At 63.8% G+C, this 344,186-nt stretch carries 313 protein-coding genes, 2 tRNA genes, 4 pseudogenes and 2 riboswitches (1 of these 321 running past the window's edge); of the genes and pseudogenes, 138 read left to right on the top strand and 181 right to left on the bottom strand.

The annotated features are described in order from the left end of the window. Positions 1-181, top strand: a 181-nt coding sequence (locus ACIQWO_RS11985; RefSeq protein WP_402823662.1) for a hypothetical protein, incomplete at its 5' end; no start/stop codon positions are given. A gap of 531 nt (positions 182-712) precedes the next feature. Then, positions 713-958: a hypothetical protein gene (locus ACIQWO_RS11980; RefSeq protein ID WP_150575275.1), complete on the top strand. Its 246-nt coding sequence runs from the start codon at positions 713-715 to the stop codon at positions 956-958. A gap of 25 nt (positions 959-983) precedes the next feature. Here ACIQWO_RS11980 and ACIQWO_RS11975 read toward each other — a convergent pair whose 3' ends face one another. Continuing rightward, positions 984-2,246 carry a diguanylate cyclase gene (locus tag ACIQWO_RS11975; protein WP_402823659.1) on the bottom strand — a complete coding sequence of 421 codons (1,263 nt, stop codon included), beginning with the start codon at positions 2,244-2,246 and terminating at the stop codon, positions 984-986. 358 nt (positions 2,247-2,604) lie between these two features. Between ACIQWO_RS11975 and ACIQWO_RS11970 the strand changes: the two genes are divergently transcribed. The 3 genes from ACIQWO_RS11970 (at position 2,605) to ACIQWO_RS11960 (ending at position 5,395) form a co-directional block, all read left to right on the top strand. Next, a complete protein-coding gene (locus tag ACIQWO_RS11970) occupies positions 2,605-3,528 on the top strand; it encodes a DMT family transporter (RefSeq protein ID WP_402823656.1) in 924 nt (307 codons plus the stop codon). A 128-nt stretch (positions 3,529-3,656) separates the two neighbouring features. After that, positions 3,657-4,394, top strand: a complete 738-nt coding sequence (locus ACIQWO_RS11965; RefSeq protein WP_402823653.1) for a helix-turn-helix domain-containing protein — start codon at positions 3,657-3,659, stop codon at positions 4,392-4,394. A gap of 617 nt (positions 4,395-5,011) precedes the next feature. Continuing rightward, complete coding sequence (locus tag ACIQWO_RS11960) at positions 5,012-5,395, top strand: helix-turn-helix domain-containing protein (protein WP_402823650.1); 384 nt, start codon at positions 5,012-5,014, stop codon at positions 5,393-5,395. Positions 5,396-5,492: 97 nt separating this feature from the next. Here the strand turns inward: ACIQWO_RS11960 and ACIQWO_RS11955 are convergent, their stop codons facing one another. Beyond that, complete coding sequence (locus ACIQWO_RS11955) at positions 5,493-6,329, bottom strand: alpha/beta fold hydrolase (RefSeq protein ID WP_039395148.1); 837 nt, start codon at positions 6,327-6,329, stop codon at positions 5,493-5,495. A 157-nt stretch (positions 6,330-6,486) separates the two neighbouring features. Here ACIQWO_RS11955 and ACIQWO_RS11950 point away from each other — a divergent pair, with 157 nt between their 5' ends. The 14 genes from ACIQWO_RS11950 (at position 6,487) to ACIQWO_RS11885 (ending at position 24,535) form a co-directional block, all read left to right on the top strand. Further along, positions 6,487-7,038 carry a YaeQ family protein gene (locus tag ACIQWO_RS11950; RefSeq protein ID WP_402823646.1) on the top strand — a complete coding sequence of 184 codons (552 nt, stop codon included), beginning with the start codon at positions 6,487-6,489 and terminating at the stop codon, positions 7,036-7,038. Positions 7,039-7,167: 129 nt separating this feature from the next. After that, positions 7,168-8,121 (top strand): 2-hydroxyacid dehydrogenase, encoded by a 954-nt coding sequence (locus ACIQWO_RS11945; protein ID WP_402823643.1) that lies wholly within the window; start codon positions 7,168-7,170, stop codon positions 8,119-8,121. Positions 8,122-8,214: 93 nt separating this feature from the next. Next, the gene (locus ACIQWO_RS11940) at positions 8,215-9,150 is read left to right on the top strand and encodes a hydroxymethylglutaryl-CoA lyase (protein WP_402823641.1); all 936 of its coding nucleotides are present in this window, start codon (positions 8,215-8,217) and stop codon (positions 9,148-9,150) included. Between the two features lie 37 nt (positions 9,151-9,187). Then, positions 9,188-9,706, top strand: a complete 519-nt coding sequence (locus ACIQWO_RS11935; protein ID WP_150736537.1) for a YbaK/EbsC family protein — start codon at positions 9,188-9,190, stop codon at positions 9,704-9,706. Between the two features lie 51 nt (positions 9,707-9,757). Then, a complete protein-coding gene (locus ACIQWO_RS11930) occupies positions 9,758-10,195 on the top strand; it encodes a thioesterase family protein (protein ID WP_150575266.1) in 438 nt (145 codons plus the stop codon). A gap of 83 nt (positions 10,196-10,278) precedes the next feature. Then, positions 10,279-10,470 (top strand): DUF1289 domain-containing protein, encoded by a 192-nt coding sequence (locus ACIQWO_RS11925; RefSeq protein WP_402823636.1) that lies wholly within the window; start codon positions 10,279-10,281, stop codon positions 10,468-10,470. Positions 10,471-10,538: 68 nt separating this feature from the next. Continuing rightward, complete coding sequence (locus ACIQWO_RS11920) at positions 10,539-10,970, top strand: MaoC family dehydratase (protein WP_402823633.1); 432 nt, start codon at positions 10,539-10,541, stop codon at positions 10,968-10,970. 50 nt (positions 10,971-11,020) lie between these two features. After that, entirely contained in the window at positions 11,021-11,944 is a 924-nt protein-coding gene (locus ACIQWO_RS11915; protein WP_402823630.1) for an MBL fold metallo-hydrolase, read from the top strand. A 402-nt stretch (positions 11,945-12,346) separates the two neighbouring features. Further along, positions 12,347-13,294, top strand: a complete 948-nt coding sequence (locus ACIQWO_RS11910; RefSeq protein ID WP_150664043.1) for a nitronate monooxygenase family protein — start codon at positions 12,347-12,349, stop codon at positions 13,292-13,294. Positions 13,295-13,702: 408 nt separating this feature from the next. Beyond that, the gene (locus ACIQWO_RS11905; protein WP_402823627.1) at positions 13,703-15,580 is read left to right on the top strand and encodes a hypothetical protein; all 1,878 of its coding nucleotides are present in this window, start codon (positions 13,703-13,705) and stop codon (positions 15,578-15,580) included. A 213-nt stretch (positions 15,581-15,793) separates the two neighbouring features. Beyond that, on the top strand, positions 15,794-17,881 hold the full coding sequence (locus ACIQWO_RS11900; protein ID WP_402823624.1) for a hypothetical protein: 2,088 nt from the start codon (positions 15,794-15,796) through the stop codon (positions 17,879-17,881). A gap of 475 nt (positions 17,882-18,356) precedes the next feature. After that, a complete protein-coding gene (locus ACIQWO_RS11895; protein WP_402823621.1) occupies positions 18,357-20,135 on the top strand; it encodes a hypothetical protein in 1,779 nt (592 codons plus the stop codon). A 523-nt stretch (positions 20,136-20,658) separates the two neighbouring features. Beyond that, positions 20,659-22,257, top strand: a complete 1,599-nt coding sequence (locus tag ACIQWO_RS11890; protein ID WP_402823618.1) for a hypothetical protein — start codon at positions 20,659-20,661, stop codon at positions 22,255-22,257. A gap of 40 nt (positions 22,258-22,297) precedes the next feature. Continuing rightward, positions 22,298-24,535 (top strand): hypothetical protein, encoded by a 2,238-nt coding sequence (locus ACIQWO_RS11885; RefSeq protein WP_402823615.1) that lies wholly within the window; start codon positions 22,298-22,300, stop codon positions 24,533-24,535. Positions 24,536-24,601: 66 nt separating this feature from the next. Here ACIQWO_RS11885 and ACIQWO_RS11880 read toward each other — a convergent pair whose 3' ends face one another. From ACIQWO_RS11880 to ACIQWO_RS11865, 4 genes are all read right to left on the bottom strand, one after another. After that, on the bottom strand, positions 24,602-25,450 hold the full coding sequence (locus ACIQWO_RS11880; RefSeq protein WP_402823612.1) for a 3-hydroxybutyryl-CoA dehydrogenase: 849 nt from the start codon (positions 25,448-25,450) through the stop codon (positions 24,602-24,604). Between the two features lie 240 nt (positions 25,451-25,690). Continuing rightward, the gene (locus ACIQWO_RS11875) at positions 25,691-26,740 is read right to left on the bottom strand and encodes a porin (RefSeq protein WP_402823609.1); all 1,050 of its coding nucleotides are present in this window, start codon (positions 26,738-26,740) and stop codon (positions 25,691-25,693) included. Positions 26,741-27,138: 398 nt separating this feature from the next. Next, positions 27,139-27,330: a hypothetical protein gene (locus ACIQWO_RS11870; RefSeq protein ID WP_402823606.1), complete on the bottom strand. Its 192-nt coding sequence runs from the start codon at positions 27,328-27,330 to the stop codon at positions 27,139-27,141. Between the two features lie 343 nt (positions 27,331-27,673). Continuing rightward, positions 27,674-28,192: a hypothetical protein gene (locus tag ACIQWO_RS11865; protein ID WP_233326907.1), complete on the bottom strand. Its 519-nt coding sequence runs from the start codon at positions 28,190-28,192 to the stop codon at positions 27,674-27,676. 565 nt (positions 28,193-28,757) lie between these two features. On the opposite strand from ACIQWO_RS11865, the gene ACIQWO_RS11860 reads away from it, so the two are divergent. The 7 genes from ACIQWO_RS11860 to ACIQWO_RS11830 all read left to right on the top strand — a co-directional run bounded on the left by ACIQWO_RS11860 (position 28,758) and on the right by ACIQWO_RS11830 (position 34,425). After that, positions 28,758-29,159 carry a hypothetical protein gene (locus ACIQWO_RS11860; protein ID WP_402823602.1) on the top strand — a complete coding sequence of 134 codons (402 nt, stop codon included), beginning with the start codon at positions 28,758-28,760 and terminating at the stop codon, positions 29,157-29,159. A gap of 208 nt (positions 29,160-29,367) precedes the next feature. After that, positions 29,368-29,772, top strand: a complete 405-nt coding sequence (locus tag ACIQWO_RS11855; RefSeq protein ID WP_402823599.1) for a hypothetical protein — start codon at positions 29,368-29,370, stop codon at positions 29,770-29,772. Positions 29,773-29,868: 96 nt separating this feature from the next. Continuing rightward, on the top strand, positions 29,869-30,351 hold the full coding sequence (locus ACIQWO_RS11850; RefSeq protein WP_402823596.1) for a hypothetical protein: 483 nt from the start codon (positions 29,869-29,871) through the stop codon (positions 30,349-30,351). A 252-nt stretch (positions 30,352-30,603) separates the two neighbouring features. Next, complete coding sequence (locus ACIQWO_RS11845; protein ID WP_402823593.1) at positions 30,604-31,020, top strand: hypothetical protein; 417 nt, start codon at positions 30,604-30,606, stop codon at positions 31,018-31,020. Beyond that, on the top strand, positions 31,017-32,567 hold the full coding sequence (locus ACIQWO_RS11840; RefSeq protein WP_402823590.1) for a TolC family protein: 1,551 nt from the start codon (positions 31,017-31,019) through the stop codon (positions 32,565-32,567). Before ACIQWO_RS11845 ends, ACIQWO_RS11840 begins: the two co-directional genes overlap by 4 nt. Further along, positions 32,564-33,910 (top strand): multicopper oxidase family protein, encoded by a 1,347-nt coding sequence (locus ACIQWO_RS11835; RefSeq protein WP_402823587.1) that lies wholly within the window; start codon positions 32,564-32,566, stop codon positions 33,908-33,910. Before ACIQWO_RS11840 ends, ACIQWO_RS11835 begins: the two co-directional genes overlap by 4 nt. 89 nt (positions 33,911-33,999) lie before the next feature. Beyond that, a complete protein-coding gene (locus tag ACIQWO_RS11830) occupies positions 34,000-34,425 on the top strand; it encodes a plastocyanin/azurin family copper-binding protein (protein WP_402823954.1) in 426 nt (141 codons plus the stop codon). A gap of 42 nt (positions 34,426-34,467) precedes the next feature. Here the strand turns inward: ACIQWO_RS11830 and ACIQWO_RS11825 are convergent, their stop codons facing one another. Both ACIQWO_RS11825 and ACIQWO_RS11820 read right to left on the bottom strand, forming a co-directional pair. After that, complete coding sequence (locus tag ACIQWO_RS11825) at positions 34,468-35,052, bottom strand: IMPACT family protein (protein ID WP_402823584.1); 585 nt, start codon at positions 35,050-35,052, stop codon at positions 34,468-34,470. A 15-nt stretch (positions 35,053-35,067) separates the two neighbouring features. Beyond that, complete coding sequence (locus ACIQWO_RS11820) at positions 35,068-35,937, bottom strand: PhzF family phenazine biosynthesis protein (protein WP_402823581.1); 870 nt, start codon at positions 35,935-35,937, stop codon at positions 35,068-35,070. Between the two features lie 379 nt (positions 35,938-36,316). Here ACIQWO_RS11820 and ACIQWO_RS11815 point away from each other — a divergent pair, with 379 nt between their 5' ends. Further along, positions 36,317-37,036 carry a pirin family protein gene (locus tag ACIQWO_RS11815; RefSeq protein ID WP_046290521.1) on the top strand — a complete coding sequence of 240 codons (720 nt, stop codon included), beginning with the start codon at positions 36,317-36,319 and terminating at the stop codon, positions 37,034-37,036. A gap of 176 nt (positions 37,037-37,212) precedes the next feature. Here ACIQWO_RS11815 and ACIQWO_RS11810 read toward each other — a convergent pair whose 3' ends face one another. Together ACIQWO_RS11810 and ACIQWO_RS11805 are read right to left on the bottom strand one after the other, a co-directional pair. After that, positions 37,213-37,707 (bottom strand): 6-pyruvoyl trahydropterin synthase family protein, encoded by a 495-nt coding sequence (locus ACIQWO_RS11810; RefSeq protein WP_402823577.1) that lies wholly within the window; start codon positions 37,705-37,707, stop codon positions 37,213-37,215. Between the two features lie 4 nt (positions 37,708-37,711). Then, positions 37,712-38,977 carry a GTP-binding protein gene (locus tag ACIQWO_RS11805; protein WP_402823575.1) on the bottom strand — a complete coding sequence of 422 codons (1,266 nt, stop codon included), beginning with the start codon at positions 38,975-38,977 and terminating at the stop codon, positions 37,712-37,714. Between the two features lie 377 nt (positions 38,978-39,354). Between ACIQWO_RS11805 and ACIQWO_RS11800 the strand changes: the two genes are divergently transcribed. From ACIQWO_RS11800 to alkB, 5 genes are all read left to right on the top strand, one after another. Then, on the top strand, positions 39,355-39,963 hold the full coding sequence (locus tag ACIQWO_RS11800) for a copper resistance protein CopC (RefSeq protein ID WP_402823573.1): 609 nt from the start codon (positions 39,355-39,357) through the stop codon (positions 39,961-39,963). Next, positions 39,963-40,952: a copper resistance D family protein gene (locus ACIQWO_RS11795; protein WP_402823571.1), complete on the top strand. Its 990-nt coding sequence runs from the start codon at positions 39,963-39,965 to the stop codon at positions 40,950-40,952. The genes ACIQWO_RS11800 and ACIQWO_RS11795 overlap by 1 nt, the downstream gene beginning before the upstream one ends. Positions 40,953-41,049: 97 nt before the next feature. Next, positions 41,050-42,258: a bifunctional DNA-binding transcriptional regulator/O6-methylguanine-DNA methyltransferase Ada gene (gene ada / locus ACIQWO_RS11790; protein WP_402823569.1), complete on the top strand. Its 1,209-nt coding sequence runs from the start codon at positions 41,050-41,052 to the stop codon at positions 42,256-42,258. Next, positions 42,255-42,986: a 2OG-Fe(II) oxygenase gene (locus ACIQWO_RS11785; RefSeq protein ID WP_402823566.1), complete on the top strand. Its 732-nt coding sequence runs from the start codon at positions 42,255-42,257 to the stop codon at positions 42,984-42,986. The genes ada and ACIQWO_RS11785 overlap by 4 nt, the downstream gene beginning before the upstream one ends. Before the next feature lie 26 nt (positions 42,987-43,012). Continuing rightward, positions 43,013-43,672: a DNA oxidative demethylase AlkB gene (gene alkB / locus ACIQWO_RS11780; protein WP_402823563.1), complete on the top strand. Its 660-nt coding sequence runs from the start codon at positions 43,013-43,015 to the stop codon at positions 43,670-43,672. 36 nt (positions 43,673-43,708) lie between these two features. Here alkB and ACIQWO_RS11775 read toward each other — a convergent pair whose 3' ends face one another. Both ACIQWO_RS11775 and ACIQWO_RS11770 read right to left on the bottom strand, forming a co-directional pair. Further along, positions 43,709-44,329, bottom strand: a complete 621-nt coding sequence (locus ACIQWO_RS11775) for an NAD(P)-dependent oxidoreductase (RefSeq protein ID WP_402823560.1) — start codon at positions 44,327-44,329, stop codon at positions 43,709-43,711. A 51-nt stretch (positions 44,330-44,380) separates the two neighbouring features. Continuing rightward, complete coding sequence (locus ACIQWO_RS11770; protein WP_402823557.1) at positions 44,381-45,115, bottom strand: DsbA family protein; 735 nt, start codon at positions 45,113-45,115, stop codon at positions 44,381-44,383. Positions 45,116-45,249: 134 nt separating this feature from the next. Between ACIQWO_RS11770 and ACIQWO_RS11765 the strand changes: the two genes are divergently transcribed. Both ACIQWO_RS11765 and ACIQWO_RS11760 read left to right on the top strand, forming a co-directional pair. Next, positions 45,250-46,170, top strand: coding sequence for a LysR family transcriptional regulator (locus ACIQWO_RS11765; RefSeq protein WP_150660970.1), 921 nt, complete (start codon positions 45,250-45,252; stop codon positions 46,168-46,170). A gap of 312 nt (positions 46,171-46,482) precedes the next feature. Next, positions 46,483-48,195 carry an acid phosphatase gene (locus ACIQWO_RS11760; RefSeq protein ID WP_402823553.1) on the top strand — a complete coding sequence of 571 codons (1,713 nt, stop codon included), beginning with the start codon at positions 46,483-46,485 and terminating at the stop codon, positions 48,193-48,195. 88 nt (positions 48,196-48,283) lie between these two features. Here ACIQWO_RS11760 and ACIQWO_RS11755 read toward each other — a convergent pair whose 3' ends face one another. Continuing rightward, on the bottom strand, positions 48,284-48,739 hold the full coding sequence (locus tag ACIQWO_RS11755; protein WP_402823550.1) for a MarR family winged helix-turn-helix transcriptional regulator: 456 nt from the start codon (positions 48,737-48,739) through the stop codon (positions 48,284-48,286). A 195-nt stretch (positions 48,740-48,934) separates the two neighbouring features. Between ACIQWO_RS11755 and ACIQWO_RS11750 the strand changes: the two genes are divergently transcribed. The 6 genes from ACIQWO_RS11750 to ACIQWO_RS11725 all read left to right on the top strand — a co-directional run bounded on the left by ACIQWO_RS11750 (position 48,935) and on the right by ACIQWO_RS11725 (position 53,937). Beyond that, positions 48,935-50,620, top strand: coding sequence for an FAD-dependent monooxygenase (locus ACIQWO_RS11750; protein WP_402823547.1), 1,686 nt, complete (start codon positions 48,935-48,937; stop codon positions 50,618-50,620). A 27-nt stretch (positions 50,621-50,647) separates the two neighbouring features. Then, complete coding sequence (locus ACIQWO_RS11745) at positions 50,648-50,851, top strand: DUF2783 domain-containing protein (protein WP_402823544.1); 204 nt, start codon at positions 50,648-50,650, stop codon at positions 50,849-50,851. Between the two features lie 131 nt (positions 50,852-50,982). Further along, a complete protein-coding gene (locus ACIQWO_RS11740; protein ID WP_402823541.1) occupies positions 50,983-52,392 on the top strand; it encodes an MFS transporter in 1,410 nt (469 codons plus the stop codon). A gap of 107 nt (positions 52,393-52,499) precedes the next feature. Then, positions 52,500-53,300, top strand: a complete 801-nt coding sequence (locus tag ACIQWO_RS11735) for an NYN domain-containing protein (RefSeq protein WP_402823538.1) — start codon at positions 52,500-52,502, stop codon at positions 53,298-53,300. Positions 53,301-53,393: 93 nt separating this feature from the next. Further along, positions 53,394-53,470 (top strand) — tRNA-Val (locus tag ACIQWO_RS11730). 230 nt (positions 53,471-53,700) lie between these two features. Then, positions 53,701-53,937 (top strand): hypothetical protein, encoded by a 237-nt coding sequence (locus tag ACIQWO_RS11725; protein ID WP_402823535.1) that lies wholly within the window; start codon positions 53,701-53,703, stop codon positions 53,935-53,937. A 136-nt stretch (positions 53,938-54,073) separates the two neighbouring features. Here ACIQWO_RS11725 and ACIQWO_RS11720 read toward each other — a convergent pair whose 3' ends face one another. Then, positions 54,074-54,973, bottom strand: a complete 900-nt coding sequence (locus tag ACIQWO_RS11720) for a LysR family transcriptional regulator (protein WP_402823951.1) — start codon at positions 54,971-54,973, stop codon at positions 54,074-54,076. 144 nt (positions 54,974-55,117) lie between these two features. On the opposite strand from ACIQWO_RS11720, the gene ACIQWO_RS11715 reads away from it, so the two are divergent. The 8 genes from ACIQWO_RS11715 (at position 55,118) to ACIQWO_RS11680 (ending at position 63,671) form a co-directional block, all read left to right on the top strand. Then, positions 55,118-55,804: a glutathione S-transferase family protein gene (locus ACIQWO_RS11715; RefSeq protein ID WP_402823532.1), complete on the top strand. Its 687-nt coding sequence runs from the start codon at positions 55,118-55,120 to the stop codon at positions 55,802-55,804. Positions 55,805-55,885: 81 nt separating this feature from the next. Continuing rightward, positions 55,886-56,863, top strand: a complete 978-nt coding sequence (locus ACIQWO_RS11710; protein ID WP_402823529.1) for a pyridoxamine 5'-phosphate oxidase family protein — start codon at positions 55,886-55,888, stop codon at positions 56,861-56,863. Positions 56,864-56,984: 121 nt separating this feature from the next. Next, positions 56,985-57,155, top strand: coding sequence for a hypothetical protein (locus ACIQWO_RS11705; RefSeq protein ID WP_402823526.1), 171 nt, complete (start codon positions 56,985-56,987; stop codon positions 57,153-57,155). Positions 57,156-57,335: 180 nt separating this feature from the next. Next, positions 57,336-58,184 (top strand): DMT family transporter, encoded by an 849-nt coding sequence (locus ACIQWO_RS11700; protein ID WP_402823523.1) that lies wholly within the window; start codon positions 57,336-57,338, stop codon positions 58,182-58,184. Positions 58,185-58,299: 115 nt separating this feature from the next. Next, positions 58,300-59,196, top strand: a complete 897-nt coding sequence (locus ACIQWO_RS11695; protein ID WP_402823520.1) for a LysR substrate-binding domain-containing protein — start codon at positions 58,300-58,302, stop codon at positions 59,194-59,196. Positions 59,197-59,371: 175 nt separating this feature from the next. Next, positions 59,372-60,706, top strand: coding sequence for an argininosuccinate synthase (argG, locus tag ACIQWO_RS11690; protein WP_150575224.1), 1,335 nt, complete (start codon positions 59,372-59,374; stop codon positions 60,704-60,706). A 242-nt stretch (positions 60,707-60,948) separates the two neighbouring features. Then, complete coding sequence (locus tag ACIQWO_RS11685) at positions 60,949-62,358, top strand: HdeD family acid-resistance protein (RefSeq protein ID WP_402823516.1); 1,410 nt, start codon at positions 60,949-60,951, stop codon at positions 62,356-62,358. Positions 62,359-62,498: 140 nt separating this feature from the next. Next, entirely contained in the window at positions 62,499-63,671 is a 1,173-nt protein-coding gene (locus ACIQWO_RS11680; protein WP_402823513.1) for an alpha/beta fold hydrolase, read from the top strand. 266 nt (positions 63,672-63,937) lie between these two features. On the opposite strand, the gene ACIQWO_RS11675 is transcribed toward ACIQWO_RS11680, so the two are convergent. The 5 genes from ACIQWO_RS11675 to ACIQWO_RS11655 form a co-directional block, all read right to left on the bottom strand. Next, positions 63,938-64,108, bottom strand: coding sequence for a DUF6726 family protein (locus ACIQWO_RS11675; RefSeq protein ID WP_370855714.1), 171 nt, complete (start codon positions 64,106-64,108; stop codon positions 63,938-63,940). Positions 64,109-64,397: 289 nt separating this feature from the next. Then, positions 64,398-64,679 carry a DUF1653 domain-containing protein gene (locus ACIQWO_RS11670; RefSeq protein ID WP_402823510.1) on the bottom strand — a complete coding sequence of 94 codons (282 nt, stop codon included), beginning with the start codon at positions 64,677-64,679 and terminating at the stop codon, positions 64,398-64,400. 117 nt (positions 64,680-64,796) lie between these two features. Beyond that, a complete protein-coding gene (locus ACIQWO_RS11665; RefSeq protein ID WP_402823507.1) occupies positions 64,797-65,588 on the bottom strand; it encodes a hypothetical protein in 792 nt (263 codons plus the stop codon). Between the two features lie 220 nt (positions 65,589-65,808). Then, positions 65,809-66,306 (bottom strand): GNAT family N-acetyltransferase, encoded by a 498-nt coding sequence (locus ACIQWO_RS11660; protein ID WP_402823504.1) that lies wholly within the window; start codon positions 66,304-66,306, stop codon positions 65,809-65,811. After that, on the bottom strand, positions 66,293-68,377 hold the full coding sequence (locus ACIQWO_RS11655; RefSeq protein WP_402823501.1) for an ATP-dependent helicase: 2,085 nt from the start codon (positions 68,375-68,377) through the stop codon (positions 66,293-66,295). The genes ACIQWO_RS11660 and ACIQWO_RS11655 overlap by 14 nt, the downstream gene beginning before the upstream one ends. Before the next feature lie 166 nt (positions 68,378-68,543). Between ACIQWO_RS11655 and ACIQWO_RS11650 the strand changes: the two genes are divergently transcribed. After that, complete coding sequence (locus ACIQWO_RS11650; RefSeq protein ID WP_402823498.1) at positions 68,544-69,485, top strand: DUF72 domain-containing protein; 942 nt, start codon at positions 68,544-68,546, stop codon at positions 69,483-69,485. Here the strand turns inward: ACIQWO_RS11650 and ACIQWO_RS11645 are convergent. Beyond that, positions 69,482-70,795, bottom strand: a complete 1,314-nt coding sequence (locus ACIQWO_RS11645) for a voltage-gated chloride channel family protein (protein ID WP_402823947.1) — start codon at positions 70,793-70,795, stop codon at positions 69,482-69,484. The genes ACIQWO_RS11650 and ACIQWO_RS11645 overlap by 4 nt on opposite strands. Before the next feature lie 167 nt (positions 70,796-70,962). Further along, a riboswitch (Fluoride riboswitch) is annotated at positions 70,963-71,041 on the bottom strand. 274 nt (positions 71,042-71,315) lie between these two features. On the opposite strand from ACIQWO_RS11645, the gene ACIQWO_RS11640 reads away from it, so the two are divergent. Then, positions 71,316-71,909 (top strand): hypothetical protein, encoded by a 594-nt coding sequence (locus ACIQWO_RS11640; protein ID WP_402823495.1) that lies wholly within the window; start codon positions 71,316-71,318, stop codon positions 71,907-71,909. Between the two features lie 40 nt (positions 71,910-71,949). On the opposite strand, the gene ACIQWO_RS11635 is transcribed toward ACIQWO_RS11640, so the two are convergent. From ACIQWO_RS11635 to ACIQWO_RS11625, 3 genes are all read right to left on the bottom strand, one after another. After that, positions 71,950-73,419: a catalase gene (locus tag ACIQWO_RS11635; RefSeq protein ID WP_402823492.1), complete on the bottom strand. Its 1,470-nt coding sequence runs from the start codon at positions 73,417-73,419 to the stop codon at positions 71,950-71,952. A 201-nt stretch (positions 73,420-73,620) separates the two neighbouring features. After that, positions 73,621-74,367: an SDR family oxidoreductase gene (locus ACIQWO_RS11630; RefSeq protein WP_402823489.1), complete on the bottom strand. Its 747-nt coding sequence runs from the start codon at positions 74,365-74,367 to the stop codon at positions 73,621-73,623. A 20-nt stretch (positions 74,368-74,387) separates the two neighbouring features. Further along, a complete protein-coding gene (locus ACIQWO_RS11625; RefSeq protein ID WP_402823486.1) occupies positions 74,388-75,164 on the bottom strand; it encodes an SDR family NAD(P)-dependent oxidoreductase in 777 nt (258 codons plus the stop codon). A gap of 167 nt (positions 75,165-75,331) precedes the next feature. Here ACIQWO_RS11625 and gcvA point away from each other — a divergent pair, with 167 nt between their 5' ends. Beyond that, positions 75,332-76,360: a transcriptional regulator GcvA gene (gene gcvA / locus ACIQWO_RS11620; RefSeq protein ID WP_402823483.1), complete on the top strand. Its 1,029-nt coding sequence runs from the start codon at positions 75,332-75,334 to the stop codon at positions 76,358-76,360. Here gcvA and ACIQWO_RS11615 read toward each other — a convergent pair. The 3 genes and pseudogenes from ACIQWO_RS11615 to ACIQWO_RS11605 form a co-directional block, all read right to left on the bottom strand. Next, positions 76,284-77,441, bottom strand: a pseudogene (locus tag ACIQWO_RS11615) (cysteine desulfurase family protein); the annotation flags it as partial. The gene gcvA and the pseudogene ACIQWO_RS11615 sit on opposite strands and share 77 nt — an antisense overlap. Positions 77,442-77,583: 142 nt before the next feature. Beyond that, the gene (locus ACIQWO_RS11610; RefSeq protein WP_402823480.1) at positions 77,584-79,092 is read right to left on the bottom strand and encodes a sensor histidine kinase N-terminal domain-containing protein; all 1,509 of its coding nucleotides are present in this window, start codon (positions 79,090-79,092) and stop codon (positions 77,584-77,586) included. Positions 79,093-79,113: 21 nt separating this feature from the next. After that, complete coding sequence (locus tag ACIQWO_RS11605) at positions 79,114-79,812, bottom strand: response regulator (protein ID WP_402823477.1); 699 nt, start codon at positions 79,810-79,812, stop codon at positions 79,114-79,116. A gap of 180 nt (positions 79,813-79,992) precedes the next feature. On the opposite strand from ACIQWO_RS11605, the gene ACIQWO_RS11600 reads away from it, so the two are divergent. The 4 genes from ACIQWO_RS11600 (at position 79,993) to ACIQWO_RS11585 (ending at position 85,206) form a co-directional block, all read left to right on the top strand. Further along, complete coding sequence (locus ACIQWO_RS11600; RefSeq protein ID WP_402823944.1) at positions 79,993-81,072, top strand: ABC transporter substrate-binding protein; 1,080 nt, start codon at positions 79,993-79,995, stop codon at positions 81,070-81,072. Between the two features lie 151 nt (positions 81,073-81,223). Continuing rightward, a complete protein-coding gene (locus ACIQWO_RS11595; protein WP_402823474.1) occupies positions 81,224-82,987 on the top strand; it encodes an ABC transporter permease in 1,764 nt (587 codons plus the stop codon). Continuing rightward, the gene (locus ACIQWO_RS11590) at positions 82,980-84,050 is read left to right on the top strand and encodes an ABC transporter ATP-binding protein (RefSeq protein WP_402823471.1); all 1,071 of its coding nucleotides are present in this window, start codon (positions 82,980-82,982) and stop codon (positions 84,048-84,050) included. The genes ACIQWO_RS11595 and ACIQWO_RS11590 overlap by 8 nt, the downstream gene beginning before the upstream one ends. Before the next feature lie 82 nt (positions 84,051-84,132). Continuing rightward, positions 84,133-85,206, top strand: a complete 1,074-nt coding sequence (locus ACIQWO_RS11585) for a porin (protein ID WP_402823468.1) — start codon at positions 84,133-84,135, stop codon at positions 85,204-85,206. Between the two features lie 172 nt (positions 85,207-85,378). On the opposite strand, the gene ACIQWO_RS11580 is transcribed toward ACIQWO_RS11585, so the two are convergent. Next, complete coding sequence (locus ACIQWO_RS11580) at positions 85,379-86,476, bottom strand: saccharopine dehydrogenase C-terminal domain-containing protein (RefSeq protein WP_402823465.1); 1,098 nt, start codon at positions 86,474-86,476, stop codon at positions 85,379-85,381. Between the two features lie 349 nt (positions 86,477-86,825). On the opposite strand from ACIQWO_RS11580, the gene ACIQWO_RS11575 reads away from it, so the two are divergent. Beyond that, positions 86,826-87,251, top strand: coding sequence for a transglycosylase SLT domain-containing protein (locus ACIQWO_RS11575; RefSeq protein WP_402823462.1), 426 nt, complete (start codon positions 86,826-86,828; stop codon positions 87,249-87,251). A gap of 262 nt (positions 87,252-87,513) precedes the next feature. Beyond that, positions 87,514-88,668 carry a porin gene (locus tag ACIQWO_RS11570; RefSeq protein WP_402823459.1) on the top strand — a complete coding sequence of 385 codons (1,155 nt, stop codon included), beginning with the start codon at positions 87,514-87,516 and terminating at the stop codon, positions 88,666-88,668. Between the two features lie 318 nt (positions 88,669-88,986). On the opposite strand, the gene ACIQWO_RS11565 is transcribed toward ACIQWO_RS11570, so the two are convergent. Continuing rightward, complete coding sequence (locus ACIQWO_RS11565) at positions 88,987-89,640, bottom strand: hypothetical protein (RefSeq protein ID WP_402823456.1); 654 nt, start codon at positions 89,638-89,640, stop codon at positions 88,987-88,989. A gap of 168 nt (positions 89,641-89,808) precedes the next feature. Here ACIQWO_RS11565 and ACIQWO_RS11560 point away from each other — a divergent pair, with 168 nt between their 5' ends. Beyond that, positions 89,809-90,234, top strand: coding sequence for a DUF3224 domain-containing protein (locus ACIQWO_RS11560; RefSeq protein ID WP_402823453.1), 426 nt, complete (start codon positions 89,809-89,811; stop codon positions 90,232-90,234). Beyond that, a complete protein-coding gene (locus ACIQWO_RS11555) occupies positions 90,231-90,587 on the top strand; it encodes a VOC family protein (protein WP_402823450.1) in 357 nt (118 codons plus the stop codon). Before ACIQWO_RS11560 ends, ACIQWO_RS11555 begins: the two co-directional genes overlap by 4 nt. A 123-nt stretch (positions 90,588-90,710) precedes the next feature. On the opposite strand, the gene glmS is transcribed toward ACIQWO_RS11555, so the two are convergent. The 5 genes from glmS to ACIQWO_RS11530 form a co-directional block, all read right to left on the bottom strand. Further along, complete coding sequence (gene glmS, locus ACIQWO_RS11550; protein ID WP_402823447.1) at positions 90,711-92,540, bottom strand: glutamine--fructose-6-phosphate transaminase (isomerizing); 1,830 nt, start codon at positions 92,538-92,540, stop codon at positions 90,711-90,713. A 108-nt stretch (positions 92,541-92,648) separates the two neighbouring features. Further along, on the bottom strand, positions 92,649-94,010 hold the full coding sequence (glmU, locus tag ACIQWO_RS11545) for a bifunctional UDP-N-acetylglucosamine diphosphorylase/glucosamine-1-phosphate N-acetyltransferase GlmU (protein ID WP_402823444.1): 1,362 nt from the start codon (positions 94,008-94,010) through the stop codon (positions 92,649-92,651). A gap of 166 nt (positions 94,011-94,176) precedes the next feature. Continuing rightward, positions 94,177-95,130 (bottom strand): tRNA 2-thiocytidine(32) synthetase TtcA, encoded by a 954-nt coding sequence (gene ttcA, locus ACIQWO_RS11540; protein WP_402823941.1) that lies wholly within the window; start codon positions 95,128-95,130, stop codon positions 94,177-94,179. Positions 95,131-95,143: 13 nt separating this feature from the next. Beyond that, complete coding sequence (locus tag ACIQWO_RS11535) at positions 95,144-95,539, bottom strand: dihydroneopterin aldolase (RefSeq protein WP_039394985.1); 396 nt, start codon at positions 95,537-95,539, stop codon at positions 95,144-95,146. Positions 95,540-95,560: 21 nt separating this feature from the next. Further along, entirely contained in the window at positions 95,561-96,421 is an 861-nt protein-coding gene (locus tag ACIQWO_RS11530) for an SDR family oxidoreductase (protein ID WP_402823440.1), read from the bottom strand. A 256-nt stretch (positions 96,422-96,677) separates the two neighbouring features. Between ACIQWO_RS11530 and ACIQWO_RS11525 the strand changes: the two genes are divergently transcribed. From ACIQWO_RS11525 to ACIQWO_RS11515, 3 genes are all read left to right on the top strand, one after another. Continuing rightward, on the top strand, positions 96,678-97,892 hold the full coding sequence (locus ACIQWO_RS11525) for a class I SAM-dependent methyltransferase (RefSeq protein WP_402823437.1): 1,215 nt from the start codon (positions 96,678-96,680) through the stop codon (positions 97,890-97,892). A 26-nt stretch (positions 97,893-97,918) separates the two neighbouring features. Beyond that, complete coding sequence (locus tag ACIQWO_RS11520; RefSeq protein ID WP_044453465.1) at positions 97,919-98,113, top strand: DUF2905 domain-containing protein; 195 nt, start codon at positions 97,919-97,921, stop codon at positions 98,111-98,113. Between the two features lie 242 nt (positions 98,114-98,355). Further along, on the top strand, positions 98,356-99,267 hold the full coding sequence (locus tag ACIQWO_RS11515) for a glutamate/aspartate ABC transporter substrate-binding protein (protein ID WP_402823432.1): 912 nt from the start codon (positions 98,356-98,358) through the stop codon (positions 99,265-99,267). Between the two features lie 86 nt (positions 99,268-99,353). Here the strand turns inward: ACIQWO_RS11515 and ACIQWO_RS11510 are convergent, their stop codons facing one another. The 4 genes from ACIQWO_RS11510 to ACIQWO_RS11495 all read right to left on the bottom strand — a co-directional run bounded on the left by ACIQWO_RS11510 (position 99,354) and on the right by ACIQWO_RS11495 (position 104,362). Continuing rightward, positions 99,354-100,604, bottom strand: a complete 1,251-nt coding sequence (locus tag ACIQWO_RS11510) for a multifunctional CCA addition/repair protein (protein WP_402823429.1) — start codon at positions 100,602-100,604, stop codon at positions 99,354-99,356. Next, the gene (locus ACIQWO_RS11505; RefSeq protein ID WP_402823426.1) at positions 100,601-101,245 is read right to left on the bottom strand and encodes a glutathione S-transferase family protein; all 645 of its coding nucleotides are present in this window, start codon (positions 101,243-101,245) and stop codon (positions 100,601-100,603) included. Before ACIQWO_RS11505 ends, ACIQWO_RS11510 begins: the two co-directional genes overlap by 4 nt. A gap of 92 nt (positions 101,246-101,337) precedes the next feature. Then, entirely contained in the window at positions 101,338-102,288 is a 951-nt protein-coding gene (locus ACIQWO_RS11500) for a complex I NDUFA9 subunit family protein (RefSeq protein ID WP_402823423.1), read from the bottom strand. 67 nt (positions 102,289-102,355) lie between these two features. Next, the gene (locus ACIQWO_RS11495; RefSeq protein WP_402823420.1) at positions 102,356-104,362 is read right to left on the bottom strand and encodes a transglycosylase SLT domain-containing protein; all 2,007 of its coding nucleotides are present in this window, start codon (positions 104,360-104,362) and stop codon (positions 102,356-102,358) included. A gap of 122 nt (positions 104,363-104,484) precedes the next feature. On the opposite strand from ACIQWO_RS11495, the gene ACIQWO_RS11490 reads away from it, so the two are divergent. From ACIQWO_RS11490 to pxpA, 4 genes are read left to right on the top strand one after another with little or no spacing between them, the layout of a single operon-like run. Continuing rightward, positions 104,485-105,048 (top strand): 5-formyltetrahydrofolate cyclo-ligase, encoded by a 564-nt coding sequence (locus ACIQWO_RS11490; protein WP_402823938.1) that lies wholly within the window; start codon positions 104,485-104,487, stop codon positions 105,046-105,048. A gap of 3 nt (positions 105,049-105,051) precedes the next feature. Continuing rightward, a complete protein-coding gene (gene pxpB, locus ACIQWO_RS11485) occupies positions 105,052-105,714 on the top strand; it encodes a 5-oxoprolinase subunit PxpB (RefSeq protein WP_402823417.1) in 663 nt (220 codons plus the stop codon). Then, positions 105,711-106,724, top strand: a complete 1,014-nt coding sequence (locus tag ACIQWO_RS11480) for a biotin-dependent carboxyltransferase family protein (protein WP_402823414.1) — start codon at positions 105,711-105,713, stop codon at positions 106,722-106,724. The genes pxpB and ACIQWO_RS11480 overlap by 4 nt, the downstream gene beginning before the upstream one ends. Before the next feature lie 51 nt (positions 106,725-106,775). Next, positions 106,776-107,516, top strand: coding sequence for a 5-oxoprolinase subunit PxpA (gene pxpA / locus ACIQWO_RS11475; RefSeq protein WP_402823935.1), 741 nt, complete (start codon positions 106,776-106,778; stop codon positions 107,514-107,516). Between the two features lie 87 nt (positions 107,517-107,603). On the opposite strand, the gene ACIQWO_RS11470 is transcribed toward pxpA, so the two are convergent. After that, positions 107,604-109,130 carry a CoA-acylating methylmalonate-semialdehyde dehydrogenase gene (locus tag ACIQWO_RS11470; protein WP_402823411.1) on the bottom strand — a complete coding sequence of 509 codons (1,527 nt, stop codon included), beginning with the start codon at positions 109,128-109,130 and terminating at the stop codon, positions 107,604-107,606. Positions 109,131-109,180: 50 nt separating this feature from the next. Next, a complete protein-coding gene (locus ACIQWO_RS11465) occupies positions 109,181-110,509 on the bottom strand; it encodes an aspartate aminotransferase family protein (RefSeq protein WP_150663971.1) in 1,329 nt (442 codons plus the stop codon). 340 nt (positions 110,510-110,849) lie between these two features. Between ACIQWO_RS11465 and ACIQWO_RS11460 the strand changes: the two genes are divergently transcribed. Next, complete coding sequence (locus tag ACIQWO_RS11460; protein ID WP_402823408.1) at positions 110,850-112,298, top strand: PLP-dependent aminotransferase family protein; 1,449 nt, start codon at positions 110,850-110,852, stop codon at positions 112,296-112,298. On the opposite strand, the gene ACIQWO_RS11455 is transcribed toward ACIQWO_RS11460, so the two are convergent. From ACIQWO_RS11455 to ACIQWO_RS11445, 3 genes are all read right to left on the bottom strand, one after another. Then, a complete protein-coding gene (locus ACIQWO_RS11455) occupies positions 112,222-113,253 on the bottom strand; it encodes a hypothetical protein (RefSeq protein ID WP_402823405.1) in 1,032 nt (343 codons plus the stop codon). The genes ACIQWO_RS11460 and ACIQWO_RS11455 overlap by 77 nt on opposite strands. A gap of 148 nt (positions 113,254-113,401) precedes the next feature. Then, a complete protein-coding gene (locus tag ACIQWO_RS11450) occupies positions 113,402-114,388 on the bottom strand; it encodes a GlxA family transcriptional regulator (protein WP_402823402.1) in 987 nt (328 codons plus the stop codon). Positions 114,389-114,407: 19 nt separating this feature from the next. After that, positions 114,408-115,679: an MFS transporter gene (locus ACIQWO_RS11445; protein ID WP_402823399.1), complete on the bottom strand. Its 1,272-nt coding sequence runs from the start codon at positions 115,677-115,679 to the stop codon at positions 114,408-114,410. Between the two features lie 300 nt (positions 115,680-115,979). Between ACIQWO_RS11445 and ACIQWO_RS11440 the strand changes: the two genes are divergently transcribed. The 17 genes and pseudogenes from ACIQWO_RS11440 (at position 115,980) to ureG (ending at position 130,744) form a co-directional block, all read left to right on the top strand. Further along, complete coding sequence (locus ACIQWO_RS11440; protein WP_402823396.1) at positions 115,980-116,192, top strand: DUF1059 domain-containing protein; 213 nt, start codon at positions 115,980-115,982, stop codon at positions 116,190-116,192. Between the two features lie 310 nt (positions 116,193-116,502). Continuing rightward, complete coding sequence (gene urtA / locus ACIQWO_RS11435; RefSeq protein ID WP_402823932.1) at positions 116,503-117,699, top strand: urea ABC transporter substrate-binding protein; 1,197 nt, start codon at positions 116,503-116,505, stop codon at positions 117,697-117,699. A gap of 63 nt (positions 117,700-117,762) precedes the next feature. Beyond that, positions 117,763-119,385: an urea ABC transporter permease subunit UrtB gene (gene urtB / locus ACIQWO_RS11430; protein ID WP_402823393.1), complete on the top strand. Its 1,623-nt coding sequence runs from the start codon at positions 117,763-117,765 to the stop codon at positions 119,383-119,385. After that, positions 119,386-120,588 (top strand): urea ABC transporter permease subunit UrtC, encoded by a 1,203-nt coding sequence (gene urtC, locus ACIQWO_RS11425; protein WP_402823390.1) that lies wholly within the window; start codon positions 119,386-119,388, stop codon positions 120,586-120,588. It begins immediately after the preceding gene. Continuing rightward, a complete protein-coding gene (gene urtD / locus ACIQWO_RS11420; RefSeq protein WP_402823388.1) occupies positions 120,585-121,451 on the top strand; it encodes an urea ABC transporter ATP-binding protein UrtD in 867 nt (288 codons plus the stop codon). The genes urtC and urtD overlap by 4 nt, the downstream gene beginning before the upstream one ends. 2 nt (positions 121,452-121,453) lie before the next feature. Continuing rightward, positions 121,454-122,155 (top strand): urea ABC transporter ATP-binding subunit UrtE, encoded by a 702-nt coding sequence (gene urtE / locus ACIQWO_RS11415; protein ID WP_402823385.1) that lies wholly within the window; start codon positions 121,454-121,456, stop codon positions 122,153-122,155. After that, positions 122,155-122,997 (top strand): urease accessory protein UreD, encoded by an 843-nt coding sequence (locus tag ACIQWO_RS11410; RefSeq protein WP_402823382.1) that lies wholly within the window; start codon positions 122,155-122,157, stop codon positions 122,995-122,997. The genes urtE and ACIQWO_RS11410 overlap by 1 nt, the downstream gene beginning before the upstream one ends. A 318-nt stretch (positions 122,998-123,315) precedes the next feature. Beyond that, positions 123,316-123,996, top strand: coding sequence for an amino acid ABC transporter permease (locus ACIQWO_RS11405; RefSeq protein WP_402823379.1), 681 nt, complete (start codon positions 123,316-123,318; stop codon positions 123,994-123,996). Continuing rightward, positions 123,993-124,643 carry an amino acid ABC transporter permease gene (locus ACIQWO_RS11400; RefSeq protein WP_402823376.1) on the top strand — a complete coding sequence of 217 codons (651 nt, stop codon included), beginning with the start codon at positions 123,993-123,995 and terminating at the stop codon, positions 124,641-124,643. Before ACIQWO_RS11405 ends, ACIQWO_RS11400 begins: the two co-directional genes overlap by 4 nt. Beyond that, positions 124,630-125,352, top strand: a complete 723-nt coding sequence (locus ACIQWO_RS11395) for an amino acid ABC transporter ATP-binding protein (RefSeq protein WP_150575161.1) — start codon at positions 124,630-124,632, stop codon at positions 125,350-125,352. The genes ACIQWO_RS11400 and ACIQWO_RS11395 overlap by 14 nt, the downstream gene beginning before the upstream one ends. A gap of 46 nt (positions 125,353-125,398) precedes the next feature. Beyond that, complete coding sequence (locus ACIQWO_RS11390) at positions 125,399-125,701, top strand: urease subunit gamma (RefSeq protein ID WP_039394912.1); 303 nt, start codon at positions 125,399-125,401, stop codon at positions 125,699-125,701. A 90-nt stretch (positions 125,702-125,791) separates the two neighbouring features. Next, positions 125,792-126,430, top strand: a complete 639-nt coding sequence (locus tag ACIQWO_RS11385) for a HupE/UreJ family protein (protein WP_402823371.1) — start codon at positions 125,792-125,794, stop codon at positions 126,428-126,430. Positions 126,431-126,458: 28 nt separating this feature from the next. Continuing rightward, entirely contained in the window at positions 126,459-126,764 is a 306-nt protein-coding gene (locus tag ACIQWO_RS11380) for an urease subunit beta (RefSeq protein WP_402823368.1), read from the top strand. Next, complete coding sequence (gene ureC, locus ACIQWO_RS11375) at positions 126,761-128,461, top strand: urease subunit alpha (RefSeq protein ID WP_402823365.1); 1,701 nt, start codon at positions 126,761-126,763, stop codon at positions 128,459-128,461. Before ACIQWO_RS11380 ends, ureC begins: the two co-directional genes overlap by 4 nt. Before the next feature lie 69 nt (positions 128,462-128,530). Next, a pseudogene (gene ureE, locus ACIQWO_RS11370) lies at positions 128,531-129,202 on the top strand (urease accessory protein UreE); the annotation flags it as partial. Between the two features lie 103 nt (positions 129,203-129,305). Further along, positions 129,306-130,031 (top strand): urease accessory protein UreF, encoded by a 726-nt coding sequence (locus tag ACIQWO_RS11365; protein ID WP_402823362.1) that lies wholly within the window; start codon positions 129,306-129,308, stop codon positions 130,029-130,031. A gap of 74 nt (positions 130,032-130,105) precedes the next feature. Next, positions 130,106-130,744 carry an urease accessory protein UreG gene (gene ureG / locus ACIQWO_RS11360; RefSeq protein WP_046290442.1) on the top strand — a complete coding sequence of 213 codons (639 nt, stop codon included), beginning with the start codon at positions 130,106-130,108 and terminating at the stop codon, positions 130,742-130,744. Positions 130,745-130,770: 26 nt separating this feature from the next. Here ureG and ACIQWO_RS11355 read toward each other — a convergent pair. From ACIQWO_RS11355 to ACIQWO_RS11290, 14 genes and pseudogenes are all read right to left on the bottom strand, one after another. Continuing rightward, positions 130,771-130,938, bottom strand: a pseudogene (locus tag ACIQWO_RS11355) (type II toxin-antitoxin system RelE/ParE family toxin); the annotation flags it as partial. Positions 130,939-131,074: 136 nt separating this feature from the next. Next, positions 131,075-131,266: a hypothetical protein gene (locus tag ACIQWO_RS11350; protein WP_402823358.1), complete on the bottom strand. Its 192-nt coding sequence runs from the start codon at positions 131,264-131,266 to the stop codon at positions 131,075-131,077. Positions 131,267-131,413: 147 nt separating this feature from the next. Then, the gene (locus ACIQWO_RS11345; RefSeq protein WP_402823355.1) at positions 131,414-132,493 is read right to left on the bottom strand and encodes a TraB/GumN family protein; all 1,080 of its coding nucleotides are present in this window, start codon (positions 132,491-132,493) and stop codon (positions 131,414-131,416) included. Continuing rightward, positions 132,412-133,440, bottom strand: a complete 1,029-nt coding sequence (locus tag ACIQWO_RS11340) for a peptide ABC transporter ATP-binding protein (RefSeq protein ID WP_402823352.1) — start codon at positions 133,438-133,440, stop codon at positions 132,412-132,414. Before ACIQWO_RS11340 ends, ACIQWO_RS11345 begins: the two co-directional genes overlap by 82 nt. Continuing rightward, positions 133,437-134,450: an ABC transporter ATP-binding protein gene (locus ACIQWO_RS11335; protein ID WP_402823349.1), complete on the bottom strand. Its 1,014-nt coding sequence runs from the start codon at positions 134,448-134,450 to the stop codon at positions 133,437-133,439. The genes ACIQWO_RS11340 and ACIQWO_RS11335 overlap by 4 nt, the downstream gene beginning before the upstream one ends. Next, positions 134,447-135,367 carry an ABC transporter permease subunit gene (locus ACIQWO_RS11330; protein WP_402823346.1) on the bottom strand — a complete coding sequence of 307 codons (921 nt, stop codon included), beginning with the start codon at positions 135,365-135,367 and terminating at the stop codon, positions 134,447-134,449. Before ACIQWO_RS11330 ends, ACIQWO_RS11335 begins: the two co-directional genes overlap by 4 nt. Before the next feature lie 12 nt (positions 135,368-135,379). Further along, complete coding sequence (locus ACIQWO_RS11325) at positions 135,380-136,384, bottom strand: ABC transporter permease subunit (RefSeq protein ID WP_402823343.1); 1,005 nt, start codon at positions 136,382-136,384, stop codon at positions 135,380-135,382. 189 nt (positions 136,385-136,573) lie between these two features. Next, entirely contained in the window at positions 136,574-138,214 is a 1,641-nt protein-coding gene (locus tag ACIQWO_RS11320; protein WP_402823340.1) for an ABC transporter substrate-binding protein, read from the bottom strand. A 219-nt stretch (positions 138,215-138,433) separates the two neighbouring features. Continuing rightward, on the bottom strand, positions 138,434-139,264 hold the full coding sequence (gene metF / locus ACIQWO_RS11315; RefSeq protein ID WP_402823337.1) for a methylenetetrahydrofolate reductase [NAD(P)H]: 831 nt from the start codon (positions 139,262-139,264) through the stop codon (positions 138,434-138,436). A gap of 26 nt (positions 139,265-139,290) precedes the next feature. After that, positions 139,291-140,106: a TlyA family RNA methyltransferase gene (locus tag ACIQWO_RS11310; RefSeq protein WP_402823332.1), complete on the bottom strand. Its 816-nt coding sequence runs from the start codon at positions 140,104-140,106 to the stop codon at positions 139,291-139,293. A 47-nt stretch (positions 140,107-140,153) separates the two neighbouring features. Then, the gene (locus tag ACIQWO_RS11305; RefSeq protein WP_039394882.1) at positions 140,154-140,510 is read right to left on the bottom strand and encodes a phage holin family protein; all 357 of its coding nucleotides are present in this window, start codon (positions 140,508-140,510) and stop codon (positions 140,154-140,156) included. A 202-nt stretch (positions 140,511-140,712) separates the two neighbouring features. Further along, positions 140,713-142,128 (bottom strand): adenosylhomocysteinase, encoded by a 1,416-nt coding sequence (ahcY, locus tag ACIQWO_RS11300; RefSeq protein WP_402823328.1) that lies wholly within the window; start codon positions 142,126-142,128, stop codon positions 140,713-140,715. Between the two features lie 32 nt (positions 142,129-142,160). After that, a riboswitch (S-adenosyl-L-homocysteine riboswitch) is annotated at positions 142,161-142,287 on the bottom strand. A gap of 65 nt (positions 142,288-142,352) precedes the next feature. Next, entirely contained in the window at positions 142,353-143,036 is a 684-nt protein-coding gene (locus ACIQWO_RS11295) for an LrgB family protein (protein WP_052252431.1), read from the bottom strand. Positions 143,037-143,100: 64 nt separating this feature from the next. Beyond that, on the bottom strand, positions 143,101-143,556 hold the full coding sequence (locus ACIQWO_RS11290) for a CidA/LrgA family protein (protein ID WP_402823323.1): 456 nt from the start codon (positions 143,554-143,556) through the stop codon (positions 143,101-143,103). A 198-nt stretch (positions 143,557-143,754) separates the two neighbouring features. Between ACIQWO_RS11290 and ACIQWO_RS11285 the strand changes: the two genes are divergently transcribed. The 3 genes from ACIQWO_RS11285 (at position 143,755) to ACIQWO_RS11275 (ending at position 146,417) form a co-directional block, all read left to right on the top strand. Next, positions 143,755-144,699 (top strand): LysR family transcriptional regulator, encoded by a 945-nt coding sequence (locus ACIQWO_RS11285; protein WP_257959058.1) that lies wholly within the window; start codon positions 143,755-143,757, stop codon positions 144,697-144,699. A 103-nt stretch (positions 144,700-144,802) separates the two neighbouring features. Next, a complete protein-coding gene (locus ACIQWO_RS11280) occupies positions 144,803-145,576 on the top strand; it encodes an exodeoxyribonuclease III (protein WP_402823318.1) in 774 nt (257 codons plus the stop codon). Positions 145,577-145,679: 103 nt separating this feature from the next. After that, positions 145,680-146,417: a hypothetical protein gene (locus ACIQWO_RS11275; RefSeq protein WP_402823315.1), complete on the top strand. Its 738-nt coding sequence runs from the start codon at positions 145,680-145,682 to the stop codon at positions 146,415-146,417. A gap of 24 nt (positions 146,418-146,441) precedes the next feature. Here the strand turns inward: ACIQWO_RS11275 and ACIQWO_RS11270 are convergent, their stop codons facing one another. The 20 genes from ACIQWO_RS11270 to ACIQWO_RS11175 form a co-directional block, all read right to left on the bottom strand. Beyond that, a complete protein-coding gene (locus ACIQWO_RS11270) occupies positions 146,442-147,737 on the bottom strand; it encodes an AmpG family muropeptide MFS transporter (protein WP_402823312.1) in 1,296 nt (431 codons plus the stop codon). 106 nt (positions 147,738-147,843) lie between these two features. Beyond that, entirely contained in the window at positions 147,844-148,506 is a 663-nt protein-coding gene (gene metW / locus ACIQWO_RS11265) for a methionine biosynthesis protein MetW (RefSeq protein ID WP_402823309.1), read from the bottom strand. After that, positions 148,503-149,747: a homoserine O-acetyltransferase gene (locus tag ACIQWO_RS11260; RefSeq protein ID WP_402823306.1), complete on the bottom strand. Its 1,245-nt coding sequence runs from the start codon at positions 149,745-149,747 to the stop codon at positions 148,503-148,505. Before ACIQWO_RS11260 ends, metW begins: the two co-directional genes overlap by 4 nt. A gap of 338 nt (positions 149,748-150,085) precedes the next feature. Beyond that, entirely contained in the window at positions 150,086-150,748 is a 663-nt protein-coding gene (slmA, locus tag ACIQWO_RS11255; protein ID WP_039394856.1) for a nucleoid occlusion factor SlmA, read from the bottom strand. An 85-nt stretch (positions 150,749-150,833) separates the two neighbouring features. Continuing rightward, complete coding sequence (locus ACIQWO_RS11250; protein WP_402823302.1) at positions 150,834-151,613, bottom strand: HAD-IA family hydrolase; 780 nt, start codon at positions 151,611-151,613, stop codon at positions 150,834-150,836. Between the two features lie 146 nt (positions 151,614-151,759). Next, a complete protein-coding gene (locus ACIQWO_RS11245) occupies positions 151,760-153,145 on the bottom strand; it encodes an MFS transporter (RefSeq protein WP_402823299.1) in 1,386 nt (461 codons plus the stop codon). Between the two features lie 306 nt (positions 153,146-153,451). Further along, a complete protein-coding gene (locus tag ACIQWO_RS11240) occupies positions 153,452-154,531 on the bottom strand; it encodes a porin (protein WP_402823296.1) in 1,080 nt (359 codons plus the stop codon). Positions 154,532-154,756: 225 nt separating this feature from the next. Then, complete coding sequence (locus ACIQWO_RS11235) at positions 154,757-155,239, bottom strand: nuclear transport factor 2 family protein (RefSeq protein ID WP_402823293.1); 483 nt, start codon at positions 155,237-155,239, stop codon at positions 154,757-154,759. Next, positions 155,236-155,976, bottom strand: a complete 741-nt coding sequence (locus ACIQWO_RS11230; protein WP_402823290.1) for an alpha/beta fold hydrolase — start codon at positions 155,974-155,976, stop codon at positions 155,236-155,238. Before ACIQWO_RS11230 ends, ACIQWO_RS11235 begins: the two co-directional genes overlap by 4 nt. Then, positions 155,973-157,100 (bottom strand): 4-oxalomesaconate tautomerase, encoded by a 1,128-nt coding sequence (locus ACIQWO_RS11225; protein ID WP_402823287.1) that lies wholly within the window; start codon positions 157,098-157,100, stop codon positions 155,973-155,975. The genes ACIQWO_RS11230 and ACIQWO_RS11225 overlap by 4 nt, the downstream gene beginning before the upstream one ends. Before the next feature lie 10 nt (positions 157,101-157,110). Beyond that, positions 157,111-157,815, bottom strand: coding sequence for a 4-carboxy-4-hydroxy-2-oxoadipate aldolase/oxaloacetate decarboxylase (locus ACIQWO_RS11220; protein WP_402823284.1), 705 nt, complete (start codon positions 157,813-157,815; stop codon positions 157,111-157,113). Continuing rightward, complete coding sequence (locus tag ACIQWO_RS11215) at positions 157,812-158,567, bottom strand: PIG-L deacetylase family protein (RefSeq protein ID WP_150663938.1); 756 nt, start codon at positions 158,565-158,567, stop codon at positions 157,812-157,814. Before ACIQWO_RS11215 ends, ACIQWO_RS11220 begins: the two co-directional genes overlap by 4 nt. Before the next feature lie 43 nt (positions 158,568-158,610). Further along, the gene (locus ACIQWO_RS11210; RefSeq protein WP_402823280.1) at positions 158,611-159,348 is read right to left on the bottom strand and encodes an ABC transporter ATP-binding protein; all 738 of its coding nucleotides are present in this window, start codon (positions 159,346-159,348) and stop codon (positions 158,611-158,613) included. Beyond that, on the bottom strand, positions 159,341-160,093 hold the full coding sequence (locus ACIQWO_RS11205) for an ABC transporter ATP-binding protein (protein ID WP_402823277.1): 753 nt from the start codon (positions 160,091-160,093) through the stop codon (positions 159,341-159,343). Before ACIQWO_RS11205 ends, ACIQWO_RS11210 begins: the two co-directional genes overlap by 8 nt. Next, positions 160,090-161,169, bottom strand: coding sequence for a branched-chain amino acid ABC transporter permease (locus ACIQWO_RS11200; protein WP_402823274.1), 1,080 nt, complete (start codon positions 161,167-161,169; stop codon positions 160,090-160,092). Before ACIQWO_RS11200 ends, ACIQWO_RS11205 begins: the two co-directional genes overlap by 4 nt. Before the next feature lie 13 nt (positions 161,170-161,182). After that, on the bottom strand, positions 161,183-162,055 hold the full coding sequence (locus tag ACIQWO_RS11195) for a branched-chain amino acid ABC transporter permease (protein WP_402823271.1): 873 nt from the start codon (positions 162,053-162,055) through the stop codon (positions 161,183-161,185). Between the two features lie 54 nt (positions 162,056-162,109). Then, a complete protein-coding gene (locus ACIQWO_RS11190; protein ID WP_402823268.1) occupies positions 162,110-163,309 on the bottom strand; it encodes an ABC transporter substrate-binding protein in 1,200 nt (399 codons plus the stop codon). Positions 163,310-163,703: 394 nt separating this feature from the next. Beyond that, complete coding sequence (locus tag ACIQWO_RS11185) at positions 163,704-165,044, bottom strand: LysR family transcriptional regulator (protein WP_233326999.1); 1,341 nt, start codon at positions 165,042-165,044, stop codon at positions 163,704-163,706. Between the two features lies 1 nt (position 165,045). Further along, complete coding sequence (locus ACIQWO_RS11180) at positions 165,046-165,405, bottom strand: protocatechuate 3,4-dioxygenase (protein ID WP_402823263.1); 360 nt, start codon at positions 165,403-165,405, stop codon at positions 165,046-165,048. Next, a complete protein-coding gene (locus ACIQWO_RS11175; protein WP_402823260.1) occupies positions 165,402-166,244 on the bottom strand; it encodes a gallate dioxygenase in 843 nt (280 codons plus the stop codon). The genes ACIQWO_RS11180 and ACIQWO_RS11175 overlap by 4 nt, the downstream gene beginning before the upstream one ends. Before the next feature lie 214 nt (positions 166,245-166,458). On the opposite strand from ACIQWO_RS11175, the gene ACIQWO_RS11170 reads away from it, so the two are divergent. The 3 genes from ACIQWO_RS11170 to ACIQWO_RS11160 all read left to right on the top strand — a co-directional run bounded on the left by ACIQWO_RS11170 (position 166,459) and on the right by ACIQWO_RS11160 (position 169,235). Beyond that, positions 166,459-167,127, top strand: coding sequence for a GntR family transcriptional regulator (locus tag ACIQWO_RS11170; RefSeq protein WP_039394814.1), 669 nt, complete (start codon positions 166,459-166,461; stop codon positions 167,125-167,127). A gap of 99 nt (positions 167,128-167,226) precedes the next feature. Continuing rightward, positions 167,227-168,288 (top strand): Rieske 2Fe-2S domain-containing protein, encoded by a 1,062-nt coding sequence (locus ACIQWO_RS11165; RefSeq protein WP_402823256.1) that lies wholly within the window; start codon positions 167,227-167,229, stop codon positions 168,286-168,288. Next, complete coding sequence (locus ACIQWO_RS11160; protein ID WP_402823253.1) at positions 168,285-169,235, top strand: PDR/VanB family oxidoreductase; 951 nt, start codon at positions 168,285-168,287, stop codon at positions 169,233-169,235. The genes ACIQWO_RS11165 and ACIQWO_RS11160 overlap by 4 nt, the downstream gene beginning before the upstream one ends. Before the next feature lie 82 nt (positions 169,236-169,317). Here the strand turns inward: ACIQWO_RS11160 and ACIQWO_RS11155 are convergent, their stop codons facing one another. From ACIQWO_RS11155 to mdlC, 3 genes are all read right to left on the bottom strand, one after another. Next, positions 169,318-170,691, bottom strand: coding sequence for an MFS transporter (locus ACIQWO_RS11155; protein WP_402823250.1), 1,374 nt, complete (start codon positions 170,689-170,691; stop codon positions 169,318-169,320). A 65-nt stretch (positions 170,692-170,756) separates the two neighbouring features. Further along, on the bottom strand, positions 170,757-172,226 hold the full coding sequence (locus tag ACIQWO_RS11150; RefSeq protein WP_402823247.1) for an aldehyde dehydrogenase: 1,470 nt from the start codon (positions 172,224-172,226) through the stop codon (positions 170,757-170,759). A gap of 70 nt (positions 172,227-172,296) precedes the next feature. Beyond that, complete coding sequence (gene mdlC / locus ACIQWO_RS11145) at positions 172,297-173,925, bottom strand: benzoylformate decarboxylase (RefSeq protein ID WP_402823244.1); 1,629 nt, start codon at positions 173,923-173,925, stop codon at positions 172,297-172,299. A 243-nt stretch (positions 173,926-174,168) separates the two neighbouring features. Here mdlC and ACIQWO_RS11140 point away from each other — a divergent pair, with 243 nt between their 5' ends. Beyond that, a complete protein-coding gene (locus ACIQWO_RS11140) occupies positions 174,169-175,074 on the top strand; it encodes a LysR family transcriptional regulator (protein ID WP_402823241.1) in 906 nt (301 codons plus the stop codon). A 10-nt stretch (positions 175,075-175,084) separates the two neighbouring features. On the opposite strand, the gene ACIQWO_RS11135 is transcribed toward ACIQWO_RS11140, so the two are convergent. Together ACIQWO_RS11135 and argB are read right to left on the bottom strand one after the other, a co-directional pair. Continuing rightward, complete coding sequence (locus ACIQWO_RS11135; RefSeq protein WP_402823238.1) at positions 175,085-175,783, bottom strand: diphthine--ammonia ligase; 699 nt, start codon at positions 175,781-175,783, stop codon at positions 175,085-175,087. A gap of 112 nt (positions 175,784-175,895) precedes the next feature. Beyond that, positions 175,896-176,801, bottom strand: a complete 906-nt coding sequence (gene argB, locus ACIQWO_RS11130) for an acetylglutamate kinase (protein ID WP_150663922.1) — start codon at positions 176,799-176,801, stop codon at positions 175,896-175,898. A 456-nt stretch (positions 176,802-177,257) separates the two neighbouring features. Here argB and ACIQWO_RS11125 point away from each other — a divergent pair, with 456 nt between their 5' ends. Next, a complete protein-coding gene (locus ACIQWO_RS11125; RefSeq protein ID WP_402823234.1) occupies positions 177,258-177,536 on the top strand; it encodes a hypothetical protein in 279 nt (92 codons plus the stop codon). An 11-nt stretch (positions 177,537-177,547) separates the two neighbouring features. On the opposite strand, the gene ACIQWO_RS11120 is transcribed toward ACIQWO_RS11125, so the two are convergent. Beyond that, entirely contained in the window at positions 177,548-178,048 is a 501-nt protein-coding gene (locus tag ACIQWO_RS11120; RefSeq protein ID WP_402823231.1) for a copper chaperone PCu(A)C, read from the bottom strand. A 268-nt stretch (positions 178,049-178,316) separates the two neighbouring features. Here ACIQWO_RS11120 and ACIQWO_RS11115 point away from each other — a divergent pair, with 268 nt between their 5' ends. Next, entirely contained in the window at positions 178,317-179,585 is a 1,269-nt protein-coding gene (locus ACIQWO_RS11115) for an ATP-binding protein (protein ID WP_402823228.1), read from the top strand. After that, on the top strand, positions 179,582-180,124 hold the full coding sequence (locus tag ACIQWO_RS11110; protein ID WP_039394779.1) for a response regulator transcription factor: 543 nt from the start codon (positions 179,582-179,584) through the stop codon (positions 180,122-180,124). The genes ACIQWO_RS11115 and ACIQWO_RS11110 overlap by 4 nt, the downstream gene beginning before the upstream one ends. A 64-nt stretch (positions 180,125-180,188) precedes the next feature. Here the strand turns inward: ACIQWO_RS11110 and hslU are convergent, their stop codons facing one another. The 7 genes from hslU to ACIQWO_RS11075 all read right to left on the bottom strand — a co-directional run bounded on the left by hslU (position 180,189) and on the right by ACIQWO_RS11075 (position 188,093). Then, positions 180,189-181,547 carry an ATP-dependent protease ATPase subunit HslU gene (gene hslU, locus ACIQWO_RS11105; protein WP_402823224.1) on the bottom strand — a complete coding sequence of 453 codons (1,359 nt, stop codon included), beginning with the start codon at positions 181,545-181,547 and terminating at the stop codon, positions 180,189-180,191. Between the two features lie 131 nt (positions 181,548-181,678). Beyond that, positions 181,679-182,230, bottom strand: a complete 552-nt coding sequence (gene hslV / locus ACIQWO_RS11100) for an ATP-dependent protease subunit HslV (protein ID WP_039394773.1) — start codon at positions 182,228-182,230, stop codon at positions 181,679-181,681. Between the two features lie 328 nt (positions 182,231-182,558). Beyond that, on the bottom strand, positions 182,559-184,739 hold the full coding sequence (locus ACIQWO_RS11095; protein ID WP_402823221.1) for a TonB-dependent receptor: 2,181 nt from the start codon (positions 184,737-184,739) through the stop codon (positions 182,559-182,561). A 211-nt stretch (positions 184,740-184,950) separates the two neighbouring features. Further along, positions 184,951-185,409 (bottom strand): hypothetical protein, encoded by a 459-nt coding sequence (locus tag ACIQWO_RS11090; RefSeq protein ID WP_402823218.1) that lies wholly within the window; start codon positions 185,407-185,409, stop codon positions 184,951-184,953. A 238-nt stretch (positions 185,410-185,647) separates the two neighbouring features. Further along, entirely contained in the window at positions 185,648-186,067 is a 420-nt protein-coding gene (dksA, locus tag ACIQWO_RS11085) for an RNA polymerase-binding protein DksA (protein WP_039401961.1), read from the bottom strand. A 390-nt stretch (positions 186,068-186,457) separates the two neighbouring features. Further along, positions 186,458-187,537, bottom strand: coding sequence for a CobW family GTP-binding protein (locus ACIQWO_RS11080; protein WP_402823215.1), 1,080 nt, complete (start codon positions 187,535-187,537; stop codon positions 186,458-186,460). A 61-nt stretch (positions 187,538-187,598) separates the two neighbouring features. Then, a complete protein-coding gene (locus ACIQWO_RS11075; RefSeq protein WP_046290399.1) occupies positions 187,599-188,093 on the bottom strand; it encodes a Fur family transcriptional regulator in 495 nt (164 codons plus the stop codon). A 189-nt stretch (positions 188,094-188,282) separates the two neighbouring features. Here ACIQWO_RS11075 and ACIQWO_RS11070 point away from each other — a divergent pair, with 189 nt between their 5' ends. After that, the gene (locus ACIQWO_RS11070; RefSeq protein ID WP_402823211.1) at positions 188,283-189,155 is read left to right on the top strand and encodes a DMT family transporter; all 873 of its coding nucleotides are present in this window, start codon (positions 188,283-188,285) and stop codon (positions 189,153-189,155) included. A gap of 36 nt (positions 189,156-189,191) precedes the next feature. On the opposite strand, the gene ACIQWO_RS11065 is transcribed toward ACIQWO_RS11070, so the two are convergent. The 5 genes from ACIQWO_RS11065 to ACIQWO_RS11045 form a co-directional block, all read right to left on the bottom strand. Further along, positions 189,192-190,406, bottom strand: coding sequence for a class I SAM-dependent rRNA methyltransferase (locus ACIQWO_RS11065; RefSeq protein ID WP_402823208.1), 1,215 nt, complete (start codon positions 190,404-190,406; stop codon positions 189,192-189,194). 228 nt (positions 190,407-190,634) lie between these two features. Continuing rightward, complete coding sequence (gene xerC, locus ACIQWO_RS11060; protein ID WP_402823205.1) at positions 190,635-191,651, bottom strand: tyrosine recombinase XerC; 1,017 nt, start codon at positions 191,649-191,651, stop codon at positions 190,635-190,637. Between the two features lies 1 nt (position 191,652). Further along, complete coding sequence (locus ACIQWO_RS11055) at positions 191,653-192,321, bottom strand: DUF484 family protein (protein WP_039394754.1); 669 nt, start codon at positions 192,319-192,321, stop codon at positions 191,653-191,655. Between the two features lie 147 nt (positions 192,322-192,468). Continuing rightward, positions 192,469-193,320, bottom strand: a complete 852-nt coding sequence (gene dapF / locus ACIQWO_RS11050) for a diaminopimelate epimerase (RefSeq protein ID WP_402823202.1) — start codon at positions 193,318-193,320, stop codon at positions 192,469-192,471. 43 nt (positions 193,321-193,363) lie between these two features. Next, positions 193,364-194,260 carry a lipid A biosynthesis lauroyl acyltransferase gene (locus tag ACIQWO_RS11045; protein ID WP_402823199.1) on the bottom strand — a complete coding sequence of 299 codons (897 nt, stop codon included), beginning with the start codon at positions 194,258-194,260 and terminating at the stop codon, positions 193,364-193,366. A 187-nt stretch (positions 194,261-194,447) separates the two neighbouring features. Here ACIQWO_RS11045 and metK point away from each other — a divergent pair, with 187 nt between their 5' ends. Next, positions 194,448-195,626 carry a methionine adenosyltransferase gene (gene metK, locus ACIQWO_RS11040; protein WP_150575112.1) on the top strand — a complete coding sequence of 393 codons (1,179 nt, stop codon included), beginning with the start codon at positions 194,448-194,450 and terminating at the stop codon, positions 195,624-195,626. 118 nt (positions 195,627-195,744) lie between these two features. On the opposite strand, the gene ACIQWO_RS11035 is transcribed toward metK, so the two are convergent. Further along, positions 195,745-197,109 carry a coniferyl aldehyde dehydrogenase gene (locus ACIQWO_RS11035; RefSeq protein WP_402823927.1) on the bottom strand — a complete coding sequence of 455 codons (1,365 nt, stop codon included), beginning with the start codon at positions 197,107-197,109 and terminating at the stop codon, positions 195,745-195,747. Between the two features lie 214 nt (positions 197,110-197,323). Next, positions 197,324-198,988: an isovaleryl-CoA dehydrogenase gene (locus ACIQWO_RS11030; protein WP_402823195.1), complete on the bottom strand. Its 1,665-nt coding sequence runs from the start codon at positions 198,986-198,988 to the stop codon at positions 197,324-197,326. 311 nt (positions 198,989-199,299) lie between these two features. On the opposite strand from ACIQWO_RS11030, the gene ACIQWO_RS11025 reads away from it, so the two are divergent. Next, on the top strand, positions 199,300-201,027 hold the full coding sequence (locus ACIQWO_RS11025) for a GMC family oxidoreductase (protein WP_402823192.1): 1,728 nt from the start codon (positions 199,300-199,302) through the stop codon (positions 201,025-201,027). On the opposite strand, the gene ACIQWO_RS11020 is transcribed toward ACIQWO_RS11025, so the two are convergent. From ACIQWO_RS11020 to gatC, 15 genes are all read right to left on the bottom strand, one after another. Continuing rightward, positions 200,998-201,888 carry a prepilin peptidase gene (locus tag ACIQWO_RS11020; RefSeq protein WP_402823189.1) on the bottom strand — a complete coding sequence of 297 codons (891 nt, stop codon included), beginning with the start codon at positions 201,886-201,888 and terminating at the stop codon, positions 200,998-201,000. The genes ACIQWO_RS11025 and ACIQWO_RS11020 overlap by 30 nt on opposite strands. Positions 201,889-201,890: 2 nt before the next feature. Beyond that, complete coding sequence (locus ACIQWO_RS11015) at positions 201,891-202,982, bottom strand: hypothetical protein (RefSeq protein WP_402823186.1); 1,092 nt, start codon at positions 202,980-202,982, stop codon at positions 201,891-201,893. A gap of 61 nt (positions 202,983-203,043) precedes the next feature. Next, positions 203,044-204,777, bottom strand: coding sequence for a GspE/PulE family protein (locus ACIQWO_RS11010; RefSeq protein WP_402823183.1), 1,734 nt, complete (start codon positions 204,775-204,777; stop codon positions 203,044-203,046). Continuing rightward, on the bottom strand, positions 204,761-205,231 hold the full coding sequence (locus ACIQWO_RS11005) for a hypothetical protein (protein ID WP_402823180.1): 471 nt from the start codon (positions 205,229-205,231) through the stop codon (positions 204,761-204,763). Before ACIQWO_RS11005 ends, ACIQWO_RS11010 begins: the two co-directional genes overlap by 17 nt. Then, positions 205,221-206,591 carry a type 4b pilus protein PilO2 gene (gene pilO2 / locus ACIQWO_RS11000; RefSeq protein WP_402823177.1) on the bottom strand — a complete coding sequence of 457 codons (1,371 nt, stop codon included), beginning with the start codon at positions 206,589-206,591 and terminating at the stop codon, positions 205,221-205,223. The genes ACIQWO_RS11005 and pilO2 overlap by 11 nt, the downstream gene beginning before the upstream one ends. A 1-nt stretch (position 206,592) precedes the next feature. Further along, the gene (locus ACIQWO_RS10995; protein ID WP_402823175.1) at positions 206,593-208,359 is read right to left on the bottom strand and encodes a secretin N-terminal domain-containing protein; all 1,767 of its coding nucleotides are present in this window, start codon (positions 208,357-208,359) and stop codon (positions 206,593-206,595) included. Between the two features lie 48 nt (positions 208,360-208,407). After that, complete coding sequence (locus ACIQWO_RS10990) at positions 208,408-208,962, bottom strand: toxin co-regulated pilus biosynthesis Q family protein (RefSeq protein WP_402823172.1); 555 nt, start codon at positions 208,960-208,962, stop codon at positions 208,408-208,410. 45 nt (positions 208,963-209,007) lie between these two features. Beyond that, positions 209,008-209,619 carry a Tfp pilus assembly protein FimT/FimU gene (locus ACIQWO_RS10985; RefSeq protein ID WP_402823169.1) on the bottom strand — a complete coding sequence of 204 codons (612 nt, stop codon included), beginning with the start codon at positions 209,617-209,619 and terminating at the stop codon, positions 209,008-209,010. Between the two features lie 489 nt (positions 209,620-210,108). After that, positions 210,109-213,258 (bottom strand): efflux RND transporter permease subunit, encoded by a 3,150-nt coding sequence (locus tag ACIQWO_RS10980; protein WP_402823166.1) that lies wholly within the window; start codon positions 213,256-213,258, stop codon positions 210,109-210,111. Then, the gene (locus ACIQWO_RS10975; RefSeq protein WP_402823163.1) at positions 213,255-214,508 is read right to left on the bottom strand and encodes an efflux RND transporter periplasmic adaptor subunit; all 1,254 of its coding nucleotides are present in this window, start codon (positions 214,506-214,508) and stop codon (positions 213,255-213,257) included. Before ACIQWO_RS10975 ends, ACIQWO_RS10980 begins: the two co-directional genes overlap by 4 nt. 158 nt (positions 214,509-214,666) lie before the next feature. Then, positions 214,667-215,473, bottom strand: a complete 807-nt coding sequence (locus ACIQWO_RS10970) for a polyphosphate kinase 2 family protein (protein ID WP_402823160.1) — start codon at positions 215,471-215,473, stop codon at positions 214,667-214,669. A 117-nt stretch (positions 215,474-215,590) separates the two neighbouring features. Beyond that, positions 215,591-217,063, bottom strand: a complete 1,473-nt coding sequence (gene gatB, locus ACIQWO_RS10965) for an Asp-tRNA(Asn)/Glu-tRNA(Gln) amidotransferase subunit GatB (protein WP_402823924.1) — start codon at positions 217,061-217,063, stop codon at positions 215,591-215,593. A gap of 135 nt (positions 217,064-217,198) precedes the next feature. Beyond that, positions 217,199-217,627: a hypothetical protein gene (locus ACIQWO_RS10960; protein ID WP_224786757.1), complete on the bottom strand. Its 429-nt coding sequence runs from the start codon at positions 217,625-217,627 to the stop codon at positions 217,199-217,201. An 86-nt stretch (positions 217,628-217,713) separates the two neighbouring features. After that, positions 217,714-219,204 (bottom strand): Asp-tRNA(Asn)/Glu-tRNA(Gln) amidotransferase subunit GatA, encoded by a 1,491-nt coding sequence (gene gatA, locus ACIQWO_RS10955; protein WP_402823157.1) that lies wholly within the window; start codon positions 219,202-219,204, stop codon positions 217,714-217,716. 121 nt (positions 219,205-219,325) lie between these two features. After that, complete coding sequence (gene gatC / locus ACIQWO_RS10950) at positions 219,326-219,625, bottom strand: Asp-tRNA(Asn)/Glu-tRNA(Gln) amidotransferase subunit GatC (RefSeq protein ID WP_039394713.1); 300 nt, start codon at positions 219,623-219,625, stop codon at positions 219,326-219,328. Between the two features lie 550 nt (positions 219,626-220,175). Between gatC and ACIQWO_RS10945 the strand changes: the two genes are divergently transcribed. The 11 genes from ACIQWO_RS10945 to ACIQWO_RS10895 all read left to right on the top strand — a co-directional run bounded on the left by ACIQWO_RS10945 (position 220,176) and on the right by ACIQWO_RS10895 (position 231,769). Continuing rightward, complete coding sequence (locus tag ACIQWO_RS10945) at positions 220,176-221,219, top strand: rod shape-determining protein (protein ID WP_010805637.1); 1,044 nt, start codon at positions 220,176-220,178, stop codon at positions 221,217-221,219. A gap of 196 nt (positions 221,220-221,415) precedes the next feature. Then, entirely contained in the window at positions 221,416-222,384 is a 969-nt protein-coding gene (mreC, locus tag ACIQWO_RS10940) for a rod shape-determining protein MreC (protein WP_150663897.1), read from the top strand. Positions 222,385-222,393: 9 nt separating this feature from the next. Then, positions 222,394-222,906: a rod shape-determining protein MreD gene (gene mreD / locus ACIQWO_RS10935; RefSeq protein ID WP_039394706.1), complete on the top strand. Its 513-nt coding sequence runs from the start codon at positions 222,394-222,396 to the stop codon at positions 222,904-222,906. 48 nt (positions 222,907-222,954) lie between these two features. Beyond that, positions 222,955-225,219 carry a penicillin-binding protein 2 gene (mrdA, locus tag ACIQWO_RS10930; RefSeq protein WP_402823150.1) on the top strand — a complete coding sequence of 755 codons (2,265 nt, stop codon included), beginning with the start codon at positions 222,955-222,957 and terminating at the stop codon, positions 225,217-225,219. Further along, complete coding sequence (rodA, locus tag ACIQWO_RS10925) at positions 225,219-226,367, top strand: rod shape-determining protein RodA (RefSeq protein WP_039401937.1); 1,149 nt, start codon at positions 225,219-225,221, stop codon at positions 226,365-226,367. Before mrdA ends, rodA begins: the two co-directional genes overlap by 1 nt. A gap of 246 nt (positions 226,368-226,613) precedes the next feature. Beyond that, positions 226,614-227,300 (top strand): hypothetical protein, encoded by a 687-nt coding sequence (locus ACIQWO_RS10920; RefSeq protein WP_402823147.1) that lies wholly within the window; start codon positions 226,614-226,616, stop codon positions 227,298-227,300. A gap of 27 nt (positions 227,301-227,327) precedes the next feature. Beyond that, the gene (locus tag ACIQWO_RS10915; protein WP_402823144.1) at positions 227,328-228,197 is read left to right on the top strand and encodes a hypothetical protein; all 870 of its coding nucleotides are present in this window, start codon (positions 227,328-227,330) and stop codon (positions 228,195-228,197) included. 171 nt (positions 228,198-228,368) lie between these two features. Next, complete coding sequence (locus ACIQWO_RS10910; RefSeq protein WP_402823141.1) at positions 228,369-229,667, top strand: hypothetical protein; 1,299 nt, start codon at positions 228,369-228,371, stop codon at positions 229,665-229,667. 133 nt (positions 229,668-229,800) lie between these two features. Then, positions 229,801-230,748, top strand: coding sequence for a hypothetical protein (locus tag ACIQWO_RS10905; protein WP_402823138.1), 948 nt, complete (start codon positions 229,801-229,803; stop codon positions 230,746-230,748). Then, complete coding sequence (locus ACIQWO_RS10900) at positions 230,711-231,094, top strand: CesT family type III secretion system chaperone (protein WP_402823136.1); 384 nt, start codon at positions 230,711-230,713, stop codon at positions 231,092-231,094. The genes ACIQWO_RS10905 and ACIQWO_RS10900 overlap by 38 nt, the downstream gene beginning before the upstream one ends. A gap of 24 nt (positions 231,095-231,118) precedes the next feature. Further along, positions 231,119-231,769 (top strand): hypothetical protein, encoded by a 651-nt coding sequence (locus tag ACIQWO_RS10895; protein WP_402823133.1) that lies wholly within the window; start codon positions 231,119-231,121, stop codon positions 231,767-231,769. A gap of 68 nt (positions 231,770-231,837) precedes the next feature. Here ACIQWO_RS10895 and ACIQWO_RS10890 read toward each other — a convergent pair whose 3' ends face one another. The 3 genes from ACIQWO_RS10890 to ACIQWO_RS10880 form a co-directional block, all read right to left on the bottom strand. Then, the gene (locus ACIQWO_RS10890; RefSeq protein WP_402823130.1) at positions 231,838-234,210 is read right to left on the bottom strand and encodes a hypothetical protein; all 2,373 of its coding nucleotides are present in this window, start codon (positions 234,208-234,210) and stop codon (positions 231,838-231,840) included. A gap of 67 nt (positions 234,211-234,277) precedes the next feature. Beyond that, positions 234,278-234,607: a hypothetical protein gene (locus ACIQWO_RS10885; protein WP_402823127.1), complete on the bottom strand. Its 330-nt coding sequence runs from the start codon at positions 234,605-234,607 to the stop codon at positions 234,278-234,280. Beyond that, entirely contained in the window at positions 234,604-235,062 is a 459-nt protein-coding gene (locus ACIQWO_RS10880) for a hypothetical protein (RefSeq protein ID WP_402823124.1), read from the bottom strand. The genes ACIQWO_RS10885 and ACIQWO_RS10880 overlap by 4 nt, the downstream gene beginning before the upstream one ends. A 341-nt stretch (positions 235,063-235,403) precedes the next feature. Between ACIQWO_RS10880 and ACIQWO_RS10875 the strand changes: the two genes are divergently transcribed. Then, entirely contained in the window at positions 235,404-237,062 is a 1,659-nt protein-coding gene (locus tag ACIQWO_RS10875) for a winged helix-turn-helix domain-containing protein (protein ID WP_402823121.1), read from the top strand. A 99-nt stretch (positions 237,063-237,161) separates the two neighbouring features. On the opposite strand, the gene ACIQWO_RS10870 is transcribed toward ACIQWO_RS10875, so the two are convergent. The 39 genes and pseudogenes from ACIQWO_RS10870 to def form a co-directional block, all read right to left on the bottom strand. After that, a complete protein-coding gene (locus tag ACIQWO_RS10870; RefSeq protein ID WP_402823118.1) occupies positions 237,162-237,881 on the bottom strand; it encodes an IpaD/SipD/SspD family type III secretion system needle tip protein in 720 nt (239 codons plus the stop codon). Beyond that, positions 237,865-238,287, bottom strand: coding sequence for a hypothetical protein (locus tag ACIQWO_RS10865; RefSeq protein ID WP_402823115.1), 423 nt, complete (start codon positions 238,285-238,287; stop codon positions 237,865-237,867). The genes ACIQWO_RS10870 and ACIQWO_RS10865 overlap by 17 nt, the downstream gene beginning before the upstream one ends. Positions 238,288-238,312: 25 nt before the next feature. Further along, positions 238,313-239,398, bottom strand: a complete 1,086-nt coding sequence (locus ACIQWO_RS10860; protein WP_402823112.1) for an IpaC/SipC family type III secretion system effector — start codon at positions 239,396-239,398, stop codon at positions 238,313-238,315. Positions 239,399-239,414: 16 nt separating this feature from the next. Next, positions 239,415-241,166 carry a type III secretion system translocon subunit SctE gene (gene sctE, locus ACIQWO_RS10855; RefSeq protein WP_402823109.1) on the bottom strand — a complete coding sequence of 584 codons (1,752 nt, stop codon included), beginning with the start codon at positions 241,164-241,166 and terminating at the stop codon, positions 239,415-239,417. Further along, positions 241,163-242,428, bottom strand: coding sequence for a type III secretion system translocator chaperone SicA (gene sicA / locus ACIQWO_RS10850; protein ID WP_402823106.1), 1,266 nt, complete (start codon positions 242,426-242,428; stop codon positions 241,163-241,165). The genes sctE and sicA overlap by 4 nt, the downstream gene beginning before the upstream one ends. A gap of 121 nt (positions 242,429-242,549) precedes the next feature. Then, positions 242,550-243,680: an EscU/YscU/HrcU family type III secretion system export apparatus switch protein gene (locus tag ACIQWO_RS10845; protein ID WP_402823103.1), complete on the bottom strand. Its 1,131-nt coding sequence runs from the start codon at positions 243,678-243,680 to the stop codon at positions 242,550-242,552. Between the two features lie 13 nt (positions 243,681-243,693). Further along, on the bottom strand, positions 243,694-244,470 hold the full coding sequence (sctT, locus tag ACIQWO_RS10840; protein ID WP_402823100.1) for a type III secretion system export apparatus subunit SctT: 777 nt from the start codon (positions 244,468-244,470) through the stop codon (positions 243,694-243,696). A 1-nt stretch (position 244,471) separates the two neighbouring features. Next, a complete protein-coding gene (locus ACIQWO_RS10835; RefSeq protein WP_402823097.1) occupies positions 244,472-244,735 on the bottom strand; it encodes an EscS/YscS/HrcS family type III secretion system export apparatus protein in 264 nt (87 codons plus the stop codon). A 10-nt stretch (positions 244,736-244,745) separates the two neighbouring features. Further along, positions 244,746-245,390, bottom strand: coding sequence for an EscR/YscR/HrcR family type III secretion system export apparatus protein (locus ACIQWO_RS10830; RefSeq protein WP_402823094.1), 645 nt, complete (start codon positions 245,388-245,390; stop codon positions 244,746-244,748). Further along, positions 245,380-246,351, bottom strand: a complete 972-nt coding sequence (locus ACIQWO_RS10825; RefSeq protein ID WP_402823091.1) for a YscQ/HrcQ family type III secretion apparatus protein — start codon at positions 246,349-246,351, stop codon at positions 245,380-245,382. The genes ACIQWO_RS10830 and ACIQWO_RS10825 overlap by 11 nt, the downstream gene beginning before the upstream one ends. Continuing rightward, a complete protein-coding gene (locus ACIQWO_RS10820; RefSeq protein ID WP_402823088.1) occupies positions 246,345-247,427 on the bottom strand; it encodes a hypothetical protein in 1,083 nt (360 codons plus the stop codon). Before ACIQWO_RS10820 ends, ACIQWO_RS10825 begins: the two co-directional genes overlap by 7 nt. Continuing rightward, positions 247,415-247,870, bottom strand: a complete 456-nt coding sequence (locus ACIQWO_RS10815; protein ID WP_402823085.1) for a hypothetical protein — start codon at positions 247,868-247,870, stop codon at positions 247,415-247,417. Before ACIQWO_RS10815 ends, ACIQWO_RS10820 begins: the two co-directional genes overlap by 13 nt. After that, positions 247,854-249,185, bottom strand: coding sequence for a FliI/YscN family ATPase (locus tag ACIQWO_RS10810; RefSeq protein ID WP_402823082.1), 1,332 nt, complete (start codon positions 249,183-249,185; stop codon positions 247,854-247,856). The genes ACIQWO_RS10815 and ACIQWO_RS10810 overlap by 17 nt, the downstream gene beginning before the upstream one ends. Before the next feature lie 17 nt (positions 249,186-249,202). Continuing rightward, complete coding sequence (locus ACIQWO_RS10805; RefSeq protein ID WP_402823079.1) at positions 249,203-251,314, bottom strand: EscV/YscV/HrcV family type III secretion system export apparatus protein; 2,112 nt, start codon at positions 251,312-251,314, stop codon at positions 249,203-249,205. Beyond that, positions 251,314-252,459 carry an HrpJ domain-containing protein gene (locus tag ACIQWO_RS10800; protein ID WP_402823076.1) on the bottom strand — a complete coding sequence of 382 codons (1,146 nt, stop codon included), beginning with the start codon at positions 252,457-252,459 and terminating at the stop codon, positions 251,314-251,316. The genes ACIQWO_RS10805 and ACIQWO_RS10800 overlap by 1 nt, the downstream gene beginning before the upstream one ends. Next, complete coding sequence (sctC, locus tag ACIQWO_RS10795; protein WP_402823073.1) at positions 252,446-254,530, bottom strand: type III secretion system outer membrane ring subunit SctC; 2,085 nt, start codon at positions 254,528-254,530, stop codon at positions 252,446-252,448. The genes ACIQWO_RS10800 and sctC overlap by 14 nt, the downstream gene beginning before the upstream one ends. After that, a complete protein-coding gene (locus ACIQWO_RS10790) occupies positions 254,527-255,309 on the bottom strand; it encodes a helix-turn-helix domain-containing protein (RefSeq protein ID WP_402823070.1) in 783 nt (260 codons plus the stop codon). Before ACIQWO_RS10790 ends, sctC begins: the two co-directional genes overlap by 4 nt. Before the next feature lie 82 nt (positions 255,310-255,391). Next, the gene (locus ACIQWO_RS10785) at positions 255,392-255,676 is read right to left on the bottom strand and encodes a hypothetical protein (RefSeq protein ID WP_402823067.1); all 285 of its coding nucleotides are present in this window, start codon (positions 255,674-255,676) and stop codon (positions 255,392-255,394) included. Beyond that, on the bottom strand, positions 255,663-256,415 hold the full coding sequence (locus ACIQWO_RS10780) for a hypothetical protein (protein ID WP_402823064.1): 753 nt from the start codon (positions 256,413-256,415) through the stop codon (positions 255,663-255,665). Before ACIQWO_RS10780 ends, ACIQWO_RS10785 begins: the two co-directional genes overlap by 14 nt. 10 nt (positions 256,416-256,425) lie before the next feature. Then, complete coding sequence (locus ACIQWO_RS10775) at positions 256,426-257,040, bottom strand: type III secretion apparatus protein OrgA/MxiK (RefSeq protein ID WP_402823061.1); 615 nt, start codon at positions 257,038-257,040, stop codon at positions 256,426-256,428. Next, entirely contained in the window at positions 257,037-257,786 is a 750-nt protein-coding gene (locus ACIQWO_RS10770; RefSeq protein WP_402823058.1) for an EscJ/YscJ/HrcJ family type III secretion inner membrane ring protein, read from the bottom strand. Before ACIQWO_RS10770 ends, ACIQWO_RS10775 begins: the two co-directional genes overlap by 4 nt. After that, complete coding sequence (gene sctI, locus ACIQWO_RS10765) at positions 257,786-258,088, bottom strand: type III secretion system inner rod subunit SctI (protein WP_402823055.1); 303 nt, start codon at positions 258,086-258,088, stop codon at positions 257,786-257,788. Before sctI ends, ACIQWO_RS10770 begins: the two co-directional genes overlap by 1 nt. A gap of 63 nt (positions 258,089-258,151) precedes the next feature. Continuing rightward, positions 258,152-258,406: a type III secretion system needle filament subunit SctF gene (sctF, locus tag ACIQWO_RS10760; protein ID WP_402823052.1), complete on the bottom strand. Its 255-nt coding sequence runs from the start codon at positions 258,404-258,406 to the stop codon at positions 258,152-258,154. A gap of 31 nt (positions 258,407-258,437) precedes the next feature. After that, complete coding sequence (locus tag ACIQWO_RS10755) at positions 258,438-259,649, bottom strand: PrgH/EprH family type III secretion apparatus protein (RefSeq protein WP_402823049.1); 1,212 nt, start codon at positions 259,647-259,649, stop codon at positions 258,438-258,440. A 175-nt stretch (positions 259,650-259,824) separates the two neighbouring features. Continuing rightward, the gene (locus tag ACIQWO_RS10750; protein WP_402823046.1) at positions 259,825-260,571 is read right to left on the bottom strand and encodes a tetratricopeptide repeat protein; all 747 of its coding nucleotides are present in this window, start codon (positions 260,569-260,571) and stop codon (positions 259,825-259,827) included. 116 nt (positions 260,572-260,687) lie between these two features. Continuing rightward, positions 260,688-261,110 carry a DsrE family protein gene (locus ACIQWO_RS10745; protein WP_150664193.1) on the bottom strand — a complete coding sequence of 141 codons (423 nt, stop codon included), beginning with the start codon at positions 261,108-261,110 and terminating at the stop codon, positions 260,688-260,690. 118 nt (positions 261,111-261,228) lie between these two features. Beyond that, positions 261,229-261,804 carry a hypothetical protein gene (locus ACIQWO_RS10740; RefSeq protein WP_402823043.1) on the bottom strand — a complete coding sequence of 192 codons (576 nt, stop codon included), beginning with the start codon at positions 261,802-261,804 and terminating at the stop codon, positions 261,229-261,231. A 165-nt stretch (positions 261,805-261,969) separates the two neighbouring features. After that, a complete protein-coding gene (queD, locus tag ACIQWO_RS10735; protein ID WP_039394613.1) occupies positions 261,970-262,413 on the bottom strand; it encodes a 6-carboxytetrahydropterin synthase QueD in 444 nt (147 codons plus the stop codon). Positions 262,414-262,422: 9 nt separating this feature from the next. Continuing rightward, positions 262,423-263,058 carry a 7-carboxy-7-deazaguanine synthase gene (gene queE / locus ACIQWO_RS10730; RefSeq protein ID WP_402823039.1) on the bottom strand — a complete coding sequence of 212 codons (636 nt, stop codon included), beginning with the start codon at positions 263,056-263,058 and terminating at the stop codon, positions 262,423-262,425. A 26-nt stretch (positions 263,059-263,084) separates the two neighbouring features. Continuing rightward, positions 263,085-263,825 carry a 7-cyano-7-deazaguanine synthase QueC gene (queC, locus tag ACIQWO_RS10725; protein WP_402823036.1) on the bottom strand — a complete coding sequence of 247 codons (741 nt, stop codon included), beginning with the start codon at positions 263,823-263,825 and terminating at the stop codon, positions 263,085-263,087. 291 nt (positions 263,826-264,116) lie between these two features. Then, positions 264,117-264,192 (bottom strand) — tRNA-Phe (locus ACIQWO_RS10720). Between the two features lie 111 nt (positions 264,193-264,303). Then, positions 264,304-265,044: a response regulator gene (locus tag ACIQWO_RS10715; protein WP_402823034.1), complete on the bottom strand. Its 741-nt coding sequence runs from the start codon at positions 265,042-265,044 to the stop codon at positions 264,304-264,306. Further along, positions 265,045-267,423: an ATP-binding protein gene (locus ACIQWO_RS10710; RefSeq protein ID WP_402823031.1), complete on the bottom strand. Its 2,379-nt coding sequence runs from the start codon at positions 267,421-267,423 to the stop codon at positions 265,045-265,047. Positions 267,424-267,658: 235 nt separating this feature from the next. After that, positions 267,659-268,255, bottom strand: a pseudogene (locus ACIQWO_RS10705) (DUF4390 domain-containing protein); the annotation flags it as partial. Then, positions 268,252-269,586, bottom strand: a complete 1,335-nt coding sequence (rsmB, locus tag ACIQWO_RS10700; RefSeq protein WP_402823028.1) for a 16S rRNA (cytosine(967)-C(5))-methyltransferase RsmB — start codon at positions 269,584-269,586, stop codon at positions 268,252-268,254. The pseudogene ACIQWO_RS10705 and the gene rsmB, both read right to left, overlap by 4 nt. Before the next feature lie 56 nt (positions 269,587-269,642). Beyond that, positions 269,643-270,503 (bottom strand): zinc metalloprotease HtpX, encoded by an 861-nt coding sequence (htpX, locus tag ACIQWO_RS10695; RefSeq protein WP_039394597.1) that lies wholly within the window; start codon positions 270,501-270,503, stop codon positions 269,643-269,645. A gap of 232 nt (positions 270,504-270,735) precedes the next feature. Next, the gene (gene fmt, locus ACIQWO_RS10690; RefSeq protein ID WP_402823024.1) at positions 270,736-271,713 is read right to left on the bottom strand and encodes a methionyl-tRNA formyltransferase; all 978 of its coding nucleotides are present in this window, start codon (positions 271,711-271,713) and stop codon (positions 270,736-270,738) included. Between the two features lie 74 nt (positions 271,714-271,787). Continuing rightward, a complete protein-coding gene (locus ACIQWO_RS10685) occupies positions 271,788-273,656 on the bottom strand; it encodes an ArnT family glycosyltransferase (RefSeq protein ID WP_402823021.1) in 1,869 nt (622 codons plus the stop codon). 83 nt (positions 273,657-273,739) lie between these two features. Continuing rightward, entirely contained in the window at positions 273,740-274,243 is a 504-nt protein-coding gene (def, locus tag ACIQWO_RS10680; RefSeq protein ID WP_039394591.1) for a peptide deformylase, read from the bottom strand. Between the two features lie 129 nt (positions 274,244-274,372). Between def and dprA the strand changes: the two genes are divergently transcribed. The 3 genes from dprA to ACIQWO_RS10665 all read left to right on the top strand — a co-directional run bounded on the left by dprA (position 274,373) and on the right by ACIQWO_RS10665 (position 279,188). Then, positions 274,373-275,827, top strand: coding sequence for a DNA-processing protein DprA (gene dprA / locus ACIQWO_RS10675; protein WP_402823016.1), 1,455 nt, complete (start codon positions 274,373-274,375; stop codon positions 275,825-275,827). Between the two features lie 89 nt (positions 275,828-275,916). Further along, positions 275,917-276,306: a thioredoxin family protein gene (locus ACIQWO_RS10670; RefSeq protein ID WP_402823013.1), complete on the top strand. Its 390-nt coding sequence runs from the start codon at positions 275,917-275,919 to the stop codon at positions 276,304-276,306. 161 nt (positions 276,307-276,467) lie between these two features. Continuing rightward, positions 276,468-279,188: a DNA topoisomerase III gene (locus ACIQWO_RS10665; RefSeq protein ID WP_402823010.1), complete on the top strand. Its 2,721-nt coding sequence runs from the start codon at positions 276,468-276,470 to the stop codon at positions 279,186-279,188. A gap of 134 nt (positions 279,189-279,322) precedes the next feature. Here ACIQWO_RS10665 and ACIQWO_RS10660 read toward each other — a convergent pair whose 3' ends face one another. Next, positions 279,323-280,285 carry a LysR family transcriptional regulator gene (locus ACIQWO_RS10660; RefSeq protein ID WP_150739254.1) on the bottom strand — a complete coding sequence of 321 codons (963 nt, stop codon included), beginning with the start codon at positions 280,283-280,285 and terminating at the stop codon, positions 279,323-279,325. 550 nt (positions 280,286-280,835) lie between these two features. Between ACIQWO_RS10660 and hemN the strand changes: the two genes are divergently transcribed. After that, a complete protein-coding gene (hemN, locus tag ACIQWO_RS10655; protein WP_402823006.1) occupies positions 280,836-282,275 on the top strand; it encodes an oxygen-independent coproporphyrinogen III oxidase in 1,440 nt (479 codons plus the stop codon). A gap of 137 nt (positions 282,276-282,412) precedes the next feature. Here the strand turns inward: hemN and ACIQWO_RS10650 are convergent, their stop codons facing one another. Together ACIQWO_RS10650 and ACIQWO_RS10645 are read right to left on the bottom strand one after the other, a co-directional pair. After that, the gene (locus ACIQWO_RS10650) at positions 282,413-282,610 is read right to left on the bottom strand and encodes a YbdD/YjiX family protein (protein WP_039394580.1); all 198 of its coding nucleotides are present in this window, start codon (positions 282,608-282,610) and stop codon (positions 282,413-282,415) included. 38 nt (positions 282,611-282,648) lie between these two features. Next, on the bottom strand, positions 282,649-284,715 hold the full coding sequence (locus ACIQWO_RS10645) for a carbon starvation CstA family protein (protein WP_402823002.1): 2,067 nt from the start codon (positions 284,713-284,715) through the stop codon (positions 282,649-282,651). 432 nt (positions 284,716-285,147) lie between these two features. Here ACIQWO_RS10645 and ACIQWO_RS10640 point away from each other — a divergent pair, with 432 nt between their 5' ends. Together ACIQWO_RS10640 and ACIQWO_RS10635 are read left to right on the top strand one after the other, a co-directional pair. Then, positions 285,148-286,536: a cache domain-containing protein gene (locus tag ACIQWO_RS10640; protein WP_150663850.1), complete on the top strand. Its 1,389-nt coding sequence runs from the start codon at positions 285,148-285,150 to the stop codon at positions 286,534-286,536. Continuing rightward, positions 286,533-287,165, top strand: a complete 633-nt coding sequence (locus ACIQWO_RS10635) for a response regulator (protein WP_402822998.1) — start codon at positions 286,533-286,535, stop codon at positions 287,163-287,165. The genes ACIQWO_RS10640 and ACIQWO_RS10635 overlap by 4 nt, the downstream gene beginning before the upstream one ends. A 23-nt stretch (positions 287,166-287,188) precedes the next feature. On the opposite strand, the gene ACIQWO_RS10630 is transcribed toward ACIQWO_RS10635, so the two are convergent. The 3 genes from ACIQWO_RS10630 to ACIQWO_RS10620 form a co-directional block, all read right to left on the bottom strand. Beyond that, entirely contained in the window at positions 287,189-287,608 is a 420-nt protein-coding gene (locus ACIQWO_RS10630; protein WP_402822995.1) for a type II toxin-antitoxin system VapC family toxin, read from the bottom strand. Between the two features lie 14 nt (positions 287,609-287,622). Continuing rightward, on the bottom strand, positions 287,623-287,823 hold the full coding sequence (locus ACIQWO_RS10625) for a DNA-binding protein (protein WP_150660872.1): 201 nt from the start codon (positions 287,821-287,823) through the stop codon (positions 287,623-287,625). Positions 287,824-288,087: 264 nt separating this feature from the next. After that, on the bottom strand, positions 288,088-289,974 hold the full coding sequence (locus ACIQWO_RS10620; protein WP_224796428.1) for a phosphoenolpyruvate carboxykinase (GTP): 1,887 nt from the start codon (positions 289,972-289,974) through the stop codon (positions 288,088-288,090). A 453-nt stretch (positions 289,975-290,427) separates the two neighbouring features. Between ACIQWO_RS10620 and ACIQWO_RS10615 the strand changes: the two genes are divergently transcribed. Continuing rightward, complete coding sequence (locus ACIQWO_RS10615; RefSeq protein ID WP_402822989.1) at positions 290,428-291,438, top strand: D-2-hydroxyacid dehydrogenase family protein; 1,011 nt, start codon at positions 290,428-290,430, stop codon at positions 291,436-291,438. A 66-nt stretch (positions 291,439-291,504) separates the two neighbouring features. Here ACIQWO_RS10615 and ACIQWO_RS10610 read toward each other — a convergent pair whose 3' ends face one another. The 3 genes from ACIQWO_RS10610 to ACIQWO_RS10600 form a co-directional block, all read right to left on the bottom strand. Further along, positions 291,505-292,350, bottom strand: coding sequence for a patatin-like phospholipase family protein (locus ACIQWO_RS10610; protein WP_150663847.1), 846 nt, complete (start codon positions 292,348-292,350; stop codon positions 291,505-291,507). A 44-nt stretch (positions 292,351-292,394) separates the two neighbouring features. Further along, a complete protein-coding gene (locus ACIQWO_RS10605) occupies positions 292,395-292,796 on the bottom strand; it encodes a PaaI family thioesterase (protein ID WP_039394559.1) in 402 nt (133 codons plus the stop codon). 152 nt (positions 292,797-292,948) lie between these two features. Next, positions 292,949-293,536 carry a hypothetical protein gene (locus ACIQWO_RS10600; RefSeq protein WP_402822984.1) on the bottom strand — a complete coding sequence of 196 codons (588 nt, stop codon included), beginning with the start codon at positions 293,534-293,536 and terminating at the stop codon, positions 292,949-292,951. 378 nt (positions 293,537-293,914) lie between these two features. Between ACIQWO_RS10600 and ACIQWO_RS10595 the strand changes: the two genes are divergently transcribed. Both ACIQWO_RS10595 and ACIQWO_RS10590 read left to right on the top strand, forming a co-directional pair. After that, the gene (locus ACIQWO_RS10595) at positions 293,915-294,322 is read left to right on the top strand and encodes a DoxX family protein (protein ID WP_402822981.1); all 408 of its coding nucleotides are present in this window, start codon (positions 293,915-293,917) and stop codon (positions 294,320-294,322) included. A gap of 251 nt (positions 294,323-294,573) precedes the next feature. Next, positions 294,574-295,143: a periplasmic heavy metal sensor gene (locus ACIQWO_RS10590; RefSeq protein WP_150663844.1), complete on the top strand. Its 570-nt coding sequence runs from the start codon at positions 294,574-294,576 to the stop codon at positions 295,141-295,143. A 97-nt stretch (positions 295,144-295,240) separates the two neighbouring features. On the opposite strand, the gene ACIQWO_RS10585 is transcribed toward ACIQWO_RS10590, so the two are convergent. After that, positions 295,241-295,927: a Fe2+-dependent dioxygenase gene (locus ACIQWO_RS10585; protein WP_402822977.1), complete on the bottom strand. Its 687-nt coding sequence runs from the start codon at positions 295,925-295,927 to the stop codon at positions 295,241-295,243. Positions 295,928-296,088: 161 nt separating this feature from the next. Then, entirely contained in the window at positions 296,089-298,341 is a 2,253-nt protein-coding gene (locus ACIQWO_RS10580; protein WP_402822974.1) for a TonB-dependent receptor, read from the bottom strand. A gap of 729 nt (positions 298,342-299,070) precedes the next feature. Here ACIQWO_RS10580 and ACIQWO_RS10575 point away from each other — a divergent pair. The 4 genes from ACIQWO_RS10575 (at position 299,071) to ACIQWO_RS10560 (ending at position 305,991) form a co-directional block, all read left to right on the top strand. Beyond that, on the top strand, positions 299,071-300,036 hold the full coding sequence (locus ACIQWO_RS10575; protein ID WP_402823919.1) for an aliphatic sulfonate ABC transporter substrate-binding protein: 966 nt from the start codon (positions 299,071-299,073) through the stop codon (positions 300,034-300,036). 330 nt (positions 300,037-300,366) lie between these two features. Further along, positions 300,367-304,074 carry a BTAD domain-containing putative transcriptional regulator gene (locus ACIQWO_RS10570; RefSeq protein ID WP_402822971.1) on the top strand — a complete coding sequence of 1,236 codons (3,708 nt, stop codon included), beginning with the start codon at positions 300,367-300,369 and terminating at the stop codon, positions 304,072-304,074. A 200-nt stretch (positions 304,075-304,274) separates the two neighbouring features. Then, positions 304,275-304,844, top strand: coding sequence for a molybdopterin-dependent oxidoreductase (locus ACIQWO_RS10565; protein ID WP_402822968.1), 570 nt, complete (start codon positions 304,275-304,277; stop codon positions 304,842-304,844). Positions 304,845-304,908: 64 nt separating this feature from the next. Further along, positions 304,909-305,991 carry an agmatine/peptidylarginine deiminase gene (locus tag ACIQWO_RS10560; protein WP_402822965.1) on the top strand — a complete coding sequence of 361 codons (1,083 nt, stop codon included), beginning with the start codon at positions 304,909-304,911 and terminating at the stop codon, positions 305,989-305,991. 4 nt (positions 305,992-305,995) lie between these two features. Here the strand turns inward: ACIQWO_RS10560 and ACIQWO_RS10555 are convergent, their stop codons facing one another. Beyond that, entirely contained in the window at positions 305,996-306,961 is a 966-nt protein-coding gene (locus ACIQWO_RS10555; RefSeq protein WP_402822962.1) for a FadR/GntR family transcriptional regulator, read from the bottom strand. A 225-nt stretch (positions 306,962-307,186) separates the two neighbouring features. Between ACIQWO_RS10555 and ACIQWO_RS10550 the strand changes: the two genes are divergently transcribed. The 8 genes from ACIQWO_RS10550 to ACIQWO_RS10515 all read left to right on the top strand — a co-directional run bounded on the left by ACIQWO_RS10550 (position 307,187) and on the right by ACIQWO_RS10515 (position 316,057). Beyond that, entirely contained in the window at positions 307,187-308,392 is a 1,206-nt protein-coding gene (locus ACIQWO_RS10550; protein WP_402822959.1) for an ABC transporter substrate-binding protein, read from the top strand. 184 nt (positions 308,393-308,576) lie between these two features. Continuing rightward, positions 308,577-309,434, top strand: a complete 858-nt coding sequence (locus tag ACIQWO_RS10545) for a branched-chain amino acid ABC transporter permease (RefSeq protein ID WP_402822956.1) — start codon at positions 308,577-308,579, stop codon at positions 309,432-309,434. Further along, positions 309,434-310,432: a branched-chain amino acid ABC transporter permease gene (locus ACIQWO_RS10540; protein WP_402823916.1), complete on the top strand. Its 999-nt coding sequence runs from the start codon at positions 309,434-309,436 to the stop codon at positions 310,430-310,432. The genes ACIQWO_RS10545 and ACIQWO_RS10540 overlap by 1 nt, the downstream gene beginning before the upstream one ends. After that, positions 310,429-311,196: an ABC transporter ATP-binding protein gene (locus ACIQWO_RS10535; RefSeq protein ID WP_402822953.1), complete on the top strand. Its 768-nt coding sequence runs from the start codon at positions 310,429-310,431 to the stop codon at positions 311,194-311,196. The genes ACIQWO_RS10540 and ACIQWO_RS10535 overlap by 4 nt, the downstream gene beginning before the upstream one ends. After that, a complete protein-coding gene (locus ACIQWO_RS10530; protein WP_150575063.1) occupies positions 311,193-311,894 on the top strand; it encodes an ABC transporter ATP-binding protein in 702 nt (233 codons plus the stop codon). Before ACIQWO_RS10535 ends, ACIQWO_RS10530 begins: the two co-directional genes overlap by 4 nt. Before the next feature lie 45 nt (positions 311,895-311,939). Next, the gene (locus ACIQWO_RS10525) at positions 311,940-313,202 is read left to right on the top strand and encodes a Zn-dependent hydrolase (RefSeq protein ID WP_402822949.1); all 1,263 of its coding nucleotides are present in this window, start codon (positions 311,940-311,942) and stop codon (positions 313,200-313,202) included. Further along, complete coding sequence (locus ACIQWO_RS10520) at positions 313,199-314,698, top strand: M81 family metallopeptidase (RefSeq protein WP_402822946.1); 1,500 nt, start codon at positions 313,199-313,201, stop codon at positions 314,696-314,698. Before ACIQWO_RS10525 ends, ACIQWO_RS10520 begins: the two co-directional genes overlap by 4 nt. Positions 314,699-314,872: 174 nt before the next feature. Continuing rightward, positions 314,873-316,057 (top strand): acetyl-CoA C-acyltransferase, encoded by a 1,185-nt coding sequence (locus ACIQWO_RS10515; RefSeq protein WP_402822943.1) that lies wholly within the window; start codon positions 314,873-314,875, stop codon positions 316,055-316,057. An 83-nt stretch (positions 316,058-316,140) separates the two neighbouring features. Here ACIQWO_RS10515 and ACIQWO_RS10510 read toward each other — a convergent pair whose 3' ends face one another. Both ACIQWO_RS10510 and ACIQWO_RS10505 read right to left on the bottom strand, forming a co-directional pair. Beyond that, a complete protein-coding gene (locus ACIQWO_RS10510) occupies positions 316,141-317,466 on the bottom strand; it encodes an MFS transporter (protein ID WP_402822940.1) in 1,326 nt (441 codons plus the stop codon). After that, entirely contained in the window at positions 317,463-318,653 is a 1,191-nt protein-coding gene (locus ACIQWO_RS10505) for a M20 aminoacylase family protein (RefSeq protein WP_150739233.1), read from the bottom strand. The genes ACIQWO_RS10510 and ACIQWO_RS10505 overlap by 4 nt, the downstream gene beginning before the upstream one ends. Before the next feature lie 267 nt (positions 318,654-318,920). Between ACIQWO_RS10505 and ACIQWO_RS10500 the strand changes: the two genes are divergently transcribed. The 3 genes from ACIQWO_RS10500 (at position 318,921) to ACIQWO_RS10490 (ending at position 322,147) form a co-directional block, all read left to right on the top strand. Continuing rightward, a complete protein-coding gene (locus tag ACIQWO_RS10500) occupies positions 318,921-319,841 on the top strand; it encodes a LysR family transcriptional regulator (RefSeq protein ID WP_402822935.1) in 921 nt (306 codons plus the stop codon). A 117-nt stretch (positions 319,842-319,958) separates the two neighbouring features. Beyond that, positions 319,959-321,377 carry a TAXI family TRAP transporter solute-binding subunit gene (locus ACIQWO_RS10495; RefSeq protein WP_402822932.1) on the top strand — a complete coding sequence of 473 codons (1,419 nt, stop codon included), beginning with the start codon at positions 319,959-319,961 and terminating at the stop codon, positions 321,375-321,377. 137 nt (positions 321,378-321,514) lie between these two features. Further along, positions 321,515-322,147 (top strand): GNAT family N-acetyltransferase, encoded by a 633-nt coding sequence (locus tag ACIQWO_RS10490; RefSeq protein ID WP_402822929.1) that lies wholly within the window; start codon positions 321,515-321,517, stop codon positions 322,145-322,147. 19 nt (positions 322,148-322,166) lie between these two features. On the opposite strand, the gene ACIQWO_RS10485 is transcribed toward ACIQWO_RS10490, so the two are convergent. The 10 genes from ACIQWO_RS10485 to ACIQWO_RS10440 form a co-directional block, all read right to left on the bottom strand. Further along, positions 322,167-322,916, bottom strand: coding sequence for a glutathione S-transferase (locus ACIQWO_RS10485; protein ID WP_402822926.1), 750 nt, complete (start codon positions 322,914-322,916; stop codon positions 322,167-322,169). Positions 322,917-322,931: 15 nt separating this feature from the next. Beyond that, the gene (locus tag ACIQWO_RS10480; protein ID WP_402822923.1) at positions 322,932-323,975 is read right to left on the bottom strand and encodes a diguanylate cyclase; all 1,044 of its coding nucleotides are present in this window, start codon (positions 323,973-323,975) and stop codon (positions 322,932-322,934) included. A gap of 31 nt (positions 323,976-324,006) precedes the next feature. Beyond that, positions 324,007-325,014: a chemotaxis response regulator protein-glutamate methylesterase gene (locus tag ACIQWO_RS10475; protein ID WP_402822920.1), complete on the bottom strand. Its 1,008-nt coding sequence runs from the start codon at positions 325,012-325,014 to the stop codon at positions 324,007-324,009. Further along, the gene (locus tag ACIQWO_RS10470; protein WP_402822918.1) at positions 325,011-327,488 is read right to left on the bottom strand and encodes a hybrid sensor histidine kinase/response regulator; all 2,478 of its coding nucleotides are present in this window, start codon (positions 327,486-327,488) and stop codon (positions 325,011-325,013) included. Before ACIQWO_RS10470 ends, ACIQWO_RS10475 begins: the two co-directional genes overlap by 4 nt. After that, entirely contained in the window at positions 327,485-328,171 is a 687-nt protein-coding gene (locus tag ACIQWO_RS10465) for a chemotaxis protein CheW (protein ID WP_402822915.1), read from the bottom strand. The genes ACIQWO_RS10470 and ACIQWO_RS10465 overlap by 4 nt, the downstream gene beginning before the upstream one ends. Beyond that, entirely contained in the window at positions 328,168-329,682 is a 1,515-nt protein-coding gene (locus ACIQWO_RS10460) for a CheR family methyltransferase (protein ID WP_402822912.1), read from the bottom strand. The genes ACIQWO_RS10465 and ACIQWO_RS10460 overlap by 4 nt, the downstream gene beginning before the upstream one ends. Then, positions 329,679-330,212 (bottom strand): chemotaxis protein CheW, encoded by a 534-nt coding sequence (locus ACIQWO_RS10455; protein WP_402822909.1) that lies wholly within the window; start codon positions 330,210-330,212, stop codon positions 329,679-329,681. Before ACIQWO_RS10455 ends, ACIQWO_RS10460 begins: the two co-directional genes overlap by 4 nt. A gap of 25 nt (positions 330,213-330,237) precedes the next feature. After that, positions 330,238-331,887, bottom strand: a complete 1,650-nt coding sequence (locus tag ACIQWO_RS10450) for a methyl-accepting chemotaxis protein (RefSeq protein ID WP_402822906.1) — start codon at positions 331,885-331,887, stop codon at positions 330,238-330,240. A gap of 205 nt (positions 331,888-332,092) precedes the next feature. Then, a complete protein-coding gene (locus ACIQWO_RS10445) occupies positions 332,093-332,935 on the bottom strand; it encodes a 3-keto-5-aminohexanoate cleavage protein (RefSeq protein WP_402822903.1) in 843 nt (280 codons plus the stop codon). Continuing rightward, positions 332,932-334,275 carry an aspartate aminotransferase family protein gene (locus ACIQWO_RS10440; RefSeq protein WP_402822900.1) on the bottom strand — a complete coding sequence of 448 codons (1,344 nt, stop codon included), beginning with the start codon at positions 334,273-334,275 and terminating at the stop codon, positions 332,932-332,934. The genes ACIQWO_RS10445 and ACIQWO_RS10440 overlap by 4 nt, the downstream gene beginning before the upstream one ends. Positions 334,276-334,552: 277 nt before the next feature. Here ACIQWO_RS10440 and ACIQWO_RS10435 point away from each other — a divergent pair, with 277 nt between their 5' ends. After that, entirely contained in the window at positions 334,553-335,491 is a 939-nt protein-coding gene (locus tag ACIQWO_RS10435; protein WP_402822897.1) for a MurR/RpiR family transcriptional regulator, read from the top strand. On the opposite strand, the gene ACIQWO_RS10430 is transcribed toward ACIQWO_RS10435, so the two are convergent. Then, positions 335,475-336,659, bottom strand: coding sequence for an MFS transporter (locus tag ACIQWO_RS10430; protein WP_402822894.1), 1,185 nt, complete (start codon positions 336,657-336,659; stop codon positions 335,475-335,477). The two genes, ACIQWO_RS10435 and ACIQWO_RS10430, sit on opposite strands and share 17 nt — an antisense overlap. 115 nt (positions 336,660-336,774) lie before the next feature. On the opposite strand from ACIQWO_RS10430, the gene ACIQWO_RS10425 reads away from it, so the two are divergent. Further along, the gene (locus tag ACIQWO_RS10425) at positions 336,775-338,148 is read left to right on the top strand and encodes a PLP-dependent aminotransferase family protein (protein WP_402822891.1); all 1,374 of its coding nucleotides are present in this window, start codon (positions 336,775-336,777) and stop codon (positions 338,146-338,148) included. 152 nt (positions 338,149-338,300) lie between these two features. Continuing rightward, the gene (locus tag ACIQWO_RS10420) at positions 338,301-338,714 is read left to right on the top strand and encodes a hypothetical protein (RefSeq protein ID WP_039394491.1); all 414 of its coding nucleotides are present in this window, start codon (positions 338,301-338,303) and stop codon (positions 338,712-338,714) included. A gap of 138 nt (positions 338,715-338,852) precedes the next feature. On the opposite strand, the gene ACIQWO_RS10415 is transcribed toward ACIQWO_RS10420, so the two are convergent. Then, entirely contained in the window at positions 338,853-340,088 is a 1,236-nt protein-coding gene (locus ACIQWO_RS10415; RefSeq protein ID WP_402822887.1) for an MFS transporter, read from the bottom strand. A 443-nt stretch (positions 340,089-340,531) separates the two neighbouring features. Between ACIQWO_RS10415 and ACIQWO_RS10410 the strand changes: the two genes are divergently transcribed. Further along, on the top strand, positions 340,532-342,145 hold the full coding sequence (locus ACIQWO_RS10410) for an EAL domain-containing protein (RefSeq protein WP_402822884.1): 1,614 nt from the start codon (positions 340,532-340,534) through the stop codon (positions 342,143-342,145). A gap of 95 nt (positions 342,146-342,240) precedes the next feature. Here the strand turns inward: ACIQWO_RS10410 and ACIQWO_RS10405 are convergent, their stop codons facing one another. Beyond that, positions 342,241-342,513 (bottom strand): hypothetical protein, encoded by a 273-nt coding sequence (locus ACIQWO_RS10405; protein ID WP_402822881.1) that lies wholly within the window; start codon positions 342,511-342,513, stop codon positions 342,241-342,243. 273 nt (positions 342,514-342,786) lie between these two features. Between ACIQWO_RS10405 and ACIQWO_RS10400 the strand changes: the two genes are divergently transcribed. After that, a complete protein-coding gene (locus ACIQWO_RS10400; RefSeq protein ID WP_402822878.1) occupies positions 342,787-343,638 on the top strand; it encodes a TOBE domain-containing protein in 852 nt (283 codons plus the stop codon). Between the two features lie 54 nt (positions 343,639-343,692). On the opposite strand, the gene ACIQWO_RS10395 is transcribed toward ACIQWO_RS10400, so the two are convergent. Next, on the bottom strand, positions 343,693-344,186 hold the 3' portion of the coding sequence (locus ACIQWO_RS10395) for an MFS transporter (protein WP_402822875.1). 700 nt of this gene lie beyond the right edge of the window; only the last 494 of its 1,194 coding nucleotides appear in the window; its start codon lies beyond the right edge, outside the window — the gene reads right to left on this strand; its stop codon occupies positions 343,693-343,695.

The raw sequence follows: 344,186 nt of genomic DNA, 5'->3' as shown, positions 1-344,186 counted from the left end.
AGTAGCAGTAGCAGTAGCAGTAGCAGTAGCAGTAGCAGTAGCAGTAGCAGTAGCAGTAGCAGTAGCAGTAGCAGTAGCAGTAGCAGTAGCAGTAGCAGTAGCAGTTCGGAAGTCTTGTAGTTCTCGTTGTTCCGCTTTATCCGCAGTAGCAGTTCAGCAAGTCGCAGTATCTGTAGTTTGAAGTCTGCATCGCTGTACACGCATCAACCGCAGTCCTGTAGTTCAGAAGGTCTCGCATCACCGCAGTACCCTGCAATATCCAAGCAATAGTCAAGCAGCATCAAAGCAATACCCAAGCAATACCGCAGTTGCAGTTCGTAGTCCCGCAGTACTCATGCTGTATTCCGGCGCTTGTGCGATGGCCGGATGGAGAGTCAGCCCTCCCTGCTGTTACGAGGCATCGCTCTCACGCGTTAGTGCCGTACCGCCGCCTACGCAGCACTCAGGCGGCGGATTGCGCGCCCACAGCCTCGTATTGCCCACGCGTTACTTAAAACAACCCGACGCCACGATCAGACATCGCGTGCATCGGCGGACCGAAATCGTCTTTACCCTGACGACGTTTCGTTCGCTCGACGTGTCCGCCATGTACGCCATACAGGCCCGATCCCACGCAGTCGGATCCGGCTCGCCTGCGTTATCGCGTGGGCGTTTGGCATGCGCCTACCCGCGCGTCATGCCCGATGTATTGAAAAAGAGAAAATTGAAAGTCATGAACACCGACCCAGAGCGCATTACCCTCACCATCAGTCTGCATCCGAACGACCTGAAGCAACTCGATCACGCGTGCCAACGTGTGGGCATGCGCCGTGAAGATTTCTGTGTACTGGCCACGCATCTGGAAGGCGCGCGCGTGCTTAATGGAGAGGGTCTGGCCGCACTGGCCCGTCCGTTCAATTTCGCCGCCGGTCTGCCTGCGGCGCTGCGCGGTGCGTTCGCGCGTCTTTGCACGCGTTGAGTCGCTGAGCCTGAGTCGCTGGACGTCAGGCGCTATACGTTTTATCTGTACCGCCGGTAGCGTCGTCGCGATCCGGCGCAGCCCCTGCGCCGGACAGGCCGAACGCACCGGCTTCAAGCACCACCATTCCGTCGCGCCCCTGACGTTTGGCCCGATACAACGCGCGATCGGCCTGCTGAAGCCAGGCCTGCGGGGTATCGAAAGCGCTCGAAAACGGCACCAGTCCGATGCTCACCGTGCACTCCGTGAGCGACACGCGAAGCGCTTCGTCTTGCTGCATTTGCGCTTCTGCCTGCGCCACGCGGGCGCGCAAATCGGCGAGCAGCCGGTGCATCAGATCGCGCCCTGCGACTTCGCCAGTGTTGACCAGCACGGCACCGAACTCTTCCCCGCCATATCGCCCGACCGCATCGATCTCTCGCAGACGCTGGCGCAGTAATCCGGCAAAACGTCGCAGCGCCGAGTCGCCTGCTGCGTGGCCGAGCGTGTCGTTGATGCGCTTGAAGTGATCCAGATCCATCAGCACCAGACACGCCGGTTGCCCCGTGCGTGCGCAATGCTCGTGAACGTCGGCCAGCCGCTGCTCCCACGCCCGTCGGTTGAGCAGACCTGTCAGGCCATCGTGTCGCGACAGATACTCCATTTCCCGCGACCGCTGCGACAGCTTCTGCGCGACGTCATACGTCACTTTGCCGAGTGCGATGGGATACAGAACCAACATCGGCAAACTCGTGATGACGTTGAAGGTATCGGACGCCGGTGCCCAGAAGAATCCAAGCAAGGCGATCCCGATCAGTCCGCCAACGACATTGGCCAGCAGCCCCTGAAGGAAAAGCCGTACGCCGCCCGCGCCGATGTTGTCCATCGACATCATCGCGAGGACGACGACGCTCGGCAGCAGATTGAACTGCATCGCGGCGACCCAGAAGCCACCGAATGCCGCATCGATCATCAGATTCGTGCGCTCGGCGCGGTAAGGGATCGGACGCGACAGCGCGAGGACACAGGCCAGGTGCGGCCAGACGAAACCGTGGAAGATCACCATCGCCCACAGCCACAGCGGCGTGGGCGGATCGAGTCGATAGAAGACGCCTGCGACACAGAAGAATCCGATACCGAGACCGATGGTCCGTAGACGGTAGATGCGTCGTACGAAACGCTTGCCCTTGCCTGCGATGGCGGGATCGATACCGGCAGCGGCAGACGCCGAAGCGGCGGCCTCCGTCCCTCGGCGTTGTGGCGTGCCGTCGGCGCGCGCGTTGCTGTCTTGCTGACTCACTGACACCATGCTGCTCCGATCGACACTCACGAACCACGGACCACGAATCAAGAACGACGGACTACGAAATGCGCGCACGATGCTTTTCGCATCGTGGGGCCGGGCGTTGTGCTTCGTGTGTGCGAAGACTTCGGCAGACGCTCGTCGCCAAGGCCCGGAGGCGCCATTCTACCTGCGGGCAACGTCGGTGAGCGATTCCGAAGCGCATGGCGTTGCGAGGGGTGGCTGTGGACTCAGACGTCACGTCCGAAATCCCTTATCGTTTGTCTGAAATTCACTATGCGACGGATACCTTTAGGGCGGACAATTTGCCTCAGTTCGCAGGTCACCCGCCGGTCGGCCACCCGACCGGCACATCGCATACATCATGGCTAATTTCATTCTGCCGCTGACCGCAGTGCTTATCTGGTCGGCCAACGTGATCGTCAACAAGCTCGCCGTCGGTCACATCTTCCCTGCCGAAATCGCCTTCCTGCGCTGGTTCGCCGCCGCGTTGCTGCTCACGCCGCTTGCATTGCCCGCGTTGTGGCGCGCCCGCCGTCAATTTGTGCCGCATATGGCGCAGTACGCCACCCTCGGCGTGCTCGGCATGGCGATCTATCAGGGGCTCGCTTATTCGGCGGCGCATTACACGAGTGCCACCAATATGGGGATCATTCTGGCGCTGCTGCCCCTCACGACGCTCGCGCTGGCGGTCATGCTGCTGGGCGATGCGCTTACTGCCGGTGCGCTGGCCGGTGGCTTGCTGTCGATCGGTGGCGTGCTGCTGGTCGTCGGGCACGGCTCGCTGCTGCATCTCGCCGATCAAGGCATCGGTGTGGGCGACGCCATGATGGTCGCCGCCATGCTCGCCTACGCCGTCTACTGCGTGCTGCTGCGCAAATGGCATCTGCCGCTTGCGCCGCTGCCGTCGCTGTACGCCCAGATCATGTTCGCGGTCGTTGCACTTCTGCCGTTCTATCTGATCTCGGAGAAGGCAGGCGTTTCGATGGACAACCTGCCGGAGCTGGCCTTCGCGACGATTCCGGTGTCCATCGCTGCCCCGTTTATCTGGATGATCGGCGTCGCACGCATCGGCCCGCGTCGCGCGACGGTCGTCATCAATCTGGTGCCGATCTTCACGGCGCTGATCGCGGCCTTCGGTCTCGGAGAGCATCTCGCCGGTTACCACCTCTTTGGCGGCGCGCTGATTCTCGCGGGGGTGGCACTCGGAGAGAACTGGCATCTGCCGATTCGTAAAGCGCGTGAACCGATGCCCGTTGTGACGGATGAATTGGGAAGCGTCCGATAAATTCTGCGCTTTTAGCGTCACCGACTCTTTATAGAGGCCCGCCCGTCACGCATGGGGAGGAGAGCGATATAACGTCGCAGGGCGCGGGGGGATTGATTACGCTGTGTGACTCGTCAACGGAGTTCGCCATGCAAACCAATCCACTCGCCCTGTTCGGAGACCATCTGGCCCGCTTGCGTAAGGCGCGCGGCTGGTCGCAGGAGAAGCTTGCCCTCGAGAGCGGTCTGGCACGCTCGTATGTCAGCGGTATCGAACGGGGCAGACGCAATGTCGCCCTCGTCAACATCTGCGTGTTGGCCGACACGCTGGGCGTGCCAACGTCCGAAATGCTGCGTTTTGCTCAAGCCGCCGCAGGCAATGCAGAAGATGCAGCGATGGCCTCCGAGCGCACGCCGCTGCCGCAGATCAGCCGATCACTGTGCAAGCTGGAGAACCGCGATCAGGTCTGGCTCGCTGAAATCATCCGCAGTCTCAGCTCACGCCTGAGTCACGCGGCCCCGCCGTCCGCCACAGGCGCCTACGCGCAGTCTTCCCACGGCACGGCGTCCGCCGGAGCGCATGCGGGTGCATTCGACGATGACACGCCCGACAACGGTGGGGACATGGACGCCGGATTTCCCGTCCGCCATCAAACGCCCTCCACCTCGCCCACCCACTACCCCGTAATTTCGAAAGCGTCTTCAGACGCCAATGTGACGCATGCCGACGCGCACGCAAGCGAAGTCCCTCACCGCATCGGCGATCCGGACCGTCGGCAGGACGGTGAAATGGATCGATCGCCTCGCGCGGCCGCAGCGCCAAGCACGAACGCCGTGGCGCAAGAGGACCCACTGCGCTGGCCTGCCAGCAGAGAAGAACGCGAGTGAGGACGCGAATGAGGGCTCGAACGAGCGATGGTCGAAAGCTTGCGCCATCGCCACGTCATTAGTGCTTAGGACATCGCGCAAAGTCCCCCGGCCACACGGAGGGCGTTGCGCGATGATTCGTCTCGTAAAAGTGACTGATTAACCTATTAAAAATAGCCGCTCTTGCGCGGACCGCGTCGTCACCGGACGAAGAGAACGTGGCGACGTGTGCGTCAACGACGACAGGAGCGACAGCGCGTCGACGCCTACCGCAATTCCACGAGGCCCGACACAATATCCGGCTCGGCTCGTCATCATCGAGTGACATCCCAACGCGGAACCTTTCAGAATCCCCGCTCTACTTCTACCGGTCAGACCAGTGTCACACTGCGCGGCGCTGGTTGACGGGAGGGCGACACGGCGCCGCGCAGCGCGTCGGTGCAGTACGGCGGTACGCGAACTAGCGCCACCACCACCGTCGCAACGACTGCATTCGTTGTGCCTTCTCCGAAAGTCCGCAAAAAATCTGCGCGACGCTCCCGGTAGTTCGTGCCTCACAAACGAGGGACACCCGAGGCACCGTCCCCGATGCCGGATTTTTGTTCCAATCTTCTCGTCCCGAACAAGGAAACTTTTTTATGGACACCAATTTATTTCGATTCGGCAGACATCTCGCCGGTTTGCGCAAGAAGTACAACTGGGCGCAAGACAAGCTTGCGCTGGAGAGCGGTCTCGCACGTTCCTATCTGAGTGGTGTCGAGCGCGGCAAACGCAATATCTCGCTGCGCAACATCTGCATTCTTGCCGACACGCTGGGGCTGCCGCCGCATGAGTTGCTGGCGTTCGACTCGTCCAACGGCATGGCGGCCGATATCGGCGCGAGCGTGTCGGTCCCTTGCGATCCGTATCCGTCGCTCAATCGTGCCATGCAGAAGTTGTCCGACCGCGATCAGGCGTGGATGGCCGACCTGGTCCGCACCCTGAGCCTGCGACTAGGCCACGGGTTGTTGCGTGACGAATGAGCGGGAAAGACGCGCCCGGCAGCGAGCGCATATGACAGGCGAGGCGCGGGCGGCAACGTCTGGGGAGGACGCCGGGCCCGACGCTGCGCTCGCCGGATCAGTCGGTGCCGAGGAAGGCGTCGACCGCGCGGTGAAAGGCGATCGGATTGGCGAGGTTCATGCCGTGCGACGCGTCCTGAATCACCATGCGACGGGCTTCGGGCATCGCGTACGCCAGCGCGTTGAGCACGTCTGGATACGGCGCGGGACTCTCCGCTCCGCCCATCAGCAACACCGGCGCGTGGAGTGCGCCGAGGGCGTCGATCGGCAGCGGCGTGCGCGGCTCGGCGACTTGTCCGATCAGGGTGCGCGCATTGTCGCGCACCATCTGTTTGAACCACGGCACCATGCGACGCCACGTGTCCGGACCGCTCACCGTATCGATAAAGAGTGCGAGACCGCCGTCGATATCGCCCGCTTCGATGGCTTTCAAGGCCGCTTCACGGAAATTGCCGCGCTCGCTGTCGAGCGGAATCTGCACCGGGCCACCGCTGATCTCCACACCCGGGTCGGCGAGGATCAGCGAGCGGACGGTGTCGGGTGCGAGCAACGCGGTGCGCAGCGCGACATAGCCGCCGCGCGAATGGCCGAGCACATGGACAGGGCCGACACCGAGTGCCGTGATGAAGGCCGCGAGGTCTTCGGCGTGTTGCTCACCGGAGAACTCACCGTCGTGGCCATTCCAGGCTTCGGGAAAATAGTGACGCAGGCTGACCGAGATGACGCGTCGACGTTGCCCCAGCGGGGCCATGTTCGGCTTGAAGTATCGGTAGTCGCAGAGCGAACCGTGAACCAGCACTAGCGGCGCGCCGACAGCATCGGCGGGGGCAGGGGTTTCGACGTAGGCCATCGGGTAGCCGTTGACGTCGATCGTTTGCGGTGCAGGAACCGGCATGGGGATACATCAGGTAAGACGAAGGCGTCAGTATACCGAGCTTGCAGCCCCTTTGCTGCGCCGCACCACGGGCCTGGCGGGCTTGAGGGGGCTGACACGAGACGCCGCACCGCCTGGTGTATGCTTGCGACTTTCTTCAATCCTGCGGTTTCCCGGCATGGCGCTCAAAGCCACTATCTATAAGGCCGAGGTGCAAATCACCGACCTCGACCGTCACTACTACGCATCCCACAACCTCACGATTGCGCGTCATCCGTCGGAAACCGACGAGCGCATGATGGTGCGCGTGCTCGCGTTCATGTTGTACGCGCACGAGCGTCTCTCGTTCGGCAAGGGCATCTCCACGGCCGACGAGCCGGACCTGTGGGAGCACGATTTCGGCGGCGATATCGTTCGCTGGATCGATGTCGGCCAGCCGGACGCCCGTCGTCTGGTCAAAGCGGCCGGCCGCGCCGAGCATGTCGACGTGATCGCCTACGGCGGCAAGCCTGCCGCCGTGTGGTGGCAGACGACCGAGAAGGAAATCAACCGTCTGTCGAACCTCACCGTGCGGATGCTCGACGACGAATCCGCCGAAGCCCTGACGGCACTGGCGTCGCGCACGATGCGCCTGCAATGCACGATTCAGGACGGCGAAGTCTGGGTCGCAGACGACAGCCACAATTTCGCGGTGAAGCTCGAAACGCTGCGCGCGGCCACCCGCGCCTGAGCCCCCCGGGCTCAGGCCTCGCCCCAATACATGGGCGAGCCTAAGCTGCGTTACACTTGACGTTAACGTAAATCGAGTGAACGCAGCTGTTGCGACGGCACGCGTCCACCCACGCCTGCCGCGCACCTCATGGACATCCTGATCTTCTCTCCGGACGGCAAGACTGCCGCCTATGAAACCGGCCTCGCCGAGCATCTGCCGCAGGCCAACATCCGTGGCTGGCAGCCGGGCGACACCGCTCCCGCCGACTACATCGTGTTGTGGAAGCCGAACGCCGAAGTCCTGCAACCCCGTGAGCGTCTGAAGGCGATCTTCAACATGGGGGCGGGCGTCGACGGCGTGCTTGGCGCGCACGGCGAGAGCGCGCACCGTCTGCCACCGGGCGTTCCGCTCGTGCGCCTCGAAGATGCGGGCATGGCCGACCAGATGGCGCAATACGTCAGCGCCGCCGCGCTGCGCTACTTCCGCCGCCTCGACGACTTCCAGATCCAGCAAACCGAAGGCCAGTGGAAATTCCAGAAGCCGAACCGGCTCGCCGACTTCCCCGTCGCGGTGCTGGGTTACGGCACGCTCGGCGCGCACGTGGCCAAAGCGCTGAAGACCTTCGGGTTTCCGGTGCGCGCGTGGAGCCGCAGCGAGCGTCACGACGACACAGGCATCACCCTCTATCACGGCGCGCATGGCGATTTGGGCTTCGACGCCTGCGTGTCGGGCGCACGCATTCTCGTCAACCTGCTGCCGCTCACGCCGCAAACGGTGGACGTGCTGAACGCCGACCTGTTCGCGAAACTCGCGCAGGGCGCGTACCTGATCAACGTGGCACGCGGCGCGCATCTGGTCGACGACGACCTGCTGGCCGCCCTCGACTGCGGCCAGATCGCCGGTGCCACGCTCGACGTGTTCCGCACCGAGCCGTTACCGGCCGAGCATCCGTTCTGGCGCGCCCCGAAGGTCACCGTCACGCCGCACATCTCGGCGCTGACGCTTCGTGACGAGACCGTCGCGCAGATCGCAGGAAAGATTGCCGCGATGTCACGCGGCGAAGCCATTACCGGCATCGTCGACCTGACGCGCGGCTACTGAGCGTACGGACGAGCGAACCCACAAACGACTGAGCCGCCACCCGAACGCGTCGCGGCCGATCCCCACCAGACGAATTAGAGGAGACCGATCCCCATGTCCGCATCTCATCTGCCGCAACGTGTGAAAGTGGTTGAAGTCGGCCCGCGCGACGGCCTGCAAAACGAAAAGCAGCCCGTCGCGACGGACATCAAGATCGCGCTGATCGACCGTCTCTCGGCCGCTGGCTTCGCCAACATCGAGGCGACGTCGTTCGTCTCGCCGAAGTGGGTGCCGCAGATGGCCGACGGGGCCGAAGTCATGGCGGGCATCGCGCGTCGTCCGGGCACGATCTATTCGGTGCTCACCCCGAACATGCGCGGCTTCGAAGGCGCTGTCGCCGCAAAGGCGGACGAAGTGGTGATCTTCGCCGCCGCGAGCGAAGCCTTCTCGCAACGCAACATCAACTGCTCCATCGAAGAGAGCATCACGCGATTCGAGCCGGTTGCCCGTGCGGCCAAGGACGCCGGTCTGCGTCTGCGCGGCAGCATCTCGTGCGCACTCGGCTGCCCGTATCAGGGTGAGGTGCCTGTCGCAAGCGTGGTCGACGTCGTCAAGCGACTCGCCGCACTCGGTTGCGACGAGATCGACATTGCCGACACCATCGGCGTCGGCACGCCCACCCGCACGCGCGAAGTCATGGACGCCTGCGCGAAGGTGTTCCCCATCGAGCGTCTGTCGGGACACTTCCACGACACGTACGGTCAGGCGACGGCCAACATCTACGCCGCACTGCTCTCCGGCATCTCGATCTTCCATTCGTCCGTCGCCGGTCTCGGCGGCTGTCCGTACGCCAAGGGTGCGACCGGCAACGTGGCGACGGAAGACGTGCTGTATCTGCTGCAAGGGTTGGGCATCGAGACGGGCATCGATCTCGAAGCGGTCGTGCACACGGGCGACTTCATTTCGCAAGCCATCGGCCGCCCGAACGCCTCGCGCGTGGGCCGCGCCATGCTCGCGAAGCTGAAAGACGCTGCTGCCTCGACTAATTAACGCCTGACACGCCCCCACGGCCCCGACCGACCCGACCATGAGCGACACGCCACAGATTCCCGAATCCGCCGACGAACATCAACTGCCCGAAGGGGCGCGCCACGTTGCGCGGCTGCTCGCTGGCATGGGCCACGACCAGCCGATCGTGCTGCTACCCGCCACCGGCAAGACATCGGCGGAAGCGGCCGCAGGCCTGGGCTGCGAAGTCGCGCAGATCGCCAAGTCGATCATCTTCCGTCGCGCGGCCGACGACACGCCGGTGCTCGTCATTGCCAGCGGCATCAACCGCGTGGATGAGAAGAAGGTCGCCGCACAAGTGGGCGAACTCGCCCGCGCCGACGCCCGCTTCGTCAAGGAAAAGACCGGCTATTCGATTGGCGGCGTGAGCCCGATCGGGCATGTCGTCTCGCCCGTCACGCTGATCGACGAAGACTTGCTGAAGCTCGCGAGCCTGTGGGCCGCCGCCGGGCACCCGCACGCCGTGTTCAACCTCACGCCGCAGCAGTTGGTGGCGATGACGGGCGCACCGGTCGTCGACGTCGCGCTGCGTAGCTGACGACGCGCGGTCGACGCACCGTCACCACTCACAAGAACAAGGAGACCTGCCATGCCGAGCCCCGAACTTGTGCCGGGCCTGACATTCGAGTGGACGTATCGCGTGCCGAAGAAGGCCGTCGTCCCCGAACTCTACGACGATGTCGAACTCTGCCGCGACATGCCTGCGGTGCTCGCCACAGGCTATCTCGCGGGCATTCTCGAGTGCGCGTGTCTTCAGGCGATCCGTCCGTATCTGGACTGGCCGCGCGAGCAGTCGCTCGGCACGCTCGTCTCCTTCACGCATCTGGCGGCGACACCGGCAGGCGACACGTTGCGCATCCGCGGCAAGCTGATCGACGTCGACGGACGCACGCTGCGCTTCGAAGTCGCCGCGTGGGACGGTCTCGACAAGGTCAGTTCGGGCACGCACGAGCGTGTCATCGTCGATCAGGAACGCTTTCACGGCAAATTGCGCGAGAAAGCGGCCAAGCTCGGCCTGCCGATCTGAAACCGACACCCCACGCGCTCGCCCCCACGCTTATGACCTCGTTCGACTCCCCTGTCCCGTCGCCCTGCACCAACATCTGCCGCATGAATCCTGCGACGGGCTGGTGCTCGGGCTGCTGGCGAACCCTCGACGAGATCGCCGCATGGTCGACGATGGCAGACGACGCCAAACGCCTCGTCTGGTCGCTGCTGCCCGAGCGCCGTGCGGAGCATGAAGCGCCGCCCGAGATGCATCGTCGCGTGGTCGTGAACAAGCCAGGCGCCAGCGACGCGTAGCCCTTTTCGCGACACGCGCCACCACGCACGCCACTCACGCAATTTCTGCCCAACTATCGTCATTACTCATGGGAAAAATCGTTGCCGTCGGCGAGACGTTCTCCGCCAGCCATCACTTCTCGCCGGATTCGATCCGCGAGTTCTCCACGCTCGCGCACGACTTCAATCCGCTGCATCTCGACGCCGAGTACGCCGCGGCCGATCCGCGTTTCGGGGGGCTGATCTCGTCGGGTACGCAGCAGATGTCGTATCTCGCAGCACTCCTCGCCACGCACTACTCGAAAACAGCGCAACCGCTCGGCCTGGAGTTCGACATGAAGCTGCGCCGCGCCGTGCATGCGGGCGACGACATCACCGTACGCTGGACGGTCACCGACAGCTTGTGGAAGGAGAAGCTGGCAGGCGACATCGTGTCGCTCGATGGCGAGGCCGTGAATCAGAACGGCGAGACGGTGATTGCGGCCACGGCCAAGATCCTCGTGTGCGCCAAGCCCGCCTGATCGCTGAAGCAGGCTAAAGAACATCCCCATCGCCTAACGAGATACGCCCAATGACCTCGCTTACCCTGCCCGCCGGGTTGCGCGTGTTCGAGCGCGGCTGGCTCTCATCGAACAATGTGCTGTTCCTCGGCGACGAGCCCGCGCTCGTCGACAGCGGCTACGTCAGCCATTCGGAACAAACGCTGGCCCTCGTGGCGCACGCGCTGCCCGAAGGCCGGACCCTCGCCCGCCTCATCAACACACACCTGCATTCCGACCACTGCGGCGGCAACGCGGCCTTGCAGGCCCGCTACGGCTGCCGCACGTGGGTGCCCGCCGCCGAGGCCGATCCCGTGCGTCATTGGGACGAACGCCGTCTGTCGTTCGACGCGACCGGCCAGCAATGCGCGCGCTTTACGTTCGACGACACGCTCTCGCCCGGCGACACCGTGCCGCTCGGCGAACACGAATGGCTGGTGCTCGGCGCGCCGGGACACGATCCGCACGCGTTGATGCTCTACAACGCCGCCGACGGCATTCTCATCTCCGGCGATGCACTCTGGGAGCGCGGCTTCGGTGTGATCTTCCCGGAACTCGACGGCGAGTCGGGATTCATCGAGCAGGCCGCCGTGCTCGACCTCATCGAGCAGTTCGACGTCTCAGTGGTGATTCCCGGACACGGCAAGCCGTTCGACGACATCGATGGGGCACTCGCCGCCGCGCGCGGACGCCTCGACTATCTGCAAAGCGATCCCGCCCGCAACGCTCGCAATGCGCTGAAGGTGCTCATCGTGTTCAAGTTGATGGCTGAGGGACAGATGACCGGCGCAACGCTCAAGGCGACGCTCGACACGGCGCGCGCCTGGCGCAATGCGGCGGCGATGCTCGCCCCGCCGTCCGGGTGGCCTGCGTTGCTAGACACGCTCGTCGCGGAACTGGCCAAGGCCGGTGCGGTGCGCTACGACGCCGAGACGGACACGTTGCACGCGGTGTGAGCCGGTGCGTGTCTGCGTGAAACGGCATCGCACGTCCACCTTCGTGGGCAAAAAAATAACGCCGCTCGCCAGTGACGGCAAGCGGCGTTTGAGGACGTGACGTGCCGGACGAACGCTGCGGTCGCTAACGCGGCGCTCGTCCTGCGACACCGGCTACCGGTGTCCCCTGGCACGCGTCTTTATCGTAGTCAGCACCGAGCGTCGACCCAAGAGGACTTTCCCTGATACGGCGACGATGAGCACATCGGAACCGAAGCTTTCTTCGAGTGACCGCTCACCGGGCGACGTCCGAATCCCCCTATAATCGAACGACCGTTCGCGAAATAGCAGTGACAGCCATGCCATGCCCCGACTATCACGTCCCGGCGAGCGCGCACCGAACGTCCTGCCTCAGGAGACTTCATGGCCCTTCCCAAGATTCTGCAAAACCTGGCGTTGCCTGTCGTGGCGTCGCCGATGTTCATCGTGAGCTACCCGGAATTGGTGCTCGCGCAATGCAAGGCCGGTATCGTCGGCTCGTTCCCGGCGCTCAACGCGCGCGAGCCGCAGATTCTCGAAGACTGGCTGTCGCGCATCACCGAAGAGCTCGCGTCGTACAAAGCCGCGAACCCGGATGCCGTCGTCGGCCCGCTCGCCGTCAACCAGATCGTGCATCAGTCGAACCAGCGGCTTGAACACGACGTGCGCGTGTGCGTCGAGCATCGCGTACCGATCTTCATCACGAGCCTGCGTGCGCCGCCCAAGGAAGTGCTCGACGCCGTGCACAGCTACGGCGGCATCGTGCTGCACGACGTCATCAACCTGCGTCACGCCAACAAGGCGCTCGAAGCCGGTGTGGACGGCCTGATTCTCGTGGCCGCCGGTGCGGGCGGTCACGCGGGTATGCTCTCGCCGTTCGCGCTCGTGGGCGAAGTGCGCAAGATCTTCGATGGTCCCATCGTGCTCTCCGGCTCGATTGCGAACGGCGGTTCGATTCTCGCTGCGCAGGCGATGGGCGCAGACCTTGCCTACATCGGCACGCGCTTCATCGCGTCCACCGAGGCGAACGCGAGCGACACCTACAAGCAGGCCATCGTCGACGCCAGCGCCAACGACATCGTCTACACGAACCTCTTTACCGGCGTGTCGGGCAACTACATCCGCCAGAGCATTCTGAATGCGGGTCTCGATCCCGAAAACCTGCCCACGGCAGACAAGACCGCGATGAACTTCTCCAAGGCGAAAGCGTGGAAGGACATCTGGGGCGCTGGGCAAGGCGTGGGGTTGATGGACGACGTGCGTCCGGCAGCGGACATCGTTGCGCGCCTGAAGCAGGAGTACGACGACACGCGCAAGCGTCTGGCAGGCTGACGTATCTCGGCGCGAGGCGGCTTTCGTCTCGCGCCGCATAACAACCTCGACACCCCCTCGCAAATTCGCAGAACCGACAGCGCGATCCTGCGAAACGCAAGCATTCGCGCGCATGCCAGTGGCAATCTCCTCCCCCGGGCTGGCGCATGACACTGTCGTCGACGACACATGCACGGCCCGCCTTAAGTGCTCTACGGAGGCCTTCCCATGTCGCATGTGCCACACCATCGCGCGATCGGTTCCGCGCCCTGCTACAGACTCTCCCCTACCGCCAACCGTCGCCAGAGCAGTCGCTTCGGCGCACATGAGTTTCCGCGTCATTTTCGCGGGACGCATGCCTCGCCCCGTGCTCACGTCACGGCGGCAAACAGTCCGTGCCGAAGCACCCCGCGCAAAGCATCGTCTGCTTTGCACTGGCAGACGGTGTTCGCGCTGACGGTCGTCGCCAATCTCGTGCCTCGCGCGCTGGCGGGACCGAGGCTCCCGCGCTTGCGAGACAAGCAACCTCCGGGCGACCACATCGGGGACGACACCGCACTCCATGCCCCCGGTACCTCCGCAGGCACGGTAGATGACGTGCAGCGTGCGCCCGCACCGCGTTCCGCCCTTAAGTCCGACTACTCCATGCCTGAACTGATGCACGCGTTCGGCACATCGAGCGCACCGTTCCAGAACCTTGCGCGGGTGATCAACGAGATGAACGTCCTCGTCGCCGGTGAAGAACTCGACCGGGAAACGCTGGAGACCGTGAAAGACGTCGGCGCCTTCATCGACATGGTCACGGCGTTGATTCCATCGGTCCAAAGCGCGCGTCTCGGCGGTCACGTGGCAGAGGTTGCCGCCGATGCGTCGGAGGGCAAACCCACGAATGCCGAGCGCATCGGCGCATTGATCCAGATGAGCGACCCACGCGCGCTAGGTGCGTCGGTGCCCATGCAGGCCGGTGAACCGTCAGCGGATCTTGTGCCTTCGACGTGGTTACCCGCTGAGCGCCCTGCCCCGGGTCATGACGTTCGCGACGTCGAGCACACCGAAAACGGCTTTGACGTCGAACCCAAGGCGGAAAGCGACGTCATGTCCGCAGCACCCGCCGACGCGCCCGAACCGTTGCGAAGCGGCCATCCGGCGAGTCTCTCCGAACATCGCATTGACGGCGAAAGCGATCATCTCCGGGGGTACGAACAAGCGCTCCCGCCGGGGGCGCGCACCGATGCATCGCATCCGCAGTTGTTCGTCATCGACGCCCGACACTATCTCGGCGGAGAGGCCGGGTTCTATCGCGTGAGCGCGTCACCACAGGCGAATCACTGGTTGGTCGACGCCCCGCGCGGTACCCGCGCTCAAGTACCGGTGACGTACGACCCAGAGACCGGGAGATGGCAGGCGCAAGCACCGTTGCGGCTCTGCGGCGGCGGTTGCGGTCCAAGCCGGGAGTCGACGCCCGACAGCGTTGCGATGAGCCAGAACCAGATCGCAGACGCCATCCGTCACATCCCCGACCGCGACGTACGTGACTCGATTCAGCTCGCCTACCGCGATCTGAGTCAGTTGCATCTGATGCGTACCAATCGCGAAGATCTGCGCTCGCTACGCGACAACTCCATCGTCGAGCACCGTCAGATTCTGGTGCCGCAGCTCATGCGTCTCGACCCCTATGCCACGCTTTTCGAGCAACAGCGCGAAGCGGCCGAGATCACGGCCATTCACTACGACGCGTACATCGATACCGGCGTGTACGACCTCAGTCCGGAAGCGTTCTGTCAGGAGAACGCCGAGATTCTGTTCCACTACCTACTCGCTCGCGGTGTCCCGAGTCATCACATCCGCATCATGACGGTGCAACCCAAGAGCCAGCCTGCGCATGTGATGGTGATCTATACCGAGTCGGATCATTTCATCGATCTACTCGATCTGTCGACGCCCCAGCCGCCCATCGAAGGCAGCGTCGACGGCATCAGCTCGGAGCGCTTCACCGCCGCGCTGTTCCTCACACGCGACTCCACCGTTCTGCTCGACCCGTGGAGTCGGGTCAAGGCGTCTTCGTTCGCCGATACGGACAGCATCGAGGAACTGATGGCCGACCTGGATGTAGCGCTTGCCGATACGGGACACCGTACCGGCAAGCCGTTCAGGGTGTCGCTCACGCGCCCATACCCGGCACCTCGCGATCGCGCACTCGCTGCGCGGTCGAGTCCGAGCGGCTCTCGTGACTCTCGTGGCTCGCGGGGTTCGCAAGGCTCCGGCGGTTCCGGCAGCAGCGGGAGTCAGGCGTCGACGGCGACGTGAAGCGGCTGACTTCTCCGGATGAAACGCTTCGCGGGTATCCGGCATTTACATCGCCATCCGAAATAACGATCATCCAAAATCGACAGATGCTCTGACCGATGCGCAAGCCTCGCGCATCGGTGCGGTGGCAGTCTTCATCTCCCGGGCCACCGAAACCTCATGGTGCTGCACTTGCGCCATAACCGGTGGCCCACCACTTCGGGAGAGGACGCCATGCCGCACGCTTTGCATCACGGTCCCCGGCACTTCACACCCCACTACGGGCTGTCACCCGCACGTCAGCATCGCGAGTCGTCCGTCGGCGGGTCCGACGGCTTTCATGTCACCTTCCGTCAGGCGCGATATGCACGTCGTGCAGCCCACCACACACACGATGTCTCGCAAGCGCACTGCGCGTCGAAAGTCGCACAGCGTGCGCCCGGCATCTGGCCGTCGGCATTCGCCTTGTTGTTCGTGGCCAATCTTGTGTCGCCGGTCGCTGGCGCCATTCCGCGTCGACATCTCGTCGCCGACACGAACGCCAACCACTTATTTCTTTCGCAGCACGCATCAGACCCGGCTTTCGCACCGCAGACCGACGCGTCAGCGAACGGTACGTTCACGCCTGACGACGTCGACACCCGTCCCGTCGAGCGCACCTACCTCAAGACCGACTATACGTTGCTGGACTTGCTCAGGATCATCGCCGCATCGCGCGCGCCGTTCGAGGAATTTGGCGCTTCGCTGGGCGACGCGTACGAAGTCTTCGCCGACGAATCGGTCTCACCCGAAACACGCAAGTCCGTCACGCGCGGCGGCAAGGTGCTGGACTTGTCCACGGGACTGATTCCTCAGGTGCGCCTTAGCCGCCTACCTGGCGACGTTTCGTATGTCGCCGCCCAGCAGATCGAAGGCAAGCCGCCCGTTGGAGACGACATGGTGATGTTGATGCGTGTGCTCGATCCGCGTGCGTGGCGAGGCGAGCCAAAGACGGAAGTCGCAGTGCCTCGCATCGCCGCTTCGGACGCCGGGAAGCTTCACACGCCCATCCAACCGAAGCCGCGGGCAGCGCATGCGCCGAATGTCGACGGTCTTGGACACGAAGCGGACACCTTGTCGGAGGCACCCGTCGAAGCACCGGCCTCATCCACGACGATTGCGGGCGAACGTGAGCACCTTGCGGGATACGAGCAGGCCATCACCGCAGACCGTCTGCCGCCCGGCGAATCCACGCGTGTGATGCTGATCGACGGCCACCACTATCTCTCGGGCGACAACGGCTATTACCGCGTGACGAAGGGGGCACACGAGAACGTCTGGTTCGTCGATGCCCCACGTCACGACAAGGCGCAGGTCCCGGTGACGCTCGACCCCGAGACCGGCACATGGCGCGCCGATGCGCCGTTGCGGTTGTGCGGCGGCGGGTGCGGGCAAAGCAAGCGCCTGCCAGGATCCGACAGCATCGTGGACGAATGGATGACCATCGCGTCGGCCATCTCGCATCTGCGCGAACTCGACACGCAGGACGCCATTCACGCCGCCTTCGGCAGTCTGAGCAGCCTGCAACTGTTGCGCGGCAATCGGGCCGACCTGCGTGCTGCACGCGACTATTCGATCGTCGGACACCGCGCCGCGCTGCGCAAAGCGATGCGCAACATCGACCGTGAAGCACCGTTGCTGCAACAGCAGCGGGAGACGGCGGCCGCTACGGCCATGTACTACTCCGACAATCCCCACGCCGAGGCCTTCTGTCAGGAGAACGCCGAGATCCTCTTCCATCTGCTGATCGAAAGCGGTGTACCCGAAGAGAGGATTCGCATGATCACCCTCAATCCGATGAACCGCGCCTCGCACGTCGTCGTGCTTTACACGGAAGCGGAAGCGCTCATCGACATGCTGCATCTGGCTACCCCGCAACCGGCGATATATGGCCGTCCGGATGGTATCGGCAGACGCGTGTTCGCTCGCGCAGTCCTGCTTACCCGCGACTCCACACTCATCCTCGACCCCTGGGGCCGAGCCAAGGCCACGGGGTTCATCGAATCGGACACCGACCTCGACATTCAGCGCCAACTGGATGAAGTCCTCGCGACGATGGGGCACGGCGAAGGTCATCCCTTCACCGTCTCGATCACGCGTCCTCTGACGGGGTCGCAGCAGGGCTCGCGGCCGCGCAGCGCTGCCAGCGGTAGTAGCGGTAGTAGCGGCAACAGCCCGATGAGTTTGGGCAGTGAGAGCAACAGCATCCTTAACGTGCTGATACCTCCTGACACGCCCTCCTCGCCTGACGAAGCGCCGGTAGATCGCGAAACGGAACGCTGAATGAGAACGCCTGTACCGTCGCTCGACGCAGGCCGTTGGATGATCCCTTTCATGCTCGTCGTGCGTTGTGATCGGACGCACCTTCGGAGACGTTGCCATGTCCTACGTATTCCATTGCCGTACCGCCGGGACCGTCCCCTGCTACGGACTGCGTCGCTCCCATCCGCCTTCGCCAACACGGGGCGCGCCCGGCAACCCGCTCGCAAGAACATTTCGCCATGCCCATACGGCCTGCGCCCTGCACACCGGTCGTGCAGACCGCCCCCGGATATCGCGCAGCGCTCCCCATCACGCGGCCTCGGCGGCCAGCGGCGCATGGCCCGCAGCGTTCGCCATCCTCTTCGTCGCCAATCTGACGGTACCTGCAAGGAGCGCAGTCCCCTGGGGCGCGATGCACAAGTCGCCACCGGCGGAACCCGGCACGCAAGGCGGTTCGCTCCAGGTTGTCGCAGGGGGGTCTACGGGTGAATTACCCATGCATAGCCAAGCGCCGGATGTCGTGGCCCTTCAGCCCGTAGAGACGCCCGCGATAAAGTCGAACTACACCTTGTCGGAATTCCTGTACGCCGTTGCAGCGTCGAGCGAGCCCTTCCGACACACGGGTGAGTCGCTGCTTCAGATGTACACGCTTGTCACTGGCGAGGAGGTCTGCATCGACACGCGCAAGTCGATCAGTCAATGGACCGAGGCACTCGACCTCGCGACCGGACTGGTGCCGGATGTCGGGATATCGCGCCTCCCGGGCGATGCAGCAGGCATTGTCGCCGATTCGATAGAGGGACGCCCGATAGCCCCGGATCGGTTGATCAACATGATTCAGGCGTCCGACTCGCGCAATCTGGCAAGCCGCGGCGTCGTCCGGAAGTCACCGGACTTTTCAATGATCGAAGCGAAATGGCGACAAACGTCCAAAGGCAAAGCGCACGCCGATGCATCACGCCGCTCGGCGCTCGCGCGAGCGGAAGCCATCGCACGTCGCCGAAACGAAGCGCAGATCGACGCGCAGAGAGATCGCATTGCATCGGTCCTGGAAGAGGACATGCGGCTCGCCGCGATTTCTCCCGACGACACCCCGGCGCACCACAAGCCGTCCTTACCGCAGGAATGGCGCATCGAAGGCGAGGACACGCATCTGGACGGCTATGTGCAGTCTCTGGCACCCGACAAACTGCCGACCGATCAACAGCGTCGGATCGTCATGATCGACGGGTATCTCCACCTTCGCGGCGCAACCGGCTACTACCGTGCGACCCGTGGCCGGAGCCTCGACCACTGGCTTGTCTCGGCACCGCGCGGCAGCGGCCACGCGGCGCCCGTGCCGGTGCATTTCGACGTAGCCACCGGACGCTGGTACGCAGAAGCGCCGCTGCGGCTTTGCGGCGGCGGCTGCGGGCCCAGCCGGGAGGCCACCCCGGACAGCATCTCGCTCGACCGGGAGAAAGTCCGGGATGCGGTCGCTCATCTGCACAACGAGGCGCTACGCGATGCAATCGTCTTCGCGTTCGACGATCTCGCCGCCCTGCACCTGTCTCGCAGTAATCGTCCCGACCTTCAGACGACGCGCGACAACTCGATCGTCGATCATCGGACGGCATTGCGGGCATCGATGAAGCGAATCAAGCGCAACCTTCCGTTGGTCAGGCAGCAAGAAGAAGCGGCGATGATCACCGCAATGCATTATCACTGGAACCCCTACGCCGAGGCGTTCTGTCAGGAAAACGCGGAGATCCTTTTCCACTTCCTGCGGGTGAACGGCGTTCCGCTCGAAAACCTTCGCCTCATTACGGTCAAGCCCAAGAACCGGCCGCCGCATGTGCTGGTGCTTTACACAGAGTCGGAACGCCTGATCGGCCTGCTCGAAGAAGCGACACCGCATCCGCCACTCAACGTGGGGCCGGATGGCCTCATCGACATGCTCTTCGCGCGCGAAGCCTATGAAGCCCGCGATTCCACGGTGTTGCTCGATCCTTGGAGCCGCTCGCGCGCCACATCGTTCGCGCATGCCACGCATGCGGTCGCGATGGTCGACACGCTCGACGACGCCTTCGCCGAGATCGGACACCGGCCGGGAAGCCTGTACTGGGTCTCTATTACCCGGCCTCTGGGGCAACGTCGAGGCAGCTCGAGCAGTCTTGGGAGTGCGGGCAGCGGTGGCTCGTCCGGCGGTTCCGGGAGTTCGGTCAGCGGCTCGATGGTGTCGGTTCGTACGTCAGGAACAGGTGGCTCCGCTGGGGCCGCAGGGAGCGCGGTATAGCGCAAATCGTCGATATCGAGAACGTCATTAACGCAGCATTTCCTTCGGAGATCTCGCCGTGTCGTTGACAACCCACCAGCGCAGCATCGGCACAACGCCGTGCTATGGCCCATCGCTAGCCGTGATGCGAAAACAGGATGCTGCCGGTTTCTCCCGTGCCTTTCGTCGCGCGCGCACCGCACAGGCATCCAACCACACTGCCGCGTCTCTCGGAACTTCGCGCCAATCCGGTAGCACGCCGTGGTCTGCCGCGCTTGCGATTCTTTTGGTGACGAACTTCGTGACGTCCGCGTCGGCATCTGCCTCTGCATCTGCGTCCGCGTCGCTTCCGCGAGAATTCCGTAACCCCTCGGAGCGGGCGCTGTCACCGGACGGCCACGACGACCTCCACGGAGCGCCATCGCCGGACGAGGTCGTCGCCGAGCCCGTACCGCAGGTTCAGATCAAGTCTCAGTACTCGTCGGTCGATGTACTCAGAGCCGTCGCTGCCGCGCGATCGCCGTTCGCCAGCACGGGAGAATCGATGACCGACGTCTATTCGCTCATGACCGGCCGCGATGTCCCGCACGAAACACGCGAAACGGTCAAAGCGTGGGGCACGGCCATCGACATCACCTCCGGCCTTATTCCCGAAGTGCAAATGTTGCGGCTACCCGCGGAGGTCTCCGATATGGCCGTGGACGGCATCGACGGCAAACCGCCGTCGATAGATCGGATCATCGGACTGGCACAGTTCGCGTCCCCTCGCGGTAGCGGCTCACCTGCCGCGCCAGAACGCGCACCGCCGAGACCTGCCCCGAAGGCCAGTGCCCCTCGTCCGCCGAAGTCCCCCCTGTGGCTGGCCCCGAAGGACGAACGCATCGGGGTTGTCGAGTTGCCGGACAATCTGGCCGCAGAAGCGCCGACGAGCCGCTTCGCCATCCGGGGCGAGTTCGACCATCTCGACGGCTACGTGCAAACGTTCACTCAGGCCGAGTTGCCCACCGACAAAGCGACACGTCTTATCTTCGTCGGTGGCCATCGCTATCTACGCGGCGAAGCGGGTTACTACCGCATCTCGCAAGGCCTCAGCGGCGATCACTGGCTCATCGATGCACCTCATCAAACCCGGGCACAGGTGCCCGTGACTTACGATCCGGTCACCGATCAGTGGCGTGCCCACGAGCCGCTGCGCGTATGCGGTGGCGGGTGCGGACCGAGCCGACCGATCAGCCCCGACAGCATCGCCACGAGTTTCGATAGCATCTTCTCGGCCACCATGCACGTGACCGACGAAGGTGCACAGGAAGCCATTCACAACGCCTTTGCGGATCTGAGCCGCCTGCATCTGGTGCGCTCCAATCGCCCCGATTTGCGCGCGTTGCGAGACAACTCGATCATCGATCACCGTGCCGCCCTGCGCAGGGCGATGCGCGACATCGACCCGCAATCGTCGCTCGTCAGACAACAGTTTCTGGCCGCCGAAGCGACAGCGCGGTACTACTATTCGCATCCGTTCGCCGAGGCGTTCTGTCAGGAAAACGCCGAAATTCTCTTTCACTTCCTGCTTCAGGACGGCGTGAGCAGCGACCAGCTTCGTATGATCACCGTCCAGCCGAAGAATCGTTCTCCTCACGTGATGGTGCTCTTCACGGAGTCGCACCGCTTCATCGACATGCTCGATGCGTCGACGCCGCGTCTTCGCGAGAGCCTTCGTCCGGACGGTCTCTCGTCGGGACAGTTTGCCTGGGCCGCGTACATGACGCGAGACACAACGCTGCTGCTCGATCCGTGGAGCCGCAACAAGGCCATCTCCTTCGTGTGGGCCGAAGAACCGCAGGACGTCGTCGACATTCTGGAAGTGGCCTTCGCCGATATCGGTCATCGCACCGGCAGTCCGTACACGGTGTCGATCACGCGTCCGCTAGCTTCGCGACGAGGCTCGCCCGGCAGTCTTTCCAGCCTGGGGAGTTCCGGCAGCTCCGGGGCGAGTTCGGGCACGTCGCGCAGTTCGCTGTCGTCCACGAGCCCTCGCCTGAGCGCCTCGGTCCGGCCTGCCCCGGGACAGCGTCGCGCGTCCGTACCGTGGGATCTCGAGCCCCCGGGAAGTGAATCGTCGGAACCCGCATCGCAAGCCGACTGACACATCGCTCGCATCATCACCCTCACTCGGAGACGTTGCCATGCCTTATGCCTCGTATCGTCGCGCCACCTCCGTCGCGCCCGCGGTTGCTCCCACCTATTCGCTCTCGCACGCCGTGCAGCATCGTGGGGCGTCGGCGCGCACCGACGCCGGTGTGCATGTGCACGCGAAACGACACTTCAGCACCGCGTTCGCGCAGGCACGTCTCGCGCCGCAATCGCATGCTTCGCACACATCGCAAACCCATTCGCCACTGATGCAAGGCCGCTCCCGACGCAACGCCACAAGCTCGTCCGCGCCGCCCGTCTGGCCTGCCGCTTTCGCGCTCATGCTCGTCGCGAACCTGATCGCGCCTGTCGCCTCCGACGGTCCCATCTCCGCCTTTGTGCCGAAAGCGCCACGTCGCTGCCACGGCAATGTTGACGCGGAGAGCGACGCGCCGGGCTGCGCGCCGCAGGCACCGCCGGATCAGGTGCCACCCATGCCGGGCGCCGTCGACGTCGCCGTTCGCGCCGAACCGGTCGATCCACTGATGACGCTCAAAGATCAGTACTCCCCGCAGGATCTGCTCAGATCGATTGGCACCGGCAGCGCGCCGTTCCGGAATTTCGGCGATTCTGTCGCGGACATGTATGTCTTGCTGACGGGCAACCCCGTCAGTCAGCAAATGCGCGAAGAGATACAGCAGCGCGCCGATTTCGTGGACTTGGCCACTGGCCTGATTCCCAAAGTCGCGATGTCGCGTGTTCCCTCGGAGGTGGCAAAAGCTGCGGCCGACAGCGTCGACGGCAAGCCCATTACAGCAGATCGCATCATCTCCATCGTGCAGAACGCGGATCCTCGCGTGCTGGCGCGTCCGCTTGCCAGTGCCCTGCGACCAGCGCGGGTGAGCGCCGTGCGTAGGAAGGTAGCGCAGGCGACGTTGGACAAGCTCGGGGCACCGTCGCCCTCAGTGCGCATCGAACCGCCCGGGAAGGCCTGGAAGGATATCGAGAAGAAAGTCGCGTCGACCGACATGGAGCGCGTCGTCGACGAGGCGGGGAGAGATGCCCCCGTGCCGGACGTTTCACCCGGCAATGCGTCCGACGAGATGCCCGACTTGTTCATCGCAGGTGAGCAAACGTATTTGCAGGGATACGCGCAGCAAATCCCGAAGCACCGTCTCCCGTCCGGTCGCGCCACGCGATTGGTGATCGTCGACGCTCAGCAGTACCTGCGCGGCGAGCACGGCTTCTACCTCGCGAGTCCGGCGTCGAACGCCGATCATTGGCTCGTGGACGCGCCGCGTCGCACGAAGGCGCAGGTGCCGGTCACGTACGACCCGGAACTGGATCTGTGGGTCGCGCACGAGGCGCTGCGATTGTGCGGCGGTGGTTGCGGGAACAGCCGTGTCACGACGCCCGACAGCATCGCCTTGAATCGCCACGAGGTCGACGCGGTCCTCAGTCATCTGCGCGACGACGACGCGCAGAACGCGATTCTCTCGGCCTACAACGACGTGGCGCGGATGAAGCTGCTGCGCTCCAACCGGCCGGATCTCCGGCAATATCGCGACTATTCGATCATCCCGAATCGAGAGGCCATTCGCACCGCCCTCGAACACATTCCACCCGACACGCCGCTCTACGAACAGCAACGACTCGCCGCCGTCGTCACAGCGAGTCACTACCGCCTGAATCTGGGCACGGAAGCGTTTTGTCAGGAGAACGCCGAAATTCTTTTTCACTTCCTGATCGAAAACGGCGTTCCGGGCGATTGCATCCGCATGATTACCGTTCATCCGAAGGGACGCGCACCGCATGCCTTGGTTATTTATACGGAATCCGAAGAATTGATCGATTCCCTCGAACTCGCAACGCCTGTCGAATACGAAGGTCCTGGCCCCGACGGCATCTCCGGCAACCATTTCGCCGGGCTCATCATGAATGCGCACGACACGACGCTTCTACTCGATCCCTGGAGTCGGGTGAAGGCCGTCGGCTTTGCCATGTCGAAAGACCCGCAGGAAACACGCCGCGTGCTCGACGCGGCCTTTGTCGACGTCGGGCACCGCCCGGGCGAGCCCTACCGCGTCTCGCTCACGCGCCCGCTCGGGCCGCGCCGCACCGGGACAAGCCGACGCGGAAGTCTGGCCAGTCAGGGAAGTGCCGGATCGGTGTCGAGAACGTCAAGTACGGGTGGATCGTCAGGGGCACCGAGTTCGTCAAGCGGGCGGACGTCTCTCGACGCGCCCAAATTGCCGCTCGCGAATCTGAACGAAGGCGCGGACGGCGCTTGAGCGCCGCCCATCCTTCACATCGGTCACGACCTCCGGCGCGCCTTGCACGCGCCGGATTCAAGCGACTCAGTACGTGTAGACGCCACGTCCCGTCTTGCGTCCCAGATAGCCTGCCGCGACCATCTCCTTGAGCAACGGGCACGGACGATACTTCGAGTCCGCGAACTCCTCGAAGTAGACGTTCATCACCGACAGGCAGACGTCCAGACCGATCATGTCGGCCAATGCGAGCGGGCCGATCGGATGATTGCAACCCAGCTTCATGCCTTCGTCGATTTCTTCCGGCGACGCGAGATTCTCCGCGAGCACGAAGAACGCTTCGTTGATCATCGGCACCAGAATGCGGTTGACGACGAAGCCCGGCGCGTTCTTCACCGTGATCGGCGACTTGCCCAGCTGACGCGCCAGTGCGTCGACGCGCGCATGCGTCTCGTCGCTCGTTTGCAGTCCGCGAATGAGCTCCACGAGGGTCATGAGCGGCACCGGATTGAAGAAGTGCATGCCGATAAATTGGTCGGGATTTGCGACGACGGCCGCCAGCTTCGTGATCGAGATCGACGACGTATTCGACGCGAGGATCGCGCCCTCCTTCACTGCCCCTTCAAGCTGCTTGAGAATCTTCACCTTCAGGTCGAAGTTCTCGGTGGCCGCTTCGATCACGATGTCGGCCGTGCCCAGCGCAGCGTAGTCGGTGGACGTCGTGATGCGCGCGAGCGCAGCGTCCTTGTCGGCAGCAGTGAGCTTGTCCTTCTTGATGAGGCGGTCGAGGCTACCGGCAATCGTCGCCACGCCCTTTTGCACGGCTGCGTCGCTGATGTCGACCATCGTCACCGGCAGTCCGGCCACCGCACAGGCCTGTGCGATGCCGTTACCCATCGTGCCAGCGCCAATGATGCCTACGTGTTGAATCGTCATGTCGTCTCTGCTCCGTTTGTGCTTGAAAGGTGGCGGGGGATACCGTCTTGCGCGGTGCACAAATCATAGCGCGGACACGTCGAATCGGTGACACATGAAACCGCTGTGCGGAATGGCAGATGCGATTGGCCGGGGGCTTCTCGCAGGTCGCCGTCGCCCAAAGAAAAAGGGGCAGACCCCGCGGTCTGCCCCTTCATTGATTCCACCGTCACGCGCATCGGATGCGCGCGCGCCGTGGCATCAGAACTTCATGCGAACGCCGCCACCGAAGGTGTCGCCACCCGACATCGTGCTGACCTTGTCGTTCATGTACGCGGCGTAGATATCGGTACGCTTGGACAGGCTGTAGTCATAGCCAAGCGCCCAGGTCTTGCGGTTGACGTTGCTCGCGCCCGAGCTCTTCGTGTACGCGTACGAAGCGAGCACCTTGCCGTTGCCCAGCGGCACCGACACGCCGAGCTGACCGCCGTTCTCCGACACACCGCCACCGGTGATGTTGTTGCGGATGTACTGGTACTGGCCGAAGAACTTCACGACTTGCAGGTCGTACGTCGCGCCCAGTTGCAGCGCTTGCTGGCTGCGGAAGCCCGTGATGCCAGCCATGTCGTCCGGCACCGAGTCGAACTTGACCTGCTGGTAAGCGACGGTGGCCGCGAACGGGCCGTTGAAGTACAGCGCGGAGGCGCTCCACTTGTTCTGGCCGGTTTCACCCGCCTTGTTGCCGAAGGCGTACGAGACAGCGCCCGTCAGACCCTTGAAGTTCGGCGTGGTGTACATCACGGCGTTGCTCCAGCCGGAATCACCCACGACGCCCTGACCGGCCTGGCCGATGAAGGTGTGGAACACCATCGGGCTGAAGGTATACGAATCGACGAACGGGTTGAACAGAATCGTCGAGACGAAGTACGACGTGGTCAGACGACCGATCGTGACGGTACCGGCCGTGTCCGACTGCAAGCCGACGTAGGCGTTGCGCGAGAACATCGAGTCGCCCTGGAAGCGGCCGTACTGGCCGGTCTGCGGACGGAAGAAGTCTTCCAGCACAAAGACAGCCTTCAGGCCGCCGCCGAGGTCTTCGTTACCCTTCATGCCCCAGTACGACGTCGACATACCGCCGCCGCCCTGCGTCCATGCCCGGTCGCCGCCCGGGTTCTTGACCGCGCCCACCCAGGCGTCGACCTGACCGTAAAGCGTGACGTTCGATTGTGCGAGTGCCGGTGCGCTCACCGCGCCCATGCACGCGCCCAGAACGATTGCCCCACCCATGCCCTTGGCCATACTGCGCTTCATTGACTTCTCCTTGGTTTATGTATTTTGTGTGCCTGCTCCCGCCCTGCACGGGACCCTGCTGGCGCCCTTTCGAGAAGCGCCTCCCTGATAAACGGCCGTGATTCTCGCACAGCCCCGCCGTGCGCAGAAAGACCGGAACGACAAGGAAAAATGCACCACACGAAGTGGCTGAGAAATGGTGGGGAGACAAAATTCGGACGACCATCCGCGCCACAATTAATCCCGGTATAACGGGATCGATATAAGGCGTATATTTCGGGGTTAGCAACCGCTCACATTCGCCGTGTGATGCGCGAATCATGGACGTCGCTCAAGGGCGACTCACGGATGTCTTTGGGGAGGGGGGAACGCATCCAATGTTGCACATGTGCAACATTCGGTGCAGATCGGGGGTGGCCTTAGAAGCCGCGCCCCCGGCGTGCGCCGCCTTCATTGCCGCGCTGGCCGCGCGGCTCGCCTTGCGGTGTGTACTGACGCTCGCGGGGCTCGGCGGGCGACGCCCAGTTCGGGTAAGCCGACTGCCCACGCCCCCGGTCCGCGTTGAAACGGCTGATGTCTTCGCGCAGCGACGCCTTGTTCACGTCCAGCATTTCGCGCCCACGCCCGCCATCGGCCCAGGCAGGGTAGGCACATACCAGCAGTAACAGGAAACAACAGCGAAGTCGCGCACTCATTTGGGTTCAGCCACATCTCCCGACCGCTACGGTGGGGCCGGTTGCACGAGGCGCGTCCCGCATCGGCGGGTTGCCAATGCGCCATACACCTCATGAATGACTTTACCGGGACAGTCAAATGAGCGTCGACTGAAAAAATGTTAATACGCGATGCGGTCTGCAACCGTTTGTAACCGGGCGACGAACGCGATTCGGACTTGCCGGATGAATCGGCGCAAACCCAAGCCCGGTGGGGCTGAACGGGCGACAGCCGTTCGAATTACTTGTCGCCGATCTGCTTCTCTACCGACAACGAAATCTCACGCATGCGGTCGCCACGCGGCGTGACGAGGTCCTGCGCCGTGATGGTGAAATTGACCGGACGCGCGTACTTCCGGCTCGCGCTCTGCCATTCGGCGGGCAGCCCGGCCGGGTTCGTCGTGGTGGTGCGCATCGTCGTCACGCCGCGCGTGCAGCGCGCCATGTCGGTCGCGAACTTCTGCGCCTGATTGCGCAGATCCATCGGCGTGATCTTCTGGTAATCCCAGATGCACTCGTAGGTCGGGGCGAGTCCGGTCGCGCGGAACACCTTGCAATCGCCGCCGGGCACCGAATACGTCGCCTGATAGCTCTCGCCGCGCTCGTTTTTGGCCACCAGTGGCCCGGAGACGTCTTCAAAGCCGGTTTGAGCGCTCTTGGCCAGCATCAGAATGCCTTCGCACTGGTCGGCGGCAAAGGCCGACTGTGCGGCGCACAGGCATGCCAGTAAAGCCCATCGTTGAAAAGAATTCGTTGCCATTATTGGAATGTTTGACTGGGGTACGGCGCGTTAGTGGTGTTCGGCGGTGGCCGGATCGTGCGGGCGCGGACCACTTTCGATATCGCCTGGAATGGTGACATTAGAACGCAAAGTGCGCGCGGACGAAACCACGGTCACAAGGGAAAACTTGCGCCATTTCGAGTCCGGAAGTGCCTGATAGTTCGCATCGTGGGTTGACGGCGCGCTCATCCAAAAAGCCGATTGGCGCGCGGCGCACGCGACCTATACTCAAAGCGCAGTCAAACTGCATAGGCACGGCCGGGGACCGATGGTGGTCCAAAGCATGACGGCAATGCCCCTCGGTGCCAAGTCTCCTTGGCCCATACCACGCCGCGCCGGTACACGCGGCTGGCGATGCCCCGATGGGGCCTCAACCGGCGGCTTAGCCCGCCGGTTTCCATTTGTACCGACACCTCTGCGCTGACACTCATGCCGACGGACTAAGCGAAAGTGCGGATTTCGCCGCGCGTGCCGGTCTGCAACTATCGAATCACAAGACCAATATTTACCGGGCACTCACCTTCGGGAAGTCAACGGAGCGTTTGTGTACACCAATGGTTACGGCACGCCACGCCTGATCGACTTCGTTCGCGGTCATGGTGGCACGCTCGCGCACGTGCTCGGTGCGCTCGGTAAATTTCGCCACCGTCACGGCCATTGGCCGTCGCGTCTGTTTCTCTATCCCGAAACGCTTGCTGCGCTGGTGCAGGACCTCACGCCGCTCGGCTTCTACCGTGTTCAACAGCGGCTCGACGTCATTGCCGATCTGGAGCGCGATCTGTTTTGCGGGGACGATTGCGGCAACGTCGCGATCTACCGCGTCCAGGTGGCGTCGGATCCGGCCGAAGTCGACGCTGCGGCCATCTGGCTGGGTCTGATGCTCCCCGAGGCGCTGCAAACGGACGGTCGACCTCGCCCCTCCGCCACGCCCGCACCGCCGCGCTGACGACGGCACTCGCGTTGTCGGCCGCTGTCACAGGAATATCGTGATTCGCGGCTAGTCTGGCCTGCCGCCGGTGACCGATTCATGACACCGACGGGATGTCGGCCCGCTGTTTCAGCGCTTTTTCAAATGACTCAGACGATTTGACTGCGTGGGGCGTTTAGCCTGCGCGCCTCTGTACCTCCGCACTCTTTTACGCCGGAGAGATGTCATGAACCGACTCGCGATCGTTCTGGATGGACTGATGCTGCTCTACCTGGCGGCGGCAACCGTTGTAGGCGTGCAATCGAGCGCCGCCGACGGGCATGAACTGCTCACCAGCGTGCTGGGCGTGCTGCTCGCCCTCTGCGTGCTCGCCGTCATTGCGGCCCCGTTTTACGTCTCGCTGGTTGTGCTCGTCGCACAGTCCGAGCGGCACTTGAAGCTCGCGGCGTGGCTGCATCGTGTGCTGCTGACGCTCATGGTCGCGCTCACGCTCATCTCGCTGCTCGCGCGCGACACCATCGAGGTCTCGGCGCCGTTGTTCGTGCTCGTCGCGCTGGTGTGCATCGTCAACCTCGTCGCGCTGTCGAGACGACGCACGCACTTCGAGACGTTCCATCTGTTCGAGCATTGAGACGGACGGCGTGGCAGTCGACGAACGTCGCCGCGCACGATGATGCGCCGCACGTCGATTTGCGAGCGACGCGCGGGCGATGCTAGACTGCGCGGCATGAATCGCTGGCGCAAACTCCTCGTGCTGTTGCTGTTATGCGTGACCATGCCGCTACAGGCCATGGCCGCGCTGCGCACGCATTGCGCGGCGGGATCGCCTGCGGCTTCGATGCAGAGCGAGTCCGTTGCGACGGTCGACGCCATGCCAACCATGGCAATGCATCACGCAGCGATGTCGGGTGAAGCCATGTCCGGCATGCATCATCACAGCGACGAAAACGCGACGGCGGTCACAGCCAGCGACACGGGCGACGCCACGCATGCGTCATTGCTGACTCCGCAAACACCACAGACATCGCACAATCAACACGCCAGTTGCTCGGCCTGCGCAGCGTGCGTCGTCTGCACCGCTCTGCCGCAAAGCGTCGTAATACGCGTGCCGGACGCACAGCCGTCCGCCGCCATTCCGTTCCTTCGCACGTCGGCCGCCAGCGCCATCGTCGCCGTCCTCGAACGTCCTCCCAAAGCCCTCGCCCTCTGACGGCTTCGCATTGCGACCTGTGTCGCTGCGGCATCGCCTGATGCCTGCACGCGCCTACGGTCGATGCCCAGCCGTCTCCGTTCCCCCGTCAGACTGATTTTCGAACAACCTCGTGACCGGCACGGCTACGTCCGCCGCTTCACGTGCGTCGCAAATCGGTCTGCCCGATGAACATGCGGTGCCGTGCCGTGCGCGCAGCCTTCCCAGGCGCGTGTCGCCACGCCCGACATCGCCAGATCGACGAGTCTTTCGATGACGTTTCTCTCCTTACGACGGCACGCCTGGTGTGTGCCCGTCGCGCTATCTCTGTGGGGCGTGAGTTCGCTACCCGCCGTCGCCGCTGAACCGGCGACAACAACAGCCGTCTCCGACGATCCCGCGTCTCCCGATGCCCCTGCCGGACCGCAATCCGCCGCCGTACTAAGCGACTTCACCCGGCCCGCGCTGTCTGTTGCGACAAGCGACTGGCGCATGGTGAACGCCAGCGTTTCGGGTATGTCCGGGATGTCCGATTCGGGACATGACATGACCAGCCACAGCGGGCATGCAATGAGTCCACCCGCCAAGTCAGGCCACGAAGGCATGGGGCACACGATGCCCATGACGTCGCCTCCCGGCACGTCTGGCGATCCTCACGCCGGTCATGGCGGAAAGGGAGGCCCGCAATGACGAGCGCTCATTGGTCATCCACGACAGCGACGGCTCCCACACGTCGAACGCCGTTGGCCGCCGTCGCGATGGCCGCGATAGCCACACTGGTGCTGTCCGGTTGCGCAACGTTCAGCGACGACGGCGGTTTCACGCCGGTCGCCGATGCCACACAACAACGTCTCGGCAAATCGGCCGTCTGGGCACGCGACGACGCCGCAGCACAAGCGCTCGCCAAACAGCGCGACGACTTACTCGCACACCCGCTCGATATCGACACCGCCGTCCAGCTCACGCTGCTGAACCATCGAGGCTTGCAGGCGACGTACGCAGAACTCGGCATTGCCGAAGCCTCGCTCGTTCAGGCGGGACGTCTACCCAATCCCCGCTTCTCCTTTCAGCGCGTGCAAGGCGGTGGCGACGTCAGCATCGAACGCACGTGGGGCATCGACTTTGTCCGTGTCCTGACGATGCCGCTCGCCTCACGTGTCGAAGCGCGCCGGTTCGCACAGGTGCAGGCGCAGGTCACGCAAGCCATTGTCGAGCAGGCGACGCTCACACGCCGCGCATGGATCGACGCCGTTGCCGCACAGGAACGCGTGCAGATCCTTGAGCAGACGAGCCTCGCCACGCAAGCTGCCAGCGAACTCGCCGACGGCATGGCGCGTGCAGGCAACTTCAGCGCCATGCGGCGCACGCAGGAGAACCTCGTCTACGCAGATACGGCCGCGCGTCTCGCACGCGCCCGCGAGCAGGCGAACGCAGCACGCGAACAACTCGCACGGCAAATGGGCCTCTGGGGTCAGCAACTGAGCTTCACGTTGCCGCATCGTCTGCCCGCCTTACCCGCGAGCCGCCCCGCTTGGCCCTACGCCGAAGCGCAAGCCATCCGCGAACGTGCCGACGTGCGCGCCGCACGCGCTGCGCTCGATGCCACCACGAGCGACCTCGGTCTGACCCGCGTCACGCGTTTCGTCAACGTGCTGGACACGGCGTATCGCAACAACAGCGCCACCGGTTCACCCAGCGAGCGCGGCTACGAGATCTCGCTGGAAGTGCCGCTGTTCGACTGGGGTTCGACGCGCGTCGCCGGGGCCGAAGCGCGCTATCGCCAGAGCGTCGACCGTCTCGCCGACACAGCCGTTGCCGCACGCGCGGACGTTCGCACACGTCGCGCGCAGACGCTCGCTGCGTGGGACATCGCCGAGCACTACCGCACGACCATTTTGCCGATGCGTCAGCGGGTGTCCGACGAGTGGCTACTGCGCTACAACGGCATGCTCGCCAGCGTCTTCGACTTGCTGACGGACGCACGCGAGCAACGCGACACGGTCCTTGGCTACATCGACGCGACGTCCGATTACTGGCTCGCCGATGCGGCGTTTCGCGAGAGCCTTGGCGGCGGGACGCCTGAATCGTCTGCATCGAGTTCGCAGACGGAGGCGCCCACGCCAGTCGCTTCACCCTCGTCTGCTGCGACATCTGCGCAATCGGCACCCGCCACACCACCTGCCTCCGCGCAGCCTGCTTCATCTCACCAGTCTCACCAACACGGAGGTGGAGAATGACTTCGCGCCGACGATTCCTGCGTGACGCCAGCCTCGCCGTCGTGGGCGCAGCCGCCGTCGAACGCACCAGCCTCGCAGCGCTGCCGGATGCCGCCACCCGCAGCGACGCCAGCACCGCCAAACCGCTAGCCCCGCCCAACGGACGCCCCTACCGCCCCGTCGTCACGCTCAACGGCTGGACGCTCCCGTGGCGCATGCGCAACGGCGTCAAGGAATTCCACCTGGTCGCCGAACCCGTGGTGCGTGAAATCGCGCCCGGCATGCAGGCCAACCTCTGGGGTTACAACGGCCAGAGTCCGGGGCCGACCATCGAGGTCGTCGAGGGCGATCGCGTGCGTCTGTACGTGACGAACCGGTTGCCCGAGGCCACGAGCGTGCACTGGCACGGCCAGCGTCTGCCCAACGGCATGGACGGGGTAGCCGGTCTCAACCAGCGCGCCATCGCGCCTGGCCAGACGTACGTCTACGAGTTCGAAGCGAAGCGTCCCGGCACATTCATGTACCACCCGCACGCCGACGAGATGATGCAGATGGCGATGGGCCTCATGGGCTTCTGGGTCACGCATCCGAAAGACCCGTCGTTCATGCCGGTCGATCGCGATTACGTGTTTCTCATCAATGCCTACGCCATCGACCCGGGCACGCGCACGCCGCGTGTGAACGAGATGACGGACTTCAATCTCTGGACGTGGAACAGCCGTGCGTTTCCGGGCATCGATCCGCTGGTGGCGCGTCAGGGGGACAGAGTGCGTATCCGCATCGGCAACCTCACGATGACGAATCACCCGATTCATCTGCACGGTCACGAGTTCAAGGTCACGGGCACCGACGGCGGCTGGGTGCCCCCCACCGCGCAATGGCCGGAAGTCACCACGGATGTTGCCGTCGGACAGATGCGCGCCATCGAGTTCGACGCCACCGAGCCCGGCGACTGGGCCTTCCACTGTCACAAGTCGCACCACACGATGAACCCGATGGGTCACGACGTGCCGACCATGCTCGGCGTGAATCAGCGCGAGATCGCAAAAAAGATCACGCGCATCATTCCCGACTACATGGCGATGGGCGAAACCGGCGCATCGATGAACGGTATGGAAATGCCCATTCCCGAAAACACGCTGCCGATGATGACGGGCACCGGCCCCTACGGCCCCATCGAAATGGGCGGCATGTTCACCACCCTCAAAGTGCGGCAAGACCAGCCGCGCGACAGCTATCGCGATCCCGGCTGGTATCGCGCGCCACGCGGCACTGTCGCAAGTCCGTGGCAAGGCAGCACTTCAGCGTTACCCTCTACCCATCGCCCGCCCGCAAGCGCAGGCAAAACCGGAGTCAAATCATGATTGGTCCGCACTTCACATCGTTGTTCAACCGCTCGGTCACCGCCCCTCTCGTCCTGGGTGCCGCCACGCTTGTGCTCAGTCTGCCCGCGATGGCCGACGACCCGCACGCCATGCACATGCAGCACGGCCACAGCAGCGAGGCTGCCGCGATCGGTGAGCCCGGCGACGACGCGCAGGCCACCCGCACGGTCGACGTCGACATGCGCGACACCATGCGCTTCTCACCGGCCACACTGACCGTGAAGCGTGGCGACACGGTGCGCTTCGTCGTCACTAACAACGGCAAGATCCGTCACGAACTGACGCTGGGCACGGCGGCGTCGCTCGCTGAGCACGCAAAGATGATGCAGCAGATGCCGGGCATGACCCACGCCGAGCCGAATGCAGTGACGGTCGAGCCCGGTCAGCGCAAGACGCTGGTGTGGCACTTCACGCAAGCCGGAACGGTGGAGTTCGCGTGTCTTGAGCCGGGGCACTTCGAAGCGGGCATGCGAGGGGTTGTGAACGTTCGCTGATGCACGATGAGCAGCGACGATGGGCGATGACGAGTCGCCTCGTCAGTCGTCGCTTCGCACGAGGCCGCCGCTGAGCGCTTCGGTGGCGTCGGCCTCGAACGCTTCGACATCGCGCACCTTGAGCCGCAGACGCAGGGTGACGGCGTCGTCATAGGCGGCGTCGAGCACCTCTGCGGCGTGACGCTCCGCTATTCGGCGCAGCGTCGCCTCGTGAGCAAACGAACAGCGGTAACGGGGTTCCACCGTCGGTTCGACGGCGGTGAGCGTTGCGAGCTTTAGCGCTTCGCTCACCGCTTGTCCGTACGCGCGCGTCAGCCCACCCGCGCCCAACTTGATCCCGCCGTAGTAGCGCACCACGACCGCGAACACGTTCGCCAGCCCCTTGTGCATGAGGACGTTGTACATCGGCTTGGCGGCGGTGCCTCCCGGCTCGCCGTCGTCGTCGAATCCCGATGCTCCCTCGCACAACAGCACCCAGCAGTAATGCGTGGCGTTCGGATAGCGCACCCGCAGTGCATCCAGTTCGCGCATGGCCGCTTCGCGCGACGCCACAGGCATGACGATGCCGATAAACCGGCTCTTTCTGATCTCCAGCTCGGTCTCGACCGGTGCTGCCAAAGCGTACATACGACGGTATTCCTCTTACAGCGTGACCTCGCCACGCGCGATTTCGATCACGTTGCCGCCCACACGAATCTCGCGATCCGCGGTGACTTCGAGCGTCAGACGGCACGCACGCTCGATGGCGTCGCCCTGCGACACGCGCGCACGCACAGGCAACGGATAGCCCTGCCCGATCAGCCAGCCGCCCAGATTGGCGCATGCCGACCCCGTGCCCGGATCTTCGCTGACACCGCCACCCTGCGTGGTGAAGAAGTAACGCGCCGTGACCTGCAACTCGTTGCCTTGTCGGTCGTCGATGGAGAACACGTAGCCCGTCTTGCGCTCAAGGCTCGAGAGCGGCCAGCGTTCCAGCTTGGCGCTATCGGGCTGAGCGCGGGCGACGGCGTCGGCATCGCGCACGGGAATCAGCAACTGATCGGCCCCGGTATCGACCCACTGCGGCGATTGCGCCAGATCGTCACGGCTCAGGCGCACGAGCGCTGCGATATCCGAATCCGCTTCGGTGGCTTTCTGAATCTTCGGCTCGCCCGACGACGGTGCGGTCAGCGTCCAGTGGTCGCCCTGTGCCTGCACCGGCACCAGACCGGCGGCGAACTGCAGCGTGACGTTATCGCCCAGGCCGCGCAAGGAACGCAGCACGTGCGCGGTACCTAGCGTCGGATGGCCCGCGAAGCGCATTTCGTAGCCGGGGGTGAAGATACGTACATGAGCGTCGGCCGTCTCCGAAGGAAGAATGAACGTCGTCTCGGACAGGTTGAACTGACGGGCCAGCAATCGCATCTCGTCGTCGCTCATGCCGCGGGCGTCCTCAAACACGCACAGCGGATTGCCGCCGAACGTGGATTCGGCGAAGACGTTGACGATACGGAATGCGTAACTGCGACTCATGGCGATGCTCCAGTAAGAGGTGGATCGTGACGGAATCGAACATTTGCACGGCCGCCCATGCTTCGTGAGCGCAGGCTGCCGCCGGTTGGCCGGTCGTCTGGCCTTTCGAAAGAAGGCTCGTAGTCTCGCACATCGCGCCGCAGCACGGGCGTCCTGCGGGGCGCTCACGCCCACTTTCGGTGTTTTGTACCCCGTTCGATCGGAATCGTCCGATGTCCGAGCGGAAAACACGCCGAATCGGCTGCCACCAATTGACAACCATAACGAGACAATAATTCGCAAATCAGACGGATTGCGGTTCTCGATGGGGACTCTAAAATGTCATTCATCGAGGCCAACACAGCCTCCTAACCAAACGATGAAGTGACAGGAGCCCATCATGCTGGACATCAGAAAAGCTGCAGACCGAGGCGTTGCCAACCATGGCTGGCTGAACTCGCACCACACGTTCTCGTTCGCGAATTACTACGATCCGAAGCAAGTCGGCTTCTCCGATCTGCTGGTGATCAACGACGACCGCGTGGCGCCGGCACAGGGCTTCGGCAAGCACCCGCACCGCGACATGGAGATCTTTTCGTACGTGCTCGAAGGCGCGCTCGAACACAAGGACACCATGGGCACGGGTTCCGTGATCGAGCCGGGCGACGTCCAATTGATGAGCGCAGGCCGTGGCGTGGCGCACAGCGAGTTCAACCACTCGAAGACCGATTCGGTGCACTTCCTGCAAATCTGGATCGTGCCGAACCAGACGGGCATCGCGCCGGAGTATCAGCAACAACGCTTCACGGCGGAAGAAAAGCGCGGCCAGCTGCGCAAGATCATCTCGCCGGACGGCAGCGACAACTCGCTGCACATCCATCAGGATGCGCGCGTGTATGCCGGGCTGTTCGACGGTGACGAATCGGCCACGCTGACGCTCGCGCCGAACCGCTACGCCTACGTGCACGTTGCACGCGGCAGTGTGAGCGTAAACGGTGTGGCGCTGGGTGAAGGGGATGGTGTGCGAGTGCGCGATGAGACGGCACTCACGCTGTCCGGTGGCAACGACGCTGAAGTGCTTGTGTTCGACCTGCGTCCGGTGGAAACGCCTGATTTCTAAGGTGCAGTCCGGCCTGGTCGGCAACGGTGGTCGTGGCGTACGGGCAGCTTCCCGCCGTGCGCCACACCTCGGGCACCGCCTTCCCTCGGTGCCCACGCGGCCGGTACCTCACGGTGCCGGTCGCATCTTTTTCTAATGTCGACGAATGCGAACGCGCGTCGACAAGCACGCGCGCTTCATGCCTCACGCATGGAGAGCGAGCAGGCGTCTCCGCGCGCATCGCGACTGACGGTGACGCGCGACAGCCCCACAAGATGCGGTGCGAGTGCGCGCCAGATGAACGCGCAGAGATTCTCCAGCGTCGCAGGACCGAGCCCGGCGACATCGTCCAGAAGACGATGGTCGAGGCGCTCGCTCACGCGCGTGAGGGCCGCGTCGAGCTGCGCCAGATCGAGCACCATGCCCGACTCACCCATCGGCGCGCCCGTGACTTCCACCGTCGCGCGATAGCTGTGCCCGTGGATGCGACGACTCGCATCCATGCTCGGCGGATCGATGTCGCGGCGGTTCAGCGTGTGCGCCGCCTCGAACACAAAGCTGCGCGACAACGTGAACTGGGCCCGTGTCTCGGTGGTGACGTGTGCGCGCGCACCCCGTTCTGACGGTTCAGGCGTCCGCTTTAACGCGCGCTCGCGTGCCGCTACGGGCTTCTCCGCATGGGTACGACTCATGCGTTCACGCCTCGTCGGCCATTTCCAGCGGCAGCGCGTGCTCGTCGTCACGCCACGCTTTATCGCCTTGCGCAAGTTCGACGGCGCTCAGGCGGCAATCCCGGAATGCCTTTTCGATGGACTCACGATCCAGATCGCGTCCGATGAACACGACTTCGTTGATGCGGTCGCCCCACGGCGCTTCCCAGTTCGATTCGATGGCCGTGCGTTGCGGGTCGCCGACAGGCGGCCACAAGTCCGGATCGGCCGCGGCCCACCATTGGCCGACCGACTCCAGCGTCGCCGTATTGCCCGCACGCGAATACGCGAGCGCCCATGCCGGACGATTTGCCGCCCAGACATAGCCCTTCGCGCGAATCAGCCCGTCGAACGGCATCGACATGAACGCCGCGAAACGCGCCGGGTGCATCGGCTCGCGCTGACGCAGCACGAAGCTCGTCACACCATAGGTATCCATTTCGGAATCGTGTTCGCCCACGAGCGCCTGTGCCCAACCGGCCATCTGCTCCGCGCGCACGGGGTCGAACAAGCCAGTGCCCAGCACTTCGTTAAGCGGCACCTGACCGCGTTCGCCCAGCACGATTTTGGCCGACGGATTGAGGCCGGTGATCAATGCTTTGACGGCGTCGAGTTGCAACGCATCGACGCAATCCACCTTGCTCACCACGACCACGTCGGCGAACTCGATCTGCTCGGTCAGCAGCTCTGCGAGACGGCGCTCGTCCTCGTCGCCTGCAACTTCACCGCGTTGCGCCAGCGTGTCCAGCCCGTTGAAGTCCTTCAGCACGTGCAGAGCGTCGACGACGGTCACCATCGTGTCCAGACGCGCGATGTCGGCAAGCGACTGTCCCGCTTCGTCGCGGAATTCGAACGTGGCGGCCACCGGCATCGGCTCGGCAATGCCCGTCGATTCGATCAGCAGATAGTCGAAGCGACCGTCCTGCGCGAGTTCACGTACGGCGATCAGCAAGTCCTCGCGCAACGTGCAGCAGATGCAGCCGTTGCTCATCTCGACGAGGCGCTCTTCCGTACGTGAGAGCGCCGCTCCGGCGTTGCTTGCGCCACGCTCGACGAACGACGCATCGATGTTGACTTCGCTCATGTCGTTGACGAGGACCGCCACGCGCAAGCCTTCGCGATTGCGCAGCACATGGTTGAGCAGCGTGGTTTTACCGGCGCCGAGGAATCCGGAAAGGACGGTGACGGGCAAACGGCGATCAGTACCGGCGACAGCGCTGACAGCGCCGGTTTGGGAGAGAGGGTGAGTCATGACAACAAAGTCCTGTGGTCTTGTGGGGCAGGCGTTCGCCCGAAGGATGCGCGCCGACGTCGCCCCACTGGAGGCGGGTGTCACCGCACCGGTGCCTGGGTTGACCGGTACGGCGAAGCGTGACGCCGCTGGCGCGCGCCGTCGGGGGGACCGGCGCAGCGTCACGCCGTCGCAGGCGCGTCGGCGCGCATTCGTGGCGATGCCAGCCATACACCGGACATCGCGTGGCCAATTCAGTAGCCGATTAAATGCAACAGAGTTGCAATATGGCGCGATGATACGGCGAGTGACCCCGTTTTGCAACTCAGTTGCACATAACCCACAGATTTCCGTGGAGACGTCGGTCTGGACAACACCCCGGGCAAGGGCCCGACACGATGCCGCGCAACGCGTCCGGCGGTGGAACCGGCGGGCTGCTGCGCCTGTCTGCAAGGTCTGCGATACTGCGCGAGCGGCGCGCTTCACGCGCCATTGCCCCTGACGGTTGGCTCATGCAGTTCGACACGCCTCGCGTGCCGCCGCTGCCGGATGGCCGCAATGTTCCCGTCTCTTTAGCCAAATTCGATATGCGCACTTCCAAAATCGCTTCCTCCGCTGTTCAGGCCTGTCGCGCAACCGGTGCGCTGCGTCGCGCGACGCGGGGTCTCACCGTTGCGGTCGCCATCGGGCTGGCCAGCCTGTCGCAGGGGGTCTGGGCGCACGCGCACATCGCGTCGAGCGAACCTGCTGCGCAGACCACCGTCGAGGCGCCCAAGGCGGTGCGCGTGACGTTCGACTCGGCGCTCGAAGGCGCGCTCTCGAAGCTCACCGTTGTCGACGCCAAGGGCAACGCCGTCACGCAGGCCAAGCCCGAACTCGACGCCGCCCGCAAGACCCTCACGCTCGCCGTCCCGACACTTGCCGCCGGGGAATATCAGGCGAACTGGGTGGCCGTGGCGAGCGACGGTCACCGCACCCAAGGCAGCTTCAAGTTCACCGTGAAGTGATGCCAGCGGAACTGGCCGCAGGCACCTGGCAGCCCGCCACGGCGGGCTTGCTGAATCTCGCGCTGGCGCTGGCCCTCGGCGTGTTGCTGCTGCGCAGCCCGCACGCGGTGCGCAGTGGCCTCACGCGGCGCGTGCTGCCTGCGTTCGCGGCCGGTTTGGCTGTGCTCGCGTGGATCGCCTATGTGCTGGCAAGCACCGAGGCGATGACGGGAGGCGACTGGGAAGATTCGTCGGCGATGTTCAGCGATGTGTGGGTCGTGCTCACGCAGACGCATTTCGGTCGCGCGCAATGGGTGGCCGCAATCGGTGCCGCGCTGCTGTGTGCGGGCGCGTGGGCATGGTACGAAGCGCGGCGGCGTCTGCGCGCCGTCATGCCGATTGCCGACGATCCGCGCGACCGGCATCACCGTCGCGAACATCTTCAGGAACGTTATGGCCGGTGGGTCTATGCCGCCGGTGCCGTGATTCTTGCGCTAGCGCGCGCGAGCACGGGGCATGCCGCAGATGCGTCGATGCCGTGGCTTGCCATCGGCGTGCATACGCTGCACGTGGCAGCGGCGGCGTCGTGGACGGGCGTGGTGCTAGTGGCCGGATGTGTGATCCCGGGCTGGCGTCACTGGCCCGTCGGGGCACGCGCCGCCTACGGTGAGCGATTGTCGTCGGTCGCCACGCTGGCGATGCTCGTCGCACTCGTCACCGGCGCGTTCAACGCGTGGCGCACGCTTGGTGAGAATGCGTCGCTCTGGTTCAGCGCGCAGAATGCCCCGTATACGGCGTGGCTGATCACGAAGCTGGTCCTCGTCGCGTGCGCGGCGTTGCTGGGCGCGTGGAACCGCTGGCACTTTCTGCCGCGTCTGGCGCTCGACACCGGCGACACGGCGCTCGATACGAGCGCGTTCGCACGCGTGGTCGCGATCGAGGCGCTCGTGCTGGTGATGGTGATGAGTTTCGCCGCGAAGCTCGGCACGACCATGCCACCGGGCGTCTGACGAAGGACTTCGAATTCGATAGCAAGAAACGGAGCGCAGCATCGCGACCGTCTCCCTAGACTGAAAGCCAGTCATCAGCCCTCGGGAGATCCTTGTGATGCACTTCTATCCTATGACCGCCAAACGTCCGTCACCCAAGCACCGCGACCCGCACGACAACGACGCCTCGCACAAAGAGTCGTCGGATGCGCGCACGGGTCCGGCGACATCTCGCTATGCCACCGACGACGCCAAATGGGCCGCCGTCGTGGCGCGCGACAAGCAGGCGGACGGCGAATTCTTCTACTCCGTGCGCACGACCGGCGTGTTTTGCCGTCCGTCGTGCGGCGCGCGACTGGCTCGCCGCGAGAACGTCGCGTTCCACACGGATATGGCAGCGGCCGAGCGTGCAGGCTTTCGTCCCTGCAAACGCTGCAAGCCCGATCAGGGCGCGCTCGACGCGCGTCATGCCGCGCTGGTGACGGCCGCCTGCCGCCGCATCGAGGCCGCCGAGGTGCCGCCGTCGCTCGAAACGCTCGCGGCTGAAGCCGGACTCAGCCAGCACTACTTTCACCGACTGTTTCGCTCGGTGACGGGGGTGACACCACGTGGCTATGCGAACGCTCGCCGCGCAGAACGCGTGCGCGATGCGTTGCCCGACGCGGAGAGCGTCACGTCGGCCTTCTACGACGCTGGCTTCAACTCCAACGGCCGCTTTTACGCCAGTGCCGACGCCCTGCTCGGCATGAAACCAGCGGCCTTCCGCGCAGGCGGCAAAGCTGAGTCGATCCGCTTTGCCGTGGCGCAATGCTCGCTGGGTGCACTGCTCGTGGCCGCAACTTCGCGCGGTCTATGCGCAATTTCGCTGGGCGACGATCCGGACGCGCTCGTGCGCGAATTGCAAGATCGCTTCCCCAAGGCGGAACTCGTCGGCGCAGATGCCGAATTCGAGCGCTGGGTCGCGCAGGTGGTCGGCTTCGTCGAATCGCCGCACATCGGCCTGTCGTTGCCGCTCGACGTGCGCGGCACCGCGTTCCAGCAGCGCGTGTGGCAAGCGTTGCGTGACGTGCCTGCGGGCGAAACGGCGAGCTACGCCCACATCGCCGAGCGCATCGGCTCGCCGCGTGCCGTGCGCGCTGTAGCGCAGGCGTGTGCATCCAACACGCTCGCCGTGGCGATTCCGTGTCACCGCATCGTTCGTAACGACGGTGCGTTGTCGGGCTACCGCTGGGGCGTGGAGCGCAAACGCGCGTTGCTCGTGCACGAGCATGAGGAGCGTGGCGAGCGACACGACAGCGACCATCGCTCTGCCAAGGTGAAGCTGTGAGCGCTCGCATCACGTCGCTCGACTGGGCCGCGCTGGAAGTCGAACTGAACGCTTTCGGCGCGGCGCGTATTCCGAATCTACTCAATGCCGACGAGTGCGCAGCGCTGTGCGAAATGTACGGAGAGACGAACGGACGTACCGGCACCACACCGACGTCCGAACGCTTTCGCAGCCGGATCGTGATGGCGCGTCACGGCTTCGGGCAAGGCGAGTACCAGTACTTCGCCTACCCGCTGCCGTCGCTCGTCGCCGAATTGCGCGAAGCGTTCTACGCGCCGCTGCGCGACATTGCGCACCGCTGGTACAAGGTGATGGGCATCGACACGCACTATCCGCCGACGCATCGCGCCTATCTCACGCAATGCCACGACGCCGATCAGCGCCGCCCGACACCCTTGCTTTTGCGTTACGAAGCGGGCGACTACAATTGCCTGCATCAGGATCTCTACGGGGAGCATGTCTTCCCGTTGCAAGTAGCGATTCTGCTGTCGCAGCCCGGCGAGGACTTCACCGGTGGCGAGTTCGTGCTGACCGAGCAACGTCCGCGCATGCAGTCGCGTGCTGAAGTGGTGCCACTCACGCGCGGCGACGCCGTCGTCTTCGCGGTGCATCACCGGCCGGTGAACGGTACACGCGGCGTGTATCGCGTGAACATGCGGCACGGCGTGAGCCGTGTGCGCAGCGGCCATCGCCACACGCTCGGTGTGATCTTGCACGACGCTACCTGACATCCTCCGGCCCTCATGACATCGCCATGACGCTCGACCTCTTCGGCAACGATGCCGACGACGACACTACCCACGCCCCGCAAACCGACGAACTCGGCCCGGGCGCGTTTGTGCTGCGCGGCTTTGCGCGTTCGCGTCTCACAACGCTGCAAGCGGATATCGATTCGGTGATTGCGCAGGCGCCGTTGCGTCACTGGCTGACGCCGGGCGGCAAGCGGATGTCGGTCGCCATGACCAATTGCGGGGACGTAGGGTGGATCAGCGACAAGATGGGCTATCGGTACGGCACGCACGATCCGCTCTCGAAGCAACCGTGGCCCGCGATGCCTGCGTCGTTCGTCGCGCTCGCAAGCGATGCGTCCGAAGCGGCCGGGTATCGCGATTTCTCGCCCGACGCGTGCCTCATCAACCGCTATACGCTCGACGCGCGACTGACGTTGCATCAGGATCGCGACGAGCGCGAGTTGGGCGCGCCTATCGTGTCCGTCTCGCTGGGCTTGCCCGCTGTCTTTCTGTGGGGCGGCCTGCAACGGGGAGACCGCACACGGCGCGTGCGGCTGGAGCCAGGCGACGTCGTCGTGTGGGGCGGTCCCTCGCGACTCGTCTATCACGGCATTGCGAGCGTCGAAGGCAGCTTCGACGCGCAAGCCGTGCGTTACAACCTCACTTTCCGGCAGGCGCGCTGATCGACATGAGCGTCAGCGTCACCTGCCTTCCGCATTTCAATAACCGACCGTGAAACGCGCACGCGGGTGCTGGTTCTTCTCAAGCTCGTCGACCAGCGCAATCGCGTAGTCTTCCATCGAGATCCAGCTCTTGCCGTTCGCATCGACGAGCAGTCCGTCGCCGCCGATGCGGAACTTGCCCGTGCGCTCGCCCGGCTCGAACAGTGCCGACGGCGACAGGAACGTCCAGTTCAGCGACGAATCCTTCGGCTCGGCGCGCAGCACTTCCAGGAACACACGACCGGCGCTTGCTTCGGGCTTGTAGGCGTCCGGGAATTCCGGCGTATCGATGAGCGCCTTGCCCGGTGCGATCTCGAGGCTACCCGCACCGCCGACCACCAGCAGGCGCGGCACACCCGCACGCTTCACGGCGTCGACGAGTTTGGCGGCGTCCATCGAGACGAAGCGACCGGCGCTGATCACGGCGTCGTGACCGGCGAGCAGCGGCGCGAGCGACGACGGATCGGACGCGTCGCCCTTGACCACGGTGAGACCTTTCTCAGCTTCGACGCGCTCCGGATTCCGGGCGATGCCCGTGACCGTGTGACCACGTTGCAGCAGTTCTTCGGCAACGCGCGTTCCGACGCGGCCAGTGATACCAATCAATGCGACTTTCATCAGGATGCTCCTGCGGATGAGGGGGTGACTTGCGGGTGAAATTCGGGAAATTCAGATTGCGCAGCCGTCGGGGCCGCACTGGGGCAATGCGCCAGCGTCGCCAATGGCGGTGGGCTGCACCGCCAGCAGGCGCTCGCGAAGCGCGTCGCGCCACGCGTCCGGCTGACCGAGATAGCGGCCGGGTTCGAGCCGTTCCAGTTGGCCGTCGATCTCCAGCGCGAACGTCGGGAAGCCGCTGCCGCCCATGCGCGTGAGCCATGCGCGGCTGTCACGGAAGTGCTGCATGAGCGCGTTGGCGTCCTGGGCGTTGAGTGCTTTGCCGAAAGCATCGCGATCCAGCCCGAGGTCCGCCGCGAGATCGATCAGCACGTCGCGATCGGCAATGCGTTTGCCGTCGACGTAATGGGCGCGCTGCACGGCGGCGAACATGTCGAGGCCGCGTCCCGCAAGCGCTTCGGCTGCCAGCACGGCTGCCGTGGGCGGGGCGGAATCGAACACGGCGGTGCCGTCACGCAGCAGGCCTTCGAAATAAGCGTCACCGAACGGCTGGCCGGTCAGGGCTGCGATCCGGTGATCGTGCGGCATGACATAGTTGCGCAACTGCGGCGTGACGGGCTGGGCGTTCGGACCGGCCATCATGCCGCCACCGTGAAACGCGACGTCAAGACCGGCCAAGTCGCGCGCGGCACGCACGAGCGGCGCGGCGGCGTAGCACCAGCCGCACAGCGGGTCGGCGATGTAATGCAACGTGGCTTGAGGGGCGGTTTGCGGCGTGGCTGAGGTCATAACGAGGTTCCTGTGTGTTGCAGCGCGAACGTTCAGGACGATTTCGCGCTTTCCATGATTGCCATCGTAGTCGCGCCACTCGCGCAAAAAAAGCCCATAATGACGATCACTTTGTTGCATCGATCGAGCAAATCATGGACCGTCTGACGGCGATGCGGGTCTTTACGGAAGTGGCCGAGCGCGGCTCGCTGACGGCGGCGGCGCAGCGGCTCGATATGTCGCGGGCGATGGTCTCGCGCTACCTCGCCGAACTCGAAGCGTGGCTCGGCACCCGCTTGCTGCATCGGACGACCCGCGCCGTGAGCCTCACCGACGCCGGTAACGACGCCCTGCCGCGTTGTCGCGAAATGCTCGGCATCGCCGACGATCTGGCATGCGCGTCGAACGCCGACAGCACGCCGCGTGGCTTGTTGCGCGTTGCGTGCAGCACGTCGCTCGGTCAGGCGTTTCTTGCTGCGGCGGTCACGCGCTTCATCGTGAAGCATCCGGGTGTCGCGATCGATCTCGTGGTCGCGGACCGCACCGTCGATCTGGTGGACGAGCGCATCGACCTCGCCATTCGCGTGACGACCGAGCCGTCGCCCGGTCTCATCGCCCGCAAGCTGGCGACGTGCCATTCCGTCATCTGCGCCGCGCCGTCCTATCTGCAACGTCACGGCACACCGACGCGCGCCGAAGACCTCGCGCTCCACAACTGTCTGACGTACACCTACTTCGGCAAGAGCCTCTGGCAATTCACGCATGACGGCGTGCCGCTCGGCGTCCCCGTGGGCGGCAATCTGTCGGCCAATGAAGTGAACGTGGTGTTCGCCGCAACGCTCGCGGGCGCAGGCATCTCAATGCAGCCGGTCTACTCGGCCCTGCCGCATCTGCGCGACGGTTCGCTCGTCGCGCTGCTGCCCGACTACGTGCCGCGCGAAATGACCGTCTATGGCGTGTACATCTCGCGCAAGCAGATGCCCAGCGCCCTGCGCGCGCTGCTCGACGATCTGGTGGAGCAATTCCAGACCGGACTCTTTCAGGACACGGGCTATCCGGGACGTCGGGCGGCCTAGTCGATCCGAACGCGCCGCTTTTTGCCCGTCGTCACGTTCATCGTCTCATTAAGGTTCAGCACGTCACGTCCCCGCCGAACCGGCGCGATCTGCAAACGCGCCGACCCCGACCTGTTTCACATTGCGTGACGCCTCGGCGATGTCACCGAAATGTCACATTCCCCGCGTAAAACCGTCGCTTGCCTCGCCCGCCCGGGCAAGCCGACACGTTAAGGGTCCTGAGTTACCTGCGGACCCTGCCCGTCAGTCCTTGCCGACCGGTCGCGGGCGCTCACGCGCGCCCCACTGCCCGACACGTCAAACAAGGACATCATGACGCACGACACCACGCCCCAGCCGCACGATCCGGCACTCGACGCCGACCTCTCGCACGACGACGATCCGACGAACCCGCAGCGTCGCCGCATTCTGCAAGGTCTGGCCGCCATTGGCGCCGCCGGTGCCGCTGGCGCGTCGCTGAGCGGCTGCGCGACCGAAGGCGGTGCCGGTGCACCGACCGCCGTCGCCGCAGGCGGCACGTTCGACGCTCAGCTCAAGGCCAATGTGAAGACGGTCGTCGTGATCTATCTCGAGAACCGCAGCTTCAACAACCTGTTCGCCGACTTCCCCGGCATCGAGAAGCCGCTCTCGAAGGTGGCCGCATCGAGCTACACGCAGCTCGATCGCGACGGCAAGACGCCGATGTCGCTGCTGCCGCCCGTGTTCGACGGTCTGGTGCCGCGCTCGCAGATGATCGGCGGCAAGAAGTACCACATCACCGAGAAGGACATTGCGCGCCAGCCGAACGCACCGTTCATGCTCAAGGACACCGAGGGCAAGCTGCTGCCGGAGTCGGTCATCACGCGCGACCTGTGGCACCTGTTCTGGCAGAACCAGATGCAGATCAACGACGGCGCGAACAACGAGTTCGCCGCCTGGGCGGACTCGGGCGGTCTGGTGATGGGCTACTACGGCGACACGGCCAAGACGCTCGACATGTACAAGATCGCGCAGCAGTACACGATGTGCGACAACTTCTTCATGGCGGCCTTCGGCGGCTCGTTCCTGAACCACCAGTTCCTTGTGACGGCGCGCCCGCCGATGTATCCGAACGCCGCGCAGAGCCCGGCCAAGGACAAGGTCGCCGTGCTGGCCGACGGTCCGCAGGGTGTGCGTCTCGCGGTTGCGCCGGACTCGCCCGCGTCGGCGGCCGACGGCAAGCCGAAGTTCGTGCGCGACGGTGCGATCACACCGGACAACTTCGCCGTGAACACGATGATGCCTGCGTATCAGCCGTCGCCGATCAAGCCCGCCGCATCGGGCGACAAGCATCTCGCCGACCCCTCGAACCCGGCCACGCTGCCGCCGCAGAACTACGCCACCATCGGTGACCTGCTGTCGACGAAGGGTGTGTCGTGGGCCTGGTATGCGGGCGCATGGCAATCGGCGCTCGACCACAAGGGCGGCGCGGACAAGCCGAACTTCCAGTACCACCACCAGCCGTTCAATTACTTCGCCCAGTTCGCACCGGGCACGGCAGCACGCGAGGAACACCTGCGCGATGGCGGTGAAGGCGACAGCCCGATCTCGAACAAATTCATCGCCGACGCGATTGCAGGCAAGCTGCCTGCCGTCACGTTCTACAAGCCGCAGGGCAACCTGAATCAGCACGCCGGTTATTCGGACGTGGAGTCCGGCGACCAGCACGTGGCGAACGTGCTTGCGCACCTGATGAAGTCGCCGCAGTGGAACAACATGGTGGTCGTGATCACGTATGACGAGAACGGCGGCTGGTGGGATCACGTGGCGCCGCCGAAGGGCGACCGCTGGGGTCCGGGCTCGCGCATTCCGGCCATCGTGGTGTCGCCGTTCGCCAAGCGCGGCAACGTCGATCACACGTTCTACGACACCACGTCGGTCCTGCGCTTCGTCACGCGTCTGCACGACCTGCCGACGCTCGAGGGCATCGCGTATCGCAACGCTGCCTTCGCAGCGCGCGGCACGAACCCGCCGGGCGATCTGACGAAGACGCTGAACTTTGCGTAATCGGGTTAGACCTCAGCGATAAAAAAAGGGCACCTTCGGGTGCCCTTCTTCATGGTGCCGACGCGCGCGGCGTGGTTGTGGTGCCAAGTCACTCCAGCTCATCAAGTTCATCCGAACGCAGCAGCAGCTTGTCCAGCAGAAGTTCGTACACGCGCATCTCGTCGTCACTCAGCGCTTCGAACAGTCGTTCGTAATGCGTGCGTGCGGCGTCGATCACCACGCGCCAGACACGCTCGCCCTCCGGCGTGAGCGTCACTTTCACAGCGCGGCCGTCGTGTTCGTCCGGGGCACGGCGCACCAACCCGCGCGTGACCAGCCCGTCCGCCCCACGGCTCGCCTGGCTCTTGTCCAGATTCGCCCGGCGCGCCAGCTCCGAGTTCGACAACGCCCCGGCCGTGCCCACCGCCGCCAGCACGCGCGATTCCGCCAGACTCAACTGCGCACCGTCCGCGTACGACTGCGCAATGCGCCTGTCGTGCTGCTTCATCAGGCGGTGCATCTTGTACGTCAGGAACTGGTCGAGCGATTTGTGGGATGGCCGCATTTCAGTGTTTTCCCCTAGACGAAATGGGTCGATATTTGGTTGCGAACGCAACCTTAGCACACTAGAATTGTTGCGTTAGCAACTAAATGCTCGATGACGTTCCTCGTCATTTGCGCGCCGTGCCTGCGCCGCCTCCCCGCTGACAAGAGGCCTCGCCCCACACGCGCCGAGCGGCTTTTCGGGTGCCGCATCACCATGCATAAACCAGAAACCACCCCGCGCGCGTCGCTGTATCACACGTATCGCGTCTATCCCCATTTTGCGCCGCAGAGCGACGCCCCGGCCGTGCCCGTCACCATCGTGGGCGGCGGTCCGATCGGCATGGTCACGGCGTTGGCGTTGGCGCGTCACGGTGTGCGCTGCGTCGTGCTGCAAGCCGAACAGCAAGTCTCCGAAGGCAGCCGCGCGATTGTCTTCACGCGTCGCTCGCAGGAGATTCTGCAAGCGGTCGGCGTGGCCGACGCCGTCGTCGCCAACGGTCTGCCGTGGACGAGCGGCAACTCGTACTATCGCGGCCAGCGCGTGTTTCGCATGGAGTCGCCCGTCGATGACGACGACCGCTTCGCACCGCTCATCAACCTCCAGCAAAACGTGCTCGAGAGTTATCTGGTCGACGCCATCGAGCGCGAGCCGCTCGTCGAGATTCGCTGGGGCAACAAGCTCACCGGACTGACGCAGGACGACGACGGTGTCGCGCTGCAAATCGACACGCCCGAGGGCGAGTACACGCAGCGCACGAGTTGGCTCGTCGCCGCCGACGGCGCGCGCTCGACAGTACGCACGACGCTCGGCCTGCGCTTCGAAGGCGCGAGCTATGAGGGCCGCTTCGTCATCGCCGACATTCGCATCGATCTCGATCTGCCGACCGAGCGTCTTGCCTTCTTCGCCCCCGACTGGAACCCGGGCAACACCGTGCTGATGCATCGTGAGCCGGGCGAGATCTGGCGAGTGGACTATCAGTTGCCAGTCGATGAGACGTCCGAACACGCGCTGCAACCGGAGACGATTCGCGCGCGCATCAACGCACAACTCGACATGATGGGTCTCGGCGGCAAGCCGTGGGAACTCGACTGGTGCTCGGTGTACTCGGCGCGCGCGCTAACGCTGCCCGACTATGTGCATGGGCGCGTGCTCTTCGCCGGTGACGCGGCCCACTTGCTGCCGATCTTCGGCGTGCGCGGGGCCAACACCGGTTTTCAGGACGCCATCGATCTGTCGTGGAAACTCGCGGCTGTCGTCAAGGGCGCGGCCCCGACGCCGTTGCTGGCGTCGTACACGCACGACCGCGTGGGCGCTGCACGCGAGATCATTTCGGAAGCGGGCAAGAGTACGCGCTTCATGACGCCGCCGTCACATGGATTCCGCGTGCTGCGCGACGCCGTGCTCGATCTCTCGCTCGATCATGAATTCGTGCGTCCGCTGTTCCACTGGCGTACGTCGCGCGCGCACGACTATCGTCACTCGCCGCTCAACAGTCCGAACGACGACAACGCGACGATGACCGCAGGCCCGAGCGTCGGCGCACCGACACCGAACGTGAAGCTCGCTGAGAACGACTATCTCTACGACCACCTCGGCGCGGCGTTCCATCTCGTGACGTTCGGCGATGCGCCGCTCGACGACGCGCTGCGTCAGGCCATCGTGACGTGGCGCGAGCGTGGCGTGCCCGTCAAGGTCATCGCCTTCGCGCTGTCCGAAAACACCGTGGCGGGTGCCGACCTCACATTGCCCGACCCGACAGGCCACGCCGCCGCCAAGTACGGCGCGGCCGATGGCACGGCGTACCTCGTACGCCCCGATCACCATATCTGCGCCCGTTGGTTGCAGCTCGACGCCTCGCGTCTGGCCAGCGCCCTTGCGCAGGCGACGGCGCTCGCCTGAACGCCCCGCTCTCCAAGGAAGCTCGTCATGACCGCTCAACAAACCGCCATCGCAGGCCTCGAAGACATCTACGACACACTCGCGCTGGCCATCGACGCCGCCCCGGCGGACAAGCGCGAGTTGCTGCTCGCCAAAGTCGTGCTGCTGCTCGCCAACGAGATCCGCTATCCGCAACGCGTGATCGATCTCATCACGCAGGCTGAGAGCAGCACGCAGTTGCAAGCCGCCTGACGGCGGTACGCGACGCCCAATCGTTCATATCGTTCGTTCAGTTCCTTTCGGCGTCCGCCCCCGATGGCGGACCCCATCTCAAAACACCGCCACATCAAACAAGGCGGGGAGCGCTGGAGAAGACACCCATCATGAGTCGTATCACGCCCGCCGCCGGTCTTACCGGCGGTATTGCCGCATCCGTACCCGACGCCCGCATTCCTGCAGACGCCCCGGTTCATCGCGTCGCCAGCGAAGCGATGGAGCGCGCCGTCGTGCGCAAGATCTCGCGGCGTTTGCTCGGCTTTCTGTTCGTCCTGTTCCTGTTCTCGTTCCTCGACCGCATCAACGTCGGCTTCGCAGCACTCACGATGAGTCAGGACCTCGGGCTCACGAGCACGATGTTCGGCATGGCCTCGACGGTTTTCTATCTGACGTACGTGCTGTGCGGCGTACCGAGCAACCTGATGCTCGTGAAGTTCGGCGCGCGTCGCTGGATCGGCGCGATTCTGATCGCGTGGGGCCTGGCATCGAGCGCGACGATGTTTGCGCATGACGCCACCAGCCTCTATCTGATTCGCGCCATCGTCGGCATTACCGAAGCAGGCTTCCTGCCGGGCATGCTGCTGTACATGGGCGACTGGTTCCCGTCTGCGGCACGCGCACGCGCCAACGCGTGGTTCATGATCGCGATGCCGGTGACGTCGGCGCTCGGTGCTGCTGCATCGGGCTATCTGCTGCGTCTGGACGGCGTGGCCGGACTCGCTGGCTGGCAATGGCTGTTCGTGCTCGAAGGCCTGCCAACGGTACTGCTCGGCCTCGTCACCTGGTGGTATCTCGACGACAAGCCGTCCGACGCGCGCTGGCTGAGCGCCACCGAGAAGCAGACGCTCGGCGCGATGATCGAACGTGATCGTGCCGAAGCGACGGCACGACAAGCGAGCGCGACGTCCGGTACGTCGGGCGCCAACACCAGCATGTGGCGTGCGATCTGCACGCCGAGCGTTGCGAAGTTTGCGCTCGGGTACTTCTGTCTCGTCAACACGCTCTCGCTGGCGTCGCTGTGGATTCCGCAGATCGTGAAGAGCTTCGGCACGACGAGCAGCAACGTCACCATCGGTCTGCTCGCCGCCATCCCGTCCGTGTGCACCATTGCGGGCATGATCTGGTGGGGACGCCGCTCCGACCGTCTGCAAGAGCGACGCTGGCACCTCGTGTTGCCGATGCTGTTCTCCGCTGCGGGCTGGGTCGTCACGTGCTTCGCACCGGAACCGTCGCTGCGTCTCGCGGGGGTGGCGATGGCGTCGACCGGCGCGTACACGGCGATGGCGATCTTCTGGACGGTGCCGGACCGCAGCCTCGCGCCGCACACCCGCGCGCTGGGGTTGGCCGTCATCAATGCGGTCGGCAACCTCGGTTCTGCTTTGAGCCCCATCGTGGTCGGCGTGCTCAAGGACTGGACGCACTCGTTCACCTCGGGGCTGATGTTCGCGGCGGTGAGCCTGCTCGTCGGCATCGGCGTGTTGTGGTTCGCGCCGCTGGGGCAGCGAGGCACGCGTTAGCCTCTCCCAAGCATATGAGGCATGGCGGTCACAGTTCCGGGTCATAATGCAAAGCGTCCGACCGATCCGAAAGATCCGACACATCTTTGCGTCCAAGGAACCCCGCCATGACCGTGACAACACCGGTGGCCGCTCAAGGCCCCACGCTCGTCGTGCTCATCGACGCCGATAACGCCGCACCCGCCATCGTCGAAGGTCTGCTCACCGAAGTCGCCAAGTACGGCGTCGCCAGCGTGAAGCGGATCTACGGCGATTGGACCAAACCGAATCTCGACGGCTGGAAGAAGTGCCTGCTCGAGTACTCGATCCAGCCCATCCAGCAATTCCGTTACACGGTCGGCAAGAACGCCACCGACAGCGCCATGATCATCGACGCGATGGATCTGCTCTACACCGGGCGCTTCGACGGCTTCTGCCTCGTCTCCAGCGATAGCGACTTCACGCGGCTCGCATCGCGCATTCGCGAGCAGGGCCTGATCGTGTACGGCTTCGGTGAGCGCAAAACACCGCAGCCCTTCGTCACCGCGTGCGACAAGTTCATCTACACCGAATTGCTGCGCCAGGACGATGAGCCGGACGACGACGAAGCGCCCACGCCGCGCAAGCGTCGCAGCGCCGCCGAACTCAAACGCGACGCACGGCTTGTTCGGCTGTTGCGCAACGCCGTGACCGGCGTGTCGGACGAAGACGGCTGGGCCAGCCTCGGCGCGATGGGCAGTCACATCGCGAAGCAAGCGCCCGACTTCGACGCACGTAACTATGGCTTCGGCAAACTGAGCGATCTGGTCGCGACCATCGGGCTGTTCGACGTGGAGCAACGCTCGGGCAGCGGCGGCAACAAGGGCATCTGGGTGCGCATCAAGCCGAAGCGGGGCGCTTCGGGGGCCGCCACCAAGCGAGGAGAATGAGCACGCGACGGTGCATCCACGCGCGTTTCGTTAAGATTTTTTCGCAAAACGCTTGCCAGCTTCAGAAATACCCCATATACTCGCGGTCTTTCTAGGCTCGTAGCTCAGTTGGTTAGAGCACCACCTTGACATGGTGGGGGTCGTTGGTTCGAATCCAATCGAGCCTACCAACGATTAAATGCAAAAGGCGTCACGCGAATTTCGTGTGACGCCTTTTGTGTTTTCTGCGCCCGATTTTTTCGTCGACGCCGCCTCGTCCATCGGCGTTACAAAACGACACATCCCCAACACACTCGTTGCACCTGCTACGCGAGGCCATCGCTAGACTGGCTTCAACGGTTTCAACAACGTGGCCAACGCCACTACCGAATCAACAAAAGCAGGACTCATGGAGGACACCATGAAACGCATTCTGATCATCGCTGCCCTTGGCGCTGCTGCCACCGTCGCTTCCACCGCCGCCTCGGCGCGCGTGGACGTCGGCCTCTATCTCGGCATGCCCGCACCGGTCGTTGTGGCGCCGCAGCCGGTCGTGTACTACGGTCGCGACCGCTATGACGACTGGCGCGAGCGCCGCTGGGAAGAACGTCGTCACGATCGCGGCTGGCACCGTGGCTGGCGCGAAGACCGTGACTGATCGTCGCCTGAACTGACAAAAGAACGAAGCGGCCCGCCGGTTGGCGTCGGCGGGCTTTTTTAGCGGGAAGCGGCTCCGTCGCTTTCCGCGTTCTTTTATCTGACGTCCGCTCGTCGACCGGTTCGACGCGACTTCTTCAACGCCACCGCGTCGCCACGTCAGGCAACTCCCGCTTCATCCACTCCACAAACGCACGCGTGCGCGACGGCAACAGGCGCGCATGCGGATAGACGATATTCACCGGTCGCGCCGGTCCTTCGTAATCCTTCAATACGCGCACGAGCCGCCCCTCGTCCATCGCCTGCGCTACCTGATACGACAGAAAGCAACCGTAGCCCATGCCGTCGGCACAGGCCTCGACGGCCGTCATGCCGTGACTGATTTCAAGGTTGCCGTCGACGGGCACGACGAACTCCCTCCCCCCTTCCCAGAAACGCCATTGGCCGTAACCGCCGCCATGCGAGAGGATGCAGTTCTTGCCCAGCAGATCGCGCGGATGCGTCACCTCGCCCTGCTCCGCGATGCACGCGGGACTCGCGACCACCACGCGGCGAATCGCCCCGATGCCCTGCGCGACAAGCGTGGAGTCGTCGAGCGGCGAAATCCGGATGCCGACGTCGATGCCCTCCTCCCACAGATTCACCACACGGTCGTTGAGCAGGAGCCTGCATTTGACGTTCGGGTACGCGCGCAGGAACCGGCACATCGCCGGGGCGACGTGCATCTGCCCGAACAGCACCGGTGCGGTGACGACCAGCGTGCCGCTAGGCGCTTCGTGACGCGCCGCCAGCCGCGCCTCGGCCTCGTGTAGCTCGCTGAGGATCTGACGGCAGGTGTCGAGGTAGGTGCGCCCCTCTTCGGTGAGGGCGATGCGGCGCGTCGTACGATTGAGCAACCGTACTTCCAGGGAAGTTTCCAGCGCCGCCAGCGTCCGCACCACGGCGGGCAGCGACGAATCGAGCGCGCGTGCCGCCGCACTCAGGCTGCCCTGATCGACGATGGCCACGAACGTCTGCATTGCGCGAAGTTTGTCCATGCGGCGCATGATTACTCCGATTTATGGAGTAGTCAAATCAGGCTCACGCCATTTATCCGAAAATCGACCGGATGGACAATTCACGTATTGCGTGACGGTTCCGACTCCGGGGCTGCCGCATCCAGTCACCCACGGAGATGCCCGATGACCCGCCCCACCGACATTCACGCCTACGTTCCCGCCCGCCCTGCGCGTCCGATCAGGCTCTACCGTTTCGCGCTCTCTGGCCACTGCCATCGCATCGAGCTGATGCTCAATCTGCTCGACTTGCCGTACGAAGCCATCGACGTCGATCTGGCGACCGGCGAGAACAAGCAGCCTGCGTACCTCGCCATCAACCCGTTCGGTCAGGTGCCCGCCATCGACGACGACGGCGTGATCCTCTCCGATTCGAACGCGATCCTCGTCTACCTCGCGACCCGCTACGACGCGCAACAAGCCTGGCTGCCGCACGACGCCGTGGCCGCCGCCCACGTGCAACGCTGGCTGTCGGTCGCCGCTGGCGATCTCGCGTTCGGCGCAGCGGCGGCGCGTGTGGCTGTCGTGTTCAATCGTGGCGTCGATACGACCGCGATGGTCGAACGTGGCGTGTTGCTGCTCACGCGTCTCGAAGCGCATCTCACCGCACCGAACGCCACGCCGTTCGTCACGGCCGCCACGCCGACGATTGCCGACGTCGCGCTGTACTCGTACCTGGCGCATGCGCCCGAAGGCAACGTGTCGCTGCAACCGTACCCGGCCGTGCGCGCGTGGCTTGCGCGCATCGAAGCGCTGCCGCGTTTCGTAGCGATGCCGTCGACGGCGTGTGGTCTGAACGCTGTTGCCGCATGAAGGTTGAATGAAGGCCGCTCGGGTCACCGGTGCATCGTGTGATGCGTTGGCCGAGCGCCGCCCGAACCGAAGGAGAGCATCATGAACGCCCCCGCCCCGTCACCGCTTCAACTGGAATCGCTCTTTCACGCGGGCGAAATGTACGTGCAGACGCTTGCGGGCTCCCGTGAGCAGATGGCGGAGGTGGGGTCGCGCGTGATTCGTCTCGCGATGCCCGATCAGCACCGTCAGTTCTTCGAGCAGTTGCCGTTTCTCGTCATGGGCGGGCTGGATGCCGAGGATCAGCCGTGGGCCACGCTGCTGAGCGGCACGCCCGGCTTCGCGCAATCACCCGATCCAACGCTGCTGCGCGTGAACGCCTTTCCGCCGCCGACCGATCCGCTCTACGGCGCGGTGACGGTGGGCGCGCCGATCGGCTTGCTGGGGATCGAGCCTTCGACGCGGCGTCGCAATCGCGTCAACGGTCCCATCGGCGAAGTCGATGCGCAGGGATTCACCCTGCAAGTCGCCCAGAGTTTCGGCAATTGCCCGCAGTACATCCGCAAGCGCGAAGCGACGTCGCAAGCACACGACGTACCGCCCGTGGCCGAACCGTCACAAACCTCACTCGACGACGACGCTCAGTGGCAAATTGCGAGCGCCGACACGTTCTTCGTCGCTACGCATTACGCAGGAGATGGCGCGACGGCGCGCAGTGCAGGCACCGACGTCTCGCATCGCGGCGGCAAACCGGGGTTCGTACGCGTGGAAGACGCCAACACGCTGGTGTGGCCCGACTTTCGCGGCAATTCGTTCTACAACACGCTCGGCAATCTGCACGCCAACCCGCGCGCCGGGCTGGTGTTCGTCGACTTCGCGTCGGGTGACTTCCTGCATGTCGCGGGCGACGCAGAAGTCCTTTGGCACGACGAAACGCAAAGCGGCTTCGAAGGGGCGCTGCGACTGGTGCGTCTGCACGTGCGCGAAGTCCGACGCGTACGAGGTGCGCTACCGGCCGCCTGGCGCGACGGCGAGGCATCGCCCAGCGTCGAGCGTACGGGTGCCTGGCCGACCGTCTGACGTACGTGACGTTGAGCGCTTGCCCGCTCCAATGCCTCCGTGTAAAGTGTGTTCACGCTCGTCGAGTGACGGGCGTGATTCGACACTCGAATCAACACCCATTCGATCCCTGCATCGATCCATGACTGCTTACGCATCCGTCCACCTCGCCGTAGCATCGATTTCGCCGCCGCAACGCGGTGTCGGTGCTCGACTGCGCGGACGTTTTGCAGCCGTCGCACCTCCCCCGCCGTCCGGCGTGGCACCGCCCGTCGTGGTGGTCGCCGACGTGGTCGTAGCCTTCGTGGCCTGACGCCACGCACGGCTCGCTGGGTGTCCATCACCCGGCTCAACACCTTTTCATTCGAATTTCAGCGGGTTCCAGTGGTCTGCGCGCGTTGCGCCAGCCGAGATGACTTTGCGTCGATGTCTCGATGACGTCGCGACGCAAACATCGCACGACACACGGGACACGCTGCTCAGGGGAAGATCGATGCAACTCGATGGTCTTGCATTGCGCCGACATGGCGCGACGCTCTTGTTTGTTCTGTTGTGGAGCGGCGGCGCACTGGCCGCCAAATGGGGGCTGGCGCACGCGTCGGCGTTTGCGTTTCTCGTCATTCGGTTGGGGGTCGCGTTCGCGGCGCTCACGCTGATCGCGCTGACACGTCGCCAATGGTGGCCCGCAGCGGGTACCGGCTGGCAGGTGGCGGGCACTGGCGTGCTACTCATCGGTGGCTATCAGGCGTCGTATCTGCTGGCGCTCGCCAGCGGCATCACCCCGGGGGCGCTGGCGACAGTGCTCGGCGTCCAGCCGATCCTTACACTCGTGGCACTGGAGCGTCGTCATAGTGCGCGACGTTTGCTGGGGCTGGCGGTCGCGCTGGTCGGGCTGGCACTCGTCGTCGCACAAAGTCTGATGTCGGCACGGCTATCGGCGGCGGGGTCCATATGGGCGCTCACCGCGCTCGCCTGTATGACGCTCGGCACGCTCGCGCAAAAGGGGTCACGACAAACGCCCCTCGACGTGCTGCCGCTGCAATACGCAGTCGGACTGGCGCTGGCCTTGCTTGTCGCCCCGACGCAGCCGTGGCACTTCGACGGCACCTTAGGCTTCTGGCTGCCGCTGCTCTACATGGGCCTCGTGATTTCGGTCGGCGCGACGCTGCTGCTCTACCGAATGATCGCGTCCGGCAATCTGGTGACGGTGACGAGCCTGTTCTATCTGGTGCCCGTGGTGACCGCGCTGCTCGACTGGGGCATCTTCGGGCATCGGCCGACGGCGCTGGCCGTCGCGGGCACTGCGGCGATTCTGATGGGCTTGCGTCTGGCGCTCAGGTAGCTTCAGTCGCAAACGCCGTCGGCATCTCGGCTAAGATTGTCTTTCTCAGGGTGACAATGCGCATTGAAGTACGCTCGTTGTCACCCGTGATTTATTGAAGACGGAAACATTGCCGATGGACCTGCTCGACGACATGCGCATCTTCGTCAGCGCCGTGGACGCCATGAGTTTTACCGGCGCGGCGGCGAAACTCGGACTGTCGAAGCAGTTCGTGAGTCGCCGCATCTCTTCGCTGGAGCAATCGCTCGGGGTACGTCTGCTGCTGCGTACGACCCGGCGCCTGGCCGTGACCGACCTCGGCCGGGTCTATTACGAGCGCGCCCGACGCATCCTTGAAGACGTGGAAGCTGCGAATCTGGCCGTGAGCAGTCAGGGTGAGCGTCCGCGCGGCAACTTGCGGGTGTCCGCCCCGATGTCGTTCGGGACGATGTTCCTCAACTCGGCGATTCCGTCGTTTCTCACGACGTATCCCGACGTCACCATCGAACTCGAACTGAACGACCGCACGGTGGACATCATCGGCGAAGGCTACGACGTGGCGGTGCGCATCGGCGCGCTGGCCGACTCGTCGCTGATCGCCCGCACCGTTGCGCCCATGCGCATGGTCACGTGCGTCAGTCCGCGCTATCTCGAAACCCACGGTGCGCCGCAGACACCCGAAGATCTGAGCAATCACACGTTGCTGCCCTACGGTCACAGCCAGCGCGTGAGCTGGCATTACTCGCGCGACGGGCAGCCGCTCGAGATTCCGGTGTCCGGACGGCTTCGCGTGAACAACGGCGAGCTGGCGCGCGATGCTGCGGTCGCCGGGCTGGGCGTGACTTGGCTGCCGGTGTTTATCGTCGCCCCCGCCTTACTGGGCGGCCGTCTCGTGACGGTACTCGACGACTTCGAGCCACCACCGTCGTCGATTTATGTCGTCTACCCGCAGCATCGGCAGGCATCGCTCGTGATCCGGGCGTTTTCGGACTTTCTGGCGGCTGCGTGCGGCGTCGCGGGCACGCAGTGGTGAACGACGAGGGATGACAGCGTGGGAATGTCATCCCGGCGTGCGGGAATCCGGCCGTAGTCACGGACAAATGCTGGAGAAAACATGATCGAATCGCGCCCAAAAGGCCATCAGACTTGACCATCCATAGCCCGGACGGGGATACTTGACAGGTTAAAAACCCAGCTTTTTCACGCCGATGACCACGATTCTGCAACACATCCCCACGGGACAACGGGTCGGCATCGCCTTTTCGGGCGGTCTCGACACCAGCGCTGCGCTGCTTTGGATGCGCCAAAAGGGCGCGATTCCCTACGCTTACACGGCCAATCTGGGTCAGCCGGACGAACCCGACTACGAAGAAATCCCGCGCCGCGCGATGGGTTACGGCGCCGAGAACGCCCGCCTGGTCGACTGCCGTGCGCAACTCGTGGCCGAAGGCATCGCCGCCCTGCAATCGGGCGCGTTCCACATCTCGACGGCCGGTGTCACGTACTTCAACACCACGCCGATCGGCCGCGCCGTCACGGGCACGATGCTCGTGGCTGCCATGAAGGAAGATGGCGTCAATATCTGGGGTGATGGCAGCACGTACAAGGGCAATGACATCGAGCGCTTCTATCGCTACGGTCTCTTGACCAACCCGGGCCTGCAAATCTACAAGCCGTGGCTGGACCAGACGTTCATCGACGAACTCGGTGGCCGCAAGGAAATGTCGGAATTCCTGATCGCCAACGGCTTCGATTACAAGATGTCGGTCGAGAAGGCCTATTCGACGGACTCGAACATGCTTGGCGCGACGCACGAAGCCAAGGATCTGGAACACCTGAACTCGGGCATCAAGATCGTTCAGCCGATCATGGGCGTGCCGTTCTGGCGCGACGATTGCGCGATCAAGGCCGAAGAAGTCACCGTGCGCTTCGAAGAAGGTCAGCCGGTGGCACTCAACGGCAAGACGTTTGCCAACGCCGTCGAACTGTTCGAAGAAGCCAACCGCATCGGCGGCCGTCACGGCCTGGGCATGAGCGACCAGATCGAGAACCGCATCATCGAAGCCAAGAGCCGCGGCATCTACGAAGCTCCGGGCCTCGCGCTGCTGTTCATCGCTTACGAGCGCCTCGTGACCGGCATCCATAACGAAGACACCATCGAGCAGTACCGCGAGAACGGTCGCCGTCTGGGCCGTCTGCTGTATCAGGGCCGCTGGTTCGACCCGCAAGCGATCATGCTGCGCGAGACGGCCCAACGCTGGGTGGCCCGCGCCGTGACCGGCGAAGTGACCATCGAACTGCGTCGCGGCAACGACTACTCGCTGCTGAACACGACGTCGCCGAACCTGACGTACAAGCCCGAGCGCCTGACGATGGAAAAGGGCGACTCGGTCTTCACGCCGCTCGACCGTATCGGTCAGCTCACGATGCGTACGCTCGACATCGTCGACACGCGCGAGAAGCTGATGACGTACGCCAAGGCCGGTCTGCTGACGTCGACCAGTGACGACGCACTGCCGCAGCTCGAAGGCAAGAAGGACTAAGCGGTCATCCGGCGCATCGCTCGCGAGAGCGGTGCGCCACGTGTTACCTGCTGCAACAGGCGGCGCGCCCCGAAAGGAGCGCGCCGCCTTTGTTTTTGGCCTGTCACGTTTGACGCGATAAGATACGAACCAAAATGCGAACAAAAATAGGCCGCATCCCAAATTAATCGAAACCCTCCCCGCAATCGGGGTGCGCGTCGGCCCCGGACACCGGGACGCGCGCATGCGTCGGAGACCCTGCGTTGGTACGTCTGATTCTGTTATTGCTTGGCGTGAATTATTTGCGTCGCCGGGCCCGGGCGCTGATCTGGATCGGCGCGATCTTCTTCGCCTTCGGCATGGCGTTGATCGTCGACGCGCTCGACGGTGTCGTGCACTTCCCACTCAAGGTCTTCGCGTGGCTGCTGCTACTCGAAGGGCTGGCGACGCTTGCCATCGCCACCATCGGCGTGGGCGGTCAGCGTCTCGTGCGGGGGCTGAAGGGGGGCACCTTTACCGTTGCGGCACTGCTGGTCCTGCTGTTCGATCAACACAACGGCAACTTCTGGTTGTCGATGCTCTTCGGCACGCTGTTCCTCGCCGATGGTCTGCTGCAATGCGTGGCCGCGTACGTGGTGCGCTACCCGCGCTGGGCGTGGGCCATTGCTGGGGGTACGCTGGAAATCGTCGTCGCGATCTTCTTCTATCAACCCTACCCGACGCACTACAAGGGCACGCTGCCGTACGCCATCGGACTCGGACTCGTCTTTACCGGGTGGAATGTGCTCGTGCTGGCCATGCGGGCGCGTCGCATGCGCGGCGATTTCCGCGTCGAACAGATTCTCGGCAGCCCGGAAGACAAGCGCCGCCTGTGGAGCGAGCGTCCCCGTGCGCCGCGCTGGGACGGCCCGCCCGCCGACTCCGAGCCAGCACTCACGGTGCACGTGTGGACGCCTTCGGGATCGTCCAAGGCACCGGCACGCCGTCATCCGGTGATCGATCGCTACATTGCGGCTGTCGACAAGAACGGCGTGATTTCGACGGGACACGCCGCGCTGGAGAGTCACGAAGGCGTGTACGTGAGTCTCTACCCCGCCAAGGAAATCGACCGATCGCCGGACCAATTCGGACAGTTGCTGCGCGCAACGCGCGAAAACGACGTGCCCGGCACCTTCCAGCCGAACTACGCCACGGAGTCGAAGGCGTGGTGCCCGTCGACAGTCAAGGTGCGCATTCGCAACTACAGCCCGCAACAATTGAGCGCTTTCTGGCAGACCTATCAGCAGAACGCCACCTATAACCTCACGCACCGTAACTGCTCAAGCAGTGTGGCCAAGGCGCTCGAAGCCGCGATCGAGGGCCGTGTGGGGCAGTTGCACGACGGCGGCGACGCTGGCTGGTGGACGTTCGTTCGCCTGTGGCTCACGCCCGAACTGTGGGTGGCCGCACAACTGCGCAAGCGTGCGAAGACGATGGCCTGGACACCGGGTCTGGTGCTCGATTACGCGCGTGCGGTGAGCATGCTGGTGGATCCGCGCCCGTTCGGCTGGATTACGATGACCTCGCTGGCGTTGCGTCGCATGCGTCGCTCGCGCCGCGCATGGCGCGAGGCCGAGCAGGCCGCCTCGCAAGCGCAGAACGCAACGCACGCATCTCACGCATCGCACGGCTGACGTCGGATCGAGACTTTCCCGGGGGGACGGTGTAACGTCACCCGTATTGGCACACGCAAGAGCAGCAGGCACCCGGGCAACGCGCAAGCGCTGCCCGCCCCGAGCTTCAGACGCATTACCCAATACTAGGACAGTTCAACATGCTCAATCGCCTGTGGCGCTATGTCAGTGCCGCCCTGTTCGCCAGTCTGGTCATCGGCCGCGCCGCACACGCGATCACGCCCGAGGCCGCGCCCGTCACCATTCCACACGGCGCGATTGTCGAGCGGCAACCGCTGAAAGCCGACTTCGGACTTCCGGAAGCGGGTGAGCAATTCAGCATCCGTTACAGCTCTATCGATGGCGTCGGCGGCATCGAGGCGCGCGAAGACACCGGTGCCGTGTTCCTGCCCAAAGGACCGACACCGCCCGGCGGCTGGCCGGTCGTGGTCTGGGCACATGGCACCGTCGGCATTGCCAGCGCTTGCGCGCCGTCGCTCAACGTGCGTAGCGCACGCGACATTCAGTATCTCGGCACCTGGCTGTCGCTCGGCTTTGCCGTCGTCGCCCCCGACTACGCGGGTCTTGGCTCGCAAGGGCTGCATCACTACCTGAACGCCCGCGCCGAAGCCTATAGCGTGCTGGACAGCCTGCTCGCCGCCCGCAGCGTCTTTCCGTTGCAGAACCGTGTGATCTTCGTCGGGCAATCGCAAGGCGCCCATGCAGCGTTCGCCGCAGCGGGCTTTCAGCCGGTGTACGCCCCGGACGTGAAGGTGATCGCCACCGTTCTCACCGGCACGCCGTATTTCAACGCACAGACGTCCGCTGCCACCCTCTTTGCGGGGCAGCCCGATCCGGGCGCACCGGACCCGAAGATTCCGTACGCGATGTACATCTTCCTGTCGGCCGCCGACCGGGATCCGTCGTTGAATCCCGCGAAGTACTTCTCTCCGCAGGCGTTACCGGTGCTCAATGAGGCCCGCACGCTGTGCATCGATACTTTGACCGATCATTCGACGGCCGCCGGTCTGAACGCCGGGAACAGCATGCAACCGAGTATTCAGAAGCTGCTGGACAGCCAAACGCCGTCGCTGCGCTATCCGACGCTCAGCATCAAGCATCCGGTGTTCATCGGCATGGGAATGGAGGACATCGACGTGCCGGTCATCATGCAAAAGGCATTCGCGCGGGATGTTACCAAGGCGGGCACAAAGACCACCGTGCGCATGTATGAAGGGCTCGATCACGATGCGACGGTCAACCCGTCCCTACGCGACTCGGTACCGTTCATCCTGCAACTGATGTCGACGAAAAGGCGTGCACCCGCACAATAACTAGAGGGATGACTCGGAAGGCTACGGCGCGCGACGACAGCTTGTCGTTGACGAACAACGTCACAAGTTATTGATTTTTATGTTATTTGTTTTTCGTTGCGCCTACGCAACATGGAGGCACTTACGTAAAAGTACATATGGTGCGATGCAACACGTCGTCCTATACTGAATTCGTCTCCTCCATGTCTCCTCCTGATATGGATTAAGCCCGCAACGCGCGGGCTTTCTTTTTTTCTGCGACCGCTTTCTGCGCTCAGCCTCTGCGATCAGTCGATCGCTGCCGCGCACGCATCCGTCGGCGTCGCCAGCGCGCCCCCTACCCCCGGAATGATCTTCAGCCCCGCCGAGGCCACGCGGCAGGGTGCCGCCAACAAGCCACATCCCGCCACCGACGTCACGAACGGCAGAATCGCAAATAGCGCCCACCAACGACGCAAATTGCGCGGTGCGGGCTTCGATGCCCGCCGACCACCGAGGTCCGAATCGTCCGAACCCACCAAACGGTGAGGCTGGCGGAGGGCGGATGCATCGCTCGCCTCAATCGTGCGGGCCGTATGGGCGTGGGGGGTCGCGATGGCCTTTCGGCTCATCGTATGAAACGTCGTCATGGGGCGCGTCCTGAGAAGGGCTATGTGCCGGAAATACCGGCGGTTCGGGTGAGTTCTGTCAGTTCGAAGGTCGGGCAATCGCCATACGGTCTTTGACGGGGCGCAGCGAGCGAATACGTCACACGGGCGGCGTCGTGTGCCCGATGTACGTGAAACGGGCCACCGGGCCGTTCTCCGTCATCACCGGTTCGTTCCAAATACGCAGCAGTCGCGTGCTCATCGGCAAGCCTTCACGCGGGTAGAGCCGTGTGTAGACGACCACCGGTTCGTCCGTCTCGTCGGCACGGGCAATGCCGAGCGCGAGATAGCAATTCCCTTTGTAGTGACGGTAGACACCGGGGCGAAACGCCTCGATTTCGGGCGTCGATTCCGCCGACGCCGCTGGCACATTCGAAAACATCGTTCTCTTCTCCCGCATTCCTGCATTCCTGCATACGACTGCCACGCGCAGCCGCGCATGAGACTCCCTGCGCGAGCGTCGAGTTCCGACGCCTCAGGGCCTCAGCGCTTCAGCAACTCAGCGCGGCACCACGATTCCCACCGACTTCGCCAATGGCGCGGGCGAAATACCCGAGGCACCACGAAACGGTTCATCCAGATTCACGATGAGTGCGATCACCATTCCGATCGCGCCCATGTGAATCGCAATGATGAGATTGCTCTTCCACGTCCCCGGATAACGGCCGTTCATCGCCATCGCCGCGAGCATGAATAACGAGATGACCCACCAGAACACGCCCGGCACTGTCTTCGTCGCGTTTTCAAACCGCCCCTGTCTCGCCTCTTCGAGACGATCCAGCAACGTACGTATCGAACTCGCGCTGTCTTCGTGCCGCGCAATGACGCGCCGCGTGGCACCGACGAACGCCGTCAGCGCAGATTCGGTGTCCGGTGAGAGATCGGGATCGGCGGTACTCAGCGTTTTCCATTCGTCCGTGACGGCGGAGGTCACATAGCCGCGCAGCAGCACACGTGCCGACTGCGCGTCGGCGTCGCCCACTGCTTTCAACTCACGATCGAGGCGTCGCACCACCGACGCTTCGTGCAACGCCTGATCGTCGGCATGACCAAGATTGGCCCGCACATCGGTCAGCACATGAGCGAGCACGAAGACGATGAATGCCAGCAGGCTTCCGTGGACCACGTCGGCCACCGTGCCGCGCACCTCCGTCGGGTCTGCGAGACGGTCGAACAGGACGACGCGCGCGAGCCAGGCCACGCCAACGGCAACCACCGCCGTAACGAGCGCCATGCCGACGAGTAATGGCCCCATCGGTAGCAACGTCATCTGATCCACCATCCATTGCATCCCTGTCTCCCGCCATCTGCATTGTCGCGACGACAAACCCACGACAATCCCGTGGCAACCCATTTCTTCGGTATTCCGGGCAGCGTGAGCGCAATGCTCCGCCGCCGATGCGGCGACTATACCTGATGCACGGAAGACGGCAACTTTAGAAAATTTCCGCGCCTGACAGCGGAAACGTGACGAAAGATTTCACGACGCCGCGCGACGCGGAAGACCGCGCCTAAAGCGCTTTCGTCAACAGTACCGTGGTGAAGCCGCTGCCCCACTCCTCGTCGGGATAGGTGGCCACCTCCCGATACCCGTTGCGGACATAAAACGCGCGGCTCTGTACGTTGAACGTGTCGGTCTCGAGTCGTGCGAGCGGGTGGCCGAGCGACCGCACTTTCGCTTCCGCATGCGCGAGCAGCAACGCACCGACACCACGTCGCTGCTGCGAAGGCGTCACGTGCAGGGCATCGATGAAATCGCCCACCACGTGCACCATGCCGACGACCTCGTCATCCGACGCAATCGGGACAGCCACCACAAATTCAGGCCAATGTGCCTGTACATAGGCTCGCGTGCGTTCACCGGAGGCGAATGCCGCCGCCACCTCCGGACGCAGCATCGGAGCCCATGTCATGCGATACGTCTGCATGAGAAGGTGCGTCACCGCATCGATATCGGACGCACGCGCTTCGCGCAGCACGATGTCGGGACTCCGTTCAGGACCAGGCATTGCGAAGCTTCCTTGCGACGTCGATGTGCACCGTGACGTCGCCGACCGGCCCGCGCGGCACATCATCCTCGCGCGGCTTAGGGAAAATGTCGTACAGCGGCAGCATCTTGTCGGACACGAAACGGCTGCGCGTGCCGTACACATGGCGATCGCCCAGTCCGGTTTGCTGATGGACGTAGAACCGCTGCGGCACGACAAGTTGCAGCGACTCCTTTGCACGCGTCATCGCCACATAGAGCAGACGCCGCTCTTCCTCGATGTCTTCGTCGTCACCGGTGCTCATATCGGAGGGGATACAGCCATCGACCACGTTGAGCACGTACACCGAATGCCACTCCTGCCCCTTGGCACTGTGAATCGTCGAGAGGATCAGGTAGTCCTCGTCGAGGAGCGGCGGACCGGATTGCGCGCTCGTGGCATCGGGTGGATCGAGCGTCAGCTCGGTGAGGAATTGCTCGCGCGAGCCGTACGTGTTGGCGATGCGCGCGAGTTGTTCGAGATCGGCCTGACGCACGGCGGCATCGTCGAAACGTTGCGTGAGCAGCGGTGCGTACCAGCGCAGCGCCAGGTCGACGTCTGCTGGCCACGCCAGCCGCGTGTCGTGCAGCGTCATGAAGACTTCGACAAACGCCTTCCACTCCGTGGCGGCACCGGACGGTGGCTTGAACTCGGCCAGCACCTGCGCGGGTGTCGCGGACTGCGCCATCGCATCGAGCAACCGCGTGGCGCTTACAGGCCCGATGCCGGGGATCAACTGCGCAACGCGAAAACCCGACAGACGGCTCGCCGGGTTATGCGCCCATCGCAAGATCGACAGCATGTCCTTCACATGGGCCGCTTCAAGAAACTTCAATCCACCGAACTTCACGAAGGGAATATTGCGACGCGTGAGCTCCAGCTCCAGCGCCGCGCTGTGACTGCCCGTGCGAAACAGCACCGCCTGTTGCGTGAGTCGCGTGCCGGTCTCACGTTGCGCCAGCACCTGATCGGCGACCCAACGCGCCTGCCCCGATTCGTCGCTCACATTGACGAGTTGCGGCAACCGGTCCGATGCCCGGTCCGTCCACAGCGCCTTCGCGTAGCGCTCGTTCGATTCTGCGATCACGGCGTTGGATGCATCCAGAATCGGCTGCGTCGACCGGTAATTGCGCTCCAGCGTCACCACGTGCGCAGGCTCGGAAAATTGGCCCGGGAAATCGAGGATGTTGCGGATCGTCGCCGCGCGAAACGCATAGATCGATTGCGCGTCGTCGCCTACGACCGTCAGGCCGCGCCCGTCCGGTTTCATCGAGAGCAGAATCTGGGCCTGCAAGCGATTGGTGTCCTGATACTCGTCGACGAGTACATGATCGAAACGGGCGTCGAGTTCGCGAGCCAGTTCCGGCGCGCCCATCGTCTCCGCCCAGTACAACAGCAGGTCGTCGTAGTCGAGCACGTGCTGCGCTTGTTTGGCGTCGACATAACCGCCGAAAAGCTGCTTGAGTTGCGCCTCCCATTGCGCGCACCACGGGAAATGCTTCGCGAGCACTTCGGCCAGCGGTGCCTGACTGTTCACCACGCGCGAGTAGATCGACAGACACGTGCCTTTGAGCGGGAAACGCGACTGCGTAGCGGAAAAACCCAGATCGTGCCGCACCAGCCCGAGCAGATCCTCGGCGTCGCTGCGGTCATGGATGGTGAACGCTTCCGACAGCCCGATACGCGGCGCGAAATCGCGCAGCAACCGTGCACCGATGGCGTGGAACGTACCCGCCCACGGCAACGACGGCGGTTGTGTCGACGACAGCCCCAGCACCTTCTGCAACACGGCCCCCACGCGACGCTCCATTTCGCCAGCGGCACGACGCGAGAAGGTGAGCAGCAGGATGCGATTGGGGTCTGCGCCACGCACGATCAGATTCGCGACCCGGTGCGCGAGCGTACTCGTCTTGCCGGACCCTGCCCCGGCAATCACGAGCAACGGTCCACCGGGCGCGCCATCGTCGCCCACACCGAAGTCGACGGCTTCACGCTGACGGTCGTTGAGTTCGGCCCATGGATCGCGGGCGGCGGCGGACGGCTGTTCTGACATGCGAGTTGGCGGATGAACGACAGGAAAACGGGTTAGGTACGCTCAAAGAGTACTGTATATTTATACATTATAACGATGGGTTTTACGCCCATCGAGCCCCTTGCGAAATTCGGATGAATCCTCGCTGTCACCCGCCTAGACAGCCCACCCCCCGCCTACGGCCCTTATGACCATCCGCACCGGCACGTCGTCCTGGACCGACCCCACGCTCATCGCGTGCGGACGGTTCTACCCGCCGGGCGTCGATACACCGGCCGCGCGCCTGCGCCATTACGCGTCGAAGTTCGATCTGGTCGAGGTCGACAGCAGTTACTACCGGTTGCCCGATGCCGACATCGCCTGGCGATGGACGCAGCGCACGCCCCCCGCCTTTCGCTTTCACATCAAGGCGTTTCGCGCCTTCACCGGGCACAACACGCCGCTCGCCGCGTTGCCATCCGATATCGCGCAGGCATTACCGTCACATGAAGCGCAGCACCACCGCGCGTCGTCGGAAAGCGCGCAAATTGCCGCCACCGACATACCGGTCGAGTTGCGTGACGAGTTGTGGCGACGCTATCTCGAAGCCGTCGAGCCGTTGCGCCAAAGCGGGCAACTGACGGCCATCCACTTCCAGTTCTCACCAAGAGTGCAGAACGACCGCGCCGGACGTGCCCTCGTCTTCGAGACCGCGCGACGTCTGGACGGGGAGCGTCACGCCATCGAATTTCGTCACCGTAGCTGGTTCGATACGCCCTCGCGCGAGGCAGCCACGCTAGCCATGCTGCGCGAGACAGGGGCAGCGCACACCATCGTCGACTCCCCGGCCGGATTCGACAACTGCGTGCCCGCCGTGTGGGCCACGACGCGCGACGACCTGTGCGTCGTGCGTCTGCACGGGCGCAATGCCGCCGCGTGGAACCGCCGGGGCATCACAGCGTCATCGGGTCGCTTCGTCTACGAGTACAGCGCGAGTGAGCTGATCGACATTTCCGCACGCGTCGAACGGATCGCCGCGCTCGCCGACGACACGCACGTGCTCTTCAATACCAATCACGAAGATCAGGGGATGAAAAACGCATCAGCGTTTCAACGTGCCCTCGCCGATCTGGCTCGCCTGCATACTTAAGGACGACGTGCCTTGCCAGACGATGAAGGATTCGCTCTGAATGCCTTGCGCCACACCGGAAGATCCGCGAGCCGCATGCCTTGGGGCACTTCTCCATGTTTGCTGTGGCCCACACGCTGTGCACGATAGATGCCCGTGTGCCCGGAACACAGATACGCAAGCACACAAGCGATAGCTGCGTAGCCTCCGATCTCCGGACCGAAAATCTCGATCGCCATCAACGTCGACGCAATGGGCGTATTCGCCGCCCCCGCGAATACCGCGACGAAGCCGATGCCTGCGAGTACTGCCGCTGGGAGCAGCAGCACATGGGACAGCGCATTGCCCATCGTCGCGCCGATATAGAACAGCGGCGTCACCTCACCGCCCTTGAATCCTGTTCCGAGCGTGATTACCGTGAAGATCGTCTTGCCGAGAAAGTCGTACCACGGCAGCGACGTATGGAAGGCGTCAACGATGGTTGGGATACCGAGGCCGAGGTACTGCGGCGTCCCTAGCAACGTGGCCGCCACAGCCACCAGCAGACCGCCTGCAAACGGACGCAGTGGCGCGTACGCGATACGCCCCTTCATGAAGGCTGACGTGGCATGCGTCGCCTGTGCGAATGCCATGCCGACCAGTCCGCAAAGCACACCGGCCGCGGCGGCACTGAAGGCACCTGCGAGCGTGATCGAAGGCGCGAACGCCGCCGACGCAATCGTGTAGACGGTATGGTGTACGCCCCACGCGCGGGTCACCGCGTCGCCGACGAGGGCAGCGACGAGGCACGGGAGCAGAGCGTCGTAACGTAATCGACCGATGGCGAGCACTTCGAGACCGAATACCGCGCCCGCGAGGGGCGTACCGAACACCGACGCGAACCCTGCGGCGATCCCAGACATCAACAACACACGGCGTTGCTCGCCTGACAAACGGAAGACATGCGTCAACTGATCGGCAAGCGCGCCGCCCATTTGCACGGCCGTGCCTTCGCGTCCCGCTGAGCCACCGAAGAGGTGGGTCACCACGGTACCGAACAGCACGAGCGGCGCCATGCGCAACGGCACGACCCGCTGCGGATCGTGAATCTCGTCGATCAGCAGGTTGTTGCCTGCTTCGACGCTCGCGCCGAGCCGCAGATAGAGCCAGCCGACCGCGAATCCGGCGACTGGCAGCAGCCAGAGCAGCCAGGGGTGTACGAGGCGCGTATTCGTCGCGAGATCCAGCACGACAAGGAACAGCGCAGATGCGCTGCCCGCCATCACGCCGACGAGTGCTGCGAGCGCACTCGCATGGGCAGCACGCGGCAATACGCCGAACAGATCGCGCAGGGAAGACCACAAAGGAGAATCGCGGAACATCTTCACAGGTTCAAACAGGGACGAACAACGTCGTCGACACATGGCCTGCACGCGAAGGGGAACGGTCTGCGGAATGCGACTTCAGAGGAACGAGAAAAACGCTCGTTCGCATAGCCCGCAACCTCCCGGCACGCCAGGATCTTGCAGGCATCATCAGCCCCATTGCGGGGCGGTTTGCGAAACGAACGCCGGAGGAATGCCATCTCCGTGCAGCAGTTGTGATGCTATCAGGAACCGCGCCCACTCACAATAAGTGACATTTTTTGGGACGAAATGCCGAACCCGATCGGCGGATTCCGATAAATCGACCGCTTGCCGCTTTTCCCCCGCCCTCGCCCCTAGAATCGGCCAACCATTCTCTGCCGGACCGGCGACGACATTGAATATTGCATAAGCCAGCGAGATTTCGCGCAGGGACTCAAACGCAAATACCGCGCATGCATGGAGGAAGGCGCACATTGCATGAGCTGCGCAGACTAAGGAGATTCATATGGAAATTCGCAGCATCATTTGTCCGAACAACGACGCGATTGCTTTTCTTCAGGCGTGGATGCCCGAAGCGCTTGTCGAATCGTCACAATTTTATTGCCCAAGTGCACTGAGCGACGTCCCTTCGATGGCGCGCGACATCATTTATCGACGACAGCTTCAAACGCTCGTGATTCACAATGTTCATTCGACACACCCGAACGTGTTTGACGATCAGGAGGATCGCATTCGAGACGTGCTGACGCTTAACGCGGCGGAGGAACAATTCGAGGTCGTCATCGCCGCCCCGACCGTCTTCATCATGCTCTTCGAAACGCAGGAGATATTTAGAGCGGTCTTTGGCAACCAAGCCACTGAGTATCTGAGTCTGATGGGGAGCTATGACCCGGAACGAGCCATGCGAGAAGGCGGGACTTGTGCGGCAGAGATTATCGGCAACATCGACAGCACGATGCGCGAACGTCTGCGAAATACACCGACTGCGCGCCGGATTCTGGAGGGCATTACTACGCTGGACGTGAAACCTTTCACGCATGAAAACGGCGGGCACTTTGCAGAGCATCGTCGCCCGCCGCAAATGCGTCATTGGGATTAGCGCGCCGACGTCTCGCGCCAATCCACGCGCTTACTCGAGCTTACTTCTTCGCAGCCTTCACCGCCTTCTCAATGCGTGCACCGACATCCGGATCGACCTGCTTCCAGTAGTCGAACGCGCGCTCCAGTACCGGACTGCGGACACCGCCGAGCAGGGCGCCGGAGACGGTTTCGACGAGACGCGTACGGGACGCTTCGTCGAATACGTTGCGTACGAGATCGCCCGGTTGCGAGAAGTCGTCATCGTCCTTGTGCAGTGTGTAGGCACTGCGGACCATAGCGCCGTCGGATTCCCAGCCGTCTTCGGCCGGACCGGTCTGATCGGCATACGGACGTCCACCGCTGTTGGGCACATACACCGGGGCGTTGCCGCTATGCTCAAAAGCCATGTGACCGTCGAACATATACGTCTTCACCGGCACCTTCGGACGGTTCACCGGCAGTTGGTGGAAGTTGGTACCGATGCGATTGCGCTGGGCGTCGTTGTACGCGAACGCACGGCCGAGCAGCATCTTGTCCGGGGACAGACCGATACCCGGCACGGTGTTACCCGGCGAGAACGCCGCTTGCTCGATTTGCGCGAAGAAGTTCTCCGGATTGCGGTTGAGCGTCATCTTGCCCACCTTGATCAGCGGATAGTCCTTGTGCGACCACGTCTTCGTCAGATCGAACGGATTGAAGCGGTACTGCTTCGCGTCCGCGTACGGCATGACCTGCACCGACAGGATCCAGCTCGGGTTTTCGCCACGCGCAATGGCGTCGAACAGATCGCGACGGTGGAAATCGGCGTCCTGACCGGACATGGTCGCTGCTTCGGCGTTGGAGAAGAACTCCATGCCCTGCTGCGTGTGGAAGTGGTACTTGACCCAGAATTTCTCGCCGCTGGCGTTGACCCACATGTAGGTATGCGAACCATATCCGTTCATGTGACGCCAGGTGCGCGGCAAACCACGGTCGCCCATCAGATAGGTCACCTGATGCGCGGACTCCGGATTGTTCGTCCAGAAATCCCACTGCATATGGTTGTCGCGCAGGCCCGAGTCCGGCAGACGCTTCTGGCTGCGAATGAAGTGAGGAAACTTCATCGGGTCGCGGACAAAGAAGACCGGGGTGTTGTTGCCAACGAGGTCGTAATTGCCTTCGTCGGTATAGAACCTGAGGGAGAAACCGCGCACATCGCGCCAGGTATCGGGACTACCGGCTTCGCCCGCGACCGTGGAGAAACGCGCGAGCATGTCGACCTTCGCGCCCTTCTTGAACAGCGACGCCTTGGTGTAACGGCTCACATCTTCCGTGGTTTCGAAAATGCCGAAGGCACCTGCGCCCTTGGCGTGCGGCTGGCGCTCGGGGACCTTCTCCCGATTGAAGTGCGCCATCTGTTCGAGGAAATGAACGTCGTGCAACAGAAGCGGGCCATCCGCTCCGACCGAAAGCGTGTTTCGGTCGCTTGCCGCCGGTGCACCGGCGCCGGTCGTCGAGCCGGTGTCCAGACGGTCTTTCTCTTTGCTCATAATTACCTCCGACATGAAGGTGGGTGGGGAGAGGGAGAGAATAAGAGTCAGCAATATCGCAAGTCGTTCAAAGCATAATACAAGACGGCGAAATGCACTCCCCGGATCCCATGCGTTGAATATTCGTCAACTTGCGATGGATCAAGCTTCCTTGCCTCCTTCCCTGCCTCTCCTCGCCCCCCAACCTGCCTGTCGCAAGGTCTACAGCGTCGAGAATCCGCCGTCCACCACGATTTCGGCACCCAGCATGTAGCGCGAATCGTCGCTCGCCAGAAACAGCGCCGCCCGGGCGATATCTTCCGGTGCGCCAAGATGGCCCACGGGAATACGCGATGCAATCTTCTGCTTTGCCTGCGCGACCTGTTCCGCCGAGGCACCCGCGCGCGCGTGAATCGGCGTATCCGTCGCACCGGGACTCACAGCGTTCACCCGAATCCTTCGCGACAGCAGTTCGCTCGACCATGTCCGCGCCAACGACCGCACGGCCGCCTTCGACGCCGAGAGCAACGACAAGCCCGGCGTGCCGACCCGATTCAGCCATGATGTGTTCAGAATCACCGACGCACCATCGCGCAATACGGGCGTCACCGCCTGCATCGAGAGGAAGACGCCTTTCACGTTGATGTCCATGAGCGTGTCGTACTGCGCAGGCGTCGTGCCATCGAGCGGTGTCGAGAAAGCGACGCCCGCGTTGGCAAAGAAGACGTCCAGCGCACCGAACGTCTGTTTGACGACATCCTGCATGCGCTGAAGATCGTCGACGTTGCGCACATCCGCCTGAATCGCGACGATACGCTCGCCGAGTTCGGCGCGAACGGCGTCGAGCTTGGCGGCGTCGCGTCCCACGATGGCAACGTGCGCGCCCTCCTCCACGAACAACCGCGCCGTCGCGAGACCGATGCCACTGGTTGCGCCGGTGATCAGCGCCGTTTTGCCTTCGAGCTTCATTGCCATCCTCCTGACGATAGTTACGCGTGACGACCGGCCATCACGCCGCCGTCCACCGGCAGCACCGTGCCAGTGATCCATGACGCCGCGTCGGAAGCGAGAAACAGGATGGCTTCCGCCACATCGCGCGGCTGTCCGTTGCGGCCGAGCGGATGAAACGCGTTGAACGCGGGCAGGGTCGCCTTCACTTCGTCGTCGCTCATGAAGGTGTTATAGACCGGCGTTTCGACAACGCCGGGCGCGACCGTATTGATGCGGATGCTCAACGGCGCAAGCTCGATGGCGAGGTTGCGCGTGAGCGCATGCACCCCGGCGTTCGCGGCCGAGTAGGCCGAGGACGGTGTCGCACCGATCGCCTGCAACGCCCACAGCGACCCCGTCTGCACGATCGCGCCGCCACCCCGCACCGACATGGCTTTGGCCGCCGCCTGTGCCATGAAGAACTTGCCTTTGAGGATGATGTCGAGGAAGCCGTCGTAATCGGCTTCGGTCAGAGAGAGGAACGCCTTTGGGCGGAATACGCCAGCGTTGTTCACGAGAATGTCCACACCGCCGAAGGCCGACGCAGCCAGACCCACCAGCGCCTGAGCCGTCTCCGGACGCGCGATGTCGCCCGCCAGATAGCGCACGTTCGCACCACTCGCATCGATCTGAGCAGCGGCCGACTTGAGCTTGGCTTCGTCGCGCCCGCCGATGACGACCTTCGCACCGGCAGCGACGAGTCGCGTCGCCACTTCCTTACCGATGCCCGAACCGCCACCCGTCACGATGGCAACCTTGGAAGAAAAACTATGCATTTGCTGACTCCGGAGAAACGTTGAGGTGTCGCCGGACGGTTGCGTAATCCACATCGTGTGCGAACAATGCCGTCCTTCGATGACTGCATTGTTCGCCTCGGGCAACCGCTTCACAAATCAGTTATTCTGCGTCGCATCGAAAGAAAATCTTTCTCATAGGGACTCGCATGAAAGCGCCCGTATTCCTGAACGCCTTGCGCGCGTTCGAAGCCAGCGCGCGGCACCAGAGCTTTTCCGCCGCTGCGGGCGAACTGAACGTGACGCCAGCGGCCGTCGGCCAGATGGTCCGCAGTCTCGAAGCGTGGCTCGGCGTGCCGCTCTTCGAGCGCAGCGCGTCGGGGCGTGCGCGACTGGTGCCGACACAGGCCGCTCAGCGCGCGTTGCCCGATCTGCGCGACGGCTTCGACCGTCTGAATCTGGGATTCGCCAAGTTGCGCGAAGGCTCGACCGTCGGCGTGCCGACCGTTGCGGTCAGCCCAGCCTTCGCTGCGAAGTGGCTCTTGCCTCGCATCGACCGGTTCCAGACCGCCTGGCCCGACACCGACGTGCGACTCGACACCAACCTCAAGCCGGTGGATTTCGTCGCACAAGGCATCGATATCGGCGTGCGCTACGGACTCGGCCATTGGCCGGGACTCGTAGCGGAGAAGTTGATGGACGAGGCGGTGTTTCCGGTCTGCGCACCATCGCTATTGTGTGCGCATCCGGCGTTGAAGACGCCTGAGGGACTGAAGGGAATGACGCTGATTCACGACCTATCCGTCGACCGGAGTACCGGCTACGTGACATGGCCGACGTGGTTTGAGCGTGCAGGACTCCCCTCGCTGGAGACGCGCGCCGGACTGAAGATCAACAACTCGGCGGCCGTATTGCAAGCGGCGGTCGACGGGCACGGCGTTGCGCTCGCGCGCAGCGTGCTCGTGCGCGACGACCTGATGGCGAATCGTCTGGTACGACTCTACCCCGAGGTCGATTGTTCGTCGCCGCTCGCGTATTACGTGGTGTATCGCGCAGAGTGCGCCACGCTACCGCGTCTCGCGGCGTTTCGCGAATGGTTGCAGCAGGAAGTTGCCGCGCTGGGCACCGACGGCGCTGACCGCGATGCCCCCAAAGATGTTACGCCGCCAGCGCACGGCACTGGCAAACCACGCGCTCGAAGCACGCAATCGCAAAATCGACGGACGCCTCGGAAGTAAACCGCCCAAGACTCAGACGCACGGTGCGGCTCGCCGCTTCGCTGTCCAGCCCGATCGCGCTCAGCACGTGCGACGGTTGCCCCGAGGCCGAATTGCACGCCGACGTCGACGACACCGCGAGATTGCCGTTGAGCATGAACGTGAAGAATCCAGGGTGGCGAATCGTCAGACTGAGCGTATGGGGAATGCGACGAGCGTTCGCGGCGTTGAGCACCACGCCATCGAGCACCCGCACACCGTCGAGCAGACGCTGGCTAAGCGCTTCGATACGATGGGTGTCGACCGTCATGTTTTGCATCGCCAACTCGCACGCCGTGCCCATGCCAACGATCTGATGCGTCGCCAGCGTGCCGGAGCGAAGGCCGCGCTCGTGGCCGCCACCATGCATCTGCGGCGCGATGCGCGACATCGCGTCTTTGCTCACATACAGGGCACCGATGCCCTTCGGGCCATACACCTTGTGGGCCGACATCGACAGCATGTCGATGCCCATAGCCTTCACGTCGATGGGGGTCTTGCCGAGCGCCTGCGCGGCGTCCACGTGGAACAGCGCGCCTGCGGCATGCACGACCTTCGCGATGGATGCAACGTCGGTCAGCGTCCCCAGTTCGTTGTTCACGAGCATGACCGATACCAGCCCCGTATCCGGACGCAGCGCCGCCGCCACGATGTCGGCGGTGATCTCGCCGGTCGCCGAGGGCTTCACATAGGTGACGGGCACACCGCGCTTTTCCAGACACGCCATCGTATCGAGAATGGCCTTGTGCTCCAGTACGCTGGTGATCAGATGCGGACGCGCCTGCCCCAACTCGGCATAGCCCTTGAGCGCGAGATTGTTCGACTCGGTCGCGCCGGACGTCCAGACGATCTCGGCCGCATCCGCGCCGATCAGCGACGCGACCTGCGAACGCGAGCGTTCCACGAGACGGCGGGCGCTCACCCCTGCGGAATGGGAACTGGACGCTGGATTACCGAAAACGCCGTCGATGCCCAGACAGTCGGCCATCGCCGCGATGACGGAGGCGTCCGCTGGCGTTGTCGCAGCGTAATCGAAGTAGTGAAGTGTGTCGTTCTCGCGCATGATCGGCCCCCGCCAAAAAAGAGTGCATCGATCGTACGCGCGAGAACGGGGAAAAGGCTTGCAGAATTACCCGTCGTTATGCAGTTTCATGGAATATCCTTCCCACAAAAATGCATAACGAGGAAACTTCATCCTTCGACAGCTAGACAGCCTCGTTTGCCGGGAACCTGACGGTGACTTCCAGACCGCCCCCCGGGGCTTCGCCAAGCGTCACGACGGCATGATGTTTGCGCGCGATTTCCTTGACGATGGCAAGCCCGAGACCGGAGCCATCGGCGGTGGATTGGGTGAGCGCTGCGGACTCGCGACGATAGAAGCGCTCGAACACGGCGTCGCGCTCGTGCGCCGGAATGCCGGGTCCGTTGTCGACCACTTGAAGCATCGGCCCGTCGAGGTTGTCGTGCGCGCCATTCGTCGCGTCCGCAACGATTGCGACGTCCGCACCGTCCACGCGGCCCGTCTGCCCGCCGCGCCGCGTACGCACGGTGATCATCGCGCCGTCCCCGGCATAGCGAATGGCGTTGTCGATCAGGTTGCCGCACAACTCGCCGAGCAACTCACGTTGCGCCAGTACCGTCACTGCGCCATCGTGCTCGAAGCCGAGATCGATCCCGCGCGAGCGCGCCACAGGTGACCAGTCAAGCGTCACGCTGCGTGCCGCCTCGTCGAGCCGGGTCGGCACCATCGCCACGGGTGGGCCGTCCTCCGCCTCCAGACGCGACAGCGAGAGCAACTGCCGCACACTCTTCGCCGCCTGCTTCACCGCCTGGTTGAGGCGCTCGACGCGCTCACGCGCCTGTGCACTCAACGATTCGCGCAGCGTCAGCTCGGACTCTGCCTGGATGATCGCCAGCGGCGTCTTCAACTGATGGGCGGCGTCCGCAAAGAAACGCTGACGCGACGCCTGCATCCGCCCCACCCGTCCCACGTACTGGTTGATGGACTCGACGAGCGGCTTGACCTCGGTCGGCAGATCGACGTTCTCGAGCGGCGTCGTGTCGTCCTCCCCACGCGCGGCGACCTTGGCCGAGAGCCGGTTGAGCGGACGCAGGCCGCGCGTCACCCCGAGCCACACAATCGCGAGCGCCAGCACTACCAGCAGCACTTCCTGCTGAAGCGCACCGGTCAGAATCTGGCGGGCAAGCTCGTGACGCGCCTCGGTCGTCTCGCCGACGACGATCCACACAACGCGCGTCTTCGCGTTCGGCACGTCGTGCACCGGCAACTGAAGGGCCCCCATGCGCAGCGTCTCACCGCGGTACGTCGCGTCGTAGAAGGCTGTGTGATAAGGCTCCGGCGTGACGCTCGCGGGCGGCAACGGCAGGTCGTGATAGCCCGTAACGGCACGGCCGTCGTTATCGCCGCCCTGCACGCCGTCGCCGCCCTCACGAATCACATAGTAGATCTTGCCGCCACGATCCGACTCGAACATCTCCAGCGCGAGATACGGCAGATTGACCTGCACCTCGCCGTCGATCAGTTGCGTGCCTTCGCGAATCGACTTGATCGAGAACTCCAGCGAGCGGTCGAACGCCGAGTTGGCCGCACTCATCGCACGCTGATACGTCAGCCAGGTGTCGAGCGCGAGCAGTCCCAGCAACGGGAACAGCAGCCAGAGCGCCAGTTGACGACGAAGATTCGGTTGCGGCATGAGGTAACGGAACGTCCGATGTCAGTCGACGGAAGGTGCAGGCGGCGCAGGATCGGCCTTCTCTTCCAGCAGATACCCCAGCCCGCGCAACGTGACGATCGCCACGCGGCTGCCTTCGAGCTTCTTGCGAAGACGGTAGACGTAGATCTCGATGGCGTCCGGATTCACGGACTCGTCGATACCGAAGAGTTTCTCCGACAGCGCTTCCTTGTTGATGGCACGCCCGCCGCGCAAGATCAGCACTTCGAGCACGGCGCGCTCACGTTTGGTCAGCGCAAGCAACTCGCCATCCAGCCGGAAACTGCGCTCCACGCCGTCGAACACGAGCGGCCCACATGTCACATCCGCACTTTCGTGATGTTGAGAACGACGGATCAACGCACGCGCCCGTGCTTCCAATTCATCGAGTTCGAACGGTTTTGAAAGATAATCGTCGGCCCCGAGATTGAGGCCCTTCACGCGGTCTTCGAGCGAGCCGTGTGCGGTGAGGATCAGCACGGGCACGCCATTGCGGCGTGCACGCAGTCGGCGCAGGATCTCGAGCCCGTCCAGTCGCGGCAGCCCCAGATCGAGAATCACGAGCGAGTATTCCTGCGTGCGCAGCACGTGATCGGCCGCTTCGCCGTCGTGCATGCAATCGACGGCGAAGTTCGCCTGCGTCAGCGCTTCGGAGAGCGATTTGGCCAGACTCGGATTGTCTTCGACAAGCAGGATGCGCATGAGAACTAGGGAAATCCATGACCCGAAAATCGGGGCTCAGGCCGGATTCGACACGAAATCGAAAGCGAATTGAAAGTTTCGGCAAATTAACATGCGCCACGCGAAAACGACAAACCCCTTGCAAGGGGTCTTCCGGAGGATGACATGAAGCAAACGACAATGCCCCGCACCCTGCTCGCGATGACGACGCTCGGTGCAGCGCTCTTCACGGCAGCGCTCCCGGCCGCCCACGCTCAGGTGCCCGCCGGTTATCCGGCGAACTATCAGGCCACCATCGACGGCGCGAAGAAGGAAGGCAAGCTGATCGTCTATTCGGTGACGGACACCGCGCTGGTGCGCCCGCTCATCAAGGACTTCGAGTCGATGTACGGCATCAAGGTCGAGTACAACGACATGAACAGCACGGAGCTGTACAACCGCTACATCAGCGAGTACGCCGCGCACAGCACCAGCGCCGACGTGCTCTGGAGCTCCGCGATGGACCTCCAGGTCAAGCTCGTGAACGACGGCACGATGGCGAGCTACGAATCGCCCGAAGCCGCCCACATTCCGCAATGGGCGCAGTACCAGAAGCAGGCCTACGGCACGACGTACGAGCCGCTCGCCATCGTCTACAACAAGCGTCTGTTGCCTGCAGGCGAAGTGCCGCAAACGCGCATGGAGCTTATCAAGCTGCTCCAGACGAATGCTGCGAAGTTCAAAGGCAAGGTCACGACCTACGACATCGAAAAGTCGGGTGTGGGCTTCAACTATCTGACGCAGGATGCGCGCGTGAACCCGGAAGTGACGTGGGAACTCGTCGGCGCGATGGGCGCGCTCAACCCGAAGCTGCAATCGAGCACGGGCGCGATGATGGAGCGCATCTCGTCTGGTGAAAACCTGATCGGCTACAACATTCTCGGCTCGTATGCGTTCGCCAAGGCGAAGAAGGATCCGTCCATCGGCTACGTCTATCCGCGCGACTACACGCAGGTCGTGAGCCGTCTCGTGACGATCTCGAAGCAGTCGAAGAACCCGAACGCCGCCAAGCTGTGGGTCGACTATCTGCTCTCCAAGCGTGGTCAGACGCTGCTCGCCAATCAGGCCAACCTGTTCTCGATCCGCGCAGACGTCGACGGTGAAACCTCGATGGCGAACCTCACGCAGCAGCTCGGTGCCGCGCTCAAGCCAATCCCCATCGGCGCGGGTCTGCTCGTCTATCTGGATCAGTCGAAGCGTCTTGAATTCCTCAAGCGCTGGCAGCAGTCGATCAAGCGTTGATCAGCCACCGCATCCGCCCTCAGTTTTTCTAAGCCCCAGGCCTCAAGTCCGGCGGCCGCGCCCTCACCTCGTCTGCTGACGACGTAACGCGCGGCCCGCCTCTCCCCAAGCCTTTCTCGATATGCGCCCTGCGGGGTGCAGGGAGACCCTCATGCTGTCGTCCTCTACTGCCAACCGCGCAGCGGCCCCTGCTGGCCGTCCGCCGGCGGGTGCCGCCCCTCACGTAGCGCCCCCCTGGCGCGCACTCGCGGCCACTTCGCGCTGGCTCGTCATCGCCGTGCTCACGATTGCGGTGTTGCTGCCCCTGTCGTTCATCGTGCTGCAGAGCCTGCTCTCCGCACCGTTCTTCGACGCCAGCCGCACGTTCGGCATCGACGGCTACCGCTTCATCTTCACCGATCCCGACTTCTGGTCGGCCGTGAAGAACTCTTTCATCATCGCGTTCGGGATGCTGTTCATCTCGATCCCGTTCGGCGGCATTCTCGCCTTCCTGATGGTGCGCACCGACTTGCCCGGCCGACGCTGGCTCGAACCGCTGCTGCTCACGCCGGTGTTCGTCTCGCCGATGGTGCTCGCGTTCGGTTACGTGGTGGCGGCCGGTCCCGTTGGCTTCTACTCGGTGTGGTTCCGCGAACTGACGGGCTTCGACGCCCCGTGGTCGGTCTACTCGATTTTCGCGATCACCGTGATCGTGGGCCTCACGCACGTGCCGCACGTCTACCTGTACTCGTCAGCCGCGCTGCGTAATCTCGGCTCCGACGTCGAAGAAGCCGCTCGCGTGGCCGGTGCCCGCCCGTTCCGCGTGGCGCTCGACGTGAGCCTGCCGATGACCATGCCTGCGCTGCTGTTCGCTGGCGTGCTCGTGTTCTTCCTCGGTTTCGAAGTCTTCGGTCTGCCGCTGGTGCTCGGCGATCCCGAGGGCCATCTGGTGCTGGCCACCTACCTCTACAAGCTGACCAACAAGCTCGGCGTGCCGTCGTATCACCTGATGGCGGCGGTAGCGATGTGCATCGTGGCCATCACCTTCCCGCTGGTGCTGTTGCAGCGGCACCTACTCAAGCGCGCTAACAAGTTCGTCACGGTCAAGGGCAAGGCGGGGCGTCAGACGGTGTTGCCGCTGGGCATCTGGCGCTGGGTCGCGCTGGCCATCGTGGCCGCGTGGCTGATCGTGACGGTATTCGTGCCGATTTCCGGCATCGTGCTGCGCTCGTTCGTCACGCACTGGGGCGAAGGCGTCGCGCTCGGCGAAGTGCTCACGCTCGCGAACTTCACCGAGCTGTTCGAGCAGGACAACCTCGTGCGCGCCATTCTCAACACGCTGGGCATCGGCGTGATCGGCGGCGCGCTGGCCGTGGGCTTCTACTCGCTCGTCGCCTTTGCCGGTCATCGCCGCAACGACTGGGCCGCGAAGTTGCTCGACTACCTCGTACTGCTGCCACGCGCCGTGCCGGGCCTGCTCGCCGGTCTCGCGTTCCTGTGGATCTTCCTGTTCGTGCCGGGACTGCGCGAACTGAAGAACTCGATGTGGAGCATCTGGGTGGCTTACACGGTGGTGTGGCTCGCCTATGGCATGCGCCTCATCCAGAGCGCGCTGCTGCAAGTCGGCCCCGAGCTGGAAGAAGCCGGGCGCAGTGTCGGCGGCACGCGCAGCCGCGTGAGCCTCGACGTCACGCTGCCGCTGGTGCGCTTCGGCCTGCTGGCTGCGTGGCTGCTCATCTTCATGATTTTCGAGCGCGAATACTCGACAGCCGTCTACCTGCTCTCACCGGGTACGGAAGTCATCGGCTCGCTGCTCGTGTCGCTGTGGGCGACCGGCGCGGTCGATCAGGTCGCCGCGCTCTCTGTCATCAACATCGCGATGGTCGGCGCCGGTCTGGGCGTGGCGTTGCGCTTCGGAGTCAAATTGCATGGATAAGCTCATCGTCGACAACCTCTTTCTGAGCTACGGCACCAACCCCATCCTCAAGGGTGTGTCGTTCGAACTCAAAGCCGGTGAAGTCGTGTGTCTGCTGGGCGCTTCGGGCAGCGGCAAGACCACCTTGCTGCGTGCCGTGGCCGGTCTCGAACAACCGTCGCAGGGCCGCATCGCGCTCGACGATCAGGTCTTCTTCGACGGCGCCAAAGACGTCGATTGCCCGGTCGAGCAACGCTCGCTCGGTCTGGTGTTCCAGTCGTACGCGCTGTGGCCGCACCGCACCGTGGCGGACAACGTCGGCTACGGGCTGAAGCTGCGCAAAGTGGGCGCTGCGGAGCGTCGGGAGCGGGTGCAGAACGCCCTCGACCAACTGGGCCTCGGTCATCTCGCCGAACGCTTCCCGTTCCAGCTCTCGGGTGGTCAGCAGCAGCGTGTCGCCATTGCGCGTGCGCTCGTCTACAACCCGCCCGTCATTCTGCTCGACGAGCCGCTCTCGAACCTCGACGCCAAGCTGCGCGAAGAAGCCCGTGCGTGGCTGCGCGAGCTGATCGTGTCGCTGGGTTTGTCGGCACTGTGCGTCACGCACGATCAGACCGAAGCCATGGCGATGTCGGACCGCATTCTGCTGCTGCGCAACGGCCGCATCGAGCAGGAGGGCACACCGGCGGAACTCTACGGCTCGCCGCGCTCGCTCTACACGGCGGAATTCATGGGGAGCAATAACCGGATCGACGCAAAGGTCAGCACCGTCGACGGCGATCTCGTCACGCTCGCGGGCGACGGCTTCGCACTGCAAGCGCGCGCACGCGACACGCTCGCCCCGGGGCAGGACGCGCAGGCAGTCATCCGTCTGGAACGCGTGCAGGTCGCCGACGGCCCGGGCCATAACCGTGTGAACGCGCAGCTCGTCACGTCGATGTATCTCGGCGACCGCTGGGAGTACCTGTTCCATTGCGGCACGTTGCGCTTCCGCGCATTCGGTCACGTCCCGCGCGAACCCGGCAATCACTGGGTGGAATTTCCTGCGAACGACTGCTGGGCGTTTGCGCAATCGAACGGCTAAGGGAGACGTAGCCACGCCTTTCATGCGACGCGCGGGCGCTCTCCCGCGCAACACCACGAGAAAGAGAAGAGAGGAGACAACAATGAAACGAAGCAGTATGGCGCGTGCCGCGCTGATCGCTGTGGGCGCACTGGCCGCTCAGGCGCACGCCCAATCGAACGTGACGATTTACGGGATCGTCGACGCCGGTGTCGAGTATGTGAATCACGCTGCCGATAACGGCGGTGCAATGCGTGCGGTCTCGGGCGGCAAGAACACATCGCGCTTCGGCTTCAAGGGCACGGAAGATCTCGGCGGCGATCTCAAGGCCGTGTTCAACCTCGAGAGCGGCATCAACGTCGTGAACGGCCAGTTCGACGACGGCCCCGGCGCGATCTTCGACCGCCGCGCCACCGTCGGCCTGTCGCACAAGAAGTGGGGCCAGTTCACACTCGGCCGCACGTTCACCACGACGTACGACTACATGCTCCAGTTCGACCCGATGGGTTACGCGCCGAACTACTCGTGGGCAACGAGTGCTACTGCCACCGGCGGACGCAAGGACGGCCTGTTCTCCCGCTCGGCCAACGCCGTGCGCTACGACGGCGAGTTCAACGGTCTGAAGCTCGGCGCGATGTATGGCTTCGGCAATGTGGCCGACAGCATGAAGACGTCGTCGAAGTACGACTTCGCCATTGGCTACGAGAACGGTCCGTTCGCCGTCGTCGCAACGTACGACCGTCAAAACGGCGCGGGCAACAGCGTGACGCCGGCCGACACGACGAACTACATTCAGGGGATTCACGCGGGTGCGAGTTATCGCTTCGGCGGGGCCAAGGTGATGGCCGGGTATCGCAACTACAAGAAGACGTTCGTGACCGCAGGCACCGCGTCGCTGCGCAGCGACATGTACTGGCTCGGCGCATCGTACGACTTCACACCAGCGTTCACGCTGTATGGCGCGATCTACCATCAGGACATCAAGGACGCGAGCGACGCCGATCCGACGCTCATCTCCCTGCGTGCGCAATATGCGATGTCCAAGCGCACCGCGCTGTATCTGTCCGGTGGCTATGCCTTCGCGAAGCACGGCCAGAAGGTCAGTCTTTCGCGCGACCTGACGGGCGCAGCCGATACGCAGGTCGGCGTGACGGCGGGCATCCAGCATCGCTTCTAAAGCGCCGTAACGACGTTTCACATCGCTTCAAACCGCTTTAAACCGCTTCAAACCTCTTCGCATTCGCGTCAGCCAATGCGTTTCCTCAACGACGGCCCGCCGATGGCGGGGCGCACCGCTTGCCGGGCCGTCGTGTTTTTTCCGCTTGGCGACATCGGCAATACCGGCGACGTCAGGATAGCGATTCGATGTGCGTCGAGTGCGCGTAGACCTGACCGAAACGATTTGCCAGAAAATCCGGCAAAGCGATCTGTTCCTGACGCACGAAACCGCGCTGCGGGAGTTGCTTCGCGAAGAACATGTCGACGGCGGCGCAAATGGCCGACGCCGTCGTGATCTGGATGGCGCTCGCACTGTGACCGTTGTTGCGTTCCGCGAATATCTTGCGCGCGAATACTTCCTGCGTGAGCACGCCGCGACGAAGCCCGTTCACCACGACAAAAATGAGCACCACGTCCTGCAAAGTGCTCGGAATGGCGCGCTTGAGAATCGTCTTGATCGTTTCCTGATCGTCCTTCAGACGCAGTTCGTTCAACAACACCTTCATCAACGCACCATGTCCCGGATAGCGCACCGACTTGTAGTCGAGATCGCGCACGCGCCCCGCCAGCGTTTCGCATAACGTGCCGAGACCGCCCGAGGTGTTGAAGGCCTCGTATTCCACGCCGTCAAGCGAGAAGTGTTCGAGGTCTTCCAGCGGCTGCACACTCAGGCGCGTGCCATCACGAATCGCCTCGCACGGCTGACAGTACTCGTTGATCAGCCCGTCGACGCTCCACGTCAGGTTGTACTTCAGCGAATTGGTCGGAAAGGCAGGCAGCGCTCCCACGCGCATCTTCACCGAGTCGACGCGGTCGAACGCCGCCGCGAGATGATGGGCCGCAATCGCGATGAAGCCCGGTGCGAGTCCGCATTGGGGCATCAGCGCTGTCGATGCGCCTTCGGCCAGTTGCGCAATCGCGTGCGTGGCCGCCACATCTTCGGTCAGATCGAAGTAGTGACAGCCCGCTGCTACAGCGGCGGTTGCCGCGCTCGTGGCCATCGTGTACGGCAGGGCGTTGACGACAGCATCGAAGCCGGTGACAGCGCGTTGCAGCGAGCCAGTGTCATTGCCGGTGAGTTCGACGAATGCGTGCGCATAGTCGCGCACCGCTTCGTAAGACTGCGCGTTCCGGTCGAACACCGTCACCCGGTAATCACCGCTGTCGTGCAACAAACGCGCGATGGTCTGGCCGATGTGTCCCGCACCCAGCAAGGCGATCTTTTTCATGTTTCCCCCCAATTCAGGAACGTCGGTCGACGCGTCGTCACGGTCTGCCGCGCGACGCGGTATGCCTCAATTCTAGGGAGAGCTTCGGATGAAATGTAGCGTTAATTCGTCGATAAATACCACGATTATGACGATATGTCGTGCATTCAGACTCATATCGTCACGACGAGAATGCCACGCCACGGCTGCCACAAGGATGAGCGTGTTCTGAAAGCCCAGGCGGCAAGCGCATATCGATAATCTCGTCCACCCGCGCGGTCATGGCACCGTCAGGAGTCTCTATTTGTTATCCCCTCCGATCCCCCGTCGTCTTCGTTCCTGCGCCGCAGCAACTGTCGTCGTCGCGCTCATGTCGACACCCGCGCGAGCCGACTGCTGGGACGTCGCCGCCGATCGCTATCGTCTCGATCCGCTGCTGCTGTACGCCATCGCACAAGTCGAATCGAATCTCGACGTGAACGCCAGCAACGTCAACCGCAACGGCACGCGCGATATCGGGCTGATGCAGATCAACAGCGCCCACCTGCCGACACTCTCCCGCTACGGTCTGACCGAGCGCCGATTACGTGAAGACGCCTGTGCGTCGATCGTCACGGGCGCGTGGATTCTCGCAGGCTTCGTGCGTCAGTACGGGTATGGATGGGAAGCCGTGGGCGCGTATAACGCTGGCGGCGGTGAGACACGCGCCACGCTGCGCCAGCGCTACGCCGACAAGGTTCGCAAGCGCTACGCGGTGCTGGTGGCCGAGCGTGAAAGGCGGGCAACGCTGCGGTGAGTTTCAGTGCAAGCGGTCTGCACGTTGGACCTCTCGCGGATTCCTTTTTACGGCATTCATGTGTCATGAAAATGAATTTGAGGGCATTCGCCGGGATGTACTGCGATGCGTTGCATCGAGCAGACATCATGTGCGTCTTTTCGTTAATACACCTATGGAATTCCGGCTTCGTTCGATATAGTTCGGCCCGAACCCACGGGGCGCCCGTCCACAGGCGAAGGGTTCGAATTGATTAATAAGTTTTCGATAGAGGATTCGACCGATGAAAAAGACGCAACTGGCCGCCGCACTGGCTGGCGTGATCGCAGCCGCTGCAGCAGGTGCTGCACATGCGCAAAGCAATGTTTCGCTGTATGGCGTTCTCGATGGTGGTCTGGCCTACGTGAGCAACGTCGGCGGCAGCAAGAACTTCACGACGGCCGACGGCCTGCAATCGGGTAACCGTTGGGGCCTGAAGGGTTCGGAAGATCTGGGTGGCGGCACGTCGGCCATCTTCACCCTGGAGAACGGCTTCAACATCACGAACGGCGCATTGGGTCAGGGCAGCCGTGAATTCGGCCGTCAGGCATTCGTCGGTCTTTCGAACAAGACGTTCGGTAGCGTGACCATCGGTCGTCAGTACGACTCCGTGGTGGACTTCGTGAGCGGCCTGACGTCGGCCAAGCAGTTTGCAACGAAGCTCGGCGCTCACGTCGGCGACGTTGACAACCTGTACAACTCGTTCCGCATCAACAACTCGATCAAGTACACGAGCGCCAACTACGCTGGTTTCTCGTTCGGCGGCCTGTATGGCTTCTCGAACCAGGCCAACAGCGGCAACGGCACGGGCTTCTCGAACAACCGCGCATGGAGCCTGGGCGCGAGCTACGCCAACGGCCCGGTCAAGTTCGGTATCGGTTACCTGGAAGTCGGCACGCCGAACGGCGCGAACACCGGCGGTGCAGTGGCTGGCGACTACAGCGGCGACTTCTACTCGGCCAAGGTCGGCACGGCAACGGTCGGTGTGGACAAGCAGCGCGTGTTCGCCACGGGCGGCAGCTACAAGTTCGGTCCGGCTAACGTTGGCTTCATCTACAGCAACACGCAGCTGAAGTACATTGGCGGCACGGGCGCACGCGTGTCGAACTACGAACTGAACGGCACGTACAACCTGACGCCGTCGCTGCTGCTGGGCCTGTCGTACACGTACACGGACGCCAGCACGCGTAGCGCCACGCTCGCCAACCTGAGCCCGAAGTACCACCAGGTCAACGCCGCAGTGGACTACCTGCTCTCGAAGCGTACCGACGTGTACCTGGTCGGTATCTATCAGAAGGCAGCTGGCGACGCCTCGGCCGCATCGATCAACGGTGCTGGCGGTGCGTCGAGCACGAAGACGCAAACGGCTGTGATCTCGGGCCTGCGCCACAAGTTCTAAGCTAAACGCTTCGCGAGATGTTTAGCCGTTGATTTGAGTGCTCCAGTATTTAAGGGAGTCCCGAAAGGGGCTCCCTTTTTTTGTTGGGGTGACGAGGAGGTTCGGGAACATGGCGACGTCTGCCTCAACTTGACCAGGCAAGTGTCGCTGTATTAGTATCCCGCCTGAAAACTACGTACCAGCGGGTGCGAAAAACGTAGCGCCGCCCGGGCAACCGGGTCCCACCGGGAGTGGGAGTTCTGCAACATGACAGATAGAGAATCCCGCATGCGACGGCCACCTTTCGGTGGCCGTTGGTTTTTGTAACGTCCCATGCACTTACGCCCGAATCGGCAAACCTTTGTGGATGTTGCGTAACAACGTGCTCAACGCGATCCTTTTGGCCTCCCGCTGCCGTCGCGTCAATCCACCCTCCAGCACGTACGCCGACTGTACCCGCAAGATCAACCGCTTGCGCCGCCGGTCCCTCTCAACCTCGAAAAATACGGCGTAGAGCGTCTTGTGGCCCTGTGCGTCGACATGTTCGTGCGTGACGAAGTTTGGTCGCCTGTCGTCAGCAAGCGTGATACGTCGAGCCCCCAGACTCAACACGATTTCGCGTAGGAATTTTCGGGAAAGCGTGTAGCGCTCCGGGCACAACACCCGATGCTCTCGTCCGTCTGCGTAGATCTCCTGAGCCGGAATCGAAGCGATCGGCCGAGCGTCCCATCGAAAGCTCTTGGTGAAGCAGTGGCAGGAAAAAAGCACCAACACCGAAACATCGCAGCGCTCCGCGAATTGCACTCGGAAAGCGAACGGCGACAAATGACTCAGATCCCAAGGCACGCCTCGAAAGCTAACGGTGCCGAATGGCCGCGGCAGCCCATTTGCCAGGTCCTCAGGCAATGGCTCCACCAACAGCATTTGCACATGATCAGGAAACTTCGAAGTCGGACATTTTAGAAACGCATTCGTCGGTGCGAGCAGACGCACCGAAAAATCGGACGCGGCCTAACCCAAGAATTCATCAGTACTCGCTATCCGACTGCAGCGGCTTCGATGCTTCATCGGCGCAAATGCGGCTTGCATCTTGCGCAAGTTTGAGTACACTCGACACTGTATAAAAATACAGTGTCCGAATTCGACTGGAGGAGTACAAAAGTGAATCAAACCGCCAAAGGGCCTTTCGATGTTCAGCTCGGGCCGGAGGCGTTGAGCGCCGTCGCGCAGGACACCGGACTCGGACGTCTGTCGTTGGACAAGACGTATCACGGGGATCTGAGTGCGATCGGCAAAGGAGAGATGCTGGCGTTTCGCAGCGGCACGCCCGGCTCTGCCGGTTACGTCGCCATGGAAACCGTGCGCGGCACGCTTCATGGGCGCAATGGCACGTTTGTCTTGCAACACAGCTCGACGATGACGCGCGGTGTGCCCACGCAGTCCATTACTGTCGTGCCCGATTCCGGAACCGATGCACTGACGGGCCTGACCGGTAGCCTCGTCATTGAGATCACCGACGGGAAGCACGCTTACGACTTCCGCTACGCGCTTCACGACGAGCCGTCTTCCGCAGGAGAACCGACATGAGTCACCAAGGTCGCGATCGTCAGATCGACAACATCGAATTCAACGTCTCCGATATCGCGCGTAGCAAAGCGTTTTACGGCAGCGTTTTCGGTTGGACCTTCACCGACTATGGCCCGACCTACACCGAATTCAGCGACGGTCGCCTCACAGGCGGCCTCACAACGGGAGACGCCATTCGCCCCGGTGGCCCGCTGGTGATCCTCTACGCGGACGACCTCGATGGCGCCCAACAGCGTGTCGAGGCGGCCGGTGCAACGATCAGCCGTCCCGTGTTCTCGTTCCCCGGCGGTCGCCGCTTCCACTTCCTCGATCCCGATGGTTACGAGCTCGCCGTCTGGTCGGCCGCAACTTAAGCCACCGATATCCGGGAACGACGCGCGTCGACATCGCTGAACGTACAAAGCAAAAGAGGCACCCGTAGGTGCCTCTTTCCGAGCTTACCGACGAGGCCGGTGAACACCGGCCCCTTCGTTACATCACTCCACCGTGACCGACTTGGCCAGGTTACGCGGCTTGTCGACGTCGGTGCCGCGAGCGCAGGCGGTGTGATACGCGAGCAGTTGCAGCGGCACCACGTGCAGAATCGGCGACAGCTGGCCGTAGTGCTCCGGCATACGGATCACGTGGAGGCCTTCAGCATTAGCGATCTCCGTGTCCGAATCGGCAAACACATACAACTGACCGCCACGGGCACGCACTTCCTGCATGTTCGACTTCAGCTTCTCCACCAGCGCGTCGCGCGGCGCCACCGTCACGACAGGCATCTGATCCGTCACCAGCGCCAGCGGACCGTGCTTCAGCTCACCAGCCGGATACGCCTCGGCGTGGATGTACGAGATTTCCTTGAGCTTGAGTGCGCCTTCCAGGGCAATCGGGTAGTGCAGGCCGCGCCCCAGGAACAGCGCATTTTCGCGACGGGCAAACTCTTCGGCCCATGCAATGATCTGCGGCTCGAGCGCCAGCACGCTGTGCAGCGCCGACGGCAGGTGACGCAGTTGCGTCAGATAGTCTGCCTCTTGCGCGGCGCTCAGACGACCACGCAACTTCGCAATCGTCAGCGTCAACAGGAATAGCGCCGTGAGCTGCGTCGTGAACGCTTTCGTCGATGCCACGCCGATTTCCGTGCCCGCGCGCGTAAGGTAATGCAACGCGGTCTGACGCACCATCGCGCTTGTCCCCACATTGCAGATCGCCAGCGTGTTCGTCATGCCCAGCGATTGCGCGTGTTGCAGCGCCGCCATCGTGTCAGCCGTCTCGCCCGATTGCGAGATCGTCACGACCAGCGTCTTCGGATTCGGCACGCTGTCGCGGTAGCGGTACTCGCTCGCCACTTCAACCTGCGTCGGAATCTGCGCCAGCGACTCCAGCCAGTACTTCGCCGTCATGCCCGAGTAGTAGCTCGTGCCGCACGCCAGAATCAGAATCGAGTCGACGTTGCTGAGCATCGCTTCGGCCTTCTCGCCGAAAAGCGTCGGCGAAATCCCTTCGACGCCTTCCATCGTGTCGCCGATCGCGCGCGGCTGCTCGAAGATTTCCTTCTGCATGTAGTGACGATACGGTCCCAGCTCCACCGCGCCGGTGTACGCCTGAACGGTGCGCACTTCGCGCTCGACAGCCGCATCGTTACGATCCACGATCTTCACGCCGTCCAGCGTGAGTTCGACGACGTCGCCCTCTTCCAGGTAGATGAACTGATCGGTCGTGCCAGCCAGCGCAAGCGCGTCCGACGCGAGGAAGTTTTCGCCCTCGCCCACACCGACCACGAGCGGCGAACCCGCACGTGCACCGATAACGCGATGCGGCTCCTGCTTGCGGAACACCGCAATGGCATAGGCGCCATGCAGACGACGCGTCGCCAGACGAACCGCCTGATACAGATCGCCAGCAGCGCCGTTAGAGAGAATGTGATGAATCAGATGGGCGATGACTTCGGTGTCCGTTTGCGACACGAACTCGTAGCCCAAACCGCGCAATTCGTCACGCAGGCTTTCGTGGTTCTCGATGATGCCGTTATGAACCAGCGCCACTTCGTCGCGCGAGAAGATCGGGTGCGCGTTGTTCGTGACAGGCGCGCCATGCGTTGCCCAGCGCGTGTGAGCGATGCCCGTTTCACCCTTCAATTGCGTTTGGGCAAGCTGCTCGTCGAGGTCAGCCACGCGCGACACGCTGCGTGCGCGTTGCGGCACGCCGTCCTTAAGCACTGCCACGCCACAGGAGTCGTAGCCACGATATTCAAGACGACGCAAACCTTCGACCAACACCGGTACTATATTCCGCCGCGCCACCGCGCCGACAATGCCGCACATATTTGCCTTCCTCAGTGCCAGAAACTCTGACTCGTTCTATCGGATGAGATCCGTGTTCACTCACCAGCGAGCGCCAATGGCGCGCGCGCCAGCACATAACCGCCGATTTTACTGCTTCTGCTTGCGCGGGCGGACATAACCCGTCTTCGCTTCCTGCGTCTTGCCGTTGAGTACCAGTGCGTCTTCCGGCGTGTCTTTCCAGACGGTCGTGCCCGCAGCAATTGTCGTACCGCGTCGGACCGTGACGGGTGCTACGAGCTGCGTGTCCGAACCGATGAAGACATCGTCCTCGATAATCGTCCGGTGCTTGTTCGCGCCGTCGTAGTTGCACGTGATCGTGCCCGCACCGATATTCACACGTGCGCCCACGGTCGAATCGCCGACGTACGCAAGGTGGTTCGCCTTCGAACCCTTGGCCATCGATGCGTTCTTCACTTCCACGAAGTTGCCGATGTGCACGTCGTCCGCAAGATCGGCCCCCGGACGCAGACGCGCATACGGTCCGATGACGGCATCCGATCCGACCACTGCGCCGTCCAGATGGCTGAATGCCTCGACACGCGTGCCCGCACCGATTGTGGTGTTGCGAATGATGCAGTTCGCCCCGATGGTCGCGCTGTCGCCGATCGTGACTTTGCCTTCGAAGATGCAGTTCACATCGATGGAAACGTCGGTACCGCAGACGATCTCCCCACGAACATCGAAGCGCGCCGGATCGATCAGCGTAACGCCAGCCGCGAGCAACGCGCCCGCTGCATTGCGCTGATAGTCGCGCTCCAGTTCGGCCAGTTGCGCCTTGTCGTTCACGCCATTCGGCTCCCACGCAAACGCCGGTTGCGTGGTGACGACGGACACGCCGTCCGCCACCGCGCAGGCGATCACGTCGGTCAGGTAGTACTCGCCCTGCGCGTTCTGGTTCTTCAAGCCGCCGAGCCATCCCTTGAGCGCGCGCGTCGGGGCGACGACGATACCGGTATTGATCTCGCGAATCGCCAGCTCGGCCTCGTTGGCATCTTTCTGTTCGACGATACGCTGCACGTTGCCCGCCGCGTCGCGCACGATGCGACCATAGCCCGTCGGGTTGTCGAGATCGACGGTGAGCACGCCCAGCTTGTCGTTGCCCGCCGCATCGAGCAGCCCTTGCAACGTTTCGACGCGCGTGAGCGGCACGTCGCCATAGAGCACGAGGGTCGGCACGGATTCGTCGAGCTGCGACGCCGCTTGCTGCACAGCGTGCCCTGTCCCCAACTGCTGCGCCTGCTCTGCGAACAGGATGTCCTCACCGGACACGGCTTCGCGCACGGCGTCGCCACCGTGCCCGATCACTACGATGAGCTTGCCCGGCGCAAGTTGACGCGCGGTCGCAATCACGTGCGAGAGCAACGGGCGGCCAGCCAGCGGCTGCAACACCTTGGGCAACTTCGAGCGCATGCGCTTACCCATGCCGGCGGCGAGAATCACAATATTCATAGCGTCGTGACGATTCGAAAGTGAGAGGCTTGTGTCAGTGTGTCGGGATCTCGCGTCCCCGGCCGATGACAGCGCGAGGATCACTGAGGACGCCGTCTGGCGCACGATCGGGTTCGCAAAGGGTTAGCAAAGCGCGCGCCGGTCGTGCGTCAGCCGTCGATGTCGATCAGTCGTCGAATTGCGTAAATTGATTAATACGGATGACGCCCGCATCACCGTCATCGCCGCAGGGCGCTTCGTCGAACGCAATATCGCCGAGCGGATCGGGTTGCCCCGTCGCACGCAAATTCCGGAAGTCGTGAAGGTTCGTGTCCATCAGATGCGACGGCACCACGTTCGACAACGCGCTGAAAATCGACTTGATACGCCCCGGGTGCTGCTTTTCCCACAGGCGGATGAGCGACTTCATCTCGGCGCGCTTCAGGTTCGGCTGGCTGCCGCACAACGTGCACGGAATGATCGGGAACTGCTTGTACTCGGCGTAACGTTCGAGATCCGGCTCGCGCACGTACGCGAGCGGTCGGATCACCACGTTCTTGCCGTCGTCCGATTGCAGCTTCGGCGGCATGCCCTTGAGCTTGCCACCGTAGAAGATGTTCAGGAACAGCGTCTCGATGATGTCATCGCGATGGTGGCCCAGCGCGATTTTCGTCGCACCGAGTTCGCCAGCCACGCGATACAGAATGCCGCGACGCAGACGCGAGCACAGCGAGCAGGTGGTCTTGCCTTCGGGCACCACACGCTTGACGATGGAATACGTGTCCTGATTCTCGATGTGGAAGTCCACGCCGATGGAACGGAAGTAATCCGGCAGCACGTGTTCGGGGAAGCCGGGCTGCTTCTGATCGAGGTTGACGGCGACGATGGAGAAGTCGATCGGGGCGCGCTCGCGAAGCTTGAGCAGGATGTCGAGCATGGCGTAGCTGTCCTTACCGCCGGACATGCACACCATCACGCGATCGCCCTGCTCGATCATGTTGTAGTCGCCAATGGCCTGCCCCGTCAGACGGCACAGGCGCTTTTCGAGCTTGTTGTTCTCGAACGCGAGCTTCTGCGCTTTCTTCACGCTGTCGGCGGCGGCATTGCCGGTCGCGGCCAGTGGCGCGCCGGTCTCGGGCATGACGGCACTCATGTCAGGCATCCTTCATCTGAAACACTTCGATGCCGACCGAGTGGCAATCGGGATAAACGTCGGGCTTCTCGGTCGACACCCCCACGGCACGCACGCGCGGATGCGCCAGCAGCGCACGCGCGACATCGTCGCAAAGGGTTTCCTGCAAATGAATGTGGCCCTGCCCCACACGCTTGGCGATGGTCTCGCGCATGAAGTCGTAATCCACGACTTCGTCGAGCTTGTCTTCCGTGGGCGTGCTCTCGGCGAGCGGGACAAACAGTTGCACGTTGATCAGCACGCGCTGCTCGCCACGCTTCTCGTGATCGTGCACGCCGATGTTGATGAACACCTCGTAGTCGCGCAGGAACATGCGACGGCAGTCCATCAGGCGGGGGTGGGAAAGAGCGCTATGCATTTTGAAGACTCGTAATGACAATCAACGAGACCGGTCGGCATCGGCCGGCTCGGTCAGAAATTTCACGTCGCGCGATGAACTCGCGAGATGTTGGCCACCGTCCACATACAACACCGTGCCGGTGACGGCGGGCGCCTGCGCCAGATAGGCGACGGCGTCGGCGATGTCTTCCGGCGTGGACGACGCGCCCAGCGGCGTCGACGCATGGGCGGCGGCAAAGCCCGCTGGTGTCTGATCGACGGACAGGAGCGTGACACCCGGGGCTACACCAACCACCCGCAGGCGCGGTGCAAATGCTTGTGCCAGCAAAGTCGTCGCCACGTCGAGCGCCGCCTTCGACAGCGTGTACGACAGGTAATCGGGATTCGGATTCGCCAGCTTCTGGTCGAGCAGATTGACGACGACGCCACGCCCGGCCTCACCCAGCGCCGCGTGCATCTCGCGCGCCAGCACCAGCGGCGCGCCTGCATTGACGCGCATGTGGCGCTCCAGCGCCTGATACCCGAAATCGTCGGCGCAATCGTACTCGAAGCGCGACGCATTGTTCACCAGACACGTCGGCACGCCCAGCGCCTCACGGCACCGCCCGATCAGGGCCACGGTAGCGGCTTCGTCGGCCAGCGACGCCTGCAACGCGACCGCGCGGCGACCCATCGCCTCGATGGCAGCCACTGTTTCAAGTGCCTCGTCGTGCGAACGCTCGTAGTGGACCGCGACGTCCCAGCCCAGGCTCGCGAGCTTCAGCGCGATGGCGCGTCCGATGCGACGCGCGCCGCCGGTCACCAACGCAACGCGCGATGCATGCGACGCGTGCGGCACGTCGGACGTGCGAGCGGCGTCGTTTGCGTCGGAGACGGGGCGTGGCGTCGATGCAACGGTCATGCGGCGAATTCCTGTATCAGAGCGGGCGGATGAACGAACTTCGGGCGGCCCGAGGCTTCAGCGGCAGCGGGACACGACAGCCTGCGAACCTTCGGCAGGGCTCCTGACGGAGGCCGAGCGTTGCGCAAACTGGTGAAAAACACGCAAAAACAATCGAAAACCAGCAAAAATCGGCGCAAAACACGTCGAATTCGCCCGCAGACGCACTATCTCAACCATAGCAGCCAGTCTGCACCGTCTCCGTTACAATGCCCGCATGAATCAGGCCGCACCGAAACCCCATAGTTTACCCGTTCCGGAGACGGACGCGCTCGAACACTCGCGCCGCCTCACGGCATATCTCGCCGACGCCATCGACGCGGACGGCGGCTGGTTGCCGTTCGACCGCTTCATGGAGCTGGCGCTGTACGCACCCGGCCTCGGCTATTACGCCGCCGGTGCCGCCAAGTTCGGACGTCTCGCCGCCGACGGCAGCGACTTCGTCACCGCACCGGAACTCACGCCGTTCTTTGCGCGCACGCTCGCGCGCCAGATCGGCGAAGTCTTCGAGCAGACGGGCGACGCGCAGGTACTGGAGTTCGGTGCCGGGTCCGGACGCCTCGCCGCCGATCTGTTGCTCGCCCTCGAAACCGAAGGCACACCGTGCGAGCGGTACTCGATCATGGAACTCTCGGGCGAGCTTCGCGCCCGTCAGCGCGACACCATCGAGAAAGCCGCACCGCATCTGCTGGATCGCGTGACGTGGCTCGATCAGTTGCCCGACGCCTTCCACGGCACGATGATCGGCAACGAAGTCCTCGACGCCATGCCCGTGCGCCTGTGGGCGCGCCGTCCGGATGCCGACGGTCAGCCGGTCTGGTTCGAGCGCGGCGTCGTGCTTACGCCGGAAGGCTTCGCGTGGGAAGAGCGCCTTTACACCGGCCCGCTGCCGCAAGCGCTCCACGCATTGGCCGATCTGCCCCCGACGCAGGAATATCTGACGGAAACGCACGAAGCTGCCTCGGCCTTCGTGCGCAGCGTCTCCCCCTTGCTGGCGAGCGGCGTGCTGCTGCTGATCGACTACGGCTTCCCCGCACGCGAGTACTACCACCCGCAGCGCGCGGGCGGCACGCTCATGTGCCACTACCGTCACCATGCGCACGACGACCCCTTCTATTACCCCGGCTTGCAGGACATCACCGCGCACGTGGAGTTTTCGGGCATCGCCGACGCCGGTGTAGAAGCCGGTCTTGATCTGCTGGGCTTCACGTCGCAGGCGCGTTTCCTGATGAATGCGGGCATCGTCGATCTGATGAGCGCGCTCGACCCGACCGATACAAAGACGTTCCTGCCTGCAGCCGCCGCCGCGCAGAAACTGCTCTCCGAAGCCGAGATGGGCGAGCTCTTCAAGGTCATCGCCTTCGGACGCGCAATGGACGAATGGGCCGGTCTGGTCGGCTTCGTCAACGGCGACCGCAGTCACGCGCTCTGATCACGCCCAACCGAGAGGTCGCCCCGATGTTTCGCTGGATGTTCACCATCTTCTTCGCGATCTGCGTCCTCTCGGCAGCCGCTCCCTGGCTGACCAAACTCGGCATTGGCCGTCTACCCGGTGACGTGCGTCTGCGCTGGCGCGGGAAGGAAATGGTCTTCCCGTTCGCCTCGACCGTGCTGCTATCGCTCGTCTTCAACCTGCTGATTCGTTTGCTGTAACAGACGCCGCAACACCCGTTGCAACGCCGTTCCTCAACGGCGCCTCGCTCGCTCCCGCCCCACCGCCCGTCATTCTCCGTAAGTCCCCACATCGGTTCGCAGCACCGTCACGTCTCACGTCGTGAGGCATACCCCTGTCGTTTTTCCGGGTTAACTATGATTTGATCATTTGTTGCAAAAAAATTAACATGAAACAAATGATTCAATGATGAATCACGGGAAGACCATTTCAGGAGCAGGACATGATCAAGACGCGATTGACCGGGGTGATGCGCGGAGTGCTGGCCGTAGCGATGACGTTGGCGGCCGGTGCGGCACTGGCGCAGGGCGCCTCGGAAACGCTGCAAAAGATCGAAAGCAGCGGCGTGATTTCCATCGGCCATCGCGAATCGTCGATTCCGTTCTCGTACTACGACAACGGTCACAACGTCATCGGTTACTCGCAAGACCTGTGCAACAAGATCGTCGACGCCGTCAAAACGCGCCTGAAGAAGCCCGATCTGCAAGTCCGCTTCATCCCCGTCACGTCGCAGAACCGCATCGCGCTCGTACAGAACGGCACGGTCGACATCGAGTGCGGCGTGACGACGAACCTTGTTGCGCGTCAGTCGCAGGTCAACTTCTCGGACACCTTCTTCGTCGCGGGCACGCGCCTGCTGACGAACAAGAATTCCGGCATCAAGGACTTCCCGGATCTGGCAGGTAAGCCCGTGGTGACCAATGCCGGTACGACCTCGGAGCGCATCCTCAACAAGATGAACAACGAGAAGAAGATGGGCATGAACGTCATTTCCGGCAAGGACTATGGCGAGTCGTTCACCATGCTTCAGGGTGGACGCGTTCAGGCATTCATGATGGATGACGTGTTGCTCGCCGGTGCGCGCACGATGGGCCGCAATCCCGACGACTGGATCGTGACGGGTAAGCCGCAGTCGTTCGAAGCGTACGGCTTCATGATGAAGCACGGCGATACCGAGTTCAAAAAGCTGGTGGACGACACGCTGGCTGGCGTGATGAAGAGCGGCGAGATCAACGCCATGTACAAGAAGTGGTTCGAGACGCCGGTGCCGCCGAAGAACATCAACTTCAATTTCCCGATGAGCGAGCAACTCAAGCAGTTGTACGCGAACCCGAACGACAAGGCGTTCGAGTAAGCCAGACGAGGGCGACACAAACGACGAGGGGCATGCGAGATTCGGAAATCTCGCATGCCCCTCTGTCATTCGGATCGACGAATGGCTTAGCTGCCGTCGCCGCCTAACCCTGCCGCTGCAACGGCATCGATGCGCGCGGCCTGAACTGCTTCGCGAATCTTGCCCGGGTTGTATGCGTACCCACCCGCCACCGCCCCTGCATCGATGCTGCGCGCCGCGTCCAGCGCCGCCAGCAAGCGCTCGCGTTGCGGATACGGTGCCGTTGCGAAGTCCCCGCCACGTCCGCGTGCATCCGCCTCGCATGCTTCCAGCACTTCGACGAACCGTTCCGGTTTGCGCAGCGCGTCGCATCGTTCCAGCAAACGCACCAGCGCGCCCGCGCCAAACTTCTGACTCGCATGAATGTTGCCGTGCTCGCGCGCCACGACCTGCGCCAGCTCACGGCACTCGACCGGCACGCGCAACCGCGCGCACAACGGGCCGAGCAAACCGACGCTGCGCCCTTCATGTCCGATGTGGCGCGGCAGGACATCTTCCGGCGTGGTGCCCTTGCCGAGATCGTGTGTGAGCGCAGCGAAACGCACCGGTAGCGAATAGCCCTGCTGCGCGGCGTAGTCGAGCACCATCATCACGTGCACACCGGTGTCCACCTCCGGATGAAAGTCGGCACGTTGCGGCACGCCCCACAACTGGGCGACCTCCGGCAGAATGCGCGCGAGCGCCCCTGACTCACGCAGCACTTCGAACATGCGCGACGGGCGATGCTCCATCAACCCGCGCGAGATTTCCTGCCAGACGCGCTCGGCCACCAATGCGTCGACTTCGCCGTTGGCCGTCATCGTCTGCATCAGTGCCATCGTCTCGTCGGCGACGGTGAAGTCGGTGAAGCGTGCGGCGAAGCGTGCGCAGCGCAGAATGCGCACGGGATCCTCCGCAAACGCCTCGCCAACGTGACGAAACAGACGGGCGTCCAGATCCCGCTTGCCACCGTACGGGTCGACCAGCACGTCGGACAGACTGTCGTCCGGCAGCACTTCGCGCGCCATAGCGTTGATGGTGAAGTCGCGCCGGATCAAGTCCTCTTCCAGCGTGACTTCCGGCGCAAAGTAGAACGAGAAGCCGTGATAGCCGCGCGCCGTTTTGCGCTCGGTGCGCGCCAGTGCGTACTCGGCTTGTGTCTTGGGATGCAGAAACACCGGGAAGTCGCGCCCCACCGGACGGAAGCCCTGTCGCACCATCTCTTCCGGCGTCGCACCGACCACGACATAGTCGCGGTCTTTCACAGGCAGCCCCAGCATGGCGTCGCGAATCGCACCACCGACGGCGTAAATCTTCATGGGCGCACGTCGTAGAAAGCGACGCTCTGCGTCTCAGCGCGCCCGGCCGCCACCCACGCCTGCACGGCAGGCACTTCGCGAATGCGCTGGGCATACGCCTGTGCGTGCGCCGACAACGGCGGCTCGAACGTCGTGAAGCGCATCACGATGGGGGCATAGAACGCGTCGGCAATCGAGAAGTCACCAAAGAGGAACGGACCCTCGTAGCGCGCGAGGCAGTCTTCCCAGATCGCTTCGACGCGACGGACGTCGGCGAGCGCCTCGGGCGTCGCACCGGCACCGGGCCAGTGGGCCGCAACGTTCATCCACATATTGGTGCGCAACGCGGTAAAACCGCTGTGCATCTCGGCGCAGATGCTACGGGCATGGGCGCGGGTGCCCAGCGACTTCGGCCACAGTGGCAGATGCGGATAGGCGTCGGCCAGGTATTCGCAGATAGCGAGCGAGTCCCAGACGGTGATGCCGTTATCGATCAGACAAGGCACCTTGCCCGTGGGCGAATAGCGCAGGATCTGCTCGCGCGAATCGGGCTGCGCGAGCCACACGTTCTTCTCTTCGAATGCGATGCCAAAGTGCTTGAGCAGCACCCAGGGACGCATCGACCACGAGGAGTATTTTTTGTTGGCGATGATGAGTTGCATGAGGACCTTCTTTGCCCGCGCAGCGCCTGAGCGCCGCGCGTTGGCTTGTGATGGCGTAACCGTGAAGCCGATGAAGCGATGTTGCGGTGAACCTAGCGTCCGGCGAAGCGACGATAGTCCGCCATCCGCTTTTCCCAGTTGCCGCCGTTGAGATAGTCGACGGCGATTTCCAGGCCGTTCGGCGTCAGATCGAGTTCCGGGGCTAGCGGGCCGGTCAGCACGTTGTCGACCGTCATCGAATCGAGATTGTCGCGCGTGATGATCGGCTCGCCCGGCAGCTTCTCGAAGATCGCAGCCTGAAGGCGTGCGGTGCTGTCCGGCAGCGGTAGGATAGGACGCTCGCACCCGCAGGCCGCGCCCGCAAAACGCACCAGCGCTTCGAGCGTGTACACCTCCGGCCCACCGAGTTCGTACGTCTTGCCGATGGTGGCGTCGCATTCCAGCGCCCGCGCAAACGCTTGCGCAACGTCCGTCACATAGATCGGCTGGAACCGCGCGTTCGCACTGGCCAACGGCACGACCGGCAGGCGCCGTTGCAGCTTCGCAAACGTATTCAGGAAATTGTCGCCGGGGCCGAAGACCACCGACGGACGGAAGATCGTCGCCGCAATGCCCGACTCGCGAATGACCGCCTCGCCGTCGCCCTTCGAGCGCTGGTACATGCTCGGGCCGTTCGAATCCGCGCCGAGCGCGCTCATGTGGATCAACCGGGTCACGCCCCGGTCCTTGCAGGCCTGCGCGATCTTGCGCGGCAGTTCCACGTGCGCCCGTGCAAACGCGCGGCCGTAGGGCGTGCCGCGGTCGCTATGCAGAATACCGACGAGATTGATGACAGCGTCGCTGCCCGCAATCACGCGCTCAAGTGCGCGCGGGTCGTGGACGTCGCACTCGACGAGCTCCACACCGGGCAGCACACCGAGCGCCTTGGCGGCTTCGACACGCCGCGTCGGCAGACGCACCGCGTGTCCCAGTGTGACCAGCCGGGCCACCAGATGGCTACCGATAAAGCCGGTGCCACCGACGACACAAACGTTATAGCGCATGCGTCACCTCCGCGTTATGACTGTGGGTTCGCGGCCCCGGCCACACCCCGAGGACAGCCATTGGCCGTCACTGGGGCAGGATGACGCCGAGTCGCTCCTTGAGCGATTGCGGACGGCCCGTGATGATGGCCGAGTAATACGTCGTATTCGACAACACGTTCTCGACATACTGACGCGTCTCGTTGAACGGAATCGTCTCAGCGAAGATCGCGCCTTCGACCGGGCGGTCAAGCGTGGAGCGCCACGTGCGCGGCCGTCCCGGACCGGCGTTGTAACCGGCTGACGCGAGCACGGCCGAGCCGTCGAACTTATTGTAGATATCCGACAGGTAGCTCGTACCCAGACGGATATTGGTATCGATGTCGTGCATCATGCCCGGGCTGTAGTCGATGCCGATTTGCTTGGCGACCATCTTCGCCGTGGCGGGCATCACCTGCATCAGACCACCGGCCCCGGCGGACGACTTGGCATTGATGATGAAACGCGATTCCTGACGGATCAGGCCGTACGCCCACGCTTCGTCGAGATCGACGATCTTGGAGAAGCGATCGACCTTGTCGCGGAACGGCATCAGATAACGCAGCGAGAAGTCGTGCTCCACCTTCGTGCGATCCGCCGTGTTCACTGCGCGGTCGAACAGTTCGATACCGTTGGCGTACTGAGCCGCAGCAATGAGCTGACGGTCGGTCATGTTGCGCAACTCCCAGTTCCACTCGCGGTTGCCTTCGAAGCGCAGCCCCATGTCGTAGAACTTGGCAGCACGCAGAAAACCGGCGTTCGAGCGGTTAGCGTCGATCTCGGCACGGGTGACGACGGTGCGCGGCGGCAGCATCGTCTTGTTACCCAACTCCTCGTTCGCCAACTGACCGTAGAAGTTCGGTTGCGACGCAATCTTCTGGAACTGTGCACGCGCAGCGTCGCCCTGTCCGGCTTCGCGCAGCGCGCGACCGTACCAGTAGGTCCAGACACCGTCGTCGCGCAACGCGGCGGGCATCGCTTCGATGCCCGTGCGCACGAGATTCCAGTCACCCGCGCGCAACGCCGCGCGAATCTTCCATTCCTGCGCCGTGTTCGAGAGCTTGGCGTTGCCCGCCTGACGGTACCAGTTGATCGCCATCGGGTTTTGCGAGAGCGCGCCACGCATGCCGATCGCGCCCCAGCCGATAGCGCGTTCGTCCTGCGACAGGCTGCCCGCGATACTGCTGAAGCTGCTCGCGGCGAGCATGGCGTCCGAACGGGCCATGCGCACGGTGGCGAGCAGCGCCAACTGACGCGACGCCTCCGAACCATCCACGCCACGCGCCAGAATCTGCGCCGGACGCGTCGCGGCCATGTCGAGCAGCGAGTCGTCCGGACGGGTCGCGCCCAGCGCATCGGCAATCTGCTTACCCAGCGAGGTGTAGTTCTCCTCGTACGCCAGACGAATCTGATGCCAGACTTCCTGACGCGGCAACTGACCGCTCGCGGCCAGGGTATTGATCATGTCGATGCAGCCCTCGCCGTAGTTCTTCGGCGTGGTCAGCAGATCGATAGCGGCCTGCGTGACGTTCTCCCCGCGCGAGGCACGCGACATCAGCGCGTAGCACTTGACCTGGGTGTCGTCGTCGAGGGCGAATTTCGGATATTCGGCGTCGAACGTGCGCCAGTCGTGGCGCTTGCCCAACACGAGCAGCCAGTCGTTACGCATGCGATCGGCAATGGCCTGACCGTCATACGTGCGCAAGAAGGCGCGGATATCGTCGTCGGGTGCATCGAGCAGCGCCTTGCCCGAACGGTCGAACATGCGCGGCTTGATCTGGAAATACTGGACGTACGACGGCACGTCGTAGTCGGTGAGCATGGCCGCGAGCGCGGCGGCACGCGGTGCGTCGTTGCTGCGGGCCGCTTCGCGCAGTTGGACGAAGATGTCGTCCGGCGAGCGCTGCGACAGCGCATCGGCCGACGGCGCCGAGCGGCTTGCCGCCGACTGCGCCTTGGGACGCCCTGTCGCCTGGGTCGTGCTGCAGGCCACCAGCGCGGCAGCCGTCAGGACGAGTGCGGCGGCGCGATATACTCGGGTCAAACGTTCGGACATCTTCGTGGAGCGTCGGGTAAAAAGTGAATTCAAGCATAGCACGGGACCCCGCCCAATCGGCGGCCCAGACGTCTGGAAATGGGGCGGATGCAACGCCCGCGAACGCACGCCCGAAGGCCTTGCTGCGCCGCACGCTGCTCGACGCACGCAGCACCCTCGATGCACGCGCCGAGCGTGACGCCGCCCTTGCCACCCGGCTGGCCGACGAACTGTCGCGCCGCGCCCCGCGCTGCATCGGCCTCTACTGGCCCATTCAGGACGAATTCGACGCCCGCGGCGTCGTCGTCGCCTGGCTGGCCGCTGCGTCACCCGATACACCCAGACTCGCCGCCCTGCCGGTCGTCACTGCACCGGCCACCCCGCTCGTCTTCCATCGCTGGACGCCCGACACCCCCATGATGGAAGGCCGCTACCGCATTCCGGTCCCGCGCGACACGGAAGTGCTGGTCCCCGACCTGCTGCTGGTGCCCTGCGTCGGCTTTACGCGCGATGGCCTGCGCCTCGGCTACGGCGGCGGCTTCTACGACCGCACCCTGCATGCGATGAAGCCCGCCCCGCAAACGCTTGGCATCGCTTACGACCTTCTCGAAGTTCAGGACCTCAGCGCCGAGGCGCACGATCTGGCGCTCGACGCCATCGTGACGGAATCGGCCACCTACGCCCGCCCTCTCGGCAACTCACGCTAATTCATGACAACGCTCAAGATCCTGCCGCTCGGCGACAGCGCGCTCGTGTGTGAAGCAGGCACCAGCCCGACGTCGGCCAACCTCGCCACGCAACGGCGCGTCTGGCACGTGGCCACGCTGGCCCGCGACTGGCCCGACGTGCGCGAAGTCGTGCCCGGCATGAACAACCTCACCCTGCTCTTCGACCCGCTCGCCACCGATATCGACGTGCTTAGCGAACGGTTGCGCGATGCCTGGCAGACGCAGCCAGCCGCAGGAGAAGTCGGACGCGACATCGAGATTCCCGTCCACTACGGCGGCGAGCACGGCCCCGATCTCGCGGATGTCGCCAAACACGCGCGCCTGCAACCGAAGACGGTCGTGCAGCGCCACACCGCACCGGAATACATCGTCTACTTCCTCGGCTTCCAGCCGGGCTTCGCCTATCTGGGCGGATTGGACGATTCGATTGCCGCGCCGCGCCGCGCGGAGCCCCGATTGTCCGTGCCCGCCGGTTCGGTCGGCATCGGCGGCAATCAGACCGGCATCTATCCGCTCAACTCGCCGGGCGGCTGGCAGATCATCGGCCACGCCACCAGCGCCCTGTTCGACCCCGCTGCGACGCCCCCCGCCCTGCTGGCGCCGGGCGACCGCGTGCGCTTCACTATCGCGAGTCTCGACCTGTGATCGACATCCAGCGTGCCGGCCTGCTCACTACCGTTCAGGACCTGGGCCGAACCCGTCAGCGTGCATTCGGCGTCGCCAGCGGCGGCGCCCTAGACCCACTCGCCTGCGCCGTCGCCAACCGGCTCGTGGGCAACGACCAGAACACCGCCACCCTCGAAATCACGATGGGGACGTGTGTGATGCGGTTCACGTCGGCTACCCTCGTGGCGCTGACCGGCGCGGACTGCCACGCCGATCTCGACGGTACCCCCGTGTGGTCGTGGTGGCGCTTCCCCGTCGCGAAAGGTCAGACGCTTACGTTGCGCCCCTCGCGCTTCGGCATGCGAACCTATCTGGCCGTGGCCGGTGGCATCGACGTGCCCGAAACGCTCGGCTCGCGCAGCACCGATCTGAACGGCGGCTTCGGCGGCTTCGAGGGTCGCGCCCTGCACGACGGCGACCGTATCGCCATCGGCCACCCGAGCGCCACCGCACGCAAAGCCGAGCCGCTGGGTGTGCGCCCGCCGTTGTGGCTGTCCGACCCGCTCGCACACCGCGTGCGAGTGTTGCCCGGTCCGGAGTACGACGACTTCACGTCCGTCACGCACAAGAGCTTCTGGGAGAACCCGTGGCAGGTCACGCCCAACAGCAACCGCATGGGTTATCGTCTGTCCGGCCCGGAGGCGCTTGCGCGCAAGAAGAACCGCATGCACGACTTGCTCTCGCACGGCGTGTTGCCCGGCGTGATTCAGGTGCCGCCGTCGGGACAGCCGATCATTCTGCTGGCCGACGCGCAAACGACCGGCGGCTACCCGAAGATCGGCACGGTGATCACGGCCGATCTCTGGCGGCTCGGACAGGCGCGGCTCGGGAGCACGCTGTACTTTTCGGAATGCACCGCTGCCGAAGCGCGTGAAGCGCTGCGCGAGCAACTACGCTATCTTGACCAGATCGAACGCGCACTCGCGTGGCACGACCGCGGCATTCTGAGCACGCCGAAGGTGGCGGCCATTACGCGCAAACGCACTTGAATACGCAGACTTGAACATGCAGGACAGGCTGTCCCCGCAGGAGAACACATGATGAAGATCGACCTGAACGTCGACCTCGGAGAAGGTTGCGACTACGACGAAGCGCTGCTCGCGCTGGTCAGCTCGGCCAATGTGGCGTGTGGCTGGCATGCGGGCGACGCTGGCACGATGCAGCAAGTGGTGCGCTGGGCGCTGGAGAACGGTGTGGCCATCGGCGCACACCCCAGTTTCCCCGACCGAGAGAATTTCGGACGCACCGAGATGCAGCTCCCGCTCGACGAAATCCGCGCGGGCATGCTCTATCAGATCGGCGCGCTCGCCGCGATGGTCCGCGCGCAGGGCGGCTGGCTCACGCACGTGAAACCGCACGGCGCGCTCTACAATCAGGCGGCGCGCGACCCCGCGCTGGCCGAAACGCTGGTCGAAGCGATTCGCGCTTTCGATACCGATCTCGCCGTCTACGGTCTGGCGGGTGGCGAACTCGTGAAAGCGGCGCGCGCGGCGGGCATGCACGCCGTCGAGGAAGTGTTTGCCGACCGTGGCTACAACCCGGACGGCTCGCTGGTCAAACGCGGCACGCCCGGCGCACTGATCGAGCGCGAAGAGGACGCTCTCGCACAAACGCTGATGATGGTGCAGGCGCAACGCGTGCGCGCCATCGACGGCACGCTCGTCCCGATTCACGCGCAGACAGTCTGCCTGCACGGCGACGGCGAACACGCGCTCGAATTCGCGCAGCGCATCCGCAGTTTCCTGCTGGACGAAGGCATCGAAATCGCGCCGGTGCGCTGAGCGCTCACACGATCATCGTTCACAAATAAAAACGCCGTCGCCGGGCATCCCGGGACGGCGTTTTTACATTGCTTTGCCGTTGACGACTTACTGACCCAACGTCGGCATGACGAGCGACGACGTGGCATTCGCCGGACGTCCCTCCGACCAGCGACGCGTGACCACCTTCGAGCGCGTGTAGAAGCGCACCGACTCCGGCCCGTAGATGTGCTGATCGCCGAACAGCGAATTGCGCCAGCCACCGAACGAGAAGTACGAGACCGGCACCGGGATCGGCACGTTCACGCCGACCATGCCGACTTCGATTTCGTCTTCGAAGCGACGCGCTGCTCCACCCGACGTCGTGAACACCGCCGTGCCGTTCGCATACGGATTGCGGTTGATGAGCGCAATCGCCTCTTCCAGCGTGTTCACACGCACGACCGACAGCACCGGCCCGAAGATTTCGTTGCGATAGATCGACATGTCCGGCGTGACGTTATCGAACAGGCACGGACCGATGAAGAAGCCGTCGTCGCGCTGGGCGACCTTCAGGCCACGGCCGTCCACTACGAGCTTCGCACCTTCGTCCACACCGGCATCGACGAACCCCTTCACCTTGTCGCAATGCACACGCGTGATGAGCGGTCCCATTTGCGCGACGGGGTCGGTGCCGTCACCGACCGGCAGCGCCTTCGCGACTTGTGCGAGACGAGCCACCAACTGGTCGGCCACGTCGCCCACTGCGACGGCCACCGAGATCGCCATGCAGCGCTCGCCAGCCGAACCGTACGCAGCGCCGATCAGTGCGTCGACGGTGAAGTCCAGATCGGCGTCCGGCATCACCACGCCGTGGTTCTTCGCGCCGCCGAGCGCCTGCACACGCTTGCCGTGCGCCGACGCCGTGCTGTAGATGTACTGCGCGATGGGCGTCGAGCCGACGAACGACACCGCGTTCACGTCCGGGTGCGTGAGCAGCGCATCGACGGCCGCCTTGTCGCCGTTCACGACGTTCAGCACGCCGTCGGGCAGACCGGCATCCTTGGCCAGACGCACCAGCAGCAGCGCCGCCGACGGCACCTTCTCCGACGGCTTGAGCACGAAGGTGTTGCCGCACGCCACGGCCATCGGGAACATCCACAACGGCACCATAGCCGGGAAGTTGAACGGGGTGATGCCCGCGCAGACACCCACCGGTTGATGGATCGAGTACGTGTCGACGCCGGTGCCGACTTGCGGCGCGATCTCGCCCTTGAGCAGATGCGGGATACCGATGGAGAACTCGACCACTTCGATGCCGCGCGTGACTTCGCCGCGGGCGTCGTCGAGCGTCTTGCCGTGTTCCTGCGTGATCAGTTGCACGAGTGCTTCGCGGTTCGTCTCAAGCAGTTCGCGGTACTTCATCATCACGCGAGCGCGCTTCATCGGCGGCGTGGCCCGCCAGCCCGGCAGCGCGGCACGTGCGGCGGCGACGGCCGTTGCGACGTCCTTCGTCCCTCCCAGCGCCACCTGACGAACCACTTCGCCGGTCGCCGGGTTCGTCACTTCGCCAAAGCGCAGTTCGGCTTCGCCCGACGCGACGCTTGCGCCGCCAATCCAATGCTCGATACGTTCGGTGCTGACTCGTTGGTTCATGTCGATTTCCGTAAAAACTAACTGAATGCGGGTGTGGCGCCAGTGCCCGCTTATGCCGTCTCGCGGATGGCTTCCGCGACGATGCCGAACAACTCGTCGATCTGCGCTTCGCTGATGATGAGCGGCGGCGAGAACGCAAGGATGTCGCCGGTGTAGCGGATCAGCGCGCCCTTCTCGAAGCACTTGACGAAGATCTCGTGCGCACGTGCGCCGGGCTTGCCGTCGCGCGTCGACAGCTCGATGCCGCCGACCATACCGAGGTTGCGAATGTCGACGACGTTCGGCAGGTCGCGCAGACCGTGGATCGACTTTTCGAAGTGCGGGGCGAGCTTGGCGGCGCGCTCGAACAGGCCGTCGTTCTTGTAGACGTCGAGTGCAGCGCAGGCAGCGGCGGCCGCCAGCGGGTGCCCGGAGTACGTGTAGCCGTGGAAGAACTCGATGGCGCCCGTGTTACCGGCGTCGACAATGGTGTCGTGCACGGACGTCTTCACGGCGACGGCGCCCATCGGCACAGCGGCATTGTTCACGCCCTTGGCCATCGTGATGATGTCCGGCGTCACACCAAAGTACTGCGCGGCGAACGGCTTGCCGAGGCGGCCGAGGCCCGTGATCACTTCGTCGAAAATCAGCAGGATGCCGTGCTTGTCGCAGATCTCGCGCAGCTTTTGCAGATAGCCTTGCGGCGGCACCAGCACACCGGTGGAGCCCGCCAGCGGCTCGACGATCACGGCGGCGATGGTCGACGCGTCGTGCAGCGTGACGATGCGCTCCAGTTCGTCGGCCAGATGCGCGCCCCACGTCGGCTGCCCCTTGGTAAAGGCGGCTTCCTTGATGTTGAGCGTGTGCGGGAGATGGTCGACGGCGGGCAGCAGTTGGCCGGAGTACGCCTTGCGGTTCGGCGAGATGCCGCCGACCGAGATGCCGCCGAAGCCCACGCCGTGATAGCCGCGCTCACGACCGATGAGGCGCGTACGCTGGCCTTCGCCGCGTGCGCGGTGATAGGCGAGCGCGATCTTGAGTGCGGTGTCGACCGACTCCGATCCCGAGTTCGTGAAGAACACACGGTCGAGGCCCTGCGGCGTGATCTCGGCGATCTTGGCGGCCGCTTCGAACGCTTTCGGGTGCCCCATCTGGAACGTCGGTGCGAAGTCCATCTCACCGGCCTGCTGACGGATCGCTTCGACGATCTCGGTACGGCAGTGACCAGCATTCACGCACCAGAGACCGGCGGTGCCGTCGAGAATCTGACGATTGTCCGACGACGTGTAGTGCATGCCTTCGGCCTTGACCAACAGTCGCGGCGAGCTTTTGAACTGACGGTTGTTGGTGAACGGCATCCAGAACGCCGTCATATCGAGATTCAGGTCTTTCATGTTCATCGCGGGGTCTCCCCAGGGGCATGTCACGATCAGGAGGTCCCGGGTTGGCGACGCGAAGTCGCTCCACGGGTAGATGGAGTGGATGCTACGAGAGGCGAACCGGTACAGACATGTACAGTCACCCGGAAAATGGTTATTCTGTATCGGTCAATTGCCTCAACTGTATTGGCAACAGCCGATAGAGCGGACACCCGCCCGCCCCGCGCCACGTGGGCCGGGGCCGGATGTGGTTCCAATCTGGCACTGCTCGGGATTTACCCGTACACCTCGGATTGAGTGTTCGATTGCGTGACTATTCCGCACACTCGCTCGCCGTCCTTACCCGTAATTTCGTCAAATCATGGTCCAGCCGCTCGCCTTTACCCTGAACCGCGCACAACCCGAAGCCCTCGTCGACCAGATCGTGCGGGAGGTCGAGCGGGCGTTGCAGCGTCAGACGTTGCACGCGGGCATGCGCATGCCGTCGATCCGGTCGCTGGCGAAGGCGCACGGCATCAGCACGTTCACGGTGGTGGAGGCCTACGACCGTCTCGTCGCGCACGGCACGCTCGTGGCCCGGCGCGGCGCGGGATTCTTCGTGGCGGGCGCGGCAGACGCGCGCGAGGTCGGTTCGTCCACCCTCGGCGGGAGTCTGTCGATGGGGGCCGCCGCGAGCGAAGTCACCAACGCCTGGTTGCTCTCGGAGATCTTTGCAGACGACTCCATCGCGGTGAAAAGCGGCTGCGGCTGGCTGCCCGACAGTTGGCTCGACGAGGACGGTCTGCATGGCGCGCTGCGCTCGCTGTCGAAGGGGCCGGGCGCACACTTCGCGCACTACGGGCATCCGCACGGTTATGGACCGTTGCGTCAGTGGCTCGCACGACGCCTCGGCGAGTTGTCCATCGAAGCACCGCCCGAACAGATTGTGCTCACGCACGGTGCCACGCAGGCGCTGGATCTCGTGGTGCGCACGTTGCTCAAGCCGGGCGACACGGTGTTGGTCGAAGCTCCCGCGTATTGCAATCTGCTGGCGGTGTTGCGTCTGGCGGGATTGAACGTCGTGGGTATCCCCCGCACGGAGGCCGGGCTGGACCTCGCGGCGCTGGAGCAGGCGGCGCAGACGCATCGTCCGCGCGCGCTGTTCGTGAATCCGGCGTTGCAGAACCCGTTGGGTACGTCGCTCACACCGGCGTCGGCGCATCGCATCTTGCAGTGCGCCGAGCAGCATGGCTTCTGGATCGTCGAGGACGACATCTATCGCGAACTTGCGCCAGCGGGCACACCGTCATTGGCAGCGATGGACGGCTTGTCGCGGGTGATTTACGTCTCCAGTTTTTCGAAGACGATCTCGCCGTCGGTGCGTGTGGGATATCTCGCGTGTTCGCGCGATCTGGCACATGAGATTGCACGTAGCAAGATGGTAGCGGGGCTGACGTCGTCCGAGATCAACGAGCGCATCGTGCACGCGATCCTGACCGAGGGACGTCACCGCAAGCACATCGAACGCCTGTCGGATCGACTGACGCGCTCACGTGCCCGTCTCATCACCCAGTTGCAATCGCACGGCGTGACGCTGCTCGCGCAGCCGGAAGGCGGCATGTTCGTGTGCGGCAGCCTGCCGGACGCTACCCAACCCGCCCGAGAGTTGGCGGAAGCGGCGTTATTGGAGAGCATCATGCTCGCCCCGGGCGAGTTCTTCCTCGCCCACAACGAACCCTGTCACTGGTTCCGCTTCAACGTCGCGTACTCGGATGACGCGCGTCTGTTCCGGTTTCTGGATAAGGCTGCGGCGGGGAAGTTGGCGGCTTGATTTGCTCACTGCCAGCGTTCACCTCCGTCCATGGAACCAGCAAAGCGAATCGATGACGCTCGTTGTCGTGAAACACGATCCGGTTCCTTAAGACGTCCATGCCAATCGCACCAAGACTGGCTACGCCTCCTTCGCGCGGAACAGTTTGAGATGCGACCGGATGGCGGGAGATTGTTTGACCGTTAATCGTGAAGTCCACGAGTCGCGTGTGATCGTCGCTTTCGATCTCGCGCCCAAACAAATCGACAGATCTGTGTCGAGCCTTGCCGACCGCTTCACCGTTGATCATCGGGAGAGGTAGCGTCGTCGTGTACGCACCCGAATCGACAACCATGGGGATCCGCGCCCCCTTAAACCCGACTGGAATTGCCATCACATGATGGATGTTGGGTAAGGCACTTCCATCGACAACGCGAATCCACCCAACGACCTCGGGCTCGAAGCGCCTGCTGACAAGAAAGCAATCGTCCCTGAAGTCCATCACCGACACATCGCCACCGGCTAGATACTGCGGACTGATAATCCCCGAGAAGCCCTCTGCCATCAAAGGCGTCTCGTCAATTACGTAGATTGTCTGAGTCGTGCTGCGGCGCGCCGTGTCCTCCAACTCGATAACGCGTTGACGTGCAGGCGCAGAGGACGCGATTGCGTTCAGGACATTGCCACCCGTGTTAGTCGCGCCTCCTTCGACGACGAAGCGTGGATCCCATATGACATGGCGATTCGAACCCGAATCGAGCAGCATCCGAGCTGGCTTCTTATCGATCGATACCGTAATGAATGGATCGCTCTTTCGCTCCGCGTTGCCGTACTGAATCGTCGACGCGAACACGGGCCTAACGGTTGGCCACACATCACCGCACCGCGCTGAACTAGCGTGAGCGAATTGCGGCAGCGCGGACATCAGCGAAAGAAGTGAAGAGACAACGAATTGTGCGAGTCGCTTGGCTTGCATAAAGGAGGCGAATCCAGTGAGGTGATATTCACGATCTGTGAAGTATCAACGAGCCTCCGGCATTCCGAAATCGGATGATTCCGAAATTTCCCCCGCAATTGGCGACTGAAGCGCCAACGGCCACCTTCGACAGATGACCCTCACCTGCCTACGCCACACACCCCACCCCAAACCGTTCCCGATACGCCACCGGCGTCACGCCGTACTGACGTTGAAACGCGCGGCGCAGGTTCTGTTCGTCGCCGAAGCCCACGCGCGCGGCGATGCGTTTGAGCGACGCATCCGAATCGAGCAACGCGAAGCGCGCCGCTTCCAAACGCATGCGCTCCACCGCCTTCGCCGGTGTCGAACCCGTGCGCGCGAGATAGCTGCGCGCGAATGTTCTCGGACTCATGTTCGCCTGCTCCGCCAGCCGCATCACCGACAGATCGCCGTCCAGCCGCTCCGACATCCACGCGTGCAGATCGCCAAACGGTGCGCCAGCCGCGACCTGCTCCTGCAACGGCGGACTGAACTGCGACTGCCCGCCCGCACGCTTCAGAAACACCACCAGCCGACGCGCCGCCTGCAACGCGACATCCACACCGCAATCGTCTTCGATCAACGCCAACCCGAGATCGATGCCCGCCGTAATCCCGGCCGACGTCCACACCGGATCTTCACGCACATAAATCGGATCGGACTCGACCCGCACCTCCGGATAGCACGCCTGCAACATCGCCGTATCCAGCCAGTGCGTCGTGGCGCGTCGCCCATTGAGCAACCCCGCCGATGCGAGCACGAACGCCCCCACGCACACTGAACACACGCGCCTCACGCGCGGTGCGTAATCGCGCAACCAGTCGCCCACCGGTCCCGGCACCGCCGGACGATGCGCCACCGCACCACCCACCGCGACCAGCGTGTCGACGTGCATCGCATCCAGCGCCCGCATCGGCTCCGTATGCAACGTGATGCCCGAGCCCGTCTCCACCGGACCGCCATGCTCCGAGACGACCACGGTCTTGTAGGGCGCGTCTTGCCCCTGCTCCGTGAAGTTGCGGATGACGGCGTGAAACGCGTCGAGCGGTCCCGCCAGATCCAGCAGAACGAACGGCGGCACGAGAAGAAACGCGACGAGACGAGGTTGGCTCATGGTGAACGGTCAGTCGATATCAAGCCGTCGCGTGCGCCGGACGGCGCTTCGCATAGACGGCGTACCACACGGTCGCCAGCGCCGCGATCGTCAGCAACGGGAACGTCGCCTGATTGATCGTGGCCCAGCCGAAACGCGCCAGCAATTGCCCGGCGAACAGACTCGCCAGCGCAGTGCCCGCAAAGGTGATGAATTCGTTCGCGGCCTGCGCACGCGCGCGCTCGGCCGGACGGTACGACATCGTGAGCAACGTCGTGCCGCCCACAAACATGAAGTTCCAGCCGACACCGAGAAACGCCAGCGCCGCATAGAAGTACGCCAGACTCGTCGACATCAGCGCGAGGACACCGCACAGCGCCGACATACCGATGCCGAGCAGCAGCACCGGCACTACACCCCAACGCTTCACCAGATGACCGGAGAAGAACGACGGCGCGTACATGCCGACCAGATGCCACTCGATGATGTGTGCACCGTCGTCGATACTGTGGCCGCAGGCGACTGCAGCAATCGGCGTCGCCGTCATCACGAACATCATCACCATGAAGCCGATAAGATTGTTCGCAAGCGCCGCGACGTAAATCGGCTGCCGCATGATCTCGCCCAACGGACGTGCCGGAAGCTCCGCCGCACCGCCCGCCGCCCCACTCGCTGCGTGCACCGGCAAGTCGCGCAGAAAGCCGACGAGTAGCAGCAACGAGATGCCCGACAGGATCGTCACGACGAGATACGAACCGGCGAACGTCACCGGCGCGAGCCAGTCCTTGCTGCCTGCCGCAAGCGCCGGTCCGATCACGGCAGCCAGCACGCCGCCCGTCAGCACGACCGAGATGGCGCGCGGCTTGTCTTCGACAGGCACGACGTCCGCCGCTGCGAGCCGGTAGTAACGCGCAAACGCCTGGAACACCCCCACGCACGCCGTCCCCGCGCAGAACATCGCGAAGTGCTTCTCGTAAATCGCCATCACCGACACCAGACCGCCTACGGTGCCGAACAACGCCCCCAGCGCGAAGCCGAGCCGCTGGCCAAAGCGCTGAATCAGCATCGACGCGAAGATCGTCGTAATCGCCGACGCGACGGTAATGAGCGAGAACGGCAGCGTCGCATAGCCCTTGTCGGACGCCAGCATGTAGCCGACAAGGCCCGTCAGCGTGAGGTCGACGGACAACGCCGCCGTGTAGAGCGCCTGACAGGCGGCGAGTACAGCGGCATAGCGTCGGCCCAGTCGGCGACGCTGGTGTTCGGCAGGCTCGGAAGGTGGCGCGGTGCGCCCGGCAACGGTATCGGTCATGGTGTGATGTCGAGTGAGTGAGATGTCTTCAGTCGCCGTCATCTTGCCGTCAGCCTATTTGGCACGAATGCCAATCATGCATCAAAAAATGCCAGAGCGGCATGTCGGACGCCCTCCGGCGGGGCATTCCCGCACGTCGATCTACCCTGCGCACCTGACGCATGACCACCCCGGAAACCCGGTCTCGTTACCGTCGCCTCATTCCCTGCGGCCTATACTTTTTGAACCACTTCGCGTGGCGTTCATCGCTCGCTGTGGTTCATGCATGCGTCATCAGTCTGTTTGTGCGAGGAGAGCATCATGGCTCGCAAATTCATCGATTGCCGGGAATTCCCCAGCGAAATGAACTGTTCGGTAGCGCTTTGCGCAGACTCCGATAAGGAATTGCTGGAGGCGGCCGTGCAGCACGCGGTCACCGTCCACAAACACGCCGATTCGGCGGAACTGCGTTCGCTTCTGACATCCCTTTTTCATGACGGCACACCGCCCGTAGAATCGCCGCGCAAAGCCTAGGGTCTGTTCACATGTATTCCGGGTGCGCGAACGGATTGGTTCGCGCGCCAAGTCGGTGCGCACCAATACGGCGCGCCGTCGCACCACCGTGTCTCGCGCTTACGGCAGACCGCCTGACAATCTCTCCCCCACCCCCGTCGGCACGCCATCGGCACGTGATGGCCCCTAGTGGCAGGACGCTGGCACGACCCTTGCGTTAATTCCCCGATACCGGATCGACCGGTCTAACCAGGAAAGGGGAAGACGTACCATGAAACGACGCACGCTACTCCAGATGGCGGCCCTCTCGGGCGCCGCATCGCTCACCGGCATGGCGCCCAACTTGTTCGCACAGAGCAAGCAGCCCATCAAGATCGGTGTCCTGCATTCGCTCTCGGGCACGATGGCCATCTCGGAGACGTCGCTCAAGGACGTCGCCCTCATGACCATTGCCGACATCAACGCCAAAGGCGGCGTGATGGGTCGACCGCTCGAAGCCGTGGTCGTCGACCCCGCCTCGAACTGGCCGCTCTTCGCCGAGAAAGCCCGCCAGTTGCTCACCAAGGACAAAGTCGCCGCCGTCTTCGGCTGCTGGACGTCGGTGTCGCGCAAGTCGGTACTGCCTGTCTTCGAAGAACTCAACGGCCTGCTCTACTACCCGGTGCAGTACGAAGGCGAAGAGATGTCGAAGAACGTCTTCTATACGGGCGCTGCGCCGAATCAGCAGGCGATCCCCGCCGTCGAATACGTGATGAGCAAGGAAGGCGGCGGCGCCAAGCGCTTCTTCCTGCTCGGCACCGACTACGTCTATCCTCGAACGACCAACAAGATCCTGCGTGCCTTCCTGCACTCGAAAGGTGTCGACGACAAGGACATTCAGGAGGTCTACACGCCGTTCGGTCACAGCGACTACCAGACCATCGTCGCCAATATCAAACAGTTCGCACAGGGCGGCAAGACCACCGTGATCTCCACGATCAACGGCGATTCGAACGTGCCGTTCTACAAAGAACTCGGCAATCAGGGCATCAAGGCGACGGACGTGCCGGTCGTCGCGTTCTCCGTTGGCGAAGAGGAACTGCGCGGCATCGACACCAAACCGCTCGTGGGGCATCTGGCCGCGTGGAACTACTTCATGTCGGTCAAGAACCCGACCAACGAGGCGTTCAAGAAGGAATGGTTCGCCTATGTGAAGGCCAAGGGCCTGCCCGGCGGCGACAAGCGCGTGACGAACGATCCGATGGAAGCCACGTTCGTGGGCATGCATATGTGGAAGCAGGCCGTCGAGAAGGCGGGCAGCGTGGACGTCGACAAGGTCCGCACCGCCATGATCGGCCAATCGTTCAAGTCGCCGGACGGCTTCGACATGGTCATGGACGGCAATCACCACCTGCACAAGCCGGTGATGATCGGCGAAATTCGCCCGGACGGTCAGTTCAACGTGGTGTGGAAGACGAAGGCGCCGGTGCGCGCCCAACCGTGGAGCCCGTTCATCGCGGGTAACGAAGGCAAGCCCGACAAGGTCTGATCTTCCTTCCATTCCTTGCGCCGGAGCCGCACCCCGCGCTTCCGGCGCATGCAGAGGTTTCGCATGATAACGATAAGACGCTGGACCGCTGCCGCCCTTGTCCTGCTTTCGCTGGGCGCTGCGCTGACAATCTCCCACCCCGCACGTGCCGCCGTCACCGACGCCGACCTCACCGCCCTCGCGGGCGACGACTTCGACGCCAAGGCACAAGCCATCGATCACCTCGCTGCCGACGGTTCGCCGCAGGCGGCTGCGCTCCTCAAGGCACTCGCCGACGACTCGGCCGTGACCGTGGGCGAGCGCCTCGCGATTCAAAAGGACGACAAATACGTCGATCCCATTACGGGTGCGCCGGTCAAAGCCGACGACGCCGGGTCGCTCACGCTGAACAACGTGCTGCGCGCAAAGGTGGCCACGGCCGCCGCCGCCGGTGCGCTGCTCTCGACCGACCGCGACGCGCGTGCGCAAGCCATCGATACGATGTTGCAGAACCCGTCGCCCGCGTTCAAGACACTGATCGAACAAGCGCGTCAGAAGGAAACCGATCCCGCGTTGCGCAAACGTCTCGATCAACTCTGGGCGCAGTCGGCGCTGCACGACACCGATCCGAAGAAGCGCCGTGAAGCCATCGATCTGATTGCGGCAGCAGGCGATCCGCAGATGCGCGATCTCCTGCTGCCCATCGTCGCGAAGCAGGCCGACGGCACCTACGCCGAGCCGGATGCCACCGTGCGTAGCGCCGCCGACATCGCGCTCACGCAACTGGCCGCCGCACAGCGCCGCAGCGAGTTCTTCGGTACGGTGTTCGCCGGTCTGTCGCTCGGCAGCGTGCTGCTGCTCGCTGCACTCGGGCTGGCGATTACATACGGCCTGATCGGCGTCATCAACATGGCGCACGGCGAGTTTCTGATGGTCGGCGCGTATGCCACCTATGTCGTGCAGACGTTGTTCCAGCGCTTCCTGCCGGGGGCGTTCGACTTCTATCTCGTCGCCGCCGTGCCCGCTGCGTTCGTCGTCGCGGCCGCGCTCGGTTTCGTGCTGGAACGCACCGTCATCAAGCATTTGTACGGACGCCCGCTGGAGACGCTGCTCACCACGTTCGGTATCAGCCTGTTGCTGATTCAGGCGGTGCGCACGCTGTTCGGCGCGCAGAACGTCGAGGTCATCAATCCCTCGTGGATGAGCGGCGGCGTCGCCGTGCTGCCAAATCTGATGCTGCCGTACAACCGCATCGTGATTCTGGTGTTCGCGCTGGTCGTGGTGGCGCTCACGTGGTCGGTGCTCAATCTCACGCGTCTCGGCCTGTTCATTCGCGCTGTGACGCAGAACCGCTCGATGGCCGCGTGCGTCGGCGTGAAGACGGGACGCGTCGACAGCTACGCCTTCGCATTCGGTGCGGGCATCGCCGGACTTGGCGGGTGCGCACTCTCGCAGATCGGTAACGTCGGCCCGGACCTCGGTCAGAGCTACATCATCGATTCGTTCATGGCCGTGGTGCTGGGCGGCGTGGGTCAACTCGCGGGGACGATCGTCGGCGCATTCGGCCTGGGCATCGCCAACAAGCTGCTCGAACCCGTGTGGGGTGCGGTGCTTGCGAAGATCGCCGTGCTGATCCTGATCGTGCTGTTCATCCAGAAACGCCCGCAGGGCATGTTTGCGCTCAAAGGGCGCAGTGCGGAGGCCTGAATGCAGACGTCGAACTTTCTTCCCGAAGGTGTCGCCCCGACGACGCCACTGGACGTGCCCGCACGTGCACGCCTGCTACCGAAACACGTCGCCCCGGTGCTGCTGGCCTTCGTGCTGGCGGTGATGGTCATCGTGCCGGTGTGTGCGCTGGTGCTGCCTGCTACGCATCCGTTGCATCTGTCGGCTTACGCCATGACGCTCGTCGGCAAGATCATGTGCTACGCGATCGCCGCGCTGGCGCTCGATCTCGTGTGGGGATACTGCGGCATTCTGAGCCTCGGGCACGGCCTGTTCTTCGCGCTAGGCGGCTATGCGATGGGGATGTACCTCATGCGCGGCATCGGGCGCGACGGTGTGTATCACAGCGATCTGCCGGACTTCATGGTGTTCCTCGACTGGAAGGAACTACCGTGGTACTGGACCGGCACCGAGCACTTCGCCTGGGCGATGTTCCTCGTCGTGGCGCTGCCGGGCGTGGTCGCGTGGCTCTTCGGATATCTGGCGTTCCGCTCGCGCGTGAAGGGCGTCTATCTGTCGATCATCACGCAAGCACTCACGTTCGCCGCCATGCTGCTGTTCTATCGCAACGAGACCGGCTTCGGCGGCAACAACGGCTTCACCGACTTCAAGCGCATTCTGGGCTACTCGATCACCTCGGCGAACACGCGCACGGTGCTGTTTCTGGTGACGTTTGCCGTGCTGGTCGGCGCGTTCCTGCTGTGTCGCGCACTGGTGGTCTCGAAGTTCGGGCGCGTCGTCACCGCCATTCGCGACGGCGAGTCCCGCGCGATGTTCCTCGGCTATCGTCCGCTCAGCTACAAGCTGTTCGTGTGGACGCTGTCGGCCATGCTGTGCGGTATCGCCGGGGCGCTCTACGTGCCGCAGGTCGGCATCATCAACCCGAGCGAGATGGCCCCGGTCAACTCCATCGAAATGGCGATCTGGGTCGCCATCGGCGGACGCGGCTCGCTCATCGGTGCGATTGCCGGTGCGTTCATCGTCAACGGCGCGAAGAGCTTCTTTACCGCCTACTTCGCCGAATACTGGCTGTTCTTCCTCGGCGCGATGTTCGTGCTAGTGCCGTTGCTGCTGCCGCAGGGTGTGATGGGTCTGGTCACGCAACTCACGCGTCGCCGCGCTCACCACGCCCCTGTCGCAGCCGAAGGCGACGTGCCCCATTCCGTTTCCGGAGACCGCGCATGAGACCCGACTACGACATCAGTTGGCAGCAGGCCGATGCCCCGGAGGCGTCCGTCTCGGTCAGCGGCGAGGCGACGGGTATGTCGCACCTCGTGGTGCCCGGCGAAATCGACACGTCGCACGGCCTCATCCTGTATCTGGAGAACATCTGCGTGTCGTTCGACGGCTTTCGTGCGCTGAGCGATCTGTCGCTGTCGATCAAGACCGACGAACTGCGCTGCATCATCGGCCCGAACGGCGCTGGCAAAACGACGATGATGGACGTGATCACGGGCAAGACCCGCCCCGACTCGGGACGCGCTTTCCTCGGTCAGACACTCGACCTCACCCGACTGGACGAACCGGCCATCGCGCAGGCGGGTGTCGGGCGCAAGTTCCAGAAGCCGACCGTCTTCGAGCATCACAGCGTCTGGGAAAATCTCGAACTCGCGTGCTCGGGGGATAAACGCTGGTTCCGCGCGCTGTGGGCCGTGCTGACGCCGACCATCAAACGTCGTGTCGAGGAAGTGCTGGCACTCACGCATCTGGAGCATCAGGCGCATGTGCGTGCGGGTCAGTTGTCGCACGGTCAGAAGCAGCGGCTGGAGATCGGCATGTTGCTGATGCAGCAGCCGCAGTTACTGTTGCTGGATGAGCCCGCCGCTGGCATGACCGACGAAGAGACGGCGCAACTGGCTGAGCTGCTCAACCGTCTGCGTGGACATTGCTCGATGATGGTGGTCGAGCACGACATGGCGTTCGTCGCCGCGCTCGCAGGGGAGGCCGGTCTCGTCACCGTGATGGCCGAAGGCCGGGTGCTCGCCGAAGGCACGCTCGACGCCGTGCAACGCGACGAACGCGTGATCGAATCGTATCTGGGACGCTGACCATGCTGGAAATTCACGCACTCAATCAGTTCTACAGCGGCAGTCACATCCTGCGCAACGTGGAGTTCACGGTGCCCGACGCGCAACTCACCGTACTGCTCGGACGCAACGGCGTGGGCAAGACCACGCTCCTCAAATGCCTCATGGGCGTGGTGCCGGTGAAGTCGGGCAGCATCGCGTGGCGTGGCAAGACGCTGACGTCGGCGCCGTCCTATGCCCGCGTATCGAGCGGCATGGCGTACGTGCCGCAAGGTCGCGAGATCTTCCCGCGTCTCACCGTCGAAGAGAACCTGCTGATCGGTGCCGCGAGTCGCCCGTCGCGTGAAGCGAAGCGCGGCGTGCCGGACGACATCTACGAACTATTCCCCGTGCTGCGCGACATGAAGCAGCGACGCGGCGGCGATCTGTCCGGCGGACAGCAGCAGCAGCTCGCCATCGGACGCGCACTCATGAGCGAGCCGCAACTACTGATTCTGGACGAGCCGACGGAAGGCATTCAGCCGTCGATCATCAAGGACATCGGTCGCACGCTGCGACGTCTGGTAGACGAGCGCGACATGACGGTGTTGCTCGTCGAGCAGTACTACGACTTCGCGCTCGAACTCGCCGACCACTATCGCGTGATGAGTCGCGGCGCCATCGTCGCGAGCGGACTGGGCAAGGACATGGAAGCCGACGGCGTGCGGCACATGGTGGCGGTGTGATGGCGTCGACGGAAACCGGCTGGCACGCGGAGCTGACGCTCGGCTTCGAGCGACATGACGCCCGCACGGTGCTCGCGACGCGCCGTCATCAGGGGCCGCTCGTGGTGCAGAAATCGTTGCATCCGGAAGGCCCCGGCATCTGCCATGCGGTCGTCGTGCATCCGCCCGGCGGCATCGCGGGCGGCGACGCGTTGTCCATCGATATCGACGTCGGCCAGGACAGCCATGCCGTGCTGACGACGCCCGGCGCGACGAAGTGGTACAAGTCGCAGGGCCGCTTCGGGACGCAAGACATTACGCTGACGGTGCACGACGGCGCAAAGCTCGACTGGCTGCCGCTGGAGAACATCGTGTTCGAGCATGCGGATGCGCGTCAGCGTGTGACCGTGCGACTGGGCGAGAACGCGACCGTCATCGGCTGGGACGCGACGCTGCTTGGCCGTCAGGCGGCGGGAGAGCAGTGGACGCACGGCCGCTGGCGCTCAAACTTCGCCCTGCGCGATGCGCAGGATCGTCTGCTGTGGGCGGAGCAGGCGGTGCTTGGGGCGGATGATCCGCAGCGCACCGGTGCGACCGGTCTCGCGAGCTTCCCCGTCTTCGCGGCGCTCTGGGCGGTCGGACCGGCATGTACGCGTGAGCTGGCCGAGACCCTGGCCGAGGGACTGCCGTTCAGCGAGGACATCCGAGCGGGCATCACGTGTTTGCCCGGCAACGTCCTCGTCTTGCGCGTGCTCGGCCGCGAGATGGAGACGGTGCGCCAATTGCTGATCGCCCATTGGCTCAAGCTACGTCCGATCGTGCATGGGGCACCGGCGGAACCGCTGCGGATCTGGGCAACGTGACGTCGTTGGCGACACCCGCACGCTGCCGATGCCTGGTAATGCCGACGGCGCAGCCATCCTCCAACGCACCATTACAGTGACAACATCGGCGTCGCACCGCCGATGTTGCCCCATTTTGCACCAATATCGGGCACGCCGCGAACACATCAAGCGTTCCGCACATCGCGCACGTCGTTGATTGACGTACCCAGCCGCGACTTCCCACAAACCTGCGCACCACGCGACAGCGTCAGGCACGAATCCTGCTACCTCACTGTATCGACCGGTCTGACCAGACACGCCGATCCTTTGCATCCCCCTTTCACCTCATGCCGCCTAATGCACTACGTCCTTGATTTCGCCGACCTGCGGCAGTACTTCGCGCTGTTCGTGCGCGGTGCCGCACTGACGATTGCGCTCACGGCCGTCTCCACGGTTATCGGCGTGATCATCGGTGCGCTGTGCGCTGCTGCACGCGAGGAAGGCTCGAACGGGTTCAGGTTTTTCGCCGGACTGTACGTCGAACTGTTCCGTAACACGCCGTTTATCGTTCAGCTGTTCTTCATCTTCTTCGGGCTGCCCAGCGTCGGCATTCATATCGACGAGACGAGCGCCGCCATCATCGCTATGAGTCTCAACCTCGGCGCGTACGCGACTGAGATCATTCGCGCAGGCATGCGCGCCGTGCCTCGCGGACTGTCCGAAGCCGGTCTCTCGCTTGCTATGACGCGCGGTCAAATCCTGCGTCACGTGATCCTGCCCCAAGCGTTCGCCAAGGTGTTCCCGGCGCTCGCCAGCCAGGTCGTCATCGTGATGCTCGGCTCGGCCGTCGTCTCGCAAATCTCCGTCCCCGATCTCTCGTACGCAGCCAACTTCGTGCAGTCGCGCACATTCCGCGCCTTCGAAAGTTATCTGATCGTCACCGCGCTCTATCTGGTGCTCGCCATCGCGCTTCGCCGTGTGCTGATGCGCGCCGCACGCCGACTGTTTCGCGGCATGGTGAAGGGAGGCGCACGATGATCGAGTTCTCGATAGCGGACATGCTGCGCGGGTTGATCCTCGCCGGACGCTGGACGCTCGCACTCTCAGCCATCGCCTTCGTGTGTGGGGGGTTGGTCGCGCTATTGCTTCTGGTGATTCGCGTCGGACGCGTGCAATGGGCCGCACGCGCCGTGGCGCTGTACATCGAAGTGTTTCAGGGCACGCCGCTGCTCATGCAGCTCTTTCTGGTGTTCTTCGGTCTGCCGTTGCTTGGGCTGGAAGTGTCGCCGTGGGTGGCGGCGGCGGTGTGTCTCACGCTCTACACAAGCGCTTATCTCACGGAAATCTGGCGTGGCTGCGTCGAGGCTATCCCGCACGGTCAGTGGGAAGCGTCTTCCAGTCTGGCGATGCGTTACGGCGAGCAACTGCGTCACGTGATCCTGCCGCAGGCGCTGCGCATCGCGATTGCGCCGACGGTCGGCTTCTCGGTGCAGGTCGTCAAGAGCACAGCGCTCGCGTCGATCATCGGCTTCGACGAACTCACCAAGACCGGCACCATGCTCACCAATGCGACATTCCAGCCGTTCACCGTGTACGGCCTCGTCGCGCTGCTCTACTTCGTTGCCTGCTATCCGCTGTCGCTGTGGGCGCGTCATCTCGAAAGGAAACTCCATGTCGCTAATTAAGGTCCGGGGCATGCAAAAGCGCTTCGGCGAGAACCCCGTGCTGCGCGGCATCGACATGGAAGTCGAGCGCGGTCAGGTCGTGTCGATCATCGGCAAGAGCGGTTCGGGCAAAAGCACGCTGCTGCGCACACTCAACGGTCTGGAACGGTTCGATGCGGGTAGCGTGGACGTGGACGGCGTGCTGGTCGGCGCACGCGACACCGATCTTCGCGCGCTGCGTCTGAAGGTCGGCATGGTGTTCCAGCAGTACAACCTGTTTCCGCATCTGACGGCGGGCGAAAACGTGATGCTCGCGCAGAAGGTCGTCAAGAAGACCGCGAAGCACGACGCCCGCGAAGTCGCCCGCACAATGCTCGCCAAGGTGGGGCTGGCCGACAAGTTCGACAGCTACCCGTCGCAACTCTCGGGCGGTCAGCAACAACGCGTGGCGATTGCCCGTTCACTTGCGATGCATCCTTCGGTGCTACTGTGCGACGAGATCACCTCGGCGCTCGATCCCGAGCTGGTCGCGGAAGTGCTCAAGGTGCTGGAAGACCTCGCTGCCGAAGGCATGACGCTGATTCTCGTCACGCACGAGATGCGATTTGCACGTCATGTATCGGATCGCGTGGTGTTCATGCATCAGGGGAAGATCTGGGAGTCCGGCGATCCGGAACAGCTCTTCACGCAGCCCGCAACGCCGGAATTGCAGCGGTTCATCGCGCAATGACGTTCGACTCTTCGCCCAACGTTCGCACTGAAATTCACTCGTCACGATGAAGCTCACTCCTCGCGAAAAAGACAAACTGCTCATCTTCACCGCCGCCCTGCTGGCCGAGCGTCGACGCGCACGCGGCCTGAAGCTGAACTATCCGGAGGCCGTGGCGTTCATCAGTGCCGCGCTGATGGAGGGCGCGCGCGACGGCCGCACCGTCGCCGATCTCATGCACTACGGCACGACGCTGCTCACGCGCGACGACGTCATGGAAGGCGTGCCCGAAATGATCCCCGACATTCAGGTCGAAGCTACGTTTCCGGACGGCACCAAGCTCGTCACCGTGCATCACCCGATTCCATGACGTGACGGTACGCCTCGATCGCATCGATCGCTTCGCCTGTCATCGATAACCCTAGACAACAACATTTCGCTGCACTTTAAGGATGCCCCCATGGCCCGCCTCGAAAACACGATTGACGCGCACATTGCGCTCCCCGTCTCTGCCCGTGCCCGCGTGGCGACCGGCCTTGCGTTGCTCGCTACATCGGGGGTCGCGCTGGCCCACCCGGGGCATCCGGGTCACGACGCCGTGAGCAGCTTCGCCGCCGGTTTCCTGCACCCTCTCACCGGCGCGGATCACCTCTGCGCGATGATCGTTGTGGGGCTGTGGAGTTCGCTGACGTCCAAGCGCGTCTGGGCGGCACCGCTCGCTTTCGTCGCCATGCTGGCGGCCGGTGGCTTGCTCGGCATGATGCATTGGTTCACCCTGCCCGGCGTGGAGCCGATGATCGCCGTCTCGCTGCTCGTCCTCGGCCTGATGCTCGCGACGCGTGCGCAACTGCCGGGATGGGCGGGCGCTGCGGTCGTCGGCACGTTTGCCGTCTTCCACGGTTTCGCCCACGGTGCTGAGTTGCCGACCGAAGCGAGCGCGATGCATTACATGGCCGGTTTCCTCGTCGCGACCGGCATGCTCCACTGCCTCGGCATCGCGGCCGGTGTGGCGCTGCGCCATCGCACGGTGTGGGTGCCGCGCGTACTGGGCGTGGGCGTGCTGGCCTATGGCGTAACGCTGCTCGCAGCAGCGGCCTGACGCCGGTTGCTGCCGTCAGGAGACGCCCATGATTCCCGGAGAACTACTCCCCGCCGCTGGCGACATCACGCTCAACGAAGGACGTGAGACCGTCAGCGTGACTGTGGCCAACACCGGCGACCGTCCGATTCAGATCGGCTCGCACTTCCACTTCTATGAAGTCAACGACGCCCTGCAATTCGACCGTGAAACGGCGCGCGGCTTTCGGCTTAACATCGCCGCCGGGACCGCTGTTCGCTTCGAGCCGGGGCAGCAACGCACGGTAGAACTCGTGGCGCTGGCGGGGGACCGCCGCGTCTATGGTTTCGCGGGTCGCGTCATGGGGGCGCTATGAAAATCTCTCGCCGCGCCTACGCGGAAATGTTCGGCCCGACCACGGGCGACCGGTTGCGTCTGGCCGATACGGAGCTCATCGTCGAGATCGAACGCGACTACACGATCTACGGCGAAGAAGTGAAGTTCGGCGGCGGCAAAGTGATTCGCGACGGCATGGGGCAATCGCAACGCACCCGAGCCGACGTGGTCGACACCGTCATTACCAATGCCGTCATCATCGACCACTGGGGCATCGTCAAGGCGGACATCGGCCTGAAGGACGGACGCATCTGGGGCATCGGCAAGGCCGGAAACCCTGACATCCAGCCAGGCGTGACGATCCCACTCGGCGGCGCGACGGAAGTCATCGCCGGGGAAGGCATGATCGTCACGGCAGGTGGCATCGATTCGCACATTCACTTCATCTGCCCGCAACAGATCGAGGAAGCGCTGTCGTCGGGTGTGACGACGCTGCTCGGCGGCGGCACCGGTCCCGCAACAGGCACCAATGCGACGACGTGCACGCCGGGGCCGTGGCACATGGAGCGCATGTTGCAGGCCGCCGACGGCTGGCCTATCAACCTCGGCTTTCTCGGCAAGGGCAACGTCAGTCAGCCCGAACCGTTGATGGAGCAGATCGAAGCCGGGGCGATCGGTCTGAAGCTGCACGAGGACTGGGGGTCGACGCCTGCGGCCATCGATGCATGCCTCTCGGTGGCAGACGCCACCGACACGCAAGTTGCGATTCACACGGACACACTGAACGAAGGCGGCTTCGTCGAGGCGACCGTCGCGGCCATCAAGGGCCGCACGATCCACACGTATCACACCGAGGGAGCAGGCGGCGGCCACGCGCCGGACATTCTGAAGGTCTGCGGCGAGCCGAACGTGCTGCCGTCGTCCACCAATCCGACGCGGCCTTACACCGTCAACACGCTCGACGAACATCTCGACATGTTGATGGTCTGTCATCACCTCGATCCGGCGATTGCAGAGGACATTGCGTTTGCCGAGTCGCGCATTCGCCGCGAGACGATTGCGGCCGAAGACATCCTCCACGATCTCGGCGCGCTGTCGATGATCTCGTCGGATTCGCAGGCGATGGGGCGCGTTGGGGAAGTGGTGATGCGCACCTGGCAGGCCGCACACAAGATGAAGGTGCAGCGCGGCGCGCTGGGGACGGACTCGTCGGCGTCGGACAACTTTCGTGTGAAACGTTACGTGGCGAAGTACACGATCAACCCGGCGATCACGCACGGCATGGCGCATGAAATCGGGTCCATCGAAGTCGGAAAGTGGGCCGATCTGGTGCTGTGGGAACCGGCGTTCTTCGGCGTGAAGCCGTCGCTGATTCTCAAGGGCGGCATGATCACGACCGCGCTGATGGGCGACCCGAACGCGTCGATTCCTACGCCGCAGCCGGTGCATTACCGCGAAATGTTCGGCGCACGTGCAGGGGCGCTGGCGCGGACGTCGCTGACGTTCGTCTCGCAAGCAGCGTACGATGGCGACGTGGCCGGTCGTTTCGGGCTGGCCAAACGCATCGTGCCGGTACGCAATATCCGGCAGGTGACCAAGGCCAACATGATCAATAACGACTGGCTGCCGAACATCAGCGTCGATCCCGAGACCTATCAGGTCATCGCGGACGGGCAACTGCTGACGTGCGAGCCCGCCACCGTGTTGCCCATGGCCCAACGCTACTTTCTTTTCTGACCTCGCCGAGCCATGTCGCAAGATTCCGAACTCTCCGCATCCGGAAACCCTCCGTCGTCGACCACAACTTTGCGTCGTGTCGAGAAGCGTTTCGAAGCGGGACACATCGCCGCCCCGCTCGCACGCCGCGCCCCGGCGCTCGTGCTGCCGTTCGACGCACGCAGCAAGAGCCGTCTTCGTGCGACGCTGGAGACCGGTGAAGAGGTTGCGCTGTTTCTGCCACGTGGCACCGTGTTGCGCGGGGGCGATGTGCTCGTCGCAGACGACGGTAAGTTCATCCGCGTGGAAGCGGCGGCGGAGACGGTGCTGCTCGTGAGCGCGCCGACCGCTCTCGCGCTCACTCGCGCGGCGTATCACCTCGGCAATCGTCATACCCCCGTGGAAGTCGGCGACGGGTACCTCAAGCTTGAATACGACCCGGTCTTACGCGACATGCTGCTGCGGCTCGATGTCGACGTCGCCGAAGCGTTGATGCCCTTCGAGCCGGAAGCCGGGGCGTACGGCGGTGGCCACAAACACGGTCACGACGCGACGTACGCCGAAGACTTCGAACTCGCACAGCGCGTGTTTCACGAGCATCACGGTCATGACCATGATCATGGCCATGACCACGGGCACGTTCATGGTCCGGACTGCGGACATGATCACTCGCACTCGCATTCGCATAGTCACGACCACGGACACCACGATCACGGTCATGTGCACGGTCCGGGCTGCGGGCATGATCACGCGCATTCGCACGGTCACAATCATTCGCACGAACATGACCACGTGCATGGCCCGGATTGTGGCCACGATCACGCTGCCGACAGCGGTAGCGAACCCGCTTCAGTGAGTCCCGCCGATGACGGCAAGCCTGCCCAGCCCTCTCACTGAACCGGTTGCGGCGGCGTCGCTGCAATCGCTCGCGGCGCTGCTTCATCTCGCCTCGCCCGCGCTGCCCATCGGCGCCTTCAGCTATTCCCAAGGCCTCGAAGCAGCGGTCGAGCACGGCATCATCGACGACGCCCCCAGCGCCGAGCGCTGGATCGCCAGTCAGCTCGACGGCGTTTTCACGACGGGTGAAATGGCGCTGCTGGCGCGTCAATGGAGGCACTGGCAAGCACGGGATGTCGCTGCGTTACGCCACATCAACGACTGGCTGCTCGCCACGCGTGAGACTGCAGAGCTGCGCGCCGAAACCGAACAGATGGGGTGGTCGCTCACTCAACTCGCGGTATCGCTCGAATGGGGCGATGCCGAGCAACGCGAGCATCTGTCGTCGCTCAAACCGATTGCGCTACCGACGGCCTTCGCCTTCGCTGCACTGACGCATGGCGCACCGCTGCCGGATATGCTCGTCGCTTACGCGTTCAGTTGGCTGGAGAATCAGGTCGCCGGAGCGCTCAAGGCGGTCCCGCTCGGGCAGTTGGCGGCACAGCGCGTCATCGTTGCATTACGTCCGCGCGTGGTCGACGCCGCCCATCGAGCCGCGTCGTTGCCGGACGATCAGATCAACACGTTTTCCCCGGCGCTCGCCATTCTGGCGTCGCGTCATGAAACACAGTATTCACGGCTGTTCCGTTCTTAGGACGTGGGTTTTCGCGTCAACTTATTCGTCATTTCCTGCGTCATCTTTCATCCACCGCCACCACGACATACGCCATGACGACATCCGCCAACGCCCGTCGCACCAAGAAGAATCCGCCGCTGCGTGTCGGCATCGGAGGCCCGGTCGGCTCCGGCAAGACCACGTTGACCGAGATGCTCTGTAAAGCGATGCGCGATCGCTACGATCTCGTCGTCATCACGAACGACATCTACACGAAGGAAGATCAGCGTCTGCTCACGGTCGCCGGTGCGCTGGAGCCTGAGCGGATTCTCGGCGTGGAGACGGGCGGCTGTCCGCACACGGCGATTCGCGAAGATGCATCGATCAATCTCGAAGCCGTGGAGCGCATGCTGGATCGTTTCCCGGATGCGGACGTCGTGTTCATCGAGTCCGGCGGCGACAACCTTGCGGCGACGTTCAGTCCCGAGTTGTCGGACCTGACGATTTACGTGATCGACGTGGCTGGTGGCGAGAAGATCCCGCGCAAAGGCGGCCCGGGCATCACGAAGTCCGACTTGCTGGTGATCAACAAGACCGACCTTGCACCGTACGTCGGCGCGTCGCTCGACATCATGCGCTCCGACACCCAGAAGATGCGCGGCATGCGTCCGTTCGTGATGGGCAATATGAAAGAAGGCAAAGGCCTTCAGGAGATCATCAGCTTCATCGAAGCGCGAGGGATGCTGGCGTGAGGTGAGACTCGGGCCGCCGGGTGTTGCTACGACATGGGAATGGCCTGCCGCCTGACATGATGCACGGCGAGGACCTCTACGTACGCCTCTTCAACTTTGTAGATGACTCGGTAATTTTTGTGGACCGTTAGATGGCGGGTTCCCGGAATGTCGCCTTGCGGGCCGAACTCCGGGAACATCTCCAACGGTCGACAGACTTCCTGAACAACTGATTCAGCCGTCGCGCAGCATTTTCATCGCGCTCCGCGATATCTCTCAATATCCGTTTTCGTTCGTCTGCCGCTTCGACGGTCCACTGGATCCGTCGATAGTTCATTGCGGAGACTCACTTCATCCGAACAGAGCTTCACACTCGGCTTCCACTACCTCGGCGGAAATTACTCGGCCAGCTGCGACATCGGCTAGGCCTCGCAGCACCTTCTCGTGGATGATCCGCGCTTCGTCAGTGTCGAAAGAGGTCGTTTGGTTGGAGGGGAAGTTCGGCACCGCCGGACGGTGCGGGAATTGTTCAACAATCTGCATCGTGATTCCTGACTAGGATTTGGGCGGGGGGCCACTCACGCGAGTGTTGCCAAATTAATCGTCAGGAAGGGGGCGAGTCAATCGGGGCGGGAGATTTCTCGGGCGATTCCTATGCGGATCGCCCTTTCTTCTGATGTCCCTACCGAGTTATCGCTGGGCGACCGAAAACCCGTGTTCGCGAAGCAGTTGGAGAATCCCGTGCGGGCCGCCCAGATGCAACGTGCCGACCGCGACGAACACCGGCTTGCCCGGGTCCGCCAGGAACAACATCCGCGCCAGAAAGCGACGGTTGCGCGAGTAGAGAATGCGCTCGTCGATGGCGTCGGCCAACGTCGCATTGCGTCGCACTTGCAGCGCTTTGCTCTGCGACCAGTCGAACACCAGATCGGCATCGCCCGCACGCCACAAGCGGTGCAACTCCTCCACCTGCGCCGTCGCCTTCTTCGGTGTGAGCACCAGCTCCTGCGCCAGCAACTCGTTCTGCTGTGCCGCCGTCAGGCCGGTGAACGCATCCATCTGCTCGGCGAGCGACTCGAGGCCGACGATGCGGCCACGATAGATGTTCTCCAACTGGTTTTCCGTGCCGTATTCGGTCTGGAGATCCGCGCCCATCGAGTCCAGCGTCTCGACGAGCAGCGCCGCCAGCCACGGGCGCATGTGGCGAATCTCGGCGAGCATCGCCGGATTGCCCTTGAGACGGTCGCGCAACTGACGCCATAGCGGCGCCGGAATCAGCCTCGGCAGACAGGCGCGCGAGCACATGCCGTATTTCTGGACGTCGTCCTGTGACATCGTCAGATCGTCGGGCGACAGCTCGAACGCCACCACCTTCGACACGCGCAGCGCATCGACCACCACTTTGCGGAACGGATAGTCGTCGGGTTGGCCCACGTGCAACGTGCCCATCACGTAGATGGTCATGTCGCCCTTGCGCGCTTCGTAGAACGGGAGATTGGCGCCCGGTGGCGGTTCACCGGGCTCGGGCACCACCAACGGGAACGTTCGCGGCGCCACCGCGCGCGGAACGGCGGTCGTCGCCGCGTCCAGCGTGACGGCCAGCGTCATCAGCAAGCAACCCAGCAGCCAGCCGGTCAATGCAACGCCCCGGCGCACATGCGTCGCGCGTGGTGGTCCACCCAATCTCGTTATCCCTCTATCTCTTCGACCCGATGGCACGCCACCCGACGTCCTTCGAGCTCTCGCAATTGCGGCACTTCCTGACGGCATCGGTCGACCGCATACGGACAGCGCGGCGCAAACGCACACCCCGGCGGCGGGCGCAGCGGCGACGGCAATTCGCCGATCAGCGGAATCTTCACCCGCCGCTCGGACGCCTTGATCGCCGGGGTCGCCGACATCAATGCCTTCGTGTACGGATGCAGCGGCTTGCCGAACACGGCGGCCTTGGGACCGTGTTCGACCGCGCGGCCGAGGTACATCACCATGACGTCGTCGGCCACATGCTCGACCACCGCGAGATTATGCGACACGAATACGTAACTCGTCGCGTATCGGTCCTGCAAATCCATGAAAAGATTCAGGATCTGTGCCTGAATTGAGACATCCAGGGCCGAAACGGGCTCGTCGGCGACCACAATCGCCGGGGACAGGATCATCGCCCGGGCAATCGCCACCCGCTGACGCTGGCCGCCCGAGAACATGTGCGGATAACGCGCCACATGCTCCGGACGCAGGCCGACGGTGCGCATCATCGCAGCGATCTTCTCGCCCCGCTCGGCACGGCTGAGCGGCGTATTGATCGCCAGCGGCTCGTCGAGCGCCTGTCCCACCGTCTTGCGCGGGTTGAGCGACGCGTACGGGTTCTGGAACACCATCTGGATGCGCGTGCGCAACGGCGCCAGCTCGCCCGCCGACGCCGCCGTGGTCTCGGTCGCGTCGACGAAGAGTCTGCCGGACGTGGGCGTCTCGATCAACGTCAGCACCCGCGCCAGCGTCGATTTGCCGCACCCCGACTCGCCGACCACCGCAAGCGTACGTCCCGCCTTCAGCTCGAACGACACGCCGTTCAGCGCCTTGACGCTCGCCTGCCCGCGCAGCAACCCGCGGTTGACCGTGTAAAAACGCGTCAGATCCTGCGCGGCCAGCACCACGCGGTTGTCCGGCGCACTCGCCTGCGGACTGGCCGGAGGCGTCGCAAATACCGTTTCGCTCATTGCGCCCCTCCCGTCGACTGTCCAATCGCCACCTCACCCGTGCCATGCGGCAACGGCTTGAAACACCGCACCATTGGCGAACCCACCGCGCCCGGCCCGACATAGGGCGTCAGCGCAGGCTGTACATCGCGGCAATGATCGTCGGCATAGGGACAGCGCGGCGACAACAGACAGCCCGCTGGGCGATCGTCGCGCCCCGGCACCACGCCCGGCAGCGTGCGCAAGCGACGCACACCCCGGTTGTGTTCCGGAATCGCGGAGAGCAGCGCCTCCGTGTAAGGGTGATGCGGCGCGTCGAATAGCGCTGGCACCTGCTGGACTTCAATGACCTGCCCCGCATACATGACAGCCACCTTGTGCGCGACTTCCGCCACGACCGCGAGATCGTGGGAAATCAGCACGAGCGACATGCCGTAGTCCTTCTGCAGTTGCAGCAGCAAGGCCATGATCTGTGCTTGAATGGTGACGTCCAGCGCAGTCGTTGGCTCGTCGGCAATCAGCAGCTTGGGACGGCACGCAATCGCCATCGCGATCATGACGCGCTGGTTCATCCCGCCCGACAACTGGTGCGGATAAGCACCGAGCCGGTTGGCGGCGTCGGGAATCTCGACCTGTTCGAGCAGTTCGACGATCCGCTCACGCAGCGCCCGACCGCGCAACCCCATGTGACGACGCAGCACCTCGCCGATCTGATACCCGATGGTGAAGCTCGGATTCAGACTGGTGAGCGCGTCCTGAAAGATCATCGAGACGTCGCGTCCGACGATATTGCGGCGCTCGCGTTTGGACGCGTGGAGCAAGTCGCGGCCGTCGAAACGCACTTCGTCGGCAGTGACGTGACCGGGGGCGTCGATAAGGCCCATGAGCGCGAGCATCGTCACGCTCTTGCCGGACCCGGATTCGCCGACCACGCCGAGAATCTCGCCCTGGCCGACGTCGAGGTCGATGGCGTCGACAGCGCGCGCGCCGTCGAAGTCGACCGATAGATTTCGAATGGAGAGCAGGCTCATGCGATGCGTTTCAGTTTGGGGTCGAGGGCATCGCGCAGGCCGTCGCCGACCAGGTTGATGGCAAGGACCGAGATGACGATCGCAAGTCCCGGCAGCGTCACAATCCACCAGGCACTTTCCATATAGTCGCGTGCGGACGCAAGCATCGAGCCCCACTCAGCGAGCGGGGGCTGCACGCCAAGGCCGAGAAAGCCGAGTGCCGCCGCGTCGAGAATGGCCACCGAGAAGCTCAGCGTCGCCTGCACGATGAGCGGTGCCGCGCAGTTCGGCAGCACCGTCGAGAACATCAGGCGCAGTGTGCCCGCCCCGGCCATGCGCGAGGCGACGACGTACTCACGCTGCAATTCACCGATGGCCGCCGCGCGCGTCAGACGCACGTACGCAGGCAACGTCACGATCGCAATCGCGATGGTCGTGTTGGCAAGACCCGGGCCGATCACAGCCACCACGGCGACTGCCAGCAGCAGCGAGGGCAGCGCCATCATCATGTCCATCAGACGCATGATCGGCGTGTCGAGCCAGCGCGGGAAGAACGCCGCCAGCAACCCGAGCAGAATGCCCGGAATCAGCGAAAGCACCACCGACGACAGACCGATCCAGAACGACAGCCGCGCGCCGTAGATCAGACGCGAAAGAATGTCGCGTCCGGCTTCGTCCGTACCAAGCAGGAAGCGCGCGTTGCCGCCCTCGAACCACGCTGGCGGAATCTTCACGAAGTCGCGGTATTGCTCGATGGGGCTATGCGGGGCGATGAGCGGCGCGAGCAGCGCGGCCGCGAACATCAGCAACAGGATGATGGCCGCAGCGGTTGCGCCGCGGTTGGTAGTAAAGCTGCGCAGGAACTCCCGGATCAGGCGCGCGCGCGGCGTGGCCGTGACGGTGGCGGGAGGCGGCAGCGTAGCAGGCGTGTCACTCATTGTTGACCTCCTTCAGTGCCGGATGCGCGGGTTGACGACGCCGTAAAGCACGTCGACCAGCAGGTTGACCAGAATCACGCCCGTCGCGATGAGCAGAATGCCGCCCTGCACCACCGGATAGTCGCGTCGGAGAATTGCGTCGATCAGCCATTTGCCGATGCCGGGCCACGAGAAGACGTTCTCGGTGAGCACCGCACCCGCGAGCAGCGTGCCGACTTGCAGACCGATCACCGTGATGACGGGAATCAGCGCATTGCGCAGCGCATGCACGACGATCACTCGCCACGGCGACAACCCCTTCGCGCGCGCCGTGCGGATGTAGTCCTCACGCAGCACTTCGAGCATCGCGGAGCGCGTCATGCGAGCGATCACTGCGAGCGGCACGGTGCCGAGCACGATGGTCGGCAGAATCAGGTGGCTGACCGCCGAGCCGAACGCGCCCTCGTCTCCCGAGAGCAGGGTGTCGATGAGCATGAAACCGGTCACGCTCGGCACGTCGTATTCCACGCCGATGCGCCCCGACACAGGCGTCCATTGCAGATCGACGGAGAACAGCATGATGAGCAGCAGCCCCCACCAGAAGATCGGCATGGAGTAGCCGGTGAGCGCGGCGCCCATCGTGGTGTGGTCGAGCGCCTTCCCCCGCTTCAGCGAAGCAGCAACGCCAGCCGGTAAACCGACGGCGAGCGCGAAAATCATCGCGCAGAGGGCGAGTTCCAGCGTGGCCGGGAAGCGGGCGAAGAACTCGTGCAGCACGCCTTCGTTGGTCACGATGGAGCGGCCGAGGTCGCCTTGTGCGGCGTGTTTCAGGTAGACGAAATATTGCGTGGTGAGCGGCTGGTCGAGTCCGAGCCGCTTCATCGCTTCGGCGTGCATGACGGGATCGAGATTACGCTCGCCCACCAGCACTTCGATCGGATCGCCGGGAATGAGGTGAATGAGCGCGAACGCGAGGACGGTGATGCCGATGAACGTCGGGATCACCATGCCTAGTCGTCTCAGGACGAATCTCAGCATAGGAATGTTCCGTGGGGGCGTCGCGCGCCGCCCGTCCCCGGCGCAGGGACAAGTGGCGCAATGCCGCGTTAGTGAATCTTGTCAGTCGTGGACGATCTTCCGTCCGGGTGCTGCGAACTGGCCCGGGCGCGGCGGCCGGGCCAGTCGGCTTTCTTCTTGTCGTTGAAACGTCTTCTGGCTTAGTCGCGCTTAATCGAGCGACACGCCAGCGAAGCTGTTACGGCTGAACGGGCTGAGCTTGAAGCCCTTCACGTTCGTGGCCATCGGCTTGTACTGCGTCGAGTGCGCGATAGGCGAGAACGGCAGTTGCTGCGCGAAGATGTCCTGCGCCTGCGTGTAGAGCTTGGTGCGCTCCTTGACGTCGGTCGTCTGACGCGCCTGCTTGATGAGATCGTCGAACGGCTTGTAGCACCACTTCGAGAAGTTGTTGCCGTTCATCGAGTCGCAGCCGAGCAGCACGCCGAGCCAGTTGTCCGGATCGCCGTTGTCGCCGGTCCAGCCAATCAGCATGGCATCGTGTTCACCCGCCTTGGCTCGCTTGATGTACTCACCCCATTCGTACGTGACGATGTTCGCCTTCACGCCGATCTTGGCCCAGTCGGCCTGAATCATCTCGGCCATCAGCTTGCCGTTCGGGTTGTACGGACGTTGCACGGGCATGGCCCACAGCGTGATCTCGATACCCTTCACGCCCGCCTTGTCGAGCAGCGCCTTGGCCTTCTCGGGATCGTAGCTGGCCGACTTGATGTTCTTGTCGTAGGACCATTGCGTCGGCGGCATCGGCGCGCCGTTCGACAACTGTCCGGCCGAGCCGTACACGGACTGGAGGATCGCCTTCTTGTTGATGGCCATGTCGAGCGCCTGACGCACTTCCACGCGATCGAGCGGCGCCTTCTTCACGTTGTACGCCACGTAGCCGAGGTTGAAGCCCACCTGGTCCGGCATCTTGATCTTCGACGCCTTGCCCTGTGCCTGAATGTCGGCCTTGAGCGCATCGACGTCCGCCGGGCGCGGGTACGTCACGACCTGGCATTCGTTGCGCTTGAGCTTCTGGATACGCACGTTGGCGTCCGTCGTGATGGCGAACACCAGCTTGCCCACCTTCGGCGGCAGGTTCGTATTCCAGTACTCCTTGTTGCCGTCCATGCGCAGCGTGGCGTCCTTCGTGTAGCTGCGGAAGATGAACGGGCCGGTGCCGACCGGCTTGAGCGCGATGTCACGCGGGTTGTTCGCGGCCATCAGCTTGTCGGCGTATTCCTTCGAGAGGATCGACGCGAACGACATGGCCAGGTTCTGGATGAACGGGGCGTCGACCTTCTTGAGCACGAAGCGCACCGTGTACGGATCGACGATCTCGATGCGCTCGATGTCGGCCTGCAAGCCCATGTCCACGTAGTACGGGAATTCCGCCGGGTAGGCCTTGCGGAACGGCATCTCGCGGTCGCCCATGCGGTCGAACGTGAACTTCACGTCTTCGGCGTTGAAGTCGCGCGTGGGCTTGAAGTATTCGGTGGTATGGAACTTCACACCCTTGCGCAGGTGGAAGGTGTAGACCTTGTTGTCCGGCGAGATGTCCCACTTCTCGGCCAGCGACGGCATCGTGCCCGTCTCGCCCGGCACGAAGGCAACGAGGCGGTTGTAGATGGCGTCGGCGGGATCGAAGTCGGTGCCGGTAGTCAGTTGCCCCGGATCGAAACCGGCGGGGCTGCCCTCGGAGCAGTAGACGAGGGTCTTGTTCGGGAGCTCGACGGCTGCCGCGGGCGGGATCACTGCCGCTCCGGCGAGCACGGTTGCAGCCAACAGCAAACGCAGGGTGTGAGTCTGTTTCATAGGCTCCTCGTATTTTTGAGTTGACGCCCGGCGACGATCAGCCGCCGAGCCCACGAGGGATATTACTTAACCTTCACCTACGTAACAACACGCCAAATCCCTACTAAACCGCCCATTTGTGGCGTTTTTGATTAGGAAATGACTCAATTTTGATTAGGATTGACTTCCTGAGCGCTCATCGGGCAGAAAAGATTGCGCGCGCCCCCGCCCGGCCGCGCCTTACAGGTCGAGCCGCTGCCACATGGCTTTGGTCGCTGCCGCCGCATTGAGCGTGTAGAAGTGCAGGCCCGGCGCGCCTTCCTTGAGCAGCCGCTCACACAGGGCGGACACCACGTCGAGACCGAAGGCGCGGATGGCTTCGCGGTCGTCGCCGAAGCCTTCCAGACGCTTGGCGACCCAGCGCGGCACTTCTGCGCCGCACATTTCCGAGAACCGCATCATCTGCGAGTAGTTCGTGATCGGCATGATGCCCGGCACGATCGGCACGTCCACGCCGAGGCGGGCGGCGTCGTCGACAAAGCGGAAGTAAGCGTCCGCATTGAAGAAGTACTGGGTGATGGCCGCGTTCGCGCCCGCCTTCACCTTGTTGGCGAAGTGTTCGAGATCGTGGCGCGGCGATTTCGCCTGCGGATGATATTCAGGGTAAGCCGCAACTTCGATGTGGAACCAGTCGCCCGTCTCGGCGCGAATGAACTCGACCAGCTCGGACGCATAGCGAAACTCGCCGATCTCGCCCATGCCCGACGGCAAGTCGCCACGCAGCGCCACGATGTGACGGATGCCGTGATCGCGGTACGTCGTGAGGATGTCGCGGATGTTGTCGCGGGTCGAGCCGACGCACGACAAGTGCGGTGCGGCGTCCACGCCTTCGCGCTGGATTTCGATGACGGTGTCGAGCGTGCCCTGCTGGGTCGAGCCGCCCGCGCCGAACGTCACGGAGACGAACTTCGGGCCGAGCGGGAACAGTTGCTGACGCGTCGCGCGCAGCTTCTCCGCGCCGTCGGCGGTCTTGGGCGGGAAGAATTCGAAACTGAAGGATGGTTGCGTCATGATCGTCTTGTTATCGTCGGAGCCGTTCATGCCGCGCGTCTGGCGTGCACGAAGAACTCCCGGTTGCCGTCGCCTCCCGCGATGGGACTGTCGAGCCACGCGGCCACCGTCAGTCCGAGCGCTTCACAGGCGGTGCGGATTTTTGTCTCCACTTGCGCGTACTGCGCGGTGTCCTTCACGAGGCCACCGCGTGCGATGTGCTCCCGTCCTACTTCGAATTGCGGCTTCACCAGCAACAGCAGGTCGCCACCCGGCGCAAGCAACGGCGCCACAGCGGGCAGCACCAGCGTGAGCGAGATGAACGACACGTCGCCCACGATCAGATCGAAACCTGCCTCGGGTACAGCATCCAGCCCGCCATCCGATACGACTTCCGTCAAACGCTCATCGAGCATCTCGCGCGACAGATGCCGCGCATTGATCCCTTCGAGCGACGCGAGCCGTGGCTCGCCCATCAAACGCGGATGCAGTTGTCCATGCCCCACGTCGACGCCGACGATCTGCGCCGCGCCCGCCTGCAAGAGGCAGTCCGCGAAGCCACCGGTCGACAGGCCGACGTCGAGCACCACGCGGTCCGTCGCGTCGAGCCCCGTCGCGGTCAGTGCGCCGGCCAGCTTGAGGCCGCCGCGCGACACGTAACGGTCTTCGTCCGGCAATCCGTCGGCCGCCGCACGCACTTCCAGTTCTTCGTCGCTCGCCACCGGCTGACTGGCTTTTTTGACCGCCGTCTCGGTGCCGGTGTAATACACGCGTCCGGCATCGATCAGACGTTGAGCGACAGTGCGCGACGCCGCCAGCCCTCGAGAGACGAGGGCCTGATCGGCACGAAGAGCTTGCGACATAACTACGAATTTCCTGCAAAGAACCGTCGACGGAAGGCCGTCGACACTTACACGTTGGAGACGCGATCGCCGAACACCAGCGCCGAGAGAATCCACGAAATCAGGCTGTACAGCAGCGAGCCGAAGAGCGCCGCCCAGAAGCCGGAGACTTCGAAGCCCTTGACCACGTGTGACGCGAGCCAGAACAACAGTGCGTTGATGACGAAGATGAACAGGCCCAGCGTCACCACCGTGACCGGCAGCGTGAGCACGACGAGCAGCGGGCGCAGGAACGCGTTGATCAGGCCAAGCACGACCGCGACGATCAGCGCCGTGCCGATGCCCTTGAGCTGAACGCCCGACACGATGTACGGCAAAACGAGAAGCGCGATGGCATTGATGAGCCAAATCAGCAGCAGACGCATGGCAAGCTCCGTAAAACTTGCCGGTGCACGGCAGTCATACCCGCACCGGCGGTGGGAAATTCGAGTCCAGCAAGCCCCGGTGGACGCAACGGCAACTGACGCCATCGCACCGCCGTGGCTTCACCACGCGTTACCGCGCCTGGTCGGTACGTCGCATTCCTCCATGCAGCGTGCCGACGACCCGCGCGGCAACGTCAACCGATCAATAACGGTAGTGCGACGGCTTGAACGGACCGTTCTTGTCGACGCTGATGTACTTCGCCTGATCGTCGCTCAGCACAGTCAGCTCGGCACCGATGCGGCCCAGGTGCAGGCGCGCAACCTTCTCGTCCAGATGCTTCGGCAGCACGTACACGCTGTTCTTGTACTTGGCACCGTGCACGAACAGTTCGATCTGGGCGAGCGTCTGGTTCGTGAACGAGTTGCTCATCACGAACGACGGGTGGCCCGTGGCGCAGCCGAGGTTTACGAGGCGGCCTTCAGCCAGCAGGATGATGCGCTTGCCGTCCGGGAAGATGATGTGATCGACTTGCGGCTTGATGTTTTCCCACTCGTACTTGCGGGTCGACGCCACGTTGATTTCCGAGTCGAAGTGACCGATGTTGCAGACGATGGCCTGATGCTTCATCGCGGCCATATGGTCGTGATCGATCACGTGGAAGTTGCCCGTCGCCGTCACGAAGATGTCGGCCTTGTCGGCCGCGTATTCCATCGTCACGACACGGTAGCCTTCCATGGCGGCTTGCAGTGCGCAGATCGGATCGATTTCCGTGACCCACACCGTCGCGCCCAGACCGCGCAGGCTTTGTGCGCAGCCCTTGCCCACGTCGCCGTAACCGGCCACGAGGGCGATCTTGCCCGCGATCATCACATCGGTGGCGCGCTTGATACCGTCGACCAGCGACTCACGGCAGCCGTACAGGTTGTCGAACTTCGACTTGGTGACCGAGTCGTTTACGTTGATGGCCGGGAACGGCAGCGTGCCGTCCTTTTCCATCTGGTACAGACGGTGCACACCGGTGGTCGTCTCTTCGGTCACGCCCTTGATCTGCGACAGGCGCTTGCTGTACCACTGCGGATCGATGGCGATGTGTTGCTTGATCGATGCGTACAGGGCGACTTCTTCTTCGTTGGTCGGATTGCCGACGACCGACAGATCCTTCTCGGCCTTGCTGCCCAGAATCAGCAGCAGGGTGGCGTCGCCGCCGTCGTCGAGAATCATGTTGGCGAACTCGCCGTTCGGCCATTCGAAGATGCGGTGGCAGTAGTCCCAGTACTCGTCGAGCGACTCGCCCTTGAACGCGAACACCGGAACGCCTGCGGCAGCGATGGCAGCAGCAGCGTGGTCTTGCGTCGAGAAGATGTTGCACGAGGCCCAGCGGACTTCGGCGCCCAGCGCGGTCAGCGTCTCGATGAGCACGCCCGTCTGGATGGTCATGTGCAGCGAGCCAGCAATACGCGCGCCCTTGAGCGGCTGGCTGTTCTTGAATTCGGCACGAGTGGCCATCAGACCGGGCATTTCGCTCTCGGCAATGGTCAGCTCTTTACGGCCCCAAGCCGCCAGATTGATATCGGCAACGAGGAAATCGGAGAATTTCGAATCGACTACGGCGTTCATCACGCCTCCTTTTCTCTAAAGTCTAGATAGTTGGGACGTGAGCGCCGTTCTCGGGGCCCACGCGCCAACGATCCGGGGGGTAATCCGGCGGCCGGCGGGGCCAATAGGAAGGATCTTGAGCCTGGCAGCACTTCGGCTGTCGCAACGCTCCTCAAGACCCCGGCATTGTAGCAAAACTGATGCGCGAAGTTACGGCAGGAGCGACGTCCGAAGGGTTATTTTTATCAGACGGGTAGATGGGCGATCAGCGGGGCGGCGAGCACCATGAGTACGCCGTTGATCATCATGACGAGGCTGGCGACAACGCCCTCCTCACCACCGATCTGGCGGGCCTTGGCCGTGCCGAAGCCGTGCGCGCCCGCGCCGAACGGGGCACCGCGCGCCATCCGGGTACGCAGCGGCAGCCACGACAGCAGCGCCTCGCCCAGCAACATGCCGATCAGGCCGGTGATGATGACGAAGAGGCCGACCAGATCGCGCGAACCGCCGACCTGATCCGACACGACGAGCGCGAACGGCGTCGAGATCGACCGTGCAAGCAGACTGCGCGCCATTTCCGGCGGCAATTCGAACAGCCGCGCGAGGACATACGAACTACCGACGGCCACGACCATGGCGACCAGCACGCCGAACGTCAGCGCAAAGGCATGGCGGCGGATGATGTCGCGATGCTCGTAAATCGGCACCGCAAACGCGATGGTCGTCGGCCCCAGCAGCCACACGAGCCAGCGGGAATCGGCGATGTACGTCGTATACGAAATATCGCCGCCGATCATCACGCCGATGACGAGGATCGGCGCGAGAATCGCCGGGCCGAGCCATACCTTGCCGAAGCGCGCATAAAGGCGCTTCGACACGTAATAGAAGAAGACGGTGAGAACGAGCAGCAGGAGCGCCGTATGATTCATGACAATTCCCTGCGAGTGCGGTCAGCTTGAATAGCGGCGCGAACGGCGTCGGGTGCGTAATACATCAGCGACCATCGTGCGTATGCGCACGGCGGGCCGGAATACGGGCGAACGCCAGCTTCAGACGGCGCTCGGCGCGGCAGGCGAAGTCGACGGCCAGCGCGGTGGAGACCATCACGAGCGTGGTGCCGACGCCGATCACGGCCAGCAGTTGCAGGCCTTCCTGACGCAGCAGATCGGTGTATTGCATGACCGCGGCGACCAGCGGCACGAAAAAGAGGATCATCTCGGCCAGAAACCAGTCCGCGCCACGCTTGATCTTCTCCGTCTTCAGCACGCCGCTCATGAGCAGCGCGACGACGACGAGCAGGCCCAGCACGCCGCCCGGCAGGGGCAGATGAAAATGACGCGACGCAGCATCGGCCGCCAGATAGATCCCCGTCAGGAGCGCGATTTGCCAAAGCACGCCAACGACGCCCTTGCTACGGCTGTACAGACGGCTAGCGATCATCTTGGTCATGGCTGACTCCCTAAGGGTTTTCCTGGATATGGGAAGCAGTATAGGAAGCAGCGCAACATAAATATAATGAATTAGTCGTATCAAAACGATTCCAAATTGGAATAATTTAAGTATTAACCCTAATAGTGCATAGGGGAGCCTTACGGAACGGGGCTTTCCGCCAAATTGCACCATCAAGGTGCAGACGAGAGAACCAAAATGGAACTGCGTGCGTTGCGAGGATTTGTGGAGGTTGTGCGACAGCAAAGCTTCACGGCGGCGGCCGAAGCGTTGTTCGTCACCCAGCCGACGGTGAGCAAAATGGTCAAGGCGCTGGAAGACGAACTGGGCACCCCGCTCATGTTGCGCGAGGAGCGCGGCATGGGTCGCCGACTTCAACTGACCGACGCGGGACGCGTCGTCTTCGAACGCGGTCAGGACGTGCTCGCCGCTCATGCCCGTCTGCAACAGGAGCTGGCGGATCTGGAGACGGTGTCGCGCGGCGAGCTGTCGATCGGCATCCCGCCGTTGGGCGGCGACCTGTTCATCCCGGTGATCGGTGCGTTCCATCAGCACTACCCGGATATCGAGATGAAGTTGTTCGAGACCGGCTCGCGGGCCATCGAGCAGGCGTTGCTGGCGGGCGAGATCGAGTTGGGCGCGGTGCTGCTGCCCATCGACCCGACCGTGCTGGACGTGCTGCCCGTCTGCCATTACCAGTTGCGACTGATCGCGCCCCGGGAATCGCGCTGGGAGGGCCGCGCCTCCGTCGGCCTCGGTGAATTGCGTGACGAGCCCTTCGTCTTCTACGGCGAAGGGTTTGCCTTGTCGGAACTGGTGATCGCAGCGTGTCAGCGCGCGGGCTTCACGCCGAAGATTGCAGGACGCTCAAGTCAGTGGGACTTCATCGCGTCGATGGTGGATAACGGCGTGGGCATTGCGCTGCTGCCGGAACCGTTTTGCGCGCGGCTGGACCCGAAGCGTTTCGTGATGACGGACGTGCGCGATCCGGAAATTCCGTGGGATCTGGCGATGGCGTGGCGACGCGACTCGTATCTGTCTCATGCGGCGCGACGCTGGCTCGCGTTGGCGCGCGACATCCTCGGGCCGGGTGGCGACGGGGAGGCCAAAGCGGCCATCGCGGGCGGGGCGCGGCGCAAGTAAGCTCGCCAACGAGATTGCGGTATCCTTGCCGCTGACAAATTTCCCCCTTTTGCCGTTGCATCGCGTTCCACGGGCGCGAGAGCGGCGCGACACATCGAAACTCATGCGCATCATTACCGCGAATTTGAACGGCGTGCGATCCGCCTCCAAGAAGGGCTTTTTCGAGTGGTTCGGCAATCAGGACGCCGACATCCTCTGCGTTCAGGAAATCAAGGCCCAGTTGCCGGACATGACGCCGGACTTCCTCAAGCCGCACGACTATCAGGGCTACTTCCACTACGCGGAGAAGAAGGGTTACAGCGGCGCCGGTGTGTACGTGCGACGCGAGCCCGACGACATCGTCATCGGCTGGAACAACACCGAGTTCGACGCCGAGGGTCGTTATGTCGAAGTCCGTTACGGCAAGCTGTCGGTGATCTCGGTGTACATCCCGTCGGGGTCGAGCGGCGAGGAGCGTCAGGCGGCCAAGTTCCGTTTCATGGCCGACTTCATGCCGCACCTGCTGGCGCTCAAGGCCGAGGGACGCGAAGTCGTGCTGTGCGGCGACGTGAACATCGCGCACAAGGAAATCGACATCAAGAACTGGAAGGGCAACCTGAAGAACTCAGGCTTCCTGCCGGAAGAGCGCGCGTGGCTCACGCAGTTGTTCGACGACCACGGCTACGTGGATGTCTTCCGCACGCTGGATCAGCGTCCGGAGCAGTACACGTGGTGGAGCAATCGCGGGCAGGCGTATGCGAAGAACGTCGGTTGGCGCATCGACTACCAGATCGCCACGCCGGGCATCGCTGGCAAGGCGAAGACGACTTCTGTCTTCCGCGACATCAAATTCAGCGACCATGCCCCGCTGATCGTAGACTACGATCACGCGCTCTAAGACGGCATCCGGGGCGGCGCCATGCGTGTGCGCCCCGGCAAAAATCCCCATCGAAAACTGCAGTCATCGGCCGCCCGGTCATCGGACGGCGAAGTGTTCCCCCATGAAGGCTCTTCTCTTCTGTACCAGCTATATCCGTGACGCTGAGGCGTGGCAATCACGTTACCAACGCTGGCTGGATTTCTATCGCGACGGCCCGATCCACGCCGACAAGCTCGTGATGATCGACGACGGCTCGCCGCATCTCCCGGCCGCCGACATCATTCCGACGCTACCGGCCCACGGCGATTTCGCTGCAAGCGACAGCCCGCATTGCATTGCGCATTTCGAGAACAATCTGGGGCGGCAAAGCATGAGTGCCTATCCCGGCTGGTGGCGCAGCTTCCTGCACTCGCTCACCATTGCCCGCGCTATCGGGGCCGAGAAGATCGTGCACATCGAATCCGATGCCTTCACCATCACCGGACGGTTCGCGGACTACATCAACGAGACGCGCGACGGCTGGCACGTGGCGTGGGCACAGCGCTACGGCATGCCGGAAACGGCCATCCAGATCATCTGCGCCGACCAGTTCGACGCGATGGAGCGCTTCGGCCAGACGCATCCGAATCTGGATTTTCCCGACATCGCCGAGCGTCTGCTGCCGTTCACAACGGTGAACCGGGCGTTCAAGGGAGATCGCTACAGCGAATTCAAGCGCAACCGGGGTATCTTCCGGTCGCGCAAATTCAACTTCCTGCCGTTCTTTCAGTGGGACTTCTTCTGGGAGCCGATTCCGGAGGACGCCGACTTCGCCACGCAGGTCGTCGAGCGCCAGAAGGTGCGCTTCAAGGGTGCCTGACGAGGCACATGGGACCGGCGCCGATCAGCGTGCGCCGCTCTGCGCGAGTTCTCCGTCGCTGTTGTCGTCGTCGGCCCCCCACGGAGCGACTTTGGGCAGAAGCAGCATGCCCGGAACGGCCAGTACCGTACAGATGAGGAAGAAGGTCAGCCAGCCGACACCGTCCACGATGTAGCCCGTCCCCGCGTTCGCGAACGTGCGCGGCACCGATGCCAGACTCGTGAATAGCGCGAACTGCGTCGCCGTGTAACGCGGGTCCGTCGTGCGCGCGATGTAAGCGGTGAACGCCGCCGTTCCCAGCCCCGCCGTGAACGCCTCGAACGCGATCACCGCGCCCAGCCCCGCCACCACCGCACCGGCCTCGGCCAGCCACGCGAAGCCCAGCACCGACACGAGTTGCAGCACGCCGAACACCCACAGCCCGCGGTTGATGCCCAGCTTGATCAGCCAGATCCCGCCGATGATGCCGCCCGCCACGCTCGCCCACAGACTCGTCGCCTTCGCCACCACGCCGATCTGCGTCTTCGTGAAGCCCAGATCCAGATAGAACGACGTGGCCAGCGACGTCGCCATCGAGTCGCCCAGCTTGTACAGAAAGATAAACGCCAGCACGAGCAATGCCTGCGACCACCCGCCGCGCGTCACGAACTCGTGGAACGGCTCCACGACCGCCTCGCGCAACGTCTTCGGTGGCGTGCCGCGAATCTCCGGCTCCTTCACCACCAGCGTCATCACGATGCCCGGCAGCATGAACGCCGCCGTCGCGAAGAACACCTGCGACCACGGCAGATGGTCGGCCATGATCAGCGCCAGCGATCCCGGCACCAGACCCGCCACCTTGTACGCGTTCACGTGCATCGCCGTGCCCAGTCCCTGCTCGCGATCGGACAGCAACTCGCGTCGGTAGGCATCCAGACAAATGTCCAGACTCGCGCTGAAGAACGCGAGCGCCGCCGCCAACGCGGCAATCGTCATCAGATCGCGCTGCGGCGAATACGTCCCCATGATCGCGACCGCGCCCGCCACCAGCAGTTGCGTGACGAACATCCACCCGCGACGACGCCCCGGCTTCCATCCGAGAAAATTGGGCGCGAAGCGGTCCATGAGCGGTGCCCACAGAAACTTCCACGTGTAGGGGAACTGGATCAGCGCGAACAGACCGATCGACTTGAGATCCACGTGCTCGCTGCGCAACCATGCCTGCACCAGATTGAGCAGGATGAAGAGCGGCAAGCCGGAGGTAAAACCGAGAATCACGCAGATGAGCATCCGCGTGGGGTGGAAGACGCGCCCGTCGTCGGGCCGCAGCGAATCGGTCATGGAAAGGACAATTGGGGCCAGCCGCCTGCGATGCACGGCGCCCGGCCCCCAACGTCTATTGCTACGCGGGGTCCGGCGCTACGCTGCCCCGCAAGCTGCCGTCGGTTCAGGAACGCTTGACGCGATAGACCGCAAGACTACCACGCCAGTTCGCCCCCACCGAGACCAGTCGCCCATTGTGCAGGACTGCGCGATCCAGAATCTTCACACCGACGTCCGGCGCCAGGGCTTCGAAGTCCTTGATCGTCAGCACACGCACGTTCGGCGTGTTGTGCCACTGGAACGGCAGGCTCTTCGACACCGGCATGCGTCCCTGCAACACCGACAGCCGGTGCGGCCAGTAGCCGAAGTTCGGGAACGACACGATCGCTTCGCGTCCCACACGCACCGTCTCGCGCAGAATGTCCGCCGTGCGGTGAATGGTCTGCAACGTCTGCGACAGAATGACGGTATCGAAGCTCTGATCCTCGAACAGCTTCAGGCCGTCTTCCATGTTCTGCTGAATGACGTTGATGCCACGCTGCGCGGACGCGAGCACGCCCGCGTCGTCGATCTCGATACCGTAGCCGCTCACGTCGAGTTCGTCGGTCAGCAGACGCAGCAACGATCCGTCGCTACAACCGAGATCCAGCACTTGCGAGGACGGCTCGATCCATCGCGCGATGACGCGAAAGTCGGGGCGATCCGCGAGCGAGGCCGAAATGCGATGACGCGACGCCGCCAGTTGCGCGGCCTGCGCACTGTGGGTCGGTGCGGTGGACTGGCTCATACGCCGACCTCCTGAGCGATACGTTCGTAGTAAGCGCGCACCAGATTGTGATAGCGCGCGTCGGTGAGCAGGAAGGCGTCGTGACCGTGCGGGGCGTCGATCTCGGCGTAGCTCACCGTGCGGCGCGTGTCGAGCAGCGCCTTGACGATCTCGCGCGAACGCGCCGGGGCGAAACGCCAGTCGGTCGCGAACGACACGATCAGATACTTGGCTGACGTGTGCGACAACGCCTTCGCCAGATCGCCACCGACCGTGCGCGCAGGGTCAAAGTAATCGAGCGCGCGCGTGATCAGCAGGTAGGTGTTGGCGTCGAAGTACTCGGCGAACTTGTCGCCCTGATAGCGCAGGTACGACTCCACTTCGAACTCCACGTCGAAGCTGAAGCGGTAGCCGTCGTCCTTGCCATTGCCATTGCCATTGCCGCCGCCGTTGCTGCTGCCGTCCTTCACTTCGTCGACCAGCGCTTCGGCGCGTCGCAGCGCGCGGCCGAATTTGGTCGCCATGTCCTCGTCGGACAAATAGGTGATGTGCCCGATCATGCGCGCCACGCGCAAGCCACGACGCGGCACCACACCATGCGCGTAGTAGTCGCCGCCGTGGAAATCGGGATCGGAGAGGATGGCCGAGCGTGCGACCTCGTTGAAGGCGATGTTCTGTGCCGAGAGCTTGGGCGTGGACGCAATCACCAGACAGTGCCCCACGCGATCGGGGTACATGATGCTCCACGCCAGCGCCTGCATGCCGCCCAGACTGCCGCCCATCACGGCGGCGAACTTGCGGATGCCGAAGGCGTCGGCCACGCGGGCCTGCGCATTGACCCAGTCTTCGACCGTCACGACAGGAAAGCGCGCGCCGTACGGCGTGCCGGTGGCTTCGTCCAGGCTCATCGGCCCGGTCGAGCCGAAGCACGAGCCGAGATTGTTCACGCCGATGACGAAGAAACGATTGGTATCGAGCGGCTTGCCCGGACCGACCATGTTGTCCCACCAGCCGATGTCCTTGGGGTTGTCGGCGGCGATGCCCGCCACGTGATGCGACGCATTGAGCGCGTGACACACCAGCACGGCATTGCTGCGATTGGCATTGAGCTCGCCATAGGTCTCGACCATCAGGTCGTAGCCCGCGAGAGTGCTGCCGTTTTGCAGTGCCAGCGGCTCAGCGAAATGCATCCGCTGCGGCGTGACGATTCCGATTGAAGATTCCATAAATCCCTGTCCGAAACATGCCGGGGTCAGCGTCATCGTCAATATGAATCGACGGACGACAGGGTCTGTTCACCCTAATTCCGAGCTCGGAATTAGGGTGAACAGACCCTAAAGCGTTCTGTGCGGGAAAAGGGGTCGACGGAAAAACGGCGGGGTGCGCGAACGACCTCTTTAGCCGCATTTTTATAGAATGTCTCAAGCCGAAGATCCTGGAGATCCTCCGTCAGAGTCATTCGCGCGCCCGCAAGCGAGTCACCAAATCGGCGCGCCAGTCATCGCAACAAGGCCGGACGATGTGTCGTCAGCCCTGTCACGCGTTGCAAAAGTATAACGTAATCTGCGCACTCGGCGCAGACGAGCCACTGCCGCCGGTATTAGCGCAGCAGTGCAGCCACTTGCGGCTCGGCGCCTTCGGCGGGCGAGCGCTTGAAGCCGCTCTTGGCGAAACGGTGCCAGCGACCCAGCACGTACGAGACGAGCAGGTTGGCGCGCGAGTTCGCGTCGAACGTCTCCGGCAGCGTGCCTTGTGCAGCCGCCAGACGCAGCACCTGACGCAACGACGCTTCGATGCGGTCGAGCAACTGGTTCATGCGCTCCTGCAGACGCTCGTGCTCGCCGACCAGTGCTTCACCGGTCAGCACGCGCGTCATGCCGGGGTTCTTCTCGGCGAAACCGAGCAGCATCAGCACGATGGCGCGCGCCTGCGTCACGCCATCCTGATCCTGTGCGGAAATCTGGTTGATCAGGCCGAAGATGGTCTGCTCGATGAATTCGATCAGGCCTTCGAACATCTGGGCCTTGCTCGCGAAGTGGCGATAGAGCGCCGCCTCGGAGACATCGAGACGCGCCGCGAGGGCGGCCGTCGTGATCTTCTCGCCCTTGGGCGTCTCAAGCATGGCCGCGAGGGTCTGCAACACCTGCACGCGGCGCTCGCCCGGTTTGGGACGGGTGGTCTTCACCGGCGCGGGCGCGGGCATGGCCTCCAGCGCGTCGGCGGTGCCGAAACCGGCGCCGTTCGAAGAGTTTTCCTGCTGCATCGTCTGGTCGTTATCAGTTGGGATTATGTAATCGTCGCGCGGCCAGGGGCTGGCGGGGGAACCTGACTGAGCCCTCACCGGCCCGTCACTTGCCCCTCACATGCCTGGCACCTGCCCCGGTCGCCAGGTACGCCCTTAACTCGCGCAGAGATTGTACTTTGATATCTACGAAGTGTGGGCGGCCACTTCGCGCCATAACCTTGCCAAGACTGTTTCTCACCGGCAGATGTCCCGTGATCCAGACCGTCTTGATGCCGAAATGCCGCAGGTGCTTCAGGTGCGAGCGTGTGTCCTCGACAAGCCAGGTGTTCGAAGGTGTCAGCCCCTCGCGCACGAGCAGACGGCGCAGCATCGTCGGGTCGGGTTTGGCGCGCCAGCCACGGCGATCCGCCATGTCTTCGATGCTCACGAACCGCTCGAAATGACGGCCAATGCCCAACGCCTCGACAATCGGCATGGCGTAATGTGCCGGTGCATTGGTCAGCAGAATCTTGCGTCCCGGCAGACCGGCCATCAGACGGGCGATGCCGCGCTCGGCGCGCAACACCTCGGCCAGCGGCGGCAGTTCGTGGACTTGCGCGAGAAATTCGTGCGGGTCGATGGCGTGATGCCGGATCAGCCCGAGCAGCACCGCGCCGTAGCGCTCGGTGTACGTCGAGCGCAAGAGGTTCGCTTCGTCATGCGGCAGACCCAGCTTCTCGACGATATAGGCGGTCATCGCGCGGTTGATGCGCGGAAAGATCGCGTGAGACGCGCGATGTAGCGTGTTGTCCAGATCGAACAGCCAGACCGGACCGCGCGTGCCGTGCTCGCTACGGGCGAGGTTCGCCCGGCGTCGCCGGCTCAGAACGTGAGAAGAAGACACGGGGATAGCAGATTTTTGCGAGGAGATACGTGAACATGACCATCGTCGCGAACGCGACGGGGGTCTCAGCAAGGCAAGATGCTAGCGCGCGACGCCCACTTTGACAAATCGGCTCAGCCGGCCTTATCTCGCTATCCGCCATACCGTCAGCCCGCGCGCGCCTTCGCTCGGACCCGCAGCAGGCTGACGCCGCCGCCCAGCGCCGCGAGTATCGTCGCGCACACCATCGCCGCGTGCGCGCCGTGATCGCCATAAAGATCGAACAGCAACGCCACCACAGCCGCACCGAGCGTCATGCCGACGGTCCGGGCTATCGTCATCAGCCCGCTTGCCGCGCCGCTGCGCTCGCGCGGCGCGCCCATCATGATGATGCGGTTGTTCGGTGTCTGGAAGAAGCCGAAGCCCACCCCGCATATCACCATCCGCCAGGCGATGCCCCAGTCGCTTGCATCCGCAGGCAACCACGCCAGCGATGCCAGCCCCACCGCGAACACGCCCAGTCCCAGCGCACTCATACGCGCGCTGTCGAAGCGATCCGACAGCCGCCCCGCGAGCGGCGCGATGAACACGATCACCAGCGGCCACGGCGTAATCAGCAGGCCCGTCGCCGCTTCACTGCGCGCGAACGTGTGCTGCAACAGAAACGGCATGCCGACGTAGGCCAGCGTCTGCGCCATATAACAGGCAACCGACGTCAGCGACGACAACGCCAGCACCGGCACCCGCATCAGATCGAGCGGCAGCATGGGGGTCTGACGGCTACGCTGATGCCGCACAAGCACGACCGCCACGACGAGTCCAAGCACGATCTGCAACGCGGCGACCCCGTGATGTCCCGCCTCGCCGACATGACCGAGTCCGATGATGATGAGTGCGAGCGTCGCGGCATTGAGCAACGCGCCGGGCACGTCGATGCGTCGCTCGGCCCCCGGCGTGCGTGGCAGGAACCGGTACGACGCGGCCAGCGCGATCAGCCCGATGGGCAGATTGATGGCGAACAGCCAGCGCCAGTCGCCCAGGGTGAGAATGACCGCCGCCACGCTCGGTCCGGCCGCCGTCGACAGCGCGACGGTCAGCGCCAGCAGCGAGATCGCGCGTCCGCCCATGTGCGGCGGAAACACCATGCGCAGCAACGCAGGGACGATAGTCGACATACATGCACCGCAGAGTCCCTGCACCACACGCGCCGCGACAAGCCACGAGAGCGACGGGGCGAGCGCACAGCCAAGCGATGCCAGCGTGAAGCCCGCCACGCCAAGCAGGAACACGCGCCGATAGCCGAGCTTCTCGCCCAACGCCGCCAGCGGCAGCACGGCCATCGCAAAAATCAGTTGGTAAGCGTTGACGACCCACACTGTCGAGGCGGGATCGGCGACAAGATCGCGCGCAATGGTCGGCAATGCCACATTGGCAATCGACGCATCGAGGTTGCCGAGGAAGGTGCCCAGCAGAATGGATGGCACGGCAATACGGCGTGCGCTCGCGGTAAGGCCTTCGGCTAGCGTCACGGAGGGGGCCATCGGTTGCGTCATACGGCGGAATTCATGAGGAAAAAATCTCGGCCCGGGATTCGCTTCTCGCTCGCCAGTGCCTGCTTGGCATCATAGCCCGGGCCGGGCAGGAAAATCATGCGCAATGGTGCCGCTCCGGGAATGTTCGGCTGCACACGGTCACGCCACACGACGTCTGCCGGATCACTCGCTCGTTATGCGCGGCACGCCACCACGACGCCGCCGCGCAACAGGGAGTGACGCAGCACCGCGTCACGTGCGATTCGCCCCCCCGGACGCCCCACACGTGCTCGCTACGCGGTGCCGCGCTTGAAGCTAGCTCAGGCTTTAGAACGTGTGCTGAATGCCCAGCATCGTACCGAACTGGTTACCACCGGTGACCACCGAGCCGCCCGCAGCAATCGCCACAGCGCCCTTCTGGCTGTTCGCCACCCAGCCCGCCATGCCATACAGCGACGTACGCTTCGAGAGCGAGTACGTGCCGCGGCCGATGAGCATCGTGGCGTTGGCCTTGCTCTTCAGTTGGTAACGGATGGCCTGTGCGTCGAACGCCCAGGTGATCGTCGGCAGATACGTGAAGCCGATGAAGTAGATGTCCGAGCTCAGCGATGCAGCGTCGGCGCTAACGTTACGGTGAATCCAGCCACCGCCCACGCGACCCGTCGACCACTTGTAGTACGCGTTGATGACCGCGTGCGAATCGGTGTACTGCGAGCTGGTCAGCGGTGCGGCGGCACCGGTGTTACCGCGCATCTGGTCGTACGACGCCGAAATGCCGAAGTTCTCGTAGTCGTAACCGAGCAAGCCCGTGAATTGCTTACAGGCCTGATAGTTGCCCGCGACGTTACCCGCGCAGTTCGTGGCCGACGGACCACCTGCGGACGATGCATCGCGCCCGAAGCTGTACGTCGCACCGACGGTCACGCCGGAGAACTTGCCCATGTACCCGATGGCGCTGTCGCTACGCGCGTTGGCGATGTACGGGTCGATACTCGCGAGCGAGAAGATCGACGGTCCGATCACGTCCGCATTGCCCGTCACGTAGAACGTCATGTTGTTCTGACGGCCGATGAGCACCGTGCCCCACGAACTCGACAGACCCACGTTGGCCTGACGACCGAACAGACGTCCGCCGTAGTTCAGACCGCCGGTGCCCGGCTGAAAGCCGTTTTCCAACGTGAAGACGGCCTTGAGTCCGCCGCCCAGGTCTTCGACACCCTTGAAACCGAAGCGCGACGGCACCTTGCCCGTGAGGGTCGGTTCGCCGACGAAGCTGCCGCCATTGGCAGCATTGTTGTAATAGGCGATGCCGGTATCGATGATCCCGTACAGCGTCACGTTGCTTTGCGCGTGCGCCAGGCCTGCACCCAGCAGCAGGCCAGCGGCCAATGCGTGTTTCACTTTCACTTCTGTCCCCTTGTTTTTGAATACACAGCTACTCCAAACCTCAACCTCCGAAGCGTCGACGACGTCAACGATCCGGCCTTTGTTGGGACGGCACTGCGGCCGCCTCCGGTACTGCATTGCTTGCTCTTTCGGGTCACCGCGGCCGCCTCCTGTGCTGCTATTCGGCCTCGGTCCCCGTTGTTTAATGGCGCGACGTGAGGTGCTGTTTTTGCCTCACGTCGCGCTTTATGCCTCGCGTACGAAAGTGAAACGCGCTTCGCGCCGGGCGATGCGCCATCCCTGCGCCGTGCGCACGAACGTGTCCTCGAATTCGCCCATCACCTGACGGCCCTGCGCCGGACGTCCGAACGGTCCCGGCACGTCCTGCGCCGACCCGCTCCAGAGCAGCACGGTGCTGCTCCCGATCGCGCCCGTGGCCGACGTCACCTCGATCAGCACGTTGCCGACGAGATGTCGCGTCAACCGATCTGCCGGACGCTCGGCGTACGCCGCTGCAATCGCCGCCGGGCCGACGAGCGTCTCGCCGTTGGGGCGCACCAGCACCCCCTTGTCCGAGAACAACGCCGCCAGTCCCTGCGGATCGCGACGGTCGTTGCACATGACGAAGCGCATCACGAGGTCGTGACACGCTTGCTTGGCGAGCAACGCGTCGAGCGTTTGCTGATCGACGGCGTCGGGTGTTGGCGTGGGTTGCGCGTTCTGCGTCATGACGTCACCCCTTCGGTCGACGGCAACGACAACCACGCACGCATGGCGGCCGCCACGGCTTCAGGGCGTTCCATCGGACTCATATGGCCGCTGTGCTCCACCACGCTCAGCACCGCGTCCGGGATCAGCCCGGCCATGATTTCGTGACGCGCGAGCGGGCTCCACGTGTCTTGTCGTCCGCACAACACGAGCGTCGGGCAACGCACGTCGCTCAGTTGTGCGGTGGCATCCGGACGGCCCAGCAGCGCATGGATCTGCGCCGCGAACTGATCGGGATTGCTGCGCTCGATCATGTCGAGAATGGCGTCGAACAAAGGCGTGCCGATCTGGTCGGGATGCACCATGCCCGTCGCCCAGACCTGTCCCATCGCGCGCATGCCTGCTTCACGCGAACGGGCGAGCAACGCAGCGCGACCGCTGCGCTCCTTCTCGGCGGCTTCACCGTCGGGCAACGCTTGATAGCCCGTGTCGAGCAATGCGAGATGGCTCACGCGCTGCGGCGCAAGACGCACGACTTCGAGCGCAATGCGTCCGCCCATCGAATGTCCGGCCAGTGCGAAACGCGGCTCCGGCGTGGTGGCCAGCACGTGATCGGCCATCGCGCCGATGGTGTCGAGCGCGCCCCATGCGGGCACGCGACAATCGAATTGCGGCAGCAACGCGACAGTGGCGGCCCACGCCACCTGATCGCAGAGCAAGCCGGGAAGCAGCAGCAACGGCAGGCGTTCCTGACTCATGACGTCTCCCCTTGTGCCCACACACGCGTTGGAATACACACATCGCCGTCAAACAGCCAGCGCGCGGTTCGCAGCAGGCCCGCGCCCGTGACGTCCGTTTGCCCCTCGGCATCGAGACCAAGTGTCAGACGCACGGTGAATTCGCCCGTCGGATGTTCGATGGACACGAGCGGTGCATCGCCCTCCGGCACCACTGCCATCTCGTGACAGACGGTGCCCGACAGCGCTGCCGCCGTCGCCACGCTGACAGCCGCCAGCACACCGATGGACGAGTGGCAGCGATGCGGAATGAAGCAACGCGTCGCAAGCGCGCCACCGGCCTGGGGTGCCGCGACAAGACACATCTTCGGCACCGTGCGCGAACTCACGTCGCCCAGATTCATGCGCGGGCCGACAGCAAGACGAATCGCTTCGATGCGCTCACGCATTGGCAGGAACTGCGCATCCGTTTCGAGCGCCTGCCAGGACTCGGCGCCCGTGCAACCGAAGTCCGCAGCGCGCATCAGCACGAGCGGCATGCCGTTATCGATACACGTGACGGTGACGCCTTCGACGACGTCCTGACGCTGGCCCGTCGGAAACAACGCACCGCACGACGACCCGGCGGTATCGCGGAACATCAGCGGAATGGGAGCCGCCGTGCCGGGCACGCCGTCGATGGCCACGTCGCCGTCGTACTTCGCCATGCCGCCCGAGGTCTGCACGGTGGCGACGGCCACCTGTCCCGTGTTGACCATGTGAATGCCGACGTCGGTCACATCGCCCGTTGCCGCGACGAGTCCGCGCTCAATCGCAAACGGACCGACGCCCGCGAGGAGGTTGCCGCAGTTCTGTCCGTAGTCGACACGCGCTTCGTCGACCACCACCTGTGCAAAGAGATAGTCGACGTCGGCGTCCGCACGCGTGGCACGCGAGACGATGGCGACCTTGCTCGTGAGCGGATTCGCGCCGCCCATGCCGTCGATCTGACGCGCATCGGGCGAACCCATCGCGGCGAGCAGCACGGCGTCGCGCGTGGCGGCGTCCGTGGGCAGGTCGTCCGCGAGGAAGTACAACCCCTTCGAGGTGCCTCCCCGCATGACGGCGGCGCGAATGCGCGTCTGGGAATGCTTTAGCTCGCCCAAGTCGCGCCCCTCACTCGCCTTGCAACTCGTCGAGCGAGTCGACGTAGCGCAGGCCCTTCGCGGCGAGACGTTCGCGCATCTTGTAGTAATCGAGGCCGAGCGTGCCGCCCGCGAGTACACCGCGCTTGTAGGCTTCATCCGCACCGCGTGCGGCAGCGGCTTTCGCGACGACCTGCGCCGTGGCGAACGGCACCACCACGACACCGTCGTCGTCGGCCACGATCACGTCGCCCGGGTTGACGATCTGGTTCGCGCACACGACCGGCACGTTCACCGAGCCGAGCGTTTCCTTGACTGTGCCTTGCGACGAGATGGCCTTCGACCACACCGGGAATTGCATCTCCGTGAGCGTGCCGATGTCGCGGCAACCGGCGTCGATAATCAGCCCGGCAACGCCGCGTGCTTTCATCGACGTGGCGAGCAAATCGCCGAAGTACCCGTCGTCGCACGGCGACGTCACGCCGACCACGACAATGTCGCCCGGCTGCGCCTGCTCGACCGCGACGTGCAGCATCCAGTTGTCGGACGGCGGTGCGAGCACGGTGACGGCGCTACCGGCCACCGCCGCACCGGCGTAGATCGGACGCAAATAGGTGGCCATCAGACCGAGACGGCTTTGCGCCTCGTGCACGGTGGCGCTGCCTGCGCTGCGCAGAATGTCGAGCGTAGCGGCATCGACACGGGGAATCTGACGAACGACGACGCCGCGAATCATGACAGTTGCTCCGTAACGACCGGCGTGAGACGCATCAGCCCTTCCGCGTACTTGATGTCGCGCGACGCGGTGATGCCAATGTTGCGTTTGGCCTGCACACCGCGTTGCAGCGCCACGCGCGTGTAGTAATCCCAGAGGTGTTCCTGACCGGCCATGCATTCGATGGCGGCGCGCTTCTTGTCCCACACCGGCGTAATGTCGACGAAGGTGTTCGGAATCCACTCGCACTGCTCGGTCTGATGTGGCTCGAACGCGAGCACCGCCGGTGCACCGATGATCTTCTCGCCCGGCTTGTGGCCTTCGGCCTGTGCAATCACGCGGGCTTCCTGCGTGACGTGCATCGCCAGCGGGTGATCGAAGTTGTACGGATCCTTCTCCGAATGGCTCAGCACGAAGGCGGGCTGCACATCGCGGTAGATGTCGACGAGCCGGAATAGCGTCTCGTCGGACACGCGCATCGGGTAGTCGCCGATGTCGAGAAACTCGATCTCCGCGCCGAGAATGTCGGCCGCGCGTTGCGCTTCTTCACGGCGCGCGGTCTTGACCTTCGCTTCCGTCATCTCTGCACCCTTGCGCCAAAGCTTGGCCGACTCGCCGCGCTCGCCGAACGACAGGCAGACGATCTTCATGCGATAGCCCTGTGCGACGTGCGTGGCAATCGTGCCCGCTGCACGCCAGACGAAGTCCGCCGAGTGGGCGCTGACCACGAGGCCCGCCAATCCCGAGTTGCTGCTGTGCTGTGTTGTGCTCATGTGTTTGACTCTGATACGTGTTGCACGGCCCGGCGACACTCGCTCAGGCGCTTTCCAGTCCGACCAGCGTGCCAAGCAATTCCGGCGACGCGGCCAGATCGCTGCTGCGTCCCGCCCAGACCTGACGGCCCCGGTCGAGCACCAGCGCGCGGTCGGTAAGTTCCAGTCCCAGTTCTGCGTGCTGCTCCACGAGCACCACGCCCATACCGCCGTCGGCGCGCAGCTTCCAGAACGCGTCGACCAGTTGATCGACGATGACGGGCGCGAGCCCTTCGAACGGCTCGTCGAACAGAATCACGCGGGGGTTGCCGATCAGCGCACGGCCGATGGCGAGCATCTGCTGCTCGCCGCCGGAGAGTTGATTGCCCAGATTGCGACGACGCTCCTTCAGGCGCGGGAACAGCTCGTAGACGCGCTCCAGCGTCCAGGCCCCTTTGTCGTCGGCAGCGTTAGCGACATCGCCCATCGCCGAGACTTGCAGGTTCTCTTCGACGGAGAGCGACTTGAAGATTTCGCGCTCCTGCGGCACCAGCGCCAGTCCGGCGCGGGCGCGCTTGTAGGCAGGCCACGCCGTGATGTCGTCGTCGCGATAGCGCAGCACGCCACCATGACGCGTGGTGAGGCCGAGCAGGCTCAGCAGCAACGTGCTCTTGCCCACGCCGTTACGTCCGAGAATCGCGACGGCTTCACCGGCGGCGACACGCAGGCTAAGGTCTTCGAGCACGATGGTTTCGCCATACCCGGCACTGAGCCCACCGGCTTCGAGCAGAATGTCAGTCATGATGGCGACGCCCCAGATAGATATCGCGCACGCGCGGATCGCTGCGCACTTCGTCCTTCTCGCCTTCCATCAGCACCGCGCCTTCGACCAGCACCGTAATGCGGCGCGCGAAGCGGAAGACCAGATCCATGTCATGTTCGATGACCATCACCGCGACGTCTTCGGGCAAGCGCTCCAGCAGTTCGAACAACTTGCGGCCCTGTCCCGACGGCACACCCGCGACCGGTTCATCGAGCAGCAGTACCTTCGGATCGAGCGCGAGACCCAGCGCGATCTCGACCTGACGACGCTGGCCGTAAGCGAGTTCGTTGATGCGCTTGCCTGCGAGATCGATCATCCCGAGTTCGCGCAGACGCTCCGCCGCTTCCTCGACCACCGCCGGACGATTCGCTAGCGGGCGACCGATGCGACCGTCGAGCCCGCGTCGCGACGTCAGCGCAAGGCCCACGTTCTCGGCGACGGTGAGCGCGTCGAACAGCGTGTTGAGCTGGAACGTGCGTGCGAGACCGAGCTTCACGCGCTTGTGCGACGGCATCGACGTGACATCGGTGCCGCCCACGCGCACCACGCCCGCGTTCGGCTTGAGCACGCCCGTGAGCAGGTTCATCAACGTGCTTTTGCCCGCGCCGTTCGGTCCGATCAGCGCGTGACGTGCGCCGACCGGCAGCGACAGCGTCACGTTGCGGGTGACGTCGAGTTGGCCGAAGCGCTTCGACAGCCCTTGAATTTCGAGTGCAGCGCTCACGGCGTCACCTCCTTGTCCGTGGTCGTTGCCTTGGTGCTCTCAGTCGGTGCCGGTGCAACAGCAGGTACCGATGCCGAACGACGCAGGCGCGCCGCGAACCGATCCACCAGACCGATGAGACCGTCCGGTGCGAAGCGCACCACGACGATCAGCAACACGCCGAGGGCGGCGAGCCAGTTCGTCGGGTCGATGGCGGCGATCCGGTCGGACAGCACCATGAAGACGACCGCGCCGAGCACTGCGCCGTAGAGGCGTCCGGTCCCGCCGAGGGCGAGCATCACGAGGACGTTGGCCGAGAGCGTGAACGACAACGTGTCGAGCGCGACGATGTTGTTGACCTGTGCGGACAACGCGCCAGCAACACCTGCGACAGCCGCCGCAATCGTGTACAGCATCAGACGACGCAGACCGACGCGCACGCCCAGCAGCGACATGCGCATGGCGTTCTCGCGAATGCCTTGTACCGTCAGGCCGAACGGCGAGTTCACGAGGAACTGCGTGAACAGATAGACGACGAGCAGCACTGCGAGCGCGTATAGATACGCCGTGTGGCCGTAGATGTCGAACTCAAACATGCCGAGCACGGGCGCGATGCTGTAGCCGGTCAAACCGTCGTCGCCCATCGTGATGGACTTGGCGATGTTGCCCGCTTCGTACAACAGCGTGGCGCACGCGAGCGTGAGCATGATCTGCGTCAGCCCGCTCACACGCAGCACGACGATGCCGGTGATCAGCCCGACGACAGCCGCCACCACGGCACCGGCCACCAGACCCAGCAACGGATTTGGCGACACATGCAGTGCGAACAGACCGGCCGCGTAGGCGCCGCTTCCGAAGAACGCCGCGTGTCCCAGCGTCTCGATGCCGCAGTAGCCCTGCACGAGATCGAGCGAGAGGGCGAAGATGATCATGATCAGCACGCTCGTGGCGAGCGCCAGATACAGATCGGCGAAGAAGTACGTCGCGACGGCGGCGAGCAGCAGCAGCGCATCGAGCATACCGAGACGCTTGCGACGCAGCGCCGGTGCCACTTGCGCAGCACCTGCCAGCGCTTGCGAGGGTTTCGTATGAGACATCGTCACCCTCCGCTTACGCACGACCGACCAGCCCTTGCGGGCGGATCAGCAGAATGGCCAGCACGGCCAGATAGATCATGAAAGCACCGAGCGCGGGCACGTAGTAGCGGCCGAGCGTGTCGATCAGACCGAGCAGCAGACCGGCGTAGAGCGAACCGCGCAGGCTGCCCAGACCACCGGCCGCGACCACGATCAGCACCAGCACCAGATACTTCAGGCCGTAGTACGGCTCCAGCGGGAGGATCTGGCTCGACAGCGCACCGCCAAGACCCGACAGACCGCAACCGATGGCGAACGTGATCGAGAACACGAGCGGCACGTCGATGCCGACGCAGCGCGCCATGCGCGGGTTGTCGACAGCGGCGCGCAGCTTCGCACCAAATGACGTGCGCTCCAGTCCCAACCAGATACCGAAGGCCACGACCGCGCTGCACACCAGCGCGAAGATGCGATACACGGATACCGAGAACGCCCCGAAGTCCCACGTGCCGCGCAGACCTTGCGGCACCGGAATCGTCTGCAACTCCGTGCCTGCCATGTGCTTGGCAAGCGCGCAGATGATGAACGCGAGGCCGATCGTCATGAGCAACTGCCCCAGACCGTTGGCCGTGTAGACCCAGCGATACAGCGTGCGCTCAAGGATCGCGCCCAGCACCATCGTGCCGAGCACGCCCACGAGCAGGGCAACGAAGAAATCGAGGCCGGCACGCTGCATGGCCCACAAGGTGAAATAACCGCCGATCATGGCAAAGGCGGAGTGCGCGAGATTGACCACGCGCATCACGCCGAGCGTGACCGTGAGGCCCACGGAGATGAGAAACAGCAGCATCCCGTAGGCCACACCGTCAATCGACAACGACAGGAAAGTGGCAAGCGATTGCGTCATGAGGAATTACCGAAACCTAACGAACAGAGCGAACTTTGGGGGGCGTCGCCTGCGTTACTTCGCGGCCACTTCCGGGTGGCTGATGTGCCACGGTTCGACCACCGACTTGTACGTGTCGATCGGCTTGTTGCCGAGCTTGCCGTCGATGGTTTCCACGCGACGGATGTACACGTTCTGCACGATTTCACGCGTCTTCGGATCGATCGACACCGGACCGCGTGCGCTCACCCACGAGTAACCCTTCACAGCGGCGATAGCCTTGTCGGCGTCCTTCTTGCCCTTGGTCGCCTTGATCATCTGCGCGATCAGCGTCATCGAGTCGTAGGCCGACACCGAAGCAATCGACGGCAGTGCGCCCGGGCCGTACTTCGCCTTGTAGGCCTTCACGAATGCGGTGTTTTCCGGCGTCGTCAGGAACGGCGAGTAATGCAGTGCGGTGATCGTACCCAGTGCGCTGTCGCCAATCGCAGGCAGGTCCGACTCCATCGTCTCGGTCGTGGCGAACAGTTGGATGCCCGCCTTGTCGAGTTCGCGTTCCTTGAACGCTTTCACGAAGCCTGCCGACATCGGGCCGACCGGCATGAACATGAAGACGGCATCCGGCTTGGCGTCACGCACGCGTTGCAGGTAGCTGGAGAAGTCCGTCGTGCCCAGCGGCACCTTCACTTCGACGGCGACCTTGCCGCCCGCTTTCTTGAACGTCTCGCTGTAGGCGTCGATGGCGTCGTAACCGGTGGCGAAGTCCGCGACCACGATGGCTGCGTTCTTCACGCCCTTCTTCGCGGCGTATTCGACGAGCGGCACGCTCACAGTCCACTGCGTGAAGCCGGTGCGCACGAAGTACGGCGACTTGAGCGTGACGCTCGACGTGCCCGAGTTACCGATGACGAGCGGCGTCTTGGTCTGGTTCACGACGTCGGCCATCGCCAGCACGTTCGGCGTGAACGAGCCGCCGAACAGGTACTGCACCTGATCGCGCACCACGAGTTCCTGAGCCAGCTGACGCGTACGTTGCGGGTTCACGCCGCCTTCGTCGCGCTCCAGCAGCACGATCGTGTCGTCGCCGACTTTGCTCTTGTTCTGCTCCATCCACAGGTTAAGGCCGCGACGATATTCGGTGCCCCACCAGGACGCAGAGCCGGAGAACAGACCCAGCACGCCGACCTTGATTTCCTCGGCACGCGCGACCGAAATAGCGGTGAATTGGCAAACGCTCGCAAGTGCCACAGCGAGCCAGAGATGGCGCTTCATCATGGTGTCGTCTCCTCGTCGGCGTCGTAGCACCGATCCGTTTTTCATGAAGCCGCGCCGGGGGTTGGCGCGCCTTTTCTATGTATCCGGAACAGCTTAGGCAGACGAAATGAGCGCGTCGAACGACCTTCTCGCGTCGAGCGTTGCGTTTTTCGTATATCCCCGAGATTTCCCCTACGTTGCGAGACGTTTTTTGTCAGGGAAATTTCGTGCTGCGGGATGAGAGACGTTCCGCGAGTGGAACGCCCGCCGCACAAGGCACGGCGGGCAGTCGTCAGGAGGCGTCGCGCCGTCGAAAAATCGTGCGCGAGCGAGTGAGGCGAGACATGCAAGTCATGGCGAATCCGACGATTTTCGCCGCGCTCGCCGGGGCACCGGCGAGCGACCTGCAACGGATTTACGTCGGATGCTGCATCGTCGGCGCAAGCGCGCGCAATTCGTCGAGCAACTGCTCTGCGGCCGGTGAAAGCAAACCGTCGCGACGTGTCGCCACGCCGATGGAACGGCGCGCGTGTTGCAACGTCACCGGCACCACGGCCAGCTCACCCGTGCGCAACTCCGACGTGATCTGCACCGGCGAGAGCAACGCGAGACGGTCGCTCGATGAGAGCAACCCGCGCACCACCGGTGAACTGCTCGCGTGCACCTGTGTGTGCGGCAGTGCGAGACCTTCTGCATGGAACACACGCTCGAACACGCCGCGCGCCGGTGTGCACGGCAGCGGGCTGACCCAGCCGTACTCGGCGAGTTCAGCGAGCGTGGGCGTCTTTCCGGACGTCAGGCACGGATGGTCTGCGCGCGCGACGACCGACAGGTGATCTTCGAAAAGCGCTTCCTGACGGATGTCCGGCGGCACGTCGTTCGCACGCAACGCGCCGACGATCATGTCGACGTCCGCCTGGCGCAACTGACGCACCAGCGCTTCGTACGTGCCGTCGACCACCGTCACCGTGAGATACGGCGACTTGTGCAGCAAGCTGTCGATGGCCTTCGGCAGCAGAAAGCCGCTCGACAGCGGCAACGCCGCCACGATGACCGTGCCTTGCTGACGTCCGCCGAACGGCGCGAGCTCGTCTTCGGCAATCGCCAGTTCGGCGAGCGCCCGTTTGACGGGACCGAGCAGCGCAACCGCCTCGTCGGTCAGACGCGTGCCGCGCGGGGTGCGCCGGAACAGCTTGATGCCGATGAGGTCTTCGAGCTGATCGAGATTGCGCTGGATGGTCGGCTGCGAGCATTGCAGACGCGTCGCCGCCAACGGACCGCTACCCAGTTCCGCGACGGCGATAAAACTCGTGAGTTGCTGCGGCGCGACCACGGCGGCGAACCGGCTTGCGGCACGCGCGCCGCCGTCTGCTTGCGACGCCGTCGCCGCGAACGCTTCGCGATAGCCGTTCGCCAGCTCCGCGAGCGCACGCGTCGCGCGCACACCGAGCCGTTGCCCGGCCGCGTTCGGAATCAGCCCGCGCCCGCTGCGGTGAAACAACGGAAAGCCCAATTCCGCCTCGATGTCCGAGATGGAACGGGCGACGGCCGATTGGGAGAGATGCAGCATGCGGGCCGCGCGCGCGACAGAGTCGCACTCCAGCACCGCGACCATCGCGCGCAATCCGCGCAGCTTGCGAACCAGCAGTGTGGCGTCGTTGCTTTGCGGCGCACGGCTCCACGTGCCGCGTTCGTGACACGCGAGCCGGGGCGCGGGCGGCGCGTTGGTCAGACTGATGGCGGTATCGATCGCCATGTCAGCGCATGGTCGGCACGCGACGCGTGGCCATGAACGCTTCGAGCGACTCACCGCGCATGAGCGCATAGACTTCGAGGTTCGTCTTTCGCACCACACGCGCAAACTTCTCCAGTACGAAGAAGTTCACACCGTGACGCACGAGGCCGATCCAGTCCTGCGCCTGCACCAACGCCTGCTCGTCGGCCGTGAGACCGGCAGCGGTCATGGCGGCGACGGGATCGTTCAGGTATGTCTCGCGATTTTCGGCGCGAATCATGTGCCAGAAGAAGCGGTTGAGCTTGAGCGTTCGGTTGCTTACGCGCAGATCGAACGCGTAAGTGCCGGTGATCGCTTCGATGCCTTCGAGTTGCGGATTCATGCGGCGTCGTCCTCGTAAAGCGCGACGGTCATGGCGGTCGTCGTCGCGAGGTAGTAGTTCAGGTGCAGACGCTTGATGCGCGGGCCCATCGCGCCACGCATCGACAGCCACATGATTTGCTCGACGCTCTCCGCGCCGCCACGCTCGACGTAGTCCACATGCTTGAGTTCGGTCAGCTTCTCCGGTGCGTTCTCCAGCAGATCGAGGAATTCGCGATCCCAAGACTCGTCGTTGTAACCCGCACGCTCGCCGTGGATCTGATGCGAGAGACCGCCCGTTCCCACGACAACCACACGCAGGTCTTCCGGGTACGACTCGATGGCGCGACGCACCGCCTGCCCGAGGCGATAGCAACGACGGCCCGTCGGCAACGGGTATTGCAGCACGTTGATGGCAATGGGCACGACCGTGCCCGGCCAGTCCGGCTTGTGCGGCCACAGCAGCGGCAGCGGCGACGCGCAACCGTGGTCGATCGGCTTGTCCTGGAACACTGTGATGTCGAACTCGTCGTTCACAAGCGACTCGGCGATGTGTGCCTGCAACGCCACGTCGCCGCGAATCGGCGGCAACGGACGCAGCCCCGCACCTTCGTCGGCAATGGGGAACGACTCGCCCACGCCGAGTGCGAACGTCGGATACATGTCGAAGAAGAACGTCGTGGCGTGATCGTTGTAGAAAAACACGAGCACGTCTGCCCGCTTCTCCGCGAGCCACTTCGCTACGGGCTCGTAGCCCTGGAACAGCGGCGCCCACGCGGGATCCTGTTGCTTGCCCTTGTCGTACGCCACACCGATGGTCGGCACGTGCGACGTCCCGATCCCTCCAATGATCTTTGCCACGCTGAAAGTCTCCGTTTCTTGTCTTGTCATGCCCGGGCCGCAGAATGAAACAGCCCGAATTTATGCAGGGCCGAGTCTATCCGGGATCCCGTATTCGCATAAACAAGGGTATTTACTGATGCGTTTACGAATTACGGGATCCCATAATGAAAAAAAGCCGGTACTGGCAAGCCCAGTCTGTCCGGCACGCGTGTAAGCGAACGAAAGGAGACGCATGCTGCATCCCACACCGACCACGGTCCAACTGCGCGAAATGATCCTCAAGGGCGAACTCGCGCCGGGTGAGCGTCTGGCCGAAGCCAAGCTGGCCGAGCAACTGGGTGTCTCGCGCATGCCGGTGCGTCAGGCGTTGCCGGTGCTCGCGGAAGAAGGGCTGGTGGTGCGCGCCGGACAACGCGGCTATGCGGTGCGGGCGCACACCCGCGACGAGAGCGTCGAAGCGTTGCACCTGCGTGGCGCGCTTGAAGGTTATGCCGCGCGTCTGCTCGCCGAGAAAGGCGCGAGCGCGGAATTGCTGACGCAACTGCGCGAACTGCTGGCCGAAGGCGATGCGCTGCTCGCCGACCATCAGATGACGCCCGAAGTGCAGATCGGTTACGCCTCGCTCAATGCGCGCTTTCACGATCTGCTCGTCACCGGCGCGCGCAATCCGCTGCTCGAAGGGTTTATCGCGCGCTGCAATCTGGTGCCGTTCGTGGCCCCGCGCACGGTGGCGTTCGGTCATGAGGACCGACGTCAGTACGCCGACATCATCGCGTACGCGCATCGTCAGCATCACGCGATTGTCGAGGCGATTGCCGCACGCCAGCCCGACCGCGCCGAATTCATGTGCCGCGAACACATCGTCACACAGGAACACAGCATGGGCGCGCAGTTGCTTTGATGCTCGCCCTCCCCTAAGCCGCCCCATCCCATCCATCCGAATCGAAACGAGAGTGCGCCAAACCCTCCATACGAAGGCGCACCAAGGAGACAAACGATCATGTTCCTCAAAAACACCTGGTACGTCGCATGCACGGCCGACGAGTTCGCCGAGAAGCCCCTGGGCCGCAAGGTCTGCAACGAAGCGATGGTGTTCTTCCGCGACGGCAACGGTAAAGTCGCCGCCCTCGAAGACTTCTGTCCGCATCGCGGCGCAGCGCTGTCGCTCGGCTTCGTCAAGGACGGCCACCTCGTGTGCGGCTATCACGGCCTGACCGTGGACGGCGGCGGCAAGTGCACGAAGATGGTCGGTCAGCGCGTCGGCGGCTTTCCGAAGACGCGCTCGTTCCCTTGCGTCGAGCGCTATGGCTTCGTGTGGGTCTGGCCGGGCGACGAAGCCCTGGCGAACCCCGATGAGATCCCGCATCTGGAATGGGCCGTGAGTGAGAAGTGGGCATACGGCGGCGGTCTGTATCACATCAAGTGCGACTATCGCCTGATGATCGACAACCTGATGGACCTGACGCACGAGACCTACGTGCACGCAACGAGCATCGGTCAGGAAGAGATCGAAGAGGCGCCGCCGAAGACGACCGTCGAAGGCGACATGGTCATCACGGCGCGCCACATGGAGAACATCAAGGCACCGCCGTTCTGGGCGAGCGCACTGCGTGCCAATGGTCTCGACGACCAGGTGCCGTGCGACCGCTGGCAGGTCTGCCGTTTCACGCCGCCGAGTCACGTGATGATCGAAGTCGGTGTCGCACATGCGGGTCATGGCGGCTACGACGCCCCCGCCGACAAGAAGGCGGGCAGCATCGTCGTCGACTTCATCACGCCGGAAACCGATGAATCGATCTGGTACTTCTGGGGCATGGCGCGCAACTTCAAGCCGGAAGACGCCGAGCTGACGGCCGCCATCAAGCGCGGACAGGGCGGCATCTTCGCCGAAGACCAGGAAGTGCTCGAAGCGCAGCAGCGCAATCTGTCGGCGTATCCCGAGAAGAAGATTCTCAAGCTGAACATCGACGCGGGTGGCGTGCAGTCGCGCAAGGTGCTCGACCGTCTGATCGATGCCGAGCGCGCGGGTACCGCGACCGGCGGCGTGGAGAACGCAGCATGAAAGTCCGGCTGGCGAACAAGCGCGATGTCGCGACCGACATCTGCGAATTCGAACTGGTGAGTGTCGACGGCAGCGCGCTGCCCGACTTCACTGCCGGGGCGCACATCGACGTGCATGTGGCCGATGGCCTCATCCGTCAGTACTCGCTGTGCAATGCCCCCGGCGAGACGCAGCGCTACTGCGTGGGCGTGCTGCGCGATCCGCAATCGCGCGGCGGCTCCGTGGGCATGCATGCATTGACCGTCGGCACCGAGATCGAGATCAGCGCCCCGCGTAATCACTTCCCGCTCGCGGATGCCGCGAAGCACAGCATTCTGCTCGCGGGCGGCATCGGTGTAACGCCGATCCTCTGCATGGCCGAAGCGCTGGCGGCGAGTGGTGCGTCGTTTGAAGTGCACTATTGCACGCGTGAACCTGCGCGGACGGCGTTTCGCGATCGCTTTGCGAGCGTTGGCATCGCCGACAAAACGCAGTTCTACTTCGACAGCGAAGGCGCGCGCGCGGATCTCGACGCGATTCTCGCGCAGCCGTCCGGCGACAAGCATCTGTACGTGTGCGGCCCGGCCGGTTTCATCGACGCCGTACTGGCCCGCGCCGAAGCGGCGCAATGGCCCGAAGGCAACGTGCATCGCGAGTACTTCGCCGCGCCGGTGTCGGCCAACACCGACGGCGAAGGCGACCAGCCGTTTCAGGTCAAGCTGCATTCGAGCGGTCGCCTGATCGACGTGAAAGTTGGCGAGACCATCGTCGCCGCGCTCGCCGCACAAGGTGTCGAAGTGCAGATGTCGTGCGAGCAAGGCGTGTGCGGCACGTGCCTCACGCGTGTCGTCGACGGCACGCCCGACCATCGCGACGTCTATCTCACCGACGACGAACGCGCCGCCAACGATCAGATCCTGCCATGCTGCTCGCGCAGCAAGTCGCCTGTGCTGGTGCTCGATCTCTGATCGAAATCGTCCCGTAAAAAGCCAACAGCCCCGCATCGTCATCCGAGCGGGGCTGTTCGTTTTCATCGATGGCTAACGCGCGTTACATCACCCGATGCCGCGTCTCGCGCACGAGCACCGTCGAGATCAGCGCCATCGCTGCGAGCACGAGGAAGTAGACGATCACGGGCCAGATCTGACCGTGACTCCATGCCAGCAGACTTGCCGCGATCATCGGTGCGAGACCGCCACCGAGCACCGTCCCGATCTGCTTGCCGAGCGACACGCCTGAGAAACGCACGCGCGTATCGAACAACTCCGAGAAGAAGCTGCCTTCCGGACCGAACATCATCGGGTGGATGATGCCCGCGCCGATCACGATGGTGCACACGACAAGCGCCGTCTCCTTGCTGCCCATCATCAGGAAGAACGGATAGATGAAAAGCGCCGTGGCAGCGAGTCCCATCAGGAACATCGGACGACGTCCGAGTTTGTCCGACATCATGCCGAACGCGGGAATCGTGAGCATGGCGAGGATGTTCGCGTACAACACGCCGTCGGCCATCACGTTGCGCGGTAGGCCGAGCGTCTTGGTGCCGTACGAGAGCGAGAAGATCGCGACCAGATAGAAGAAGCTCGTCTCGGCCAGGCAGATGAAGAACGTGACGAGCGTCGGACGCCAGTAATGCGTGAGCACCTCGGCCACCGGCACTTTCGCGATGTCGCGATGCTGCTCAGCCGCCTTGAACGTCGGCGACTCCTCGACCTTCAGGCGCACGTAGGTGCCGAGCGCCACCAGCAGCAGACTCACGAGGAACGGCAGACGCCAGCCCCATGACAGCAAGTCCTCTTCCGGCAGACGGGTGATGAGCACGATGGCGAGCGATGCACCGACAATCGATGTCGGCCCGGCCGCCTGAATCAGCCCGCCGAAGAGACCGCGCAAGTGCGCAGGCGCGCCTTCCACCGTCATCAACAACCCGCCAACGGATTCACCACCGAGCGCGAAGCCTTGAATGAAGCGCAACGTCACAAGCATGATGGGCGCCCACATGCCGACCATTGCGTAAGTGGGCAGCAGGCCGATGAGCGTGGTCGCCACCCCCATCAGAATCAGTGTGAACAACAGAATCGACTTGCGTCCGATGCGGTCGCCGAAGTGACCGAAGACGATGCCGCCGATAGGTCGCGCGAGGAAGCCGACGGCGAAGGTGGCGAACACCGCGATCATGCCCGTCATCGAATCGAGCTGCGGGAAGAACAGCCGGTCGAACACGATGGGCGCGAGAAAGCCGTAGACGAAAAAGTCGTACCACTCGATAGCGGTGCCGAAGCAGCTCGCCGCGACCACGCGACCGAAGTTAGGGGCGGCGGCAGGTCCGGCCGAGGCTTCGGTTGCATGCGGCTGACCGGAGGCAGTGGACGCAGCGGATGCAGCGCTCACCCCCGCAGGGGCGGTTTCAAACGGTTGTGACACGGTTGTCTCCTCCGGCCGTCTATTCCGGTCTCCCGGCTGCGGCGGTATGGTGGTCTTACGTAACGTCAGAACGGGTAATGACGCGGGGTGGTCTGCACCGTCATCCAGCGCAGATCGGTGAACTCGTGAACGCCTGCTTTGCCGCCGAAGCGTCCCCAGCCGCTCGACTTCACACCGCCGAACGGCATCTGCGCTTCGTCGTGCACGGTGGGGCCGTTGATATGGCAGATGCCCGACTCGATGCGCTTGGCCACGCCCATCGCACGCGCAATGTCGCGACTGAACACGGCGGACGACAAGCCGTATGCGTTGTCGTTGGCGCAGGCGATGGCGGCTTCGTCGTCCTTCACGCGCACGATCCCTTTGACCGGACCGAACGACTCTTCCGCGTAGATCGCCATGTCCGGCGTGACGTGGTCGAGCAGCGTCGCGGGCATGAGCGTGGTCTCCGCGCGGCCGCCGCACAGCAGCTTCGCGCCCTTGGCGAGCGCGTCGTCGATCAACGCGTTGCACCGCTCGACCGTGGCCATGTCGATCACCGAACCGAGGACGACCGGACCTTTGCGCGGGTCGCCGAGCGGCAGCGAGCGTGCCTTGGCAGCAAGCTTGTCGACGAAGGCATCGGCAATCGACTCGGCCACGACGATGCGCTCCGTCGACATGCAGATCTGACCGGAGTTGGCGAACGCGCCGAACGCCACGCCGTTCACTGCGTCATCGAGAACGGCGTCGTCCAGCACGAGGCACGGCGCTTTGCCGCCCAATTCCAGCACGGCCGGTTTGAGGTGTTCGGCGCAAAGGCCCGCGATGATGCGCCCCACGCGCGTGGAGCCGGTGAAGTTCACACGACGCACGGCCGGTTCGGCAATCAGCGCTTCGACGATAGCGCCCGCGTCCTTCGGTGCGTTGGTGATGAAGTTCACGACGCCCGGCGGCAAACCGGCTTCATCCAGCGCGTCGGCAATCAGCCCGTGCGTGGCCGGACACAATTCCGAGCCCTTGAACACGACGGTGTTGCCGCAAGCGAGCGGCAGTGCCAGCGCGCGCACGCCGAGAATCACCGGCGCGTTCCACGGTGCGATGCCCAGCACCACGCCTGCGGCCTGACGCACGCCCATCGCGAGATTGCCCGGCAAATCCGACGGAATGATCTCGCCCGCGATCTGAGTCGTCATGGCGGCAGCTTCGCGCAGCCCCTGTGCGGCGAGGTGGACGTTGAAACCGGCCCACAGACCGGACGCCCCCGTCTCCGCCGCCATCGCGGCTTGAAACTGTTCGACCTTCGCTTCGAGTTGGTCGGCGGCCTTCATCAACAGCGCACGACGCTCGCCCGGACCGGTGTTCGACCAAGCGGGGAATGCGTCCCACGCGGCACGCACCGCCGCGCGGGCATCTTCGACGGTGGCTGCCGGGGCGCGCGATGCGACGCCGCCGTCGAGCGGATTGCGTCGCTCGAACGTTGCACCGTGGGTGGCGCTGACGCGCTTGCCAGCGATCAGCATCGTGAGGGCTTGCGGATCTTGTTGGATGGACATGGTTTGACGTCTCCTTAATTCGTTGTGGGTCGCGCGATGCCGTCTCGAGATGGCACGCTGTCGCCGTGCATCATGCCACCACGAGTTCGACGAGACGCGTCTCGCCGCTGGCAAGGGCGTGCGACAAGACGTCGCGCAACTCGCTGCCTTGCTCCACGCGTTGCGCACGCAGGCCCATGCCTTCGGCCATACGGACAAAGTCGAGATCGGGCAAATCGGTGCCCTGCACGGGGTCTTTCGGACCGAAACCGAACGACGGCGCGAAATCCTGCAACGCGGCGTAGCGTCGATTGTTCAGGATGACGAAGGTAATCGGCAGGCGCGCCTGCGCAGCGCTCCACAGCGCCTGAATCGAGTACATCGCCGAGCCGTCGCCGATCAGACCGATGATGCGGCGTCCCGGATTCGCCATCGCCACGCCGACGGCCGCAGGCATCGAATAGCCCAGACCGCCGCTGTTCATCGTGTAGAACGTGCCCGGCAGCGTGAACGGCAGGTATTGCTGCATCACCGAGCGCGCGCTCGGGGCTTCCTCTACGACGATGTCCTGCGCGTCACGCACTTCGGCGAGCGTTTGCAGCGCGAAAGCTGTCGTCATCGGCTCCCCCGGAGCGTTCGTCGTGGCCACTGGCGGCACGGCGCGCGCAGGCGGCTCAGCCCGCTCGTTCGGCACATCACGCGCGAGCAGCGCTTCCACGCCCAGACGCACGTTGCCCACGACCGACGCGCCGACCGGCGTCCACGCGGCAACGCCCGGGTCTTCGACCAACTGGAACAGCGACGCGCCCACCGGCACGTGCGGGCCAGCGCCTTCCACGTGATAGGTGAACGCAGGTGCGCCGATCACCAGAATCAGATCGTGCCCGCCGAGCAAGCCGACGATCTTCTCGCGCATCGGCGGCAGGAAACCCGCGAACAGACGATGGTCTTCCGGGAACGCGCAGCGGGCGCACATCGGCGCCGTGAAGACGCGCGCATTGTGACGCTCGGCAAGGGCGACCACGGCGTCGAAAGCCCCCGCACGATCGATCGACGAGCCGACAACGAATGCCGGACGCTCGCAGGCATCGAGCGCCGCCGCGAGTTGTGCAAGCGCGACCGGGTCGGCCTGCACCCGCGTGCTCACCTGACGCGGCGGCAGCGCCTCGGCCGGGCGATCCCAGTCGTCCACCGGAATCGACACGAACACCGGCCCCTTCGGCTCCTGCATGGCGATGTGATAGGCGCGGGCGAGCGCCAGCGGTACGTCTTCGGCGCGCGCCGGTTCCAGACTGAATTTGACGTACGGCTGCGGCAGTTCGGTCGCCCGCACGGACGCGAGGAACGGATCGAACGGCAGGATCGAGCGGGCTTGCTGACCGGCCGTCACGATGAGCGGCGTCTGATTCTTGTACGCGGTGAAGATGTTGCCCATCGCGTTGCCGACACCGGCGGCGGAATGCAGATTGATGAACGCTGCGTTGCCGGTGGCCTGCGCGTAACCGTCCGCCATGCCGACGACAACCGCCTCCTGCAATCCCAGCACGTACTCGAAGTCTTCGGGGAAGTCGCGGAACAGCGGCAGTTCCGTCGACCCCGGATTGGCGAAGACCTTGGTCATGCCGTGGCGGCGCATCAGGTCGATGACGACTTCACGCACGGTGAGTGTGTCGGCGGTGCCAGCGGGCTGACCGGCGCGAAGTTCTCGGCTGTCTTTCATGGATTCGGTTGTCTCGTGCTGCCGTCGACGCGCAGGCGTGACGGCATGGTTCTGGTGGTGGCTCGCAACGTTCTCACGTGAGTGATCGGGTGAGCGATTTTGCGAGTATAGGCAGACGATATATGCACCGGAATTGCTTTTACGTGCCGAAGTCATTACGCTTTTGCATGACTTTGCACTGCTGGTTTATCGCGTCATCCTTCGGTCGGTGTCATCTCAACTCCGGGAGTTCCGTCGTCCGCCATGAGCCTCAATCTTCAGCAACTGCGCGCCTTCACGACCATCGTCGCGACCGGCAGTCTGGGGCGCGCCGCCACGGAACTGCACCTCACGCAGCCCGCGCTCAGCCGCACGATCAAGCGTCTCGAAACGGATCTGGGTGCGCCGTTGTTCGAGCGTCATAGCAAAGGGATGGAGCTGACGGCGTTCGGGCAGGCGCTGCTGCCGCACGCGATGCTGCTGGCGCGCGAAGCCGAACACGCGCGCGAGGAGATCGACGCGTTGCGCGGCCTCGCCAAAGGCACGATCAAGGTCGGCGCGGTCGGCGCCATCGCGAGCCACGTGCTGCCGCTCGCCGTCGACCGGGTGCTCACGCGCTGGCCGAATTTGCGCGTGGAAATCATAGAAGGGGTATGGGACCGGCTGGCGCAGGGACTCATGCGTCACGAGATCGATCTGGCGCTATCGACCGTCGCACCGGACACCGACGACATCGTCGCCGTCCCCGATTGCCACTGGGAAGACGACAGTTATGTGGTTGCGCGGTGTGACCATCCGTTGCGACAGCGAAAGACAATCACGCTCGCCGACACGCTTGAAGAGCGCTGGGCGATTCCGCCGCGCGGCACTGCGCCCTACGCCCATATGCAAAGCGTGTTCGCCGCGCACGGGCTGGGATTGCCGAACATCGTCGTGGAGACGCGCTCCGTGCCAGTGCTCAAGAGCATGGTCGCGCGATGCGGCTTTCTGACGTGGATGCCCGAGCCGATGTATGACGTCGAAGCGCAGGCGCGCGTGATGGACACACTGCCGATTGCCACCGTGCGTGCCACGCGCACGCTCACCGCCTTCCGACGTCGTCATGGCATTCTGCCGAGCCCCGCCGCCAAGCTGCTCGACGAGCTACGGAAGCTGACTGCGCCGGATTGAACCAACATCCTCAAGCGTCAGTGCTGACGATATGCGCGCGGTGGTACGGCGTGCCGCCGTACTCCTTGGGACCATGAATCGTCTCGACGCGCTCGATGCGCCACGGCACCGGCTGCGCAAAGCGCGGGCCGTCGTAGGCGAAGGTGTGGAATTCGCCGTTCTCACCGCAGGCGTCGACACCTTCAGGCAGATCGGCCAGCAGCGACGCGTCGTACTCACGGCCGACGAATTCCGGCCCGAGGTGCCGCCCGTCCACACACACGATCACCGCGCGATATCCCAGCGAGATGAACTCGTGCGCAAGCGTGAGACGTTCGCGCTGCCAGAGCGGCAACACCGCCGTCATGCCCGCCGCCGCGCACACCTTTTCCTCCCAGTCGCGATGCGGCTGAAGATCGATGTCGCCGAACAGTCCGTGCGTGACGCCCTCCGCGCGCATCGCCTGCAACCGCGCGACGAACGTCGCTTCGTACTCACGCCAGCCCGCCTGACCGACGTCGAGCGCGATGCCGAGCGCGTCGGCCTGTGCCTGCATCAACTCGCGCGGCAAACCGTGCGAGCGCGAGCTGTCGCCCGTCTCGTCGAACATCGCCAGCAGACGCCGCACGTCGTAATGCGGCTCACCGCCGGTATCGCACGACATCGCGTGATGCAGGGCAAGGCAGGAATCCTTGCCGCCACTCCAGGAAAAGAAGGCAGGTGTCGACATGGTGTCTTGTGGGGTTGAGGGTGGGATTGCACGCTCACTGGATGGCGCACAAATGCAAAGCGGACCCCGAAGGGTCCGCCGCTTGACTCAGTCTGTCGTCATGACGTCCGGCTCAGTGCGAGCGGATCATCGTGCCGAACGGCTGCTCCGTCAGAATCTCCAGCAGCACCGAGTGTTCGATGCGGCCGTCGACGATGTGCACCGACTTCACGCCACTCTTCGCCGCGTCGAGCGCCGACGAGATCTTCGGCAGCATGCCGCCCGAGATCGTGCCGTCTGCGAACAGGTCGTCGATCTCGCGGGCCGACAGGTCGGTCAGCAGATTGCCGTCCTTGTCCATCACGCCCGGGATGTTGGTCATCATCACCAGCTTCTCGGCGCCCAGCACCGTGGCAAGCTTGCCCGCGACGAGGTCGGCATTGATGTTGTACGCCTGACCGTCTTCGCCCACGCCGATCGGCGAGATCACCGGGATGAAGGCGTCGTCCTGAAGGGCGCGCACGACGGCCGGGTTGATCGAATCCACTTCACCGACGTAGCCGATGTCCAGGAACTGACCGGCGTTCTCGCGATCCGGCAGCATCATCTTGCGGGCGTTGATCAGGCCGCCGTCCTTGCCGGTGAGACCCACCGCCTGGCCGCCGTACTCGTTGATCAGCATGACGATGTCCTGTTGGACTTCACCGCCAAGCACCCACTCGACGACTTCCATCGTCTCTTCGTCGGTCACGCGCATGCCCTGGATGAACGTGCCCTGCTTACCGATCTTCTTGAGCGCCTGATCGATCTGCGGGCCACCACCGTGCACCACCACCGGATTGATGCCGACGAGCTTGAGCAAAATGACGTCGCGCGCGAAACCGCGCTTCAATCGCTCTTCGGTCATGGCGTTGCCGCCGTATTTGATGACCACGGTCTTCCCGTGATACTTGCGGATATACGGCATCGCCTCAGCCAGAATTTCAGCCTTGAGAGCGGGTGCGATGTCGTCGATGGAATTCAGTTGCAGATCGGACATGGCAGGAAGGTTCTTCTCACAAATGGAGCAGGTGGACCAGGAAACACGGCGAATTGTACAGCCAAGAAGCCTTGGCGTGCGGGGGTTTGACGGGTTTCGGAAGGGTCTGCCCCTTGCATCGGCAAAAGCCCGTGGCTACCCTTCCCCACAGGTCGGTCCGCAAACGCAAAAGCGGCGATTTTCGCCCCGTCAGCGGCATAGCGCCGTTCGTGCGTATCACCCCTTTCACTTATTAAAGGACGCCCGTCAGTGGCCGATTTTTACCGTGTCCCTTCTCTGCCCCGCTAGCCACCCGGTTTGCGCGCCGTGCCCCGGCGCGTGTGGCCGGTCGATGACAGCGTCCGTGCTGTTGCAGTTGTACAACTGGCAGGCGGCCATGCGCGGCGACGCGTCTCTCACAGGACGGAAATCGCCGGGCGATGCAGGGGATTTGGGTGACGCCGACCGGGGGTGCCGATGACCGTCGACGTGAACACTGAGCCGGTCGATCCGTCGCGCTGCCCGCAGTGCGGCACAGTCGTGGCGTGTGGGGCTGTCGCGTTGGGAAGCGGAAAGACGGGAAGCGACGGCGCAGCGGACGAGGTGCAATGTTGGTGCCTCGACTGGCCGCGCCTGCCTGCGTCCACCCGGCTAGGCGTGGGGGCTTGCCTCTGCCCGGCCTGCCTGCGCGCAGCGCTCGTCGCCGCTGGCGTGCCGGTCGACGGCACCGCCGCCGATCCGGACACCTCTCTCTAGAGACGCGACGCTTACTGACTGTGTGCGCCGTGTGCCATGCCAGCCATGCCGCCACCGGCCGGAGCTGCCGCCGTCAGGTCACGCACGGTGGCCTTCACCAGTTGCTCGGACGTCTTGTGATCGGCCGTCTCGAACTTCAACGTCACCGGCACAGTGTCGCCCGTCTTGAGCGGCCCCTTCAGATCCGTGAGCATGATGTGATAGCTGCCCGGCTTGAGCGCCACCGGCTTGTTGGCCTCCAGCGGCAATCCCTTGGGCAGGGCGCGCATCTTCATCACCGTGCCTTCGAGCTTCATTTCATGCACTTCGGCGTTCGCGGCAACGGGGGTGCTCACGCTGAGCAGCGTGGTCGCCTGATGTGCCTGGAGCGTCATGTAGACGGCCGACGACGTCTGACCCGGGACCGTACCGCGCGCCCACGCGTCGGACACGTCCACCTGCGACTGCGCGAAGACCGAGGCCGACGCCATGCCAAGACTGAATGCGGCCGCCACCAAAAGCTTGTGCTTCATGCAAACTCCTTTTTGTTGTCGACGGGCTGATGAATGACGAGCGTCGATTAAGCCTGCCCGACGCCGGTCCATCCCAATCCATGTCTGTCTTTCGGATGAAGACATTGCGCGGCGAGATGTCGCGCAAAACGTGAACGACCATTGTAGTCTTGCGTCGGTAAAAGCGCGTGCCGCCCGTGCAATACCCAGCCTCAGACCGATGCGGCAGAGTGTCGCAGCGCCCCGCAACGCCGGATGGCGCGTGACCCGGACTTGGTACACTTGTCGTATGACTCATTTTCCCATCGAGCGAACGAACGTCGTCCAGCTTTTCTGGCTGCGCTGTCTGGCCATCGTCGGCCAGTTGGCGACCATCGGCGTCGCGCAACTCTGGTTAGGCGTGCGGCTTCCGCTGGAGCCGATGCTTACCATCGTCGCGCTCGAAGTGCTGTTCAACGTGCTCACGTGGATACGTGCCCGACGCGGTGTCGAACGCGCCAAGCGTCGCACCGATCTCGATCTGATGAGCCAGTTGCTGGTCGATCTGGCCGCGCTCACAGCGCTGCTGTTCTTCTCCGGCGGCGCGACCAACCCCTTCGTCTCGCTGTTCCTGCCCGGCCTGGCCATTGCCGCTGCCGTGCTGCCGTGGCGCAATGCGTCGCAACTGGCGCTGCTCTCGCTCGTCGCCTACGGCGCGCTGAACTTCCAGTATGTGCCGCTCGATCTCGCCGATCCCGGCAACCTGCTACGTCTGCATCTTGCCGGGATGTGGGTGAACTTCGTGGTCAGCGTGCTGGTGATCGCGTGGTTCGTCTCGCGCATGTCGCGCGCCCTGCGCGCCCGCGACGCGCAACTCGCCCGCGCCGAACAGCGTCTGTTGCGCGACGAACGGATGGCCGCGCTCGGTGCGCAGGCTGCGAGCGTCGCACACGAGCTCGGCACGCCGCTCTCGACGATGGCCGTGGTCGTCGGCGAGCTTCGCAGCGAGAGTCTGGGCAACGACGCGCTCAAGTCGTTCGAACCCGATCTGCAAACGCTGGAGCAACAGATCGCGCTGTGCAAGAGCGCGATCGGCCATGTGCAGATGCGCGCGGCAGCCCCCGTGCGTCAGGCGATGGCGGAATGGTTGCCCGCGTTCACTACGCAGTGGCGCTTGCGTCATCCGCAGGTGCAATTTCAGCTGCACGTGCCGCCGGAATTGACCACGCGCATCGAAGACACCGTGCAGGTCGGGCAGATCCTGACGATCCTGCTCGATAACGCGGCGTACTTCAGTCCGTCGTCGGTCACGCTCGACGTGGCCGCCACGCCCGACGACGTACGCTTCACCGTTTGCGACGAAGGCCCCGGCATGACCGCCGAGCTGCGCACCCGGCTGGGCAACTCGCCCGTCATGAGCACGCACGGCGGACACGGCATGGGGCTGTATCTCGCCTTTGCCAGCGCGCAACGTCTCGGCGGCGACATCACCCTCACCCCCAACATGCCGCAAGGCACGCGCGCCGAATTGCGCCTGCCGATGGCCACTTTCTTCTTCGGTTCGCGGAGTCAGACATGAACGCCTCCCACTTCCTTCTTATCGACGACGATGTCGTTTTCGCCGAAACGCTCGCGCGTGCACTGACGCGTCGCGGCTACGACGTGCAGATCGCTGCCGACAGCGCCGCCGCCTTGCTCGCGGCCCGCACGCGTCAGTTCGATCTCATCTCGGTCGACCTGCATCTCGGCCACGATTCCGGCCTGCCGCTCATCGCGCCGCTGCGCGCGCTGCAACCGAAAGCCCGCATGCTGGTGCTGACCGGTTACGCGAGCATCGCCACCGCCGTGCAAGCCGTGAAGGACGGTGCAGACAACTATCTGGCCAAGCCAGCGAATGCCGACACGATCCTTGCCTCGCTGCGCAGCGACGCGAGCGAAACGCAGGCGGACGAAGCCATCGAAAACCCGTCGCCGCTGTCGGTCGCGCGACTGGAGTGGGAACACATTCAGCGCGTGCTCGCCGAGCACAACGGCAACATCTCGGCGACCGCCCGCGCGCTGAACATGCACCGACGCACGCTGCAGCGCAAACTGCTCAAGCGACCGGTCAAGCAGTAAGCCAGCCACAGAAAAGAAAAAAGGCCCCGAGGGGCCTTTTTTCATGGTGCAGCGATAACGACGCTTACAGCACGTAGCGCGACAGATCTTCGTTCTGCGCCACCTCTTCCAGGAAGCGGTTCACGTACTCGGTGTTGATCGTGACCACTTGGTTGGACTGCTTGCCTGCGCTGTACGAAATGTCTTCGAGCAACTTTTCGATGACGGTGTACAGACGGCGTGCGCCGATGTTCTCCGTCTTCTCGTTGACCGAGAACGCAATCTCCGCGAGACGCTTGATGCCGTCCGGTGCGAATTCGAGCGTCACGTCTTCGGTCGCCAGCAACGCCTGATACTGCTTCACGAGGCTCGCGTCGGTCTGCGTGAGAATCGCTTCGAAGTCTTCGACCGACAGCGATTCGAGTTCGACGCGAATCGGGAAGCGGCCTTGCAGTTCCGGAATCAGATCGCTCGGCTTGGCCAGATGGAACGCACCGCTCGCAATGAACAGAATGTGGTCCGTCTTGATCATGCCGAACTTCGTGCTCACGGTCGTGCCTTCGACCAGCGGCAGCAGATCGCGCTGCACGCCCTGACGCGAGACGTCGCCGCCACCCACTTCACTACGCGTGGCGATCTTGTCGATCTCGTCGAGGAACACAATGCCGTTCTGCTCGACGTTGCGCAGCGCCAGTTGCTTGACCTCTTCGTCATTGAGCATCTTCGATGCTTCTTCGTCGGTCAGGATCTTGAGCGCGTCCTTGATCTTGAGCTTCTGACGCTTCTTCTTCTGGTTACCCAGATTCGCGAACATGCCCTTAATCTGCTCGGTCATTTCTTCCATGCCCGGCGGACCCATGATTTCCATGCCCTGCACCGGGATCTCGACTTCGAGTTCGATTTCCTTGTCGTCGAGCGCACCTTCGCGCAGACGCTTGCGGAAAGTCTGACGCGTGGCGTTATCTTCGCCGCCCGGCTCCGCTTCCACCGACGCCGAACCGAAACGAATATCGCGCGACGATTCGCGGCCCGTCGGCAACAGCAGATCGAGAATGCGGTCCTCGGCGCGATCTTCGGCCTTGGTGCGCACCTTCTTCATTTCCGCTTCGCGCGTTTGCTTGATCGCGATTTCCGCGAGGTCGCGCACGATGCTGTCCACGTCGCGGCCCACATAGCCGACTTCGGTGAACTTGGTGGCTTCGACCTTGATGAACGGCGCGTCGGCGAGTTTGGCCAGACGGCGGGCGATTTCGGTCTTGCCGACGCCCGTCGGTCCGATCATCAGAATGTTCTTCGGCGTGATTTCCTGACGCAGAGGATCGGCCACCTGCTGACGACGCCAGCGGTTGCGCAACGCCACCGCAACAGCCTTCTTGGCCTTGTGCTGGCCGATGATGTGTTTGTCGAGTTCCGAAACGATCTCGGAGGGGGTCATATGGGTCATGACGTTCGCCAGATTAGGGGTTCGCAAGGAGGGCGACGCCCGGCCGGACGGCTGTCGATACCCCGATCAGCCACCGGCCGGCAGAGCGTGCCGCAGGAGTCCACCTGCTGCGGCACGTACGTCGTCCGTCGTTACTTCGCTGCCTTGGGCGGCAGCGATTCGATGATGTGATTGTCGTTGGTGTAGATGCACATTTCGCCCGCGATCGTCAGCGCCTTCTTGACGATCTCGGCCGGCGTCAGATCGGTATTCTCGACCAGCGCGCGTGCTGCCGCCTGTGCGTACGAGCCGCCCGAACCGATGGCCGCCACACCGCCCTCCGGATCGAGCACATCGCCGTTACCGGTGATGACCAGCGTCGTTTCCGCGTCGGCGACGATCATCATCGCTTCGAGGCGGCGCAGCATACGATCGGTACGCCAGTCCTTCGCGAGTTCGACGGCCGAGCGCGTGAGGTGCCCCTGATGCTTCTGGAGCTTCGCCTCGAAACGATCGAGCAGCGAGAACGCGTCTGCGGTGGCGCCCGCAAAACCGACCATGACCTTGCCGTCATAGATCGTGCGAACCTTGCGCGCCGTCCCCTTCATCACGATGTTGCCGAGCGTGACCTGTCCGTCACCGCCAAGCGCGACCTGATCGCCGCGCCGAACGGAGACGATGGTGGTGCCGTGATATTGCTCCATGCCTGTTCCTTTTCGGGGGGCGACATGCGCCCCGTAACGATTGGCCCGGACGTCGCGTCCATCACCGCCGAACAGCCCTTGAACTGCGGTCGGATCGGTGACGACGCGCCCTGCCGGGCGAGACGTGACTGTAGTTTAGGGCAATCGAAAGAATATCAAGAGGCGTCGACGGCATCGCGCAAGACGTGCCGTCGACCACAGGCCGATGCCGCGCGAAGCGGCATGGATCGTGACATTCGCGCGGCGTTACACCGCACGAATTGGGAGCTACGAAACAATTTCTCGGAAATTGCCTCGATTTTGCGGAACGCTCAGCGCGTCACGCCGCTTAGAACGTTGTGCGCAACCCCACGCGAACGGCACGGCCGCCCTGCGGCGCAATGTCGCGCAGCACCGAACTCGCGAGACGCACTTCCTGATTGGTCAGGTTCTCGCCCTTCAGATAAGCCAGCCACTGCGCACCGCCCGCCTTGAACTGATACGTGAGTGCAGCGCCCAGCGTGGTGTAGCCGTTCGTCGTCAGATCGTTGGACGGGACACGTCCCTGATTACTCGCGTGCACCACTTCCAAACGTGCGCCCCAGTGGCCCAGTCCATAGATCACCGCCGCCGTCAGACGCAACGGCGCGATACGCGGCAGCGGTTCGCCAGTGTCGCGATTGCGGCCGATGGTGTAGTCGCCGCGCAGTTCGACGTCGACATCGCCGTAGCCCTGCCACACGCGCGCACGGCCCTGCGCTTCGAAGCCGTAGAGGTCGGCAGGCACCCCGGCGTACTGATACACCGGCAGCGGCTTCTCTTCGCCTTCCACCGTCTGCCCCGTGTTGTTCAGCGCGTTGAAGTTCGAGAAGCGGCTGTAGAACACGCCCACGCTGCCCTTGTTGGGGCCGTTCTCGTAGCGCAGCGCCAGATCGGTCGAGAAGGCCTTTTCCATCTTCGCCTGCGCGTTGCCGATCTCGTACACGCCGGTCGCGAGGTGCGGGCCGTTCGCGTACAGCTCGTAGAACGTCGGTGCGCGCTCGGTGTATGAGGTGTTCACCGCCACCGACCATGCCGGTGCCAGCGCGAACACCGCGCCTGCCGAGACGCTGCCCGGCGTGAAGTTACGCGATGGCAGGTTCTCGAAGCGCTCGTTGCCGCCCGAACTCGGCTTCACGCTGGAATGCTCGATGCGCGCGCCGAACGAAAGCTTCACGGCCTGATTGACGGCCCACTCTTCGAGCGCGAACAGCGCCACGTTGGTGGTGTCGCTCTTCGGCACAAACGCTTCTTCGCCGAGCGCGGAGAACGTGTTCTGCGAGAACTGCACACCAACCGCGCCTTCGAGCGGTCCGATCTTCGCGTGACGCGCTTCGATGCGTCCTTCGTAGCCGTGGTTCTTGAACGTCGTACCCGTCACACCGTTCTCGATTTCCTTGTGTTCGTAGTCGGTGTAGCCGAAGTCGAACTTGAACGCCGTGAACGGGCCGCTCAGGTTACGCACCTCACTTGCGAGTGCGAGACGTTGCTGGCGCAGACGAATGCGCGTGTTCTCTTCGGCGACGGTGCCGTAATCGGAGTCGTAACCGGAGTAGGACAGCCCGGCGTAGCCGTTGGCCCACGTCCAGGAAGCCCCCGCAGCCGCGCCGCTGGTCTGGCCGTCGCTATTGGGCAAAGTGCCTGACGGTTGCTTCGTGTCTTCGTCGTCGCGTGCGCGTTGCTGCGCCGAACGGGCGAAGCCGGGAATACGCAGGTCGGCGCTCTTGCGCGCAAAGCCGTCGACGTGGAATGCGAACTGGCCGTTGCCGAATTCGAGCTGTGCGGCACCTGCGCGCTCGCGGTTCGCACCGCCGTAGTTGAAGTCGGTCGCGCCGGAAATGCCGTTGAGTGCTTCGCGGGGAATGCGGTTGTCGATGGTATTGACCACACCGCCGACGGCGTTGCCGCCATAGAGCAGCGCCGCCGGGCCGCGCACGATTTCCACGCGCTCGATGGAGAGCGGGTCCTGCGCCACGGCGTGATCGTAGGAGAGCGACGAGGCATCGAGCGAGGCCGTGCCGTTTTGCAACACGCGAATGCGGTCGCCGTCGAGTCCGCGAATGATCGGGCGGTTGACGTTCGGGCCGTACGACGTGGCCGACACACCGGGCAGGCCGTCCAGCGTCTCGCCCAGCGTGGAGGCGCGGCGCAGTGCCAGCGCGCGACCGTCGAGTTCCGTGAGCGGGGCGGCGAGATCAGCGGCGGCGCGACCCAGCGGGTTGCCCGTGACGAACGTGACGGGCAACGCAGCTTCCGGCGCGGCCGGGGGGGTGGACGGTGCTGCGGCGACTGCCGGAGCGTCCGTCGACGCTTCCGCTGCCTGCACGGACAGGCTGGTGATCGCGAAGGCGCTAAAGGCGAGCGCCGCCGCCAGCGGCAGCGGAGCGAGTCGGGACGGCGTGCGGCGGAGTGCCGCGGATGCCACTTCTGAAGTCAGGGCGAGCGAGGTCGTCGCGCGTTGACGCGCGACGCGAAGGGAAGAGATGGCCATGTCGGTCTTGTGCTTGTATTCGGTCTGATGGGGCCGGGGGCCCGTGTATCGGCGCAGCATCGAGACGAATGGACGTGCGGCAACCGTCTGGCGGCGCAGATCGGCGTGCGTGCAGGTGGGAATTCGTCAGATGTGCGCGAAGGCAATGCGAATGCGCCGACCGCACGTCTCAGACGAAGGGTCAACGATTCACAAGGCTATGCGCGGAGATTCAGACCAAGACGGGCGGAGCGCGGGAGTCAAACGGCAGAACGACGGCGCTCGCATGGCTTCGTCCGTTGACCTGCAACGGGGCGTGCGTCGGGTCGGCGTCGCCTGCCCATTGGAGGACCGCCACGGCCATCGCAGCCGCGAGCGTCGCCCCTTCGAAGAGATGGCAATGATGGTGGTGGGTGCCGAAACTGGTGTGCGTCGTGCGCGCCGATTGCACGGACCAGTCGGCAGCGACGGCGTCGTCTGCGGTGTCGCCGTCGTCGTCATCGGCGACAACGTTGGAGGTATCGGCCGCGCTCGTTGCCGCGAGTGCGCCGCTACGCCCGGACGTGTGTTGCCCGATGCCGGACAATTCGCGCGCGTGTGCAATCTCATGTTGCAGGCCCCACATCTGCACGCAGAGCAGTGCGGTGATGAGCCAGACGATCCATCCGCTGCGGCCACGACCAACGCGCATGCGCGTTCGCGCACGCCACGGGCGAGAGTCGGAGTCGATGGACGGCATGAGTGACATGAATTGCAACTGAGTTGCAATTCTGCCATAAAGTGACGTCCCCCGCGAGCCTTATGACGGATAGCGGCTGGGGGACGACGGCCGCGAAAGAAAAAAGGCATGTCGCGAAGACATGCCTTTGATCGATTCAGGCCACCGGGCACCGCCACCGCGCGGTTGCCGGGGGCCGGCTGGCCGACGATCAGTCGCCGAACAGCTTTTGACGCAGTTCGCGACGCTCTTGTGCTTCGAGCGACAGCGTTGCCGTCGGGCGGGCGAGCAGACGCGGCACGCCGATCGGCTCACCGGTTTCTTCGCACCAGCCATAATCGCCGGAATCGATGCGGGCGAGCGACTGCTGGACCTTCTTCAGCAGCTTGCGTTCGCGATCGCGAGTGCGCAGCTCGAGCGCGTGTTCCTCTTCGATGGTCGCGCGGTCGGCCGGATCCGGAACCACCACGGTTTCCCGCAGGTTCTCGGTCGTCTGCCCGGCGTTACGCAGAATTTCGGCTTGCAGCTCTTCCAGACGATTCTTGAAGAATTCGAGTTGAGCCGCATTCATGTAGTCCTTGTCGGACATCTTCAGAATTTCGGCCTCGGTCAAAAGTCGTTGCTTGCTCATGGGTTTCTGTGGCGTCTCTTTCGGATGATCCGGCGATGCCCCTGTAGCGGGTGGCACGTCTTGCTTACCGGCAATGCCGCGGGCGGCTTCTTGGGTTACTTTCCTGCCGGACGATTTGGGCGGCGCCTTCTTGGCGGCGGCCTCGTCGCCCGTCTTCGATTTGCCTGCTGGAGCACGCTTGGCGCCCGCTTCCGGCACCGGTTCAGACCGGCGCGTGGGGCGTGCGGTGGCAGTCTTGCGAGAGGCGGTGGCCATGACGGTGCTCCCCTGCCTACCCCCCGGAATGCCGCGTCGATTCGCTGGCGGCGGTCCCAGTGGGCAGGTATTGTAACCGAATCGTTCGACAGTCCCGATTAAGGGCTTTCCCGTCATCGGATTCGGCGATTCCGCTCAGACCAGACAGCGTTCCAGCCCTTGCAGGATGATGTCTTTCGGCAGTTCCGCGCCAATGAACACCATCTTGGTGTTCGGCGTCTCGCCAGGTTGCCACTTCGTGCCCACGTCGCTACCCATCATCTGGTGAACGCCCTGGAACACGACCCGGCGGTCGATACCGCGCATGTTTAATACGCCTTTATAACGCAATAAGCGTTCGCCGTACACCTGTAGGATGCTCCCGAGGAAATCCTCCAGCTTGGCCGGATCGAATTGTTTTTCGCTGCGGAAGACGAACGACTTGATGGCGTCGTCGTGATGCGCGTGATGGTGGTGGTGAGCGTGCCCGTGCTCGTGGCCTTCGTGGTCGCACTTCCCATGGTCATGGTCGCAGTGCGAATGATCGTGGTCGTGGTCATGGCCGTGATCGTGCGCATGCTCGTCGGCGGCCAGGAAGTCCGGATCGATGTCGAGCTTGTCGTTCAGGTTGAAACCGTGGATGTCGAAGATCTGCTTCAGATCGGCCTGACCGAAGTCCACCACCTGCTGCGGCGCACGGGGATTCATGTGCGCGAGACGGTGCTTCAGGTCGTCGACGGCGTCCGGCGTCACCAGATCGGCCTTGGTGATGAACAGACGGTCGGCGAACCCCACCTGACGCTGCACCACTTCGTGCTGATCGAGCTGCTGCTGGCCGTGCTTGGCGTCGACCAGCGTGATGATGGCGTCCAGACGGTAGGTGTCGGCCACTTCGTCGTCGATGAAGAAGGTCTGCGCCACCGGGCCGGGGTTCGCCAGGCCGGTCGTCTCGATGACCACGCGGTCGAACTGGATCGAACCGGCGTCGCGCTGGCTGTTCAGATCGGACAGCGCCTGCACCAGGTCGCCACGGATCGTGCAGCAGATGCAGCCATTGCTCATCTGCACGATCTGCTCGGCGTTTTCCTGCACGAGGATGTCGTTGTCGATGTTCTCTTCACCGAATTCGTTTTCGATGACGGCGATCTTCATGCCGTGCGCTTCGGTCAGGATGCGCTTGAGCAGCGTGGTTTTACCGCTGCCGAGAAAGCCGGTCAGGATGGTGACGGGAGTCATGAATGCAATGTCCTGTGATGATGCGACGCTTCGGAATGCGCCGGCGGCGGCGTGTGCCGTGTCAGTTGGTGGCGCCCGCGCATTGGGCGCAGGTGCCATGAATCAGCAGCTCGACCTGTTCGCCCACGAAACCCTTGGGCAGGCGCTTGAGTTCGCGCTCACTCAATTGGGGATGCTGGGGCCAATCGTCAAGACAAAAAGTTCGATGGCAGCGTACACAGCGGAAATGACCGTGCTGCGTATGCGGACGCGGCGCGCTCGCACGCTCGGGATCGACGTGCTCGGCCATGACGAAGCGGAAGATTCGGTCGTCGCCCGCCTGCTTGATCGCCCAGCCCTGCGCGACCAGCCAGTCGAGGACGCGGTAGGCCGTCACGCGGTCGAGCGGATCGGCGTCGGTGGCCAGATCGGCCAGCACTTCCTGATGAGTGAGCGGGCGGCCTGCCTTGAGCAGCAAGGCCAGCACACGCACACGCCCCGAAGTCACGCGGCCCGATTGCTCCTGCAAGCTCGCACGGGCAGCTTCCAGATACGGTTGTAATTGAGTAAGGCTCATGAATCGATTTAAGCACAGCGCCGTCAGCGCTGCAACCGAGTTGCAAATTGGTCCAAACAGCCCCGCTGTTGCCCAATTCCACGTGGGAAAGGCGGGATATTAGCCGACGAATAGGATGAGATTGGGTCGACGTGACGGGAAGTAAACGGGCAATGCGTCATACAATTGACACAAAAAACACCCTTCGTCATGTCGCTCACCGCCCTCGCCCTCGTCGTCACCGCCGCGTTTCTGCATGCCACCTGGAATTTCGTCGCCAAGCGCATCGATACGCGCGAAGGCGGTGGCCCGCAGTTGGTCTTCCTCTACGCCCTGCTGACGGTCGTGATCTACACGCCGCTGGCGTTGTATTTCCTCGCGGGACAAGCCAGTTGGCCGTCAGCGCTCGGCTGGGGGGTCATCACCGTCAGCGCCCTGTTGCATTACGGCTACACCCTGGTCTTGCAGCGCGGCTACCGTGTGGGCGATCTCTCGGTCGTCTACCCGCTCGCACGCGGCACCGGCCCGTTGCTGTCGTCCATCGGCGCCATCGTGTTGCTGGGCGAACGCCCGGGCTGGCTGGCGCTCGTGGGCATCGGGCTGGTCGTGTGTGGCGTGCTCGTGATCGCCGGTGGCGAACGCCTGTTCCGGCGCGGCAGCATGCACGCGGGCGCAGGCTGGGGCGTGCTGACGGGCGGATTCATTGCGGCGTATACGCTGGCGGATGCTTACGCCATCCGCACCCTGATGCTCGCACCGCTCGTCTACTACTACCTGGAAAACGTGCTGCGGGTCGTGTTGTCCGCGCCGACGGCCTTCGCCCGTCCGGCCCGCATCGCGGTGCTGTGGCAGGCCAACTGGCGCAAGATCCTGATCATTTCCACGATCTCGCCGATGTCCTACTTCCTGATCCTGACGGCGCTCAAATACGCGCCCGTCTCGCACGTCGCCCCGGCGCGGGAGATGTCGATGATGGTCGCCGCGCTGCTCGGCGTGCGGGTGCTGGGAGAGGGAGAGATGCACCGCCGCGTGGGCGGTGCCGTACTGATCGCCTTGGGTGTGGTCGGTCTGACGCTGGGCTGATGCCCGTCGGATGGTCCACCTCGCAAAAGCAAGCACTTACATACGTTGCAACCAAAGTCCCTTGAGGTATTCGCCTTCGGGGAATTGCGTGAGCATCGGGTGATCCATGCCAGCCGACAGGCGACGCAGGATACGCGCGTCGACACCGGCATCGACGGCCGCACCGGCCACGATCTTCTGGAACAGATCGGCATCGATCGCGCCCGAGCATGAGTAGGTGAGCAACTGACCGCCCGGACGCAGCAGACGGAAGCCCGCCATGTTGATGTCCTTATACGCACGCGCAGCGCGGTCCACGTGATGGGCCGACGGTGCGAACTTCGGCGGGTCGAGCACGATCATGTCGAACGTACGGCCTTCTTCGCGCAACGCACGCAGCGTCTTGAAGACGTCCGCATCGCGCCACTCGGCACGGGCGGCGTCGAAACCGTTCAGTTCGACGTTGCGCGCGCCAATCGCCAGCGCCTCACCCGACGAATCGATCGACAGCACGCTCTGCGCGCCACCTGCGAGTGCCGCCAGCGAGAAGCCGCCGGTGTAGCAGAAGCAGTTCAGCACGTCACGGCCCTTGGCCTGTTGCTGAACGAGCCGACGGTTGTCGCGCTGGTCGACGTAGAAGCCGGTCTTGTGACCGTTACGCACGTCGACGTAATACTTCACGCCGTTTTCATGGGTCGTCAGCGACTCGGGGGCTTCGGGCGGCTCGGCCCCGGCCAGCACGCCGGTGATGCTCGGCAGCCCTTCGCGCTCGCGCACCGCCGCGTCGGAACGCTCATAGACGTTCGCGCAGCCGGTCGCCCCCACGAGCGCCTTGGTAATGGCGTCCTTCCAGGCTTCGACACCCGCCGCCATGAACTGGCAGACGAGCTGATCGGTCTCCGGCTGGCCCGGCGCGGACTGATAACGGTCGACGATCAGGCCCGGCAGGCCGTCGGCCTCGCCGAAGAGCAGACGCGTCGCGCCCGTGTCGTGCACCATCTCTTCGCGGTACGCCAGTGCCGCCGACACGCGACGCTTGAAGAATGCGTGATCGACCGGCTCGTTTTCGTTGAACGTCCACACGCGGGCGCGGATGGCCGAGACCGGGCTGAACGCGGCGCGCGCGAGGAAACGGCCGTCTGCGGCCCGCACCACGACCGTGGCACCGGAGGCCGGATTGCCGTCCACACGCGCCACGGCGGTGGCGTAAATCCAGGGGTGACGGCGCAGCAAGGACTTTTCTTTGCCGGGCTTGAGGGTCAAGGTATTCATGCGGGACGGACCAACGGTTGCATTCGGGGTGACGGGCAAGTCTCGCGGCACGGCAGGCGGGCCGGATCGGGATCGGCCACACGCGGGAGGCATCCGGCGCACGGACGGCACAACGCACAACGTGCGGGACTTGCTGGGGAAGGACGCGATTCTACACCGACTCGGCGCGCACGCCGTAAAGCGCCTCGTCTGCCCGGTGCGACATCGGAGCCGACACGATGGCAAGGATCAGGGCTTCTTACGTGAGCGCGGATGCGCCTGATCGTAGACCTTGGCGAGGTGCTGGAAATCGAGCTTCGTGTAGATCTGCGTCGTCGAAATATTGCTGTGGCCGAGCATTTCCTGCACGGCCCGAAGATCGCCGGACGATTGGAGCACATGCGTCGCGAACGAGTGACGCAACATGTGCGGATGCACGTGCGTGGGCAGTCCGGCAGCCAGCGCGTGACGCTCCAGCCCCTGCTGCACCGCGCGCGCCCCGATGCGCTTGCCGCGCGCCGACAGGAACAGGGCGTGCGGCTCGGCCGATGCCAGCGGCGCACGCATCTCCAGCCATTGCGCCAACGCCTGCGCCGCCTTCTCGCCCACCGGCACGCGACGCCGCTTGTTGCCCTTCCCCGTCACGACGACCTCGCGCTCTGACAGATCCAGCCAGCTCGCAGAGCGGTAGCCGTCGGCCTCGACGTAACGATGATCGAGCCCCGTCAGCTCCGACAGACGCAGGCCCGACGAATAGAGCAGTTCAAACATCGCCCGGTTGCGCACGGCCTCGGCTGACGTGCCCGTCGCGAACTCGACGAGCGCCGACGCCTGATCGGGCGACAGTGCCTTGGGCAACGGTTTGGGTTGTTTGGGTGCGCGTACGCCTTCGACGGGATTCGCGGCGAGCGCGGTGCGTTGGGCGAGCCACGCGAAGTAGCCGCGCCAGGCGGAGAGCTTGCGGGCAATCGAGCGGCCGACGAGTCCCTCGCTATGCAGCTTCATCACGAAGCGGCGGATGTCGCCGTGTTGCAGCGATTCGAGTGCACGGCCGCTCGCGAGACGCTGCAACTGACGCAGGTCACGCGTGTAGTTTTCCAGGGTGAGCGCCGCGAGCTTGCGCTCGCTGGACAGCGACGTCAGATAGGTGCGGATGCCCGGCTCAAGTGGCGGCTCAGGAGATGCGTCAGCGGACGACTGAGGCGACGCATTGCTCGCCGCCCTGCTCGTCCCCTTCCCCTTGCCAGCCGAAGCTCCCGAGCGCATCTCAGTCGTCGGCGCGCAGCTTGCCGAGGGCAGCACCGGCCAGTTCGCCGATCTGCGTGAGGAAATCGGTCGCCATGCCTTCGTGGAAGCGGCGCGCGTCTTCCGAGCCCATGACGAGCAGGCCGAAGACCGGGCCGTCGGTCACTTGCGGGTCGCGCAACGCGAGCAGTGCGACCGAGGCGGGATCGCTCGGCGCACCCAGCCATGTCACCGCTTCGAAGCCGGTGTTCGCGCCGCAGTACGGCGTGACCAGGCTCGTCGCGAAAATCTTCACTTCCTCGCTGACGCTGCGGGCGAACTCGGCCGGTTGATACGGCGCGGCCACGTTCCACAGACGCACGGCCGCGAACGGCACATTGAAGACGTCGCGCAGGCCACGGGCAATCGCCTCGGGCAGCGCATGCGGGTCACGCTCGCCGAGCAGACCGAGGGTCCAGCGGTGCAGCTTGCCCGAGATATCGTCGTTTTCGTGGCCGTAGCGCATCAGTTCGGCGAGGCGTCGCTCGATCTGCTTGGTCTTCTCGCGCTGCATCTCGATCTGACGCTCCTGCAACGACACCGCCCGCTGGCCGTGCGGGCTGGTGAGCCGCACGCCTGCCAGCAATTCGGCATGGCGCTCGAAGAAGTCGGGATGCGCAATCAGGTATTCCGCAATATCTCGGTCGTTCATGAATGTCCGTCTGCTGTTCGTCAACTGCCGCCTGTCGTGCCTTGTCTTCGTTGCTCCGAACACAAGGGTGACGGGCGGCCGCCTGGGTCGCTAAATCAGAATCCGTCTGAAACCAATGCCATGCTGCCTGCCCTGACGCCGAAGACGTCAGACTTCGATCGTCCCTTCGAAGACCGTGGCAGCCGGTCCCGTCATGATGACCGGACCGCTTGCGCCGTCCCAGTCGATGGTGAGCGTGCCGCCGTGCGTCTCGATGGCGACAGGTGCCTTGAGCAGCCCGCGACGGATGCCCGCCACTGCCGCCGCACACGCGCCCGTGCCGCAGGCCAGCGTTTCGCCCGCGCCGCGCTCGTACACGCGCAGCCGCGCTTCGTGCTGACTCACCACTTGCAGGAAACCGGCGTTCACCCGGCGCGGGAAGCGCGGGTGGCGCTCGACCAGCGGGCCGTCCGTCTCGACCGGCGCGGTGTCGACGTTATCCACCACCTGCACGGCGTGCGGATTGCCCATCGAGACCACGGAAATCCAGGTCGTCTTGCCTGCGACGTCGAGCGGCCAGAGCGTGTCGTCGCCCTCGCGGCGGCCTTCCAGACCGGCGGCGTCGAACGGCACGTCGGACGGCGTGAGAATCGGTGCGCCCATATCCACACTGACCTGACCGTCTTCACGCATCGTGAGCGTAATCACGCCCTGCTGCACCTCGACCCGCACCGTCTGCTTGTCGGTCAGGCCGGTGTCGCGCACAAACTTGACGAAGCAGCGCGCGCCGTTGCCGCAATGCTCGACCTCGCCGCCGTCGGCGTTGAAGATGCGATAGCGGAAGTCCACGCCCGGCATGGTCGCGCGCTCGACGAGCAGCAACTGGTCCGCGCCGACGCCAAAGTGGCGGTCGGCGAGCGCACGCCACTGTTCGGGCGTGAAATCGATGGTCTGCGAGATGCCGTCGATCACGACGAAGTCGTTCCCGGCGCCTTGCATCTTGGTGAATTTGAGCTTCATGCCGCTATTGTAGTGGAGAAGGTCGACGCGCATCCGGTGCCGGTCAATAGACGCTCGGCTGCCCCTCGGGGCGCGTCTTGAAACGCTTGTGGACCCAGTAGTACTGCTCCGGCATCTTCAGAATCTGCTCTTCGAGGAAGGCATTCATGCGGCGTGCGTCGGCGTCCGGGTCGCCGCTGGGGTAGTTCTCCCAGATCGGGAACACTTTCAGACGGTAGCCCTTGAAGTTAGGCAGCACTTCGCCGATGAACGGCAGAATCTGTGCGCGGCCGACTTCCGCCAGTCGCGACACCGACGTCAACGTGCAAGTCTCGACCCCGAAGAACGGCACGAACGTGGAATTCCGCGCGCCGTAGTCCATATCGGCGGCCAGCATCACCGGCTTTTTCTTGCGGAACATACGCAGCACGTCGCGCGCGCTGTCGCCACGCGGGATCATCTCGGCGTCGAAACGGCCGCGTTGCTCACGGGCCATCGCGTCGAACGCCGGGTTCGACATCGGCGTGTAGAGCGAGGCGCAGGGCCGGTGCAGCGAGTAGTTGATGAACACGGACGCGGCCTCGATCCCCACAAAGTGGAAACCGAGCAGGATCGTGGGGGGCATGTCCGGGGCGAGCAGATCGACGGCCGAATCCAGTTCGATCAGCCGTTCGAGCTTCTTGCCGCTGCCGAACCACTGAAAGCTGCGCTCGGCGTAGCTCCGGATCGCGTGGACGAAGGACGCCCGGGCCACGCGCTCACGGGTGGCGTCGTCCCAGTGGGGGAAACACAGGCGCAGATTGGTGTGCACCACCCGCTTCCGGGAGCTGGGAATCGAGTACAGCACATGGCCGATGCCCGCGCCAAAGCGCGCGACCCAGCTATAGGGCAGCAGGTTGAGTCCGCGCAGCAGACCCACGCTCAGGTAGTACCCGAGGGATTTCTTGGGAGTGGTAGCCATGTCGCAAGCAGGATTTCTTCAGGGGCGTATAATAAGCGACATCGCCGAGTTAACTGACAACTTGCGGGGCGATTCGAGTGAGCCACCATACATAGGCAGCCCATTCGACCAACTTTCCGCTAAAGCGTCGCCGCTTCTCCTCCGATGACGGCAACGTGAGTCGCCAAATACGTTAGAGGAGCCACAAGTGGCGAACGACTATCTCTTTACCTCCGAATCCGTCTCCGAAGGTCACCCGGACAAGGTCGCCGACCAGATCTCGGATGCCGTTCTCGATGCCATCCTGACGCAAGACAAGTACGCGCGCGTTGCTGCGGAAACGCTTTGCAACACGGGTCTCGTCGTGCTCGCCGGTGAAATCACCACGACCGCTACGGTCGACTATCAGCAAGTCGCACGCGAAACGATCCGTCGCATCGGTTACGACAACACCGACTACGGCATCGACTACAAGGGCTGCGCCGTGCTGGTCGCCTACGACCGCCAGTCGCCGGACATCGCTCAGGGCGTGGACCGCGCACACGACGACAACCTCGATCAGGGTGCGGGCGACCAGGGCCTGATGTTCGGCTACGCCTGCGACGAAACGCCGGAACTCATGCCGCTGCCGATCTACCTGTCGCACCGTCTGGTCGAGCGCCAGTCGCAAGTGCGCCGTGACGGTCGTCTGCCCTGGCTGCGTCCGGACGCCAAGTCCCAGGTCACCATCAAGTACGAAAACGGCCGTCCGCACAGCATCGACACGGTGGTGCTCTCGACGCAACACGCGCCGGACATCGCGCTGGAAGCGCTGCGCGAAGCTGTCATCGAAGAAGTGATCAAGCCGGTGCTGCCGGCCGACCTGATCAAGGGCGACATCAAGTTCCTGGTGAACCCGACCGGCCGTTTCGTGATCGGTGGCCCGCAAGGCGATGCCGGCCTCACGGGCCGCAAGATCATCGTCGACACGTACGGCGGTGCTGCACCGCACGGTGGCGGCGCGTTCTCGGGCAAGGATCCGTCGAAGGTCGACCGTTCGGCAGCCTACGCTGGCCGTTACGTCGCGAAGAACATCGTGGCCGCCGGTCTGGCCTCGAAGTGCGTGATTCAGGTCTCGTACGCCATCGGCGTGGCGCGTCCGACGTCGGTCATGGTCAACACCTTCGGCACGGGCAAGATCAGCGATCAGCGCATCGCCGAGCTGGTCGAGAAGCACTTCGACCTGCGTCCGAAGGGCATCATCCAGATGCTCGACCTGCTGCGTCCGATCTACGAGAAGACCGCCGCTTACGGCCACTTCGGCCGTGAAGAGCCGGAATTCTCGTGGGAAGCCACGGATCGTGCCGACGCCCTGCTGGCCGACGCCGGTCTGCGCGCTGTGGCCTGATTCGGCTAAATCGCTTCACGGCGAACGCCGGTTTCGACCGGCGTCAGTCAGACAAAACCCCCGCCCGGGTCAAACCGGCGGGGGTTTTGTTTTGGGTCTGTGACGAAGTACCTGGCGCTCAGCGCAGCAGCAGCTTCATCATCGCGGCGAACCGCTTGCCGTACGGCGGATTGAGCAGACCGCCGCCATTCCAGCGTGCCTGACGGAAGATCGGCTTCTCCTTCGAGAAGGTGCGAAAGCCCGCCTCACCGTGATAGCCGCCCATGCCGGACGGCCCCACGCCGCTGAACGGCAACGAGTGCTCGGCCACGTGCAGCAGCGTGTCGTTGATCGTCACACCGCCGGAGATGGTGCCGTCCACCACCTGATCGATGCGCGCATTGTCAGTGTCGAACATGTACAGCGCGAGCGGACGCGGACGCTCGTTCACGTACGCAATTGCGGCGTCCAGATCGTCATAGGGCACCACCGGCAGCAGCGGCCCGAAGATCTCCTCACGCATCACGCGCATGCCGTCATGCACGCCCGTCAGCACGACCGGCGGCAAACGTCTGCGCGCCACCTGCGCCGGTGCGTCGAACAAGGCGTGGGACGTCGCGCCCTGCGCGGCCGCCTCGCCTGCCAGCCCGGACAAGCGCTCGAAGTGACGCGCCGACACGATGCTCGTGTACTGCGGGTTGTTCACGGCATCCGGGTAGAGGCGCGACGCCACCTGTCGCGCCGTCGCCACAAACGTATCGAGCTTTTCGCGCGGCACCAGCACGTAGTCAGGGGCGACGCACGTCTGCCCCGCATTGAGCAGCTTGCCGAGCATGATGCGTTCCACCGCGTGTTCCCAGCGCGCGCCCGGCCCGATGATCGCGGGCGACTTACCGCCGAGTTCCAGCGTCACTGGCGTGAGATGCTCGCTCGCCGCGCGCATCACGTGGTGGCCAATCGACGTCGCCCCGGTGAACAGCAGATGATCGAACGGTAGCGACGAGAAAGCGCGTGCGACCTGCGCGTCGCCCGTCACGACCGTCACCCATTCCGGCGGGAATGTGTCGGCGATGGCGGACGCGAACACGTCGGCGAAACGCGGCGTGACTTCCGAGACTTTGATCATCACGCGGTTGCCTGCAGCCAGCGCATCCGTGAGTGGACCGATAGCGAGAAACAGCGGGTAGTTCCACGGCACGATCACACCGACCACACCCAGCGGCTGGGGGACGATGGCGCGCCGCGCAGGTAGCAGCCAGAGGTTTGCCCAACCCGACGAGCCGCGCATCCAGCGACGCGTGTGGGACAGCGCATGCTTCAGGTTGCCCAGCGAGGGAAACAATTCGAGCATGTCGGTCTCTTCTTGCGACCGCCCGCCGAAGTCCTCATCGATGGCCTTCGCGAAGGGTGCGCGATACTTGTGCAACATGCCCATCAGCGCCGTCAGATGACGTTTGCGGGTCGACCAGTCGACGTGCGGGGAGGCATCGTGCGCGTGGCGCATCGCGTCGAAGCGTGGCAACAGCAATGCGCGCGCCAGATCGTCGTCATGCGACGTCTGCAATGTCGCGGCTTCGTGCAGCCCGCCCCCGCCCATCTCGTCCTTGTGTCCCATGCCGTTCCTCCTCCCTGCGACTGCCGATGCGTGAGCGCCCCGGCCGATGTCGTCGATATGTTGTCGTTATATGAAGTCGATGCTTCGTGTCTTACGTCATGCCTTATGCAAGAAACGCCCTGTCGAGCCACGCGCGTTGCACACCGACAGGAATCGTGTCCGGCATCACGCCATAGACACGTCCGCCTGCATTCGCGAATCGGCTCTCAACGAACCCATGCGCCAGCTCGGACGGCGCATGCTCCAGCAGCAACGCCGCTTGTGAAAGCAACACGATCTGTTGCGCGGTGGCACGCGCGCGCACCGCGTGCGACGCGGGATCGGCGGCGAGCCAGCCGTGCAACTGCGCGAGCGCGGCACGCAGCGTCGCGTGCGATCCGACGCGTTCGCCGAGCCACTGAAACCAGCTTTGCGCGACGTCCGGCTCGCGGCTCATGGCGCGCAGCACATCCAGACACATCACGTTGCCCGAGCCTTCCCAAATCGAATTGACGGGCGCTTCGCGATACAGACGCGCCAGCGGCCCCGTCTCGACATACCCGTTGCCGCCCCACACTTCCATGCATTCGCCTGCCAGTTCGAGCGCACGCTTGCACACCCAGAACTTCGCGGCGGGCAGCACGATGCGTCGCCATGCACGTTCGACGGGCGAGTCGTCGTCCGACAGGCTCGCATCGAACGCACGCGCGAGCCGCATCGCCAGCCACGTCGCCGCCTCCGACTCCAGCGCGAGATCGGCGAGCACCGCCGTCATCAGATCCTGGTCGACGAGTTTCGCGCCGAAGGCCGTGCGATGTCGCGCATGATGAATCGCCTGCACGACGCCCGTGCGCATCATCGCCGCGCTGCCGATCACGCAGTCGAGCCGCGTGTAAGTCGCCATCTCGATAATCGTGGGAACACCGCGTCCCGGCGCGCCCACACGCGTGCCGTACGCGCCCTGAAATTCCACTTCGCTGCTCGCGTTCGAGCGATTGCCGAGCTTGTCCTTGAGACGCTGAATCTGCACTGCATTCTTGCGGCCGTCGGGTCGGTAGCGCGGCACGAAGAAGCACGACAACGCGTCGCTGTCGCTATCGCGCGCGAGCACCAGATGCGCGTCGCACTGCGGTGCGGAGAAGAACCACTTGTGTCCAACGAGCGAGAATTCGCCATTGCCTACTTCGGTCGCGACGGTGGTGTTCGTGCGGACGTCGGAGCCACCCTGTTTCTCCGTCATCCCCATGCCGACGAGCATGGTGTGCTTCTGCGCGAGCGGCACGTCGCGTGGATCGTGCTGCGGCGCGAGCAGTTTGTCCTTGATCGTGGCGAAGAGCGCCGGTTCCTTCGCCAGCACCGGGATGCTCGCAAACGTCATCGTCGTGGGACACAGCGAACCGGCTTCGTTCTGCGCGTGCAGAAAGTACGACGCCGTGCGTGCCGCCATCACCCCACCGCGCGGATGCGCCCACGGCAGCGATTGCAGTTGTGCACCGCGCAAAAGCCCCATGAGCGAATGCCACGCCGGATGAAACGCGACGCGGTCGATGCGATTGCCTTGCGAATCGAAGGATTCCAGTTCCGGTTCGTGGTGATTGGCGTCCTGTGCCCATTGCTGCACTTCCGCCTCGCCCACACGTGCGCCCTGACGATGCAATTCCTTCGCGTGCCAGTGCGCGTCGAACGCCGCCACAGCGGCTTGCAGTGCGGCATCCGTCGCGTAGAGGTTGTAGTCCGTGAGCGGCGGCACCTGATTGGTGACGTCGTGCGTCTGCCAGGCTTCAGTCATCCATGTCTCCCTTGCGCGTCATCCCGAATGCCTTACATGGGACGGTCACTTCAAGTCGATCATTTCATCATAGCGGCTACGTTCTCGTGCTCGCACAAATTAGAGGAATGCTTCACTTCACCCCCGGGCACACGCATTGTCTGCCTACAATGAGTGCCGCCGCAAAGTGACGTCGACGAGACGCTTCAGAGATCGACGCGGGCGGCGAGAGACATAGGCATCGCAAGCATCATAAAAACGAGCAGCACAAGAAGCAGCGAACGCATTCAACAACAAAGTTGAAGCAGTGCCATCCAAGGGAGGATGACAGCATGGACTATGACTACGTCATTGTCGGCGGCGGTTCGGCCGGTTGCGCACTCGCGGCGCGTCTGGCGGACGGGTTGCCGGATCGCACCATCGCACTCGTCGAAGCCGGTCCGCCGGATAACAGCTTTCTCGTGCGTCTGCCGCTCGGCCTCGCAGCACTCGTGCCGTTCGCATCGCGTCGCAACTATGGCTATCGCACCACACCGCAGGCGGGATTGGCGGGACGTCAGGGTTATCAGCCGCGCGGACGCGGTCTCGGCGGCTCCAGCTCGATCAACGCGATGATCTACACGCGCGGGCATCCGGACGACTACAACGACTGGGCGCAAGCGGGCTGCACCGGCTGGGCGTGGGACGACGTGCTGCCGTACTTCCGTCGTAACGAAAACAACGAGCGTGGCGCGAACGCATGGCATGGCGCGGACGGCCCGCTCAACGTCGCCGATCTGCGCACCGTCAATCCGTTCTCCCAACACTATGTCGACGCCGCGCGCGAAGCGGGATTCCCCGTCAGCGACGACTTCAACGGCGAGCATTACGAAGGCGCTGGCATCTATCAGGTGACGCAGAAAGACGGTCAGCGATGGAACGCAGCGCGTGCTTATCTGCACGGCAAAACGCGCAACAACCTGCACGTGATCACCGACGCGCTGGTGCAGCGCATCGTGTTCGACGGCAAGCGCGCGACCGGTATCAAGCTTCAACGGCAAGGCACTGTGCAGACGATTCATGCGCGCGCCGAAGTCGTGCTGAGCGCAGGCGCGTTCAACTCGCCGCAGTTGTTGATGTGCTCGGGCATCGGCCCGGCCGATCAACTTCGCGCGCATGGTCTGGACGTGCGGGTGGACGCCCCCGGCGTCGGTGAAAACTTGCAGGATCACATCGACTTCATCGTCAACAAATACATCGCGCATCGCGATCTCGTCGGCTACACACCGGCGGGGCTGTGGCATCTGCTCACGCAAGGGATGGAATACCTGCGCGACCGGCGCGGTCTGTTCGCGAGCAACGTGGCGGAAGCCGGTGGCTTTCTGAAAAGCGATCCGTCGCTCGTGCGGCCCGATTTGCAGATGCACTTTCTCGTGGGCATTTGCGACAACCACAACCGGCGTCTGCATCTGCGGCGCGGACTGTCGTTGCATGCTTGCGTGCTTCGGCCGAAGAGTCGCGGACGCGTCACGCTGGCGTCCGCCGACATGCGCGACGCGCCGCACATCGACCCGGCGTTTCTGCAAGCACAGGAAGACGTCGACACGCTGCTGCGCGGGGCGCGCGTGATTCGGCGCATTCTCGCGGCGCCGTCGCTCGCAAAGTTCGGTGGCGAAGAACTGCACAGCCGTGGCGTGGAATCGGACGAAGCGCTGACGGCGTTGATCCGTGCGCGTGCCGACACCATCTATCACCCGGTCGGCACTTGCCGGATGGGCAGCGATGCGGCGTCAGTCGTCGACACGGAATTGCGGGTGCGCGGCGTGGAAGGATTGCGTGTGGTGGATGCGTCCATCATGCCGACGCTCATCGGCGGCAACACCAACGCCCCGTCGATGATGATCGGGGAGAAGGCTGCGGACATGATGCTGGCGAGTGCGCGGGCATCGAATCAGAGCGCAGGAGAGACCGTCGGTGTGCGAGCGGGTTCCGGTCCCGATCCGTCGCTCGACGGCGTATCCAGCGTCGAAACGATGACCGCCTCGACGCCGTTAGCCGCTCGTGCGCAGCCACAGGTCTAGGAACCGCTCGCCCCACAGCGCGCTCGCCAACGCGCCAAGCACGAGCCACGGGCCGAACGGCATCGGCTCGCGCAGCGCGCGGCCGCGCACCAGCCCATAGGCGGCGAACGCCAGCGTTGCCGCCATTGCGCCGAAGGCGAGCGTCAGCGGCACGCCGATCCATCCGAGCCATGCACCACAGGCGGCGACGAGCTTGGCGTCGCCGCCGCCGAGGCCATCGTCGTGCGTCAGCGCGCGGTACGCCGATGCGATCGTCCACATCACGACGTACCCGAGCGCGGCCCCCAACACCGCTTCGTCGACGGGCAGCGTTACGCCCATCACGCTGCATAACAGTCCCGCCCATAGCAACGGCAGCGTAAGTAAATCCGGCAACAATCGTGTATCGATGTCGATGAGCGCGAGCGCCAGCGACGTCGCACCGAAGCCGCACCACGCGAGCATCGCGGCGTATTGCTTCGATGGCACGAACGTCCACGCCATTGCGGCGAACAGCGCGCCGACAGCGAGTTCTACGAGGGGATAACGCAGCGCAATCCGCGCGCCACAGGCGGCGCATCGCCCGCGCAGCCACAGGTAGCTGAAGACCGGGAAGTTATGACGCGCCGCAATGCGCGACTCGCAATGCGGGCAGCGCGACGGCGGCCATGCGAGATTGAAGACCGGCGTCACTGGCGGAATCCGTCCAGACCACACGGCGACTTCGCCCGCCCACTGCGTCTCCAGCATGCGCGGCAGCCTGCACACGACGACATTGAGGAAGCTGCCCACAAACAGCCCCAGTACGGCCATCGCCGTGGCGACCGCTTCACGCGGCAGCGCCCGAAACTCGCGCCACAGGAATTCGAAAAGAGAAACCATCGTCAGAACATCGATTGGGCGTACTCGCCCGCCGCATGGCCGATCTGCAACATGCCGCCGACGGTGAAGATGATCGTCAGGCCGACGAGCGCGAGAAGCACGGAGCGTAACGTGGCCGAGCGGGCCTTGATGCGTTCCGCGACCTCTTCGATGGTCATCAACCCGATCTTGCGAATGCCCGCGTCGAAGTTGGTCCGCCCCGAGTACTCGACAAGCCGATCGAACACCTCCTCGTTGAAAATGCCCGTATCCATCGCCTTGATCATGCTGCGCTCGCTCTTGAGTGACGCCCGCATGCGCAGCAGATGCCACCGCAACCAAGGCGATGCCCTTGTCAGCAACAACGACACGGCGTCGAACACGGACGTCTTCGCACTCGTGAGCGCAGCGAGCGCCACGAGAAACTCGCCTGCACGTACGTCGCGATACACGGCGTAGGGGCCGAAGTTGTCGAAGCGGCGACGCAGCGGCCCCGTCCACCGACTGAACGAATAGGACATCAGCATGACGAGCGCGAACGGCAGGCCGTAGAGGAGCGGCCACCAGTTCGCGACAAAGCTGGACATCGCATAGAGGCCCGCGCCAACCAGCGGGAATTTCTCCGGCGGCATGATCTCCGTCATGATCGGCATCATGCCGTAGGCCACGCCCAACTGAATCGCCGCGAGCAGTACCGACATGAAGATCGGCAACGCCACCGCGCCCGCAATGACCGCACGCGTTTGCTGCTGGAGCGTGACGACGCGCGCAAGAAAGCGCAACGTGCCGGGCAAATCGCCCTTCTCTCCCGCTGCGATCACGACGAGGTCCTCCTCCGGAATCGTGCCTGCCCACGACTTTTGCAGGTTCTTCGAACTGGCCCGGTCGCGCCACACGGCGTACAACGGCGCCATCGGATTGCGACGCTCCTTCGCCCGCGCATAGCGGCGTGAGAACAGTTCGAACGGGTTCGCGCCGTCTTCAATGGCGTCGGCAAAGTCACTGTAGAACTTGGCGCGGGACTTGCGAAACTGGCGCTTGGCCTTCGTCAGGCCGGGATACGGCTCGCGCGCGGGAGAGAGTTTGGCGAGCAGACGGTTAGCGGCTTCGATCATGGCATTCGGTGCTGAACATCGGAGGGGGAATTACGCCGACATCGACGCGTGCAGTGCGTCGTCACACACTGGCGAGACGCCGCGTCGAAGCGGCGCTCAACGACGTCGACTGACGGAAATGGAATTTCTTGAGTTTGCAGAAGGCGGCTTCGATATCGTGCGGGTCGACCAGTCCCTGCGACATCTTGTACATGGCGTGCTCCATCGCGGACTTGCCAGTCATGTGCGGGCTGGTCAGGTCACCATCGTGGCAAACGCGCCAGTGACGCTCGGCGTCCCAGTAGTGCCCCTCGCGCAGCAAGTCCAGCAACTCGTCGGTCAGCTCGCAGACTTCGGCCACGACCGTCTGCCCACTCGTGCCGCGACCGGAACAGCGCTCGCAACCCGGTCCTTCGACGCAAACCTTCGACGTGTCGATGCCGAGTGCGCCGATCACCGAGAGCGTGGCGGCGTCGATGACGTCCGGCGCGTCCAGCGCGGCACGCTTGCAGTGCGCACATAGGACCGGGATGAGCTTCTGATAGACGATAGCCGTGAGGAAATTAGGCGAAGCGACGGCCGAGAGCGGCATGCCTATTTCGTCGCTGACCAACCGGGACACGATGCCGAACGCGCTCGACGCGTGCACCGTCGACAACACCTGGTGACCCGTCTCCGTCATCGACTTGGCGAACGAGCCGGTCTCCGCATCGCGAATCTCGCCCGGCATCAATTTGTCGGGGTCGCCGCGCAGCAAGACCTTGGCCGCCGCACCGAAGGGCGACTCTCCCGGGCCATCTTCCGCGCGTCGCTGAATCGGGATCTGCGTCATATGCGGCTGGATGTACTCGACGGGATCTTCAATGGAGAAGAATTTCTTGCCCGAATCGCGCTCGTAGGTCATCAGCGTACGCAGCGTCGTCGATTTGCCGGAGCCGGTTTCGCCCGCGATAATCGTGAGGCCCGGGCTGCGGTGCACGGCGTCTTCCAGAATCTCGACCTGATCGTCGGCATAGCCGAGTTGGGTCAGCGTGAGGACGTCGCCGTCCGTGGCTTCGTTGATCAGTAGACGCAGCACCACGTCCACACCGCGATTCTCCTTCACGCTCTGGAAACGCAGTTGGTACTTGCGCTGGCGGATCGTCAACGGAATCGAGCAGCTTTGGTGCTGCGCGTCGTCGAAGTGATTGTGGCTGCGGCTGCTCGGATCGGCGCGCGAGTTATAGGCGGCCGAGACGGCGTCGAGCATGGCGTGATAGTCGCGAGCGAGACGATCGCTTTCCGTCGACATGCGGAGCTTGCCGTGAATGCGCATGCGCACCTGAACATGACGTCCCTCGCGAAACTCGAAGTGAATATCCGACGCCCCGGCTTCCACCGCGCGCTCGATGATCAGATCGAAGTTGCGATACGCGCCGGTCCGCCGCTCGCCGATCTGATCGCTGTCGTCGCCTTGCTGTTGAAGGCGCGACTGCATCAGCAGGATTTCTTCTGTGGTGCCGACGTAGATGCCTTCGAGGTCCAGCCGATGTTTGGCGCGCACGGCACGGTCGAAGCGTTCGAGCAGATCGGAACCCTGCATGCGCACAAACGTGTTGTTTTCGAGCAGTACGAGGTACAGACGGGGCTTCATCGCCACGAGCACCAGCGCGCCATGTTCCGCCCCTGCGAGCGTGATGCCGAGGTCCTGTCGCCAGCCGAACGCCTGAATGTCGGACTCGCGCAGATCGGCGATGGGACGGACGACGGCGCGCGTGTGCCCGCGACGTCCTAGGTGCGCCAGCGTGGCGCGCAGCCGTTCAGTAATCGTCGCCATGCGCTTTCCCCGGGACGCGCTGACTCATTTGCGCGGAAGACGACGACACTGCACCGAAGGCGTTGGGCAAGAGCAGCCGTTGTTGCCGCGCGCCGCGTCGAATGTCCACGAAATCGTCGCCGATCTGCACGACCTGCCAATGCCCGACCTTGTCGCCCTTGGTCACGTTGCGTCCGAACTTGCCGTCTACACGCAGATACGCGACGGAGGCGTTCTCCACACCGTAGATGAACAGCAGTTCGGGCGGCCCATCGGTCTGCGCGGGTTTGGCGGACGTGGGCGTCTGCCCGTCCCCCCCTTGAGCTTTGGCTTGCGCCTGTTTGGCATCCTGCGCCGCTTGCGATGCCTTCAGATGCGCCCGTGCGAAGGCGTCGATCGTCTCTTCGGCATGGGCATTCGCCGACAGCAGCGTCGCCGTCGCCCATACGGCGCCACGGAGCAACTTAGTGAACATAGTAGGTTCCTTGTGCTGAGAAGACGGGCTTGCCGTCGTCGATGACGATCTTCAGCTCGCCGAGGGACATGTTGCCCGCGCGCATCATCAGGCCTGCGACGGAGTCGAAGAACGCCAGATGTCCGGCCATCTTCCATTCGCCTTTCGAGATGGGTGGCGGCATGTCGTCGCGCGAGGCCGCACCCGGTGGCACCTGCACCAGCGGCTCGGGCATTGTCAGTGCGATATCCATGCCGTAGTCGCCGAGCGCTTGCAGCCGCGCCCCTGCTGTGCGCAGAAACTGATTGCGCGGGATGGGAGCGACGCGGGCATCGCCATCGTCTTCGAGCGCTTCGATGGCGGGTGCGCCTGCCGGCGTGCGCGCTTCGCCTTTGGCTGCACCGAGCGATGCGGCGACCGTGCTTGCCGAGGTAGCATCGTCCTCGGGCAGCACGAAGCGCTCCTTCGCATGATCGAGATCGACAATCTGCGCATGCGGACGTTGTGACAGCAGCAGATCGAAAGTGCCACCTTCGAGGCGCCGCCATTCAATCTCGCAATTCCGCGCCTTGCAGTCGATGGACGCCGGTCGCCATCCACCGGCATTCGCGGGCAGTTGCTGCACTGCGCGCTGCAAATGCCTTGCGTAGGACGCGCCAGTCGAGAACGACTCGTTGGCAAGTGCCCGCGTCAGCGCCTGTTTGTAAGCCTCGACAGGATCGACGCGATTGGCGGCGGCGAGCTTTTCGCGCTGGACGCTCTCGTACCATTGCCACCCACCGTACGCTGCGCCAGCGATGACCGCGAGCAACGTCACCACCGCCGCGGCGATTTTCAGTTGTCGCACCGGGAGCGCCTGACGCACCGGTTTGATACGTGTCTCCGGCGTGGCCTCGCGAACCGCAGCGGCGGCGATATCGTCGAGCGTGAGGATGACGTCGGCATGCGGCAGATCCGTGCGCATCACCCCGGCGACTTTCACCGGGCCGTCGACCTCGGCCGTCCACTGATCGAGACGATGCTTCAACTGCGACGCCGGGACCTCCAGATCCAGTTCGGGACGATGGTCGCGCAACGTCACGAACACCGCCTTTGCGGGGTCGTCGGGATCCGGGTGCATGAACGCAACGTTCGGTCCGTCGACCAGCGTGCGCAGCACGGCCGCAAGCGCATACCTTGCCGTCGCGGCGTTCGTATCCGTCGCATCAGGCAACGAGACCAGCCCGACGGTACGTGTGCCTGCCCCGTCATCGGTGACGGTGAAGTGCGAGGCGTCGCGGCTGCGCGCGAGACTGCGGATCTCGGCCATCTCCTTTTCGAGACCGATCAGCGTCTCCCATTGCGCGCCGATCACGAGGTGGTTGGACAGTGCGCGCCCCATCTCACACGCCCTCGGTCAGTTCCGGCGAGATCATGATGACGACCTCGTTCACGTGCTGATTCGCCTCTTTCGTGCCACCTTCGTAGTTGAAGATGCCATCGCGCTCGGTGTTGTCGTCCTTGCGTCGGAAGCCGCTGAGCACCAGCGTATCGCCCGACTTGAGCGACGCGCGCTGCATGGTCTGCACGGACGCCGTGATCGGCAGTTGCATGAACGTGCCCGCGCCGAGGCCGTCGTCGTCGCGGCGACGGTCGTCGTCCTTGCCACCGATATCGATGCTTGCCCCCTTGCCGTCGATGTCCGCGCGCACGCTCGGGCTGTTGCCGCCACCGGACGCGCCCGCATCGCTGCCGCTCGGCGCTTCCTTACCCGTACGCAGATTGATCTTGTCGAGCTTCTTCAGGTCCGACATATCGATCTGCACTTGCAGCATCACGCTCCGGTTATCCATCAACGTCGGCAACAAATTCATGACGAAGCCCGTGGTGAGCACCGATTGCTCGGCCGTCACGACGGCTTGTCCGCCGTAGTTGCCGGGCGTCATCTTGGTCTGCGCGACGAACCCCCGGTTCTGTGTGACGGCGACCGGCGCAGGCTGGTTGTTCAGCGTGACGACGGTCGTGTCGATCACCGTGCTCACGCGCCCCTGCTTGCTCAGCGCCTTGATGAACGCAGTGGATCCGGCCAGACGCCCGTTCGGGATCGTGCGGATGCCCAGCCCGCCCTTGCGCGTCATGAGCGCGCCTCCGAGTGCCGGGCCACTCAGGCCTGCCACGAAGCCGCTGGCGGATCTATAGACGAGATCCCAGTCGATGCCCGCCGCCGAGTTTTCGTCGAGCGTGACGGAATAGACCTGTACGCGCAGCTTCACCTGACGGCCAAGCACCGCATTCTCCGATTCGACGTATCGCGCCACGCGCTCGACGACATCGGCCGTATCGGTGACGACGAGCGAACTCGTGACGACCGACGGCGTGACGCGTCCGCTAGGCGAGAGCATGTCGGTGACGGTCTTGACGAGATCCGTCCAGTAATCCAGTTCGGACTCGACCGTGACGTTCGCGTCGGCGTTGAAACTCAGATCGACGCCGCCCGCCGACGTCCCGCTGCCGCCGCCGGACGCGCCGCGATCCGCCTTCATCTTGGACGCCTTGCCAACCGACGCCGTGTACGTTGAGCTACCCGGCATCATCTTGATCTGAAAGGTCCGGGTGACGTATCGCGCGAATTGCACTACGCCATCGCGATAGGACCAGTGCGTACCCGAGCGATGCGCGATGGTGTCGAGCAACCCGGACAGCGAGCCGTGGTATTGCAGCGGCACGGCAGGCTCGCCGCTTTCGGTGCAGTTGATCTGGAAGCGTTGTGCCGCGCCTGCGGGCCCGCCGCGACCGCCCCGGCCACCGCCGACCGACGCACCGCCATCGCAAGCGACATCGGACGCCATGCGAATCGTCAGGCCGTGCCCCCGCGCCACTTGCGCGAGCAGCACCGACATGGGCAGGGGAGCGCCGGTAGAGAAGCGCACCTGACGCGTGAAGAACTCGGGAAGTGCGATCGTCGCGTTGACCGCGACTGATTTTCTTGACAGCCAGGCGCCATCGACATGCTCGATGGCGCCTATGGGCGATGCTGCGTGTGTGTCGTTGGCGGTGCGCATCGTCTCGCGCACCTGTGTAACGTTCTCGTCGGTTTTCGACAGCATGCCCGGCGTGCCGCACGCTGTCAGTAACGTGATGGCGCACAACACGCCGAGATGCTTTCTCATGGATCACCGCTTCGGATGTGGTTCGCCGTGCGCAGGGCAAGGCGGAAGTTATTGTGTGGCGTGCACGACGCGCAACACGCGGTTGGCCTCGTAGACCTTGACGCGTATCGGTGCGTCGGTGTTCTGCAACGAGCGCACGATCTGCTCGACGATGCCGAGGAAATCTCCGCGAAACGTGGCGGGATACTCGATGGGGAAATCACGCTCGATCTCCCACGCGAGTTGCCAGCCATTGCGCTCGGCATACCGTCGGACGGCCTGAGAGACGCGGCCGTCCGACGGTTGCAGGTCAAGCTCCATCGCGATCGGAGGTGGTGGCGGGACAGTGGCTGGCGTTGCCGCCGATGTCGTAGCGCGCACCGTCTGCACTTGGCGCTGCGCGTCGTCGAAAGCGTCGTGCGCGGGGGGCTGTGGACTGGACGTCTCGGCCACGGTCGCCACGTCGTCGTGGCGACCGCCGCCAAGCGATTGCATCAGCGGCTTGTGGCTGGCAAACATCCACGTCACGTCCGTGTCGGACGCCGCCTCCACCGCCAGGGCCGATGGCACCGCTGCGCCCAACATCGAAGCGAGCACCGCAACACGCATTCCTGGAAGAGTCATGTTCTGTCCGCCTTTGGTCTTTGGTCAGATCCCCGAGATGACTTCTCAGCCAGCGATGGTGAATTCGATATCCGCTTGCGTCATGGTCGCGCTGTTGCTGTCCTGCGTGCACGACTTGCTGATCTGATCGATCCTGTTTTCGGTCTTGGATTTGATGACGTTGCCATTGATGCTCAGCGTGGCGAACATACCGTTCATCTTGGCCGCGAAGTCTTCGCACTGGGAACTGGGATACCCGATCGATTTCACCGTCACACCGCTCGACGGATAACCGCCCGTTGGGACCGCGTCGATCGTGATTTCGCCGCCGAAGCGATTCAGGATTGTGGTGGTGCCAGCGGGCCGGTTGAACGGCTCGGCAATCGCCGTCGGACGAATATCGGCCTGCTTGGTCTGCCCGGCAATCAGCGTCCCGGAGGACACCGCGTTCTGCACCGCAAGCACCGACATCTGCCAGTCCTTCATCTCCTGCGACAGCTTCACGCTATTCATCAGGCGAGGCACACCGACCATCGCGCCAGCCATGATCAGGCCCATCACCGCGACGGCCACCGAGAGTTCCACCAGCGTGACCCCACGCTGGCCGCGCTTGTTCGGGCGCTTGACCAGCTTGTGCTTGATTTGCGCGATGGCGTTCGCGTCTGCGAATACGTTCATTTTTCGAGTCCGAGGTTTGAGGGATTGAAGAGATTTAAGGAAACGACGTCACGATCCGAGAGACTTGCTCGCAACGACTGGGGCGATTTATGCCCGAATGTGCGTCGTCGCGTTGTCGCGTGCGTCGCGCAGCTTTCGCAAATTGACATTCGACGCAAGCATGAAATCGCCCATTCGTGCGCCATTTCCGATACCTCCGGACGCGCTTCGACAATCGCGAAAATCGGCGCGAAATCGGCGTAAAAACAAGGCAGGCTGTGGATACCGGACGGCAGGACGCCGTCGACTACATCAGATGAAAAATAGGAATGTGACTAAACGCACACTGAGGGCCTACAAAAGTGTGCGCAAACGTCAGGAATCAGCGGATTCACAAGCCAATTTGCATGGCTTGCGTGGCAAACGGGAGGGGGTTTGGTGACGCAGGGGGGGATCGGCGGCGCGCAGCGGGCAGAAGATGCCGCTACGCGCCGTCGGTTTCGTCAACGCTTAGTGGGCGTGACTGGTCTTGTGCACATTGACGTCGGTGGCATCGTGGCTGCCATCGTGCTTACCGCCACCGTCGTTCGCCGCCTTGTCGCCGGGCAACACGAGCGGCCCCTTACCGGCGAAGCGGTCGAGATACAGATAGATGACCGGCGTGATGTAGAGCGTGATCACCTGCGAGAACAGCAACCCGCCGACGACGGCCAGACCGAGCGGCTGGCGCAGCTCTGCCCCCGCCCCCAGCCCCAGCGCAATCGGCAACGCGCCCATGAGCGCCGCCAGCGTCGTCATCATGATCGGACGGAAACGCAGCGCGCAGGCCTGACGAATCGCCTCAAGCGGCGTCATACCGCCATTGCGCTGCGCGTCGAGCGCGAAGTCGATCATCATGATGGCGTTCTTCTTCACGATACCGATCAGCATCAGAATGCCGATCACCGCGATGAGCGACAGATCCATGCCGAACAGACGCAGCGTGATCAGCGCGCCGACCGCCGCCGACGGCAAACCGGCCAGAATCGTGATCGGATGGATGTAGCTCTCGTACAGCACGCCGAGCAACACGTAGATCACCAGCAACGCGCCGACCAGCAGCACCACCTGACTCGACTGCGACTTCTGGAACGCGGCCGCATCGCCGCCCCAGCTTGTGATGATGCTCGGCGGGAAGCCCAACTGCTGCTGGAAGCCCACGATCTTCTTCGACGCGTCACCCAGCGCTGCGCCCGGCGCGAGGTTGAACGACAGCGTGACGGCCTGCAACTGGCCCTGATGGTTCACCGACACCGGTCCCATCTTGCGCTCGACGGTAGCCACGGCCGAGAGCGGCACCAGCGCACCGCCCTTGCCGCGCACATAGATCTTGTCGAACGCGCCCTCGTCGCGGCGGTCGTTGTCGTCCGCTTGCAGAATCACCTGATAGCTGTCGCTCGGCGTGTAGATCGTCGACACCTGACGCTCACCGAACGCACTGTAAAGCGCGCTACGGATATCTCCGATGGCGACACCCAGCGTGTTCGCTTTATCTCGGTCGATGGTGAGCTGCGCCTGCAAGCCTTTCATCTGCGCGTCCGTCGTCACGTCGCGGAAGATCGCATCGGCACGCATCAGGTTCATCAGCCGGTCGGACCACAACTGCATCTCGCCCGGCTTCACGCTCTGCATCACGTACTGATAGCGACTCTTGCTCTGCTTGCCGCCCAGTTGCAGGTTCTGCACCGGATTGAAGTAGACGTTCAGGCCCGGCACCTGTTTGACGTCACGCCGCAGCTCCTCGAGCACTTCGCTCATGTGCGGTCGCTCGCCATGCGGCTTCAGGTTGATGAACATGCGGCCCTGATTGCTGTCGTTGGCCGACACGATCACAGTCTCCACCGCCGGATTCGCACGAACGATGTCAGCCGCCTGACGCAGCAACGCCGACATCGCTGTGAACGAAATGTCCTGCGCGCCTTCGGCCGTCACCTGCACCTGCCCGATGTCTTCGCTCGGGAAGAAGCCCTTCGGGATCGTGGCGAACAGCACACCCGTCGCAATGAATGTGGCCCCCGCTGCGCCGATCACCCACTTGCGGTGCGCGAGACACCAATCGACGCTGCGTACGTAGGCATCCTGCACCCACACGAAGCCGTCCTCGAACCACTGCGTGGCACGCAGGCCGAGGCCTTCGTCCTGCTCGTGCTTGAGATAGCGGCTGCACAACATCGGAATCAGCGTGAGCGACACAGCCGCCGACACCAGAATCGCCAGCGACACGACCACCGCAAACTCATGGAACATCAGCCCGATCACGCCCGGCATGAAGAAGATGGGGATGAACACCGCCACCAGCGAAATCGAGATCGAGAGAATCGTGAAGCCCATCTCGCGCGAACCGACGAGCGCGGCGCGCAACGGCGGCACACCATTCTCGATGTGACGCACGATGTTCTCCAGCATCACGATGGCGTCGTCGACCACCAGACCCACGGCGAGCGTGATACCCAGCAGCGAGATGTTGTCGATTGAGTACCCCATGCCCTTCATGAGCGCGACGGTGCCGATCAGCGACACCGGCAGCGACATCACCGGAATGAGTGTGGCAGCCAGACGGCGCAGGAACAGGAAGATCACCAGCGTCACGAGAATCACCGTGAGCGCGAGCGTGAACTGCACGTCGTCGATGGACTCGCGAATCGACACCGAGCGGTCGTTGAGCAGCTTGACCTGAATCGACTGCGGCATCTGCTCCGCGAGTCGCGGCAGCGCCGCTTTCACCTGATCGACTGTCGCGACCGTGTTCGCATTGGGCTGACGCAGCACCGCGAGCACGATGGAGCGCTCGCCGTTGACCCAGCTCCCCGTCTTCACCGATTCGACGCTGTCCTGCACATCCGCGACATCGCGCAGATACACGGGGCTGCCGTTGACGCTGGCGATGATGAGGTTCGCGAACTGGTCGGCCTTCGTCATCTGACGGTTGGCCTCGATGGTCAGCATCTGACGGCTGCCGTCGAGCGTACCCACCGGGCTGTTCGCGTTGGCCGAAGCCAGTGCGCGTGCCACGTCGTCGAGCGTGAGCTTGCGTGCGGCGAGCGCGTCGGGGCGTGCCTTCACGCGCACGGCGAAGCGCTTCTGACCGAAGATCAGCACCTGTGCCACGCCGGGCAGCGTGGAGAGCGTGGGGGAGACGAGGTTTTCCGCGTAATCGTCCAGCTCGGCGAGCGACATCGACGGCGAGTTCATCGCGAGGAACAGAATCGGCGCGTCGGCCGGATTGACCTTGCGATACGACGGCGGCGTCGTCATCTCCACCGGCAGCTTGCGCTGCGCGCGGAACAGCGCCGCCTGTACGTCGACGGCCGCCGCGTCGATATCGCGGTCGCTGTCGAATTCGATGATGATCGACGTGGTGCCCTGTGTATTGGTCGAACTGATAACCGCTACACCCGCAATCGTCGAGAACTGCTTTTCCATCGGGGCGGCGACCGACGCGGCCATCGTCTCCGGACTTGCGCCCGGCAGCGTGGCCGTGACCTGAATCACCGGCGAGTTGTAGCTGGGCAGGGCGGAAATCGGAATCTGTCCGTACGCGATCAGACCCGCGACGACTGCTGCCACGCACAGCAGGATCGTCATGACCGGCCGGCGGATACAGAGTTCTGAGAGGTTCATGGCGCTTTCCCTGAGCCACCACCGGCACCGACACCGGCGCCGCCTTCACGCGACGCCACGATCGTCACCTTGTTACCCGGACGCAGGTTCTCCGCGCCCTCCTGCACGACCTTCGCCCCGGCGGGCACGCCCTCGACGACCGCGAGCTTCGCTTCCACGTAGCCGACCTTGACCGGCTTGGCGCTGACCTTGCCGTCGCCGCCGATCACATAGACGAACTTGCCGTCCGGCCCGGTCTGCACCGCCTGCGGCGGCACGACGCTTGCCTGCTTGAGCACGCGGCCGATCACAGCGACGTTCAGATACATGCCGGGCCAAAGCTTCGCGTCCCGGTTGTCGTAGGCGGCCTTCAGGCGAATCGTGCCCGTCTGCGAATCCACCGCGTTGTCGATGAAGCTGAGCTGACCGGTGACGTTCACGCCGGTGGTCCCGAGCGTGGCCGTCACGGCGACCGGGCCGCCCGCGCGCGCAGCCTGCAACTCGGCCAACGCCCCTTCGGGCAACGTGAAGCTGATGTCGATCGGATCGAGCTGGGTGATGCTCACGAGCGCCGCGCCACCCGGCGTCACCAGACTGCCCGGATGCACGTTGATCGCGCCGGTGCGTCCGTCGATGCCCGCACGGATCTGGTTGTAATCCACCGCCACCTGACTCGCGGCAATCGCCGCACGGTCGGCCGCCACCTGCGCGGTGAGGCTGTCCACGCCGCTTTGCGCCGTGTCGAGCGCGCTTTGCGAGACGAAGTGTTCGGCGATCAGTTGTTTGGTGCGCGCGAGCGTGCGACGTGCGTTGGCGAGATCGGCTTCGTCCTTCGCCAACTGCGCCTGCACCTTCTTGAGGTTCGCTTCGTCCATGCGGGCGTCGAGCGAGAACAACAACTGCCCGGCTTTGACGAAATCGCCTTCCTTGATGTGTACCTGACGGATGGTGCTGGAGATTTGCGGGCGGACGTCGATGGTCTGACGCGCCGTGACCGTACCGTTGGCGATGAGCCGGACGGGGACATCGCGCGTTTCGACCGTCGCGGCCGTGACAGACGGTGCGGCCGCCGCCTTCACGGTCTTCTCGGCACCGCGCGAGCGCAGCCACGTGGCCCCGCCAGCGATGATCGCCACTGCGACCAGACCTACGACCCAGCGGCGCGAACCCTTTGAGTTCTTTGTTCCCTTCGCGCCGTTCCCCGGCTGACCGCCATGCCTGTGGGCAGCCGCGTCCCCCGGCAACGGCCGGTGGGCGTTCTCGTCACTCATCTTCTTCCCCGTTTCCCCATGCGACGCCGACGCCGGTCGAGCCCCCGCCCTTCCGGTCGCGCCTGTTTCTACTGATAAAACGGCCGTGACTTGTCGCGGCCGTTCACTGCTTGCCCGTCGTTATGTTCGCTGCGGTGCTGCACTGCCACATTTCCTCGCTACTCCACCTTCATGCCCGTCAACTCGGGCCTGCCCGGCGGATACGTCAGCTTCAGCTCGCTCAGCGCGTGCACCAGCAACTCTGCCACCATCAGATTACGGTGGCGTTTTGAGTCGGAAGGGACGATATACCACGGTGCGTGTTCCGTCGAGGTCGCCGATAAAGCCGCCTCGTAGGCCTTTGTGTATTGCGGCCAGAAGCTGCGTTCCTTGAGGTCGCCCAGCTCGAATTTCCAGTGCTTGTTCGGATCGTCGATGCGTTCCTGGAGCCGCTTGCGCTGCTCGTCCGACGAGATATGCAGGAAGCACTTGATGATGTGCGTGTTGTTGTCGACGAGCAGTTGCTCGAAGTTGTTGATGTGCGTGTAGCGGCGCTTGCACTCGTCCGCATCGATCCAGTCGTGCACGCGCGTGATGAGCACGTCTTCGTAATGGCTGCGGTTGAAGATTGCCAGCTCACCGGCCGCCGGTACGACCATGTGAACGCGCCAGAGGAAGTCGCGCGCCAGTTCGATGGGCGTAGGCGACTTGAAGTTGGCCACGCGGATGCCCAACGGGTCGACGTTCTGGAACACCGCGCGAATGGTGCCGTCCTTGCCGCTGGTGTCCATGCCCTGAAGCACCAGCAGGACACGATGCTTGCTGTTGGCGTGCAGGATCGTCTGCAATTCGTCGAGTTTGAGCGCCAGCTCGGCCAGACGCGTCTTGTCGTCGTCTTTGTTGTCGCCAGAGAACGGTTTGTCGGCAGGGTCGAAGCTTGAGAGGTCCAGCTTCTTGCCGAACGGTACGCGGTATTTCTCGAACATCGCCAACTCCTGCGTGAAAAGTTAGTTGGCAGTATGGCGCAAATTGCGGGGGGCACAAAAAAAGGGCGCGGTGCCGATCCGGCTACCGCGCCCTGCCTTCCCTTCAGGCCATGCGCCTTAAGCGCCGAGCTTCTTCTTGAGCAGCTCGTTGACCTGCGCCGGGTTGGCCTTGCCCTTCGTGGCCTTCATCGCCTGACCGACAAGCGCGTTGAACGCCTTCTCCTTGCCCGCGCGGAATTCCTCGACGGACTTGGCATTGGCCGCCAGCACTTCGTCGATGATCTTCTCAATCGCGCCCGTGTCGGTGATCTGCTTGAGGCCCTTCGCTTCGATGATGCGGTCGGCGGCCCCGTCGTCGGTGGCGCGCTCTTCCCACATCAGTTGGAAGACTTCCTTGGCGATCTTGTTGGAGATCGTGTTGTCGGCGATACGAGCGAGCAGACCGGCGAGTTGTGCACTGGACACCGGGCTGGCGTCGATGCCGATGTCTTCGCGATTCAGCAGCGACGACAGTTCGCCCATGATCCAGTTGGCGGCAGGCTTGGCGCTCGCCTTGCCCGCCTTGGCCACCACCGCTTCGAAGTACGCGGCCTGCGCCTTCGATTGCGTGAGCACAGCGGCGTCGTAGTCCGACAGACCGTACGCTTCGACGAAGCGCGCCTGCATGCCAGCAGGCAGTTCCGGCAACGATGCACGCACACGCTCGACCCATTCGCTGTCGATCACGAGCGGCATGAGGTCCGGGTCCGGGAAGTAACGGTAGTCGTGCGCGTCCTCCTTGCTGCGCATCGAACGCGTTTCCTTCTTGTCCGGATCGTACAGGCGCGTTTCCTGCACCACCGTGCCACCGTCTTCAATCAGTTCGATCTGACGACGCACTTCGTACTGAATCGCCTCTTCAAGGAAGCGGAACGAGTTCAGGTTCTTGATTTCGGCGCGCGTGCCGAATTCCTTCTGACCGACCGGGCGCACGGACACGTTGGCGTCGCAACGGAACGAGCCTTCCTGCATATTGCCGTCGCAGATCCCGAGCCACACCACCAGACCGTGCAGCGCCTTGGCATACGCCACGGCTTCGGCTGCGCTGCGCATTTCCGGCTCCGTCACGATTTCAAGCAGCGGCGTGCCAGCACGGTTCAGGTCGATGCCGGTCATGCCTGCGAAGTCTTCGTGCAGCGACTTGCCCGCATCTTCCTCAAGGTGAGCGCGCGTGAGCGTGACGACCTTCTCGTACGCTTCACGGCCGGTGCGCGGGTCGGCTTCGACCTGAATCTTCATCGATCCGCCCTGCACCACCGGAATTTCGTACTGGCTGATCTGATAGCCCTTGGGCAGATCGGGGTAGAAGTAATTTTTGCGCGCGAAGATGCTGCGCGGCGCAATCGTCGCTCCGATGGCCAGACCGAACTCGATCGCACGCTCGACGGCGCCACGATTGAGCACCGGCAGCACGCCCGGCAGCGCCAGATCCACAGGGCATGCCTGCGTGTTGGGGGCCGCGCCGAACTGCGTCGATGCGCCCGAGAAAATCTTGGAAGCGGTGAAGAGCTGCGTGTGCGTCTCCAGACCAATAACGACTTCCCATTGCATAAGGTTCACCCTTGTCTCAACTTGTCGGCACGGCGCATGTCGCCCTGCCTTTACTGCCGTCCGTCTCTCAGATCTCCCTGAGGTGACGGTGCGGCCTGTTCCTGTTCGTCGATGCCTGCCAGCGTCAGCTCAGGCTTATCTGCGCGTGTCGCGTGCGCACGTGCCCGACTGCGGATCGAAGCTCACCGGCCATGCGTTGTCGTAGACGTCGCCTGTGCAATACGCCTCGCAGTTCGCATGACCGATCGTCACGTTGCCCGGATCCTGCCAGATGAGCAGCTTGCAACTGCCGCTGTTCGCGCGCAGCTCGATGCTCGGCTTCCACTGCGTCTGGTGAAAGTTCGCCAGATTGAAGTGGCAACTGCCACGGCTGCCCACCCACAGACGCCAGTCCAGCGCCTGCACCGCGTTGCCCTGCACCTTGAGCGTCGCCTGTTCGCGAAATCCGTCTTCGTCGGTCTGCGAGCAGTAACCCGAGAGGTTGACTTCGCGATAGGCGATGGGCGTCGGGCGCGAGAACGGCAGTGAGCACGACGCGAGCGTGAGCACCATACCGGCCAGCATCACCCCCCGGGAGACCAGCGACGCCGTGCGTGCGCCGGTCGGAGCAGGTACCGTCATGTCGCGTTGCATGCGCTGGCGGCTCATGATCAGACGCCCGCCGGCGCGCGCTTGTGCCAGTCGGTCGCGCGCTGGAACGCGTCGGCCACTTGCAGCAGGCGGGCTTCGTCGAAATAGTTGCCGATCATTTGCAGGCCGACCGGACGCGCGTTGCGTCCCGGGCCGACCGGCAGGCTCATGCCCGGCAGACCGGCCAGACTCACCGACAGCGTGTAGATGTCGGCCAGATACATCTGCACCGGATCGGCGCTCTTCTCGCCGAGGTTCCACGCCACGGACGGCGCGACCGGGCCCATGATCACGTCGCACTGCGCGAACGCGTTCTGGAAGTCCTGCGCGATCAGACGGCGGATCTTCTGCGCTTGCAGATAGTAGGCGTCGTAGTAACCGTGCGAGAGCACGTACGTGCCCACCAGAATGCGGCGCTTGACCTCGGTGCCGAAGCCTTCGGCACGCGACTTCTTGTACATGTCGAGCAGATCGCGGTACTCGGCCGCGCGGTGGCCGAAGCGCACGCCGTCGAAACGCGACAGGTTCGACGACGCTTCTGCCGGGGCGAGTACGTAGTACACGGGGATCGAGAGTTCCGTCTTCGGCAGCGACACCGGCACGCGCACGGCGCCCAGCTTCTCGAACTCGGCGAGCGCGTTGTCGATGGACTCGCGCACGTCGGCGTCCAGACCGTCACCGAAGTACTCGGCGGGCAGACCGATGCGCAGACCGGCCAGCGGCTTGTCGGCCGTTGCGCCGTCGAGCGGCTTGCCCAGACCGCGTGCGAAGTCTTCGTCCGCACGTTCGAGACTGGTCGAATCACGGGCGTCGAAACCCGCCATGCCGTTGAGCAACCACGCGCAATCGGCCGCGCTGTGACCGAACGGGCCGCCCTGATCGAGCGACGACGCGAACGCGATCATGCCGTAGCGCGACACGCGGCCGTACGTCGGCTTGATGCCGGTCACGCCGCAGAACGCGGCCGGTTGACGGATCGAACCGCCGGTGTCGGTGCCGGTAGCAACCGGTGCGAGGCGCGCAGCGACAGCCGCTGCCGAGCCACCCGACGAACCGCCCGGCACAGCGAGCTTGTCCCACGGGTTCTTGACCGGACCGTAGTAGGAGTTTTCGTTCGACGAGCCCATGGCGAACTCGTCCATATTGGTCTTGCCGAGCGTAACCATGCCCGCGTTCGAGAGACGCTCGACGACGGCCGCGTCGTACGGGCTCTCGTAGTCCTTGAGCATACGTGAGCCGGCGGTGCTGTGCCAGCCGCGCGTGACGAACACGTCCTTGTGCGCGACGGGAATGCCCAGCAGCGGCTGGTTCGCGCCGTCACCGGCCGCAATGCGGGCGTCGGCCGCGCGCGCCTGCGCGAGGCTGGCTTCGGCGTTGACGTGCACGAAGGCGTTCAGATCGGCGGCACCGGCGATGCGGTCCAGATAGTGCTGCGTCAGCTCGACGCTCGAGACGCGCTTGGCGTCGAGCGCGGCGCGCAAATCCTGCAAATGAATCAGATCTTGTTCCATGATGGCGGCTTGACTGGGTAGCGCTTGAAAGCGGAAGGCATGAGGCCCCTGGTGCATGAGACGCATGAGACGCGCGAGCGGTGTATGTCCCCTCGGACAGCGTTCACGTCTCGCGCCGGACTCACTCGATGACCTTCGGCACCAGATAGAGGCCGTCCTGCACGGCGGGTGCCGGACGCTGATTCGCCTCGCGATCGACCAGCTCCGTCACCGCATCGGTGCGCAGACGCTGAGCGACTTCCTGAATTTGTTCGATGGGATGCGCGAGCGGTGCGACGCCCGTCGTATCGACCGACTGCATCTGTTCGACGAGCGCGAAGAAGCCGTTGAGCTCCTTTTCCATGTGAGCCGCCTCGTCATCGGCCAGCTCGAGACGCGCGAGGTGAGCGATGCGTTTGACGTCTGAGAGATTCAAAGCCATGAAGAAATCCCGAAAAAATGCGCATTGGAGAGCAGCCGAATGCACGCCTGCCGCCAAAATTAGGGACAGAATGCGGAGAATCTGCGGACGAGGTCGCACCCGTCTGCCGTTTTACTCCGTGCACTGCACTGCGCAGGACGTCGGACACGCCGCACCGTGAGGCTCCCGGCGAGTTTGCCCCGGGGGTCGAATGTGGCGTCAACGTGCTCGTTTTTCCTGCAAAACCTGCGAAATTATAAGGTATCATTGCGCATTAAATTTGCGTCGGAGCGTGTTTTTGCACCCTCCGCCGCTGTCGCGCAGGTGGGCCACGGCCAGTCCGAGGGGCGCGACAGACGATCGCGCAGTCCAGTGGAAGACCCTGACGCGACGGATTTTTTAACGGCAGCCCCGCCTCCTGCCCGGTACCGCATTCCTCGGTTTGTCCGCACGTTTCGCGAGCCGCCGCGTGGCGCCTGGCGATTTTTTTGCGAACAGGCCGGAACCCAGACGACAGGCAGCCGTCCCAGTCAAACGCATTGGGCGGCCTCACGCAAACACAGGATTTTGCATGTTCGGTTTTCTTCGCAGCTATTTCTCCAACGACCTGGCCATTGACCTGGGCACGGCCAACACCCTGATCTATATGCGCGGCAAGGGCGTCGTCCTCGACGAACCTTCGGTTGTCGCCATTCGTCAGGAAGGTGGCCCCAGCGGTAAGAAGACGATTCAGGCCGTCGGTAAAGAAGCCAAACAGATGCTCGGCAAGGTCCCGGGCAACATCGAAGCCATTCGTCCGATGAAGGACGGCGTGATCGCCGACTTCACCGTGACCGAGCAGATGATCAAGCAGTTCATCAAGATGGCTCACGAGTCGCGTCTGTTCTCGCCGTCGCCGCGCATCATCATTTGCGTGCCGTGCGGTTCGACCCAGGTCGAGCGTCGCGCCATTAAGGAAGCAGCGCATGGCGCCGGCGCCTCGCAGGTGTACCTGATCGAAGAGCCGATGGCCGCTGCCATCGGTGCCGGTCTGCCGGTCTCGGAAGCCACGGGCTCGATGGTCGTCGACATCGGCGGCGGCACGACCGAAGTGGGCGTGATCTCGCTGGGCGGCATCGTCTATAAGGGTTCGGTGCGTGTCGGTGGCGACAAGTTCGACGAAGCTATCGTCAACTACATCCGCCGCAACTACGGCATGCTGATCGGCGAACAGACCGCCGAAGCGATCAAGAAGGAAATCGGCTCGGCCTTCCCGGGTTCGGAAGTCAAGGAAATGGAAGTCAAGGGCCGCAACCTCTCGGAAGGGATTCCGCGCGCCTTCACCATCTCCAGCAACGAAATCCTCGAAGCCCTGACCGATCCGCTCAACCAGATCGTGTCGTCGGTGAAGATCGCACTGGAACAGACGCCGCCGGAACTGGGCGCCGACATCGCCGAGCGCGGCATGATGCTCACGGGCGGCGGTGCGCTGCTGCGCGACCTGGACCGTCTGCTCGCCGAAGAAACCGGCCTGCCTGTGCTCGTCGCCGAAGACCCGCTCACCTGCGTGGTGCGTGGCTCGGGCATGGCGCTTGAGCGCATGGACAAGCTCGGCAGCATCTTCTCCTACGAGTAAGCCAACGTGCGTGGTTCGTCGTCCGGCGCGGTGGGGCATTTCCCAACACACCTCGCCCGGTACGACAGGCCGCGCAGCAAGATCTCGCGCACGGAGTCAGGCGTCACGCCGCTTGTCACGTCACTTCGTCGCGCCCGACTGACACCACTCGCGCACCGCAGCGTCTCGCTGCGCGTGCTTCCCTGAAGGGCCCACCATGCAGTACAGTCCGCCGCCACTGTTCAAACAGGGACCGTCGGCGTTGGCCCGGCTGATCTGTTTCGTCGCGCTCGCCATCGGCCTGCTCGTGGTCGACTCGCACTACAACACGCTGGAGCGGGTGCGCAGCGTCGTCGGCACCGCCCTCTATCCCGTGCAACGCATGATGCTGTTGCCACGCGACGCCATTCTCGGCGTAGCGGGTTTCTTCTCGACCGAATCGCAGCTCACCACCGAAAACGGCACGCTGCGCGCGCGTAATCTCGAACTCTCCGTCCAGGCCCAGCGCAATAACCAGTTGGTGGCCGAGAACGAACATCTGCGCCAGATGCTGGCCCTGCGCGAACGTTTGCCCGTCCCGAGCATTCCGGCAGAAATCGAATACGACACGCGCGATCCGTTCACGCAACGCGTGGTCATCGATCGCGGCACGAAGCACGGCGTCAAGCTCGGCGCGCCGGTCGTCACCGAACAAGGCCTGCTCGGTCAGGTCTCGCGCGTGTTCCTGATGCAAAGCGAGGTCACACTGCTGACCGACAAGGAACAGGCCGTGCCGGTCCAGGTCACGCGCAGCGGCGTGCACAGCGTGATCTACGGCGGCCTGCGCGGCGACGTGCTCGATCTGCGCTTCATTCCGCTGTCGGCCGACGTGAAGGTCGGCGACGAAATCGCCACCAGCGGTCTGGACGGCGTGTACCCCGCCGGTCTGCCGGTCGCACGCATCACCAAGGTCGACCGAGTGTCGGACACTGCGTTCGCGCGCATTCTGTGTCAGCCGGTGGCCAATCTGCGCAGCCAGCGTCAGGTGCTGGTCCTGCAATACACCACGCCGCTGGCGCTGCATCCGGACGCCGCGGCCGATCTCGCACGCGCCTCCGATCCGTCGGCCAGTGGCGCGAAACCCGCGCCGAAGGGCGGCACGCGCGCCGATCCGAAGCTCGCGCCGGGCGCCCGCAAGGGTCATTGAGGAATTCACATGCCACGACCGCAATACATCCTGCTGCCGGTCAATCCGTACTTCATCGCGCTCAGTCTCGTGGTGGCGTTTCTGGTCAACCTGATGCCGTGGGGGCACGCCCCCGCCATGCCCGACTTCGTCGCGCTGGTGCTGATGTTCTGGAACATCCACCAGCCGCGCAAGGTCGGCATGGGCGTGGCGTTTCTCGTCGGGTTGCTTATGGACGTGCACAACGCCGGGCTGCTGGGTGAGCATGCGCTCGCTTACACGCTGCTGTCGTACGGTGCGATCATGATTCACCGCCGCGTTCTGTTCTTCACGCTGCTCGGTCAGGCGCTCACGGTGCTGCCGTTGCTGCTGCTCGCGCACGTGGTGCCGTTCATCATTCGTCTGGCGACCGGCGCAGCATTTCCGGGCTGGTGGCCGCTCGCGGCCAGCTTCGTGGAAGCTGTGCTCTGGCCGGTGATCAGTATCTTGCTGCTGGCGCCGCAGAAACGCGCCGTCGACCGCGACGATACGCGTCCGATCTGACGGGCTTCCCCGCCCTCAGATCGCACCTACGAGCCCCGCCCAGCCAGCATGACCGAGTTCAAGAATCCCCAGCAACAACTGCAGACGTTTCACCTGCGGGTAACGGCGGCCGCGTTTTTCGTGCTGATTTGCTTCAGCCTGCTCGCGGTGCGTTTCGTCTATCTGCAAGTCTTCCGTCACAACCAGTACGCCCTGCAAGCCGACGAAAACCGCGTCTCGCTCGCGCCCATCGTGCCCAACCGTGGCGTGATCATGGATCGTAACGGCGTGGTACTGGCGCGCAACTATTCCGCCTACACGCTGGAAATCACGCCGTCGAAAATCGGCCGTCCGCTCGAAGACCTCGTCACCGATCTGTCTGACGTGATCGAGATCACGCCGCGCGACCGCGCCCGCTTCAAGAAGCTGATGGACGACAGCAAGAGCTTCGAGAGCCTGCCGATTCGCACGCGGCTGACCGACGAGGAAGTCGCCCGCTTCACCGCCCAGCGTTTCCGTTTCCCCGGCGTGGACGTGCACGCGCGTCTGTTCCGTCAGTACCCGCTCGGCGAGACGGCCGCGCACGTGATCGGCTACATCGGCCGGATTTCGCAGCGCGATCGTCAGCGTATCGACGCGATGAGCGAAGAGAACGACAGCGACAGCGCGAAGTACGACATCCGCCGCGACGTCAACAACTACAAGGGCACCGATTACATCGGCAAGATCGGCGTCGAGCAAAGCTACGAGACGCAGCTCCACGGCATCACCGGTTTCGAGGAAATCGAAGTGACCGCCGGGGGCCGTCCGGTGCGTACGATCTCGCGCACCCCGGCCACGCCGGGTGACAACCTCGTGCTGTCCATCGACATCAAACTCCAGCAGGTCGCCGAACAGGCCTTCGCCGGACGTCGCGGTGCGGTGGTCGCCATCGAACCGAAGACCGGCGACGTGCTCGCCTTCGTGTCCGCGCCGAGCTTCGACCCGAACATGTTCGTCGAAGGCATCGACCAGCAAAACTGGGACGCCCTGAACAACTCCGCCGACCGGCCGCTGCTCAACCGTCCGTTGCGCGGCACCTATCCGATCGGCTCGACGTACAAGCCGTTCATGGCGCTCGCCGCGCTCGAACTCGGCAAGCGCACGACGAGCTGGGGTTTCCAGGACACCGGCTCGTTCACGCTGGGCAACCACACATTCCGCAACGACGTGCGCAACGGTCAGGGCTGGATCGACATGTACCGCTCGATCGTGGTCTCGAACGACACGTATTACTACATGCTCGCGCACGATCTGGGCGTGAACGCGATTCACGACTTCATGGCACCGCTCGGCTTCGGTCAGTTGACGGGTATCGACATCGAAGGCGAAGCGCGCGGCATCCTGCCGTCGACCGAATGGAAGCGCAAGGCGTACAAGAAACCGGCGCAGCAGAAGTGGTACGACGGTGAGACGATCAGTCTGGGCATCGGACAGGGCTACAACTCGTTCACGATCCTGCAACTCGCGCACGCCACCGCCACGCTGGCGAACAACGGCGTGGTGATGAAGCCTCACCTTGTGAAGGCCGTCGAAGATCCCGTCTCGCATGCGCGTCAGCTGACCGTGCCGCATGAAAGCGCGCGTCTGCCGTACAAGCAGGCCGACATCGACTTCGTCAAACGGGCGATGGTCGGCGTGATCAAGGAAGGGACGGGACGTCAGGCGTTCGCGGGTGCACCGTACGATGCGGGCGGCAAGACGGGTACGGCGCAGGTGTACTCGCTCGGCAAGAACGAGAAGTACAACCACAACGCGATTCCCGAGTTCAAGCGCGACCACGCCCTGTTCATCGCCTTCGCCCCGGCAGAAGATCCGAAGATCGCCATTGCGCTGATCGTCGAGAACGCCGGTTGGGGCGGCGCGCAGGCTGGCCCGGTGGCGCGGCGTCTGCTCGACTACTACCTGATCGACGAACCGAAGGAGCGCGCGGCCGAAGCCGCTGCGCTGCAAGCTGCCGCTTCTGGCGCGGGCGCCGCGTCGGCGGTTTCCGCCGCACCGGACGCACCGCCCGCCAGCGCCGCCGAACTCGACCGCACCGCAACTGCTGCCACGACGACCGTGTCGCGGGTGGCACCGGGCGCATCGGGTGCCACTGCCGCCAACGCCGCACCGCGTGCCGCAGGCGGCAAGGCCTCGGCTGCCACGGCGGCACCGCAACCGACACCGCCGACGCAGCCGAATCAGCCGAATCAGCCGACCAAGCGTGAACCGGCCGTCAGCCCGACCGTCGCCGACGAAGCCCGCCACCGTGCCGCGATCCGCGCACAGCGCGGGCAAGGAGGAACGCCATGATGGCGCTCGACAAACATACGTGGAAAGAACAGGTCAAGCGCCTGTTCGCCGCCTTCGACAAGCCGCTCGCACTGATCGTCTTCCTGCTGCTCTGCGTCGGACTGGTCACGCTCTACAGCGCCAGCATCGACGTACCCGGCCGCGTCGAAGACCAGATCCGCAACATCGTGCTGACCTTCATCCTGATGTGGGTGCTGGCGATGCTGCCCACGCAGACCCTCATGAAGTTCGCCGTACCGCTCTACACCGCAGGGGTGGCGTTGCTCATTGCGGTGGCGATGTTCGGTCTGACGAAGAAGGGCGCGAAGCGCTGGCTGAACGTCGGCATGGTGATTCAGCCGTCCGAAATCATGAAGATCGCCATGCCGCTCATGCTGGCGTGGTACTTCCAGAAGCGCGAAGGCAACATTCGCTGGTTCGACTATCTGGCGGCGATCGCGCTGCTCGGCGTGCCCGTCGGACTGATCGCGAAGCAGCCCGACCTCGGCACGGGTCTGCTCGTGGCCGCCGCGGGTCTGTACGTCATCTATCTGGCCGGATTGTCGTGGAAGCTGATTCTGCCGGTGCTCATCGCCGGTGTCATCGGCATCGGCACGATCCTCGCGCTGGAAGACAAGATCTGTCAGCCGGATGTCGAATGGCACATCCTGCACGATTACCAGAAGCACCGCGTGTGCACGCTGCTGGACCCGACGTCCGACCCGCTCGGCAAGGGCTTCCACACGATTCAGTCGGTCATCGCCATCGGCTCAGGCGGCACGACCGGCAAGGGCTGGCTCAAGGGCACGCAGGCTCACCTCGAATTCATTCCCGAGAAGCACACCGACTTCATCTTCGCCGTGTTCGCAGAAGAGTTCGGTCTGATCGGCGAAGGCGTGCTGATCCTGCTGTACCTGCTGCTGGTCGCACGCGGCCTGATGATCGCGGCGAGCGGCGCGACGCTGTTCGGGCGATTGCTCGCCGGTGCGGTCACGATGATCTTCTTTACCTACGCGTTCGTGAACATGGGCATGGTGAGCGGCATTCTGCCGGTGGTCGGGGTGCCATTGCCGTTCATGAGCTACGGGGGCACCGCACTGGTGACGCTCGGCCTCGGGGTCGGCATTCTCATGAGCGTGGCGCGCGAAAAGCGGCTCATGCAGAGCTAGCGTCCTCACACCGCCTTCGGCGCATCGATGCGTCACCCGCAAAACGGCAGAGCCTACGCTCTGCCGTTTTTGTTTCCGGTCGAAGTTTTCGTCGATCTCAATGAGCGAATCATGGGATTCGGCTTAGTCCAAATTCGATAAAAAAGAGGCTTAAACGAAACACACGTGCATTCGCCGCGTTCGCGGTCTTCATCGAGAGACTTCGCCCGATAGGCGTCATGCACACAACCGAAGGAGCACTTCGCGATGGGCATGGACATCTCGCTACAAACCGTTGCACAGAATTCGCGCGCCATACTCGACATGCTGAACGCTCAGGCAGACGAAGGTGTTGCGAAAGGACGAATCGGCATTCGCAAGGACGGCCAGCTCACTGTCTTCAAAGGCATGGAGTTTGTCCTGCATCTCAGGCAATGTCATCGCGCGAAACAGCTTCTTAAAGCGCACGATCTGATCACCGAAAAGAAATCGCCCGTCTCCTCGCTGATGTCCTCGCTCAAGCTCAACAGCGTCCGGCTGGATAAGCGGCCGGTGAGCGAACTGATCCTCAAGCTGAACCGGTCCAACGTAATGGACCGCCAAACCAGCGCCGGATCTGCGGGGCAGGTCTTGCTGACGACAGGCTCGGAAGCGGTTTCATCGATTGAGCCCACGACGTGGACGGTTCCGGCCAACGACGAGGCGCTCTATCCGACAGTCATGGCAGAGGCAGAGAAGATCTGGGCTAAGTACCGCGAACCCGCTGGCAACGACACCCCCACCGTAGCGGCCAATCCGCTGAACGACGCGCCCCCGGCAACGCCGACCGAATGCGATGAAAAGCCAGCACTCCCGCCCAAGAACAGCCAGTCAGCTCTGCAAACAAACATCAGCCGTGCCCGGATGGCATACGGCGACCTGACGCCGGTCTACACACAGCACCACCCCGAATAAAGCCCCGTCGAAAGGAAAAATCAGGCTATGACCAGTATCTCGCTGCAATCGGTTGCATATCATTCGCGCCCCACGCTCGACAGGTTGGGGGAGCCGGGCAACGGCGCGACCATCGAGAACAGGCGCATCGGCATCAACAACAAGGGTCAGCTCGTTATCTTCAAGGGCAAGACATTCTTGCTGCACCTCCAGCAGTGTTACCGGGCGGACAAGTTGATCAAAGCGAACGACTTGTCGACGCGCGCAAGCTCGTCGTTGCGCTCTACGCTCAAGTTCAAAGACCTTCGACTGGGCAAGCTGTCTACCGACGCGCTGATCACACGGATGAACCTGACCAATGCGTTGCGAAAGATCACAGGCGCGTCCGGCAAGACCATCTGCTACGAATCGCTTCTCACGGGCCTGCCCGGCAGGATCTTGGCTAGCCGTCCGCCGCTATCGCAGGCGAGCGTGCGAATTACAACGCAACCGCCGATGACGTTGCAGGAATTGAAATGGTTGGCATCGAATACCGATGACGACGCCGGAACCCCGGTGGCCGCGAACCACGGGGCCGATCCTGAGCAGACAACGGAAACGACGTTCAACCATCCCCCCGTCCCGAAGCCTCGCGCGACGTTGTCCGCCAACGCACCGACGCGGCCACCGCGCAAGATCGACCCGCCCTTCATGCATCATCCGCTGTCGGCCAGCCCGTCACCGTCAACGGAGTCGTCGCACTCGTTCGAGTTCCTTCCCGGTACGCCACCGCAAACACCTACATCGGCGTCATTCGGCGACACGCCGACAAGCGCCCTGAACACCAACGACGCCCCGGCGTTCCTCGACGTCTTGCATCGGGCAGGCGTAACCAAGGATGCATTGATCCGAGCGATGCTTCTGAACAGCGACTCGTAGTCTGCGCGGCCCGTCGCCATGCACCTGTGTCCCGCGATGCGCACGCCGCTGCCGACCTCTCCGAGCCGCCGTACCCCGGCGTATACGATGAGCCAAACCTGCAAGCGGCTTAGCGCTGCGGGCACGACCATTGTCTTTCGAACGCTCTGGAATCGGGAGGCATTTCAACGCATGGCATCGATCCATACCCAGATCAACGCCGCCACCATGACCAGTGACGAAGCCGAGCAGCTTCATCGTCTGATCTGTCTACACGCCGTCGATCCCGCCCGTACGACCGTCGGTGTGAACCGCGACGGTCAACTGGTTCTGCTCGTGGGATGGAGCGCTTACCGGCATCCGCATCTGTGGCGTCGCGCGTGCGACATGGCGCTTGCCGCGTTGGCCGATGCGGACACGTCCGCCCAGTGGCGCACGCATGTGTCATCGGGCTCGCGCACCGGCGGCCCGAATGCCGTGCGCCCCGGCGTGCGCGCCATGCGACTCGATCAGCCATTCGTCATCGTCTGGCTGCTGCGCAACGCCACAGCCGCCGTGAGAACTCGTTTGCTGCAAGGCATCAAGCGGCAGCTCGACTGGCGCGGCAACCCGGATACCTGCGCCGTCGACCTCCTCGGTAACGACCGGCCGCAAGACGCGCTGTCCGAGCTCAAACACCGCATGGGATCGGCCCAGCATGTCGCGGGCCACTACAAGCTGGTCACGGAGAGTAACGCGTCCTATCGCGACCACTATCACCGCGAGTTGTCGACCCGTCACAACCGCACGCTTTGGGTTGCGCGGCAAACGGCGTTGCGCAGTTTCGATGGTACGTTGCTCCCGGCCAATGTTATTCGCGTGAATCATCTCCCCCTGGCGATCGTCTGCCAGACGCCGCAGCCGGGGGCACTCGAAGCCTTCTTGTGGTTGCTGATGAAGCTGCGTCCATCGGTCGTCGTACACGTCACTCCGCAATGCGAGCCGCACGGCGCGGAGCGTCACGAGGGCGCCATTCGCGTGAGCCGACGTCACATCACGACCAGCACAGCTGCGACCTTCATCACCGACTTCAGCGTGTACTCCACGACGCTTCGCACCAACGCGAGCGAGGTCACGTTCTCGGTACTGCACGCGCCCTACCGGCATGCGACGGATGTGCCGTCCGACCGGTTGTACGTGACGCAAACGTTGCAGTTCGTCGAAAACGCCATGCGGCATGTATCGCCGCCGGACGACACAAGCGGCAAGTCCAGCGGCAGCATCCCCACCGGCTATCCGGTGATTGTCTTCGACGAACCCGAGGGCATCGCCGGGGCTCTGGTCGCGGCACTCGCCATGTCGCGAGACGTTCACGAGCATCTCAGCGTCGAGGAAATCGTCACCGATATCCGACTCACGGCTTCCCCGCACCTGATCGGCACCCACCATCAGCTCGACGTCATCGGCGCGTTTGCCGACGACCTGCGAAGACCGTTACTCAGACATCGCTGATTTGCTGATTCGTCGATTCACTGCGGCGACGTCATCACATCGCGCAATGTCTTCGCAACACTCTGAGGAACGGTACTCAGCGCCGTTCCTTCCTGCCCCCTTCACGCGATGCGATCGCAACAGGAGACCTGCCATGTCGCCCCAGGCCACCGTGACCCCCTCCCCCGGACGCACCACGACCGTGGCATCCCGGCGTTCGGTTCGCGTGCCGTCGGCCGACGCGCTAGCGCTGACGCGTCAGCCGACGGACGAGAAATCGCCCCGCGATTCGCAGATGCTCAAGCACGCGAAGCGTACGCTGGCCGTGCGTCGCGAGCCGCCCCGTGCGCCCGACATCGAGCGCTATCTGCGGCGCTGGCTGAGCGCGCCGCCCGCGCTCCTGATCACGCTCGCCTCAGACGACGAACTGCTCGCCCGCAACGCCGCCTATCCACTGCTTGCGCCAATGAGCCGCCGTTTCGGCGACATCGGCTATAGCAGCTATCTGTTGACGCAAAGCGACTGCGGGCAGCAGGGCACACATTTGCGCACGTGCGTTGTCTCTATCACGCACGGCTGCGACGTTGTCACGTTTCCGGCACTGCAGGCATGGACCGACGACGGTGACGCCATCGTTGGCGCCGAAGCCCTGTCCCATCTGTATCAGGTCGCTGAACAGCTCAAGGCAACGACGCCTGCACAACACCTGCGACGCCAGGATTTTTATCGGACGCAGACGCTTATCGCGCCAAAGCACCTGCCCATCATGCAGTCGACGCACCGTACGACGCGTCTCGGCATGTGGCTCGCCGCCACCGTGCTGCTGGACCAGGGCAATCCGTCGCTGGACACCGTGTTGCGCGACATCCGCATCGGGTCGACGAGGTTCGATCCGACCTTCCGCCAGCATCAGGAGCTGACCCGCCTCGCGCGCACTCGCCATCGACGCGGCGCGACGAAACCTGCGCACGACGTGACCACAACCGATCAATGCGACGTCGGCGACGCCAACACCGCGCCCGGCAGCGACTCCCTTTCATCCCCTCTTTCAAGGACGTTCCCCGATGCAAGACCTGCACTCCTTTCACAACGTTGTCGGTGAGCTGCTGCAACACATCGGCTTTTTCGCATTCGAACCGGCCCCGGATCAGGAAGTCGTGAGTCTCGATGTCGAAGACCGCATGTCGCTGCACTTCGGCGCGATCGATCAGGTGTCCTGGTTCATGCTTGCCGAGATCAACGAAGCGCCGACGACCGACGCCCTGGCAGCCGCCCTGCAGGCCAATCATCTGCGCGCGGACTTCCGTCAGCCGGTGTTTTCGCTCAATGACAAAGGCACGCTCAATTGCTGGATGAAGATGCCGCTCAACGGGCAGGACCGAGCCACGCTGGCCGACGCATTCGGCGAACTGCTGGATGTCGCGCAAGCGCTGCCTACGGCCCACTGACCCCATCATTCACAGGAGCTAATCATGACCATTCCCCTGTCGAGACCCACCCACGATTTACTTATGCAACTGAGCGCCATGCCATCGGATACGAAGATCGGAATGACCAAACGCGGCGATATCGTCAAATACGGAGGGTGCGACTTTCGCTTTCATCCGAAGCAGAACATGCGGGTACGCACATTCATTCTGAATCGGGAGCTCTCCCCCAAACGCTTGCCCTCGGCATGGAATCGATTCGCTGCACAGATACGTGCTGTATTTTCCGGCGTAAAAGCATCCCGGCTGCTCAGGGCCTTAAATACTCGGGCGGTGCAGTCTGTCGGACGTTATTCCGTTCGAGGCGACCCTATCGGACCTGCGTCACCTCCCGTCCGTCCCGTGAAGATCGAATCCCCGGCGAACGATGACCAGCTGATCGACCGTGCACAGGCCAAACTTGCTGCGTATCGCGCGCGGACTGCGCTGAATCAGATCGCTGCGCCAAAAAATGCGGACACGCTCGTCCGAGGCTCCGTGCAACGCAACGCCCACAATGCAGCGGCACCATCGACCGCATCGTTACCTTCGTCACGACCGCCAGCACAGCCCTCCATCGGCGTCCCGCCCCCCAATCTGATTCCGCCCAAACCACCCACCTCTGCGCATGTAGTGACGCACATCACAAATCGTTGACGTCCTCGCAGGGCGTGGTTTGCGCCACGCCCTGCTGCTTCATTCCTGCCTCGTCTCGCCTATCGCTTTCACGCGGCGAGCACCGACGTGCCGCCATTGCCGTGATTCCCGCTCGCGGCTCTGTTGGCCTCGCTTTCGAGGTCTGGCAACCGCTTGCCACCCACCGAAAGGCGCCACTTTCGCGACACCTTCTCGCCGTAGCCACCTTTCACGTATGCGAGCATAAACTCGGCCATCGCGACATTCGTCTTTGCCCTGTGGCTCGGGGTCGGCGCTTGCGCGAGATCTCCTGCGGCCTCGCGCAGTGCATCCAGCAAGTGTCGTGTGGCGGGCACCTCCTGCACGATGCGCTCGAGATCGGCTTCGAGCGTCGATCCCGACACAGGGGTCGCCATCTGGAAGTACATCTCGTCGAGCTCGTCCTTGTGACGCGTCGAGAAGTCCTGCCACCACGCGCCGCCGCCCTCCGACACGCTCGTCAGACGTTGACGCATCATCGGCGCAAGCATGTCGAGACAATGGCTGCCGATGGTCAGCACGTCCGCCGAGTTACCGGCCCACGACACTCCCCCCGATACGGAAATCGGCGTCGGTATCTCCCCGCCCACGCCACACGTCGATTTGACGCCGCGAACGGAATACATCAGTGCGACACCATCCTCCTTGAGCTTGAAACGCATCGTCGTCGTCACGCCTACGTCTGCATCGATGTCCACGTTGCTCAGTGCGCTGCCGATTTCGGCCACGCCCCATACGCTGCCCGGGCGCACGCCTACCGCGTTGAGTGCCTGCGCAACGGAACTCGCAACGTCGACAGTGCCTGCGAGATCGATCGTGAGAAAGCTGCCGCAGTAATAGGGGTCTTCGTCCTCCGTCACCTTCTCAAACGTGATATTTCCGCGAATACCCACCGGCAGTGGAGCGCCCAGCCCGACGCTCGCATTCAGCTCGGCTTGCCACTTGCTTTGTCGACTCGTCAGTTCGTAGACGGCCAGCGAGTGGGGACGCAAGATGCGCTCTCGCTCCTTGAAAAGTTCCATGAAGATCGCTTCCACCTCCGGATCCAGATCGCCGTTGAGTTTGAGCAATGCAAATTGTTCGAGCACATATTGCGCGCGCGCCTGCATGTTCTCGATGCCGCGCCCTTGCCGCCCCGTCATGCGCTCGGACGTGATCTCCCTGCTCGACTGTGTCAGGTGTGCCCGTATCACCTCCAGCAACTTCTCGGGCGTACAGACAAGGGTGGACCCAGACAGCAGTCGGCGCGCGACATCCGGCTTCGAGTCGACCAGCGACAGAATGTCGTGACGCGCATGCTTGATCGTCACAAACTTTCGGCCAGCCGCCGAAAGACTCGCCGAAATGCCGATTTCGGCGGACACATCGGCGTGCACCGCCCCCATGTAAGTATCCTGACGCTCGACCGCCTGCTTGGCCAGACCGTACCGCGCAATGTCGAGGCTTCTGCCGCACAGGGCGATCAGATCGTCTTCCAGACAATCGCTACTGAAATCCGCGCGTTCGCGGTCGTGCTCGTAGGACGAAGAGATCGTGAACAGGTCCCGAATCTTGGCGATCAGCACTATCGGACTATGCTTGATCCACGTCGTGAATTTGTGACTCGCGTTTGTGACGTAGTCGACCAGCGAACCGTAAATTTCCGAGCGCGACGCCGCGACCGACAGTCCCAGCTCTGCCTCGACGAACGAAAGCACGTCCGCGTCGGCCGAGAGCGTAAGCGTATGCGTACCTGCATCGACCACCCACTCTGTTGGCGTGACCGACAAGGTCGAATCTCTTGCGTAAGTGACGCCCACGCCTACGCCCGGCGCCAATTTGGCACCGACGCCGCCACGCATCCGGAAGGACTGCGACGCGCCCGGCTTCATCGTACCCAGCCGTTCTTTCAGCCCGTCGTTCAGACGCCGTTTGACGCACTCATCGACGCTGACTTCGAAATGCCATTTCAGGGAACGGCTGGCGCGCAATGCTGTGGGAACAAGTTTTAGCCCCCAGGTCTTCTTGCTGATGTGGCGCTCGAGCGCGCTTTGCAACGACCGAAAGAGTTCCGAGCACGTCCGCATCTCCTTCGCCGACAACTGTGCGTCTGACGATCCACGCAAGAAGTCTCGCACTTGCGCCTTGAGCCTGTCGTGGGCGAGCCCCTTGTCGGGCCGTCCCAAGGTGGTACGGCAATTCTGATAGACGTTCCAGAGCGAGGAGATCGCCGCGCGGGTGTCGGCCCGCGATAGCGGCGCTGTCCCGGCGTCGTGTCGCACCCGCGTGGCGGGCACCTCGTCGCTATCGTTGCTCGCCTGAAAGAGGCGATCGTCGTTCCCGATACAGGTGTCGAATTCGTTCTGCGAAATGTCGACCCGCTCGGACGCGAGCGTTGCGACCGCATTGTGTACGTCCAGCGTCGACTGAACCATAGATGCCATAGGATTGTGTCCCCTCTCAAATACCGGCGCCTTCTTGCGCTGCTGCAAGCAGGCGCCTGCGCCGGCGTCACCGCAAAAACACCTCGGACAGGATCATGTCGATGCAAGCCACGATGTCGGCACGGGTGCCACGCACCGCGCTGCCATACATCAGCAACATGCGACGCGACTCGAACAGCGAAGGGCCGCACAGCCAGGATTCACAATGCGCCGTACGTCCGCCGAATCGCACGTCCGGCAGCCCTCTTCCCGAGAACGACACCATGAACGTCAGATGACCATGCGCGTATTCGAGCAGCCAGAACGGCTCGACGCCCACCGCAGAGCGCGCTTGCAGGAACGTGCCGAACGTCTGCGGCAGCGCGCCGAGCAGCAGCGTGGAAATGGCATGTGTCATGACGGCATCACCACACGTTTGACGCGGTCCGAGACGTACAGAAAATCGTGGATCGCGTCCATGCACGCCTCGAAGGTCTCCCACGGCGCGATATATCGATGCAGTACCACCAGCGGTCCACGCGTGCCGAAGAGGAAGCCTCGTCGGCAAAGCATGGGATTCATCGTCAAAGCGCGGACTGCGCCGTCCTCGTCGACGGCGCGCATGCATCGCTCGATGAGCGTGCCGACGGGCTGCCGAATCGAACACGTGTCCAGATCGCGCGCCTCGAAGAAGATCGTCTCGTGACGCATCGTCACATCGACCTGCCAACGCTCGTGCATCGCTGCGCAGATTCGTGCTAGAGCCACTTCGCCCTGCACCACGGGCGGCGACTGGTCCGCCTGACGGGTGGCGGCCAGCCGGCGCAGCGCTGATGCCGAAATCGACGTGCCGGACTCACGGTCTGCTTCCATGAATTCTTATAGGTTCGGGACTTTCGGGAACATGTCTTGCTTCTGGGCATGATCCCGGTCTTCTCCCGGGAGTGCATTTCATCTTTCGCCCATGCCGACGAGACCGGAAAGTGCTTCCGACCCAAATTCGCCGGGAATCGGCCTAAATTGCTGCACCGAGCCCCCCGGAATCGATGGTTCCTCGCATAGTCTCCACGCTTTAAGGAACATGATTTCGCCGGCGCCCCCCGCGGCGATGATTCTGAGCGAAAAGGTCTCGCACACTTCCGGTTTGCGGCCGATCGGATCTGTAGTCGTCTTCGCTCGCGTCGAGTGGGGTTCGCTGGCAGGAGAATCGGCACGTGAACCAGATCAGTTCGCCGCAGAATGGAAAAGTCTATTTGTTCGACGATTTCTCGTTGGACGCGAATGGTGTGCTCAAGCAAGGGGACCGCCAGATCTGCCTGCCCCCCAAGGAGGTCGCGGTACTGCGCACATTGCTCGACGCTGCCGGTGAAAACGTCAGCAAAGACCGGCTGCTATCGCTGGTCTGGCCGCATCAGGACGTGAGCGAAGAATCGCTCACGCGCTGCATCTACGCCATCCGGCGCGTGCTTCGCGAAAAGAAGTCCGATCGCATCGTGGAGACGGTGTACGGCACCGGGTACCGGATTCGCCGCTCTGTCGCCATTGTGTCGGCGGCTACGCGTGCGGCCGCGTTATGCACGCTCGCGATCATGCCGTTCCGTCTCCCGAATGTGGCGCAGACGCTGATGCTGCACGACCGGCTCGTCACGCGCTTCTTTGAATTCACGGCGTATGGTCTGAGTGTCCTGCCCGCCTCCATCACGCGCTCGGTGCTCGAATGCCACGACATCGCGCGCTTCGTCGAACGCTTCTCGCCCGATTACTACGTTATCGGTCACGCCATCGAAAACAACAGATTACGCGTTGAGCTGGTGAGCTCCGAAGGTCATCAATTGCTGTGCAGCGAAGACTTCGAACTGACAGACACGGACAACACGCTGCCGCTCGAGACCCGCATCACCGACATCGTGACAAAGCATGTGCCGGGGCTTGGCGCGTCGGTCAATCTGTCGCAATCGTTCGATTCGCTCGACTGCGCCACCACGTTCCTGCACGCACGCTTCCATCTTCAACAACACACACCTTCGAGCCTGCGACAGTCGTTGCAGCTGTTTCATCAGTGCGTGGGCCAAGGTGCGTCGCGCACGGCGCCGTACTGCGGGCAGGCCGAGTGCTACCTTGCGCTGGCGTATCTCGGTCTGTTCGATCAGAAAGCGGCCTTGCACGGCGCACGCGCGGCAGTCGAATCCGCACTTGCGCTCGCACCTCGCGATCCTCACGCCGTGAGCCTGCTTGCGTTGTTGCACAGCATGAAGTTCGAATCGAGCGTGGCGAACATTCTCTTTGATCGGGCGCTGTGGTCTGCGCCAACGAACCCTTACGTGCGCTATCACCACGCGTGGCACTGCATCCTGAAAGGAGAAGCCAAGGCCGCGGAGATGGCGCTCGATATCGCTCTGGAGCACGACCCGAGCATGATCGCAGCGACGATTCTCAAGATCTGGTCGATGTTCTTCGACCGCCGCACGGACGAAGCCATCGTCGTAGCTCGCGAAAGTCTGCAACGCCTGGGCCAGCATCATCCGGTGCTCACCAGCGCTATGGCTGTCATACTTTCCTACCAATCGCGCCACGCCGAGGCCGAAGCGCTGGTGCGGTCCGTGCGCGAGACCGGCGACGATGCGGGCCTGTTGCGGGTAAACCGTCATTACGTGGAACTCGCGCGCGGTGCAGAGCCGGCGAAGCGGGCCGCCCGACAACTGCTCTCAGAAATCGACTCGCGCCAGGTCCGTGCGGGACTGCTGCCGTTGATCCTTCACGCGGAGGGCATCGGCGCTGCGCGCGACGCCTGGCGACGCATGCGCACCGACTGGTATCCATGGCAACGACTGTATCGTCACGACCCGCGTCTGGAGACGTTGTTCTGCGTCTGACGGTAGCCGTTTCAAGCGTCCATAAAAAAACCCCGCCGGGACGGGCGGGGTTGGAGGTGAGACGGGGATGCTGGCGACAACGCATACCCTCTGTCGTCATCAGCGGTAGTAGGCTTTCGCCGACTCGCTCATCGCTGCGATCGCGCCGCTCAGCACCTTCACCAGGTTCTCATAATTCGCGTTCGACGTGGTATAGCGCTGCGACAGCGACTGTATCGTCGTCTTCACCTGGTTCTCCTGCCCGGTGAAGCCGTTACGCCAAATTTCCAGTTGCTGCGCAGTCATCGTCGCAATGCCGTCTTTGTCTCCCTCGGGCAGCGTATCGATCATGGTCTGGATCGGACCGGTATCGATCACCACCACATACTTGCCGCTGCCCGGCGGCTGCTCGACCACGCTGCTGTCCGGCAAACCGAGATCCTCTGCCCACTTCTCGGCCTCTTCCTTGCTGCCGCCTTCGATCCCGCCATCCGTGCCATCATCCCCTTCTTTCTGAGGCGGCCACAACACCGCATTCGGATTCGGCAATTTGAATTTCTCGAGCAACTTTTCGAGCGCTTCCTTCAGTTTCCCGACGTCGAGCTTCACATCCTTGCCATCGCCACCGGACGTAATCCATGACGACAGTTGGGACATGATGTCGGTTAGCGCCTGACCGAGTTCGAGATACTTCTTCGCAGCCTCCTCGAAGGTGTCGAGGAAGTCGCTCTTCAAATCGCTGATCAGATTCGTAAGCATGTCCCAGAACTCTTCGTCGCTCCAACGCCCTGGATCGTCGTCCTTGTCTGGGTCGATGTCGTCGTCACTCAACGAATTCACTGGGGGGGGGCGGTTCGTTGCCGAGGGCGCGAATGCCAGGGGCATCCGGTTTGCCATCGACCCCGCTCTGCGGTGCGTCCCCGCGTAGCCGATCGCGTAGGTCCTCCGGCATGGGTATGTCGCTGTCCGCGAGACCCTGTGCCCGTGCGACAAGATCGTGTCCTGCCATGCGTGCATCGTCCCAGGCGTCGTTGCTCATCTGTTTCCCCGCGATCAGGAATGCTTCCCAGAAGCGGTTGGCAGCTTTGACCACGCCGTCGATCAGTGCATCGTCGGGAGAAGGTGCATCGACACGCTTTAGGTCGGGAACGCCGTTCGATGGGATTTCCGGGGTTCCCGGTGGCACGATGTCTTCCGGTTTAAGTGTCGCGGCAGGAAAGAAGCTGCCAGGAACGATACTTGTCATTCATTCGTCCTTTGAAGAGTGAGCGTCATGCGCGCAGGTTGTTGGCTATTGTCGAAACCGCACCGATGGACGCTTGTGACGCGCTGTCGAATGCGCGAAGCATTTCCGTCAGCGTCGAGTTGTCCCGGTTCGATTGTTCTTGCATGTTGTTCACGCCGTTGTTCGACAGCTGTGCGCCACTGTCATTGACCTTCTGATCCTGCGCAGCAATCAATTCGCTGTGGCGGCTGATGCCGTTCGTCATGCCCGCGAGCGGACCTCCCAACATCATCAGCGCCTGCCCCGACGTCTGCGCCCGTCGGCCATCGTCGGCCATCGCCGCCGGATTGAGCGGATCGGGTCCGGACGCAACGTCGGTGTTCGTCGCGGGCGGCGGGGCATCCGGGACATCGACGTTGTCTACGGCACCCGCGCGCGCGGGGGTAGGCGCATCGTCCAACACGCTGGCATCCACGCTGTTACGACGACTGGCAGGAGACTGCCCTGCGGCAGCCGTCGACGCATTGGGGACGGGCGGCACGTCCGGCGAGGTCGGAGGCGGTGGTGGTGGCGTCACATCCGGGGTCGAACTCTGATTCTTCAGCGTCGAGCGCTCTTGGGAGAGCCCTCTCCGGCTCATGAACACCCCCCCGCCCGTGAGCAGCAGTTGCACCGCGCCGGACGAAATGCCTCCCCACATCGCTGCAACGCCCTGACGTCGGGTCGCGTCGGCCCCCGCCAACACCGAGTCGACATTCACCTCCGCCATCTTGTTGCGCAGCTGGACCGAGTTTTCATAAGCGCGTACGTAGAACGTATAGACAAGCGACAGGGTCAGTGCAGCGCCGGAGATCAGCCCATTGCTGCCGATGCCCTTATCTTCGTCTTTCGCCGGGGCGTCGTTGCCGATACGCTTCTTGTCGTCCTGCTCACGCAACCAGTCGACGGCGTCGAGACGATTGGCGTCCGGTGGCGGATTCGCGAGCGATGGCCGCTGTGTGTCCGCGTCATCGAGATTCGGCGTGAACAAGAGAGGGGGGCTCAGCACCGACGGCGGCGACTGGGGCTTGGTCAGTGCGTCCGTCATCGGCACGAACGGTTGATGCATCACATCCTGAATCGGGAGGCTCATGAACTTCTCCTTTCACTCAAGCACGTACGTTGTTGAGCACAAACTTTCGCGCTTCCTGTTGGGCTTTGGCCGCGTCGGACATCTGAGCAATGATCGCGGTCACAACATTCTGAGCGGCGCCAAAGCGGTCCGCCGACTGCTTCACAGAGTCCGTAATCTTGTTCAGCGAGTCCTGCGCGACCATCATGTCGGCCATGACGTCGGTGGCTTGCTTCTGATACGTTCCGGTGACCCCGCTGCCTACGGCCTGCGTGCCGCTCAGTGCAAGTTCCCCGAACGTCACCACGCTCCTGAGCGTATTGGCGAGCATTTGCGCATTGCCCTCCTTCACACCCAGTCTCGAAGCCGCCGAAGACATGCCCTGAGCGATCATCTTTGCACCGGCCTTGCCTGCCTCGCGCAGCATGTCGGGCACGAGCTTCTTCACCAGGTCGCCTACGAGCGTGCCGAGCATCTTGCCGAAGTTGGTCGCCGCTACCGCACCGCCCGCCACGACCGAGACGGCGATGAAGGCGATCGCGACCGCTGCGGCGGCCACCACCCCGACGATGTTGCCGATCATTTCCGCAGTGTCTTTGCCCACGCCCAGCTCCTCGAGCATCGACCCGACGAACTTGCCGATCTCGGAGGCCAGCGGTTGAATGACGTGGGTCATCAGCGGCTTGATTGCCTCACCGACGAGCGAGAACCCCGTCGCAGCCCCCATGACCGAATCGGCGAGCAACGCGACGCCAACCACCGTCATCGTGGTGCTCAGGCCACCGGTGAACACCGCGCCGACGACACCGACAACCGCCAGCACGGCCCCCAGAATCTTTCCGAAAATGCCAAAGATCTTGCTCAGCTTCTGGGCTTTCCTGACTTTGGCTTCGTACTCCTCGTTCTGTTTGACGAGATCGGCTTGTCTCGCCTTGCGAATCGCCTCGAAGAACTTCATGTCTTCCTGAATGGCATCGTTCGCGCTGTCGCCGAGCAACTTCGCGAGTCTTGCCATCAGAAGGAGCAGTTCGTCCATGTTCTCGCCGTTCTTTTCGGTGGATGGATTGTTGAGTACTCCCGGCAACTGATCGCCGAGGAACTTGCCCAGAACGTCGTCCGCCTTCTTCGTCGCCGCCTTGGCGGCATCGAAGGCTTCCATCGCTTCGCGCTTCGCATCGTCATGCTTGCCTTTTGCGGCGTCGTAGCCCGACTTCGCCGCCTCGTATGCCTGTGCGGCCGCGTCGTATTCGGGCGTGCCCGGCGTTGCGCCGTCGAGTGCGGCCTTCGCTCTGGCGAGGGCGTCCTGCGCATTCGCCAGCGCCTGCTCGGCATCTGCGAGGCTCTGGATGGCCTGGTCGAGCGCGGCCAGCGCGTTCGTCGCGTCGGCTACCGCCTGATCGAACTCGGCCTGACTTTGCTCGGCCATTGCCTGACGCGACGCCGCTTCGAGCTGCGACTGCTTGAGGCGATTCTGAAGATCCGACAATGACGAATTGCCGAGCAACTCAGTCAGGCGCCCCAGCAAATACGTCAGGCTCGCGCGTGCATCGCCGAGCGGCGGCTTGAGGGCGGGGGCATCGGCGTCCGTCTTCGGCATTGCGCCCGTCGGCGGCGGTGTCGATGTCATGTTCTCGATAATCTGCTTGATGACGTCCTGCATGCCCGCCCGGATGTCTGGCACTGGCGTTCCCGCGCCTTCGACGCCTTTGCCTCCCACCGGTGCGTCGATATCGCTCGAACCGTCCGGAAGCGGTGCGAATTGAGGTAAAGCGGCGGTAATCGTGGTCATGCGGCCTCCTTGGCGCCGGACGCTTTTTCCTTGATGTCATCCGCGCCGATGGCGTCGAGATAGGCTTTGGCCTTCGTGCGCAGATCGGCGTCGCTACTGCTCTCGCACACCAGCCCGAAGCATTCGCGCGCAAGCGGCATATTGCGCATCATCATCTGGCACTGCCCCGCGTAGAACACCGGACGGTAATCGTTCTTGCCGACGGCGAACGCCATCGCGTAGAGATCGACCGCCTTCTGGTATTCCTCCTTGAGCTGGCACACCGCCGCGAGTCCGACGATGTACTCGGGGTTGTAGAAGTCATAGATGCAGAGGAAGCGAAAAAAGGCTTCGGCCTGCGCCAACTGACCGTTGCTGTAGAAGTCGTAGGCGTGCGCGTACAGGCCGTCCATGGTCTCGCTTGGAATGCCGTGAATGTCCTTGAGGCTTGCGCCTGCGACGACGGCGTCCCAGATCGCGCTCGTGACGCGCCCTTCGTCCGTCTCTGCTTGCATTGCCGCTTGTGTCATCGAATTACCTCCTTCCGATCCCCGAAAACGGGTCGATCTTCTGTCTGCCAGCCGGGCGGCTGGAATAAATGCGAGTCGGGGGCTGGCGGTACGCCGACCTGCCGACGCGGCGCGTGCCCGAAGCGAACGGACGTCGCTACGGCTACGCTTCCCGACAGGTTCGTTGTCCTGCCGCATCTCGCTCATCTGCGAAAAATCCGGCAATCGCGCGAGGTACCGAACCCATGATTCGATACCGCTCTCGCGCACCCATCGATAGCAACGGTCTGCCTGTTCAGCCGCTGCCCTTGCCTGCGCAAGCGCGCTCTGACGCTTATCGCTCGCACGGGCGTACTGCGGATCGCGCGGCGATAGAACATCGAGCACGACCTGCGCTTCGGCCACCGCCACATCTGCGCTCATCGCCTGCGCCTGACTTCGCTCGAAGGCCGTCTGGGCGCGGCCAAATGCGGCAACGATGCGGCGAGCTGCGTCGCTCAGTCTCACGCGGGCCAGCCGGTGGCTCACCTCTGCTTTCGCTCGCGTCGGCAGCACGCCGGGGAACAGCTCGTGTTCGGACGGAAGGTCGATCGCATGTGCGCAAGCCGCGTCACGCGCCCCCGTGGGCAGGGACTGCCGCAATCCCGCGAGCGCATCGCACGCCAGTGCGCGCAGGCACTCCCGGTTCGGAGATGTCCCATCCGGTTCGGCAAAACTCGCAAACGTGCCCGCGTTGCGCAGCATCGAGAGATGACACATGTCCTCGCGCACCATCGTTCCTCCCGGGATCTCAAATAATTCGGGGGGCCGCAATGTGTCGCGCGTCGTCTCATAACTGCATCCCGATAGCTATCATTTAAACAACGCGTCCCTTGGGAGACTTCCAAAAAGCGTTCTATTGAACAGGGGGACTAGCGTTTGGCTTTTCAATTGCGTCCTTCGACTCGGCTTCGCTTTCGCCGGGGTTGTCGTTCTCTTCGCCGACCTCGTCGTCCTGCGTGCCTGCGCGCTCGACGTCTTCCAGCCAGATGAGCAGTCGCATGATCGCGTCGAGTTCTTCGAGCGCCACGAACGTATGACGACTATGCGTCCGATGTAGACGCCGTGCGAGCGCGATGTCGCCGATCACGGGAATGCCCTGCGACTCGGCGTATTTGCGTACCGCGAGGGCGCGCGCATTCGTCTCGATGACGGAAATGAACGGCAGTGGGATGACCTCGGGACGGAAATAGATGCCTACGGCGATGTGGGTCGGATTCGCGATGATCAGACGCGAGTCGCGCACGTCGGACTTCACCGCCTCGGACAACAGCTCGTTGTGCAGTGTGCGGCGCTGTCGCTTGATTTCGGGATTACCGTCGGTATCCTTTTGCTCGCGCTTGACTTCGTGGCGCTCCATGCGCTGCTCGCGCATGAACAACCAGAACTCCACCATCGCGTCGAGCACGGCAATGGGCACGACACACGCGAGCGAGATCCAGATCAGCTTGCGTACCAATTCGGCCCACGCCGCGCCCACACCCGCCGGGCTCATGTATATCTGCGCGAACAGCAGCCCCTTGGCGCTCGACCACAGCACCACGACGATGGCACCGAAGCTAAGCAGATAGAACACCGACTTGAGCGAATCCTTGAGCGTGCGCAAACTGAAGATGCGCTTGGTGCCCGACATCGGGTTGAGTGCCCCGAGATTCAGCTTAATCGCTTCGCTCGCCCACACGAAGCCGGTCTGGAGCAAGGCTGGCAACACCGCCGCCACGACGCACACGAACAGCACCGGCATGAACATCTGCAAACCGTGCTTGAACAGCCTGATGGCGAAGGCCTGCGGATCGGCGAATTCGCCATTCGCCAGCACCTGCCGGTATTCCTGCATCAGCCACACCAGCGGATCGCTCGACACCACGAAAATCAGGCCGACGAACACCAGCGTGACCATCGTCAGTTCTTTGCTTTTGAACGCCTGCCCCTTCTTCGCGGCGTCTTTCAGCCGCTTGCGTGTCGGCTTCTCGGTTTTCTCGCCCATACCACGCGTCCGTCTACGATCCCGCAGCCGGCGCGAGCCAGCGCACCACGTCGTCGGGACGCATGAACATCGACACGAGCGCGTCCGGCAACGTTGCGGAGAAATAGATCAGCAAGATGGCAAACGCGATGAGACTCTTGATCGTCAGCGACAGCGCAAAGGCATTGACCTGCGGTGCGAAGCGCGACAACAGCCCCAGCACCAATTCGGACAGGAACAGCGCGGCGACCACCGGCGCCGTCAGCGCAATCGCGTGACTGACCAGCACATCGAGGAATTCGTGAATGCGAGCAACGGAGATCGTGCACTGCCCGAATGGCTCGCACACACGGTAACTGCGCGCCAGCACTTCGAGCAGCAGCGTCATGCCGCCCAGTTGCAAATAGATCACCGCAACGAACCACTGAAAGAACCCGGCGAGTTCCGACGTATCGATACCGTTCGCCGGATCGATCACGCTGCTGAGCGTGGCGCCACGCTGGTTGTCGATGTACGCCCCCAGCGCGTGGAACACCCAGAACGGCAGCGCCACGGCCACCGCGATCACCAGCCCCAGCGCCGCCTCGCGCAGCAACAACGCCCATATGAAGCCATCCAGTGGGAGAGGTGCCCCATAGGCATAAGGCCAGACGCCCACGGCCATCCACATGGAGACGGTGGTGCGCACTACGCCCGATAGCACATTCCCGTTGAGGATCGGCAGCAAGAACACGCACGGCGCGACACGCGCGTACGCCATCGCGACCGCCAGAATGCCGTCGTGGTGCTCGAAGACGAGCGATACATCCACGTCAGGCCTTGCCCGTCACGGCCAGCTTCAGCATAGTCGCGCCGTAGCCCACCAGCGTCTCGCCGAACCAGTCGGCGAGCAAGAACAGACTCAGCGAGACAGCGAGTAGCTTCAGGCCGAACGGCAGCGTCTGCTCCTGCACTTGCGTGACCGTCTGAAGCAAGCCGACGGTCACACCGACGAGCGTGGCCACAGCGACAGGACCAGACGACAGAATGAGCACCAGGTACAGCGCCCGGTTGCCCGCATAAATCAGGTTATCCATGCTGCGTTCCCTATTGCAGATACTGGCTGACCAGGCCCTGCGACAACAGTGACCATCCGTCCATCGCGACAAAGAGAATGAGCTTGATCGGCACGGAGATCGTCACCGGACTCATCATCATCATGCCCAGCGAGAGCAACACGCTGGAAACCACCAGATCGACGACCACGAACGGCAGATACAGGTAAAAGCCGATCGTGAACGCGCTCTTGATTTCGGTGAGCGCATACGCCGGGAGCAGCGCGAAGATGGACGGTGCGGTGGCGTCGAGCGGCACGCTGGCACCGTCGCGGGTCACCTCCTGACGCGCGAAGAACTGCGTCAACTGCGGGTCGGCGTACTTGAGCAGGTAATCGCGGTAGGGCGAGAGACCGTCGTCGAGAAAGCGACGCACCGAATTCGGATCGGCGAAGTTGACGGGGTTTGCCTGATACGCGTCGAGCACCGCCGTCGTCACCGGCAGCATGACGAAAACCGAGATCAGCAGCGCCGCGCCGTTAAGCGTCATATTGCTCGGCACTTGTTGCAGCCCAAGCGCGTTGCGCACCATCACGAACACGATGGAAAACTTGACGAAGCAGGTACCCGACGCCACCAGAAACGGCAGCAGCGTGAAGAAACTCAGTACCGCTATCGCCGGTACATCACTCCACATGATCCGGTCCCTTTACTTCTCGTTGCGCGTCGTCCGTCTCCATCAGCCACTCGAATATCTCGACGCCCAGCCGTGCGTCGAGTTGCACGAGTTCGCCACGCGCGAGCAACGTACCGTTGGCACGCACCTCGACGTGCTGCTCCGCGCCCGGGTGCAACGCAAGCACGCGCGTGCGGCCGATTTGCTCCAGTTCGGCAAGCGTCATGCGCTCGCGTTGCAGCACGAACACCAGTTCGACAGGCAATTGGGCCAGCGACGTCGCCCCGCCAGAGGTTGCCGCCATGTCGCCAACGTCGTCGCCCTCTCGCGCTCGCTCGGGCATCATGTCCTCGATCTCGTCATGCAAATACGTTTCCAGCATCGCGCTCCCCTCTTCCTGTTGATAACCGCCGATCACACTTCCCGTACAACTCAGCCGACGCTTCACGTCGCGAATGATCAGGACGTCGCCGCGATGAATGCTGCGCAGCGTCGTCAGCCAAGCCGGGCTGCGGCCAATTTCCACATCGAGCGAGAAGCGCACGCCACTCACGTCGAGCGGCATCGTGGCCCGCACGTCTGGCACCCGCGTAAGCCACACGGGGCACTCCGCCGCCCGCACCTTGAGCAGCATCGCTTCGGGTAGCGCCGCACCGTCGATCGGCGCACCGACGTCGAGCACGTCATAACGCAACTCGGGCATCGGCAGATGCAACGGGTTTGCCGTCACCGTGAACAATCGCGCCGCCAATTGCTCGGAATCGGCGCAGCACGCGAGCGACGCCAACTCATGCGCGGCACCTTCGAGCCACATGCCTGGCTCCACCCACCCTTGCCACGTGTGCGCGGTGTCCTGCACGCGAATCCACGACCCCATGCGTGGCAGATATTCGAGCGATGCCGACCAGCCCCGCGCTTGCCAGACGTCCGCCGCCAGCGTCAGCCGCGACAGTCCTTCGTCGATACGCCGCAGTTTCAGCATCCGGCGTCCTCATCGTTTGTGCTGTCCAATTTTTCGACGGCCTCAATGGCGCGCACACCGACGCGGCGCGACGAACCTTCGTCCGACGAGGATGCCGCCCCCGGCAGCGCGGCTGACAAGCGCCGCTGCACCATGGTGTCCGATGCGCCGAGCACGAAGCCTCGTCGCCCATCCACTTGCACGACCTGCACGTTGACGAAGTGTCCTTTGCCCCAGCTCCCGAATGCGTAGCGCATGCCGTCGCCACCGGTGATCGACCGGCGGACAGCATCGCCGGGTAAGGGGTGCGCCGGTGCACGCGGCGCCATAGGTTTGTGCGGCACCTGCGCAGCGAAGCGACGTGCGCCCGGATGTGGCGCGAGCGCTTGTCCCTGCATGACCTGTGGCGTCGAAGTGCCCGGCGCGCTGGCGCCACCCTCCCCCCGATGCGACCGCTCGCGTGCGTCGTGACGGGGTCCCGCTTCCCGCCCCGCTTCCCCCCCGGCTTCCTGCCCGACCTCCGATGCCGCGCCCGACGCCATCACAGCGCGACCATCCACGCTCGCCGTGGCCGACTCACCGACATCGCCAACACCGCCGGGCGTCGGCAACCGGGCGTCGCGACGTTGAACCGAAGCACGGTCGGCATCGACTTGGGGGGTACCGGCAATGAGCGACGCGTCGGTGCGCTTGTCGGTGACGGATCGTGTCTGTCCGTCGCCCACAAGTCGGTTCGCTCTGAGCAACTCGGCAAGCGTCTGACGTGCGCCGCCGTGGCGCGTCGACGAATCGATCGCATCCCGGTCGTCGACCGACGTTGTGTGCGCCTGCTGTGCCGACGACACGCCGTCGCCCGATGACGTCGAGCCTCCAGACACCGCATCGAGCCACAGCGGCGGCGAGCGATCCATCGGCATCGACAAGAACCAAAGCGGCGCAGCGCCCGGCATGTCGTCCGCACGCCGGTGCTCGGACGCGTGTTTGCGCAGCGCCTCTTCCACACGCTGCGCCACCGTTTTGTCGCTCGCCTGCTGTCGCCCGGGCTCGTCCGGCGTTGCCGATACGTCGGCCGTTCCTGCCACGCTTACCTGCGCCATGACTGATGTTCCTCAAGTTCGCTACATTCCACATACGCCTGACGTTTGCGGGCGTCGCCGCGCAACGTCTTCGCCAGACGTGTGTACTTCGTCTCCTTTCGCCACCAACGCCGCCGCTCGTTCTCGGTCAGTTCGCGGTCGGTCTCCAACTGCTCGCGCGATTCGGCCAGTGTCGCGAGCTTCACATCGAGATCGCGCACCTGCTGCCGCAACAGTCCCGTGACGCGCATGCCGCTGCGCAGTCCATTCATATCCGATTCCAGCTGCGACGGCTTCGACGAAGCGATCAACGCGAGAATTGCGTCGCGTTGTGCCGCGATCTCGTCGGACTGTCTGACGAGATCGGTGTCCCTGAATGAGATGTTGCGTAACTCGCGCTCCTGAATCTCCTTGATCTGCAGCGCAGCGCAATAGAGTCGTCGTGCGTCACCCCACGATTTCATGCAACCTCCTCAGCGTCTCGTCGGCGAACGACCATTCGTGCGCCTCTTGCTTTAGGAAAGCCTCGATGTACGGCTTTGCCTCCATCGCGCGGTCGTCCTGAGCACTCACGCCCGGCCGGTATTCGCCGAGGTCCACCAACGTCTGCAACGATTCGAGACGCGCGAGCCACGCCCGCAGCTGGCCCGCCGTGCGCATCTGGTCGGGCGTTGCGACGCGCGTGGCGACACGGCTCACGCTGCGTAGCACGTCGATGGCCGGATAGTGATTCCGGTGCGCCAGTTGGGCACTCAGATGAATGTGTCCGTCGAGGATCGAGCGAATCTCTTCGGCCATGGGGTCCGGCATCTCGTCGTCTTCCAGCAACACGGTGTAGAAGGCGCTGATGCTGCCGCGTGTCGACGCCCCTGCGCGCTCCAGCAACTGCGGCAGGCTCGTGTAGACCGACGCCGGTACGCCCGCGCGCATGGGCAGCTCGCCGGTCGCCAATGCCAGATCGCGGCACGCGCGCACATAGCGGGTCAGCGAGTCGACGAACAGTGCCACCCGCTGTCCCTGATCGCGGAAATGCTCGGCGACCGTGGTCGCCAGCAGCGCGGCGTTGCGGCGCGTGACGGCAGGCGCGTCGGAAGTCGCGAAGATCACGACGCAGCGCTGCGCGCCCGGCGACGCCCTCAGCGCTTCGACGATCTCCACCACCTCGCGCCCCCGCTCGCCGATCAGCGCGACCACCGTCGTGTCCGCTTCAACACCGGCCAGCAGCGCGTTCATGAACGACGTCTTGCCGCACCCGGCCGGGGCGAAGATGCCGACACGCTGCCCCACACCACACGGCATCAGCGCATCGATGGCGCGCAGTCCCGTGTGCAGGACGCTATCGACGCCCACGCGCTCGAGATAGGGCAACGACGGGGCCAGCAGCGCACGCTCCGCCGCGCCCGCGCGCACCGGTGCCAGCGACTGCCCGTCGATGCGATCCACAATGCCGCCGCCGGCGTCGAGCACGGCGCCGCGCCATGCCTCATTCGGACGGCACGAAGCCTGACGTCCCGTAGGCAGCAACGCCGAATCGCAGGACAACCCTTGTGTGGCGGCGAACAGGCTGAGAATGGCGCGTTCGTCGTGCACCGCGATCACCTGCGCCTGCCCGACGACGTGCGCGTCACGCCACGTGCGACGGATATCGCAAATCTCACCAATGGTCACCCCCGGGATGTGCGCCTCGGCCGTGTGTCCGGCGATGCGCGAGATCAGCGAGAGATGTCGGACGAACGATGGGCTGCTCCGGGTCGGCGTCTGAGTCAGTGTTTTCGTCATGGTGGCCATCGGCGCTCTCAGATTGTGCTGATGACGTTGACAGACACGCCGTCGACCAGCTCGCCGAACGACAACACTTCCAGATCTCGAAAGCGGGTTTCTGCCAGCTTCTTCACGAAGCGCCGCACGTCGACCGACGCCAGCAGCACCAGGTCCTTGTGGGGCCGCCCGGACGCATCGAGCGCGAGTGCTACGCGGTCGAGCAGCGTCTCGGCATCCTTTGGGTCCATGTTGACGAACGCGCCACCGGCCGTCTGCCGGATCGAGCGACGCACACTCTCCTCGATCTCCGCGGAGAGCATGACGACGCGCAGCTCACCGCTGCGCAGGAACTTGTTGCAGATGTAGCGGCCCAGCGCGCCACGCACGTGCTCGACGAGATTGAGCACATCTTTCTCACGCGGGGCCCACATGGCGAGGACTTCCATCACGAGCTTCATGTTGCGCACCGAGATCCGCTCCATGACCAGACGTTGCAGAATCTCCGAGACCCGCTGTAGTGCCACGTGCCGCAGCACCTCCTTGACCAGATCCGGGTAATGCTGCTCGACCAGATCGAGCATCTTCTTCGTCTCCTGAATGCCGAAGAACTCGTTCACATGGCGCGTGAGCAGGACGGCCATTCCCTGATACAGCTCGTCGGCCGGGGGGTGCGTGAGATGTCGCATGGCGGAGAGCGCCTCGCCCTGCGCAGGCGTCACCCACGCGCAGCGGCCGCGCTCGGGACCGGAGAAGACCGGCTCGTATTGCAGGGCCGCGATTTCGCTGGTGTAGGCGTCCACGCGTACGCGGTCGTAGAAGATGACGAACTCGTCGGCGCGCACCTCGTTGATGTAGACGGCAGCGCGCGATTCACCGAGTGACGACGAGCCCTGCAAGAGGACCTCCGGCAGATGCACGCCGAAGTCGGTGAAGAACTGGCTGCGGACCCGCTCCGTGAAGCCTGCCGCTTCGAACGACGGCAGTTCCGCCGATGGAATCACGATGGCCAGCGGTGCTGTCGACGGCGCGACACTGTCGAGGTTGTCGATGGACATGAGCGAGCTGTCCGCCTTCGCATTGGGGCGCGCTTTCGCGCTGGACCCGGCCTTCCCGGACTTGCCCGCTTTGCCTGCGGCGCCATCGCCCGGCATACCGCTCTTGCTGTCCTTTGCCGCGTTGCCCGAATGCCCCGCCGCACCGGTGTCCTGCTTGGCGAAGTAACAGGCCAACGCCAGCAGAGAAAACGTCGGAAACGGAAAGCCCGGTAGCGTGCCGATGATCAACGTGAGAAGTGCCGTCGCGCCCAGCACGAAGCGGTTGCCCATCAACTGGCTGACGATCGTGCGCCCCATGTTGTCGGCTTCGCCGTTCACACGCGTGACGACGAAGCCTGCCGACACCGAGATGAGCAGCGCCGGAATCTGCGCGACGAGACCGTCGCCGATGGTCAGCGTGGTATAGGTCTCCAGTGCGCCGCCCAACTCCATGCCGCGCTGCGTCATCCCCACGATAATGCCGCCGATCAGATTGACGAAGATGATGACGATCCCGGCGATCGCATCGCCCTTGACGAACTTCATCGCCCCGTCGAACGATCCGTACAGCTGACTCTCGCGCTCCAGCACACTGCGACGTTCGCGAGCGCCGTCGTTATCGAGGGTGCCCGCCTTCACGTCGGCATCGATGCTCATCTGTTTGCCCGGCATGCCGTCGAGCGAAAATCGGGCAGCGACTTCGGCCACACGCTCGGAGCCCTTCGCGATCACGATGAACTGCACGATGGTGACGATGGCAAACACCACGAACCCCACCGCCAGACTGTCGCCGATGACGAACTGTCCGAATGAATCGATGATCTTTCCCGCGTCGGCATCGATGAGAATCAGGCGAGTGGTACTGATCGACAACGCCAGCCGAAACAGCGTCGTGATGAGCAGCATCGAAGGGAACGACGAGAAGTTCAGAATCCGCTCGATGTGAAACGCGCCGAGGAAGAGCAACACGGAAATCGCGATGTTCACGCCGATGAGAAAGTCGACCAGATAGGTCGGCAACGGAATCACCAGCATGGCGATTACGCACGACATCAGAATCAGAATGACGACTTCGGGACGGCCCCGCAGTTCGCTCAATAACGCTGCGGGCATTAAGCGCTCCGGCGATTTCGCGACACGGGGTCTGACGCTCGGTCACTGCGCTCGCCGCGGTAAGCTGCGTCGGCGAGATCGCGCAAGCCGTCGAGCAGCATGTCGCGCGCTTCCTGCGTCTGCAACGGTTCGCCCGGCAAGTCGCTGCAAGCCCGGGACAGCAGTCCGATCAGTCGGCCATGCGCGCCGTTGTCCTGTAGCAGTGCGGCACGGCCTGTGACTGCGCTCATGCATTCGTCGAGCGCGCGGGGGTCGGTCAGAATTGCGAGCACGAAATGCAGCCAGTCCTCCTCGCTGGAGTTGAAGGGTTCGGCATACGGACTGGCGCTGACCCGTTGCACGAACGTGCGCTCGCACGAGCGCAGGCGCTTCAGGACGTTCAGACGCTGCGTCGGTGCAAGCGCCTCCGCCTCCGTGCTGCTCGGATCGAGCGAGCGCATGTCGTCGACAAATGTGTCTTCGATGAAATTGAGCACCTGCTCGCGTCGCGTATAGCCGAATCGGGAAATCCAGGACTGGTAGATATCGATGTCGGGTGTCTCGGCGTCGTTGATCAGAAACTCGCGATATGCCGCGCGCAACATACGCGGCCCGAACTCGAGCGGAATCTGTCTTGCGCTCAGTCGTGCTTTGATCGCGCAATGAATGCCCGCCTTGCGCTCGCGGATTTCCTTGCGAGGTGCGTCTTGCGCAAGCTGGATCGCTTCGGTCAGTGCCTGCTGTTGTGCGCTGTCGAGCGATTCACGCTGTGTGTCGAGCGCCTGAAGCGCGAGCCATCGGTCAGTGACGTCGTCGAACGCATCCTTCAGCAGTCGATTCAACCCTTCGGCCGTGACCCACGACGCGCCGAGAATCGCCAGGATCTTGTTCGGCGCATCCTCTTCGAGGATGTAGTCGTAACTCTGCGCCATGCCGCGGTTCTCGTCCTTGCGCATCGAGCGCAGCCGGAACTGCGTCATGATGGACGACAGTTCGTCCGTCGACTCCAGCGTCCTTAGGATCTCGGCGACCGGGCCGCCCGAGAGAATCTTCTGGGGGCCGTCGTCATCGTCGTGCGAGCGCGCCGCGCGTTGCCGCCCCGGCGACGCGGCGGAGGTCTGCGAGATTGACGATGACGACGGCTGAATAGCGTTAAGACTGGCCACGGTCGGCTCCCGTGTTGAGGATGGCGGATTCGTCGCGTATGTGCTGTTCGGCGCTCGCGTCCGTCGGGGGTTGGGAAGGGGATACGCCCGACACCTCGCGTCCTTCGGCGGCAGGGGGGGCTTGGTTGGCCTGGTCGGCTGGGGCCCGGTCGAGCCCTGTCGTTACGCGCACGTCCTTCGACACGCCGTCGACGGGATAAGGCAATGTCGCCACGGTGTCGCCCGCGATATCGCTGGCGTCATGCTGAAGCGGGCCGTCGATCTCGCGGGGTTGAATCAGGAAAACGCGCACATCGTTGTTCTGTGCCGTGCTCGTATAGCGAAACGCGCGGCCAATCCACGGGATGTCGCCGAGCAGCGGGATTTTCTTCTCGACGGTGTCACCGCTGTCTCGCGTATAGCCGCCGATGAGCAGGCTCTTGCCCTGCGGCACACGCGCAATGGTGCTGATGCGCGTACGGGATACCGTCGGCAGCACGGTGTATTTGCTGTCGGCATCGCTCCCTTTGCTGGGCGCACTCGTGCCGTCTTCGATGTTGAGCGTCATCTCGATTTCGTCGCGCCCTGCAAAGCGCGGCCAGACGCTGATCATCGTCCCGTAGGTCACACTGCGCAGGTCCGTGGTGCGTTCGCCTTCGAGCGGCACGTAGAACGTCTGGCTACCATCGAACATCGCGGGGATGTTCTCTTGCGTCAGGATCACAGGACGCGACACCACACTCGCCAGTCCGCGCGAGGCAATCGCCTGAATCTTCGCCAGAAAGCGCACACCGTCGAGCGTACTGACCGGCGCCGTCGCGTTGAGCAGCACACCCACGCGAGACCCGATGGAGACGCCCCCCGACCAGTCCACGCCCAGCGAATCGAGCGCTTCCTTGCGCACATCGATGATCCATAGCGACAACTCGATATGGCGACGTGGCGCATCAAGGCGCGAGACGAGTCGCTCGATGCGCTCGACCTGTTCGGCCGTGCCGCGCACCAGCAGGCTATTGCCCGCCGGATAGGCCTGCACGATGAGCTGGCCGCGCCCGCCCTCACCCACGCTACCGGGGCGCGTAGGGGGCAAAAGCGGCGGCGCGGTATTGAGAGCTGCGGGCGGGGAAGTTGCGTCGGTTCCGGGACCCGGCGGCAATAGCGGTGCGGGAACACCCCGTCTGTCCTGGGGCGAAAGCGGCAACTGCGTCGAGGGCGGTAGCAGGCTGCCCAGGCTACCCGCGCCGCCCCGAGCGGTCTCCACCAGTTCCTTGATCACGGACTCCATCCCGGGGATGACGATCTTCTCGTCGCGCATCTGATAGGTGCGATCGGACACGAAGCCGTTTTCCATGCGTACCACACCGATCCGGTCGGGTCCGGCGGCCGGAATGTCGTTGACCGTCGTGCGATCGATCGAGCGCGACGCTGCGAGCACGAGATCGACAAAGACCGGCGGACCGGAAACGTAGAACACCTTGCGGCTCGCCTCGCCGCGTATCGGATAACGTCGGTCGTACAGCCCCGCACTGCGCAGATACGACACGAGATCGGATTGAGTCGCGTGCGTCATCGAGACGGTTGCATTGCGAACCTCGGACGCGTCGTAGATGAAGATCGACTGCCCGTCGTGATACCAGATGAGACCCAGCCGGTTCGCCATCGATTCCAGCAGCGCACGGGCGTTGTTCAAGTCGAAGTCGCCGGTCACCTGCTTCTTCGCCGCCAGATTGCTGACGATGACCGGACGGCCGAGATACGGCGACAACGCGGCGAAGAACACCCGCAGGTTGTCGTTGCGTGCCACGTAGCCACCTGATGCGCCACCCGTCGCCTGGGTCGGCACGGGATCGACGGCTTGCACCTCCTGCACCGCTTCCACCGCACGTTCCGGCTTGGGCGCGCGCTCACGCACAGGTTCCGGTGTCTGCGGTAGCACCTGCGCCTGCGGCGCGATCACGGCAGGGGGCGCTGTCGCTGGCGAAGCGCCGTCGAGCGAGCCCGCCGAGGACAACGCCATCGCCCACGAGGCGACGGCAACGTTCGAAACGCCTGCGGCGAGCATCGCGCAGACGACGTAGTGCATCCTCTTCATCGGGCCAACGTTCGCAACGCGCCTGCGGCACTGGTCGGCGACATCCCGATCAGTTCCTTGATCTCCGTGGAGAAATGCGACGACGACGCATAGCCGTTGCGCAGCGCGATTTCCGTGAAACTGTCGTTCCCCTGTGCGACTTCAAGCATCGAGCGCGCCATGCGCCAATCGCGCAACGCGATCTTCGCGGATTCCCCCAGCGCGCCCCGGCACAGCCGCCGGAAGTGCGAGTACGACACGCCGTACTTCGTGCACATGTGACGCAACGTGCCACCAGCGGGTGCGCGCGTCAGCAAAAAGCGGATCAGGTCGTACGATTCGCAACGGCGCAGCACGTCGAGCATCGTGCGAAAACCCTCGCCCGGTGCAGCCATCTGACTCAGGAACCACAGCTCGCACTGCCGACGGTCAGCCCATGGCGCCTCGACCGGCACACGATGCAGCACAGGCACGGCGCAGCGCCGGTAGTGGTCGTCAGAGTCGTTGCCCATCGCGTGCGCTTCGTCCATAAACGCCAGCAGCTTGACCAGCACGTTGCAGTGCAACCGTTGGTAGTGCAGGGTGCCGCCTCTGACCAGCAGCGTCCCCTTGCCGTGCATCAGCAATCCGCGATACCCGGGACTCAGTTCCAGTCGCGTCGGCCCCACGTTGCCAGTCGGTTGCAGCTCCAGCAACAGGCTTCGGGTGGACGGCGGCGAACACACGAACCACACGCCGCCGCATGCCAGCGCGTACGATTGGTTTTCGCACAGCGCTTGCGCTTCTTCCATGATCTTCATGCTTCTCATCGACCACCTCACTTCCCGTCGAAGCCCGACGGGTCTTCCGTTTCACTATTCCGTGGCATGCGCCGCCGGCGCGTCACATGCCGCCAATTTCCTCATATAGCTCCTGACTTCCGTCGAACGACGCCAGCCATATCTGACGTATGAACAACTCTCGCCAGCTGTTTTCCGAGTCTTCATCGTTGTCGTCCTCGAGCGTGCCGACGTCGGGCGACGGCGAATCGATGCCCGACACGGGCGGCTGCCCCTGCGACGCCCCTTGCATGCCGCGTACGCGCTCAGCGAGCGACACTGGCGTCGGTTCGTTGCCGACATCTGCGGACATCGGCGAGAGCGTCGAGACGCCTTCAATGGTGTTCATGGTCATTACCTGTCGTAGTGAAGTGCCCTGTAGTCGGGGCAATTGCGGCGGGCTGTGCCGCGTCGAAATCGGCGTCGAGGCCCACGCCCATGTTCGCCATTCGCTCCGTCTGAGCCAGGCCCGTCGCCAGCGCAGCGACGCGCTCGCCGAGCGACCTGAGCGCGGGCGCGAGCATCGCGTGCAAGTCCGCCTTCGATGCGTTCGGATCGATATCCAGCGCCGCCTCGGCCCGCGCGACGTAGTCGTCCGGGTCGTACTCGATCACGGTGCTTCCCCGGTGCACGGAGATGCGCTCGTCCGTCGCTCTGAATTCGAGCTTGAGCGATGCTTGGCACGCGGCTTCTACCCGCGCACGAATGTCGTCGCGACGAGGCTTGAGCCGCACCGGCAACACGATCGTCACCGGCACGTCGGACGGCACGCCTGCGAAGGTGCGCAACGCGTCGTCGAGCGCAGCGAGCAGTGCCTCCGGATGGCGTGACGCGCACCTCAGCAAACCGCGCACCTGCTCGATCATCTCGCCGCGCCAGCGCAGGCACATCTGCTCGGTGCGCATCAGATGCGCCACCACGTCTTCGAGCGCCATCGCCATACCGTCGCGATACCCGGCGTGCATCGCACGTGCGCGTTGTCCCTCCATCGTGCGCTGCGTCTCGGCGACACGACGCTTCGCCCATCGACGAATGTCGTCGTCGACGCGCTCGGTCCGGGTCCCGCGAGCCAACTCGTCGCGGCTCACGACGACACCGTCAATGACGCGTGTCAGGGGGGGAATGGGGATGCTTCTTGGCATATTGCAAAGCCGTCACGAAAAGTCGCACGTCGCGCGCGTCGGGCATATCGGCGGCGCAAGCATCGAGAGGGGGAAACAGCAATGGCAAGCGCTGACGAAGCGGTTCGCGAAGCGATGCACTCAGCGCCATGAGTCGCACAAACCCTTCGCCGAGTAGTTCACCGTGCGAGGGCGGCGCAGCCACCGCGGACGGCACCGCATCGAGCACTGGCAACCGGGCGTACGCATAGGCCCACCGGGGCAATCCGAGCAACGCAGCGCGACGGCACAGACTCGCCTTGTGCACCTGACATCCCATCAGATAGGCCACCTGCGGCAACAATCGCCAGTTGAGTACCCAGGGCCGCTCGACGATGCCGATCTGATCGAACGGCCAGTGATTGTCGAGACGGAATCCGGCGATGAGCATTTCGTTGATCACGGCCCGCTGACGCGGCGACGAGAACTGCGTCGGATAGCTAAAGCGCACCGGATGGATGTACGACACCAGGTCGAACATCATCGTGCGCCAGTTCACGGCCATCGGACTCGGTGACTCGTGCAGGTCGGGCGTCGGGTGCAAGGCCATCATCGGCCCTCCGGGACTTGCGCGGCAGCACTGCGTCGCGGCCACCTTACGCGCGTTCTCAGCGCCGCAGCGAGCACCGCGCAAGCCAGCACGCCGACCACCAGGAGCGGCCAGAGCGGGCGGCCTTCGTTCGTTCGCTTCTCGACGGGCAACGGCGGGCTCGCACTGAGCGAAACCGGCTGGCGCGAGAGCACGACGGAAATATTCTCGTAGCGCACATCGTCAAAACTGTTCTTGAGAAATCGTCGGATGTCGTTGATCAGCGCCGTCGCATCGAAGTCGTTCCGATACACGACGACAGCGGAAATATGTGGGCTGGGCATCGGTGCATTGCCAGCCTGCGCGTCGACGTCATAACTCACATGCACGCGTGCCGCGAGTACGCCGCTCATCAATCGGACGGACTGCTCCAGTCGCTGCTCGATCGCGGAGTACAGACGCGCCCGCTCGGCGCGGGGCGACGCCACGAGCGAATCGGGCGGGAACATCTGTGCGATCTCCATACGGGGACGCGACGGCAAGTCGTACGTCTTGAGCCAGTCCACCGCTCGCGGAAAATCGGCGGCGTCGACCGAAATCGAATAGCCCGCCTTTCCCCCGTCGGTCTTCTGCGTCGCGATGTCGTGACGCAGAAGAACGGCAGCCACTTCATTGGCCTGCTGCTGGTCGAGCGCGCTGAGCAGCGTCTCGGCTTTGCGGCACCCCGTGAGCGCCAGCACGGCAACGAGGAGAAAGACGTAGCGACGCATTACCGAAGCAGCGCCTCGACGGCCGCCACCGATTTACGCGCGAGCGAACTCGCCATGCCGACATCGATGCCGTACACAGAGAGCCGATTCTGCAAGTCCATTGCACTCTCCGAATTAGTGGGATCGAAGCGCGTCACCGCCGCCGCGATGCCTGCACGGTCCGCTTCGAAATCGGCCGACAGATTGGCCACCGCGTTCATGAAACGCGACTCCAGCGTCTGGCCTGCAGCCGGATCGGTCGCAAGCACCGATGCGTCGGGGTCCAGCGACCGGACCGATAACAGCGAAGGATCAAATAGCATGACAGCCTCGTTCGATATGTCGGTGAATGCACTAGCATTCGATGGCACGCGACGGCGTGAGCATCAGAACTTGGAGATGACCCCTTGCACCGTGTCCTTCAGTGTCTTGACGGTGCCGGATTGGGCTGCACGCATCGTCGAGTAGGCGGCCATGGCCGCCTGGAACTCAGCCATGCCCTCCGATTCGGTCGGCTTGCTCTTGATCTTAGCGATCGCTTCGTCGATACGCTGCTGCAAGGCCGCCGTCGGGCCGTCGAAGTCCTTCGACAACTGCTCGAGGTAAGTCAGGTCGTCGCTGTTCACTCCCGGAGTATTCATAAGCATCGTTGTTCCAAGCTCCTGTGCGGCATTACTGCCGGTTGATAAATCGCCACTGATGCGGTCCGTCTTTCACATATGCGGCCGGACCATACGCATACGATTGCTTTGCCGTCCAGTCGTCGCGCAAGTCGACGTTGAAGTGCACCAGACGCTTGCCCCACCGCTGCTCGAAGGTCCGCATAAAGCCATAGAGACGGCGCAGCTGCACATCGTCGAGTTCCGTGCTGATGTGGAACGTCACGCCTTCCGGCGTATCGGTGCGCAGGAACGGGACCCTCTGACGTTTGAGCGCGTCCTCGGCTTCGCCGTTAGCTTCGGTTTCGTCATGCAGCGTGATGTTCACGCGATGGGCATAGGGAATCCGCTCCAGCAACGCCTGGCGGAACTGCGCCATCTCCACGTCGGACAACCCCTTCTGCTTGCGATTGATCCATAGCTCCGGCACGGCCGGGTCGTCGAGCGAAAGCTTGAAATACACCAGCTCGGTGCGCGTTGTATCGATCCACTGCGTGATGCGCGCGTTCTCTTCGTCGAGTGCGACGAGCACCAGCTTTTCCCGCTTCATGACCTCTGCGCCGAGCGCGCGCGCCAATGCGTTGCGTGCATCGCCGTCTTCCGTCAACACGTAGAGATGACCATCGTTGCCGGGCAACACGGTGGCGTGACCGCCGAGCGATTCGAGATACTCCGACACGCCTTGCGCCTGACGTTGCGGCTCCGAGCGCCAGTAGAAGAACCCGCTTGCGACGAGCAGCACGACGACAGCGCACGACCAGAACGCCTGCTGCCAGCGGCGGCGCCCACGCGCCGGGCTCACCGTGTCGTCGAGCCGCGTCTGAGCGCACAAGCTGCGCTGTACTTCGTCGGACCATGCTGCGTCGACACGCTTCACACCCACGCGAACGTCGCCGATGCGCGCGATCTGCGAGGCGTCGATGGCGACTTCCGCACCGGCACCTTCGTTGAGCACGCGTACGAACAGTCCCTCGCGTCCGGCGTCGTCGACCAGCACTTCGAAGTTGTCGCCACCTTCGCCGTCCATCGGCACATAGATGGCGTTGGGCGGCATTTCCGTCTGCCAGCCGCGATCGAATGTGGGATCGCTGGGACCAATGACGAAGAGCGTCACCCCGGGCGGCAGCGCGAACTCGCAGCCGCGCATAGGGCCAGTCAGCAGACGTAGCACCGCCCCTTGGGGAATGTCGTCGATCTCGTCGGGTCGGAGGTCTGATTCCATCATCTCTTCGCGAGCAAGCGATACCGGACTGTCAGTCGACGTCGTCGGTGTTCGTCGTTCGCGCTCCCCTCAACAATGAATTCGTTGAGGCTGAGAATACCGACCCGGGATCAGCGATTCATGATGGGATTCTTCGCATCCGGGAGATGCGTGATCAGGACTTCAAAAATCCGCTGCGCTATCGCGCGGCTGGTGCGGGCTGAGTGGGCAGAAGGGGGGATGGGCGTTGTGCGCGCTCGCGATTCATGGCGTCGAGCTTGCCCTGAGCGGCGACGTCGCCCTGTGCAGCGGCCTTCTCGTACCACAGGCGTGCGCGCTCGGGATCGGGCGTCACCACGCCGTAGCCACGCTCGTAATAGCTCGCCACGATGTATTGCGATGGCAGGTCGCCGCCGCGCGCCGCTTTTTCGTACCAGGTGAAGGCCGTCTTGTAGTCTTTGGGCACGCCCCGCCCGATGAAGTACTCGTTGGCGATGGCCGCTTGCGCCTGCACGTGGCCCTGCTTCGCGGCTTTCTCGTACCAGAGGTTGGCCTGAGGAATCGATTTGTTCACGACGTAGCCGTCGTCGAACATCTTGCCGTAGACGTATTGCGCCTGCGTCATGCCCGCGTTGGCCGCCCGTTCCAGCCATTGCACAGCGCCGTTGGGATCGGCCGTCACCCCCTCGCCGTTGAGCAGCATCATCGCGTAATCGAACTGCGCCAGGCGATTGCCCTGCTCGGCAGCGCGGCGAAACGCATCGAGCGCCTGCGTTTGCTGGCCCGCCTCGTACTGATGCACGGCCTGGTCGGTGAGAGCCTGCGCTGGCGCCTGTGCGGCAGCGACCGCGTAGGGCACCGGGGCACACGCAACGCCTGCAAGCACGATGACGGCACCGGCAAACACGCGGCGCAGGGCGAACGACGTCGGGACGGTACGGGTCATGGCACACCTCCGGGAACGGACGTACGCCTATTGTGCGCCAAACAAAAAGCCCCGGCTTGGACCGGGGCTTCGGGGTGAGAGCGCGGTCGCGCTATCGTGCTTAGACACTTAAGCGCTTACGGCTTGATGTAGGAATATCCCTTTTGCTGCAAGCGCGTGAGTTCGACCACGCCGGACGGCGTGAAGTCCGCGTCCAGCACGAACTGGTCCTTCTTCAGATTGCGCTGCTTGAGCGTGATTTCGCACACCTCGAACTTGACGCCGCGCGCGTGCAGCGCCGAGATCAGCGGCCCGACGGTCGCCGCATCCTTGTAACTCTCCATCAGAAAATCGACGCCCTGCGAATGCGCGACGACCACGATCTTGGTGTCCGGCACCGTGTCCAGCTGGTTGCGGATGTTGCGCAAGCCTGCGAGTGCTTGATGCTCGGCGTCGTTGATGTGATACACGACCTTGTCTTCCGCAAATGCCGACGTGGCGGGCACAGCAAAAACGGTGAACAGGAATGCGGTCAGCAGGCCGCGCAGCAATGTCTTGATCATGGGAGTCCCCCTTCGCGATATCGGGTGTTGGCGATTGACGTTATAGATGCGAGTTACGTGTAACCAGCCGCATCATAGCGCGACAGCCGGATTCTCGCGATTTGCCGGGGCGACGTCACACGTCGGAGCGCGGATAGCCCGCGTCGAGATAGCGGGAGATGGTGGACTGCTCGTCGTCCTGCGGTGGCGCTGACGGCCTGACAAAGTGGCTTTGCCAGGCATCCTCCGCTGAGTAGGCAGGCGGTGGGCCGGGCGGCAGCAACTCAGGTAGTTGCCCGGGCAACGCGTACGGCGGCGGCGGATCACCGTACGGACGCTGGACTTGTGCAAGCGTGTCGCTCTGCACCTCGGGGGCGCTCGGTTCGGCAGCGATGTAGTGCGGAGGTCTCAGCCCGTCTTCCCTGCCATCTCGGACCGAGCGCACGCTAGCGATATGCGTGCGAAACGCATCGTGTCCACGACGAGCCAAATGCAGTGACGACTCAAGCGTTTGCCTGTCCCTCGCCAGGTTCGCCGTGCGATAGTCCGGCGTCATGTCGATGAGCAACCTGTTCGCCGCCCGATCGAGCGACCCGATGCCGACATCCGAATTGAGGCGGCGAACCGAATATAGCCGGACACCCGTCTCCGAGTCTCGGGCGACGAAATTGTAGGCCGTGGAAATGCGTATCGCGGTGTCTACTCTGGCCATGACTTCTCCGAAAAATGAAAAACCCGCCAGACGCGTGATCTGGCGGGTTTCCACTTTCGGTCAAGCGTTCACCGGCAGCCGTCGCGATTGCGGGTGAAGTATCGGTTCCGTGACATCTCGGGCGTCATCCCAGAGGATAACGGTCGATTCGCGCAAGCCGCGGGCTCAGGCGGTCACTTCCGACCAGCAGTTCGGCGTCTCGTACAAACGCAGACGCACCAGACGCAGGTCGCGACCGTAATGCGCGTCGAACACATGGCTCAGCTTGTCGAACGCGGCAGCCGCGAGATTCTCGACGGTCGGCACGCGGTCGAACACCACGGTCTTGTGGTCGGGCATCGTCTCAAGGAAAGTGCGCACAGCCGTGTCACCTTCGTAAACGAGGAACGCATGGTCCCACACGGAGACCAGATGCTCGTTGGCGAGCGCCTTCACGTCGGCAAAGTCCATCACCATGCCGTTGTCGGACGCACCGCTCTCACGGCTCACTTCGCCTGCAAGCGTGATTTCGAGCACATAGCGATGCCCGTGCAGGTTACGGCACTGGCTTCGGTGATCGGGAATGCGGTGGCCCGCATCGAATTCGAGTTTCCGGGTAATCGTAATCACAGCAACGGCTCAGGGAATATTCAGGTATTTGTGCGTCTGCATCGACAACGACCAGCGCGGGTGCGACTTGCAATAGTCGATCGCCAGCTTGGTATTCGTGTCCCGCAACGGGCCATCCATCGGTTGCAGATAGAAGTGCGTGAAGTCGAGCGCTTCGTAATCGGTCAGCCGCTGACGATCCTGCGGCACCACCACCTTCAGTTCGTCGCCACGCGTGACGACCATTTCGGCATCGGCCTTCGGGCTCACGCACACCCAGTCGATACCTTCAGGAATGGCTTGCGTGCCATTGGTTTCCACGGCAATGCGAAAACCCTCGGCATGCAGCGCAGCGATCAGCGGGGCGTCGAGCTGAAGCAGCGGTTCACCGCCAGTACACACGATGAAGCGGTGCGCGCGGTCATCCTGCGGCCACAGGGCGACGACCTGTGCGACGAGGTCGGCCGGCGTGCGGTACTTGCCGCCGTTCTCGCCATCGGTGCCGACGAAGTCCGTATCGCAGAACTGGCAGACGGCGTCGGCACGGTCCTCTTCGCGCCCGGTCCACAGGTTGCAGCCTGCAAACCGGCAGAACACGGCCGGGCGTCCGGCATTCGCGCCCTCGCCCTGCAATGTGTAGAAGATTTCCTTTACCGCGTACGTCATGATGCTCTCGATTCGACTATGAAGAATCAGACCGCCTGGCGACCCTGATTCTGGTTACCGCGTGCGCGCCACTGCTCGTAGCCGCGCTGGCGCAACTGGCACGCCGGGCATTCGCCACATCCGTAGCCCCACGGGTGCAGCACGCTGCGCTCGCCCAGATAGCACGTGTGCGTGTCTTCGCGCACGGTCTCGACGAGCACGTCGCCGCCCAGATCCTGCGCCATCTGCCACGTATCGGCCTTGTCGATCCACATCAGCGGCGTCTCGACGATGAAGCGCTGGTCCATGCCCAGATTGAGCGCGACCTGAAGCGCCTTCATGGTGTCGTCGCGGCAATCGGGGTAGCCCGAGAAATCCGTCTCGCACATACCGCCGACGAGCACGCGCAAACCGCGGCGATATGCAATGGTCGCACCAATCGTCAGAAACAGCAGATTTCGTCCCGGCACGAAAGTGTTCGGCAGATTGTTCGCCGCCATCGCAATCGTGGTTTCGCGGGTGAGCGAGGTTTCGCTGATCTGACCGAGAATCGACAGGTCGATCATGTGATCGTCGCCCATTCGCGGCGCCCAATGCGGAAAACGTTCGCGGAGCTTGGCCAGCACGTCGGTGCGGCATTCCAGCTCGACGCTATGGCGCTGGCCGTAATCGAAACCCAGCGTCTCGACGCGCGCGTAGCGCGAGAGCGCCCACGCGAGGCAGGTGGTCGAATCCTGTCCACCGGAGAACAGAACCAGAGCGGAATCGGTGCTTGTCGTCATGATCATGCGCTAGCAGTATCGCCCTTGCCGTCGGAGCATCGAGGCATCGCGACAGTGGGGGCCGGGGCACGCGCTAGCGGCTGCCATCGAAGATCGGACCTTTCGGACATTCGGGACGTACGGAAACCGAAGTCTCGACGTCCCCGGACCTTCCGGGCAACCCGCGTGCGGGAGTTGTCACGCGATTTTGAACCGCGTTGCCCCGCGCAGCTATCGCCGGGCCGTTATACCCATCATCGGGCAGCGTTTTCGGTCAAACGCAAAAAGGGCTTGCGATATGCGCAAGCCCTTCGAATTTGGTGGCCTGGGTCGGAATCGAACCAACGACACGCGGATTTTCAATCCGCTGCTCTACCAACTGAGCTACCGGGCCAAGAGAAAAGCGATTATAGAGAACGAATACGCTTTGCGCAAGCCCTTCCTCTAAAAAATCTGCAGCGAAGCGGCATGACGGCGCCATTGCGCGCGCCACACCGCCGTTCCATCAGGTCTTGCTCTTGGAAAGTTCGACGCCCAGTTGCTTGAGCTTACGATACAAGTGCGTGCGTTCCAGCCCGGTCTTCTCGGCCACGCGCGTCATGCTGCCGTGTTCCTTGGCCAGATGGTAAGCAAAGTAAGCGCGTTCGAAGGCGTCGCGGGCTTCGCGCAGCGGGACGTCGAAGGAGATGTCCGCCGACATGCCTGCACCGGCAAGACCGCTCACGCCGTCTGCATCGCTCACGCCGAGCGGCACGTGATGCGAGGCCGTACCATTCAGGCCCGCCCCCGCGTGACGCGGCTCGCTCTCGCCGAAGACACCGGCTTCGAGCGCCTCATCATCGCCTTCGAAGGCGCTTGCCGCCCCACCGGACGCTTCGCGTTTGCCGCGCGCCAGCCCCTGCTCCACCGCCTGCAACAGCTTTTGCAGGGCGATGGGCTTCTCGAGGAAGTTGAGCGCGCCGATCTTCGTCGCCTCGACGGCGGTGTCGATCGTGGCATGCCCGGACATCATGATCACGGGCATGGTCAGCAACTGCTGTGCCGCCCATTCCTTGAGCAAGGTCACGCCGTCGGTATCGGGCATCCAGATATCGAGCAGCACGAGATCGGGCGTGTGTGCGGCACGGAAAGCGCGCGCTTCCTGCGCGTTCTCCGCCACCTCCACGGCATGCCCCTCGTCGCTCAGAATCTCCGAGAGCAGCTCCCGGATCCCCATTTCGTCATCCACCACCAAAATGGTTGCCATTTACGCTACCTTCGTGTGTTCTGCCGGCTTGCTGCGCGGCAGTTCCTGGTCGTCAGCCAATTGAGTAAACAAGATCGAAATCTGTGCACCTGCACTGCCTTCGCCCTCGGGTAAAGACCGGTTACGGATATCGATACGCGCCTGATGCTCGTCGATGATCTTCTTGACCATCGCCAACCCGAGCCCGGTGCCCTTCGACTTGGTCGTCACGTAGGGTTCGAATGCACGGGTCAGAATGCGCGCCGGAAAGCCCGGCCCATTGTCCGTGATCGTCAGACGCACTGCTGTGCGCTTCGGTTCGCCGGGATGCACATCCGTTCCTGCGTATTCTACTGTCTTCGTTTCCACCGTGATAAGAGGGTTTTCGGTTCCGCCGACCGCATCTTGAGCATTCTGCAGCAGATTATGGATAACCTGCCGCAATTGCGTCGAGTCTCCGCGAATTTCCGGCAGCTCGGCATCGAGGTACGGACGGATCGTGCCGCGCCCCTCATCCACACCGTACAACGTCAATACCTCGCCAATCAGCTCGTTAAGTTGCAACGGATGCATGATCGCGGGCGGCAGTCGCGCATAGTCGCGGAAATCGTCCACCATGCGTTTCATCGCCGCCACCTGATTGACGATGGTCGTCGCGCCCTTGCGCAGCACTTCGGCGTCGGCCGGCGGCAGCTTGTCGAACAGCTTCATCTGCAAACGTTCCGCCGAGAGCTGAATCGGCGTGAGCGGATTCTTGATCTCGTGCGCCAGACGTCGCGCCACTTCGGCCCATGCCACCGAGCGCTGCGCAGAGATCACGTCGCTGATGTCGTCGAACACCACCACGTAGCCGCCGCCTGCGCTGGTCGGCACCCCGGCCACCGCCACCATCGGCTCCGGCAGATGCGAGCCGCGCACCAGCAGCGTCACGCCGTCGGTTTCGCCTGGCAGCGTCAGACCGATCTGCTGCTGCCAGTGCCCGCCCGGACCGAGGTCGGCATTGGCGTCGCGATCGGCGAACGCGCGACGCAGCGTTTCACCGAACTCTACCAGCGCCGGAATATGTGCGGGCGAGCGATTCAATTCACCCTGAAAACTTTGCTTGAAGATGCGCTCGGCGCCCGCGTTGGCCGTCGTCAGTCGGAAATCGCGGTCGAACACGAACACACCCGCCGTCAGGCTCGACAGAATGGACTCCAGGTGCGCCTTCGAACTTTCCAGCGCGAGACGGTTGCGCTCCACCGTGGCGCGCGCGTCGGACAACTGGCGCGTCATCGCATTGAACGCCTGCGTCAGGAAACCCAGTTCGTCATTGGTGCGCACTTCCCCCTTGGGCGACAAGTCGCCAGCCGCGACTTCCTGCGTGCCGCGTGCGAGCAGGAACAGCGGACGCGCCAGCTGACTGCCGAGTGCCAGCGCGAGCATCATCGCCACGAAGGTCGCAAGGAACAGCGATAGCGTCAGCGTACCGATGTACATCTTGCGAAGGCCCGTGCGTCCCAACGCCTTCTCCTGATATTCGCGATAAGCGTTCTGCACGGCCTCGGCGCTCTTGGCCAGATTGGCCGGGACCAGTTGGGTGACTTGCAGAAACCGTTCGTCGTCCTGCAACGACGACGTGTAACTCGACGGAATGCGGATCACCACCCGCCAGCGCAACTGATCGTGTCCTTCGTGCCGGTCGTAGCCTTCGCTGCCACCTTCGATGGCCGTGTAGCCACGTGGCTGCGTGCGCGCTTGTCGCAACATCAGCGTCGTGGGCAGATCGGGCACCAGCGCGTTGAAGTTGCCGGAGGCCGAGGCCAGCACGCGACCGTTGCCGTCGACGATGGTCGCGTCCTGCAAGCCGAACTGATCTCGCATGCGTAGCAGCGTGAGCGTGCCGCCCTTCTCGCCGCTCGATGCCAGATTGTCGGCCACCAGTTGCGCCTTCGCACTCAGATCGGACAGACCGTTGTTCAGGATCGCGCGCCCGAGTTCGAGACCGGAATCGAGCGCCGTTTCGACCCGCACGTCGAACCACGATTCAATGCTGCGCGAGACGAATTGCAGCGACACGAGATAGATGATGCCGCCCGGCAGCACGCCCACCAGCGCGAAGAAGATTGCGAGCTTGGCGAGCAGTCGCGTGCCGAAACGTCGCTGGCGCAGCCGCACGAGAATGATCCAGACGAGCGCGCCGACGATGAAGACGAAGATGAATGCGACCGCGATATTCGCGGTGTAGAGCAGCGAATAGTAGCGATCGAAGAATTCGGTATTGGCCGACGCGAGCGCAAGCAGGCCGAACAGACCGATGGCGACCAGCGCCATCGTGACGATCAGCGTGCGGATGACGATGTGCTTGAGCAGGCCGCCGCCGTTATTTGACACGGGCAGCTCCGGGCGGGAGGGCCGCATTGAAGGCCAGTGGCAATTTGCTCGTCGAACGCGAAACGGCGTTCGCAGGACTCGTCGCATCGGGCGACGCAGTCATGCCCGTCAGGCCGAAGCTCGCAGGTGCGGCAGACGGTGCCAGCGTGATCGGCGCAACTGCGGCAGAAGCCGATGTCGACGCGGAAGCAGATGCCGCCACGGGCAGCGCCGCAGCAACGCCTGCCACCGCCGGTGCGGACAAGCTCGCCGACGCCGGCGGTTGCGCGGGGGTGAACAGGAAGCGCGTCCAGTCAGAACTGAGGTTCCAGTCGCGATTGTTCACCGCGTCGATCTGGAACGGCTTGGGCATGAGCGCGTTGTCGAGCCGCATGCGCACCGACACCTGATACTGCGTGCCCGGCTTGGCCACGCCCTTCTCGATCACGCGCCAGCCGCTGACATTGCGCACGAGCGCGAGTGCTTCGCGCAACGAACCGAAGCCGAGTTGCAGGCCGCCGCTGTTGCTGTTGCCGTTATTGCTGGAGACACGGTACTGACGCGTGAGCGGCTGGAACCACAACCGCACGCTCTGAGACGTATTCACGACCTTTTCGTCGAACCAGTACCAGCGCGAGCGGGTCAGTTCGAAGTCCGTCGTGAAATAGAGGGAGATGCCGCGATTGACGGCATCTTCGAGACTGCTATTGAGCTCGAAGGCGAAGCGTGCGTCGAGCGACCAGCCGCCGTCCGACGGTTCGAGCCGGGCCTCGCGCACCTGGATTTCGTTTTCGGCGCGCGCGGGTGCCGCGTAGCCGAGCGCAAAAACGCACAGCAGCAGTGGCAGCAGGCAGGCCAGTAGCCGTTGGGAGAAAGTCACCGTTTCTGGAAGCGAGCGTAGTAGAAGCCGTCGTGGGCGCCGCCAGGGGTCATCAGCAATTGCCCGGGAGCGTCCAATCGTACCGCATCTGTGCGAACACGTTCAAACCATTGCGCTTGCTCCTCGTTTTCCGCCGGAAAGACAGAGCACGTCGCATAGATCAGTTCGCCGCCCACGGCCAGCGTCTCCCACAGCGCGAGCAGAATCCGGCGCTGCTCTTCGACCAGCGCGGCAATATCGGCCTCGCGACGCAACCAGCGAATGTCCGGATGACGGCGCACGATGCCCGCCGCCGAACACGGCACGTCGGCCAGAATACGGTCGAACGGCACGCCGTCCCATCCCCCGCCGGACCATTTCGACGGATTGCCCGCATCGCCAATGCGCACATCCGCTTCCAGCCCGAGACGTTCGAGATTCTCGTAGATGCGCGGCACGCGCGTGCGGTCCGATTCGAGCGCCGTGACCTGCACGTCCGCCATTTCCAGCAGATGACCGGTCTTGCCGCCAGGGGCTGCGCAGGCATCCAGCACGCGCATGCCCGGCGTCGGATTGTCGCCCAGCACCAACGGCGCAGCCAGTTGTGCACCGGCATCCTGCACCGAGACCCATCCGTCGGCGAAACCGGGCAGACGATCGACCGGCACCGCCTGCGCCAGACGCAGCGCCACCGGGCCAATGACCTCGGCCTCCATGCCCGCCTGCGTCAGCGCCGCCTGCATGGCGTCCACGCTGACACGACGCGTGTTCACGCGCAGCGTCATCGGCCCCCGGCCATTACCAGCAGCCAGCAGCGTCTCCCATTGGTCGGGATAGGCGCTACGCACGGTGTCGATCCACCAAGTCGGGTAATTCCAGCGCGCTTCGGGTTGCGTCTCGATCTGCGCCATCAACGCGCTGCGCTCACGCAGGAAGCGTCGCAGCACCGCGTTGGCCAGCCCCTTCGCCGCCGCCGTGCGACGCTGCGCGGCAATGGCTTCGACCGCCTGATCGACGACCGTAAATTCGGTGTACGCAGCACCTTCGGCATCGTCTTGCAGCAACGCGAGGGCACACAGGAGGATGTCGCGCACGCGTGCCTGCAATGCTGGCTTGACGAGCACGGCGAGCAACGCGCGGCTGCTGCCCAGACGTCGCACGGCGCGGTAGGCGAGATCTTGCGTGGCAGCACGCACGGTCGGTGCGCACTGTGCGGTGGCTTGCGTCAGCGCCTGCGGCAATGCGGTGCCCTTCTGGACGGATTCGACGGCCTGTGCGGCGCGTTGCAGCACATAGGCCAGGGATTCGGTGGGCAGACTCGGTTGCGGCATGGGTGTTCTACAAACAAACATGCCCGCACGACGGCGGGCATGGGAGGGTAACTGGACGGCTGTCGGCCGACAGGATATCAGACGGGGTATTGGCCGGTGCGCGCCATCTCCATCAGACGCGCCACGCGCTCTTCGGTCGCCGGGTGGGTCGAGAACAGGTTCGCGAGCCGCCCGCCGGACAGCGGATTCATGATCATCATCTGCGCCGTGGCCGGGTGCTGCTCGGCCGTATCGAACGGAATCCCTTGCGCGTAACGATGAATCTTGTCGAGTGCCATCGCGAGCGACTGCGGGTCGCCGGAGATCTCTGCACCGCCCCGGTCGGCTTCGAATTCACGGGCGCGCGAGATCGCCATCTGGATCAGCGAGGCGGCCAGCGGCGCGAGAATCGCCACGGCAATGCTGGCGATCGGATTGGCCGGACGGCCGTTTTCGTCGCGTCCACCGAAGAACATCGCGAAGTTGGCGAGCGCGGAAATCGCACCGGCCATCGTGGCGGAAATCGTCGAGATGAGAATGTCGCGATGCTTCACGTGGGCCAGCTCGTGCGCCATCACGCCACGCAGCTCACGGTCGGAGAGCACGCGCAGAATGCCGGTCGTGGCCGCCACCGCAGCGTTCTCAGGATTGCGGCCGGTCGCGAACGCGTTCGGGGCGTCTTCGTTGATCAGATAAACCTTCGGCATCGGCAGACCGGCACGCTGCGACAACTCCCGCACCATGTTGTAGAACTGCGGTGCGCTGGTCTCGTCGACTTGCTGCGCGTTGTACATGCGCAGCACCATCTTGTCCGAGAACCAGTACGAAAAGAAATTCATCGCGAGCGCGAACGCCAGCGCGAGCATCATGCCCTGCTTGCCGCCGATCATGCCACCCACCACCATGAACAACGCGGTGATGGCCGCCATCAGCAGGGTGGTCTTCATCCAATTGAACATAGTGTTCTCCTCTGCAAATCCTTGATGACCTCATGGATCACGCACTTTGCGTGTCCTCGGGCGTTAGATGGCGTCGCTTAACGAAAATTCAACGTCCCCGGCGCCAGTGTCGACTAATTTTTCAGACGTTCACCGGGTTTGCATGCGACTTCGAAGACGTTTTACGCCATTTTCGCGCTGTTTTGATGTCCGGAACGTCGAATCCCAAAATCAATCGGAAGGCGCGAAACGCTCAGCTCGTCGCGCCAGCCGTGAAGACGTCTCCCGTCGCCAGCGCAAAGCCCGCCAGGAACTCTCGCACCGGCAGGCGCTTGCCGCCCGGCTTCTGGCACTCGGTCACGCGCAGCGCGCCTTCGCCGCAGGCGATGACGATGGCGTCAGCGCTCACTTCGAGCACCGTGCCGGGGGCAATACCCGGCTTGCCCGCCACGGCGCTCGCGCGCCAGAGCTTCACGGGCGTGTCGTGCACGGTGCCGAGCGCGCCGGGGAACGGATCGAACGCCCGCACCTGCCGCGCCAGCGTTTCGGCGGGCTTGTGCCAGTCGAGCACCGCTTCCTGCTTGGCGATCTTCTCGGCGTACGTGACGCCCGCCTCGGGCTGCGCTTCGGACGGCAGATGGCCGTCGCGTGCGAGCCGTTGCAACGCCTCGACGATCATCTTTCCGCCCAGCGCCGCCATACGGTCATGCAGCGTCGCCGTCGTATCTTCGGGACCGATGGGTTCGGCTTCGCGTGAAATCATCGCACCGGTGTCGAGCCCGGCGTCCATCTGCATGATGGTGATGCCGGTCTCGGCGTCGCCCGATTCGATGGCACGGTGAATCGGCGCAGCGCCACGCCAGCGGGGGAGCAGCGAGCCGTGGATGTTCAGACAGCCGTAGCGCGGCAGATCGAGCACTTCCTGCGGGAGGATCAGGCCGTAGGCCGCCACCACCATGACGTCGGGCGCGAGGGCGCGCAATTGCTCGATGGCCGCGGTGGCCTCTTCCGGATACTTGCCGTTACGGCGCAGCGACGGGGGCTGCGCCACCGGCATGCCGTGTTCCTGGGCGTAGCGTTTGACGGGACTCGCCTGAAGCTTCATACCACGTCCAGCGGGACGATCGGGCTGAGTAAGCACCAACTCCACAGAGAAGCCAGCGGCATCGATGGCGGCGAGCGCGGTTTGTGCGAATTCCGGTGTCCCGGCGAAAACGATGCGAAGCGTCATGATGGACTTCCTCCTGCGGGGTGCTGACTTGGTGCAAATTGAGTGCTGCCGGGGGCCCCGGCGGATGCGACGACTTACTGAACGGCGGCGGGTGCCGCCGAAGCAGCAGAAGCCGTGGCGGGCGCTGCGGGCGTGGTCGGCACGAATGCCCGGAAACGCTCGTTCGTGTCGCCTGCGCGGCCGCCCTGCCAGATCTCGCGCCAGGCATCCGGCACCGCGATGCGGTTCGCCGCCTTGTCGAGCACCAGCAGCGTGTCGCAGCGTGAAGCGTCATCGAGACTCGGGAGCTGCACCGGGCGCACGTCGATGAAATAGTCGAGCATGGCCCGCTCCGATTCACCCACGTTGAACGAGCCGATGCAAGCGCTCGCTCCGGATTTTCCTGCCCCTGTCGTCTCCGTCGTCTTCATGGCTTTCGTTGCCCGCGGCACTTGCGACAGCGCCTCATGCAACGCGGCGAACGGCGTGCGATAGCTGCGCGCTTCGTTGACCCACGGCAGCAGCAGCGTCGAGAGCGTTCCCCAGACGAACATCAGCCCGGCGAAACCGAACACCAGTGCACCGAGCGCACGGCGATGCACGATGGCCGTCACCCACAATGCCGCGATGACGAGACCTGCGAGGAACAACCCCGGCGAGAACGGCAGCACGTAATCGAGCGGCAACCATTTGCCGATCGGGCCTGCGGCGACGTGTCCGTTCCCGGTCAGTTGCAACCCCCAGCGCACCCAGAGGAACACGCCAAGCACGCTCATAAGCACCAGCGCCACGCCCGACCACGTCTTCTCCAGCCACGTCGGCAGACGCACGCCTGCGCCCAGCACGGCGATGGCCGGGAAGAGCGACAACATATAGATATCGCGGATGGCCGACGACACTACCAGCGTCAACACGAACAGCACGGCGTAGAGCCACAGCATGGCGAGTTCGGGGTGTTCGCCGACGAAGCGTCGCAGACGTCTGCTCGCGCCTTGGCGCAGTTGCGATATCACCGCCCCCACGGCGAGCCAGCCCGCCGGGAAGGTCAGCCCGAGCAAGCTGGTCACGTCGTTCCAGTACGACTTGCGCTCGCCCCCGAGATGCACGAAGCCGAAGAACCGGCCGAAGTTGTTATCCCAGAACCACTCGATGAACAGCGGCTCAGACGCGTGCCAGAACAGCATCGGCCAGACGATCAGCCACGGCAGCGATGCGAGCAATGCCCAGCCGAGCGCCGCCACGTAACGACGCGTGCGATACGCGGGCAACACGAAGACGGCCAGCGCCGTGAGGCCGAGCACACCGGGAACGAGCAAGCCTTTGCTGAGGAACGCGATGCCAGCGCCCGTGCCGAAGAGTAGCCCCCACAGACGGGCGGAATTCTCGGCTCGGGCCAGACGCGCGAGCGCCGCCAGCGCGAGTGCGGCACCGGCCAGTTGCGGCACGTCGGCCGTGAGTTTGTGAATGTTTTCGATGGCCCCGAAGCTGCCGACCATGAGCATCGGCGCGAGCCAGTTGAAGGTGCCGGTGCCGTAGAGGCGCTGCGCCAGACGTCCTACGCAGATCACGGCAATGACGAGCCACACGAGCACCGCGAACTGCGCACCCTGGAACACCGGCAGCACGGCGGAAGTCGCACGCGCGAACATCGCCCCCGTCCAGTACATGACGGGCGGCTTCTCGACGAACGGATCGGCGGCCACGCGCGGCACGATCAGATCGTGCCCCCGGAAGAAGTTGAGCACCATACCGACCGAATACGGCTCGTCGGCTTTCCAGGGGTCGCGGTCGAACTGGCCCGCGAGCAGGAACGCGAACAGCAGCGCGGCGCTCAGCCAGAAAACAAAACGGGTACGGGAAGACAACGTAGGCGTGGCGATGGACATCTCGTCAGACAGTCGGGGTGATTGGCCCGACGGCAGACGTTCGAGACGCCCCGTCGCAGCAGCAGAAGGCGGGCGCATGGCCCGCGAGCGCTGCAAGTATAGAGGACTTTACCGGCGCACCCAAACCTGTCGGCAAGGGGTGATTGGGTGCGCCGTAGCGATCAGGCGCGTTCGGCCTGCTTCTTCATCTTCGCCTTGATGCGGTTGCGCTTGAGCGGCGAGAGGTACTCGACGAACACGCGTCCCTTGAGGTGATCCATTTCGTGCTGAATGCACACGGCGAGCAGATCGTCGGCGTCGATGACGAACTTCTCGCCCTTCTCGTTGAGCGCTTCGACGCGCACACGATCGGCGCGCTCGACTTCGTCGTAAATGCCCGGCACGGAGAGGCAGCCCTCTTCGTAGACCTTCTGTTCGTCGCTACGCCACACGATCTTCGGATTGATGAACACGCGCAGTTCGTCGCGCGTTTCCGAGAGGTCCATCACGATGACTTGCTCGTGCACGTCGACCTGCGTGGCCGCGAGGCCGATGCCGGGGGCGTCGTACATGGTCTCGGCCATGTCCTTGACGAGTTGACGGATCCGGTCGTCCACCTCAGTGACCGGCTTGGCCACCTTGTGCAGACGCGGATCGGGATATTGAAGAATTGTCAGTAATGCCATGATGAAAACGGGAATTCGCCGCATTGCCTGTTGGGCGGGCGCACACGCAAAATCGTGCGATGACGGATGCGAGCGGCAATGCCTGTCACACGCCCCGTCTGCTCTGGCCCCCCGGTCAATGCTTACCGGATGATGAAAAATTTTAGCATAGCGCTATCGTCGACGCTGGCGGCCGACGCGCCCCCTGCCACCCGTGACGCCCGTCCCGCCTGCCTCACGAGCCATTCCTGCGCGTTGGGGAACGAGAATCCCGCCCAATTCGAGGCAACGCTTTCCAATGGGCAGATCGGTGCGGACCGAGAGGAAATCAAGGACTGGTTGCGCTTGTGCCACACGCCGGGTGTGCCGCCAGCGGCGGTCCGACGTCTGCTCTCAGCCTTCGGTCCGCCCGGCGCAATCTTCGGGGCGTCGCGCGGCGCGTTGTCCGACGTGGTGCCGGTGGACGTCGTCGGGCGGTTGCTGGCGCGCACGTCTGCCGAATTGTCGACGCAAATTGCCAGCACGCTCGAATGGGCGGGTCGACCAGGATGCGCCGTCGTCACTCTGTCCGAAACCGCCTATCCGCGCGCGTTGCTGACGTTACTGACGCTCGGCGACACACCGCCGATCCTGTACTGCCGGGGCGACGTAACACTGGTCAACCGGTCGGGAGACGGCGGTGAGCGGGCCGTGGCGATAGTCGGCAGCCGTCGCGCTTCGCCACAGGGACGCGACAACGCACGGCACTTCGCCCGGGTGCTGGGGGACGCTGGGGTTGCCGTCGTGTCAGGGCTTGCGGCGGGGATCGACGCGGCCGCCCATGAAGGCGCACTGGAGACGTCCGGGGGCACGTGTGCGGTCGTCGGCACTGGCGCGGACATCGTCTACCCGACACACCATCGCGTACTGGCCGAAAAGATCGCCGAACGGGGCCTGATGTTGTCCGCGTTTCCGATCGGCACACCGCCCCGGCCCGAGCACTTCCCCCGTCGAAACCGGCTGATCGCGGCACTCGCCCGGTGTACGACCGTCATCGAAGCAACCACGCACTCCGGCTCGCTCATTACGGCGCGCCTTGCCGGTGAATTGGGACGCGACGTCCTGGCCGTCCCCGGATCGATTCACTCGCCGCACAGCCAGGGCTGCCACGTGCTCATTCGGGACGGGGCCACCCTCGTCGCTTCGCCGGACGACGTGCTGGAAGCCCTCGGTATGACGCCATCCGTCCCGGAACGCACCGTCCGTGGCGAGCGCAAGCGTCAACGTCGCCCCTCGCCCTCCCGGGCAAGCGGCGCAACGCCGGATCACGGCAGACGGAACGCTCAAGGCGGCAATGACGGGAACGCAGCGCCCCTGCCGGGAGTCCACGTCAGTCTGAAGCAGGCGAAGGCGGACGTGAGCCCGGTCGGCCCCGCAGACGCTCCGGCGGGCATGACAGCGGTTCTGAAAGCGCTGGGGTATGATCCCGTCAACGCGGACACCCTCTGCGAGCGCACCGGCCTCGGTATTGCCGACGTGCTGGCGCAACTGGGCGCACTGGAACTCGGCGGCCATGTCGCCCGTCTGCCGGGCGGCCGGTTCAGCCGACGGACTTTAGCCGACTGATGTCGGCCCACTGCAGTCCTGCCACGAGGGTCAAACAACGCGCTTCTGCCCGTCACCCCCAAAACACAGCAACCGATATCACCGACACCATGCCCGTTTTCGATCCCGTCGCCGACCGTTCTGCACTGGCTGCCGCGCTGGCCGGGGGCAACAAGCGTCTCGTGGCCTGTCTGTGCGCGGCGTGGTGCGGCACCTGCCGTGAATACGCGCAAACCTTCGAGCAACTGGCCGCGAAGCATCCCGAGCTGTGTTTCGTCTGGGTGGATATCGAAACGCACGCCGACTGGCTCGACGACCACGACATCGAGAATTTCCCGACATTACTGGTTCAGGATGCACCGCAATCGGCCGGTCAGGCTCGCTTCTTCGGCCCGGTACTGCCAGCCATCGGGATTCTCGAGCGCATGCTCGACGCCGACGTGCTGGGCAACGCCACGGTCGCGGCCCCCGCGCTGCGCGAGCATCTGCGGGCCGCGTGAGCCCGCGTCGGCCCCACCCTTGCCGACGGCTTGCGACGCGCTTATGATGTGCCGCTTTCAGGCACGCCTTGTGCCCGATCCGACGGCAACGCCGGATTGGCTATATGTTATAAAGCCAACGAATGTCGCCTGGCGACACCCCCTCAACATTACCTAACGTCATGTCAAAAGCTCTGATCATTGCCGAGAAACCGTCCGTCGCGAATGACATCGCGCGGGCGCTGGGCGGCTTTACCAAGCATGACGAGTACTTCGAGAACGACGATTACGTCGTCTCGTCGGCGGTTGGCCACCTCGTCGAAATCGGCGCGCCGGAAGACTACGAAGTCAAACGCGGCAAGTGGAGCTTCGCCAACCTTCCCGTGATTCCCCCGCACTTCGACCTCAAGCCGATCGCCAAGAGCGAGTCGCGTCTGAAGGTGCTCACCCGTCTCATCAAGCGCAAGGACGTCGATGTCCTGATCAACGCCTGTGACGCGGGGCGCGAAGGGGAACTGATTTTCCGTCTGATCGCCCAGCACGCGAAGGCCAAGCAGCCGGTCCAGCGTCTGTGGCTTCAGTCGATGACGCCGCAATCGATTCGCGACGGCTTCAAGCGTCTGCGTACCGACAACGACATGCTCCCGCTGGCCGACGCCGCGCGCAGCCGTGCCGAGGCCGACTGGCTGGTCGGCATCAATGGCACGCGTGCCATGACGGCGTTCAACAGTAAGGGCGGCGGCTTCTTCCTGACGACGGTCGGTCGCGTGCAGACGCCGACGCTGTCGATCGTGGTCGAGCGCGAAGAAAAGATTCGCAAGTTCGTGTCGCGCGACTACTGGGAAGTCAAAGCCGAGTTCGTTGCCGCAGCGGGCTTCTACGAAGGCCGCTGGTTCGACCCGAACTTCAAGCGCAACGAATTCGATCCCGAGCAGCGCGATTCACGTCTGTGGAGCGTGGCGGCCGCTGAGTCGGTCGTCGCCGCAGTGCGCGGCAAGCACGGCACTGTCACGGAAGAATCGAAGCCGTCGAGCCAGCTCTCGCCGCTGCTGTTCGATCTGACCAGCTTGCAGCGCGAAGCCAACAGCCGCTTCGGTTTCTCCGCAAAGAACACGCTCGGTCTGGCGCAGGCGCTGTACGAAAAGCACAAGGTGCTGACGTACCCGCGTACTGACGCACGCGCGCTGCCGGAAGACTACCTGGAGACCGTCAAGGAAACGATGACGGTGCTCAAGGAGAGCAACAACTATCACCAGTTCGCCAATCAGGTCCTGAACAAGGGCTGGGTCAAGCCGAACAAGCGGATCTTCGACAACAGCAAGATCAGCGATCACTTCGCCATCATCCCGACGCTGCAGGCGCCGAAGAACCTCTCCGAGCCGGAGCAGAAGCTGTACGACCTCGTGGTCAAGCGCTTCCTGGCGGTGTTCTTCCCGGCCGCCGAGTATCAGGTGACGACCCGCATCACGGAAGTGGTCGGTCATCACTTCAAGACCGAAGGCAAGGTGCTCGTGCAGGCCGGATGGCTCGCCATCTACGGCAAGGAAGGCGCCGACGACGGCAAGGACGCGAAGGACACCAAGGAAGATCAGCCGAATCTCGTGTCGGTCGCCAAGGACGAAAAGGTCGGTGTCGACAAGGTCGCGGCCGTCGGTTTGCAAACCAAACCACCTGCACGCTACAGCGAAGCGACGCTGCTTTCCGCCATGGAAGGCGCGGGCAAGCTCGTGGAAGACGGCGAGTTGCGCGAAGCGATGGCGGGCAAGGGTCTGGGCACACCGGCTACGCGCGCGGCCATCATCGAAGGCTTGCTGACGGAAAAGTACCTCGTGCGCGAAGGCCGCGAGCTGCATCCGACGGCCAAAGCGTTCCAGTTGATGACGCTCCTCCGCGGCCTGGGCGTGGACGAACTCACGCTGCCGGAACTCACGGGCGAATGGGAAGCCAAGCTCTCGCAGATCGAGCGAGGCGGCCTCAAGCGCGACGAGTTCATGCACGAAATCGCGCAAATGACGCAGACCATCGTCAAGCGCGCGAAGGAATACGATTCCGACACCATCCCCGGCGATTACGCGACGCTCACGACGCCGTGTCCGCATTGCGGCGGTGTGGTCAAGGAAAACTACCGCCGTTTCGCCTGCACGAACTGCAACTTCTCGATCTCGAAGATCCCGGGCGGACGTCAGTTCGAAATCCCGGAAGTCGAAGAGCTGCTGCAGAACAAGACGATCGGACCGCTGTCGGGTTTCCGCAGCAAGATGGGACGTCCGTTCTCGGCCATCATCAAGCTCTCCCCCGATGACGAAATGGGCTACAAGCTCGAATTCGACTTCGGTCAGGACAACGGCGACGAAGATGGCGAAGCCCCGGACTTCACGGGTCAGGAGCCGGTCGGCCATTGCCCGAAGTGCAACGGTCGCGTGTTCGAGCACGGTATGCGTTACGTGTGCGAAAACGCCGTGGCGAATCCGAAGACCTGCGACTTCACATCGGGCAAGGTGATTCTCCAGCAGGAAATCACGCGCGAGCAGATCCACAAGCTGCTCACCGAGGGCAAGACGGACTTGCTGACGAACTTCAAGTCGTCGCGCACCGGTCGCACCTTCAAGGCGTATCTGGCCAAGCAGAAGGACGGCAAGATCGGCTTCGAATTCGAGGCGAAAGCCCCGAAGAAGACCGCCGCGAAGGCGGGCGACGGCGACGCGAAGGGTGACGAAGGCGACGAGAAGGCCGCCCCGGCACGCAAGACGGCGTCGAAGACCGCAGCGTCCAAGGCACCGGCCAAGAAGGCGGCCGCCAAGAAGACGACGGCCAAGGCCAAACCGGCGACAAAGACCGCGACCAAGACGGCAGCGTCGAAGTCCGACGATGCCGCCTTCGACGAAGACGACGCACCGTTCTAAGTACGTCACGCCCCCCGATGGAGTCCCGCGGCTTCATCGGTTCGGGCAATGAAAAACGGCCACCTCCTCACGGAAGTGGCCGTTTTGCTATCTGAAGCCAGCGGCTGACGTCGCTGGCGTCAAGTCAGGCTGCGTTACATCTGAATTTCGGTGGCGGAGTTCGTCGACATCTTCGGCGGCACCCAGCGCTCGGCGGCCGAAATGCCTTCGTTCTGGCGGAAGTACTCGACCGTCAGATCGATGAAGCCACGCGTCTTTGCCGACAGATACTTGCGGCTTGGGTAGACGAGCGAGACGTCGATGGGCGTTTGCGAATAGTTGCGCATCAACGCCACGAGGTCACCGTCGCGCACATCGTTACCCACCAGGTACGACGGCAAGAACGCGATCCCATGCCCAAGCAACACCGACTGACGTAGCAGCGCCGTGTTGTTGCAGATGAGCTTGTTCTGCACGCGCACACGGACTTCGCCGTCCGGCCCGGCAAACACGCGGTCGTCGCTCCAGAACTCGCTGGGCAGACCCAGCACGCCGTGCTCGCCCAGCTCTTGCGGCGTGACCGGTTCACCATGTTCGGCGATATACGCGGGCGACGCGCACAGCATCACACGCGTCTCCGCGAGCACGCGCGAAATCAGGCTTTCGCTGTTGATCATGCGCGTGAGCAGAATGCCGCAGTCGTAGCCTTCTTCGACCAGATCGACGGCCCTGTCGGTCAGTGTGAGATCGACCACGACCTTCGGGTGCAGCTCCTGATACTTCTTGACCAGCGGCGCAAGATTGCGCACCCCGAACGACACGGGCGCGACGACCTTCAAGGTGCCTTTGGGGTCGCGTGACGCACTGGAGATGAGGGCGTCGGCTTCATCGACTTCGTCGATGATCTGCCGACAGCGTTCGAGATACACCTGCCCGGCGCCGGTCAGCGACAGGCTACGGGTGGTGCGGTTGAGCAAGCGAACGCCGAGATGCGATTCCAGTTCTGCGACGTGCCGCGTGACCACAGCGGCGGACAGATCCATCTGGGCGGCCGTACGGGCGAAACTCCCGTTATCGGCCACTTTGACGAAAACGCGCATCGATTGCAGACGGTCCATGTTGTTTCCAATCGTGATGTGCCGCGTCGTTCCGGCAGAAGCGCAAAGGGCGTATGCGCGTATGGGCAGACCGGCAAGCTGCCAGCACTGCGGATACCTGGGGAAATTCGCTAAAACCCGCGGGCACCGGTCGGACCGCCGCCCCGGCGGTTCCGGGGCGAGCCTCGCGCGTGCCGCCAGGGCTGTCGACACGGCGGGGACTTCAATAAGGCGCTAGCTTACCGTAGACGACAAAAAATTGCCTGCCGCGGCAATGATTTCGGTGCACGTCAGGCGTGCCGCGTGCGCACCGCGACGCAAGAATTCACTTCCAATGCGGCGATTTGCGCAACGACGTCCCGCATTGCAGGCGTCTCACGCGGCTTGCATGCCGCCGACAAGGCTGTTTGACGCAGGTCACGGCGCGTCGCGCGTGGCGGGGCTAGAGTCGAGTGTCTCCTATGTTTCGGGCCTCGTCATGAACCCCCTTCCCATTTTGTCGACGCCTTGCGCCAGTTCCCCTGACGATCCGCATGTCGGCAAACCGTGTCCGGGCTGCACATCCCGCAGTTTGGGAGCAGATCCCGGGCATTCGCGCTGCCGGACCCGCACAGCGCCGCCGTCTCCGGCATCGGCCAGTCCCGTTCAGTTCGACGCGCGTCTGCTCAGCCGTTACGACGTGAACGGACCGCGCTACACCTCGTATCCGACCGCGCTGCAATTCCACGACGATTTCGGTGTGGGCGACTACGCCCGCGCCGCCGCGCAATCCAAGCGCACCGGCAAACCGGTCTCGCTGTATCTGCACGTGCCGTTTTGCGACACGGTGTGTTTCTACTGTGCGTGCACCAAGATCGTGACGAACAACCGCGCGCATGCAGACGCCTATGTCAAGCGTCTTCACGCGGAAATCGCGCGGCAGGCGACGTTGCTCGGCGCTGGCCGCACGCTCGCACAGATGCACTGGGGCGGCGGCACCCCGACGTTCCTCTCACTGGAACAGATCGCCTCGCTCGTCGACGCCATCAGCCGTCACTTCGTCATGACACCCGACGACAGCGCCGAATACGCCATCGAGATCGATCCGCGAAGCGCGGGGCCGGCGTCCATTCGTGCGCTTCGCGCCCTCGGCTTCAACCGACTCTCCATCGGTGTGCAGGACTTCGATCCGCGCGTTCAGGAGGCGATTCACCGCGTGCAGCCTCGCGCGCTCGTAGAAGCGACGCTGGACGCTGCGCGCAACTGTGGCTTCAAGTCCGTCAATTTCGATCTGATCTACGGCCTGCCACATCAGACGACCGCATCCTTCTCGAACACGCTCGACGCTGTCATCGAGATGGCTCCGGAGCGTTTGTCGGTCTTCAGCTACGCGCATCTGCCGCAACAGTTCAAGATGCAGCGCTGTCTGCCCGACGCGCTGCCGGACGGTCCTGAAAAGCTCGCGTTGCTGCAAACGATCATCGCGCGGCTGACGGCCGCCGGTTACGTCTACATCGGCATGGATCACTTCGCGCGCCCCGACGACGAACTCGCCCTCGCGCAAGCGGCTGGCACGCTGCATCGCAACTTCCAGGGTTACAGCACGCGGGCCGATTGCGATCTCATCGGTGTGGGCATGTCGGCCATTGGCCGTGTGGGCGACAGCTATGCGCAGAATGCCAAGACGCTCAAAACGTACTACGACGCCATCGACGCGGGCGGTCTTGCGATTGCGCGCGGCGTGCAACTCGATCGGGACGACCACATCCGGCGCGATGTCATCTCGCGACTCATGTGTCACATGACGCTGGACTTCAGCACAATCGAAGATGCCCACGACATCGACTTCGTCGCTTACTTCGCGAGCGAACTCGGCGAGCTGGCCGATCTCGCGGCAGACGGGCTCGTGGCCATCGATGCACACGGACTGCGCGTGCTACCCGCCGGACGCCTGCTCGTGCGTGTGGTGGCGCAAGTTTTCGACAGCTACCGCCGCAGCACCGCCAACGCGCGATGCGCCAAGGTCATGTGACGTCGACAGACCGCAAGCGCCGGGGCACGCAAACCGTCGCATGAAAGCAAAACGCCCGGTGGGATCTCCACCGGGCGTTTTTCATTCTCGACGGCATCGAAGGGTGATCGATGCCGCACTCGAATGCTCAGTTGCGTTCAGCAGCAGCGGCCACCGCTCTTGCCACCGTAGCGCGCCTCCTGCCGTTCGCGGAAGAACGCCTCGTAGCTCATGACCGGCCGATCCGGATGCGTGGCCTGCATGTGCGCCACATACGTGTCGTAATCGGGCAAGCCGACCATCAATCGCATGGCCTGTCCCAGATACCGTCCGACCTTACCGACTTCATCGAGCATGGGGTGTCCTCCGCTGTGCGTCCACGTGTGCGCCGTGCTCAGACCCGCTGCCCGGAGGGCATCGGCTCGAACGGCGTTTCCTGGGCCGTCGGCTTGTTTTCCCGACGGGCGATGAGGATGGTGCGCACCCCGAACACCGCGACCGCGACCACGACGAACATGAACACACCGGCGAGCGTCGCGTCGACATAGTCGTTGAACACGATCTGCTGCATCTGCGCGACCGACTTGGCCGGGGCGAGCAGCTTGCCCTCGGCAAGCGCTGCCTGGTACTTCGCGGCGTGTGCGAGGAAGCCGACCTTCGGATCCGCGTCGAACATCTTCTGCCATCCGGCAGTCAGCGTGCAGGCGAGCAGCCAAAGCGTGGGCAGCACCGTCACCCAGGCGAAGCGCTCGCGCTTGAGCTTGAACAGCACGCAGGTCGCGAGAATCAGCGCGATGGCGGCCAGCATCTGATTGGAGATGCCGAACAGCGGCCACAGCGTGTTGATGCCACCCAGCGGATCGACCACACCCTGATACAGGAAGTAGCCCCACGCTGCCACGCACAAGCCCGTGGCGATCAGATTCGCGGGCAACGACTCCGTGCGCTTGAGCGATGGCACGAAGGTGCCGAGCAAGTCTTGAAGCATGAAGCGTCCGGCGCGCGTGCCTGCGTCGACGGCCGTCAGAATGAACAGCGCTTCGAACAGAATCGCGAAGTGGTACCAGAACGCCATCATCGCTTCGCCCCCCACCACCTGATGGAGGATGTGGGCCATGCCGACGGCGAGCGTCGGTGCGCCACCGGCACGCGAAATAATGGTGTTCTCGCCAACCGCTTTCGCGGTCGAAGTCAGCACCTCCGGCGTGATTGTGAAGCCCCAACCCGAGACGACTTGCGCCACGGCTTCCGGCGTCGTACCGATGACTGCTGCCGGGCTGTTCATCGCGAAGTACACGCCCGGGTCGATCACCGACGCGGCGACCAGCGCCATGATGGCCACGAACGACTCCATCAACATACCGCCGTAACCGATGAAGCGCGCGTTGACTTCGTTATCGAGCAGCTTGGGCGTGGTGCCCGACGAGATCAGCGCATGGAAGCCGGACACGGCGCCGCACGCGATCGTGATGAAGAGGAACGGGAACAGCTTGCCCGACCAGACCGGACCGTTGCCGTCGATGAACTGCGTAAACGCTGGCATCTTCAGCTCAGGGGCGACCACCAGAATGCCGATGGCGAGCGCCAGAATCGTGCCGATCTTCAGGAACGTCGACAGATAGTCGCGCGGTGCGAGCAGCAGCCACACCGGCAACACCGACGCCACAAAGCCGTAGCCGATCAGCATCCACGTCAGTTGCTTGCCGTCGAACGTGAACAGCGGCGCCAGCGTAGCGCTGTCGTGCACGCTCTGACCGAAGTAAATCGCCGCCATGAGCATCACGAAGCCGATGATCGAGACTTCGCCGATGCGGCCCGGGCGAATGAAGCGCGTATAGACGCCCATGAACAGCGCAATCGGAATCGTCAGACCGACCGTGAAGGTGCCCCACGGCGAGCCAGTGAGCGCCTTGACGACGATCAGCGCCAGCACGGCGAGGATGATGATCATGATGAGGAACGCGCCGAACAGCGCGATCACACCGGGGATCATGCCGAGTTCGGACTTCACGAGATCGCCCAGCGAGCGGCCGTCGCGACGCGTCGAGATGAACAGCACCATGAAGTCCTGCACCGCACCGGCGAACACCACGCCCGCGAGAATCCAGAGCATGCCGGGCAGGTAACCCATCTGCGCGGCGAGTACGGGCCCGACGAGCGGACCGGCACCGGCGATGGCGGCAAAGTGATGGCCGAACAGCACGTAGCGATTGGTCGGCACGTAGTCGAGGCCGTCATTGTGACGCCATGCGGGCGTCATACGTGTGCCGTCGAGTTGCGCCACACGGGTGGCGATGAACTTGCTGTAGAAACGGTAAGCGATCAGATAAACGCAGACGGCTGCGATCACGATCCAGAGTGCGCTGACGGTTTCGCCGCGCGATAGCGCCACCGTGCCGAGCGCGCATGCGCCGACGACGGCCACCGCTGCCCAGGGCAGTTGTTGCCAGATACGATTCATTGTCTCTCCTCGGAACTGCCTGCTTAAGGCAGCAACCCGGGACGGTGCCGTTGCGACACTGTCCCGCCTCTTGGTGTGACACCGTGTCGGTGTCCCGAATCGCAACGCGGAGCGCTTTCGCTTGCGGCTCGCTGGCGCGCCCCTCTATGGGGGGGGGTGACGACAACGAAGACCGGTGGCGAAGCTTGTGACCATCACCGATGACAATCGGCCCGGTCCGCACATGCATGCATGCGCGCCTGCCAGACACTTCATCAACACCAGGAACAGACTTGCGAGTTACACTCGGCAGCCCCGGCCACGATTCGGCGTGTAGTATTGGCGTTTGCCCGACGCGCCACAAGCGCGAAACTACGCAGGTCCGCTACGTGCTAGTACGTAGCGCAAGCCCTTAAAACAAGCGGTCGCGGCATTGCAGGCTTATCGAATGCCATGAATCTCCGACAGAAATTTTTCGTCCTGTCGCTGCTGCCGGTTGCGTTGGCGATGGTCGCCATCGCGCTTGCCGTGCGACACCAGGGTATTGAGCTATCGCGCGCGCAGCACGAGGCCGTACAAACCACATCGCTGGCCAACAAGCGGGCCGAGCTGCTGCATTACGTGGGGCTCGCGCGCAACGCCATCGAGCCGCTTTACAACGGCCCGGATACGCCCGCCGCGCGCGAAGCCGCCCTGGCCACGCTCGCCCGAATGGAATTCGGTCAGGACGGCTACTTCTTCGTCTACGACCTCCAGGGCCGCAGCCTGATGCATCCGCGTCAGCCGGAACTCGTCGGCCACAATCTCTGGTCGCTCAAGGACGAGTCCGGTGCGCCCACAATCCAGCGTCTCATCGCAGCAGCCCGCGCTGGTGGTGGCTACGTTCAATACGCGTGGGAGAAGCCGTCGCGCCAGCAGCAGATGACACCGAAGCTCGGCTACGTCATCGCCCTGCCGCGCTGGAACTGGATGATCGGCACGGGCATTTATCTCGACGACGTTGAAGCGACCTTGCGCGAATCGGACGATCGCGCACAGGCGAACATCGACCGCACGCTGATCTGGATCACGCTGATCGCGTCGTCGTGTCTCGCCATCGTTGGCCTGTGCGGCCTGGTGGTGAACATCACCGAACTCAAGACCGCCGACGCCAAGCTGCGGCAACTCGCGCGTCAGGTCGTAGAGTCGCAGGAGCTGGAGCGTTCGCGCATTTCGCGCGAGTTGCACGACGGCATCAGCCAGTTGCTCGTCTCGGTCAAGCTACTGCTCGAATCGGCGTCGATGCGTCTGCCGGGATCGCCTGCGGCCGCCAGCGCCACACTCGGCGTGGCCATCGAACGGCTGAACGGCACGCTTGGCGAAGTCCGGCGCATTTCGCAAGCGTTGCGTCCCGCCATGCTCGACGATCTGGGACTCGCGGCCGCGATCGAGCAACTCGCCCGGGAGTTCGGCTCGCACGCGGGGCTTCCCGTCGAGATGAACGTCGAGGGCGATGCGCCGACGCTCGACGACAACATCAAGACGATGCTCTACCGAATCGCACAGGAAGCGCTGACGAACATCGAACGTCACGCGAATGCGTCGCGAGTGTCGATTTTGCTCATCTTCAAATCCGACGGCATTCATCTGTCGATTGCCGACGACGGACGCGGTTTCGACGTCACCGACGTGCATCACGATCCCCGCCACGGTATCGGCCTGCGCAATATGCGCGAACGGCTCGACGCCGTGGGCGGTGCCCTCGGCATTCAATCCTGGCCCGGCCTTACGACCATCAGCGCGTGGGTCCCGCTCACACCGGCCGCAGTGAAAGCGGCACTTCGCGCAACCACTCGCAAATGATGCAAGCTCACCCCATCCGACTCCTGTTGATCAACGACCACCCGCTAGTGCGCGACGGCCTGCGCGCGCGATTCGACGCGGCACCCAACTTGCAGGTCGTTGGCGAAGCGGGCAACGCGCAGGAAGCCCTGACCCGTGCGAAAACGGCATCGCCCGATCTCGCCCTGATGGACATCAGCATGCGCGGTACGAACGGCATCGAGCTGACGGCGCAGTTTCGTGAGCAGTTTCCGCATATCGCAGTGCTGATTCTCTCGATGCACGACAACGCGGAGTATGTGCGTCAGGCCGTACGCGCCGGTGCGCGCGGCTACGTGCTCAAGGATGCGCCCGCACACGAGATCGTGACGGCCATCGAACGTGTGGCACGCGGCGATGCTTACTACAGCGCTGCGATTGCCGCGCGTGTCGTACAAGCCTCCACATCGCACGCCCCCATCGATTCGCTCACGCCCCGCGAACGTGAAATCCTCACGCGCATTGCGCACGGACTTGCGAACAAGCAGATCGCCACGGAAATGGACCTTTCGGTGCGCACTGTGGAAACCCATCGCCTCAACATCAAACGCAAGCTCGGCATCGAAGGGCAAGCGGAGTTGATCAAGTTTGCGGTGGAGAATCGGCTGTAAATCGGTCGTGTCTTGCTGCCACGCTACGGCTGAAACGGGTTGTACACCTCCACGCCAGTGTTGGAGAAATCTTTGACGTTGCGCGTGACGACGATCAGCTTGTGCACCAATGCCGTGGCCGCGATCAATTTATCGATAGGGTGCTCCGAGTTCGGCACGCGCATACGTGCCCAAACGTTACAGATCTCTTGGTCGACCGGCAGTATGTCGTTGGCGTAGTCGAGTCTTAGTTGGGCCAACCAAGACTCGATCAGCGATGCCTGTCGAACATCGTTTCTGTGCCGGAGCACCTTAACCCCACGTTGCAGCTCGCCCATCGTGATGACGGATAGGAAGCGAGGTGCCTTACGCCGATCGGTCATTCGCATGAAGCGTTGAACCCCTTCATCGCCGCCTCCCCTCTTTCGGCTCTCGCTAATGACATTGGTATCAAGTAAGTACATGAGGCATTCGGAACTTAGTTGATCCGCTCGAAGTCGCTATCGAGACCGACATTCGGCATGGCTCGCAGCGCTTCCCCCAACGACCGGAATCTCGGCACCCGCGCCATACGGTCCAAAATCATCAGAACCTCCTCCTCCGGTGTTCTGCCACCCTCGGCAGCCCTCGACTCAATCGACCTCATCAACTGCTCGTCGATTCCTTCAATCAACATCATGTGCATAGACATCTCCTTCAGTACATAACCAAAAACCGCCATCCAAATCAAACATTCGGATGACGAGATAAATGCTAGCACCGGAGGACTTTCGAAAACCGGCCAGCGCGTTGAATTGCGCACCTTTCGGAAGGATCACAAGGCCACAAGGCAATAAAAAATCCCGCCGAAGTTTCCCTCGGCGGGATCGTGCTGCGGACTCAGCATTGCAGCCGCACTATCGTGACGTTGGCGACGTTCGCGATGTATCCATCATCGCCAACATCACGACTTCAGACGGCGCTCGATGTCGGCCTTCGTATCGAGCAGCGCCTGCGGCAGATGATGTTTGAGCGTGTCGAACAGTTCGGCGTGAAGCTTGAGTTCTTCATGCCACGCGGCCGGGTCCATCGACGTGACGTCGTCGAACTGCGCAGGCGTGAACGACAGTCCGTCCCAATTCAGATCCTCGTAGCGCGGCGTAATGCCGAAGGCGTTCTCCGTGCCCTGTGCAGTGCCGTCGATACGACCCAGCATCCATGCCAGCACGCGCATGTTCTCGCCGAAGCCCGGCCACACGAACTTGCCGTCAGCCCCCTTGCGGAACCAGTTCACGCAGTAGATCTTCGGCAGCGTGGCACCCGTCTTGTCGAGATGCGCGCCCGTGTCGAGCCAATGCTGGAAGTAGTCGGCCATGTTGTAGCCGCAGAACGGAAGCATCGCGAACGGATCGCGACGCACCACGCCTTGCTGGCCAGCGGCCGCGGCGGTCGTCTCCGAGCCCATCGTCGCGGCCATGTACACGCCCTCGGTCCAGTCGCGCGCTTCCGTGACCAGCGGCACCGTGGTCGAGCGGCGTCCACCGAAGATGAACGCATCGATGGCCACGCCGGCCGGGTTCTCCCAGTCGGCATCGATCGACGGGCATTGCGACGCGGGTGCCGTGAAGCGCGAGTTCGGATGCGCCGCCTTGCGGCCGGTCTCCTTCGCACTCTCGGGCGTCCAGTCCTTGCCCTGCCAGTCGATCAGGTGCGCGGGCGGCGTATCGGTCAGACCTTCCCACCACACATCGCCGTCGTCTGTTAGCGCGACGTTGGTGAAGATTACGTTCTCGCCCAGCGTCGCCAGCGCGTTCGGGTTCGTCTTCTGGCTCGTGCCCGGCGCTACGCCAAAGAAGCCCGCTTCCGGGTTGATGGCATACAGACGGCCATCCTTACCCGGTTTGATCCATGCGATGTCGTCACCGATGGTCTCGACCTTCCAGCCGTCGAAGCCCTTCGGCGGAATCAGCATGGCGAAGTTGGTCTTGCCGCAGGCCGACGGGAACGCCGCCGCGACGTGGTACTTCTTGCCCTGCGGCGACGTCACGCCCAGGATCAGCATGTGTTCGGCCAGCCAGCCTTCGTCGCGGCCCATCGTCGACGCAATGCGCAACGCAAAGCACTTCTTGCCCAGCAACGCATTGCCTCCGTAGCCCGAGCCGTAGCTCCAGATCTCGCGCGTTTCCGGGAAGTGAACGATGTACTTCGTGCTGTTGCAAGGCCACGCCACGTCTTTCGCGCCAGCAGCAAGCGGTGCACCCACGGTATGCACGCAGGGCACGAACTCGCCGTCGTCGCCGAGCACGTCGTACACAGCGCGCCCCATGCGCGTCATGATGCGCATGTTCACCGCAACGTACGGCGTGTCGGACAACTCCACGCCGATGTGCGCGATCGGTGAGCCGAGCGGGCCCATCGAGAACGGCACGACGTACATCGTGCGGCCCTGCATGCAGCCCTGGAACAGTCCGTCGAGCGTCGTGCGCATTTCGGCCGGATCGATCCAGTGATTGGTCGGACCGGCGTCTTCGCGCTTCTCGCTACAGATGAACGTGCGATCTTCCACCCGCGCGACATCCGACGGATCGGACAGCGCGAGGAACGAATTGGGGCGCTTGGCGGGATTGAGCCGCTGCATTGTCCCGGCGGCGACCATCTGTTCGCACAAACGGTCGTACTCCTCTTGCGAGCCGTCGCACCAGACGACACGCTCGGGTTGCGTAATCGCCGCGATATGCGAGACCCAGTCGATCAGCTTGCGGTGACGCACCCAACCGGGCAAATCACGAGTAGCAACATTGGACGAGGAAGAGGCGTTGAGCGCATTAGCGCTCACACTGGCTTGCGTCATGGGGGTTGTCTCCATGCAGAGTCGGGGAAATCGAAGCAGACGTTGAAATACCGGTGGGTGCGAGCACCGGTCGTCCTTATATAAGAGCACCGTGCAGGCGCCCTGCGTGACCGGGCGGTCCATCCGGTTGGGGATACCGGAAGGACGTCACAGTTGGCGTCTCACTCACCCGGTCCGACTCGCGTTTGCGGGGTGGGTTCGATTTTTTGCCATCGTGTTTAGGCGGTTTCGCCATGGTTGCCAGGACACCTGCCATACTATGCAAAACGAGGCGTCAGCATACCACCGCAAAAATTGCGCCGGTGCTGCGTCGCAACAAGGCGGCGAAGGGGTTGCCACGCCTCGCGCCGCCCACGTCCAGAACAAGCACGCCCGCCCGTCGGGGTGGGCTCCGACAATTGTTCCGTCTGTGCAGAATGTCGCCGTTCTGCGCCGATCCGATTACGCTTTGCCATGAAAATTGCCATTCTCGACGACTATCAGGACGCCGTTCGCAAGCTCGATTCCTTCTCCCTTCTGGCCGGTCATGACGTCAAGGTCTTCAACAACACGGTAAAAGGTGTCGGGCAGCTTGCAGCCCGGGTAGGTGAAGCCGAGGTGCTTGTTCTGATTCGCGAGCGCACCGCCATCACGGCGCAACTCATCGACAAGCTGCCGCGCCTGCGCGTCATCAGTCAAACCGGTCGCGCCGGCAATCACATCGACATCGACGCCTGTACCGCACGCGGCGTGGCCGTGCTCGAAGGCGTCGGTTCCCCCATCGCACCGGCCGAACTCACCTGGGCGCTGATCATGGCCGCCCAACGCCGCATTCCCCAGTACGTCTCCAGCCTGAAGCACGGCGCATGGCAGCAATCGGGCCTGAAGTCATCGAGCATGCCGCCGAATTTCGGGATGGGGCAGGTGCTGCGCGGCCAGACGCTGGGCCTGTGGGGCTACGGCAAAATCGGTCGCCTGATCGCCGGTTACGGCAAGGCGTTCGGTATGGAAGTGATGGTGTGGGGGCGCGAAGGTTCGCGCGAAGCGGCGACCGCCGACGGTCTGCGCGTGGCGAACAGCAAGGAAGAACTCTTCACGCAAAGCGATGTGCTCTCGCTTCACCTGCGCCTGAACGACGACACGCGTCACATCGTCAAACTGGAAGACCTCTTGCAGATGAAGCCGACGGCGTTGTTCGTGAACACGAGCCGCGCCGAACTGGTGGAAGAGAACGCCCTCATCACGGCGCTGAACCGCGCGCGCCCCGGCATGGCCGCCATCGACGTCTTCGAGAGCGAACCGATTCTGCAAGGCAATCCGCTGCTGCGCCTGGAAAACTGCGTGTGCACGCCGCACATCGGCTACGTCGAGCGCGAGAGCTACGAGCTGTACTTCCGTGTCGCCTTCGAGAACATCGTCAACTTCCTGAACGGCGATCGTTCGCACGTCGCGAATCCGGCGGCCCTGCTCGGCTTCGGACGTTAAGCCTCCGCGACATCGCTACAGCGCCGACGCAACGTCGGCGCAACCACTCGGCTGTCTGGCTCGCAATTACATCGACGCCAGATGCCGCAGGAAGGTCTCGCCGTCCTTGCGGCCCAGCGCGAACGCAGGCGCCATGTTCTCGGGGCGCGTGTAATCCCAGCTTGAAATCGGCACCGGCTCGGACGGCTGCACATACAGCCGGTCCTGTCCGCCATGATGCTGCGTAAAGATCTGCGGACGCGGATAGCGCCGCGTCACCATCACCAGCACTTGCCCGGGCGTGGCATCGAGTGCATCGACCGGCACGTTATCGACCATCCCCCCATCGAGCACCGCCCGGCCGCCACGTCGCAGAATCGGCGTGAACGGCGGCGTGCACGACGATTGCAGCATCAGATCCGCCAGTTCCTCCGTCGTACGGCAGTCCTGCGCCCGCACGAATTCCGGACGGAAACCCAGGCTGCGGGCGAGCGTCGGATGCAGCGTGCGTCGCCAATGCTTGTCGATGTTGTACGCCACCAACCCGGCCGCTGTTGCGCTACGCGGTCCCAGCCAACGAGGGATGTGCGACACCCCCACGCGAATCTCAGGCCCGGCAGCGAGCTTGTCGAGCTGACCGTCGTAGATGTCGAGCAACGCCTGACGATAGATGCGGTAATGCGGGAACACCCGCTCGCGTCGCAAGAGGTTGCCCCAGTACGCGTTCTTGCGATTGCCCGCGAGCGCCTGTCGGTAGTAATCCATCACCCAGTCCGACGCGCGCATATGCAGCATGCACGCCGTGGCCGCACCGGCCGAAATGCCGGTGATGACACGCGGACGCAGCGGCACGTCGCGCGAGACGCGCTCCCAGAATCCGGCCTGCCACCAGCAGCGGTTGCCGCCACCGGCAAAGACGATCTGATCGAACATCGGGGTCTCCTCTGAAACGGCCTCGCAACGCCGCCGTCAATTCGTCACAGCAACGCGTAGGTCGTCGTCGCGTGCACGGCCATCTTGCCGGACGCATCGAAAATCTCGATTTCGCCGAACACCAGATTCTTGCCACGACGCAGAATCCGCGCGATCACGCGCAGATCGCCGTCGGTCACAGGACGCATGAACTGCGTGTTGAGCGTGACCGTCGTCATCGGCTGAAAGCCCCCGAGCGCAGCAGACAACGCCACCACCATCGCCGTATCGGCCACCGCCATGAATACCTGCCCGCAGATCACGCCGCCGCCGTGTTTGAATGCGGCATCGAACGGCAACCGTAGCTCGCTCTCATCGGGGCCGACGGCCTCGATTTGCAGATTCAGTTGCCGCACCCACGGCGAGACGAGTTCTTCGAGCATCTTTTGCGCTTGCACCAGCTCCATCCTGTCCATCCTCCGTCGTCATGCTTGTTTTCGTGACGCCGATGATAGCCCCAAAACAAACGCGCCACCCGGTAAAGGGTGGCGCGTAGAGCAGACACTCGGGACCGCTCGGAAGCCTTCAGGACGACTGAAGGACGCCCGATGCAGAGCGCTTAGCCGTTCGTCTTGTCCTGATGAATACGCTGGCTCTGATGGTTCTCGCGATGTTGAACACCGGACTGCTCACCTGCGCTCACGTGGCCGTTCTTGGCGGCGTGTGCTTCGGCGGCGTCGACATGCGCCTGGCCCTTCTCGAGGCTACCGACCTGCTTGTTGTTCAACGTCCCCGCCGCTTGCCCCTGGGCGATGCGCTTCTCCTGATTGACGTTACGCTGCACGTCCGACTGCAGGCGCTCGGACGACTTCGACGTCGGATTCGCCACCCGGTCGTTGTGCTTGAGCTGACCGATCTTTGCGCTTTCCTTGTTCTGCGCGTTGGCGATGCGGGCCTTCTGCGCGGCGGTGTCACCGGTGTGATCGGCGTGAGCCTGCATCTTGTCGATCTTCGCTTCGCCCTTCTCCAGGCTCGACGCTTCCTTGGTCGTCAACTGGCCGCTCTTCAGGCCGTTCTCGATGCGTTGCTGCTGATTGATGTCGCGCGCCGTTTCGGACGCGGTGCCCTGGGCGAACGCCTGCGAGGCGAACACGCCACCGAAAGCCACGGTCACAGCGCTCAGAATCAGAGTTTTACGGACGTTCATGATGGAATCCTTATGCCTTAGGGCGTTTTGCTTCGTCGGAGACTCGACGGGGGGATCGCACCTGCCGGCGGAATTACCGGCGATTTGCTGCGTCCTTGACCGTAATAACGAAGCCCGAAGACGGCTCGCCGACAGCCGTCGTGTAACGCGGCAGTCCGAAAAGTAACGACGTGTAATCGCGGTGACGGGGTCCGCTTTCGCTATGTCCATGAAATCGTTGGGACACCCGCAGACAGCGCCGTAACGTTTTGATACAGTGGTGCCCATTTGGCCGGTACGCCCCACCTGTCCCGACATTGAAGACATCGAAGGGGCGCGCCACTCCGTTGTCTGTCAGCCCCCTTACGCGAACAAGCGAGTCAAGAAGGAGCCTTCACCATGCAGAGCACCAGAGACGATCTCGGCAAACTAGTCTTGCGCCTCACCCTCGGCATCCTGTTGTTGTTTCACGGCGTCAGCAAAGTCATCAACGGTGTCGGGTTTATCGAGGGCATGATTACGTCGCACGGTCTGCCAGCGTTTCTCGCCTATGGCGCATATCTGGGTGAAGTCCTCGCCCCGGTTCTGCTGATTCTCGGCGTGCTCACCCGTCTGGGTGGTCTGCTCGTCGTGGGCAACATGCTCGTCGCGTTCTCGCTGGTTCACCTGAGCCAACTGGGCGATCTGTCGAAGACCGGCGGTTGGGCACTGGAATTGCAAGGCTTCTATCTGTTCATGGGTCTGTGCGTGATCCTCTTCGGCGCTGGTCGTTACAGCGTGTCGGGTGGTCGCGGCGCCTGGGACTGATCCGCAAGGAACCGAAAGGCGCGAAGGCGTCCCCCTCGGGAACCAGACGACGTGTGACAGGTCACGCGTTTCGTCAGCACGGCCCGCCCTTGCCGACCCCGGCAATGGCGGGCCGAGTCGTTTCGGAATGTTGCAAACACGGGCGCTGGTAACGCTGAGTAATACAGCCGTTGCACTTTGCAACTTGTTAGGTTCACTGATGACTTACTCTGAAACTGCCAATTCCGGCAGTATCAAAAGGAGTCAACACCATGCGCAAACTGAAGATCGCCGCCGCGTCGGCAATCGTTGCCGCCACCGCGATGTTCGGCGTCGCCCATGCCGCGGACACCCCTGCGCCGGCCACCGGACCGCACGCCGCCATGCATCACATGCGCGGCGACCACGGCCCCTGGGGGCTGGGTAACATCAGCAAGCTGCACGACCAACTGAAGCTCAACGCGCAACAGGAACAGGCCTGGCAGCAAGCGGTCGCCACGTCGAAGCAGAATCGCGACGCCATGCGTAAGAACGGCGAGCAATTCCGTCAGATGATCGGCCAAGCGAAGGACCAGCAGGTGCTCGATCTGGCCGGCATGCGTGCCGCCCGCGAGAAGGTGTTCGATCAGAACCGCCAGCTTCGCAGCCAGACCGAAGATGCGTGGCTGAACGTGTATAACGGCCTGAATAACGACCAGAAGGTGCTTGTGAGCAATGCCATCAAGGCACGCTGGGCGAAGATGAAGGCCTGGCATGACAAGGCGATGCAGCATCGCGGCCAGATGCACAAGGGCGCTCCGGCTCCCGCACCGACCCCGGCACCTGCCGGTCAGGCACAATAAGCGCGAGGCCAGCGCCGCCGGGCGCGAACGCCCGGCATGTTGTGAAACGCCCGATCCCTTAACCGGGGATCGGGCGTTTTTTTCGTTCGGTTTTCGCTTAAGTCTCGCTCCAGACCCGCAGCAGGTTGTGATAACAGCCCACGAGCGTGCGACGCGCCGTCTCGTCCGCGTCCGTCGTGTTCAGACGCTGAATGGCGTTATCCATGTCGAAGAGCAAAGTGCGCTGCGTGTCGTCGCGCACGAGACTCTGCACCCAGAAGAAGCACCCCACGCGTACACCGCGCGTAATCGGATTGACACGATGCAGGCTGGTCGCCGGGTACAGCACCATGTCCCCTGCCGCGAGCTTCACCTGATGTGCCCCGTACTGATCCTCGATGACGAGTTCACCGCCGTCGTATTCGTCCGGCGACGCGAGAAACAGTGTGGCGGAGATGTCGGTGCGGATGCGCATGCCGCTGCCCGGTTGCAGACGGATCGCGCCGTCCACGTGGTTGCCGAAGTGCATGCCTTCGCCGTAACGGTTGAACATCGGCGCGTAGACCTTGTTCGGCAGCGCGGCACTGATGAACAAGGGATTGCGCTCCAGCGCAGCGAGAATCATGTCGCCGAGTTCGCGGGCGACGGGCGAACGCTCGTCGATCTGCTGGTTCTGTTTGACGGGTGCGCCCTGATACCCCGCCGTGGCAAGGCCGTCGACCCAGGCGTCGCCCGCGTTGTCGAGCTTGCTACGGACCCAACGGACCTGATCGGCGGTGAGGACATTCGGTATTCGGAGCTGCATGGGCGGCGTCCTTCGAAGAAAGCACAAGGCCCGAATCCGGCCAGTGATGCCGGTTCGCGCCTTGTATTGTGCGTCATTTTGTGGGGCGTGGGATGGCGCTTCGCTCAGCGCTCAGGCCACCCCGAAGTCCCCTCGGGCAACGCTCTGAAGCCTCAGAAGCGTCAGAATCGATAGGTCCCCGTGAGCAGCGCCGTGCGGCCGATTCCTGGCGTTGCGCGGCCGCCGTCCGACTGAATCAGCCCGTCCCAATACGTCTTGTTGAACACGTTGAGCAGGTTGAAGCGGATGTCGTACTTCGGCTGATGGTAGGCCACAGTGGCATCCCAGCGCGTGTAGCCGCCCACCCGAATCAGGTTGGTGTTCGCTGCGTAGCGCATCGACATGTAGTTCATGCCGCCGCCCACTTCCCAGTGGCCGAGCGTGTACGTCGACCACAGCGTGAGCGAGTGACGCGGCGTGTTCGCCAGCACGTTGCCCTGCGTACCGTCGTTGGCCTGCACGACCTGCGAGTTCAGGAACATGTAGCCGCCCATCACTTGCCAGTTCGACGTGATGTGCCCCGTCGCGCTCACTTCCGCACCGCGAATGCGCACCTTGCCCGCATCGCTGTACTCGCCCGTCGTGCCGGTCTGCGTGCGTGCGTTGTTCTTCGTGACCTGGAACAGCGCCGTGCTGATCGAGAGGTTGTCGTCGAACAGATTCCATTTGCTGCCGACTTCGAACGACTCGTTCGTCTCCGGCGGCAACGCCTGCGTGTTGTTGGTGACGGTCAGCGTCTCAAGCGCCGGATTGAACGACGTGCCGTACGAGAAGTAATACGACTGCGCTTCGCTCGGCTGATAAATCACGCCCGTGCGCACGCTCGTGTAATTGACGGTCTGCGTCGCATAACCCGGTGCGCTGATCGTGTTCGAGAGCTGCGCCTTGTAGCGATCCCAGCGAAGACCGACGATGATCTTCCACTGCTTGTTCAGTTCGATCGTGTCGTTCGCGTAGAACGCCACCGTCTCCGCCGAGCCTTGTGCGAGGTTGCCGGTCGACGTCGTAACGTTCGGCAGGCTGGCGAGGTACGCCGTGCTGTTCGCCGGAATCCAGCCAAGGAAGCCCGACGCCTGCCCCGCGCCCGTGCGCAGATATGTCTGATTCTCGTACGTGTCACGGCCCAGTTCCGCACCGGCGATCAGCGTGTGTTTGATCGGTCCCGTGTCGAACTTCTTCACCACGTCGGTCTGGTTGAACAACGCCGTGTCGGTGATCTGACGGTCGTGGCTTTGCAGCTGGACGGAGAGCTGATCGAGCGAGTACGACGGCAGTCCCGGCGTCGGCCCGGTCGGCAGCGTCGTAAAACCGCCCTTACCGTTGGAGATACCCACCGCGTGTGCCGACGTTTCGATCGCATCGATCGAATAGCGGCTGTAGTTCGTCTGGTTCGTGATCTTCAGGCTGTCGTCGACCTTGTGCTCGATCTTGGCCGTGACACTCACGACGTCCTGCACGGTGCGGTCGGTCGTCAGCCCGTAAAACTGGTTCTTCGGAATGGGCAGCGGGTTGCCGTTGAAGCCAACGGTGCCGTAGTCCGGCATGTCGCGGTTATGCTGGACCAGCGCGGAAAGCGTGATTTCCGTGGGCGTGCCGATACCGAGCTTGAGCGTCGGCGCGACGCCCCAGTCCTGGTTGTACAGCACGTCGCGCGTGGTGTGGATGTCCTGACCGAAGCCGTTGATACGGAAGGCGGCCGTGTCCGAGAGCGGATGATTGAAGTCGAACGAGCCGCGATACCGGTCGTTCGTCCCGATCGTGCCCGACACTTCGTTCAACGGCTTGAGGTTTGCCTGCTTGCTCACCTGATTGATCACGCCCCCGGTCGATCCGCGCCCGAAGAGCATCGACGACGGGCCTTCAAGCACTTCGATGGCGTCCAGATCGAATGTGTCGCGATAGTACTGACCCCGGTCGCGGAAGCCGTCGAGATAGATGTCCGTCCGCGCGTTGAAGCCACGCAGGTTGATGTTGTTGCCGATCTGCCCGCCCTCAGCGCCGCCCAGCGTAATCGCGGGGGAGTTGCGCAACGCGTCGGCGAACGACGTCGCACCCTGCGCCTGCATGACCGCCTTGTCGATGACCGTGACCGTTTGCGGAATGTCGCGGATCGCTGTGGGCACTTTGCCGCCGACCGTCGACATGTCGCGCATGTACTCTTCGCGAATCGACGTGCCGGAGACCTCCGTCTGCGGCAGTGCCGCCGCGGGTGCGGAGGCAGCAGGTGCGGCGGGTGTGGCCGCCGGAGTCGCAGAATTGGTGACGGGCGCGTTCGGTGCGGTGCTTTGCGACATCGCATTCGGGGCGTAGGTAACGGCGAGCGGCGTGGCGAAGATCGCCATCATCGCCAGAGCCAGCGGCTTGCGTTGCATCATGGTGATTGAAAGTACGACGGAACGAGTGAGTACGAATGCGTACAAATGCGTGCTCGACGGCACGACGTCACAGGAGTGATCTGGGGCGCGAATATAAATAGGAATGATTTTCATTACAAGACACGCAGGTTGCGGTAACTCACTGAAATCACTCGGTTTTTTGTAATACGTCGTAACACGTTCGCACCATGTCGGTGCGAGTACGCGGTAAGGCGATGAAAGCATTCAGATTGCTTCGTCGACCTGCAATCGCTATTGGCCACTTCGCCCACATGAAACACAGGGTTTTCACTAAGGGCGAAGACGCAACGAAAGCGGAACTTTCGCGCAATTTGCAGGCTTGACGGGCATTGCGGCGGTTTTGACTGTCGATATCGACGTGTTCGAGGGTGTTTTCGTGCGCGGCCGGATGGAGAGCGCATCAGCCGCTATCGATATGACAACGACAACGCTAAGCAAAGCCGAATCGCTTATTGGCGTATGCGCGATCCGTCGCGATACAAGTGACGACGACGCAGCGCGCCGCATGTTGCGCTATCGCCCTGTCCCGTCGTTCACATTCCTGTGCACGTTCACGGCGCTCCCGCTCACCGCTCTCACCTAGCATCGCTCATGACTCGCCAGCCCGATTCCGCTCGCCTTGCCCTCGACGACCCCGGCAACACCGACGACACCTCTCTTTCGTCGCCGCCTGCGCGCCGACGCTTCCTTCAGCGCGCGGGCACCGCGATGCTCGCGGGCGGTGCGCTCAACGCGCTTGGCATCGCGGGGGCGGCCGGTGTTCTGACGCATAGCGGTCAGACACGCGCGGCCAACGCCCCGCTCACGCTGCGCATCGGTTATCAGAAGTCGTCGACACTCATCGTGCTCGCCAAGGCGCGCGGCACGCTGGCGCAGGCGCTGGCCCCCCACAACGTCACGCTGACGTGGCACGAATTCACAAGCGGGCTGCCGCTGCTCGAAGCGCTCAACGTGGGCAGCATCGACTTCTCGGCCGACGTCGCGGACACGGTGCCGGTGTTTGCCCAGGCGGCGGGGGCACGCATCGCCTATGTCGCGCGCGAGACCCCGTCGCCGGACGCCGAAGCGATTCTCGTCCCGCAGAACTCACCCATCAAAACGCTTTCGGATCTCAAGGGAAAGCGCATCGCCGTAACGAAGGGCGCGGGCGTGCACTATCTGCTCATCGCAGCATTGCAAAGCGTTGGTCTGCGAATCAACGATGTGCAGCCCGCCTATCTCACACCGGCGGACGGCCGTGCGGCGTTCGCCAGCGGCAATGTCGACGCCTGGGTGACGTGGGATCCGTTCCTCGCGAGCGTCGAGCGTCAGGACAAGGTGCGCACCCTGACCACCGCACGCGGACTGGCAGGCTATCAGCGCTACTACCTCGCCACGCCCGCCTTCGCGCGCGATCACGACGCCGTGCTGCGCGACGTCTATCGCACCTTGCGCGAGACCGGTCAGTGGGTACGCACCAACCCGCGCGAAGCGGCGGCCCAGTTGTCGCCGGTGTGGGGGCTCGATGTCGCCACAGTGGAAGCCGCCAACAAGCGCCGCAGCTACGACGTGCAGCCAGTCGTGCGCGACGCCGTCGCCGAGCAGCAGCGCATTGCGGACGTCTTCACACAGGCGGGGCTGCTGCCCAAGCGCATCGACGCCGCCGATGCGACCATCTGGCAAGCGCCCGCCTGAGGGTTCCGGACACCCCGGCACATCACCGTGGCGCGCGCATGACACTCCGGGGCATCCAGAACGATTCTTTAAGGTATTTCCGACGGAATTAAGACACCTGTTTATACTTCGGAATGTAATACCTAAAGCATTCGGCCGGAGCCCCCCCGGAACGGCCTTGGCGTCTCGTTGGCATGCCGACGGGATGACATCATGAAATTCGCAATACCGGCGCATGCCCTCGCGGCCCCGCCGGTTTTGCTTATTTGCCGTCCAAGGACAATGCAAGCCAACAGATCGCTCTTCTTGCTCGGACCGATGCGGGTCGAACAAGGCAAACAGGCATGCGCCGTGAAATACACGAAAGCGCGCGGCCTGCTCGCCTATCTCGCCCTGCAACCGGGCTATCACACACGCGGCGCGCTGGCCGATCTCTTCTGGCCCGACGAAGACGGTCAGGGCGGTCGCGACAAGCTCAAGCGCATGCTGTTCCATCTGCGCGACACCCTCGGCGACGAACTCTTCGAATCCGATCGTCAGGTCGTGCGTCTGCGTCCGGAAACCGGGCTGTGGATCGACGCGCATGTCTTCGCGAGCATGATCGAGCAGGCGAACCGTACGCTCGACGCCGTCACCGGGCTCGATCTCGCGGCGCACCTCCAGCATCTGGCGGACGCCGTCGCGCTGTATCAGGGACCGTTCCTTCACGGTCTCTCGGTGCGCGACACGCCCGATCTCGAACAGTGGATCGAACTCCAGCGCGATGAATATCAGCGCCGCCGTGTCTTCGGTGAACGCCTGCTTGCGGACGGTTACGCACGTCTGGGCGATCTCGATCAGGCGCTGGCCCACGCGCGTCAGCTCGTGGCGCTGGCGCCCTTCGACGAAACCGGCTGGCATTGCCTGATCGCGCTGCTGCTGCGCGCCGGACGTCGCGACGATGCCGAGGCGGAATACCGCCGTCTGTGCGACATCCTCCATGAAGAACTCGGCGAGTTGCCCGGCGACGCGCTGACGCAACTGCTGGAGACGCCGCCCGCGCGCATGGAACAACGCGCGACCGGCCCCGAGCGTCGTCAGATCACCGTCGTCGCGATCGAACTCGCACCCAACGGCGTGGACGATCCCGACCAGCTTGTCGCGATGATGCGCCCGCCCCTCGTGCAGTGCGAGACGATCCTGCGCCAGTCGTGGGGCTACACGTTGCGCACCCCGACCGGTGGCCTGCTCGGCTACTTCGGCTACCCCACGGCACTGGAAGGTGCAGGACGTCATGCCGTTGAAGCCGCCATGCGCTGCGTGCAGGCGAGCACCGTACGCGTCGGCATCGGTGTGGGCGTGCACACCGGTCTCGTGATCAGCTCGGCGGCCGACGACAGCCCTGACACGGGCGGTCGCGTCTCGCGCTCGGCCACGCAGCTCGCCGACATGGCACTGCCCGGCGAAGTCGTGATCTGCGACGCCACGCAGCGCCTCATCGGCGTCGCCATCGCCACGACGGCACACGGCAGCGTGCGCGAGCGTCACGGCAATCGCGAGATTCCGGTCTTCCGCGTCAATCCCGATCCCACGCCCGAGCGTCGTTCGCGCCGCCGCGCCGCCACGCTCTTCGGCCGCGACGCTGCACTGGCCGAACTCGCCGCCGCCCATGCGGCCATGCGTGACGCCAGCACCGGCCACGGTGTGCTGGCACTGGTCATCGGCGAAGCGGGCATCGGCAAGACAGCACTCGTGCGTCACTTCGTCGAGACGGGCGGTCTGCGCTCCATCGATCTCGCCTGTGCACAGGACGGCGCAGGCACGCCGTTCCATCCGATTGCGCGTTGGCTGCGTGCCCAGTCGACGGTTGAGGCTTCGCAATTGCCGCAACCCGCGCTGCTCGCCCTGAGGCGTCTGCGCGCCCTGTTCGACATGCATGCCGACGGCAACGTGCCGCATGCGTGGAAGCAGGCCGTGCTCAACGAAGCACCGACGCTGCTCGCTGCGCTGTTGCCGGACGGCGGCGTCATCACGCTCGACGATGCGCACTGGGCCGATCCGTCCACGCAGGAATTGCTCGCCGTGATGGCGGAGAATGCGCCGGGCGGGCGCTTGCTGATCGTCGGCGCGCGCCCGGAATTCGAGTTGCCCTGGCGACATACCGTCGGACTTCGCCGCATCGATCTCGCACCGCTCGACGCGGGCGCCGCAGCGTCCATCGTGCGGGCCGCTACGCCGCGCGTCGCCCTGCCTGCCGCCATGCGCGAGCGCATCGTGCATCTGGCCGAAGGCGTGCCGCTGTTCCTTCAGGAACTGGCACGCGCGACGGCCGCGCAACAAGGCGGACGCAACGCTGCGAACACCATGCCGATGCCTGCGAGCCTTCAGGAATTGATGATGGCGCGCATCGACGCAGCGGGCAGTGCCAAGCCCGTGGCGCACTTCGCGTCGTGCCTCGGCCATGAGTTCCACGCGGAATTGCTGGCCGCCGCGAGCGGCCGTTCGATGGCGCTCGTCGAGCGCGCGCTGGACACGCTCGTCGCCTGCGCCCTCGTGCAGCGTCAGGATCTCGGACGCTACGTCTTCCGTCACGCACTGCTGCATAAAGCCGCGTACGACGCTCAACCGCAAGAGCGCCGACAAGACGCACACCGCCGCATTGCGCTGGCGATGCGCGATCACGCCGCCGTTCAGACCGAACCCGAAGTGCTCGCGTGGCACTTCCGTCAGGCCGACGAACCCGACGCCGCCATCGAGCACTATCGCCTCGCGGGCGAGTATGCGACCGGCCGTCAGGCGTTCCGTGAGGCGTGTGCGCACTATCAGAGCGCGCTCGACGTGCTGCGTCAGACGGGCACCAGCGCACAGACCGCGCCGCGCGAACTGCAACTGCGCATGGCGATGGGCGTGCCGCTCGTCTCCCTGCACGGTTACGGCTCGGAGCCTGCACGTCACAACTTCGAGACGGCACTGGCGCTGGCACAGCCGATGGGCGACGACGTCACGCTCTTCCCCGTGTACTGGGGACTGTGGCTCGGCTCCAGTTCGTGGAGCGACTTCGAGCGCAGCACCGAACTGGCGCGCAAGCTCATCCTCATTGCCGAGCAGGCCGATGCCTCGCCGCTGCTCGCGCACGCGTACTACGCGCTGGGCAACAGCCTGTGCTGCCACGGCGACTTCGGCGGGGCCATCACGGCGCTGGAAACCGGTCTGGCGCATTACCGCCCCGAACACGCCGACACCGGCCTTGGAGAAGACGCGCGCATCACGGGCCTGTCGTTCCTCTCCTGGGCTTACTGGTTCACGGGACGTCACGACGCGTCGCTCGCCGCGAGCGAAGAAGCGCTGGCGATGGGACGTCAGCAGGGCCGCCGTTACTCGTTCGCCTTTGCGCTGGTGTTCGCGGCGATGCTGCGACGCCTGCGCCGCGAAGTCGCGCCTGCCGAAGCACTGGCTAGCGAGGCGACCGAAGTCGCGTCCGAGATCGGCGTAGCCCTCTGGGCGCTCGCCGGGCAGACGATTCGCGGGTGGGCGCTTGCATCGCGCGGCGATGTGAACGGACTGGAGCGCATTACCGACAGCGTCGGTCGGCTCAGCGAGACCATGGGTGGCGTCGAAGGGATGTTCTTCGGCCTGCTCGTCGAAGCGTGTGCGGGCACCGGCGATATCGCGCTCGGTTTGCATGCAGCAGAGCGCGGCGCGCACTTGTCGGCGCGTCGCAGCGACGGGCACTGGCAGGCGGAGTTCCTGCGTCAGAAGGGAAACTTCCTGCGTGCGGGACATCACGCCGACGACGCGATCCGTCCGTGGCTCGAACATGCGTTGCAAATCGCACGAGCACAAGCCTCGCCCATGTTGACGCTGCGCGCCGCGCACAGTCTGTTGCGTCTGGGCGGAGGCAACGCACCGGACGCGCTGAGCGACACCGAATGCATGACCGTGCTGCGCGATGCACTCGACGCCCTGCAAGGCGGCGAGACGTTGGCGGACGTGCAGGAAGCACGCGCCACGCTGGCGGAGGTAGCCGCACGTCATACCGGTAAGACCGTAGCGACGCGCCCTGCCCGCTACGGCAGTTGAGCGACGATTGATGCTTGTGGGCGTCGCGGTGCGCGACGCTCATCGGCAGCAGCGAGCATATGCGGGGCCTGCTTCGGCCCCGCTTTTTTTCGCGCTTTTGCGTCGCGAATAGACGCTATCAGCGACTTCGTATGTCTACGCCGGGGTCGGCCGCTATATTGAAGCGACCGGCTCCCCCAGGCCGACACACCGAACCCAACATGCCCATCGACCCCTTGCGCGCGAACCTCGGCGCGGCGCCGGACGCACGCCTCGCCAGTACCGGCGCACCTCTCACGCTCGTCAGTCCCGCACCTTCCGCGACGGCATTGCACACGTCGCACGAAGTCGTCGTCTCGGGCAGTGTCAAGCGCCGTCACTCCTTCGATCTGTGCGCGCTCATGCGCCTGCCCACGCAGTTGACCGGGCCGCTCGACGTCGTCTGTCTGTCCGGTCGCAAGGTGCGCAGCGCGAATGAGTACAAGGGCGTACGGCTCACGGCACTGCTCGACGTCGCGCAGTGGCGACTGCCACAGGCGCGCGACTTTACGCGGGCGTATGTGCTCGCTCAGGGCGCGGACGGCTACACCGTTATGTTCTCGTGGCATGAGCTGTACAACACGTCGATTGGCGTTGGCGCGCTGGTCGTCTACGAACGCGACGGTCAGCCGCTCGGCGACGACGAGGGAGGCATCGGCCTAATTTCGACCGGCGATCTGCGTGTCGCGCTGCGTCAGGTGCGTGCACTCAAGCGCCTCACCGTCCATCTGGCGGAACCGTCAGCCCTCTGAGGGCAATCGCAGCGCGCGTGCGCCGCCTACACTGGCGGCACTTTCCCTCACGGCGACGCGAATCATGACGGCATCTTCCGGAAAGCCTCTCGCAGCAGGCAAGAACGCCATCGGCCACTGGCGCATGCCGCCGGAGTGGCATCCGCACGCCGCTTGCTGGATGGCGTGGCCGGGTGGTTCGGTCATCTCAAGCGCGCAGCGCCAGCCACTCATGGACGAACTGGCCCGCATCGCCCACGCCATCGCCCTGTTCGAGCCGCTTCGCATCGCCGTCGACTCGGCGCATCTGGGCGAAGCGCGCCGCGCCCTGCCCGACAACGTCACGCTCTACCCTATGCCGGTCGACGATCACTGGATGCGCGACACCGGCCCCACGTTCCTGCTCGACGACGCCCTCACCCCGCACGCGCTGTGCTGGAACTTCAACGGTTGGGGGAAGCCGTGGATGCAATGCATCGAGGCCGACGCGAAGGTCGCGCAGTGTGTAGCGAGTGCGCTAGACGAGAAAATGCCGATGACAGCATCGCTCGCGCCCATCGTGGCCGAAGGCGGATCGTTGCTGGTCGACGGTGACGGCACGCTGATCGTGACGGAGACGTCGATCCTCAACCAGAACCGTAACCCGGGACTGACGCGCAGCGAAGCCGACGCGGTGTTTCGACATTGGCTCGGGGTGACGAAAGTCGTCTGGCTGCCGGGCTCCGCGCTCGATACGATCACCGATGGGCATGTCGACGGTATCGCGAGCTTCGTGCGCCCCGGCGCTTTGCTGGCGACGGGTGCCGAGGGAGGTGACGAGCGAGCGCGGGAGATGCGTGAAAACCTGAAAGCGCTGCTCCTCGCGCGCGACGCCCGGGGACGGCACTTCGACCTCGGCCTGCTACGCGCGCCCGACTTTGATGCACTGCCCGTCGATCTCGCCACCGATGCCGACTTCGCGCCGGAGTATGTGAACTTCTACCTGCCGAACGGCGGTGTGGTGATGGCGTCCTTCGGCGACGCGAAGGCCGATTCACATGCCCGCGACATCTTGAAGCGAGCGTTTCCCGAGCGACGCGTCGTACAGTTGCCGTTACGCGCTGTCGCCCGGCGTGGGGGCGGCATTCACTGCTGCACGCAACAGCAGCCGGCGGCGGTGCTGGTCTGAATCTCTACTTCGCCGCCGTCTTCTTCGCAGTCGCCTTCGTTGTTGTCTTCTTAGCTGTTGTCTTCTTCGCTGTCGTCTTCTTCACCGCAGGCATCTTCGTAGCGGCCTTCTTCACCACAGGTTTTCGGCGCGGTACCGGCGCAGCATTCGCGCCCAACTGCGAGCGCACCCGCTGCTGCATGTCGGCGATATCCGAATCGAGAATCAGACGGCCACGCAACTTCCCGTTCATCCGCTTGATATAAGTGCGCGCCTCCTTCATGTGGAAGTGCATCAGTTCGCGCACGCGCTCGGCATCGCCTGCACGCGCCGCGTCCGTAATCTCGCGGTGGATGTTGACGTTGGCCGTGCCGAACTTCTCGTGTTCGCGACGCGGCGTCTCGTTACCGAACACGATCAGCTGACGAATCATCTCGTTGACGAGCTCGCACGTGAAGCGCAGGAAACTGTTGGGATTGGCGGCCGCGAGAATGTCGTGAAAGTCGACATCGGCCTGACGCTGACGCAGCAGCTCATGACGGTCGTGCGACGCCGGACTGCAACACGACATGTTGTTTTCGAGCGCCGCGAAATCGGCTTCGGTCAGATGCGGCACCGCACCCGCGGCGAGTTCGGGTTCGAGCAACTGACGCACCGTATAGATGTCGTCGATGCTCACTTCCTTGAAGAAGAGATAGTTCTGCATGAGCTGGAACGTGCGCTCCAGCGGCACTTCCACGACCATGCCACCGCCCGACGGCCCGGTGCTCACCTTGATGAGTCCCTGCACCTCGAGCGACTTGAGCGCTTCGCGAATCGTGCTCTTCGACACGCCGAACATCTGCTGCAATTCGACTTCGCGCGGCAGACGATCGCCGGGCAACAGATTGCCTTCCGTGATCAGACGCTTGATGGCTTCGGCGACCAGATCGCCTCGCTTTTGCTGTTTGATTTCCAACGGCTCTCGCACCGTGTGTGCATCCAATGCCATGTAGCGCCTCAGGAGTCTGTTCGCACTTGAAACATGCGTCACCGCAGCGGTGAACGCACGTCGTGTCTTGCTTTCCGGGTTGTCCCGGATCGGAATTTTTTCCGATTGACACGGAAAATCATTATACCTACGATCAAATCCATCCTATTTATCATAATAAATATGACGGATAGGGAAAAAAGGCGTTTGACCCCATGAACGATTGCTCCCCGAATGGAGACCAAATTGAATCGTCGTGAACTGTTGAAGCTCGCCGCCGCGGCGTCTCTGCCCGGCTCTCTATTCACCGCTCGCGACGTGTTCGCGCAAAGCACCGGGGCCATTCAGCTGGCGTGTCCGGTGCCCATGTCGGGGCCGTTCGCCGCCAACGGCAAGTTCGCCGATCTGGGCATGAAACTCATCGTCGAGCAGTACGGCAAAGTGCTCGGCCGTCCGCTCGCCTACACCACGCTCGATACCGAAGGTAAACCCGCAACGGCGATTCGCCGCGTGCAGGAAATCGCGCAACAGAAGGGCGCTCGCTTCTTCGCGGGCGGCATTCTCTCCTCGGAAGCGCTCGCCATGGGCAAGGAAGCCGAGAAGGCGGGCGGCATCTTCATCACCACGGCCGGGGCCGACGAAATCACCGGCAAGGACTGCAACAACGCCACGTTCCGCTGGTCCGTGCCGACCTTCGGTGCGATCGAGCAGACGGTGCGTCCGCTCATCGAATCGATGCCGAAGGCCAAGCGCTGGTACACGATCACGCCGCAATACGTGTTCGGCGAAGGGTTGCTCACCGCCGCGAAGAACATCTTCAAGGAGAAGGGCATCGAGCACGTGGGCAACAGCTACCACTCGCTCACCGAAAAGGAGTTCTCGGGCTATCTGACGAACGCCGCCGCTGCGAAGCCCGACGTGCTGCTGATCCTAAACTTCGGCTCGCAGTCGTCCGACACGCTGCGTCAGGCCGTGAGCTTCGGCATGAAGAAGAACTGCACGATCCTGATGGCGTGGGCCTCGGGTCTGGAGCAGTTCGAGACGCTCGGCGCGGATCTGTGCGAGGGTGTGTACTTCGGCGCGCAGTACTGGCACGCCGTGGCCTCGCCGCTGAACCTCGATCTGGTCAAGCGCACGCAGGACCGCTTCAAGCAGAACCCGAACTACAGCCTTGCCGGGTCGTACATCTGCACCAAGCTCATGCTCGACGGCATGGTCAAAGCGGGGAGCGCCGATCCGAAGGCGGTCATCGCGGCGATGGAAGGCCTGAAGTACGACGGTCTCACCGGACCGGAAGAGATTCGAAAGGGCGACCATCAGGTGCTCAAGAACTACTACCTGCTCAAGGGCAAGGCGAAGGCGAAGATGAAGAACGCCGACGACTATGCCGACATCGTGAGTGCAGGGAAGTCGTTCCTGCCGCTCGACAAGACCGAGTGCAAGATGGCCTGACGCCGTCGCGCTTCTTTCGCGCTTCTTTCGCGCTTCTTTCGCGCTTCTTTCGCACGGTCTGAAATCTGTATCGCTCGCGGGGACGCACGTCGTCCCCGCATGTGTCGTCTGTGCTGCATCCGCTTGCGAAGCGAATGTATGCACAAGGTGTTCCACGTCTGCTCCAAAGCTCTCCGGGACGCGCATGAACGTCTACTTGCTCCAAGTCATCAACGGCGTCGGGATCGGGATGTTGTACTTCCTGCTCGCCGTCGGCCTATCGATCATCTTCGGCCTGCTGCGCTTCGTGAACTTCGCGCACGGTGCCTTCTATCTCCTCGGCGCGTACTTCTGCTATCAGGCATTGCAATGGGGCATGTCGTTCTGGCTCGCCCTCATCGTGTGCCCCATCGTCGTGGGCGCGCTCGCGTGGATTGCCGAGAAAGTGCTGCTCTCGCACATCTACGAGAAAGCGCACGAGTTCCATATTCTCGTGACGGTCGGCCTCGCACTCGTCGTGCAAGAAGCCGTCATCATCATCTGGGGGCCGTTGGGCGATAACGTCGCCGTGCCCGAAATCCTCGACGGCGTGGTGATGTGGGGCAACTTCATCTATCCGAAGTACCGCCTCTTCCTCATCGGCTTCACCGCCGTGTTCGCCGCCGTGCTCTGGTGGTTGCTCGAAGGCACGCGCCTGGGCAGCGCCGTGCGCGCGGGCAGCGAGTCGTCGGAGATGGTGTCCTTGCTCGGCATCAACGTGTTCCGCGTGTTCAGTCTCGCGTTTGCTCTGGGCGCAGGCACAGCGGCACTTGCGGGCGTGCTGGCGGCACCGGTGCGTGGTGTGGAACCGTTCATGGGCATCGAAGCGCTGGGCATTGCGTTCGTGGTGGTCGTCATCGGCGGCATGGGCAGCTTCGCCGGGGCGCTGGTGGGCGGTCTCGTGATCGGCATCGTGCAGAGTCTGATGAGCACGATCTGGCCGGAAGGCGCGCGTCTCATGATCTACGTGGCGATGGCAGCGGTGCTGCTGATGCGTCCGCACGGCCTGCTCGGGAGGGGATGATGCTCGTACGTTACCGTTTTTGGTGGCTCGCCGCCGCCGTCACGCTGATCCTGCCGGTCGCGCTCTCGTCGGGGACGCTGGCCACTGAAGTGCTGATCTACGCGCTCGCCGTCCTTGGCTGCAACTTGCTGCTGGGCTACACCGGCCTGCTGTCCTTCGGTCAGGGCATCTTCTTCGGGCTGGGCAGCTACACGCTGGGCATCATGCTCACGCGCTGGTCGTTGCCGATGCCCGTGGCCATCGTCGCCTCCATCGTGCTGGGTGCGACGATAGCGGCCCTCGTCGGCAGCTTCGCCATCCGGCAGAAGGGCACCTACTTCGTGATGCTCACGCTCGCGTGCGCGCAGATGTTCTACTTCTTCGCCTATACCGCCACGGACTGGACGGGCGGCGACAACGGCCTGCTCGACATTCCGCGCAAGTCGCTGGCCATCGGCGGCAAGACGCTGATCCCGCTGGAGACGCCGTGGCAGTACTACACCTTCGTCGCGGTCATCTTCCTGATCGTCTTCGCCTGGTTGCTGCGGGTGGCGGACTCGGTGTTCGGACGCACGCTGTTGGCCATTCGCGATAACGAAACGCGTGCGGCGGCCATCGGCTATCACGTGAAGACGTTCAAGCTCGTGGCGTTCGCTATCTCTGGCGCGGTGACGGCACTGGCTGGCGCGCTGCACGCGCTGATGACGGGCATCGCACCGCTATCCAACATCGAGTACCACACAAGCGAGATGATCCTCGTGATGACGGTGATCGGCGGCACGGGCAATCTGTTCGCTTCGGTGCTGGGCGCAGCGTTTTACGTGCTGGCTGCCGACTGGTTGTCGACGCTGTGGCCGCGGTGGCTGCTGCTCCTCGGCTTGCTGCTCATCGCCGTGAGTCTGTTCATGCATCGCGGCTTGTGGGGCGTGGGCGAGTCGCTGTGGTATCGCATCACGGGCCGCCGCAGTACGTCGAACGGCAAACTGGATACACAGAGTACGCAGGGAGACCCGACATGAGCGACGTTCTCATCGAAGCCTCGGGCATCGTCAAACGTTACGGCAAGTTCACCGCGCTGCACGGGGTCGATCTGCGCGTCGCTCCGCGCACGGTGCACTCCGTGATCGGTCCAAACGGCGCGGGCAAGACTACCTTGTTCCACATGCTCACAGGCACCGTGCCGGTCTCGGGCGGACGCATCCTGTTCGACGGTCACGACGTCACGACCGAAGCCGATTACCGTCGCGTGCAGCGCGGCATCGCCCGCTCGTTTCAGGTGACGGCGCTGTTCCAGAACCTGTCGGTACGCGAGAACCTGCGTCTGGCCGCGCTGGGCGTGACGCCGCGTCAGGCGCTGTCGTCCTGGCGCAAAGCTGACGGCGCGCGCGCCTGCGCGGCCGTTGTTGACGACGTGCTTACGCGACTCGCGCTCACGCGTCACGCCGACACCGCAGCGGGCCTGCTCTCGCACGGACAGCAGCGACGTCTCGAAGTCGGCATGGCGCTCGCCGCGCGTCCCAAGGCGATCTTTCTGGACGAGCCGACATCCGGCATGGGCATCGACGATCTCGACGACATGAAGCAGCTCATCCGTGGCCTGCGCGACGATCACACGGTCGTGCTCATCGAGCACAACATGAACATCGTGATGGACATCTCCGACACGATCACCGTCATGCAGCAAGGGCGCGTACTCGTCGAAGGCAAGCCGGATGCGATTCGTGCCGACGACCGCGTGCGCGCCGCCTATCTCGGCAACATGATCACGGGAGGCCGCGCATGATTCTCGACGTCGCAGGCGTTCACAGCTATTACGGCAAGAGCCACATCCTGCAAGGCGTGTCGTTCCAGATCGGCGACGGGGAACTCGTCACGCTGCTGGGTCGCAACGGTGCGGGCAAGTCGACGACGCTCAAGACTGTCGCCGGAGTGGTCACGCCCAAGGCGGGCAGCATCACCTTCATGGGCAAGCCGGTCGCCGGGCAGCCCGCGCACCGCATCGCAGCGCGTGGGGTGTGCTTCGTGCCCGAGCATCGCGGCATCTTCAAACTGCTCACCGTCGAAGAGAATCTGAAGCTGGGCGCACGGCGCGATTCGCCGTGGCAACTCGCCGACATCTACCGCATCTTTCCGCGCTTGCAGGAGCGTCGCAAGAACGGCGGGGCACAACTCTCGGGCGGCGAACAGCAGATGCTCGCCATCGGGCGCGCGCTGATGAATCACCCCCGTCTGCTCATGCTCGACGAACCCGTCGAAGGGCTGGCGCCGGTGATCGTCGAAGAGATCGTGGCGCAGTTAAAGCTCATCAAGCAGGCGGGCGTGGCCATCCTGCTCGTCGAACAGAATCTGGAAGTTTGCACGCAGCTCGCCGACCGGCATTACATCGTCGAGCAGGGCGTGATCGTGTATGGCGCAGACAACGCGGCGTTTCTCGCCGACGAGGTCGTCAAGGACCGCTATCTCGGCGTCGGCGTGGCGTAGCCCGCCCGACTGGCGTCGACGCGTAACTCTCAAGGACAGGAAAACATGGAACGTCTCGATCAACCGGCTGCCGCAGTGCGCATTGACGGTGCGCGTCTGTGGGACAGTCTCATGAAACTCGCGCAGATCGGCGCGACCGAGAAGGGCGGCGTCTGCCGTCTCGCGCTCACGGACCTCGACCGTCAGGGTCGCGATCTGTTCGTGACTTGGGCGAAGGAGATCGGCTGCACGGTGCGCATCGACGCCATCGGCAACATCTTCGCGCGCCGCGCCGGACGCAACGATGCGCTGCCGCCCGTCATGACCGGCAGCCACATCGACACGCAACCGACCGGAGGCAAGTTCGATGGCAACTACGGCGTGCTGGCTGGCCTCGAAGTGCTGCGCACGCTCAACGACAACCACATCGTGACGGAAGCGCCGCTCGAAGTCGCCGTCTGGACGAATGAGGAAGGGTCTCGGTTCGTGCCGGTGATGATGGGCTCGGGCGTCTATGCAGGTGCGTTCACGCTCGAACACGCGCTGACGCAAAAGGATCGCGACGGCATCAGCGTCGCCGAAGCGCTGGGCGGCATCGGGTATGCGGGCAGGACGTCCGCCGTTGGGCAGGCGGGCGACGTCGGCGCGTATTTCGAGGCGCACATCGAGCAAGGACCGGTGCTTGAAGCACACGAGAAGACCATTGGCGTGGTGCAGGGTGCGCTCGGTCAGCGCTGGTATGACGTCACCATCACTGGCATGGAAGCACACGCAGGCCCGACGCCGATGGAACTGCGTCGCGACGCCCTGCTGGCCGCTGCGCAACTGATTCAGGCCGTGAACCGCATCGCTTGCGAGCACGCGCCGCACGCGCGCGGCACCGTGGGCTGGGTCGACAACTATCCGAACTCGCGCAACGTCATTCCGGGTCGCGTGAAGCTCTCCGTTGACCTGCGTGCGGCGGACGACGCCACGCTCGACGCCCTCAACGCGAAGCTGCGCGCCGAGTGCACGGCGCTGAGTACGAAGGGCATCGACGTCGTCATCGAGCAGGTCGTGTACTTCCCGCCGCAGCCGTTCGCGCCGGAACTGGTCGACGCCATTCGCACCGGCGCACAGACGCTCGGCTATTCGTCGATGGACGCCATCAGCGGCGCAGGGCACGACGCGGTGTATCTCGCCCGCGTCGCCCCCACGGCGATGATCTTCGTGCCGTGCAAGGACGGCATCAGCCACAACGAAATCGAAGACGCCGATCCGGCCCACCTCGAAGCGGGTTGCAACGTGTTGCTGCAAGCGATGTTGCAACGCGCCGGAGGTGCCGCATGAAAGTCATGATCGCGCGGATGAATCACGAGACGAACACGTTCTCGCCAGTGCCGACGCCGCTCGAAGCCTTCGGCAATGAAGGGCCGACGTTCGATGCCGACGCTTATCGCGACAACAAGGGCATGCGCACGGCGATGTCCGCGTTCATCGATCTGGCGGAAGCCGCGGGCGCGCAGATGGTGACGCCTGTCTCCGCGAGTGCGAATCCCAGCGGTCCTGTGGCGGCGAGTGCGTATGACGAACTGTGCCAACGCATCGTGGCGGCGGCCACCGGCGTCGACGCGATTCTGCTCGATCTGCACGGCGCGATGGTCGCGGAAAACAGCGACGACGGCGAGGGCGATTTGCTCGAGCGTGTGCGCGCCGCTGCACCGGACACGCCGATTGCCGTAGCGCTCGATCTGCACGCGAACGTCACGCCGAAGATCGTGGCGAACGCCGACATCGTCGTCGGCTTCAAGACTTATCCGCACGTCGATATGTACGAGACGGGCGAGCATGCCGGGCGTCTGCTGTTCGAAATGCTGGCTGGCAAGCGTCGTCCGAAGGTCGTGTGGCAACAGCCGCCGCTGATGGTGCACTCGCTGCGCAGCACGAGTCATGGCGGTGCGATGAAGCGTGCCCTGGACGCCGCACGCCGCGCCGAAGCCGAGGAGGGTATCCCGGCGGTGTCGGTGTTCTCCGGCTTCTCGCTCGCCGACATTCCTGCGCCGTGCATCAGCGTGGTCGTGACGGCTGACGAAAGCGAAGACGGCATCGCGCGCGCCCAAGCGGTCGCCAATCGCATCGCTGCGCAGGCGTGGGACGAGCGTGACGGCTTCGTCTATCGCAGCGCGCCGCTTGAGGCATCGATTGCCGAGGCAAAGCAACTGGCGCAGGGCGCGGACAAGCCGGTGCTGCTGCTCGACCACAGCGACAACTGCATGTCGGGCGGCACATGCGACACGATGGACGTGCTCGAAGCTGCGTTGGCAGGCGGGCTGACGGGCATCGGTGTCGGTCCGCTGTGCGACCCCGAAGCGGTGGCGACGTTGATCGCCGCAGGCGAGGGCGCTCAGGTCACGCTGGCGCTGGGTAACAAGCGTCCGTTGACGCAATTGGGCATCACCAAGACACCGCCGGTGCTCACCGGCATCGTGCGCAAGATCAGCGACGGCGAATACGTCGTGACGGGACCGACTTACACGGGCCAGCGTTGCTACATGGGACGCACGGTGCTGTTCGACATCGGCGCAGCCCGCATCGTGGTAACGGAGCGCACACACGAGCCGTGGGATCATGGTGTCTTCACGTGCGTGGGACTCGATCCACGCAGCGAACGCTTCCTGCTGCTGAAGTCGCGTATGTATTGCCGTCCGGTCTTCGTGCCCATCTCGGCCGGTCTGGTTGAGTGCGACAGCAACGGCGTGACGAGCTCGAACTACGCGCTGTTCCCGTTCTCACGCGTGAATCGTCCGGTGTATCCGCTGGATTCCGAGGTGACGTTCGGCAAGTAGTCGTGCGGTGGCGAGCCTTCCCGGTTCGTCACCTGTTAACGTTGTCAGGTGCGCGATGCGACGTCGCGTCCTACGCTGAGGTTTTGGGCCGCAACGGTCGATGCCGATTCAATCGGCGGCGACGGTCTTCGGCCGAACTGCTCTGATCGTCACGATCGTTCGGAGGGCCTCACGATGCGCACCGACATCGTCATCATCGACGCCGCACGTACCGCCATCGGCGAATTCGGCGGCACATTGCGGGAGAAGCCGCCCGTCGACCTCGGAAGCGCGGTCGTGGGCGCACTGCTGGAACGCACCGGCATCGCGGGCGACCGGGTCGATCAGGTGGTGTTCGGAAACGTCCACCAGACGTCCGCAAGCGATATGTACCTTGCGCGACGTGTCGCCCTCGGCGGCGGTATTGCACCGCGCGCAGGTGCGTTGACTGTCAACCGGCTCTGCGGCTCCGGTCTGGAAGCCGTGCTCCTGGCCGCGCAGTTCATCGATTCGGGTGAAGCCGAGACCGCCATCGGCGGCGGTGCGGAGACGATGAGCCTCGCCCCCTATCTGCTCCCGGCGAATCGCTTCGGATCGCGCCCCGGCGATGTCGTCGCCACCGACTCCCTGATGGGCGGCCTCACCGATCCGATGACCGGCGCCCACATGGGCGAACTCGGCGAGCGTATCGCGGCGTCCTACGACATCGACCGGGCACAGCAGGACGCTATCGCGCTCGCCTCGCATCAACGCGCCGCTCACGCTATCGAGGCGGGTTACTTCGATGCGCAGATCGTCCCCATCGAAGTCGGTTCGTCACGTAAGCCAGCCACCTTTACCCGCGACGAGCGCGTACGACCCGCGCCTTCCGGCGACGATTTCGCTCAACTCAAACCAGTATTTCGTCGCGACGGCGGCACGATTACCGCGGCAAACGCGTCCGGCGTCAACGACGGCGCATCGGCCGTGCTGGTGACCACGTTACAAAACGCGAAGTTGCGACGATTGCGGCCAATGGCGCGCCTCGTCGCCCATGCACGCGTGGGTGTGCTGCCCGCGCAAATGGGTATCGGACCGGTCGTCGCTACGCGAGAAGTGCTTAAGCGCGCGGACCTCTCGATTCGCCACATGGGCGTGATCGAGCTGAACGAAGCCTTCGCTTCGGTCGTCGGGGCATTTCTGAAGGAGATGTCGCTCGACGCGGAACGCGTCAATCCGAACGGCGGCGCCATTGCGCTCGGTCATCCGGTCGGGGCGACCGGCGCAGTCATGGTGACCAAGGCCGTGCATGAGTTGCAACGCTCCGGCGCGCGCTATGCACTCGTGACCACCTGCATCGGCGGGGGGCAGGGAATTGCGGCGATCTTCGAGCGGCTGTAAGCGCGATTCAGACGCTGACGGCAACAAAAAAGGCGACGCGGAATTCCGTCGTCGCCTTTCTCGCATTTCACGTCGATCCGCGCTTACTCGTCGAGCACCTTATTGCCGGTCTCTTCAAACATCGACACCGCGATGAGCGACACGATCACGCAGGCGATCATGTACCACGCCGGGGCCATCTTGTTGCCCGTCACGCGAATCAGCCAGCCCGCGACGAGCTGTGCCGTTCCACCAAACACCGACACCGAAATCGCATACGCACTCGACATGTAGCCCGCACGCAGATGCTTCGGAAAGTTCTCCGGCATCAGCGCATACGCAGGGGCCGAACCCATCGTGTAGCAGAGCATCAGCACGATCAGTGCGGCCAGCACGACCGGCAGCGACGGGTAGTTGATCATCACCCAGAACGCCGGATACAGCAGCACGATCAGCGCCACACGGCCGAACATCGTCAGCGGCTTACGCTTGCCCATCTTGTCCGACCATGCGCCGTAGATCGGGCACATCACCAGCGAGATCGTGCTGGCAGCAACACCCGCGAGCATCGACATCTTCGGCGGCAGGCCCAGGTACTGAATGCAGTACGTCGGCATGTAGTACATCATCACGTACGTCGACACGGACATGCCCGCAATCGAGAAGATCGTGAGGAACCAGTTGCGCACATACAGGCCACGCTTGGGATCGTCGCGACCGGCGACGGCCTTCGCCTTCGGCGGCTCTTCCTGAATGTGACGACGCAGGTAGATACCGACCGGTGCGATCAGCGTGCCGAGCAGGAACGGAATGCGCCAGCCCCAGCTGTGCATGGTGTCGTCCGAGAGCAGGAAGCCAAGGCTCGCCGCCAGACCCGAGCCGAGCAGGGCGGCTGCGCCCTGACTGGCCAACTGCCAGCTCGCGCGGAAGCCACGGCTCTTCGCGCCGCCCACTTCCAGCAGCGTGGCCGTCGCCGCACCGAACTCACCGCCCTGCGCGAAGCCTTGCAGCAAACGCGCGCTCACGATCAGCAGCGGTGCCGCGAGACCGATCTGCGCATACGTCGGCGCAAGACCGATGGCCGCCGAACCCACGGCCATCAGCAGGATGGTCAGCGTCAGCGCAGGCTTGCGGCCAGCACGGTCGGCATAGCGACCCAGCACGATGCCGCCCAGCGGACGCATCACGAAGCCCACCGCGAACACGGCGAACGCGAGCAGCGACGACGTGATGGGGTCGTCCGCCGGGAAGAACTGCTTGCCGATCGTCAGCGCAAAGTAGCTATAGACCGTGAAGTCGAAGAACTCCAGCAGGTTGCCGATGACGGCAGCAAAGACGATCTTGCGTTGCTGTGCGGGCGACATCTGCACGGCCGTCGACGACGCTGCGCCGTCACCCTGAAACGATTGCGATTGCGTGGCGGTGCTCATGCGCGGTCCTTGGCAAGAAAGCGTTCGACCAGACGCGTCCAGAAGGCGGCACCGATGGTCAGATTGTCGTCGTTGAAGTCGTACTTGGCGTTGTGCAGCATCGGCTTGCCTTCGCCGTTACCCAGGCGGATGAAGCAACCCGGCACCTTTTGCAGGTAGTACGCGAAGTCCTCGCTGCCAGCGATGGGCGGGAACGGCGAAATGATGTGCTCGGCGCCGACCAGTTCTTCGGCCACGCTGCGGGCAAATTCCGTTTCCGCTTCGCTGTTCACCAGCACCGGATAGCCACGGATGTACTCGATGTCGGCGCTCGCACCGAAGCCTTCGGTATGCGACTTCACCAGCGCGCAGATACGCTCTTCGAGCGTCGCGCGCACCTTCGCCGAGAACGAGCGCACGCTCAGTTCCATCGTGGCGTCTTCCGGAATGACGTTCGGTGCGAAACCGGCATGGAACGTACCGACGGTCACGACTGCGGCTTCGGTCGGGTCGATGCTGCGCGCCACCACGGTTTGCAGCGCCATCACGAGACCGCTGCCGATCACCACCGGGTCGATGGCCAGATGCGGACGCGCCGCATGACCGCCACGGCCGTGAATACGAATCTTGACGGTGTCGCACGCGGCCATCAGCGGACCGGCGCGAAAACCGAACGTGCCCGTGGCCACGCCCGGGTGGTTGTGCAAACCGAAGATCGCTTCGCACGGGAAACGCTCGAACAGACCGTCGGCAATCATCTGCTCGGCACCGCTGTTCGAACCGGCTTCTTCCGCCGGTTGGAAAATCAAATGGACGGTGCCGTCGAAGTTGCGCGTCTTGGCGAGATGTTGGGCTGCGCCGAGCAACACGGTCGTGTGGCCGTCGTGGCCGCAGGCGTGCATCTTGCCGTCGTGCACGCTGGCGTAGGCGAGACCCGTCTGTTCGTGAATCGGCAGTGCGTCCATGTCGGCGCGCACACCGACCGTGCGACCGCTCGTGCCCGCAGTGAGCGAGGCCACCACGCCGTGACCGCCGACGTTACGCGTGACCGTGTAACCCCAGCTTTCCAGCTTTTGCGCCACATAACGCGACGTGTCGACTTCCTCGTAGGACAGCTCGGGGTGTTGGTGGATGTGGTGACGAATGTCGGCCAACTGCTCGCGCGCGTCGGCCAGATCGCTCACCTCGCAATAGCGAATCTCGCTCATCGGGGGCTCCTCTCTAGTTTTTGATTAACGCGGAGTATTGCACCGACGAAATTTCCCACCGATGACCATCGACAGGTCAAAATGTTGCTTTCCGAGCAACAGTCGGCCGTGCGGCAATATAGGGCAAATGTCCGTATCGACGAGCAAAACCGCAGTCTATTCAAAGAGTTGCCTTTCTCATTCGACGGGAGTCGGCGACGTTGCAGGGCTGGCTCTGCGTTATGCGCCAGACCGGTGCATCCGCTCGAACGCAACAGTGAAACAAACATGAACAACGAATCGTGGATGGATGACATTGGCGAGCGTCCGCTCAAATATCTCGCCGAGATTGCCGCAACCGGGGGCGTACGCATGGCTGCCGAAGCGCTCAGCGTAAATCCGTCCGTCGTCAGCCGACAGATCGCCGCGCTGGAGCGGCGGCTGCGATTTCCGCTCATCGAGCGACGCGGGCGCAACGTGATCGTCACCGAAATCGGTCAGGTGCTCATCGACTATTACCGCGACGGCCAGCGGCGTCAGCGTGACTTGTCGGCGCGGCTGGAGGAGTACCGGCACCTGAAGCGCGGACGTGTCGCCATCGGCGTGGGCGAAGGGTTTATCGGACGCCTGATCGCGCAGGCATTACAGCGCTTTTCGATGAGCTATCCAGACATCCTCGTCGAAATCCGCTCCGGCCCCACACCGGCCGTGCTCTCGCTAGTGCGCGACGACGTGGTCGACATCGGCCTGTGCGCCCGCTCGGACGACGACCCGGCCATGCGCATCCATCCGTTTGCCGCCAAGGCCCTGTGCGCCGTCGTCGCGCCTACGCATCGCTTCGCGAAGATGGAGAGCGTGCCGCCCTCGGAACTGGCGCACGAACGGCTCATCTTCATGACCGAAGCGCACGGCGTGCAGCACTTCGTGCACTCAGTGCTCGACACGGCGCGTCTGAACGTGACGCCCGCCTATCGCGTCGATCTGTTCAATACCGCGCAGACGCTGGCCGCAGCCGGTCTCGGCGTCGCCTTCATGTCGGCCATCACCGCGCGGCGCGGCATCGAACTCGGCGAGCTGGTCGCGGTGCCCATCGATCACCCGATTGCCGCCGGTTTCTCCAGCCAGATGATGACCCGCGTGGGACGCCGTCTCTCGCCTGCGGCGGACCATCTGTGGAAACAACTCGCGCAGAGTCTCGCGAATCGATGAGTTGACGATGTCTGCGTTGGATGGGGACGGCTTGGGTCGGCCGTCGGGAACGACGCCGTAGATGGCGTATGATCGGCCGAATGTTGGACCCGTTGGCTAAGCCCGCCCGATCAATTCATGACGACTGACTCTAACCAACCCGCCCACCGGCGACTCCGCGCACGCTTTGTCGCGATTTCCTGGCGAGATCTCGCCGTCTCCTTCGGCCCCGTCGTACTCATCGCGATTGCGGCCATCTGGCTCGCCGTCTGGCTCGTGCAACCGGCCCCGCCGCGCACCGTCACGCTGACCGCCGGACCGGAAGGCAGTTCGTTCTGGACCGCCGCGCAACGTTACAAGACCATCCTCGCGCGCGATGGCATCACGCTCAACGTGCTGACCTCAGAAGGCTCGCGTCAGAACGTCGAGCGTCTGGCCGACGACAAGCAGAATGTCGACCTCGGCCTCGTGCAGGGCGGCGTGTCGCAAGGTCTTGATACCGACGGACTGGTCTCGCTGGGGAGCATGTTCTACGCGCCGATTTCCGTCTTCTATCGCGGCGAGCGCGTAACGAAGCTCTCCGACTTCGCGGGCAAGCGTATCGCCATCGGCCGTGAAGGCAGCGGCGCGCGCGCGCTGTCGCTCACGCTGCTCAAGGCGAACGGCATCGAGCCAGGCGGCCCGACGACCCTCACCGCTTACGACGGGCAGGAAGCCGCGCAGGCGCTGATCGACGGACGTGTCGATGCTGCGATGCTCACCGGCGACACTGCCACCGGCCCCACGATGGGCAAGCTGATTCGCACCCCCGGCGTGCGGCTGATGGACTTCGCGCAAGCCGACGCCTACACGCGCCGCTTCACCTATCTGAATCAGTTGACGCTGCCGCGCGGGGTCTTCGATCTCGGCCGCAATCTACCGGCGCAGCCGGTGCACGTCATCAGCCCGACGGTCGAACTCGTCGCGCGCGAAAGTCTGCATCCAGCGCTCTCCGATCTGCTCATCGAAGCGGCGCGCGAGGTCCACGGCAAGGCCAACCTGCTGCAACGCGCGGGCGAATTCCCGTCCGCCCAAGTGCATGAGTTCCCGATTTCCGACGACGCCGCGCGTTACTACAAGTCGGGCAAGGGATTCCTGTACCGGCACCTGCCGTTCTGGATTGCGAGCCTCGCCGACCGGATCGTCGTGCTGCTCGTGCCGATCATCGTGGTGCTGATCCCGGCATTCCGGTTGGTGCCGTCGCTATATAGCTGGCGTGTGAAGTCACGGCTGTATCGCTGGTACGGTGCGCTCATCGCGCTGGAGCGCGAGGCGCTGGCCGACGATGCTCACACGGAATACAAGAACCTGCGGCACCGGCTCGACGCCGTCGAGGCCGCCGTCAACCGGCTGAAAATTCCGCTCGCGTACGCCGATCAGTTCTACGTGCTTCGCGAACACATCGGCTTCGTGCGTGCTCGACTCGACGCGATGAATGCCGAACCGGGCGCTTCGGGCAGCGAAGCCGTTCAGCAGGCAGGCGACGCAGCGACAGAGAAGACGTCGAAAGAGACTTAAGCATCATTCCAAAGAAAGGCTTATGCAACGCATAATCTGCACAAGCTTTTCTTATAGCAGGTGGCGGCGCACACTGCCGACAGTCACGGGCCGGAAGATCGGCCCGTCCTAAATTCCAACGCTACTGATTCTTTGGTATGTCGTCGCCCCGTCCCGCTCACTCCTGCCGCCCGTCGTCATCGTCGACGGCTCCCGTCTCATCCGCATTGGCCGAATCGCGATGCGTAGGCACTGAACTCGCGCGCTGCGCTTGCAATGTGCGTCCGGTACGAGACGACGATCTTCCAGCCATCACGGCCATCTACGCCCATCACGTGCTCACCGGGTCAGCGTCGTTCGAAGAAGTGCCGCCCGACGAAGCGGAGATGCGTGCGCGCTGCGCGAAGGTTCGCGACGCAGGTCTGCCGTACCTCGTGGCGGAACATGAGGGCAGGGTGCTCGGCTATGCGTACGCCACGCATTACCGCCCCCGTTCGGCCTATCGCTTCACGCTGGAAGACTCGGTGTACATCGCCGCCGATGCCATCGGACAAGGGGTCGGACGTGCATTGCTACTCACGCTCATCGCGCGGTGCGAGGGCGGTCCGTGGCGACAACTGATTGCGAACGTCGGCGACAGCGGCAACCGGGCGTCGCTCGCGCTGCATGCCGCATGCGGTTTCGAGCACGCGGGCACACTCACGTCGGTCGGCTTCAAATTCGGCCGTTGGGTCGACACCGTCCTGATGCAGCGCTCGCTGAACGCCGGAGATACCACGCTGCCGGAATAAGTCCGAGTCAGTCAGACCGTCAAAACGGTGACGCGCGGTCCAACTCCTTGTAGTGCCGGAAGATGCCCGTGGTGTTAAATGCGATGCGACGCGACGACTTCAGATACGCCGCAACAAGCGGCTCGCGCGCGACGGCGTCACGCACTGACTGACAGCGCGGGAATGCCTTCGCGAATCCCGACATGGCGCGGGGAAACGCGTAATACAACCCCTCGATCACCTGAAACAGCGACAGGTCGGCGTACGACAGCGCGCCTTCGCTGAGCCATCCCCCTGCGTTCGGATTGTTCGCCAGCACGCGCTCGAAATAGCCGAAGAATTTCGGCAGACGGTAGTCGATCAGGTCCGCAGTCCGCTTGCGCGCCTCTGTCTTCTGATTGCTGTAATAGAGGCGACTGGCGATGGGATGATGACCGTCGTGCACCTCCGCGACGAGGTCGGCCATCGTCAACTGCAATTGATTGACCCAACGTCGCGCGCGTGGCGATTCGCCGACCAGACCCAGCAACGGTCCTAGATACGCGAGGATGTTGGCCGTCTGTCCGATCAGTTCGTCCCCAGAGGGATGCCGGACACGCAGGAAAGGCGGCGCGATGGGAGGATCCATGCGCGCCGGATCGTCCATCGTATGCAGCAGACCGTCCATGCCCTGACCCGGGCCGTCCTCCTGAACGATCTCCACATACGGCGTGCCGCTGGCCTCGAAGGCGAGGCGGACAAACTCGCCGCGCCCTTGCAGGCCCGGCCAATAGAACAGCTCGAAGGTCATGCACCCTCCTCAGGCTCAGGAAGCGCCTGGCTGCATCTCCACGCGATTCTTGCCCTGTTGCTTGGCGCGATAGAGCGCCAGATCCGCCGACTCGATCAACGAGGTCGACGCCATGTGCGTGCGCGGCACCAGCGCCGCGCCGCCGAGACTGATCGTCACATGCCGGCCGTTGGCCGACCCCACGTGCGGAATCGCCATCGCTTCGATCTGTGCACGCACCTTCTCGGCAATCGCTGCCGCCCCGGTGGCCGACGTGTTCGGCAGCACCATCACGAACTCCTCGCCGCCGAAACGCGCCGCAAGGTCGGCCGGACGCGCCGCCGCTTCCGCAATGGTGTGTGCCACGCGGCGCAACACGTCGTCGCCCGCAATGTGGCCGTAGGTGTCGTTGTAGATCTTGAAGTTGTCGACGTCGATCATCAGCAGCGCCATCTCGCGTTGCTCACGCAAAGCGCGACGCCATTCCGCGCCGAAGTATTCGTCGAAGTAACGACGGTTCGCCAACCCGGTGAGACCGTCGGAATGCGTGAGGCGCTGCAACTCCAGATTCGTCTCAAGCAGTTGTTGCTGACTCTCGCGCAGCGCCCGATAGGCTTCGTCGCGCTGAAGCAGATTCATGTACGAGCGCGAGTGGTAGCGAATGCGCGCGACCAGTTCGATGGTGTCGGGCAGCTTGACCAGATAGTCGTTCGCCCCCGCCGCGAACGCCTCGCGCTTGATCGTCGGCTCTTCCTTCGTCGAGAGCACGATGATCGGGATGTCGCGCGTGAGCGGACTTGCACGGTACTGACGCACCAGCGACAACCCGTCGGTGCCCGGCATCACGAGATCCTGGAGAATGACGGTCGGGCGCGTCTGTTCGGCGACGCGCAACGCGTCGTCCGGATTCGAGCAATAGTGAAAATCGATGTTCGCTTCGCCGGTCAGCGCGCGGCGGATCGCTTCGCCCACCATCGCCTGGTCGTCGACGAGCAACACCATCGCCGACGATTCGCTCAGGCTGCTCTCGGTGCCGATGGGTGGCGTGGCCGGTTTGGGTTGGCGCGGGGTTGTCGTCATCGTTATTCGTCCCTCTGTTTTTGTCCCACAGTCATACGGTGCCGAACAGCGTCACCAATTGTGGCGCGATGATGTTCAGCGGCAGGATTTGCGACGCGGCACCGGCTTCGGCTGCCGCCTTGGGCATGCCGTACACCGCGCTCGTCGCGCGATCCTGCGCGATGGTCATAAAGCCCTGCGTGCGCATCGCACCCAGCCCTGCGGCGCCGTCGCGGCCCATGCCCGTCAGCAGCACGCCGACCGCGCGCGAGCGCCAGTTCTCGGCCACGCTGCGCAGGAAGACGTCGATGGACGGACGATACACCGCATCCCTGGGTTCGTCGGTATACACGCAGCGGCCGCTGGCGTCCACCCGCAGGTGACGGTTTCCACCCGCGAGCAGGACCACACCCGCCGTGGGACGCTCGCCCGCCTCCACCAGTCGCACCGAAAGCGGTGTCTGCTGATCGAGCCACGCCGCCATACCGGGTGCGAAGGCGTCGTCCACATGCTGTACGACGATCACACCCGCCGCGAAGTTCGCAGGCAGGCGTCCGAGCAGGGTCGCCAGCGCGGCCGGACCGCCCGCCGACGCGCCGATGGCCACCAACGCATCTGTCTCGGGCACGACGCGCGGCACCACGACCGTCTGCGGTATGCGGGCGTCGGCCTGCTGCGCCGCCACGGCTTCGATCTTCGCGAGCAGCGACGAGGCCGGACGCGCCAGTTCCGCTGCCCCCAGCACAGGCGTATCGACGGCATCGACCGCACCGGCCCCCATCGCGTCGTACACGAGGCTCGCGTGGTGGCCGACGTCCGACGTCACGATCAGAATCGGGCACGGGGTGCGACGCATGATTTCGCGCGTCGCCGCCACGCCGTCCATGACGGGCATGACGAGATCCATCAGCACGAGGTCGGGTGGCACCGGCGCGCACATCTGTACGGCTTGCGCGCCGTCGTGCGCGACCCACGCCACTTCCAGGCCCGGACGCTGCGCAAGCGTGCGGCGCAACGCCTCCACCGCGATAACCGAATCGTTCACGATGCCGATTTTCATGACCCCGACTCCCCGATGAGATCCACGACAGCACGCAGCAGCGCGTCGTCATGGAAGCTGCCTTTCGCGAGGTAATAATCGGCACCCGCATCGAGTCCGCGCTGCCGATCTTCCTCGCGATCCTTGTATGAAACGATCATGACGGGCAATTCCGCCGTGCGCGGGTCGCGTTTGATCAGGGTCACCAGCTCGATGCCGTCCATGCGTGGCATGTCGACGTCGGTGATCACCATGTCGAACGTTTCGCTGCGCACTGCGTTCCAGCCATCCATGCCGTCGATGGCGACACTCACGTCGTAGCCGCGCGCGGCGAGCAGCTTGCGCTCAAGCTCGCGCACGGTGAGCGAGTCGTCCACCACCAGCAAACGTTTGCGACCGCGTCCGCTGGTCTTCGCGGCGCGCATCGGCAAGCGCTCCAACGACCCCATTTCCACGGCCTTCGCGATTGAGCGCACCAGATCGGCCGTGTCGATGATGAGCAGCGGTGAGCCGTCTTCCGCCAGCGCCCCGGCAGCGATGTTGGGCAACTTGCCGAGCCGCACATCGAGCGGCTGCACGACGAGCATACGCTCGCCGAGGAACTTGTCGACGGCCAGCCCGTAGCGCGCCTCGCCATCGCCGAACACCACGACCGGCTGATCGCCGGAAGTGCCAGCCGGTTCGGTGCCGCACAACACCTGCTGCGCGCTCACGAGCCCGATCTGTTTGCCGTCCAGCGTGAAATGCGGACGCCCTTCGAGCATGTCGATGTCTTCCTGCGGCAGCGCCAGCGTGCGCGACAGGCTGGCGAGCGGCAACGCGTACGGCTCGCCCGCGATCTCGACCAGCAAACTGCGCACCACCGACAACGTGAGCGGCAGTTGCAGGATGAACTTCGTGCCGCGCCCGGGCGTGTGTTCGATGCGCACGGTGCCCCGCACCATCGCGACCATCGCGCGCACCGCATCGAGGCCGACGCCACGCCCGGAAACATCCGTGACCGTGTCGCGTAACGTGAAGCCCGGCAGCATCAGGAATTCAAGCAACTCGTTGTCGTCGAGATGACGTGCGGTTTCAAACGCAACGAGCCCCCGCTTGACCACCGCCTCGCGCACGCGTTCGATGTCGATACCTGCACCGTCGTCGGACACGCTCACGAGCAGCAGCCCCGCGCTATGGCGAGCGCTGAGCGTAATGACGCCCTCAGCAGGTTTGCCTGCCGCCTCACGCACTTCCGGACGCTCCAGCCCGTGGTCGACGGCATTGCGCAGCAAATGCCCCAGCGGCGCTTCAAGCTGATCGAGGATGTCACGGTCGACCTGTGTATCCGCGCCACGAATCTCCAGTCGTGCCGGTTTGCCGAGCGAGCGGCCCAGATCGCGCACCATGCGGGCGAACCCGCCAAGGCGGTCGTCGATGGGGCGCATGCGGCACGCGAGCGCCTCGTCGTATAGACGCTGCGACAGTTGCGTCGAGCGCCGGTCGAAGTCGTCCAGCTCGTGAATCTGTTCGGCCAGCAACTGACCGCCGACACCGAGCGCGCGTCGCAGGTCCGCGAGCGCCGAGAGCAACAACTGACGGTCTTCGTCGGAACGGTCGGCGACTTGTGCGAGTGCCGAACTTACGCGGTCGAGTGCGTCGCCCGCGTCGTGCTGATGACGTTTCAGGCGTTGCAACGATTGCGCGAACGGTTGCGACCAGCGCGACGCCACCAACGCCTCGCTCGACAGGCGCAGCAGTCGGTCGAGGTTGTCGGCGGAGACACGCAAGGCGCGCGAAGCGCCGTCGCCGGTGTCCGCGTGTACGCCCGGCTCGGTGGTGTGTGTGTCGTTCTCGCGCGTGTCGCGTGCTTCACGCGTGTCGGGAGACGTCGACGGCACCGCGTACCCCACGACGCGCGGGAGTGCGAGACTGTCCCGCACGTAATCATCGTCAGGTGCGGGCGTTACGGGCGAGATGTTCGAGGCGTGCGAAACAGGCGCTTCGGCGTTCGCAGCGTCGCTCTCCCCCGTCTCCATGCCGTAGCTGGCGTAATCGAACGCCGTGAGTTCGCCGGAGGCCCCCGGCGCGGGCGACGCATCACCCGTCAACGCAGAAAGCTCACTGGCGAACGATGAGACGAACGCGTCGATCTCTGCCTTGCCTGCGCCTTGCGCCCAGTTCGGATCGCGCCCGGGCGGGTGTGCGAGACGCATGAGCAGATCGACACCTTGCAACAGGCGGTCGATGATCGATACGTTGAGCGCGAGCGCACCGTGCTGCGCCGCGACGAAAGCGTCCTCCAGCACATGGGCGAGCGAGACACCCGCCTCGACGCCAACGATACGCGCCGCCCCCTTGAGCGAATGCGCGGCGCGCATGCATGCTTCGAGTCGCGCCGCATCGGTCGGCGCGCGTTCGAGCGCCAGCAAGCCGTCGCCGAGGACTTGCGCCTGCGTCTCCGTCTCCATGCGGAACAGGTCGAGCAGCGTGGCGTTCTGCAGATCGTCGCTCATGCGAGGCTCCGGTCGAACGCCGCGCCGATGCGCAGCGGGTCCAGCACACCGACAATGTGATCGCGCCACGGCAGCACGGCGACGGCAAAGCCGTCCGACGCGCCGAGCGCCGTCGCGGGCACTGCACCCATGGATGCGCGTGCAGGCGTCACCGTGCCGTGCACTTCCGTCACAGGAAATGCGCTCAGATGATGCCCATGACGCAACGCCAGCAGTCGCGCCGTGCTGGCACGCAGACTGTTCGCCTGCGGCGTTTGAGTTTGCGGCGCAGGCTGCACGCCGAGCAATTCGCCGAGTGACAGACACGGCACGAGCGCACCACGCAGATTGACGAGCCCCAGCAACGCCCGCTGCCGATGGCCCGGCACGGAATGCCAGCCGCGCATCGGTGCGACTTCTTCGATGGTGGAGGCGGGCAGGGCAAGCCATTCGTCCGCCAGACGGAAAAGCAGCAGCGACGCACCGCGCTCGCTCTCCTGCTCGCCGGGGATGGCACGCCACGGAGTCGGGTCGACCGGCACCACGGGCAAACGGTCGAGTAATTCCGCCGCCTGCCGGTGCAGCGCGTTGCCGTTCGCTTGCAAGGGCTGCTTGGGCTGCGTGGCGTTCGCAGAGGCTGACGAAGAAGGTTTGCGCTCGCCGGACACGGGACCGGTCTCAGGCGCGGATTCGCGGTAGGTCATCGATGTCGGTTCCCGTGGCGATGCGTCTGATCATGCGATTCGGTGGTCGTCCGCGAAGTCGTGCCCGCACGTTCGGTACGTTCGGCACGCTCCAGCAAACGTCGTGCGCCGGTGGCATCGCCGCGCGCGTCGAGCAGCGCAGCGCAATGCACCAGCGCTTCATAATGCCCTGGCTCCAGATAGAGCGCGCGACGGTAATGGATGAGTGCGCCCTGTGCGTCGCCCCGCGCATCTTCGACCAGCCCCAGCAGATATTCGGCTTGCGCATTGGCCCGGTCGATACCCAGCACCGCACGGCACAACGCCACGGCACCTACGAAGTCACCAGCGTCGGCGGCGGTTTGCGCCTGTGTGAGTTGCACAGCGATGTCCGCTTTGGCAGTGGCATCGACGTGCTGAAAAACGCCGGGGCGCGGAGAATCGGGCGGCGGCGTGACAAGCGTCACCGGCGCAAACGTGCGCGAGGAGCCGACGCCCGTCGAAGGCGCGAGCGGGGCCTGCGCTTGCGCAGACGAAGGCAACGGCGACACGTGCGAGACATGCGAAATATGCGGCAACGCAACGCGATGCTGCGCCACTGCGTCGAGGGCACTCACTGGCGGCGCGGGGCGGAAGGCGTCGAGCGTGCCCGTCGGACGCGACAGACCTGCCGACGTCTGCACGTCGCGCACCGGCCCCGCCACGCGGAACGAAAACGCCTGCACGTGCCCGGTCGGTGCCAGCCCGTTGCTGGTCAGCGTCCCTCCCTCTGCCGGTCCGGCGAAGAGCGTCGCTCCCAAGCGCATGAGTTGCTCGAGCGCGGCGATGGCGCGACGTTGTCCGTCGCGGTCGAAGTAGATCAGCACATTGCGGAAAAACACGTAATCGAACGTGCCCAGCCGATCGACGAGCGACGGATCGAACAGATTGCCCGAGTGCCAGCGCACCTGCGTACGCAGCGCACCGATCACACGAAGGTTCTCGCCCTCAGGCGTGAAGTAGCGATCTCGGAACAGCATCGTGCCCGGTGGGCCGCGAAACGAATTGCGGCCGTAGAGTCCCTCTCGGGCGACGGCCAGCGCGCGTTCGCTGATGTCGAGCGCGTCGATGGTGAAGTCGTTCGCACCGAGGCCCGCGTCGAACATCGTCATCGCCATCGAGTACGGTTCTTCGCCAGTGGAACACGGCAAGCTCAACAGTCGCAGCGCCTGTCCTTCGCGCACGGTACCCCGACGAGATTCACGCTCCTCATGGACCATCTGCGTCAGCGCGGTAAAGGCATCGCGATGCCGGAAGAACCATGTCTCGGGCACTACCACCGCCTCGATCAGCGCCTGCAATTCCTGCGGCGATTGCTGCAGGCGCTGCCAGTAACGCGAGTACGGCGGCGCGTCCTGCATGTCCGGCGATGTGGTGGAAAGGGCGGCAAGACGCACGCGTATCGCACGTTCGATGGCGTTCGCGCCGAGCGTATCGGCGTCCAGCCCCATCGTGTCGTACAGCAAGCGTTCGATGTCTCGCACGTGGCTCATGACGACGCCTCCGTTGCGTTCGCTGCACCCGCATCGCGCGCATCGTCCGCGCCCTCTGCCCCGTCGGCCAGTGCGTCCTTCGCTGCGTCGAACAACATGGCGCGCGCCTCGGCCGTCAGCAACTGGTCGACGCGTACCCACTGCACGAGCCCGTCATCCATATCGAGCACCGGGCCGAGATAGCGGCCTTCGGGCAGGTCGACGCCGCTCGTCTGAAACGCCGACGGATCGGCCCGCAAGGTATCGGTCGCGCGCTCGACGAGCACCCCAAGACGGCGAGCGTTCGGCCCGGGCGCGGGGTAGTGCACGAGCACCAGCCGTGTGGAGCGACGCGCGGGCGCATCGCGGCCTGTCGCGAGCCGCGTCAGATCGATCACCGGCACGGACTCGCCACGATAGCTGAACGCGCCTGCTACCCATGCCGGTGCGGCGGGCAGACGCTTGAGCGCCAGCCACGGCAGCACCTCGGCGACGTGGCCCGCTTCGATGACGTAGTGATCGGTCGCGATGGCGAAACGCAGGAACAACATGGCGGTGTCCGCGAAATAAACGACGTCAGACGAGTCCCGTGGGCGGGAGCGCCTGCACCTTGAAGCGCGACACCCCGCTCTTGAGACCGTTGGCGACGTGATTGAGCTCTTCGATGGCCTGACTCGACTGCTGCAACGATTCGGCCGTCTGCTGCGCAGCCTCGGAGAGCTGCACCAGCGCCTGATTGATCTGCTCCGCGCCGGTGGCCTGCGCCTGCATGCCTTCGTTGACGACCTGGAAGCGCGGCGGCAGCGTCTGCACTTGCGCAATGATCTGCGCGAGCTGATCGCCGACCTGACGCATCTCGTCCATGCCGCGACGCACTTCCTCGGCGAACTTGTCCATGCCCATTACCCCGGCCGACACCGCCGACTGGATTTCCTTGATCATCTGCTCGATGTCGTAGGTCGCCACGGCCGTCTGATCGGCCAGACGCCGGATCTCGGTCGCCACCACCGCAAAGCCACGACCGTACTCGCCCGCCTTCTCAGCTTCGATAGCCGCATTCAGCGACAGCAGGTTGGTCTGATCCGCGACCTTCGTGATGGTCGTCACCACCTGATTGATGTTGCCCGCCTTCTCGTTGAGGATGCCGAGCTTGCCGTTGACCGAGCCCGCCGCGTCCATCACATGACGCATGGCGTCTTCCATGCGCGTGAGGCCGACGTGGCCGGTGCCCGCGAGCGACGCCGCATGATCGGCCACGCCCGCCACTTCGGTCATGGTGCGCGCCAGATCGCGCGACGTGGCGAAGATCTCGCGCGAAGTCGCGCCGATCTCGGTCGTGGTAGCCGCCGTCTCCGACGCAGTGGCCTGTTGCTGACGCGGAGTCGCAGCAATCTCGGTCACCGACGTCGTCACCTGCAACGCCGACTTCTGCGCCTGCCCGACGAGGCCCGTCAGTTCGTCCGTCATCCGGTTAAAGCCCGACTCCAGCGCGCCGAACTCATCGCGACGCGCGAGATCGAGGCGCTTCGTCAGATCGCCCGCGCGCATGACTTCCAGAATCTGCATGCCGCTCGCGAGCGGCACGCTGATCGCTCGGAACAGCATCCAGCCCGCCAGGATGGCCACCGCGAGCGCCACGCCCAGCGTGATGAGCAGCGTGGCCTTGGCGGCCGTCACGGCTTCGTTGATGTTATGGGTCGACTCGTCGGCGAAGGTCTTGTTCGTGTCGACCAGACGTTGGATCGCAGAACGCCCCCGGCCCCATTCGGGGTACAGCTGGTCGGTCAGCATGGCGCGGGCGGCGGGCAACTGACCGTCGGCCACGAGCTTGAGCACCTGAGTGCTGATGCGCCCGTACTGCGTGCGCACGCCGCGCACCTCGTCGTATTGCATCCGGTCGACGGCACGATTGACGGTCGTGCCGTAATCCTTGATCCAGCCGTCGATGCGGGCATCCGCCGAGCGCAACGTGTCGAGGTCGATCGCACGGGTCTTGTCGTTGTCGTCGATGGCGACGACCTGCTGGAGCAATTGATAGCTCTCGAACCACGCGCCGCGCAGCATCGTGCTGTAGTAAAGGCCCGGTGTGGAATCGGATTCCACGCTGTGTGCCTCCACTTCTATGGCGGACAGTCGCGTGTAAGCGATGCCGGCCATGAGGGCCATCAGGGCAAGGATCAGGCCAAAACTGGCCAGAATGCGATGTCGGATCGACCAGTGTTTCACGCCGCGCTCCCGTTCGTGTTCACGCCCGGTGCCGGGGAGGGCGACGCGGGCCTTTTTGAGGTTACGCCGATTCTATTACAGCGGCCCGGCCGGGCAACGCCGGTCAGGCCGTGTATTTGGGTTTATTTCTGATTTGTCGCGCACTCCCGGACACGGCTTGTGCCCGGGTGGACCGCTGTCAGGATGCCGCCGGATGCTCCGACAGTCAGCGGGTCAGTTCGCGCAGCGCGTCCGCCGTCATGGGCGCGAGGGCCAGCGGGGTGGCAGCGGCGGTAAGCGCCCCCAGCGACGCGGCATTGCCCGGGGAGACGCTGCCGTCCGGCAGGTACAGGTTGTTCTCGAAGCCGATCCGGGCGTGGCCGCCGTGCAACACTGCGGCCAGCGCACACTCGGCCTCGCGCGGCCCGAAGGCGCACATCGCCCACGGCGTGGCGTCGGCGGCTTCCCCAAGCCCGTCCGCACCAACTTGCCAGGCGGCGAGGAACGGCAGCAAGTCCGACGGCGACGACAACTGCCCTTTGCTGTAGCGGCCGAGCACGAACAGCACCCAGTGGCGGCCGGGACGAATCGCGCCGCTCGCGCGCAAGCGCCAGTAGTGCGCTACGTCCTCGGTGTCGTAAAGGATGTATTGCGTGGTGATCTGCTCGCGCCACAGCCAGTCGAAGAACGCCTCGGCAGCAGGGGCGTGCGCCGCATCGGGCAGCACTTCACGCAACGCCACCGAAATCGCTTCGGGATGCAGCGCGTGCACCGTCGCGATCTGCTGCTCCGGCGTGTAGATGCCGACCGCCTCGGTCGTCACCTGCAACACCAGCGCGTCACCCACTGCGCGACGCACGGCCGCAATGCCCGCCGCGTAGTCCGCGACTTCAAGGCTGTGCGTGCCGTCTGCCTTGCGTACATGCAGATGGATCATGGCCGCGCCTGCGTCCAGACACGCCTTGGCGCATTCGCCGAGTTCCGTCGGCGTCATCGGCAGCGCAGGATGGTCGACGTGCGTGCGGCGCGCGCCGTTCGGTGCGACGGCCAGCGCGTAGTTTCGTGTCATGCCACGCCTCCGGCCTTCACGCCGGTGACGTCGGCCACGGCGAGCGCCAGTCGCTCGACGATGCGGTCGATGTCGCCCGGCTGGCAGATGAACGGCGGCGCGATCAGCGCATGGTCGCCGTGAACGCCGTCGACGGTGCCGCCCATCGGGTAGATCAGCAGACCACGCTCTTTGGCAGCCGTCTTCAAACGCGCGTGTGTCTTATCGGCCGTCGGCAGCGTTTGCTTCGTCGCACGGTCGGCCACGAATTCGACGCCGACGAACAAACCGCGTCCGCGCACGTCGCCCACGTTCGGGTGATCGGCGAACACTTCGCGCAGACGTGCACGCAATTGCTCGCCGCGCGCCTTCACGTTCTCCAGCAGGTTCTCGTCGGCAATCGTGCGCTGCACGGCCAGCGCCGCCGCACACGCCATCGCGTGTCCGAGGTACGTATGACCGTGCTGGAAGAAGCCCGAGCCACCGACCACAGCGTCGAAGATCTTGTCAGAGCACAGCATCGCGCCGATCGGCTGATACCCCGCGCCGAGGCCCTTGGCGATCACGAGGATGTCTGGCGTCACGCCGTCTTCTTCGCAGGCGAACAGATAGCCGGTGCGGCCCATGCCGGACATCACTTCATCGAGCAACAGCAGTACGCCGTACTTGTCGCACACGGCGCGCATGCGTTTGAGGTAGTCGCCCACCGGTGGCACCGCGCCAGCCGTCGCGCCGACCACGGTTTCCGCGACGAACGCGATCACCGTGTCGCCGCCGAGTTCGAGAATCTTCGCTTCGAGTTCGTCTGCCAGACGCTGCACGTAGGCGGCGTCGCTCTCGCCGTCGAGCCGCTCGCGATAAGCAAAACACGGCGAGACGTGATGCGCCGGTACGAGCAACGGCAGGAACGGCTCGCGTCGCCAGGCATTGCCACCGATGGCGAGCGCGCCGAGCGTGTTGCCGTGATAGCTCTGACGTCGCGCAATGAAGAACTGACGCTGCGGCTGGCCGACCTCGACGAAGTATTGACGCGCGAGTTTGAGCGCCGCCTCCACACCTTCGGAACCACCGCTCACGAAGTACACATGGTTCAGATCGCCGGGCGCGCTCGCAGCAAGCGTGTCGGCCAGTTGCTCGGCCACTTCGGTCGTGAAGAACGACGTGTGGGCGTACGCCAGTTGCGCCGCCTGTTGCTGCATCGCCTCGATCACGCGGGGATGTCCGTGACCGAGGCACGAGACGGCAGCGCCGCCGCAGGCGTCGAGATAGTGCTTGCCGTTGCTGTCGATCAACTCGATTCCCTGACCGCCGACCGCGACGGGCAACGTCTGGCGCGGATTGCGGTGAAACACGTGCGTCATGCCTGAACCTCTGACGGAAAGATGGTGCAAAACGAGACTGAACGGCGGGTGGCCGCCGAGCCATCGGTCTCGCGAACGATGCCGCTCAGTGTAGGCGCATCGTTCATCGTTTGCAACATATGTTTCACGTGTTTTGCGAACGCAACACTTCGCTCAAGACCATTACCACACTTGGTGTTTCACCGCAGGCCACAGGCCCAGAGGAAAGGGCGTGCGCGCTTGCGGCATTTCATGCAACAATCGTTACATTCTTTCGCCGCCGTGTTGCTATCCCCCAATGACACAAGCCACAGCGCTGCCGCAGACGCTCGACCAGCTCAACGCTCTGCTGCGTGAGCGCTACTCCCAATTGAGCCCGCAATTTCAGGCGGGCGCGCGCTTTCTTCTCGACCATCCGCAACGGGTGCCGATCAGTTCGATGCGTGCGATTGCCGCCGAAGCGGGCGTGCAACCGGCCACCTTCGTGCGACTCGCGCAGCATCTCGGCTTCGACGGATGGCACGGCCTTCGCGAGTTGTTCCTCGAATCGATTCGTCTCGGACCGCAGCCCTACGCGAGTCGCGCGCGGCAGGTGATCCGCGAGGGCGACGCCGCGCGCATGGTGCCCGAGATGTTCCGCGTGCAGCACAACAACCTCGATCTGACGGAAGCCGGCGCGAACGACTCGCTGAGCGCGGCCGTCGATCTGCTCGCGAATGCGGGGACGGTGCACGTGGCGGGCTTTCGCGCGTGCTTTCCCATTGCGTTCACGTTCCAGTACATCTACCGCCTGTTCCGGCCGACGGTGCACCTCATCCGTGGCGAAGCAGGCACCCTGGAAATGGAATTGCGGGCGCTCTCGGCGCGCGACGTCGTGGTGGTGATCAGCTTCGCGCCGTATTCGAACGAAGCGCTGATCGTGACGCGCGCGGCCCGCGCCGCCGGTGCGCGTGTGCTGGCGCTCACGGACTCGACGGTCTCGCCGCTCGCGCTCGATGCGGATGTGACGGTGCTGTTCTCGCACGAAAGCCCGTCGTTCTTCCCGTCGATCACGGCGGGGATTGCCGTGGTGGAGACGCTCGTCGAAATGCTGCTCGCCCGCAAGGGACGCGGCGCCGTGCGTGCGCTGGAACTGGCCGAAGACCAGTTGCACGGCACCGGGGCTTACGTCAGCCCGTCGGGCAGCGGCTCGACCACCGCAAACACGCCCGTGTCCCGGGTCAAACCGGACGCGTAAGCACTGCGCGCTCGCGACGCAGCACCACCGCGAGCGCTGCACTGCCCGCGATCAACGCGGCAGTGAACAAAGCGAGGGCGACGGGCATGCCGAAGCGATCGGCGAGCCAGCCGCTGGTAACGACCGGCACCGAAAAGCCGAAGTACGCGAACAGGAAGTACCCAGCGGCCGCCCGCGCACGCAATGCTGGCGCGACCGCCGAATTAACGGCGGCCAGTCCACCCAGATAAGTGAAGCCGTAGCACGCCGAACTGGCGACGGCAGCACCCGCGAGAATCGCGGGCAGGCTGACGTACACCACCCCCAGCGCGAGCACGACGAAGCCCAGCGGCACCAGCACCAACCCAATCCGAACGGCGCGCACCGGGGCCATGCGGCGAGCCGCTGGCTGGAACAGCAGACCGGTCGAGACGACGAAGAACGTCGCGAATCCCGCCCACGCGGCATGTCCGTGCGCAGCTAGCGCCGACGGCACCACACCGATCACAACGCCCACCGCTGCCCATGCCAGCAGGATCGCCATGCCCAGCGGTACCGTTCCGGGGGCGAGCACCGGCCAGCGCAACCACGGCACGTTCGGGTGACGTGCAGGTGCAGGCAGGGCGGCGACGGCGAACGCCGCAATAAGTGCCAGCGGCAGATACGTCCACAAGCTCAGCGGCGGCAACATCGATGGCGCGACGATCAGGCAAAGACCTGTGACGAGCGCACCAGTGCCGAAGCCGAGCGATGTCGCCGCTGCGACCAGCGCCGCACCTCGCGTGGCCGCGTCTTCGCGATCTCCGTACAACTCCGTCATGTAAGCCGTGCCACTGCCCGCAACGAGGCCGGTCGCCAGTCCGTAGCAAGCTCGCGCGCCACCGAGCGCGACCAGCGTCGGCCACTCCAGCGTCAGCCATGTGCCGACGAGACCCAGCAGGAGCGCGACGGCGAGCGGTAACCGACGTCCCACGCGATCCGACAGCCCTGCAAGGAACAGCAGCGCTGGCACCAGCGCACCGACGTAACACGCGAACGCCAACGCCTGCGCCCCCGTGCCATAACCGCTCGCCGCCGCGTAATGCGGCACCAGCGGCGCTTGTAGATTGACGGAGAACGTCACGAGGAAAAGTTGTACGGCGAGAAGCGGGATCGCCCAACGGGGCGGCGGGGAAGTCGTGGGGAGCATGATCGGAAAGAGAACATCGGGGGGACTCTGCGCAAGGCTCAGCGCAGTGTTCAGTATTGCCAGCGCCTTAATGCAGTGCAATTATTGAATTGTCCTGAGATCAATTTTCGCCCCCATGTCAGCCCCTGCCCGCTATCTCGAACACGTCGAACGGCTTGCCGACGCCATCGCGTCAGGCGAACTCGCCTCGGGCACGCGCCTGCCGCCACAGCGCGACTACGCCGACGCACACGGGCTCGCCACGTCCACGGTCACACGCATCTATACCGAACTCGCACGACGCGGCCTCGCCGTGGGCGAGATCGGACGCGGCACCTTCGTGCGTTCGCCCGCCGTGGGCGCAGCCGCCGCCTTTGCGCAGTGGGCACCGGCCCCGGGCGCGCTGGGCGGCGTCGATCTCGCCTTCAACTACCCGGTGCTGCCCGAGCAAACCGAGGCGTTGCGGCAGGCGCTACGTGAGATGGCGTCCGGTGGAGATTTAAGCGCGTTGCTCGCCCACTCGCCGCACGACGGACCACCGGCCGACAGACGCGCGGCAGCGCAATGGCTGTCGCGCCGCGACGGTGTCGCGGTATCGCCCGATTCGCTGGTCGTCTGCGCGGGCGGGCAGCATGCGCTGGATGTGCTGCAACTGGCGTTGTGCCGCGCGGGTGAACCGGTCGCCGTCGAGGCCCTCACATACCCCGGCTGGAAGGCGCTCGCGGCCATGCGCGACGTGCCGCTCGTCGCCGTCTCAATGACAGCCGACGGGCTCGATCCCGCAGCGCTGGACAAGCTCTGCCGCCACCATGCGGGACGGCTGCGCGTCGTCTACACCATGCCGACGCTGCACAACCCGCTGGGCGGCGTGACGCCGCTGGCGCAACGTCTGGCGCTGGTGGAAGTCGCGCGGCGTCACGACTTGCTGATCGTCGAAGACAGTGCCTACGGCTTTCTGGTCGCGGACGCCCCGCCGCCGCTTCGCCTGCTCGCACCGGAACGGACGTTTGAAGTGTGCAGCCTGTCCAAGCCCGCCGCACCGGGGCTGCGCATCGCCTATCTCATCGCCCCGTCCGCCCTGCTGCCGCGTGTGCACGCAGCGATGCGCGCCAGTGTGTGGAGTGCCGCCCCGTTGATGGCGCAACTGGCCTCTCGCTGGCTCTCCGATGGCACGATGGACCACTGGATCGACCGCAAACGCGCACTGGCCGCACAGCGACAGGCGATTGCCATGCAATGCCTATCCGGGCTGGATTCGACGGGGTATCCCGGCGCCTTCCACCGTCTGGTGCCGCTCCCCACGTCAACGCCCGCCCTGCGCTGCGACGACATCGTGGCCGCGCTGCAAGCGCGTGGCGTTGCGGTGACACCGGTCGATGCGTTCGCGGCCCCGGGCCAGACCGCACCTTCGGCCATTCGCGTCGCCCTCGGTTCGCCCGGCAGCGACGACACACTGCGGGCTGCGCTCATGCAGGTGGCCGACGTCGTCAGGACAGCCGGGAATCACTGACGCCACACGGCGACGCGCTGAGATGACGCCGCTGCCGGTTTCTTTTATGATCGACGTGCTTCCTGCGGCCGCACGCCCGGCGCAACATCCGGTGCGCCATCGCCAGGCGTCGCGCAGGCTTCGTCCCCTGTCGACAATATCAAGGACTCCGAATGTCGCTCATCCACTTCTCCCGCGCCCGTTCGCTCGCGCTTGGCACGGCGCTCGTCGTGGGCGCCGCCCTGGCCGCCCCCGCGTTCGCTGCGTCGAACCTCTCCTTCATGGGCAACTCGCCGCTGGCTTACTGGAAGCAACGCGACACCGCGTCGTTCGCCAAAGCCGCGCGTACCGTGCTGACGGAAAAGCAGGACAACGAGACCACCGACTGGACCAACGCAGGCACCGGCAATTCGGTGGCCATCGCTGCGCAGATCACGCCGACCAACACGCAAAAGGACGGCGAGCGCACCTGCCGCGATCTGGTCGTACTGCTCACCGCCAAGGGGCAGGAAGTCACGCTCAAGCTCCCGGCCTGCAAGGCGAACGACAAGGCCGAATGGAAGCTGCAAAAGCGCGGCACGCCCTGATCGGTCTCGATCTGTCGCCTGCGACAGACGCTGCTGGATAAAAAAATCGCCGGTTCCGAGATGTCGGACCGGCGATTTTTCTAGGGCGAACGATTCAGGCTGACGGCGTCTTGCCACGCCGTCAGCCTGCGAAACCCGTCATGCAGCGGCTGTCTTCTTGTGCCCTTCGACGTCCGGCAGCAGGATCGTCACGATGCCGAGCAGCGGCAGATAAGCGCACACGTGATACACGAAATCGATGCTCGTCGTGTCGGCCAACTGGCCCAGCACCGCAGCGCCCACACCGCCCATCCCGAACGCGAAACCGAAGAACAGACCCGACACCGTGCCGACCTTGCCGGGCATCAGTTCCTGCGCGTAGACCAGGATGGCCGAGAATGCCGACGCCAGAATCAGACCGATCAGCACCGTCAGAATGCCCGTCCAGAACAGGTTGGCGTACGGCAGCATCAGCGTGAAAGGCGCAGCACCGAGGATCGAGCCCCAGATCACATACTTGCGGCCGATCTTGTCGCCCAACGGGCCGCCGATCATCGTGCCCGCCGCCACAGCGAACAGGAAGACGAACAGATGCACCTGTGCGCTCTGCACCGACACGTGGAACTTGCTGATCAGATAGAACGTGAAGTAGCTGCTGATGCTCGCAAGATAGAAGTACTTCGAGAAGATCAGCATTAGCAGAATACCGATGGCGAACAGCACCTTGCCCCGCGACAACTGCACGGTGCCGCCCCGGCGCGCGGCCTTCTTGCCTTGATTCGCGGCGCGCTGCACGGCGTACCAGCGGCTCACGTGATACAGCACGAAAATCGCGACGAGCGCCGCCACCGAGAACCACGCCACGCTGCCACGGCCATTCGGCACGATGATCAGCGCCGCCAGTAACGGCCCGAGCGACGAACCGACATTACCGCCGACCTGGAAGAACGATTGCGCCATGCCGTGGCGTCCGCCCGAGGCCATGCGCGCCACGCGCGACGACTCCGGATGGAACACCGACGAGCCCATGCCCACAAGCGCCGCCGCGACCAGCAGCATGCCGTAGTTCGGGGCGACAGCCAGCAGCAGCAGACCCACGAGTGTGAAACCCATGCCGACCGGCAGCGAATACGGCTTCGGATGCTTGTCGGTGTACAGGCCCACGACCGGTTGCAGCAGCGACGCTGTGATCTGATACGTCAGCGTGATCAGGCCGACCTGTCCGAAGCTCAGGTTGAAGCCAGACTTCAGCAGCGGGTAGATCGCGAGAATCAACGACTGGATCATGTCGTTGAGCAGGTGGGAGAAGCTGATCGCAGACAGCACGCGGAACGCTGTGCCCTGCGCCGCCGGTGTATTGGCACCGGGAAGGGACGTTGCAGGTTGACTCGACATGGGTTGGATTGACGTCTAAGGCTTAAGAAAACGGATGCTGAGTGTCGGTATTCGGGCGAATGGGTGCGAATTGACCGACCTATGCAGGAAAGTTGGGATTAGTCCCAATTTCCGCCAGAAATTTAATGAGTGAAGTGTAGAGCATGCGTAAATCGTCGTTGCGCCAACTTTTGTCGCGATTACGCCATCCCAGTGTCACGCAAATTGCGGCCAGAAGGCCCGCTGACGACGCTTCACAAGCGCGCCGAAAGCAGGCCGCGCGCGGGATTGGCAAGCGCCCTTGACGCCCATCTGCCGGGCGTTGTGCGGGTTTATCGGGGGTCGGACACCGTCGGGGATTCGTGTAGAGTCAATTGACGAGTTGTGCCGTGCAGCACGCGTGCACCCAAGAAATGCACCGCAGCACACGTAGGGCCCCACTCTTTCCTTGGTTGGCAGCGAACATGATTCAACACTCCAGAGTCGTGCAGTGGCTGGTGACCGGACTTGTCGTGGCGGTCACGCTTGCCGTCGTCCTTTTCCTGGGCTGGCTGCGCATTTATCACATGTCGCAGTCGATTCTTCAGGAAGAAGCGGCCCGTCAGCGCGACGCGATCGAGCGCATCGTCGCACAGGCTGAAAGTACGCTGCGTGGTGCCACCCCGTGGGTCGGCCGCTCGTGCAGCGAAGTCAGCACCTCGCTTCAAGCCGCTGGCACCCTCAGCCCCTACTTCCGTTCCATCTGGCTCGTCTCGCGTGGTCAGCTCTATTGTTCGTCGGTCATTCGTTCAGATGCGGCGCTCAACATGCCCCTCCCGGCGGACCTCGTGCCGATGCTCACGGGCACGCGCACGTTGCTCGTGAGCGGTACGCCTTACGTACGCAACACGCCTGCGCTGGCGCTGTACGTGCCTACCTCGGCCACGGACGGCGTACTCGGGTTCGTCGACGGCATCTACCTCACCGAGACGCTGCACAGCGTCAAGAGCAGCGATCTGGCGTGGACGGCCATGACGGTGGGCAACGTCGCGCTGACCTCGGAAGGGCCGCGTCTGGAATCGGCAGGCGTTGCGACGCGTGGGGCGCAGATATCGCTGACGTCGGAACACTTCACGACGTCGCTGGCAGGCAGCCCCTCGCTGATGCGCTCGCTCGCCACCAGTCAGGCACCGATCTTCCTGTCGTTCGGCGGCATCGTGGCGTTTTTGCTCGGTATCCTGACCTTCCGTCATTTCGGGCCAGCGCAATTCATGAGGCGTCAGATCGCGCATGGCATCAAGCGCAACGAATTCAAGGTGTACTACCAGCCGGTGATGGAACTGGCCACCGGCCGTTGCGCGGGGGCCGAAGCGCTGATGCGCTGGCACCATCCCGTGGCCGGACTGGTGCGCCCGGACGCCTTCATCCCCATTGCCGAAGACAATGGACTCATCATCGAGCTGACGCGTTCGTTACTGCGCCAGATTCGCAACGACGTCGCCAAGGGCGCGCTGCCGCAGGGCTTTCACATCGGCATCAACATCGCGGAACGTCATCTGCGCGACACCACCATCATTCACGACATCGAGCGGTATTACGGCACGCTGAACAACACGTACCCGATGGTGGCCGAGATCACCGAGCGCTACGTGATTCGCGACACGGCCGCCGCACGCAACGTGATGGCCGAGTTGCAGCGGCGCGGCATCGAAACGGCGCTCGACGACTTCGGGGCCGAAAACAACTCCATCGGGTATTTGAAGCGCTACGACTTCAACTATCTGAAGATCGACAAGGAATTCCTGCCTGTCACCGAAGACGATGTGGTCACGCGCAACATCTGCGATTCCATCATTCATCTGGCCGAGCGGCTGGATATGACGATCGTGGCGGAAGGGGTGGAAAACGAGATGCAGGCGAATTACCTGCGCGGGCGCAACGTCACTTATGCGCAGGGATATTTGTTCGCGCGGCCGATTGCGTTCGATGAGCTGGTGCAATACGCGATTGCGCATGCGGGCACGGGACTGACGGCCGTGAAGACCAGCACACCGACACGCGCACCCTTGACGTCGCTGACGCCTCGTAAGGCAGGCTGAGCGCCATGCAGTACAAAAACGCCGGACCCGTGAAGATGACGGCTAACGCCGGTCGTCACCGGTCAGGCGTTTCTGCCAGACGGCACCGCAACCGCTCAGAAGACCAACTGCGGCATGTTGCTGCGTGGCGCAGGTGCTGCCGCCGCGCGTGTGCTGTCCCGCATTTCGGCGCGCAACAACCACAATCGTTGCGCGACGAAACGTCTGAAGCGCATTTCACCCGCGGAGAAAGAGATTTGCATCTGATGTCGCTTGCCGTTGGGCAGCGTGCGAACCAGACGATAGTATCGAGCCCCGTCAACCGTTTCCTTGATATTCCTGACGCGCATCATTTCACCCCGTTTCTGTTGTGTCAGGTGAGTAGGCACTTCACTTCGGTAAACGTCGCATTCCCGGTCATCCCACTTCAGACTTGTTGAAGACTTGAGTATTTCACGTCTGAAGCAATACGAACCGGCTTTGGGGGGGCATGCGGCAAAAATCAATGTAGTGGAGAAACGTCCCCCATTCGCCCCCCAAATGGGCGTTCGAAGCGAGCTTCGTTGGTGCGCCGCAACAGTTCTCTGTCCAGCCCTCGTACTCGCTGGTTCGCCCACCCTCTACAATGCGGCCACCTGCTGTGTTTGATCGAAAAAATCATTATGGTTTCCGAACCTTCTTCAACGCCGGACAGTGTTTTACGCAACGGAACGGGTGATGCCCTCCAGGTGAGCGGCTCGCTGTGGCTGCATCGTGGCAATTCCTCGCTTGGCGGCCAGGCGCGCATCGCGCTGCTCGAACACATTGCGTCGCAAGGCTCGATTACGGCAGCCGCTAAGGCGGCGGGCATGAGCTACAAGGCTGCGTGGGACGCCGTCGATGCCATGAACCAGCTCGCCGGTGAACCGCTCGTCGAGCGCAGCACCGGCGGACGCGGCGGTGGCGGCACGCGCCTCACCGCGCGCGGCGCGAAGCTGGTCGCGGCGTTTCGTGCAGTGGAAGCGGCGCAACAGCAGTTCCTCGCGCGCGTCGCAAACGATCTCGAACATTTCGACGAGCAGTGGCCCGTCATCGCACGGCTCGGACTCCAGACCAGTGCGCGCAATCAGTTGCACGGAACGATCACGGCCATTCGGCACTGCGGCGTGAACGACGAAGTGACGTTGACGTTGCCCGGCGGCGAAGCGATCACGGCGTCGCTCACCCACCACAGCACCCAGACGCTCGGGCTCGCGGTCGGCGGACAAGCGTTCGCACTGATCAAAGCGCCGTGGATCGAGATTGCGCGCGGCGCGGATCTCGCAGGGTTGCCCACGGCGAACCGGTTATCCGGCACCGTGGACACAGTGACCGACGATTCAGGTCAGGCAGAAGTGATTCTGGCGCTGCCCGGCGGCAGCCGTCTCGCGGCCGTCATGCCGCAGGAGACGCTCACCGCGCGCGGCCTCACGGCGGGCATCGGTGCGACGGCCGCATTTGCCGCCGTCAGTGTGATCATCGGCGTGATGGCCTGACACCCATAGCAAAGGCCCGGCATGCCGGGCCTTCTTCATCATTGCGCGTCGCCGTTACATCGCAGGGGTTTCGCAAACGGGGGCGGACTGGCGATCCGCGTCACGTCGATCCAGACGCAAGCTCAGCAGCGCGACGCCCACGCCCACCAGCGGCACCAGCGCCGCCACCCAGGGCACGGCCGTCAGTCCGGGGCCATGCTCGATGACGAAGCCACCGAGCCACGCGCCGATAGCGTTGCCAAGATTGAACGCAGCGATATTGAAGCTCGACGCGAGACTTTCGCCCGCCCCCGACGCCTTCTCCATCACCCAAATTTGCAGCGGCGCGACCGTTGCGAACGCCGTCGCACCGAGCAGGGCCACGAACACGATGGCGAGCCATTGCGAGTGCAGCGCGAACGTCATCAGTCCGAGTACGACCGAGAGCGATAACAGGCTGCCCAGCACCGTGCGCACCACGTGACGATCCGCGAGCTTGCCGCCCAGCAGATTACCCACGACCAGGCCACCGCCGAAGATCAGCAGAATCGGCGAGACCGCGCCTTCGG

The organism is Pandoraea sp. NPDC090278, assembly GCF_044772185.1.
Lineage (GTDB): Bacteria > Pseudomonadota > Gammaproteobacteria > Burkholderiales > Burkholderiaceae > Pandoraea.
Note: the sequence above shows the minus strand (reverse complement) of the source record. Positions and strands in the feature narration are given on the sequence as shown.

Excerpts from the sequence above, each read along its gene's own strand:
- ACIQWO_RS11980 (WP_150575275.1), top strand. The coding sequence starts at position 713 with ATGAACACCGACCCAGAGCGCATTACCCTCACCATCAGTCTGCATCCG.
- ACIQWO_RS11975 (WP_402823659.1), bottom strand. The coding sequence starts at position 2,246 with ATGGTGTCAGTGAGTCAGCAAGACAGCAACGCGCGCGCCGACGGCACG.
- ACIQWO_RS11970 (WP_402823656.1), top strand. The coding sequence starts at position 2,605 with ATGGCTAATTTCATTCTGCCGCTGACCGCAGTGCTTATCTGGTCGGCC.
- ACIQWO_RS11965 (WP_402823653.1), top strand. The coding sequence starts at position 3,657 with ATGCAAACCAATCCACTCGCCCTGTTCGGAGACCATCTGGCCCGCTTG.
- ACIQWO_RS11960 (WP_402823650.1), top strand. The coding sequence starts at position 5,012 with ATGGACACCAATTTATTTCGATTCGGCAGACATCTCGCCGGTTTGCGC.
- ACIQWO_RS11955 (WP_039395148.1), bottom strand. The coding sequence starts at position 6,329 with ATGCCGGTTCCTGCACCGCAAACGATCGACGTCAACGGCTACCCGATG.
- ACIQWO_RS11950 (WP_402823646.1), top strand. The coding sequence starts at position 6,487 with ATGGCGCTCAAAGCCACTATCTATAAGGCCGAGGTGCAAATCACCGAC.
- ACIQWO_RS11945 (WP_402823643.1), top strand. The coding sequence starts at position 7,168 with ATGGACATCCTGATCTTCTCTCCGGACGGCAAGACTGCCGCCTATGAA.
- ACIQWO_RS11940 (WP_402823641.1), top strand. The coding sequence starts at position 8,215 with ATGTCCGCATCTCATCTGCCGCAACGTGTGAAAGTGGTTGAAGTCGGC.
- ACIQWO_RS11935 (WP_150736537.1), top strand. The coding sequence starts at position 9,188 with ATGAGCGACACGCCACAGATTCCCGAATCCGCCGACGAACATCAACTG.
- ACIQWO_RS11930 (WP_150575266.1), top strand. The coding sequence starts at position 9,758 with ATGCCGAGCCCCGAACTTGTGCCGGGCCTGACATTCGAGTGGACGTAT.
- ACIQWO_RS11925 (WP_402823636.1), top strand. The coding sequence starts at position 10,279 with ATGAATCCTGCGACGGGCTGGTGCTCGGGCTGCTGGCGAACCCTCGAC.
- ACIQWO_RS11920 (WP_402823633.1), top strand. The coding sequence starts at position 10,539 with ATGGGAAAAATCGTTGCCGTCGGCGAGACGTTCTCCGCCAGCCATCAC.
- ACIQWO_RS11915 (WP_402823630.1), top strand. The coding sequence starts at position 11,021 with ATGACCTCGCTTACCCTGCCCGCCGGGTTGCGCGTGTTCGAGCGCGGC.
- ACIQWO_RS11910 (WP_150664043.1), top strand. The coding sequence starts at position 12,347 with ATGGCCCTTCCCAAGATTCTGCAAAACCTGGCGTTGCCTGTCGTGGCG.
- ACIQWO_RS11900 (WP_402823624.1), top strand. The coding sequence starts at position 15,794 with ATGCCGCACGCTTTGCATCACGGTCCCCGGCACTTCACACCCCACTAC.
- ACIQWO_RS11895 (WP_402823621.1), top strand. The coding sequence starts at position 18,357 with ATGCATAGCCAAGCGCCGGATGTCGTGGCCCTTCAGCCCGTAGAGACG.
- ACIQWO_RS11890 (WP_402823618.1), top strand. The coding sequence starts at position 20,659 with ATGACCGACGTCTATTCGCTCATGACCGGCCGCGATGTCCCGCACGAA.
- ACIQWO_RS11885 (WP_402823615.1), top strand. The coding sequence starts at position 22,298 with ATGCCTTATGCCTCGTATCGTCGCGCCACCTCCGTCGCGCCCGCGGTT.
- ACIQWO_RS11880 (WP_402823612.1), bottom strand. The coding sequence starts at position 25,450 with ATGACGATTCAACACGTAGGCATCATTGGCGCTGGCACGATGGGTAAC.
- ACIQWO_RS11875 (WP_402823609.1), bottom strand. The coding sequence starts at position 26,740 with ATGAAGCGCAGTATGGCCAAGGGCATGGGTGGGGCAATCGTTCTGGGC.
- ACIQWO_RS11870 (WP_402823606.1), bottom strand. The coding sequence starts at position 27,330 with ATGCTGGACGTGAACAAGGCGTCGCTGCGCGAAGACATCAGCCGTTTC.
- ACIQWO_RS11865 (WP_233326907.1), bottom strand. The coding sequence starts at position 28,192 with ATGGCAACGAATTCTTTTCAACGATGGGCTTTACTGGCATGCCTGTGC.
- ACIQWO_RS11855 (WP_402823599.1), top strand. The coding sequence starts at position 29,368 with ATGAACCGACTCGCGATCGTTCTGGATGGACTGATGCTGCTCTACCTG.
- ACIQWO_RS11850 (WP_402823596.1), top strand. The coding sequence starts at position 29,869 with ATGAATCGCTGGCGCAAACTCCTCGTGCTGTTGCTGTTATGCGTGACC.
- ACIQWO_RS11845 (WP_402823593.1), top strand. The coding sequence starts at position 30,604 with ATGACGTTTCTCTCCTTACGACGGCACGCCTGGTGTGTGCCCGTCGCG.
- ACIQWO_RS11840 (WP_402823590.1), top strand. The coding sequence starts at position 31,017 with ATGACGAGCGCTCATTGGTCATCCACGACAGCGACGGCTCCCACACGT.
- ACIQWO_RS11835 (WP_402823587.1), top strand. The coding sequence starts at position 32,564 with ATGACTTCGCGCCGACGATTCCTGCGTGACGCCAGCCTCGCCGTCGTG.
- ACIQWO_RS11830 (WP_402823954.1), top strand. The coding sequence starts at position 34,000 with ATGGCCGACGACCCGCACGCCATGCACATGCAGCACGGCCACAGCAGC.
- ACIQWO_RS11825 (WP_402823584.1), bottom strand. The coding sequence starts at position 35,052 with ATGTACGCTTTGGCAGCACCGGTCGAGACCGAGCTGGAGATCAGAAAG.
- ACIQWO_RS11820 (WP_402823581.1), bottom strand. The coding sequence starts at position 35,937 with ATGAGTCGCAGTTACGCATTCCGTATCGTCAACGTCTTCGCCGAATCC.
- ACIQWO_RS11815 (WP_046290521.1), top strand. The coding sequence starts at position 36,317 with ATGCTGGACATCAGAAAAGCTGCAGACCGAGGCGTTGCCAACCATGGC.
- ACIQWO_RS11810 (WP_402823577.1), bottom strand. The coding sequence starts at position 37,707 with ATGAGTCGTACCCATGCGGAGAAGCCCGTAGCGGCACGCGAGCGCGCG.
- ACIQWO_RS11805 (WP_402823575.1), bottom strand. The coding sequence starts at position 38,977 with ATGACTCACCCTCTCTCCCAAACCGGCGCTGTCAGCGCTGTCGCCGGT.
- ACIQWO_RS11800 (WP_402823573.1), top strand. The coding sequence starts at position 39,355 with ATGCCGCGCAACGCGTCCGGCGGTGGAACCGGCGGGCTGCTGCGCCTG.
- ACIQWO_RS11795 (WP_402823571.1), top strand. The coding sequence starts at position 39,963 with ATGCCAGCGGAACTGGCCGCAGGCACCTGGCAGCCCGCCACGGCGGGC.
- ada (WP_402823569.1), top strand. The coding sequence starts at position 41,050 with ATGCACTTCTATCCTATGACCGCCAAACGTCCGTCACCCAAGCACCGC.
- alkB (WP_402823563.1), top strand. The coding sequence starts at position 43,013 with ATGACGCTCGACCTCTTCGGCAACGATGCCGACGACGACACTACCCAC.
- ACIQWO_RS11775 (WP_402823560.1), bottom strand. The coding sequence starts at position 44,329 with ATGAAAGTCGCATTGATTGGTATCACTGGCCGCGTCGGAACGCGCGTT.
- ACIQWO_RS11770 (WP_402823557.1), bottom strand. The coding sequence starts at position 45,115 with ATGACCTCAGCCACGCCGCAAACCGCCCCTCAAGCCACGTTGCATTAC.
- ACIQWO_RS11765 (WP_150660970.1), top strand. The coding sequence starts at position 45,250 with ATGGACCGTCTGACGGCGATGCGGGTCTTTACGGAAGTGGCCGAGCGC.
- ACIQWO_RS11760 (WP_402823553.1), top strand. The coding sequence starts at position 46,483 with ATGACGCACGACACCACGCCCCAGCCGCACGATCCGGCACTCGACGCC.
- ACIQWO_RS11755 (WP_402823550.1), bottom strand. The coding sequence starts at position 48,739 with ATGCGGCCATCCCACAAATCGCTCGACCAGTTCCTGACGTACAAGATG.
- ACIQWO_RS11750 (WP_402823547.1), top strand. The coding sequence starts at position 48,935 with ATGCATAAACCAGAAACCACCCCGCGCGCGTCGCTGTATCACACGTAT.
- ACIQWO_RS11745 (WP_402823544.1), top strand. The coding sequence starts at position 50,648 with ATGACCGCTCAACAAACCGCCATCGCAGGCCTCGAAGACATCTACGAC.
- ACIQWO_RS11740 (WP_402823541.1), top strand. The coding sequence starts at position 50,983 with ATGAGTCGTATCACGCCCGCCGCCGGTCTTACCGGCGGTATTGCCGCA.
- ACIQWO_RS11735 (WP_402823538.1), top strand. The coding sequence starts at position 52,500 with ATGACCGTGACAACACCGGTGGCCGCTCAAGGCCCCACGCTCGTCGTG.
- ACIQWO_RS11725 (WP_402823535.1), top strand. The coding sequence starts at position 53,701 with ATGAAACGCATTCTGATCATCGCTGCCCTTGGCGCTGCTGCCACCGTC.
- ACIQWO_RS11720 (WP_402823951.1), bottom strand. The coding sequence starts at position 54,973 with ATGGACAAACTTCGCGCAATGCAGACGTTCGTGGCCATCGTCGATCAG.
- ACIQWO_RS11715 (WP_402823532.1), top strand. The coding sequence starts at position 55,118 with ATGACCCGCCCCACCGACATTCACGCCTACGTTCCCGCCCGCCCTGCG.
- ACIQWO_RS11710 (WP_402823529.1), top strand. The coding sequence starts at position 55,886 with ATGAACGCCCCCGCCCCGTCACCGCTTCAACTGGAATCGCTCTTTCAC.
- ACIQWO_RS11705 (WP_402823526.1), top strand. The coding sequence starts at position 56,985 with ATGACTGCTTACGCATCCGTCCACCTCGCCGTAGCATCGATTTCGCCG.
- ACIQWO_RS11700 (WP_402823523.1), top strand. The coding sequence starts at position 57,336 with ATGCAACTCGATGGTCTTGCATTGCGCCGACATGGCGCGACGCTCTTG.
- ACIQWO_RS11695 (WP_402823520.1), top strand. The coding sequence starts at position 58,300 with ATGGACCTGCTCGACGACATGCGCATCTTCGTCAGCGCCGTGGACGCC.
- argG (WP_150575224.1), top strand. The coding sequence starts at position 59,372 with ATGACCACGATTCTGCAACACATCCCCACGGGACAACGGGTCGGCATC.
- ACIQWO_RS11680 (WP_402823513.1), top strand. The coding sequence starts at position 62,499 with ATGCTCAATCGCCTGTGGCGCTATGTCAGTGCCGCCCTGTTCGCCAGT.
- ACIQWO_RS11670 (WP_402823510.1), bottom strand. The coding sequence starts at position 64,679 with ATGTTTTCGAATGTGCCAGCGGCGTCGGCGGAATCGACGCCCGAAATC.
- ACIQWO_RS11665 (WP_402823507.1), bottom strand. The coding sequence starts at position 65,588 with ATGCAATGGATGGTGGATCAGATGACGTTGCTACCGATGGGGCCATTA.
- ACIQWO_RS11660 (WP_402823504.1), bottom strand. The coding sequence starts at position 66,306 with ATGCCTGGTCCTGAACGGAGTCCCGACATCGTGCTGCGCGAAGCGCGT.
- ACIQWO_RS11655 (WP_402823501.1), bottom strand. The coding sequence starts at position 68,377 with ATGTCAGAACAGCCGTCCGCCGCCGCCCGCGATCCATGGGCCGAACTC.
- ACIQWO_RS11650 (WP_402823498.1), top strand. The coding sequence starts at position 68,544 with ATGACCATCCGCACCGGCACGTCGTCCTGGACCGACCCCACGCTCATC.
- ACIQWO_RS11640 (WP_402823495.1), top strand. The coding sequence starts at position 71,316 with ATGGAAATTCGCAGCATCATTTGTCCGAACAACGACGCGATTGCTTTT.
- ACIQWO_RS11635 (WP_402823492.1), bottom strand. The coding sequence starts at position 73,419 with ATGAGCAAAGAGAAAGACCGTCTGGACACCGGCTCGACGACCGGCGCC.
- ACIQWO_RS11630 (WP_402823489.1), bottom strand. The coding sequence starts at position 74,367 with ATGAAGCTCGAAGGCAAAACGGCGCTGATCACCGGCGCAACCAGTGGC.
- ACIQWO_RS11625 (WP_402823486.1), bottom strand. The coding sequence starts at position 75,164 with ATGCATAGTTTTTCTTCCAAGGTTGCCATCGTGACGGGTGGCGGTTCG.
- gcvA (WP_402823483.1), top strand. The coding sequence starts at position 75,332 with ATGAAAGCGCCCGTATTCCTGAACGCCTTGCGCGCGTTCGAAGCCAGC.
- ACIQWO_RS11610 (WP_402823480.1), bottom strand. The coding sequence starts at position 79,092 with ATGCCGCAACCGAATCTTCGTCGTCAACTGGCGCTCTGGCTGCTGTTC.
- ACIQWO_RS11605 (WP_402823477.1), bottom strand. The coding sequence starts at position 79,812 with ATGCGCATCCTGCTTGTCGAAGACAATCCGAGTCTGGCCAAATCGCTC.
- ACIQWO_RS11600 (WP_402823944.1), top strand. The coding sequence starts at position 79,993 with ATGACGACGCTCGGTGCAGCGCTCTTCACGGCAGCGCTCCCGGCCGCC.
- ACIQWO_RS11595 (WP_402823474.1), top strand. The coding sequence starts at position 81,224 with ATGCTGTCGTCCTCTACTGCCAACCGCGCAGCGGCCCCTGCTGGCCGT.
- ACIQWO_RS11590 (WP_402823471.1), top strand. The coding sequence starts at position 82,980 with ATGGATAAGCTCATCGTCGACAACCTCTTTCTGAGCTACGGCACCAAC.
- ACIQWO_RS11585 (WP_402823468.1), top strand. The coding sequence starts at position 84,133 with ATGAAACGAAGCAGTATGGCGCGTGCCGCGCTGATCGCTGTGGGCGCA.
- ACIQWO_RS11580 (WP_402823465.1), bottom strand. The coding sequence starts at position 86,476 with ATGAAAAAGATCGCCTTGCTGGGTGCGGGACACATCGGCCAGACCATC.
- ACIQWO_RS11575 (WP_402823462.1), top strand. The coding sequence starts at position 86,826 with ATGTCGACACCCGCGCGAGCCGACTGCTGGGACGTCGCCGCCGATCGC.
- ACIQWO_RS11570 (WP_402823459.1), top strand. The coding sequence starts at position 87,514 with ATGAAAAAGACGCAACTGGCCGCCGCACTGGCTGGCGTGATCGCAGCC.
- ACIQWO_RS11555 (WP_402823450.1), top strand. The coding sequence starts at position 90,231 with ATGAGTCACCAAGGTCGCGATCGTCAGATCGACAACATCGAATTCAAC.
- glmS (WP_402823447.1), bottom strand. The coding sequence starts at position 92,540 with ATGTGCGGCATTGTCGGCGCGGTGGCGCGGCGGAATATAGTACCGGTG.
- glmU (WP_402823444.1), bottom strand. The coding sequence starts at position 94,010 with ATGAATATTGTGATTCTCGCCGCCGGCATGGGTAAGCGCATGCGCTCG.
- ttcA (WP_402823941.1), bottom strand. The coding sequence starts at position 95,130 with ATGCCCGAGACCGGCGCGCCACTGGCCGCGACCGGCAATGCCGCCGCC.
- ACIQWO_RS11535 (WP_039394985.1), bottom strand. The coding sequence starts at position 95,539 with ATGCATAGCGCTCTTTCCCACCCCCGCCTGATGGACTGCCGTCGCATG.
- ACIQWO_RS11530 (WP_402823440.1), bottom strand. The coding sequence starts at position 96,421 with ATGACCGTTGCATCGACGCCACGCCCCGTCTCCGACGCAAACGACGCC.
- ACIQWO_RS11525 (WP_402823437.1), top strand. The coding sequence starts at position 96,678 with ATGAATCAGGCCGCACCGAAACCCCATAGTTTACCCGTTCCGGAGACG.
- ACIQWO_RS11520 (WP_044453465.1), top strand. The coding sequence starts at position 97,919 with ATGTTTCGCTGGATGTTCACCATCTTCTTCGCGATCTGCGTCCTCTCG.
- ACIQWO_RS11515 (WP_402823432.1), top strand. The coding sequence starts at position 98,356 with ATGATCAAGACGCGATTGACCGGGGTGATGCGCGGAGTGCTGGCCGTA.
- ACIQWO_RS11510 (WP_402823429.1), bottom strand. The coding sequence starts at position 100,604 with ATGAAGATTTACGCCGTCGGTGGTGCGATTCGCGACGCCATGCTGGGG.
- ACIQWO_RS11505 (WP_402823426.1), bottom strand. The coding sequence starts at position 101,245 with ATGCAACTCATCATCGCCAACAAAAAATACTCCTCGTGGTCGATGCGT.
- ACIQWO_RS11500 (WP_402823423.1), bottom strand. The coding sequence starts at position 102,288 with ATGCGCTATAACGTTTGTGTCGTCGGTGGCACCGGCTTTATCGGTAGC.
- ACIQWO_RS11495 (WP_402823420.1), bottom strand. The coding sequence starts at position 104,362 with ATGTCCGAACGTTTGACCCGAGTATATCGCGCCGCCGCACTCGTCCTG.
- pxpB (WP_402823417.1), top strand. The coding sequence starts at position 105,052 with ATGACAACGCTCAAGATCCTGCCGCTCGGCGACAGCGCGCTCGTGTGT.
- pxpA (WP_402823935.1), top strand. The coding sequence starts at position 106,776 with ATGAAGATCGACCTGAACGTCGACCTCGGAGAAGGTTGCGACTACGAC.
- ACIQWO_RS11470 (WP_402823411.1), bottom strand. The coding sequence starts at position 109,130 with ATGAACCAACGAGTCAGCACCGAACGTATCGAGCATTGGATTGGCGGC.
- ACIQWO_RS11465 (WP_150663971.1), bottom strand. The coding sequence starts at position 110,509 with ATGAACATGAAAGACCTGAATCTCGATATGACGGCGTTCTGGATGCCG.
- ACIQWO_RS11460 (WP_402823408.1), top strand. The coding sequence starts at position 110,850 with ATGGTCCAGCCGCTCGCCTTTACCCTGAACCGCGCACAACCCGAAGCC.
- ACIQWO_RS11455 (WP_402823405.1), bottom strand. The coding sequence starts at position 113,253 with ATGCAAGCCAAGCGACTCGCACAATTCGTTGTCTCTTCACTTCTTTCG.
- ACIQWO_RS11450 (WP_402823402.1), bottom strand. The coding sequence starts at position 114,388 with ATGAGCCAACCTCGTCTCGTCGCGTTTCTTCTCGTGCCGCCGTTCGTT.
- ACIQWO_RS11445 (WP_402823399.1), bottom strand. The coding sequence starts at position 115,679 with ATGACCGATACCGTTGCCGGGCGCACCGCGCCACCTTCCGAGCCTGCC.
- ACIQWO_RS11440 (WP_402823396.1), top strand. The coding sequence starts at position 115,980 with ATGGCTCGCAAATTCATCGATTGCCGGGAATTCCCCAGCGAAATGAAC.
- urtA (WP_402823932.1), top strand. The coding sequence starts at position 116,503 with ATGGCGCCCAACTTGTTCGCACAGAGCAAGCAGCCCATCAAGATCGGT.
- urtB (WP_402823393.1), top strand. The coding sequence starts at position 117,763 with ATGATAACGATAAGACGCTGGACCGCTGCCGCCCTTGTCCTGCTTTCG.
- urtC (WP_402823390.1), top strand. The coding sequence starts at position 119,386 with ATGCAGACGTCGAACTTTCTTCCCGAAGGTGTCGCCCCGACGACGCCA.
- urtD (WP_402823388.1), top strand. The coding sequence starts at position 120,585 with ATGAGACCCGACTACGACATCAGTTGGCAGCAGGCCGATGCCCCGGAG.
- urtE (WP_402823385.1), top strand. The coding sequence starts at position 121,454 with ATGCTGGAAATTCACGCACTCAATCAGTTCTACAGCGGCAGTCACATC.
- ACIQWO_RS11410 (WP_402823382.1), top strand. The coding sequence starts at position 122,155 with ATGGCGTCGACGGAAACCGGCTGGCACGCGGAGCTGACGCTCGGCTTC.
- ACIQWO_RS11405 (WP_402823379.1), top strand. The coding sequence starts at position 123,316 with ATGCACTACGTCCTTGATTTCGCCGACCTGCGGCAGTACTTCGCGCTG.
- ACIQWO_RS11400 (WP_402823376.1), top strand. The coding sequence starts at position 123,993 with ATGATCGAGTTCTCGATAGCGGACATGCTGCGCGGGTTGATCCTCGCC.
- ACIQWO_RS11395 (WP_150575161.1), top strand. The coding sequence starts at position 124,630 with ATGTCGCTAATTAAGGTCCGGGGCATGCAAAAGCGCTTCGGCGAGAAC.
- ACIQWO_RS11390 (WP_039394912.1), top strand. The coding sequence starts at position 125,399 with ATGAAGCTCACTCCTCGCGAAAAAGACAAACTGCTCATCTTCACCGCC.
- ACIQWO_RS11385 (WP_402823371.1), top strand. The coding sequence starts at position 125,792 with ATGGCCCGCCTCGAAAACACGATTGACGCGCACATTGCGCTCCCCGTC.
- ACIQWO_RS11380 (WP_402823368.1), top strand. The coding sequence starts at position 126,459 with ATGATTCCCGGAGAACTACTCCCCGCCGCTGGCGACATCACGCTCAAC.
- ureC (WP_402823365.1), top strand. The coding sequence starts at position 126,761 with ATGAAAATCTCTCGCCGCGCCTACGCGGAAATGTTCGGCCCGACCACG.
- ACIQWO_RS11365 (WP_402823362.1), top strand. The coding sequence starts at position 129,306 with ATGACGGCAAGCCTGCCCAGCCCTCTCACTGAACCGGTTGCGGCGGCG.
- ureG (WP_046290442.1), top strand. The coding sequence starts at position 130,106 with ATGACGACATCCGCCAACGCCCGTCGCACCAAGAAGAATCCGCCGCTG.
- ACIQWO_RS11350 (WP_402823358.1), bottom strand. The coding sequence starts at position 131,266 with ATGCAGATTGTTGAACAATTCCCGCACCGTCCGGCGGTGCCGAACTTC.
- ACIQWO_RS11345 (WP_402823355.1), bottom strand. The coding sequence starts at position 132,493 with ATGCCGTCAGGAAGTGCCGCAATTGCGAGAGCTCGAAGGACGTCGGGT.
- ACIQWO_RS11340 (WP_402823352.1), bottom strand. The coding sequence starts at position 133,440 with ATGAGCGAAACGGTATTTGCGACGCCTCCGGCCAGTCCGCAGGCGAGT.
- ACIQWO_RS11335 (WP_402823349.1), bottom strand. The coding sequence starts at position 134,450 with ATGAGCCTGCTCTCCATTCGAAATCTATCGGTCGACTTCGACGGCGCG.
- ACIQWO_RS11330 (WP_402823346.1), bottom strand. The coding sequence starts at position 135,367 with ATGAGTGACACGCCTGCTACGCTGCCGCCTCCCGCCACCGTCACGGCC.
- ACIQWO_RS11325 (WP_402823343.1), bottom strand. The coding sequence starts at position 136,384 with ATGCTGAGATTCGTCCTGAGACGACTAGGCATGGTGATCCCGACGTTC.
- ACIQWO_RS11320 (WP_402823340.1), bottom strand. The coding sequence starts at position 138,214 with ATGAAACAGACTCACACCCTGCGTTTGCTGTTGGCTGCAACCGTGCTC.
- metF (WP_402823337.1), bottom strand. The coding sequence starts at position 139,264 with ATGACGCAACCATCCTTCAGTTTCGAATTCTTCCCGCCCAAGACCGCC.
- ACIQWO_RS11310 (WP_402823332.1), bottom strand. The coding sequence starts at position 140,106 with ATGTCGCAAGCTCTTCGTGCCGATCAGGCCCTCGTCTCTCGAGGGCTG.
- ACIQWO_RS11305 (WP_039394882.1), bottom strand. The coding sequence starts at position 140,510 with ATGCGTCTGCTGCTGATTTGGCTCATCAATGCCATCGCGCTTCTCGTT.
- ahcY (WP_402823328.1), bottom strand. The coding sequence starts at position 142,128 with ATGAACGCCGTAGTCGATTCGAAATTCTCCGATTTCCTCGTTGCCGAT.
- ACIQWO_RS11295 (WP_052252431.1), bottom strand. The coding sequence starts at position 143,036 with ATGAATCATACGGCGCTCCTGCTGCTCGTTCTCACCGTCTTCTTCTAT.
- ACIQWO_RS11290 (WP_402823323.1), bottom strand. The coding sequence starts at position 143,556 with ATGACCAAGATGATCGCTAGCCGTCTGTACAGCCGTAGCAAGGGCGTC.
- ACIQWO_RS11285 (WP_257959058.1), top strand. The coding sequence starts at position 143,755 with ATGGAACTGCGTGCGTTGCGAGGATTTGTGGAGGTTGTGCGACAGCAA.
- ACIQWO_RS11280 (WP_402823318.1), top strand. The coding sequence starts at position 144,803 with ATGCGCATCATTACCGCGAATTTGAACGGCGTGCGATCCGCCTCCAAG.
- ACIQWO_RS11275 (WP_402823315.1), top strand. The coding sequence starts at position 145,680 with ATGAAGGCTCTTCTCTTCTGTACCAGCTATATCCGTGACGCTGAGGCG.
- ACIQWO_RS11270 (WP_402823312.1), bottom strand. The coding sequence starts at position 147,737 with ATGACCGATTCGCTGCGGCCCGACGACGGGCGCGTCTTCCACCCCACG.
- metW (WP_402823309.1), bottom strand. The coding sequence starts at position 148,506 with ATGAGCCAGTCCACCGCACCGACCCACAGTGCGCAGGCCGCGCAACTG.
- ACIQWO_RS11260 (WP_402823306.1), bottom strand. The coding sequence starts at position 149,747 with ATGACGCTGACCCCGGCATGTTTCGGACAGGGATTTATGGAATCTTCA.
- slmA (WP_039394856.1), bottom strand. The coding sequence starts at position 150,748 with ATGCAGCAGGAAAACTCTTCGAACGGCGCCGGTTTCGGCACCGCCGAC.
- ACIQWO_RS11245 (WP_402823299.1), bottom strand. The coding sequence starts at position 153,145 with ATGACGCAACCGATGGCCCCCTCCGTGACGCTAGCCGAAGGCCTTACC.
- ACIQWO_RS11235 (WP_402823293.1), bottom strand. The coding sequence starts at position 155,239 with ATGACGCAGAACGCGCAACCCACGCCAACACCCGACGCCGTCGATCAG.
- ACIQWO_RS11230 (WP_402823290.1), bottom strand. The coding sequence starts at position 155,976 with ATGAGTCAGGAACGCCTGCCGTTGCTGCTGCTTCCCGGCTTGCTCTGC.
- ACIQWO_RS11220 (WP_402823284.1), bottom strand. The coding sequence starts at position 157,815 with ATGATTCGCGGCGTCGTCGTTCGTCAGATTCCCCGTGTCGATGCCGCT.
- ACIQWO_RS11215 (WP_150663938.1), bottom strand. The coding sequence starts at position 158,567 with ATGAGCACAACACAGCACAGCAGCAACTCGGGATTGGCGGGCCTCGTG.
- ACIQWO_RS11210 (WP_402823280.1), bottom strand. The coding sequence starts at position 159,348 with ATGACTGACATTCTGCTCGAAGCCGGTGGGCTCAGTGCCGGGTATGGC.
- ACIQWO_RS11200 (WP_402823274.1), bottom strand. The coding sequence starts at position 161,169 with ATGTCTCATACGAAACCCTCGCAAGCGCTGGCAGGTGCTGCGCAAGTG.
- ACIQWO_RS11195 (WP_402823271.1), bottom strand. The coding sequence starts at position 162,055 with ATGACGCAATCGCTTGCCACTTTCCTGTCGTTGTCGATTGACGGTGTG.
- ACIQWO_RS11190 (WP_402823268.1), bottom strand. The coding sequence starts at position 163,309 with ATGATGAAGCGCCATCTCTGGCTCGCTGTGGCACTTGCGAGCGTTTGC.
- ACIQWO_RS11185 (WP_233326999.1), bottom strand. The coding sequence starts at position 165,044 with ATGGCGATCGATACCGCCATCAGTCTGACCAACGCGCCGCCCGCGCCC.
- ACIQWO_RS11180 (WP_402823263.1), bottom strand. The coding sequence starts at position 165,405 with ATGAATCCGCAACTCGAAGGCATCGAAGCGATCACCGGCACTTACGCG.
- ACIQWO_RS11170 (WP_039394814.1), top strand. The coding sequence starts at position 166,459 with ATGCTGCATCCCACACCGACCACGGTCCAACTGCGCGAAATGATCCTC.
- ACIQWO_RS11165 (WP_402823256.1), top strand. The coding sequence starts at position 167,227 with ATGTTCCTCAAAAACACCTGGTACGTCGCATGCACGGCCGACGAGTTC.
- ACIQWO_RS11160 (WP_402823253.1), top strand. The coding sequence starts at position 168,285 with ATGAAAGTCCGGCTGGCGAACAAGCGCGATGTCGCGACCGACATCTGC.
- ACIQWO_RS11150 (WP_402823247.1), bottom strand. The coding sequence starts at position 172,226 with ATGTCCATCCAACAAGATCCGCAAGCCCTCACGATGCTGATCGCTGGC.
- mdlC (WP_402823244.1), bottom strand. The coding sequence starts at position 173,925 with ATGAAAGACAGCCGAGAACTTCGCGCCGGTCAGCCCGCTGGCACCGCC.
- ACIQWO_RS11140 (WP_402823241.1), top strand. The coding sequence starts at position 174,169 with ATGAGCCTCAATCTTCAGCAACTGCGCGCCTTCACGACCATCGTCGCG.
- ACIQWO_RS11135 (WP_402823238.1), bottom strand. The coding sequence starts at position 175,783 with ATGTCGACACCTGCCTTCTTTTCCTGGAGTGGCGGCAAGGATTCCTGC.
- argB (WP_150663922.1), bottom strand. The coding sequence starts at position 176,801 with ATGTCCGATCTGCAACTGAATTCCATCGACGACATCGCACCCGCTCTC.
- ACIQWO_RS11125 (WP_402823234.1), top strand. The coding sequence starts at position 177,258 with ATGACCGTCGACGTGAACACTGAGCCGGTCGATCCGTCGCGCTGCCCG.
- ACIQWO_RS11120 (WP_402823231.1), bottom strand. The coding sequence starts at position 178,048 with ATGAAGCACAAGCTTTTGGTGGCGGCCGCATTCAGTCTTGGCATGGCG.
- ACIQWO_RS11115 (WP_402823228.1), top strand. The coding sequence starts at position 178,317 with ATGACTCATTTTCCCATCGAGCGAACGAACGTCGTCCAGCTTTTCTGG.
- ACIQWO_RS11110 (WP_039394779.1), top strand. The coding sequence starts at position 179,582 with ATGAACGCCTCCCACTTCCTTCTTATCGACGACGATGTCGTTTTCGCC.
- hslU (WP_402823224.1), bottom strand. The coding sequence starts at position 181,547 with ATGACCCATATGACCCCCTCCGAGATCGTTTCGGAACTCGACAAACAC.
- hslV (WP_039394773.1), bottom strand. The coding sequence starts at position 182,230 with ATGGAGCAATATCACGGCACCACCATCGTCTCCGTTCGGCGCGGCGAT.
- ACIQWO_RS11095 (WP_402823221.1), bottom strand. The coding sequence starts at position 184,739 with ATGGCCATCTCTTCCCTTCGCGTCGCGCGTCAACGCGCGACGACCTCG.
- ACIQWO_RS11090 (WP_402823218.1), bottom strand. The coding sequence starts at position 185,409 with ATGCGCGTTGGTCGTGGCCGCAGCGGATGGATCGTCTGGCTCATCACC.
- dksA (WP_039401961.1), bottom strand. The coding sequence starts at position 186,067 with ATGAGCAAGCAACGACTTTTGACCGAGGCCGAAATTCTGAAGATGTCC.
- ACIQWO_RS11080 (WP_402823215.1), bottom strand. The coding sequence starts at position 187,537 with ATGACTCCCGTCACCATCCTGACCGGCTTTCTCGGCAGCGGTAAAACC.
- ACIQWO_RS11075 (WP_046290399.1), bottom strand. The coding sequence starts at position 188,093 with ATGAGCCTTACTCAATTACAACCGTATCTGGAAGCTGCCCGTGCGAGC.
- ACIQWO_RS11070 (WP_402823211.1), top strand. The coding sequence starts at position 188,283 with ATGTCGCTCACCGCCCTCGCCCTCGTCGTCACCGCCGCGTTTCTGCAT.
- ACIQWO_RS11065 (WP_402823208.1), bottom strand. The coding sequence starts at position 190,406 with ATGAATACCTTGACCCTCAAGCCCGGCAAAGAAAAGTCCTTGCTGCGC.
- xerC (WP_402823205.1), bottom strand. The coding sequence starts at position 191,651 with ATGCGCTCGGGAGCTTCGGCTGGCAAGGGGAAGGGGACGAGCAGGGCG.
- ACIQWO_RS11055 (WP_039394754.1), bottom strand. The coding sequence starts at position 192,321 with ATGAACGACCGAGATATTGCGGAATACCTGATTGCGCATCCCGACTTC.
- dapF (WP_402823202.1), bottom strand. The coding sequence starts at position 193,320 with ATGAAGCTCAAATTCACCAAGATGCAAGGCGCCGGGAACGACTTCGTC.
- ACIQWO_RS11045 (WP_402823199.1), bottom strand. The coding sequence starts at position 194,260 with ATGGCTACCACTCCCAAGAAATCCCTCGGGTACTACCTGAGCGTGGGT.
- ACIQWO_RS11035 (WP_402823927.1), bottom strand. The coding sequence starts at position 197,109 with ATGCGCCACGCGCACGATGCCTCCCCGCACGTCGACTGGTCGACCCGC.
- ACIQWO_RS11030 (WP_402823195.1), bottom strand. The coding sequence starts at position 198,988 with ATGACTGAAGCCTGGCAGACGCACGACGTCACCAATCAGGTGCCGCCG.
- ACIQWO_RS11025 (WP_402823192.1), top strand. The coding sequence starts at position 199,300 with ATGGACTATGACTACGTCATTGTCGGCGGCGGTTCGGCCGGTTGCGCA.
- ACIQWO_RS11020 (WP_402823189.1), bottom strand. The coding sequence starts at position 201,888 with ATGGTTTCTCTTTTCGAATTCCTGTGGCGCGAGTTTCGGGCGCTGCCG.
- ACIQWO_RS11015 (WP_402823186.1), bottom strand. The coding sequence starts at position 202,982 with ATGATCGAAGCCGCTAACCGTCTGCTCGCCAAACTCTCTCCCGCGCGC.
- ACIQWO_RS11010 (WP_402823183.1), bottom strand. The coding sequence starts at position 204,777 with ATGGCGACGATTACTGAACGGCTGCGCGCCACGCTGGCGCACCTAGGA.
- ACIQWO_RS11005 (WP_402823180.1), bottom strand. The coding sequence starts at position 205,231 with ATGTTCACTAAGTTGCTCCGTGGCGCCGTATGGGCGACGGCGACGCTG.
- pilO2 (WP_402823177.1), bottom strand. The coding sequence starts at position 206,591 with ATGGGGCGCGCACTGTCCAACCACCTCGTGATCGGCGCGCAATGGGAG.
- ACIQWO_RS10995 (WP_402823175.1), bottom strand. The coding sequence starts at position 208,359 with ATGAGAAAGCATCTCGGCGTGTTGTGCGCCATCACGTTACTGACAGCG.
- ACIQWO_RS10990 (WP_402823172.1), bottom strand. The coding sequence starts at position 208,962 with ATGACTCTTCCAGGAATGCGTGTTGCGGTGCTCGCTTCGATGTTGGGC.
- ACIQWO_RS10985 (WP_402823169.1), bottom strand. The coding sequence starts at position 209,619 with ATGAACGTATTCGCAGACGCGAACGCCATCGCGCAAATCAAGCACAAG.
- ACIQWO_RS10980 (WP_402823166.1), bottom strand. The coding sequence starts at position 213,258 with ATGAACCTCTCAGAACTCTGTATCCGCCGGCCGGTCATGACGATCCTG.
- ACIQWO_RS10975 (WP_402823163.1), bottom strand. The coding sequence starts at position 214,508 with ATGAGTGACGAGAACGCCCACCGGCCGTTGCCGGGGGACGCGGCTGCC.
- ACIQWO_RS10970 (WP_402823160.1), bottom strand. The coding sequence starts at position 215,473 with ATGTTCGAGAAATACCGCGTACCGTTCGGCAAGAAGCTGGACCTCTCA.
- gatB (WP_402823924.1), bottom strand. The coding sequence starts at position 217,063 with ATGCAATGGGAAGTCGTTATTGGTCTGGAGACGCACACGCAGCTCTTC.
- ACIQWO_RS10960 (WP_224786757.1), bottom strand. The coding sequence starts at position 217,627 with ATGCTGGCCGGTATGGTGCTCACGCTCGCGTCGTGCTCACTGCCGTTC.
- gatA (WP_402823157.1), bottom strand. The coding sequence starts at position 219,204 with ATGGAACAAGATCTGATTCATTTGCAGGATTTGCGCGCCGCGCTCGAC.
- gatC (WP_039394713.1), bottom strand. The coding sequence starts at position 219,625 with ATGGCTTTGAATCTCTCAGACGTCAAACGCATCGCTCACCTCGCGCGT.
- ACIQWO_RS10945 (WP_010805637.1), top strand. The coding sequence starts at position 220,176 with ATGTTCGGTTTTCTTCGCAGCTATTTCTCCAACGACCTGGCCATTGAC.
- mreC (WP_150663897.1), top strand. The coding sequence starts at position 221,416 with ATGCAGTACAGTCCGCCGCCACTGTTCAAACAGGGACCGTCGGCGTTG.
- mreD (WP_039394706.1), top strand. The coding sequence starts at position 222,394 with ATGCCACGACCGCAATACATCCTGCTGCCGGTCAATCCGTACTTCATC.
- mrdA (WP_402823150.1), top strand. The coding sequence starts at position 222,955 with ATGACCGAGTTCAAGAATCCCCAGCAACAACTGCAGACGTTTCACCTG.
- rodA (WP_039401937.1), top strand. The coding sequence starts at position 225,219 with ATGGCGCTCGACAAACATACGTGGAAAGAACAGGTCAAGCGCCTGTTC.
- ACIQWO_RS10920 (WP_402823147.1), top strand. The coding sequence starts at position 226,614 with ATGGGCATGGACATCTCGCTACAAACCGTTGCACAGAATTCGCGCGCC.
- ACIQWO_RS10915 (WP_402823144.1), top strand. The coding sequence starts at position 227,328 with ATGACCAGTATCTCGCTGCAATCGGTTGCATATCATTCGCGCCCCACG.
- ACIQWO_RS10910 (WP_402823141.1), top strand. The coding sequence starts at position 228,369 with ATGGCATCGATCCATACCCAGATCAACGCCGCCACCATGACCAGTGAC.
- ACIQWO_RS10905 (WP_402823138.1), top strand. The coding sequence starts at position 229,801 with ATGTCGCCCCAGGCCACCGTGACCCCCTCCCCCGGACGCACCACGACC.
- ACIQWO_RS10900 (WP_402823136.1), top strand. The coding sequence starts at position 230,711 with ATGCAAGACCTGCACTCCTTTCACAACGTTGTCGGTGAGCTGCTGCAA.
- ACIQWO_RS10895 (WP_402823133.1), top strand. The coding sequence starts at position 231,119 with ATGACCATTCCCCTGTCGAGACCCACCCACGATTTACTTATGCAACTG.
- ACIQWO_RS10890 (WP_402823130.1), bottom strand. The coding sequence starts at position 234,210 with ATGGCATCTATGGTTCAGTCGACGCTGGACGTACACAATGCGGTCGCA.
- ACIQWO_RS10885 (WP_402823127.1), bottom strand. The coding sequence starts at position 234,607 with ATGACACATGCCATTTCCACGCTGCTGCTCGGCGCGCTGCCGCAGACG.
- ACIQWO_RS10880 (WP_402823124.1), bottom strand. The coding sequence starts at position 235,062 with ATGGAAGCAGACCGTGAGTCCGGCACGTCGATTTCGGCATCAGCGCTG.
- ACIQWO_RS10865 (WP_402823115.1), bottom strand. The coding sequence starts at position 238,287 with ATGACAAGTATCGTTCCTGGCAGCTTCTTTCCTGCCGCGACACTTAAA.
- ACIQWO_RS10860 (WP_402823112.1), bottom strand. The coding sequence starts at position 239,398 with ATGAGCCTCCCGATTCAGGATGTGATGCATCAACCGTTCGTGCCGATG.
- sctE (WP_402823109.1), bottom strand. The coding sequence starts at position 241,166 with ATGACCACGATTACCGCCGCTTTACCTCAATTCGCACCGCTTCCGGAC.
- sicA (WP_402823106.1), bottom strand. The coding sequence starts at position 242,428 with ATGGTGCGCGAGGACATGTGTCATCTCTCGATGCTGCGCAACGCGGGC.
- ACIQWO_RS10845 (WP_402823103.1), bottom strand. The coding sequence starts at position 243,680 with ATGGGCGAGAAAACCGAGAAGCCGACACGCAAGCGGCTGAAAGACGCC.
- ACIQWO_RS10835 (WP_402823097.1), bottom strand. The coding sequence starts at position 244,735 with ATGGATAACCTGATTTATGCGGGCAACCGGGCGCTGTACCTGGTGCTC.
- ACIQWO_RS10830 (WP_402823094.1), bottom strand. The coding sequence starts at position 245,390 with ATGTGGAGTGATGTACCGGCGATAGCGGTACTGAGTTTCTTCACGCTG.
- ACIQWO_RS10825 (WP_402823091.1), bottom strand. The coding sequence starts at position 246,351 with ATGCTGAAACTGCGGCGTATCGACGAAGGACTGTCGCGGCTGACGCTG.
- ACIQWO_RS10820 (WP_402823088.1), bottom strand. The coding sequence starts at position 247,427 with ATGGCGCAGGTAAGCGTGGCAGGAACGGCCGACGTATCGGCAACGCCG.
- ACIQWO_RS10815 (WP_402823085.1), bottom strand. The coding sequence starts at position 247,870 with ATGAAATCGTGGGGTGACGCACGACGACTCTATTGCGCTGCGCTGCAG.
- ACIQWO_RS10810 (WP_402823082.1), bottom strand. The coding sequence starts at position 249,185 with ATGACGAAAACACTGACTCAGACGCCGACCCGGAGCAGCCCATCGTTC.
- ACIQWO_RS10805 (WP_402823079.1), bottom strand. The coding sequence starts at position 251,314 with ATGCCCGCAGCGTTATTGAGCGAACTGCGGGGCCGTCCCGAAGTCGTC.
- sctC (WP_402823073.1), bottom strand. The coding sequence starts at position 254,530 with ATGAAGAGGATGCACTACGTCGTCTGCGCGATGCTCGCCGCAGGCGTT.
- ACIQWO_RS10790 (WP_402823070.1), bottom strand. The coding sequence starts at position 255,309 with ATGAAGATCATGGAAGAAGCGCAAGCGCTGTGCGAAAACCAATCGTAC.
- ACIQWO_RS10785 (WP_402823067.1), bottom strand. The coding sequence starts at position 255,676 with ATGAACACCATTGAAGGCGTCTCGACGCTCTCGCCGATGTCCGCAGAT.
- ACIQWO_RS10775 (WP_402823061.1), bottom strand. The coding sequence starts at position 257,040 with ATGATGGCCTTGCACCCGACGCCCGACCTGCACGAGTCACCGAGTCCG.
- ACIQWO_RS10770 (WP_402823058.1), bottom strand. The coding sequence starts at position 257,786 with ATGCGTCGCTACGTCTTTCTCCTCGTTGCCGTGCTGGCGCTCACGGGG.
- sctI (WP_402823055.1), bottom strand. The coding sequence starts at position 258,088 with ATGCTATTTGATCCTTCGCTGTTATCGGTCCGGTCGCTGGACCCCGAC.
- sctF (WP_402823052.1), bottom strand. The coding sequence starts at position 258,406 with ATGAATACTCCGGGAGTGAACAGCGACGACCTGACTTACCTCGAGCAG.
- ACIQWO_RS10755 (WP_402823049.1), bottom strand. The coding sequence starts at position 259,649 with ATGATGGAATCAGACCTCCGACCCGACGAGATCGACGACATTCCCCAA.
- ACIQWO_RS10750 (WP_402823046.1), bottom strand. The coding sequence starts at position 260,571 with ATGACCCGTACCGTCCCGACGTCGTTCGCCCTGCGCCGCGTGTTTGCC.
- ACIQWO_RS10740 (WP_402823043.1), bottom strand. The coding sequence starts at position 261,804 with ATGGCCAGAGTAGACACCGCGATACGCATTTCCACGGCCTACAATTTC.
- queE (WP_402823039.1), bottom strand. The coding sequence starts at position 263,058 with ATGACGTACGCGGTAAAGGAAATCTTCTACACATTGCAGGGCGAGGGC.
- queC (WP_402823036.1), bottom strand. The coding sequence starts at position 263,825 with ATGATCATGACGACAAGCACCGATTCCGCTCTGGTTCTGTTCTCCGGT.
- ACIQWO_RS10715 (WP_402823034.1), bottom strand. The coding sequence starts at position 265,044 with ATGGCAACCATTTTGGTGGTGGATGACGAAATGGGGATCCGGGAGCTG.
- ACIQWO_RS10710 (WP_402823031.1), bottom strand. The coding sequence starts at position 267,423 with ATGCGGCCCTCCCGCCCGGAGCTGCCCGTGTCAAATAACGGCGGCGGC.
- rsmB (WP_402823028.1), bottom strand. The coding sequence starts at position 269,586 with ATGTTTGTTTGTAGAACACCCATGCCGCAACCGAGTCTGCCCACCGAA.
- htpX (WP_039394597.1), bottom strand. The coding sequence starts at position 270,503 with ATGTTCAATTGGATGAAGACCACCCTGCTGATGGCGGCCATCACCGCG.
- fmt (WP_402823024.1), bottom strand. The coding sequence starts at position 271,713 with ATGACGCTTCGCATCGTTTTCGCCGGGACACCGGAATTCGCACAAACC.
- ACIQWO_RS10685 (WP_402823021.1), bottom strand. The coding sequence starts at position 273,656 with ATGCGCCCGCCTTCTGCTGCTGCGACGGGGCGTCTCGAACGTCTGCCG.
- def (WP_039394591.1), bottom strand. The coding sequence starts at position 274,243 with ATGGCATTACTGACAATTCTTCAATATCCCGATCCGCGTCTGCACAAG.
- dprA (WP_402823016.1), top strand. The coding sequence starts at position 274,373 with ATGATGAAAAATTTTAGCATAGCGCTATCGTCGACGCTGGCGGCCGAC.
- ACIQWO_RS10670 (WP_402823013.1), top strand. The coding sequence starts at position 275,917 with ATGCCCGTTTTCGATCCCGTCGCCGACCGTTCTGCACTGGCTGCCGCG.
- ACIQWO_RS10665 (WP_402823010.1), top strand. The coding sequence starts at position 276,468 with ATGTCAAAAGCTCTGATCATTGCCGAGAAACCGTCCGTCGCGAATGAC.
- ACIQWO_RS10660 (WP_150739254.1), bottom strand. The coding sequence starts at position 280,285 with ATGGACCGTCTGCAATCGATGCGCGTTTTCGTCAAAGTGGCCGATAAC.
- ACIQWO_RS10650 (WP_039394580.1), bottom strand. The coding sequence starts at position 282,610 with ATGCTCGATGAAGTCGGTAAGGTCGGACGGTATCTGGGACAGGCCATG.
- ACIQWO_RS10645 (WP_402823002.1), bottom strand. The coding sequence starts at position 284,715 with ATGAATCGTATCTGGCAACAACTGCCCTGGGCAGCGGTGGCCGTCGTC.
- ACIQWO_RS10640 (WP_150663850.1), top strand. The coding sequence starts at position 285,148 with ATGAATCTCCGACAGAAATTTTTCGTCCTGTCGCTGCTGCCGGTTGCG.
- ACIQWO_RS10635 (WP_402822998.1), top strand. The coding sequence starts at position 286,533 with ATGATGCAAGCTCACCCCATCCGACTCCTGTTGATCAACGACCACCCG.
- ACIQWO_RS10630 (WP_402822995.1), bottom strand. The coding sequence starts at position 287,608 with ATGTACTTACTTGATACCAATGTCATTAGCGAGAGCCGAAAGAGGGGA.
- ACIQWO_RS10625 (WP_150660872.1), bottom strand. The coding sequence starts at position 287,823 with ATGATGTTGATTGAAGGAATCGACGAGCAGTTGATGAGGTCGATTGAG.
- ACIQWO_RS10620 (WP_224796428.1), bottom strand. The coding sequence starts at position 289,974 with ATGACGCAAGCCAGTGTGAGCGCTAATGCGCTCAACGCCTCTTCCTCG.
- ACIQWO_RS10615 (WP_402822989.1), top strand. The coding sequence starts at position 290,428 with ATGAAAATTGCCATTCTCGACGACTATCAGGACGCCGTTCGCAAGCTC.
- ACIQWO_RS10610 (WP_150663847.1), bottom strand. The coding sequence starts at position 292,350 with ATGTTCGATCAGATCGTCTTTGCCGGTGGCGGCAACCGCTGCTGGTGG.
- ACIQWO_RS10605 (WP_039394559.1), bottom strand. The coding sequence starts at position 292,796 with ATGGAGCTGGTGCAAGCGCAAAAGATGCTCGAAGAACTCGTCTCGCCG.
- ACIQWO_RS10600 (WP_402822984.1), bottom strand. The coding sequence starts at position 293,536 with ATGAACGTCCGTAAAACTCTGATTCTGAGCGCTGTGACCGTGGCTTTC.
- ACIQWO_RS10595 (WP_402822981.1), top strand. The coding sequence starts at position 293,915 with ATGCAGAGCACCAGAGACGATCTCGGCAAACTAGTCTTGCGCCTCACC.
- ACIQWO_RS10590 (WP_150663844.1), top strand. The coding sequence starts at position 294,574 with ATGCGCAAACTGAAGATCGCCGCCGCGTCGGCAATCGTTGCCGCCACC.
- ACIQWO_RS10585 (WP_402822977.1), bottom strand. The coding sequence starts at position 295,927 with ATGCAGCTCCGAATACCGAATGTCCTCACCGCCGATCAGGTCCGTTGG.
- ACIQWO_RS10580 (WP_402822974.1), bottom strand. The coding sequence starts at position 298,341 with ATGATGCAACGCAAGCCGCTGGCTCTGGCGATGATGGCGATCTTCGCC.
- ACIQWO_RS10575 (WP_402823919.1), top strand. The coding sequence starts at position 299,071 with ATGCTCGCGGGCGGTGCGCTCAACGCGCTTGGCATCGCGGGGGCGGCC.
- ACIQWO_RS10565 (WP_402822968.1), top strand. The coding sequence starts at position 304,275 with ATGCCCATCGACCCCTTGCGCGCGAACCTCGGCGCGGCGCCGGACGCA.
- ACIQWO_RS10560 (WP_402822965.1), top strand. The coding sequence starts at position 304,909 with ATGACGGCATCTTCCGGAAAGCCTCTCGCAGCAGGCAAGAACGCCATC.
- ACIQWO_RS10555 (WP_402822962.1), bottom strand. The coding sequence starts at position 306,961 with ATGGCATTGGATGCACACACGGTGCGAGAGCCGTTGGAAATCAAACAG.
- ACIQWO_RS10545 (WP_402822956.1), top strand. The coding sequence starts at position 308,577 with ATGAACGTCTACTTGCTCCAAGTCATCAACGGCGTCGGGATCGGGATG.
- ACIQWO_RS10540 (WP_402823916.1), top strand. The coding sequence starts at position 309,434 with ATGCTCGTACGTTACCGTTTTTGGTGGCTCGCCGCCGCCGTCACGCTG.
- ACIQWO_RS10535 (WP_402822953.1), top strand. The coding sequence starts at position 310,429 with ATGAGCGACGTTCTCATCGAAGCCTCGGGCATCGTCAAACGTTACGGC.
- ACIQWO_RS10530 (WP_150575063.1), top strand. The coding sequence starts at position 311,193 with ATGATTCTCGACGTCGCAGGCGTTCACAGCTATTACGGCAAGAGCCAC.
- ACIQWO_RS10525 (WP_402822949.1), top strand. The coding sequence starts at position 311,940 with ATGGAACGTCTCGATCAACCGGCTGCCGCAGTGCGCATTGACGGTGCG.
- ACIQWO_RS10520 (WP_402822946.1), top strand. The coding sequence starts at position 313,199 with ATGAAAGTCATGATCGCGCGGATGAATCACGAGACGAACACGTTCTCG.
- ACIQWO_RS10515 (WP_402822943.1), top strand. The coding sequence starts at position 314,873 with ATGCGCACCGACATCGTCATCATCGACGCCGCACGTACCGCCATCGGC.
- ACIQWO_RS10510 (WP_402822940.1), bottom strand. The coding sequence starts at position 317,466 with ATGAGCACCGCCACGCAATCGCAATCGTTTCAGGGTGACGGCGCAGCG.
- ACIQWO_RS10505 (WP_150739233.1), bottom strand. The coding sequence starts at position 318,653 with ATGAGCGAGATTCGCTATTGCGAGGTGAGCGATCTGGCCGACGCGCGC.
- ACIQWO_RS10500 (WP_402822935.1), top strand. The coding sequence starts at position 318,921 with ATGAACAACGAATCGTGGATGGATGACATTGGCGAGCGTCCGCTCAAA.
- ACIQWO_RS10495 (WP_402822932.1), top strand. The coding sequence starts at position 319,959 with ATGACGACTGACTCTAACCAACCCGCCCACCGGCGACTCCGCGCACGC.
- ACIQWO_RS10490 (WP_402822929.1), top strand. The coding sequence starts at position 321,515 with ATGTCGTCGCCCCGTCCCGCTCACTCCTGCCGCCCGTCGTCATCGTCG.
- ACIQWO_RS10485 (WP_402822926.1), bottom strand. The coding sequence starts at position 322,916 with ATGACCTTCGAGCTGTTCTATTGGCCGGGCCTGCAAGGGCGCGGCGAG.
- ACIQWO_RS10480 (WP_402822923.1), bottom strand. The coding sequence starts at position 323,975 with ATGACGACAACCCCGCGCCAACCCAAACCGGCCACGCCACCCATCGGC.
- ACIQWO_RS10475 (WP_402822920.1), bottom strand. The coding sequence starts at position 325,014 with ATGAAAATCGGCATCGTGAACGATTCGGTTATCGCGGTGGAGGCGTTG.
- ACIQWO_RS10470 (WP_402822918.1), bottom strand. The coding sequence starts at position 327,488 with ATGAGCGACGATCTGCAGAACGCCACGCTGCTCGACCTGTTCCGCATG.
- ACIQWO_RS10465 (WP_402822915.1), bottom strand. The coding sequence starts at position 328,171 with ATGACCTACCGCGAATCCGCGCCTGAGACCGGTCCCGTGTCCGGCGAG.
- ACIQWO_RS10460 (WP_402822912.1), bottom strand. The coding sequence starts at position 329,682 with ATGAGCCACGTGCGAGACATCGAACGCTTGCTGTACGACACGATGGGG.
- ACIQWO_RS10455 (WP_402822909.1), bottom strand. The coding sequence starts at position 330,212 with ATGTTGTTCCTGCGTTTCGCCATCGCGACCGATCACTACGTCATCGAA.
- ACIQWO_RS10445 (WP_402822903.1), bottom strand. The coding sequence starts at position 332,935 with ATGACACGAAACTACGCGCTGGCCGTCGCACCGAACGGCGCGCGCCGC.
- ACIQWO_RS10440 (WP_402822900.1), bottom strand. The coding sequence starts at position 334,275 with ATGACGCACGTGTTTCACCGCAATCCGCGCCAGACGTTGCCCGTCGCG.
- ACIQWO_RS10435 (WP_402822897.1), top strand. The coding sequence starts at position 334,553 with ATGACACAAGCCACAGCGCTGCCGCAGACGCTCGACCAGCTCAACGCT.
- ACIQWO_RS10430 (WP_402822894.1), bottom strand. The coding sequence starts at position 336,659 with ATGCTCCCCACGACTTCCCCGCCGCCCCGTTGGGCGATCCCGCTTCTC.
- ACIQWO_RS10425 (WP_402822891.1), top strand. The coding sequence starts at position 336,775 with ATGTCAGCCCCTGCCCGCTATCTCGAACACGTCGAACGGCTTGCCGAC.
- ACIQWO_RS10420 (WP_039394491.1), top strand. The coding sequence starts at position 338,301 with ATGTCGCTCATCCACTTCTCCCGCGCCCGTTCGCTCGCGCTTGGCACG.
- ACIQWO_RS10415 (WP_402822887.1), bottom strand. The coding sequence starts at position 340,088 with ATGTCGAGTCAACCTGCAACGTCCCTTCCCGGTGCCAATACACCGGCG.
- ACIQWO_RS10410 (WP_402822884.1), top strand. The coding sequence starts at position 340,532 with ATGATTCAACACTCCAGAGTCGTGCAGTGGCTGGTGACCGGACTTGTC.
- ACIQWO_RS10400 (WP_402822878.1), top strand. The coding sequence starts at position 342,787 with ATGGTTTCCGAACCTTCTTCAACGCCGGACAGTGTTTTACGCAACGGA.